426 protein-coding genes, 3 pseudogenes and 1 riboswitch (1 of these 430 running past the window's edge) are annotated in these 450,410 nt (G+C 72.4%); of the genes and pseudogenes, 217 read left to right on the plus strand and 212 right to left on the minus strand.

Annotation, left to right across the window (positions count from 1 at the left end):
* Nucleotides 1-31 precede the first annotated feature (31 nt).
* Nucleotides 32-1,669 carry a TROVE domain-containing protein gene (locus ACWGR4_RS05730; protein WP_452134181.1) on the minus strand — a complete coding sequence of 546 codons (1,638 nt, stop codon included), beginning with the start codon at nt 1,667-1,669 and terminating at the stop codon, nt 32-34.
* A 481-nt stretch (nt 1,670-2,150) separates the two neighbouring features.
* Here ACWGR4_RS05730 and ACWGR4_RS05735 point away from each other — a divergent pair, with 481 nt between their 5' ends.
* The gene (locus ACWGR4_RS05735; RefSeq protein ID WP_380010050.1) at nt 2,151-2,399 is read left to right on the plus strand and encodes a type 2 periplasmic-binding domain-containing protein; all 249 of its coding nucleotides are present in this window, start codon (nt 2,151-2,153) and stop codon (nt 2,397-2,399) included.
* A gap of 136 nt (nt 2,400-2,535) precedes the next feature.
* Nucleotides 2,536-3,426 carry an RNA polymerase sigma factor SigJ gene (gene sigJ, locus ACWGR4_RS05740; RefSeq protein WP_452133217.1) on the plus strand — a complete coding sequence of 297 codons (891 nt, stop codon included), beginning with the start codon at nt 2,536-2,538 and terminating at the stop codon, nt 3,424-3,426.
* 92 nt (nt 3,427-3,518) lie between these two features.
* Here the strand turns inward: sigJ and ACWGR4_RS05745 are convergent, their stop codons facing one another.
* The 3 genes from ACWGR4_RS05745 to ACWGR4_RS05755 all read right to left on the minus strand — a co-directional run bounded on the left by ACWGR4_RS05745 (nt 3,519) and on the right by ACWGR4_RS05755 (nt 6,291).
* Nucleotides 3,519-4,235, minus strand: a complete 717-nt coding sequence (locus ACWGR4_RS05745; protein ID WP_380010044.1) for a response regulator — start codon at nt 4,233-4,235, stop codon at nt 3,519-3,521.
* Nucleotides 4,232-5,560: a sensor histidine kinase gene (locus tag ACWGR4_RS05750; protein WP_452133218.1), complete on the minus strand. Its 1,329-nt coding sequence runs from the start codon at nt 5,558-5,560 to the stop codon at nt 4,232-4,234. The genes ACWGR4_RS05745 and ACWGR4_RS05750 overlap by 4 nt, the downstream gene beginning before the upstream one ends.
* Before the next feature lie 143 nt (nt 5,561-5,703).
* Nucleotides 5,704-6,291, minus strand: a complete 588-nt coding sequence (locus tag ACWGR4_RS05755; protein WP_452133219.1) for a hypothetical protein — start codon at nt 6,289-6,291, stop codon at nt 5,704-5,706.
* A gap of 324 nt (nt 6,292-6,615) precedes the next feature.
* Between ACWGR4_RS05755 and ACWGR4_RS05760 the strand changes: the two genes are divergently transcribed.
* Nucleotides 6,616-7,563 (plus strand): hypothetical protein, encoded by a 948-nt coding sequence (locus ACWGR4_RS05760; RefSeq protein WP_452133220.1) that lies wholly within the window; start codon nt 6,616-6,618, stop codon nt 7,561-7,563.
* Nucleotides 7,564-7,887: 324 nt separating this feature from the next.
* Here the strand turns inward: ACWGR4_RS05760 and ACWGR4_RS05765 are convergent, their stop codons facing one another.
* Nucleotides 7,888-8,043: a hypothetical protein gene (locus ACWGR4_RS05765; protein ID WP_160161830.1), complete on the minus strand. Its 156-nt coding sequence runs from the start codon at nt 8,041-8,043 to the stop codon at nt 7,888-7,890.
* A gap of 223 nt (nt 8,044-8,266) precedes the next feature.
* On the opposite strand from ACWGR4_RS05765, the gene ACWGR4_RS05770 reads away from it, so the two are divergent.
* Nucleotides 8,267-8,554 (plus strand): VOC family protein, encoded by a 288-nt coding sequence (locus ACWGR4_RS05770; protein WP_380010032.1) that lies wholly within the window; start codon nt 8,267-8,269, stop codon nt 8,552-8,554.
* A gap of 10 nt (nt 8,555-8,564) precedes the next feature.
* On the opposite strand, the gene ACWGR4_RS05775 is transcribed toward ACWGR4_RS05770, so the two are convergent.
* Nucleotides 8,565-8,999: an SRPBCC family protein gene (locus ACWGR4_RS05775; protein WP_380010029.1), complete on the minus strand. Its 435-nt coding sequence runs from the start codon at nt 8,997-8,999 to the stop codon at nt 8,565-8,567.
* A gap of 238 nt (nt 9,000-9,237) precedes the next feature.
* On the opposite strand from ACWGR4_RS05775, the gene ACWGR4_RS05780 reads away from it, so the two are divergent.
* Nucleotides 9,238-9,663, plus strand: a complete 426-nt coding sequence (locus ACWGR4_RS05780) for an EboA domain-containing protein (protein WP_380010026.1) — start codon at nt 9,238-9,240, stop codon at nt 9,661-9,663.
* A 48-nt stretch (nt 9,664-9,711) separates the two neighbouring features.
* Here ACWGR4_RS05780 and ACWGR4_RS05785 read toward each other — a convergent pair whose 3' ends face one another.
* Nucleotides 9,712-9,930 (minus strand): hypothetical protein, encoded by a 219-nt coding sequence (locus tag ACWGR4_RS05785; RefSeq protein WP_380010023.1) that lies wholly within the window; start codon nt 9,928-9,930, stop codon nt 9,712-9,714.
* A gap of 245 nt (nt 9,931-10,175) precedes the next feature.
* Between ACWGR4_RS05785 and ACWGR4_RS05790 the strand changes: the two genes are divergently transcribed.
* The gene (locus ACWGR4_RS05790; protein WP_452133221.1) at nt 10,176-11,405 is read left to right on the plus strand and encodes a hypothetical protein; all 1,230 of its coding nucleotides are present in this window, start codon (nt 10,176-10,178) and stop codon (nt 11,403-11,405) included.
* Between the two features lie 57 nt (nt 11,406-11,462).
* Nucleotides 11,463-12,041 carry a maltokinase N-terminal cap-like domain-containing protein gene (locus ACWGR4_RS05795; protein ID WP_452133222.1) on the plus strand — a complete coding sequence of 193 codons (579 nt, stop codon included), beginning with the start codon at nt 11,463-11,465 and terminating at the stop codon, nt 12,039-12,041.
* A gap of 93 nt (nt 12,042-12,134) precedes the next feature.
* Here the strand turns inward: ACWGR4_RS05795 and ACWGR4_RS05800 are convergent, their stop codons facing one another.
* Nucleotides 12,135-14,360: an SDR family oxidoreductase gene (locus ACWGR4_RS05800; RefSeq protein WP_452133223.1), complete on the minus strand. Its 2,226-nt coding sequence runs from the start codon at nt 14,358-14,360 to the stop codon at nt 12,135-12,137.
* A gap of 567 nt (nt 14,361-14,927) precedes the next feature.
* On the opposite strand from ACWGR4_RS05800, the gene ACWGR4_RS05805 reads away from it, so the two are divergent.
* From ACWGR4_RS05805 to ACWGR4_RS05820, 4 genes are all read left to right on the plus strand, one after another.
* Entirely contained in the window at nt 14,928-15,836 is a 909-nt protein-coding gene (locus ACWGR4_RS05805; protein ID WP_452133224.1) for an MEDS domain-containing protein, read from the plus strand.
* The gene (locus ACWGR4_RS05810; RefSeq protein ID WP_452133225.1) at nt 15,833-16,396 is read left to right on the plus strand and encodes an ATP-binding protein; all 564 of its coding nucleotides are present in this window, start codon (nt 15,833-15,835) and stop codon (nt 16,394-16,396) included. Before ACWGR4_RS05805 ends, ACWGR4_RS05810 begins: the two co-directional genes overlap by 4 nt.
* 118 nt (nt 16,397-16,514) lie before the next feature.
* Nucleotides 16,515-17,960, plus strand: coding sequence for a hypothetical protein (locus tag ACWGR4_RS05815; RefSeq protein ID WP_452133226.1), 1,446 nt, complete (start codon nt 16,515-16,517; stop codon nt 17,958-17,960).
* Nucleotides 17,961-18,027: 67 nt separating this feature from the next.
* Entirely contained in the window at nt 18,028-19,170 is a 1,143-nt protein-coding gene (locus ACWGR4_RS05820; protein WP_452133227.1) for an FAD-dependent monooxygenase, read from the plus strand.
* A gap of 18 nt (nt 19,171-19,188) precedes the next feature.
* Here ACWGR4_RS05820 and ACWGR4_RS05825 read toward each other — a convergent pair whose 3' ends face one another.
* Complete coding sequence (locus tag ACWGR4_RS05825) at nt 19,189-19,563, minus strand: VOC family protein (RefSeq protein ID WP_452134182.1); 375 nt, start codon at nt 19,561-19,563, stop codon at nt 19,189-19,191.
* Between the two features lie 63 nt (nt 19,564-19,626).
* Complete coding sequence (locus ACWGR4_RS05830) at nt 19,627-20,037, minus strand: PPOX class F420-dependent oxidoreductase (protein ID WP_452130672.1); 411 nt, start codon at nt 20,035-20,037, stop codon at nt 19,627-19,629.
* Between the two features lie 176 nt (nt 20,038-20,213).
* On the opposite strand from ACWGR4_RS05830, the pseudogene ACWGR4_RS05835 reads away from it, so the two are divergent.
* Together ACWGR4_RS05835 and ACWGR4_RS05840 are read left to right on the plus strand one after the other, a co-directional pair.
* A pseudogene (locus tag ACWGR4_RS05835) lies at nt 20,214-21,119 on the plus strand (DUF5753 domain-containing protein); the annotation flags it as partial.
* Nucleotides 21,120-21,157: 38 nt separating this feature from the next.
* Nucleotides 21,158-21,334 carry a DUF397 domain-containing protein gene (locus ACWGR4_RS05840; RefSeq protein ID WP_395790847.1) on the plus strand — a complete coding sequence of 59 codons (177 nt, stop codon included), beginning with the start codon at nt 21,158-21,160 and terminating at the stop codon, nt 21,332-21,334.
* A gap of 244 nt (nt 21,335-21,578) precedes the next feature.
* Here the strand turns inward: ACWGR4_RS05840 and ACWGR4_RS05845 are convergent, their stop codons facing one another.
* Nucleotides 21,579-22,226, minus strand: coding sequence for a TetR/AcrR family transcriptional regulator (locus ACWGR4_RS05845; protein WP_452130673.1), 648 nt, complete (start codon nt 22,224-22,226; stop codon nt 21,579-21,581).
* Between the two features lie 96 nt (nt 22,227-22,322).
* On the opposite strand from ACWGR4_RS05845, the gene ACWGR4_RS05850 reads away from it, so the two are divergent.
* Complete coding sequence (locus tag ACWGR4_RS05850) at nt 22,323-23,348, plus strand: hypothetical protein (protein ID WP_452130697.1); 1,026 nt, start codon at nt 22,323-22,325, stop codon at nt 23,346-23,348.
* A gap of 90 nt (nt 23,349-23,438) precedes the next feature.
* Here the strand turns inward: ACWGR4_RS05850 and ACWGR4_RS05855 are convergent, their stop codons facing one another.
* Complete coding sequence (locus tag ACWGR4_RS05855; RefSeq protein WP_452130674.1) at nt 23,439-24,347, minus strand: LysR family transcriptional regulator; 909 nt, start codon at nt 24,345-24,347, stop codon at nt 23,439-23,441.
* Between the two features lie 115 nt (nt 24,348-24,462).
* Between ACWGR4_RS05855 and ACWGR4_RS05860 the strand changes: the two genes are divergently transcribed.
* The gene (locus tag ACWGR4_RS05860; RefSeq protein ID WP_452130675.1) at nt 24,463-25,275 is read left to right on the plus strand and encodes an inositol monophosphatase family protein; all 813 of its coding nucleotides are present in this window, start codon (nt 24,463-24,465) and stop codon (nt 25,273-25,275) included.
* 58 nt (nt 25,276-25,333) lie between these two features.
* On the plus strand, nt 25,334-25,978 hold the full coding sequence (locus tag ACWGR4_RS05865; RefSeq protein WP_452130676.1) for an NADPH-dependent F420 reductase: 645 nt from the start codon (nt 25,334-25,336) through the stop codon (nt 25,976-25,978).
* A 24-nt stretch (nt 25,979-26,002) separates the two neighbouring features.
* Here the strand turns inward: ACWGR4_RS05865 and ACWGR4_RS05870 are convergent, their stop codons facing one another.
* Both ACWGR4_RS05870 and ACWGR4_RS05875 read right to left on the minus strand, forming a co-directional pair.
* Nucleotides 26,003-27,370: a purine-cytosine permease family protein gene (locus tag ACWGR4_RS05870; protein ID WP_452130677.1), complete on the minus strand. Its 1,368-nt coding sequence runs from the start codon at nt 27,368-27,370 to the stop codon at nt 26,003-26,005.
* A 198-nt stretch (nt 27,371-27,568) separates the two neighbouring features.
* Entirely contained in the window at nt 27,569-29,143 is a 1,575-nt protein-coding gene (locus ACWGR4_RS05875) for a CHAT domain-containing protein (RefSeq protein ID WP_452130678.1), read from the minus strand.
* Between the two features lie 202 nt (nt 29,144-29,345).
* Here ACWGR4_RS05875 and ACWGR4_RS05880 point away from each other — a divergent pair, with 202 nt between their 5' ends.
* Nucleotides 29,346-30,950, plus strand: coding sequence for an alpha/beta fold hydrolase (locus ACWGR4_RS05880; protein ID WP_452130679.1), 1,605 nt, complete (start codon nt 29,346-29,348; stop codon nt 30,948-30,950).
* A 383-nt stretch (nt 30,951-31,333) separates the two neighbouring features.
* Nucleotides 31,334-32,956, plus strand: coding sequence for an FG-GAP repeat domain-containing protein (locus tag ACWGR4_RS05885; protein WP_452134183.1), 1,623 nt, complete (start codon nt 31,334-31,336; stop codon nt 32,954-32,956).
* Between the two features lie 59 nt (nt 32,957-33,015).
* On the opposite strand, the gene ACWGR4_RS05890 is transcribed toward ACWGR4_RS05885, so the two are convergent.
* Genes ACWGR4_RS05890 through ACWGR4_RS05905 form a run of 4 tightly spaced genes read right to left on the minus strand, consistent with a single transcriptional unit; the run spans nt 33,016 to nt 36,207 of the window.
* Nucleotides 33,016-33,825: an amino acid ABC transporter permease gene (locus ACWGR4_RS05890; RefSeq protein ID WP_380009966.1), complete on the minus strand. Its 810-nt coding sequence runs from the start codon at nt 33,823-33,825 to the stop codon at nt 33,016-33,018.
* The gene (locus ACWGR4_RS05895; protein ID WP_395790825.1) at nt 33,822-34,466 is read right to left on the minus strand and encodes an amino acid ABC transporter permease; all 645 of its coding nucleotides are present in this window, start codon (nt 34,464-34,466) and stop codon (nt 33,822-33,824) included. The genes ACWGR4_RS05890 and ACWGR4_RS05895 overlap by 4 nt, the downstream gene beginning before the upstream one ends.
* 15 nt (nt 34,467-34,481) lie before the next feature.
* On the minus strand, nt 34,482-35,447 hold the full coding sequence (locus ACWGR4_RS05900; protein ID WP_452130681.1) for a glutamate ABC transporter substrate-binding protein: 966 nt from the start codon (nt 35,445-35,447) through the stop codon (nt 34,482-34,484).
* A 13-nt stretch (nt 35,448-35,460) separates the two neighbouring features.
* Nucleotides 35,461-36,207, minus strand: a complete 747-nt coding sequence (locus tag ACWGR4_RS05905) for an amino acid ABC transporter ATP-binding protein (protein ID WP_380009957.1) — start codon at nt 36,205-36,207, stop codon at nt 35,461-35,463.
* A gap of 262 nt (nt 36,208-36,469) precedes the next feature.
* Here ACWGR4_RS05905 and ACWGR4_RS05910 point away from each other — a divergent pair, with 262 nt between their 5' ends.
* Together ACWGR4_RS05910 and ACWGR4_RS05915 are read left to right on the plus strand one after the other, a co-directional pair.
* A complete protein-coding gene (locus ACWGR4_RS05910) occupies nt 36,470-36,676 on the plus strand; it encodes a DUF2191 domain-containing protein (RefSeq protein WP_078979074.1) in 207 nt (68 codons plus the stop codon).
* A 158-nt stretch (nt 36,677-36,834) separates the two neighbouring features.
* Entirely contained in the window at nt 36,835-37,221 is a 387-nt protein-coding gene (locus ACWGR4_RS05915) for a hypothetical protein (protein WP_380009954.1), read from the plus strand.
* A 118-nt stretch (nt 37,222-37,339) separates the two neighbouring features.
* Here the strand turns inward: ACWGR4_RS05915 and ACWGR4_RS05920 are convergent, their stop codons facing one another.
* Nucleotides 37,340-38,008, minus strand: coding sequence for a GntR family transcriptional regulator (locus ACWGR4_RS05920; RefSeq protein WP_380009951.1), 669 nt, complete (start codon nt 38,006-38,008; stop codon nt 37,340-37,342).
* A gap of 132 nt (nt 38,009-38,140) precedes the next feature.
* Between ACWGR4_RS05920 and aceE the strand changes: the two genes are divergently transcribed.
* Nucleotides 38,141-40,864, plus strand: coding sequence for a pyruvate dehydrogenase (acetyl-transferring), homodimeric type (gene aceE, locus ACWGR4_RS05925; protein ID WP_452130682.1), 2,724 nt, complete (start codon nt 38,141-38,143; stop codon nt 40,862-40,864).
* A 123-nt stretch (nt 40,865-40,987) separates the two neighbouring features.
* Here the strand turns inward: aceE and ACWGR4_RS05930 are convergent, their stop codons facing one another.
* Nucleotides 40,988-42,694, minus strand: coding sequence for a hypothetical protein (locus ACWGR4_RS05930; protein WP_452130683.1), 1,707 nt, complete (start codon nt 42,692-42,694; stop codon nt 40,988-40,990).
* A gap of 285 nt (nt 42,695-42,979) precedes the next feature.
* Between ACWGR4_RS05930 and ACWGR4_RS05935 the strand changes: the two genes are divergently transcribed.
* Nucleotides 42,980-43,537 carry a DUF4291 domain-containing protein gene (locus ACWGR4_RS05935; RefSeq protein WP_380033290.1) on the plus strand — a complete coding sequence of 186 codons (558 nt, stop codon included), beginning with the start codon at nt 42,980-42,982 and terminating at the stop codon, nt 43,535-43,537.
* A gap of 16 nt (nt 43,538-43,553) precedes the next feature.
* Here the strand turns inward: ACWGR4_RS05935 and ACWGR4_RS05940 are convergent, their stop codons facing one another.
* The gene (locus ACWGR4_RS05940; RefSeq protein WP_452130684.1) at nt 43,554-44,996 is read right to left on the minus strand and encodes a sensor histidine kinase; all 1,443 of its coding nucleotides are present in this window, start codon (nt 44,994-44,996) and stop codon (nt 43,554-43,556) included.
* Nucleotides 44,993-45,646 carry a response regulator transcription factor gene (locus ACWGR4_RS05945; protein WP_380009933.1) on the minus strand — a complete coding sequence of 218 codons (654 nt, stop codon included), beginning with the start codon at nt 45,644-45,646 and terminating at the stop codon, nt 44,993-44,995. The genes ACWGR4_RS05940 and ACWGR4_RS05945 overlap by 4 nt, the downstream gene beginning before the upstream one ends.
* A 243-nt stretch (nt 45,647-45,889) precedes the next feature.
* Between ACWGR4_RS05945 and ACWGR4_RS05950 the strand changes: the two genes are divergently transcribed.
* From ACWGR4_RS05950 to ACWGR4_RS05975, 6 genes are all read left to right on the plus strand, one after another.
* A complete protein-coding gene (locus ACWGR4_RS05950) occupies nt 45,890-46,474 on the plus strand; it encodes a hypothetical protein (protein ID WP_380009930.1) in 585 nt (194 codons plus the stop codon).
* A gap of 10 nt (nt 46,475-46,484) precedes the next feature.
* A complete protein-coding gene (locus ACWGR4_RS05955; protein WP_452130685.1) occupies nt 46,485-47,894 on the plus strand; it encodes a peptidoglycan-binding protein in 1,410 nt (469 codons plus the stop codon).
* Nucleotides 47,891-48,664 (plus strand): ABC transporter ATP-binding protein, encoded by a 774-nt coding sequence (locus ACWGR4_RS05960; RefSeq protein WP_452130686.1) that lies wholly within the window; start codon nt 47,891-47,893, stop codon nt 48,662-48,664. Before ACWGR4_RS05955 ends, ACWGR4_RS05960 begins: the two co-directional genes overlap by 4 nt.
* Nucleotides 48,658-49,893, plus strand: coding sequence for an ABC transporter permease (locus tag ACWGR4_RS05965; protein ID WP_452130687.1), 1,236 nt, complete (start codon nt 48,658-48,660; stop codon nt 49,891-49,893). The genes ACWGR4_RS05960 and ACWGR4_RS05965 overlap by 7 nt, the downstream gene beginning before the upstream one ends.
* A 606-nt stretch (nt 49,894-50,499) precedes the next feature.
* Nucleotides 50,500-51,552, plus strand: a complete 1,053-nt coding sequence (locus ACWGR4_RS05970; RefSeq protein ID WP_452130688.1) for a hypothetical protein — start codon at nt 50,500-50,502, stop codon at nt 51,550-51,552.
* A 193-nt stretch (nt 51,553-51,745) separates the two neighbouring features.
* A complete protein-coding gene (locus ACWGR4_RS05975) occupies nt 51,746-52,795 on the plus strand; it encodes an SIS domain-containing protein (RefSeq protein WP_380009916.1) in 1,050 nt (349 codons plus the stop codon).
* A gap of 45 nt (nt 52,796-52,840) precedes the next feature.
* Here the strand turns inward: ACWGR4_RS05975 and ACWGR4_RS05980 are convergent, their stop codons facing one another.
* Nucleotides 52,841-53,242 carry a winged helix-turn-helix transcriptional regulator gene (locus tag ACWGR4_RS05980; protein WP_452130689.1) on the minus strand — a complete coding sequence of 134 codons (402 nt, stop codon included), beginning with the start codon at nt 53,240-53,242 and terminating at the stop codon, nt 52,841-52,843.
* Between the two features lie 102 nt (nt 53,243-53,344).
* On the opposite strand from ACWGR4_RS05980, the gene ACWGR4_RS05985 reads away from it, so the two are divergent.
* Nucleotides 53,345-53,983 (plus strand): NAD(P)-dependent oxidoreductase, encoded by a 639-nt coding sequence (locus tag ACWGR4_RS05985; RefSeq protein WP_452130690.1) that lies wholly within the window; start codon nt 53,345-53,347, stop codon nt 53,981-53,983.
* A gap of 133 nt (nt 53,984-54,116) precedes the next feature.
* Here the strand turns inward: ACWGR4_RS05985 and ACWGR4_RS05990 are convergent, their stop codons facing one another.
* Both ACWGR4_RS05990 and ACWGR4_RS05995 read right to left on the minus strand, forming a co-directional pair.
* Nucleotides 54,117-55,280 carry an ROK family transcriptional regulator gene (locus ACWGR4_RS05990; RefSeq protein WP_380009907.1) on the minus strand — a complete coding sequence of 388 codons (1,164 nt, stop codon included), beginning with the start codon at nt 55,278-55,280 and terminating at the stop codon, nt 54,117-54,119.
* 112 nt (nt 55,281-55,392) lie between these two features.
* Nucleotides 55,393-56,139, minus strand: a complete 747-nt coding sequence (locus ACWGR4_RS05995; RefSeq protein ID WP_078974328.1) for a GntR family transcriptional regulator — start codon at nt 56,137-56,139, stop codon at nt 55,393-55,395.
* Between the two features lie 579 nt (nt 56,140-56,718).
* Here ACWGR4_RS05995 and ACWGR4_RS06000 point away from each other — a divergent pair.
* Nucleotides 56,719-57,894, plus strand: coding sequence for a chitinase (locus ACWGR4_RS06000; RefSeq protein ID WP_452130698.1), 1,176 nt, complete (start codon nt 56,719-56,721; stop codon nt 57,892-57,894).
* A gap of 24 nt (nt 57,895-57,918) precedes the next feature.
* Here the strand turns inward: ACWGR4_RS06000 and ACWGR4_RS06005 are convergent, their stop codons facing one another.
* Nucleotides 57,919-58,824 carry an N-acetyltransferase family protein gene (locus tag ACWGR4_RS06005; protein ID WP_452130691.1) on the minus strand — a complete coding sequence of 302 codons (906 nt, stop codon included), beginning with the start codon at nt 58,822-58,824 and terminating at the stop codon, nt 57,919-57,921.
* Nucleotides 58,825-59,009: 185 nt separating this feature from the next.
* On the opposite strand from ACWGR4_RS06005, the gene ACWGR4_RS06010 reads away from it, so the two are divergent.
* Both ACWGR4_RS06010 and ACWGR4_RS06015 read left to right on the plus strand, forming a co-directional pair.
* A complete protein-coding gene (locus ACWGR4_RS06010) occupies nt 59,010-63,644 on the plus strand; it encodes a HEAT repeat domain-containing protein (protein ID WP_452130692.1) in 4,635 nt (1,544 codons plus the stop codon).
* Between the two features lie 71 nt (nt 63,645-63,715).
* Nucleotides 63,716-64,321: a CGNR zinc finger domain-containing protein gene (locus ACWGR4_RS06015; protein WP_452130693.1), complete on the plus strand. Its 606-nt coding sequence runs from the start codon at nt 63,716-63,718 to the stop codon at nt 64,319-64,321.
* Between the two features lie 71 nt (nt 64,322-64,392).
* On the opposite strand, the gene ACWGR4_RS06020 is transcribed toward ACWGR4_RS06015, so the two are convergent.
* Nucleotides 64,393-65,853: an APC family permease gene (locus tag ACWGR4_RS06020; protein ID WP_380009895.1), complete on the minus strand. Its 1,461-nt coding sequence runs from the start codon at nt 65,851-65,853 to the stop codon at nt 64,393-64,395.
* Nucleotides 65,854-66,133: 280 nt separating this feature from the next.
* Here ACWGR4_RS06020 and ACWGR4_RS06025 point away from each other — a divergent pair, with 280 nt between their 5' ends.
* The 3 genes from ACWGR4_RS06025 to ACWGR4_RS06035 all read left to right on the plus strand — a co-directional run bounded on the left by ACWGR4_RS06025 (nt 66,134) and on the right by ACWGR4_RS06035 (nt 69,849).
* Entirely contained in the window at nt 66,134-67,582 is a 1,449-nt protein-coding gene (locus tag ACWGR4_RS06025; RefSeq protein WP_380009892.1) for an aldehyde dehydrogenase family protein, read from the plus strand.
* A gap of 222 nt (nt 67,583-67,804) precedes the next feature.
* Nucleotides 67,805-69,202 (plus strand): NAD(P)/FAD-dependent oxidoreductase, encoded by a 1,398-nt coding sequence (locus tag ACWGR4_RS06030; RefSeq protein ID WP_452130694.1) that lies wholly within the window; start codon nt 67,805-67,807, stop codon nt 69,200-69,202.
* Between the two features lie 44 nt (nt 69,203-69,246).
* Complete coding sequence (locus ACWGR4_RS06035) at nt 69,247-69,849, plus strand: Lrp/AsnC family transcriptional regulator (protein ID WP_452130695.1); 603 nt, start codon at nt 69,247-69,249, stop codon at nt 69,847-69,849.
* Between the two features lie 18 nt (nt 69,850-69,867).
* On the opposite strand, the gene ACWGR4_RS06040 is transcribed toward ACWGR4_RS06035, so the two are convergent.
* The 3 genes from ACWGR4_RS06040 to ACWGR4_RS06050 all read right to left on the minus strand — a co-directional run bounded on the left by ACWGR4_RS06040 (nt 69,868) and on the right by ACWGR4_RS06050 (nt 71,911).
* Nucleotides 69,868-70,362: a P-loop NTPase family protein gene (locus tag ACWGR4_RS06040; protein ID WP_380009883.1), complete on the minus strand. Its 495-nt coding sequence runs from the start codon at nt 70,360-70,362 to the stop codon at nt 69,868-69,870.
* Between the two features lie 482 nt (nt 70,363-70,844).
* The gene (locus tag ACWGR4_RS06045) at nt 70,845-71,603 is read right to left on the minus strand and encodes a CbtA family protein (protein ID WP_452133040.1); all 759 of its coding nucleotides are present in this window, start codon (nt 71,601-71,603) and stop codon (nt 70,845-70,847) included.
* A 95-nt stretch (nt 71,604-71,698) separates the two neighbouring features.
* On the minus strand, nt 71,699-71,911 hold the full coding sequence (locus ACWGR4_RS06050) for a CbtB domain-containing protein (RefSeq protein WP_126643036.1): 213 nt from the start codon (nt 71,909-71,911) through the stop codon (nt 71,699-71,701).
* Nucleotides 71,912-72,175: 264 nt separating this feature from the next.
* Between ACWGR4_RS06050 and ACWGR4_RS06055 the strand changes: the two genes are divergently transcribed.
* Nucleotides 72,176-72,760: a histidine phosphatase family protein gene (locus ACWGR4_RS06055; RefSeq protein ID WP_452133039.1), complete on the plus strand. Its 585-nt coding sequence runs from the start codon at nt 72,176-72,178 to the stop codon at nt 72,758-72,760.
* 36 nt (nt 72,761-72,796) lie between these two features.
* Here ACWGR4_RS06055 and ACWGR4_RS06060 read toward each other — a convergent pair whose 3' ends face one another.
* The 6 genes from ACWGR4_RS06060 to ACWGR4_RS06085 are packed head-to-tail and all read right to left on the minus strand — an operon-like array spanning nt 72,797 to nt 79,350.
* Nucleotides 72,797-73,207, minus strand: coding sequence for a PPOX class F420-dependent oxidoreductase (locus ACWGR4_RS06060; RefSeq protein WP_380001168.1), 411 nt, complete (start codon nt 73,205-73,207; stop codon nt 72,797-72,799).
* Between the two features lie 10 nt (nt 73,208-73,217).
* On the minus strand, nt 73,218-74,228 hold the full coding sequence (locus ACWGR4_RS06065; RefSeq protein WP_452133038.1) for an alcohol dehydrogenase catalytic domain-containing protein: 1,011 nt from the start codon (nt 74,226-74,228) through the stop codon (nt 73,218-73,220).
* Nucleotides 74,225-75,571 carry an aspartate aminotransferase family protein gene (locus tag ACWGR4_RS06070; protein ID WP_452133037.1) on the minus strand — a complete coding sequence of 449 codons (1,347 nt, stop codon included), beginning with the start codon at nt 75,569-75,571 and terminating at the stop codon, nt 74,225-74,227. Before ACWGR4_RS06070 ends, ACWGR4_RS06065 begins: the two co-directional genes overlap by 4 nt.
* Nucleotides 75,564-77,000 (minus strand): trehalose-6-phosphate synthase, encoded by a 1,437-nt coding sequence (locus ACWGR4_RS06075; protein ID WP_380001174.1) that lies wholly within the window; start codon nt 76,998-77,000, stop codon nt 75,564-75,566. The genes ACWGR4_RS06070 and ACWGR4_RS06075 overlap by 8 nt, the downstream gene beginning before the upstream one ends.
* Nucleotides 77,000-78,028, minus strand: coding sequence for an SDR family oxidoreductase (locus tag ACWGR4_RS06080; protein ID WP_452133036.1), 1,029 nt, complete (start codon nt 78,026-78,028; stop codon nt 77,000-77,002). The genes ACWGR4_RS06075 and ACWGR4_RS06080 overlap by 1 nt, the downstream gene beginning before the upstream one ends.
* On the minus strand, nt 78,025-79,350 hold the full coding sequence (locus ACWGR4_RS06085) for an MFS transporter (RefSeq protein WP_452133035.1): 1,326 nt from the start codon (nt 79,348-79,350) through the stop codon (nt 78,025-78,027). Before ACWGR4_RS06085 ends, ACWGR4_RS06080 begins: the two co-directional genes overlap by 4 nt.
* A 133-nt stretch (nt 79,351-79,483) precedes the next feature.
* Between ACWGR4_RS06085 and ACWGR4_RS06090 the strand changes: the two genes are divergently transcribed.
* From ACWGR4_RS06090 to ACWGR4_RS06100, 3 genes are read left to right on the plus strand one after another with little or no spacing between them, the layout of a single operon-like run.
* Complete coding sequence (locus ACWGR4_RS06090) at nt 79,484-80,398, plus strand: BadF/BadG/BcrA/BcrD ATPase family protein (RefSeq protein WP_452133034.1); 915 nt, start codon at nt 79,484-79,486, stop codon at nt 80,396-80,398.
* Between the two features lie 35 nt (nt 80,399-80,433).
* Nucleotides 80,434-81,477: a sugar phosphate isomerase/epimerase family protein gene (locus tag ACWGR4_RS06095; protein ID WP_452133033.1), complete on the plus strand. Its 1,044-nt coding sequence runs from the start codon at nt 80,434-80,436 to the stop codon at nt 81,475-81,477.
* Nucleotides 81,474-82,583: a sugar phosphate nucleotidyltransferase gene (locus ACWGR4_RS06100; RefSeq protein WP_452133032.1), complete on the plus strand. Its 1,110-nt coding sequence runs from the start codon at nt 81,474-81,476 to the stop codon at nt 82,581-82,583. The genes ACWGR4_RS06095 and ACWGR4_RS06100 overlap by 4 nt, the downstream gene beginning before the upstream one ends.
* Here the strand turns inward: ACWGR4_RS06100 and ACWGR4_RS06105 are convergent.
* The 3 genes from ACWGR4_RS06105 to ACWGR4_RS06115 form a co-directional block, all read right to left on the minus strand.
* Nucleotides 82,549-83,451 carry a carbohydrate kinase family protein gene (locus ACWGR4_RS06105; RefSeq protein ID WP_380001186.1) on the minus strand — a complete coding sequence of 301 codons (903 nt, stop codon included), beginning with the start codon at nt 83,449-83,451 and terminating at the stop codon, nt 82,549-82,551. The two genes, ACWGR4_RS06100 and ACWGR4_RS06105, sit on opposite strands and share 35 nt — an antisense overlap.
* Nucleotides 83,444-84,634, minus strand: a complete 1,191-nt coding sequence (gene aroB / locus ACWGR4_RS06110; protein ID WP_452133031.1) for a 3-dehydroquinate synthase — start codon at nt 84,632-84,634, stop codon at nt 83,444-83,446. The genes ACWGR4_RS06105 and aroB overlap by 8 nt, the downstream gene beginning before the upstream one ends.
* 190 nt (nt 84,635-84,824) lie before the next feature.
* Nucleotides 84,825-85,193 carry a winged helix-turn-helix transcriptional regulator gene (locus ACWGR4_RS06115; protein ID WP_380001190.1) on the minus strand — a complete coding sequence of 123 codons (369 nt, stop codon included), beginning with the start codon at nt 85,191-85,193 and terminating at the stop codon, nt 84,825-84,827.
* A 145-nt stretch (nt 85,194-85,338) separates the two neighbouring features.
* Between ACWGR4_RS06115 and ACWGR4_RS06120 the strand changes: the two genes are divergently transcribed.
* The 3 genes from ACWGR4_RS06120 (at nt 85,339) to ACWGR4_RS06130 (ending at nt 89,014) form a co-directional block, all read left to right on the plus strand.
* Entirely contained in the window at nt 85,339-85,761 is a 423-nt protein-coding gene (locus ACWGR4_RS06120) for a YjbQ family protein (RefSeq protein ID WP_380001192.1), read from the plus strand.
* 515 nt (nt 85,762-86,276) lie between these two features.
* Nucleotides 86,277-87,608: an aspartate aminotransferase family protein gene (locus ACWGR4_RS06125; protein ID WP_452133030.1), complete on the plus strand. Its 1,332-nt coding sequence runs from the start codon at nt 86,277-86,279 to the stop codon at nt 87,606-87,608.
* A 140-nt stretch (nt 87,609-87,748) separates the two neighbouring features.
* Nucleotides 87,749-89,014, plus strand: a complete 1,266-nt coding sequence (locus tag ACWGR4_RS06130; RefSeq protein WP_452133029.1) for a VWA domain-containing protein — start codon at nt 87,749-87,751, stop codon at nt 89,012-89,014.
* Between the two features lie 100 nt (nt 89,015-89,114).
* On the opposite strand, the gene ACWGR4_RS06135 is transcribed toward ACWGR4_RS06130, so the two are convergent.
* Together ACWGR4_RS06135 and ACWGR4_RS06140 are read right to left on the minus strand one after the other, a co-directional pair.
* Nucleotides 89,115-89,486 carry an effector-associated constant component EACC1 gene (locus tag ACWGR4_RS06135; RefSeq protein ID WP_452133028.1) on the minus strand — a complete coding sequence of 124 codons (372 nt, stop codon included), beginning with the start codon at nt 89,484-89,486 and terminating at the stop codon, nt 89,115-89,117.
* A 109-nt stretch (nt 89,487-89,595) separates the two neighbouring features.
* Nucleotides 89,596-90,021, minus strand: coding sequence for a RidA family protein (locus ACWGR4_RS06140; RefSeq protein WP_452133027.1), 426 nt, complete (start codon nt 90,019-90,021; stop codon nt 89,596-89,598).
* 196 nt (nt 90,022-90,217) lie between these two features.
* Between ACWGR4_RS06140 and ACWGR4_RS06145 the strand changes: the two genes are divergently transcribed.
* Complete coding sequence (locus tag ACWGR4_RS06145) at nt 90,218-92,542, plus strand: terpene synthase family protein (RefSeq protein WP_452133026.1); 2,325 nt, start codon at nt 90,218-90,220, stop codon at nt 92,540-92,542.
* 22 nt (nt 92,543-92,564) lie between these two features.
* On the opposite strand, the gene ACWGR4_RS06150 is transcribed toward ACWGR4_RS06145, so the two are convergent.
* The 4 genes from ACWGR4_RS06150 to ACWGR4_RS06165 are packed head-to-tail and all read right to left on the minus strand — an operon-like array spanning nt 92,565 to nt 96,709.
* Nucleotides 92,565-93,182 (minus strand): GTP-binding protein, encoded by a 618-nt coding sequence (locus tag ACWGR4_RS06150; protein ID WP_126643058.1) that lies wholly within the window; start codon nt 93,180-93,182, stop codon nt 92,565-92,567.
* Nucleotides 93,163-93,597, minus strand: coding sequence for a DUF742 domain-containing protein (locus ACWGR4_RS06155; RefSeq protein WP_380001206.1), 435 nt, complete (start codon nt 93,595-93,597; stop codon nt 93,163-93,165). Before ACWGR4_RS06155 ends, ACWGR4_RS06150 begins: the two co-directional genes overlap by 20 nt.
* Entirely contained in the window at nt 93,594-94,052 is a 459-nt protein-coding gene (locus ACWGR4_RS06160) for a roadblock/LC7 domain-containing protein (RefSeq protein WP_078974301.1), read from the minus strand. The genes ACWGR4_RS06155 and ACWGR4_RS06160 overlap by 4 nt, the downstream gene beginning before the upstream one ends.
* Nucleotides 94,049-96,709 carry a sensor histidine kinase gene (locus ACWGR4_RS06165; protein ID WP_452131734.1) on the minus strand — a complete coding sequence of 887 codons (2,661 nt, stop codon included), beginning with the start codon at nt 96,707-96,709 and terminating at the stop codon, nt 94,049-94,051. The genes ACWGR4_RS06160 and ACWGR4_RS06165 overlap by 4 nt, the downstream gene beginning before the upstream one ends.
* 213 nt (nt 96,710-96,922) lie before the next feature.
* Between ACWGR4_RS06165 and ACWGR4_RS06170 the strand changes: the two genes are divergently transcribed.
* From ACWGR4_RS06170 to ACWGR4_RS06190, 5 genes are all read left to right on the plus strand, one after another.
* Nucleotides 96,923-98,134, plus strand: coding sequence for a helix-turn-helix domain-containing protein (locus ACWGR4_RS06170; RefSeq protein WP_380001210.1), 1,212 nt, complete (start codon nt 96,923-96,925; stop codon nt 98,132-98,134).
* Nucleotides 98,122-98,457: a hypothetical protein gene (locus tag ACWGR4_RS06175; RefSeq protein ID WP_452131735.1), complete on the plus strand. Its 336-nt coding sequence runs from the start codon at nt 98,122-98,124 to the stop codon at nt 98,455-98,457. Before ACWGR4_RS06170 ends, ACWGR4_RS06175 begins: the two co-directional genes overlap by 13 nt.
* Nucleotides 98,458-98,503: 46 nt before the next feature.
* Complete coding sequence (locus tag ACWGR4_RS06180; protein WP_452131736.1) at nt 98,504-98,866, plus strand: DUF2203 domain-containing protein; 363 nt, start codon at nt 98,504-98,506, stop codon at nt 98,864-98,866.
* 107 nt (nt 98,867-98,973) lie between these two features.
* Nucleotides 98,974-100,059, plus strand: a complete 1,086-nt coding sequence (locus tag ACWGR4_RS06185) for a WD40/YVTN/BNR-like repeat-containing protein (RefSeq protein WP_380001216.1) — start codon at nt 98,974-98,976, stop codon at nt 100,057-100,059.
* Between the two features lie 156 nt (nt 100,060-100,215).
* Complete coding sequence (locus ACWGR4_RS06190) at nt 100,216-100,881, plus strand: HAD family hydrolase (protein WP_452131737.1); 666 nt, start codon at nt 100,216-100,218, stop codon at nt 100,879-100,881.
* A 226-nt stretch (nt 100,882-101,107) separates the two neighbouring features.
* Here the strand turns inward: ACWGR4_RS06190 and ACWGR4_RS06195 are convergent, their stop codons facing one another.
* Nucleotides 101,108-101,845: an SDR family NAD(P)-dependent oxidoreductase gene (locus ACWGR4_RS06195; RefSeq protein ID WP_380033373.1), complete on the minus strand. Its 738-nt coding sequence runs from the start codon at nt 101,843-101,845 to the stop codon at nt 101,108-101,110.
* A gap of 80 nt (nt 101,846-101,925) precedes the next feature.
* Between ACWGR4_RS06195 and ACWGR4_RS06200 the strand changes: the two genes are divergently transcribed.
* Entirely contained in the window at nt 101,926-102,861 is a 936-nt protein-coding gene (locus tag ACWGR4_RS06200) for a LysR family transcriptional regulator (protein ID WP_452131756.1), read from the plus strand.
* 25 nt (nt 102,862-102,886) lie between these two features.
* Here the strand turns inward: ACWGR4_RS06200 and ACWGR4_RS06205 are convergent, their stop codons facing one another.
* The 7 genes from ACWGR4_RS06205 to ACWGR4_RS06235 form a co-directional block, all read right to left on the minus strand.
* Nucleotides 102,887-104,035, minus strand: a complete 1,149-nt coding sequence (locus tag ACWGR4_RS06205; protein ID WP_452131738.1) for an alcohol dehydrogenase catalytic domain-containing protein — start codon at nt 104,033-104,035, stop codon at nt 102,887-102,889.
* Nucleotides 104,032-104,331, minus strand: a complete 300-nt coding sequence (locus ACWGR4_RS06210; RefSeq protein WP_380001242.1) for a putative quinol monooxygenase — start codon at nt 104,329-104,331, stop codon at nt 104,032-104,034. Before ACWGR4_RS06210 ends, ACWGR4_RS06205 begins: the two co-directional genes overlap by 4 nt.
* An 11-nt stretch (nt 104,332-104,342) precedes the next feature.
* Complete coding sequence (locus ACWGR4_RS06215; protein ID WP_452131739.1) at nt 104,343-105,005, minus strand: glycerol-3-phosphate responsive antiterminator; 663 nt, start codon at nt 105,003-105,005, stop codon at nt 104,343-104,345.
* 28 nt (nt 105,006-105,033) lie between these two features.
* Nucleotides 105,034-106,575, minus strand: coding sequence for an FAD-binding oxidoreductase (locus tag ACWGR4_RS06220; protein ID WP_452131740.1), 1,542 nt, complete (start codon nt 106,573-106,575; stop codon nt 105,034-105,036).
* Entirely contained in the window at nt 106,572-108,287 is a 1,716-nt protein-coding gene (locus ACWGR4_RS06225; RefSeq protein WP_452131741.1) for a glycerol-3-phosphate dehydrogenase/oxidase, read from the minus strand. The genes ACWGR4_RS06220 and ACWGR4_RS06225 overlap by 4 nt, the downstream gene beginning before the upstream one ends.
* Nucleotides 108,288-108,353: 66 nt before the next feature.
* Nucleotides 108,354-109,880: an FGGY family carbohydrate kinase gene (locus ACWGR4_RS06230; RefSeq protein WP_452131742.1), complete on the minus strand. Its 1,527-nt coding sequence runs from the start codon at nt 109,878-109,880 to the stop codon at nt 108,354-108,356.
* A 64-nt stretch (nt 109,881-109,944) separates the two neighbouring features.
* Nucleotides 109,945-111,390, minus strand: a complete 1,446-nt coding sequence (locus tag ACWGR4_RS06235; RefSeq protein WP_452131743.1) for an MFS transporter — start codon at nt 111,388-111,390, stop codon at nt 109,945-109,947.
* A gap of 174 nt (nt 111,391-111,564) precedes the next feature.
* Here ACWGR4_RS06235 and ACWGR4_RS06240 point away from each other — a divergent pair, with 174 nt between their 5' ends.
* Nucleotides 111,565-112,557, plus strand: coding sequence for an aldo/keto reductase (locus tag ACWGR4_RS06240; RefSeq protein ID WP_452131744.1), 993 nt, complete (start codon nt 111,565-111,567; stop codon nt 112,555-112,557).
* A 61-nt stretch (nt 112,558-112,618) separates the two neighbouring features.
* On the opposite strand, the gene ACWGR4_RS06245 is transcribed toward ACWGR4_RS06240, so the two are convergent.
* Entirely contained in the window at nt 112,619-112,987 is a 369-nt protein-coding gene (locus ACWGR4_RS06245; RefSeq protein WP_452131745.1) for a VOC family protein, read from the minus strand.
* A 63-nt stretch (nt 112,988-113,050) separates the two neighbouring features.
* Between ACWGR4_RS06245 and ACWGR4_RS06250 the strand changes: the two genes are divergently transcribed.
* Nucleotides 113,051-113,509 (plus strand): MarR family winged helix-turn-helix transcriptional regulator, encoded by a 459-nt coding sequence (locus ACWGR4_RS06250; RefSeq protein WP_380033391.1) that lies wholly within the window; start codon nt 113,051-113,053, stop codon nt 113,507-113,509.
* 90 nt (nt 113,510-113,599) lie between these two features.
* On the opposite strand, the gene ACWGR4_RS06255 is transcribed toward ACWGR4_RS06250, so the two are convergent.
* From ACWGR4_RS06255 to ACWGR4_RS06265, 3 genes are read right to left on the minus strand one after another with little or no spacing between them, the layout of a single operon-like run.
* Nucleotides 113,600-114,958 carry an aldehyde dehydrogenase family protein gene (locus tag ACWGR4_RS06255; RefSeq protein ID WP_452131746.1) on the minus strand — a complete coding sequence of 453 codons (1,359 nt, stop codon included), beginning with the start codon at nt 114,956-114,958 and terminating at the stop codon, nt 113,600-113,602.
* Nucleotides 114,955-116,424 carry a GMC family oxidoreductase gene (locus ACWGR4_RS06260; RefSeq protein ID WP_452131747.1) on the minus strand — a complete coding sequence of 490 codons (1,470 nt, stop codon included), beginning with the start codon at nt 116,422-116,424 and terminating at the stop codon, nt 114,955-114,957. The genes ACWGR4_RS06255 and ACWGR4_RS06260 overlap by 4 nt, the downstream gene beginning before the upstream one ends.
* A complete protein-coding gene (locus ACWGR4_RS06265) occupies nt 116,411-117,928 on the minus strand; it encodes an APC family permease (protein WP_452131748.1) in 1,518 nt (505 codons plus the stop codon). The genes ACWGR4_RS06260 and ACWGR4_RS06265 overlap by 14 nt, the downstream gene beginning before the upstream one ends.
* Nucleotides 117,929-118,060: 132 nt before the next feature.
* Between ACWGR4_RS06265 and ACWGR4_RS06270 the strand changes: the two genes are divergently transcribed.
* Nucleotides 118,061-118,873: an IclR family transcriptional regulator gene (locus ACWGR4_RS06270; protein ID WP_452131749.1), complete on the plus strand. Its 813-nt coding sequence runs from the start codon at nt 118,061-118,063 to the stop codon at nt 118,871-118,873.
* Here the strand turns inward: ACWGR4_RS06270 and ACWGR4_RS06275 are convergent.
* The 3 genes and pseudogenes from ACWGR4_RS06275 to ACWGR4_RS06285 form a co-directional block, all read right to left on the minus strand.
* Nucleotides 118,797-119,570, minus strand: a complete 774-nt coding sequence (locus tag ACWGR4_RS06275) for an IclR family transcriptional regulator (protein ID WP_452131750.1) — start codon at nt 119,568-119,570, stop codon at nt 118,797-118,799. The two genes, ACWGR4_RS06270 and ACWGR4_RS06275, sit on opposite strands and share 77 nt — an antisense overlap.
* A gap of 35 nt (nt 119,571-119,605) precedes the next feature.
* The gene (locus ACWGR4_RS06280; RefSeq protein ID WP_380033445.1) at nt 119,606-119,992 is read right to left on the minus strand and encodes a DivIVA domain-containing protein; all 387 of its coding nucleotides are present in this window, start codon (nt 119,990-119,992) and stop codon (nt 119,606-119,608) included.
* A 36-nt stretch (nt 119,993-120,028) separates the two neighbouring features.
* A pseudogene (locus ACWGR4_RS06285) lies at nt 120,029-120,142 on the minus strand (DivIVA domain-containing protein); the annotation flags it as partial.
* Between the two features lie 255 nt (nt 120,143-120,397).
* Between ACWGR4_RS06285 and ACWGR4_RS06290 the strand changes: the two are divergent.
* On the plus strand, nt 120,398-121,534 hold the full coding sequence (locus tag ACWGR4_RS06290) for a Dyp-type peroxidase (RefSeq protein ID WP_452131751.1): 1,137 nt from the start codon (nt 120,398-120,400) through the stop codon (nt 121,532-121,534).
* The gene (locus ACWGR4_RS06295; protein WP_452131752.1) at nt 121,531-122,331 is read left to right on the plus strand and encodes a family 1 encapsulin nanocompartment shell protein; all 801 of its coding nucleotides are present in this window, start codon (nt 121,531-121,533) and stop codon (nt 122,329-122,331) included. Before ACWGR4_RS06290 ends, ACWGR4_RS06295 begins: the two co-directional genes overlap by 4 nt.
* Nucleotides 122,332-122,348: 17 nt before the next feature.
* Here ACWGR4_RS06295 and ACWGR4_RS06300 read toward each other — a convergent pair whose 3' ends face one another.
* A complete protein-coding gene (locus ACWGR4_RS06300) occupies nt 122,349-123,155 on the minus strand; it encodes a GNAT family N-acetyltransferase (RefSeq protein ID WP_452131753.1) in 807 nt (268 codons plus the stop codon).
* Nucleotides 123,156-123,314: 159 nt separating this feature from the next.
* On the opposite strand from ACWGR4_RS06300, the gene ACWGR4_RS06305 reads away from it, so the two are divergent.
* The 5 genes from ACWGR4_RS06305 (at nt 123,315) to ACWGR4_RS06325 (ending at nt 128,133) form a co-directional block, all read left to right on the plus strand.
* Nucleotides 123,315-124,769, plus strand: a complete 1,455-nt coding sequence (locus ACWGR4_RS06305; protein ID WP_452131754.1) for a benzaldehyde dehydrogenase — start codon at nt 123,315-123,317, stop codon at nt 124,767-124,769.
* Between the two features lie 133 nt (nt 124,770-124,902).
* Complete coding sequence (locus tag ACWGR4_RS06310; RefSeq protein ID WP_452131755.1) at nt 124,903-125,718, plus strand: hypothetical protein; 816 nt, start codon at nt 124,903-124,905, stop codon at nt 125,716-125,718.
* Complete coding sequence (locus ACWGR4_RS06315; protein WP_380001260.1) at nt 125,715-126,356, plus strand: hypothetical protein; 642 nt, start codon at nt 125,715-125,717, stop codon at nt 126,354-126,356. Before ACWGR4_RS06310 ends, ACWGR4_RS06315 begins: the two co-directional genes overlap by 4 nt.
* A gap of 454 nt (nt 126,357-126,810) precedes the next feature.
* Nucleotides 126,811-127,248, plus strand: coding sequence for an ATP-binding protein (locus tag ACWGR4_RS06320; RefSeq protein WP_452129600.1), 438 nt, complete (start codon nt 126,811-126,813; stop codon nt 127,246-127,248).
* A gap of 72 nt (nt 127,249-127,320) precedes the next feature.
* Nucleotides 127,321-128,133 carry a hypothetical protein gene (locus ACWGR4_RS06325; protein WP_452129599.1) on the plus strand — a complete coding sequence of 271 codons (813 nt, stop codon included), beginning with the start codon at nt 127,321-127,323 and terminating at the stop codon, nt 128,131-128,133.
* Nucleotides 128,134-128,212: 79 nt separating this feature from the next.
* Here ACWGR4_RS06325 and ACWGR4_RS06330 read toward each other — a convergent pair whose 3' ends face one another.
* Nucleotides 128,213-129,049, minus strand: a complete 837-nt coding sequence (locus tag ACWGR4_RS06330; protein ID WP_380002045.1) for an undecaprenyl-diphosphate phosphatase — start codon at nt 129,047-129,049, stop codon at nt 128,213-128,215.
* Between the two features lie 251 nt (nt 129,050-129,300).
* On the opposite strand from ACWGR4_RS06330, the gene ACWGR4_RS06335 reads away from it, so the two are divergent.
* Nucleotides 129,301-130,299, plus strand: a complete 999-nt coding sequence (locus tag ACWGR4_RS06335) for a phosphotransferase (protein ID WP_452129598.1) — start codon at nt 129,301-129,303, stop codon at nt 130,297-130,299.
* A gap of 27 nt (nt 130,300-130,326) precedes the next feature.
* Here ACWGR4_RS06335 and ACWGR4_RS06340 read toward each other — a convergent pair whose 3' ends face one another.
* Both ACWGR4_RS06340 and ACWGR4_RS06345 read right to left on the minus strand, forming a co-directional pair.
* A complete protein-coding gene (locus ACWGR4_RS06340; protein WP_452129597.1) occupies nt 130,327-130,677 on the minus strand; it encodes a YrdB family protein in 351 nt (116 codons plus the stop codon).
* A 246-nt stretch (nt 130,678-130,923) separates the two neighbouring features.
* Nucleotides 130,924-131,451: a hypothetical protein gene (locus ACWGR4_RS06345; RefSeq protein WP_380001270.1), complete on the minus strand. Its 528-nt coding sequence runs from the start codon at nt 131,449-131,451 to the stop codon at nt 130,924-130,926.
* Between the two features lie 205 nt (nt 131,452-131,656).
* Here ACWGR4_RS06345 and ACWGR4_RS06350 point away from each other — a divergent pair, with 205 nt between their 5' ends.
* Nucleotides 131,657-132,061 (plus strand): VOC family protein, encoded by a 405-nt coding sequence (locus ACWGR4_RS06350; RefSeq protein ID WP_380033423.1) that lies wholly within the window; start codon nt 131,657-131,659, stop codon nt 132,059-132,061.
* 43 nt (nt 132,062-132,104) lie between these two features.
* Here the strand turns inward: ACWGR4_RS06350 and ACWGR4_RS06355 are convergent, their stop codons facing one another.
* Nucleotides 132,105-132,833, minus strand: coding sequence for a ZIP family metal transporter (locus tag ACWGR4_RS06355; RefSeq protein WP_395791107.1), 729 nt, complete (start codon nt 132,831-132,833; stop codon nt 132,105-132,107).
* 309 nt (nt 132,834-133,142) lie between these two features.
* On the opposite strand from ACWGR4_RS06355, the gene ACWGR4_RS06360 reads away from it, so the two are divergent.
* Both ACWGR4_RS06360 and ACWGR4_RS06365 read left to right on the plus strand, forming a co-directional pair.
* A complete protein-coding gene (locus ACWGR4_RS06360) occupies nt 133,143-135,122 on the plus strand; it encodes a hypothetical protein (protein ID WP_452129596.1) in 1,980 nt (659 codons plus the stop codon).
* A gap of 72 nt (nt 135,123-135,194) precedes the next feature.
* Nucleotides 135,195-135,698: a MarR family winged helix-turn-helix transcriptional regulator gene (locus ACWGR4_RS06365; protein WP_380001276.1), complete on the plus strand. Its 504-nt coding sequence runs from the start codon at nt 135,195-135,197 to the stop codon at nt 135,696-135,698.
* Between the two features lie 69 nt (nt 135,699-135,767).
* Here the strand turns inward: ACWGR4_RS06365 and ACWGR4_RS06370 are convergent, their stop codons facing one another.
* Nucleotides 135,768-136,328 carry a CGNR zinc finger domain-containing protein gene (locus tag ACWGR4_RS06370; RefSeq protein ID WP_380001278.1) on the minus strand — a complete coding sequence of 187 codons (561 nt, stop codon included), beginning with the start codon at nt 136,326-136,328 and terminating at the stop codon, nt 135,768-135,770.
* 99 nt (nt 136,329-136,427) lie between these two features.
* Between ACWGR4_RS06370 and ACWGR4_RS06375 the strand changes: the two genes are divergently transcribed.
* Complete coding sequence (locus tag ACWGR4_RS06375; RefSeq protein ID WP_452129595.1) at nt 136,428-137,408, plus strand: DMT family transporter; 981 nt, start codon at nt 136,428-136,430, stop codon at nt 137,406-137,408.
* 28 nt (nt 137,409-137,436) lie between these two features.
* Here ACWGR4_RS06375 and ACWGR4_RS06380 read toward each other — a convergent pair whose 3' ends face one another.
* Together ACWGR4_RS06380 and ACWGR4_RS06385 are read right to left on the minus strand one after the other, a co-directional pair.
* Nucleotides 137,437-138,141: an alpha/beta hydrolase gene (locus ACWGR4_RS06380; protein WP_452134184.1), complete on the minus strand. Its 705-nt coding sequence runs from the start codon at nt 138,139-138,141 to the stop codon at nt 137,437-137,439.
* 123 nt (nt 138,142-138,264) lie between these two features.
* Nucleotides 138,265-139,677, minus strand: coding sequence for a WS/DGAT/MGAT family O-acyltransferase (locus tag ACWGR4_RS06385; RefSeq protein WP_452129593.1), 1,413 nt, complete (start codon nt 139,675-139,677; stop codon nt 138,265-138,267).
* A gap of 164 nt (nt 139,678-139,841) precedes the next feature.
* Here ACWGR4_RS06385 and ACWGR4_RS06390 point away from each other — a divergent pair, with 164 nt between their 5' ends.
* Complete coding sequence (locus ACWGR4_RS06390) at nt 139,842-140,357, plus strand: excalibur calcium-binding domain-containing protein (protein ID WP_452129592.1); 516 nt, start codon at nt 139,842-139,844, stop codon at nt 140,355-140,357.
* Nucleotides 140,358-140,431: 74 nt separating this feature from the next.
* On the opposite strand, the gene ACWGR4_RS06395 is transcribed toward ACWGR4_RS06390, so the two are convergent.
* Nucleotides 140,432-140,809 (minus strand): hypothetical protein, encoded by a 378-nt coding sequence (locus ACWGR4_RS06395; RefSeq protein WP_380001288.1) that lies wholly within the window; start codon nt 140,807-140,809, stop codon nt 140,432-140,434.
* 259 nt (nt 140,810-141,068) lie between these two features.
* Between ACWGR4_RS06395 and ACWGR4_RS06400 the strand changes: the two genes are divergently transcribed.
* A complete protein-coding gene (locus tag ACWGR4_RS06400) occupies nt 141,069-143,147 on the plus strand; it encodes a restriction endonuclease (protein ID WP_452129591.1) in 2,079 nt (692 codons plus the stop codon).
* Between the two features lie 193 nt (nt 143,148-143,340).
* The gene (locus ACWGR4_RS06405) at nt 143,341-145,569 is read left to right on the plus strand and encodes a primosomal protein N' (protein WP_452129590.1); all 2,229 of its coding nucleotides are present in this window, start codon (nt 143,341-143,343) and stop codon (nt 145,567-145,569) included.
* A 256-nt stretch (nt 145,570-145,825) separates the two neighbouring features.
* On the opposite strand, the gene ACWGR4_RS06410 is transcribed toward ACWGR4_RS06405, so the two are convergent.
* Nucleotides 145,826-147,025: a hypothetical protein gene (locus tag ACWGR4_RS06410; RefSeq protein WP_380001298.1), complete on the minus strand. Its 1,200-nt coding sequence runs from the start codon at nt 147,023-147,025 to the stop codon at nt 145,826-145,828.
* Nucleotides 147,022-147,630 carry an RNA polymerase sigma factor gene (locus tag ACWGR4_RS06415; protein WP_452129589.1) on the minus strand — a complete coding sequence of 203 codons (609 nt, stop codon included), beginning with the start codon at nt 147,628-147,630 and terminating at the stop codon, nt 147,022-147,024. Before ACWGR4_RS06415 ends, ACWGR4_RS06410 begins: the two co-directional genes overlap by 4 nt.
* 329 nt (nt 147,631-147,959) lie before the next feature.
* On the opposite strand from ACWGR4_RS06415, the gene def reads away from it, so the two are divergent.
* From def to ACWGR4_RS06440, 5 genes are all read left to right on the plus strand, one after another.
* Complete coding sequence (def, locus tag ACWGR4_RS06420) at nt 147,960-148,505, plus strand: peptide deformylase (RefSeq protein ID WP_380001302.1); 546 nt, start codon at nt 147,960-147,962, stop codon at nt 148,503-148,505.
* A 6-nt stretch (nt 148,506-148,511) separates the two neighbouring features.
* On the plus strand, nt 148,512-149,444 hold the full coding sequence (fmt, locus tag ACWGR4_RS06425) for a methionyl-tRNA formyltransferase (protein ID WP_380001304.1): 933 nt from the start codon (nt 148,512-148,514) through the stop codon (nt 149,442-149,444).
* A 5-nt stretch (nt 149,445-149,449) separates the two neighbouring features.
* The gene (locus ACWGR4_RS06430; RefSeq protein ID WP_452129588.1) at nt 149,450-150,844 is read left to right on the plus strand and encodes an RsmB/NOP family class I SAM-dependent RNA methyltransferase; all 1,395 of its coding nucleotides are present in this window, start codon (nt 149,450-149,452) and stop codon (nt 150,842-150,844) included.
* A gap of 172 nt (nt 150,845-151,016) precedes the next feature.
* Nucleotides 151,017-151,742 (plus strand): hypothetical protein, encoded by a 726-nt coding sequence (locus ACWGR4_RS06435; protein ID WP_380001308.1) that lies wholly within the window; start codon nt 151,017-151,019, stop codon nt 151,740-151,742.
* Between the two features lie 38 nt (nt 151,743-151,780).
* Entirely contained in the window at nt 151,781-152,560 is a 780-nt protein-coding gene (locus ACWGR4_RS06440) for a class I SAM-dependent methyltransferase (protein WP_452129587.1), read from the plus strand.
* Nucleotides 152,561-152,724: 164 nt separating this feature from the next.
* Here ACWGR4_RS06440 and rpe read toward each other — a convergent pair whose 3' ends face one another.
* Nucleotides 152,725-153,399, minus strand: coding sequence for a ribulose-phosphate 3-epimerase (gene rpe / locus ACWGR4_RS06445; protein WP_380001312.1), 675 nt, complete (start codon nt 153,397-153,399; stop codon nt 152,725-152,727).
* Between the two features lie 187 nt (nt 153,400-153,586).
* Nucleotides 153,587-153,731, plus strand: a riboswitch (FMN riboswitch).
* Between the two features lie 165 nt (nt 153,732-153,896).
* On the opposite strand from rpe, the gene ribD reads away from it, so the two are divergent.
* From ribD to ACWGR4_RS06485, 8 genes are all read left to right on the plus strand, one after another.
* Nucleotides 153,897-154,973 (plus strand): bifunctional diaminohydroxyphosphoribosylaminopyrimidine deaminase/5-amino-6-(5-phosphoribosylamino)uracil reductase RibD, encoded by a 1,077-nt coding sequence (gene ribD / locus ACWGR4_RS06450; RefSeq protein ID WP_452129603.1) that lies wholly within the window; start codon nt 153,897-153,899, stop codon nt 154,971-154,973.
* 3 nt (nt 154,974-154,976) lie between these two features.
* Nucleotides 154,977-155,618, plus strand: coding sequence for a riboflavin synthase (locus tag ACWGR4_RS06455; RefSeq protein ID WP_452129586.1), 642 nt, complete (start codon nt 154,977-154,979; stop codon nt 155,616-155,618).
* Nucleotides 155,615-156,277 (plus strand): nicotinamide riboside transporter PnuC, encoded by a 663-nt coding sequence (gene pnuC / locus ACWGR4_RS06460; protein ID WP_380001316.1) that lies wholly within the window; start codon nt 155,615-155,617, stop codon nt 156,275-156,277. Before ACWGR4_RS06455 ends, pnuC begins: the two co-directional genes overlap by 4 nt.
* A gap of 41 nt (nt 156,278-156,318) precedes the next feature.
* The gene (locus ACWGR4_RS06465) at nt 156,319-157,629 is read left to right on the plus strand and encodes a bifunctional 3,4-dihydroxy-2-butanone-4-phosphate synthase/GTP cyclohydrolase II (RefSeq protein ID WP_380002051.1); all 1,311 of its coding nucleotides are present in this window, start codon (nt 156,319-156,321) and stop codon (nt 157,627-157,629) included.
* A 192-nt stretch (nt 157,630-157,821) separates the two neighbouring features.
* Nucleotides 157,822-158,313, plus strand: a complete 492-nt coding sequence (gene ribH / locus ACWGR4_RS06470) for a 6,7-dimethyl-8-ribityllumazine synthase (protein ID WP_126642970.1) — start codon at nt 157,822-157,824, stop codon at nt 158,311-158,313.
* A gap of 55 nt (nt 158,314-158,368) precedes the next feature.
* Complete coding sequence (locus ACWGR4_RS06475; protein WP_371863190.1) at nt 158,369-158,632, plus strand: phosphoribosyl-ATP diphosphatase; 264 nt, start codon at nt 158,369-158,371, stop codon at nt 158,630-158,632.
* Nucleotides 158,633-158,782: 150 nt separating this feature from the next.
* Complete coding sequence (gene hisG, locus ACWGR4_RS06480; RefSeq protein WP_380001318.1) at nt 158,783-159,646, plus strand: ATP phosphoribosyltransferase; 864 nt, start codon at nt 158,783-158,785, stop codon at nt 159,644-159,646.
* Between the two features lie 65 nt (nt 159,647-159,711).
* Nucleotides 159,712-160,179, plus strand: coding sequence for a PH domain-containing protein (locus ACWGR4_RS06485; protein ID WP_380001320.1), 468 nt, complete (start codon nt 159,712-159,714; stop codon nt 160,177-160,179).
* Between the two features lie 354 nt (nt 160,180-160,533).
* Here ACWGR4_RS06485 and ACWGR4_RS06490 read toward each other — a convergent pair whose 3' ends face one another.
* On the minus strand, nt 160,534-161,682 hold the full coding sequence (locus tag ACWGR4_RS06490; protein ID WP_452129585.1) for a PucR family transcriptional regulator: 1,149 nt from the start codon (nt 161,680-161,682) through the stop codon (nt 160,534-160,536).
* A 682-nt stretch (nt 161,683-162,364) separates the two neighbouring features.
* On the opposite strand from ACWGR4_RS06490, the gene ACWGR4_RS06495 reads away from it, so the two are divergent.
* The 6 genes from ACWGR4_RS06495 (at nt 162,365) to ACWGR4_RS06520 (ending at nt 171,476) form a co-directional block, all read left to right on the plus strand.
* The gene (locus ACWGR4_RS06495; protein ID WP_380002053.1) at nt 162,365-164,161 is read left to right on the plus strand and encodes an AAA family ATPase; all 1,797 of its coding nucleotides are present in this window, start codon (nt 162,365-162,367) and stop codon (nt 164,159-164,161) included.
* Nucleotides 164,162-164,277: 116 nt separating this feature from the next.
* Complete coding sequence (locus tag ACWGR4_RS06500) at nt 164,278-166,020, plus strand: pyruvate dehydrogenase (protein WP_380001324.1); 1,743 nt, start codon at nt 164,278-164,280, stop codon at nt 166,018-166,020.
* Between the two features lie 197 nt (nt 166,021-166,217).
* The gene (locus ACWGR4_RS06505; RefSeq protein ID WP_452129584.1) at nt 166,218-167,327 is read left to right on the plus strand and encodes a CaiB/BaiF CoA transferase family protein; all 1,110 of its coding nucleotides are present in this window, start codon (nt 166,218-166,220) and stop codon (nt 167,325-167,327) included.
* 202 nt (nt 167,328-167,529) lie between these two features.
* Nucleotides 167,530-168,378 (plus strand): DUF3050 domain-containing protein, encoded by an 849-nt coding sequence (locus ACWGR4_RS06510; protein ID WP_452129583.1) that lies wholly within the window; start codon nt 167,530-167,532, stop codon nt 168,376-168,378.
* 39 nt (nt 168,379-168,417) lie between these two features.
* Nucleotides 168,418-169,545, plus strand: a complete 1,128-nt coding sequence (locus tag ACWGR4_RS06515; RefSeq protein WP_380001330.1) for a M24 family metallopeptidase — start codon at nt 168,418-168,420, stop codon at nt 169,543-169,545.
* A gap of 782 nt (nt 169,546-170,327) precedes the next feature.
* Nucleotides 170,328-171,476 (plus strand): acyl-CoA dehydrogenase family protein, encoded by a 1,149-nt coding sequence (locus ACWGR4_RS06520; RefSeq protein WP_452129581.1) that lies wholly within the window; start codon nt 170,328-170,330, stop codon nt 171,474-171,476.
* Here ACWGR4_RS06520 and ACWGR4_RS06525 read toward each other — a convergent pair.
* Entirely contained in the window at nt 171,445-172,920 is a 1,476-nt protein-coding gene (locus ACWGR4_RS06525; RefSeq protein WP_452129580.1) for an MFS transporter, read from the minus strand. The genes ACWGR4_RS06520 and ACWGR4_RS06525 overlap by 32 nt on opposite strands.
* A 214-nt stretch (nt 172,921-173,134) precedes the next feature.
* Between ACWGR4_RS06525 and ACWGR4_RS06530 the strand changes: the two genes are divergently transcribed.
* Nucleotides 173,135-173,557 carry a MarR family winged helix-turn-helix transcriptional regulator gene (locus ACWGR4_RS06530; RefSeq protein ID WP_380002055.1) on the plus strand — a complete coding sequence of 141 codons (423 nt, stop codon included), beginning with the start codon at nt 173,135-173,137 and terminating at the stop codon, nt 173,555-173,557.
* Nucleotides 173,558-173,561: 4 nt separating this feature from the next.
* Here ACWGR4_RS06530 and ACWGR4_RS06535 read toward each other — a convergent pair whose 3' ends face one another.
* From ACWGR4_RS06535 to ACWGR4_RS06545, 3 genes are all read right to left on the minus strand, one after another.
* Nucleotides 173,562-174,488: a nitroreductase/quinone reductase family protein gene (locus tag ACWGR4_RS06535; protein ID WP_452129579.1), complete on the minus strand. Its 927-nt coding sequence runs from the start codon at nt 174,486-174,488 to the stop codon at nt 173,562-173,564.
* A 208-nt stretch (nt 174,489-174,696) separates the two neighbouring features.
* On the minus strand, nt 174,697-175,068 hold the full coding sequence (locus ACWGR4_RS06540) for a hypothetical protein (protein ID WP_380001338.1): 372 nt from the start codon (nt 175,066-175,068) through the stop codon (nt 174,697-174,699).
* Between the two features lie 132 nt (nt 175,069-175,200).
* Nucleotides 175,201-176,166, minus strand: a complete 966-nt coding sequence (locus ACWGR4_RS06545) for a hypothetical protein (RefSeq protein ID WP_452129578.1) — start codon at nt 176,164-176,166, stop codon at nt 175,201-175,203.
* 164 nt (nt 176,167-176,330) lie between these two features.
* Between ACWGR4_RS06545 and ACWGR4_RS06550 the strand changes: the two genes are divergently transcribed.
* Together ACWGR4_RS06550 and ACWGR4_RS06555 are read left to right on the plus strand one after the other, a co-directional pair.
* Nucleotides 176,331-176,771: an Lrp/AsnC family transcriptional regulator gene (locus ACWGR4_RS06550; RefSeq protein ID WP_020549917.1), complete on the plus strand. Its 441-nt coding sequence runs from the start codon at nt 176,331-176,333 to the stop codon at nt 176,769-176,771.
* Between the two features lie 123 nt (nt 176,772-176,894).
* Nucleotides 176,895-178,511 (plus strand): amidohydrolase, encoded by a 1,617-nt coding sequence (locus ACWGR4_RS06555; RefSeq protein WP_452129577.1) that lies wholly within the window; start codon nt 176,895-176,897, stop codon nt 178,509-178,511.
* A 40-nt stretch (nt 178,512-178,551) separates the two neighbouring features.
* On the opposite strand, the gene yczE is transcribed toward ACWGR4_RS06555, so the two are convergent.
* Nucleotides 178,552-179,175 (minus strand): membrane protein YczE, encoded by a 624-nt coding sequence (gene yczE, locus ACWGR4_RS06560; protein ID WP_452129602.1) that lies wholly within the window; start codon nt 179,173-179,175, stop codon nt 178,552-178,554.
* Between the two features lie 169 nt (nt 179,176-179,344).
* Between yczE and yczR the strand changes: the two genes are divergently transcribed.
* The gene (yczR, locus tag ACWGR4_RS06565; protein ID WP_380001344.1) at nt 179,345-180,832 is read left to right on the plus strand and encodes a MocR-like transcription factor YczR; all 1,488 of its coding nucleotides are present in this window, start codon (nt 179,345-179,347) and stop codon (nt 180,830-180,832) included.
* 466 nt (nt 180,833-181,298) lie between these two features.
* Here yczR and ACWGR4_RS06570 read toward each other — a convergent pair whose 3' ends face one another.
* A complete protein-coding gene (locus ACWGR4_RS06570; RefSeq protein WP_452129576.1) occupies nt 181,299-182,150 on the minus strand; it encodes an alpha/beta fold hydrolase in 852 nt (283 codons plus the stop codon).
* Nucleotides 182,151-182,253: 103 nt separating this feature from the next.
* Between ACWGR4_RS06570 and ACWGR4_RS06575 the strand changes: the two genes are divergently transcribed.
* Entirely contained in the window at nt 182,254-182,667 is a 414-nt protein-coding gene (locus ACWGR4_RS06575) for a winged helix-turn-helix transcriptional regulator (RefSeq protein ID WP_380001350.1), read from the plus strand.
* A gap of 40 nt (nt 182,668-182,707) precedes the next feature.
* Here the strand turns inward: ACWGR4_RS06575 and ACWGR4_RS06580 are convergent, their stop codons facing one another.
* Nucleotides 182,708-184,516, minus strand: a complete 1,809-nt coding sequence (locus tag ACWGR4_RS06580; RefSeq protein ID WP_380001352.1) for a M14 family metallopeptidase — start codon at nt 184,514-184,516, stop codon at nt 182,708-182,710.
* Between the two features lie 105 nt (nt 184,517-184,621).
* On the minus strand, nt 184,622-185,080 hold the full coding sequence (locus tag ACWGR4_RS06585) for a flavodoxin family protein (RefSeq protein WP_452129601.1): 459 nt from the start codon (nt 185,078-185,080) through the stop codon (nt 184,622-184,624).
* Nucleotides 185,081-185,322: 242 nt separating this feature from the next.
* On the opposite strand from ACWGR4_RS06585, the gene ACWGR4_RS06590 reads away from it, so the two are divergent.
* From ACWGR4_RS06590 to ACWGR4_RS06610, 5 genes are all read left to right on the plus strand, one after another.
* Complete coding sequence (locus tag ACWGR4_RS06590; protein ID WP_380001354.1) at nt 185,323-185,700, plus strand: hypothetical protein; 378 nt, start codon at nt 185,323-185,325, stop codon at nt 185,698-185,700.
* Between the two features lie 23 nt (nt 185,701-185,723).
* The gene (locus ACWGR4_RS06595) at nt 185,724-185,918 is read left to right on the plus strand and encodes a DUF2304 domain-containing protein (RefSeq protein ID WP_380001356.1); all 195 of its coding nucleotides are present in this window, start codon (nt 185,724-185,726) and stop codon (nt 185,916-185,918) included.
* 217 nt (nt 185,919-186,135) lie between these two features.
* Complete coding sequence (locus ACWGR4_RS06600) at nt 186,136-187,719, plus strand: ATP-binding protein (protein ID WP_452129575.1); 1,584 nt, start codon at nt 186,136-186,138, stop codon at nt 187,717-187,719.
* Between the two features lie 199 nt (nt 187,720-187,918).
* Nucleotides 187,919-190,438: an ATP-binding SpoIIE family protein phosphatase gene (locus ACWGR4_RS06605; RefSeq protein ID WP_380001360.1), complete on the plus strand. Its 2,520-nt coding sequence runs from the start codon at nt 187,919-187,921 to the stop codon at nt 190,436-190,438.
* A 265-nt stretch (nt 190,439-190,703) separates the two neighbouring features.
* Nucleotides 190,704-191,078 carry an RNA polymerase-binding protein RbpA gene (locus ACWGR4_RS06610; protein WP_380001362.1) on the plus strand — a complete coding sequence of 125 codons (375 nt, stop codon included), beginning with the start codon at nt 190,704-190,706 and terminating at the stop codon, nt 191,076-191,078.
* 144 nt (nt 191,079-191,222) lie between these two features.
* On the opposite strand, the gene ACWGR4_RS06615 is transcribed toward ACWGR4_RS06610, so the two are convergent.
* Genes ACWGR4_RS06615 through ACWGR4_RS06625 form a run of 3 tightly spaced genes read right to left on the minus strand, consistent with a single transcriptional unit; the run spans nt 191,223 to nt 192,929 of the window.
* A complete protein-coding gene (locus tag ACWGR4_RS06615) occupies nt 191,223-191,783 on the minus strand; it encodes an FxsA family protein (protein WP_380001364.1) in 561 nt (186 codons plus the stop codon).
* Nucleotides 191,784-191,787: 4 nt separating this feature from the next.
* Complete coding sequence (locus tag ACWGR4_RS06620; protein ID WP_380001366.1) at nt 191,788-192,684, minus strand: polyprenol monophosphomannose synthase; 897 nt, start codon at nt 192,682-192,684, stop codon at nt 191,788-191,790.
* On the minus strand, nt 192,681-192,929 hold the full coding sequence (locus tag ACWGR4_RS06625) for a hypothetical protein (RefSeq protein WP_380001368.1): 249 nt from the start codon (nt 192,927-192,929) through the stop codon (nt 192,681-192,683). Before ACWGR4_RS06625 ends, ACWGR4_RS06620 begins: the two co-directional genes overlap by 4 nt.
* 1,001 nt (nt 192,930-193,930) lie before the next feature.
* Between ACWGR4_RS06625 and ACWGR4_RS06630 the strand changes: the two genes are divergently transcribed.
* Entirely contained in the window at nt 193,931-195,253 is a 1,323-nt protein-coding gene (locus tag ACWGR4_RS06630) for a bifunctional folylpolyglutamate synthase/dihydrofolate synthase (protein ID WP_452129574.1), read from the plus strand.
* 29 nt (nt 195,254-195,282) lie between these two features.
* Here the strand turns inward: ACWGR4_RS06630 and ACWGR4_RS06635 are convergent, their stop codons facing one another.
* Both ACWGR4_RS06635 and ACWGR4_RS06640 read right to left on the minus strand, forming a co-directional pair.
* A complete protein-coding gene (locus ACWGR4_RS06635; RefSeq protein WP_380001372.1) occupies nt 195,283-196,605 on the minus strand; it encodes a hypothetical protein in 1,323 nt (440 codons plus the stop codon).
* A gap of 179 nt (nt 196,606-196,784) precedes the next feature.
* Nucleotides 196,785-197,291: a GNAT family N-acetyltransferase gene (locus ACWGR4_RS06640; RefSeq protein ID WP_380001374.1), complete on the minus strand. Its 507-nt coding sequence runs from the start codon at nt 197,289-197,291 to the stop codon at nt 196,785-196,787.
* A gap of 197 nt (nt 197,292-197,488) precedes the next feature.
* Here ACWGR4_RS06640 and ACWGR4_RS06645 point away from each other — a divergent pair, with 197 nt between their 5' ends.
* Nucleotides 197,489-198,160 carry an SDR family oxidoreductase gene (locus ACWGR4_RS06645; RefSeq protein WP_452129573.1) on the plus strand — a complete coding sequence of 224 codons (672 nt, stop codon included), beginning with the start codon at nt 197,489-197,491 and terminating at the stop codon, nt 198,158-198,160.
* Here ACWGR4_RS06645 and ACWGR4_RS06650 read toward each other — a convergent pair.
* Nucleotides 198,144-198,659, minus strand: a complete 516-nt coding sequence (locus tag ACWGR4_RS06650) for a GNAT family N-acetyltransferase (RefSeq protein ID WP_380001378.1) — start codon at nt 198,657-198,659, stop codon at nt 198,144-198,146. The two genes, ACWGR4_RS06645 and ACWGR4_RS06650, sit on opposite strands and share 17 nt — an antisense overlap.
* A 114-nt stretch (nt 198,660-198,773) precedes the next feature.
* Here ACWGR4_RS06650 and ACWGR4_RS06655 point away from each other — a divergent pair, with 114 nt between their 5' ends.
* Entirely contained in the window at nt 198,774-199,178 is a 405-nt protein-coding gene (locus tag ACWGR4_RS06655) for a PPOX class F420-dependent oxidoreductase (protein WP_380001380.1), read from the plus strand.
* 408 nt (nt 199,179-199,586) lie between these two features.
* Here ACWGR4_RS06655 and ACWGR4_RS06660 read toward each other — a convergent pair whose 3' ends face one another.
* On the minus strand, nt 199,587-200,060 hold the full coding sequence (locus tag ACWGR4_RS06660; protein WP_452129572.1) for an N-acetyltransferase family protein: 474 nt from the start codon (nt 200,058-200,060) through the stop codon (nt 199,587-199,589).
* A gap of 157 nt (nt 200,061-200,217) precedes the next feature.
* Between ACWGR4_RS06660 and ACWGR4_RS06665 the strand changes: the two genes are divergently transcribed.
* Nucleotides 200,218-200,955, plus strand: a complete 738-nt coding sequence (locus tag ACWGR4_RS06665) for a DedA family protein (protein ID WP_380001384.1) — start codon at nt 200,218-200,220, stop codon at nt 200,953-200,955.
* Between the two features lie 90 nt (nt 200,956-201,045).
* On the opposite strand, the gene ACWGR4_RS06670 is transcribed toward ACWGR4_RS06665, so the two are convergent.
* A complete protein-coding gene (locus ACWGR4_RS06670) occupies nt 201,046-201,279 on the minus strand; it encodes a hypothetical protein (protein ID WP_380001386.1) in 234 nt (77 codons plus the stop codon).
* A 171-nt stretch (nt 201,280-201,450) separates the two neighbouring features.
* Between ACWGR4_RS06670 and ACWGR4_RS06675 the strand changes: the two genes are divergently transcribed.
* Nucleotides 201,451-202,428 carry a helix-turn-helix transcriptional regulator gene (locus tag ACWGR4_RS06675; RefSeq protein ID WP_452129571.1) on the plus strand — a complete coding sequence of 326 codons (978 nt, stop codon included), beginning with the start codon at nt 201,451-201,453 and terminating at the stop codon, nt 202,426-202,428.
* Between the two features lie 40 nt (nt 202,429-202,468).
* Here the strand turns inward: ACWGR4_RS06675 and ACWGR4_RS06680 are convergent, their stop codons facing one another.
* Both ACWGR4_RS06680 and ACWGR4_RS06685 read right to left on the minus strand, forming a co-directional pair.
* Nucleotides 202,469-203,248: an ABC transporter permease gene (locus ACWGR4_RS06680; protein WP_452129570.1), complete on the minus strand. Its 780-nt coding sequence runs from the start codon at nt 203,246-203,248 to the stop codon at nt 202,469-202,471.
* Nucleotides 203,249-203,263: 15 nt separating this feature from the next.
* Nucleotides 203,264-204,049, minus strand: a complete 786-nt coding sequence (locus tag ACWGR4_RS06685; protein ID WP_380001392.1) for an ABC transporter ATP-binding protein — start codon at nt 204,047-204,049, stop codon at nt 203,264-203,266.
* 79 nt (nt 204,050-204,128) lie between these two features.
* Between ACWGR4_RS06685 and ACWGR4_RS06690 the strand changes: the two genes are divergently transcribed.
* The gene (locus tag ACWGR4_RS06690) at nt 204,129-204,785 is read left to right on the plus strand and encodes a TetR/AcrR family transcriptional regulator (RefSeq protein ID WP_380001394.1); all 657 of its coding nucleotides are present in this window, start codon (nt 204,129-204,131) and stop codon (nt 204,783-204,785) included.
* 178 nt (nt 204,786-204,963) lie between these two features.
* Nucleotides 204,964-206,013, plus strand: coding sequence for a lactonase family protein (locus ACWGR4_RS06695; protein ID WP_380001396.1), 1,050 nt, complete (start codon nt 204,964-204,966; stop codon nt 206,011-206,013).
* Between the two features lie 86 nt (nt 206,014-206,099).
* Here ACWGR4_RS06695 and ACWGR4_RS06700 read toward each other — a convergent pair whose 3' ends face one another.
* Nucleotides 206,100-206,348: a hypothetical protein gene (locus ACWGR4_RS06700; protein WP_452129569.1), complete on the minus strand. Its 249-nt coding sequence runs from the start codon at nt 206,346-206,348 to the stop codon at nt 206,100-206,102.
* A 172-nt stretch (nt 206,349-206,520) separates the two neighbouring features.
* Here ACWGR4_RS06700 and ACWGR4_RS06705 point away from each other — a divergent pair, with 172 nt between their 5' ends.
* Entirely contained in the window at nt 206,521-207,354 is an 834-nt protein-coding gene (locus tag ACWGR4_RS06705; protein WP_380001398.1) for an aldo/keto reductase, read from the plus strand.
* Nucleotides 207,355-207,372: 18 nt separating this feature from the next.
* Here the strand turns inward: ACWGR4_RS06705 and ACWGR4_RS06710 are convergent, their stop codons facing one another.
* The 3 genes from ACWGR4_RS06710 to ACWGR4_RS06720 all read right to left on the minus strand — a co-directional run bounded on the left by ACWGR4_RS06710 (nt 207,373) and on the right by ACWGR4_RS06720 (nt 209,632).
* Nucleotides 207,373-208,014: a nucleoside/nucleotide kinase family protein gene (locus ACWGR4_RS06710; RefSeq protein WP_380001400.1), complete on the minus strand. Its 642-nt coding sequence runs from the start codon at nt 208,012-208,014 to the stop codon at nt 207,373-207,375.
* Nucleotides 208,015-208,172: 158 nt separating this feature from the next.
* Complete coding sequence (locus tag ACWGR4_RS06715; protein ID WP_380001402.1) at nt 208,173-208,451, minus strand: hypothetical protein; 279 nt, start codon at nt 208,449-208,451, stop codon at nt 208,173-208,175.
* Nucleotides 208,452-208,582: 131 nt separating this feature from the next.
* Nucleotides 208,583-209,632: a questin oxidase family protein gene (locus ACWGR4_RS06720; RefSeq protein ID WP_452129679.1), complete on the minus strand. Its 1,050-nt coding sequence runs from the start codon at nt 209,630-209,632 to the stop codon at nt 208,583-208,585.
* 138 nt (nt 209,633-209,770) lie between these two features.
* Here ACWGR4_RS06720 and ACWGR4_RS06725 point away from each other — a divergent pair, with 138 nt between their 5' ends.
* Complete coding sequence (locus ACWGR4_RS06725; protein ID WP_078974164.1) at nt 209,771-210,379, plus strand: superoxide dismutase; 609 nt, start codon at nt 209,771-209,773, stop codon at nt 210,377-210,379.
* Nucleotides 210,380-210,485: 106 nt separating this feature from the next.
* A complete protein-coding gene (locus ACWGR4_RS06730) occupies nt 210,486-211,175 on the plus strand; it encodes a helix-turn-helix transcriptional regulator (protein WP_452129678.1) in 690 nt (229 codons plus the stop codon).
* A gap of 1 nt (nt 211,176) precedes the next feature.
* Here the strand turns inward: ACWGR4_RS06730 and ACWGR4_RS06735 are convergent, their stop codons facing one another.
* Nucleotides 211,177-212,769, minus strand: coding sequence for a class I adenylate-forming enzyme family protein (locus ACWGR4_RS06735; protein ID WP_452129677.1), 1,593 nt, complete (start codon nt 212,767-212,769; stop codon nt 211,177-211,179).
* A 156-nt stretch (nt 212,770-212,925) separates the two neighbouring features.
* On the opposite strand from ACWGR4_RS06735, the gene ACWGR4_RS06740 reads away from it, so the two are divergent.
* The 3 genes from ACWGR4_RS06740 to ACWGR4_RS06750 all read left to right on the plus strand — a co-directional run bounded on the left by ACWGR4_RS06740 (nt 212,926) and on the right by ACWGR4_RS06750 (nt 215,019).
* Nucleotides 212,926-213,753, plus strand: coding sequence for an isocitrate lyase/PEP mutase family protein (locus ACWGR4_RS06740; protein WP_380001410.1), 828 nt, complete (start codon nt 212,926-212,928; stop codon nt 213,751-213,753).
* A gap of 143 nt (nt 213,754-213,896) precedes the next feature.
* Complete coding sequence (locus tag ACWGR4_RS06745) at nt 213,897-214,298, plus strand: pyridoxamine 5'-phosphate oxidase family protein (protein ID WP_380001412.1); 402 nt, start codon at nt 213,897-213,899, stop codon at nt 214,296-214,298.
* Between the two features lie 106 nt (nt 214,299-214,404).
* Complete coding sequence (locus tag ACWGR4_RS06750) at nt 214,405-215,019, plus strand: DJ-1/PfpI family protein (RefSeq protein WP_380001414.1); 615 nt, start codon at nt 214,405-214,407, stop codon at nt 215,017-215,019.
* 22 nt (nt 215,020-215,041) lie between these two features.
* On the opposite strand, the gene ACWGR4_RS06755 is transcribed toward ACWGR4_RS06750, so the two are convergent.
* The gene (locus ACWGR4_RS06755; RefSeq protein WP_452129676.1) at nt 215,042-216,283 is read right to left on the minus strand and encodes a threonine synthase; all 1,242 of its coding nucleotides are present in this window, start codon (nt 216,281-216,283) and stop codon (nt 215,042-215,044) included.
* A gap of 11 nt (nt 216,284-216,294) precedes the next feature.
* Nucleotides 216,295-217,056, minus strand: coding sequence for a FadR/GntR family transcriptional regulator (locus ACWGR4_RS06760; protein ID WP_380001418.1), 762 nt, complete (start codon nt 217,054-217,056; stop codon nt 216,295-216,297).
* Between the two features lie 178 nt (nt 217,057-217,234).
* Between ACWGR4_RS06760 and ACWGR4_RS06765 the strand changes: the two genes are divergently transcribed.
* The gene (locus ACWGR4_RS06765; RefSeq protein ID WP_452129675.1) at nt 217,235-218,509 is read left to right on the plus strand and encodes an MFS transporter; all 1,275 of its coding nucleotides are present in this window, start codon (nt 217,235-217,237) and stop codon (nt 218,507-218,509) included.
* A gap of 27 nt (nt 218,510-218,536) precedes the next feature.
* Here ACWGR4_RS06765 and ACWGR4_RS06770 read toward each other — a convergent pair whose 3' ends face one another.
* From ACWGR4_RS06770 to ACWGR4_RS06805, 8 genes are all read right to left on the minus strand, one after another.
* The gene (locus ACWGR4_RS06770) at nt 218,537-220,450 is read right to left on the minus strand and encodes an ABC transporter ATP-binding protein (RefSeq protein ID WP_380001422.1); all 1,914 of its coding nucleotides are present in this window, start codon (nt 220,448-220,450) and stop codon (nt 218,537-218,539) included.
* Nucleotides 220,447-222,180: an ABC transporter ATP-binding protein gene (locus ACWGR4_RS06775; RefSeq protein ID WP_452129674.1), complete on the minus strand. Its 1,734-nt coding sequence runs from the start codon at nt 222,178-222,180 to the stop codon at nt 220,447-220,449. The genes ACWGR4_RS06770 and ACWGR4_RS06775 overlap by 4 nt, the downstream gene beginning before the upstream one ends.
* Before the next feature lie 477 nt (nt 222,181-222,657).
* The gene (locus tag ACWGR4_RS06780) at nt 222,658-222,858 is read right to left on the minus strand and encodes a hypothetical protein (protein ID WP_380001425.1); all 201 of its coding nucleotides are present in this window, start codon (nt 222,856-222,858) and stop codon (nt 222,658-222,660) included.
* Between the two features lie 126 nt (nt 222,859-222,984).
* Complete coding sequence (locus ACWGR4_RS06785; RefSeq protein WP_380001427.1) at nt 222,985-223,902, minus strand: branched-chain amino acid transaminase; 918 nt, start codon at nt 223,900-223,902, stop codon at nt 222,985-222,987.
* A gap of 167 nt (nt 223,903-224,069) precedes the next feature.
* Nucleotides 224,070-225,452 (minus strand): aminotransferase-like domain-containing protein, encoded by a 1,383-nt coding sequence (locus ACWGR4_RS06790; RefSeq protein WP_452129673.1) that lies wholly within the window; start codon nt 225,450-225,452, stop codon nt 224,070-224,072.
* A 24-nt stretch (nt 225,453-225,476) separates the two neighbouring features.
* Entirely contained in the window at nt 225,477-226,049 is a 573-nt protein-coding gene (locus ACWGR4_RS06795; RefSeq protein WP_452129672.1) for a GNAT family N-acetyltransferase, read from the minus strand.
* A gap of 100 nt (nt 226,050-226,149) precedes the next feature.
* Nucleotides 226,150-227,019 carry a PaaX family transcriptional regulator C-terminal domain-containing protein gene (locus tag ACWGR4_RS06800; RefSeq protein WP_380001433.1) on the minus strand — a complete coding sequence of 290 codons (870 nt, stop codon included), beginning with the start codon at nt 227,017-227,019 and terminating at the stop codon, nt 226,150-226,152.
* 38 nt (nt 227,020-227,057) lie between these two features.
* A complete protein-coding gene (locus ACWGR4_RS06805; protein ID WP_452129671.1) occupies nt 227,058-227,711 on the minus strand; it encodes an N-acetyltransferase family protein in 654 nt (217 codons plus the stop codon).
* A gap of 239 nt (nt 227,712-227,950) precedes the next feature.
* Between ACWGR4_RS06805 and ACWGR4_RS06810 the strand changes: the two genes are divergently transcribed.
* Nucleotides 227,951-228,325 carry an alpha/beta hydrolase family protein gene (locus tag ACWGR4_RS06810; protein WP_452129670.1) on the plus strand — a complete coding sequence of 125 codons (375 nt, stop codon included), beginning with the start codon at nt 227,951-227,953 and terminating at the stop codon, nt 228,323-228,325.
* The gene (locus ACWGR4_RS06815) at nt 228,253-228,633 is read left to right on the plus strand and encodes an alpha/beta fold hydrolase (RefSeq protein ID WP_452129669.1); all 381 of its coding nucleotides are present in this window, start codon (nt 228,253-228,255) and stop codon (nt 228,631-228,633) included. Before ACWGR4_RS06810 ends, ACWGR4_RS06815 begins: the two co-directional genes overlap by 73 nt.
* A gap of 63 nt (nt 228,634-228,696) precedes the next feature.
* Here ACWGR4_RS06815 and ACWGR4_RS06820 read toward each other — a convergent pair whose 3' ends face one another.
* Complete coding sequence (locus tag ACWGR4_RS06820) at nt 228,697-229,122, minus strand: MarR family winged helix-turn-helix transcriptional regulator (RefSeq protein ID WP_452129668.1); 426 nt, start codon at nt 229,120-229,122, stop codon at nt 228,697-228,699.
* A 132-nt stretch (nt 229,123-229,254) separates the two neighbouring features.
* On the opposite strand from ACWGR4_RS06820, the gene ACWGR4_RS06825 reads away from it, so the two are divergent.
* Both ACWGR4_RS06825 and ACWGR4_RS06830 read left to right on the plus strand, forming a co-directional pair.
* Nucleotides 229,255-229,716, plus strand: coding sequence for a RidA family protein (locus ACWGR4_RS06825; protein ID WP_380001439.1), 462 nt, complete (start codon nt 229,255-229,257; stop codon nt 229,714-229,716).
* Between the two features lie 51 nt (nt 229,717-229,767).
* Nucleotides 229,768-230,883, plus strand: coding sequence for an alkene reductase (locus ACWGR4_RS06830; protein ID WP_452129667.1), 1,116 nt, complete (start codon nt 229,768-229,770; stop codon nt 230,881-230,883).
* A gap of 145 nt (nt 230,884-231,028) precedes the next feature.
* On the opposite strand, the gene ACWGR4_RS06835 is transcribed toward ACWGR4_RS06830, so the two are convergent.
* The 3 genes from ACWGR4_RS06835 to ACWGR4_RS06845 form a co-directional block, all read right to left on the minus strand.
* Entirely contained in the window at nt 231,029-231,472 is a 444-nt protein-coding gene (locus ACWGR4_RS06835) for a CBS domain-containing protein (RefSeq protein ID WP_380001443.1), read from the minus strand.
* Between the two features lie 505 nt (nt 231,473-231,977).
* Nucleotides 231,978-233,681 carry an LCP family protein gene (locus ACWGR4_RS06840; RefSeq protein ID WP_380001445.1) on the minus strand — a complete coding sequence of 568 codons (1,704 nt, stop codon included), beginning with the start codon at nt 233,679-233,681 and terminating at the stop codon, nt 231,978-231,980.
* A gap of 522 nt (nt 233,682-234,203) precedes the next feature.
* Nucleotides 234,204-234,890, minus strand: a complete 687-nt coding sequence (locus tag ACWGR4_RS06845; protein ID WP_452129666.1) for a TetR/AcrR family transcriptional regulator — start codon at nt 234,888-234,890, stop codon at nt 234,204-234,206.
* A gap of 121 nt (nt 234,891-235,011) precedes the next feature.
* On the opposite strand from ACWGR4_RS06845, the gene ACWGR4_RS06850 reads away from it, so the two are divergent.
* The 3 genes from ACWGR4_RS06850 to ACWGR4_RS06860 all read left to right on the plus strand — a co-directional run bounded on the left by ACWGR4_RS06850 (nt 235,012) and on the right by ACWGR4_RS06860 (nt 237,544).
* Nucleotides 235,012-235,197: a hypothetical protein gene (locus ACWGR4_RS06850; protein WP_452129665.1), complete on the plus strand. Its 186-nt coding sequence runs from the start codon at nt 235,012-235,014 to the stop codon at nt 235,195-235,197.
* Nucleotides 235,194-236,657: an MFS transporter gene (locus tag ACWGR4_RS06855; RefSeq protein WP_452129664.1), complete on the plus strand. Its 1,464-nt coding sequence runs from the start codon at nt 235,194-235,196 to the stop codon at nt 236,655-236,657. Before ACWGR4_RS06850 ends, ACWGR4_RS06855 begins: the two co-directional genes overlap by 4 nt.
* Before the next feature lie 203 nt (nt 236,658-236,860).
* Nucleotides 236,861-237,544: a L,D-transpeptidase family protein gene (locus tag ACWGR4_RS06860; RefSeq protein WP_380001452.1), complete on the plus strand. Its 684-nt coding sequence runs from the start codon at nt 236,861-236,863 to the stop codon at nt 237,542-237,544.
* A 45-nt stretch (nt 237,545-237,589) separates the two neighbouring features.
* Here the strand turns inward: ACWGR4_RS06860 and ACWGR4_RS06865 are convergent, their stop codons facing one another.
* Nucleotides 237,590-238,438, minus strand: coding sequence for a helix-turn-helix domain-containing protein (locus tag ACWGR4_RS06865; protein WP_452129663.1), 849 nt, complete (start codon nt 238,436-238,438; stop codon nt 237,590-237,592).
* Between the two features lie 644 nt (nt 238,439-239,082).
* On the opposite strand from ACWGR4_RS06865, the gene ACWGR4_RS06870 reads away from it, so the two are divergent.
* From ACWGR4_RS06870 to ACWGR4_RS06880, 3 genes are all read left to right on the plus strand, one after another.
* Nucleotides 239,083-239,625 carry a hypothetical protein gene (locus ACWGR4_RS06870; RefSeq protein WP_452129662.1) on the plus strand — a complete coding sequence of 181 codons (543 nt, stop codon included), beginning with the start codon at nt 239,083-239,085 and terminating at the stop codon, nt 239,623-239,625.
* A 163-nt stretch (nt 239,626-239,788) separates the two neighbouring features.
* Complete coding sequence (locus tag ACWGR4_RS06875) at nt 239,789-240,634, plus strand: DUF4097 family beta strand repeat-containing protein (protein WP_452129661.1); 846 nt, start codon at nt 239,789-239,791, stop codon at nt 240,632-240,634.
* Nucleotides 240,635-241,034: 400 nt separating this feature from the next.
* Nucleotides 241,035-241,259 (plus strand): hypothetical protein, encoded by a 225-nt coding sequence (locus tag ACWGR4_RS06880; protein ID WP_078974137.1) that lies wholly within the window; start codon nt 241,035-241,037, stop codon nt 241,257-241,259.
* 32 nt (nt 241,260-241,291) lie between these two features.
* Here ACWGR4_RS06880 and ACWGR4_RS06885 read toward each other — a convergent pair whose 3' ends face one another.
* Both ACWGR4_RS06885 and ACWGR4_RS06890 read right to left on the minus strand, forming a co-directional pair.
* Nucleotides 241,292-242,995, minus strand: a complete 1,704-nt coding sequence (locus tag ACWGR4_RS06885) for a helix-turn-helix domain-containing protein (RefSeq protein WP_452129660.1) — start codon at nt 242,993-242,995, stop codon at nt 241,292-241,294.
* A gap of 277 nt (nt 242,996-243,272) precedes the next feature.
* A complete protein-coding gene (locus tag ACWGR4_RS06890) occupies nt 243,273-244,400 on the minus strand; it encodes a uroporphyrinogen-III synthase (RefSeq protein ID WP_452129659.1) in 1,128 nt (375 codons plus the stop codon).
* 277 nt (nt 244,401-244,677) lie between these two features.
* On the opposite strand from ACWGR4_RS06890, the gene nirB reads away from it, so the two are divergent.
* Nucleotides 244,678-247,188, plus strand: coding sequence for a nitrite reductase large subunit NirB (nirB, locus tag ACWGR4_RS06895; RefSeq protein WP_452129683.1), 2,511 nt, complete (start codon nt 244,678-244,680; stop codon nt 247,186-247,188).
* A gap of 56 nt (nt 247,189-247,244) precedes the next feature.
* A complete protein-coding gene (gene nirD, locus ACWGR4_RS06900) occupies nt 247,245-247,616 on the plus strand; it encodes a nitrite reductase small subunit NirD (RefSeq protein WP_380001464.1) in 372 nt (123 codons plus the stop codon).
* A gap of 51 nt (nt 247,617-247,667) precedes the next feature.
* Here the strand turns inward: nirD and ACWGR4_RS06905 are convergent, their stop codons facing one another.
* A complete protein-coding gene (locus ACWGR4_RS06905; RefSeq protein WP_452129658.1) occupies nt 247,668-249,095 on the minus strand; it encodes an FAD-binding oxidoreductase in 1,428 nt (475 codons plus the stop codon).
* A 276-nt stretch (nt 249,096-249,371) separates the two neighbouring features.
* Between ACWGR4_RS06905 and ACWGR4_RS06910 the strand changes: the two genes are divergently transcribed.
* Entirely contained in the window at nt 249,372-250,703 is a 1,332-nt protein-coding gene (locus tag ACWGR4_RS06910; RefSeq protein ID WP_452129657.1) for a nitrate/nitrite transporter, read from the plus strand.
* Nucleotides 250,704-250,783: 80 nt separating this feature from the next.
* On the opposite strand, the gene ACWGR4_RS06915 is transcribed toward ACWGR4_RS06910, so the two are convergent.
* The 3 genes from ACWGR4_RS06915 to ACWGR4_RS06925 all read right to left on the minus strand — a co-directional run bounded on the left by ACWGR4_RS06915 (nt 250,784) and on the right by ACWGR4_RS06925 (nt 253,005).
* A complete protein-coding gene (locus ACWGR4_RS06915; RefSeq protein ID WP_452129656.1) occupies nt 250,784-252,064 on the minus strand; it encodes an MFS transporter in 1,281 nt (426 codons plus the stop codon).
* Nucleotides 252,061-252,705, minus strand: coding sequence for an ArsR/SmtB family transcription factor (locus ACWGR4_RS06920; protein ID WP_452129655.1), 645 nt, complete (start codon nt 252,703-252,705; stop codon nt 252,061-252,063). Before ACWGR4_RS06920 ends, ACWGR4_RS06915 begins: the two co-directional genes overlap by 4 nt.
* 102 nt (nt 252,706-252,807) lie before the next feature.
* Nucleotides 252,808-253,005: a hypothetical protein gene (locus ACWGR4_RS06925; RefSeq protein ID WP_380001474.1), complete on the minus strand. Its 198-nt coding sequence runs from the start codon at nt 253,003-253,005 to the stop codon at nt 252,808-252,810.
* A gap of 209 nt (nt 253,006-253,214) precedes the next feature.
* Here ACWGR4_RS06925 and ACWGR4_RS06930 point away from each other — a divergent pair, with 209 nt between their 5' ends.
* Together ACWGR4_RS06930 and ACWGR4_RS06935 are read left to right on the plus strand one after the other, a co-directional pair.
* Complete coding sequence (locus tag ACWGR4_RS06930) at nt 253,215-254,963, plus strand: FAD-dependent oxidoreductase (RefSeq protein ID WP_380001476.1); 1,749 nt, start codon at nt 253,215-253,217, stop codon at nt 254,961-254,963.
* A complete protein-coding gene (locus ACWGR4_RS06935; RefSeq protein WP_380001478.1) occupies nt 254,960-256,378 on the plus strand; it encodes an ATP-binding protein in 1,419 nt (472 codons plus the stop codon). The genes ACWGR4_RS06930 and ACWGR4_RS06935 overlap by 4 nt, the downstream gene beginning before the upstream one ends.
* Here ACWGR4_RS06935 and ACWGR4_RS06940 read toward each other — a convergent pair.
* On the minus strand, nt 256,375-257,658 hold the full coding sequence (locus ACWGR4_RS06940) for a cytochrome P450 (RefSeq protein WP_452129654.1): 1,284 nt from the start codon (nt 257,656-257,658) through the stop codon (nt 256,375-256,377). The two genes, ACWGR4_RS06935 and ACWGR4_RS06940, sit on opposite strands and share 4 nt — an antisense overlap.
* Before the next feature lie 131 nt (nt 257,659-257,789).
* Here ACWGR4_RS06940 and ACWGR4_RS06945 point away from each other — a divergent pair, with 131 nt between their 5' ends.
* Nucleotides 257,790-258,653 carry a helix-turn-helix domain-containing protein gene (locus ACWGR4_RS06945; RefSeq protein ID WP_452129653.1) on the plus strand — a complete coding sequence of 288 codons (864 nt, stop codon included), beginning with the start codon at nt 257,790-257,792 and terminating at the stop codon, nt 258,651-258,653.
* 92 nt (nt 258,654-258,745) lie between these two features.
* Here ACWGR4_RS06945 and ACWGR4_RS06950 read toward each other — a convergent pair whose 3' ends face one another.
* The gene (locus ACWGR4_RS06950; protein ID WP_126640024.1) at nt 258,746-259,039 is read right to left on the minus strand and encodes a type II toxin-antitoxin system PemK/MazF family toxin; all 294 of its coding nucleotides are present in this window, start codon (nt 259,037-259,039) and stop codon (nt 258,746-258,748) included.
* Between the two features lie 345 nt (nt 259,040-259,384).
* On the opposite strand from ACWGR4_RS06950, the gene ACWGR4_RS06955 reads away from it, so the two are divergent.
* From ACWGR4_RS06955 to ACWGR4_RS06965, 3 genes are all read left to right on the plus strand, one after another.
* Nucleotides 259,385-260,647, plus strand: coding sequence for a sensor histidine kinase (locus tag ACWGR4_RS06955; RefSeq protein WP_452129652.1), 1,263 nt, complete (start codon nt 259,385-259,387; stop codon nt 260,645-260,647).
* The gene (locus ACWGR4_RS06960) at nt 260,644-261,315 is read left to right on the plus strand and encodes a response regulator (protein ID WP_380001489.1); all 672 of its coding nucleotides are present in this window, start codon (nt 260,644-260,646) and stop codon (nt 261,313-261,315) included. The genes ACWGR4_RS06955 and ACWGR4_RS06960 overlap by 4 nt, the downstream gene beginning before the upstream one ends.
* A 171-nt stretch (nt 261,316-261,486) precedes the next feature.
* On the plus strand, nt 261,487-261,909 hold the full coding sequence (locus ACWGR4_RS06965; protein WP_380001491.1) for a hypothetical protein: 423 nt from the start codon (nt 261,487-261,489) through the stop codon (nt 261,907-261,909).
* Nucleotides 261,910-261,932: 23 nt separating this feature from the next.
* Here the strand turns inward: ACWGR4_RS06965 and ACWGR4_RS06970 are convergent, their stop codons facing one another.
* Nucleotides 261,933-262,478 (minus strand): hypothetical protein, encoded by a 546-nt coding sequence (locus ACWGR4_RS06970; protein ID WP_380001493.1) that lies wholly within the window; start codon nt 262,476-262,478, stop codon nt 261,933-261,935.
* A 251-nt stretch (nt 262,479-262,729) separates the two neighbouring features.
* Here ACWGR4_RS06970 and ACWGR4_RS06975 point away from each other — a divergent pair, with 251 nt between their 5' ends.
* Nucleotides 262,730-263,263, plus strand: a complete 534-nt coding sequence (locus ACWGR4_RS06975; protein WP_380001495.1) for a DUF6817 domain-containing protein — start codon at nt 262,730-262,732, stop codon at nt 263,261-263,263.
* An 8-nt stretch (nt 263,264-263,271) separates the two neighbouring features.
* Here ACWGR4_RS06975 and ACWGR4_RS06980 read toward each other — a convergent pair whose 3' ends face one another.
* Nucleotides 263,272-263,748 (minus strand): VOC family protein, encoded by a 477-nt coding sequence (locus tag ACWGR4_RS06980; RefSeq protein WP_452129651.1) that lies wholly within the window; start codon nt 263,746-263,748, stop codon nt 263,272-263,274.
* Between the two features lie 145 nt (nt 263,749-263,893).
* On the opposite strand from ACWGR4_RS06980, the gene ACWGR4_RS06985 reads away from it, so the two are divergent.
* Nucleotides 263,894-264,757: a helix-turn-helix transcriptional regulator gene (locus tag ACWGR4_RS06985; protein ID WP_452129650.1), complete on the plus strand. Its 864-nt coding sequence runs from the start codon at nt 263,894-263,896 to the stop codon at nt 264,755-264,757.
* A 26-nt stretch (nt 264,758-264,783) separates the two neighbouring features.
* Nucleotides 264,784-265,596, plus strand: a complete 813-nt coding sequence (locus tag ACWGR4_RS06990; protein ID WP_452129649.1) for an alpha/beta fold hydrolase — start codon at nt 264,784-264,786, stop codon at nt 265,594-265,596.
* Nucleotides 265,597-265,654: 58 nt separating this feature from the next.
* On the opposite strand, the gene ACWGR4_RS06995 is transcribed toward ACWGR4_RS06990, so the two are convergent.
* Nucleotides 265,655-266,605: a zinc-binding dehydrogenase gene (locus ACWGR4_RS06995; protein ID WP_380001503.1), complete on the minus strand. Its 951-nt coding sequence runs from the start codon at nt 266,603-266,605 to the stop codon at nt 265,655-265,657.
* 135 nt (nt 266,606-266,740) lie between these two features.
* Here ACWGR4_RS06995 and ACWGR4_RS07000 point away from each other — a divergent pair, with 135 nt between their 5' ends.
* Nucleotides 266,741-267,361 carry a TetR family transcriptional regulator gene (locus ACWGR4_RS07000; protein ID WP_452129648.1) on the plus strand — a complete coding sequence of 207 codons (621 nt, stop codon included), beginning with the start codon at nt 266,741-266,743 and terminating at the stop codon, nt 267,359-267,361.
* An 87-nt stretch (nt 267,362-267,448) separates the two neighbouring features.
* Here ACWGR4_RS07000 and ACWGR4_RS07005 read toward each other — a convergent pair whose 3' ends face one another.
* The 3 genes from ACWGR4_RS07005 to ACWGR4_RS07015 all read right to left on the minus strand — a co-directional run bounded on the left by ACWGR4_RS07005 (nt 267,449) and on the right by ACWGR4_RS07015 (nt 270,522).
* Nucleotides 267,449-268,210, minus strand: coding sequence for an SDR family NAD(P)-dependent oxidoreductase (locus tag ACWGR4_RS07005; protein WP_380033969.1), 762 nt, complete (start codon nt 268,208-268,210; stop codon nt 267,449-267,451).
* A gap of 72 nt (nt 268,211-268,282) precedes the next feature.
* Nucleotides 268,283-269,776 (minus strand): MFS transporter, encoded by a 1,494-nt coding sequence (locus ACWGR4_RS07010; RefSeq protein ID WP_452129647.1) that lies wholly within the window; start codon nt 269,774-269,776, stop codon nt 268,283-268,285.
* A gap of 161 nt (nt 269,777-269,937) precedes the next feature.
* Nucleotides 269,938-270,522 (minus strand): TetR/AcrR family transcriptional regulator, encoded by a 585-nt coding sequence (locus tag ACWGR4_RS07015; RefSeq protein WP_452129646.1) that lies wholly within the window; start codon nt 270,520-270,522, stop codon nt 269,938-269,940.
* 114 nt (nt 270,523-270,636) lie between these two features.
* On the opposite strand from ACWGR4_RS07015, the gene ACWGR4_RS07020 reads away from it, so the two are divergent.
* Nucleotides 270,637-271,779: a winged helix DNA-binding domain-containing protein gene (locus ACWGR4_RS07020; protein WP_452129645.1), complete on the plus strand. Its 1,143-nt coding sequence runs from the start codon at nt 270,637-270,639 to the stop codon at nt 271,777-271,779.
* On the opposite strand, the gene ACWGR4_RS07025 is transcribed toward ACWGR4_RS07020, so the two are convergent.
* The 3 genes from ACWGR4_RS07025 to ACWGR4_RS07035 form a co-directional block, all read right to left on the minus strand.
* Nucleotides 271,745-272,734, minus strand: coding sequence for a hypothetical protein (locus ACWGR4_RS07025; protein WP_452129644.1), 990 nt, complete (start codon nt 272,732-272,734; stop codon nt 271,745-271,747). The genes ACWGR4_RS07020 and ACWGR4_RS07025 overlap by 35 nt on opposite strands.
* A gap of 96 nt (nt 272,735-272,830) precedes the next feature.
* Complete coding sequence (locus ACWGR4_RS07030) at nt 272,831-273,220, minus strand: hypothetical protein (RefSeq protein ID WP_452129643.1); 390 nt, start codon at nt 273,218-273,220, stop codon at nt 272,831-272,833.
* A gap of 83 nt (nt 273,221-273,303) precedes the next feature.
* Complete coding sequence (locus ACWGR4_RS07035; protein WP_452129642.1) at nt 273,304-273,960, minus strand: MBL fold metallo-hydrolase; 657 nt, start codon at nt 273,958-273,960, stop codon at nt 273,304-273,306.
* Nucleotides 273,961-274,115: 155 nt separating this feature from the next.
* Here ACWGR4_RS07035 and ACWGR4_RS07040 point away from each other — a divergent pair, with 155 nt between their 5' ends.
* The gene (locus ACWGR4_RS07040; RefSeq protein ID WP_452129641.1) at nt 274,116-274,988 is read left to right on the plus strand and encodes a spermidine synthase; all 873 of its coding nucleotides are present in this window, start codon (nt 274,116-274,118) and stop codon (nt 274,986-274,988) included.
* Between the two features lie 33 nt (nt 274,989-275,021).
* Here ACWGR4_RS07040 and ACWGR4_RS07045 read toward each other — a convergent pair whose 3' ends face one another.
* Complete coding sequence (locus tag ACWGR4_RS07045) at nt 275,022-275,417, minus strand: nuclear transport factor 2 family protein (protein WP_452129640.1); 396 nt, start codon at nt 275,415-275,417, stop codon at nt 275,022-275,024.
* Nucleotides 275,418-275,533: 116 nt separating this feature from the next.
* Nucleotides 275,534-276,517, minus strand: coding sequence for a GlxA family transcriptional regulator (locus ACWGR4_RS07050; protein ID WP_452129682.1), 984 nt, complete (start codon nt 276,515-276,517; stop codon nt 275,534-275,536).
* Nucleotides 276,518-276,857: 340 nt separating this feature from the next.
* On the opposite strand from ACWGR4_RS07050, the gene ACWGR4_RS07055 reads away from it, so the two are divergent.
* Nucleotides 276,858-277,532 carry a maleylpyruvate isomerase N-terminal domain-containing protein gene (locus ACWGR4_RS07055; RefSeq protein ID WP_452129639.1) on the plus strand — a complete coding sequence of 225 codons (675 nt, stop codon included), beginning with the start codon at nt 276,858-276,860 and terminating at the stop codon, nt 277,530-277,532.
* 115 nt (nt 277,533-277,647) lie between these two features.
* Here ACWGR4_RS07055 and ACWGR4_RS07060 read toward each other — a convergent pair whose 3' ends face one another.
* On the minus strand, nt 277,648-278,322 hold the full coding sequence (locus ACWGR4_RS07060; protein WP_380001531.1) for a lysophospholipid acyltransferase family protein: 675 nt from the start codon (nt 278,320-278,322) through the stop codon (nt 277,648-277,650).
* A 209-nt stretch (nt 278,323-278,531) separates the two neighbouring features.
* Entirely contained in the window at nt 278,532-279,164 is a 633-nt protein-coding gene (locus tag ACWGR4_RS07065) for a TetR/AcrR family transcriptional regulator (RefSeq protein WP_380001533.1), read from the minus strand.
* 253 nt (nt 279,165-279,417) lie between these two features.
* Between ACWGR4_RS07065 and ACWGR4_RS07070 the strand changes: the two genes are divergently transcribed.
* From ACWGR4_RS07070 to ACWGR4_RS07100, 7 genes are all read left to right on the plus strand, one after another.
* A complete protein-coding gene (locus ACWGR4_RS07070) occupies nt 279,418-280,959 on the plus strand; it encodes an APC family permease (protein ID WP_452129638.1) in 1,542 nt (513 codons plus the stop codon).
* Nucleotides 280,956-282,626 carry an amidohydrolase gene (locus ACWGR4_RS07075; RefSeq protein WP_452129637.1) on the plus strand — a complete coding sequence of 557 codons (1,671 nt, stop codon included), beginning with the start codon at nt 280,956-280,958 and terminating at the stop codon, nt 282,624-282,626. Before ACWGR4_RS07070 ends, ACWGR4_RS07075 begins: the two co-directional genes overlap by 4 nt.
* Nucleotides 282,614-282,919, plus strand: a complete 306-nt coding sequence (locus ACWGR4_RS07080; protein WP_380001539.1) for a dienelactone hydrolase family protein — start codon at nt 282,614-282,616, stop codon at nt 282,917-282,919. Before ACWGR4_RS07075 ends, ACWGR4_RS07080 begins: the two co-directional genes overlap by 13 nt.
* Nucleotides 282,920-283,333: 414 nt before the next feature.
* Nucleotides 283,334-284,095: a group II truncated hemoglobin gene (locus ACWGR4_RS07085; RefSeq protein ID WP_380001541.1), complete on the plus strand. Its 762-nt coding sequence runs from the start codon at nt 283,334-283,336 to the stop codon at nt 284,093-284,095.
* Between the two features lie 522 nt (nt 284,096-284,617).
* Nucleotides 284,618-286,012, plus strand: a complete 1,395-nt coding sequence (locus ACWGR4_RS07090) for an alpha/beta hydrolase (protein WP_452129681.1) — start codon at nt 284,618-284,620, stop codon at nt 286,010-286,012.
* A 176-nt stretch (nt 286,013-286,188) separates the two neighbouring features.
* On the plus strand, nt 286,189-287,016 hold the full coding sequence (locus ACWGR4_RS07095) for an ATP-binding cassette domain-containing protein (protein WP_380001543.1): 828 nt from the start codon (nt 286,189-286,191) through the stop codon (nt 287,014-287,016).
* Nucleotides 287,013-287,690: an ABC transporter gene (locus tag ACWGR4_RS07100; RefSeq protein WP_380001545.1), complete on the plus strand. Its 678-nt coding sequence runs from the start codon at nt 287,013-287,015 to the stop codon at nt 287,688-287,690. Before ACWGR4_RS07095 ends, ACWGR4_RS07100 begins: the two co-directional genes overlap by 4 nt.
* 39 nt (nt 287,691-287,729) lie before the next feature.
* Here the strand turns inward: ACWGR4_RS07100 and ACWGR4_RS07105 are convergent, their stop codons facing one another.
* Nucleotides 287,730-288,389, minus strand: a complete 660-nt coding sequence (locus tag ACWGR4_RS07105) for a pyridoxamine 5'-phosphate oxidase family protein (RefSeq protein ID WP_380001547.1) — start codon at nt 288,387-288,389, stop codon at nt 287,730-287,732.
* 119 nt (nt 288,390-288,508) lie between these two features.
* Between ACWGR4_RS07105 and ACWGR4_RS07110 the strand changes: the two genes are divergently transcribed.
* The 3 genes from ACWGR4_RS07110 (at nt 288,509) to ACWGR4_RS07120 (ending at nt 292,005) form a co-directional block, all read left to right on the plus strand.
* The gene (locus ACWGR4_RS07110; protein WP_452133996.1) at nt 288,509-289,816 is read left to right on the plus strand and encodes an aminotransferase class I/II-fold pyridoxal phosphate-dependent enzyme; all 1,308 of its coding nucleotides are present in this window, start codon (nt 288,509-288,511) and stop codon (nt 289,814-289,816) included.
* 195 nt (nt 289,817-290,011) lie between these two features.
* Nucleotides 290,012-291,304 carry a sensor histidine kinase gene (locus ACWGR4_RS07115; RefSeq protein WP_380001551.1) on the plus strand — a complete coding sequence of 431 codons (1,293 nt, stop codon included), beginning with the start codon at nt 290,012-290,014 and terminating at the stop codon, nt 291,302-291,304.
* A gap of 56 nt (nt 291,305-291,360) precedes the next feature.
* Nucleotides 291,361-292,005: a response regulator transcription factor gene (locus tag ACWGR4_RS07120; protein ID WP_380001553.1), complete on the plus strand. Its 645-nt coding sequence runs from the start codon at nt 291,361-291,363 to the stop codon at nt 292,003-292,005.
* 100 nt (nt 292,006-292,105) lie between these two features.
* Here ACWGR4_RS07120 and ACWGR4_RS07125 read toward each other — a convergent pair whose 3' ends face one another.
* The 6 genes from ACWGR4_RS07125 to ACWGR4_RS07150 form a co-directional block, all read right to left on the minus strand.
* Entirely contained in the window at nt 292,106-292,351 is a 246-nt protein-coding gene (locus ACWGR4_RS07125; RefSeq protein ID WP_380001555.1) for a hypothetical protein, read from the minus strand.
* 263 nt (nt 292,352-292,614) lie between these two features.
* On the minus strand, nt 292,615-294,210 hold the full coding sequence (locus ACWGR4_RS07130) for a sensor histidine kinase (protein ID WP_452128573.1): 1,596 nt from the start codon (nt 294,208-294,210) through the stop codon (nt 292,615-292,617).
* Entirely contained in the window at nt 294,207-294,950 is a 744-nt protein-coding gene (locus ACWGR4_RS07135; protein ID WP_452128572.1) for a response regulator transcription factor, read from the minus strand. Before ACWGR4_RS07135 ends, ACWGR4_RS07130 begins: the two co-directional genes overlap by 4 nt.
* Nucleotides 294,951-295,213: 263 nt before the next feature.
* Nucleotides 295,214-296,113 (minus strand): hypothetical protein, encoded by a 900-nt coding sequence (locus ACWGR4_RS07140; protein WP_452128571.1) that lies wholly within the window; start codon nt 296,111-296,113, stop codon nt 295,214-295,216.
* A gap of 513 nt (nt 296,114-296,626) precedes the next feature.
* Nucleotides 296,627-299,575, minus strand: coding sequence for an AAA family ATPase (locus ACWGR4_RS07145; RefSeq protein ID WP_452128570.1), 2,949 nt, complete (start codon nt 299,573-299,575; stop codon nt 296,627-296,629).
* A 303-nt stretch (nt 299,576-299,878) separates the two neighbouring features.
* Nucleotides 299,879-300,682, minus strand: coding sequence for an enoyl-CoA hydratase (locus tag ACWGR4_RS07150; RefSeq protein WP_380001565.1), 804 nt, complete (start codon nt 300,680-300,682; stop codon nt 299,879-299,881).
* 282 nt (nt 300,683-300,964) lie between these two features.
* Here ACWGR4_RS07150 and ACWGR4_RS07155 point away from each other — a divergent pair, with 282 nt between their 5' ends.
* Nucleotides 300,965-301,702, plus strand: a complete 738-nt coding sequence (locus tag ACWGR4_RS07155) for a class I SAM-dependent methyltransferase (RefSeq protein ID WP_452128569.1) — start codon at nt 300,965-300,967, stop codon at nt 301,700-301,702.
* Nucleotides 301,683-302,465 (plus strand): lipoyl(octanoyl) transferase LipB, encoded by a 783-nt coding sequence (gene lipB, locus ACWGR4_RS07160; RefSeq protein ID WP_452128568.1) that lies wholly within the window; start codon nt 301,683-301,685, stop codon nt 302,463-302,465. The genes ACWGR4_RS07155 and lipB overlap by 20 nt, the downstream gene beginning before the upstream one ends.
* Here lipB and ACWGR4_RS07165 read toward each other — a convergent pair.
* Nucleotides 302,443-302,976, minus strand: a complete 534-nt coding sequence (locus ACWGR4_RS07165) for a DinB family protein (protein WP_452128567.1) — start codon at nt 302,974-302,976, stop codon at nt 302,443-302,445. The two genes, lipB and ACWGR4_RS07165, sit on opposite strands and share 23 nt — an antisense overlap.
* A 129-nt stretch (nt 302,977-303,105) precedes the next feature.
* Nucleotides 303,106-303,378 carry a hypothetical protein gene (locus ACWGR4_RS07170; protein ID WP_452128566.1) on the minus strand — a complete coding sequence of 91 codons (273 nt, stop codon included), beginning with the start codon at nt 303,376-303,378 and terminating at the stop codon, nt 303,106-303,108.
* Between the two features lie 465 nt (nt 303,379-303,843).
* On the opposite strand from ACWGR4_RS07170, the gene ACWGR4_RS07175 reads away from it, so the two are divergent.
* The 4 genes from ACWGR4_RS07175 (at nt 303,844) to ACWGR4_RS07190 (ending at nt 308,846) form a co-directional block, all read left to right on the plus strand.
* Nucleotides 303,844-304,137, plus strand: coding sequence for a YciI family protein (locus ACWGR4_RS07175; protein ID WP_126639987.1), 294 nt, complete (start codon nt 303,844-303,846; stop codon nt 304,135-304,137).
* 307 nt (nt 304,138-304,444) lie between these two features.
* A complete protein-coding gene (locus ACWGR4_RS07180; protein ID WP_380001574.1) occupies nt 304,445-306,097 on the plus strand; it encodes a prenyltransferase/squalene oxidase repeat-containing protein in 1,653 nt (550 codons plus the stop codon).
* On the plus strand, nt 306,094-307,143 hold the full coding sequence (locus ACWGR4_RS07185; RefSeq protein WP_380001576.1) for a terpene synthase family protein: 1,050 nt from the start codon (nt 306,094-306,096) through the stop codon (nt 307,141-307,143). The genes ACWGR4_RS07180 and ACWGR4_RS07185 overlap by 4 nt, the downstream gene beginning before the upstream one ends.
* A gap of 323 nt (nt 307,144-307,466) precedes the next feature.
* Nucleotides 307,467-308,846, plus strand: a complete 1,380-nt coding sequence (locus tag ACWGR4_RS07190; RefSeq protein WP_452128565.1) for an acyltransferase — start codon at nt 307,467-307,469, stop codon at nt 308,844-308,846.
* Here the strand turns inward: ACWGR4_RS07190 and ACWGR4_RS07195 are convergent.
* Complete coding sequence (locus tag ACWGR4_RS07195; RefSeq protein ID WP_452128564.1) at nt 308,783-309,322, minus strand: hypothetical protein; 540 nt, start codon at nt 309,320-309,322, stop codon at nt 308,783-308,785. The two genes, ACWGR4_RS07190 and ACWGR4_RS07195, sit on opposite strands and share 64 nt — an antisense overlap.
* Nucleotides 309,323-309,472: 150 nt before the next feature.
* Here ACWGR4_RS07195 and ACWGR4_RS07200 point away from each other — a divergent pair, with 150 nt between their 5' ends.
* Nucleotides 309,473-310,642 (plus strand): winged helix DNA-binding domain-containing protein, encoded by a 1,170-nt coding sequence (locus tag ACWGR4_RS07200; RefSeq protein ID WP_380001582.1) that lies wholly within the window; start codon nt 309,473-309,475, stop codon nt 310,640-310,642.
* A 35-nt stretch (nt 310,643-310,677) separates the two neighbouring features.
* On the opposite strand, the gene ACWGR4_RS07205 is transcribed toward ACWGR4_RS07200, so the two are convergent.
* Complete coding sequence (locus tag ACWGR4_RS07205; protein WP_452128563.1) at nt 310,678-311,520, minus strand: helix-turn-helix transcriptional regulator; 843 nt, start codon at nt 311,518-311,520, stop codon at nt 310,678-310,680.
* A gap of 161 nt (nt 311,521-311,681) precedes the next feature.
* Between ACWGR4_RS07205 and ACWGR4_RS07210 the strand changes: the two genes are divergently transcribed.
* The gene (locus tag ACWGR4_RS07210) at nt 311,682-312,467 is read left to right on the plus strand and encodes an SDR family oxidoreductase (RefSeq protein WP_452128562.1); all 786 of its coding nucleotides are present in this window, start codon (nt 311,682-311,684) and stop codon (nt 312,465-312,467) included.
* A gap of 129 nt (nt 312,468-312,596) precedes the next feature.
* A complete protein-coding gene (locus tag ACWGR4_RS07215; RefSeq protein WP_452128561.1) occupies nt 312,597-313,295 on the plus strand; it encodes a hypothetical protein in 699 nt (232 codons plus the stop codon).
* A 34-nt stretch (nt 313,296-313,329) separates the two neighbouring features.
* Here ACWGR4_RS07215 and ACWGR4_RS07220 read toward each other — a convergent pair whose 3' ends face one another.
* A complete protein-coding gene (locus ACWGR4_RS07220; RefSeq protein WP_452128560.1) occupies nt 313,330-314,466 on the minus strand; it encodes a methyltransferase domain-containing protein in 1,137 nt (378 codons plus the stop codon).
* Nucleotides 314,467-314,630: 164 nt separating this feature from the next.
* Between ACWGR4_RS07220 and ACWGR4_RS07225 the strand changes: the two genes are divergently transcribed.
* Entirely contained in the window at nt 314,631-315,050 is a 420-nt protein-coding gene (locus ACWGR4_RS07225; RefSeq protein ID WP_452128559.1) for an SRPBCC family protein, read from the plus strand.
* 31 nt (nt 315,051-315,081) lie between these two features.
* Here ACWGR4_RS07225 and ACWGR4_RS07230 read toward each other — a convergent pair whose 3' ends face one another.
* Together ACWGR4_RS07230 and ACWGR4_RS07235 are read right to left on the minus strand one after the other, a co-directional pair.
* Complete coding sequence (locus ACWGR4_RS07230; protein WP_380001594.1) at nt 315,082-316,437, minus strand: NAD(P)/FAD-dependent oxidoreductase; 1,356 nt, start codon at nt 316,435-316,437, stop codon at nt 315,082-315,084.
* 174 nt (nt 316,438-316,611) lie between these two features.
* Complete coding sequence (locus ACWGR4_RS07235; protein ID WP_452128558.1) at nt 316,612-317,922, minus strand: MFS transporter; 1,311 nt, start codon at nt 317,920-317,922, stop codon at nt 316,612-316,614.
* Nucleotides 317,923-318,178: 256 nt separating this feature from the next.
* Between ACWGR4_RS07235 and ACWGR4_RS07240 the strand changes: the two genes are divergently transcribed.
* From ACWGR4_RS07240 to ACWGR4_RS07250, 3 genes are all read left to right on the plus strand, one after another.
* Nucleotides 318,179-318,673 carry a hypothetical protein gene (locus tag ACWGR4_RS07240; RefSeq protein ID WP_452128557.1) on the plus strand — a complete coding sequence of 165 codons (495 nt, stop codon included), beginning with the start codon at nt 318,179-318,181 and terminating at the stop codon, nt 318,671-318,673.
* Nucleotides 318,674-318,737: 64 nt separating this feature from the next.
* The gene (locus ACWGR4_RS07245) at nt 318,738-319,781 is read left to right on the plus strand and encodes a phosphotransferase (RefSeq protein ID WP_380001600.1); all 1,044 of its coding nucleotides are present in this window, start codon (nt 318,738-318,740) and stop codon (nt 319,779-319,781) included.
* A 108-nt stretch (nt 319,782-319,889) separates the two neighbouring features.
* Complete coding sequence (locus tag ACWGR4_RS07250; RefSeq protein WP_380001602.1) at nt 319,890-320,468, plus strand: dihydrofolate reductase family protein; 579 nt, start codon at nt 319,890-319,892, stop codon at nt 320,466-320,468.
* Nucleotides 320,469-320,570: 102 nt separating this feature from the next.
* On the opposite strand, the gene ACWGR4_RS07255 is transcribed toward ACWGR4_RS07250, so the two are convergent.
* The 3 genes from ACWGR4_RS07255 to ACWGR4_RS07265 form a co-directional block, all read right to left on the minus strand.
* Entirely contained in the window at nt 320,571-321,386 is an 816-nt protein-coding gene (locus ACWGR4_RS07255; RefSeq protein ID WP_452128556.1) for a hypothetical protein, read from the minus strand.
* An 83-nt stretch (nt 321,387-321,469) separates the two neighbouring features.
* Entirely contained in the window at nt 321,470-321,844 is a 375-nt protein-coding gene (locus ACWGR4_RS07260; protein ID WP_452128555.1) for a hypothetical protein, read from the minus strand.
* Between the two features lie 169 nt (nt 321,845-322,013).
* A complete protein-coding gene (locus tag ACWGR4_RS07265) occupies nt 322,014-322,892 on the minus strand; it encodes an ATP-grasp domain-containing protein (protein WP_452128554.1) in 879 nt (292 codons plus the stop codon).
* Between the two features lie 211 nt (nt 322,893-323,103).
* Between ACWGR4_RS07265 and ACWGR4_RS07270 the strand changes: the two genes are divergently transcribed.
* Together ACWGR4_RS07270 and ACWGR4_RS07275 are read left to right on the plus strand one after the other, a co-directional pair.
* Entirely contained in the window at nt 323,104-323,919 is an 816-nt protein-coding gene (locus tag ACWGR4_RS07270; protein WP_452128553.1) for a histidine phosphatase family protein, read from the plus strand.
* 187 nt (nt 323,920-324,106) lie between these two features.
* Entirely contained in the window at nt 324,107-325,612 is a 1,506-nt protein-coding gene (locus tag ACWGR4_RS07275) for an MFS transporter (RefSeq protein WP_452128552.1), read from the plus strand.
* Nucleotides 325,613-326,077: 465 nt separating this feature from the next.
* Here the strand turns inward: ACWGR4_RS07275 and ACWGR4_RS07280 are convergent, their stop codons facing one another.
* Nucleotides 326,078-326,911: an SDR family NAD(P)-dependent oxidoreductase gene (locus ACWGR4_RS07280; RefSeq protein ID WP_452128551.1), complete on the minus strand. Its 834-nt coding sequence runs from the start codon at nt 326,909-326,911 to the stop codon at nt 326,078-326,080.
* Nucleotides 326,908-328,119 (minus strand): LLM class flavin-dependent oxidoreductase, encoded by a 1,212-nt coding sequence (locus tag ACWGR4_RS07285; RefSeq protein ID WP_452128550.1) that lies wholly within the window; start codon nt 328,117-328,119, stop codon nt 326,908-326,910. The genes ACWGR4_RS07280 and ACWGR4_RS07285 overlap by 4 nt, the downstream gene beginning before the upstream one ends.
* A gap of 321 nt (nt 328,120-328,440) precedes the next feature.
* Between ACWGR4_RS07285 and ACWGR4_RS07290 the strand changes: the two genes are divergently transcribed.
* Together ACWGR4_RS07290 and ACWGR4_RS07295 are read left to right on the plus strand one after the other, a co-directional pair.
* The gene (locus ACWGR4_RS07290; protein ID WP_452128549.1) at nt 328,441-330,126 is read left to right on the plus strand and encodes an ABC-F family ATP-binding cassette domain-containing protein; all 1,686 of its coding nucleotides are present in this window, start codon (nt 328,441-328,443) and stop codon (nt 330,124-330,126) included.
* An 83-nt stretch (nt 330,127-330,209) separates the two neighbouring features.
* The gene (locus tag ACWGR4_RS07295; RefSeq protein WP_452128548.1) at nt 330,210-330,725 is read left to right on the plus strand and encodes a DUF6228 family protein; all 516 of its coding nucleotides are present in this window, start codon (nt 330,210-330,212) and stop codon (nt 330,723-330,725) included.
* Nucleotides 330,726-330,764: 39 nt separating this feature from the next.
* Here the strand turns inward: ACWGR4_RS07295 and ACWGR4_RS07300 are convergent, their stop codons facing one another.
* From ACWGR4_RS07300 to ACWGR4_RS07310, 3 genes are all read right to left on the minus strand, one after another.
* Nucleotides 330,765-331,757, minus strand: coding sequence for an asparaginase (locus ACWGR4_RS07300; protein ID WP_452128547.1), 993 nt, complete (start codon nt 331,755-331,757; stop codon nt 330,765-330,767).
* Between the two features lie 265 nt (nt 331,758-332,022).
* Nucleotides 332,023-332,238, minus strand: coding sequence for a hypothetical protein (locus ACWGR4_RS07305; protein ID WP_452134185.1), 216 nt, complete (start codon nt 332,236-332,238; stop codon nt 332,023-332,025).
* A gap of 265 nt (nt 332,239-332,503) precedes the next feature.
* The gene (locus tag ACWGR4_RS07310) at nt 332,504-333,805 is read right to left on the minus strand and encodes a VWA domain-containing protein (RefSeq protein ID WP_452128545.1); all 1,302 of its coding nucleotides are present in this window, start codon (nt 333,803-333,805) and stop codon (nt 332,504-332,506) included.
* Nucleotides 333,806-333,919: 114 nt separating this feature from the next.
* Here ACWGR4_RS07310 and ACWGR4_RS07315 point away from each other — a divergent pair, with 114 nt between their 5' ends.
* Together ACWGR4_RS07315 and ACWGR4_RS07320 are read left to right on the plus strand one after the other, a co-directional pair.
* Entirely contained in the window at nt 333,920-334,435 is a 516-nt protein-coding gene (locus ACWGR4_RS07315; protein WP_452128544.1) for an NUDIX domain-containing protein, read from the plus strand.
* Nucleotides 334,436-334,514: 79 nt separating this feature from the next.
* Nucleotides 334,515-335,312 carry an exodeoxyribonuclease III gene (locus ACWGR4_RS07320; RefSeq protein WP_380001634.1) on the plus strand — a complete coding sequence of 266 codons (798 nt, stop codon included), beginning with the start codon at nt 334,515-334,517 and terminating at the stop codon, nt 335,310-335,312.
* A 62-nt stretch (nt 335,313-335,374) separates the two neighbouring features.
* Here ACWGR4_RS07320 and ACWGR4_RS07325 read toward each other — a convergent pair whose 3' ends face one another.
* Nucleotides 335,375-336,331 (minus strand): helix-turn-helix transcriptional regulator, encoded by a 957-nt coding sequence (locus tag ACWGR4_RS07325; protein WP_380001636.1) that lies wholly within the window; start codon nt 336,329-336,331, stop codon nt 335,375-335,377.
* Between the two features lie 101 nt (nt 336,332-336,432).
* Here ACWGR4_RS07325 and ACWGR4_RS07330 point away from each other — a divergent pair, with 101 nt between their 5' ends.
* On the plus strand, nt 336,433-337,809 hold the full coding sequence (locus ACWGR4_RS07330) for an MFS transporter (protein WP_380001638.1): 1,377 nt from the start codon (nt 336,433-336,435) through the stop codon (nt 337,807-337,809).
* Between the two features lie 61 nt (nt 337,810-337,870).
* Here ACWGR4_RS07330 and ACWGR4_RS07335 read toward each other — a convergent pair whose 3' ends face one another.
* Nucleotides 337,871-338,242 (minus strand): winged helix-turn-helix transcriptional regulator, encoded by a 372-nt coding sequence (locus tag ACWGR4_RS07335; protein WP_380001640.1) that lies wholly within the window; start codon nt 338,240-338,242, stop codon nt 337,871-337,873.
* 106 nt (nt 338,243-338,348) lie between these two features.
* Here ACWGR4_RS07335 and ACWGR4_RS07340 point away from each other — a divergent pair, with 106 nt between their 5' ends.
* Nucleotides 338,349-338,978, plus strand: coding sequence for an NADPH-dependent F420 reductase (locus ACWGR4_RS07340; protein ID WP_380001642.1), 630 nt, complete (start codon nt 338,349-338,351; stop codon nt 338,976-338,978).
* Between the two features lie 101 nt (nt 338,979-339,079).
* Complete coding sequence (locus ACWGR4_RS07345) at nt 339,080-340,270, plus strand: amidohydrolase family protein (RefSeq protein WP_452128543.1); 1,191 nt, start codon at nt 339,080-339,082, stop codon at nt 340,268-340,270.
* A gap of 13 nt (nt 340,271-340,283) precedes the next feature.
* Here ACWGR4_RS07345 and ACWGR4_RS07350 read toward each other — a convergent pair whose 3' ends face one another.
* Together ACWGR4_RS07350 and ACWGR4_RS07355 are read right to left on the minus strand one after the other, a co-directional pair.
* Complete coding sequence (locus ACWGR4_RS07350; RefSeq protein WP_452128542.1) at nt 340,284-340,667, minus strand: DUF488 domain-containing protein; 384 nt, start codon at nt 340,665-340,667, stop codon at nt 340,284-340,286.
* A gap of 111 nt (nt 340,668-340,778) precedes the next feature.
* Nucleotides 340,779-341,414, minus strand: coding sequence for an NAD(P)-dependent oxidoreductase (locus tag ACWGR4_RS07355; RefSeq protein WP_380001648.1), 636 nt, complete (start codon nt 341,412-341,414; stop codon nt 340,779-340,781).
* Nucleotides 341,415-341,527: 113 nt separating this feature from the next.
* On the opposite strand from ACWGR4_RS07355, the gene ACWGR4_RS07360 reads away from it, so the two are divergent.
* Together ACWGR4_RS07360 and ACWGR4_RS07365 are read left to right on the plus strand one after the other, a co-directional pair.
* Nucleotides 341,528-342,223, plus strand: coding sequence for a TetR/AcrR family transcriptional regulator (locus ACWGR4_RS07360; RefSeq protein ID WP_452128541.1), 696 nt, complete (start codon nt 341,528-341,530; stop codon nt 342,221-342,223).
* A 75-nt stretch (nt 342,224-342,298) separates the two neighbouring features.
* Nucleotides 342,299-342,634 (plus strand): VOC family protein, encoded by a 336-nt coding sequence (locus ACWGR4_RS07365; RefSeq protein ID WP_380001652.1) that lies wholly within the window; start codon nt 342,299-342,301, stop codon nt 342,632-342,634.
* A gap of 12 nt (nt 342,635-342,646) precedes the next feature.
* Here ACWGR4_RS07365 and ACWGR4_RS07370 read toward each other — a convergent pair whose 3' ends face one another.
* Nucleotides 342,647-343,858: a serine hydrolase domain-containing protein gene (locus ACWGR4_RS07370; protein ID WP_452128540.1), complete on the minus strand. Its 1,212-nt coding sequence runs from the start codon at nt 343,856-343,858 to the stop codon at nt 342,647-342,649.
* 135 nt (nt 343,859-343,993) lie between these two features.
* On the minus strand, nt 343,994-344,545 hold the full coding sequence (locus ACWGR4_RS07375; protein WP_452128539.1) for a GNAT family N-acetyltransferase: 552 nt from the start codon (nt 344,543-344,545) through the stop codon (nt 343,994-343,996).
* 226 nt (nt 344,546-344,771) lie between these two features.
* On the opposite strand from ACWGR4_RS07375, the gene ACWGR4_RS07380 reads away from it, so the two are divergent.
* Genes ACWGR4_RS07380 through ACWGR4_RS07395 form a run of 4 tightly spaced genes read left to right on the plus strand, consistent with a single transcriptional unit; the run spans nt 344,772 to nt 347,181 of the window.
* Nucleotides 344,772-345,278: a methylated-DNA--[protein]-cysteine S-methyltransferase gene (locus ACWGR4_RS07380; RefSeq protein WP_452128538.1), complete on the plus strand. Its 507-nt coding sequence runs from the start codon at nt 344,772-344,774 to the stop codon at nt 345,276-345,278.
* Nucleotides 345,275-345,991 (plus strand): 2OG-Fe(II) oxygenase, encoded by a 717-nt coding sequence (locus ACWGR4_RS07385; protein ID WP_439677795.1) that lies wholly within the window; start codon nt 345,275-345,277, stop codon nt 345,989-345,991. Before ACWGR4_RS07380 ends, ACWGR4_RS07385 begins: the two co-directional genes overlap by 4 nt.
* A gap of 14 nt (nt 345,992-346,005) precedes the next feature.
* Complete coding sequence (locus ACWGR4_RS07390; RefSeq protein ID WP_452128537.1) at nt 346,006-346,638, plus strand: hypothetical protein; 633 nt, start codon at nt 346,006-346,008, stop codon at nt 346,636-346,638.
* A gap of 36 nt (nt 346,639-346,674) precedes the next feature.
* Nucleotides 346,675-347,181, plus strand: a complete 507-nt coding sequence (locus ACWGR4_RS07395; RefSeq protein ID WP_452128536.1) for an N-acetyltransferase — start codon at nt 346,675-346,677, stop codon at nt 347,179-347,181.
* 19 nt (nt 347,182-347,200) lie between these two features.
* On the opposite strand, the gene ACWGR4_RS07400 is transcribed toward ACWGR4_RS07395, so the two are convergent.
* On the minus strand, nt 347,201-348,115 hold the full coding sequence (locus ACWGR4_RS07400) for a TIGR03620 family F420-dependent LLM class oxidoreductase (RefSeq protein WP_452128535.1): 915 nt from the start codon (nt 348,113-348,115) through the stop codon (nt 347,201-347,203).
* 226 nt (nt 348,116-348,341) lie between these two features.
* Here ACWGR4_RS07400 and ACWGR4_RS07405 point away from each other — a divergent pair, with 226 nt between their 5' ends.
* Both ACWGR4_RS07405 and ACWGR4_RS07410 read left to right on the plus strand, forming a co-directional pair.
* Complete coding sequence (locus tag ACWGR4_RS07405) at nt 348,342-348,908, plus strand: TetR/AcrR family transcriptional regulator (RefSeq protein WP_380001666.1); 567 nt, start codon at nt 348,342-348,344, stop codon at nt 348,906-348,908.
* Nucleotides 348,909-349,002: 94 nt separating this feature from the next.
* Complete coding sequence (locus ACWGR4_RS07410) at nt 349,003-349,485, plus strand: NUDIX domain-containing protein (RefSeq protein ID WP_380001668.1); 483 nt, start codon at nt 349,003-349,005, stop codon at nt 349,483-349,485.
* Between the two features lie 33 nt (nt 349,486-349,518).
* Here ACWGR4_RS07410 and ACWGR4_RS07415 read toward each other — a convergent pair whose 3' ends face one another.
* Nucleotides 349,519-350,127, minus strand: a complete 609-nt coding sequence (locus tag ACWGR4_RS07415; RefSeq protein ID WP_452128534.1) for a hypothetical protein — start codon at nt 350,125-350,127, stop codon at nt 349,519-349,521.
* 252 nt (nt 350,128-350,379) lie between these two features.
* On the opposite strand from ACWGR4_RS07415, the gene ACWGR4_RS07420 reads away from it, so the two are divergent.
* Nucleotides 350,380-350,958: a TetR/AcrR family transcriptional regulator gene (locus tag ACWGR4_RS07420; RefSeq protein WP_380001672.1), complete on the plus strand. Its 579-nt coding sequence runs from the start codon at nt 350,380-350,382 to the stop codon at nt 350,956-350,958.
* Between the two features lie 122 nt (nt 350,959-351,080).
* Nucleotides 351,081-352,319 (plus strand): cytochrome P450, encoded by a 1,239-nt coding sequence (locus ACWGR4_RS07425; RefSeq protein WP_380001674.1) that lies wholly within the window; start codon nt 351,081-351,083, stop codon nt 352,317-352,319.
* Nucleotides 352,320-352,490: 171 nt separating this feature from the next.
* Here ACWGR4_RS07425 and ACWGR4_RS07430 read toward each other — a convergent pair whose 3' ends face one another.
* The 8 genes and pseudogenes from ACWGR4_RS07430 to ACWGR4_RS07465 all read right to left on the minus strand — a co-directional run bounded on the left by ACWGR4_RS07430 (nt 352,491) and on the right by ACWGR4_RS07465 (nt 357,494).
* On the minus strand, nt 352,491-352,739 hold the full coding sequence (locus tag ACWGR4_RS07430) for a type II toxin-antitoxin system RelE family toxin (protein ID WP_380001676.1): 249 nt from the start codon (nt 352,737-352,739) through the stop codon (nt 352,491-352,493).
* Complete coding sequence (locus ACWGR4_RS07435) at nt 352,736-353,059, minus strand: DUF6247 family protein (RefSeq protein ID WP_380001678.1); 324 nt, start codon at nt 353,057-353,059, stop codon at nt 352,736-352,738. The genes ACWGR4_RS07430 and ACWGR4_RS07435 overlap by 4 nt, the downstream gene beginning before the upstream one ends.
* 66 nt (nt 353,060-353,125) lie before the next feature.
* Nucleotides 353,126-353,656, minus strand: a complete 531-nt coding sequence (locus ACWGR4_RS07440) for a flavoprotein (RefSeq protein ID WP_452128533.1) — start codon at nt 353,654-353,656, stop codon at nt 353,126-353,128.
* A gap of 110 nt (nt 353,657-353,766) precedes the next feature.
* Nucleotides 353,767-353,923 (minus strand): annotated as a pseudogene (locus tag ACWGR4_RS07445) (NUDIX hydrolase); the annotation flags it as partial.
* Nucleotides 353,924-354,265: 342 nt separating this feature from the next.
* Entirely contained in the window at nt 354,266-354,517 is a 252-nt protein-coding gene (locus tag ACWGR4_RS07450; RefSeq protein WP_452128532.1) for a hypothetical protein, read from the minus strand.
* A gap of 464 nt (nt 354,518-354,981) precedes the next feature.
* Entirely contained in the window at nt 354,982-355,965 is a 984-nt protein-coding gene (locus ACWGR4_RS07455; protein ID WP_452128531.1) for an SDR family oxidoreductase, read from the minus strand.
* Nucleotides 355,966-356,088: 123 nt separating this feature from the next.
* Nucleotides 356,089-356,583: a MarR family winged helix-turn-helix transcriptional regulator gene (locus tag ACWGR4_RS07460; RefSeq protein WP_452128530.1), complete on the minus strand. Its 495-nt coding sequence runs from the start codon at nt 356,581-356,583 to the stop codon at nt 356,089-356,091.
* Nucleotides 356,584-356,690: 107 nt separating this feature from the next.
* Nucleotides 356,691-357,494 (minus strand): ATP-grasp domain-containing protein, encoded by an 804-nt coding sequence (locus ACWGR4_RS07465; RefSeq protein ID WP_452128529.1) that lies wholly within the window; start codon nt 357,492-357,494, stop codon nt 356,691-356,693.
* Nucleotides 357,495-357,568: 74 nt separating this feature from the next.
* Here ACWGR4_RS07465 and ACWGR4_RS07470 point away from each other — a divergent pair, with 74 nt between their 5' ends.
* From ACWGR4_RS07470 to ACWGR4_RS07480, 3 genes are all read left to right on the plus strand, one after another.
* Nucleotides 357,569-358,402 (plus strand): HipA family kinase, encoded by an 834-nt coding sequence (locus ACWGR4_RS07470; RefSeq protein WP_380001692.1) that lies wholly within the window; start codon nt 357,569-357,571, stop codon nt 358,400-358,402.
* Complete coding sequence (locus tag ACWGR4_RS07475; protein WP_078974045.1) at nt 358,402-358,794, plus strand: DUF3037 domain-containing protein; 393 nt, start codon at nt 358,402-358,404, stop codon at nt 358,792-358,794. Before ACWGR4_RS07470 ends, ACWGR4_RS07475 begins: the two co-directional genes overlap by 1 nt.
* Nucleotides 358,795-358,954: 160 nt before the next feature.
* Nucleotides 358,955-359,128: a hypothetical protein gene (locus tag ACWGR4_RS07480; protein WP_380001694.1), complete on the plus strand. Its 174-nt coding sequence runs from the start codon at nt 358,955-358,957 to the stop codon at nt 359,126-359,128.
* 79 nt (nt 359,129-359,207) lie between these two features.
* On the opposite strand, the gene ACWGR4_RS07485 is transcribed toward ACWGR4_RS07480, so the two are convergent.
* The gene (locus ACWGR4_RS07485; protein ID WP_380001696.1) at nt 359,208-360,047 is read right to left on the minus strand and encodes an N-acetylmuramoyl-L-alanine amidase; all 840 of its coding nucleotides are present in this window, start codon (nt 360,045-360,047) and stop codon (nt 359,208-359,210) included.
* Nucleotides 360,048-360,466: 419 nt separating this feature from the next.
* Here ACWGR4_RS07485 and ACWGR4_RS07490 point away from each other — a divergent pair, with 419 nt between their 5' ends.
* Nucleotides 360,467-361,690, plus strand: a complete 1,224-nt coding sequence (locus tag ACWGR4_RS07490; RefSeq protein WP_380001698.1) for a beta-ketoacyl-[acyl-carrier-protein] synthase family protein — start codon at nt 360,467-360,469, stop codon at nt 361,688-361,690.
* Nucleotides 361,691-361,911: 221 nt separating this feature from the next.
* Nucleotides 361,912-362,424, plus strand: a complete 513-nt coding sequence (locus tag ACWGR4_RS07495) for a GtrA family protein (RefSeq protein WP_452128528.1) — start codon at nt 361,912-361,914, stop codon at nt 362,422-362,424.
* 48 nt (nt 362,425-362,472) lie between these two features.
* Here ACWGR4_RS07495 and ACWGR4_RS07500 read toward each other — a convergent pair whose 3' ends face one another.
* Both ACWGR4_RS07500 and ACWGR4_RS07505 read right to left on the minus strand, forming a co-directional pair.
* Nucleotides 362,473-362,922: an RICIN domain-containing protein gene (locus tag ACWGR4_RS07500; RefSeq protein WP_380001702.1), complete on the minus strand. Its 450-nt coding sequence runs from the start codon at nt 362,920-362,922 to the stop codon at nt 362,473-362,475.
* Nucleotides 362,923-363,183: 261 nt separating this feature from the next.
* The gene (locus tag ACWGR4_RS07505) at nt 363,184-364,992 is read right to left on the minus strand and encodes a TetR family transcriptional regulator (protein WP_452134186.1); all 1,809 of its coding nucleotides are present in this window, start codon (nt 364,990-364,992) and stop codon (nt 363,184-363,186) included.
* On the opposite strand from ACWGR4_RS07505, the gene ACWGR4_RS07510 reads away from it, so the two are divergent.
* The gene (locus tag ACWGR4_RS07510) at nt 364,980-365,249 is read left to right on the plus strand and encodes a hypothetical protein (protein ID WP_452128526.1); all 270 of its coding nucleotides are present in this window, start codon (nt 364,980-364,982) and stop codon (nt 365,247-365,249) included. The two genes, ACWGR4_RS07505 and ACWGR4_RS07510, sit on opposite strands and share 13 nt — an antisense overlap.
* 273 nt (nt 365,250-365,522) lie before the next feature.
* Here the strand turns inward: ACWGR4_RS07510 and ACWGR4_RS07515 are convergent, their stop codons facing one another.
* The 4 genes from ACWGR4_RS07515 to ACWGR4_RS07530 all read right to left on the minus strand — a co-directional run bounded on the left by ACWGR4_RS07515 (nt 365,523) and on the right by ACWGR4_RS07530 (nt 369,583).
* The gene (locus ACWGR4_RS07515; RefSeq protein ID WP_452128525.1) at nt 365,523-366,398 is read right to left on the minus strand and encodes a sigma-70 family RNA polymerase sigma factor; all 876 of its coding nucleotides are present in this window, start codon (nt 366,396-366,398) and stop codon (nt 365,523-365,525) included.
* Nucleotides 366,399-366,518: 120 nt separating this feature from the next.
* Complete coding sequence (locus ACWGR4_RS07520) at nt 366,519-366,947, minus strand: ATP-binding protein (RefSeq protein ID WP_452128524.1); 429 nt, start codon at nt 366,945-366,947, stop codon at nt 366,519-366,521.
* Between the two features lie 355 nt (nt 366,948-367,302).
* Nucleotides 367,303-368,367, minus strand: a complete 1,065-nt coding sequence (locus tag ACWGR4_RS07525; protein ID WP_452128523.1) for a zinc-binding dehydrogenase — start codon at nt 368,365-368,367, stop codon at nt 367,303-367,305.
* 49 nt (nt 368,368-368,416) lie between these two features.
* Complete coding sequence (locus tag ACWGR4_RS07530) at nt 368,417-369,583, minus strand: LLM class flavin-dependent oxidoreductase (RefSeq protein WP_452128522.1); 1,167 nt, start codon at nt 369,581-369,583, stop codon at nt 368,417-368,419.
* A gap of 65 nt (nt 369,584-369,648) precedes the next feature.
* Between ACWGR4_RS07530 and ACWGR4_RS07535 the strand changes: the two genes are divergently transcribed.
* Complete coding sequence (locus tag ACWGR4_RS07535; protein ID WP_452128521.1) at nt 369,649-370,563, plus strand: PaaX family transcriptional regulator; 915 nt, start codon at nt 369,649-369,651, stop codon at nt 370,561-370,563.
* A gap of 36 nt (nt 370,564-370,599) precedes the next feature.
* Here ACWGR4_RS07535 and ACWGR4_RS07540 read toward each other — a convergent pair whose 3' ends face one another.
* The 3 genes from ACWGR4_RS07540 to ACWGR4_RS07550 form a co-directional block, all read right to left on the minus strand.
* Entirely contained in the window at nt 370,600-371,670 is a 1,071-nt protein-coding gene (locus ACWGR4_RS07540) for a hypothetical protein (protein WP_452128520.1), read from the minus strand.
* 33 nt (nt 371,671-371,703) lie between these two features.
* Nucleotides 371,704-372,432: a VOC family protein gene (locus tag ACWGR4_RS07545; RefSeq protein ID WP_452128519.1), complete on the minus strand. Its 729-nt coding sequence runs from the start codon at nt 372,430-372,432 to the stop codon at nt 371,704-371,706.
* A 162-nt stretch (nt 372,433-372,594) separates the two neighbouring features.
* Nucleotides 372,595-374,019, minus strand: a complete 1,425-nt coding sequence (locus ACWGR4_RS07550; RefSeq protein ID WP_452128518.1) for a S41 family peptidase — start codon at nt 374,017-374,019, stop codon at nt 372,595-372,597.
* 286 nt (nt 374,020-374,305) lie between these two features.
* On the opposite strand from ACWGR4_RS07550, the gene ACWGR4_RS07555 reads away from it, so the two are divergent.
* Both ACWGR4_RS07555 and ACWGR4_RS07560 read left to right on the plus strand, forming a co-directional pair.
* Nucleotides 374,306-374,692 (plus strand): ArsR/SmtB family transcription factor, encoded by a 387-nt coding sequence (locus ACWGR4_RS07555; RefSeq protein WP_078974031.1) that lies wholly within the window; start codon nt 374,306-374,308, stop codon nt 374,690-374,692.
* Nucleotides 374,689-375,750 (plus strand): cation diffusion facilitator family transporter, encoded by a 1,062-nt coding sequence (locus tag ACWGR4_RS07560; protein WP_452128517.1) that lies wholly within the window; start codon nt 374,689-374,691, stop codon nt 375,748-375,750. The genes ACWGR4_RS07555 and ACWGR4_RS07560 overlap by 4 nt, the downstream gene beginning before the upstream one ends.
* Nucleotides 375,751-375,830: 80 nt before the next feature.
* Here the strand turns inward: ACWGR4_RS07560 and ACWGR4_RS07565 are convergent, their stop codons facing one another.
* The 8 genes from ACWGR4_RS07565 to ACWGR4_RS07600 form a co-directional block, all read right to left on the minus strand.
* A complete protein-coding gene (locus ACWGR4_RS07565) occupies nt 375,831-376,565 on the minus strand; it encodes a type 1 glutamine amidotransferase (RefSeq protein ID WP_380002067.1) in 735 nt (244 codons plus the stop codon).
* Nucleotides 376,565-377,854, minus strand: a complete 1,290-nt coding sequence (locus ACWGR4_RS07570) for a MurT ligase domain-containing protein (RefSeq protein WP_380001722.1) — start codon at nt 377,852-377,854, stop codon at nt 376,565-376,567. Before ACWGR4_RS07570 ends, ACWGR4_RS07565 begins: the two co-directional genes overlap by 1 nt.
* A gap of 253 nt (nt 377,855-378,107) precedes the next feature.
* Nucleotides 378,108-378,788, minus strand: coding sequence for a uracil-DNA glycosylase (locus tag ACWGR4_RS07575; RefSeq protein ID WP_380001724.1), 681 nt, complete (start codon nt 378,786-378,788; stop codon nt 378,108-378,110).
* A gap of 99 nt (nt 378,789-378,887) precedes the next feature.
* Complete coding sequence (locus ACWGR4_RS07580) at nt 378,888-379,895, minus strand: ArsR/SmtB family transcription factor (protein WP_452128516.1); 1,008 nt, start codon at nt 379,893-379,895, stop codon at nt 378,888-378,890.
* 124 nt (nt 379,896-380,019) lie between these two features.
* The gene (locus ACWGR4_RS07585) at nt 380,020-380,394 is read right to left on the minus strand and encodes a VOC family protein (RefSeq protein ID WP_452128515.1); all 375 of its coding nucleotides are present in this window, start codon (nt 380,392-380,394) and stop codon (nt 380,020-380,022) included.
* Between the two features lie 147 nt (nt 380,395-380,541).
* Complete coding sequence (locus tag ACWGR4_RS07590; protein WP_380001730.1) at nt 380,542-380,973, minus strand: hypothetical protein; 432 nt, start codon at nt 380,971-380,973, stop codon at nt 380,542-380,544.
* 295 nt (nt 380,974-381,268) lie between these two features.
* Nucleotides 381,269-382,756 (minus strand): phosphatase PAP2 family protein, encoded by a 1,488-nt coding sequence (locus tag ACWGR4_RS07595; RefSeq protein WP_380001732.1) that lies wholly within the window; start codon nt 382,754-382,756, stop codon nt 381,269-381,271.
* A 79-nt stretch (nt 382,757-382,835) separates the two neighbouring features.
* Nucleotides 382,836-383,855 (minus strand): ADP-ribosylglycohydrolase family protein, encoded by a 1,020-nt coding sequence (locus ACWGR4_RS07600; protein ID WP_452128514.1) that lies wholly within the window; start codon nt 383,853-383,855, stop codon nt 382,836-382,838.
* Nucleotides 383,856-384,041: 186 nt separating this feature from the next.
* On the opposite strand from ACWGR4_RS07600, the gene ACWGR4_RS07605 reads away from it, so the two are divergent.
* Nucleotides 384,042-384,437: a VOC family protein gene (locus ACWGR4_RS07605; RefSeq protein ID WP_380001736.1), complete on the plus strand. Its 396-nt coding sequence runs from the start codon at nt 384,042-384,044 to the stop codon at nt 384,435-384,437.
* Between the two features lie 166 nt (nt 384,438-384,603).
* Nucleotides 384,604-385,818, plus strand: coding sequence for an acyl-CoA dehydrogenase family protein (locus tag ACWGR4_RS07610; RefSeq protein WP_380001738.1), 1,215 nt, complete (start codon nt 384,604-384,606; stop codon nt 385,816-385,818).
* A gap of 47 nt (nt 385,819-385,865) precedes the next feature.
* Here the strand turns inward: ACWGR4_RS07610 and ACWGR4_RS07615 are convergent, their stop codons facing one another.
* The 3 genes from ACWGR4_RS07615 to ACWGR4_RS07625 form a co-directional block, all read right to left on the minus strand.
* Complete coding sequence (locus ACWGR4_RS07615) at nt 385,866-386,114, minus strand: hypothetical protein (protein WP_380001740.1); 249 nt, start codon at nt 386,112-386,114, stop codon at nt 385,866-385,868.
* Complete coding sequence (locus ACWGR4_RS07620) at nt 386,111-386,431, minus strand: DUF6247 family protein (protein ID WP_126639905.1); 321 nt, start codon at nt 386,429-386,431, stop codon at nt 386,111-386,113. The genes ACWGR4_RS07615 and ACWGR4_RS07620 overlap by 4 nt, the downstream gene beginning before the upstream one ends.
* Before the next feature lie 397 nt (nt 386,432-386,828).
* Nucleotides 386,829-388,283 carry a hypothetical protein gene (locus tag ACWGR4_RS07625; RefSeq protein WP_452128513.1) on the minus strand — a complete coding sequence of 485 codons (1,455 nt, stop codon included), beginning with the start codon at nt 388,281-388,283 and terminating at the stop codon, nt 386,829-386,831.
* Nucleotides 388,284-388,589: 306 nt separating this feature from the next.
* Here ACWGR4_RS07625 and ACWGR4_RS07630 point away from each other — a divergent pair, with 306 nt between their 5' ends.
* Nucleotides 388,590-391,004: an ABC transporter gene (locus tag ACWGR4_RS07630; protein ID WP_452128512.1), complete on the plus strand. Its 2,415-nt coding sequence runs from the start codon at nt 388,590-388,592 to the stop codon at nt 391,002-391,004.
* Nucleotides 391,005-391,012: 8 nt separating this feature from the next.
* On the opposite strand, the gene ACWGR4_RS07635 is transcribed toward ACWGR4_RS07630, so the two are convergent.
* On the minus strand, nt 391,013-391,453 hold the full coding sequence (locus ACWGR4_RS07635) for a MarR family winged helix-turn-helix transcriptional regulator (protein WP_380001746.1): 441 nt from the start codon (nt 391,451-391,453) through the stop codon (nt 391,013-391,015).
* Nucleotides 391,454-391,503: 50 nt separating this feature from the next.
* Here ACWGR4_RS07635 and ACWGR4_RS07640 point away from each other — a divergent pair, with 50 nt between their 5' ends.
* The 5 genes from ACWGR4_RS07640 (at nt 391,504) to ACWGR4_RS07660 (ending at nt 397,599) form a co-directional block, all read left to right on the plus strand.
* Nucleotides 391,504-392,643 (plus strand): substrate-binding domain-containing protein, encoded by a 1,140-nt coding sequence (locus tag ACWGR4_RS07640; RefSeq protein ID WP_380001748.1) that lies wholly within the window; start codon nt 391,504-391,506, stop codon nt 392,641-392,643.
* Between the two features lie 54 nt (nt 392,644-392,697).
* The gene (locus ACWGR4_RS07645) at nt 392,698-394,152 is read left to right on the plus strand and encodes an APC family permease (RefSeq protein WP_380001750.1); all 1,455 of its coding nucleotides are present in this window, start codon (nt 392,698-392,700) and stop codon (nt 394,150-394,152) included.
* Nucleotides 394,149-395,168: an acetamidase/formamidase family protein gene (locus ACWGR4_RS07650; protein ID WP_380001752.1), complete on the plus strand. Its 1,020-nt coding sequence runs from the start codon at nt 394,149-394,151 to the stop codon at nt 395,166-395,168. The genes ACWGR4_RS07645 and ACWGR4_RS07650 overlap by 4 nt, the downstream gene beginning before the upstream one ends.
* 300 nt (nt 395,169-395,468) lie before the next feature.
* A complete protein-coding gene (locus tag ACWGR4_RS07655) occupies nt 395,469-396,503 on the plus strand; it encodes an MsnO8 family LLM class oxidoreductase (RefSeq protein WP_380001754.1) in 1,035 nt (344 codons plus the stop codon).
* Nucleotides 396,504-396,606: 103 nt separating this feature from the next.
* Nucleotides 396,607-397,599: a hypothetical protein gene (locus tag ACWGR4_RS07660; RefSeq protein WP_452128511.1), complete on the plus strand. Its 993-nt coding sequence runs from the start codon at nt 396,607-396,609 to the stop codon at nt 397,597-397,599.
* A 229-nt stretch (nt 397,600-397,828) separates the two neighbouring features.
* Here ACWGR4_RS07660 and ACWGR4_RS07665 read toward each other — a convergent pair whose 3' ends face one another.
* Together ACWGR4_RS07665 and ACWGR4_RS07670 are read right to left on the minus strand one after the other, a co-directional pair.
* Nucleotides 397,829-399,781 (minus strand): outer membrane protein assembly factor BamB family protein, encoded by a 1,953-nt coding sequence (locus ACWGR4_RS07665; RefSeq protein WP_452128510.1) that lies wholly within the window; start codon nt 399,779-399,781, stop codon nt 397,829-397,831.
* The gene (locus ACWGR4_RS07670; RefSeq protein ID WP_452128509.1) at nt 399,778-400,080 is read right to left on the minus strand and encodes a hypothetical protein; all 303 of its coding nucleotides are present in this window, start codon (nt 400,078-400,080) and stop codon (nt 399,778-399,780) included. Before ACWGR4_RS07670 ends, ACWGR4_RS07665 begins: the two co-directional genes overlap by 4 nt.
* A gap of 290 nt (nt 400,081-400,370) precedes the next feature.
* On the opposite strand from ACWGR4_RS07670, the gene ACWGR4_RS07675 reads away from it, so the two are divergent.
* Nucleotides 400,371-401,303: a hypothetical protein gene (locus ACWGR4_RS07675; RefSeq protein WP_380001762.1), complete on the plus strand. Its 933-nt coding sequence runs from the start codon at nt 400,371-400,373 to the stop codon at nt 401,301-401,303.
* Between the two features lie 267 nt (nt 401,304-401,570).
* On the opposite strand, the gene ACWGR4_RS07680 is transcribed toward ACWGR4_RS07675, so the two are convergent.
* Nucleotides 401,571-402,227 carry a GntR family transcriptional regulator gene (locus ACWGR4_RS07680; RefSeq protein ID WP_126639895.1) on the minus strand — a complete coding sequence of 219 codons (657 nt, stop codon included), beginning with the start codon at nt 402,225-402,227 and terminating at the stop codon, nt 401,571-401,573.
* A gap of 105 nt (nt 402,228-402,332) precedes the next feature.
* On the opposite strand from ACWGR4_RS07680, the gene ACWGR4_RS07685 reads away from it, so the two are divergent.
* The 9 genes from ACWGR4_RS07685 (at nt 402,333) to ACWGR4_RS07725 (ending at nt 413,888) form a co-directional block, all read left to right on the plus strand.
* Nucleotides 402,333-404,321, plus strand: coding sequence for a beta-galactosidase (locus ACWGR4_RS07685; protein WP_452128508.1), 1,989 nt, complete (start codon nt 402,333-402,335; stop codon nt 404,319-404,321).
* Nucleotides 404,318-405,652: an aminomethyl-transferring glycine dehydrogenase subunit GcvPA gene (gcvPA, locus tag ACWGR4_RS07690; RefSeq protein WP_380001766.1), complete on the plus strand. Its 1,335-nt coding sequence runs from the start codon at nt 404,318-404,320 to the stop codon at nt 405,650-405,652. The genes ACWGR4_RS07685 and gcvPA overlap by 4 nt, the downstream gene beginning before the upstream one ends.
* Nucleotides 405,652-407,208 (plus strand): aminomethyl-transferring glycine dehydrogenase subunit GcvPB, encoded by a 1,557-nt coding sequence (gene gcvPB, locus ACWGR4_RS07695; protein WP_078974001.1) that lies wholly within the window; start codon nt 405,652-405,654, stop codon nt 407,206-407,208. The genes gcvPA and gcvPB overlap by 1 nt, the downstream gene beginning before the upstream one ends.
* Complete coding sequence (locus tag ACWGR4_RS07700) at nt 407,205-408,311, plus strand: ATP-NAD kinase family protein (RefSeq protein ID WP_380001768.1); 1,107 nt, start codon at nt 407,205-407,207, stop codon at nt 408,309-408,311. Before gcvPB ends, ACWGR4_RS07700 begins: the two co-directional genes overlap by 4 nt.
* A complete protein-coding gene (locus ACWGR4_RS07705; RefSeq protein WP_380001770.1) occupies nt 408,308-409,075 on the plus strand; it encodes an SDR family NAD(P)-dependent oxidoreductase in 768 nt (255 codons plus the stop codon). The genes ACWGR4_RS07700 and ACWGR4_RS07705 overlap by 4 nt, the downstream gene beginning before the upstream one ends.
* Nucleotides 409,076-409,156: 81 nt before the next feature.
* The gene (locus tag ACWGR4_RS07710) at nt 409,157-410,443 is read left to right on the plus strand and encodes an ABC transporter substrate-binding protein (RefSeq protein WP_380001772.1); all 1,287 of its coding nucleotides are present in this window, start codon (nt 409,157-409,159) and stop codon (nt 410,441-410,443) included.
* A 12-nt stretch (nt 410,444-410,455) separates the two neighbouring features.
* Nucleotides 410,456-411,418: a carbohydrate ABC transporter permease gene (locus tag ACWGR4_RS07715; RefSeq protein ID WP_078973998.1), complete on the plus strand. Its 963-nt coding sequence runs from the start codon at nt 410,456-410,458 to the stop codon at nt 411,416-411,418.
* A 15-nt stretch (nt 411,419-411,433) separates the two neighbouring features.
* The gene (locus ACWGR4_RS07720) at nt 411,434-412,273 is read left to right on the plus strand and encodes a carbohydrate ABC transporter permease (RefSeq protein WP_452128507.1); all 840 of its coding nucleotides are present in this window, start codon (nt 411,434-411,436) and stop codon (nt 412,271-412,273) included.
* Nucleotide 412,274: 1 nt separating this feature from the next.
* Nucleotides 412,275-413,888: an amylo-alpha-1,6-glucosidase gene (locus ACWGR4_RS07725; protein ID WP_380001777.1), complete on the plus strand. Its 1,614-nt coding sequence runs from the start codon at nt 412,275-412,277 to the stop codon at nt 413,886-413,888.
* A gap of 60 nt (nt 413,889-413,948) precedes the next feature.
* Here the strand turns inward: ACWGR4_RS07725 and ACWGR4_RS07730 are convergent, their stop codons facing one another.
* Entirely contained in the window at nt 413,949-414,602 is a 654-nt protein-coding gene (locus ACWGR4_RS07730; protein ID WP_380001779.1) for a hypothetical protein, read from the minus strand.
* 12 nt (nt 414,603-414,614) lie between these two features.
* Entirely contained in the window at nt 414,615-415,211 is a 597-nt protein-coding gene (locus ACWGR4_RS07735; protein WP_380001781.1) for a hypothetical protein, read from the minus strand.
* A gap of 229 nt (nt 415,212-415,440) precedes the next feature.
* Between ACWGR4_RS07735 and ACWGR4_RS07740 the strand changes: the two genes are divergently transcribed.
* On the plus strand, nt 415,441-418,161 hold the full coding sequence (locus ACWGR4_RS07740) for an AAA family ATPase (RefSeq protein ID WP_452128504.1): 2,721 nt from the start codon (nt 415,441-415,443) through the stop codon (nt 418,159-418,161).
* A gap of 24 nt (nt 418,162-418,185) precedes the next feature.
* On the opposite strand, the gene ACWGR4_RS07745 is transcribed toward ACWGR4_RS07740, so the two are convergent.
* Nucleotides 418,186-419,250, minus strand: coding sequence for an ATP-dependent DNA ligase (locus ACWGR4_RS07745; RefSeq protein WP_380001785.1), 1,065 nt, complete (start codon nt 419,248-419,250; stop codon nt 418,186-418,188).
* Between the two features lie 122 nt (nt 419,251-419,372).
* On the opposite strand from ACWGR4_RS07745, the gene ligD reads away from it, so the two are divergent.
* Together ligD and ACWGR4_RS07755 are read left to right on the plus strand one after the other, a co-directional pair.
* Nucleotides 419,373-420,380 (plus strand): non-homologous end-joining DNA ligase, encoded by a 1,008-nt coding sequence (gene ligD, locus ACWGR4_RS07750; protein WP_380001787.1) that lies wholly within the window; start codon nt 419,373-419,375, stop codon nt 420,378-420,380.
* Between the two features lie 93 nt (nt 420,381-420,473).
* Nucleotides 420,474-421,055 carry a DoxX family protein gene (locus ACWGR4_RS07755; RefSeq protein ID WP_380001788.1) on the plus strand — a complete coding sequence of 194 codons (582 nt, stop codon included), beginning with the start codon at nt 420,474-420,476 and terminating at the stop codon, nt 421,053-421,055.
* Between the two features lie 4 nt (nt 421,056-421,059).
* On the opposite strand, the gene ACWGR4_RS07760 is transcribed toward ACWGR4_RS07755, so the two are convergent.
* From ACWGR4_RS07760 to ACWGR4_RS07770, 3 genes are all read right to left on the minus strand, one after another.
* Nucleotides 421,060-422,103, minus strand: a complete 1,044-nt coding sequence (locus tag ACWGR4_RS07760; RefSeq protein ID WP_452128503.1) for a PHP domain-containing protein — start codon at nt 422,101-422,103, stop codon at nt 421,060-421,062.
* Between the two features lie 60 nt (nt 422,104-422,163).
* Complete coding sequence (locus ACWGR4_RS07765; protein WP_380001792.1) at nt 422,164-422,352, minus strand: DUF1059 domain-containing protein; 189 nt, start codon at nt 422,350-422,352, stop codon at nt 422,164-422,166.
* A gap of 80 nt (nt 422,353-422,432) precedes the next feature.
* On the minus strand, nt 422,433-423,674 hold the full coding sequence (locus tag ACWGR4_RS07770; RefSeq protein WP_452128502.1) for an MFS transporter: 1,242 nt from the start codon (nt 423,672-423,674) through the stop codon (nt 422,433-422,435).
* Nucleotides 423,675-423,766: 92 nt separating this feature from the next.
* Between ACWGR4_RS07770 and ACWGR4_RS07775 the strand changes: the two genes are divergently transcribed.
* Nucleotides 423,767-424,378 carry a TetR/AcrR family transcriptional regulator gene (locus tag ACWGR4_RS07775; RefSeq protein WP_452128501.1) on the plus strand — a complete coding sequence of 204 codons (612 nt, stop codon included), beginning with the start codon at nt 423,767-423,769 and terminating at the stop codon, nt 424,376-424,378.
* A 34-nt stretch (nt 424,379-424,412) separates the two neighbouring features.
* On the opposite strand, the gene ACWGR4_RS07780 is transcribed toward ACWGR4_RS07775, so the two are convergent.
* From ACWGR4_RS07780 to ACWGR4_RS07795, 4 genes are all read right to left on the minus strand, one after another.
* A complete protein-coding gene (locus tag ACWGR4_RS07780) occupies nt 424,413-425,255 on the minus strand; it encodes a CAP domain-containing protein (RefSeq protein WP_452128500.1) in 843 nt (280 codons plus the stop codon).
* Nucleotides 425,256-425,378: 123 nt separating this feature from the next.
* Nucleotides 425,379-426,959, minus strand: coding sequence for a sigma-70 family RNA polymerase sigma factor (locus tag ACWGR4_RS07785; RefSeq protein ID WP_452128499.1), 1,581 nt, complete (start codon nt 426,957-426,959; stop codon nt 425,379-425,381).
* 125 nt (nt 426,960-427,084) lie between these two features.
* Complete coding sequence (locus ACWGR4_RS07790) at nt 427,085-428,659, minus strand: glycerol-3-phosphate dehydrogenase/oxidase (protein WP_380001802.1); 1,575 nt, start codon at nt 428,657-428,659, stop codon at nt 427,085-427,087.
* A 200-nt stretch (nt 428,660-428,859) separates the two neighbouring features.
* The gene (locus ACWGR4_RS07795; RefSeq protein WP_078973984.1) at nt 428,860-429,627 is read right to left on the minus strand and encodes an IclR family transcriptional regulator; all 768 of its coding nucleotides are present in this window, start codon (nt 429,625-429,627) and stop codon (nt 428,860-428,862) included.
* A gap of 399 nt (nt 429,628-430,026) precedes the next feature.
* Between ACWGR4_RS07795 and ACWGR4_RS07800 the strand changes: the two genes are divergently transcribed.
* Nucleotides 430,027-430,737 (plus strand): MIP/aquaporin family protein, encoded by a 711-nt coding sequence (locus ACWGR4_RS07800; RefSeq protein WP_452128498.1) that lies wholly within the window; start codon nt 430,027-430,029, stop codon nt 430,735-430,737.
* A gap of 51 nt (nt 430,738-430,788) precedes the next feature.
* Nucleotides 430,789-432,315, plus strand: coding sequence for a glycerol kinase GlpK (gene glpK, locus ACWGR4_RS07805; protein ID WP_452128497.1), 1,527 nt, complete (start codon nt 430,789-430,791; stop codon nt 432,313-432,315).
* A 157-nt stretch (nt 432,316-432,472) separates the two neighbouring features.
* On the opposite strand, the gene ACWGR4_RS07810 is transcribed toward glpK, so the two are convergent.
* Nucleotides 432,473-433,729: an alpha/beta hydrolase gene (locus ACWGR4_RS07810; RefSeq protein ID WP_452128496.1), complete on the minus strand. Its 1,257-nt coding sequence runs from the start codon at nt 433,727-433,729 to the stop codon at nt 432,473-432,475.
* A gap of 181 nt (nt 433,730-433,910) precedes the next feature.
* Between ACWGR4_RS07810 and ACWGR4_RS07815 the strand changes: the two genes are divergently transcribed.
* Complete coding sequence (locus ACWGR4_RS07815) at nt 433,911-434,900, plus strand: ArsR/SmtB family transcription factor (RefSeq protein ID WP_452128495.1); 990 nt, start codon at nt 433,911-433,913, stop codon at nt 434,898-434,900.
* Nucleotides 434,901-434,973: 73 nt separating this feature from the next.
* On the plus strand, nt 434,974-435,663 hold the full coding sequence (locus ACWGR4_RS07820; protein ID WP_452128494.1) for a class I SAM-dependent methyltransferase: 690 nt from the start codon (nt 434,974-434,976) through the stop codon (nt 435,661-435,663).
* 17 nt (nt 435,664-435,680) lie between these two features.
* On the opposite strand, the gene ACWGR4_RS07825 is transcribed toward ACWGR4_RS07820, so the two are convergent.
* The 6 genes from ACWGR4_RS07825 to ACWGR4_RS07850 form a co-directional block, all read right to left on the minus strand.
* Complete coding sequence (locus ACWGR4_RS07825; protein ID WP_452128493.1) at nt 435,681-436,640, minus strand: hypothetical protein; 960 nt, start codon at nt 436,638-436,640, stop codon at nt 435,681-435,683.
* Nucleotides 436,637-437,929, minus strand: coding sequence for an MFS transporter (locus tag ACWGR4_RS07830; protein ID WP_452128492.1), 1,293 nt, complete (start codon nt 437,927-437,929; stop codon nt 436,637-436,639). The genes ACWGR4_RS07825 and ACWGR4_RS07830 overlap by 4 nt, the downstream gene beginning before the upstream one ends.
* A gap of 29 nt (nt 437,930-437,958) precedes the next feature.
* The gene (locus ACWGR4_RS07835; RefSeq protein ID WP_452128491.1) at nt 437,959-439,605 is read right to left on the minus strand and encodes a discoidin domain-containing protein; all 1,647 of its coding nucleotides are present in this window, start codon (nt 439,603-439,605) and stop codon (nt 437,959-437,961) included.
* A gap of 248 nt (nt 439,606-439,853) precedes the next feature.
* Nucleotides 439,854-440,135 (minus strand): hypothetical protein, encoded by a 282-nt coding sequence (locus ACWGR4_RS07840; RefSeq protein ID WP_452128490.1) that lies wholly within the window; start codon nt 440,133-440,135, stop codon nt 439,854-439,856.
* Nucleotides 440,132-440,755, minus strand: coding sequence for a sigma-70 family RNA polymerase sigma factor (locus tag ACWGR4_RS07845; protein ID WP_452128489.1), 624 nt, complete (start codon nt 440,753-440,755; stop codon nt 440,132-440,134). The genes ACWGR4_RS07840 and ACWGR4_RS07845 overlap by 4 nt, the downstream gene beginning before the upstream one ends.
* On the minus strand, nt 440,752-442,326 hold the full coding sequence (locus ACWGR4_RS07850; RefSeq protein WP_452128488.1) for a sodium:solute symporter family protein: 1,575 nt from the start codon (nt 442,324-442,326) through the stop codon (nt 440,752-440,754). The genes ACWGR4_RS07845 and ACWGR4_RS07850 overlap by 4 nt, the downstream gene beginning before the upstream one ends.
* Before the next feature lie 183 nt (nt 442,327-442,509).
* Here ACWGR4_RS07850 and ACWGR4_RS07855 point away from each other — a divergent pair, with 183 nt between their 5' ends.
* The 4 genes from ACWGR4_RS07855 to ACWGR4_RS07870 all read left to right on the plus strand — a co-directional run.
* Nucleotides 442,510-442,758 carry a DUF3311 domain-containing protein gene (locus ACWGR4_RS07855; protein ID WP_380001828.1) on the plus strand — a complete coding sequence of 83 codons (249 nt, stop codon included), beginning with the start codon at nt 442,510-442,512 and terminating at the stop codon, nt 442,756-442,758.
* Between the two features lie 148 nt (nt 442,759-442,906).
* Nucleotides 442,907-445,021 (plus strand): carbon starvation CstA family protein, encoded by a 2,115-nt coding sequence (locus ACWGR4_RS07860; protein ID WP_452128506.1) that lies wholly within the window; start codon nt 442,907-442,909, stop codon nt 445,019-445,021.
* Nucleotides 445,018-445,233, plus strand: coding sequence for a YbdD/YjiX family protein (locus ACWGR4_RS07865; protein ID WP_452128487.1), 216 nt, complete (start codon nt 445,018-445,020; stop codon nt 445,231-445,233). Before ACWGR4_RS07860 ends, ACWGR4_RS07865 begins: the two co-directional genes overlap by 4 nt.
* A 451-nt stretch (nt 445,234-445,684) precedes the next feature.
* Nucleotides 445,685-450,410, plus strand: the start of a protein-coding gene (locus tag ACWGR4_RS07870; protein ID WP_452128486.1) for an SDR family NAD(P)-dependent oxidoreductase. It continues 20,576 nt past the right edge of the window; the window shows 4,726 of its 25,302 coding nt (coding positions 1-4,726); the start codon lies at nt 445,685-445,687; its stop codon lies off the right edge, out of view.

Raw genomic sequence — 450,410 nt, forward strand, 5'->3', positions numbered from 1 at the left:
GGGCGTCGCTTCGTGCGACGCCCGGCACGACTCAGCCGGCGGTGCCGGCCGTCGCCTCCCACGGCCACCGCGCGTCCCGACCCGCCTCCAGGAGCGGGATCATGGTGAACGCGGCGTCGGTGAGGCCACCGAAGGTGTGCCGGTTGCGGCTGCCCGACGGGGTGTGCCCGGCCTGGTAGCCGGCCAGGTTCCAGGTGTACAGCGGAATGTTCTCCGGGATGGACCTGGTCACCTCCTGGGTGTCGTGCCCGGCCTGCTCGTCGGTGACGATCAGCACCCGGTCGTGCGCCCGATACTCCCGACGCAGCGCCAGGGCGGTGTCGGTGCCGCCGCCCAGGAAGTAGCCGTCCTGCTTCCAACGATCCAGCGAGCGCAGCAACGACTCGCCGCGACGCATCGGATAGGTCTTCGTGTGCGCTCCGGGCTTGTCCTCCCAATACCGCCGGGTGCTGGAGAAGGACACCACGTCGGCATACCCGCAGCGCTGACCGATCGCGATGCCGAACAGTGCCGCCGCGTCCCAGCGCATCAGCGTGCCGTCCCGGGAGAAGCCCGACTCCATGCTGGAACTGGTGTCCACCAGGATCAGCGTCTGCCCGGGCAGCTTCGGGACGTTTGCCAGCGCGTGACCGAGCGCCTGCTCCAGCGGGTACGCCCAGCGCAGCGACGGCGCGGCGCGGTGCGCGGACAGGAACCGGAACGGCAACTGCCTGGAGCGCGAGACCTCTTCGGGATCAGCCAGCCGAGCCGCGACCTGCGCGGCGAGGACGTCGTCGACACCGGCCTCGTCGAAGTTGCGCAGGTTGCGCAGCAGTGCCATGTAGCCCATCGACGGGATCACCGCCGACCACGCCGCCGCGTCCATCGGCCCCTGGAGCCAACCCGCCAGCGCCTCCCAGGTGATGCCGGCGGCCCGCAGCCGCGCGGCCGCGTCGGGAGCGCGCAGCAGCGCCGCGCGCTCGGCCGCGGGCACGGCCATCAGCTCGGCGCGCGCGGTGAGCACCGGGTCCGACGCGGGCGGAGTCGCCGTGTCGGGGTGGTGCCGGCGGTCGAGCGCGTAGCCGAACAGCGCGCCCTGCCACGGCTTGTCCGCCGCCGGACGCGGGTGGGTCAGGTTGAGCACGTCGGCGAAGCGGTAGCCCTTGCTCGCGGTGTCGTACTTGAGCAGCGCGTGCGAGCTGTACAGCCGGCGCACGGCGTCCTCGATGCCGCGCTTGATCGGCTTGGGAATGGCCCGGCCGTAGCGCGAGGTCCAGTAGCCCAGCAGCTCGCCGGGCTCGTCGGCGCGGCGCAACACCGCGTCCACCGCCCGGCGGGACAGACCCGGCAGCCCGAACTCCAGGCGAGCGCGCGTCATTTCGGCGGCGCCGACGATCGCGGCGGTACGCATGTTGGCGTCGCGGCGCAGCCAGGTGAGCAGGCCGAGCAGCCATTCGCCGTCGTACACCGCCAGTTCGTGGACGAGCTGGGTGAACCGGTCGTCGCGGGTGCCGCCGCTCTCGTAGAACGTGTCGGTGCCGACGAAGTTCGCCACCGCGAGCAGGAACAACTCACTGCGCGCGTCGCGGGTGTAGCCGGCGCCGCCCTGGTGGGTGACGGTCTTCGAGCCCGTGCTGCGCACCGGCGAGAGGGCGGCCGGGCGGCCTCGGGGCAGGTTGAATCGAGACATGGTGATCCCCCGTGGAATGTGGGGGAGGTGACAACGTCGAGGTGCCCGAGATCGAGGCGACCGGGCTTTCAAGGCGCTCTACCGCTGAGCTACCACCGGCGAACCGGCGACCGGGACTCGAACCCGGGACCACCCCAGCAAAAGGAAGAATTCCCGGTCTGCGCACCGGGCACCCCGACGTTGATCCTCCCGAGATCGAGATGACGCGCGGCGGTGGGACCAGGTCCCACTTCTGGGAAGGAAGTAGCCGCTCGTCTGCGCACCGGGAGGTGCGTTGCTTCGTGTCCGCAGCTTAGGGGTGCGGGACGGGTGGGCGACATCCATTTTTCGCGGCGGCGCGGAGGTGTGCCGTATGGGATTTCGGGTCTCGGGTGGGCGACCGTGTGGGTGGTGCGACGCTTGGGTCCATGAGCGTTTCCGCAGATCCGGGTGCCGCCGGCCGCACGATCCACCGCGACGGCCGACGGTTGCGGGTGCGGGGATGAGCTACGGCGTGGAGTACCACGTCGAGGCGGAGGCGATCCGGCGTACGCTCCCGGCCGCCGCGCGGCGGGCGTGGGCGGAGTTGGAGCGGCGGTTGCGGTACGACCCGTGGACCGTGGGGGCGCGGATGAGCGGGGGGCTGCGCGACACCCTGGAGGCGGCCTTCGCGGCGCACGGGTTCGCGACGTACATCGTGCAGGAGAAGCGGGTGATGGTGAGCGTGATCAACCTGGTGTGGATCGGCTGAGCCGGGCGGGGTTCGGCCGTCGGCGTCCGTGGCATTCGTGGGGGGTTGGGAGGGCTGTTCGGGACGTGGGGGCTGGTGTCATATCGTCTGGAAATCGGTGATCGTGATGGCGGTGGAACCGGACGGGAGAAAGCGGATGATCACGGAGCAGGGATTGGTGGCCGAGCGGTTCGAGGAGAACCGGGCGCATCTGCGGTCGGTGGCCTATCGCATGCTCGGTTCGCTCAGCGAGGCCGAGGACGCCGTGCAGGAGGCGTGGCTGCGGCTGGATCGTTCCGACATCTCCGGCGTGGAGAACCTGGCGGGCTGGTTGACCACGGTGGTCGGCCGGGTGTGTCTCGACATGTTGCGTTCGCGCAAGTCCCGGCGCGAGGACGAGTGGGATACGCACGTCCCGGACCCGATCGTGACCGATGCGGACGGCGCCGACCCCGAGCAGTCGGCCGTGCTGGCCGATTCGGTCGGGTTGGCCATGCTCGTCGTACTGGACACGCTGCCGCCGGCCGAGCGGCTCGCGTTCGTGTTGCACGACATGTTCGCGATGCCGTTCGACGACATCGCGCCGATCATGGACAAGACCACCGCCGCGACGCGCCAGCTCGCCAGCCGGGCCCGCCGTCGGGTCCAGGGCGCGGCGCCCAAGCCCGATCTGCCGCGCCAGCGCCGGGTGGTGGACGCGTTCCTCGCGGCGTCGCGCGGCGGCGATTTCCAGGCCCTGCTCGATCTGCTCGACCCCGACGTGCTGCTGCGCGCCGACACCGGGGACGGCGCGCTCGGGGTGTCGCAACTCGTCCGCGGCGCCCGTGCGGTGGTCGCCCAGGCGCTCTCCTTCGCCCGCATGGCGCAGTACGCGCGGCCGGTGCTGGTCAACGGCTCCCCGGGGCTGTTCACCGCACCGATGGGTCGGCCGATGGGAGTCATGGACTTCACCATCGTGGGCGACAAGATCGTCGAGATCAACATCCTCGCCGACCCGGGGCGACTGGAGCGTCCGGAACTTCGGGACCTGGGGGCGCAGTCGGAGTAGCTGCCGGAGTACGGGAGTGGGTCGGCCCCGGGCGGGCGAACGGCGCCCGGGGCCGCCGCGGCGCTTCGGGGGGCCGTCCCGCGTTCTCGGCTTCAGGGCCGGGTGCGGGGCTGTCCCTGCTGCGGCGGGCGGGACAGGCCCGTGCCTCCGGGGGCGATCAGGCCGCTCTCGTAGGCGAAGACGACGGCCTGCGCCCGATCGCGCAGGTCCAGTTTGTCGAGGATGCGGCTGACGTGGGTCTTGACGGTCTGCTCGGCGAGAAAGAGGTGGGCCGCGATCTCGCCGTTGGAGCGCCCCTGCGCGACCAGTCCCAGCACCTCGGTCTCGCGCGGCGTGAGCTTGCCCAGGCGAGTCGAACTCGGCCGCGTGATCGGGCGGTTGCGGGCGAAGTCCTCGATCAGCCGACGGGTGATCGAGGGCGCGAGCAGCGCGTCGCCGGCCGCGACGATGCGCACCGCCGCGATCAGGTCGGCCGGGGACGCGTCCTTGAGCAGGAAGCCGCTGGCGCCCGCGCGCAGCGCCTCGTACACGTAGTCGTCGATGTCGAACGTGGTGAGCATGAGCACCCTCGGCAGCGGGCCGGACTCGCCCGGCGTGCCCAGGAGTTCGCGGGTCGCGGCCAGGCCGTCCAGGACCGGCATGCGTACGTCCATCAACACCACGTCGGGCCGCGTCTCGCGGGTCAGCCGGATCGCCTCGCGCCCGTCGGCCGCCTCGCCGACCACCTCCAGGTCCGGCTGCGCCGCGAGCAACGCGGCGAAGCCGGCGCGGATCATCGACTGGTCGTCGGCGATCAATACGGTGGTCATGCCACTCCAGGGGTCGACGGGGCCGAGCCGGCGTCGGCCGCCGGCAGGGGCAGTATGGCGGCGACGTGGAAGCCGCCGTCGGGCAGCGCCTCGGTACGCAACTCCCCGGCCAGCATGGCGACTCGTTCGCGCATGCCGATCAGACCCTGGCCGCCGGCGGCCGGTCCCCGGCCCGAATCGGCCTCGGCGGAGGCGGGTTCGACGGGCCGACCGCCGTGCGTGGGCGCGGAGTTGCGGACGTCGATGCGCAGCGCCGAGGCGTCGCCGGACAGGGCCACCCGTACCGTGGCGCCGGGCGCGTGCCGGACCACGTTGCTCAGCGATTCCTGGACCAGGCGGTACGCGGACAGTTGTACGCCCACCGGGACCCGCTCCGGCGCGGGCACGGTGTCCGCGATGGACAGGTGCGCGCCCAGGCCGGCGCGGTGTGCGGTCTCGATCAGTACGGGCAGGTCGGCCAGGCCGGGTTGCGGGCTGTGCTCCGCCGCGGGGCCGCCGTCTCCCGCGCCGGTGTCCGCGTCCTGGCGCAGCACGTGCAGCAGTCGGCGCATCTCGGTCAGCGAACGACGCGCCTCGGCGGCGATCGTGCCGAACTCGTCGGCGGCGGCGGGCGGCAGGTCGGCGATCCGGTAGGGCGCGCTGTCCGCCTGCACGATGATCACCGACATGTGGTGGGCGACCACGTCGTGCAACTCGCGGGCGATGCGGGCGCGTTCCTCCAGGAGGGCGCGCCGGGCGTGTTCGGCCCGGCCGACCTCCTCGACCAGGACCAGTCGGCGCTGCGCGTCGCCGCGGCTGCCGATCGCCTCGGCGGTGAGCGGGGCCAGCGCGGACAGGATCGTGATGGGCAGCAGTTCGTCGACCCGGATCGGGCCGCGCGTCGCGGCGAGCACGGTGCCCGACGCGAGCAGGGTCAGCCACAACACGAGGAGCACGCGGCGCGGGGCGCGCAGGGCGACCACGGTGAGCACCACGACGAGGGAGAACACCGACGTCACGGCCCACGGCCACGGCTCGGCGGAGGACACCGGGTGGGTGGGTACGGCGGTGGCGATCGCCGCGGCCAGGGCCAACCACCAGGCCGGCAGCGGGCGATACAGGCACAGCAGGACCGGTACGGCGCGGGCGATCGCGGCGATCGTCGTCCCGGGGGCGCCCATGTCGTAGTGCTGGTGGAGGTCGAGCCACCCCACGACGGTGAGCACGAGGGCGGCCAGGGTCAACACCCGCACCGTGCGGCGCGTGGGCGGGAGCGGGGCCACCGAGGAGGGCGACACCGCCTCGCGCAGCGCGGACCGGATCGTCGCCGGCCGAACGATCTTCACGGTTGGTGATGGTATGCCGGGAACGGGTGGTCGGTGGGACGGGGCGGGGGTGGAGTCGGCTGCGAGGGTGGTGTGCATGACGGCGTCCGGGGGTCGGCGCGGGGAGGCGGCCGGATGGGGGGTTGGCATCGGTTCGGGTGGGTTCAGGCTGGGCTTTCGGTGCGGAACGTGCGACGCGCACCGGCAGCCCGGAGCGTGGTGAGGCCCTGGATCAGGCACAGGCAGACGGCGAGGAAGGCGAGGCCGCCGATCGCATGTACGGCCCAGACGCCGGCCAGGGAGGGGCCGCCCCACGCGTCGTGGTAATCGGTGTCGCCGTACCAGATCGGGTAGGTCAGGTTGCGGATCGTGTTGCCGTAGGCGTACGCGGCCAGGATCAGCATCGGCACACCCAGCGCCGTGTCGAGGACGGCGTGTCGGAGCACCCGCACGGCGCCGGGGGCGGCGCCCCGGTCGGTCACGGCGCCGCGGTGCCGGCCGCCGCCGGTGTGCGGGTCCAGGAATCGGCGGGCCGCGGCGAGTTGCAGGCGCGCGGCGCGGGACGAACTGCCGCCGAGCGTCAGGACGATGCCGATCAGGCCGAGCGGCAACGCGAGGAACGCATATGCGGAGCGCCGCGCGGCCTCGGACACCGAGGCCGGCGCGAACCGGCGGAGCGGGCGACGACGTCGGGTCGGGGGCGAGGCGGCCGGCCGGGTGCCGGGAGCGGGACGGACGACGGTGGATGCCATGGCGGGTCCTCGGGGTGGGCGCCGGGAGCCGGGCACGCGGGCTTCGGCGGGGGCCGGGGTGTACCGGTTCGTTGCCGGCGGGCGCCGGGTCGGCGCCGTGGATTCCACGCTAGGAGGCGGCCACCGGGTGGGCATCACACGGCGGCGCCAACCCGCGAGTGATACCGGGGTAGGGGGTCGACGGCCGGCCGCGGTGGGTGCCGCTCGCCACGCGGGCGCCGGTCCGCCGCACCCGGCCCCGGTGACCCCGGTACCTCTCCCGCACCATCCGGCGAACGCGTTGGTAGGTTGATCGGTGTAGTCGATCATCAGGGGGATGAACACATGAGCGGACGCACGCGACCGCGTTTGCGGCGGGGGCTGGGTACGGCGATCGGCGGCGCGGCGCTGCTGCTGGTGACCGCCGCATGCGGGAACGAGTCGGGCTCCGGCGATCGGGGCCCGGTCGCGGAGGGGTCGAGCGGGGACGGGGGCGGGACCAAGGCCTACGCGGGAGCCGCAGCGGCGGTCTTCGCGGCGGTGGACAAGGTGCACGGCACCGAATCGGTCGCGATCACGGTGCAGCAGAAGTTGCCCGGCGGCAAGGGTTCGAGCGCGCAGGGCGCGATCAGGTTCGGTGACGCGGGCGGACTGCGGATGACCATGGCGACGCCGCAGGGCACCGTCAAGGGCATGCCGGCGAAAGTCGAGACGCTGGTGACGCCGAATGCGATGTACATGAACATGGGCTCGGCGCTCGCCGCCGAGACCGGCGGCAAGACCTGGCTCAAGATGGACTTCACCGCGATGGGCTCGCTGGACAAGACCGGTGCCCTGGCGGCGGTGGGCGAACTGCTGAACAAGAGCTTCGGCCAGCAGGACCCCACCAGCCAACTGTCGTTGCTCAAGGGGTCCGGCGACATCGCCGAGGTCGGCAAAGAGGACGTGGAGGGTCGACCCACCGTGCACTACAAGGGCACGGTCGACCTGGCCAAGGCCGGCCAACTGGGCGCGGAAGCACTCGGGTTGAGCCCCAAGACCCTGGAGAGCCTGCGCTCGGCGAACGAGGCGATCGGAGCCACGTCGTCGACCATCGAGGTGTGGATCGACGCCAAGACCGACCTCCCGGTCCGGCAATCGGTGCGCACGCCGACCAAGGTCGGCGAGGTGGGCAGTACGGTGGATTATCGGGACTGGGGCACCAAGGTCGACGTGACGCCGCCGCCGGCGAGCGCGACGGTGGACTTCCAGGAGCTGATCGCCAAGGAGCGAGGCGGCGCCAAGGCGGCCTGACCCGGGACCGGGTGCCATCGCGAAAACGCACGCAGCCGCCGGGTCGGATGACCGGCGGCTGCGGTCGGCATCGGCCTCGGGCCGATACCGGAAGAGTGGGTGACCCGCCGAGATCGAGGCGGCAACGGAGACCGGGACTCGAGGCCCCGTACATTTCACCGCCCTTGCGGGCTCCATGGAGTATCCGCGACCTGCGCACCGGGGGTCGGGCGAAACCGTAGCGCGGATGTGCGATCCGGCGCGCGGATCATGTGCCGGGGCGCGGACGGGGCCGATGCGTGGGGACCGACACGGCGGCCCCCACGGGCGCGGCCCTCCCGACGGTCAGGAGGAGTGCGCGCGGGTCTCGGCGTCCTTTTTCGCGTAGTGCTCGCGCTCGCGCCGATCCGCGCGCAGGATGCCTCGGATCACGAACGTGAAGCCGACCGCGACCGCGAGGAAAGGGGTGAGTTCGGCGAATGCGCCGAGTGCGTCCAACACGATGACTCCCAAGGGTGGTGCAGCCGGCCGACCGCGCCTTCGGCAGCACCGAGGGCACGAACCGGGGACGGCTCGCTCCGCCGTTCGTCGTCCGAGCGGCGGGACAACACTACCGCCCGCCCTCGCGTCAACCACCGGCGACCGTGTACCTCGGACGGAGGACCCGGTCCGGCGCGCGGGCCCCGGCTACCGGGCGGACCACGATCGTGATTGACTCGCCGGCGTGTCGCTCGGCCTCATCGTTGTCTATACGTCGCGCCTCGACGCGTGCCGCGAGTTCTACGCCTCGCTCGGCCTGGCCCTGGTCCGCGAGCGGCACGGGAGCGGTCCCGAGCACTACGCCGCGACCCTCGACGACGGCACCGTGATGGAGCTGTATCCGGCGCGGCCGGACCGGTTGACCGGCTATCTGCGGATCGGCCTCGTCCTGGCCGCCGACTCGCCGCTCCCGAAGGGGCGCCATCTGCTGACCGATCCCGACGGGCGGAGCGTGGACGTACGGGTGGGGTGAACCGACCGGGTCAGCGAGGGCCGCCGGTGGCCTCGGCGAAGCGGCGCAGGTCCTCGACGTGCGTACCCCAGCCGTCACGGTGGGCGGCGGCCAGGCTCGGCCCGTCGGGCAGGCGGCTCCAGCCGGTCTCGCGGACCCGGAGCTGGGTGCCGGGGCGGGCCCTGGTCAGCTCGATGGTCACCGTCGTCGACACGGCCCAGTCGTCGTCGGCCCAGGTGAAGCGCAACAGCCGACAGGGGTCGAGCGCCTCGACCCGACCGGTGGTCAACCGCGCCTCGCCGTCGGCCCCGCTCCAGCGCTCCGAGAGCCGGCCGTTCACGCGTGCGTCCAGGTCGAGATAGCTCCACCACATGGCGCGCGAGTCCGGGTCCACGAGGGCATGCCACACGGCCTCGGTGGGCGCGGCGATCACGACACTGACCTCGACGAGCGGTTCACGGACCATGAACCAACCGTAGATCTCACGAACGCCCACGTCAGCCCACGAACGGTCCGCTGAAGGTCAAGACTGCACCACCCCCGAGCGCCCCCGCGCGCCCCCGGAAGGAAGAGCCGACTCCCGTGGGCGCCATCGTGGGTCCGGGGATCCCGGGGTTTGTCGATTGGGGAGCTTCCCGGATGGGGAACGCACTGCACAGGACACGTGCGTACCCCGCGTCACCGGCCCTCGGGAGGATCCGCCCATGCCGCACCCGCCGATCGCAGATCTGCGCAGCGCATTCACCGCCTCCGCCAAACCCGGCAGCCAGGACTGGCCCAGCCTCGCCGACTTCACCGTGTTCGCCGCCGCCGGGCGCACCTGTGGCCGGGCCCCGCTGATCGGCCTGCCCGGCTGGACCTGCGACGACGCCGCGCGGGTCCTGGCCCTGGCCGAACTGGCGGCGCGTACGCCCCACCACGATCTGTCCGCGCACCTGCGCACCCTGTACTGGCGCGGCGACGCCCACGAACGCCGCGCCGTACTGCGCGCGTTGCCCTATCTCGGGGTCACCGGCCACGATCCGGCGCTGGCCACGTCCCTGGTCGCCGACGCCCTCCGCACCGGCGACCCCCACCTGATCGCGGCGGCCCGCTTCGCGGGGACGGACGACGGCCCCGAGCCGGGGTAGCCGGCGGGGTCGCCCGGGTCGGGGACGTGCACCCGATGTCGCCCCCGCCTACCGGCCGCCGTGCCCCCGGGCGTGCTGTTCGGCCGCCGCGTGCCACCAGCGCGGCGGCGACGGGCCGGTGACCGCGGCCGACGGCTGATCGGGATGCAGGCCGAGCCGACGCAGCGCCTCGGGGGGTACGCGGATGTCGTACCAGCATTGCCGACCGCCGTCGGGACCGACCCCGCACAGGAGCCCGATGTAGATCTCCTCGTCGGCGAAGGGCATCCAGTCGATGCCGCGTTCACGCAGTCAAGCGCGTACGGCCGCCGCCGGTCCGAGGCTGCCCCGCACGTTCCGATACGCCGTGATCGTCAACCACCCGTCACCAGGTCCGTCCATGGTGACGATGATGCCGGCCCGTCGGGCGGATGTCCCGGGCCCGGTCGTCGACCACGATCGGGTGCGGTCGGCAGGCTGAAGGACGGCCCGCGTGCGGGCGGACAGGTCGGATCGGGAGTCGGGGGGCCCACATGCGGCGAAGAACAGTGTTGGCGGCGTTGGCGGCACCGGTGCTGCTCGGACCGGGAATGGGCGGCGCACGAGCCGGGACGCGGGATCCGGCGGCATCCGCGGTCGAGCGGATCGGGGGCGCGTTGGGCGACTCGGGCGGCGAACTCGTCGTGCGTGGACGCGAACACGGGCCCGGCTGGACTCGTACCACCCTCGAACTGCGGGACGCGGCCGTGCCGTTGGTGGTCGACGTGGTTGCGGACACCGGGCACGTGCCACGGCGCGTCGCCTACCTGCTGCCCGGCGGCGGCCTCGACTTCGCGTCGAACTTCTTCACGCCCACCGCCCACAACCTCGCCCATCACCTGCGCACGCACGGCTACCTGGTGATCGGCATCTCGCCGCGTGAGAACGGCGCGACCGCCGCCGACCTCTCCGCCGAGTGGGGCCTGGCCGCGCACAAGCGGGACGCCCGCATGGTGATCGACGCGGTCGACGCGGCGCTGCGGGTGCCGTACGACCTGCTCGGCCACTCCGCCGGCGCCGCGCTCGCCCTGGACCTGGCGGCGGATCGGGCGCCGAGGCCGCGCCGGGTGATGGTGCTGGACACGACCGGCCCGTACGAGGGCGACCTCGCCGTCCGCGCCGCGCGGACCAGGGCGGCGTTGGACGCGCAGCTCGTGGCCGGAGTGTACGCGAACGACCCGGGCCTGAAGGGGCTGTTGGCGCGTGCCGTGGGCGACCCGAACGGCGTCTCCGCGGTCCCGCGACCGGTCGATCCGGCGAGCCGGTTCACCAACGCCGCGCTCGCGCACTTCGCCCTGATCCACACCGCCAAGCTGCCCGGGGCGACCAACTGGATCTATGAACAGGGCTTTGCCGCAGGCACGTTCGCCTTCGGCGCGACACCGTCCGACGACCGGTTCACGCTGACCCACGGCCCGCTCGCGACCTGGGCCGACGCCACCGCCCGCCTTGGCGGCGGTCTGGTCCCGATCGCGCTGCTGCGCGACCTCACCGCGATCTGGGCGGGCGAGGAATCGGTATACCGCATCGACTGGTCGGCGATCACCGCCGAGGTCACCTGGATCAACACCGCCCTGGGACGCGGCGATCACCCCGGGGGCGCGAACCTGATCCGGGACGGTGGCAATGCGAAGGTCACCTTCACGGTGATTCCCGACTACGGCCACGGCGACCCGGCCTGGAGCAGCACCGCCGACCGGGACGTGTGGCGGCTGCTGGTGTAGCGGGGCGAGATAGATTCGATCGGATTCGATCACGAACCGATGTGTGAGGGAGTACGCATGGCCTCGATCCACCACACCACCATGACGCCCGGGAAACTGGAACTGCTCGCCGACTGGCTGCCCCGGCAGAGTTGGTACGCGGGCGGGGTCGAAGCGCCGGAGCGGATCCGGGCCGGTGGATTCCGGTTGGACGACCCGGCGGGTGAGGTCGGGATCGAGTTCATGATCGTGGTGGAGGCCGGCGCCCCGGAGCCGGCCGCGTATCTCGTGCCGATGGCCTATCGCGGCGCGGCGCTCGATGGTGCCTGCGACGACGCGCTGATCGGCGTCTCCGAGCATGGCGTGCTCGGTACCCGGTGGATCTACGACGGCGTGCGGGATCCGGTGGTGATGGGGCAGTTGCACGCGGTGCTGCGTGGGGAGGCGACGCCGCAGCATCAGAGTGAGAGCGACACGCCCGACCCGACGGTGGCGGTGTACGGCGGTGACGCGGCTGGTGTGCTCGATGTTCGGGTGAACCGGGTGTTGCGGCCCGTCGAGGCCGAGGAGGGGGCGCCGGGGCGCCTGGTCGCCGGCTGGACCCGGCCGGACGGGACGGCCGTGCGAGGGGTGCTTGTGACCTTCGCGTCACGGTAGTCGCGCCGGGGTGCGGGACGACCGGGCCACGGCGTGCGACCACGCGGTTCGACGGCACCGACTCGTTCGGTGCCGTCGAACCGGCGGGCGGTTCTACGGGGCAAGCTCGGCCAGGGAGTCCGACCACGCCGCGCACAGATCGTCCGCCAACCCGGCCGGGAGACACGTGTCGACCAGGGCCGTGATGTGCATCGTGTCGTCGAAGGAGCCGAGGAAGACGCCGATCGGGGCGCTGTGCGGCACTCCGCCGAGAGGGATCGCGTCGAACACCGGGGAGCCACGGAAGGCGTACGAGTGGCGGGGCCAGTGGTGGGTGGAGCCGGCGGCCAGGTCGATCTGCCAGGGGGACATGGCGGTACGGAGGCCCCAGCGGTCGACGGGCGGAGCCTTGTCCTCCGCGATCAGGTGCAGGCGACGGATCGGGTCGGCCTGATCGCACGGCAGGCGGACCCGGGCCGGCCGGGCGTGGTTGCCCGGCTCCGGGGCGCCCATCGTGCCGGACGGGGACGGCACCAACGCCCAGACCGGCCGCACGCCGCGCCGCCACGGCAGGCCGGGGCAGGTGCGCAGCGCGCCCGCGAGCGCGGCTAGGAAGACGTCGTCCGGACCGACCCCGCGACCGTGCCGCGACGCCGCGTGCAGGCGTTCCGGGTCCAGCTCCAGCCAGGCCATCCGCCGCGTGCCGGTCGCCCCCCGGGTCGCGAACGGCCGAGTGGACGGCGGCGACAGGCGGCGCGCGTGGTCGCGGACACCGAGCACCGCGGGCCCCTGCGGGGTCACCGCCGCCGCCTCGATCGGCTCCACCCCGAACAGCCGCCGGGCCACCTCGACCACCGACGCGTCGTCGAGCAGCGTGTGGTGCGCCTTGAACACCACCGCCCACTCGTCGCCCGCGTAGCCGTGTACGAGCCGCGCCTCCCACGCCGGACGGTCCCGGGGCAGCCGATCCGCCAACGACGCGTCGACCGCCGCGCCCAGCCGTCCCGGGCCGACCGGGTACACGTGCACGTGCCGATCCGGGTCCACCGGCCCGCGCCGCCGGAACGTGCCATCCGAGCGGTAGGCCAGGACCGGCACCCGCCACAACCGGGCCGCCACCGCCTGACGCAGGTCCGCCACCGTCGGCGCCAGGCCGCGAAACCGCAGTACGGCGCCGAGTTCGACCGACCCGGCCCGGCCGGCCCGACCGGAATCGCGATACGCCCGCTCCAACGCGGTCTCGCGCCGCCCGCCGCGTCCCGGCCGGACACAGTCCACCAGGTAGTCCCGATCCACCGCGGTCGCCGACCTCGGCTCGCCGAGCAACGCCCGTACCCCCGAGTCGTCATAGCCCCGACGGTGCGTCAAGTACGGCGTGCACGCCGCGTGTGCCTCCGCGAGCCGCTCCACGCCGGTGGGCCGCGCGGGCGGCTCGGTGACGAACCGCAGGCGTACCGGCAGGAATTCGGCCAGCACCTCGCGCACCACGTGGACCGGGACGTCGTGCGGATGCCGTACGTGGTAGGTGTCCACCCCGCCGGAGCCGGTCAGATCGGCCAACCGCGTCATCATCCGCGCCGCCTCGTGCACCGGCATGAAGTTGAGCCGGCCGTCCGGCGCCGCCGGCAGCCGCAACACCGGCCGCATCCGCCCCGGCAGCCGCGCCGCCCAGCCGAACGCCGCACACCCGCTGGTCACCGCGGCCCGTTCCACCACGTGCCGCAGCGAGTTCGCCGGCACCCCGGGACGATCCGAGACCAGCGTGGTCGGCCGCAGGATCAATGCCGAACGCCCCAGCCGCGCCGCCCAGTCCCGGACCAGCGTCTCCGCCTCGTACTGGGCCCGCTCGTAGTCGTTCTCGAACCCCGCCGAGTCGTCGGCCGGTTGCTCCTTGATCGTGCCGTCGCGACGGGCGCCCGCGACATAGGCGGATCCGATGTGCAACACGCGTGGTCGCCGCCGACCCGCCTCGGCCAACTGGAGCAGATGGCGAGTGCCTTCGACCGTGTCGGGCCACAATTCGGCCATCGTGGCGTCGGGTCGGCGGTCGCCCGCGCAGTGCCAGATCACGTCGATCGAATCGGCCAGCGAGGTGAACTCGGTTCCGGCCAGGCCCAGTTGCGGCAACCTCGGATCGGTCTCGACGATCCGCAGCCGCTCGGGAAGTCGCCGCACCAACTCGTCGGGAGCGGCGGTGACTTCCAGAAAGGCCCGGATCCGGTCGAGGGCGCCGCGCGAGCGCGCGTGGGTCAGGACGGTGATCGTACGGTGGCGGTCCAGCAGTTCGCGGAGCAGATGGAGACCGAGGAATCCGGTGGCTCCGGTGATGGCGACGCGCATGGCTCAGCCAACTCCTTGCAGGTGTTCACAAGTGGCCTGACGGGACGTCGCGTCGACGGTGTCGCCGCGCGGCGAGTCGGGCCCGATGGCGCGCTGCGCCGGGGCATGCGTGGTCAATGTCTTCCCTGGGACGAGCGGGTTTCGTCAGGACGCTAGTCGCCGTACGACCATCACCCACGCGGTATTGGGCCAACCGATGCCGGTGTCACCCGATCGGGTTCACGATCGGTCGGCCGGCGCGCTCGACGACGCGACGGGCCGGCCGCCGGGCGGTCCGGGTCGGGGCCGCCGCGTTCCGCGTCCGGTTGACCCTCGGTGGGGTGACCGGTTCGGTGCCGCCGCATCCGTATCCGGTTGCCCTCGATCGGGGGGCCGGTCCGGTGCCGCTCCGGCCGCGGTGCCGGCCGGAAACCAAAGATTGTGCCCTGTCCGGTGGGTTGGTGCCCCCGAAAGAAGCTTTCTTGACCGTTTGCGCCCGGTGATGCCGCCTTCGGGTACTACGGTCTGGTGCGAGACGAGGGCCCCGGGTCCGGCCAGGGGCGCGTCACGACCAGGGGGCATACGCAGATGGACACTTCCCAGGCCGGGGCCACGGTGGCCGCGGTGGGAGCGATGGAGTACGGCAGCCATTGCTGTTTCGTGTCGGCCGACGAGGCCGTCACGCGGCTCGCGGTGCACAGCTACATCAGGGACGGCCTGTCCGCCGAGGACCGGGTGATGTGCCTGCTCGGCAGGCGCGACCGGGCCTGGCTGATGAGTGCGCTGTCCGAAGGACCCACCCGGCCCGACGACCGCGAGGCCGACGGCTCGCTCGTGGTCGTCGATGTCGGCCGAACGCCGTTGTGGGAGGGCGAGTTCACGCCCGAGGGGATGGCGGAGACGTTCTTCGCGGCAGTGGATCAGGCCCTCGCCGACGGCTTTCGCGGCCTGCGCGTATGCGGCGACATGACGTGGGGTCGGGCCGGCGGCGTCGAACACGCGGACCTGCTCGAATTCGAACGCCTCGCCGGCCTCGGCCTGCCGAGCCGCCGGGCGATGGGCATTTGCCTGTACGATCCGCGCGAGTTCAGTTCGGTACAGATCGACGCCCAGGAACGGCTGCACCCGCTCGTCGCCGGCACCGGTCGCGCGCGTCCGCCCACCCTCCAGGTCACCGACACCACCAAGGGGTTGCGCCTGGTCGGCGAGGCCGACGTGGGCACCCGGGACCTGCTGGAGGACGCGCTGCGGCGCGCGATGGCCCACTCGGGCCGGGACCTGGTCGTCGACCTGTCCGCACTGGAGTTCGCCGACCTCGGCACGATGGAATCGTTGTATCGAGCCGCCACCGCCCTCGGCCCGGACCGGCACCTGGTCCTGCGCGCCGCGGGACCGGCGGTCCGCAAGGTGGTCGACCTGCTCGGGTGGAGCGGGGCCGGCGGCCTGATCGTGGACGAGGACCGACCTTCCGGGGAGTGCAGTGGGGGAGTGCAGTGACCGGCCCGAACCGTGATCGCGCCCACGCCCGTGCGCGGATCGGCCCCGGACCGGTGGAGGTACTGCCGTTCGGCGCGTCGGACCTGTGCCTGGTCCGCGCCGTGGTGCGCCGGCACGCCGACGCCGTCGGCCTGGGTGACGACCGCCCCGACTGCCTCGTGCTCGCGGTACACGAGATCGCCGCGTGCGCCGTCACCTCGGACTCCCGGCCCGCGCTGCTGCGTTGTGTGCCCAGGGCCGGGCGGGTGGTCTGCGAGATCCACGCGGCCGGGGACGATGGGGGCGGGGCGAACGGCGGCGGTGTCGACGGCGGTCGTGCCGACGGTGCTGGTGCGGACGGTGGTTGCCGTCGACGCGCGTTTCCTCGGCTGACCGACAAGCAGGAGACGCCGGGGCGGGGGCTGTGGATAGCGCGGGCGCTGTGCGACGAGGTCGAGGTGGACGAGTGCGACGAGGGCGTGGTGGTGCGGATGACGATGCATTTGACCGCGTCGACGTCGACGGGGGTGGTGGCGAGCGAGGTTGTGGGGCGGGCGGAGACGGAGGGTGAGTTGCACTGAGGGAGGCGGGGGTCGGGCGACGTCGGGTGTCGTTGGGTGCCTGAACGGCCGTGACTCGTGCAGGGGTTCATGGCCGAGACGGCTTGGCTCGGCCGGGGTGGTGTGACACGGTCGGCCGGTGATCGACGAACATGCGTGCGTGCGGGCGGTGGCTTCGGGGGCTGCGGCGAGCTTCGGGCCGGAGCGGGCGGCGATCTTCGACGCGGTACGGGCCGACCGTGACGGGCCGATGTCCCGGCTGCTGCTGGGACTTGCCGACGCGGGAGCGGTCGACACGCGTTTGTGCGCGATCGAACTGCTGCGTGACCTGGCGGAGTTCGGGGTGGTCTGGCCGTCGGTGGCCGAGCGGGCGTGGTCGTGGCTGACGGATGCCGAACCGGCCGTGCGGGTCGCGGCGGCACGGCTGTTCGTGGCGACCGCCGAGGTCGAGGCCGTGGCGGCGTGGTTGCCGGGGGCTGCCGATCCGGATGTGCGGGTGGCGGGCACGATCGCGCTGCTTGGTCGTGGGCGGGAGTTCGACGACTCGGCCATGGTCCTGGCCGAGGACGCCGATCCGGCGGTGCGGGTGACGGCGGCGCTGGTCCTGCTCGGGGACGGGGACCTTCCCTGGGCCTGGCGGCAGGCGTGGTGCCAGGCGATCCTGGCCGATCTCGGGGACGCGGTGCGGCGGTTGCGGCGCGATGGTGGGCCGATGGACGTGCGGGTGGGCTCGGTGTGGGCCTGGCGGCTGCTCGGGGACGAGGAGGAGTGCCACGAGATCGCGCGGTCGTTGCTGGCCGCCGAGGAGCGGGACGTGCGGTGGGTCGGCGTGGACATGGCGGTGGCGGCGATCAGGCTGTGGCGTACGGGGCCGACCGAACTGCTGCCGGCGTTGGCGCGGGTGGCGGAGGAAGCCGACGACGCCGATGACGCGCTGCGTGCCGAGAGCCTGCGGGTGTTGCGGCTGTCGCGCGACATGTGGGGGGCGGCGGCAGGGTATTGGGCCGGGCGCGGTGACGGCGTGGCGCGGCGATTGGCGGACGAACTGGGCGAGCCTGGTGAGGTGTTGGCACTGCCGGACTTGGAGGCGGTCTTCGCGGCTCGGCGACTTCCCGACAATCGGGCCGACGCCGATGCCTGGCCGGCCGGACGGCCCGTCGAGCCCGACTCGTCCGAGCGTCGGGTGGCGCGCACGCTGATGGGGCTGGTCGCGCACGGTGGGTTGACCGAGCGTCAGGTTCGGCAGGCGATGTGTCTGTTCGAGCGGGAAGGGCCGCGCAAGTACGAGGTGGCGGGCGTCCTGTGGCGCCATCTGGGGCCTGCCGAGCCCGAGTTCACGAAGCGTCTGGTCGCCGAGATGTCGGCCGTGGCGGGGGATCAGTACGTCGGCGAACTCGCCCTTCAGGTCCTCGCCGACATGGGTGGACACGCCGCCGGTGCACTGCCGCGCCTGAGCGCGCTGATCGAGGACCATGCCCGGCTGTCCGCTCATGTGGGCGACGACGAGGCGGAGATCGCCTTCGACGAGACGCGCCGGGCACAACTGGTCGGTGTACGTGATCGGATCGCGACCGCCATCCCGTAGGGTCCTTCCGGGTCCGGCCCGGTCCGGATGCCTGTGCGAAGTCGGACGTGAACCAAGGGAGATGGGCATGCCGATAGGTCGGGTCGCAGTGGTCGGCGGAAGCATCACGGGCTGCGCGTTCGCGCTCGCTGCGGCGCGCGGCGGGGCCGAGGTCACCGTGTACGAGCGCACCACCGGCGAACTCGCCGACCGGGGAGTGGGCATCGCACTGCACGTGGACCGCTACGCCGAACTGGTCGCCGCCGGCTACCTCGACGACACCACGCCTTGGCGCAACGTCAACGGGCGCACCTGGCTGCTCGACGACGGCGAGTCGGCACGCGGGCGATCGTTGTGGGATCAGCCCGCCGCGTTCCGGATGTACAACTGGGGCCAGCTGTGGGCCGGACTGCGCCGCCGGGTGCCGACCGAGGTCGACTATCGCGGCGGTACACCGGTCACCGTCGGTACGGACGGCGAGATTTACCTGCCCGACGGTACGAGTGAGCGCTACGACGTGGTGGTGGGTGCGGACGGCTACGGCTCGGCGGTGCGTACGGCGGTGTTCCCGCAGATCCAGCCGCAATACGCCGGTTATGCGATGTGGCGCGGGAGTTGCGCGTGGAACCACGAGCCGATCGACAACCTGATCTCGATCTGCATCCCGAACGGCCAGGGTGTGATGTACCGGATCCCGAGCAGTGGGGGAGACCGGATCTCGTGGGGCCTGTACAGCTCGGTGGGTGGCACGGCCGACCCGCGTCCGGCGTTGTTGGCGCTGGCCCGCAAGTACTTCCCGCCGTTCTGGGCCGACCTGGTCACCTCGACGCCCGAGAGCGACACGCTGATCCAGCCGATCAACGACCTTGTGGTGGACCGGTTCACGAGCGGACGCATGCTGGTCGCCGGGGACGCGGCGGCGATCGCCCGGCCGCATGTGGCAAGCGGTGCGGTCAAGGGCATCCAGGACGCGGTGGCCTTCGAGGCGGCGTGCCGGGAGGTGGGGCCGGCCGGTTCGTGGGAGGACGTGTTGGCGCGCTATGAGGCCGAGCGTTACCCGGCGGGCGCGGACCTGGTGCGGGTCGCCCGCTCGATGGGCTATGCGATGGTCGAGGACACCCCGGACTGGACCACGATGACCCCCGAACGCATGGTCGACTGGTGGGCCGCCCAGCATGCCGACGACGGCTTCGGCGGCCACGCGCTGGGGGCGGCGATCGGCGCGCGGTGATGCGGGGTCTCGCCCGCGTCAGCTCGGCTGCTCGATGTGCATGTTGATGTTGAGCACCTTGCCGTTGGGGTCGCGGACGAAGAAGCGGCGTACGCCCCAGGGTTCGTTCGTGATCGGGTACACGATCTCGTAGCCCCGCTCGCGCGCCTGCGCGTAGGCCGCGTCGACGTCCTCGACCTCGATGGACATCGCCGTGCGGCCGGACTGCGCGTCCCAGTCGCACTCGTCGGGGACGACCACCATCACCTGGGCGGTGGGGTTGCTCGGGGAGCGCAACATCAGGAAGCCGGGCTCGTCCATGCCGGCCTCGAAGCCGAGGAAGTCCTGGTAGAACTCCCGGCTGGGGGCGAGATCGGTGGCGGTGACGCTGGGTACGACGCGGCGGATCTTCATGCGGCCAGGGTAGGTGCGACGGCCGACATCGCCCGTGGAGGCGGGCGATGTCGGCGCGTCCGGTCAGGAACCGCTGCCGGCCGGCGGGTCCTCCAGGTTCCAGCCCATGACGCGCTCCGGGTGGATGCGCATCACCTCGTTGCTGAAGAAGTCGAGGGGCAGCGGCGGTTCGTGGTCGCGCAGCAACTCGACGCGGCCCCGGATCTCGACGCCGCGCCCCCAGCCCGGCTTGTATGCGCCCGGTTCGTTCGGCGTCATGTCGTCGACGACGAAGGAGACGCCCGGATTGCGCTCGACGTTGCGCCACCGCCGGCTGGAGCTGAGGTTTGGGCCGCCGATGTCGATGGTCCCATCGTCGTTGAGCCGAAAGCCGACGGGCCGCACATGCGGGGTGCCCTTCGGGCCGACGGTGGCGAGCCGGCCGAGGCTCTGCCCGGTCAGGTACGCACGTTCGACCTCGGTATAGCTCGCCATTACCGCTCCATCCGGAGGCTCCCCCGCCGGGAGCGTTCGCTTCGAACGTAGAACTTCAAGCCCACTTGACGTCAAGGGAGGAGCGCCACGATTCGCCAGGGGTGATCCATCCGAAACCGGGGAATATCGCAGGCCGGCACGGCTAACTTGGGCTCAGCGACCACCCTGGGGGTGAGATGACCCGCCCGAGCCGGCCCGGGAACCCGACGTTCGTCGCGGCCCGCAAGGCCCTTCAACTGCACTCGCAGCGGCGATTTGCCGAGGCATTCGAGGAGAAGGCGCGAGAATGTGGCCTGTGCCTGGCGGTGAGTGTCCGTCAGGTTCGCCGCTGGGAGAGCGCAGCGCCACCACGGCCTACTCCTGACTACCGACTCGTCTTGGAGGAGCTGTTTCAGCGACCCCTTGGGGAGCTGGGTTTCCGTGCCGAGGTGTATCGGGAGCGTGGTCAGGACGAGATCGACGGCGCTGCGGCCGAGATCATCCAGCAACTTCAGGATCAGGATGTCCCGGACTGGTGGCGTGCCATACCAGGCGAGGCTACGACCGGACTGCGATTCGAACGCATCATCACGGTCGAGCGAGCCGCAGTGGCGATCCGCAGTTACACCGCCGGCCTCGTGCCTGGGCTGCTCCAGACCTTCGAATATGCCTGTGTTGCGCTCCGGGCGTGCTCTCCGGCGGTATCCGAGGAGGAGATCATCCGCCGTGCGGAGTTGCGTATGAGTCGCCGGCTTGGCTTGGAAGCCCAGCGCAACGGCTCGCGGAGTCTCTGGTTCATCCTCGACGAATCCGCGCTCCACTGTCCGGTGGGTGGGCAGGCCGTGCTACACAGCCAACTTGCCCATCTCTTGGTGACGTTGACTCGGCGACCCGACATCACGGTGCAGATCCTGCCGCGTGACATCGGTGCGCATCCGGGAATGGCAGGAAAGTTCACCGTTTACGACCTCGGTGGACGTCGCGTGGTCTCTTGCGAAGGGCTGACCGGGGACTCGTGGACCTGTCGGCCGTCCTGTCTTGCCGCCTATTCCCTCGCCTACGATCGGCTGCAAGCAGAGGCGCTCGGCGCCGAAGCGTCGATCGCGCTGATCGCGCAAAGGCTCGTGGATCTGGAGACAACATGGTCGGCAGGTTTCCGCAGTGGCGAACCAGCAGCTATAGCGGAGGAGGAGACTGTGTCGAGGTCGCGTCTCTCGGAAACGTCATCGGAGTCCGAGACGCCAAGGTAGTCGACTCTCCCACGATCGCAGTCCCCCCGGCGGCCTGGGCCCACCTCATAGCTCGCGCCAGGCGCTGAGCCCGGCGCGCGCCTTGTGCGGTCACGCCATTGTGGTCGGCACACCTCCGGAACGACCTTCACCCACCGAAGCCCGGTCCGTCGTCGGCCGCGCTCGGGTCGGCTCGAACCGATCCCAGGTGGCGTACCACCCGGCCCAGGATGCGATCGGCGGGGACACTGCCGTAGTGCCCGGTTCATCGATGACGAAAGAACGCTGCGGCTCGCTCGGACGCACCCGCGCGTCGGAGCGAGTGGGGCGGATTCACTGTTGCGAGCCCTGCCGTGCCCGCATTTCGGCGGCGTCGAGTGCAGGTTCGAGTGTCGCGAGCGCGGAGCGGAGCAGGTCTGGCAGCGAGCCGGAGGGCACGACGAGCCCACCGGTGGCGAGGGGTGCGGCCGGGGGTTGGAGCCACTGTTGGAGTGCGACGCGAACCGCAGCGGCCACGCTCGCAGCGAGCACGCGGGCGGTGGGCGTGCCGGTGTTGCCGAGGCGCTGGTCGATCGCGGCGGCGAGGGGGTGTTCGATCGCGACGGCGGCGTCGAGGAACGTGTCACGCAGCGCGGGGCTGGTGGTGATCAGCAGCAGCGCGTCGTGGTCATGCGGTTCGGTGTACTGCTCCAGGATCGCGTCGGCCACGGCGGCGGCGAGGCGGGTGTGGGCGGGGCAGGCGGCCAACGCCGCGGCGACCCGTGACTCCCGTTCGGCGGTGACGGCGGCGACGATCGCCTGTTCGCGGCTGGAGAAGTAGTTGTTGTAGGTCCTCGGCGATACGCCGGCCGCGTCGGCGATGTCGTCGATGCGGACGTTGTCGGGCCCGTGCCGGAGGGCCAGCCGCAGTGCCGCCTCGCGCAGTGCCACTCGGGTGGCCTGCTTCTTCTGCTCGCGCAGACCGGTCCGCCTTGTCGTCACCCTCGAAGTATCCCAGCCTCAATGCGTGTGCGCAAACTTGCGTGCACGCATTATTTGTCCCTACGCTCGGGCCCTCCGCAGAAAGGAATCAGACGCATGCGAGCCAAGGGCATCTGCTACGACACCGGTTTCCTCCGCAACGGCAGCTACTCCCGGGAGCACTTCGACCCCGACCAGGTCAGGAAGGAGCTGACCATCATCCGCGACGATCTCCACTGCAACGCCGTCCATCTCACCGGCGGCGACCCGGACCGCCTGGAGCTCGCCGCCCGCCACGCCGCCGAACTCGGACTGGAGATCTGGTTCTCGCCCTACCCGCTGGAGCTGACGCCCGACGACATCCTCATCCTGCTCGCCGACTGCGCGGAACGGGCCGAGCGACTTCGCAGGCAAGGAGCCGAGGTCGTGTTCGTCACCGGCGTGGAACTGACCGTCATGAACCATGGGTTTCTCGAAGGCGACAGCACCGAAGAGCGACTCGGCCGGCTGCTGGGCGACCCGGCCCGTCGGCCCGAGAGAATCGCCGCAGTCGGCAGCCGTCTCAACGCTTTCCTCCGCGAAGCCGTGGCGATGGTCCGCGAGCGCTTCCACGGCAAGATCACCTACGCCGCCATCCAGTTCGAGGGCGTCGACTGGGACTTGTTCGACTTCACGACCTTCGAACTCATCCGCTCCGCGGAGGTGGCCGACCGCTTCCGCGACGCCGTGCGCAGCCTCGTCGCCCAGACCAAACCGGTCGCCATCACCGGCTTCGGCACCGCCACCTGGCGCGGGGCGGGTGATGTCGCACCGCGCAGCATGGGCGTTCTCGAAACCGACGGAGCAACCGGCGCGCCGCTCCGGCTGACCGGGGAGTACGGGCGCGACGAGGCCGGCCAAGCGGCGTACCTGCGCGAGCTGCTGGAGATCTTCGACTCCGAGGGCGTCGACAGCGCGTTCGTGTTCCTCTTCGCGCTATACAACCTGCCCCACCGCCCCGACGGCGACCCCCGCGACGACCTCGACCTCGCCAGCCTCGGCATCGTCAAGATCCTCGAAGACCGCCACGGCGACACCTACCCCGACCTGCCCTGGGAGCCCAAGGCCGCCTTCACCGCAATCGCCGACCACTACCGCGCCTGAGTCCGCCCGGGACCGATCGGGATCAAGCCGTACGGGTTGACGTTCGACCAGAACACTGCACAGGCCGCGCCGGTCCCCTCGTCACTGATGTCAGGTAGATGGCGGGAACAGTGCCCGGATGGTCTCGGTGGCCAGATCGCGCAGCCAGGTGTGCGCGAGGTCGTCGTCGTGGCGTTGGTGCCACAGCAGGTACAGCGGCGTGGCCGGCATCGGGACCGGCAGCGGCAGGGTGACCAGGCCGAGTCGCTCGCGGGCCGTGTGGGTGACCGCGTCCGGGAGGCAGACCGCCAGGCCGGTGTCCAGGGCGAGCCGCATCGCGAGGGCTGCGGTGGGCGCGGCGGCGACGACGCGTCGTTCGTGGCCGAGCGTGGCCAGAGCGTCGTCGATCGGGTCGCGCAGGCGCCCCCGCCGCGAGACGGTGACGTGGTCGGCGGCCGAGTAGCGCTCGACGCTCACGGGGCCTTCGGTGAGCGGGTGGCCGGTGCGGACGGCGACGACGAGCCGGTCCCGGCCGATGAGCCGGTGGCGGATATCGGGCAGGGTCGGCCGGGCGGACGCGGATTCGAGGTCGACCTCGCCCCGGCGCAGTTCGGGGGTGTCCGTGCCGGGTTCGGCGGACAGCCGCACCTGCACGCCGGGGGCTTGGCGATGGATGGCGGCGATCAGGTCGGTGCCGCAGGCGTCGGTCAGGGCGTCGTGCCAGCGCACGGTGAACATCCGCCGCAGGGAGGGCAGTTCGAGTTCCTGCCGGCTGGACAGCAACTGGTGGGCCTGCTGCACCAGGACGTGGACCTGGGCACGCATCGCCAGCGCGCGAGTGGTGGGGACCATGTTGCGGCCGGTGCGGACCAGGATCTGGTCGCCGGTGACCTTGCGGATACGACCGAGTGAGCGGCTCATCGCCGGCGCGGTGACGTGGAGGCGGGCCGCGGCGCCGGCGACGCTGCCCTCTTCGAGGAGCGCGTCCAGGGCGGTGAGCAGGTTCAGATCCAGTTGCATGAGAGTAACTCTACGAGTGAGAAGCATGCACTTGTTGTTAATCGGTGGGGGTTCTAGCGTCGAAGTGCGGGCGAGCGGAAGCCGCGCCGCAACCACCGAAACCCGGGAGTCGATCATGAGTACAGCCCTGCCCTTCGACGCCGACACGACGCTGATGCCGGCGGTCACCGCCGCGGTGCGGACCGCCGGTGCGATCCTGCGCGACCGGTACACCCCGCAGGCCCGAGCCGTGAGTCCGAGCGAGATCGTCGAGGAGATCCACGCCAACGACGACGCGGTGCTGAAGGTGCTGCGCGAGCCGCTGCTGCGGGCGCGGCCCGGATCGCGGTGGGCCGAGGACGAGCTGGCCGGCGGTCCGCTCCCGGCCGGGGAGTGGTGGGTCGTCGACCCGGCCGAGGGCAACATCAACCACGTACACGGGATGTCCGACTGGGGCGTCACGGCCACCCTGGTGCGCGACAACCGGCCGGTGCTGACCGTGGTCCACCTGCCGCTGAGCGGTGACACGTACACCGCCACTGCGGGCGGTGGCGCGCGGCTCGACGGGCGTCCTTTGCGAGTGTCCGCCAAGACCGACCTCGGCGCCGCGCTCACCGGGACCGGTCAGGCCAGGCCGGGCGAGGACGGGAACACGTTCCGACGGATCGGTGAATCCGTTACCGCGATGCTGGTCAACGGCCTTGTCGTACGGGTGTCCGTGCCCGCGACCTTGCAGCTCATCCACGTGGCCGGCGGGGGTATGGACGCCTTCTGGCAGTTCTCCGACGTTCGCTCGGGGTTGGTTGCCGGTGCGTTGTTGGTCGCCGAGGCCGGGGGTGTCGTCACCGACCTGGCGGGTGAGCCGTGGACCACGGGTAGCCCGGACTTCCTCGCCGCCGCGCCCGGTATTCACGCTGCGGCGCTCGAGGTGTTGTCGGCGGTCGTTTGACCGTGCGCCGGGCGCCACTGCTGTTCGTCACCGCCAACACCGCAAGGAGCATCACCTCATGACCAACATCGGCATCCTGGGCGCCGGCCGCGTCGGCGCGAACCTGGCCCACAAGTTCGCCGCGGCCGGGCACCGCGTCACCCTGGGCCACCGGAGCCCGCCGAAGGACACCGGGACTCCGGGCGCCGCCGCCCCCCGCATTTCCTTCGCCGACCAGCGCACCACCGCCCGCACCGCGGACGTCGTGATCAACGCGACGCCCGGGGACACCGCCCTGGAGCGGCTGTCCGACCTGCGCGCCGAACTCGTCGGAAAGATCCTGGTCGACGTCTCCAACGCGACCCGCGACGCCGAGGACGGGCTGCCCGGTGAGCTGGTCTACCCCGACGGCAGCCTCGCCGAGCGACTTCAGGCCGCGTTGCCCGACACGCGGGTGGTCAAGACCCTCAACACCATGCTGTTCATGGTCATGACCGCGCCCGAAACCCTGGCCACTCCGCCGACCGCCTATCTGTCGGGCGACGACGAGCAGGCGAAGAAGACCGTGGCGGGTCTGCTCGGCGACCTGGGATGGCGGCCCGGATGGATCGAGGATCTTGGTGGCATCGGTACGGCCCGCGCCACCGAGGCGATGATCCTTGTGGTGCCGCACGTCATGCGCCGGCAGGGCTTCCGTCCGTTCGCCGTTGCCATCGCCCGCTGACCCGGCTGACTCGGCTGGTTCGGCTCAGCGCGTGGCGAGCGCTCGCCGACGGTCCCAGGCGACCGCGATGTACGCGGTTGCGCCGGCGAGGGCGAAGGAGAACAGGGACGCCGAGGTCCAGCGTTGGGCGTGGATGTGGAGGGTGTCCTGGATCGGGGTCCAGAAGTCCACCCACCACTCGACCGTGCCGGGGTTGATCAGCTGGTACATGCAGAAGCCGAGCAGCCAGGGGGCGAGCATCACCCAGCGGGCCGGCGCGTGGTCGCCCAGATCCCAGCCGGCGCGACCGCGGCCGGCGAACAGGTCCACCGCCAGCACTCCGAGCAGCGGGATGAAGATCGAGCCGATCAGGGACAGGAAGCTCGCGTAGGTGTCGAAGTCGTTCACCATCAGCGCGAACGCCGTGACCAGCGCGCCCACGCCCAGGCAGAGGATCCGGCGGTCCACGCGCGGCGCGAGGTTCTGGATCGACATCGCGGTGCTGTAGACGTTGGCGAAGCTCTGGTCGACCTCGCGGATGACCAGGACCGCGAAGAACACCCAACCGGCGGTGACGCCCAGGAACGAGTCGAAGATCTTGTCCGCGTCGCCGCCCACCTGGGCGAGGGCGACCAGGCCCAGCAGGTAGCACCAGATGCTGGTGACGGAGAATCCGCTCAGCGCGGCCCAGAACGCCGGCTTCGTGCCGCGCGAGTGGCGGGTGTAGTCGGAGGCCAGCGGTACCCACGAGACCGCGACCGCGAGCGCGGCGTCCATCGCCGGGAAGAACCCGGACCACGAGCCCTCGGTCATCGGCGGCAGCCCCTCGCGCCACAGCTGGACCGAGAAGTAGAGCATCGCGATGCCCACCGCGATCGTCACGTAGCGGCGCAGGATGCGCAGCATGCCGAGCGGGCGCAGGGTCATCGCGGTGGTGACCGTGCCGGCGGCGACGATGTAGAGCCAGTGCGGGCCGTCGCCGTCGGTCATCGCCTCGATGCCGAGCGAGATGACCAGCAGCTCGAAGGTGCCCCAGCCGATGCACTGGACGATGTTGAACACGGTCGGCACGTACGAGATCTTCGTGCCGAACAACCCGCGCAGCACCGTCATCGCGGGCGCGCCGCTGCGGGCGCCGGGGATGCCGGCGACGGCGACCATGAGCGTGCCGAGCAGTGTGCCGCCGATCGCTGCGACGATCGCGGCGACCATGGACAGTTGCGGATAGCCCGCCGGGGCCAGCACGAACAGGGCACCGGAGAAGCCGAGGAGGCTGACCCCGAGGTTGGCCCAGAACGCGGCCTGGTCGCGGAAGCCGAGCGTGCGCGGCGGTGCGGTGTCCAGGACCAGCGGGGCCTCGGTTGCCGGGTGCGCCGCTGCGGGGCGTGCGTCGTCCACTGCTGGAGCCGACATGGCTCTACCTGCTCTCCCTACGCCGGCATTACCCGGACAGGTTCAAGCGGTCGGTGGCCCCGGGGTGTGCGCCGGCTCGCCGCCGACACCCCATGCCGCCCTCTCAGCCCGGTTGGTCCGAGCTCCCGCGATGGCGTGGCGAACAGTACGCTCCCGGCGGGCGGCTTGGGAAGGCGGGGTGGGGGTCGGCGCGCGGGCTCACTGGCCGGAGTGGGTGAAGGCGGCCCAGCCGGTGAGGTCGTTCGGGGTGATCTCCCGGGCCTGCGCGGCGAGTTCGGCGGGCATTGCGGTGGGGATCCCGCGTTTGGGGTCGCGCATCCAGAGCTGGGCGGTGCGGAGCGCCTGGGCCGGTGGGAGGTCGCGGCGGTTGAGGTAGTGGTGGGCCATGTACAGGACCAGCGCGGCGGTGGTCGGGGCCACGGGCCAGAGGGTGGACACCACGGTGTGGGCGCCGGCGGCCAGGTGCTCGGCGGCGGATCCGGCGGCGCGGTCGGGGGCGAACACGATCGGGGCGCCGGCGGTGTGGCCGATTTCGATCGGGCGGCGCCGGTTGTGGTGCGGGTCGGCCGTCGGGCGCGCGGCGATGTCGCACAGCAGGCGGGGCGAGGCGATGTACGAGATCTGCGCGACCTGGAGTGCGTGTCGGCGGCGGCCGTCGACGATCGACCAGGCGGCGTGCCAGGGGACCGAATCGAACAGGCCCGCCGGCAGCAGGACCAGGGACGGCGTGCGGCCGAACGTGCCGGGGACGGCGGCGAGTACGGGGGCCATCACCGCGTCCCAGGCCCAGGCGCAGAGGGCGTCGAGGAGGTCGGACAGGTGCTCCCGGTCGCCGTTGGGCAGGTCCAGGCCGTAGTCGAGTCCGGGCAGGTCGAGCAGCCGGGTCGAGCCGTCCACGCCGCTGACCACGGCCGCGCCGGGGACGAGCTGGACCAGCGCGTCGGCGCCGAGGCGGCGCAGCGCGACGGCGATCTCGGCGGCGGGGGGCGGGTCGAGGAGGGCACGCCACTCGCCGGCGGCGGGGCCGGCGCCGATGCGGGCGTCACCCACGTGGGTGGCGGCCCGAAAGAGGTGGGCATCCGCCGACGCGGCACCGCGGGCCCGCCGGAAGCAGACCCGAGCCTGGTCGCGGGTGTCGGCGTCGCCGTCGTGGTCCGCCAGAGCGCCATAGGCAACGCCGGCGGCGTAGGCGAATTCCGGCCAGCGCGTATCGGTGGCGGGGAGCGCGGCGAGAGCTTCGGTGAGAAGGGTGAGGGCTTCGGGGAGGGCGTGACCGTGGGAACCGGCGAGCCCGTCGGGGCCGGGGCCGGGGGCGGGGAGGTGGACGGGGACGGTGCCGTGGGCCGTGCCTGGGGTGGGCGTGGTGCGGGGGCCGGAGACGGTGTCGGGGGCCGGTGCCGGACCCGATCCGACGGCCGAACCCGGGCGCCCACTCGCGACCGAGGCCCGGGGCGGCCTCGGACCGCCGGGCGCGCCCGGACCTGCGGCATCCTCCGCTCCGCCGGTCGCGCCGGGTCCGCCGTCCGTGTCCGCCTTGCCGGGCGTGAACCGTCGATCGGGCGTGTGCGGGTCGTCGACCGGGGCCGGCCCGCCGGTCGCCTCCGAGGCTCCGGGCAGGGTGCGGTCGGCCGCGTCATCCGCCAATGCCTCCATGCAGCGGAGCAGGCCGCGTTCGCCTCGGTCCCAGGCGCGGCGTGTTTCGGTGTCGGCGTCGGTGTCGATGTGCTCGACCCGCGCTGCGCGTTCGGTGTGTTGCGCGCGCTCCACGTTCACCCCCGCTTGCCCCCCACGTGCCGGGACCACCGTACTCGGGTGGGTGGCGGTGGCTCAGTCGATCGCCGCGTGGCACTTCCGTCTTGGTTTACCGGCGCGTAACTTACTCGTGAGTCACCCCCCGACGCCGTCCCCTGGCGTCGTCTCACCATGCATTCTCGCGGGTCGGGTCACGCCCCGACCATGACGTCAGGAGACCCTGATGGGTCGATTCCGCCTGCGCCCACGCGCTCGTGCGGCCGCCGTCGTCTCGGCCGCGGTCCTCGCCGGGACCGCCCTCGGCCCGGTCGCCTCGGCCGGCGCCGCCCCCATCCCCACCACGGCGACGGTCGTGCAGTCCGCCGCCGGCTCGTCCCTGCGCTTCGTCGACATCCCCGGCGACGGCGGCACCAAGCTGGCCGCCAACGTCATCACCCCCACCGGCGGCGCGCCCGGCACCCGCTACCCGGTCGTCGTACTGCCGACCAGCTGGGCGATGCCCCAGATCGAATACGTCGTCCCCGCACAACAGCTCGCCGATCGCGGCTACGTCGTGATCGGCTACAACTCGCGCGGCTTCTGGCAATCCGGCGGCGAGATCGAGACCGCCGGGCCGCCCGACATCGCCGACGCGTCCAAGGTGATCGACTGGGCGCTGGCCAACACGCCCGCCGACCCGACCCGAATAGGCATGGCCGGCGTCTCCTACGGCGCCGGAATCAGCCTCCTCGCCGCCGCGTTCGATCCCAGGATCAAGGCCGTCGTCGCGATGAGCGGCTGGGCCGACCTGATCGAGTCGATCTACGCCGGCCGTACCGAACACGCCCAGGCCGCAGCCCTGTTGGGCGGAGCCGGCTTCCTCACCGGCCGACCCAGCGCCGAACTCACCGAAATCCTGAAGAACTTCCTCTCCGGCAACCTCGCCAAGGAGCCGGAGATGCTGGCGTGGGGCGCCAAGCGCTCCCCGGCCGGCTACCTCGACCGGATCAACGCCAACGCCCCCGCGATCATGCTCGGCAACGCGTGGGGCGACTCGCTCTTCCCGCCCGACCAATATGCCGACTTCTTCGGCGGGTTGACCGGTCCCAAGCGCCTCGAATTCCGCCCCGGCGATCACGCCACCGGTGAGGCGGGCGGCCTGTTCGGCCTGCCCAACGACGTCTGGGCCGACTCGACGCGCTGGCTCGACCACCATCTCAGGGGCATCGACAACGGCATCGACCGGGAGCCGGCGGTACAGCTGAAGTCCCGCACCGGCGGCGGCTACGAGGGCTACCCGACCTGGCCCGCCGCCGCGAACGCGACCCGCACCCTCGCGCTCACCGACACCCGCCGCATCCTGACCGGCATCGACTCCGGGGCCGACGGCGGCACGATCTTCCTGTCCAGCATCCTCGACCAGTTCCTCAAGGCCCCACCGACCGCGTCGATCCCGCTCCTGCCCAGGGCCTTCGCCGCCGTCTGGCAATCCGACCGATACCCCACGGCAACCAGGGTCCGCGGCACCACCAAGCTGCACACCACGATCACCGCATCCCACGAAAGCGGAACGATCTTCGCCTACCTGTACGACGTAGGCCCGCTGGGCATCGGCAAACTCGTCACTCACGCCCCCTACACCTTCCACGCCAAAACCCCGGGCACCCCCTTCCCGATCACCCTCGACCTGACCGCCACGTCCTACGACGTCCCGGCCGGCCACAACCTGGCCGCGGTCATCGACACGGTCGACCCCCTCTACCTCCAACACAACCCACTCGGCAGCCAACTCACCTTCACTTCGCCCCGAAACGACCCCTCGACGCTCACGATCCCGGTACGCGACTGACCCGCCGGCGGGTGGGGCGGCAGTCAGGCGCGGTCCGGCGCCACCCCACCTGCCCGAGCCGCGAACTTGTGGCATCCCTCACTACAACCTGCCGCCGCTGCCAAACGTCGCGGTGGGCAGGGGATCGCCCATACCGGTGGATTCAGGCGGGCCGCAGTAACCTATCGAAGCCGGTCCGTGACCATCCGGATTCGCGCCAACTCGGCGTCGTCACATCTCCGTTGCGGGTGTCCCAGGCGACTGGTTGCCTTCCTTCGCCCGGTGATCCCGGCGACACGAGGAGTGCATCCATGGCCATGTTTCGAAGGAAACCGACACACGAGCGCCGTCGAGTGCCCGCTGTGGTGGGCGGTATCGCCACGGCGGTTCTGGCTGGTGGCTTGTTGACCGTTCCGGCGTCCCCCGCGTCGGCGGCCGGCGGCCCGACGAACCTGCGGATGAACCCGGTGCCGGTCAACGGCTCGACGGGGACGTGCGGTTATGTCGGCCGTCTCGGTTCCGTCAGTACGCTCGACCTGTTCGCGACGGTCGGCGAGGCGAACGGCCCGCTGGTCGGGGCGCACTTCGAACTGCACGAGGTCGGCAACGGCGACCCGACCACCTTCGACAGCGGCTGGGTATCACAGCTGTACGGCACCCACGTGGCCCAGGCGCGGATCCCCGCCGACCGGCTCGCGGACGGCAAGACCTACGCGTGGACCGTCGAGTCGGGCCTGGCCGGCGCCCCCGACCCGGACCGCGCCGCCGGCTGCACGTTCACCTACGACGCCACCGCCGCAGCCCCACCGACCGTCACCAGCACCGACTTCCCGGTCAACGGTGGCGGCAAATACGCCGGACAGGCAGGCGTGTTCGTGTTCGGCACCGGATCCGACACCGACGTGACCGCCGTCGAATACTCCCTCAACGGCACCATCCCCGTCGGCGGAGCCGCACGAGCCACCTACGACACGGCCTCCGGCACCTGGCGCACCCCGCTCCTGACCGTCGCGCAGTGGGGAACCAACCACCTCCACGCCCAAACCGTCGATCGAGCGGGCAACGTCTCACAACAAACGACCTACACCTTCTACGCCCCGAGCAACCCCAACCCACCCACACCCAAGCCCGGTGACATCAACCGCGATGGCAAGGTCGACGTACTCGTCACCGACGGGGAAGGCGCGCTGCGTTTGTACAGTGCGGGTGACGACCCCGCGGCCGGCGGTCGAATCGCGGGGGCAGCCGGAGAAGGTCCCATGGACGACTACTCGTGGACGGGCGCCGGCGTCTCACACCGCGGCGGAGACTACGGCGACGACCTGTACGCGTTCGCGTCCGGACAGATGTACCTCTACCGGAACTCGCCGGGCCCGTCGCCCGCCGACGGCTGGTTCAGCACGGCCCGCATGGCCGTGGTGGCCCGCCCGAGTACCTGCGTCGATCCGACCGCGAACGCGAACGGCTGTGCGTCGTATGCACGCGACTGGAATCAGGTGAAGCAGATCATTGCGGCCGGCGACGTGACCGGTGTCCTGACCGGTCAGGGCGGCAAGTTCACGAACGACCTGTTCACCGTCGAGGACGACGCCGCCGGGAACGCACGTCTTTGGCTGTTCAGCGGTGCGGCGAACCCCGGTTCGCTCACCCACGCCATCCCCATCGGCCCCGCCACCCGGCAGAACCAGGACGTCATGGTCCCGGGCGATGTCACCGGCGACGGACTGCCCGAGCTGTGGGTCCGTGACCGCACCAACGGCAACGTGTACCAATACGCCTCCGTGAAGAAGGCCGACGGCACCGCCGACCTCGACGCCTACACCGCCACGCCCACCCTCATCGGTACCGGCTTCGACACCACCGCCTACCCCCAGGTCTCCACCGACGGCGACTTCGACGGCGACGGCAAGGCCGACCTGTGGGCCCGCACCACCAACGGCAACGTCCACACCTTCCCCGGCGGCAACACCCCCGACCCCACCACCGGCAACACCTTCGGCCCGGCACAACTGATCGCCGGCAGCTGACCCACCCACCGGGGCCGCCCCCAACCAAGGAGGCGGCCCCGATCGCATCGGCGCAGGTGTCACGTGCCCCTCTGGGGTCGGCGGCGGCGGCTTTCGAGGTAGCGGGCCAGGCCGGACAGGAGCATGCACATGCCGATGTAGATGGGGGCGATCACGATGACCACCGGGATGAACGGGAGGCTGTAGTCGAGGTTGGTGGCGATCTGCTTGCCGGCGTAGAGGAATTCCTCGTAGGAGATCAGGTATCCGAGCGAGGTGTCCTTGAGCGTGACCACCAACTGGCTGATGATCGTGGGCAGCATGGTGCGCACGGCCTGGGGGATCAGCACGTGGATCATCACCGCGGTCTTGCGCATGCCCAGCGCGTAGGCCGCCTCGCTCTGGCCCTTGGGGACCGCGTTGACCCCGCCCCGGAAGACCTCGGCCAGTACCGAGCCGTTGTACAGGGTCAGGCCGGCGATCAGGGCCAGGCGGGGTTCGACCTTCATCGCGATGAAGATGAAGAAGATCATCACCAGCACCGGCATGGCCCGGAAGAACTCCACCACCAGGCCCGCGATCCAGCGGATCACCCGATGGTCGGACAGCCGCCCGGCGGCGAAGAACGCGCCGAACGCCAGGGACAACACCGCCGCCCACGCGAAGACCTGGAGCGTGTGCCACAGACCGCGCAGCAACAGCTTCTGCACGCCCACGTATTGGAAGGGCGCCCACTTGTCGCTCGCGAACTGGTCCGTGTCGATCAGCTTGTAGATCACCCAGGCCAGCACGCCGAGCAGCACGGCGGTCGCGATCAAGCCGTAAGTCCGGTGCCGGGCCAGGGCCTTCGGGCCGGGGATGTCGTACAGCGCCGATGTCTCGACACTCATCGGGCCACCTCCAGACGCTTCTCCAGGAACCGGAACACCGCGCTGATCGTCAGCGTGATGATCAGGTAGCCGACCGCGATCCACAGGAACGTGGCGACGATGTCGTAGCCGAGTTCGTTGAGCGGGCGGTACGTGCCGAGCAGTTCGACCACGCTGAACGAACCGGCGATGGCGGTGTTCTTGGCGAGTGCGATCATCGTGCTGCCGACCGGCGGGATCACCGCGCGCACCGCCTGCGGCAGCACGATCAGGTTGAGCGTCTGGCCGAAGTTCATGCCCAGACTCCGGGCCGCCTCGCCCTGACCGACCGGCACGGTGTTGATGCCGGCCCGCACCGCCTCGCAGATGAACGCCGAGGTGTAGCAGCCCAGGGCGAGCACGGCGAGGGTGAAGAACGGGAGTACCACGCCGAATCGGGGCAGCCCCAGGACCACCGCGAAGAACAGCAGCGTGAGCGGGGTGTTGCGCAGTACGGTCACCCACGCGCCGCCGAGCAGCCGCAGCGGCCGCACCGGCGAGACCCGGCATCCGGCCATCAGCACACCCACCACCAGTGCGATCAGTCCGGCGGCCAGGGTCAGTTCGACGGTACCGACGAAGCCCTTGCGGAACAGGGTGAAGTTGTCGAGCAGGACATTCATGGTCGACGCCTTCCGCTAGTACCGGTCCACGGGCGGCGGCGGGGGTGCCGGTACGCCGGAGAGGCCGAGGGTCGAGTCGTAGGCGCGCTTCCAGTCGCCGTTCTGTTCGTGCGCGACGATCGCGTCGTCCAGCGCGAGCCGGAAGGTGCGGTCCCCGCGCGGAACGCCGATCCCGTAGGGCTCCTTGGAGAACGGCTCGCCCGCGAGCCGGAGTTGGTCCGGCACCTTCGCGGCGTACCCCTTGAGGATGGTGTCGTCGGTGGTCACCGCGTCGACCTGAAGGCTGATCAGGTTGTCCACGCAGACCGAGTAGCTGTCGTAGGCGACGGCGGTGGCCTTGGGGTAGTTGGCCACGATCCGCTGGTACGGCGTGGAACCGGCGACCGAGCAGACCTTCTTGCCGGCCAGGTCCTGGGGACCGTTGATGGACTTGTCGTCCTTGCGGACCAGCAGCGCCTGACCGGCGATGTAGTACGGCCCGGCGAAGCCGACCAGCTTCTTGCGGTTGTCGTTGATCGTGTACGTCCCGACGTAGTAGTCGACTTCGCCGTTCTGCAACGAGGTCTCGCGGTTGGCGGAGGTGATGGTCTTGAACTCGATCCGGTCCACCGCGAAGCCCAACGACGCGGCCATCATCTTGGCGATCTCGACGTCGAAGCCCGAGTAGTAGCCCGTCGCCGGGTCCTGCGCCGCGACATAGGGCTGGTCCGCCTTGGTGCCGACGACCAACCTGCCGCGCGACTTGGCCGATCGGAACGTGGGCGAGTCGATGTTCACGTCGGTGGCGACCTGATACGACGGCAGGTCCTTGGGTTTGGGGCCCTTGGGCGGGGGCGTACCGGATTTGCCGCACGCGGCGAGCAACACGACGGCGAGCAGGGCCGCGAGCAGCACCACGGCGGAGCGGGACGGGCGGCGCGGCGGCGCGCCGGTGCCCGCCGCGGTGCCGGGGCCGGTCGCGATGGCGGTTTGGGTGCGCATGTCCGATCCCCCGTCAGTGCTTGAGGATCTTGGACAGGAAGTCCTTGGCCCGGTCGGTCTCCGGGTGGTCGAAGAACTCCTCGGGCGTACGCGATTCCATGATCTGTCCGTCGGCCATGAACACGACCCGATTGGCCGCCGAGCGGGCGAAGCCCATCTCGTGGGTGACCACGACCATCGTCATGCCCTCGACGGCGAGCGTGCGCATGACCTCCAGGACCTCGTTGATCATCTCCGGGTCCAGCGCGGAGGTCGGCTCGTCGAACAGCATGACTTTGGGATCCATCGCCAACGACCGTGCGATCGCGACCCGTTGCTGCTGGCCACCGGAGAGTTGCGCCGGATACTTGGGCGCCTGGTCGGCGAGCCCGACCCGAGCCAGGAGTTCGCGGGCCTTCTTCTCCGCCTCGGCCTTGCTGCGCTTGCGCACCTTGACCTGAGCGAGGGTCAGGTTCTCCAGCACTGTCTTGTGCGCGAACAGGTTGAAGGACTGGAACACCATGCCGACCTCGGACCGCAGCCGGGCCAGTCCACGTCCCTCGGCGGGCAGGGGCCGGCCGTCGATGGTGATCGTGCCGGAGTCGATCGGCTCCAGCCGGTTGATCGTGCGGCACAGCGTGGACTTGCCGGAGCCGGAGGGGCCGATCAGGACGACCACCTCGTTGCGGGCCACCGTCAGGTCGATGTCGCGGAGCACGTGCAGCGACCCGAAGTGTTTGTTCACGCCGGAGAGAACGACGAGGGGGTCTTGCGAGGTCACAGGTATCCGACTCGCCTTCGACACGGGGGCAGGGACCGTACGCAAGCGCACATGCTCGGAGGATCCACTCGCTCGGGACGATTCAGTCGCGCCGACGACGCCAACCCCCCTAACGGCCGATAGAGTCCCCTCTCGCGGGTGATGCGACGGTCGTGCGGTGCGATACCCCGGGAATCCGCGGCGGTTCGGCGGCGGAGCGCTCGCGCCGACGGGCGGGCAGTCGTGCGATCGTGTGGAGCGGGTCGAGTCGAGGGAGCCGTCGATGGCCAAGGTCAACATCAGCCTGGACGCGAACGCCGTGATCGAGGTCATGGTCCTGTCGGGCGTCCGCAACGCACAGGACGCGATCGAGGCGGTCGTCCTCGACTACATCGCCCGCGGACATCGCACCGAGGCGCTGACCGGCAACGTCGAGGAGCACCGGCGTACGGTCGAGGAGCGCGAGCGGCGCAACCCGGTCACCGAGTAACGCGCACCGCTCCCGGCGGTGGTCCCACCCTCACACACCACATTGTTGTCCCTTTTGACCGGAGGCCCCGTGCACGGGCCGAAGGGGCTGGGCGAGAATGGTGGTGACACGTGTGACACGAAGCCACACGTCGGGTCGCGGGGGAAGAGGTTGTGCGCATGCGGCTGTGGCTGACCTATCTCGCGTTCATGTCCTCGGTGGGTCTGACGAACCGTACGAGCCACCTGTGGCGCAGCGCGCGTGTGGCCGACGACGTCATGCTCGCGTTCCGGGCGCTGCCGCTGGGCGACCCGGCGCGGCGCGGGCTGGTGCGGGCGATGGCGCTGGTGGCGATCCAGATGTGGTGCATGTCCATAGTGATCGCGGTGTCGCCGTGGTTCGCGTCGGATGGGGAGAGTCCGGCGGCGTTCTGGGGCTACCTGTCGCTGGTCGCGTTCGTGGTGGCGCTCGCGGTCGCAGTGGTCGAGCTGACGGTGATCCTGTTCAACCGGCCGCGCAATGTGGTCGCGCCGCACATGCGCGCGGAGCGGGGCGTCCTGCGGTGAGGGCGCGGGGCGTGTTCGGGGGCGGGATGTGTAGGGCGCGATACCGGGGGACGGGCGGGTCCGCGCGGGCGTGATGCGCCCCGGCGTGCCCTGTACCCGGCCGCGTAGCCGGTCGTGCCTACGGCAACAACGCGCAGCCGCCGTAGCCCAGTACGTGTTCGCGCAGTAGGTCGCCCGTGGCCGGGTCGCGGCGGCGGAAGGCGGCGACGATCGGCTCGTGGTCGGCAGCGTTCTCGTGCAGGTCCATGCGGTACACGCGGATCGACAGCGTCGTCCAGACTTCGATGCCCAGCGCCTCCCACACCGAGCCGAGCAGCGCGTTCCCGGACGCGGCGACGATCTCGCGGTGGAAGGCCACCCCGTGCCGGACCTGCGCGGCGGCGTCACCGGCCGTCGAGGCCGCGTGCAGGGCGGCGACGTGGCGATCGAGCGCGGCGAGCCGTTCGTCGTCGATCCGCGGCAGCGCCAACCGGGCCGCGGTCTCCTCGAGGCCCGCCCGGACCGGGTAGATCTCGCGCAGATCGGCCTCGCTGAAGGAGCGCACGCGTACGCCCTTGTTCGGCTCCGATTCGACCAGGCCCAGCTGTTCCAGCTCGCGCAGTGCCTCGCGTACGGGGGCCTGGCTGACGCCCAGCTCGACCGCGACGCGGCGTTCGACGATGCGCTCGCCCGGTGCCCAGCGGCCCGCGACCACGGCCTCGGTGACGTATTGGCGGATCTGTTCGCGCAGCGGACGGCGTTCCAGGGTCGGGCGGGGCGGCTCGGCGGTCGGGCGCGGCTCGGTCATCGCGCCAGTGTAGGCGGAGAGGGTAGCTTTTGCGCAATGATCGATCATTGCGCAGAATGAATATGCTTCGCCGCCGGGCTTCAGTCGGAAGCCGGTGCGGAAGCCTTCACCGATACGAAGGAGGCGGCCCGGATGTCACCCCACACGTCGAGCCGAATCCCGCCCGGGCAGCTCGACCAGCTCCCCGACCGGGACCCCGAGGAAACCGCGGAATGGGCCGAATCGCTCGACGCCGTCGTACGCGCTGCGGGCCCCGGCCGAGCCCGCCTGCTGCTGGCCCGCCTCCTCGAACACGGCGCGCACCACGGCCTCGACCTGCCGCCCGTGACGCGCACTCCGTACGTCAACACCGTGCCGACCGCGGCCGAGCCGGCCTACCCCGGCGACCTCGCCCTGGAGGAGCGGATCACCGCGTACAACCGGTGGAACGCCGCCGCGATGGTCACCCGGGCGAGCCGGTTCGGCCTCGGCGGGCACATGGCCACCTACGCGTCGGCGGCCTGGTTGTACGAGGTCGGGTTCGAGCACTTCTTCCGGGGGCGGGCCGACGGCGGTTCCGGTGATCAGATCTACTTCCAGGGACACGCTTCGCCCGGTGTGTACGCCCGGGCCTTCCTGGAAGGGCGCCTGACGGTCGATCAGCTCGACCGGTTCCGACGCGAGGTGGGCGGCGGCGGGTTGCCGTCCTATCCGCATCCGCGATCGTTGGGCGGATTCTGGGAGTTCCCGACCGTGTCGATGGGCCTGGGTCCGCTGGCCGCGGTCTACCAGGCCAGGTTCAACCGCTATCTGGACCACCGCGGCATCAAGGACACGTCGCGCAGCCGGGTCTGGGCCTTCCTCGGCGACGGCGAGATGGACGAGCCCGAGGCCACCGCGGCGCTGACCCTGGCCGCTCGCGAGGGGCTGGACAACCTGGTCTTCGTGATCAACTGCAACCTGCAACGCCTGGACGGCCCGGTGCGCGGAAACGGGCGGGTGGTCCAGGAGTTGGAGAGCGTATTCGCCGGCGCCGGCTGGCATGTGGTCAAGGCGCTGTGGGGTCGGGACTGGGACGACCTGTTCGCCCGCGACCACGACGGCGAGCTGATCCGCCGTCTGGAACACACGCCCGACGGCCAGTTCCAGACCTACTCGGCCGCGGATGGCGCCTACATCCGGGACAACCTGCTCGGCGGCACCCCCGATCTGCGGGACGTGGCCGCGCACTTGGCCGACGCGCGGCTCGCCGAGGTGGTCGGGTGCTCGCGGGCGGGCCACGAACCCCGCAAGGTACACGCGGCCTATCGGGCAGCGGTCGAGCATCGCGGCGGCCCGAGCGTGGTGCTGGTGCAGACGGTCAAGGGCTGGACGCTCGGACCCGGCTTCGAGGCGCGCAACGCCAACCACCAGATGAAGAAGCTGCGCCAGGACGAATTCCGGGTGATGCGCGACCGGCTCGACCTGCCGGTGTCCGACGCCGACCTGGACGGCGAGTTGCCGCCGTACCTGCACCCGGGACCGGACTCGCCCGAGGCCCGCTACCTGGCCGACCGGCGGCGCGCGCTCGGCGGCCCGGTCCCGGCCCGGCGTACCGCGTTCACCCCGCTGCCGGAGCCGCCGGCGCTGACGTCGGCGCCGTTCGCGGCGCTGCTCAAGGGGTCGGGGAAGCAGGAGATCGCCACCACGATGGCGTTCGTCCGGCTGGCCAAGGACCTGATGCGCGACCCCGTCGTGGGCCGGCGCTGGGTGCCGATCGTGCCGGACGAGGCGCGCACGTTCGGGATGGAGTCGATGTTCCCGACGGCCGGGATCTACTCGCCGCACGGGCAGACCTACGACGCGGTGGATCGCGAACTGCTGCTCTCCTACCGGGAGGCGGTGGACGGCCAGATCCTCAACGAGGGCATTACCGAGGCCGGCGCGGTCGCCTCGTTCACGGCGGCGGCCACGGCGTATGCCACGCACGGCGAGCCGATGATCCCGTTCTACGTCTTCTACTCGATGTTCGGGTGGCAGCGGGTGGCCGACCAACTGTGGGCGCTGGCCGATCAGATGGGACGCGGCTTCCTGATCGGCGCGACCGCGGGCCGGACCACGATGACCGGCGAGGGGCTGCAACACGCCGACGGGCACTCGCAGTTGATCGCGTCGACGAACCCGGCGTGCGTGTCCTACGACCCGGCCTTCGCGTACGAGATCGCGGTCATCGTGCGGGAGGGGTTGCGGCGGATGCTCACGGCCACGCCCGAACACCCCACGGGCGAGGACGTCTTCTACTACCTGACGGTGTACAACGAGCCGCTGCCGCAGCCGGCGATGCCCGGGGGCGGGGCGGCTGAGGGCGAGCGCTCGGCGGTCGGGCAGAGCGGGGCGGTCGAGGGGATCCTGCGGGGCATGCACTGCTGTGCGCCCGTCGCCGACGCGGAGGCCGACGCCGAACTGCTCGCCAGTGGCACGGCGGTGCGGTGGGCGCTGGAGGCGCAACGGCTGCTCGCCGAGGACTGGGACGTGCGGGCCCAGGTGTGGTCGGTGACCTCGTGGACCGAACTGCGCCGCGAGGCGCTGGCCGCCGGGGAGGACCAAGTCCCCTACGTCACCCGGGCCTTGGCGGGCGCGACCGGGCCGGTGGTGGCGGTGAGCGACTGGATGCGCGCCGTCCCCGACCAGATCGCGCCGTGGGTCCGGCAGGAGTGGACCTCGCTCGGTACGGACGGGTTCGGCCTCTCCGACACCCGAGCCGCGAGCCGCGCCCACTTCGCGGTGGACGCTCCGTCGATCGTGATCCGCACCCTGCGGATGCTGGCCCGCCGGGGCAGGGTCAAGCCCGAGGCACCCGAGGAGGCGATGCGGCGCTACGGCCGGTCGTCGGGGTGACCGGTGGGGTGGTCGTCGTGCCCCCGACTCCGAACGGCCGCCGCGCGGTATTCGAGCACTTCGGCATCCGACGCCGATACGACCGGGGCCGCCTCCTTGGTTGGGGGCGGCCCCGGTGGTCGGTCAGCTGCCGGCGATCAGTTGTGCCGGGCCGAAGGTGTTGCCGGTGGTGGGGTCGGGGGTGTTGCCGCCGGGGAAGGTGTGGACGTTGCCGTTGGTGGTGCGGGCCCACAGGTCGGCCTTGCCGTCGCCGTCGAAGTCGCCGTCGGTGGAGACCTGGGGGTAGGCGGTGGTGTCGAAGCCGGTACCGACGAGGGTGGGCGTGGCGGTGTAGGCGTCGAGGTCGGCGGTGCCGTCGGCCTTCTTCACGGAGGCGTATTGGTACACGTTGCCGTTGGTGCGGTCACGGACCCACAGCTCGGGCAGTCCGTCGCCGGTGACATCGCCCGGGACCATGACGTCCTGGTTCTGCCGGGTGGCGGGGCCGATGGGGATGGCGTGGTCGAAGGAGCTGGAGCTCACACCGCCGATGAACAGCAAGAGGCGTGCGTTCCCGGCGCCGTCGTCTTCGATGGTGAACAAATCGTTGGAGGATACGCCGAGTTCACCCACCGCGACGCCGTCCACGTCGCCGGCGGCCACGAGTTGCCCGACCCGAGCCCAGGTCGGCGCGTAGCCGACGCACTTGCCATCGGACTGGGTGGGGTCCGCGCAACGGGAAGGCCGGTTGACCACCGACTTCTGACCCCGCTGGAAGTAGCCGTTGGCCGGGTTCGACGTGTTGCGATACATCGAGATGCCCGTGCCGTTGAAGGCGTACAGGTTGTCCGCGCGTGAACCACCGCCACGGTGGCTGACCAGGGCGCCGGTCCACGTGTCGTCGCTCATCGGGCCGTGGATGTTCGAGGAGGCGACCCTGCCACCCGCTGCCGGGTCGTCTCCCGCGCTGTGGAACCGCAGGGCTCCGGTCGGGTCGACGCTGAGCACGTCGATCTTGCCGTCACCGGAGATGTCGCCGGGTTTCGGCGCGGGTGGGTTGGGATCGCTGGGGGCGTAGAACGTGTAGGTCGTTTGTTGCGAGCGGTTGCCGGCGCGGTCCACGGTTTGGGCGTAGAGGTGGTTGGTTCCCCATTGCGCCACCGTGAGGGGCGGGGTGCGCCAGGTGCCGGAGGCCGTGTCGTAGACGGCTCGTGTGGCTCCGCCGACGGGGATGGTGCCGTTGAGGGAGTATTCGACGGCGGTCACGTCGGTGTCGGATCCGGTGCCGAAGACGAACACGCCTGCCTGTCCGGCGTATTTGCCGCCGCCGTTGGCCGGGAAGTCGGTGCTGGTGACGGTCGGTGGGAGTGCGGCGGTGGCGTCGTAGGTGAACGTGCAGCCGGCGGCGCGGTCCGGGTCGGGGGCGCCGGCCAGGCCCGACTCGACGGTCCAGGCGTAGGTCTTGCCGTCGGTGAGCAGGGTGGCCGGGATGTACGCCTGCGCCTCGTGGGTGCCGTACGACTTCGAGACCCAGCCGCTGTCGAACGTGGTCGGATCACCGTTGCCGACCTCGTGCAGTTCGAAGTGGGCACCGGTCAGCGGACCGTTGGCCTCGCCGACCGTCGCGAACAGGTCGAGCGTGCTTGTGGAGCCGATGGTGCCGATGTAGCCGCACGTCCCCGCCGACCCGTTGACCGGGGTGGGGCTCATCCGGAGGTTGGTGGGGCCGCCGGCCATGGGTTCGGCGGAGGCCGACGCGGTCAACGTGCCGCAGGCCAGAACACCGGCGACGAGGCCGGCGGCGAGTGCGGAGAGTCGACGGGGGCTGGGGACGGGTTTCCTTCGGGTCATGGATGCACTCCTCGTGTCGCCGGGATCACCGGGCGAAGGGAAGGCAACCAGTCGCCTGGGACACCCGCAATGGGTGTCGGATCCTTGCATTTCCACTGGCGCGACAGAGAGTCGTCATTACGATCCACAGAGTGACGGTGAGTTGTCGGGATCCACCGATTCGGCCGGCTTTCGGATCGGTACGACGCTTTGCGGTGCCGCGAGGTTGTAGTGAGAGATGGCACATCGGGTTGGATGGGGAAAATGCGTGGCCCAGGGAGGGTGGGGCCGGCAGCGTGTCGGGGCATGGTGATGTTGCGTCGGATTCGGGCCGACTTCGATGCGCGCTCGTTGGTGGTGTACCAGGCGTATGCGCCGGCCATCGCCGAACCGGCGTTGCGGGAGGGGCGGTTCGTGGCGCCGTTCTCGTTCGGGCGGATGACCTGGGTCAAGCCGTCGTTTCGCTGGCTGATGCACCGTAGTGACTGGGGGCGCAAGGCGGGCCAGGAACGGGTGTTGGCCGTGCGGATGACTCGGGCCGGGTTCGAGGAGGCGCTGGCGCGGGCGGTGTCGACCGAGGGGTCGGTGGCGGGCGCCGATGTGCATGTGCAGTGGGATCCGGAGCGGTCGTTGCGTGGTGCGGCGCTGAATCACTACAGCATTCAGGTGGGGATCGGGCGCGGATTGATCCGGACGTTCAACGAGGAGTGGGTCGTCGGGATCACCGATCTGACGCCGCTGGTAAGGCGGTTGGCGGGATTGGTGAAGGACGGGCGGGTCGCGCAGGCGCAGCGCCTGTTGCCGCCGGAGAAGTTGTACCCCCTGCCGGCGGCGGTGGCGCGGCGCGTGGGCGTGGACGGCTGAGCCGACGCGTGGGCCGTCAGGCGTGCATGCCGCCGTCCACTCGGCGCGAGTGCCTTGGTTCCGACCGTGGTTTCCGCTGCGTTTCCGGGCGTGGCGACCGCATTGTGTACACCACCCGCCGCTTCGGCCGTACCCGGGACGGTGTCGGCGCCGTCGGCTCGGCTGCCGATGTCGGGCGGGATGGTTGGCTTCTTCGGGCTTTGGGGGGTGTGGGGAGGGCTATTGCTATCGACAGGCCGCCGTGTTGGTTGGCTTGTGTGGTGATTCGGGCTGCGTGGGCGTGGGCTATGGCCTGGACTATGGACAAGCCCAAGCCGGAGCCCTTGGCGGAGCCGGTGCGGTTGGGGCCGAAGCGGTGGAAGGGTTCGAAGAGGTCGGGGATGCGGGTGGCGGGGATCACCGGGCCGGTGTTGCGGATTCGGAACGAGCCGGGGGAGACGCCGATCGTGATGAAGCCGCCCGCGTGGTTGTGACGGACCGCGTTTTCGATGAGATTGGTGACCAGTTGGCGGAGGAGCAGGGGGTCGCCGGCGACCGTGCTCGCGGCCAGGTTCGCGTCCACCCGGACCCCTGCCCGCTCGGCCGCCGGGCGGGTTTGGCGCAGGACGTCGGCGGTCAGTTCGTCCAGCGCGACCGGCGACACCCGGATGCTTCCGCGCTCGCTCACCGCCAGGTTCAGCAGGCCGTCGATCAGCCGCTCCGTGCGCCGGTTCAGCGCCAGCAGGTGTTCGCGGGTCTCGACGATGTCCGCCGGCGAGTGCGGATCGGCGAGGCCGATCTCGATCGCCGTGCGCTGGATCGTGAGTGGGGTGCGCAATTCGTGTGAGGCGTTGGCGACGAACAACCGCCGGCTGTCGAAGGATTTCTCCAGCCGATCCAGCATCCCGTCGAACGTGTCGGCGAGTTCCTTGAGTTCGTCGTCCGGCCCCGGCATTGCGATCCGCTTGTGCAGGTTGTGCTCGGACAACCGGCGCGCGGTCGCGGTGATGCCGTGCACCGGGCGCAGTACGCGGCCCGACATCCACCACCCGACCAGGATCGAGGCCGCCGCGAGGAGGAGCAGGGCGGCGCCGAGTACGGTCAGCAGTTGGCTCATCGTCACCTCCTGACCGACCGAGCTGGCCCGGCGAATCCGCTCCAGGGGCAGCGCGTACTGGGCGTACGCCCCCGGTTCGGCCGGTTGCGCCGGTGCGGCCTGTACGGGGGCGGCCGGGCCGAACGTGGCCACGTCGCCCGAGGCGTCGAGCGACAACGTCCTGGCCATCGCCGTCGGCAGCCGCTGCGACACACGCTGATCGACGAACCAGTACACGATGCCCAACAGCACCGTCCCGACCACCAGCGACATGCCGCCATACATCAACGCCAGTCGCGCCCGCGCCGACGGCCGCCGGAACACCGCCCGCCCGAGCAGTCGCAGATCGCCCGCAAGGTCGCGCGCCGCCACCACACCGTTCATATCAGGTACCCCGAGCCGGGTACGGTCCGGATCACCTGGGGGTCGCCGAGCTTGGCCCGCAGCTTCGACATGGTCACCCGCACGGTGTTGGAGAAGGGGTCGATGTTCTCGTCCCAGACCCGCTCCAGCAGTTCCTCGGCGCTGACCACCGCGCCGTCGGCCGCCATCAGCGTGGCCAGCACGGCGAATTCCTTGTGTGCGAGTCGAACGTACTCGCCGTCGCGGGTGACTTGGCGCCGCGCGCTGTCCAGCACGATGCCGTGCTTCTCCAGCACCGGCGGCACCGCCGGTGTCGCCCGACGCCCCAACGCCTGTACACGCGCGAGGAGTTCGGCGAACTCGAACGGCTTGGGCAGGTAGTCGTCGGCGCCGAGGCGTAGCCCGGCCACCCGCTCGGGCACGGTCCCGGCGGCGGTCAGCATCAGGATCCGGGTACGCAGCCGCCCGGCCACCACCCGCCTGCAGACCTCGTCACCGTGTGTGCCGGGCAGGTCGCGGTCGAGCACGAGTACGTCGTAATCGTTGACCGCCAGCCGCTCCAACGCGCTCTCGCCGTCGTACGCCACATCGACCGCGATCGCCGCCCGACGCAGCCCTCGGGCCACCAGGTCGGCCAGCAGTTCCTCGTCCTCGGTCACCAGGACTCGCAAGGTTTCGTCGCTCCGCTTCGGGGCCGATGGGGGGAAATGGGCGACTTCGAGTCGGCCCCCACCGTTTATACGCGACCCCGTGTTAGCTCCGGATAACCAATTCGGGTGACGGCCGGGAAACCCGCCGCCACGTAGACCTGCTGTCGCACACATCCCGTCCACGACGCCGTGGGCGGTGCGTGCGACCGGACGTCCGGACCATCGGGCCGGACGGCGGCGGGATCACAGGCGGGAGCGGCAGTGATGACGAGGTTCGGGCGCACGGGATCGGGACGGCCCCTGGTGTTGCGGTGGGCGGCCTGCATGGTTCTGGTGGGCGGCCTCGCCTTGACCACGGCCGGGTGCGGGGGCGACGACGGCGGGTCGGCGAAGAACAAGGTGGCCTCGGGCGGCGGCAGCGCCGGCAAGGACCAGAAGGCGGGCGGTCAGCCGGGCGCCGGCAAGGACGACGCCAAGGCGCGCTACGAGCAAATGGTCAAGTTCGCGAGTTGCATGCGCGAGAACGGCATCGACATGCCCGACCCGGAGCAGGGTGAGGGCGGCGCGATGCGGATGCCGGCGATGACCATGAACGGCGACATGGGCAAGACCGAGAACGCGATGAAGGCGTGCGAGAAGTTCCAGCCCAAGCTGGACTTCGACCCCAACGACCCCAAGTACAAGGAGTGGCAGGCCAAGCGCGCGGCCTGCATGCGGGAGAACGGCGTGGAGAACATGGACGACGGCGGTGGGGCCGCCGCGGTGACGATCGACGGGAGTGACGACAAGGTCATGAAGGCGATCGAGATATGCAGCAAGAAGGTCCCGCCGTTCGAGAAGCAGAAGTAGGGGCCGCCTCGTGGTTTCGATCGACACCCCGCAGCAGTTCGAGGAGGAGAGCACGTCGCAGCCGGTGGCCCCGGATCGCACGGCGTACCCGCGCGAGCGGCGCCGGCGCCGGCGGCGGCGCGCACTGGCGGCGGCGCTGGTCCTGGCCTCGGCGGGCGGCGCGGCGGCGGTACTGCTGTCCGACGGCGGTGATGGCTCCGACGCATCCGCGAACCGCACGAAACTGGACGCCGTACCGGTGACCCGCGCCGATCTGGTCGACCGGCAGAACGTGGACGGCAAGCTCGGCTTCGCGGGCACCTACTCGGTGAACGCGGCGCCGCCCGGCGCGGACCCGGAGGTGCCGGGCGGCGGTGCCAACAAGCCGCAGGGCGGGACGGGCGGCTCCGGCCAGAACGCGGGCACGGGCAACAACCCCGGCGCCAACCCGGGCACGGGCAAGGGCTCCGGCACAGGCTCGACCTCAGGTGGAGGTGGAGGCTCCGCAACCGGCGGCGGCAACGCTCCCGGCACCGGGAATTCACCCGGCACCGGCAACGCACCCCCCGACGGCGGCAACAACCCCGGCCCCGGCACCATCACCTGGCTCCCCGGCGTCGGCGACACCCTCGTGCGCGGTGATCGCGTCTACGGCCGGGACGGGACCAAGGTGCCGCTGTTCTACGGCGAGACGCCGTTCTGGCGGGCGTTGTCGGTCGGCGTCGACAAGGGTGTGGATGTCCGCGAACTGGAGCAGAACCTCCAGGCGCTGGGCTACGGCGGGTTCACTGTGGACGAGAAGTTCACCGACGCGACCGCCGGCGCGCTGAAGAAGTGGCAGAAGGACATGGGCCACAAGCAGACCGGCCGGTTCGATCCCGGCGACGCGGTGGTGCTGCCCGACTCGGTCCGGGTCGGCGAGGTCAACGCCACGCTCGGCGCGAGTTCGCAGGGACCCCTGCTCAAGGCGAGCGGCACCGGCCGCCGGGTCACCGTGAACCTGCCGGTGAACAAGCAGACGCTCGCCACCAAGGGCGCCAAGGTCCAGGTCACCCTGCCCGGCGGCAAGACCGCGAGCGGCACGATCACCCAGGTCGGCACGGTGGCCAAGGAGGGCGATCAGTCCCCGGGCGCGCCGTCGGGCGGCGACAAGGCCACCATCCCGGTCGACATCGCGCTCGACCAGCCCAAGGACGCGGGCACGTTGGACGGCGCGCCGGTCAGCGTCGGGTTCACCGGCAAGGAGAAGAAGGGTGTGCTCACCGTCCCGGTCAACGCGCTGCTCGCCCTTGCCGAGGGCGGCTACGGCGTCGAGGCGGTCGAACCCGACGGCGGCACCCGGCTGTTGAAGGTCGAACTCGGCATGTTTGCCAACGGACGCGTCGAGGTCACCGGCGACGGCGTGACCGAGGGACTGAAGGTCGGGGTACCCAAGGCATGAGGAGGTACCGCAAAAGCTCGCCGGGCGAGGCCGAGTCGACCCCGGCCGCCGGCCCCGGCGGCGCGGCGCCCGTGATCGAACTCGACGGGGTCGGCCGGTCCTACCCGGGTGGCGTGCATGCCCTGATCGACGCGAACCTGACCATCGAGACGGGCGAACTGCTCGCGGTGGTGGGACCGTCCGGGTCCGGCAAGTCGACGATGCTGCAACTGATGGGCACCCTGGATCGGCCGACCGAGGGTGTGGTGCGCCTGCTCGGGCACGACATCGCCGGCTTGACGGATCGTCAACTCTCCGGCGTACGGGCGAACTGGATCGGCTTCGTGTTCCAACAGTTCTTCCTCACCGACCACTTCACCGCCGTCGACAACGTGGCCAACGGTCTCTACTACCACGGGATTCCGGTCCGTGAGCGGCGCGAACGCGCGGCGGAGGCACTGGCCCGGGTGGGGCTGGGCGGTCGACTCGACCACGTGCCGCGGGAGTTGTCCGGCGGCGAGCGGCAGCGGGTGGCCATCGCCCGCGCGCTGGTGGCCCGTCCCGCACTGGTCCTGGCGGACGAGCCGACCGGTGCGCTGGACTCGCGCTCCGGCGCGACGGTGATGCGGCTGCTGCACGAACTGCACGCGGACGGCACCACGATCGTGGTGATCACGCACGACCCGGGCATCGCCCGGTCGCTGCCACGCCGGGTGGAGATCCTGGACGGCCGCATCCACGCCGACAGCGGTGCGCCGACCGCCCAGCCGGCGGGGGTGGCGGGATGGTGATCCTCGGTCGGGACCGGGGCCCCCGGTCCTCACTCGTCCCGCTGCCGGACACCGCCCGGCTCGGTCCGGTCGACGTGGTCCGGGTCGGCCTGCTCGGCGTGCGCGGTCGGCCGATGCGCGCGATCCTGTCCGGTCTGGGCATCGCCATCGGGATCGCCGCGATGGTCGCCGTCCTGGGCATCGGCGCGGCCAGCCAGGCCCGGTTGATGGACCAGATCCGCAGCCTGGGCACGAACATGCTCTCGGTCGGACCGGGCGAGAACATGTTCGGCAACCGGTTGCAACTGCCCGAGGAGGCCGTGGACATGGTGCGCCGGATCGGTCCGGTGACCTCGGCGAGCGCGACCGCCCAGCTCGAGGGCCGGAGTGTACGCCGCACCGATCGGATCGACCCGCGCGAGACCAAGGGCATCACCGTCGCGGCGGCCCGCGAGGATCTGCTCGGCACGATCGGCGGCCGGGTCGGCAAGGGGCAGTGGTTCAACGCGGCCACCTCCCGCTACCCCACGGTCGTGCTCGGCGCACGGGCGGCGGAACTGCTCGGGGTCGACGGGCCGAACCGGCAGGTGTGGATCGGCGACCGCTGGTTCACCGTGATCGGCGTGCTGAAGCCGGTGCCGCTGGCCCCCGAGGTGGACCGCTCCGCGCTGGTCGGCTGGCAGGGTGCCAAGGACCTGCTCGGCTTCGACGGGCACCCGACCCGGATCTACGAGCGCTCCGACGAGAACGCGGTCAACAATGTCCGCGACGTGCTGGCGGCGACGGCCAACCCGGCCGATCCCGGCGGGGTCAAGGTGAGCCGTCCGTCGGACGCGCTGGAGGCGCAGTTGGCCGCCAAGAACACCTTCACGGGCCTGTTCGTCGGACTCGGCGCGGTGGCACTGCTGGTCGGCGGGGTCGGGGTGGCCAACACGATGGTCATCTCCGTACTGGAGCGCCGCCAGGAGATCGGTCTCAGGCGTGCGCTGGGCGCCGGGCGCGGGCAGATCCGCCTCCAGTTCCTGACCGAGGCGGTGACCCTGTCCGGCCTCGGCGGGGTGGCCGGCGTGCTGCTCGGGCTGATCGTGACGAGCGGGTACGCGCATGCGAAGAGGTGGCCGTTGGTGCTGCCGTGGCCGGCCATCCTGGGCGGCGTCGCGGCATCGGTGGCGATCGGCGCACTGGCGGGGTTGTACCCGGCCGGACGCGCGGCGCGACTGCCACCCACGGAGGCGCTGAACGGGGCCTGAGGGCGCGGGCGCGGCCCGGGCCGGCCGCCGATCGGGTGGAGCTGGGCAAAGGCTGGGCAATTCCTGAGTGTCGGCTGGGCAAGATTTCACCCCCACTCCCACAGACTTGCGCCACCGACCGTCGACGAGACCGTCCGACTGCGGATTTCACCCTCCGCGTTCGGGCGGTTTCGCCACGTGTGGGCCCGAGTTGGGTGATTCCGCTACCGGCGCGGGCCGGCCAACCGACGGGAGGGGTCGGCCGATTCCGGCGGTACCGAAGTCGTGCGTTCCGCATCAGTGCAGGTGGGAGGGGGAGAGGAGACACAACGTACGACCAGATGATGACGCCGACCCGGTCATGTCATCGATTCGGTTGACAGTGGCCGGCGGCGAAAGTCGGTAATCTTTGAGACGGAAAAGCGGTTCAGCACCCCCCGCATCGCCCGGTCGACCGGAATCTGTCGCAACCGCGGAGCGCCCGCCCTGCGTCAACCCACCCGACCGGTGTGTCGTGTCCTCGTCCTACGATGACGCAGCAGAGGGCAGGGCGTGGTGAACACCACATCACCACCGGCTCGGGTCCGGTGCTGTCGGACTCGACGAGTCGTTGGGGGTTGATCAGCAGTGTTGCGCGTTCTCGACGATCGCCGGGACGACGGCGACGATGTCGCCGCCGGCGGGTCCGCTCCTGCGGGCACCCTCATCGAGTCACGGCGGCCCGACGCGGCGGAGACGACCGGCGAGACGACGACCCCCTCGAAGGTGGACCGCGGCGGTGTCCGCGGCGTGTTGTGGTTCGCTCCGTGGCAGCTGCTCCTGTTCCTGTGGCGGACGTTGTGCGGCGAGTGGCGCGGCATCGTGGCCGACCCGGTGCGCCAGTTGTGGCGCAGCCGCGGCAAGGGCCTCGCGCTCGCCGTGGTGGCCAGTTCGGCGGTGATCTTCTTCCACGCGGTCGGGCAGACCCCGGCCGGCAAGACCGTGGTCCGACTCGTCGGTGGGGTCAGTGCCGACCTGCCGCTGTGGTTGGCACTGCTGCGCACGCCGATCTCGCTGTTCGTGCCCGCGCTGAACCTGCCGGTGTGGGCCGGCATCACCCAGCTCTTCCTGGCGTTCGCGATCGCGCAGCTCTCGCTCGGCGCGGGCCGCACGCTGATGGTCGCCTACGTGACCACGCTCGCGGGCACGATGGGCGCCCGGATCATGATCGCGATCGGTCCGGACCACGCGCTCGGCCTGCCGTCCTCGGCGGCGCACGTGCTGGACACCGGTCCGTCGGCGGCCGTGGTGGGCCTGTTCACGTATCTGTCGATCATCCACCGCGCGCCCATACTCTTCACCATCACCGGCGGGTCGATGGTCCTGGAGTCGATCATCCTGCCCAACCTCGCCGGCCGTGAGCACCTGATCGCGGTGGGCGCGGCGATCGTGCTCGGTCTGCTCGCGGGGCGGACCCGGCCGGGGTGGTTGGCCTGGACGGACGGGCCCCGGGAGCGGGTGCGGGCCGTGCTGGCGGTACCGGTGGCCAAGGTGCGCATGCTCGGCGCGATGCCGGGTGTGTGGCTGCGGGCCAGGCGGAACGCGCGACGCGAGGCGACGGTGGTGCCGGTGCGCACGGTGGACCTGAGCAAGGCCGACCTGGACGGGGTCGTCGCCGGGCGGGCGCGCGAGAACGCGTAGCCGGATCGGGCGGAAGTGGCGGGCATGCGCGGAGCGCGTGCCCGCCTTTCGTTTGCCTTTCGTGTCGCTTTCGGCGGCCTTCGATAGTGGTCTAGACCAATATTGCCCGGTGCTCGGCGCGGTGGATACCTTCGGGACACCGCGCCGGAGGTCGTTCCGGGGCGGGTCGCCGCAGTCCGGAGGTAGCACCCGCATGCTCGATTCCCCCGTGCCCGGGTCGGTGATGGCCCGTGAGATCGCGGCGCAGCCCGAGGGGTTGGCGCGGATCCTGGCCGACGGGCTCGGGCCGATCCGGGCCGCCGCAGCCGCGATCCGGGCCCGCGACCCGAAGTTCGTGCTGTTCACCGGGCGCGGGACGTCCGACAACGCCGGGCTGTACGCGCGCTATCTCACCGAGGTCCTGCTCGGCCTGCCCGCCGGGCTCACCTCGATGTCCACCACGACCGCGTACCGTGCCCGGCAACGGCTGGCCGACTGCCTGGTCGTGACGGTGAGTCAGTCGGGGGGTTCGCCGGACCTGATCGCCTCCGCTCGACAGGCCCGCGAGGACGGCGCGTTCACCCTCGCGGTGACCAACAACGCCGATTCGGTGCTCGCACAGGAGTCCGACCTGCACCTGGACGTACTGGCGGGCCCCGAACTCGCGCTGCCCGCGACCAAGACGTACACGGCCGAACTGCTCACGCTGTTCCTGCTCGTGGACCACATCCGGGGCGGTACGGGCGAGGCGGCTCTGGGGTTGCCCGCCGCGGCTCGGGCGATCCTGGCTCGCCAGGCGGAGATCGAGGCGCCGGCCGAGCGGTACCGGTTCGCGGACCGGCTCGTGGCGACCGCGCGCGGCTACGGGTATCCGACCGCGTGCGAGGCGGCGTTGAAGATCATGGAGACCAGCTACATCGGCGCCCAGGCGTTCTCCGGCGCGGACCTCATGCACGGGCCGCTCGCGATCGTGGACCGGGGCTGGCCGGTACTGGCGGTGGCGCCGGAGGGTGCGGGCGGCCGGGCGCTGCGGCCGGTGCTGGACCGGCTGCGCGAGTGCGGCGCGGACCTGTTCGTGGTCGGCGCGGCCGAGCCGGTGGCCGAGTACGGGCGGGGCTTCGTGTTGCCGGGCGGGGTGGCCGAGGAGGTGTCGCCGATCCTGGAGATCCTGCCGCTGCAACTGCTCGCGCGCGAGATCGCGCTGGGGCGCGGATGCGACCCGGATGCGCCGCGGGCGCTGGCGAAGGTGACGCAGACGCGGTAGGCGGAGGCGGGCTCGGGTGGTACGGCCCCCGGGCCCGCGCCGTTTTCAGGCCGTGCGGTCCAGGTTCGTCGACGCCTCGCGGGCGTCCAGGAGTTCGTCCCAGTGGGCCGCGGCCCACTCGCAGGCGGCGGCCATCGGGACCAGCATGCCGCGGCCCAGCGGGGTGAGGGCGTAGGTCACCCGGCGGACCGTGGTCTCGGACGCGGTGCGGCTGATCAGGCCGTCGCGTTCGAGCGCGCGCAGGGACTGGGTGAGCACCTTCGCGGTGACGCCGTGCATCGGGACGCGCAACTCGGAGAAGCGGCGCGGGCCACCCTCCAGGCAGCGGATGATCATCCCCGCCCACTTGTCGCCGAACCGGATCGGGGACAGGTTCGACGGGCAGACCGGGTCGAACATGTCCGCGCGCAGTGGTTCTCCCGTGAGTTCCCTCGTGGCCTCGCTCATGCGTCCACCGTAGTCGGTATCCAGGAGGTAACCACGACCCCGGATAGCGTGCGCGGCGGTGGTCGACACAGGGATCGACCCGGGGATACGGGGGTGTTTTCGATGAGCGAGATCATCGTCTTCGGCGCGGGTGGTCGCACCGGTCGGGCCGCGATCGCGGAGGCGCTGCGGCGTGGGCACGGGGTGACCGCGGTGGTGCGTGATCCGGCGAAGTACGGGGACCTGGCCGGGGAGCGGGTGCGGGTGGTCGCCGGTGACGTGACGGACGCGGACGCGGTGGCCGAACTCGCGGCGGGTCACGACGGGGCGATCGCGGCGGTGTACGACCCGGCGGCGCCGACGGCGGACTTCTTCACGCGCGCCGTGCGGGCGCTGCGCGACGGGCTGGATCGGGCGGGCGTGCGGCGACTGGTGTGGGTGGGGCTGGCCTCGGTGTTGCCGACGGCGTCCGGCGTGCTGCTGATGGACACGGCGGGATATCCGCAGGAGTACCGGCAGTTCTACCTGGCGCATGGGGCGGGCAACGCGGTGCTGCGCGAGGTGGGCGGCGGGCCGGACTGGGTCGTGTTGAGCCCGGCCGGGGACTTCGATCACGCCGGTACGCGCACCGGTGTGTGGCGGCGGGCCGACGGTGACGCCGAAAGCCGGGTCTCCTACCCCGACTTCGCCATCGGGCTGCTCGACGAGCTGGACACCCCCACCCTGCACGGCGTGCACGTCGGGATCGCGGACGGCCGATGACCGGCCGGGTGGTCGGCGAGCATGTGGTGGACGGCCCCGACCCGTGGGCGGGTGGGCACGCGGGGTAGGTGGGCGTACGCAGGCCGGGTGTCTGCCGGGTGCTTGTGCCGCGTCGGGGGCGTGCCGACGGGTTCTAGGCCCGTGCCGAGCCGGTGTGTTCGACGGCGAAGAGGCGGTGTTCGGCGCGGTCGAGGGCCACGCGGACGGCGCCCAGGGCCACGCCGTCGGCGCCGAGGGCGGACAGTTCGACGCGCGGCATGCGCAGGCACAGGCGTTGCAGCTCGGCGGTCAGGGGCGGTACGGCGTCGGCGAGGCCGGCCGCCCAGCCGCCGATCACCACGATCTCCGGGTCGAGGGCCAGGACCAGCGCGGTGACGTCGTGGATCAGGCGTTGGACGAAGCGGTCCACCGCCTCGCCCGCGGTGCGGTCGCCCTCGGCCGCGTGCCGGAACACCTCGCCGACCGCCGCTTCGTCCAGCGGCGGCAGGGGGGTGCCGGTGGTGGAGAGCAGGTTCTCCGGGGTGACCTGGCGGCCGAGCAGGTGCAGCGCGCCGATCTCGCCGGCCGCGCCGCCGAAGCCGCGGTGCAGCCGACCGTTGATGAACGAGCCGGCGCCGGGACTGAGGCCGGCCATCACGTAGACGATGTCGTCGGAGCCGACCGCCACGCCCTTCCAGCGCTCGCCGATCGCGGCCAGGTTGGCGTCGTTCTCCACCTGGACCGGACAGCTGAACGAGCGGCCCAGCCGGCCGCCGAGGTCCAGGCCGGTCCAGCCGGGCATCGCCGAGGACAGGGTGACCACACCCTCGGTGTCCACGATGCCGGGGGTGCCGACGCCCACGCCCCAGAGCGAATTGCGCGAGACCTGGGCTCGCCGCAGGGTCTCGCTGACCGTGGCGCGAACCCGTTCCAGGCGGTCCTCGGCCTCGCAGCCCTCCTCGACGGTGCGGGCGGAGCGGCCGATGATGGTGCCGCCGAGGTCGGCGAGGACGACCCGGATGCGGTGTACGCCGACGTCGATGCCGAGCAGGTGGCCGGCCTCCGCGTGGAACCGGAAGCGCCGGGCGGGACGGCCGCGCGGACGGCTGCCGTCCTCGCCCTCGGCGGTGGTGGTCTCCACGACCAAGCCCTCGGCGAGCAGACCGTCGACGACGCCCTCGACGGTGGGTCGGGACAGACCGGTGGCCTCCATCAGGGCTGTCACCGTCAGCACCTCGCCGCCGCGCAACGCACGCAGGGTCGCCGCGGAATTGATCCGCCGGACCACGGAGGAATCCCCGCCGGTCGCCTGTGCCACAGCTCTTGTCCTCTCCCCGCGTCGTCACACGGGACCTTGGTCCGGGCCGCCGCGCCCGTCATGCACGCCGTCGTCGCTCAGGCGCGGATGGTACCCAGATTTCGGGTCGGGATCAGGATGCGGGCCGCAGCGCGGTCGGCCCGGCCTCGGCGAAGGCGAGCCGGCAGGTGTCGGCGCGGTAGGTGGCCACGGTGACCGCGGCGGTGCGGCCGAGCGCGGTGTACGTCGTCGTCACGACCAGGACGGCGGTACCCGGCGGACGCTCCAGGTAGCGCGCCTCCTCGGCCTCGGCCACGGCCAACTCGACCGCGCGGTGCCGCCCTTCGAGGCGGTGGCCGCGCAGCTGACGCAACATCAGCGAGGCCCGCTCGAAGTTCGGAACGCGGGTGGAGAGGGAGGGCACGACGGCGCGCGAGACGTAGAGGCACTCCAGGCCGACCACCTGGCGCATGGAGAACTGGCGCCGGCGCAGGCGGTGGACCAGGGCCGAGGGGCGGCCCTTGAGGGTGTCGGCGAATTCCTCGGTGACCGGCACGGTGGCGCAGTCGATCACCTCGCGGTCGCGCAGGTCCACGCCCGGCCAGCCCTCGCCGTCGGCGCCGAGGGAGACGTCGACGCGAGGGCCGGCGACCGTGGTGCCGGCGCCCCGCTTGCGGACCAGGCGGCCTTCCAGCTCCAGCTGCTCCAAGGCGTGTCGGAGGGTGGCCCGGGCGACCCCGAAGCGCGCGGCGAGGTCGCGCTCGTTGGGGAGGATGTCGCCGGAGTTGAAGTCCTCGTCGATCGCCTTGAGCAGGGAGGTGCGCAGTTGCCAGTACTTGGGTTCGCCGAAGACCGCCGTCTCGTCCGGCATTGTCGCCATGCTGCTCACGGACGCCCCCTCGGCTCTCCGACGCCTGCTCGGCGTGGATTTATTGCATGCTCGGTTTACTAAAGACGGTTGAATATAACCGCGTCGGACCACGAAAGGTCCAGACCAAGTCGGATGAACTTCCCGGTGACCTGTCTCACATCGCCACATGCGGCGCGACACCTCCTGCTCGACCTGCGCGAACGACACACCCCGCCGGGGCGGGCGTGGGGTGAGGGAATCGCGGGGGAGCCGAGCGTCGGGTCGGATTCCGGCGGGGACCACGCTCGGGCCACACCCCCGACGAGGCCTCACGCCCCCCATCCTGCGGCACGGCGGAAACCATCCGACGACTTGGTTTGCTCACCCCGGGAACGCCCGGACGAACATTCGGGGAGGAGCCGTCGAAGCGAGGTGTGCCCGGGCTCCGTCCGGCGGCAAAATTGGTCCAGTCCAATGTATTGACGGTGTGGGAGGGGAGGGCCACGCTTTGGCCATTGGTCTATACCAAGTCCCCCACAGGAGTCCCCCGTGGCACGTCGTTTCGTCCCCATACTTGCCGCTGCCGCCGCGTCCGCCGGGTTGCTGTCGATGTTCGCGCTCACCGGTGGAGCCACCGCCGCCGGGCCCGCCGCGTCCGCGCCGGGCGGCGTCGGGAGCAACTGGTACGCCGCCGCCCCCTACCTCATGCCGCTCGACAACGACCCGCCGGACGCCGGTGCGGTCATGGACGCCACCGGCCTGAAGGCGTTCCAGCTCGCGTTCGTCCTCGCGCCCAACGGCGGTGGTTGTACGCCGACTTGGGACGGAACGAAGCCGGTATCCACGGATACCGCGGTGGCGGGGGTGATCGCCGCGATCCGGGCCAAGGGCGGTGACGTCTCGGTGTCCATCGGCGGTTACGGCGGCACCAAACTCGGTCAGACCTGCGGCACACCGGAGGCGACCGCCGCCGCGTACCAGCAGGTGGTCGACAAATACGGGCTCAAGGCGCTCGACTTCGACCTCGAGGAACCGGAGTACGAGAACAGCGCGGCCATCCACAACGAGATCGGCGCGGCCAAAATCCTCCAGCAGAAGAATCCCGGCATCTACATCTCGGTGACCACGGCCGGCACCGCCGACGGCACCGGCTGGTTCGGCAAGCAGATGCTCAACGAGGCCAAGGCGCAGGGCTTCACGCCGGACAACTTCTCGATCATGCCGTTCGACGGCGGCTTCAACGGAGCGGCGGCGCAGACCTCCGCGCTGACCAACTTCAACTCCATCCTGCGCAGCACGTTCGGCTGGGACGCCGCCACCGCCTATGCCCACGAGGGCATTTCGCAGATGAACGGGCGCAGCGACACCGGCGAGTACTTCTACCAGGCGGACTTCCAGACGGTCTACGACTACGCGATCAGCCACCACATGGCACGCTTCACGAACTGGTCGGTCAACCGCGACCGGCAGTGCACGCCACCGGACAACGGCGGGCGAACGTCGGGCGTGTGCAGCAGCGTTCCGCAGGCACCCTGGGACTTCACCAAGTTCTCGGTCCGCTTCGCGGGCGCCACGCCGCCCACGACCCCGCCGACCACGACCCCTCCGACGACCACCCCGCCGGGCAACTGCACGATCGCGGCGTGGGATCGGGCGGCGGTCTACCAGAGCGGCAACTCCGTCTCCCACAAGGGCCATTCGTGGAAGGCGAAGTGGTGGACGCAGGGTGAGGAGCCGGGGACGACCGGGCAGTGGGGGGTGTGGCAGGACCTGGGGCCCTGCTGATTCTCCGCCGCGCCGGCTGTGTTCTCAGTGCGATCGGCCCACCGGTAGGTCGAGTTGGTACTCGGTCGACCGGTGGGTCGGTCGGTAGCCGAGGGTGTCGTTGATGGCGCGCATCGCGTGGTTGGCGTCGGCGGTGTCGGTCAGCAGTGCGGAGAGGTTCGGGTGGTGTTCCCGGGCCTGCCGGATGGCCTCGGCCTTCATCCACAGGCCCAGGCCGTGGCCTCGGTGTTCGGGCAGGACGCCCGTGCTGTAGTGCTGACCGTCGCCCTTGCCGTCGCCGGGAACGACCAGTTCGGTGAAGCCGGCGATGGTGTCGGTGGCCGTGTCGATCGCGACGACCGTGTGCAGCAGCTCGCCGCGATCGGCGATGGCCTGGGCCGCCGCACGGAGGCGTTCCACGTCCCAGAGGACCGTTCCGTAGTCGGTCTCGCCCATCGGCATGTCGTCCATCGCGCGGCGGGAGGCGGCGAAGGTCTCGGCCAGTGCGTCCGGGACGGTGCCGTCCCAGGAGTGCAGCCGATAGCCGGGGTGGTCCCGCTCGGCGATCGCGGCCCACGCCGCGTCGCCCGGCTCGTGGTCGGTCAGGGGCAGCCGGGTGTAGATCAGGGTCAGCACGTCGCGGAATCCCCGCTCGGACAGGAACGCCGCGCCCGGCGAGTCCGCCTTGGCCTGGGCGAGCAGCGAGCGGCGGCCCGCCCCCCGGGCGGCCTCGACGGCCGCGTGGAGCAGAGCGGTACCGACGCCGTCGCGGCGCTCGGCCGGGTGTACGTGCACCTCCACCTCGGCCAGGTGGTCCTGGCCGGGTTTGTCGAACAGCCGCAGGAAGGCGGAGCCGCGTGGGATGCCGTTCGCGTCGGCGGCCAGCCAGGCCAGGCGGTGGGCGCTGGGGCTGCGCTTCGGGTCGGCGAGTGGGGTGAGGTAGGTCGGCAAGGGGGCTCCATGGGTGGTGCTCGGTGCTGGTGCTTCGCGTAGTGGTGGGTGTGCTCTGTGCGTGGTGCCGCGGGTTTCGGCGGTCGGACGGCGAACCTAGCCGGCCCGGCGTGTCGACGGCAAGCATCGGGGCGGGTGGGAAAACCCGTTCGTCGCGTGCTGCGGGGCCTGCCTAGGATCGAGCGATGACGATCTCCGAGCAGGACGCCGTGTCGGACGCCGTGGCGCGGGCCGACGCGGCGTGGCTCTCGGCGTACTTCGACGGGGTGCCGTGCCCGACACCGGTGCTTCGGGGTCTGGTCGCGCACGAGGACCCGACGTTGCGACACCTCGGCGTGGTGTTGCTGCGGGAGCGGGTCGGGCGGCCCGGGGGTGGTGCGGATCGCGAGGCGGTGGCTCTGCTCCCGCATGTGTCTGCTGGATCGGCCGAGGCGGCCTTGGTGCTCGCCGAGGTGTACGCGCGGTTGCGTGTTCCCGTCCCGGAATGGCGCACCGCACGGTGGCCGGCTCGGGTGCGGATCGCCTGGCTGCGGGCGGAGATCGTGGCCCGGCCCGAGGCGACGGTGCGGGCCGAGCCGGCGGGGGAGGAACTGTACCGGGCGGTCGAGGGGATCGACGCCGGTGCGGTGGACGACGTCGGGGCCCTGCTGGACGGGTTGTCGGCGCGGCCGGATTCGGTGTTGCGCGCGGCGGCGCTGCGGGTGGTGCGGCAGGCGTTGGCCGATGCGTTGATCGGGCCGGGGCAGGCCCGTGCCCGCTTGGTCGAGTTGTTGGATCCGGCCGCCGGTGCCGAGGTGGTGGCGGGGGCGTTGGCGGAGTTGGCCGCGCCGTGGGCCGCCGAGGAGATCCCGGTCGGGATGGAGCGGGCGTTGCGTCGACTGCTGCCGGAGTTTCCGGACGCGGTGGAGGTCGCCGCGCGGTTCGGGGCGATCGGGCTGCTGCGTGAGGTGGCCGCGGATCCCGGGCTGCCGGGGCGGCAGCGGCAGGGGGCCCTCGCCGCGATCGGGGATTTCGCCGAACGGGGCGATGTGGGCGGGTTGTTGGCGATCGCCGAGGCGGATCCGCCGTTGTTCGCCGAGTCGATCGTGGCCTGTCTGGGGGCGATGCATCGGCGCGGGCACTTCGTCCGGGACGAGGATGTGCCCGCCGTGATCGCCATGGCGCTCGCCGACTACGGCGTCGCCGCGGTTGACGTGGCGATCGTGCTGTACACGGTGCGGCACGAGGCGCTGCGCGCGCTGATCTCGGTTGCGGACGACCACCCGGACTGGCCGCGATGCGTGGAACTGCTGTTCGCGCTCGCCGCGCAGGGTGCCCCCGATCTGCCGGTCGGCGAGGTGTTGGCGGCTCGGTTGGCCGGTGTCGGCCGGCCGGAGCCCGTATTGGCCGCCCTTCGCGCGTTGCGGTACACGGGCGCGGAGGAGGCCGTGTTGGCCGCTTTGTCCCGGGCGCCCCGGGCCGCGTTGCGCGCGTTGGAGGCGATCGGCGGGCCGCTCACGGTCGCGGTGTTGCGCGAGGGGCTGGGGGTGGCCGACCCGGGCGGCGTGGTGGTGCCGCATCTGCGCGGGGTGGCCGACCTCGCGCTGGAGGTGTTGTGGCACCTGACCGACGACCCGCTCCGGCGCCGGGAGTTGCGGGCCCGGCTCGACCGGCGAGCACTGCCCGAGCGGATCGCGGCCGACCTCGGGATGCCGGACCCGGACGAACTCGCCCTGCTCACCGCGGATATCGACGCGGACCGCCCGGTCGCCGCACTGTGCCGGCTCGCCCGCAACGGCGACGCGCGTACCATCCCGGCGCTTGCCGACCTGCTGCTGCGGGTGGTGAGCGACCTGGTGGCGAACCGGGGTGAGGAGATCGCCGAGCCGGTGGTGCCTGACGAGGTGGTCGAGGCGATCGGCGCGCTCGGCGAACGCCTGTACCGGCGCCGCGTGTTGCGCCCGGCGTGTCTGCTCGCCGCGAGCGACCCGAAGGCGGCGCGCGCCGAACTCCTCTGCGACATCACCCTGGACCTGATCGACCGCGAAGGCGTCACCGACGCCGAACTGGCCGTCCTGCTCGAACTTCTGTCCCGGGGCGACGAGGCGACCGGGCGCGGTACGCGTCGGTCGGAGCTCGGCGTCAAGGACCGTATCCACCACCTGATCCGGCACCGCGACGCGGACGTGCGGAAGCACGCCATCGCGCTGATCGCCCGGGACCCGGACGCGGCCCGTTCGTTGTCCGCGAGCCTGATCCCGCTCACCACCTCCGCGGATCCCCGGACCGTGCGTCAGGCCCTGCGCGCGCTGGGCCGGATGCGAGCCCGGTGGGCGGGGGAGGCGATCGCGGCGTGCCTGGAGCACCCGGTGATGAACGTCAGGAAGACGGCGGCGCAGGCGCTGATCGACGCCGGCACGCCGAGGCAGATTCCGGTGCTGCTGGGGTGGCTCGGGCGGCACGACAACCCCGGCCTGCGCGACTCGTTGACGGCGGCGCTCGGGGAGGTGCTCGGACCGGCGTACCGGGCGCGGGTCCTGGCGGCGGCGGAGCGGGCGACGGACGCGCGGGAGCGTGCGCTGCTGATCCGGGCCGTGGACCGGGAGTGGTCCACCCGTGCGGTGGCGGCGCTGGTGCGTCGAGGGTCGGTGGTCGCGGAGCCGCTGCTTGCCGGTCTGGCGCGGGCGGACTTCACCGTGCGGGACGGTGCGATCCCGGACCTGGCCGAGGAGTTCGCGGCCCACGGCATCGCGATGCCGAAGCCGGCGGCGGAGGCGTCGGAGGAGGACCGGGAACTCCGCGCCGATCTGCTCACCATGACCCGCCGGGCTCGCCCCGACCACGATCTGCCGGCCGTATTGCGGTTGGTTCGGCGCGGGCCGAAGGCGTCGACGCTCGAGCAACACGGCGCCCTGCGGGAGGCGTTGCCGCGGCTGCTCGGCCTGGCGCGGTGGCGGTCGGCCGATCGGGCGGCGGTGTTGCGGTTCGTGGTGGCGGCCTGCCCCGCGCCGTGGTCGGACGCCGAGCGCGCCGCGTTCGCCGACGCGTACGACGTGCTCGCGGCCGAACTCGGCACGGTGGACGGAGTCGGCGCGATCCTGGAGGCGGTCGCGGGCTCGTTGACCGAGATCGCCGCGTTCGACCTCGCCCGCCGGATCCGTGCATTGCCCGACCCGGCCTTCGCGGGCCCGACCCCACTGGCCGTACTGCGCTGTTGCGGAGCCGTTCGCACCCGCGAGGACGTGGAGCGCGCACTGGCCGGGGTGCGTCCGGGGCCGAACCCCTGGGAGGCCGAAGTCGCGGTGCTCGGCGAGGCGTTTTGGCCGGAGGGGCGAGGGGATGCCGAGGGCGCCGAGGCCGAGGAGCCCGAGCGGGTCGCGCTGCTGGATGCCTGGCGGTCCGGGCTCGACGCCGCCGTGCGCTCGCCGCAGACGCTCGCCGCGTTCCGGGCCGCGACCGAGACCGGGGCCGGGACCGGCGCCGAGGCCAAAACCGGCGCCGACCCGGACTCCCGGGCGCGGCTCGCCGCCCTGATCGACGTCTTCCCGAGCGCCCAGCCCGACACCCGCGCGCCCCTGCTCGACTGGCTGACCGAACTCCAGCCGATCGACGCGCCGCCGTGGGTGTCGGCCGAACGGGCCGCCCGGGCACGCCGGTTCGCCCGCACCGGTCCCGCCACCCGTCTCCCGCACGCGGAAGACCTCGACCAACCACGCTCGACCCCGCAACGGGAACGTCTGGTGGCCCTGCTCGCCGCCGCCGACCCGCGCCGCCGCAGGGCCGCCGCCGAGATCCTGTGCGACCGGGCCGAGCCGGCCACCCGACGCGTCGTCCTGGACGCCCACCTGCGCGGCGCCGTCGACCTGCCCGCGCACCTCCTGCGGCCCCTCGCCCCCACCCTGCTCGACCTCGCCGACGACACCGACCCCGCAGGCGTGTTCGCCGGCCCGGACGCCGACCTCGCCCGCACCCGAGCCGCGCGGCTGTGCGCGATCATGGCCCCGGAGCACCTGGAACGCGCCGCCCCGCACCTCGTCTCGTGGTGGGAGCACGGCACACCCACGGCCCGGACGGCGATACTCACCGCCACCCGCGCCATGTCCGCCGACGTCCTTGCCGAAGCCCTCCGGACCCGCCTGGACGCCGGCGCCCCGGGCTGCCTCGACCTGCTGCTCGACCGCACCGTGCGGCGCACCCCGGAACTGACCGAGACCGTACATCGGCTGCGCGTCGAGGGACGCAAGGCACTCGCCGACCGATTGACCCTCGTCGGCGGCGTACTCCGCGCACCCGGCCCCGATCGCAACGGCCTTGCCCTGGTGTCCCTGCGCACCCGCACCGTGCCGCCCGGTGCCGAGCGCCCCACGCGCGACGAACTGATCGCCACGGTACGGGTGGGCGCGCCCGAGCAGGCCCGACGGGCCCTGTCCCGGCTCGCCGACGAATACGGCGCCGATCCGGAAGTACGCGCCCTGGTAGCCGAGTTGCTTGGTCATGCGCACCCGCGTGTGCGCCTGCACGCGCACCGGATCTCGCGACGCGTGCTCGACCGCGCCGAATACCTGCGACACACCGAGCAGTTGCTCGACGACCCGCGACGGGACGTCGTCCGAAGCGCGATCCGCACGTTGTCGCACGCCGGTTGGCAGCCGGCCGTACCGTCCCTGATCACCCTGTTCGCGGACGCCGACCCGGTGACCCGCGAAGCCGCCGGCGAGGGCCTGGCCCGGATCGGCGTCGCGGTCCTGCCCGCGCTGCGCAAGGCCGCCGCGCACGCCCGCCCGGATCGCCGCGGCCGCTATCTGGAACTGCGCGACCGGATCGCGGCGGCCCCCGAATAGCCGGCCGCGGCACCCCGCGCCGTTGTTCCGGGCCATATTGGTCAAACCGGTTCGCGAGTACGCTGGCGGGTATGCCGCGATCCGCCGCCGACACCCGTCGATTCCGCCACGGAGCGGGCAGGCTCGCCCTGGACTTCATCCGCACGCTCGGCGGTCGGGGCACGCCCCGGGAGCAGGAGGAACTACCGGACGCGGAAGCCCTGTTCGCGTGGATACGGCAGTTCGGTCCGGGCGGCGGGGTCGTCGCCGTCGCACCCTTCGCCGCCGTATCGGTGGCCGACGCCCGGCAGTTGCGCGAGGCCGTCCATGAACTGATCGTGGTGGCCCGCCGGGGCGAGGGGTTGACCGCCTGGCGATCCCTGGCCCGGGAGCGGGTCAACCGGGCCGCCGCCGCCCCGACACCGATTCCGGCGGTGGACGCGTGGGGCCGGGTGCGCTGGAGTGCGCCGGACCCGGTCGCCGCCACCCTGTCGCTGATCGCCCGGGACGCGATCGACCTGGTCGACTCCGCCGCGATCACCAGGGTCAGAGCCTGCGCCGGCCCGCTCTGCGGCGCACTGTTCCTGGACGAATCCCGCCCGGGCACCCGCCGTTGGTGCTCGATGAACACCTGCGGCAACCGTGCGAAAAAACAAACCAACCAAGCCACGAAACACAAACTGCACACCGGCTCGTAGTCACCCGCGACGACGGCACGGGGCCACCGCGACGTGCGCGATGACCCCGTGCCCGGCAACGCCTTGCGGATCTACCGTTTGTCCGTGCCCACACGCGCTGCGTCGCGGGGGTCCTGGACCCTCGTGCGGTAGAGCCACAGGGCCACGCCGACGACCAACACGCCGCAGGCGATGCCCAGTTCCTTGAAGCCGCCGTAGCCGGTGATGGAGAAGCCGGTCGCACCGACCACCAACACCACGGCCAGGAACGCGGCGAGCAGCCAGGCCAGCGGCACGAAGAAGTTCGGCAGCCGGATCGGCCGGGCCAGGTCCGGGCGATCCCGGCGCAACATGGCGAAGCCCGAGATGGCCAGTACGTGGGTGAGGATGTAGCCCAGGTTGCCGGTCACGATGATCGCGAGCGGGGTTTTGAGCGCGATCAGGATGACCACGTTGACCACGAGGGCGATCATCAGCGCCCGCGCCGGCACGCCGCGCCGGTTGAGCACGCCGACCTGCTTGATCGTGGTGCCCTCCTTGCCCATGTTGTAGAGCACACGCGAACCGTCGGCCAGACCGGTGATCATGATCAGCAGCAGCGAGGCGATCAGGAAGACCACCATCAGGTCCGCCGCGCCGCCCACCAGGTCGTTGAACGCGCCGACGTAGAAGGTGGTCGGGTCGAGCCCGATCTTCTCCTCGCCGACATAGCCGGCCAGCGCCAGCGGCAGCAGGATGAACACGCCGAGCGAGAACAGCACACCCGCGCGCAGCGCCCGCGAGGTGTCCTTGACGGTGTCCTTGTACTCCGGCGCGAAGGTCGCGCAGACCTCGACGCCGAACGACGTCCAGGCCATCACGTACAGCCACACCAACGATTCGCGGATGCCGGCCGCGCCGTGCAGGTTCCAGTGCAGGTTGCTCGCGCTCCAGTCGCCACTGGCGAACGGCAGCACGATGAACACCACGAGCGGAACGAGCAGCATGCCGCCGGTGACGTAGACGACCCACATCGCGACGTGCAGGCCGAACATGGCCGCGCCGAAGAGCAGCACGATCACCGCGATGCCGACCACGATCGGGAAGGTCAACTCGGCGAAGCCCAGGTCCAGGGTCCAGTCCTGGCCCTGGAACCACTGGGCCTGGACCAGCGAGCCGATGATGCCCGCGTACACGGACAGCGCGGTGGTCCAGGGGAACCAATAGCCGATGCTGGCCAGCGGGCCGACGAACGGCGCGCGCTTCTTCCAACCCTCGGTCGCGTAGTGCGCGATGCCGCCGGACGACTCGGGGAACATCGCGGCCAACTCGGTGTAGATCCAGTTGGCGATCGTGGCCAGGAGCATCGAACCGGCCCACAGGGCGATCGCGCCCCACGCGCCGAGGCCGCCGATCGAGGCGCCGAGCGAGGCGATCAGCGCGGCGGGCATGGTCAGGGACATCGCGAAGCCGTCGTACCAGCGCATCTTCTTGGCGAGCGCGGGCGGGCCGGCCACGGTGTCGGCGGCGGTACCGGTCGAGCCGGGGGCGGCCGGGTGAGGTGCTGCGGACATACGTTTCCCCTTCGCGGGGTGGGAGCGGCCGGTGGAGGTTCCCGGGGGACGGCCGCTTGGGGGAGGGGGTCGCGGGCTCCGGACGCGCTGCTGTCGGCGCCGTCGTCGGCCTGCTGATGGCCCTGTTATAGATCCGGGTTTTCAACCACGTCAAGGGTTCTTCTTTGTTCGTTCGACAAATGAGAGCTGTCGAAGTTGCTCATTGAGATCTATTGACAGGTCAAAGTTGCTGATGAAGTCTGAACACACGTCGCCCGAGGACAGAGAGGGATCCCCCCGCATGAGCAGCAACGGCCCCGCCCGCCACCAGTTCTTCATCAACGGCGCCTACGTCGACGGCTCCGGTACCGAGGGCTACGACGTGATCAGCCCGGTCACCGGCGAGCACGTGGCCACCGTCCCGGTGCCCACCGCCGCCGACCTGGACCGGGCCGTCGCCGCCGCCAACACCGCGCAGCGCGCGTGGGCCAGGGTCAACGTCTGGCAGCGCGCGGAGTTGTGTCACCGCATCGGCGACGAGATCACCAAGCGGGTCGACGAGCTGGCCCGCCTGCAGACCCTGGAGCAGGGCAAGCCGCTCGCCGAGTCGGTCGCCGACATCGAAGAGGCGGCGCAGCTCTTCCACCTGCACGCCGAGGATGCGGTCCGGCTGCACGGCGAGACGATGCCCTCCACCGACGGCACGAAGCGCATGTGGACCTTCTACGCGCCGGTCGGCACCTGGGGCATCATCACCCCCTGGAACTTCCCGCTGCTCATGCTCGCCGAGTTCGTCGCCCCGGGGCTGGCCACGGGCAACGCGCACGTGGTCAAGCCGCCGGCCAACACGCCGCTGACGGTGCTCAAGGCGATGGAGGCGTTCGTCGCGGCCGGGGTGCCGGAGGGTCTGATCAACATCCTCCCGGGCGAGGGCGCCACGGGCGACGCGCTCGTGCGGCACGACGGCATCGACGCGATCGGCTTCATCGGGTCCTCCGCGACCGGCGCCAAGATCCAGGCCGCCGCCGGGCTCAAGCGCTCGATCATGGAGTGCTCCGGCAACGGGCCGCTGGTCGTGCTGGAGGACGCCGACCTGGCCGCCGCCGCCAAGGCCGCGGTGTACGGCGCGTACCTGTGCGCCGGGCAGGTCTGCTGCGCCACCGAGCGGGTGATCGTGGTCGACGCGGTACACGACGCGTTCGTGGCGGCGGTGTTGCGGGCGGCCGAGGACGTGGTGCTCGGTGACCCGTTCGATGCCGCCACGAATTTGGGGTCGCTGAACAACGAGGGTGTCGCCGCGAAGATGGATCGGCACATCGCGGATGCGCACGAGCGGGGCGCAAAGGTGCTTTTGGGCGGCAAGCGCCGGGTGGGGATGCCTACGGAGCTGTATTACGAGTTCACCGTGGTGGACGAGGTTCCCGTGGACAGTCTGCTGTCGCGGGAGGAGTCGTTCGGGCCGGTGGTGCCGATCATCACGGCGGTGGACGAGGACGATGCGCTGCGGCTGGCCAACGACGACAAGTTGGGGCTTCAGGGGGCGGTGTTCACGCGGAGCATGCGGGCGGCGTATCGGTTTGTGGAGGAGATGGCGGTGGGGCAGGTCGTGGTGAACGACAGCACGTGTTTTTGGGACGTGAACATGCCGTTCGGCGGGGCCGGGAATCGGGGTACGGGGTGGGGGCGGATCGGGGGCAAGCACACGCTCCTGGACATGTCCGACCTCCGCACGGGCGTGATCAACCTGTAGCCGCCGTTGGCCTCGCCGGCCCGGCTTTTGGCCTCAAACGCCGGCCGGGCTGTGGCCCCGGCCTCCGGCCGAGGGTGGCCTCAAACGCCGGCCGGGCTGTTTGGCCTCAAGCGCCGGCCGGGCTGTTGATGGCCTGGTTCGCGAAATCCAGCCCGGCCGGCGTTTGAGGTCGAATTTTGGCTTGCCTTTACGAATACCGGTCACTACCCCGTAGGGAACCGCATGACCCCGAGTCACCGCATTGCCTTGCGTAATGCTGCCCAGGAGCCGTTTTGGTTGGATCGGATCGAGTGTCCCGAGCCGTTGGCGCGGCTGGTGGGGGATGTTCGGGTTGATCTGGCCGTGGTTGGTGGCGGGTATACCGGGCTTTGGACCGCGTTGATCGCCAAGCAGCGGGATCCCGGGCGGGATGTGCTGGTGTTGGAGCAGGGCACCTGTGGGCATGCCGCCAGCGGGCGCAATGGGGGGTTTTGCTCGCCGAGTCTCACCCATGGGCTGGCCAACGGGCTGCAGCGGTGGCCGGATGAGATCGATACGTTGCAGCGCCTGGGTGCGCGCAACCTCGATGAGTTCGAGCGCGACTTGGACACGCATGGGATCGACTGTGGGTTCGGCCGTTTCGGCAAGGTCGCCGTTGCCGCCACTCCCTGGCAGGCCGAGTCGTTGCGGGCGTCGGTGGGGGTTGCCCATCGTTATGGGGAGAAGGCCGAATACCTGGAAGGGGACGCGCTGCGGGCCTACGTCGACTCGCCGCTGTGGGCGGCGGGCGTGTGGCAGCCCGACTACGCGCTCCTGGATCCCGCGCGCCTGGTCTGGGGGCTGCGCCGAGCCTGCCTGGACGCCGGTGTACGGATCGTCGAGCGCACCGAGGTCACCTCGATCGACACCAAGCCCGCCGACGCGGTCCGGCTGAGCACCGCCTACGGGCTCGTCGCCGCGCGTCGGGTCGCGCTCGCCACCAACATCTACCCGCCGCTGCTGCGCCGGCTCGGCCTGAGCATGGTCCCGGTGTACGACTACGCGCTCACCACCGAGCCGCTCACGGACGAACAGCTCGCCGCGATCGGCTGGACCGGCGAGCACGGCGTCACCGACGCGGGCAACCAGTTCCACTACCTGCGCAAGACCGCCGACAACCGCATCCTGTGGGGCGGTTACGACGCCATCTACCCGTTCGGCAGCAGGGTCGACGAGGCGCTGACTCAGCGCCCGGAGACGTTCGACATCCTCGCCGAGCAGTTCGCCGCGACCTTCCCGCCGCTCGCCGACGTCGCCTTCTCGCACGCGTGGGGCGGCGTGATCGACTCGACCACCCGGTTCTGCATGTTCGCCGGCACCGCCGCGGCCGGCCGGGTCGGCTACGCGCTCGGCTTCACCGGACTCGGCGTCGGCGCCACCCGGTTCGGCGCCGAGGTGATGCTGGACCTGCTCGCCGGCACCCGGTCGGAACGTACCGAACTCACCATGATCAAGCGCAAGCCGATCCCGTTCCCACCCGAGCCCGCACGCTGGATCGGCATCCAGGCCACCCGCTGGTCGATGGCCCGCGAGGACGCGCACGGTGGCCGCAACCTGTGGCTGCGCTCGCTGGACCGACTCGGACTGGGCTTCGACTCGTGAACCACCCGGGTGCCGGACCCGAAGGCCGGGAGGAACAGGGGAAGATGGCCGCCGGAGATCAGGACCAGGCACACGCGCCGAACCCGGCGCCGCAGCAGATCCGGAGCAGCCGCATGACCCCTGCAGGCCCGCTGGACGACATCGACCGGCGCATCATCGCCATCCTTCAGGCCGACGGTCGGCGTGCGTACAAGCAGATCGCCGAGGACCTGGGCATCCCGGCCTCCTCGGTGCGCTATCGGGTGCAGCGCCTGGAGGAGAGCGGGACGCTCCAGATCGTCGGCATCGCCAACCCGCTCACCATCGGGTTCGACCGGCTCGCGATGATCGGCATGCGGGTGCGGCCCGGCAGCGCCCGGGAAGTGTGCCGGGAGCTGCGCGAGTTGCCGGAGACGTCGTACGTGGTGATGGTCGCCGGACAGTACGACGTGATGGTCGAGGTGATCTGCCGGGACACCGACCACTTCACCGATCTGCTCAACCGGCGCCTGCTGATGATCGACGGGGTGCTCTCCACCGACTCCTTCTTCGTGCTGGAGGTGCACAAGCTCGCGTACGGCTGGGGCGTCGGCGGCGTCGAGTCCTCGCTGCTCGACGCGCCGGAGATAGCGCCGGGGTCGGGCCTGGACCAGCGCGACAGCCGCTGAGCGCCCGCCCGTTGCGGCTCAGCCGCTCGTCGGCAGGCCGGCGAGCCAGCGGTCGGCGGCGCGACGGGTGGTGAAGGTGTGTACCGGGACGTCCGGCGCGGAGTGGGCGGCGAGCAGTCGGCGCACCCGGGGGCGGACCGAGTGCCGGTAGGCCAGGACGGAGCGCAGCACGCTCGGGTCGAGCCGGTCGTGATCGCCGGCCTCGGGGTGCCGGCGGCGGGCCAGTATCGCGGTGATCGCGGCCGGCGGGTGGATGTCGAGGAAGACCACGGTGTCCGCCGCGCGCAGCCGGATCGGCAGTGTGGAGGCGTAGTTGCCGACCACGATCCACTCGGGCCGGGCGACCAGCGCGCGCTGCGCGTCGGCGAACTCCTCGGCCGGGGCGGTGGTTCGATCCTCGCGGTGGTACAGGGTGTCCAGGTGGGTGACGGGGAGGTCGAGTCGGGTACCCAGGGCGTCGGCCAACTCGGGCCTGCCGGTTCCGCCGACGCCGACGACGACGATCTTGCGCATGGTCTCGCAGCGTACGGAGGCGGCGGGCGCGACGCGCGTGGATTACCGGGAGTTTGCCGGGCGAGACCGGTCCCGCCCGGCCCTTGGCGTTATGCGCCCCGCCCGGCTGGGTGAGCCGGCCTTCGGCCGAGGTGGCCTCAAGCGCCGGCCGGGCTGGATTTTGTGGACCGGGCCGTCGACAGCCCGGCCGGCGTTTGCGGTCCCGGGAGGGACCGGTCCCGCCCGGCCCTTGGTGTCATGCGCTCGGCCCGGCTGGGTGCGCCGGCCTTCGGTCGAGGTGGCCTCATACGCCGGCTGGGCTGGATTGCGCGGGCCGGGCCGTTGACAGCCCGGCCGGCGTTTGCGGCCCCGGGAGGGACCCGGCCCTGGCCGGCGGATCTCGGCGGGGGCGACGGTGGGTCGCCGGTCGGGCCCTGGACGGCCCGACCGGCGGCCGGGGTCACGGCCGGGTTCGGCCGCGACACCGTGGTGGACCGGCCCGGTCAACCGGCGGCGGCCGGGACCCGGGGTTCGGGCCTGGGATCGGCCGCGGGCCGCAGAACGCGTTCCGCGAACAGGCCGAAGACCAGGCCGAACGTGGTCCAGATGATGGCGTGCACGCCGAGCGAGGCCACCCGGAAACGCCAGAGCACCGTGGCCGAGAACTCGGCCGGCACCTCGTTCACCGTCGGCATCGCCCACATGGTGATCCCCACCGCGACCAGGAAGCCGGCCACCGCGAGCGGGACGGCGTTCCAGGCCCCGAGCCGGTCGGTCAGCCGCCGGGCCAGGATCACCGCCGCCGCCGCGAACAGCACGGACAGCGCGAGCATGCCGAAGTACAGCGCGGTACGCCGCCCGATGGTGTCCGCGTCGCCGACGGCCGGCGGGTTCGCCGGATACTTCAGGAACGGCACCACGATCACCGCCGCGAAGCCGAGCAGCGCCAACAGCCCGGCGGTGGCCCTGGGCCGGAACGGGCCGATCCGGCCGTACGCGAACGCGAAGACCAGCGCGAACAGGCCGCCGATCGCGATCCCGTACACACCGACCCCGGTCAGCATGCCGATCGTGCTCTGCACGCCCCGACCGACGACCTCCTCCTCGGGATGATCGCCGGCCGCGCCGGCCTCGTGCCCGTGCTCCTCGAACGCGATCGCGTCGCGGATCTGCGGCTCACCGAAGACCCACGCGAACACCCACGCCAGTGCCCCGGCGAGAACGCCGGTGAGCATGCCGCGGATCAACAGATTTCGCACCATGCGTGATGTCGACTCCCTGTGCGGCGGCCCTCGACCGAGGGCCGCGCCGAACCTGCCTCACGGCGCGACCGTGCGGCCGCACGATCGCGCGGTCGTCAGTGGCAGGGGAAGCCGAGCAGGTGGCGCCCGTCGTGCACGAACTCGTGCACACCGGTACCCGAGAAGAGCGCGACCGCGCCCTGCTCGGAGGCGACGAAGTAGATCAGGAACAGCAGGAACGCCCCGGCGAACGCGGCCCAGGGCACGATCGCCCGGACCGGGATCGCGATCGGTGTGGCGGCGGGGCGGGGAACGGCAGCCTGAGCCACGGAATCCTCCTTCGGGGCAACGCGCCCGTGTGCGGGATGCGTCGCGGGAGGGTCTGACTCACGGCCGCCGGAACCCCGCTTTGCGCGGGTCGACGGCTCGATCACAGTGGCGCGTCCGTGCCGGGGTCTCACCGGCTTCCTCGTCGCGACGCGAGGTCGATCGGAATCTAGGGGTCGCCGCGCGAGCGGGTCAACGGGCGCGGGGCTCCGGAGGGCAGACTTGTGCAAGTCTTGAACCGGGCGGACTGGGGTGAGTACACGGATATGAGTACACGGGTCACCTTGGTGTGCCATGCCGCGACCGCGGCCACCGCACGCGCGGCCTTCCCGCTGGACGAGCCGCCGACCGCGGCCGGCCTGGCGGCGGCCCGGGAGCAGGCCCGGCCGCCGAGCGGACGCGCGCCGCGGGCGCTGCGTGGGCCGGAGTTGCGCTGCGCCGAGACCGCCGCCGCGCTCGACCTGGTCGGGGTACGCGTCGAGCCGGCGCTGCGCGACTGCGACCACGGCGATTGGGCGGGCCGCACGTTCGACGAGATGCTGGCCGCGGATCCGGCGGGCGTGGCCGCGTGGTTGGCCGATCCGGACGCGGCCCCGCACGGCGGTGAGTCCCTGGCCTCGGTGTCGGCGCGGGCCGGGAGCTGGCTGGACGAGCTGGGCCGGGCGGCGGAGCACGCGCGGGTGATCGCGGTGACCCACCCGACCGTCGCGCGCGCCGTCGCGGTACACGCGCTGCGGGCCCCCGTGAGCGTGTTCTGGCACCTGGACGCCGGCCCGCTGGCCCGGGTCGACCTCACCCGCAACGGCCCGCGCTGGGCCCTGCGCGGCTTCGGCGTGCCGGACCGGGCGTGAACCCCGCGCGGGGCCGACCCGTTCGTGGAGCGGTGCTCAGTCGGTCGCGGTGCCGGTGATCCGGGTCGGGGTCAGCCGCACGACCACGCGCACCGACTCCGGCGGGAGGTTCAGATATTCGTCGCCGGCGCCCGGGCCCTCGTACTTCTCGGCCAACTCGACCGCGAGCCGGCGGCCGACGTCCTCGGTGATCGTGGTGGTGCCGCGTATCTCGACGTAGACCTCGGAGTCGGCGGGGTCGTAGATGGTCAGGCTCGCGCGCGGTTCGCGGCGCAGGTTGCGGTCCTTGAGCCGGCCGGCCTGGGTGGACACGAGGACGTCGTCGCCGTCGCGACCGACCCACACCACGGAGGTCTGCGGGCTGCCGTCCCGGTTCACGGTGGCCAGCACGGCCGGGTGCGCCGCGTCGAGGAGCTTGCGGGCGGAATCACCCAGAGAGATCGTCATGTCCCGGATCCTACGTCGCGTGCGGGGGAGCGGTCGCGGCTCGCGGTCGGATCAGCGTCTTGCCCAGCGGCCGACCACTCACCTGGTCGCGCAGTACGGCCGGGAGTTCGGCGAGGGTGATCTCCGCGGTCACCAGGCGCTCGACGGGCAGCTTCGGCAACACCGCCAGCGCGGCGGCGAAGTCGGCGCGGCCGGTGCCGTAGCTGCCGGCCACGGTGACCGGCCGGCCCGCCCAGGTGGTGCGCACCGCCTGCTCGCGGCGCCGAACCCGGTCCAGATCGCAGGCCAGGTCCGGGAGTCGGTCGCCCGGGGCGGTGCCGCCGTAGAGCAGGACCAGACCGTCGGGAACCAGCGTGCGCAGGGCCGCGGCCAGAATCTCCGGGCGCACGAAGCTGGTGGCGATCACGGCGAGCGCGAAGGCCGACGACGGCAGACCCACGCTCGGCCGCACCTCGAAGCCGCGCGCCCTCAGGAATTCGCTGCGGTCGGCGCTGCGATTGGCCAACGTGACGTCGGCGCCCGCGAGTTCGGCGAGGCGGGCGATCCACAGACCGGCCGCGCCCGCGCCGAACACCACCATGCGCCGACCGAGCAGGGGGATGCCGGTGTGCCCGACCAGGGCCGCGACGCAGTGCTCGGCGCAGGCCAGCGGTTCGGCGAAGACCGCCTGCCGGTCGGAGAGTTCGGTCGGGATTCGGGGTAGCGCGGCGGTCAGCCGGTCGGCCGGGCCGGCCGCGTACATCTCGGTCGCGAAGCCGCTGGTGCGCGCGAGCGGCACATTGGGATCGAGGCCCACCCGGGCACCGACCGGCAGCACCTCGGGCAGGGTGGACTCGGCGACCACGCCGACCAGTTCGTGGCCGAACTGACTGGGACCGTGCCGCTCGCGGGCCACCTCCTTGAGGTCGGAGCGGCACAGACCGGCCAACTCGACCCGGATCCGCACCCGGTGCTCGCCCACCGGCGGGTGTGGTCGGCCGAGCCGCAGGTGCGGGCCGTGCGGGCCCAACTCGACCCTCATCCCGCCCGATCCGGGCGAGCGGTGCCGACGCGGGACGCGGGTGTGGTCCGCCCGACCGCTTCGGCGGCCACCACCGCCAGTGCCTCGCCGAACCGGTCGGCGATCAGGTGCGCCTCCGCGGGGGTCAGGATCAGCGGCGGACGCAGTTCGATGACATTGCCCAGCCCGTGCTCGGAGACCCGGGTCAGTACACCCCGTGCGTGCAGCGCGCGCTGGAACGCGTGGGCGAGTTCCGGGGCCTTGCCCCCGTCCGGGCGCACCAGTTCGAGGCCGAGCATCAATCCGGGCCCGCGTACGTCGCCGAGCATCGCATGATCCCGCCGCAGAGCACCCAGCCGTTCGGTCAGGATCGCGCCGGTCCGGCGTACGTTTTCCAGGAAACCCGGACGCCGGACGATCTCCAGTGTCTTGACCGCCGCCGCGGCGGCCAGGTTGTGGCCACCGTAGGTGAAGCCGTGCAGCGAGCGATCCCAGTCGGCCATACGCTCCTCCGTCAGGATGGCCGCGAGCGGCAGTCCGCTGCCGGTCAACCCCTTCGAGACGGTCATCATGTGCGGCACCACGCCGAACAGATCGGCCGCGAACATCTGCCCGGTGCGGCCGAACGCGGTCTGGATCTCGTCGAAGATCAATACGATCCCGTGCTCGTCGCACAGGGCCCGCAGGGCCGGGAAGTAGTCCGGCGGAGGCACGATGTTGCCGCCCATTCCGCTGATCGGCTCGATCAGGACACACGCCACGCTGCCCGAACTGGCGTACGTGATGAAGTCCTCGATCCGGCTCACGCACAACATGCCGCAAGTGTCCGGGGTCTGCCGGTAGAAGCAACGGAAGCAGTAGGCGTCGGGCACGTGTACCGCGCCGAGCGGCGGCATCTGGAACGGTGCCCGCATCCGACTGCTGCCGTTGTACGCGGCGGCGGCGATGGTCTGGCCGACATGGCCCCGGAACGGCACGATCACGTCACGCCGGCCGGTGTGGTGCTGGGCGATCCGGATCGCGCCCTCGTTGGCGGTCGAGCCGCCGCTGCTGCGCAGGTTCACCCGGGTCAGACCGGCCGGGGCCAGTGCGGCCAGGTCGCGCATCAGGCGGTCGGTGGACTCGGTGCGAAACGACGAGGAGGCGAAGACCAGTTCCTCGGTCTGCGCCCGGACGGCGGCCATCACCTCGGGATGGTGGTGGCCCAGGATCAGATTGAACGTCCCGGACACGCAGTCCAGGTATTCCCGGCCGCTCGCGTCCCACGAGCGGATGCCCTCGCCGCGCACCAACTGCGCCTCGCCCAGCCGGTATTGCGCGACCCGGGCGGTCGCGGCGGCGCGCTCCTCGGCCGACTCAGTCATCGCGGTGGTCCGCGTCGAGCCGCTCCAACTGGGTGCGGACCCAGGCTTCCAGCGTCCACGGCTCGGCCACCTTGCGCCGCCGCTCGGCCGCCGCCGCCCGTTCGGCGGGGGACGCGGTCAGCGCGCCGATCAGCGCGTCGGCCTGCTCGACCAGGTCGAACGGGTTGATCGTGCGGCACACCGGGCCCAGGATCTCCGCCGCGCCGCACATCTCGGACAGGATCACGTCCGCGTCGCGCTCGTTGACCAGCGGCGCCTCGAAGGTGCTCAGATTCTGGCCGTCCACCGTCGAGTTGAAGATCAGCGCGTCGGCTCGGCGGAAGCAGCCGATGGTGTGCTCCACCTCGTTGTCGCAGTGCAACCGCACGGTGTCCGGGCCAAGTTCGGCGTTCGCCTCGGCGATCGTGTACTCCACGCGCCGGACGTAGTCGGCGTTCGCCTCGACGTAGAGCCGGTTCGGATTCATCCGGACCAGCATCCGGGAGGACCGCACCGCGGGCTCGCGGCGATGGGCGGCCACGAAGGCCCGGACGGCGCGTTCGGCGTTCTTCATCGGGTCGGTCCGGCCGCTGTGCACCACCAGGGGCGCGTCGCCCACCCACTCCGCGATCCCCGCCGGCAGGCGCGGATGGTCCGCGTCGAGCGCACGCGGACTGTAGCCGAGCGGCATGGTGCGCACCCCCGTGCGCCGGCCGCGCCATCGGATCACGCCCGCGTTGCGGTCCACGTCGGCGTCGGGTATCAGATCCGCCACGCAGTCCAGGAAGTTGCGGCACCACCGCTCGGCGAAGAAGCCGATCGTGGTCGCCGGCAACATGCCTTCGAGCAGGCCCACCCGCAGCGCGCGGGGCAGGATCCGCCAGTAGTCGGGCGAGGGCCAGGGGATGTGCACGAACAGCAGGATCGGCGCGTTCGCCCGCACCGCGCGCAACCGGGCCGGTACACCGACGAGTTGGTAGTCGTGCACCAGGTACACCGGATCGGCGACGTCGGCCGAGTCGGCGAGCAGGGCACCGGCGAAGTCCTCGGTGAACTCGGTGAATCGTTCCAGGGCGGTATAGGTCTCGGCGCCGAAGGTCGGCGTGGTCCACCGGTCCCAGCCGTAGTTGTTCGCGGCCCACATCAACTGCGCGGTCATGAAGTTCTGCACGACGTCGAAGGTCTCCCGGTCGTGCCGCAGCAGTCGGACCCGGATGTCGCGGCCCGAACGCAGGCGCAGATTCAGGCCGTTCGGGTTCTCCCGGGCCGCCCGATGATCGTCGTCGGTGTCCGCGCTGGCGATCCAGGTCACGTCGAGCACGCCCGCCTGTTCGGCGACCACGTTGCCGGTGCCACCGGGCGCGAGCCAGGGACGCAGCGCGCCGGTCACCGGATCGGGAGCGAAGCTGACCGCGGCACGCTTGCTGGCCAGGAACAGATGACGGTCCATCAGGGCTGGTCCCTTCCGAGAGCGGCTGAAGCGTCGAGAGCGGCCGACGCGTCGAGGGCGGCGCGCGGCGCAAGGGTGCTGGGGTCGGCGGCCGAACCGGGGGATCCGGAGGGCCCGATCGAGCCCGTCGGCCCGACCACGGCCGCGATCAGCGCCGCGTCGGCCGCGAACACGTCGACCGGGGCCAGGCCGCGCAATTCGGGTAGATGCGCGGCGCGTTCGCTGTGCAGACACGCGTTGCGCGGGCGGCAGGCGTACCCGGTGTCCCGCTGCGGTACGGCGGTCACCAGCGCCGGGTCCACGCCGTGCACCGCCGCGATGTGCCGGGCCCACTGCACCCGGGACAGCCGCCGCGGTCCGCCCAGATGCACCACGCCCGTGTGCGGCGAGTCGAGCAGCGCGGCGGTCCAGGCTGCGACGTCGTCGATCAACACCGGGGTGTTCCAGTGCTCGTCCGGCACCGCCACGGGCGCGCCCGCGCCGAGCCGTTCGGCGCACGTGGTGAAGAAGTTCGGCCGCAGTCCGGCCCGGTCCCAGCCGTACACCAGGCTGACCCGCAACACGAGCGCGTCGCCGCCGGCCAGATAGGCGGCCTCGGCGGCGAGCTTGGCCCGCCCGTAGGCGTTGGCGGGCGAGGTCGGCGCGGACTCGGCGCAACTGTCCGCGTGGCCCGGGAAGACGTTGTCCGTGGAGATCAGCACCATCCGCGCGGCCCGCCCGGCCAGCGCCGCCACCACGTGTCGGGCCCCGGCGACGTGTACCGCGGCCGCGCCCGCCGGATCGGCCTCACACCGGGTGATGTCCGAGGGCCCGTGCGCGGCCACCACCGCGTCGGGACGGACCGCGTCGACCACCGTGCGCACCTCGCGCGCATCGGCCACGTCCACCGGAAGCCAGCGCAGTCCCCGGGTCTCCGGGGTGCGGGGGCGGCGCCGCGAACCGAGCACGACGCCGTGGCCGAGGCGGGTCAACCGGGCGCCGACGTGGCCGGCTATGTACCCCGATCCGAACAGCAGGACCCGGGTCATCGGGCGACTCCCTTCCGGTGCGGCGGACGTGGGTGGTGCGGCGGGTCGGAACGATCACCTTCGCGACGGTCACCCTCGGTGGAGCGGTCACCGTCGGTGGTGCGGCCGGAGCCGCCCGGATCGTCGGGATCATCGGGATCGCCGTCCGGGCCGGACGTACCCGGGCCGGTCTCGGCGGGCAGCAGTCGCAACGACCGCGCGCCCACCATCACCACCACCCCGCACAGCGCCACGATGCCGAGGACCGTACCCAGGCCCAGCCGACCCGCCAGGGTGCCGACCAGCGGCGGGGCGCCGAGGAAGCCGGCGTAGGACACGGTGGTCACCAGCGAGATCGCCTGCGGGCGCCGGCTCGGGGCGACCGCGCGCCCGGTCGCGGCGAGCAGCGTGGGCAACACCGGTGCCAGGCCGACGCCGGCGAGCGCGAAGCCGGCGAGGGTGGTCGGCGTGGACCAGGCCGCCGCCGCGAGCGCCAGGCCCAGGCCGCCGAGCGCGCCGCCGACGACGATCAGCGGGGCGTCGCCGACCCGTTCGCCGCGCCACTGGGCGAGCATACGGCCGGCGGACAGGCCCGCCATGTAGACCGCCGGGCCGCACGAGGCGAGGAACGGGCCGGTGCCGAGGTTGTCGGTGAGGTGGATCGCGCCCCACTGCTCGACGGTGTTCTCCATCAGCAGCGCCGTGCCGCCGACCGCACCGACCACCGAAAGGGCGATCAGGAGACGGCCGTTCGCCCGCTCGGCGCGCTCCGATCCGGGTGGTCCGGCCGCTTCCTCCTGCCATCGCCGGCGGTCGATCGCCGCCGCCGCGCTCAGCGCGACCAGAACGGCGATCGTCACCAGGATCGCCCGCGCCGACACTCCCGCGTGCAGCGCGAGACCGACCGCCGGGGCGGCCAGGACCATCGCGAGCGGGGTGGCCGCCTGGACCCGGTGGAACAGCCGCTCGCCGGTCAGCGCCTCGCGCGCGGCGGTGGTGGCGTTGAGCGCCACCTCGATCGCCCCGCTCGTCGCGCCGATCAGCAACAGCGCCGCGGCGAACGTCCAGCGCGACCCGGCCACCGCGACGGCGAGCGTGCCGAGCGCGAACCCGAGGGTGACCAGGGGCAACGTACGCGGGCCGAGCCGCCGCGCGAGCGGCCCGGTCAGCAACATCGCGGGCACCGCCGCGACCGGGACCGCGAACAGCGCCAAGCCCAGACTCCCGTCGTCCAACCCGAGTTCGTCCTGGAGGGTGGGCAGCAGCGCGGCCCAACCACCCCAGAACAGTCCCCAACTCGTCGCCGGGGCAAGCAGACCGAGCACACCGCCGCCGTATCGCATGCACACTCCGTCCGTCACAGGTGACCGAGAGTGTCGCCCACCGTATCTCTCCACCACTACCCCGAGCCGGCCTTCCGCACCGATAGCGTGATCGGCGGCGGGCGATTTCGACGGACTGCGGAGGCTTTCGACGGTGGAGTACTGGGCGATCGACGCCGGCGGCACACGCACCACGGCCAGGGTGGGCGACGCGCGGTACACCCGGGAGTCGGTGAATCCCGCGTCGGCGGGCGCGGCGGCCGAGGCGACGCTGGCGCGGCTGCTGGCCGAGATCGCCGCGGACCTGGCCGGGGCACCCGCGCTGGGCTGGTTCGCGAGCGCCACGATCACCATGGACACCGCGCCGACGGAGATCGATCGGTTGGCGGTGCTGGCGCGCGAACAGGGCCTGGTGGGGCGGTTGGTGGTCTCCGGGGACGTACCGCCGCTGCTGCTCGCGCCGCCGACGGCCGGACGTGGGGTGGTCGTGGTGGCCGGGACCGGGTCGGCCTGCGTGGCGGGCTCCGGGCCGGACGCGGGGCCGCCGGTGGTGATCGGGGGCTGCGAGTATCTGGGCAGCGACGAGGGCAGCGCGTACGCGCTCGGCGCGGCCGGATTGCGGGCCGCCGTACGCAGCGCGGACGGGCGCGGGCGGCCGACCACGCTGTTCGCCGCCCGGGGTCCGCGCGAACTGGCCCGCCGGCTGGCCGCGGAGCCGTTTCCCAAGAGCGCGGTGGCCGCGTTGGCGCCCGAGGTGTGCGCGGCGTGGCAGGCGGGCGACGCGGTCGCGGGCGAGGTGGTGCGGGCCGGCCTCGACGATCTGGTCGACGGGGTCCGCGCGGCCCGGGACGCGGCGGGCCTGAGCGGCACCTGGCGCGTCGTGCTCAACGGCGGCGTGTTCCGGGGGTGTCCGCCGTACGCGGCCGAGCTGAGCCGGCGCGTGGTCACCGAACTCGGCGCGGCCGAATCGCCGACCGTGATCGCCGATCCGGTGGACGCGGTGTACGCCGCCCTGCGGGCGAACGAGGGTTCGCCGCCCAAGGGTTGGGCACACATCCGCCACCTGTGAGGAAGCGAGACGCAACCGAACGAGGGGGACCGCCGATGACCCGAAACCCCACCGGAGCCGAGCACCAAAACCCCACCCCACCGGCCCGAACCGCCGCGCCCACGGCCCGAGCCGCCCCCTCCACCGCGCCCATTCGGCTCGGAATCTGTCTCGCCGCGCTGGCGCCGTTCGGACCGGCGGGGGCGTTGGCGGTGGCCCGGGACGTCGGGGTGGACGTCGTCGACCTGCCGGTCGACCGCGCCTTCGCGCTCGTGGACGCGGCTCGCCTCGAGGATCCGCGCCATCAGCGCGACGTGCGGGAGCGGTGCGCCGCGGCCGGCGTCGAGGTCGGGTGTGTGAGCAACAGCCGGGACACCCAGCTCGTACTGGGCCCGCACGGGCCGCACACCGACGCGGTGTTGGTCGGCAGCGCCGAGGCCAAGCGGGCGTTCGGGGTGCGCGCCGCGCTCGGGACGGTGCGGTTCGCCGCCGGGGTGGGCGCGCCGCAGGTGCGGCTGATGCTGGGCGTGCCCGATCTGGCCCGCTGGTTGTCCTGGTCGGGCAGCGAGGTGAGTTGGCAGGACAACGTGGACGCATGGGTGCACGCCGCGCGCCCGGTGCTGGAACTGGCGGACATGCTGGGCGTACGCGTGGTGATCGAGCCGCATCCCAAGCAGGTCGCGTACGATCCGGCCAGTACGCGGGCGTTGCTCTCCGCCGCGAGCGCGGTGCATCTGTGCGTGGACCCCGCCAACCTCGCCGCCGTCGGATACGACCCGGTGGCCTGTGTCCGCGGCTGGGGCCGGCGACTGGCCGCCGTGCATGCCAAGGACCTCCAGCGCTGGGCCGACACCGAACCGCCGCGCGGCGCGGGCTGGTCGCGCTACGGCCCGGGCCCGGCGATCCGGTTCCGTGCCCTCGGCGCCGGCGCCCTGCCCTGGCCGGCCATCGTGGCCGCGCTGCTCGACGACGACTACCGGGGAGTGATCTACGTGGAACACGAGGACGCCCTACTGCCGACGGAGCAGGGCATCGCCAATTCGCTGGCGCTGCTGCGCACGCTGATCCCCGCCGGCGTCGCCCCGGGGCGGACCTGGTGACGCTCGATGGAGTACGCGGCGGCCTGCTCGCGGGCGGCCTGGGCGAGCGTATGGGCCCGCTCACCGCGACCGTCTGCAAACCGCTCGTTCCGTACGCCGCGAGCTGCCGCCTGGTCGACTTCAGCGTGGCCAACGCGATCCGTTCCGGCCTGCCCGAGCTGGTCCTGCTCTCCCAGCACCGCGAGTCCGACCTGGTCCGGCACCTGATCGCGCACTGGGACGAACACCCGGGCACCCGGCTGCACTTCGGCCCGCACGACGCCCTGGCCCGATCCGGCCCCGGCGCGATCCTGCCCGCCCGGCCCGCCGAACGCGGCACCGCCGACGCTTTGCTGGCCAACGCGGAATACCTGTTCGCCCCCGGCGCGCGTGATCTGCTGATCCAACACGCGGACCACGTCTACGTGTTCGACTATGCGCCGATGCTGGCCGCGCATCGTGCCGCCGACGCCGACTGCACGATCGGCGTACAGCGCATCGAGCGCCGCTGGGTGCACCTGTTCGGCATGGTCGAGACCGATCCCGACGGCCGGGTCCGAGCCCTGGTCGAGAAGCCCGTGCGGCCGACCTCCGACCTGGTGTTCACCGCGTTCTGCGTGTTCCGGATCGCCGCGCTGCGCGAGGTGTTGGCGGTGCTGGCGGCGCGTGGCGAGGCGGGTTGGCAACACGACATCAGCCGCGACGTACTGCCCGCGATGATCGCCAGGGGCGACCGGGTGACGGCATATCGGGTGGCCGACCACTGGGCCGACATCGGGACCGTCGAGCGTTACCGGGACGAGCAGTTGCGGCTGCTCGACCGGCCGCACCCGATCCCCGCCGACCTGCTGCCGCGCACCCTCGCGGGCCTGGGGGAGGGGTTCCCCAGGTACGCCGACGGGAGTCTGCTGGGCACCGGGATACCACCGGGGACGCGGGTCGAGGGCAGTGTGCTCCACCCGGGCTGTCACCTCGAACCGGGCGCGACCGTACTGTGCTCGGTGGTGCTGCCGGGCGCCACGGTCGCCGCCGGCAATACGGTCCGCGATGCCATCGTCACCCCGAGCGGTGTCCTGACCCCGACCCCGCCGGTCAGGACACCGCACGATCCAGCTCTTCCGCCGTGATGAACGACGTGTGCGTACCGGCCGTGCGGACCGCGTGCGCCCCCGCATGGGTGCCCGCGGCGGCGCACGCGGCCCAGTCGCGGCCGGCGAGGTAGGCGTACAGGAATCCGGAGACGTAGCTGTCCCCGGCCCCGTTGGTGTCCACCACCTCGTCGGCCCGCATGGGCAGCGCCGGTACGTGCCACAGCGGCCGGTCCGGCACCACCAGATAGCTGCCCCGACCGCCCGCCATCGCGATCACGATCTTCGCCCGGCCCCGGGCGAGCAGGTCCCGCGCGGCCTCCTCGACCCGGTCGCCGAGCCGGTTCGTGGAGGTGAACACCAGTTCGGCGCCGTAGGCGAAGTCGGCCCGGCCGGGGTCCTTCCCGTCCCAGCCGTGCAGGTCGGTCGAGGTGGACACGCCCGCCTCGACCGCCTCCGCCAGCGCGGCCCTCGACCAGCCGCCGATCGACACGTGCGCGTGCCGGGTCCGGGCCAGCGCGGGGCGGTACAGATCGGGGTCGACCACCAGGTCCTTCGGCAGCCGGCTGTCGTGCAGCGAGAGTCGTTCGCCGTCCGGGCCGACCAGGTTCACGCTGCGTGGGGTGCCGGCCGGGTCGGTGGCATGCGCGAAGGACAGGCCGTGTCGCGCGTAGTGCGCGAGCACGAAGTCCGCCTCCGGGTCCTCGCCGAGCACGGCGGCGAGGTGCGTGCGCAGTCCCAACGCCCGACAGCCCAGGGCCACCCCGTTGCCGGTGTGCGCGACATAGCTGCGGATCGGCGGCACCTTGAAGTCGCTTATCGGCAAGGGAAGTTCCGGCACCCGTACGATCACGTCCACGCCGACCCCGCCGACCACGAACACATCCAGCCCGGCGGGTTCAGCCATCGGTACCTCCGTGGGTGCGCGCCAGGGTGGCCTCGGATCCGGTGGAGACCACGAGCGCGGCGTGGATCTCCTCGTCGGTGACGTCGTCGGTGATCACGGTCTCGCCGAGCGCGGTGGGCAGTACGAAACGCAGCCGGCCGTCCCGGATCTTGCGGATCTGCCCCAGCGCCTCGACGGTGGTCGCCGGATCGAGCGGCGCGGGCAACGCGGCGAGCGTGGTGGGCAGTCGCACCCGGTCGAGGAGTGCGGTCACCCGGGCGAGCAGGGCCGGGGCGAGCAGCCCTCGACGTTCGGCGATGCGCGCCGCGCAGGCCATCCCGAACGCGACCGCCTCGCCGTGCAGGACCGGGCCGTAGCCGGTCGCGGTCTCCACCGCGTGTCCGATGGTGTGTCCGAAGTTCAGCGGCCGGCACAGGTCGCGTTCGTACGGATCGCGGGCGATCAGGCGGCACTTGAGCACGCTGGATGCATGCACGAGGGCGGCGGTGGTCCCGGGTTCGGTGGCCAGTACGGCCGCGTGCCGGTGCTCGATCAGTTCGAACAACTCGGGTGAGGCGATGATCCCGGTCTTGATCGCCTCGGCCAGTCCGGCGCGCAGTCCACGATCGTCCTGGGTGCTCAGGTAGCCGACGTTGGAGACCACCGCGCGGGGTTGGTAGAAGGCGCCGATCAGGTTCTTCGCGGACGGGTGGTCGATGGCCACCTTGCCGCCCAGGGCCGCGTCCACGTGTGCGAGCAGCGTGGTGGGCACGTTGATGTACGGCAGTCCGCGCATGTACGCGCTGGCCACCCAGCCGACGGTGTCCATCACCACGCCGCCGCCGACCGCGAGCAGGATGTCCCGGCGGACCAGCGAGGTTTCGGCCAGCCAGTCGAGCAGCGTGCTCGCGGTGCGCAGGCTCTTGCTGGCCTCGCCGGCCGGGAAGGAGGTGGCGACCACGTCGAGTCCGGCGGCGATCAGGCGTTCGGTCAGGCGGCGTGCGTGTAAGGCGAGCACGGTGTCGTCGGTGACCAGCGCGACCCGGCGGCCGTCGATCTCGGCGCACAGGCGCGCGAGCGCGGTGTTCTCGTCGAGGCAGACATGGACCGGATATGTGTCGAGCCGCCGAGCGGTGGCCATGATCGGATCGACCCGGCCGCGAGGCAGCGCCAGCTGTTCGGACACTCGGACGTATTCGGTCATATATTCACACCCCGGCGGCTCAACGAAGACGTCGCAGACAATCCGGATATTCGCTGCCGAAATAATTACGGCGGGTGCTACGAAAAGTCAACAAGGACTCACCCAGAGTGCGCCCGCGCGGGTATAGCAGACCGTTCGACGCTATTCCCGGGCATTCGCCGATTCCGGAAACTTCGCCCGGAAACGACCTCTAGGCGGCGGGCCGCGCCGGATCCGGCGTCGCGGTGGTCGAGGGCGCGGTGGCGGTGATGTGCTCCTCGTGGTCCTGCCCCCACACGCCCAGCGGCAACAGTGCCTCGTTGAGCGACTCGCCCAGCGGGGTCAGCGAGTAGACCACCTTCGGCGGGACCTCCCGATACACCTCGCGGTGCACGATGCCCCGCGTCTCCATCTCGCGCAGCTGCTGGATCAGCATCTTCTCGCTGATCCCGGGCACCGCGCGCCGCAACTCCCCGAACCGCCGCTCCTCGGTGTGCAGCGCCCACAGGATCAGCGCCTTCCACTTGCCGCCGATGACGTCCATGGCGGCGTCGAGACCGCACTGGTAGCGCCGAGCCATGCGCCTCCCCCTCCTCGGACAGTTCCTTACCGACAGGTAGGTACTGCCGCACATTGTCCGTACGTATTCGGCCGAAAGCAAAGGAATCCGCCGGGAGAGCGTGTGGCTGCGCGGCGGCGGCCGGGGTTCGGGTGAGCATGGGGGGATGGCGGAGACGAATGTGTCGCGGGTGTTCGAGGTCAGTACCGGGCGGCAGGAGCGGGTGTACGACCTGACCGGGATGTGTGCGCGATTCCTGCGCGAGGCGGCGGCGGGGCGGGACGGATTGCTGAACGTTTTCGTGCCGCACGCGACCGCGGGGGTGGCGATCCTGGAGACCGGCGCGGGCAGCGACGAGGACCTGCTCGTACTGCTCGCGGATCTGCTGCCGGCCGACGACCGATGGCGACACCGACACGGCAGCCCCGGCCACGGACGCGATCACGTGCTGCCCGCGCTGGTCCCGCCGCACGCGACCCTGCCGGTGATCGCGGGCGAACTCGCGCTGGGCACCTGGCAGTCGGTCACGATGGTGGACACCAACCGGGACAACCCGGACCGCACGGTGCGGTTGACCTTCCTCGGCTGAGCCCCGCCGGCCGGGCCCGGCCGGCCGATGGCGGGCCCTCGCCGCGTGGCGTGAATCCGCCCCGGGGCGCGCGGTCGGCGCGGTCGGCCGGGGGAGTGATCCGGCCAATCCGTCCGACCCGCGCATGGATCGGTCCCCTTCTGGATATTTCTCGTATCGGTTCGATCAGGCTCCGTTTTCCGTTCGGTCACGTGGTTTTCACCAGGAAATGCGAGACATCCCTCCGCTTTCCGCGATCACCCGCCCGACCGACCGAAAGACACGACCGATGCGGGGGAATTCCATATGCCGAACACCGAATCGACGGATTTGCCGAGTTCGGATATCCGGAGACATCGGGCTTTTCGCCGGACCGGCCGATGCCCCGGCTCGCCGCCGGCCGCCGGGCGGATCCCGGGCCAGGCTTGCTGGGCCCGGGCAAGCCCGGGATCCCGGGCGCCCGGGAGCGCCGGTGGCGGCGGAGAAATCCCACGCGGTGTCCCCGGCGGGCGTCGCGAGCAAAGGTGGCGAATTTCGTGATCTCGGCCGAGTCGACCGAAACCAGCCGGGCGCTTTTCCACCGGGCCCGACTGTCCCTGGCAGGCGGAACGGCCTCGTCCGGCCGGATCACCACCACCGGGTCCTATCCCTATCCGCTGTATATCGCGCGCGGAAAGGGCGCGCACATTTGGGACGTGGACGGGAACGAGTATGTCGACTACCTGATTTCGTACGGCTGCGCGGTGGTGGGGCACGCCAATTCGCGGATCGCCTCGGCGGTGGCCGACGTGTTGGCCAACGGCACCATGTTCGGCGCGGGCACCGTGCCGGAGATCGAATTGGCGGAAACCATGCGGGCGATGATCCCGTGCGCCGACCTCGTCCGGTTCGCCAACTCGGGGTCGGAGGCCATCCAGGGGGCGATCCGCGCGGCGCGCGGCTTCACCGGCCGTGACCGGGTGCTGAAGTTCGAGGGCCACTGCCACGGATGGGCCGACACGCTCGCGGTCTCCACCGGGCCGCCCGCCGCCGAGGCCGGACCGTACGCGCGACCGCGCGCCCACCCGTACTCGCCGGGCGTGCCGAAGGGCGTGCTCGCCGACGTGGTGGTCTGCCCGTGGAACGACGCGGAGATCCTGCGCGAGGTGCTGGACGCGCACCCGGGCGAACTCGCGGCGGTGATCTGCGAGCCGATCATGGCCAACAACGCGTGCGCCATGCCCGTGCCCGGATACCTGGAGACGCTGCGCGAGGAGTGCACCCGGCGCGGGATCCTGCTGATCTTCGACGAGGTGTGCACCGGCTTTCGCACCGGACCGGGGGGAGCCCAGGGGTTGTTCGGCGTGATCCCCGATCTCGCCGTCTACGCCAAGGCACTCGGCGGCGGCCTGCCGATCGCGGCGTTCGTCGGCCGACAGGACGTGATGAGCGAGATCGGCGCCAACCGGATCAAGCACGGTGGCACGTACAACGGTTCGCCGCTGTGCGCGGCGGGCGCGCTGGTCACGCTCGGCGAACTCGGCGATCCGGCGGTGACCGCGCACATCGACGCGGCCGGTACCCGGGTGATGGAGGCGATCCGACGGGCCGCCCGGGATCGGCGAATTCCCTGTGTGGTGCAGGGCGTCGGGGCGATGTTCCAGGTGGTTTTCTCCGCCGACGGTGCGTCGACGCGGGCCGGTGGGGGCCCGGCCGTGAACGACGACGCACGCTACGCGCTGTTCCGATACGCGTTGCTGGAGCGCGGAATCCATGTCAACGCGGCCGGTTCGGCGTGCTGGTTCGTCTCGGCGGCGCTCACCGACGACGACGTGGCCGCCGCCTGCGCCGCCGTGGACGCGGCGTTCGTGCTGCTCGCCGGCGTGTGAGGGGGAATCCTTCGGCTGTTCGGGGGGTGGTCGGGTGTCGTACGCGCGGGTCGGCCACCGGGCGGCCGGCGCCATGACTAGCCTTACGTCACCGTCCTGATGATCGGGGCGGCGTCCCTCACACAGGTAAGGATTCGCCGATGGGTTTGAGGAGTCTGCTGCGCAACGTCTTTCGTTCGCGGGCGTCCCGCGAGACGGCGGAGACACCCCGGGCGACGGACGCGGTCGTGGAGCCGGCGGCACGCCCCGCACCGGAGCCGGCCACGGCGGTCGAGGCGAGCACGGCAGCGGAGGCGAACCACACGTCGGACGCGCCGACCACGCCGGAGCCGGAGTTCGTTCCGGAACCGCCGGCCCTGACGAAACCGGAGCCGGAACCGGAGCCCGTGCGGGCACCCGAGCCCGAGCCGGTACACGTACCCGAGCCCGAGCCCGTCGTCGCCGAGTCGGTGGTCATCCCCGAGTCCCGGGCGGAGTCGGTCGCCGCCGAGCCCGCTCCGGTGTCGATTCCCGTACCGGCACAGTCGATCACGACCCGTGACGAGGCGGAGCCGACCGAAGCCGAGGTGGTCGTCACGCCGACCGCCGAGGTCGAGTCCCCGGCAGCGGAGCCCGAGGCGCCCGCCGCCGAGACCGCGCCGACCCCGGCCGCGACGCCCACCGCGGTCGCCCCCGTCCCGTCCGCCCGCGCCGAGGAGCCCGCGCCCGCGACCTCGGGCCGCGCCGAGGCCGCCGCGGCGGCCGTGGCCAAGTGCGGCCTCACCGGCCGCAGCGTCGTGGTCTACCTCGTCCTGGACCGCTCCGGCTCGATGCGCTCCTACTACAAGGACGGCACCGTCCAGCACCTGGCCGACCAGACGCTGGCGCTGTCCGGGCAACTGGGCGAGGCCGTCGTCCCGATGGTGTTCTTCTCCACCGACATCGACGGCGTCGCCGACCTCGACCCCGGCAACCACGTGGGCCGGATCGAGGAACTGCACGGTTCCTACGGGCACATGGGCCGAACCAACTACCACTGGGCGATCGCCCGGGTGGTCGAGCACTACCGCGCGTCCGGCAGCACCGACCCGGCCCTGGTGATCTTCCAGACCGACGGCGCCCCGACGAGCCGGCCGGCCGCCGCGAAGGCGCTGTGCGACGCGGCCGGGCTGCCGATCTTCTGGCAGTTCCTCGGCTTCGGCGACCCCGAGTCCAAAGGCTTCGACTTCCTGCGCAAGCTGGACGAACTCACCGTGCCGGAGCAGCGTGTGGTGGACAACGCGGGCTTCTTCCACGCCGGGCAGGATCCGCGGTCGCTCGGTGACGCGGAGCTGTACGACCAACTCCTCCTGGAATTCCCGGAATGGCTGAACGAGGCGATCACGGCCGGCGTCCTGGCCGCGGAGCCGGTGGACGCGCTGGTCTAGCCACGCCTCATCCGGGCGTATCCCCGAGCACGCCCGACGGTCGGCCGAACAGTCGGCCGTCGGGCGTTTTTGATGGACGGTCAGGAGCCGGAGCGCGTCGTCACGCGGGGCTTCCGGAGCCGTCCGGGGCCTCCAGCGCCCGTACGGCCCGGGCGATGTCGTCCTCCGTCGCCTCCGACAGCACGACCTCCACATCGCCCCGGCGCACCACGATGTCCGGGCCGCCCGCGCCCGTGATCGGTGCGCGCGAGCGGCGCCAGCCGGCGATCGCGACCAGCAGGCCGGACAGGCCGATGCCGTTGCTCAGCACGACGTTGACCACGTCGAGGGTGGCGCCCATGGTGCCGGTCGTGTCGTCCTCGGCGTAGCTGGTCACGGCGCCGGCGCGGAGGTCGGGGTCCATGGCCAACCACCGCTGCAATGACGCTACTTCGATGCCTTCGTCGCCGACCACGCTCACCTGCACGAGCACTTGCCGCCACCCTTCGGGAACCGTCGGGAGCCCGCGCGCACGGCGGGCCGACCTGCCCGGCCATGATGCCGGCACCGATTCGCGCCGGGACGCGGGCCGGCGCCGAGCGTTATTCGGCGGCCGGTTCGGGCTCGGGAAGCACCGCGAACGCCTCGATCTCCAGCAGCAGATCCGGCCGGACCAGGGCCGCGACCTGCATCGCCGAACTCGCCGGCAGCCGCTCCGGGTCGATGTACGCGTCCCGGGCCGCCCGGACGGCCGGCAGGTCGGCGATGTCGGTGAGGAAGTAGGTCAGTTTGATCACGTCGTCGAAGGTCGCGCCCACCGCCGTCAGGCAGCGGCGCAGGTTCTCGAACACCTGTCGGGCCTGCGCGCCCGGGTCGTCCTTGCCGACCAGGGCGCCGTGTTCGTCCAGGGCGATCTGTCCGGAGATCGCGACCACTCGGCCGGTGCCGATGACCACGTTGGTGTACCCCCGGCCCGGCGCGACGCCCTCGGGCGCGGGGATACGGGTGAGCCGCTGCGATGTCGTCATGCGCCCATCCTCCCCCGCCGCGCCGCGCGCCCGCCACGCGCCCCCACGGCCCCGGCGTGCGCGCCCTATGCCTGCCGGCGAAGATCATCAATCCTGTGCGGGTCCCGTTTCACCTGATCGAGCGAGAACCGGCACGACGAAGGCCCGTTCGACCGTGCGTGACCCTACGGTGTGCCCTGGCGAAAGGGGCGCATCGATGTCACAACCCTTCGAACTCCCGGAGTTCTACGTGCCGTACCCGGCACGACTGAATCCGCATCTCGACGGCGCGCGCGTGCACTCCAAGGCGTGGGCCCGCAGGATGCGGATGATCGAGGGCTCGGACATCTGGGACGAGCACGACTTCGACTCGCACGACTACGCGCTGCTGTGCGCGTACACCCATCCCGACTGCGGCGGCCCGCAGCTCGACCTGGTCACCGACTGGTACGTCTGGGTCTTCTTCTTCGACGACCACTTCCTGGACGTGTTCAAGCGCACCCACGACACGGCCGGCGCCAAGGCATACCTGGAACGGCTGCGCGCGTTCATGCCGGTCGACCCGGGCACGCCGATCCCCGAGCCGATCAACCAGGTCGAGGAGGGCCTGGCCGACCTGTGGATGCGGACCGTGCCGAGCATGTCGCCGGCCTGGCGCGAGCGGTTCGCCGCGAGCACGCAGGCGCTGCTCGAGGAGTCGTTGTGGGAACTGGCCAACATCAACGAGGGGCGGGTGGCCAACCCGGTCGAATACATCGAGATGCGCCGCAAGGTGGGCGGCGCGCCGTGGTCGGCCAACCTGGTGGAATACGTCGCGAACGCCGAGGTGCCCGCCGTGATCGCCGCGAGCCGGCCGATGCGAGTGCTCAAGGACACCTTCGCCGACGCCGTGCACCTGCGCAACGACCTGTTCTCGTATCAGCGCGAGGTGGAGACCGAGGGCGAGAACGCCAACGCCGTCCTGGTCTTCGAGAAGTTCCTCGGCTGCGCCACCCAGGAGGCGGCCGACTCGGTCAACGAACTGCTCACCTCGCGCCTGCACCAGTTCGAGCACACCACCTTCACCGAACTCCCGCCGCTGTTCGCCGAATACGGCCTGGACCCGCAGTCCCGCATCGATGTGATGGCCTACGTCAAGGGCCTCCAGGACTGGCAGTCCGGCGGCCACGAGTGGCACATGCGTTCCAGTCGGTACATGAACGGCGCCACCGAGGCGGGCGGCACCCCCACGGTCCCCGGGGTGCCGGCCGGCCCGCAGGGCATCGGCACCTCGGCGGCGCGCATGCTGCCGGGCCTGGTGGCCGGACTGAACAGCGGCCTGCGCGGCTACACGCACGTGCCGTTCCAGCCGGTCGCACCGTACGAGATCCCGGACTTCCACATCCCGTTCGAGCCGCGCCTGAACCCGCACCTGGACGGCGCCCGGGACAACCTCGTCGAGTGGAGCCGGCGCACGGGCATCCTCGACGAGGGTGTCTGGGACGAGCGGGCACTGCGCGACTTCGATCTGGCGCTGTGCGCGGCGGGCATCGCACCGGCCGCCTCTCCGGAGCAACTCGACCTGGGCGCCCAGTGGTTGGCGTGGGGGACCTACGGCGACGACTACTATCCGATCGTCTTCGGGCGCTCGCACGACCAGGCCGGCGCCAAGGCCTACACCGAGCGGCTGAAGACCCTGATGCCGGTCGACGGCGAGGCCGCGCCCGCGCCGACGGACGCGATCGAGCGCGGCCTGGTCGACCTGTGGACGCGCACGGCGGGCCCGATGCCGCCCGCGTCGCGACGCAGGTTCCGGTGCACCGTCGACGACATGCTGGACAGTTGGTTGTGGGAGCTGGCCAACACCGCGCAGAACCGCGTACCGGATCCGGTCGACTACATCGAGATGCGTCGCCTCACGTTCGGCGCCGACCTGACCAAGAGCCTGTCCCGGCTGACCCACGGCGAGGTGGTGCCCGAACAGGCCTACCGCTCACGGGCGGTGCGGGCGATGGAGAACTCGGCGGCCGACTTCGGCTGGATGATCAACGACGTGTTCTCCTACCGCAAGGAGATCGAGGTCGAGGGGGAGCTGCACAACCTGATCCTGGTCGTGCAGAACTTCTTCGGCTGCGACTTCGACCACGCGCTGGCCATCGTGAACGATCTGATGACGTCCCGGATGCGCGAGTTCGAGCGGGTGGTGGCGACCGAACTCCCGGCCATGTACCGGGATCTGGAGTTGAGTTCGGCGGCCAGGGAAGCGCTGGACGGCTACGCGGCGGCGCTCGGCGACTGGAACGCGGCGATCCTGAAGTGGCATCGGGAGTGCAAGCGCTACGCCGACCCCAGGCCGCTGGTGCCGTTCCCGTGGCAGGTCGGGACGGGGCTCGCGCCGACCGCACCGCGGCCGGGGGCCGGCGCGATCGCACAGGGCGTGCGCTCGGGCGCGGCCCGGGCGCCGGTCGAACGGGCCGTGGCACCCCGAGTGGGCTACGGGCCCAAGGGGCTGGGCACTTCGGCCGCCCGACCGATCGTCCGCGTCGGGGTCACGGTGCACTGACCCCGACGCGATCGATCGGATCTCACCCGCCGGCCGCGCCGGCCGGTGCCCGACCGGCACCGGCCGGCACCGGAACGCCGAGGAGGTGGTCGACGAGCGCGAGCAGTACGTCGCGCCCCGACCCGCGCGTACGCACGTCACACGGCACGATCGGTACCTCGGGGTCGAGGTCGAGCGCGTCGCGAACCTCGTCGACGGTGTACTCCACCGCCTCGTCGAAGCGGTTGATCGCGACCACGAAGGGGATGCCGCGCCGCTCGAAGAAGTCGATGCTGCCGAAACCGGCCTCCAGGCGGCGGGTGTCCACCAGCACGATCGCGCCCAGCGCGCCGATCGCCAGGTCGTGCCACAACGACCAGAACCGCTCCTGTCCGGGCGCGCCGAACAGGTACAGCACCAGTTCCTCGGACAGCGTGATGCGGCCGAAGTCGAGCGCGACCGTGGTGCGCGACTTGGCCTCGATGCCGACGGTGTCGTCCACGCCGACACCGACCTCGGTCATCATCTCCTCGGTGTGCAGCGGCGGAACCTCGCTGACCGTGCCGACCAGCGTGGTCTTGCCGACCCCGAATCCGCCCGCGATCAGGATCTTGACCGCCGCCGCGCGCTCGGGCAGTCGGTCAGAGCCGAAGGAGACCATCACGTACCTTTTTCAGCAGGGCGGTATCGGGGGTGCGGGCCAGGGCCAGCGGGGCGCGCACGGTCACCAGGCCGTCGCGGAGCAGGTCGTCGACGAGCACCTTGGTGATGCTCACCGGCAGATCGATCAGGGCCGCCACCTCGGCGACGGCCTGCGGTTCCCGGCACAACTCCAGGATCCGCTGATGCTCGGGTTGGCGGCCGCGCCCGTCGCGGGGCTTGCGCCGCGGCCCCGGGGACGACTCGTCGGCCCCGGGGGACCGGACCGCGGGCTCGTCCGGGTCGACCGTGGTCACCAGGGTGATCAGGGTCAGGTCCGCGTCGCGCACCGCCTTGGTCCGCCCCCGGGTGAGCGTGTACGGGCGCACCACCGGGCTCGCGTCCTCGTCCCAGGACTGATCCCACCCGGATCTCACGCTCGACCGCCGGTTCGAGTGCCGCCCTCGTCACCGCGTGGTCGGGTGCCGAGGTATTCACCGACCTTCTTCACCAACATGTTCATCTCGAACGCGACCACGCCCACGTCCGCGCTCTGTTCGGCCAAAACGGCCAGATGCGCGCCGGTGCCCGCGGCGGTGAGGAAAAGGAAGGCGTCGTCCATCTCGACCAGCGTCTGGCGCACCGAACCCCCCGCGAAACCCCGGCCGATGCTGCGGGCCAGGCTCTGCAGGCCGGCCGCCGCGGCGGCCAACTGCTCGGCGTCGTCGCGCGGGATGGTCTCGGACCGGCTCATCAGCAGGCCGTCCTCGGACAGCACGATCGCGTGCCGCGTCTGGTGGACGCGCTTGACCAGGTCGGTCAACAACCAGTCCAGGCGGCTGTCGGTCGCGGTGGTGGCCATGCCGCCGGCGAGATCGTGCGTGTTCGTCATGACGGTTCCCCAGGGTGCGTGGTGCTTCCGGCGGCGGGGCGCGCGCCCGGAGCGGGCTCGGTCCCGGTTCCGGGTTCGGTCGCGATCGCGGACTCGTCGTCGGCCGCGGTCGGTTCGGATGCCTCGCGCGCACGTTGGCTCGCGAATCGGAACGAGGACAAGGTAGCCGCAGCTTCCCGCGGTGAGGAGGGCTTCGCCTCGGTTCGCGCCCCTCCCTCGCTCGTGGTGGTGGTCTCGGTACGCAGCGGCATCGGCAGGTTGCGCTGGCGCACCCGGCGGGGTAGCGCGCGGCGGCCGTCGGCGGTGGTCTCCTCGACGGCGGGCGTGGGTGCGGTCGCCGGGCGGGCGTGCCTCGGAGCCGGAGCCGGGGTCGAGACCGGCTCCGGGGTGGCGACCGGGCCGGGGTCGGTGCCGGTCGGCGCGGTCGGCCGTACCGACACGTCGGGTTCGGCGGGTGCGGGCTCGGTGTGTTCGGCGGGCATCGGGACCCGGTCCAGCGAGCGCACCACCGGCTCGGGATGCGGCCGACCCGGCGACTCCGGTACGGAATCGGGGCCTTCGTTCGCCTCGTGCGTCGAGGCCGCCTCCGGCTCCGAAGCCGGCTGTACCGCCGCCCCGATCGCCGTCGCCGCCTCGAACGGCCCCGCCGCGCGGTCCGGTTCCTCGGGGACGCCGCTCTCGCGGGTGATCAGCTCGTCGGGCACGAACACGATGGCCAGCGTGCCGCCGTAGGGCGACGGCCGCAACGTCACGCCGACACCCAACCGGTCCGCCAGCTGCGCGACCACGAACAGGCCCATCCGCACGTCGTCGGCGAGCGCGATCACGTCGAACGTGGTCGGCACCGCCAACTGCCGGTTGGCCGCCTCGTATTCCGTCTCGGACATGCCCAGGCCGCGGTCCTCGATCTCGATGGCCAAGCCCTTGGCCACCGCCGCCGCGCGGACATGCACCGGCGTGTCCGGCGGCGAGAACATCGTGGCGTTCTCCACGAGTTCTGCCAGCAGGTGGATCACCCCGCCCACGGCCGGCCCGGACAGCAGCACGTCCGGATCCGAGTACACCTCGACCCGGTGGTAGTCCTCCACCTCGCCGACCGCGCCGCGCACCACGTCCACGATGCGGACCGGGCGACTCCAGCGTCGGCCCGGTCGGTTGCCGGTGAGCACCACGAGGTTCTCCTCGTATCGCCGCAGTCGGGTGGCCAGATGGTCGATGGTGAACAACTCGCGCAGCAGCTCCGGGTCCTGGTGCCGGCGCTCCATCGTGTCCAACTCGCCGATCTGACGGTTCACCAGCGATTGGGTGCGCAGCGCCGTGTTGACGAATACCTTCGCGAAACCCTCGCGCTGTCGGGCCAGTTGTACTGCGCCGTCCAGCGCCGCGCGCTGCGCGGAGTTGAACGCGGAGGCGACCTGGCCGATCTCGTCACGACCCGCCTCCACCTCCGGCGCCTCGACCGCGAGGTCGACCCGCTCGCCGCGTTGCAGTCGCTCGATGACCATCGGCAGCCGGTGTGTGCCCAGTTCCACCGTCGCGTCGCGCAGCAGGAACAACCGACGCCGCACCGCCCGGGTGATCCGCCAGCACAACACGCCGCCGATCACCACGAAGGCGAGGCCGATCGCGCTGAGCAGGTACACCTGGTTCCAGGTGTCCGAGGTGGCGTCGTCGCCGGCCGCGAACACCTGGTCCACACGCGCGAAGTCGAAGGCCGAGGCCGGCTCGGCGAGTCGGTCGAGAACGCTGCGCCAGCTGGCCAGTTCGGCCGGGATCGGGATACCGCTGCCGGTGGCGCGCGCCTCACGCGGCGCGTCGACCGTCGCGATGATCGCGTTCTCCATCGAGACCAGGTCGTGCCAGGCCGGGTTCTGGGTCAGCGCCAGATAGCCGGCCCGTGACTCGGGCGGCAGGAAGGGCTCGATCTCGTCGTCGATCGAGTGCCGACGCACACCCACGTTCTGGACGAACGCGGCGTAGTCCGGCTGGCTCAGCCGTCCGGCGGGCAACGAGAACGACACCAGCGTGTCCTCCTGCGCCAGCGCCTCCCCGGCGCGGAACTGGATGACGAGGAACTGCCCGGCGTAGGTGACGTCGGTGTCGGAGGTCTCGGCCAGCGCCTGGACCACCGAGATCTGATCGGCGATCTGGCTCGTGTAGAACTTGATCCAGCGGTCCCGGCCGATCGCGCCGATGGCGTCCACCTGGCGGCGCGCGTCGGGGAGTTGCGCCAATTCCGCGGCGACCTCGCGGGCGCGGCGCACCGCGTTGCCCGGGGTCTCGCGCGCGCCGCTCTTGGCGAAGGCGACGAACTGCTTCACGGCCTCGTCGGTCTTGGCCCGCTGCCCGCGCAGCGCGTCCGCCGCGGCGGGCGTGGGCTTGGCCATCCAGGCCGCGGTCAGCCGCCGTTCGGCCTGGAGGGAGATCATCGTGTTGTAGCTGGGCGTGCCCGCCCGTTCGGCCACGGAGACCTCGTTGTCCAAACCGCTCGCATGATCCGCGAGCCGATAGGTCGCGATCGCCCACAGGGCGACCATCGACACCAGCGGCACCACGGTCAGCAGGACCAGCAGGGTCCGAATGGTGAAGGTCCGACGCGGCCGCGAGCGAGCCGCCCCGGTCCGGTCGGCCCGAGGGGCGCGCATCAGTTTTCTCATCGACTCTCCCGCAAGGGCAACCGGGCCCGAAATTGCGGTTGCCGCGACCCGGCCGAAGGTACCGGTGAGGCACCCGACACAATCCACGCAGTGTGCGTGGGGAACTTCCTACCCGTGCGTCACATACAGCGCACAAGCGGCGGGCGGCGGAGCGAATTCCGTACATAGGTTACCGAACGCGCATTCGGCGCTACCCAAAGGAGTGGGTACGGCATGCACACGGTGGGTGGGATCGGTCGGCAGATCGCGTACTGGCGCACGCGCAGGGGCCTGACCCAGGCCGAATTCGCGCGTCTGATGGGCCGATCGGTGCGCTGGGTCGAGGACGTGGAGGCCGGTCACCGGCAGGCCGACCCACGGCTGTCGGTACTCGCACGGGCGGCGGTCGTCCTGCGCATCGGGATCGACCGCCTGCTGCCTCCCGAGCCGAACCGGGAGGGCGTCGACCACGATCCGCTCGCGGCGGTCCGGGTCGCGCTGCGCCGGGCGGACTTCGCGCCGACCGCGGGTGCCCCCGTCGAGCCGCTCGATCTCGGGGTGTTGCGGCGGGAGTTGGCGTACGGATGGACTGCGTACGCCGCGGCCGACTACCTGTGCCTGGACCGGGTGGTGCCGCCGATGTTGGTCGGGACCGGGGCCGCGGCGGTCGCGCCCGTCGGGGAGGGGGCGGCGGATTCGCTCGCGCCGATGGTGGTGCGCGCCGGCGCGCTGACCCTGGCGGCCGCCGCGGCGCAGGTGTTCGGCGACGCCGACCTGGCCTGGCGCGCCGCCGACCGGGCGGTCACCGCGGCCGGGCGCAGCGGCGACGCGGTGGTGCTCGCGCGCGCCGCCGATCGGCTGACCGCGGCCATGGTCGGGCACGAAGGGGCCGGGGCCGCCGCCGAGTTCGCCCTTGAGGTGGAGGCGGACCTGGCCGCCGCGTTGGGCCCGCGCGGCGCGGTCGGGCGGGCGGCGCTGCGTACCCTGCGCCTGGGCGCCGCGTTGGCCACCGCGCGGCTCGGCGATCGTTCGGGCACGCGCGACCTCCTCGACGCGGCGGAGCGCATCGATCCCGGCGCGATCCAGGTGCCGCTGTGCCGGGTCACCGCGCACGTGCTGCTCGGCGAGTACGGGCGGGCCGTCGACGGTCGGCTGGACCCGGCCGCGCTCGCCGTGCTGCCGCGCGGCAGGCAGGCCCGGCACCTGATCGACCTCGCCCGGGCCCTGGCCGCGCTGGGCCGGCGCGGCGAGGCGGTCACCGCGCTGCTGGACGCCGAGGTCACGGCGGCTCAGGAGATCCGCTGCCGGCCGATCAACCGGACCTTCGTCCAGGAGATCCTGCGCCTGGACTCCTCGGTGGACGGCGACGAGGCCCGATTGCGCGCGCTGGCCGCCCGCTGTACGGGACAGGGGTCGACCCGATCGGAACGGGCATGGATCATGTAGGGGTGGTCCGGGTTGCCCGGCCGCCGATCCACTCCTCGGGAGCCGCCGTGATCACCGTGATTCTCGTCGCCGACCTGCTCCTCGTCGTCGGTGTGCTGATCGTCTTCCTCGCCCTGGGCGATCGCGCGCGCACCCGGACCGCGACGCACGACGGTCTGCGCATCGAGCGGGACAACACGACGCGCGCCGAAGCCGCCGGCGGCGTGCTCGGCGTGCACACCAACCACGGTTCCTGGCCGGGCGTCCAGCTTCGGTCCGACGGAACGGCGGGGCGCGGGGCGGCGGGGCGCGTGGGCCGAACCCCTGGTCGCGCCGTCCGGTGACCCGGCGCCGACGTCGGTCCCCGGCGGGCATGGGAGGCTGTGCGGCATGGGTCTGTTCACGGTGGACGAGGCACGCGCGGAGTTGGCCCGGCTGATGCCGGTACTCGATGAACTGATCGTGCTACGCGCGGACGCGGCGGAGTTGGCCGCAGCGCTGGAGCCGGGCGGGACCCGTACCGAACTGGGCGGTCTGCCGGAGCTCAAGGGCATGCAGGCGCGGCTCGACGACCTGATGACCCGCATCCAGCAGACCGGCGCGGAGCTCAAGGGCTTCGCGCCGCTGCTCGTCGACTTCCCTGCCGACCTGGACGGCGTACCGGTGTTGTTGTGCTGGTTGGAGGGGGACCGGGAACTGGCTTGGTACCACCGCACCGACCTGGGCTTCGCGGGTCGGCGCCCGCTGCCGTAGTGCGGCGCCCGGGTGGGGGAACCAGGCCGACAAGAGCGTCGAATCGGGCGAATGTCACCGGTGGCGCGTAGCGTTTCCCACCTGGGAATCGCTGCCTGGAGGTCATCGTGACGAAGTCCGTCCTGCTTGCCGTCGGCACTCGCAAGGGTTTGTGGCTCGGTCGCTCACACGGCGCCGAGCCCTGGGAGTTCACCGGGCCGCACCATCCGATGACCGGCGTCTACTCGGTCGCGATCGATACGCGGGGGTCGGCGCCTCGGGTGATGGCGGGTGTGGTGAACGAGCACTTCGGCCCGGTCGTGGTCACCAGCGACGACCTCGGCGCGACCTGGCGCGAGCCGGACCTGGGGCGGGTCGGCTTCCCGGCCGACGCCGGTGCGTCGGTCGAGCGGGTGTGGCAATTGGTGCCCGGGGCGAGTTCCGAGCCCGATGTGGTCTACGCCGGCGTGGAGCCTTCGGCGCTGTTCCGCTCCGCCGACGGTGGGCGCTCGTTCGAACTGGTCCGCGCGTTGTGGGACCACCCGCACCGTCCGCACTGGGGGGCCGGCTTCGGCGGGCAGGCGATCCACACCGTGCTGCCGCACCCCACCGACCCGCGCCGGATCGTGGTGGCGATGTCCACCGGCGGGGTCTACGTCACCGAGGACGGCGGGGCCAGTTGGCATCCGTCCAACACCGGGATCCACGTCACCTTCCAGCCGGACGAGTATCCGGAATACGGCCAGTGCGTCCACAAGGTGGCCCGGCATCCGGAGCGGCCCGACCGGCTGTTCCTGCAAAACCACCACGGGGTCTACCGCAGCGACGACGCGGGCGCGACGTGGCAGTCGATCGCCGAGGGCCTGCCCGCCGACTTCGGCTTCACGATCGTTGTGCACCCGCGCCGACCGGACACGGTGTATGTGGTCCCGCTCACCGCCGACGCGATGCGCTTCCCGATCGACGGGCGCTGTCGGGTCTATCGCAGCGACGACGCCGGCGAGACGTGGACCGCGTTGTCCGACGGCCTGCCCGACGGCTTCTGGACGGCGGTCCTGCGCGACGCGATGTGCGCCGACGACGCCGACGTCACCAGCCTGTACTTCGGCTCGCGCAGCGGCGAGATCTACCGGGGGCACCACGGCGGTGACCATTGGGAGCGCATCGCGCAGCATTTGCCCGACGTCCTGTCGTTGCGCGCCGCGGTGGTGTAGCCGCGCGTTGTGACCGACGTGCTCGCGCTGTGTGACGGCGGGGTTCGCACACGTTCACGCGCCCGCAACCCGGCCTTGGCACTGCGCTCACGTCGGGCTGAGAGGGTCGGGACGTCCGCGCTCCACGCAGCGAAACGCGCGTCGAAACGAGTCAGTGTGTCCAGCGTTCTGCCCGCCGCCGTGTTGTTCGACATGGACGGCACCCTCGTCGACACCGAGCAGTTGTGGTGGGAGGCGGTCGAGCACGTGGCCGGCCGGGTGGGCTACGCGCTGGGACCGACCGACACGGCCGACGTGGTGGGCCACGCCATCGCACACACCGCGACTTACCTGAACGCGGTGGTGCCCGAGGGGCCGTGCGTCCACGAGTTGTCCGACGCGTTGGACGCGGCGTTCACCGACCGGGTGCGGGGTCGGATCGAGCCGCTGCCGGGCGTCGTGGCCCTGCTGGACGCGCTGGCCGAGGCCGAGGTGCCGCTGGCCATCGTGTCGGCGTCGCCGCGGCATGTGGTGGACCTGGTGCGGGACGCGTTGGGGTCGGCGCGTTTCGCGGTCACCGTCGCGGCGGAGGACGTCGCGCGGACCAAGCCCGACCCCGCCCCTTATCTGGCCGCGGCGACCGCGCTCGGGGTCGAGCCGAGCGCGTGCGTCGCGGTCGAGGACACGGTGGTCGGCATCACGTCGGCGGAATCGGCCGGCTGTGCGGTGGTTGCGGTGCGCACGACTGCCCCGATCCAGCCCGCACCGGGCCGCCGCGTGGTCGCCTCGCTCGCGGCGGTCGACCTGGCCGACCTGCGCCCGGCGCTCCTCGCGAGGACGTGAGGGCGCGCTCCGCGGCCCACCACGACGGCCTCAAACGCCGGCCCGGCTTTTGGCCTCAAGCGCCGGCCGGGCTGAGTGCCCCCGGCCTCCGGCCGAGGTGGCCTCAAGCGCCGGCCGGGCTGTTTCGCCTCAAGCGCCGACGGGGCTGTTTCGCCTCAAGCGCCGGCGGGGCTGATTTGGCCTCAAGCGCCGGCCGGGCGGAGTGGGTGGGGATGGGGCGAGGGTTTTACCAGGGAATCGGAGCGGTCTCGGTCAGGAAGGCGGCCGTTGGGCCGTGCTTGTCCGCGGTTGCCGCGTTGACTGCGGCGGTTGCGCCCTCCTGTGATGTGCGTTGGCCGGTGTGGCGGTTGAGGTCGGTCGCGCAGTAGCCGGGGCTTACCGCGTTGACCAGGATTCCTTCGGCGCGCAGTTCGTTGGCGTAGAGCACGGTGATCGCGTTCAGGGCGCTCTTCGAGGTGCAGTAGGGGAGGAGGGTCGAGGAGTACGGGGCCCACGGGCTGCCCGGGTCGGCCAGGTGGGTGAGGGAGCCGAGTTCGCTGGACATGTTGACGATCCGTGCGGCGGCGGAGCGGCGTAGCAGCGGGAGCATGGCGTGGGTCACCGCGATGACGCCGAATACGTTGGTTTCGTAGACCTGCCGGACGGTGGCGGCGGGGGTTTCACTCGGCTTTCGCGGTTCGGCGGCGATCGCGGCGTTGTTGACGAGGATGTCGAGGCGGCCGAACGCGGCGTCGATCCGCCTGGCGGCGGCTTGGACCGACATCTCGTCGGTGACATCCAGCGGTACGAACCGTACGTCGGCGCCGTCGGCGCGAAGCTCCTCGGCCGCCGCCTCGCCCCGCTCGGCGTCGCGGGCGCCGATCAACACGGTGATGCCGAGGGCGGCGAGCCCGCGCGCCGTTTCCTTGCCGATGCCCTTGTTCGCGCCGGTGATCAGGGCGGTCTGCTGCGAAGTCGTCGTCATGGCACCCAGCCTCCCCTGAACCACGGGCGGCGGGGAAAGACCGGACGACTCTGGATCTATAGTCCACGGATATGAGTGAGCTGGAGGTGCGGGAGCTGAGGTACTTCATCGCGGTCGCCGAGGAGCTGAACTTCAGCCGGGCCGCGGAACGCCTGGGGATGGCGCAGCCCCCGCTGTCGAAGGCGATCGCCCACATGGAATCCCGGCTCGGTGTACGCCTGTTGGAGCGCACCACCCGGCGGGTGCGGCTGACCACCGCCGGTGGGGTGCTGCTCGACCAGGCCCGGATCGCGGTCGACGCGGTGCACGCGGCGGCCCGGCGGGCACGTCGGGCCGGTCAGCCGACCCCCCGACTCGTCGTGGCGGTCAAGCCGGGAGGCGATGCGGGGCTGTTGCGGGAGATCCTCGACGCCTACCGGGGAACGGGTTCGCGTCTGCCGCCGCCCGAGGTCGTGGTCGGCGGCAGCGGGGAGCCGATCGCCATGCTGCGGGACGGCCGTGCCGATGTGGCGCTGCTGCGCAGCCCGTTCGACGGTCGGGGGCTGGATTCCCAGACGCTCGTGGTCGAGCCGCGACTGGCCGTGCTCCCCGCCGCGCACCGCCTGGCCGGACGACGGCGACTGCGGCCGGCCGACCTGGAGGGCGAACCGATCCCACGCTGGAAGGGGGCCGCCCCCGCCACCCTCGCCTACTACACGGGATGCGACGGAGCGGAAGGGGGCGACGGCCGGCCGGGCTCGGCGCCGGCCGACCCGCCCGAGGGGCCGCTCGTGGCGAGCGTCGAGCAACTTCTGGAGGTGGTCGCGCTGGGCCAGGCGGTGGCGTTCCTGGCGCTGTCCACCACCAAGCGCCACCAGCGCCCGGACATCGCGTATCGGCCGGTCACCGGCCTCAGCCCCAGCACGGTCGTGGTCGCCTGGCCGGAGACCTCACGATCCCCGGCCGTCGCCGCCTTCGTCCGAGCCGCCCACGATGTCGCCGCCGCCCACCCCGACCACCTGAGCGCACTGGCGTAGTGACCGGGGCACGCACCCCCGGGGCCTACCGCCCGGCCGCCACCGCGGCTCCCGTGCGGATCACCTGGCGGATGGCCTCGCCGCTTGCCAGCTCCTCCATCGCCTCGTTCAGGTCGTCCAGTTCGACCGTGCCCGTGTGCAGCAGCTCGACCGGCATCCGCCCGGCCCGCCACAGGGCCAGGTAGCGGGGGATGTCGCGGCGGGGGACCGCGTCGCCCATGTACGAGCCGATCAGGGACTTGCCCTCGCCGGCGAAGGCCAGCGCCGGCACCGCGTCCAACCGCCGACCCGGCGCCGGCAGGCCGACCGAGACCACCCGGCCGCCTCGACCCACCGCCGCCAGGCAGTCCGCGATCACGCCGGCGCTGCCGACCGCCTCGATCACCACGTCCAGGCCGTCGCCGACCAGGCCGCCGATCGCGTCCACCGCCTCCTCCGGGTGGTACGCGTGCGACGCACCGAGCCGCACGGCCAGGTCGCGCTTCGCGGGGACCGGGTCGACCGCGACGATCGGGTACGCCCCGGCCGCCCGCGCGCCGAGCACGGCGGACAGGCCGACCCCGCCGAGGCCGAACACCGCGACCGACTGGCCCGGCCGTACCGCCGCCGTGTTGATCACCGCACCCGCCCCGGTCAGCACCGCGCAGCCGAACATCGACGCCACCTCGAACGGCACGTCGCGAGGGATCGGCACCACCGACTCCTGCGCCACCACCGCGAATTCGGCGAAAGCGGACACCCCGAGCTGGTGGTGCACCACCGCGCCGTCCGCGCCCCGGAGCAGCGACGGCCCGTGCAGCAGCCCGCCCGAGCCGTTGGCCGCCGCGGCGGCCGAGCACAGCGCCGGCCGGCCCTCGTCGCACCGCACGCAGTGGCCGCAGCTGGGCACGAACACGAGCGCGACGTGCTCCCCCGGCGCGACCCGGTCCACTCCGGGCCCGACCGCCTCGACCACGCCGACCGCCTCGTGCCCGAGTGCCATCGGCAGCGGCCGGACCCGATCGCCGTTGACCACGGACAGGTCGGAGTGGCACAGGCTCGCGGCGGCGATGCGCACCAGCACCTCGCCCGCACGCGGCTCGCCCAGTTCCACGTCCTCGATCGCGACCGGCCGGCTCGTCCCGTACGGCCGGGCCTGCGAAGTCGCGCGCAGCACGGCGGCCCGCATCCTCACGGCGCGACCTCGCGCGGGGTGAGCCGGACCACGTCCCGGCTCACCAGCAGCGGCACCACCTTGCCGAGCACGATCTCCCGAAAGTGCGCGGAGGCGCAGTGCGCGGTGAAGTCGGCCTCTGCGTCGTACTCCTCGACGAGCACGATCGTCCGGGCCTCCTCCGTGCCCTGGTGTACGCGATAGCTCCGGCAGCCGGGTTCGGCCAGCGAGTGGCGGGTCATCTCGTCGAGCAGGGTCAGCACCTGGTCCTGCGCGTCGGGATGGGTGAGATAGCGGGCGACGACTACGTAACTCAAGGGTGGTTCTCCTACGTACTACGGGGCGGGGAAACAGGGGGCGGGGGTGGCGCGGTCGCGCCGAGCCGGTCGCGCCGCAGGTCCCACAACCGGGGGTCGGACGTGGCCACGGCGACCGCGCCGAGCGCGAGTGCCGCAGCGGCGTCCTCGGCGGTCTCCACGAAGCCCGCCGCGACGAACGGCGACATCGCGCGTTTGGCCTCGGGGGTCATCCGGGCCACGATCGGCGACGGCATGATCTCGACCAGGTCGGGGCCGCCGCGCGCGATCGCGTCGGTGCTGCGGCGCATGTTGGAGCGGTCGGTGACGAACACCTTCTGCATGGTCAGCAGCCCGAGCGGGCGGCCCTTCTCCATCAGCGAGAGTCGGGTGCTGACCATGCCGTGCGCGCCCATCGCCTTGAGGAATTCCAGCGCGCCCTTGTCCTGGGCCAGGCCGGGGCAACTGTCCACGTTGACGAACACCGTCTTGCCCGCCCTGCCGAGCAGCTGCACGATGTTCGGCAGCTGCCCGACCGGGATGGACGCGAGGATGCACACCTGTGCGGGCGCGCCGAGGAAGTTCTGCAGGCGCTGGGGTCCGATGATCGACGCGATCACGGGTACCTCGGCGAAGGCGGACGAGAGCACGGAGGACATCCGGGGCGCGCTCGCGGGGCGTCGACTGGCGTTCATGACCTACCTGGGCTGGGTCTCGGCCGCCTCACGCATCGAAGCGGTTGGGCAGGCCCAGTTTGCCAGGATTGAGTATTCCGGCCGGATCGAGGCCGGCCTTGACCTTGGCGAACGTGTCGAACCCGGCACCGAGCGCGGCGGGCAGGTACGGGCCGCGCAGCAGTCCGCAGCCGTGGTGGTGGCTGAGCGCGGCGCCGTGCCGGATCAGCACCTCGTTGGCCGCGTCCCACACCGCGCGGTACCAGTCGCGGCGCCGGGGCCGGTCCACGTCGCCGCGCAGCGAGAAGTAGACGCAGGCGCCGTCGGTGTACGCGTGCGACTGGTGCGCGGAGGCCGCGAGCGTGCCGGGCACCGCCTGGATCGCCGCGACCACCTCGTCGTACACCTCGCCGAGCGCCGTCCACGACCCGGCCATCTCCAGCGTGTCGGCGACGAAGCCGGGCCCCGGGGTGAAGCCGTCGGAGGACTTGCCGACCAGCATGCGGTCCCGCAGCCAGCGCTCGAACACCGCGTCGCTGTCCAGTTCGGGGCCGTAGCTCAGGCAGACCTCCTCGCTGACCTCGAGCATCGCGTCGACCAGGATCGGGTCTCCCTCGTCGGCGATCAGCAGGAGGTTGGTCTCGGGGTGGTCGAAGTGCACCCCGCTCTCCAGCTTGTCGTACAGGCGCAACACCGCCGGGGTGGCGCCGCGCTGCATGATCTTGCGGCACGCGTCCAGGCCCTCGGCGAAGGTGTCGAAGCCGAACGCGAGCGCCTTGGCGTAGGTGGGCAGCGGGTGTACCCGGATGCGCGCGGAGACGATCACGCCGAGCGTGCCCTCCGAACCGATGAAGATCTGCCGCAGGTCGGGGCCGGTGGCGGCGCGCGGGTAGTCGCCGTAGGTGGCCCGGGTGCCGTCGGCGTGCACCACGTCGATGCCGACGACCATGTCCTCGATCTTGCCGTAGCGGGTGGAGAGTTGGCCCGCGCCGCGGCAGGCGATCCAGCCACCGACGGTGGAGACGGCGAACGCGGACGGCCAGTGGCCGGTGGTGACGCCGTGGGTCTCCTGGAGTTCCTTTTCGAACAGGTCGCCGAACATGCCGGCCTCGACGTCGACGACGAGCGATTCGGCGTCGAAGGAGACGATGCGGTTCAGTCCGCACAGGTCGAGCACGACGCCGCCGTGCACGGGCAGCGCGGCGCCGGTGACGTTGCTGCGGCCGGCGGATGCGGTGACCGGGATGCCGGCGGCGTGGCAGATCCGCAGTACGGCGGCCACCTGGTCGGCGTCGACGACCTCGACGATCACCGCGTCGGGAGTGGCGGGGCGGCCGTCGGTCTCACCGATCATGGTGCCGGCCCACCAGTCGCGGGTACGGGCGACCACGTCGTCGCGGTCGGTGTACACGGCCTTGGCGGCGGCGCGCAGGTCCTCGATCACCGGGGCGGGCACCTCGACCACGGTGCCCTGGAGCGACGCGTCGCCGGTGCCGATCGGGGTGTTCCGGGCCCACTTGGCCGGGGTGGGCGCGCCCACGATGTAGTCGCCGCGGTTGAACGGGTTGGTGATGGTCTGCCTGCTGATCACTTCGCGGCTCCTTGGGGTGCGATCACTGCGGATGTGGGTTCTTCGGGCTCGCCGAGCAGGACCGCCTTCTCGTGCCGCACGGCGGCGAGGTAGTCGGCGACCTGGCGGTCGATCTGCGCGGCGGTCAGGCCCAGTTCGGCGCCGAGCAGCCGGCCGACCTCGGGGGCCGCGGCGGCCGAGGCGTCGCGGGCGAACAGGCGCGAGCGGGTGCGTCGGGAGAGCACGTCGTCCACCGAGCGGGCCATCTCGGAGCGGGCCGCGTAGACGACCTCGGCCCTGATGTACGGCATGCCGGCGACCACCGGCTCGGCGAGCGCGGGGTCCTCGGCGAGCAGGTCGGAGACGAAGCGGGCCTCGGTGCCGTAGCGCTCGCCCAGGTGTGCGGCCAGGCCGCCGGACGCGGCGACCGCCTCGGCGTCGTAGCCGGCACCGCCGATCAGCGGCAGGTTGGTGGTGCGGCTGCGGCCCTTGCGACCCAGGACCTGCATCACCTTGTCGATCACCAGTTCGCCCATGTGCCGGCTGGTGGTGAGCTTGCCGCCGGTGACGGTGACCATGCCGCCGCGGCCGACGGAGATGTGGTGGTCGCGGCTCATGTCGAGGGTGGCGCCCTCCTTGCCGCCGACCAGCGGACGCAGGCCGCCGATGCTGCCGATCACGTCGTCCGGGGTGAGCCGGCCCTCGAACGCGGTGTTGGCGCCTTCGAGCAGGAACTCCATCTCCGGGCGGGTGCAGTGCACGTCGTCGATCGAGCCGCGGTAGTCCTCGTCGGTGGTGCCGAGCACGACCGCGTCGCCCCAGCGGGTGCAGGTGGCGCGGCGGGCCCGGCCCGGGATGGGCACGGTGACCGTGCAGTCGATCCGGACCTTGTGCCACGGAACCACGATGTGCACGCCCTTGGCGGGTCGTACCTGCGGCCGGTGGTCGTCGTCGGCCAGTCCGTCGACGGTGTCGCTCCACACGCCGGTGGCGTTGACCACGGCGGAGGCGCGCACGTCGAAGCGCTCGCCGTCGACCTCGATCCGGGCTCCGGCGGCCCGGCCGCGCTCGGTCAGGATCCGGTCCACCGTGGCGCCGTTGAGCACGGTGGCGCCCAGCGCGGCGGCGGTGCGCACGATGGTCAGCACCAGGCGGGCGTCGTCGGCGCGGCCGTCGAAGTACATCAGCCCGCCCTGGAGGTGGTCCGCGCGCAGCGTGGGCGCGTGGGTCAGTACCTCGTCGACGGTCAGCCGCTGGTGCAGCTTGCCGATCCGCCAGCCGCCGACCAGGTCGTAGGTCCACAGCAGGCCCTCGAAGCCCTTGGCGAGGCGGGCGTCGAAAACGCCCTCCTTCTCCAGGATCGGGAACAGGAACGGCAGGCGATGCACCAGGTGCGGCGCGTTCTTGCGGAAGCGGTGTCTTTCCAGGAGCGAGTGGCGGACCAGGTTGACGTTGCCCTGCTCGATGTAGCGCAGGCCGCCGTGCACCATCTTCGACGACTTGGAGGAGGTCCCGGAGGCGAAGTCGTCCTTCTCCACCAGGGCCACGTCCAGGCCGCGCGAGGCCGCGTCGAGCGCGGCGTAGGCGCCGGTGACGCCGCCGCCGACGACGAGCACGTCGAAGCGGTGGTCCGCGAGTCGGTGCTTGGCCCGGCCGCGGTCGAGAAGCAGCGGGGTGCCTCTCGTGGCCGCCGCCGACGCCCGTCGTGGCTTGCGGGCGGGCATCGAAATCACAATCAACTCCTGGGGTCTGTCCGGCGGTTCACGGTTCGCGCCGCCGGGTCGTACGGGCGGTTCGGCTCAGGCGGGGTAGCCGGCGAGCACGCTTCGCCAGGCGGCGCGCTGTGTGGCGCGCCGGTCGGGGGTGGTGGTCGGTTCGAAGATCCGGCCGCGTGGTTGGGCCTCGACCACCTCGTCGAGCGAGGACCACAGGCCCTCGCGGACGCCCGCCAGGTAGGCGGTGCCGCGCAGGCTCGCGGTGGCCGAGTCGGCGGCGCGCTCGATCGGCAGGCCGACCAGGTCGGCCTGGATCTGCATGAGGGTGTCGCTGCCGGCCACCCCGCCGCCCACCCGAAGGCGGGCGAACGGGGCCTGCATGGTGGCGGCGACGCCGTCGATCAGGTCGCACACGGAGTGCGCGATCCCGTCCAGCACGGCCCGGGCCACATCGGCCCGGGTGGTGGCCAGGGTCAGCCCGCCGAGCGCGGCCCGTGCCTCGGGCCGCCACTCGGGGGTGCGGATCCCGGCGAGCGCGGGCACGAACCACTCGCGCGGGCCCGCGTCGGCGTCGACCCCCGCGGCGAGTTCGCCGATCTCCGCCGGCGAGGCAAACAGGCCCAGGTCGTCGCACAACCAGCGCAGCGCGGACCCGGTGGTCGAGCAGTACGCCTCCAGGCTGAAGTGCGTGGTGTCGCCCTGGCGCCAACCGGGCTGGGCGAGCACCCCGGCGATGCCCGGGATCGGCATCGCGGGGGTGCGGCCGGTGGCCGCGTCCACGAAGGTGCCGGTGCCGTACATGCACATCCCTTGGCCGGCGGCCAGTCCGCCCAGCGCGATCAGCGCCGCGTGCTGGTCGCCCATCACCGCCGCCAACGGCAGTTCCACACCGAGCAGTTCGGGGTCGGTGCGGCCGTAGCCGAGGTCGTCGTCGGCGAACAGGTCCGGGAGCAGTTCGAGCGGGTAGCCCAGGTGCTCGATCCACTCGCGGTCCCACGCGTGCTCACGCAGCAGGTAGGCGCCGATCGAGCCGGCGTTGCTCGCCGAGACCGCGTGCGCGGCCCCGCCGGTGAAGCGCCAGGCCAGCCAGGTGTCCACGGTGCCGAACACGAGCGTGCCCGCCTTGTACGCCTCGGCCACCTCCGGCCGCTCGGCGATCTGCCGCGCGGCCCAGTGGAACGGCGCCCTGCTGCCCACCGGGCGGCCGAGCCGGGCGAGCAGCCGCTCGTCCCACGCGGCCTCGTAGCCGAGCAGGTCCCGGGCATAGCGCCGGTCCTGCCACACGCATGCCGGCACCAGCGGCAGGCCGGTGCGCCGGTCCCACAACATCGCGGTGGCCCGCTGTGTGGACAGCGCGAGCGCGACGATCTCCACGCCGTCGGCACGGGCGCCGGCCAGGGCCTCGCGGCACACGTCGAGGGTGGCCGACCAGATCTCCATCGGGTCCTGCTCGACCGAGTCCTCGTCGGGGTGGTCCACGGCGATCGTGCGATACGCCAGGTGGGTGACCGCCCCGGAGTCCTGCACGACTCCGGCGCGGGTCCCGGTGGTGCCCTCGTCCACGGACAGGATGCCCAGGCGCCGGCCGGGGTGGTGCAACGTCTTCGTCATCACAGCCCTTTCGGTGCGATATCTCCGCTTGATCCGAGTGCGAGTCTCGCGTGACGGACCCGCTTCAGCGGGTGACCAACGCGGGGTTCGCGGGCCCGGCCGACGGTGCGGCGATGATCGGCACGTTCGGGTCCTCGTCGGGCGAGACGGCCCGGGTCGGGTCCCAGCGGATCGCCAGGCAGGTGAGCAGGCCGAGCAGCGGGACGACGGCCAACACCATGAAGGTCTTGTCCAGGCCGATGCCGTCCTTGATCTGCGGGAACAGGTACAGCCCGGCCACGCTGCCGAAGCTGCCGATCATCCCGGTCACGCCGGTGCCCAGGGTGCGCACCTCGCTGCGGTAGGACAGCGCGGCGATCGACTTGCCGTTGGCGCCGGGACCGGCGGAGTGACAGAAGATGAACAGCGCCGGGAGGATGAACGCGATCCAGGTGGGCACCCGGTCGAAGGTCAGCCCCATGCCGAGCAGCATCACGAACACGCCGCCGAAGCCGATCGCCGAGCTGATCCGCAGGCCGAGCCGGCGCGCGAAGTACGCGGAGAGCAGGCCGCCGACGATGCCGAAGGCGTTGAACACCATCGAACCGATGGTGGCCTTCTCGAAGCTGTTGCCGAAGATGGCCAGGCTGATCACCGGCAGATACCAGCCGACGGCGAAGTACTGCATGGACTGGCCCAGCGAGATCGCCGAGGACAGCAGGGTGCGCGGCAGATACGAGCCGCGGAACAGGATCCCGGCCTGCTTGATCCCCACGTTCGGCGGCGCCTCCTCGGCGTCCGCCTTGTCGGGCACGGCGCCGGCGACCGCCTCGATGCCGTAGATGCGGCGCAGGTTGCGGACCGCGTCCTCCAGTCGACCCTTTGTGGCCAGCCACGTGGGGCTCTCCACCAAAAACGCCCACTGGAGCAGGAACAGGGTCAGCGCGATCACCCCGGCCGAGCCGACCGACCAGCGCCAGATGTCGGCGCCGACGTCGAACTTGAAGCAGATCAGGGTGAGCAGCAGGTTGCCCGTGGTGGCGATGTACCAGATGCCCTGCCACAGATTGAGCCGGCCGCGCAGCGACTTGGGCGTGTACTCGGCGAGCAGCGCCATCGCCACCGCGAAGTCGACGCCGTAGGCCACACCGACCAGGACCCGGCCGATCCACACCACGAGGAAGTCGTCGGCGGTGGCCGCGATCACCGCGCCGGCCAGCGCGAACAGCTTGGCCAGCAGCAGCGGGGGCACCCGGCCGATCCGGGTGGCCAGCCAGCCGCCGATGGGGTTGAACAGGATGGCCAGCGCGGGTGCGGTGGCGGTGAGGATGGAGACCTGGGTGCTGCTCAGGTCCATCTGCTTCGTCATCGGGGCGAGCCCGGCGCCCAGTGCGGCGTTGGAGTACGCGTCGAGGAAAAGTCCCCCGAACACGAGGAACCAGATGACCCTGGACCGGCCGGAGATCGTCCCCTGCCGGTCGATGAGCGCGACGACGTCCTTGACGCCTCTGACGCTCGGCTGCTGTGCCATGTTCCCGTCCTCGGAAAAAAGGACCGGTCGGTGACACGCGAGCGCTAACGCGTAGGAGGGCACAGCGAAGCCACCGACAGGTGGTCTTCGTCTGTTCCTGCCAAAGAATGCTCTGGACCCTAGGAGGGACATCCGGGGGTGTCAAGGGTGGCGGTCGAGGGCCAAGATGGGGTAATGATCCACTCTGCCGCCGAGAACCGTTACCAATCCATGCGCTATCGCCGTGCCGGACGCAGCGGGGTCGAGTTGCCCGCGGTGTCGCTCGGGTTGTGGCACAACTTCGGGGACACCCAGCCCATGGAGGTCCAGCGCGCGGTGTTGCGACGCGCCTTCGACCTCGGGGTGACGCACTTCGACCTGGCGAACAACTACGGGCCGCCGTACGGGTCGGCCGAGGCCAACTTCGGGGTGCACTTCCGGGCCGACTTCCGGCCCTATCGCGACGAGCTGTTCATCGCCTCCAAGGCCGGCTGGGACATGTGGCCGGGGCCGTACGGCAACGGCGGTTCGCGCAAGTACCTGCTGGCCAGCCTGGACCAGTCGCTGGGCCGGATGGGGCTCGACTACGTCGACGTCTTCTACTCGCACCGCTACGACCCGGACACCCCGTTGGAAGAGACGATGGGCGCGCTGGACACGGCCGTTCGGTCCGGGCGCGCGCTGTACGCCGGCATTTCCAACTACGGTCCGGAGGAGCACCGTCGGGCCGTGGAGATCCTGCGCGACCTCGGCACTCCGGTACTGCTCAACCAGTCGGCGTACTCGATCCTGGACCGCGAGCCGGAGCGGGGCGTGCTGGACGCGGTCGGCGAGACCGGGACCGCGCTGATCGCGTATTCCCCGTTGGCGCAGGGCCTGTTGACGGACCGCTACCTGAACGGCGTCCCGGCCGACTCGCGGATGGCGGTGGGCCACTTCCTCACCGAGGACGCCCTCACCGAGGAGCGCCTGACCCTGCTGCGCGCGCTGAACAAGCTCGCCGGCGACCGCGGCCAGACGCTGGCCCAACTCGCCCTCACCTGGATCCTGCGCGACCCGAGGGTGGTTTCGGTCATCGTCGGGGCAAGCAGTGTGCGGCAGTTGGAGCAGAACCTGTCCGCGGTCGGCCAACCCGACCTGACCGAGCCGGAGATCGCCGAAATCGACCGCCTCTGCGCACAGCTCTGACCGACCCGTGCCGCCCCGACTCGCCGGCTGCCCGCCGTCGGGTCGGGGCGTCAGCGGCTGGTCAGGTGCGGTCGTGGAGGGTGACGTGGTAGCCGTCGGGGTCGGCGAAGGTGAAGGTGCGGCCGAAGGGTCCGTCGATCGGCGCGGCGACGATGGGGTGACCGTCGGCGACGAGGGCGTCGTGGATGGCCTGGACGTCGGTGGCGTGCAGCCAGATCGCGGCACCGATGCCGGGTCGGGCCGCGGACGCGAGATCGGTGCCGGGCACGATGTCGCGCAGCGCGAACGCGATCGGCTTGGTCTCGAAGACGACGGCGTGCGGGGGCCCGGCCGGCGAGCGGACGAGGCCGAGGTAGTGCTCGTAGAACGCCTGCGAAGCGTCGAGGTCACGCACCTGGAGCGAGATGAAGTCGGGGCCGGTGGCGGGCATGGCGATACTCCTTCGTTGCATGTCAGGTTCCTGACACACATCAAGGTATGTCAGAATCCTGACATGAGTCAAAACGGTGCGGGCGTCGACCTGGACACATCCCTGGGCTACCTGCTGAAAGAGGCTTCGAGCGCCCTGCGCGCGGCCATGGAGGAGGTGCTGCGGCCCCTCGGGATGAGCGTGACGCACTACTCCTGCCTCGAACTGCTGGCCCAACGCCCGGGCCTGTCCAACTCCGAACTCGCGCGCGGCGCGTTCGTGACCCGGCAGACGATGAACGTCCTGCTCCAGGCCCTGGAACGAGACGGCTACGTAACCAGACCCGCGGAGGCCCCCGTCGGAAAGGCCCTCCCCGCGAGGCTGACCCCCCGAGGCCGCCGAAGCCTGGAAAAGGCGACCACGGCGGTGCGATCCGTCGAACTCAAGATGCTGACCGGCATGACCGGGCCCGAACAGGCGGCCGCGTTCCGCAGCCTGCGAAGCATGATCGATTCCCTGCGCGACACCGACGACGGCCGATAGCCCGCCCCTCGCCACAGGCGCGTACGGTGACGCGTCGCGTCGCGTCGCGGCGGGGCGGGCGGCGTCCGGCCGCGGCGGTCGGGTGTCGGGTCAGCGGTCGGCCGGCAGGGCGCGCATCACGTGTTTGGCCCGCGTGTAGGTGTCGAGCGCGTAGGTGGAGAGGTCCTTGCCGTAGCCGGATTGCTTGAAGCCGCCGTGTGGCATCTCGGTGGCGTAGACACCGTGGCAGTTGATCCATATCGTGCCTGCGTCGAGCCGACTGGCGAGGGCATCGGCGGCGGCCCCGTCGCGCGTCCAGATCGATGCGGCCAGGCCGTACGCGACCCCGTTGGCCAAGCGCACCGCGTCGGCCTCGTAGGCGAAGGCCTGCACGGTGAGGACCGGGCCGAACACCTCGTCCTGGACGATCGTGTCGTCCTGACGCACACCGGTGACCACGGTGGGCGGGTAGTGGAATCCGGGCCCGTCGCCCACCCGCCCGCCGGTGACGACGGTGGCGTGTGCCGGCAGCCCGGTGAGGTACGCGGCGACCCGATCCAGGTGGTCGCGGTTGTTCAGCGGGCCCACCTCGGTCCGCGCCGCCCGCTCGGCCAGCAGCCCCACGAGTTCGTCGTGCGCGTCGGCGGCGACCAACACCCGGCAGGCGGCGGTGCAGTCCTGGCCGGCGTTGTAGAAGGCCGCCTGGGCGATACCGTCGGCCGCTTCGCGCAGGTCGGCGTCGGCGAGCACGATCGCCGGTGCGTCGCCGCCCAGTTCCAGGTGCAGGCGCTTGACGCCGGCGGCGGCGGTGATCTCCGCGCCCGCCCGAGTGCTCCCGGTCAGCGAGATCAGCGCCGGGATCGGGTGCGCGACCAGGGCCCGGCCGGTGCCCCGGTCGCCGCACACGACGGTGACCACACCCGGCGGGAGCACTTTCGCGCACAACTCGCCCAGGACGAGCGTGCCGAGCGGGGTGGTCTCGGCGGGCTTGAGCACGACGGTGTTGCCCGCGGCCAGCGCGGGGGCGAGTTTGTCGAGCGCCGATCCCAGCGGATGGTTCCAGGGCGTGATCAGCGCGCACACGCCGACGGGTTCGCGCAGCACGGTCGAGGTGTGGCCGGGCACGTATTCGGCGGCGAGCGGCCCGTGCGCGGCGCGCGCGGCGCCCGCCATGAACCGCAACACGTCGATGCCGGCCGGGATGTCACCCTCCAGGACCTCGCTGAAGTCCTTGCCGGTGTTGCGCGATTCGACGGCGGCGATGCGCTCCGCGTCGGCGGCGATCGCGTCCGCCAGTGCGAGCAGGGCCTCCTGGCGCTGCCCGGGCGTGCTGCGCCGCCACGTCTCGAACGCCTCGGCGGCGGCCCGGACGGCCGCGTCGACCTCGGCCGGCCCCGCGATGGGGACGCTGTCGTACGTCTCGCCGGTGCGCGGATCGACGATCGGGCTGTGCGTCGCGTCGTCGGTCACAGGATCTCCTTGAGGAAGGCCGCGATGCGCTCGCCGACGACGGTGGTCGGCAGTGCGGGGGTGGCGCGGGGGACGTTGGGGAAGACGGAGGCGTCGGCGATGTACAGGCCGGCCAGGCCGTGCACCCGGCCGGTGTGTTCGACCACCGCCGCCGGGTCGTCGGCGGGGCCCATCCGGCAACTGCCCGCCGGGTGCCAGTAGTGCTGGTGATGGGACCGGATCCAGGTGTTCCGGTCGCCGTGCGGGGTGAGCAGTGGGGTGCCCAGGTAGGGGGCCATGTCCAGGTGCTCGAGCCAGTCCAGGCCGTACCCGATCGCGGCGAGGTCGTCCGGGTGGGTCAGGTAGGCGTGGTCGACCACGGCCCGCGTGTACGGGTCGGCCGAGCGCAGGCGTACGGTGCCGCGCGACCGCGGGCGCAGCAGCGCGACCGGCAGGATGCAGCGCCACCCGTGGCGCGCCCGCTCGTCGCGCTCGACCCACGGGTAGACGTGCAGGTCGTAGGGGGCGTCGCCGGCGTACGGCGAGCGGACCTTGGCGATCGCCTGCTCGTCGGGCAACATCCGGGTACGGGCGAAGTCGGCGAGATCCGCGGCGAGTTCGGCAGTCGCGGCGTATTCGAGCTGCACGGCGGGGTGGTCGTGGAGGTTGGCGCCGACGCCGGGCAGGGCGTGGCGTACGGCGATGCCGACGTCGGTGAGGTGCTCGGGCGGCCCGATGCCCGAGCGCAGCAGGATCTCGGGGCTGCCGTAGGCGCCGGCGCCGAGCACGATCAGGTCGGCGCCGATCCGATGCCGCGCACCGTCGGCGGTGCGCACGTCGACGGCGACCGCGCGCCCGTCCGCGACCACGACGCGCTCGGCGGTGATCCCGCCGACCACGGTGAGGTTGCCGCTCTCGCGGACCGGGTCGAGGTAGCCGAAGGCGGTGTTGACCCGGACCGCGTCCGCGGTGATGTTCACCGGTGCGCAGCCGATGCCTTCGCCGCCGTCGAGTCGGTCGAGGTCGTGCCGGACGGGCAGGCCCAGCTTGCCGCCGGCGGCCGTGAACAGGCGCTGGAACGGCTGGATCTCGTCCTCTCGGTAGTGCCGCAGCCGCAGTGCCCGCGTGGCGGCGGCGAAGTGCGGGCTCAGCGTGTCCGCGTCCCACCCGGGGCTGCCGGCTGCGGCCCAGGCGTCGTAGTCGCCGGCCCAACCGACGCTCTGCGTACAGCCGTTGTGCGTGGAGCAGCCGCCGATCACCCGGCATCGCTCGAAGGTGTGCCGGCCCTCGGCGTAGCCCCAGTCGTGCGAGGTGGGCAATGTGGTGGCGTCCAGCAGGTCGGTGGGCCAGGAGCGATGCTCGGGGCCGTAGTCGGGTCCGGCCTCCAGGACGAGGACCGGGTGCTCTTCGGCGAGGCGGCCGGCGACGACGCAGCCGGCCGTACCTCCGCCCACGACGACGATCTCGGCGTGGTCAGGCAGCGTCAACGGTGACTCCTCGGTCGGGGGTGGTCGAAGGTCGGGCGCGTCGCCCGAGCAGGTGGAAGAGGAGGCCGATCGCGAGGATCAGCGCGATGGGGACGAGTTGGCTCGCGGTGTAGGCGCCGCGTTGGCCGGCGAATCCGTCCGGGAGGTAGTCGGCGGGTGTTCCGGAGGTGCCGAACCAGCCGACGCCGAGGCCGGGCCACACGAGGGCGACGACCGTGAAGAGCATGGTGCCGACGGTCAGCACGGTCACCGTCCAGGCACCGGCGGCGCCGCCGGGTACCCGGTAGGGGCGGTGTGTGTCGGGGTACTTGCGGCGCAGCACCAGGAACGAGGAGAAGGTGAGCAGGTAGGAGATGGCGGTCGCGGAGATGGCCAGGCCGATGCCCGCGCTGAAGTACTTGCGGGCGTCGCCGTCGGTGAGCGCGATCGAGGCGACCATCACGGTGGCGGCGATCGCCGTGGACAGGAGGTTGACCCGCACTGGGGCGCCGGTGCGGGCGGAGACCCGGCCCAGCCAGGCGGGTCCGGCGCCGTCCGCGCAGGCCACCGCCTGGGCGCGGCTCAGGCCCATGGCCCAGGCGGTGCCGCTGGTGAACAGTCCGATGATCAGGCCGGCGGCGGCGACCTTGGCGAGGACCGCGCCGGCGCCGGTGAGGACGATGTCGCCGTCGGCGGTGACATGGCCGCCGTACACGGTGAACACCGCACGGCAGGCATCGATGAACCCGGACAGCGAGCCGAGCCGCTCGGCCGGGAGTACGAGGAGGGTGCCGAGGATGGGCACGCCGTACAGCAGGACCGAGCCGAGTCCGCCCCGCAGCAGGGCCGCGGGTACCTCGCGGCGCGGGTTGCCGATCGCCTCGGCGGCGCTGGGGACCTCGAAGCCCATGTAATTGAAGGCGATGACCGGGGTGAGCGCGACCAGGCCGAGGTAGGTGGGCAGGTAGTCGCCGCCGGGCTGGGACTGCACGCCGTGGCGGACGGCGTAGACCGCGAGCGAGAGGACGAAGAAGCCGAGCAGCAGGATGCGGGCGAGGGCGCCGGCGAGGGTGACCCGGCGGCCGACGGTCTCAGAGGCGTGCACGGCGTATCCGGCGGCGCCGACGAAGATCGCGCCGGCGAGGTATTGCCAGGCGCCGGGCAGCGGGTGGAAGAACGTCTCGAAGGTGGTCAGCGCGACGATGCAGAGCGAGCCGCCGAGCCACACCGGGTTGGAGATCCAGTAGAAGACCTGGTTGATGCCCGCGGGGAGGCGGCCGAAGGCCAGTTTGGTCCAGGTATACGGGCCGCCCTCGTGGGGGAAGGCGGCGCCGAGTTCGGCGATGAGCAGCCCGTAGGGGGCGAAGAACAGCAGCCCGAGGACGACCATCCAGGTCAGCCCCTGGGGGCCGTTGGCGGCGACGGCGCCGAAGGTGTCGAGGCCGACGATCGCGCACAGCAGCATGGCGGGCGCGTCGAGGCGGGTCGGCGCGCGACGGGACGTGCGGGGACTGGCCGATGTCATCCGGCCCTCCTTCGGTGGGGTACCGGAATCATGAAGGGCGCGTTCATAATCGTCAATGACTTGTGTTTATTTTGATCTCAAAGACCGCCCCGGGCGCGCCGGACCGACCTTGAGCGCACTAGGGTTGCGGGCGTGACCACCACCTTCGACCGGGGCCTGGCCCTCCTCGACGCGATCGTCGCGGCGGAACTCGGCTCGACCGGCTACCCGGGAAACGCCCAGCTCGCCGAGCGGATCGGGCTCGACCAGGCGCAGACCTCCCGCATGCTCAAGGACCTCGCGGCGGCCGGCCTGGTCGAGCGCGACGAGCCGTCGCGCGGCTGGCGGGCCGGACCCGGTTGGTTCGCCCTCGCCGCCGCCGCGGGCGACGGCGAACTGCTGCGCGGCGCGCGGCCGTTGCTGCGTGCCCTGGTGGCGCGACGGCACGAGCCGGCGTGGTTGTCGGTGCGGTCGGGGACGGCCGTGTTGACGGTCGGGGCCGAGGCGAGTCACTGGGCGTCCTACGTCGCCGCCACGCCCGGCGCGCTGACCCCGCTGTGGTGCACCGGGCCGGGGCGGGCGCTGCTGCTCGACCACTCGGACCGGGAACTCGCCGAACTCCTCGACGGGGTGAGCCTGGTCGGCGGCGGCCCGCGCGCGGCCCGGGACCTGGCCACGCTCGCCGCGCGCAACGCCGAGGCACGCGCAGCGGGAGTGGTCGTCGCCGACCGCGAGTTCGAACACGACGTCGTGGATTTCTCCGCGCCGGTACGGGACCGCCTGGGCGCGATCACGGCCGCCCTCAGCCTCGCCGTGCCGCGCTTTCGACTCGGCGGGCACACCGCCGAGATCGCGGCCTCGGTCGCCGAGGCGGCGCGGGCCCTTCAGATCAGGACGGGAGCCGCTCCGGAGCCTCGGCCGACCGCCACCCGAGCAGACCGGACAGCCGATCGGCCAGCGTCCTGATCACCGGGCCGTGCTCGTCGGCCAACGGCGCCAGGCGCTCCGACGGTCCCTCGGTGTGCAGCGCGCAGACCACCTCGCCGGAGAAGTCCCGCACCGGTGCGGCGACCGCGAACACCCCCGGCTCGGACTCCCCGTCCACCACGGCCCAGCCGCGCGCACGGGCGGCGATCAACCGTGCCTCGAACTCGGCCACGTCGGCCGGCGCAGTCGGCCCGTACGCGATGAACTCGGTGCCCGCGAAGACGATCTCCAACTCCTCGCGGTCGCAGTCCCACAGCAGCGCCTGTCCCGCGTCGTCGCAGTGCAGCGGATAGGACCGGCCGACCCAGGAGAGCCCGGAGGGCACATGCTCGGCGATCGCCACCGAGCCGTCGCCGCGCACCTCGGCCAGGAAGGTGCTCGCCCCGGTCGCCGCCGACGCCTCGCGCAGGATGCCCGGGCCCTCCGCCGCGAGCCGGGCCCGCACCACCCGCCCGGCCTGGCTCCGCAATCGCCAACTCGGCCCATAGGCCAGGCTCGCCGGATCCCGGGTCACCAGGCCCGCCGCCGCCAGGCTCCGCAGGGTGCGCGAGACCTGTACCCGGCCCCGGCCGAGCCGCTCGGCGATCGCCGACGAGGTTTCGGGCTCCCCGGTGTCGGCCATCGAGAACAGCACGTCGAGGCCGCGACCGAGGCTTCTGACGGTTCCGGGATTCACCCGGAAATGGTACCGAGCACCACCGCGCGCCGGGTTCAGCCCGTCGCCGGGTCGTCCAACCCCCGGCGCACCAGCAGGTCCGCGACCCGGTCCCGCCACGTGTCCACCTGCGCGCGGTCGTAGCCGCGTCGAGCGATGTCGAAGCGGTCGGCCAAGACCTCCTCGGGCGCCAACCGCAGCCGCCCCCGCAGCGCGGCATCGACCCGACCCACCAGCGCGTCCACCTCGTCCCGGCCGTAGCCGCGCCGGACCAGGTCGAACCGCTCGCCCGCCGGCCGCAGCGCGACCGCCTTCACATCGGCCTCCGCCCGAGCCTCGGCGAACCGGTTCACCCCCACGTGCGTGTCCGCCGAACCCGAACCCGAACCCGAACCCGAACCCGAATCCGCCCCGCCCGCCCCCGCCGCGTCCGCGTCCACCACCGCCCCCGCCGACCCCCACGTCCCCGCCCGCGCGGCCAACCTCGCCTCGATCTCGTCGAGCGCCGCGTCCACCTCGTCCTCGTCGTACCCCTCGCGCAGCCGCACCGTGGCGAATCGTTGCTCACGCACCTGCGCCGCCGTCACCGGCACCGCGACCGTGCCGTCCAGGCTGCCCCGCACCAGCGCCAAAAAGGCGTCCACCTCGGCGATCGCGTACCCCTCACGCAGCCGCGTCCGAGTGAAACTCCACTCCATCCCGCCCCCAACCGCTCGCCGCCGCACCCGGTTTCGACCCGCCCGGGAAGGCTATCGTCGCCCCACCCGCCCCCACGCGGGCGTGCCCCGCCATGATCGCCTCGGTCGAATCAGGTTTGCCGTGCCCGCGATCCGTCGATCTGCCACGGCATGTGCGCACAGACCGACGCGACGCCGCCGCCCCGGCCGCAGGAGATCCTGGGCCTGCCGGCCACGACGGCGATGTTCCTGGTCCTGACCATCGACGCCGACCCCGCGGCCGTGGCCACGGTCCGCGACCTGCTCGCCGACCTGGCCGGACTGCGCCGCTCGGTCGGCTTCCGGCTCCCCGAGCGCGACCTGAAGTGTGTCGTCGGCATCGGCTCACACGCCTGGGATCGGCTGTTCGCGGGCCCGCGCCCGGCGGAATTGCACCCGTTCCGGGAACTGGTGGGCACCAAGCACCGGGCCGTGTCCACACCCGGCGACCTGCTCTTCCACCTGCGTGCGCGGTCGATCGACCTGTGCTTCGAGTTGGCCACCGTGCTGACCGACCGGCTGGCCGGCGCGGCGACCGTGGTCGACGAGGTGCACGGATTCCGCTACTTCGACCAGCGAGACCTGATGGGCTTCGTCGACGGCACCGAAAACCCCGAGGGGCGCGATGCGTTCGAGGCGGTCACGATCACCGCCGAGGAGGACCCGAACTTCGTCGGCGCCGGCTACGTGATAGTCCAGAAGTACCTGCACGACATGCGGTCCTGGAACGCATTGCCGGTGGAGGCGCAGGAGAAGGTGATCGGCCGGACCAAGCTGTCCGACCTCGAACTGCCGGACGACGTCAAGCCGATCGACTCGCACGTCGCGCTCACCACGATCACCGACCCGGACGGCACCGAGCGCGACATCCTGCGCAACAACATGCCGTTCGGATCGGTGGGCAGCGGCGAGTTCGGCACCTACTTCATCGGCTACTCCAGTACGCCGAGCGTCACCGAGCAGATGCTGGAGAACATGTTCATCGGCCGTCCGGTGGGCACCTACGACCGCATCCTGGACTTCTCGACGGCGGTCACCGGCGGGCTGTTCTTCGTGCCGACGGCGGACTTCCTGGACGACCCACCGGGCCCGCCGGACGCGCCGATCGAGCGCGCGGCCCCGGCCGACCCGGCCCCGGCGGCGCTGCGCGCGGACGGCTCGCTCGGCATCGGGGCACTCGGCGCGGCCGACCCGGACCCGGACGCCGACCCGGTCGACCCCGCAGCCCACCCCGCACCAGCCCCCGAAACCAGGAGCCTCACCCCATGAACAACCTCCACCGCGAACTCGCCCCGATCTCCGACGCCGCGTGGGCCGACCTCGAGGACGAGGCCAGGCGTACGTTCAAGCAGCACGTCGCGGGCCGGCGCGTCGTCGACGTGACCGGGCCGGACGGCAGCGCGGCGGCCGGCGTGGGGACCGGCCACCTGACCGACCTGGAGCCGCCCGCCGACGGAGTCCTGGCCCGCAGCCGCCGATTCCGCCCGCTGATCGAACTGCGCGTGCCGTTCACCGTCGCCCGCAGCGCCGTCGACGCGGTCGAGCGCGGCGCCGCGGACGCGGACTGGCAGCCCGTCAAGGACGCGGCGCGCAAGATGGCGTTCACCGAGGACCGGCTGATCTTCGAGGGCTACCCGGCGGCGTCGATCGAGGGCATCCGCCGGGCGTCCACGAACGTGCCGGTGTCGCTCCCGACCGACGCCCGCGACTATCCGGACGCGGTCAGCCGGGCGCTGACCGAACTGCGCCTGGCCGGCGTGAACGGCCCGTACCACCTGGTGCTCGGTCCGGAGGCGTACACCGCGGTCAACGAGGCCGCCGACCACGGCTACCCGATCCGCCAACACCTGACCCGAATCCTGGCCGGCGAGCCGATCTGGGCCCCCGCCATCGACGGCGCTTTCGTGCTGTCCACCCGAGGCGGCGACTACGAGCTGCGCCTGGGCCAGGACCTGTCCATCGGCTACCTGTCCCACGACGACGCGGGCATCCACCTCTACTTCCAGGAAACCCTCACGTTCCTGATGTACACCGGCGAAGCCGCCATCGGCTTCGCCCGCCCCTGACGCAACGCCCGGCGTGCTCAGGTGGGGACGATCTGGAGTTGGATCTGGGTTTCCGTGCCGGCGAAGCCCAGGCGGCGGTAGAGGTCGATCGCCACGTAGTCGGGGTCGGCGACGATGACCAGGGTGGTCACGGACCAGTGGGTTGCGGCGTGCTCGGCGGCGGCGTGTACCAGGCCGGAGGCCAGGCCGCGGTTGCGGTGGTTCGGGTGGGTGCCGACGATCTGGTAGCGGGCCAGGCCTCGGCCGTCGGTGAACAGGCCGAGGCCGGCGCGGAGTCGGCCGTCCTCGAACGCGCCGAACCAGGCGCCGTGGCCGCGTTCCTGCAGGGCGCGGAAGCCGGCCAGGCGGCGGGCGGCGAACTCGCGGTAGGCGGCGGGCTCGAAGTCCGTGTTGCCGGCCTCGTTGAGCGCGAGCGCCTGGGCCCAGTCGTCGTCGCCGGCGGCGACGCGGTAGGTCGCGGTGGTGTTGGGGCGGGCCGGCGGGCGCAGGGACGCGGCGGTCAGGACCGTGCCGCGCTCGACGTGCAGATCGGCGGCGGCGAGGTCGGCCGGATCGCCGGCGGCACCGTCCGTGCCGTCGACGCCGAGGGCCACGTGGTCCGCGTCGGGGAACTCCCGACGGAAGGTGTCCACCCAGCGACCCGCGGCGCCGGGGGCCGGGGGAGCGGGCAGGAGGAGGAAGTTGCCCCAGTGGAAGGTGGGGTTGGCGGGCGTACGGACGACCCGGTAGCCGTCCCGCTCCTCGACGCGGCTGCCCTGGAGGGTGAGCAGCATCAGGTCGGTGCGGAAGCCGAGGGAGATCACGGGCGAGGTCGCGGCGGTCATGGGGACACCTCATCACACGACACGTCCACCCTTCCGGTGAGTGGAAGGAATCGGTTCGCAGGCGAGGAATCCGTAGCAACATCCGGGCGTATCGGGCACGTCGAGGTCGCGAGCAGGTCCGCCGCGACCCACGCGACCGATCGCCTGGGAGGACGCCGCATGTTGCTTGCCGACGGCACGTGGACCGGGAAGATCTTCGACGGGCGGTGGACGCCCGGATCCGGAGGGACGTACGAGGCGGTCGCGCCCGCGACCGGGAAAGTGCTGGGTGTGGTCGGCGCGGCCGATCCCGCCGACGTCGCCCGCGCGGCGACGGCCGCCGCCGCCGTTCAGGGCGACTGGGCGGCCCGGCCGTACGACGAGCGCGCCGCCGTACTGCGCCGCGCGGGGCTGTTGTTCGAGCGGCACGCCGAGGAGATCCGCGACCTGCTGGTCCGCGAGTCCGGATCGGTCCCGGCCAAGGCGGCCGTCGAGGTGGGCTTCGCCGCGGCCGAGTGCTTCGAGGCGTCGGCGCTCGCGGCGCATCCGCAGGGCCTGGTGCTCCCGTCGACCCAGCCGCGCTGGAGCATGGCCCGCCGCCGCCCGGCGGGCGTGGTCGGCGTGATCGCGCCGTTCAACTACCCGCTGATCCTGTCGATCCGCTCCGTCGCGCCCGCGCTCGCGCTCGGCAACGCCGTCCTGCTCAAGCCGGACCCGCGCACGGCGATCGGCGGCGGTGTGGTGCTCGCCCGGATCCTGGAGGAGGCCGGCCTGCCCGCCGGCGTACTGCACCTGGTGCCCGGAGGGGCCGACACGGGCGCGGCCCTGGTGTCCGCCCCCGAGGTACGGATCGTCTCGTTCACCGGATCCACCGCCGCCGGGCGCCGGATCGGCGAGACCTGCGGACGCCTGCTCAAGCGCGCCCACCTGGAACTGGGCGGCAACAACGCGTTGATCGTGCTCCCCGGCGCCGACCTCGACCGCGCCGCGGCGGCCGGCGCCTGGGGCTCGTTCCTGCACCAGGGCCAGATCTGCATGGCCACCGGCCGCCATCTCGTCCACGAGAGCCTGTACCCGGACTACGTCGCCGCCCTGGCCGCGAAGGCCGATCACCTGCCGGTCGGCGACCCCGCGACCGAGGACGTGGCGCTCGGCCCGATCATCGACGAGCGGCAACTGCGCCGGATCGACGGCCTGGTCCGGGACAGCGTGGCCGCGGGCGCGCGCCTGGCCGCCGGCGGCACGTACGAGGGGCTGTTCTATCGGCCGACCGTACTGGCGGACGTGCGGCCGACGATGCCCGCGTACGCCGACGAGGTGTTCGGACCGGTGGCGCCGGTCGTCCCGTTCGGCACGGTCGAGGAGGCGATCGCGCTGGCCCGGGACAGCGAGTACGGCCTCTCGCTCGGCATCCTCGGCGACGTCGGGCAGGCGATGCGGGTGGCCGACGCGATCCCCACCGGCCTGGTGCACATCAACGACCAGACGGTCGACGACGAGGCCAATGCCCCCTTCGGCGGCCAGGCGGCATCGGGCACGGGCGCCCGGTTCGGCGGCCCGGAGGCCAACATCGAGGCATTCACCGAGACACAGTGGGTGACGATGCGGGGGGAGATCGCGCCGCATCCGTTCTGAGCGGCGGCACGCCGGCCTCCGAGCGGTGACACGCGCCGGCCGGCCTCGACGGCGCCGTCCGTGCCGACCACGTCCGAAGCCGGCTGATGTGGCAGGCTCGTGGGCCTACGCCCCGCGATCCGAAAGCAGGACCATGTCCGGCACGAACCACCTCGCCCAGGCCGACCAAGCAGTGCGCGAGGGACGCATGGACGTCGCCGTCAAGCTCTACCTCGAAGCCGCCGACGCCGGTGCGCCCGAAGCCCGGCGCAAGGCCGGCGAACTGATGTTCGCGGGCGGCGACGAGACCGCCGAGGCGGTGCTGCGCCGGGCGCTGGCGGAGGGCGACGCGGAGGCCGTGGACGCGCTGAGCGAGTTGTTGGAGGTCACCGGCCGGGCGGAGGCCGCGGTCGACCTGCTGATCGACCGGCACCGGATGGGCGAGACGCGCTGGGCGCTGCCGATCGCCAACCTGCTCGCCGACGCGCTCGACGAGCCGGAGGCGGCCGAGCGCTGGTACGTCTCGGCGATCGAGAGCGGCGACCCCGACGCGCCGAACGACTTCGCCGCCTTCCTCCAGGACTTCGACCGGGCCGCCGAGGCGGAGGCGCTGCTGCGCCCGGCGGCGGAGGCGGGCGACGAGTTCGCGATGGCCAACCTCGGCCGGCTGCTGCTCAACGGCGACGCCGTCGACGACGGCATCGCCTGGCTGACCCGCGCGGTCGAGGCGGGCCAGGAGGACGCGCTGGTCGACCTCGGCGACGCCGAACTGGACGCGGGCCGAACCGAGGCCGCCCGGGAGCACATCCGGCGCGCGCTCGACGCCGACCTGGCCGGCTCGCGCCTGCTGTACGCGCACCTGCTCGACCGGGAGGGCGCGGCCACGAGCGAGGTCGAGGCGGCCTACCGGGCCGCGGTCGAGGCGGGCGACGTGGAGGTCGACGGGGGCGACGCGGAGGTCCTGGGATGAGGCGCGCGGCCCTCGGAGCGACGCTGGCCGCGCTGATCGCGGTCGGCGCGTGCGGACCGGGCGACGACAACGCCGGCGACGGCGAGTCGGCGCCCCCCGCGGCCACCCGCTCGGCCCGACCCGGCGAGATCCGCGACGAGAAGGCGCACGTGTCGTACGTGCTGCCCCAGGGCTGGTACGCCAAGCCCCCGGACCCGTACGTCGGCCTGTACTCCTCGGTCGCCTCCACCGTCGACCCCAAGGCGACCGACCCCACCGCCAAGCCCACACCCGACCCGAACAACCCGCTCGGCACGTTCATGGTCGGCGTGGTCGACACCAAGGCGTACGTGACCGCCAAGCCGCGATCGATGCCGGAGACGGCGGAGACCGTCGGCCGGGCCCAACTCGAACTGATCTACCCGGCCAAGGCCCAGGACGTGGTGCGCTCCAGCGAGGCGACCCGCCTCGACGGGCGCAACGCGTGGCTGATGGACATCGAGAGCACCCCCGAGGACCGCAACGTGGCGCCGTTCCGGCTCCGGGTCACCGTGATCGACACCGGCGTGGTGCCGATCTACCTGTTGTCCTCGGCGCCGAGCAGCGCGACCGAGCGTTTGCGGGACATCGAGTCGATCGAGCGCTCGATCCGCTTCTGAGCCGGGCCCCTCCAACCTGCGCCGCCGACGACGAACGACCCGATCCCCGGTTGGGGGTCGGGTCGTTCGTCGTCGGCGATTCGGTGCTCTCTCGACGCGTCGTTGTCCCGCGTTTCGGCGCGCCCAGCGCCCTCGGCTCGATAGGCTGACCTGGGATTTCGACGAACTCCCGGGGTACGACGGCTGGTTGCCGGCCCGGGCGTGGGATGTCCGGTCCGACGCGCGGTTTTCTTTGCCAAACGATCCGCCCGGAAGGGCCTCGGATTCGGTAACTTCCAAGTAGTCCACCGATCTTGCCGCGGTTTCTACCAGATCGCGGTCGATCGGTGACCGAAAATCGCAGTTCGGGCCCGTTTCCAGGAAGTATTCGATCACGGTGCTCTCAGCAGCCCGACCGACTGGAGGGGGAGACGTGGCCACCACCGTGTCCAGGACACGTTCGACCGTACGGCTCGTGTCGAAACCGCAGACCGTCTCCACCGCGCGCGCTCACGTGCGGCGCTTTTGCGAGCGGGTCGGGTTCGAGTCCGACGATCCGGTCCGGGTCACCTCCGAACTGGCCTCGAACGCGGTCGAGCACGCGGGCGACTACGGCGACTACGAGGTGTCCGCGTCGCTGCACGGCCGGATGTTGTGGGTCGAGGTGTTGGATCACCTGCCGTGTTCGCTGCCGTCTCCCGTGGAGGTATTGGAAGATGCCGAGGCCGGGCGCGGTCTGCTCGTGGTCGCCGCGTTGACCCAACGTTTCCGGGTCGAGTTGCGCAGCGGCGGCCGCAAGGCGGTGTGCGCCGGGTTCGAGGAGGACTTCGGCGAGGACTACGGCGCGGACTTCGAGGACGACCTCGGCGACGAGGTGGAGGACGACGCGGGGGACGACTTCGGGGAGGTCTGAGCCCGCCCGATACGGTCGAGCGCGGATGGTCCGGGCGTACGACGGTACGACCGGCGCGCGGGTCGACGTGTCGTGACGGAGGAGGACCGGGGTCGGATGGTGTTCGGGCGGCGCAGGGGACGGGGCGAGGCGGAGCCGACGGCCGGGGTGGATACGGCGTCGGTACCCGGCTCGGAGGATCCCGTCGCGACGGGCGATCCGGGTCGCGATACCGAACCGGGCGCCGACGCCGAACCGGGTCCAGGCACCGACTCCGGTGCCGGGTTCGACCCCGACGCGCCCGCCTGGCAGCGCGTCACCGCGTTCCGCTACGGCTCGTCGTCGAGCGACGGGACAAGGAATCGTGCGGCCGGTTCCGCGGTCGGCGTGCGGATCCTGCGCGGTGGTGGCCCGGGGGACTTCTTCACCCCGTGTGCGCTCGCCGGGAACGACCGCCGTTCGTTGTACCTCCCCGACGGCGATCTGCTCTGCACGGTGGACCCCGCCGAGACGATCGACGACGTACGGCACGACCGGGTCCGCGCCGCCGACGGCGAACCCGTCGGCACCATCCGGCGCATTCCGCCCACCCGGCGACCGCTCAAGCACACCTGGCGGATCGACCAGCCCGGCCGGCCCGAGATCGTCGGCCGCAACCTCTTCGCGACGACCGATCCGCGCCGCCTGGCCGCCCACACGGCGGACACCGCGCTGAGCCTGACGTTCGACACGGTGCTCGGCGGCCCCGACGGGTCGATCGGCCCGGTACGCCCGCGCGTACTCGCCTGGAAGGCGGCCGGCGACCTGGTGATGACGACGGACGGGCGCGGGAAGCCGGTCCGGATCCTGGCGCCGTGGGTCGACCGACGGCTGGCCTTCGTGTTCGCGATGCTCGGGGACGAGTGACCCGAGCGGTTTTTTTCGGTGGGCCGTTCGGCCTCGCCGTACATGGCGGAGCCGAACGGCTTTCCGGATCGGCGCGGTCCTACTTCGCCGCGCCCGCCGTCGGTTCGAGGGCGCCGAAGATCACCAGGCCGAGCACGACCAGGCCCAGCACGACGCGGTACGCCACGAACACGGTGAAGCTGTGCGTGCTGATGAACTTCAGGAACCAGGCGATCGCCGCGTAGCCGACCACGAACGCCACGAGCGTGGCCACGATCGTCGGCCCCCACGCCGGCGCCGGCCCCTCGCCGATCTTGAACAACTCCAGGCCGCCGGAGGCCAGTACCGCCGGGATGGCCAGCAGGAACGAGTAGCGCGCCGCGACCTCGCGGCGATACCCCATCAGCAGACCCGCCGTGACCGTGCCGCCCGAGCGCGAGACGCCGGGGATCAGCGCCAGCGACTGGGCGAAGCCGTAGATCAGCGACTCCTTGCCGTTGAGCTTCTCCATGCCCCGGTTGTTCAGCGCCATCCGGTCCGCGATCAACAGGATCAGACCGAACACGATCAGCGTGGTGCCGATCAGCCGCAGATCGCGGAACGTGGTCTCGATCGTGTCCTGGAAGATCAGGCCGAGTACGCCGATGGGCAACGTGCCGACGATGATGTACCAGCCCATGCGCGCGTCGAGTTCGCCGCGCAGCGACGGCGTGTACAGGGACTTCACCCACGTGCCGACGATGTTGCCGATGTCCTTGCGAAAGTAGATCAGGACGGCGCTTTCCGTCCCGATCTGGGTCACGGCGGTGAACGCCGAACCCGGGTCCTCCCAGCCGGCGAACGCCGACACGATGCGCAGATGCGCGCTGGAGGAGATCGGCAGGAACTCGGTGAGCCCCTGGACCAAGCCGAGTACGACGGCTTCGAACCAACCGATCACCGGACGACTCCGGGGTGGAAAACAGTTATGCGGATCATGGCCGTCACGGTAGCGGCGGCCCACGGTGCGTCAGGTGGACATCACATGGCCGAAGTTGGACGGAACGGTAACGGCGGAACCGCCGGCGCGGATCCGGGCGCGAAACGACACGGATCGGGCCCGGCGCGGACCCGGGTCGTCGATTCCGGTCGCGGTGCGGGTCCGGATAACGATTTGCCCGGGCTCCGGCGGACGGAAATCCTGATCCGATGACCAGCGAGAGCAGCGCAGAGCGGACCGGTACGACGTCGCCCGAGGCGGAGGCGCCCGGGATGTCCGAGGCCGCGCCCGTGGCCTCCGGGGTACGCGTGCCGTGGGAGGCCGCGCCGGAAGGGCTGCGCGCGGCGGTGGAGGCGCGGCTCGGCGCCCGGGTCGTGCGGGCCGTCACCCAGGTCGGCGGATTCTCGCCCGGCATCGCCGCCCGAGTCGAACTCGCGGACGGCCGACGGGCATTCGTCAAGGCCGTCGGCGCCGAGGCGAACCCCGACGCGCCCGGCCTGCACCGGGCCGAGGCCAGGGTCGCCGCCGCCCTCCCTCCCGCCGCCCCCGTGCCGCGCCTGCTCGCCGAGGTCGACCTCGACGGCTGGGTGGCACTGGCCTTCGAGGACATCGACGGCCACACGCCCGTGCAGCCGTGGCGTCCGGAGGACCTGACCCGGGTCCTGGCCGCCTGCGCCGACCTGGGCGCCGTCCTGGACCCGTCCCCGATCGAGGTGCCCACCGTCGCCGAGGCGCTGGGCGTCACCTTCGGGGCGTGGCGACGCGGCTTCGATCCCGAGTCGTTCGGCGCGTGGACGTGCGCCAACGTCGAGCGGATCGCCGCGCACGAGGCGTACTGGCCGACCGCCGCCGAGGGCACCGCCCTGGTGCATGGTGACCTGCGCGCGGACAACATGCTGCTGACCCCGGACCGGGTCGTGTTCGTCGACTGGCCGTGGGCCGTGCGCGGGGCGTCCTGGATCGACGTGGTCCTGATGGCGCCGAGCGTGATCATGCACAACGGCGACACCGCCATCGACCCGATCGAGGCCCATCTGGCCCGGCGGGGGGTGGACCCGGACCGGATCACCGCCGTACTGGCCGCCGCCGGCGGCTTCTTCGCCGCGAACTCCCTGGGGCCGGCCCCGAACGGCCTCCCTACTCTGCGCCCGTTCCAACGAGCCCAGGCCCACGGCGCGCTGCACTGGCTCCGCCGGCGCCTGGCCTGAACCGCCGGACAGGGCCCGGGGCGCGGCTCAGCGGCGTGCCGCGTGGGCCTTGCCGCGCTGGGCGCCGAGGCCGGCGAGGCGGGCGACGGCGACGCCGATCGCGCCGGGGAGCAGGCCCGCAGCGACGAAGGCGATGATGCCGGCGCCCCACCAGAGGATCTCGAACAACACGCGCGGAAGCCCGGTCAGCGCATCGGCGTTGTTGGCGGCGGCGAACCGACCCCAGAGGAGGATCATCACGGTCGGTGCGGCCAACCCGACCAGGATCCGCACCGCCCATCCGGCGGTGAGCGTGAACCCCCAGTAGGCGGTGGCCGCGACGGCGGCCAACTCGGCCAGGAACAGAAACAACATCGCGGTCCAATAGAGCACGATCATGCGAGCCTCCCCATGGCTTGCGAGAGCACCGCTCTCGCCCGAGAGCATCATTCTGCGTCCCATGCTCCAAGTCAAGAGCACTGCTCTCGTTTGCGAGCGCCGATCTCACTCGGGCCGAGGCGCCGATGCCACTCGGGCCGAGGGGGGCGGCCGTGCCGCGCCGCGTGCCGTCGCTCGGGGATCATGCGTACGCCGTGCCGCGTCGCCGGGTGGGCGACGGGCACGGCGCGTGTGGGGCCGGGGGCTCTACTCGCCGGGGGTGTCGGGCCCCTGGGAGCGGACCCGCTCGACGTGCTCCAGCGAGTCGCGGAGATCGGTGAGCCACGTGTCGGTGTTGCGCTGCACCAGGCGCACACACCAGGCCAGCGCGTCGCTGCGGCTGCGCGCGACGCCGCCCGCGACCAGGGTGTCCAGGACCTGACGTTCGGGCTGGCGGAGCCGGGTCATCACGGGTACGGAGACGTTGGTGTAGAGGGCGCGGGTCCCGCCGCACTCGACGCCCCACGACACCTTGCGGCCGAAGCGGCGTTCGGCCTCGCGGGCCACCGCCATGCGGTCCTCGCGGGTGCGCTCGCGGAACTCGGCGATCCGCCCGTCGAGCGCGGCCTCCCGCTCGTCGGCCGATACCTCCTCGGCGAGTTCCGGCTCGGGGATACGGCCGATGACGGTGATCTCCTCACGGTCGACGATCACCTCGACCAGTGCGGTGAACAGGCCCTCCGGCAGGCGTCCGGTGAACCAGCCGCGCACTGCTTCCTGCTTCGTTGTAATCATGTAATCCAAGTTACGCCGATACGAAGGGAAGGCAAGAAGGTCCGCCCACGGCGGAATCCGAGGGGAGCGCGCGGCCCCGCGCCCGCCGGGACCAACCCGCCGGTGTGTCGACGACCCGTCCCGGTCGGATGGCAGACCCGGAAGGTAGCTTGGGCCGCATGACCATCGAGGGCGTTGCCACACGGGTACCGGTCGGGGTGGGCCGATGAATCGGCTCGGGCTGGTCGCGGTGGTGGTGCGGGACTACGACGAGGCGATCACGTTCTATACCGGCGCGCTCGGGTTCGACCTGCGCGAGGACACCCCGATGGCGGACGGGAAACGCTGGGTCGTGGTCGCCCCGCCCGGCACGGGACCGAACGAGGCGGCCGTACTGCTGGCCAGGGCGGTGGACGACGAGCAGCGCTCCCGGGTGGGGGACCAGACGGGCGGCCGGGTCGGACTGTTCCTGTACACCGACGACTTCGCGCGCGAGCACGCCCGCATGCTGGCGGCGGGCGTGGTCTTCGAGGAGCCGCCGCGCCGGGAGAAGTACGGGATAGTGGCCGTCTTCCGCGACCTGTACGGAAACCGCTGGGACCTGATCGAACGGATGGGCCCGATCCGGTGAACACGGGGACGGGCGGCGAGCCGACCCGCGCCCTCCGCGCCGCCTACTGCGCCAACGAGATGACCAGCCACAGGAACCCCACACCCGCCACCGTGCACAGCAGCGTCGAGCCCGACGGGTGTGGGCTGTGCGCTTCGGGGAGGATGTCGGCGGTGGCGAGGTAGAGCAGGAAGCCGGCGAAGAAACCCAGGTACAGGCCGAGCGCGTGCTCCGGGATGGTGAACGCCAGCGTGAGGGCCGCGCCCGCCACCGGCGCGAGGGCGTCCGCGCCCAGCAGGGTCAGGGCCCGGCGGCGGTCGTTGCCGTACATGCGGGTGACGGTGAACGTGTTGAAGCCGTCGGCGAAGTCGTGCGCCACCACCGCGATCGCCACCGTCGTGCCGACGGTGGTGCCGGCCTGGAACGCGGCGCCGATCGCGAAGCCGTCCATCACGCTGTGCCCGACCAGCGCGATGCCGGCGGTCAGTCCGATGCCCTTGACCCGGCCGTCGGTGCCCATGGCCGGGCCGTGGTGGTGGGCGTGCGGGGCGTACTCGCTCTCGTGGCCCCGGTGGATCGCCACCGAACGCTCGACCACGTGCAGCACGAGAAAGCCCAGAACGAACATCAGCAGCGCCTGGGGCACCCCGCCGATCCGCCCACCCGCCGCCGACAACGACTCGGGCAGCAGGTCGAACGCGACCACGCCGAGCATCAGTCCGGCGGCGAGGCCGAGTACGAGATGCCGACGATCGCCGATGCGCTGCGCCACCCAGCCGCCGAGCAGGGTCATCAGGAAGGCGCCGGCAGCGACCAGTACGGCGGTCACGCCCGCGCCTGCCCTGGCCTGCTCGGCTGCGTCCGGGACGGCGTCATCGAACCATCGTCGTCGAGCGGATGGGCGCCCGCGCTCGGGGCTGCGCCGTACGAGTGTGGATCGGCGACGCCCACGCGCCGATCGCCGGGTCCTGCGTTGCCCGTTCCCCTCGTGCCGCCCGCCCTGCAAGATGTCGGTTGATATTCCTGCACAGCCCTCGCCGTAGGAGTTGGAGGAATAGTGAGCCGAACCCTGCCCCGCCCCCGCGTGCGTTCCCGACGCCGGATGCCCGCGACGATCGTCGCCGCGGCCGCGCTGCTCCTGGTGTTCCTGGCGCCACCGGCCGCCGAGGCCCATCCGGACGGCCCCGGCGGCGAACCGGGGTGCGACCCGATCGACCCGGCGGCGTGTTTGTTGCCGTTCCCCAACGACTGGTACACGCAAGCCGATCGGCATACCGAGACCGGGCGGCGGGTCGCCTTCTCGGCGGCGATGATGCCGCACGGCGCCACCCCCGACGCGTGGAATCGCAACGACGGCTTCTCGCCCGGTTCGACGCTGACCACCAGGGTCCCCGGCGTCGACCTCGGCCGAAGCGGCGCGGCCCCGGTCACCGACGTCGGCGCCTCGCTCGCCCGCGACGCACCGATCGTCGTCCTGGACACCGACACCGGCGAACGGTGGCCGTACTGGGCCGAACTCGACGCCAACGCCGTCGATCCGACCCGGCAGGCGCTGCTGATCCACCCCGCACGAAACTTCGTACCGGGCCACCACTACGTGGTCGGCCTGCGCAACCTGCGCGGCGTCGACGGTCGACTGCTCGCCGCGCCCGAGGCGTTCGCCAAGGTCGCCGGCCGCACCCTCCCGCGCCGCGACCCCCTGGCGGCTCGCCAGGCGCGCCTGCGACCGGTCCTCGACCGGTTGGACCGGGCCGGTGTCGAGCGCCGTGGCCTGTACCTGGCCTGGGACTTCACCGTCGCGAGTGAACACAACCTCACTGCGGGCATGTTGCGGATGCGCGACGACGCGTTCGGTCGACTCGGCGATCAGGCACCGCAGTTCACGGTGACGGGTGTCAAGAACACCACGCCGCAGGAGGATTCGCGGATCGCCCGCGAGGTCACCGGGACGGTCACCGTGCCCAGCTACCTCGACCGCCCCGGCGGGCCCACCGGTTCCACGCTCAATCTCGGGCGGGACGGGCTGCCGCGCCAACTGCCGGGCAACACCCAGCAGGCCCAGTTCCGTTGCGAGATTCCGCGCAGCGCGTTCGACACCCCGTCGCAGGCGTCGCTGTACGGTCACGGCCTGCTCGGCAGCAACAACGAGGTGGGCGGCGGCAACGTCAAGGCGATGGCCGCCGAGCACGGCATCACGTTCTGCGCGACCAAGTGGATCGGCATGGCCGACGAGGATCTGCCCACCGTCGCCCGGGCGTTGGCCGACCTCGGCAGCTTCGGCGCGGTGCCGGATCGCACCCGACAGGGGTTCCTCAACGCGCTGTTCCTCGGCCGGGAGATGATCCACGAGCGCGGCTTCAGCGCCGATCCGGCGTTTCGTACCGATGCCGGCCGACCGCTGATCGACACCTCCAAGGGGCTGGTCTTCGACGGCAACAGCCAGGGCGGCATCCTCGGCGGATCGTTGGTCGCGGTGTCGCGGGACATCAAGCGCGGGGTGCTCGGGGTGACCGGGATGAACTACGGCGTGCTGCTCAACCGCAGCTCCGACTTCGGGCCGTACGGACGGATCCTGGACGCGACCTATCCGGACAGGCTCGATCAGCAGGTGGTGCTTTCGTTGTTCCAGATGCTCTGGGACCGGGGCGAGACCAACGGCTACGCGAGCGGCCTCGGCCGGGGATCGTTGCCCGGTACGCCACGCCACGACGTGCTGATGCAGATCGCGTTCGGCGACCACCAGGTCTCCACGGTGACCGCCGAGGTCGAGGCGCGCACGATCGGCGCGCGGATCCACGAGCCCGCGATCGCCCCCGGGCGCAATCCGGACCGGGACCCGTACTGGGGGATCAGGCCGCTGCCGCACGGGCCGTACCGGGGCTCCGCGCTGGTGGTCTGGGACAGCGGTTCGCCCGCCCCGCCGGTGACCAATACGCCGCCGATCGGGCCCGAGTACGGCCGCGATCCGCACTCGGACCCGCGCAATTCGCCGGTGGCCCGGCAGCAGAAGGCGATCTTCCTGGCCACCGGGCGGGTCGTCGACGTGTGCGGCGGCGCGCCGTGCACGGCACCGGCCGGTTAGCGCCGGCCCGGGGCCTTCGCCGCTACCGTGGCGGCCGGGACCGAGTGGGGTTGCGCTGCCAGGGAGTACGACGTGAGCGATGCACAGGCCGACTACGCCGACTCCGTGGTGGCCGCGTGGTCGGCGGTGCTGCCGGACGTGGAGGCGTCCTCGGTCGGGTTCGTGGTGCGGATGCATCAGGCGATGATCGCGATGGAGGAGTTCGACCGGCGCAGCATCGGTGCGCTGGACCTGACCGCGCCGGAGTACATGGTGCTGGCCGTGCTGGCCACCCGGCCGGACGAACCTGGCCTGACGCTGCGGGAGTTGCGGCCGCTGGTGATGTACTCCTCGGGCGGTATGACGCACTGCGTGGACCGGCTCGCGCGCAAGGAGTTGGTCGAGCGCCGGCCCAACCCCGAGGACGGCCGCTCGGTGCTGGTCTGCCTCACCGAGGCGGGCCGGCGCTGTGCCCGGACGGCGATGCGGGCGCGGATCGACGCGCTCGACGGGCTCCTCGAGCCGATCGCGGGTGCGGACCGGGACGTGGTGGACCGGGCACTGCGCATCCTGGCGTCGACGCTCGGCGGGCGCTGACGCGAGGGCGGTCGTGCGCTCGGGCCTGACCGGGCAGTCGCCCGCGGCGCCGGCGGCGCGCCGATCCGCTCAGGCGTCGGCGGATTCCGGCTCGCCGCGGTGGCGGGCGCGGAAGGCGGCGGCCTTGGCCCGGTTGCCGCAGCCGCGCATGTCGCACCAGCGGCGGCTGCCGTGGCGTGAGGTGTCCACGTAGAGCCGGGTGCACAGCGGCGCCTCGCACTCCCTGATCCGGTCCACGTCCGGGCCGCCGAACAACGTGATCGCCGAGCGGGCGATCTCGGCCAGCACCGCCGCGAGGTCGCCGGTGCGCTCCACTCGGCCGTCCGCGGTCAGCGCCACCCGGACCGGCTCGCCGGCTGCGAGGCGGTTGAGCGTCGCGCGGTCGGGCCCGGCGTACCCCTGTGGTGTCTCGCGGGCCAGGGCCAGTCGGTACATCGCCTCGCGCAGTTCGATCGTGTCCGCGAGCCCGCGATCGTCCACCGTCGGAAGCGTGTCGACGAGGCCGGCCGCGACCGTCCAGGACGCGAGCGAGGTCGGTGTGTCGAGAAGGTCGCGCGCCTCGGTGCGGCGCGCCTGGACGGTGCCGATCAGGTCGAGTGCGACGTCGCCGCCGCTGAAGGTGTAGGCCACCCCGTCAGGATAACCCGTTTGACAGGTTAGCGTCGGACGGGCCAGGCTGAGTAACCGGATTGGGCAGTTATTCTCTTCGTCGATCGGGAGTGGGTCCCAGTGACCGTCGCAGACACCACCCAGGACAGCAGGCAGCACGTCGCTCCGGGCGGCCGGTCGGCACCGACGGCCGTCGGGCATCCGCCGGATCGGACCGGGCGGCGAGTCGGGCGACCCGGGCGGGAACGGCGAAGGGACGCGGCCGGGAAGGCGGTGCCGCCGCTGTTCGTGCTGCTGTGGAGCAGCGGGTTCATCGTCGCCGCGATCGGGGTGGACGCGGCGCCGCCGTTGTTGCTGATGTTCTTCCGGTTCGTGCTCGCCGGAGCGCTGCTCGCCGTGTTCGCCCTGGTCGTGCGGGCGCCGTGGCCGCGCGGTCGACGGCTCGGGCACGTGATGGTGGCCGGACTGCTGTTCCAGGCGGTCCAGTTCGGCGCGCTGTACACGGCGCTGTCGCTCGGCATGTCCGCCGCCGTGGCGGCCCTCGTCCAGGGGCTCAATCCGGTGCTGATCGCACTGTTGGCCGGGCGTGTCCTCGGCGAGCGGGTGAGCGTGCGGCAGTGGTTGGGCTTCGGCCTGGGCACGATCGGGGTCGTGCTCGCCGTCTCCGGTCCCGCCGGCACGTCGCTCCCGGCGCTGGTCCTGGCCGTGGTCGGGCTGCTCGGGCTCAGCGTGGGCACGGTGTACCAGAAGCGCTATGTGCAGGACGTCGACCTGCGCACCGGCACGGCCGTGCAGTTCCTGGTCAGCGCGCCGTTCATCGGCCTGGGATCGCTGCTGTTCGAGACGCCGCACATCGGCGCGTGGGGGCCGTTCCTCGGCACGCTCGCGTGGATGGTGCTGGTCAACTCGATCGGGGTGTTCACGCTGCTCAACCTGATGTTGCGGCGGTCCTCGGCCAGTCGGGTCGGCACGCTGTTCTTCCTGACGCCGGCCGCGACCGCGCTCCTCGCGTGGCTCCTGCTGGACCAGTCGTTGCGGGTGACCACGCTGGCCGGGATCGCGATCGGCGGCGTCGGGGTGTTGCTGGCGAATCGCGGCTGAGGAGCCGCGGGCCAGGGACCGCCGTTGGTCAGCCCAGCACGTCGGCGACCGCTCGGGTGACCTCCGGCCAGGCCGTCGAGAGCGGGTCGACCGGCTCGAAGTGGCCGATTCCCGGGAGTTCGCGCAGGTCTGCTCCCGAGACGGCCGCGAAGGTTCGGCTCAGCGCGATCGGGACCTGCTCGTCGGCGTCGCCGTGCAGCAGGATCAACCGGCGCCCGCCGACCCCGCCCGCCGCCAGTCGGACCGGGTCGGTCTCGGCGAGCACGGGCTCGGAGTGGTCCGGCAGGAACTCGGCCGCCGCGCCGTCGTCCAGGTTCAGCTTCAGCGCCGCGTCCAGGTCCAGTACGCCGCCCAACGCGATCGCCCCCGCCAGGGCCGGCGGCGCGGACAGCCGACCCGGGCCACCCGCCGGCACCCGATCGCGGAGCGCGGCCCACACCGCGAGGTGCCCGCCGGCGGAGTGGCCGAGCAGCACCATCGGCTCCGGGACCTGCGCCGCCAGCAGATCGACGGCGGCGGCGACATCCTCGAACGTCCCGGGCCGGCCACCCCCCGGCTGCCCGGCCCGGCGATACTCGACGGTCGCGGCCGTGTACCCCTCGGCCGCCAACGCGACGCACATCGAGTACGTGTACCCCCGGTCGTACCGCGCCCGCCAATACCCCCCGTGCAACACCACGACAAGCCCACGCGACTCGCCCGCCGCCTGCCAGAGATCGACAACCTGCTCCACTCCCGCCCCGTACCGCAACGTACGATCCGGCCCGGCAGCCGACCGACCAAGAATGTCCCGCGAAGCGCTCATCCCGGCATTGTGCCGTTCCCGCCCCCCGGTCCTCCCTTCGCCCCGGCGTGTTCAGGGGGAAGTGGCCGCGGCATCCAGCAGTTCGTCGATGCCCGCGCGGATGCCGTCGGCGAGGGATTGGGCGTCGGGGACTGCGTCGAAGTCGGCGGTGATGCCGAAGGTGACGTGGTCCAGGTAGGAGAGGACGCCGACGCCGATGCGCATCGTGCCGGCGATCGGGACGTACGGGTAGAGCTCGCGCAGCGGGCGGCCCAGCATGTACAGCGGCACGCGCGGGCCCGGGACGTTGGTGGTGAGCGTCTGCAGGAAGCGCTGGGGGAAGCGCAGCGCGGTGCGCGAGCCGAGGGCCGGCAGGGTCGGCGCGGCGAAGTTGCCCAGATTGGTGAGGACATCGGCGCCGGCCGCCTGCCGGCTGCGTTTGAGGTCGTCCATCTGCTCGCGGATCGAGCGGGCCCGGGCCGCCGGATCGTCCTCGCCGACCGGCAGGTTCACCAGGATCGCGCTGAGCCGGTTGTTGAGCGTTTTGCGCTCGCGCGGCGCCCGCACCGACACCGGGACCAGCGAGCGGACCACCTGATCCGACGTCAACTCGCCCCGCCCCGCCGGCAGATCGCGAAAGCCCCGGGTGATCGCGGTGAGGATCACGTCGTTGACGGTGCCGCCGAACTCCTTCCGGATCCGTTTGATCTCGGCGATCTCCGCATCGGCCCACACCCAGCGCCGATGCGGCCCGATCGAGCCGTTGAGCGAGCCGGCCGAGGTCTCCAGGAGCCGATGCGCGGTACCGGGCAGGCTGCGGGCCGGCGCCCGGACGATGTCGGTCGGCTCCGAGCCGCTGCGCATTTCCCGAGCCGGCGCCGGCACCGCCGCCAGGTGCTTGATCGGGGCCGCGACCGCGTCCCGCAGGCCGTCCGCGATCAGATCCGCGGTGCTCGGCGCGGGCTCCGGGAGCCACGGGTCGAGGTCCGCCGACTCGTCGGCCCCGGGCGGCTCCGGGTCCTTGCGCCAGTCGAGCAGGATCTGCAGCAGGTCGGTGCCGGCGATGCCGTCGATCAGGCAGTGGTGCACCTTGGAGATGATCGCCCAGCGGCCGTCGGCCAGGCCCTCCACCAGCCAGACCTCCCACAGCGGCTTGGTCAGGTCCAGCCGCTGCGCGAACAGCCGGCCGGCGAGGTTGCGCACCTGATCGGCGCCGCCCGGCGCGGGCACCGCGGTGTGCCGCACGTGGTAGAGGATCTGGAAGTGTTCGTCGTCCACCCACACCGGGCGGCCCAGATGCAGCGGCAGCGTGCGGACCCGCTGCCGGTAGCGCGGCACGTCCGGCAACTTCGAGACGAACAGTCGGATCACGTCGCCGTACGACGGGGCGGGCCCGTCGAAGATCAGCACGGATCCGACGTGCATCGGCACGTTCTCGTCCTCGACGAAGTAGAACCCGGCATCCATCGCGCTCAATCGGTCCATCCAGGCACCGTAGGTGCCTTCCGAGGCCCGGTCCAGATACCCGGCGAAACGTGATAAGCGGTGCCGGCTCCCGGGTCCGGCGGACAGCGGCGGGGATGGCGGCTAGAGTCCGGGCGGCACATATCGAGGGGGGAAACTCGCAGATGGGCACATCGGGTACAGGCATGCCGAAAATCGGATCCACGCGGCGGCATGCGGGGGTGATCGTGCCGGCGTTGGCGGTGGTGTTGACCCTGGCATTGGCGGGGTGCGACGGGGACGGGGGCGGCAAGTCCGGCTCGCCGAAGCCCTCGCAGAGCGGCGGCGGGGCGGGCGCGGCCACCGCGTCGGGTTCGCCGACACCTTCCGCGCCGCCGTCCTCGTTGTCGCCGTCGCCGTCGGCGGCTGCGAAGAACTCCACGCCGACACCGTCGAAGGCACCCGCCACGCCGGCGGGCGACTCGGTCGGCACCGGGGGGAGCAAGAGCACGGGGTCGAGCGGCGGTTCGGCGGGGACGGGTTCGTCCGGTGGCTCCGGCACCTCCGGCACTACCGGCGGCAGCAGCACCGGCGGCGACGGGCCGGTCTACTACAAGAACTGCACCGCGGTTCGGGCCGCCGGCGCCGCGCCGATCCATCGCGGCGAACCCGGCTACGGCGCGCACCTGGACCGGGACGGGGATGGTACGGCCTGCGAATGAGTCGAATCGGCCGCCGTGGGGAGGGGGATGCCGGCGGCGGCCGGTCGGGCCGGCTACAGTCCTACGACAGTCGATCACGGGGGCGTGTGCAGCATGCGACGTACGAAGAAACGAATCTTCCGGGTCGGGACGGTCGCCGTCGCGGCGACCACGGCCGGCGTACTGGTCCTGACGGGATGCGGCGGTGGGAGCAAGTCGTCGAAGCGGCCGAAACCGCCGAAGCGCACGACGGTTTCCGTCCCGAGCGCGACCGCCACGAACCCCGGCACCGCGTTGCCGACCGCCACCCGATCCGGACCGACGGACACACCCGATCCCGCGCGCTTCACGAGTTCCGGATCGGCCACGACGGGAAACACGGGCGGTTCGGCCACGGGCGGCTCGTCCGGCGGTTCGACGGGCGGCTCGACCAGCGGGTCCAAGGGCGGCAGTTCGTCCGGCAGCGGCTCCAAGGGCGGTTCGTCCAGCGGTTCCAGGGGTGGTGGTTCACGCGGGGGCCGGTGACGGCTCGGCGTGACCCGGGAGCGCGAGCGGGGTGCCGGTCCGGCCCCCGTTCCGCCGCCCACCCGGCCCCTCGCCCGACCACCTGCGGATCGACCCGCCGACCGCCTTCGCGCCGAGTGGTCGAACACGGCAGGATGGCATCCAGCGTGGGGGCGGACGGGTGCAGGGCGGAAGGGCGATAGCGTGGCGAGTCGGCGGAGCACCGGCGTGCTGGGGACATGGGCCGAACTACAGCGGCAGCAACAGCGGCAGCGCGAGGCCGAGTTGCGCGCGCGGCAGCAGCAACAGCGGGCGGACGAGCGCAATCGCCGTGAGGCGCAGAAGGCCGCCGCCCGCGCGGACCGCGAGGCGCAGCGCGCCTACCAGCAGGCCCGCGAGGCCGAAGTGGCCCGACGGACCGCCGAGATCGAGGAGCGCGTCGCCGAACTCCAGGGCGTGCTCCGGGCCCGGCTGAGCGCGCCGGGGTTCCGCATCGACCGGTTGCGCGCCGCCGTGGAGATCCCGCCGTTCCAGCCGGGGGAGTTGGCCCGGCCGATCCCGATGCCCGATCCGGCGCGCTATCAGGTCGCCGCCCCGTCCGGCCTGGGCTCGTTCGCGCCCGGCGCGCACTCGCGCTATGAGCAGGACCGGGCGCAGGCACAGGCCCGCTACGAGCACGACCTGCGGGCCGCACAGGCCGCCGAATACGAGCGGCAGCAGCGATACAACGACTACCGCCGCCGGTTCGAGGAGTGGGCCAACGGTCAGCGGGCGCTCGCCGCGCAGCGCAACGAGCAGGTCGACGACCTGGTGCGGCGGCTCGCGGCGCGCGATCCGGAGGCGATCGAGGACTACTTCGAGGGGGTCCTGCTCGCCTCGCCGGACTGGCCGGAGGGCTTCTCCGACCAGTCGACGGTGGCCTTCGACGCCGCGCAGCGCCAACTCGTGGTCGACCACGAACTCCCGACCGTCGACGTGGTGCCGGCGGTGGCCCGGATGCGCTACGTCAAGACCGACGACCAGGAGAAGGAGGTCGCCCGCACGGCGACCGACCGGCGCACGATCCACCGCGACGTGCTCGCGCAGAGCGCGCTGCGGATACTCGCCGAACTGTTCTTCGCCGACCACGAGGGCATCCTCGACTCGGTGGTGCTGAACGGCTTCGTTCAGGCGATCGACCCGGCGACGGGCCGACCCGGGCGCACGTACCTGGTCACGGTGACCGCCCGCACGCAGGACTTCCGGCACATCAGCCTGGACCGGGTGGACGCGGTCGCGTGCCTGGAGGCGATGGAGGGCACGCTGTCGACGCGCCCGGACCGGCCCACCCCGGTACGCACGACCCGGCTCGCGGACAGCGTCGCCTCGGCGCCGACGCCGGCGCCCACCCCCACGCTGCCCGCGCGGCCCGGGGCCGACGACGATCCGGACCTGTTCGTGATGGACCCGATCGAGTTCGAGAACCTGATCGCCGAGCTGTTCCAGCGCATGGGCATGGAGGTCGCGACCACCGCGCGCAGCGGCGACCAGGGCGTCGACGTGGTCGCGGTGGACCCGGACCCGATCCGCGGCGGCACGATCGTGGTGCAGGTCAAGCGCTACCGGCACACCGTCCCGCCGACCGCCGTGCGCGACCTGGCCGGGACCGTACAGCACCACGGCGCGAACAAGGGCCTGCTGGTCACCACGTCCCAATTCGGGCCCGGCAGCCACGAGTTCATCCGCAACAAGCCGCTGGGCCTGGTCACCGGGCCGGAGTTGGTCGGCCTGCTCGCCCGCCACGGCCTGCGCGGTCGGCTGGGTCCGGGCACCGGCACGGCCGCCGCGCCCGGCAGCCGGCTCCTGGTCCAGGTGGCCTGGGACGCGGGGACCGCGCCGCCGCTGGACCCGTGCGCGTTCGTATGCCGGCGCGGACGGGTGCTCGGCGACGAGCACTTCGTCTTCTTCAACAACCCGGCCAGTCCGGAAGGGGCGGTGCGGATCGGTGACGGGGTGGGCTTCCTGATCGACCTGGCCCTGCTGCCCCGCGAGGCCGACCGGCTGGTCCTGGCCGCCGCCGTCGACGAGGAACACGCCCCCGGCCGCGACCTGAGCACCCTGCGCGGCACCAAACTCACCCGCCTCGAGCAGGCGAACGGCCGCAACCTCGGCACCAACCCGGTCCCGACCCGCCGCTCCGGCGAAACCGCCATGGTCCTCGGCGCCTTCGTCCGCACCGACACCGGCTGGACTTTCTCCCCCACCACAAACGGCTTCCGCAACGGCCTACTGGGCGTCGCGGAGTCACACGGTGTGGAGGTGGAGTAGGCCACGCCCGGCCCGGGTCGATCCGGCGTGCATGACGCTTCAGACGTCCAGCATGAGCCGAAGGTAGGTGCGGATCTCCTCCGCCTCCTACCTGGAAGTATGCGAAGCGGGGTGCCGTTGCCCGTCAGGGGAGCGGTGCCGGGCTGCCGGGGGTGTCCGTACCTGCGGGGATGCGTCGTACCCGTCTGTCAGGATGATCGATGTGGCGACGAACGATCCTGGTGGGAGCAGCGGCGAGGACGGGCAGCTGGTGCTCGGGGTCGAGGGGGCGCGGCGGGCCGTGCGGGCTGCGCGGGGGCGCAAGCCGAAGGCGCCGGCTCAGGCTGAGCGGCTACCGGTGGCCAGGGTCGTCGTGGACAAGGGGCTCGTGCACCTGGATCGGTTGTTCGACTACTCGGTGCCGGCCAAGCTGGACGAGCAGGCCCAGCCCGGGGTGCGGGTGCGGGTGCGGTTCGGGGCCAAGGTCGTGGACGGGCGGCGGCGCGGTGGCGGGTTGATCGACGGGGTGATCGTCGAGCGGGTCGAGCGCAGCACGTACGCCGGGCCGCTGGCCCCGTTGGCGAGCGTGGTCTCGCCCGAGATCGTGCTCGCGCCGCCGATGGTCGAGCTGGCCCGGGCGGTGGCGGACCGGTACGCCGGCAGCCTCGCCGACGTCGTGCAGCTCGCGCTGCCGGCCCGGCACGCGCGCGCCGAGGCGGAGCCCTCGGGGGAGCCGTTGACACGGCCCGGGCCGCCCGCGCCCGGGCCGTGGTCGCGCTACCCGGCCGGCGTCGCGCACCTGGCCGCGCTCGCCGCGGGGGAGTCGCCGCGCACGGTGTGGACCGCGCTGCCCGGACCGCACTGGCCGGACGAGATCGCCCGCGCGTTGGCCGCCACCCTGGCCGGAGGTCGGGGAGCGCTCGCGGTCGTCCCCGACGCCAAGGCCGTGGATCGGGTCGACGCGGCGTTGACCGCGCTGCTCGGTCCGGGCCGGCACGTCGCGCTGACCGCCGGACTGGGACCCGAGGAGCGCTACCGGCGCTGGCTCGCGGTCAACCGGGGCACGGTCCGCGCCGTCGTGGGCACCCGCGCGGCGATGTTCGCGCCGGTGGTGGAACTGGGCCTGGCCCTGGTCTGGAACGACGGCGACGACTCGCACGCCGACCAGAACGCGCCGCACCCCCACGTGCGCGAGGTACTGGCCATGCGCGCCGCCCGCGAGCACGCCGCGTTCACCGTCGGCGGGCACTCCACCACGGTCGAGGCCGCGCAACTGGTCCGCACCGGCTGGGCCCGGCCGCTGGACGCCGACCGCGCCGCCGTCCGCGCCGCCGCACCGCTCGTGCGCACCGTCGGTAGCGATTTCGACCTGGCCCGGGACGAGGCGGCGCGCGCGGCACGGTTGCCGAGCCTGGCCTGGGACGTGGCGCGCTCCGCGTTGCGCAGCGGTCCGGTCCTGGTCCAGGTGCCCCGACGCGGCTACCTGGTGCGCACGTCGTGTCAGCGCTGCCGGGAGCCGGCGCGCTGCGTGCACTGTTCGGGGCCGCTCGAACTGCCCTCCGGGGACGCGGTGTTGACCTGCGGTTGGTGTACCCGGCCGGCGCCGAACTGGCATTGCCGGGTGTGCGGCGGGGACCGCATCCGGGCGGGCGTGATCGGTGCGCGACGGACCGCGGAGGAGTTGGGCCGCGCGTTCCCGACCGTGCCGGTGCGTACCTCCGGGCGGGACGCGATCCTGACCACCGTGCCGGATCTGCCCGCGCTGATCATCGCCACGCCCGGAGCCGAACCGGTCGCGCCGAGCGGCTACGCGGCGGCGCTGCTCCTGGACGGCTGGGCCCTGCTCACCCGGCCCGACCTGCGCGCCGGCGAGGAGGCGCTGCGCCGCTGGCTGGACGCGGCGAGCCTGGTCCGCCCGGCGGGGGAGGGCGGCACGCTGGTCGTGGTCGCCGAGTCCACGCTGCGCCCGGTGCAGGCGCTGGTGCGGTGGGACCCACAGGGGTACGCGCTGACCGAACTCGGCGAGCGGGCCGACCTGAACCTGCCGCCGGTGTCGCGGATGGCGTCGGTCACCGGGCCGCCTGCCGGGATCGCCGACTTCCTGGCGGTGCTGCGGCTGCCGGACGGGGTGGACGTACTGGGGCCCGTCCCGGTCGCCCCGACCGTCGCCCGCACCCCGCCGCCGGCGCCGACCAGGCCCGACCCCAGGGCCGCCGACACCCGCGCCGAACTCACCCGCGCCCTGTTCGGCACCACGCCGCCACCCCCCGCGGCGGCCCGGCCGGCGGCCGAACCGCCGCGCCATGAACGGGTCCTGCTCCGGATCGAACCCGGCCGCGGCGCGGAACTGGCACACGCGCTGAAGGCGGCACAGACGTTGCGTCTGGCCCGGGGGACCGCCGATCCGGTGCTGATCAGGGTCGATCCGCCGGACATCGGCTGACGCGGTCGGGCGCGGCGCCCGGTCCGCCCGGACGGCGCGCCCCCGGCGGCACCCCGGGCGCCCGGCTCATGGCCCGGCTCCGGGGGCCGCGCGGCGGGTGCCACGAGCCCACCCGGGTGTGACCCGCCGACGCGAGTGACGCCATGCCCGCGGGTTTCTCGTCGGTTGCGGCCCTGCTGCCTCGCAGACCTGCCGCCCCGCGGACCCGCAGATCCGCGAGGACTCGGGCGTTCGCCCCTCTCGCAGCTAGGGGCGGCTACCCCCAGTGCGTCCGGCTTCCGCAGCCCTTGGTCGTCGGGGTCGTGGTGCAGCGCAGTGACTCCGTGTCGCCCGTGCGGTCGGCCAGGAGGGCGCCGGCCGCGTCGTAGGCGCGGATGTGCGGCGGGGCGTCGACGTTGCCGGGGATGCCGGCGAACCACACGCCGTTGCGGACCACCGCGCCGATCGTGCGTCCGTCCGGCAGCTCCACCACGATCCGGGCCACCGAGGCAGTGGTCCTGCCCCACCACGTGGACACCGCGGAGACCGGCGGCGGGTCGTTCACCGGACCGAGGAGCATGCTTCGACGGACTTCGAACGGGCCCGCGAGGGTGCCGTCGGCCGCCGTCGGGGCCGGGAAGTCCGGTGGCGCCTCCCCGTGGCAGACCACCAGGCCCGGCTTGGTCGCCTTGCCCACGACCATCGGGCGCAACATGCCGCTGCGCATCTCCTCCCAGGCGGTGAAGTACGGCTTGAACGCCGAATCCGGCTCGCGCACCTTCCACAACGACGCGTCGGGCCCGGCCGGACTCGGCGTCCGCGCCCCGTGCGCCGTCGGGCTCGCCGTCAGCGGCGGCGGCGGCCCCCCGTCCACCGCGACGCCCGGCGGGAACGTGGCCGGCTTGTCCGGCCAGTACAGCGACCCGGACCCGATCGCGGGCCCCCCGGACGACGTCGGGGACACGTTCGGCCCGGTCGGCCGGCCCGTTCCGGCCGGCGGCACCGGATCGCTCGACCACGGCGGCACGGGCGCCTCCGACAACGGCATCCCCGGCGGCAGCGACCACCCTCCACCCGGCGACATCGTCGCCCCCGGGGGCTGCCACGTCGGCTTCGACGTCGCGAATCCGGTCGGCGGCGGAGGCGGGACCGCGGCCCGCCGGCCGTTGTCCAGACACGTCGCCAGCGTTCGGCTCGCCACGTCCCACGGCACCGGGTCGCCCGCCTTGGCCGACTCCCTCGGCACCCCCTGGGACGGGTCCTGGCCGGCCACCGGCCCCGCGGCCGACAGGTTCTCCGGCCCCCGCCACGGCCCCGCGGCCAACACCCCCACGGCGCACATCGCGAGCACCGCGCCGGCGGCGATCCCCGGTACCAGCGCCCGGTGCCGGCCGGACGGCTCCGTGTCGAGCATGGCCAGCAACTCCCGCCGGCGCCGGTCGTGTCCGGGCAGCCGGTCCTCGTCGTACGGGCTCATCGTGCCTCCTCGATGCCTGTGTGCGTGCTCGCGTGCACGCCCTCTTCGGCCAGCAGGCCGCTCAACCGCTTGCGGGCCCGATGCATCCGCGCCTTGACCGTGCCCAACGCCACGCCCAGCGCGGTGGCCGCCGCCTGCTGATCCAGGCCGCCCCACACGCACAGCTCCACCACGTCGCGCTCGTGCCGGGGCAGCTTCGCCACCGAACGCCGCAACGCCTGCGCCGCACGCTCGCGGTCGATCCGCCGGGCCACCTCGTCCGCGTGGTCGGGTTCGTGGTCGGGCAGCGGCACCCGCGCGGCCAGCGCCCGGTAACGCTTGAGCGCGCGCCGCCGGTTGGCCACCGTGCGGTTCGCCGTGCCGAGCAGCCACGGCAGTGCGCTGTCCCGGTCGAAGGTCACCTCCGCACGGCGACGCCAGGCGGTCAGGAACACCGCCGACGTCAGGTCCTCGGCCTCACCGCCGTCACCGGTCCGCCGCAGGAGGTGGCCGTAGACCGCCCCCGCGTGCCGGTCGAACACCACCGCGAACGCGTCGCGATCCCCCGCGCGGACCCGGGCCCACAACACGTGGTCCCCGTCCTGATGTTCCTGTTCGGTCGTCACACCCGGAGAGTGTCCGCCACCTCGGACAGGGTTGCCGGAGGTACGCCGGCCCCACCCGACCAGGCTTGCCGGAGGCACGCGAGCCCCACTCCGCGCACCACCGGAAGCCGACGCGGACGGTCGCCGGACGTACCCCGGGCCGCCCCGCCGGCGACCCACGCCCGGCATGCGGGAGCCGGGCCGCGCCCGCTCAGTAGACTTGCCGCTCTCCGGTTCCGATCGACCGACACCGCCGAGCGGCACACCTCGTGTACCGCGCCGCCACGCGCGGCGGTCGCCGGCAGCCGTACGACCGACCACCGACCGACCACCGATGGGGGAGCACACCCGTGGCAGTCCAGCCGATCCGCCTGTTCGGCGACCCCGTCCTGCGCAGCAAGGCCGACCCGGTCACCGTGTTCGACAAGGAACTGCGTCGACTGGTCGCCGACCTCACCGACACGATGCGCGACGCGCCCGGCAGCGGCCTGGCCGCGCCGCAGATCGGCGTCGCCCTGCGGGTGTTCACCTACCAGGTGGACGGCGAGGTGGGCCACCTGATCAACCCCGACCTGGACCTGTCCGAGGACGAACAGGACGGCCCCGAGGGCTGCCTGTCCCTGCCGGGTCTGCGCTACGACACCAAGCGCGCGTACGGCGTGGTCGCCAAGGGCTTCAACATGCACGGCGACCCCGTCGTCATCGAGGGCACCCGGCTGCTCTCGCGCTGCATCCAGCACGAGACCGACCACCTCGACGGCATCCTGTTCATCGACCGGCTCGACCGCGAACAGCGCAAGTCCGCGCTGCGTGCGCTGCGCGAGGCGGAGTGGGCGGGGCAGGCCCCGCCCCAGGTGAAGTTCTCCCCCCACTCCACCTTCGGGAAGGCCCTCTAAAACCCCATGCGCCTAGTCTTCGCCGGCACCCCCGAGGTCGCCGTCCCCGCACTCGAAGCCCTCCTGGAGTCCCGGCACGAGGTGGTCGCGGTGGTCACCCGCCCCGACGCCCCCGCCGGTCGCGGTCGCAGACTGGTCGCCAGTCCGGTGGCCGAGCGGGCCGCCGAGGCCGGGATCGAGATCCTGCGCCCGGCCAAGCCGCGCGACCCGGAATTTTTGGCCCGGCTCACCGAGATCGCCCCCGATTGCTGCCCCGTGGTCGCCTACGGCGCGCTGCTGCCCAAGGTCGCGTTGGAGATCCCCGCGCGCGGCTGGGTCAACCTGCACTTCTCGCTGCTGCCCGCCTGGCGCGGCGCGGCGCCGGTGCAGCACGCCGTGCTCGCCGGCGACGACATCACCGGCGCGTGCACCTTCGAGATCGAACAGGGCCTGGACTCCGGCCCGGTGTACGGCATGGTCACCGACGAGATCCGGCCCACCGACACCAGCGGCGACCTGCTCGACCGGCTCTCCCGCTCCGGCGCGCGCCTGCTGGTGGCGACCATGGACGGGATCGCCGACGGCAGCCTCGCCCCGCGCCCGCAGTCCCCGGAGGGGGTGTCCCTCGCGCCCAAGATCGGCGTCGAGGACGCCCGCGTCGACTTCACCGCACCCGCGCTGCGCGTGGACCGCGTGGTGCGCGGCTGTACCCCCGCCCCCGGCGCCTGGACCACTTTCCGCGGCGAGCGGCTGAAGCTCGCCCCGGTCCGGCTGCGCGCCGGGGACAACGCGCTGGCCCCCGGCGAGATCGCGGTGGAGAAGAAGGTGGTCCGCGTGGGTACCGGCAGCCACGCGGTCGAACTCACCCAGGTCCAGCCCCAGGGCAAACGCATGATGGCCGCCACCGACTGGGCCCGGGGCGCACACCCCGAGCCCGGTGAAACCCTCGGCACGAACTGAGCACCGTGACCAACGCCCCCGCCGCACGCCCCTACCGCCGCCCGCGTCCCGACGCCGCGCGCCTGGCCGCCTACGACGTCCTGCACGCGGTCGGCGAACGCGACGCCTACGCCAACCTGGTGCTGCCCGCGCTGCTGCGCGAGCGCCGGATCATCCCCCGTGACGCCGCCTTCGCGACCGAGCTGGTGCACGGCACGCTGCGCCGCCAGGGTACCTACGACCGGATCGTGGCGGCCTGCACCGACCGGCCGATCCAGGAGATCGACCCGCCGGTCCTGGACGTGCTCGCGCTCGGCGTGCACCAGCTGCTGAGCATGCGCACCCCCGTACACGCGGCCGTCTCGGCCACCGTGGAACTGGCCCGCGCGGTACTCGGCGACGGCCGGGCCAAGTTCGTCAACGCGATCCTGCGCCGGGTGTCCAAGCAGGACCTGGACACGTGGTTGCGGCAGATCGCGCCGCCCTACGAGGACGACCCCGAGGGCCACCTCGCGGTCCTGCACTCGCACCCGCGCTGGATCGTGCAGGCGCTGTGGGACGCACTGGGCGCGCGCGGCAACCCGCACGACCGCGCCGCGATGGAGGCGCTGCTCGCCGCCGACAACCTCGCCCCGGTGATCTCCCTGGTCGCCCGCCCGGGCCGGGTGGAACTCGCCGAGCTGTACGAGGCCGGGGCCACCCCCGGGCGCTGGTCGCCGTACGCCGCCACGCTGCCCGAGGGCGACCCCGCCGCGATCAAGGCGATCCGCGACGGCCGGGCCGCCGTCCAGGACGAGGGCAGCCAGCTCGTCGCCGCCGCGCTGGCGAACGCCGAGGTCGAGGGCGCCGAGAGCCGCTGGCTGGACCTGTGCGCCGGCCCCGGCGGCAAGGCGGGCCTGCTCGCCGCGATCGCCACGGGCCGCGACGTGTCCCTGCTCGCGGTCGAACGCCGCCACCACCGCGCCCGCCTGGTCCGCAACGCGATCGGCCACCTGACCCACCATCAGGTGATCACCGCCGACGGCACCAGGCCGGCCTGGCGACCCGGGAGCTTCGACCGGGTGATCGCCGACGTCCCGTGCAGCGGCCTGGGCGCGCTGCGCCGCCGCCCCGAGTCGCGCTGGCGCCGCAAGCCCGAGGACATCCCCGAACTGGGCGAACTCCAGCGCGCTTTGCTCCGCACGGCGGTGGCGGCGGCCCGTCCCGGCGGGGTGATCGCCTACGTCACCTGCTCACCGCACCCGGCCGAGACCCGCGTGGTGGTCGACGACATCCTGCGCGCGGACGAGGCCGAGTTGATCGACGCCCGCCCCCTGTTCCCGGGCGTACCGCACCTGGGCAGCGGGCCGGACGTACAACTGTGGCCGCACCTGCACGCCACGGACGCGATGTATCTGGCCCTGCTGCGTCGGAGGGGCTGACCGGTCGGCGGTCGCCCGGCCGAATGGGGTGATGCGCGGCTGAATCCGGTTGAATGGGGCATAACGGCGAGGGTGGTCGTCACTTCGGGCGCGGCCGCACCGGCCGTCCCTCGGGCTCCACGCGCACCGCGGGCGGTCGCGACATCCCGCCATCGCAGGAGCCGCCGTACCCATGTCCACGCTCGCCCGCAGCACCCCGCGCCCCGGCCTGCTCGTCCGCACAGGGGCGGCGGTGCGCGGCGAATGGACCAGGCTCACCGCGCGGCCCGTGCGCGAACTGCGCGCGCACGGGCCGAAAGCGATTCCGCTCACGGTGTGCGCGGTGCTCCTGAGCCTCGGCTTCTGGCTGGCCTGGCGCACCTCGTGGGGCGGCGACGTGGTGCGGGTGCTGGGCGGGGTGAGCGCGGGCATCCCGCTGCCGCTCGCGCTGCTGCGCACCCCCGTGTCGTTGTTCGTGCCCGCGCCGGACCTGCCGGTGTGGGGTGCGCTGATCCAGGTGCTGATCCTGTTCGGACTGGCCGAACTCGACCTGGGCGCCCGTCGGACCCTGGTGATCGCGTACGTCGCCACGCTGTCCGGCACACTGGCCGCGCGCGTGATGGTCGGCCTCGGCCCGGACCACGTGCTCGGCATCGACGCACATCAGGGCGACATCATGGACACCGGCCCCTCGGCCGCGGTGGTCGGCCTGGTGGTGTGCATCGCGATGGTGCGCCGGGCGCCGATCCTGTTCGTGGGTGTGTGGGCGCTGATGATCGCCGAGGTGGTGGTCAAGCCGAACCTGGCCGGCCGCGAGCACATTGCCGCGCTGACCGGGGTCACCCTGTGCACCGGCGTGTACCTGATCCGGCGGCGCCGGCGAGACCTTGAAGCGTCCTCTCGTCGTGAAGTATCTTGATGTCGAGATAGTTTGCGCCATGCCCCCGGGAGGCCGCCATGCCGATCGACTTCCACAACCACGCCAACCGCCTCACGTACACCCACCGCACCGCCGGCGCGGACTGGGCGCGGCTGGTCGGCGACCTCGTGGACCCGGTCGGGGCGCGGGTCGTGGACGTCGGGTGCGGCGGCGGGGTGTACACCACCGCGTGGCTGGACCTGGGGGCGGCGAGCGTGGTCGGGGTGGACTTCTCGGCCGCGATCCTCTCCGGCGCCCGGGAGCGGGCCGGGCTGTCGCCGCGGGAAGGGTTGTCGTTTCGGGAAGGGGACGCGTACGCCACCGGGTTGCCCGACGGCGGCGCCGACATCGTGTTCGAGCGGGCGCTGATCCACCACCTCGACGACCTCGCCGGATGCTTCCGCGAGGCCCGGCGGCTGCTCGCGCCCGGCGGCACGCTGATCGTCCAGGACCGCACCCCGGCCGACGTCGCCCGCCCCGGCACGCCCACCCACCTGCGCGGCTGGTTCTTCGAACGGTTCCCCGCGCTGCTCGCGATCGAGACCGCCCGACGCCCCACCGGCGCCACGGTCGAGGCGGCACTGCGCGAGGCCGGCTTCACCGCCGTACGCACCACCGCGCTCGCCGAGACCCGCCGCACCTACACCGACGCCCGAGAGGTCGGCGCCGACCTGCGCGCCCGCACGGGCCGCTCGCTCCTGCACGAACTGACCGACACCGAACTGGACGCGCTGGCGGCCTACATCGAGTCCAAACTTCCGTCCCGGGCGCCCATCACCGAAGTCGACCACTGGACGATCTGGTCCGCGACCGGCTGAGGTCTCCCGCCCCGGCGAGGACGACGAGAGACCCCAGCAGCCACACGTCGCTTTCACTCATTGTGACGAAGCTTCACGGGCCGGCGTGGGCGACCCCGAACCATGAAAACCGCAGCGTGCTCACGCAGCGCAACGGGTGGGCGGGTGGGCAAAACAACCCCGCCCTAATGGGCGCAGCGCTCCGCGGCCCCCGTCGCCAGGGCCCGCAGCCGGTCCACCGCCGCACCCGGGTCCGTTCCGTCGAAGACCGCCGAGCCCGCCACGAACACGTCCGCCCCGGCCTCCGCGCACATCTCGATCGTCTTGGCGGAGACCCCGCCGTCCACCTGCAGCCACATCTGCAGACCGTGCTTGGCGATCAGCTGCCGGGTCCGGCGGATCTTCGGCAACATCACGTCCAGGAAGCTCTGCCCGCCGAATCCCGGCTCGACCGTCATCACCAGGAGCATGTCCAGCTCGGGCAGCAGGTCCTCGTACGGCTCGATCGGCGTGGCCGGCCGCAGCGCCATCGAGGCCCGCGCGCCCTTGGCCCGCAGGTCGCGGGCGAGCTTGATCGGGGCGGTCGCGGCCTCCACGTGGAACGTGACGCTGCCCGCGCCGGCCTCCGCGTAGGCGGGTGCCCAGCGGTCCGGGTCCTCGATCATCAGGTGCATGTCGATGGGGGTGTCGGTGGCCTTCATCAGGCTCTCCACCACGGGCAGGCCGAGGGTGAGGTTCGGTACGAAGTGGTTGTCCATGACATCCACGTGGAGCCAGTCGGCGTTGCGCACCTGCGCCACCTCGTCGGCGAGGCGGGCGAAGTCGGCGGACAGGATGCTCGGATTGATCTGCACGGTCATGCGCACAGAATCTCATCGAAGCGGGCCGCCGCGGGCACCGCCTCGACCAGCGACCTGACGAATCGTCAGATCATCCTCGCCGCAGTCGCGTTCGGATATACGAACGCACCGTGACGGACGGCACAGGTTGCCCACGGTCAACGTTGTCGGCCGCCGTGGCACACTTCGAGGTGTACGAAAGTCACGTACGCGCGCTCCGGGGTCGGTGAAAATCCGAACCGGCGGTTACAGTCCGCGACCCGGTCGACGCCCCGCATCACGTGGAGCGACGGCCGGCTGAACCGGTGGAATTCCGGTACCGACGGTCAAAGTCCGGATGGGAGGTGGCGCGCGGCGAGCGACTGCGGCATGCCCGCGTACCCCAAGGTGCGCCGACATCCCCGCGCGTCGATTCGTCGTGTCGTTGTGCCCGAAAACACCCCGGTTGCCCCGCGTCGAACGCGAGGAGGCACGAGGTGGAGGGCAACACCGCCCCGTCGGTCGAGGAGACCTCGGCGATGCGCCGGGCCATCTCGCTGGCGAGCCGTGCGCTCGGTCACACCAGTCCCAATCCGCTGGTCGGCTGTGTCGTGCTCGGCCCCGACGGCACCGTGGTCGGCGAGGGCTTCCACACCCGCGCCGGCGCCCCGCACGCCGAGGTCGAGGCGCTGCGCGCGGCCGGTGCGGCGGCCCGCGGCGGCACCGCCCTGGTCACCCTCGAACCCTGCTCGCACACCGGCCGCACCGGCCCCTGCACACAGGCCCTGATCGACGCCGGCATCCGCCGGGTGCGCTACGCCGTCGCCGACCCCAACCCGGCCGCGGCCGGCGGCGGCGCGGTGCTGCGTGCGGCGGGCATCGACGCCGAGGGCGGCCTGCTCGCCGCCGAGGCCGCGGCGGGCAACCGGGCCTGGCTGACCGCCATCCGCCTGGGCCGCCCGCACGTGACCTGGAAGTACGCGGCCACGCTCGACGGCCGCAGCGCCGCCGCCGACGGCAGCGCCCGGTGGATCAGCTCCGTCGAATCCCGCGCCGACACCCACGTGCTGCGGGCGAGCGTCGACGCGGTGCTGGCCGGCTCCGGCACGCAGCTCGCCGACGACCCGCACCTGGCCGCGCGCGACGTACCCGGCGCCCGGCAACCGCTGCGGGTGATCGTGGACACCCACGCCCGCACGCGCGCCGACGCCCGGGTGCTCGACGACGCGGCGCCGACCCTGATCGCGGTCGGCCCCGACGCGGCCGCCGCACACCTGCCCGAGGCCGCCGTACTGCGCATACCGCTCGCGGACACCGGACTGGACCTGCTCGCGCTGCTGAAGGAGCTGTACGCCCGCGACGTGCGCGCCGTGCTGCTCGAAGGCGGCCCCACCCTCGCCGGCGCGTTCGCCGCGGCCGGCCTGATCGACACCGTCGTGGGCTATCTCGCCCCCGCCCTGCTCGGCGCCGGACCCACCGCCCTGGGCCCGGCCGGAATCGGCACCATCTCCGAGATGTTGCGACTGGACGTCGACGACGTCACGCGCCTCGGCACCGACATCCGCATCACCGCCCGCCCACGGCCGCACTCCGCCGGCCGTACGAAGGAGTCCTGACGCATGTTCACCGGAATCGTTGAGGAACTCGGCGAGATCGTGGCCATCGAGCGGCTGACCGACTCGGCCCGGATCACCATCCGCGGCCCCGTCGTCACCACCGGTGCCCGACACGGCGACTCGATCGCCGTCAACGGTGTGTGTCTGACCGTCGTGGACGACAAGGTCGACCCCGAGGTGGCCACCTTCACCGCCGACGTGATGCAGGAGACGCTGGACAAGTCCAGCCTCGGCGCGCTGAGCACCGGCTCGCGGGTCAATCTGGAGCGCCCCATGGTGCTCGGCGGCCGGCTCGGCGGACACCTGGTCCAAGGGCACGTCGACGGCACCGGCGAGATCCTGGCCCGCACCCCCGGCGAGGAGTGGGAGATCGTCGAGATCGCCCTCCCGGCGCACCTGGCCCGCTACGTGGTGGACAAGGGCTCGATCACCGTCGACGGAATCAGCCTCACCGTCGTCGAGGCGCGCGACGCGAGCTTCACCGTCAGCCTGATCCCCACCACGCTCGCGCTCACCACCCTCGGCGTGAAAACCGTCGGAGACCCGGTCAACCTCGAGGTCGACATCATCGCCAAGTACGTCGAGCGACTGGGCACCCACGGGCCGGGCACACCCGGGCTCGGTACACAGGTGAGGGCATCGTGACCGGCTGGCTCAACGACGCCGCGTTCACCGTCGCGAACAAGCCGGTGCCGTGGTCCGACCTGCTCGGCCAGATCGCGTCCCTGGCCACCGTCTGGCTCGCGCTGCGCCGCAACCTGTGGGCGTGGCCGGTACAGATCGTGGGCGCGGCGCTGCTGATCGCCGCCAACACCTCCGTGCACCTGGGCGGCAGCGCGATGCGCAACGTGGTGATCATCGTCGCCGCCGCGTACGGCTGGTGGCGCTGGGCGCGCGGGCGGCGCGACACCGGTGAGGTGGAGATCCGCTTCGGCACCACCCACGAGCGGATCGCGCTGGTCGCGCTGATGGCGGTCGGCACGGTCGGCTTCGCGCAACTGCTCGAACACACGGGCATCTCGTGGGCGCCCTGGCCGGACGCGTACATCTTCGTCGGCTCGGTCGTGGCGATGCTCGCGCAGGCCCGAGGGCTGTTCGAGTTCTGGCTGGTGTGGATCGCGGTCGACCTGGTCGGCGTACCCCTCGCCTGGCAGCACGGTCTGGTGTTCAGCGGACTGGTCTACGGCGTCTTCCTCGTGATGTGCGTCGCCGGACTCGTCGACTGGTGGAACCGCTCCCGGCGGTACCGGGACAAGGGGGCTGCCCGCAGGGCAGAACGGCACCTGGAAGGGGCAACGGCGTGAAGACCAGCAGCGAAACCACCGAGATCGAGGTGCCGGCGCAGATGGGCGCGCCCACCGAGTCGGCCCTCGACACCATCGACGACGCGATCAAGGCGATGGCCGCCGGCGAGGCGATCGTCGTCGTGGACGACGAGGACCGGGAGAACGAGGGCGACCTGATCTTCGCCGGCGAGTTGGCCACGCAGGCGTTGATGGCCTTCATGATCCGCTACTCCTCGGGCGTGGTCTGCGTGCCGATGCGCGGTGCCGACCTGGACCGGCTCAAGCTGCCCCCGATGACCGCCGTCAACGAGGACCGCAAGGGCACCGCCTACTCGGTCTCGGTCGACGCCAAGGACGGCGTGGACACCGGCATCTCGGCCGCCGACCGCACGCACACCGTGCGGCTGCTGTCCGACCCGGACACGCTGCCCACCCAGCTGACCCGACCCGGCCACATCTTCCCGCTGCGCGCGGTCGAGGGCGGTGTGCTGGTGCGCCCCGGGCACACCGAGGCGGCCGTGGACCTCGCCGAGTTGGCCGGTCTGGCGCCGGTCGGGGTGATCTGCGAGGTGGTCAACGACGACGGCACGATGGCCCGGCTGCCGCAGCTGATCCCGTTCGCCCGCGAACACGGCCTCAAGATCGTCAGCATCGCCGACCTGATCGCCTACCGCCGCCGTACCGAGCGCACGATCGAGCGTGCCGCCGAGACCCGACTGCCCACCGAGCACGGCACGTTCCGGGCGATCGGCTACCGCAGCACGGTCGACAACGTCGAGCACATCGCGCTGGTCGCCGGCGACATCGGCGACGGCGAGGACGTCCTGGTCCGGGTGCACTCCGAGTGCCTGACCGGCGATGTGTTCGGCTCGCTGCGCTGCGACTGCGGCCCGCAGCTGGACGCCGCGCTGGACCGGGTCACCGCCGAGGGCCGGGGCGTGGTGTTGTACATGCGCGGGCACGAGGGGCGCGGGATCGGGCTGATCCACAAGCTCCAGGCGTACCAACTCCAGGACGCCGGCCACGACACGGTGGACGCCAACCTGGAACTGGGCCTGCCGGCCGACGCCCGCGACTACGGCACCGGCGCGCAGATCCTGGTCGACCTGGGCGTGCGCTCGATGCGGCTGCTCACCAACAACCCCGCCAAGCGCGCGGGCCTGGAGGGTTACGGCCTGGAGATCACCGGCCGGGTCGCCCTGCCGGTGCACGCCACCGCGGACAACCTGCGCTACCTCCAGACCAAGCGCGACCGGATGGGCCACGACCTGCCCTGGCTGGACCCCAGCGACCCGACCGCGGACCTGCCGTCGGTCGCCGAGGTCGCGGAGGCCGTCGACGCGAAGGGGCGCGCGGTCAGCAGCGCGTGACCCCTCGGCTTTCCAGAGCCGCCGACGTCACCCGTACCGGTGACACGCACGCGGTGCGGTCCCGGCCGCGCCGATAGGTTCGTCTCGTTCGAACCGCTCCATCCTCATCTCGCAACCAGGCTCGCAGTCGTGCACAAACCGGGCAACACAGCCCGGGCATCGAGCCGTTCCAGCCGAAGGACAACGACAGACATGAGTGGCGCAGGAGCCCCGAAACTGACCGTCGAGGGCTGCCGTGACCTGCGCGTGGGCGTGGTCGCCGCGCAATGGCACACCGCCGTGATGGACGGCCTCGTGGACGGGGCCGTCAAGGCCCTGAGCGAGCTGGGCATCACCGAACCCACGCTGATCCGCGCCCCCGGCGCGTTCGAATTGCCCGTGCTCGCCAAGGCGCTGGCCGGCCGCGGCTACGACGCGGTGGTCGCGCTCGGCGTGGTCATCCGCGGCGGCACCCCGCACTTCGAGTACGTATGCTCCGCCGCCACCGACGGCCTCACCCGGGTCGCGCTCGACACGGGCGTGCCGATCGGCTTCGGCGTGCTCACGTGCGACACCGAGGAACAGGCCCTGGACCGGGCCGGCCTGCCGCACTCGCGCGAGGACAAGGGCCGCGAAGCGGTGGAGGCGGCCGTCGCGACCGCGATGGCGTTGCGTACGCTCTCCGAACCGTGGCGTTCGGCCTGACCGGCAGGTCGGCCGGGCCGTTCGACACGCCACCCACAACCACGCGATGGGCACCATGAAGACGTTTGAACAGCTTTTCGACGAGCTGCGGGCCAAGGCGGAATCGGGCCAGGAAGGCTCGCGCACGGTCGAGCTCGTCACCGCCGGCGTACACACGATCGGCAAGAAGGTCGTGGAGGAGGCCGCCGAGGTGTGGATGGCCGCCGAGCACGAGGGCGCCGACCGCACCGCCGAGGAGATCTCCCAGCTCCTGTACCACCTCCAGGTGATGATGGTCGCCCGCGGCATCTCCCTCCAGGACGTATACGCTCACCTGTGACAGCCGCCGTCCCCGGCCCACCACCCGGGCCGGGGACGAAGCCGTACCCCTGAGATCCACCCGATTCGCTCCACTCGGTATCGCTCCACCAGGTATCGCTCCACTCGGTTCCGCTCCACTCGGTTCAGCACCATCCCGAAGGGTCATTCCATGCTGCGCATCGCCGTCCCCAACAAGGGTTCCCTCTCCGAGCCTGCGTCGGCGATGCTGCATGAGGCCGGCTACCGCCAGCGCAAGCACTCCAAGGAACTGGTCCTCACCGACCCCGACAACAACGTCGAATTCTTCTTCCTGCGCCCGCGCGACATCGCGATCTACGTCGGCTCCGGCCGACTGGACGCCGGGATCACCGGGCGCGACCTGCTGATGGACTCCGGCGCCGACGCCGAGGAGATCCTGCAACTGGGCCTGGCTCCGGCCACGTTCCGCTACGCCGCGCCCGCGCCGATCGCGCGCGAGCTGGCCGAGCAGGGCAAGAAGGGGCTGGCCGGACTGCGGGTGGCCTCCTCCTACATCGGCATCGTCCAGCGCGACTTCGCCGAGCACGGCATCGAGGCCGCGGCACTGGTCAAGCTGGACGGCGCGGTGGAGACCGCGATCCAGCTGGGCGTCGCCGACGTGATCGCCGACGTGGTGGAGACCGGCACCACGCTGGCCCAGGCGGGCCTGGAGGTGTTCGGCGAGCCGATCCTGCGCTCCGAGGCGGTACTGATCCGGCGCGCCGGCGCGGAGACCTCGCCGGCGCTGGAGCAGTTGGTGCGCCGGCTCCAGGGCGTCCTGGTCGCGCGCAGCTACGTGATGATGGACTACGACATCCGGGTCGAGCGGGTCGAGGCGGCGGTCACGCTGACCCCGGGCCTGGAGTCGCCGACGGTCAGCCCGCTGCACAACGAGGGCTGGGTCGCGGTGCGAGCGATGGTGCCGCGCAAGAACGCCCAGCAGATCATGGACGACCTCTGGGAGATCGGCGCGCGGGCGATCCTGGTCACCGGGATCCACGCCTGCCGCCTCTGACCCCGTCCGGTCGGCCCGTCACCCGGCGGGCCGACCACCGCCACCCTCCGGAGAACCGTTTCCCTATGAGCGAGCCCACCCCCGTCGACCCCCCGCTCCCGCGTACCTGGTACGCCAGGCGCAGTCGGCTGATCACCGGCGTGCTCGGCGCGATCATCCTGGTCGGGCTGTGCGTGCTGGCGGTGATGCTGCCGGAGAAGGGCGGCTGGGGATTCGGCTCACGAATGGGCGTCGCGGCCACCGGCGTCCTGGGCCTCGGCGCGATGGTGATGCTGGGCCGCCCGAAGGTGGTCGCCGCCGCGGACGGCGTGACGGTGGTCAACCTGCTGCGGACCACACATCTGGAATGGGCCCAGATCGTCCGCGTGTACCTCCGCCAGGGCGACCCGTGGGTCTACATCGACATGTCCAACGGCGACACGCTGCCGGTAATGGGCATCCAAACCTCCAACGGCAAATCCGCCGCCATCACCGCGGCCCGCGAACTCCGAACCCTGGCCGACCACTACGGCACAGCCCCCGAGGCACGCTAGCGGGCCGGAGCCGCCGGGGCTCTCCCGAGTGGGCCGGGCGCTTCCGGCGGGGGTCGCATCTCGGCCGACTCCGGAGCTCCGCACGCCGGCGGCGGCCCACCCCGCGACTCAGACCGCCCCGGACCAGCCCACGCAACGACAAGCGCAACGCCCGCCGGAAGCACCCGACCCGACCCCATGCCGCCCGCCCCCGCAACGGAGCGTGCCGCGCCCACCCGCGCCCACCCGCGCCCGTGCCCGAACCCGCCGGCCCGTCCGGCGTTTGAGGACAGCCGGGCCGGAGGCCGGCCGCCCCCGTGTCGGGCCGGCGCAGCCGACGCGCACCGCGAGCCTGCCCCCGCCCCCCGCGGAGCGTCAGCGACCCTGTATGCGGACGATCTGTAGCGCGATCATCAGGTTCAGGCGCAGATGCGGATCCTGCGTGAACGGGCCGAGCAGTCGCTCCAGTTTGGTGATTCGATACCGCAGCGTGTTGTAGTGCACATACAGCCGCCGTGCCGTTTCGGCCACGTTCAGGTTCGTGTCGAGCAGCGCTTGCAGTGTGTTGCGCAGGTCGGCTGCCTCGGGGTCGCGGGGGTGGGCCAGTGTGCGCAGGGCCTCGCGGGCGAAGCGGTCGAGTTCACTCGGATCGGGGATCAGGCTGAGCAGTCGGAAGACGCCGAGCTGGTCGAAGTCGGCCACCGCGCCGGGGCCGTGGATGCGCCGACCGGCGGCGACCGCGCGGCGGGCCTGCTCGTACGCGGCCGGCAGCGCGTCGAGTGACTCCGCCGGTCGGCTCACCCCCGTCGTGAACGAGCGGATCGTCGGGCCGCAATCCGCGTGCACCACGGCCGCGAGTTCGGTCACCAGCCGGGCGGCCTGGCCGTCGGCGGGTGCGCCGAGCAGGGTGACCACCTCGCGCGGATACGCGGCGACCGCGGCCTCCGGGGCGCGTGCGCCGACCGCGCCGGACCAGGCGAGGGCCAGTGCCTCCTGCCCGGCCCGGATCGCCCTCGGGTCGCGGCCGGCCGCGGGCGGGTCGGCCTCGGCCACCACCACCAGGAGCGGCCCGGTCGGCAATACCGCCCAGCCCGTCAGGTCCGCGCCGCGCCCCGTCAGCAGGTCGCGCATCAGGTCGCTGCGGTACTTGGCGTCGGCGGCGGCCTGCGTCAGCCGCCCCGCCAAGCCGATCGCGGTGTCCACGAGCGGCCGCCCGCCCGGCCGTACCGCCTGCCCGGGGCCGCCCGCGTCCGGGGGCGCTGCGGGTGCCGGGACCGTGGGCTGCGGGCGCGGGTCCTTGCCCGCCTCCCACGCGGTCGAGGCGCCCGCGACCCGGGCGCGCGGGGTCGGGTCGGGCTCGGGGGCGCTGGCACCGCCCCCGACCACCTTGCGGCGCCGTGGCGGCAGCCGACGCGGCGCCGCTCCGGCCACCGTCGCGCGGCCGGCTCCGCCGCTCTTGTCCCCGGGACGAAACTGCGGTTCGCCCCCGGTTGCCGTTCCGCCCGCGTCCCCGAGGTTGCCCATATACCGACCGTAGCGTTACGAACACGAGCGCGTCAGCACCGCCGAGAGCGTGCGGGCAGTGCACCCCCGGAGTGCGCCCGGCGCACGATCCCTCTGCGAGGGCCGTCTCGGCAACTTCGGATTCCGTCCCGGGATTTACCCGCGTGGCGCGCTTGACCGTTGTGTCCGGATCGCCATAACTTGCGGTACAGCGGCGACCCCGAGGACGGCCCCGGTCCCGCGCCGAGACGAAGCCCCCGATCGTTCCCCCGCGACCGGGGGCTTCCTCGTGTGCGCCGGGCCGACTCGCGTCCGCCCCGGGGGACTTCACCGCCCCCGCCGCGCCCCCGGCTCGCATCCGCCGCCGGCGGCGGCTCACCACCTCGAGTCCCATTCGCCCCTCGGCTTGACCGCTCCCGCTCGGTACGATGCCCCGGGGGGCGAACGCGTGGCGAAACGGACACCATCCGTGACCGATGCGTGCGTGACGGACAGCGGAACGGGAGAGGCTTTAAGGGGCGTCGCCGATCGAGCGGAATGGGCGCACCGGGATTCATCGGCAGCGGGCCGACATCCTCTCGAAGTCCCCTCGGGGACACGGGCACGCGGAGAGGACCGGCCGGGGGAAGGGGGGTCCACCGTGGGACAGACCGAACGTGGCGCACGCACCGGTAGTCCGGCCGAACTGGCCTGGTTGCGCGGCATGGACGCCTATGTCGCCGGCGAATACGGCCAGGCGGAGGTGCAGTTCCGGGCCGCGGTCGAGGCCGACCCGGGTATGGCCGACGCCTGGCTGGGGCTGCACGCGCTCAAGGTCGAGGTGGCCACCGCGGTGGTCGCCATGCACACCCATCGCGAGCGCTTCGGGGAGCAGCGCGCGAAGTACGGTCGGCCGCTCAACTCCTGGTACTGGCTGGGCTGGTGGGTCCAGCTCGTGCTGGAGACCCCGCGCGACCTCGCGCTCGCGCACGCCTCGCACTGGTTGGACGGCCGGCACCTGCCCGAGCTGGACGCCGCGCTCGCCCTGTGCCCGCCCGCCGAACAGGACGCCGCCACCCGCTTCCTGCTCGCCTGTCGGGCCTATCTGGGCAAGGACTGGCAGCAGTTGCTCCGGCACACCGCGGGCCTGGACGACGACGCGCTGCTCGGCGTCGAGGCGGGCCTGTTCGCCGGCATGGCCCGGGTCCGCCTGGGGCTGTACGCCAAGGCCGAACAGGTGCTCGCCACCGCCCTGGTGCGCTGCCGCTCGGAGCACCCGCAGCGCAAGGAGCTGCGCTACTGGCTCGCCCGCGCGTACGAGGAGACCGGCCGCACCCCGGCCGCGCTGCCCCTGTACCGCGCGGTGCACCAGGCCGACCCGTCGTTCATGGACACCGCCGCGAGGTTGTCCTCGCTGGCGGCGGGCGAGCCGCTGGACGAGTACGGCGGGATGACCGCGCGCCTGGCCGGCCCCGTGGTCGGTCGCGGCCCGCTGCCCGACGTGCTCCCGCCCATACCCGCGACCGCGCCCCCGCCCGCCGGGCCGCCGCCGGCGGTGGAGACCGAGCGCGAGCCGGAGCCCGTCCCGGACGGCGAGGCCGACCCACAGGCCGACGTCGACGCGCGGGCGGCCGACCGGGCGGCGCCGATGCGCCCCGCCGCCGCCCCCGAGGAACTCGCCCTCGTGCTTGCCGAATTGGAGTCGATGGTCGGCCTGGAGCCGGTCAAACGCCAGGTCCGGGCGCTGTCCGCGCAGATGCGGATGGCCCGGCTGCGCGAGGCGCAGGGCCTGCCCGCGCAGGCGCCCAAGCGGCACTTCGTTTTCTCCGGGCCCTCCGGCACCGGCAAGACCACCGTGGCCCGCCTCCTCGGCCGGGTCTTCGCGGCGCTCGGCCTGCTGGAGAGCGATCGCCTGGTCGAGGCGCAGCGCTCCGACCTGGTCGGCGAGTATCTGGGCCAGACCGCGGTCAAGACCAGCGAGTTGATCGACTCGGCGCTGGGCGGCGTGTTGTTCGTGGACGAGGCGTACGGCCTCACCAACGTGGGCTACTCCAAGGGCGACGCGTACGGCGACGAAGCGCTCCAGGTGTTGCTCAAGCGGGCCGAGGACGACCGCGACCGGCTGGTGATCATCCTGGCCGGCTACCCCGAGGGCATGGACCGGCTGCTCACCTCGAACCCCGGCCTGACGTCGCGCTTCACCACCCGGGTCGAGTTCCCCTCCTACGGTGCGGAGGACCTGGCCCGAATCGCCGAGGTGATGGCGGCCGGCGGCGGCGACACCTGGGACGAGGACGCGGCGGCCGAGCTGCGCAGCATCACCGGGCACGTCCGCGAGCAGGGCTGGATCGACGAACTGGGCAACGCCCGATTCGTCCGGACCCTGTACGAGAAGTGCTGCATGTATCGGGACGTGCGCCTGGTCGAGTTGCCGGAGGGCCCGGATCTGGCCGAGCTGACCACACTGCGCCTGTCCGACCTGTTCCAGGCGTACGGGGATCTGGCCGACGGCCGGGGATAGCGGGGCGTGGCACGGGTAGGCGTATCCGGTCACCACTCGCACCGAGGCGGGCGGATGCGGTCCGACCCGGCCCGGTCCGGTCCGACCCGGTCGTAGCCGGACGGAAGGGTCTCCCCGTGGCCAAGCAGAGCGTCGCCGAGCAGTTCGTGGACATCCTCGCCCAGGCCGGGGTGCGCCGGCTGTACGGCGTGGTGGGCGACAGCCTCAACCCGATCGTGGACGCGGTGCGCCGCAACGCCGCGATCGACTGGGTGCACGTACGGCACGAGGAGGTGGCCGCGTTCGCCGCGGGCGCGGAGGCGCAGTTGACCGGTCGGCTGACCGCGTGCGCGGGCAGTTGCGGTCCGGGCAATCTGCACCTGATCAACGGCCTGTTCGACGCGCACCGCTCACACGCGCCGGTGCTGGCGCTCGCGTCGCACATTCCGGGCGGCGAGATCGGCACGGCCTTCTTCCAGGAGACGCACCCGGATCGGCTGTTCGTGGAGTGCAGCCACTACAGCGAGATGATCGGCACGCCCGAGCAGATGCCCCGGGTGCTCCAGTCGGCGATCCAGCACGCGGTGGGCCTGGGCGGGGTGTCCGTCGTCACCCTCCCGGGTGATGTGGCCGCGCGGCCGGCGCCGGAGCGGGGCTATCCGGTGACGCTGCCCACCTCGCTGCCGTCGGTGCGCCCCGGCGACGCGGATCTGGCGGCGCTGACCCGGATGGTGGACGAGGCCCGGCGGGTCACCCTGTTCTGCGGCGCGGGCACGGCGGGCGCGCACGCCGAGGTGATGGCGTTCGCCGAGCGGATCAACGCTCCGGTGGGGCACGCGCTGCGCGGCAAGGAGCACATCCAGTACGACAATCCGTTCGACGTGGGCATGTCGGGGCTGCTCGGCTACGGCGCGGCGTACGAGGCGATGCACGAGGCGGACCTGCTCATCCTGCTCGGCACCGACTTCCCGTACAACGCCTTCCTGCCGCAGGACGTGGCCACCGTGCAGGTGGACGTACGGCCCGCACACCTGGGCCGGCGCACGAAGCTGGACCTGGCGGTGTGGGGCGACGTGCGCGAGACGCTGCGCGCGCTGACCCCGATGGTGCGGGCCAAGACCGATCGCCGATTCCTGGACCGCATGTTGAACAAGCACGCCGACGCCCTCGAAGGGGTGGTCAAGGCGTACACCCGCAAGGTGGAAAAGCATGTGCCCATCCACCCGGAGTACGTCGCCTCGATCCTGGACGAGGAGGCCGACGACGACGCGATCTTCACCGTCGACACCGGCATGTGCAACGTGTGGGCGGCCCGCTACCTGACCCCGAACGGGCGGCGCCGGGTCATCGGTTCGTTCTCGCACGGTTCGATGGCCAACGCGTTGCCCCAGGCGATCGGCGCGCAGTTCCCGTACCCGGACCGGCAGATCGTGTCGATGTCCGGCGACGGCGGATTCTCCATGCTGATGGGCGACCTGCTCACCCTGGTGCAGTCCGAACTGCCGGTGAAGATCGTGCTGTTCAACAACTCGTCACTGGGGATGGTCGAACTGGAGATGATGGTCGCCGGCCTCACCCCGTTCGGCACCACCAACAAGAACCCGGACTTCGCCGCGATCGCCCGCGCGGCCGGTGCCTTCGGTGTGCGCGTGGAGAAGCCGAACAAGGTCCGCGGCGCGCTCCGCGAGGCGTTCGCCCACAAGGGCCCGGCCCTGGTCGACATCGTCACCGACCCGAAGGCGCTGTCCATCCCGCCGAAGATCACCGCCGACCAGATCCAGGGCTTCGCCCTGAGCGCCGGCCGCACCGTTCTGAGCGGCGGCGTGGGGCAGATGCTCCAAATGGCCCGGACCAACCTCCGCAACATCCCGAGGCCGTGACCCGAGGCCGTGAGCCCGGGCCCGAGGCCGAGCACGACCGACACGTAAGACACCCCGGAGCGGCGGCTCGGGGCGGGGCGGGCCGGCGCGGGACGGCCCGGATTGCATCTCGGTGTCGCCGACCTCGGGACAGATCATGACCGGTCTGCTTGACTGTGCCGCGTAATTCTTGGTGGGGGCTGGGGCTGGGAGTCGGCATGGGTGCGTTGGATGGCGTCAAGGTGGTCGAGTTGGCCGGGATCGGGCCCGGACCGTTCGTCGGGATGATGTTGGCGGACGCCGGCGCCGGGGTCGTCCGGGTCGACCGGCCCGACGGCGTCCCGGTGCCCTCGATGGGGGTCGGGCGCGGCCGGCTCGGCACGATCGAGGCCGATCTCAAGGACCCCGTCGCGCGCGAGGCCGTACTGCGGCTGATCGCCGGCGCCGACGTGCTCGTCGAGGGCTTTCGGCCCGGCGTGGCCGAACGGCTCGGCCTCGGACCGGACATCTGCCTCGCGGCCAACCCCGGCCTCGTCTACGCCCGGATGACCGGCTGGGGCCAGGACGGCCCGCTGGCGCCGCGTGCCGGACACGACATCAACTACATCTCGATCTCCGGCGTGCTGCACTCCTTCGCCCGCGCCGGAGAGCGGCCGGTGCCGCCGCTGAACCTGGTCGGCGACTACGGCGGCGGCGCGATGTTCTGCGCGTTCGGCATCCTCGCCGCGCTGATCTCCGCGCGAACCACCGGACGCGGCCAGGTCGTCGACGCCGCGATGACGGACGGCTCGGCGACGCTGAGCACCTTCATCCACGGCATGCGCGGCATGGGCGGCTGGGACGGCGAGCCCGGCACCAACCTGCTCGACACCGGCGCGCCGTTCTACGACGTGTACACCACCTCCGACGGCCGCTACCTCGCCGTCGGCGCGATTGAATCGCAGTTCTACGCCCTGTTCCTGGCCGGCCTCGGCCTCGCCGACGAGGACCTGCCCGCCCAGACGGACCGCGCCGGCTGGCCGCTCCTGCGCAAGCGCTTCGCCGAGGTGATCGCCGGCCGCACCCGGGACGAGTGGACCGCGATCTTCGAGCCCGTCGACGCCTGCGTAACGCCCGTGCTGACCTGGGACGAGGCGGTCGAACACCCGCACAACCGGGCCCGATCCACCTTCGTCCGCCCCGACGGCACCCTCCAGCCCGCCGCCGCGCCCCGGCTCTCCGAGACCCCCTCGGTCGCCCGGGACGCGTCCGGTCGCGTCGACGCGGCGCTCCTGGAGGGCTGGGGGCTGACCCCCGAACAGGCCGCCGCGCTCGCGCCGAAGGACTGACCCCGGCGGGCGGTTCGGGCGTCACCCGGACGGACGTACTCGGCGCCGGCATCGGCCTCGGTGCCGGGCCCCGGCAGCCGACAGCGCCCATCCGGCAACGCACGCCCGCGCAACCGCACATCGTGGCACGCGCATGCCAGGCGTGTCCGGCATTCCGGCACAAATGTTTCACCGAGTGGTGAAATCTCTACGATCGGTCGTCATGGACACCACCGCGCTCACCGACACCACCCTTCCGCGCGCCCGCGCGAACACCCTCCCGGCCGACCACATCGCGCGGCTGCTCGGCGAAACCGCCCCCGTACGGCAACGGGTGCTCCGGCATACGGTCTACCGCGACCTCACCGATCTCGCCGCGATCCGGGTGTTCATGGAGCATCACGTCTTCGCCGTCTGGGACTTCATGTCCCTGCTCAAGAGCCTGCAGCGGCGGCTCACCTGCGTCGAGGTGCCGTGGGTGCCGCGCGGCGACGCGGAGATCCGGCGGATGGTCAACGAGATCGTGCTCGGCGAGGAGAGCGACACCACCTCGCTCGGCCCGCTCAGTCACTTCGAGCTCTACCTCGCCGCGATGGACGGCGCCGGTGCCGACACCCGCCCGGCCCGCCGCTTCCTCGGCCTGATCGCCGACGGCGTCCCCGTCCCCGAGGCGGTCGGCGCATGCGGCGCACCCGCCGGCGCCGCCGCGTTCGTGTGCCGCACCTGGCAGGTCGTCGCCCACGCCCCGCTGCACTGCGTCGCCGCGTCCTTCGCGCTCGGCCGCGAAGAGCTGATCCCGCGCATGTTCGACCACCTCACCACGCTCGACGACATGCACGACGGCCGGCTCGCGGTGTTCCGCGAATACCTCGCCCGGCACATCGAGGTGGACGGCGACGACCACGGCCCGATGGCGCTGCGCCTGCTCGCCCAACTGTGCGCCGCCGGCCCCGATCCGGCCCGCGCCTGGCGCGAGAGCGCGGGTACCGTCACGGTGTCGCTGCGAGCCCGCGCCGATCTGTGGGACGCGGTGCGCGACGCGGTCGCGGCGGGACGCGCCGCCGCGCACTGAACCCGCGTCGGGGCTGCCGGACGCCCGGTGATATGTCATATGTTTGGGCGCGTGACCCACGACCCGAACCTTTACCCCACCGACCGCCTCGGCCGCGCTCAAAAGGCAGCCGCCGACGCGGGACTCGACGCCCTGCTCGTCTCGCCCGGCGCCGACCTGCGCTACCTCACCGGCTACGAGGCGCTTCCGCTGGAACGCCTCACGTGCCTGGTGGTGCCCGTCGCCGCCGAGCCCTTCCTCGTCGTCCCGGGCCTGGAACGACCCGCCGCCCTCGCGTCACCGGCGGGCGCGCTCGGGATCGACGTGCTCGGCTGGGCCGAGACGGACGACCCGTACGCGCTGATCGCGCAGCGACTGCCCGCGCAGGTCGCCCGGGTCGGCCTGGACAACCACATGTGGGCGGAGAAGGTACTCGCCTTCCGCACCGCGCTGCCCACCGCCGAACAGAGCCTGGCGGGCGATGTGTTGCGCGAGTTGCGGATGCGCAAATCGGCCGCCGAGGTCGAGGCGCTGCGCCGGGCCGGCGCGGCGATCGACCGGGTGCACGCGCGGGTGGGCGAGTGGCTGCGGGCCGGTCGTACCGAGCGTGAGGTGGGCGCGGACATCGCCGACGCGATCATCGCCGAGGGACACATTCGGGTGGACTTCGTGATCGTCGGCTCCGGCCCCAACGCCGCGAGCCCGCACCACGAGTTGTCCGATCGGGTGATCGAGACCGGCGACGTGGTGGTGGTCGACATCGGCGGCACCACCGAGGACGGCTACTGCTCGGACGAGACCCGGACGTACGCCGTCGGCGAGCCGCCGGCCGAGTTCCGCGCCTACTACGACGTCCTGGAGCGCGCCCAGGCCGCCCAACTCGCAGCCGTACGGCCCGGGTTGACGTGCGAGGAACTGGACGCGGTGGGCCGCGACATCATCACCGAGGCCGGCTACGGCGAGTACTTCATCCACCGCACGGGCCACGGCATCGGCCTGGAGAGCCACGAGCACCCGTACATCGTCCAGGGCAACAAGCTGCCCCTGGAGCCGGGCATGGCCTTCTCGATCGAGCCCGGCATCTACATCCCCGACACGCACGGGGCACGGATCGAGGACATCGTGATCTGCGGGGAGAACGGTGGCGACCCGATGAACGTGCGGCCGCACGGCCTGACGGTGCTTTAGGCTCCGCCGGGGCTTCGGGGCTTCGGGGCTTCGGGGCTTCCGGGCCGCTTGTGCTCCGGGCTCTTCCGACGGGCTTTCGAAGCCCTTCAGACCTTTCCGAGGCGGGCCGGTCCACTCGGCCCACCGTTCCCGGACTCCGGCCGCTCGGGCACGGCGGCCCGGCGTCCGGGGACGGACGCCGGGGACGGGTCGGCCGGGTTCGGGGCGCGCACTCGTGGACGCGCCCCTGTCGCCTCGACCGGCCTCCGGCCCGGTGTCCTCAAACGCCGGACGGGCTGGAGGTAGTGCGTTCCGGCCGGGGACCGAGCGTAATGGGCAACCGGCGTGCAAGGCCCACGTGACATCAGCTCGGTGTGCAAGGCCCTCGCGACATCAGCTCGGCGTGCAACCCACGCGACATCAGCCCGTCCGGCGTTTGAGGACCCTGGGCCGGAGGCCGGCCGCTGCCGTGTGGGTATCCGGCGTGCATGGTCCACGTGACATCAGCTCGGTGTGCAAGGCCCTCGCGACATCAGCTCGGCGTGCAACCCACGCGACATCAGCCCGTCCGGCGTTTGAGGACCCCGGGCCGGAGGCCGGCGCCGACGGCGGTCGGGCTCGGGCTCGGGCGCGGCCGAGGCGCGTGGCGGGCCCACCACGCGGGTGCGCCGCGTCGGTGCCCGGCGGACACGCGGCGTCACCGTACGATCGTGCGCAACGGCCGGGGGGCGAACCCCACCCGGTCCGCCGCCGGCCACCCGCCGGGTCCGGCCACCCCCGGACCGCACGGAAGGACGTCTCCCATGGCTGTCCCGCGCACGCTGCCCACCGACGAGTCCCGTGCCCTGCTCGACCTCACCCGGGACCTCACCGCCCGGGAGATCGCGCCACGCGCCGCCCCCGACGAGGCCGACGGACGTTTCCCCCGCGAGGTGTTCGCCACCCTCGGCACCGCCGGACTGCTGTCGCTGCCCTATCCGGAGGAGTACGGCGGGGGCGCGCAACCCTACGAGGTCTACCTCCAGGTCCTGGAGGAACTGGCCGCGGGGTGGCTGGCGGTCGGCCTCGGCGTGTCGGTGCACACGCTGGCCTGCCATCCGCTCGCCACGTTCGGCACACCCGAGCAGCGCGCCGCGCACCTGCCCGCGATGCTGGGCGGCGAACTGCTCGGCGCCTACTGCCTGTCCGAGCCGCACTCCGGCTCCGACGCGGCGGCGCTGAGCACCAGGGCGGCGGCCGACGCCGACGGGTACACGCTCACCGGGACCAAGGCGTGGATCACCCACGGTGGGGTCGCCGACTTCTACACCGTCCTGGCCCGTACCTCGCCCGAAGGCGCGCGCGGGATCAGCGCGTTCCTGGTCGACGCGCGCACCCCGGGCCTGGCCGCCGCCGCGCCGGAGCACAAGATGGGCATGCGCTCCTCGCCCACCGCGCAGATCCACCTGGACGGCGCCCGAATTCCGGCCGAACGGCGGATCGGCGCGGAGGGCCAGGGCTTCTCCATCGCGCTCGCGGCCCTCGACTGCGGTCGGCTCGGTATCGCCGCGTGCGCCACGGGTGTCGCCCAGGCCGCGCTGGACGTGGCGGCCGAGTACGCGCAGGACCGCACCCAGTTCGGCGGGCCGATCGCCGACAAGCAGGGCATCCGGTTCATGCTCGCCGACATGGCCACCACGATCGAGGCGGGCCGCGCGTTGTACCTGGCCGCCGCCCGCCTGCGCGACGCGGGGCTGCCGTTCGGCCGACAGGCGGCGATGGCCAAGCTCTTCTGTACCGACACGGCGATGCGGGTGACCGTCGACGCGGTACAGATCCTCGGCGGCTACGGCTACACCACCGACTTCCCGGCCGAGCGATACATGCGCGAGGCCAAGTGCCTGCAGATCGTCGAGGGCACGAACCAGATCCAACGCATGGTCATCGCCCGGGACTTGCTGCGGAACGGGTGAGCGGCGGCGGCTCGGCAGCGGCCGTCGTGAACGTGAGCCGGCCGCCGGGGAGGACGAGGGCGGCCGGTGCGGCGAGCAGGTACAGGGCGACCACGGTGGACAGGCCGCCGACCGCCGCTTCGGTGGGCGAGTGGCCCGCGTCGAGGAGGCCGAAGTAGACCGTGCCGACCAGGGCCACGCCCGCCGCCACGCCGACCTGGATCGCGGTTCCGACCAGCGCCGCCGCGGCGCCGGCGTGTCGGGCGGGAGTGCGGGCCAGGACGGTGGCGACCAGCACGCCGGAGGCCATCGACATGCCGACGCCGCCGATCAGCAGCCACGGGGCGAGATGCCAGGGCCGCAACCGTTCGCCCTCGTGCCCGACCACGACCAGGACCGCGCCCATCGCCCCGGCCAGGACCAGCGAGCCCAACACCGCCAACCGCCGCCCCAGCGGCCGCAGACGGGTCGCGAACGGCGAGAACAGGCCCACCCCGACCGCGAACGGCGCCATGGTCAGCGCGGCCCGCAGCGGCGACAGACCCACCCCGGTCTGGAGGTGCACGCTCAGCACGAGGGTGTAGGCGGTACCGGCGAAGAACAACGTCGCCGCGGCCACCCCGCCGGCGGTGGCGCGCAGCCGCAACAACGCCGGTTCGAACAGCGGCGTCCCACCCCGGCGGGCCAGCGCGCGCTCGTGCCGCAGCAGTGCGTACAGCAGGACCGGGCACAGCGCGGCCACGGGCACACACCACCACGGCCAGTCCAGCGCCCGACCCTCCACCAGCGGGAACAGCAACGTGAGCAGCGCGGCGGTGGAGAGCACCAGGCCGCGCCCGTCCGCGTCGGCCGCCCGCTCCGCCCGCGACTCGCGACCGAGAACGGCCGTACCGATCAGCGCGGCGACGCCGATCGGCACGTTGACGTAGAAGATCGGCCGCCAGCCGAGCCCGAACAGGTCGGCGTGCAACAGGGCTCCACCGAGCAGGGGACCGCCGATCCCGCCGACGGAGAACACCAGCCCGTACAGCGTGGCCGCGCGGGACTGCTCCTCGGGTGGGAACTCCACCCGCAACATCGCCAACACCTGCGGCACCATCAACGCCGCCGCCGTGCCCTGCGCGACCCGGGCGGCGATCAGCGGACCGGGCGCGCCGGCCGCGCCGGTGAGCGCCGAGGCGAGCGTGAACGCGGCCAGGCCGACCTGGAACACCCTCAGCCGGCCCAGTCGGTCGCCCAGACGCGCGCCGGTGATCAGGCCCGCCGCGAAGGCGAGCGTGTACCCGGCGATCGCCCACTCCAGTTGGGTGGTCGAGGCGTGCAGGTCGGCCCGCAGCGCGGGCAGCGCGACGTTGAGCACGCTCGCGTCGACCAGGTCCACGAAGGTCGCGGCCAGGGTGAGGACGAAGGCCGCCAGGCGGCGGGGGGAGTAGTCGCTCGGGGCCGGTGGGGGTGATCCGGGCATGATGGTTTGCGCCTTTCGGGATCGGGTCGTGGGGGTCGGGTACGGTGGCGGGATCCGGGGGGTCGCGCTTCGTTTCCGAAGCCGAACGGGTCGAGGCGAGGAGGCCGCGGAGATGACGACGGAGCACGCCGCGGGGTCCGGGCCGGGGGCCGACGCGGGGTCGGCGGCGGGCGAGCCCGACGCGGGGCTCAGCACCGACGAGGCGATTCGGGCGATGTTGCTGTTGATGCCGCGCGTGGCCGCCCGGCTCAAGCGCACCCGGATCCCCGAGCGGTTGCGGTCGATGAACCTGGCGCCGCGCCACCTGTCGCTGCTGGCGTATCTGCTCTTCGACGGCCCGATGCCGGTCAATCAGCTGGCCGCGCGCCTCGAAGTGGCGCCGACCACGGTGAGCCTGATGGTCAGCGACCTGGGCCGCCAGGGGGTGCTGGAACGACGTACGGATCCGACCGACCGCCGGCGGTCGATCGTGGCGATCACCGACGACCCGGAGACCCGGACGGCGATCGAGAACTGGCTCGCGAACGGCGCGGACGCCTGGCGCCGGGCCTTCGACCCGCTGTCGCCGGCCGATCGGGCGATGTTCGTGCGGACGATCGGGGCCTATGAGAACGGGGCCGCGCGCGAGGAGGGGTGAGCGGTCAGCCCCGGAGCGCCGGAAGCAGGTGGGCCTCCTCGTAGGCGAAGTGTTCCTCCAGGCCGGCCGACACCGCCTCGAACTCCGCGCGCAGGTGGGCCGGTTCGGCGTCCGGCCCCCGGTCCGGCCCGGCGGCTCGTTCGAGGAGCGCCGCGAAGGCGGCCAACGCCCGTTCCACGACCGCGTGTTCCGCACGCAGGCGGGTGATCGCCGGGACCAGCTCGGGGTATTCGCGTTCGAAGGCGGAGAAGGCGCCGTCCTCGCGGATGTGGTGCAGCTGGAGGTGCCGGCAGAAGGTCAGGCAGTGGCGGCGCAGTCGTCGGGCGGGGTCGTCGGCGTCGTCGGTGTCGTTGTCGGGGGCGTCCGGCTCCGGTTCGCCGGCAAGGGCGTGTTCGAACCGCTTCCGGACCTGGTCGATCTCGGCCCGCAGATCCTCGTGGTGACGGATCAACTGCTCCGCGATCAGCCGTGCGCGGGCCGGGTCCCCGGTCAGGTCGAGGGGATGCAGGGCGACCACGGGGATGGTTCGGGTCGTTGTCGCCGCGTAGTCGCGGAAGGCCGGGTTTCGCGCGCACTGGAGATCCCATTGACGATCGCGTTCGCCGCCGGTGAGCGGGACGGCCCGGGCGGCGAACGGTTTCACGCGGCCCTCGTCGGTGCCGACCTCCATGGTCACCTGGGGGTTGGCGACCAGGTTGAGGTACCAGTGCGGGTCGCGCGGGCCGCCCGCGTTGGACGCGAAGACCAGCCACCGGTCGCCGTCCCGCTCGGCGACGACGGGGGTGGTCCACGGCTTGCCGGTGTGCCGGCCGGCGGTGGTGATCAGGACCAGGGTGACGCCCTCGAACATGCCGCCGACGCGGCCGTTGTGGGCTCGGAACTCGGCGATGATCGGCGCGTTCGGGTCGGTGTGGGTGGTGGTTTCGGGCATGGGTGTCTCCGGGATCGGCGCAGGCTTCGTAAGTAGCTTTGCTTTGAAAGCAAATCTATTTGAAGGCTAGTAACGCCTCGGAAGCGCTGTCAACGCCGCGAACGCCGCGTGGGCGCGGGTATGCCACGGCCGCCGGGCGACGGTGTCCTACGCCCGGCGGAGGTGGTGGGTGAGCGTTCGGCCCGAGCCGGCCGCGTGCCCGGGTGGGTCAGGCCGTGTGCGAGAAGGGTTGCGCGCGCCAGTCCAGGCCCGGGGGCAGCGTCCGGATCGGTGGCTTCGGGAGCGCCGGGGGCGGTCCGGCGGTGGGGCGGTCGGCCGGGGTGGTGACGGTCGTGCCGGAGCCCGGGCAGGGGCGGATGCCGAACGGGTCCCGCACGCTCGGGCACACCACGTGGTCCGGCACCGTCGCGCCGTCGGCGACCGGGTCCAGGACCAGTACGACGCCGCACTCCGGGCACGCGCGCCGCACGCTCGGGGCGGTGGTGGTGTCCGAGGATCGGTCGGGGTGGTTCGTGTCGTCGAAGTCCTCGACGAGGTCTCGCTGCACCGTTGCGGAGCATGGGTCGACGGCGATGCTCATGGGCTCCCCCTGTCGCCACGGCGCCGAGGCGACGGCGCGCTCCGCCGACGATAGTCCGCCCGACCGGAACGTTGCAGTACTGATCCGGGTCGATTTCCGTGCTCACGCGCCGCGTTGCCCCACCGGCGCCGGCTACGTGGCCGCCGCCGTGTCGGGCACGGTGGCCGCTATCGGGGCGGCGTCGATCGCGCGGCGCAGTTGTTCCAGGCGGAAGGGGAGGGGCTCCCAACCGGGCCGGCCGACCATGTCCACGTTCAGGCGGACCACCGTGCGGGTGTACGCCCGGGCCAGGCCGCGCGGCATCAGCGGCATTCCGGCGGGGCGGGGCCGGGAGTTGCCGTCCTCGTCGGGGATGCCCGAGTGGTTGCCCCGCACCGACACCCACACGGCGGCCACCTCGCCGCGCAGCGGCCACACCAGGTCGGCGCGTACGTCCAACCAGCGGCGCAGTGCCGCGCGGGTCGGGCCGGACAGCGGCAGCACCTCGGTGACGGCCGGATTGACGGTGCGGGCCTGCGGGTGTCGCACGATCGTGACGGTGCGCTCGTCCGGTCCCAGGTCGTCCAGCCGCATCGCGCACAACTCGCCCGCCCGCGCGCCGGTGTCCAGGACCACCCCGATCAGGGCGAACAGTCGGATTCGGCCCGCGTCCGCGCCCGCCCGGTCGGCGTGTTCGCCGAGCCAGTTCAGGAGGAGCGAGCGTTGCCGGGCGCCCACCGGCGTCTTGAGCTCGGGCATGGCCGGCCGCTCCGGCAGTTCCACCGGCACCGATCCGGCCCGGGCCAGGATCTCCAGGCAGTCCATCCGCACGCGCATGCTCGCCGTGGTCGAGATGCCGGCGCCCGCGACCGCGCGGGTGCGCAGCCGGCCGCGTTGGGCCAGCTTCAGATAGCACCGCGTCGGCTCGGCGGACAGCAGCGCCGCGAGCGAGGCACGGGCCTCGGCCGGGAAGCCCTCCTGTACCAGTGCGCGGCGCAACTCGCCCACCACCCAGCGCAGTTGCCGGGCACGTGCGGCCGAGGTGTCGGCCCGTGCGGTGACGCGCAGCAGGGCCCGGTCGAGCTGATCGAGCGCGGGCGCGCGCTCCTCGGTGGCCATGTTCGCACTGTAGCCGGCGCCACCGACGAACCGGCCGCGCCGACCGCCGCCGGACGGGGGACTCGCGGCGCGGGGGCGCACTCGGCGGCGGCGCGCCGACACCGGAGCGCGCCCGAACCGCACCGGGGCCGCACTTCCCACCTCCGATGCCATAGGTTCCTCATGTGGAGGACCTGGACCGACAGATCGTCAAACTGCTGCTGCAGGACGGGCGGATGAGCTACACCGACCTGGGCAAGGCCACCGGCCTGTCCACTTCGGCCGCCCACCAGCGCGTACGCCGACTCGAACAACGCGGCATCATCCGCGGCTACGCCGCCGTGGTCGACACCGAGGCCATCGGCCTGCCGCTGACCGCGTTCATCTCGGTCAAACCCATCGACCCCAGCGCCCCCGACGACGCCCCCGAACGGTTGGCGGACCTCGAGGAGCTGGAGGCGTGCCACAGCGTGGCCGGCGACGAGAGCTACATCCTCAAGGTCCGCGTCCCGACCCCGGGCGACCTGGAGACGCTTTTGGCCCGGATCCGCCTACAGGCAGGCGTATCGACCCGCACCACGGTGGTCCTGTCCACGCCGTACGAGGCCCGCGCACCCCGCTTCTGAGCCGACCCCGACGGGCGGCCGGGCGGGTCGGCGCGGGCCCGGACGCGGTTCGTGGCGAGTCCGCGCCGCTCGAAGGGGTGACCTCCGGCTCGGCGTTGCCTCGGGGCGGGCCACACTGGGGGCATGACCACGCTCCTCCTGCGCAACGGCGCCGTGCACAGTCCCGCCGATCCCTTCGCGACCGCCATGGTCGTCGAGAACGACACCATCGCCTGGATCGGCGCCGAGGGGGCGGCCGCGGCGCACGTCGACGCCGTCGACGCGGTGCTCGACCTCGGCGGCGCGCTGGTCACCCCGGCGTTCGTCGACGCGCACGTGCACGCCACCGCGACCGGCCTCGCCGCGACCGGGCTCGACCTGACCGGCGCCCCGTCGTTGGCCCACGCGCTGACCGCGCTGGCGGAGTACACGAAGGCGCGCGGGCTGCACGAGCCGGGCCGCGTCGTGCTCGGGCACGGCTGGGACGACACCGGCTGGCCCGAGGGACGCCCGCCCACGCCCGCCGAGTTGGACCGGGCCGCCGGCGGCGCGACCGTGTACCTGTCCCGGACCGACGTGCACTCCGCCGCCTGCTCGCCCGCGCTGCTCGCGCTGGTCCCGGGCGAGCACGGCGACACGCCGCTCACCGGTGCCACGCACCACGTCGCGCGGGCCGCCGCCTACGCCGCGCTGACCCCGGCCGACCGGCTCGCCGCACAGCGCGTCACGCGGGAGCGGGCCGCCGCGCTCGGGATCGGGACGCTGCACGAATGCGGTGGGCCGGAGATCGCCGGCGAGGCCGACTTCCGCGCACTGGCCGCGCTGGCCGCCGAGGAGGCCGGCCCGGACGTCGTGGGCTACTGGGGCGCGCTCGCGCACGACGCCGAGCACGCCCGCGCGCTGCGCGCCGATCTGGGCGCGCACGGGCTCGGCGGCGACCTGTTCATCGACGGCTCGCTCGGCTCGCACACCGCGTGCCTGCACGCGCCCTACGCCGACGCCCCCGGCACCGGGCTGACCCATCTGGACGCCGAGCAGGTGGCCACACACCTCGCCGCGTGCACCCGGGCCGGGATCCAGGCCGGCTTCCACGCCATCGGCGACGCCGCGATCGGCGCGATCCTCGCCGCCGCGCGCGACCTGATCGCCGGACCGCACGCGGCCGCGTTCCGAGCCCTGCGACACCGGGTCGAACACGCCGAACTCCTCGACGCCGACGCGGTGAAGGCGTTCGCCGAACTCGGCCTGACCGCGTCCGTACAGCCCGCGTTCGACGCCGCCTGGGGCGGCCCGGACGGCATGTACGCGCGCCGCCTCGGCGCCGAACGCGCCGCGCTGATGAACCCGCTGGCCGCGCTCAGCGCCGCCGGCGTCCCGCTCGCGTTCGGCTCCGACGCGCCGGTGACCCCGCTCGACCCGTGGGGCACGATCCGTGCCGCCGCCTTCCACCGCACGCCCGGGCAACGGATCAGCGTGCGCGCCGCGTTCGCCGCCCACACGCGCGGCGGTCACCGGGCCGCGGGGCGCGACGACGCGGGTGTGCTCGTCCCCGGCGCGCCCGCCACCTACGCGGTGTGGGACACCACCGAACTGGTCGTCCAGGCCCCCGACACCCGGCTCTCCGGCTGGTCCACCGACCCGCGCTCGGGCACCCCGGGCCTGCCCGACCTGGATCCCGAACTGCCGCTGCCGCGCTGCCTGCGCACTGCGGTACGAGGCACCACGGTGTATGCGGCCGAGGGAGCGCTCGACCCGGCGTGAGCGCACACCGGCGCGAGCGAGTACCCCGGCGCGACCGCGGTCAGCAGGCCGGCGTCGGCGCCGGGGTCCCCGACGACCCCGGCGCCGGCTGGGCCGACTCACCCGAGCCGGATCCGCCCGCCGCGACCGGGCGATCCGTCGCGCGCTCCGGCACGGTCAGCAGCGGCAGGAAGACCTGCACCAGCGGGCCGATCGTGAGCGCGTACAAGACCGTGCCCAACCCGACCGAGCCGCCGAGCACGAAGCCCATCGCCAACACCGCGACCTCGATGCTCGTCCGGATCAGCCGCACCGAACGCCCGGTCCGCCGCACCATCCCCGTCATCAGGCCGTCGCGCGGCCCCGGCCCGAGCCGGGCACCGATGTACGCGCCGCCGGCCACCGCGTTCAGCACCACACCCGAGACCAGGAAGGCCGCGCGCCAGGCCCACGCGTCGGGGGAGGGCAACCACCGCAGCGAGGCGTCCACCGCGAGGCCGATCACCACCACGTTGCTCACCGTGCCGAGCCCCGGACGCTGCCGCATCGGCAACCACAGAAGCAGGACCGCGGCGCCCACCACGATCGTCACCACGCCGAAGCTCCACCCGGTGCGCTCGGCGAGACCCTGATGGAACACGTCCCACGGATCCAGGCCCAATTCGGCTCGGATCATCAACGCCATGCTGAACCCGTACAGCGTGAGCCCCGCGTACAACTGGACCAAACGTCGGACCCACGACCAAGCCACCGTGCACCTCTGTTTCGCGCCTGACTGCCAAAAAAGAGCCAACGGTGAAAGAATCGCGGACACCGGATCACGGATCCATAGCCAATTCGACAGGAGTGGACTGATGAGCGCGCCTCACCTGACCGTCAGCAGCACCCGCCTCGCCGACCTCCTGCACCCCTGGACCACCGCGACCCAGTCCGCCGCGCGCACCGGCCCGGCGTACCGCACGCTCGCCGACCGCATCCGCGCCCTGCTCCTGGACGGTCGGATCCCGCTGACCGCGCGCCTGCCCGCCGAACGCGGCCTCGCCGACCGGCTCGGGATCAGCCGCACCACAGTCGCCGCCGCGTACGAGCTGCTGCGCACCGACGGCTACCTGACCAGCCGCCGCGGCTCCGGCAGCTGGACCACCCTGCCCGGGACGCACACCGAGATCCCCACCCGAGGGCTCAGCCCGAGCACCACCACCGGCGTGATCGACCTCGGCGTGGCGGCGCTGCCCGGTCCCGGTCGCGCGCTGCACCAGGCGGTCGCCGACGCCACCGACTCGCTGCCCACCTACACCACCGGCCACGGCTACCTCCCCGGCGGCCTGCCGGTGCTGCGCGACACGCTCGCCCAGCGCTACACCCGCCGCGGCGTGCCCACCACGCCCGACCAGATCCTGGTCACCCCCGGCGCCCTCGCCGCGGTGACCCTGGTGCTGCGCACGCTGGCCGGCCCCGGCGACCGGGTCGCGGTCGAATCACCCACCTACGCCAATGTGTTGGACGCGATTCGGCAGGCCGGGAACCGTCCGGTCCCGGTGCCGATGACGGACACCGGCTGGGACGTGGAGACCTGGCGTGACACGCTGCGCACCGCGGCGCCGCGACTGGCCTACCTGATCCCGGACTACCAGAACCCCACCGGCCACCTCGCCGATCCCGGGATCCGGCGCACGCTGGCGGACCTGGCCCGCAACACCGGCACCACGCTGATCGTCGACGAGACCTGCCTCGACCTGGCCCTGGACCTCGACCCGGCGGACCGGCCGCTGCCGATGGCCGCGTTCGACCGGACCAACAACGTGGTCACCATCGGGTCCACCTCGAAGACCTTCTGGGGCGGCCTGCGGATCGGCTGGATCCGGGCCACCCCGGATCTGGTCCGGCGCATCGCGGCCACCCGCGCGTCGTTCGACGTCGGCGCCCCGGTGCTGGACCAGTTGGTCACCCACCACCTGATCACCGACCACGAGGACGCCATCCTGGAGACGCGCCTGCCCGCGCTGCGTGCCGCCCGGGGAGCGCTGGCCGACGCGCTGACCGAGCACCTGCCCGACTGGACCTTCTCGATGCCCCTGGGCGGCCTGTCGTTGTGGGTACGCACCGACGGCACCTCCAGCCTGACGCTGGCCGAAACCGCCGCCCGACACGGGGTGCGGGTGGCGGCGGGAACCCACTTCGGTACCGACGGCACCTTCGAACACCACGTCCGTCTGCCCTACGCCCACGACCCGGCCACCCTGACCGAAGCCATCCGCCGCCTGTCCGCCGCGGTGGCCGAGACCGCACGCACCCGCCCCACCACCTACGCGGGCTTCTCGGGCGCGGCCATCATGGCCTGAGCCGGGCCACCCCGAAAGCGCGGTTTCCACAACCCCCGACTTGTCCACAGTCCGCCCGCCCCCTCCACGCATCACCACCGACCCTCGGCACTGTGGGCCCTGTGCGGAACACCCGGTTCCGCACCTCGGGAGGGGTCATGCGGGATGTGCTGGCGGCACTGGTCGGCGCGATGGGTTCGGTCGCGGCAGCCCTGGCGGCGGCACACGGTCGCGCCGGCTCGACCAAGGCCCACCGCCCACGCCGCCCACCTCGTCCCGGCCGCGACCCCACCCGCCGCGCCACGGCCGCCCGGCGACGGCCCACCCCGCGCCCCCGCCCCCGTCCGCATCCGCGCGTGGGCCCACGCCGCCACACCGACTCCTCCAGCCGGGACCCGTGACCCCCGGCGCCCGCCGTCACCGCAAGACAGCCGGGTCCCGGTCCACACCGTCGTAGCACCTTGGGCCGATGTCGGCCCCACCCCGGTCACGCTGTCTTCGCGTCGCTGCCGGCCAGGAACGGACGCAGCAGCGTGAGCAGGCCGTGCGGCCGGTGCAGCGGGATGATGTGGCCGCAGTCCTCGATGACGTGTCCGGTGAGATCGTCGGTGATCGGGCGGAGTTGGCGTTCCAGCGCGGGACCGACGGGCCGGGCGCCCAGCGCCATGGTCGGCACCGTCAGGCGCGCGCCGGCGACCGCCTGCTCGATCTGTTCCGCGCTCTTCGGCAGGGCCCGGTAGTACGAGAATGCGCAGCTCAACGCCTGGCGGCCGGTGTACGCGCGGACGAACGTGTCCCGGAGGGCGGGGCGCACACCGTCGCCGAGCGTGCCCGCGTTCAGAAACCAGTCGACGTAGGCGGCCTCGTGGCCCTCCACCACGGTCTCGGCGAGGTCGGGCGCGGCGGAGTGGAAGCCGAACCACCACGGCGGTCCGTCGGCGAGGAAGTCCTCGGCGCCGGGCAGCCTGCCGAGCAGGGATTCCATGACGACCAGGCGCCGGACGAGATCGGGGCGGCGCAGGGCGAGCAGGAACGCCGGCGCGGTGCCCGCGTCGATGCCCACCACCGCGGCAGAGGACACCCCGAGCGTGGTGAGCAGCGCCGCGGCGTCCTCGGCCAGGGTGCCCGCGTCGTACCCGGAGGCGGCCCGGCCGCTCGCGCCGAACCCGCGCAGGTCCGGCGCGATGACGCGGTAGCGGCCGGAGAGATCGGCCATGACGTCCGTCCACAGTTCCCAGGTGTGCGGGAAGCCGTGCAGCAGCAGGACGGCCGGGCCCGATCCGCAGAGGGCGACGTTCAGTTCGACACCGTTGGCGAGGACGCGTCGCAGTTCGGGCATGGCGGGACTCCGGGTACTTGGTAAGTAATGGTGACCAGGTCACGCTAGGGAACTACGCTGGTCCGCCCAAGACGGCACTTTCCCTTCAGGTGGTGAGCCCCAGGTGACCACGTCGAGGCCCGGCGCACGTGACGGGCGACCCGGTGAGCGCGGGGACCTGCTGGATCCGCGCTGCCCGACCCGCCGGTTGCTCGACCGCATCGGCACCAAGTGGACGTCGATGGTGGTCAAGGTGTTGGCCCAGGAGGCTCCGGGTGAGCTCCGTTTCGCGGAACTGCGGCGCCGTATCCCGGGCATCTCCCAGAAGATGTTGTCCGTCACCCTGCACAGCCTGGTCCGCGATGCCCTGGTCGCGCGCCGTGTGGAACCCACCGTGCCGCCCGCCGTGCACTACCGGCTCACCGAGCTGGGTCTGTCCCTCGAAGGACCGCTCTCCGTCCTACGGGTCTGGGCCGAGACGCACATGGCGGAGATCGACCGCAACAACCGGCTCGCGGACGAGTCGCCCTCCGATTAGCGCGTGGATCGAATGTGCCGGTCGCGGTGGGGTGGGGTGGTCAGGTGGGGTCGCGGAGGACGATTTCGTCGATCGCCTCGGCGTGGGCGGTGGTGACCTGGTCCAGGGCTGCCTTCGTCGGAAATTCCGGAACCTCGACGGTGATGGTGGTCGCGCCATGCCGGGCGGAGGAGGGGACCGGGGCGTACATGCCCAGGGAGTTGCCCTCGCCGTGTGCGCTCGATGCGTAGCGGACGTTGCCGGGGGTGCCGACGTCGGTGGGGGAGCCGGCGTCCGGTGCGGACGTCTTGCGGAAGGTGTTTCCCGCGAACGCGGCGGCGCGCAGGTCCTCGGGCACCTTTCCGGCGGCCCTGCCGGCCAGTCGGGCGGTGAGCCTGTCGTCGGCTTCGCCGGCCGCCCTGTCCGTGACCGCCTGGGTGTGCGGGTCGATGCCGCGAGGGTCCACGAAGACGCCGGGCGCGTCGCCTTCCTTCGTGGTGAGCCCGTGCGCGTGCACGCTGACGACGCGCTGCGGATCGAACCGCTCCAGCAGAGCGAGCAGGGCGCGCGTCTCGGGCAACATCCGGACACTGCTGGTGGGGAACTTGTCGGTATCGCGCGGAGGTTGTGGCTCCGGTGCGGGAGTCCCGCCGCGGATCGGGTTGCCGTTCTTGTCGATCGGCAGGGTCTTCAACTCCGGCTTCCCGCCGGCGCCCTGCTTCCGCGCTTCCTGGTAACTCGTGCCGGGGAACGGCAGGTTCCGGTTCGGCTCGACCCTTCCGGGTGCGGAGCGTGCCCGGCCGCCCGGCAACAGGCGCTTCTCGAAGGCGGGGCGCTCACCGTAGGCGTGATGGGTGGCGACGACGAGTTCGGGCACCAGGATCGTGGTGTATCGCGGCGGCCTCCCCTCCGCCGACTCCTTGGTCAACCGGGCCCGCAACCGCTCGACCACCTCCCGCCCCTCGGGCTCGTTCCCGTGTACGCCGCCGATGATCAGGGCCCGCAGGTTTGGATCGGTCCCCGGGAACAGGTATGCGGGAATGGGCGCGATCCGGCGCGCCCGCTCGGAGCCGACATCCGGATCCGGGTCCGGATCCTCGATGCCGCCCGCGATGTTGCCCGGTTCGGCCGCCCACGGCTGCGCGCCGCCGGCTCGTCGGCTGCGTTCGCCCAGGTCGGCCGTGCTCCACAGCGGCTCCGGCCCGGATCGCACGATCGTCTCGGCGAGCCAGAGGTCGTCGGGTTGGGTAGCGAAGCGGGCGCGCACCTCACGGAGCACAGCGGGATCGGCACGGCGCTCGGCGGTCGCGGCGCGCAGGGTGTCGAAGACGGCGGCCTTGTTCGGGGCCGTGCGTACCGTCTCGGCCAGGTCGACGCGCGGCACGCCGGCGTCGGGAGCGGCGTCGCCCGCCGGGGCGGGCCGCGGGGCGGCCGGTTGTGGCGCGGCGGGTGTGGTGTGCCGCGGCGCGGCCGGCGACTTGCCGGCCGGGTGGGCGGGCTGCGGTGCGGCGGCGGGCTGCCGGCCGGGGCGGGTGCGGGCCTTGCCCGGCGCGGCGGCCGCGGATCGGCCACGCAGCGCGTCGAGTACGGCCCCGCCGCCGTGGCGCACACCGCCCCCGGTCGCGCCCGCCGGCCCGGTCGTACCACCCGCCGGCCCATCGGCGCCCGCGGCCGTCCCCCCGTCGCGTCGTCTCCCGGCGATCCGAGCCAGTTCGCGCGCGACCAACACGCGCCGCAACGTCTCCCGCGCCGGCCCCGGCCCGTCCCCCCGAGCCGCCTCGACCCCCCGAAGCCGCTCCGCCTCCGCGCGGCGCAGCGCCCGCGCGATGTCGTCGGCCGTCGTCTTGTGCGGATTCGCGAAATCTGCCACCGAATCAACCTCCCACCCGTGCCGGCCCAAGGTCGATAGCCCGTCGGGGTGTCCCCGGGTGGCCCGCGACCGGGCGGGGGAGGACGCTTCCCGGGCCGGGCCGCACTACTGCGGCGACATCAACTCGGCCGCCACAACCGCGCCCAACTCCGTGCAGGCGGCCAGCGACTCCCGCGTGGGCGGGCCCGCCACCTCCACCGGTGGGCGGACCCGGCGCCACTGCAGACCGGTCGCCGCCGCCTCGACCGAGCGCACCGCGCCCGTGGTGTCGCTGCCGCCGTGGACGTACAGCCCGTACGGCCGCCGCGTCGTCTCTTGCTGACACACGTAATAGACAGTGTCAAAGAAGTGTTTCAGCGCCCCCGACATGTAGCCCAGGTTCGCGGGTGTGCCGAGGAGGTAGCCGTCCGCCTCCAAGACCTCCACCGGTGAGCAGGTGAGGGCGGCTCGCACCCGCACCTCCACCCCCTCGATCTCCGGGTCGCGGGCGCCCGCGAGGGTCGCCTCCAGCATTTCGGCGAGCGTCGGCGAGGGCGTGTGGTGCACCACGAGCAGGATGGCCATGGCCACACGCTGCCAGAAGCCGGCCGCGCCGGCGGGCATGCCCCGCGATGCGCGCCGCGAGCCGCCGCGTCCCCGCGCCCGGCGCTTCCACGCGTCCTCCATACGGGTGGATCGTCGAGGAAATGATGGTGATTCCACCCGTTTGATGCTTTGACACGCGCGCACCATTTGTCACGATAAGAGCACTTTAAGTAATACGTCGATATGCCAACCGACCGGCACCTCGGGGAGAAACCACCCACATGCGCCTCACCCCCCTACGGCAACGACCACTGCCCTACCCCCGCACCAAGTCCCCCGCCGACCCGGCCCCCGAGACCGCCGGCCACACCCCCGCACCCGCTCCCACCCCCGTCCCCCCGCCCGTTCCCGCCCCCGCCGCCCCCGCGGCGCCCACCCTCGTCTCGGTCGTCCGCCGCACGCTCGCCCCGGCCGTCCAGGCCACGAACGCGCAGTCCCGCGCGTTCCACACCGTCTACGCGATCGCCACGCTCCCGCTGGTGATCGCGTTGCACCTCGCCCTCTGGGCGTTGTCCACCCCCGGTCGCCTCGGCGTCACCGTTCTGGTCCTCTACGGGATCGCCCGGACCGGGATCCTCACCCCAACCCCCACGCATTGAGTGCACCGCCCGAAGGAGTCCCCATGGTTCTGTCCATCTCCGGCGTCCTGTTCCTCGGCGTCATCGCCTACGTCCTGTTCCGCAAGGACGGATTGCGCATCCCGCACGCCCTCGTCTGTGCCCTCTTCGGCTTCTATCTGGCGGGCAGCTCGATCGCCCCCCACATCACCGCGAGCACCAACAGCATCGCCAATCTCCTCAGCGGCATCACCTTCTGACCGCCGCCCAGCCGCCCCGCCGCCGCGCCCGCACCACCGGCGCCGCGCCTCGGCGCACCGGTGAAGCCCTCGCACAGGCGTCGCCTTCGAGTGCCTCACCCGTGCGCCGAGGCGAGCCCGGCGGGCGGACCGCTCCCCGAACGTCACGCACAGGCCCCGGATCGTCCCCCGAACCGGGGCCTCCCGCCTACCCGCATCAACCCCCCACGGAGACCGCATGTCCCCCGGCCCCAAATCCCTCGCCGTCATCGCCCAACGCGCCAAGGACGGCATCGGCAACACCCGCTCGCGCGCCACGCGGATCCAGCAGCACACGCGCGACACCTTCTCGCCCGTGCTGACCCTCGGCCGCGGCCTGAACCGGCAACTCGCCTGGGCGCGGGGCTGGTGGAAGAACGCCTCCGCGGACAAGCGCAAGGCCGGGGCCGCGGTCGTCGTCGGCGCGGTGCTCGCCCTCTATTTCCTGCCCTATGCCCCGCTGATCGCCCTGCTGCTGATCCTGGCCGCCGCCGCCTGGCTCGGCCGTGCGGACAAGCCCCCCGCCCCCGAGCCCGGCCCCGACCCCATCGAACTCCGGCTCCAGGCCGTCTACAACGGCCTCGTGCCGCACCTCGCCGACGACCACGACCCGGCCAGGCTCTTCCACCCGGGCGGCGCGTACCGCGACGCCTTCCGCGACTGGGAACTCGACGGCGACCGGATCACCCGCCTCGAACTCACCTACAGCCCCTACTTCACCGACGACGACCCCGGCGCCCGCGCCCGGATCGAGCGGGTGCTCCAGGCCAAGCTCGGCCGCGGTCGCGAGTACTTCCACGACTGGGACACCGAGAACAACCGCCTCACCGTCGCCGCGCTGCCCCCGCTGCCTCCCGCCGTCCCGGCCCAGCAGTTCGTCACCGCGCCCTGCGAGATCCTGCTCGGCATCACCGACGCGGACAGCACCAACCGCCGCACCCCGATCCGGGTCGACGGAGCCACCCACCAGCTGCCGCCGGTCATCTGGCGCACCGGCAACCGCAGCACCGACCCACACCTGCTCGCCGTCGCCGCCCCCGGCGCGGGCAAGTCGAACCTGCTGCGCACCATCGCCCTCCAGGCCGCCCGCGACGGCGACATCGTGGTGATCGACGGCAGCGGCTCCGGCGACTACGCCTGCCTGGCCGGGCGCCGCAACATCCTGCGCATCGAGACCGGATACCACGGCGCCCTGGAGACGCTGACCTGGCTGCGGCACGAGACGGAGCGCCGGATCGCCGCCGTCACCCACGCCAAACAACACGGCACGCCGGTCCCGGACAACGCTCGCCGTCCGCTGTGGGTGATCCTGGACGAGATCACCGAACTCAGCGACCTCGCCGCCGGGCAGGGCACCACCGACCCCCAGGAACTGCTCGACCTGCCGCTGCGCCTGGGCCGGGCCACCCACATCGGCGTGATCACCAGCACCCGCCCCACCCACCTGGACCGGCTGCGCCCCCCGTTGATCGCCGACACGCACACGCGCGTCGTCCTCGGCCCGCTCGATCCCGAGACCATCCGGACCGTCCTGGGCACCGGCCCCGGCGTCTCCGGCGGCGAGGACATGCCGCCCGGGCGCGGCTACGTACGGATCGGCAACGGCCCGGTGGTGCGCATCCAGGTCCCGCACACCCCGGACCCGCTCGAAGAGGACACCCCCGAGGCCGAACGTCGGCGCCTGCTCGCGCTGCTGCCGCACCACACCGACGCGCTCACCGTCGAGGACCCCACCATCTCGCTCGCGAAGGAGCGCCGGCGAGAGCCCGAACCGACCGCCTGACCTTCCGGCGCGCCCCCTGCCCCGGACGCCGCGCCGCCCCCACGCTTCCGAAGGCCCTCCGAGCCGGCACGGCTCGGAGGGCCTCGGCGTGTACCCGGTCTTCGCCCGGCACGCCACCAAATACACAAAACACATCACTTCACCCGCACCGGCGCGCCATGATGGTGCCCCGCACCCCCACGGAGGACGTGGACGCCCAGTGTTCGACCTCGCCAACTTCACCGTCAGCGACATGGTGGTGTGCAGTTCCGAACTGCGCCGGGTCACCGCCGAATCGGCCACCACCGAGGACGCCGCCCGGGCGATCGTGCAGCACCTGCGCACCACCTTTCGCGACCCGGACACCGGACGGTCCCAACTCGTCCTCACCCGCCTGTTCCAGACCATGCCCTGGCGCAACCTCACCCCGGACCTGGAACAGCGCGCCCTGCGTCGGCAACCCGACCTCGTCCCGCACCCCGACCTGCGCTGCCTCACCCTCCTCGCCACCACCGGCGACCACCCCGAATGGCGCGACCGCACCCGCTCGAGCCGGCACCAGGTGGTCGCCTTCCCCAGCGCCGAGGCGGTCCGCCGGGCGCCGATGATCAGCGCCATGCTGGCCCAACTCGGGGTCACCGCCGAGGAGATCGTGGCCGGCCCGCTGAGCGGCGACACCGAATGGGACCGGCACGACATCACCCACATCCCCGACGCGCTGGCCGGCAGCGCCGTCCCGGACAAGGAGTTCATCCGGAGCCACGGCATAAAATCCGTGGTCGGCTACGCCGGCAAGCTCCCCGACGGCGAACTGTTCACCGTCCTGATGTTCACCCGCGTGTACATCCCGGCCCGGATCGCCGAACTCTTCCGCACCGTCGCCGTCTCCACCCGGTTGGCCCTGCTCCCGCTCAACACCGCGCCCCTGTTCGCCGGCGGCCCGGGACGGCACACCCCCGTCACACACCTCGCCGCCGCCCGCCTGGACGCGCTCGAACAACTCCTGGCCGCCCACGAGGACACCTCCGCGCAGGCGGCCCTGGTCGCCGCCGACGCCCGCGACCGGGTGCGCTCGCAGCAGGAACAACTCGCCTACAAGCAGCGCCGGCTCGACCAGGAGACCCGGATCGTCGAGACGCTCTACCGCGTCGGCCAAAAGCTCACCCGCGAACTCAACCTCGAACGCCTGGTCCAGGCCGCCACCGACGCCGCCACCTCGGTGATCGCCGCCGAGCACGGCATCTTCCGCTACATCGACTACGACACCGGCGGCGTCGCCGACACCCGCTACGCGGTCACCAGCCCCGACCCCACCCTGATCGACCGCCTCCCGCGCCCGCGCCCCACCCTCGCGGCGCGTACCCGCCCGCAGACCACCGTCGTCCCGCCGGCCACCGTGCGCCGCGGCGATCTCACCGAGGACCCGGGCGCCGCCGGACTGCTGCCCTACCGGGTCAGCACCGCCGGGCAACCCCCGGTCCGCAGCCTGCTGACCATCCCGGTGACCACCGCCACCGGCGAGGACCTGGGCGCGTTCTCCTTCTGCCACACTCGGGCCGACGTGTTCACCGAACGCGATGAACAACTCGCCCTCGGCATCGCCGCCCAGGCCGCCACCGCGATCGAGAACGCCCGGCTGTTTCGCAGCGTCCGCGACACCGCCGTGGAACTCCAGCGCAGCCTTCTCCCGCAGGTCCCGCCCGACCTGGACGAGCTGGACATCGCCTTCCGCTACCTGCCCGGGGCCAAGGGCCAGCAGGTCGGCGGCGACTGGTTCGACGTGATCCCGCTGTCCGCCGGGCGAATCGCGCTCGTGGTCGGCGACGTGATGGGCCGGGGCCTCCAGGCCGCCGCCGTGATGGGCCAACTGCGCGCCGCGGTCCGGGCGTACGCGGTCATGGACCTGCCGCCCGCGCAGGTGATGCGGCACCTGAACCGGCTGGTGACCGGGCTCGGCGGCGAGGACCAGATCATCACCTGCGTCTACGCCGTCTACGACCCCGGCGACGCCACCGTGCACTGGTCCAACGCCGGACACCTGCCGCCCGCGTTGATCAGCGCCGACGGCAAGGTCGAACTCCTGGAGGACGACCTCGGCGTCCCGCTCGGCCTGGACGGCACCACCTTCGAGGACGCGATGGTCGGCTTCGACGCCGGCGACCAACTGCTGCTGTACACCGACGGCCTGGTCGAATCGCACGACGCCTCGCTCACCGATCGGCTCCAGGAACTCACCGAGCACATCGACGGCACCACCGGCGGCACCTGCACCGTCGCCGACGTGGCCGACCTGCTGGCCAAGACGATGCTCACCGGCCAGGAGCCCGACGACGTCGCGCTGCTGCTGGTGCGTGCCCGGCACAGCGTCGAGCGCACCGCCGGCCTCGACCTGCCGCCCACCCCGCGCTCGGCCCGCGAGGCGCGCGACTTCGTCCGCGCCACGCTGGCCCGCTGGGGCCTGGTCGACCACAGCGACACCACCTGCTCGGTGGTCACCGAACTCGTCTCCAACGCCGCCGAACACGCCCGCACCCCCATGGAATTGCGGCTGCGCCACCATCCGGGCCGGCTGATCGTCGAGGTGGTCGACCACGACGGGCGACTGCCCAAGGAGATCGCCTCTCCCGGCCACGACGAGCGGCATCGCGGGTTGTGCATCGTGGCCGGGCTCAGTACCGACTGGGGTGTGCGGCCCACCGACACCGGGAAGATCGTCTGGGCGGAGATCCGCGACCGGTGACACCCAGTGGGGATTCGCTGCGTGGCGGTACACGTCGCCGACGGCGCGTTGTCGGGGCGATTCCGATGGACCGTGCGAGTTTTATGTCACTTTCTCCCGGTGATGTAATGAATCATCCGTTTTCGGGTAGCTACCCACCGTCACGGACCCCGAGCCGTCCCCGTCGACCCCTCGGTCGGGAATCTTCGAGGCCCGTCACGCGTTCTGCAATCGAACGAGACAGCAAGACCTGTCGATGTGGGTTACCAGCCAGGAGGCACGATTCATGAGTGAGCGAGCTCTCCGCGGCACACGCCTTGGCGCCACCAGCTACGAGACCGATCGCGGTATCGATCTGGCGCCGCGTCGCACCGTGGAATACGAATGCCCCCGGGGGCACCGCTTCGAGATGCCGTTCTCCGTCGAGGCGGAGATCCCGTCGACATGGGAGTGCCGCAGCTGCGGCGCCGTGGCGCAGCTGGTGGACGGCACGCCGCCCGAGGAGAAGAAGAACAAGGCGACACGCACGCACTGGGACATGCTCATGGAGCGGCGGACCAGGGAAGAGCTGGAAGAGGTGCTCGCCGAGCGCCTCGCCGTACTGCGGTCGGGTGGGATCAACCTCCACCACGATCCGCGCGACAACCGCAAGAGCGCCTGAGCGATCCCCGCACGAGCCCGCTCCGGGCCCGTGCGGATCCCGTCGACAGGTGGCACCGACGCCCGGGGCGCCGACGACCTTCACGGTCGTGGCGCCCCGGGCGTCGTGCTGGGCGCCGTCGACGCCCGACCGCCCGGGGCGCGCTCAGGGCAGCGGGCGCGGCGGCGGCGGTGGTTCGTCGTCCCGCCGCGGGTCGGGGTCGATCACCTCGCCCTGGATGATCTTGCCGTCGGGGCGATGGATCCGGGCCTGCCGGGTCATGCCGCTCAGCCGGGTGCTGCCCGCCACCTTCGCCGCCACCACGGTGCCGATCAGCCGGCGGACCAGCGGCCGGGTGAACGGCAGCACGCACAGCAGCCCCAGCGCGTCGCTGATGAAGCCCGGGATGATCAGCAGCACGCCGCCCAGGATGACCACACCGGCGTCGGCGGCGGCCTTGGTCGCCTCCTTGCCCTGGGCCGCGATCACGGCCGGGTCGGACTGGCCCTCGCGCTGCGCCCGTTCGCCCAGCGCGCGCAGCCGGTTCAGCACCCGGCGGCCCTCGTACCGGATCACCAGCGAACCCACCGCGATGCCGGCCAGGATCAGCAGGAAGGTCTCGCCCGCGCCGATGGCGCCGCCCACCAGGGTGATCACGTAGATCTCGGCCAGCGGCAGGGCGACGATCGGCAGGAGCTTGACCGCTCGGCGCAGCGGGGTACTCACGAGATCACGTCCTCGGCGGGGTGGCACCGGTGGTGGTGCCGGAGGTACTGGCGGCTTCGGCGTCGGTCGGGGCGGCGGGGGCCGGCACGGCGGCGGCGTCCTTGGTGCGATCGGCGGCCTTGCTCGGGGCGAGTTCCGGGGTCGGCTCGTCCGCGTACTTGCCCACCCGGCGGCCGACGCCCCACGCGGTGACCCGCCACAACGCCTCGGCGACGATGGTGTTGCTCATCTTGCTGTTGCCGCGTTCGCGCTCGATGAAGGTGATCGGCACCTCCAGCACGCGATAGCCCTTGCGGATCGCGCGCCAGGCCAGGTCGACCTGGAAGCAGTAGCCCTGCGAGGCGACTTCGTCCAGGCCGATGCCCAGCAGGGTGTCCCGGCGAAACGCCCGGAAGCCGCCGGTGACGTCGTGGATGTCGACGCCGAGCATCAGCCGCGAGTAGGTGCTGCCGCCCCGGGAGATGAGCTTGCGGTGGCCGGGCCAGTTGACCGCGCCGCCGCCGGGCACCCAGCGCGAGCCGAGCACCAGGTCCGCGTCCCGGACCGCTTCGAGCAGTCGGGGCAGTTGCTCGGGCTGGTGCGACCCGTCGGCGTCCATCTCCACCAGGACGTCGTAACCGCGATCGATGCCCCAGCGGAAGCCGGCGATGTAGGCGGCGCCCAACCCCTCCTTGCCCGCGCGGTGCATGACCTGGACGTGCGGGTCGTGCTCGGCGAGGGTGTCGGCGATGTCGCCGGTGCCGTCGGGGCTGTTGTCGTCGGCGATGAGCACGTCGACGTCGGGCACCGCGGCGCGCAGGCGCGCAACGATCGGCTCGATGTTCTCCGATTCGTTGTAGGTGGGGATGATGACGAGCACCTTGCCGAGATCGGCGAAGCTGGTCTGCTCGCGGTCGGTCACATCATCTCCTTGATGGCGTTGGCTTCGATGGCGTTGTCGATGGTGTGGGCTCCGGGTCCGGTGTCGGCGCGGGCGCGGTGTCCGACGATAGTCAGGATCGCCCCGGGAGCCGAACCGAGCCGGCCGGCGCGGGTGCGCCCGGTGCGCGGCGCGGCGGCGGGAGGCGGGGTACGCGGGCGGAACGCGCGGGTGCGGCCGACCGCGTGGCGGGCGCGGGGCGCCGCGTCGCGGTCGAACTGCGGCACCGTGTGGCCCCCTCGCCGGGTCGTCGTGGATCGCTGCGGTCGCGCTCGACACGGTGGTGCGCCGGGCGGGTGATGCAGTGACGGTACAACGGACGAGCCGGCCATTCGGTTTCGCCCTGGGACAGACCCGTGGCCCGCTCGACGGTGCGGGTGGCTCGACGGCATGGGTGGATGGCAGCGGGAACCCGGTCGCCCTTCGGGCCGGCCCCGGACCGGCTGGCTGTCGGTCGCGGTGGTCGTTGTCTACTGGGCGACCGGGCTCTGCCGCGGTCTCACCTTCCGGCGTGGGGTGTGCTCGCGTCCGGCGGGGCGGCTGCACGGGTGCCGCTCTGCCGTTCGTGGCCGCGTGGGGCGGCCTCCCGGGCGCGCGTCACGTCGGTTCCGGACCTGGCGCCCGGTGGCTGTGCCACCTGTGGCCCGGAGGCGTGCGCGTGCTCGGGGAGGGTGTTCTCCTGCCGGTCGTCCTGCGGTGGACCGGGTCGAACGTACTGGGCGATGCGGGCGCGGTGTCAACAATGCACTGACCTGGGCAAACGTGGTATCGGTGCAGGTCAGACCCCGGGGTGGTGCGGCACGGGTGTGGGTGGTGTGCGCCCGCCGGGTGGCGCAATCGTTCCCCCAATGGGCCGCGTCGCACCATTTCGCCCCCGCGGACGACACGCTTCGACGCGTCGCGGCACGGCACCGTGCTCGTCCGGAGTCCCGGCGTGTCGTGCGCGCGGGCCGTACGGAGGTGTTGTAGGAGTTGTACACGTACCAGGCCCCACCACGCGAGCGGCCTCCCTCCGTCGCCACACCGACGAGGAGCACCGAAAGCGCCGGGATCGAGCCGCGTTCACCCGGTCGGCCGCTCACCCGACATCACCCCACGAGCGCACGGCGTGTGCCGCACACCGCGAGGCGGCCGGCAACTCTCGGACGGGGCCCGGCCGTTGCGGGTCGCCGGAAGGTCGCGACGGTGGGTGGCCGCGGGGTGGCTCGGGGTGACACGATCGAGGGTCATGGACTATCGCGAGTGTGCGCACGTGGTCGAGGAGTATCACCGCGTGCGGGGGAACGGGCGGCATTTTCCGGAGCTGTTGGCGGCATTGGGGCATCCGGAGCGGGCGCTGCGCGGGATGCAGGTGGTGGGGACCAACGGCAAGGGGTCCACGTGCGCGTTCGCGGTCGCGGCGTTGAACGGGATGGGGCTGCGGGTGGGGAGCATGCCGAGTCCGCATCTGCAGGAGCCGCGTGAGCGGATCCGGGTCGACGGGGTGCCGGTGTCGGAGGAGGAGTACGCGGCGGCCTGCACGGAGGCGGTGGATGCGATCCGGGCGACCGGACTGGCCTACAACGCCTCGTCGTTGCACGCGGCCGCGGCGGCGGCGCACTTTCGGCGGGCGGGGGTCGAACTGGTCGCCGCGGAGGCCAACATCGGCGGGCAGCGCACGGTGGTGCGCAAATTCGGGCTAGATGTGAAGGTGCTCACCGGGGTCGGCCTGGACCACACCGAGCGGCTGGGCGAGAGCGAGGCGGAGATCGCCCGGGCCAAGGTCGGCGCGACCGTGGACGGGGATCACGTGCTGCTCGGCCGCCTGTCGGCGCAGGCCGCCGCGGCGGCCTCGGAGGTGCTGGCCGGGCACGCGGGGCTGACCGTGTGGCGGCTGGGGCGGGAGATCCTGGTCGAGGCGCGGGACGGCGGCCCGGGCAGCGCGCCGCTCCTCGACGTTCGAACGCCCCTGGGGGTGCATCGCGACCTGGTGTGCACGTTGCCGGGCGTGCACCAGTACGACAACCTCGCCCTCGCGGTGGCCGGCGTGGACGCGCTCGTACAGCGGGGCCATGTGCCCGCGTACCGCGACGAGCGCCTGCGGGCGGGGCTGGCCACGACCCGCTGGCCCGGACGGCTCGAACTGGTCGCGTCGGCGCGCGTGGGGCAGTGGTCGGGACGGGTGTTGCTGGACGGGGCGACCAACGTCCAGGGGCTGGCCACAGTCGCGCCGGAGATCGCCCGGCACGCGCGGGCCGTGGATCGGGTGCCGCCGGTGGTCGTCTTCGGCGTCATGCGGGAGAAGCCCGCGGCGCGGATGTTGGCCGCGCTGCCGGTCGAGTGGCCCGTGGTGATGACCCGGAGCGGTTCCGGTGACGCGGCCGACCCGGAGGCGCTGTTCGCGCTGCGCACGGCGGCCGGGGCGGCACGCTCGGACTGCGTCGAGCCGGATGTGACGGCGGCGCTGGGCCGCGCCGGGAAACTGGCCGGGGAGGGTGGCCTGGTGGTGGTCCTGGGCTCGCACAAACTGGTCGGCGAGGCCCGCACGGTGCTGGGCCTGGCCCCGGCCTGAACCGCTACGCCGGCCCGCTTCCGGGTCGGTCAGTGGGGGCGGGCCCAGGGCGGGGGGTCGGTTTGCGCGGTGTGCAGGGCCGCCGGCGTGGGGCGTTCGACCGTGTCGGGCACGGTGTCCAGGGGGACGGACAGGGCTCTCGCCCAGGTGCGGCGCCAGTTGAGGCGGCGTTGGGTGCGGGCCGCCTCGCGGCGTGTGCGGGCGGCGGTGCGGCGGGCGATCTCGGCATGGGCCAGGGCCAGGCTGCGCAACCACAGCGGGCGGGTGTGCAGCAGTTCCTCGACGTACGCGGTCGTCCACTTGTTGCTGCGCGGGCGCAGTTCCACGACCACCTCCACCGGCAGCGCGAACAGTTCGGCGACTGCGTCGTCGGCGAGCTGGTCGATCACCGCCTCGGCCGCGCGACACACCGCCTCGGCGCGCCGTTGTTGGGCGTGCCACTCCCGGTCCAACCAGCGGGTCACCGCCGCGGAGGCGTGTTCGAGCTCGCGGTCGGCGTGCAGTTCGAGCAGCCAGCGCGGGGGGTCGGTGGCCAGTTCGTGCAGCAGGTCGACGCTGATGTGGTGATCGATCGAGGGTACGCGGTGGGCGATGTCCTCGGCGGGCACGCCGAGCGTGGCCCAGACCCGGTGCGGCCGGGCGAGGGCCCGCAGCGCGGCGATCGCACGCGGCGCGGAGGTGGTGAGCAGGTCCGCGATTTCTTCCGGCTTGTAGCGGCACTGGTCGGCGATCTCGGCGATGTCGCGTACGCGCGGGTCGGCCATGAAGCGGCGCAGCCGGGCGGGCACGGTGCCGTGCAGGCGGGCCAGCGCGCAGGCGAAGGCGATCACGTCGGCCGGGTCGGTCTGCCGGTCGGGGGTCAGCGTGGCCAGGTAGCGGCGCGCGTGGTGCGCCCGTTCGCGGTTGTGCGCGCGGGTGGCGGCGGCCTTGGTGGCGGCCAGCGAGCGGGACACGGTACGGGCCGCCTCGCGCAGTTCGCGGTCGGCGGCGATGTGCGGGTGCAGGGTGTCCACGTCGGCCGTGCGGTAGTAGCGCACCTCCATGTCGCGGCCGTAGCGCGTGACCCGCACCCGGTCGACGACCGCCAGCCCGGCGGCCCGGGCGACGCGGCGGAAGCGCTCGCGGCTGATGCCGAGGCGGTGCGCGGCCTCGGTGGCGGTCAGCGGTTCCTCGCGTTGCAGGGCGGTGAGGAAGGGGCCCGGGTCGGCGGCGGCGCGGGCGACGGCGTCCGCGTCGAAAGTGCCGTCCTGGTGTTGGGCGAGCAGTCCTGTTCGGGCGGCGAGGCGGACCTGGCGGGGGACGAGCCCCAGTGCCTTGCCGACGCGCGCCGCACCGATGCCTCCTCGGGTCACGACCGGCCCCTTCCGTACGGGTGACACCGAACGGGGCGACGATAGAACGGCTGCGGGGCGCGGGGGAGGTCAAAGGGCGAAATCCGCCCGATCGTGCGGGGAAGCGACGTGGCAGGTTACGGCAAATGGGGGATCATGGGCGACTTCGGCGGTCGGCGAGCGTCGACCTGAAGTCGGGTTCACCCCTGCGCGTCGAGGCGGAGTTCGAAGCACGACAGCGGTGCGTGGGCGGTGTACTCCCGATACGGCGGGATGGGCCGGTAGCCGAGGGCTTCGTACAGGGCGATCGCGCGGGTGCGCTGCGGGAGGCAGTCCAGGACGCAGCGGTCGGCGCCGACGGCGCGGGCGTGTGCGTGCAGACGGGTCATCAGCGCCCGGGCCGTGCCGTGGCCCCGGGCGTGCGGGAGCACGTACAGGCGCTTGACCTCCGCCGTCCCCGGGTCGAGCAGATGTACGCCGACGCCGCCCGCGGGCCGGCCGGCCAGGTGCGCGGTGAAGTAGGCGCCGGGGTGCGCGTAGTAGTCGGCCGGGTCGTCGTGATCGGTGCGGCACCACTCGGGCAGCAGGTCGGGGGATGCCCAGCCGGGGTGGCCGACCTCCTCGGCGGTCGCGTTGTAGTACGCGAAGAGCAGGTCGCGGGTGTGCGTGAGGTCGGTGTCGATGGTCGGGCCCGGGGTGATTGTCATGGCATGTGACTGTAGGGGCGGGTGGAAGCGGCGCCGGGCGAGGGTGGTTCGGTGCGGGCGTGAGTGTGCAGGGGCGCAGGGGCGCAGGGGGGGCATGGGCGGGGCGTGGGTCCGGGGCGCGGCCGATCAGTGGAACCTGGACGTGTCGCGGGTCGACGGTGATGAATGTCCCGGTTTGTGAATTTACCGTGTCATACATGCGCATTGTCATCGCGGGTGGACACGGAAAGATCGCCCTTCGGCTGGAGCGCCTGCTCGCCGATCGCGGACACACGGTGGTCGGGTTCATTCGCAACCCCGATCACGCGAACGACCTGGTCGCGGCCGGTGCCGAGCCCGTCGTGTGCGATCTGGAGCGGGCCCCGGTCGAGGAGGTCGCCGAGCACCTGGCGGGCGCGGACGCGGTGGTGTTCGCGGCCGGCGCGGGCCCGGACAGCACCCGCGAGCGCACCATGACCGTCGACTACGGCGGCGCGGTCCTGCTGGCGGACGCGGCCGAGGACGCGGGAGTGCGGCGCTACGTGATCGTCTCCTCGATGGGCGCCTCGACCGCACCGCCGCCCGACACCGACCCGGACTTCGCGCTCTACCTGACCGCCAAGGGCGAGGCCGACGAGGACCTGCGCTCGCGCGGTGCGCTGGACCTGACCATCCTGCGCCCGGGCCGGCTCACCGACGATCCGGGCACCGGACTGATCGCGCTGTCCGAACGTGAGGGCGGCGGCGCAATCCGTCGGGACGACGTGGCGGCGATCCTGGCGGAACTGATCTCCGAGCCCGGGACGATCGGCCGCACGCTCGAGGCGGTCGGCGGCGACGTGCCGGTCGCCGAGGCGGTCAAGTACGTGGCGGCTAGGCCTCGTTCGTGAGGTCGAGCGCCATCAGCACGTCGTCGACATAACGTCCGGCGAGCAGGAACTCGCCCTCCAGGACGCCCTCGATGCGATAGCCGCAGGCCGCGTACAGGGCGCGTGCGGACGCGTTGCCGCCGAGCACCCGCAGGGTGATGCGGCGGGCACCGCGCCGGCGCGCCTCGGCCTCGGCTGCGGTCAGCAGCAGTCGGCCGATCCGGCGGCCCTGGTGGTCGGGGTGCACCGCGAGGCCGTTGATGATCTGTACGTGGCCGGAGGCCGGGCACAGGGTCGAGCGTTCGAGTTGCAGATAGCCGACGACGAGGTCGCCCTCGTGGGCGACGAGGGTGTCGCGCACGTGGTCGGCGTCGCGGAAGAAGACCTTGTCGACCGCCCAGCGGGGGGCGGGCGTGACGTCGGGGGACCACGTGAGGTGGTCTATCTCGGCAAGACTGGTCCCGTCGGCCTCGACGGCGGAGCGGACCTGGACGCGGGTTTCCTCCGATGTGCGCGACATCGGATCATCGTCCCATCCGCGGCGGCGCGCCGGGCAGGTCGGGCGGCGGACGATCTTGGCTACGGCTTCGTGTGCGCCGCCTCCGCGCCGCGCGTGCGCCCTAGACTCGCGCGCATGACTTCGCCCGGGACGCCCGAGGATCTGGATCGACTCACGGCGGGCAAATACGTCCTGCTGACCACGTTTCGCCGGGACGGGAGGGCGGTGGGCACGCCGGTGTGGGTTTTCCGCGACGGCGACGCGCTCGGGGTGTGGACGGCGCGGGCGTCCGGGAAGGTGAAGCGGATCCGTAACAGCGGGCGGGTCACGGTCGCCGAGTGTGATGCGCGGGGGCGCGTGCGGGGGGAGGCGGTGCCGGGGACCGCGTCGTTGTTGGACGCGGCCGGGACGGAGCGGTATCGGGGGTTGATCCGGCGCAAGTTCGGCGTGGTGGGGTGGGTGACGCTGCTCGGGAGCCGGGTGCGGCGGGGGGTTGCGGGGACGGTGGGTGTGCGCGTTGTGCTCGGGGGGTGCGAGTAGGCGCCCGGGCCTGGTGGCACCCGGGTTGGTCTCATGCGCACTCGGGCCGTGCGGCGGCCTGTGGCCTCAAGCGCACTCGGGCCGTGCGGCGGCCTGTGGCCTCAAGCGCCGGCCGGGCTGTTTGGCCTCATGCGCCGGCCGGGCTGAGTGACCCGGCCTCCGGCCGAGGTGGCCTCATGCGCCGGCCGGGCTGTTTGGCCTCATGCGCCGGCCGGGCTGAGTGACCCGGCCTCCGGCCGAGGTGGCCTCAAGCGCCGGCCGGGCTGCTTGGCCTCATGCGCCGGCCGGGCTGCTTGGTCTCAAGTGTCGGACCGGCTGGGTGGTCTCGAGTGCCGGGCGGGTTGTTTGGTTTTGTGGGGTGGCTCGGCTGGGTGGGCTTGTGGGCGGGTGCTTGGGTTTTGGTGGTGGTTATTGCAGGGGGAGTTTGAAGCCTACGTGGGAGTCTGTGAAGCCCAGGGTTCGGTAGAAGCGGTGGGCGTTTTCCCGGGTGTTGTTGGAGGTTAGTTGGATCAGGGTGGCGCCTCGTTCTCGGGCGCGTTGGATGGTCCAGTGCATCAGGGTCGTGCCGAGGCCGTTGCCGCGTTCGGTGCTGTGGATGCGGACCGCCTCCACCAGGGCTCTGGTCGTGCCGCGTTGGGACAGGCCCGGGATGATGGTGAGTTGTAGGGTGCCGATCACCTTCGGGGCGCCGGTTTCCGGGTCCGGGCGGGTCATCACCACCACCTCCTGGTTCGGGTCGGCCGACAGGCGTTCGAAGGCGGCCAGGTAGGGGGTCATGTCCTCCTGCGAGTCACGCCCCGAACCCAGGGTGTCGTCCACCAGGAGGCCGACTATGGCGGCCAGGTCGTCGCGGTTCGCCGGCCGGATTTGGATGTCGTTCATGGTGCCCAACGTAGACGCGCGGGACCGGATGACTTTTGTCAGGTCCATACCGCCAGGGGAGTAGGCGGGAATTCGGCCGCGCGCAGGATCCGTTGACACCATTGAGGGCGGATGCTTGTCAGGCCACATGGCAAGCGGCCTAACGGGGAGGTTCCACGTGGATGCCGTGCACGAGTGGGTGGACCGGCTGGGAGATCTCCCACCGCTATACGCCTATGTCGTGATCGCACTGGTCGCCATCATCGAGACGGGTCTGCTGCTCGGCGTCTTCGCCCCCGCGGAACCGGTGCTCCTGCTCGGTGGACTGCTCACCTCGACCGGACACCTGGCACTGGTGCCGGTACTGATCATCGCGACCTCGGCCGCGCTCGCCGGGGACACTCTCGGTTACCTCTCCGGCAGACATCGCAGCGAACGCATACGAACCGGGCATATCGGGCGCAGGGTGGGTGAGCATCGGTGGGAACGGGCGGAGGAGATGTTCACCCGCGGGCGGGGCGCGGGCGGCGTGACGGTGATGCTGGGTCGTTGGGTCGCCTTCGCTCGTACGCTGCTGCCGCGATTGGCCGGGGCGGCGGGGATGCCCTATCGACGGTTCGCCCCGTGGAACGCGGTCGGCATCGTGGTGTGGGTGCCGGGCTCGATCATGCTGGGCCGGCTCGCGGGCAGCGCGTACCCGTCGGCGGCGAGTGTGCCCGGTTGGATAGGGGCCGCGATCGTGGCGATCGGGATCGTGGCCGGGGCCGTCACCCTCATTCGGCGCCGGCGGCGGCGCAAGGCCGAGGAGGACGGTTCCTCGGCGTTCGCGGATCCCACCGCCGACGCCGCGTCGGGTGACGCGCGTCGCGACTTCGCGGGGGCCACGTCGGCGACCCGGGAGGACAGCGTCGCCTGATCGGGCGGCGGGCATACGCGACGGAAAAGCGGGGGCGAGGTCGTGGACCCGGCCCCCTTCGGTGTGCCCGGGCCCGGCCCGGGCGGTGGCTCAGCCGTGCAGTGCCGCGTCGCCGTGCTTGGCCACGTGCTCGTCGAGCGCCGCCAGGGCCCGCGTGACCTCCTCGTGTGAGCCGCCGCCGCGCTGCTCCTTCCAGTACGCGGCGCCCAACTTCTTCAGCAGCGCCGACGCGTCCCGGCCGACCTGGACCTCTTCGACCTTCTGCTTGCCGGTGTTCATCGTGTCCTCGGCCATCTTCTTGGCCTTGTCGAGGAAGCCGCTCATGGCGCCGTTCTCCGTTTCGTTCCGGCCCCGAGATCACAGTCGTGCACAGTCCACTCGATATTCGATCAACGAACGGCGCACGATCGAGGATCCCGAAGCCGAGTGCACCGGTTCGGCCGGGCATTTCACTCGTTCGGCGCCGCCGGGGTCCGCTCCGCCACAATTGCGACCATGCGTGCGAGTCGGTTGTTGACCATCCTGCTGACCCTGCAGAACCGGGGGCTCGTCACCGCGACCGAGTTGGCCGAGCAGTTGGAGGTGTCCGTCCGGACCGTCTACCGGGACGTGGAGGCGCTGGCGGCGGCCGGGGTGCCGGTCCTTGCCGAGCGCGGTCCCGCGGGCGGCTATCGGCTCCTGGAGGGCTTTCGGACCCGGATCAACGGGCTGACCGACGACGAGGCGCACGCACTGTCCCTGGCCGGGCTGCCGGGCCCGGCGGCGGAACTGGGTCTGGGCGCGGTGGTCGCCTCCGCGCAGCTCAAGGTCCGGGCCGGACTGCCCGCCGAACTGCGCGAGCGCGTCGAGCGGGCCCGACCGCGCTTCCACCTGGACGCGCCGGGGTGGTACCGGGAGGCGGACCGCTCGCCGGAGCTGTCCCGGATCGCGGGCGCGGTGTGGACCGACCGGCGGATCCGGGTGCACTACCGGCGCTGGGCCGGCGAGGTCATCCGCGAGCTGGAGCCGTACGGGCTCGTGCTCAAGGCGGGGCAGTGGTACCTGGTGGCGCGCTCGGCCGGGACGGGGGAGCGCCGCGAGCGCACCTATCGGGTGGTGCGGATCGAGGAGTTGCACGTGCTCGACGAGGTGTTCGAGCGTGATCCGGACTTCGATCTGGCGGCCTTCTGGGAGGACTCGTCGCGGGAGTTCGCCGAGCGGTTGCGCCCGATCGACGCCGAGGTGTTGTTGACCGAGGGCGCGCGGGGGTTGGTGCGGCCCCTGTTCGGCGCGCATGTCGCCGAGGTCGTGGAGGCGAGCGCGGGGGAGCCGCTGCCCGACGGTCGGGTGCGGGCCCGGCTCCCGATCGAGACGATCGAGGTGGGGGTGGCCGAACTGCTGCGACTGGGGCCGGAGGTGGAGGTCCTGGGCCCGCCCGAGCTGCGCGCCGCGATCGCCGCAGGCGCACGCGCGACGGCGGCGCGGTACGGGTAGGCACCCGCGCCGCGCCGCCGAGGCCCGGACCGGCCGACCGCTACGCCCCGGCCCGCCGGAACAGCCGTACCGCCACCGGGACCGACACCGCGGTCAGGCCCAGCGCCGCCAGTGCCCCCGTGCCGACCGTGCCCCCGTAGTCCCCGACGAACGCCGAGCGCACCGCCAGGACCACGTACCGCAGCGGGTTGGCCCGGGAGAGCCCGTCCAGCCAGTCCGGGGCCAGGGACATCGGCAGCAGGATCCCGGACAGCAGCATCACCGGCAGGTTGACCGAGTTGACCACCGGGGCGAACTCCTGCGGGCTGTCCACCCGCATCGCCAACGCGTAGGACAGCGACGCGATCGACGCGGTCATCAGCGCGACGAAGCCGAATCCGACCAGCATCCCGAGGATCGGCGCGCGCAGCCCGAAGGCCACCCCGACCAGGACCAGCAGCAGCGACTGGACCAGCAGTTGCACGATGTCCTTGAGCACCCGCCCGAGCAACAGCGCCACGCGGCTCACGGGGGTCACCCGCATCCGCTCCAGGATGCCCTGCTGCTTTTCGATCAGGATGCCGAAACCGGCGAACGCGGCGCTGAACAAACCGAGTTGCACCAGCAGGCCGGGGACGAGGGTCTGCCAGGAGTCGCCCTCCCCACCGAGGGGGACCTCGCGCAGGAGCGGCCCGAACAGGACCAGGAACAGCAGGGGTTGGAGCAGCCCGAACACCAACCCGACCCGGGCGGCCAGGGTCTGGCGCAGATAGCGGCCGAAGATCAGCAGGGTGTCGGCCAGGAACGCGGCCGGCGTGGACGCCGCGGATGGCGTGGACATGGTCACCTCGGCGGGTCAGACGGCGATCGGGGTCTCGGCGGGCGCGGGGGCGCGCCGGCCGGTGATGGCGATGAAGGCGTCCTGGAGCGAGGCGTCGGGGGAGCCGGCGTACTCGGTCTTGAGCGCGTGTGCGGTGCCCTCGGCGACGACCCGGCCATGGTCGACGACCACGAGGCGGTCGGCGAGCGCGTCCGCCTCGTCGAGGTAGTGCGTGGTCAGGAAGACCGTGGTGCCCCACTCGTCGCGGATCCGTCGCACCAGGTCCCACAGGTCGACCCGGCTGCCCGGGTCCAGGCCGGTGGTCGGCTCGTCCAGGAACAACACCTCGGGGCGGTGGAGCAGGCCCATCGCGATGTCGAGCCGACGGCGCTGGCCGCCGGAGAGCGCGGCGCACGGCCGGTCCAGGAGGTCGGCCAGGTCCAGTGCGGCGGCCAGTTCGGCGGTGCGCGCCCGGGCGGCGGCCCGGTCGAGGCGGTACAGCCGGGCCTGGGTGGTGAGTTCCTCGCGCATGGACACGCCCGGGTCGAGGCCGCCGGACTGGGCGACGTAGCCGATCCGTCGGCGTACGCCCGCCGGATCGCGCAGCAGGTCGTGACCGGCCACCGTGGCGCTGCCGCCGGTGGGGGCGAGCAGCGTGGTGAGCATGCGCAGCGTGGTGGTCTTGCCGGCGCCGTTGGGCCCGAGGAAACCCAGGATCTCGCCGGCGGGGACGGTCAGGTCGATGCCGCGGACGGCCTCGACCGTGCCGCGCTTGGTTCGGAAGGTCCGGGCGAGCCCGGTGGTGTGGATGACGGGTGTCATGGGACCACCGAAACACAGTCGGTTAATTTTTGCAACGGCCCCAAAATTTAAGAACCACCAAGATGACTACAATGGCGACATGACGGAGACCGAACCCGCCGAGGGTCTGCGTGAGCGCAAGAAGCGCCGCACCCGGACGCACATCTCGGACATCGCGACCGGGTTGTTCATGGAACGCGGGTTCGACGCGGTCACCGTCGCGCAGATCGCCGAACTGGCCGAGGTCTCGGTGAACACCGTGTACAACTACTTCCCGGCCAAGGAGGACCTGTTCTTCGACCGCGAGTCGGAACTGGTGGACCGCCTGTCCCAAATCGTGCGCGAGCGCGCGGTGGGCGAGTCGGCCACGCGCGCGGTACTGGCGGTGCTGCGCCGGGACGTGGAGGAGCGCTCGCTCTACGCCGGGCTGTTTCCGGGCTACGAGCGGTGGGCGCGGGTGATGCTGGAATCGCCGGTGCTGGTGGGCCGGCTGTGGCGGATGCAGCAGGCCGGCGCCGACGCGCTGGCGCGGACCCTCGCCGAGGAGGCCGGGGTGGCGCCCACCGACCCGGTACCGGAGTTGATCGCCGGCCAACTCGCCGGAATCCAGCAGGCCGTCTTCCGGGGGATCGGCCGCCGCCTGGCCGACGGCGTCGATCCGGACGAGACGGCCGACCGGGCGCTGGAGCAACTGGACGCGGTCGAAACGTTGTTGAGCGCCGAGGTGCTGGGCTACGCGGTTCGCGGATCCGAGTGAGCCGGCTCCGGCGTTCCGGCGGGGGTGTGCCGGCGGTGGGGTCGGGGAGGAGCATGACATCGGCCGCGGCGGCGCGTTCGATCCGCGATGATCTGCGTGGTCGGCGTCGCCGGCTCGGTCGATGGATCAGGAGTCGACCGATGATCGGCCGCCACCGGCCGGACCACAGGAGAACCGTGTGACCTCACCAAATGCTTCCGACCGACGCGGACCGCTGGTGTACGTGGGCTCGTACACCCCCGACATGGACGGGCACGGCACCGGCATCACCGTGTGCCGGCAGGACCCGGAGAGCGGACTGCTCGGTACGCCGTCCGCGGCCATTCCCGCGATCTCGCCGTCGTATCTGACCCGGCACCCCTCGGGCCGCTTCCTGTACGCGGTCAGCGAGCGGGCCGGCGAGGGCGCGGTCGGCGCGTACTCGGTGCAGGACGAACGGCTCGTGCCGCTGGGCGAGGTCTCCACGCTCGGCGCGGGGCCGTGTCATCTGGCGGCCGACCCCACGGGGCGGTTCGTGGTGGTGGCCAACTACGGCGGCGGCAGTGTGACCGTGCACCCGATCGCCGACGACGGCACGCTCGGCGAGGCCGCCACGCACGTACGGCTGACCGGGTCCGGGCCGGTGGCGGACCGGCAGGCGGCCTCGCACGCGCACCAGGTGACGTTCGCCGCCGGCGGCGGGTGGCTGGTGGTGTGCGACCTGGGTTCGGACACCGTGTACCACCTGAACTTCGACGCCGAGGCGGGGACCATCGCCGAGGGGCCGAAGGTGACCCTGCCGCCGGGGACCGGACCGCGGCACATCGCGTACGGGCCGAAGGACCTGGCCTGGCTGGCGGGGGAGTTGAACACGACGGTCACCCCGCTGCGCGGCGATCCGCGTACGGGGGCGCTGACCGTGGCGGGCAAGCCGTTCGTGTTGTCCGGCGGCGAGGGCGCGCCGTCGGGGATCGTGGCCTCGGCGGACGGGCGCTTCGTGTACGCGGCCAACCGGGGGCCGGACACGATCTCGGTGCTCGCCGTCGACGGCGCGGAGTTGGCCTTGGTCGAGGAGATCCCGACGGGCGGGGCCTGGCCGCGTGATCTGACCCTGGTCGGCGACGTGTTGTACGCGGCGAACCAGCGCGGCGACACGATCACCGCATTCCGCTGCGACCCGGGCACGGGCCGGCTCACCGCCCTCGGCGTCGCCCTCGCGACCGGCAGCCCGACCAGCGTCCTGGCCTAGCCGCTCCCGGGCCCGCCTGCCCGCCGGACGGGTCGCCTCGATCCGTCCGGCGTCGGGCCTGATGTGCCTCGATTCCGTGCCGCGCCCTACGCGCCGAGCGACTTGACCGCGCCGACCGGCGGGGCCGGTTCGGTGTGCTCCGCGGCCTCGGCGAGGGCTTCGCGCGGGGTGCGGTCGTGGGTGGGGCGGGCGGTGGAGAGCAGTGTGCAGCCCGCAGAGGTGACCTCGGTGTAGATGCCCCGACGGTCGGTGTCGCACAGATGGCGCGAGAGCGGCTGCGCTCCTCCAGCCGGGTGACCAGGTGCGTGGTTGCGCTCCGGCTCAGTACCACCCACCCGTTCGCGCACGGTCGCCGGACACCTCCCCGGTGTGGCCGGGGCCGCCGGCGGGCAGAGCGGGCAGGGTGACTCCGGCGTGCCGGAGTCGGCGGCCCCTCGGCCCGTCCGACTTCCCGCTGACCGCGAGCCCTCCATCCCCCATCCCCCACCGCGAAGGACCGTCCCCATGATGAGTTCCACCCCCGTACCCGACGTCACCCTCAACAACGGCGTCACCATCCCGCAGCTCGGCTTCGGGGTCTTCCAGGTCGGCGACGACGAGGCCACCGCCGCCGTGACGAACGCCATCGAGGTGGGTTATCGCAGCATCGACACCGCCGCGATCTACGGCAACGAGGCGGGTGTGGGCCGGGCCCTGGCCGCCTCCTCCGTCCCGCGCGAGGAACTGTTCGTCACCACCAAGTTGTGGAACACCGAGCAGGGATACGACTCGACGCTCGCCGCGTTCGAGGAGAGCGCGCGGCTGCTCGGCCTGGACTACGTGGACATGTACCTGATCCACTGGCCGGCGGCGAGTCGGGACCGCTACCTGGACACCTGGCGCGCGTTCGAGAAGCTGCTCGCGGACGGCCGGGTGCGCACGATCGGGGTGTCCAACTTCCAACCCGAGCACCTGACCCGACTGCTCGAACACACCGCCGTGATGCCCTCGGTCAACCAGGTCGAACTGCACCCCTACCTCCAGCAGGGCCGGGTCCGCGCGTACGACCGGGCGCACGCGATCGCGACAGAGGCGTGGAGCCCGCTGGGCAAGGGCGGCGCGCTGCTGGCGGACCCGGTGATCACCGAGGCGGCCCGCGCGCACGGCAAATCGCCCGCCCAGGTGGTGCTGCGCTGGCACCTGCACCTGGGGAACATCGTCATCCCCAAGTCGGTCACGCCCGCGCGGATCCGGGAGAACTTCGAGGTGTTCGACTTCGACCTGGACGCGGCCGAACTGGACGCGATCGGTCGGCTCGACCGGGGCGAGCGGCTCGGCCCGGACCCGGACGAGGTCGACTGAGGCCGACCGCGCCGATCGTCAGCGGCGTTGCGGCTCGACCAGTGCCGGATGCGCGGGATGGTCGTAGCGCACGGTCAGGTCCGCCTCGGTCGTGGGCACGATCTCCTCGGCGTAGCGGGTCAGCGCCTCGATGGTCCAGGCGTCCTCGGCGGGGGTGCGCCGGCGCAGCGCTCCCGGGGACAACCACAGATGCACCGTCAGCTCCAAGGGCAGGCCCTTGCCGAGCAGCAGCGGCCCGTCCAGGAGCAGTACCCCGCCCTCGGGCAGCACGGTGTAGTCGGCGCGGGTGGCCCGGTCCCGGGCCGCGTCCCACAGGCTCGGCAACACCCGCCCGGTGCCGCCGGGCGCCAGCGGTTCCAACACCTCGCGGCGCAGCCCGGCGTCGTCCAGCCAGCCCCACAGGTACGACTCGGCGTCGGTGTGCCCGTACTCCAGGCGCACCGACGCCGGCCGCAGGAAGTCGCGGGCCCGCACCCGCAACACCGGATGCCCGCGCAGGCGCAGCGGCGCCACCAACGCGTCGGCGAGCGCGCCCGGTTCGGCGGCGTCCGCGCCGTCCAGAGCCACCCGGGTCCACGGCCGGTCGGCGGCGCGCCGGGCGATCGCCTCGACCAGCTCGTCCACCAGGGCGGTCGGGGTGATCGGTCGTACGTTCACCATCGGCGCGCCGGGCGGGGTGCGTTCGGTGCGGTCATGGGGCCATTGTCCCCCGCCCCGACCCAGGGGGGGCCCCCCCCCCGGGCCGCGGGGGCCGCCCCCGCCGCGGCCCGGGTCGAGGCCGGCCGTCCGGGAGGTGGGTGTGGGAAGACGGGCGGGCGTCAGAAGGTGGGCATGGGCGGCATCTGCGGGGCCTGGACCACCGGTGCGGGCACCTCCACGAAGCCGCCGGAGATGCCCTGGTGCACACCCACCACGGCCGGACGCAGGTCGTGCAGCACGTCGTCCTCGCCGATCATGCCGACCGGGCCGCCCGAGCCGATCCGGCTGGTCTCGCTCGTGATGGTGTCCGCGTTGCCGTCGGCGAGCGCGGGGGCGGCCGGAGTCAGGGCGAGCAGGGCGCCGACCGTCACGGCGGTGAGCAGCGGGGTGATGCGCATGGGGGCTCCGTTCACTGGATGGTTCGCTGGTGCCGCACGGCGTGTGCGCGGCACCAGCGAACGCAATCGGCTGCGCCGAGTGGGGGAATCTCACTCGTTCGAGGGCGTGTCGCCTTGCCCGGCGCGACCGGTCAGTGCTCCGGCGCGATCAACTCCGCCGCGAGCGTGCCGGCGGCCAGCGCGCGGGTGTCGCCGGAGCGGGCGAACACGTCCACCGCGGTGTCCACGAGCTTGATCACGTGCTCGTCGCCGTGCGCGAGGGCACGCTGTCCGGCCTCGCCGGGATCGGGCGCGGGAGCGGGCGTCCCGGTCGCGTCCTCGCGGCCCGAGTAGACCGCGAAGACCGCACTGCTCGTGGCCCAGGCCGTGGTGTACGAGGGGATCCACTGCTCGCGCGGCAGCGCCGGCAACACCCGCAACACCGCGCTCGGGGCGGTCACCGCGTGCACGTTCATCACCCCGCTGCCGTGTCCGCGGCGCAGGTAGCGCAGGGTTGCCGCGTGCACGGTGTCGGCGAGCAGCGCCTGCGCCTGCTCGGGGGTCGTGGCCTCCTGTACCGACAGGGTCGGCGTCAGCCACGCGTCCCACCCGGCCAGGAAGTCGAGCCGGCGGCTGATGTGGTCCTTCTCCTCGATCGGCAGGGGCGGGACCGCGTCCAGGGCCTCGAACGGCGTGCGGCCCCCCGCGAGCCGCGGCAGTTCGGGCAGGGCCTGGTTGCCGGACGCGAAGTACGCCATCGCGTGGGCGAACTCGGCGAGGCGGACCGGGCTCTCGCCGAGGTCCAGCAGGGCGCGGACCGCGTGTCCGACCCGGATCACCCCGTGGGTGGCGCCGCCGGGCAGTCCCGGGAGCAGCCTGGGCCACCACAGCGCGAGCACCTCGCGCCACGGCCGTTCGGCGATCTCGTCCGTGAACAGGGCGATCCAGTCGCCGTCCCGGGCGCGGTCGCCCAGTGCCTCGCGCCACGCGTCGCGGGCGATGCGCTCGGTGGGTCGCGAAACCGGTTCGAGCCGGCGGGTGTAGGAGTCGAGCCAAGCGGGCACGGCTTCCCACTGGCCCGCGTGCACGAGGGCTTCGACGGCCATCGGCCCGTGATTGGACAGCTTGTCGTCGAATTCGGAGCCGGTGCGGTGCAGACGTGCGAATGCTTCGTCCAAGGCGTCGGCGGCTTGTTGTCGCATCGTTCGTTTCCTTCGTGTGCCGAGTGTGGACCGGGGACTTCCGGTTAGGACAGTTAAGTCTTGCCTAACTTGCCGGTATTCCCGGGAGAAGCATAGGGTCGACTCTGTCACCGCAACCACTGCGCAGGAGGAACTCCCGTGGCCGACAAGGTCTACACGCTCCCCGACCTGACCTACGACTACGCCGCCCTGGAGCCGCACATCAGCGGCGCCATCATGGAGCTGCACCACGACAAGCACCACGCGGCGTACGTGGCCGGTGCCAACACCGCCCTCGAGCAGCTCGCCGACGCCCGCGACAAGGAGGCCTACGGCACCATCTCCAAGCTGGAGAAGGACCTGGCCTTCCACGTCTCGGGCCACGTGCTGCACAGCCTGTTCTGGACCAACCTGGGCCCGACCGGCAACGGCGAGCCCACCGGTGACCTCGCCGAGCAGATCGGCGTCGACTTCGGCGGCTTCGAGCAGTTCCGCGCGCACATGACGCAGACCGCGATGACCGTGCAGGGGTCGGGCTGGTCCGTCGCCGCGTGGGAGCCGCTGTCGCAGCGCATCGTGGTCACCCAGGTCTACGACCACCAGGGCAACATCCCGCAGGGCACCGTGCCGCTGCTCGCGATCGACGCGTGGGAGCACGCGTTCTACCTCCAGTACAAGAACGTCAAGGCGGACTTCTTCAAGGCCGTGTGGAACGTCTTCAACTGGGACGACGTCGCCGCGCGCCTCTCGGCCGCCAAGGGCGCCTGAGGAACGACGTCCGGTCCGGGGCCGCGCGGGGGTTCCCCGTGCGGCCCTGTCCGGTGGGGGTGACACACACTCGGGGTACTCGGGACGAACGAGGGAGGCGAGCGGGGTGAGCGAGCAGGACGCGTTCGCACTGTTGCCCGAGACCCGGCGGGAGATATTGCGGCGCCTCAAGGGCGCGGGTGAGCTGCGCGCGGAGGAGTTGGCCGAGGCGGTCGGGATGACCGCGAGCGGCATGCGCCAGCAGTTGTCCGGGCTGGTCGCCGAGGGGTATGTGACCCACCGGCAGGCCCGATTGGGGCCGGGCCGGCCGAAGCACGTGTACCGGCTGACCACGGCCGGCGAGAACCTGTTCCCCCGGCGCTACGGCGACCTGGTCGGGGACCTCCTGGAGACCGCTCAGGCCGAGGAACCCGGCTTTGTGGACCGCCTGTTCGACCGGCGTCGGGAGCGGCGCCTGGAGCGCGCCCGGACCCGGACCACCGCGCCCGACCTCGCCGATCGGGTGGCCGCGATCGCCGCCATCCTCGACGAGGACGGCTACCTGGCCGCCGCGCGACCGCTGGCGGACGGCGGCGGCTGGCTGATCGTCGAGCAGAACTGCGCGATCTTCGACGTGGCGATCCGCTGCGGCACCGCGTGCTCGTCGGAACTGACGTTCCTGCGCGAGGCGTTGCCGGACACCGAGGTGCGGCGGGTGAGCCACATGGTGGCCGGCGCCCCGCACTGTGCGTACGAGATCCGGCCGCGGGAGGCGGGGCCGACGCAGGCCGACGCGGGGTCGTCGGGCGCGGAGTAGTTCAGGCCCCCGTGTGTCCGGCCGGGGAGTCGGCGCGGCTCCATTCCAGGACGCGTTCGCGCAGGGCGGGCTTGCTGATCTTGCCGGTGCCGGTGACCGGCAGCGTGTCGGTGAACACCACCCGGCGCGGGACCTTGAAGCCGGCCAGGTGTGCGCGGCACAGCGTGACCAACTCGTCCGGGTCGACGGTGTGTCCGGCGGTCGGGACCACCACGGCGACCACCCGTTCGCCCCACCGGGTGTCGGGTTCGCCGACCACCGCGACCTCGCGTACGCCGGGGTGTTCGCGCAGGACCGCCTCCACCTCGCGGGCGCTGACGTTCTCGCCGCCGGTGATGATCACGTCCTTCTTGCGGTCCAGGACGTACAGATAGCCCTCGGCGTCGAGTCGGCCCAGGTCGCCCGTGCGGAACCAGCCCGCCGCGAACTCGCCGGTGTCCACCTGCCAGTAACCGTCCGCGACCTGCTCGGAGCGGACCGAGACCTCGCCGACCGCGCCGGCGGGCAGCGGCCGGTTCGCGTCGTCGACGATCCGGATCTCCACCCCCGGGCCGGGGCGCCCGGCGGCGGCGTACAGGTGCGGGCGATCGCTCGCGGCGTTGCGGTGGTCGGCGGCGTTCAGGAACACCGCGTTGCCCGACAACTCCGTCATTCCGTACCCCTGCCCCAGGCCGCAGCCGAGCAGCCCGTCGACCCGGCGGATCAGCTCGGGCGTGATCGGCGAGGCGCCGTAGCTGATCGAGCGGATGCGCTCGCGCAAGCCGTCGCCCTCTCGCACATGGTCGAGGAGCGCGTCGATCATGGTCGGCGCCAGGGACAGGCTGGTCACCTCGAACTCGCGGGCCACGGCGGCCAGTTCGGCCGGGAGATAGCGGCGCAGCACGACCGCCGGGCGGCAGGCCAGATGGTGTGCCAACACCTGGTAGCCGGCCACGTGTGCGAGCGGGAAGGGGGTCAGTACGACGGTGTCCGGGTCGACCGGGCGGCAGGCCAGCGAGGCGCGCATGGCCGCGATCAGGCTGCGGTGGGTGAGCCGGACACCCTTGGGCCGGCCGGTGGTGCCGGAGGTGAACAGCAGCCAGGTCAGGGCGGATTCGTCGGCGGCGGGGTCGAAGGCGGCGTCGGTCGGCGGGTCGTCGGCGCTCCACTCGGCACCGGTGTGCTCGGCGGTGACGGCCGCGTCCAGTTCCAGGCTCGGGCCGCCCGGCCACGCGAGTGTGCCGAGCAGGTCGGCGTCGCCGAGGAGCAGTTCCGCGCCGGAGCGGGCGAGTTGGTCGGCCCATTCGCGCGGGTGCAGTCGGGGGTTGAGCGGGACCAGGACGCGCCCGGCCCACGAGACGCCGTAGTAGGCGGCGACGTATTCGGCCCGATTGTGCGCGAGGATCGCGACCCGGGCGCCGGGCGACGTGCGCTTGGCCACGGTCGTGGCCAGGGCTCGGGAGCGGGCAGCCAGTTCGGCGAACGTCCAGGCCGTGGTGGACGGGTCGGCGACCGCTGTGGCCGATGGGGTGCGGAACGGGTGTCCGGGGACGATCAGCGCGGTGCGATCGGGTACCTCCCGAGCCGCGGCGACCAGGATCTCGTGCAGCAGCATGGGGCCTCCGACCTTCTCGCCGGGACGCTACCGCAGGTGGGCGGCGGGTTCGGGGGGCGGGCCGGGATTTCGGCTGTCGGGACCCGGGGCGGTGGGGGAGGATCGTGGGGGCCGGCCGCGATCGGGCGGTCGTCGTCGATCCGGAGGGCATGCTCGATGAGTACTGTGAACCAGGCCGCCAACGCCGATCGTTACGCGGAATTCCTGGCCCTGCATCGGGCCGACACGCCACTGGTGTTGCCGAACGCGTGGGACCACGCCACGGCGGCGGCGCTGGTCGAGCGCGGGTTCTCGGCGATCGGGACGACGAGCCTGGGCGTCGCGATCGCGGTGGGCAAGCCGGACGGGGTCGGCGGCACGCGTGAGGAGACGGTGCGCCTGGGGGTCGGGATCGCGCGGCTGCCGGTGCCGGTCAGCGTCGACGTCGAGGGCGGTTTCGCCGAGCGCCCGGAGGACGTCGCGGCGTTGGGCGCCGAGCTGGTGCGGGCCGGGGTGGCGGGGATCAACATCGAGGACGGGCGGGCCGACGGGACGCTGACCGACGCGGACCACCAGGTCGCGGTGATCGCCGCGATCAAGCAGGCCGCGCCGACGCTGTTCGTCAACGCGCGCACGGACACCTACTGGGCGGGTGGCCCGGGCGCCTCGCTCGACGAGACGGTGCGGCGGATCCGGGCCTACCGGGCGGCGGGGGCCGACGGCGTGTTCGTACCGGGCGTCCAGGACGAGGCCGTGATCGAGAAGCTGGTGGGGGCCACCGACGCGCCGCTGAACATCCTGTACAGCCCCACCGGCCTGTCCCGGGCCCGCCTCGCGCGGCTCGGCGTACGGCGGATCAGCACGGGGTCGCTGCTGTTCCGGGTCGCGGTGCGGAGCGCGGTGGACCTGGCGTGGTCGGTCGCGCACGACGGGGAGGCGACGGCGGGTGACGCGCCGACGTATGCACAGGCGCAGGCGATGTCGGAGGTCTACCGGGCGGACTGAGACCGGGTCGCGTGGCCGTGCGGGTGGCCGTGCGGGCCCCTCCCCGGGCGCGGGCCCATGCGGTGGGCGGCATACTGCTGGGCGGTGGGGCCGGGACGGCTTCGCCGGATTCGGCCGGCTCGATCGTGAAAGATCTGATCTCGATGACGTTGCACGTTCCGCCGACCATCACCGCGGATTTCCGGGACTTCTGGCAGGAACGACACCTGTGCCTGCTGGTCACCCACCGCCCCGACGGCACGCCGCACCAGGTGCCCGTCGGCGCCACGTACGACGACGTGTCCGGGATCGCCCGGGTCATCTCGCACGGCGCGAGCAAGAAGGTCCGCAACGTGCTCGCGGCGGCACCGGGCGCCCGCGTCGCGCTCTCCCAGGTCGCCGGGCGGCGCTGGTCCACGCTGGAGGGGATCGCGACGGTCAACCGCGATCCGGAGGCCGTCGCCGAGGCGGTGCGGCGATACACCGAGCGCTACCGCGAGCCGAGGGTGAATCCGGAGCGGGTGGTGATCGAGATCGCGGTGACCCGGCGGATGGGGACGGTGTAGAGGCGGGGCCGCGCCCGACCGCCGTTAGGTCGTGGGGGTGTACCGGCCGTCGAGGCGTAGCCTGCCGGGAGAGTGTGGGTACACCGATTCGAACGGGGATGGGTCGATGACACAGGTTGCCGTGGTCACCTTCGACGGCTTCAACGAACTGGACAGCTTCGTGGCGGCGGCCATCGTCAACCGCTGTCGGCGCGACGGTCTGACGGCGTACATCACCACGCCCACGCCGACGGTCACCTCGATGAACGGCGTCGAGATCACCGGGCAACGCGCGTTCGACTTCATCCCCGAGGCCGACGTGGTGTTGATCGGCAGCGGTATCAGGACCCGCGACGTGGTCGCCGACGACACGCTGCTCGCGAGCCTGCCGCTCGACCCCGGCCGGCAACTCGTCGGCTCCCAGTGCTCCGGCGCCCTGGTCCTGGCCCGACTCGGCCTGCTGACCGACCTGCCCGCCTGTACCGACGCCACCTCCCGGCCGTGGGTCGAGGCGGCCGGTGTCGAGGTTCTGGACGCCCCGTTCCACGCGTGCGGCCCGATCGCCACCGCCGGCGGCTGCATGGCCTCGCAGTATCTGGCCGCCTGGACGATCTCCCGCACATTGGGCGAGGCGGCGGCCCGGGCGGCGATCGACTACGTGGCCCCGGTCGGCGAGAAGCAGTCCACCGTGGAGCACGTGTTCCGGGTCCTGCGCGCGGGCGAGCGCGTGACGGCGGGCTGACCGGGCCCCGGCGACGCCGCCGCTATGCCGCGATTCCCGCCGCCCGCAGGCGGGCCTCGACCCCCGCCCACGTCGGCTCCACCGGGTCCGGTCGGTGGGCGCCGACGTCGAGGTCCTTGAAGCCGCTGGACGTGGCCACGCAGACCACCGGGCCGTCGATCGGCCCGTGTGCCCGCAGGCCCGCCAGGCCCGCCGCGGCGGAGGTTTCGACCCAGATCCCCTGGCGGCTCAACTCCGCGCGGGCCGCCGCCAGTTGGGCGTCGGTGAGGAGCAGGGCCCGCCGTTCGTCGTGCTCCACGGCCAGGACGCCCCGGTAGCCGCCGACGGGGCAGTCGATCGCGTACGCGGTGGTCCGGCCGACCGGGACGTGTGCGGCAGGCAGGCCCGCGCGCACCGCCGCGGCCAGGGGTCCGCCGGCGGCCGGCTCGCACGAGAACAGTCGGGGCGTGCGGTCGGTCAGGCCGAGGCGGCGCAGTTCGGCGAAGCCCTTCCACACCCCGAACAGCAGCTCGCCGTAGCCGGTCGGGACGAACACCGCCGCCGGGACGCCGAGTTCGGCGTGGATCTCGTACGCGATGGTCTTGTAGCCCTCGGGGCCGAAGGCATGGCCGGTGTGCGTGGTGGTGAGGTTGCTCAGCGGATGGAAGCCGAGCCGGTCGACGATCTCGCGCATCAGTCCCCACCGCGCCTCGGCCGGTACGGGCAGCACGGTCGCGCCGTACGCCTCCAGGAACGAGTGCACCGCCGGCGGTGCGTCCGAGGACGCCAACACCACCGCCGGCAGCCCGGCCCGGGCGGCGAAGGCCGCCGCGGACGCGCCGTGGTTGCCGGAGGAGGACACCACGACGCCGGGCGCGCCCACGGCGAGCGCGGCGGAGACCGTACAGCGGTTGATCCGGTCCTTGTGGCTCCAGGTCGGGTTGCGCGATTCGTCCTTGACGTACACCCCGTCGCCGAACTCGATCAGCGGCGTGTCGCCCTCGCCCAGACCGGGCCCGAGCAGCGGTGGCAACAGCGGTGCCCAGCGGGCCAGTCCGGCGCGCGGGCCACCCGGCGCGAACAGCTCCGGCTCGACCCGGTCGTAGGCGTAGTCCACCTCGACCGGATAGGCGACCTCGTCGGTGCTTGTCACCGGACACCCGGACAGCAGCGGCGGCCACAGCGGAAACTCGACACTCGGATCGCCCAGCGAACGCTGCACCGTGGCCAGCGATTCCCCCGAGCCGGACGGGCGCGACCGGGGCGAGGAGTCTTCGGAGATCATGACCGTCGAGCCTAACGCCGCGCCTCCGCCTCCGGAGGATTCGCCTGCGCCTTCGCGCGACTCGCCTGCGGCGTCGGGTGGTTCGTCGAACGCACCGCATGCCAGTCGTGGGTGTCGGTCAGGTTGGCATCGGCCTGGCGCGCGGCCTCGGCCGGGTCGCGGTCGCGCAGCGCGCGGAGCAGATCCTCGTGGCCCGCGGGTGCCGCGCCCTGGTAGCCCGGGTCGGTCCAGGAGTCGGCCACCGAGGCCCGTACCGGGCCGGACAGGTTGCGGTACAGCTCGGCCAGCAGCGGATTGTGCGCCGCGTCGGCGACGCCCAGGTGGAACTCCCAGTCGGCGGCGATCCATGCGTCGAAGTCGCGCGCGTCCCACGCCGCCCGGCGCCGGCGCAGCGCGTCGTCGAGCGCGGCCAGGTCGCCTTCCTCGGCACGGATCGCGGCGAGCCGGGCGGCCTGGAGGTCGAGTGCCTGGCGTACCTCCAGGACCTGGCCGATGTCGCTGCCGCCGTAGAGGCGTTCGACCGCGCCGGAGAGTTCGCTGACCGCGCGGACGTACGTGCCGTCGCCCTGGCGCACGTCGAGCAGGCCCGCGTGGGCGAGCGCGCGCACCGCCTCGCGCAGCGTGCCCCGGGCCACCTGGAGCTGTGTCATCAGTTCGGGCTCGGGCGGGATGCGACCGCCGACCGGCCAGTCACCGGAGGTGATCCGCTCGCGCAGCCGGGCGATCACCTCGGCGGACAGCGCCGGCCGGCGCACGGATTCGAGGCTGCTCATCGCGCGCGGGCTCCTGACCTGGGACGTCGGCGGCGACCGGGACGGCCGCCCCCTCCGGCGACGACGGGAATTCGCCGACCGGCCCCGAAACCGTCGCCGGACCTCAGAATACCTCCGTACACGTCGGATGATCGGACGTCATCTGGACAGGATTCATCAGACGTCTTACCTTTGACCCATGACTCCCGCCGCCTCCGCCTCCACCTCGCTCGCGGTGCCGACCGCCGCCGATCCGGCCGCCCGTCGGCGGGCCGCGTGGCTGGCCGGCGTGGGCATCGTGCTGATCGCGTTCAACCTGAGGCTCGGCATCAGCAGCGCGGCGGCGCTTCTGGAGGCGCTGCGCGACACGCTGGGTTTCGGCTCGGTGACCGCGTCACTGCTGCCCACCCTGCCGACCCTGTGCTTTGCCGCCGCCGGGCTGACCGCCTCGCCACTGGCCCGCCGGTTGGGCACCGAGCGCGCGGTCCTGGTGGCGCTGGTCGCGCTCGCCGCCGGGCTGGGTCTGCGGATGGTGCCGGCCACCTGGGCGCTGCTGACCGGCACCGTCGTGGGCATGTCGGGGCTGGCCGTGGGCAATGTGCTGCTGCCCGCCCTGCTGCGCGGACACTTCCCGCACCGCGTGTCGGTGCTGACCGGGGTGTACACGACGGTGATGGCACTGGGCGCGACCTTGGCCGCGGCGGTGGCCGTGCCGGTGGCCGACGGGCTCGACTCGCCCTCGCTGGGCTTGGCCGTGTGGGCGATCCCGGCGGTGGCGGCGCTGCTCGTGTGGTCGCTGGTCCGCGCCCCGCACGCGGCGGCCGGCGGTACCGGCGCCGCGGGGTACGTGTCGCCGTGGGCGATGGCGCGCACCCGCCTGGGTCGCCTGGTCACCGCCTACTTCGCGCTGCAGGCGTTGAACTGCTACGCGCTGGTGGGGTGGTTGCCCACGCTGCTGTCGGACCGGGGGATGAGCCACGGCGGCGCGGGCGCGATGTTGGCGATCACCCAGGGCGCGGGCATCCCGGCCACATTCGCGCTGCTCGCGTTCGTGCGGGCCACCGGGCGGCTGCGGCCGGCGTTCGTCCTGGTCTCGGTGAGCATGCTGATCGGCTTCACCGGCCTGCTGATCGCGCCGGTCGCGGCGCCGGTGGTGTGGGCGGTGGCGGTCGGGGTGGGCTTCTGCTCGTTCCCGCTGGTGCTCTCGGTGATCGGCGGCAGTGGCGCCGGCGCCGCCGAGACGACCGCGTTGTCCACGCTGGCCCAATCGCTCGGCTACGGGGTCGCCGCGACCGGCCCGTTCGCGCTCGGCCTGATGCACGGCGCCACCGGCGGCTGGACGGTGCCGATGGCGGCCCTCGTGGTCACCGCCGTCGGCCAACTCCTGGTCGGCCTGGTGCTGTCCGGCGGCCACGGCGCGACCGGCGCCGCCGAACCCGAACCCGCCGAACGCGCCCGGCGGCCCGGCACCTGACCCACCGGCACCGGACCGCCCATCGGGCTAGAGGACTTCCGCCGCAGGCTGGGCGAACTGCGAGGCGTACAGCCGGGCATAGGCGCCGTCCGAAGCCAACAGCGCCTCGTGCGTGCCCTGTTCGACGATCGAGCCCGACTCCATCACCAGGATCACGTCCGCGTCGCGGATCGTGGACAACCGGTGCGCGATCACGAAGCTGGTCCGGCCCCGGCGCAGCGAGTTCATCGCCTTCTGGATCAGCACCTCGGTGCGGGTGTCCACCGAACTGGTCGCCTCGTCGAGCACCAGGATCTGCGGCTCGGTCAGGAACGCCCGGGCGATGGTGAGCAGTTGCTTCTCGCCGGCGCTGAGGTTGCCGGCCTCGTCGTCGAGCACGGTGTCGTATCCGTCGGGCAGGGTGCGCACGAAGCGGTCGGCGTGGGTGGCCCGGGCCGCCTCGACGATGCGCTCGCGCGAGACGTCGCCGACGCCATACGCGATGTTGTCCGCGATCGTGCCGCCGATCAGCCACGTGTCCTGGAGCACCATCCCGATCGGCGCGCGCAGGTCCTCGCGGGTCATCGTGGCGATGTCCACGCCGTCGACGGTGATCCGTCCCTCGGTGACCTCGTAGAACCGCATCAGCAGGTTCACCAGCGTGGTCTTGCCCGCGCCGGTCGGCCCGACGATGGCCACCGTCTGGCCCGGGTGCACCTCCAGGTCCAGGTTCTCGATCAGCGGCTTGGTCGGCTCGTAGCGGAAGGAGACCCCCTCGAAGGCGACGTGCCCGGTCACCTTCTCCAGGCGTACGGCCGGCTCCGGATCGGGGGACTGCTCTTTGGCGTCGAGCAGCGCGAACACCCGCTCCGCCGAGGCCACCCCGGACTGGAGCAGGTTGGACATCGCGGCGACCTGGGTGACGGGTCCGTTGAACTCGTACGAGTACTGGATGAACGCCTGGATGTCGCCGAGCGTCATCGCGCCCGAGGACACCCGCAGCCCGCCGATCACCGCGACCAGCACGTAGTTGAGGTTGCCCACGAAGGACATCGCGGGCTGGATCAGGCCGGAGATGAACTGGGCCTTGAACCCGGCCGTGTACAGCGCCTCGTTGTGCTTGTCGAAGACCTCGGCGGACTCCTTCTGCCGGCCGAACACCTTGACCAGAGCGTGGCCGGTGTACATCTCCTCGATGTGCGCGTTGAGCTTGCCGGTGCTCGACCACTGCTTGACGAACTGCGGCTGGGCGCGCTTGCCGATCACCATGGTGACCAGGATCGAGGTGGGCACGCTGATCAGCGCGACCAGCGCGAGCAGCGGGGAGATCCAGAACATCATCACCAGCACGCCGACGATGGTCAGCAGCGAGCGCACGATCTGGCCCATTGCCTGCTGGAGGGTCTGGGCGATGTTGTCGATGTCGTTGGTGGTGCGCGAGAGCACCTCGCCCCGGGGCTGCTTGTCGAAGTAGTTCAGCGGCAGCCGGGACAGCTTGGTCTCGGCCTGCTCGCGCAGCCGGTAGGTGGTGCGCTGCACGATGGTCGCGGTCAGTCGGCCCTGGACGAACGCGAACAACACCGAGCCGGCCACCACCGCGAAGGTGACGAGCAGGATGTCGCGGACGTGGTCGTAGTCGATGCCTCCGCCGCGGCCCGCGCCGGTGAAGATCGCGTCGGTGGCCTTGCCGAGCAGCCGGGGGGTGAGCACCGACAGGCCGACGCCCGCGATGCCGCAGAACAGCAGTGCGTACAGCCGGGCACGTTCGGGGGCCATCATGCGCAGCAGTCGCCGACTGCTGGCCTTGAAGTGCATCGACTTCTCGACGGGCGGGCCGCCGATCATCCGCGTCATCGGCCCACCGCCGGCCTGCGGTCCCGGACGGCGGGCGGGGACGGCGGCCTCGGTTTCGGTGTCGCTCTCGGTTTCGCGCGGGCCGGCGCCCTCGTCGGTGGTGGTCACGCCGCCTCCTCCTCGGTGAGCTGGGACAGCACGATCTCGCGGTAGGTCTCGTTGTCGGCCATCAACTCGGCGTGGGTGCCGGTGCCGACCACACGGCCCTCGTCCAGCACCACGATTCGGTCCGCGTGCCGGATGGTGGCCACCCGCTGGGCCACGATCACCACGGTGGCCTCGGCGGTTTCCGCGAGCAGCGCCGCGCGCAGCGCCGCGTCGGTGGCGTAGTCGAGTGCGGAGAACGAGTCGTCGAACAGGTAGATCTCCGGTTTGACCACCAACAGCCGGGCGATCGCCAGGCGTTGCCGCTGGCCGCCGGAGACGTTGCCGCCGCCCTGGGCGATCGGCGCGTCCAGCTTCTCGGGCAGGGCCTCGACGAAGTCGCGGGCCTGGGCGATCTCCAGGGCCCGCCACAACTCCTCGTCGGTGGCGTCCGGATTGCCGTAGCGCAGGTTGGAGGCGACGGTGCCGGAGAACAGGTACGGCTTCTGCGGGACCAGGCCCACCGTGCGCGACAGCAGCCCGGCCTCGAGTTCGCGGGTGTCCACGCCGCCGATCAGCACCGAGCCGCCGGTCACGTCCAACAGGCGCGGAATCAGGCCGAGCAGCGTGGTCTTGCCCGCGCCGGTGCTGCCGATCACCGCGGTGGTCTCGCCGGGCCGGGCGATCAGGTCGATGCCGCGCAGTACCGGCTCCTCCGCGCCCGGGTAGCAAAAGCTCACGTCGCGCAGTTCGAGCCGGCCGTGCGCGTGCAGCGCCGTCACCGGTGCCTTCGACACGGTCAGGCTGGTCTCGGTGTCCAGGACCTCGGTGATCCGGTCGGCGCACACCGCCGCGCGCGGGATCATCATGGTCATGAAGGTGGCCATCATGACCGAGGTCAGGATCTGCATCAGGTAGCTGAGGAAGGCGACCAGCGCGCCGATGTCCATCGACCCGTCGCCGATCCGGTGTCCGCCGATCCACACGATGACGATCGCCGAGGTCTCCCACACCAGCAGGACCGACGGATACATGAACGCCATCAGCCGGCCGACGGAGAGCGACACGTCGCGGATGTCCGCGTTGGCGTCCGCGTAGCGGGCCTGTTCGTGGCCGTCGCGGCCGAACGCGCGGATCACCCGGATCCCGGTGATCTGCTCGCGCATGATCCGGTTCACGTTGTCGATCCGGCCCTGCAGCGTGCGAAACAGCGGCGGCATCGCCCGTACGATCCACCCCACGGCGAGGATCAGCACGGGCACGATCAGCAGGAAAAGCAGGGACATCGGGACGTCCTGGTTGACCGCCATCAGGATGCCGCCGAAGCACATGATCGGCGCTGACACCATCAGGGTCAGCGACAACAGCGCCAGCATCTGGACCTGTTGCACGTCGTTGGTGGTGCGGGTGATCAAGGACGGGGCGCCGAACCGGCCGACCTCGCGCGCGGAGAAGGTCTGCACCCGGTCGAACACGGCGGAGCGGATGTCGCGGCCCACGCCCATGGCGATGCGGGCCCCGAAGTACACGGCTACCGCGGCGCAGACGATCTGGACCAGGGTGACGCCGATCATCGCGCCGCCGACGCGCAGGATGTAGCCGGTGTCGCCCGCGACCACGCCGTGGTTGATCAGGTCGGCGTTGAGGGTCGGCAGGTACAGGGTGGCGAGGGTCTGGACCAGTTGCAGCAGCACCACCAGGCCGATCGGCTTGGCGTAGGGGCGCAGATGTGCGCGCAGCAGTCGGATCAGCACGATGTCCTCTTCGGGTCAAAGGAGCGCGGCCGACAGGAGGCGGCGGCCGGGAGCGGCCTCGGGCCGGGGCTCGTGCGGGGCACCGGTCCTGGGCATGGGTCGGGCGCGCGTCGTCGGGGCGGGTCCTGCTCCCGACGGTAGTGCCCGTGGCCGGAACGGTCGATCGGATTGTGCACGTCGGCCGGGTGGCGGCGCGGGCGGACGTCGGTGGACGGCGGGCTGTGCATGGCGGATCTCCCCGTGGGTGGTCCAGGATGCCGGACGCGGGTCGGCGACGGTGCCCGGGCGATACGTCGAAACCGTGGAGACTTCGGTTCGAACCGTAAAACTTCAAGTCGACTTGAAGTCAAGGCACGGGCGACCGGGATGCGTCGATGCCCTGGGGTCGTCGCCGGCCCTTGTGCACCGTACACAGCAGAGCGGCCCGCCCACCTCGGGGGTGGACGGGCCGCTTTCCGCGTTCGCTGCGGGCGTACGTCAGCGGATCGAGACGTGTGTGTGCGAGGCATGGAACGCGGCGACCTTGCCGCCGTGGCCACAGCCGTGCGCGATGAGCACTCCGGAGACGGTGGTGTGGTCGACCTCGACGCCGCTTTCGTGGGCCTGGGCGGTACCGGCACCGGCGAACGCGAAGAGGGCGGCGCCGGCGACGGCGACCAGGGTGGTACGGATACGCATGTCATCTCCCATGGTGGAGTGTGCGTGAGCGGGGCGAGCTATGAATATCCGAAAAACTGCACATCATGGGAGATTTCCCCTGTTTGGGGGTGTGTCGACCGTCGGATGCGACCCGTTCGGCCGCCGTCACTGGTCCACGAGGGTGAGCCAGTGCGCGTACCGCTCGTCCCGGCCGGTGACCGCCGCGGTGTATGCGGCCTGGATCTTGCGGGTGATCGGACCGCTGCCCACCTCGCGGTCGTCCAGCGACGCCACCGGGATCACGCCGGCGGCGGTGCCGGTGACCAACACCTCCTCGGCGGTGTACAGATCGCTCCGCAGCAGGTTCTGCACCCGCACCTCCAGGCCCAGGTCGCGAGCCAGGGTGAGCACGGTGTCCTGGGTGATCCCGCGCAGCGCGCCGGCGCTCGGCGGCGGAGTGCAGAGCACGCCCTCGCGCACCGCGAACACGTTGGCCGCGCTGCACTCGCTGACGTACCCGTCCGCGTTCAACAGCAGCGCCTCGTCGTAACCGGCGCGCAGCGCGGCGGTCTTGGCCAGCGCCGAGTTGAGGTAGCCGGCCGTGGCCTTGGCCGCCGGCGGCATCGCGTTGGGGTCGTTGCGCCGCCACGAACTGGTGGCGAGCCGGACGCCGCGCTCGGCGCTGTCGCCGAGGTAGGCGTGCCACTCCCAGCCCGCGATGCTCACCTCGACCGGCAGCCCGGGGCGAAAGCCCGGACCCATCTCGCCGTAGCCCAGGTGCGCGAGGTGGCGCAGGTAGCACTCGTCGTGTCCGTTGGCCGCGATCAACTCCAGCGTCGCGGCGTGCAGCGCGGCCGGGTCGTAGGGCAGTTCGAAGCCCAGGATGTGCGCGCTTTCCCGAAACCGGCGCAGGTGGTCGTCCAGCCGGAACACGGCGGGGCCGCGCGGGGTGGCGTGCGCGCGGGTGCCTTCGAGCACGCCCGTGCCGTAGTGCAGACCGTTGCTGAGTACGTGCACCTTGGCGTCGGCCCACGGCACGAGCGTGCCGTTCATCCAGATCCGGTCCGCTTCGATCAGTGCCATGGCTGCTCCCACCGGGGTCGCTCGACTCGATGTCGAGAAAGTGGATCGTTGGCAAGCATGTCGATGTGCCACTTACCAAGTGGCACATTAGCCGTATCGATATTGGTCCACTAGGGGTGTTCGCGGATCGGGACGGGCAGGTCGCCGTCCGGCGAACGGGCGGCGGGTCAGGCGTTCTTCGGGGTTTCGCGCCAGGCGGCTTCGAGGAGGTCCACCGCCTGGGACAGGACCGGTTCGGGCCACGCGTAGCTGAGCCGGATGCGGTCGCCGGCGGTGTGCGGTGCGGGGGCGAAGACCGCGCCGGGGGAGACCGCGACGCCGTGGCGCAGTGCGGTGGCGACGAAGTCCTCGCCGTCCACGCCGGGCAGTCGGGCCCACAGGGACAGGCCGCCGCGGGGCGTCGTCCACTCCCATTCGGGCAGGCGCTCGGCGAGTTCGGCGGTGAAGTGGTCGCGGCGCCGGGTCAGATCGGCGAACCACTCGCCGACCCGGGCCGGGCGGCCCGGGTCGCGCAGCAGGTGGATCGCCAGCTGCTGGTCCAGGGTCGAGGTGGCCAGGTCGGTACGTTGTTTGGCCTCGACGAGGAGCGAGCGCACGCCCGGGGGCGCGGCGATCCAGCCCAGGCGCAGGCCGCCCCACGTGGTCTTGGACAACGAGCCCAGGCAGACCGTACGGTCCGCCACGTGTTCGATCGCCGAGGCCACCGGCCCGTCGGCCAGGCTCGCGAGCGTGCGGTCCTCGACCAGGAGCCCGCCCTCCTCGGCGGCAACCCGGGCGATCGCCTTCGCCCGGCGGGCCGAGACCACCGCGCCGGTCGGGTTGTGCACCGGCAGCGAGAACACGTAGGCGGGCCGATGCCGGCGGATCGCCGCGCGCAGCGCCTCCGGGTCGAAGCCGTGGCGGTCGCCCGGGACCGGGATCGCCTCGGCGCCGAAGCGGTACACCGCCGCGAGCATCCCGGGATACGTGGTCGGCTCGACCAGGACCCGGTCGCCGGGCACGAGCAGTGCGTCGGCGATCAGGTGGATCGCCTGCTGCGCCCCCGAGGTCACCACGACGTCGTCGGCGGTGAAACCGGCGGGCAACTCGTGCGCCGCGATCAGCTCGCGCAGCCGCGGGTCGCCGGTCGGTCCGTAGCCGTCCGGGGGACGGGAGTCGAGCAGGTCCTCGACGCGCAGCGCGGTGTGCGGCAGGAGTGTGGTGTCGGGTACGGCGGCCTTGGCCAGGTCCACGACGATGGTGCCCTCGCGCAGCCAGCGGGCGAAGGTCGGCCGGCCGCCGGCGCGCACGTAGGACCCGCTGCCGTGGCGGCGCTCGACCAGGCCGATCCGGTGCAGCGAGAGGTAGGCGGTCGCGACGGTGCCCCGGCTGAACCCGAGGGCGTCGGCGAGCGCACGCTCGGACGGCAGGCGGGTCTCGGCCAGCAATTCGCCACCCTCGACCAGGTCGCGCAGCGCGTCGGACAGCCGTTCACCACGGGAGCGGCGCTCGTTGCGTCGTGGACGCCCCATACGCTCCCCGAGCACCACGGCGAACTGCTCGACGTCCACGACCACTCCCTCTGCACCGGGGCCTCACGGCCTCGATGGTTGCACGGCCGACGGTTGCCACTCTCGCCTGAGCAACCCGAATATCCACGAGTCGGAGACCTCGCCGTTCACGACGCAGTCTTCCCGCAGCGTCCCTTCCCGCATGAATCCCATCTTCTCCAGGACCCGGGCGGATGCCACGTTGCGCGTATCGGTCTCGGCCTGAACCCGATTCAGGTCCAGCGCGTCGAACGCCCACCGCAGCACGGCGTGCGCGGCCTCCGTCGCGAAGCCGTGGCCCCACATCGCGTCGCCGAGGCAGTAGCCCAACGACGCGCTGCGACAGTCCTCGTCCCACGCGGTCAGACCGCACCAGCCGACGAAAGCCCCATCGGAAACACGGTCGATGGCCACCCGGGCCCCGGTGCCGTCGTTTGCCATCGTCCGGCACATCGTGACGAACCGCTCGGCACGGGCCCGTTCGGTCCACGGTGGGGAGTCCCAGTAGCGCATCACGTAGGTGCTGCTGTGCAGCGCGAAGAGGGAGTCCACGTCGCCATCGGTGAACGGCCGCAGCCGCAGGCGAGCGGTATGCAGCACGGGAGTGGCCAAAGTCATGCGCACCATCTTGTGTCCTCACGAGACGCACAGACACCGAATATCCAACCCGGGGGGCGGTGCCGGATACGGACTCGACGACCACGAAGCGCGCGATGCGTCAGGGGTGGGACAGGTTCTCGTATAGGCGGTACAGCCGGTTTGTTGTGTTGGTTTGGTCCTGCTTGGACAGTTTTGACCAGGTTTGGGTGAGTAGGGTGCGGGCCTGCCGGCCGGGCCATGGGGTGGGTAGCAGTTCCGGGGGTAGGAGCGGGTCCGGTTCGATGGCGCGGCTGAACTCGACGCCCAACTCGACGCCGATGGTGAGGAGTTCGACGTCGGTGAGGTCGACGCCGGATTCCAGGCGGGTCAGGCGGGGGCGGACGATGTCGAGCAACCGGGTGTAGCGTCCGGCGATTTCGTCCAGCGGCCACAACTTTGCGGCCAGGGCGCGTGGTTGGTCGATGGCGCCGATGCGCAGGTCTCGGCTGGTGAGCTGGGTGACCGCGGCGGACACGCCCAGGCGGTGTGCCTCGGCCGCGATCAGTTCCGTCCAGTCGTTGGCGCACGCGTACAGCCCGCCGTGCAGCGCCGCGCCGCCCAGCCACACGATCGTGTCGCGCAGCGCGTCGCGTGCCGATCGTGCGGACTCCGGGATCGCGAACGCGACCAGCCGCCATGCGCCGTCCCACGGCGCCTCGCCCCGGTCCTGGCGAAACGCGTGCCGCACGAACTCGACGTTGGGTTCGAGGGTGCGTCGGGCATCCTCGGTCGCCCTGAGCACCGCCTTGCGTCCGCGCCCCTCGTGGGTGAAACGGCCCTCGGCGACCAGGCGCTTGACGCACAGCCGCACCTGCTGGTCGGACATGCCGAGCGCGCCCGCGACGGTGTACAGCTCCCCGGTGTCGACGCTGCCGTCGCCGCGCACGAGCGCGTGTACGAGGGTGCGGGTGGGGATTTCGACGCGGCCCGTGTCCGGCGTTCCTGGCATGTCCCGAGCATACGAGCGCGGCACCCGTGGCCCCGCGCTCACCCGCGCCCGCCCGGATGCGCGGGCTCGACCCGGCGGACCATCGTGGTCACCGCGCCGAAGCCCATCAGCCCGCGCAGAAAGGGAGTTCGCTGGGTCGAGGTGGCCACGAAGCCGTGCCGCTCGTAGAGCGCCCGGGCCCGCGGGTTGACGTCGATCACATCGAGCCGGATCCGCCGACAGCCGAGCTCGCGGGCCACGGCGGCGACCTCGTCGAGGAGCAGGCCGCCGACGCCCGTGCCGCGTTGCGCGGCATCGACGCAGATGCCGTCCATCACCAACTCCCCACGCCCCGGCCGACGTTCGAACAGGGCCAGGACGGCGAGCCGGGGCAGCGCGCGGATTCCGCCGTAGGCGCGTAGCACGTCGCCCGCGGTTCCGCCGGTCAGGCCGCGGCCACCGTGGGCGTAGCCGGCCAGGCCGACCAGCTCGCCGTCCCGGGTCGCGACCACGGCGCGGTCCGGGTGCAGGTGTTCGGCCAGGAACGCGATCCCGGCCTCGGCGGGACCCAGCCCGGCGCCCAACTTGCGACCGAACGCCTCCCAGTACAGCTCGGCCGCCCGCCGCCGCGCGCCCTCCGGCAGCCCGCGACCGATGGCCGGGGGCGCGGGTTTCGGGCTGTCGTGCGCGGGTGGTGCCTGTTCCTGGTCCATTGCCGCCTCCGGGGCCGGTGGGTGACGCCCGGCGGGCGAGCGGGGCTGCGGCCGGGCCATTCGGGTCATTATGTAAAAACGTTCGTTATCGTAACGAGCGTTTTTGATTTGATAACTACGGTATCGCAGGCGCTGTTCGAAGGGAGATGACGACATGGGGATCCGCGGGTTCGTTCGACGCCATCGGGTGCTGAGCCTGTGCGCGGAATGCCACCAACGACGGCTTCTATCGGCCGCAGATGGAGGCGTACGCGCGGGCCGGCTACGCGACGCTCTCGTGGAACAAGCCGGGCGTGGCCGGGTCGCCGGGCAACTGGCTGGACCAGAGCATGGAGGACCGGGCCCGGGAGACCGAGGCGGCGATCGCCTGGAGTCGGTCGCGCCCGGACGTGGATCATGCGCGGGTCGGCCTGTGGGGCGCCGGTCAGGCGGGCTGGGTGCTGCCGAAGGTGGCCGCGCGCACGCCCGACGTGGAATTCGTGATCGCCGTGTCGCCCGCGATCAACTGGCTGCGGCAGGCCGGTTCAACCTGCTCGCCGAGTTGCGCGCGGAGCATGCGTCGCAGGCCCGGATCGACACCGAGGTCCGGCGCAGCGACGAGGTTCGGCGGCTGATTGCACAGGGCGCCGGGTACGAGCAGTACCGCGCCGCGCTGGGTTCGGCGGCGACCATGTCGGCGGACCGGTGGAGCTTCGTCCGCAAGAACGCCGGAGCCGACGCGAGTGCGGACCTGGCCGGGGTGCGGGTGCCGGTGCTGCTGATGCTCGGGGGGCGCGACGTGAACGTGGACGTCGTCGAGACCGAGGCGGAGTGTCGCAAACTGCTCGCCGGGCGGGCCGAATTGACGGTACGTCACTACCCGGACGCGGCGCACTCGACGGTCGACGCGGACATCGAGGGTTCGGAGACGAAAGGCCGCTGAGCCCGGTACGGGGGGCGGAGCCGGGCGCCGGGAAGGTGCTTCCCGGTCCGGTGGGCCGGGTGCTCAGCCCACCGGGGTCGGGACGGCTCCCAGGGCTGTGGCGATCTCTGCCAGTTGTGGGTCGCCGGCGGCCTTTTCCAGGGCTGTGGTCAGGGCCTGGGCGTAGGTTCGGGCGGCCTCGATCAGGCGGGCGCGGCCGTCGTCGGTGATGACCGTGTACACCCCTCGGCGGTCCTTGGGACACAGGTCGCGTCGGGTGAGGCCGTCGGTTTCCAGGCGGACCGCGAGGCGGCTGACCGAACTCTGGTTGAGCCCGATCGAGTCGGCCAGCTCCTGCATACGCAACTCGCCGTCGGGCGCCACCGCGAGTCGGGACAGCGCGCGGTACTCGGACAGGCCGATGCCGTGTCGCCGCTGAAGTGTCCGGCCGAGGTCGTGCTCGACGCGCGCGTGCAGCACGACGACCTGCTCCCAGAGCTTCGCGTCCATGACCCCGTCCTTTCTCCGGTCCGGTCGAACCCGTGTCCGGCCGTTGGTGGGCCGAGCGCGGATCGATCCGCTGTTGACAGCAGATTACATGCAGTGCCAGATTATGCATGCGCAAGCAAATCATGCATGTGCATGCAGATTCTTTTGACCCTGGAGCATGCGATGACCGTCACCACCACCCACGACGCCGCCGGCGACACCACCCGCGCCCGGATCGAGCGCATCGCGACCACCCCCGACTGGTACGAGCCGTACCGGATCTCCCAGGCCATCCGCGCCGGCGGCCTGATCTTCGTATCCGGGCAGGCCGGGTTCGACGAGAGCGGAGGCACCGTCGAGGGCGGCTTCCTCGCCCAGGGCCGGCAGGCCTTCCGCAATGTGGAGCGGGTGCTCGCCGAGGCGGGGGTGACCTTCGCCGACGTGGTCAAGGTCGGCATCTACGTCCGGAACATGGCCGAGAACCTGGACGAGGTGATCCGGCTGCGGGAGGAGTTCCTGTCCCTGCCGTACCCGGCGGACACCCTCGTCGAGGTCTCCTCCTTGGCGCGGCCCGACTGGCTGATCGAGGTCGAGGTCACCGCGCTGGACCGCTGAGTCCGCGAAACCGCCGCCACCCGACCGCCGGACCGCCCGACCCCCACAGGAATGGATACCGCGTTGACCTCTCCGACCCGTATCGCCAACCCGCTGCTCGCCCCCTATCGCCACGGCCGCCTGGATCTGCCCAACCGGATCGCGATGGCCCCGATGACCCGAGGCCGCGCCGACGACACCACCGGCGTGCCGAGCGATTTGGCCGCCACCTACTACCGACAGCGCGCCGGCGCCGGGCTGTTGATCACCGAGGGCATCTCGGTGCACCCGCTCGGCAAGGCCGGACCGGGCATTCCGGCACTGCGTACGGACGAACAGGTGGCCCGGTGGCGCGAGGTCACCGCCGCCGTGCACGACGCGGGTGGGCGGATCTTCGCCCAGCTGTGGCACGTCGGCCGGATGACCCATCCGGTGACCCTGGACGGCGAGACGCCCACCGCGCCGTCGGCGGTGCGGATCACCGAGGCGCCTATTTACACCCGCGACGGCCTGCTCCCGCACGTCGTCCCGCGCGCGCTGACCGTCGCCGAAATCGCCGAGGTGGTGGCCGCGTTCGCGCGCGCCGCACGCCGTGCGATCGAGGCCGGATTCGACGGCATCGAGATCCACGGCGCCAACGGATACCTCTTCCAGCAGTTCCTGGCCGAGAACAGCAACCTGCGCACCGACCGCTACGGCGGCTCGCGGGAGAACCGGCTGCGTTTCGTGTTCGAGGTGGTGGAGGCGGTGGCCGCGGAGATCGGCGCGGACCGGGTGGGGCTGCGGATCTCGCCGGACAACCCGGAGAACCAACTCGTGGAGCCGGACGCGCGCGGCACCTACCGGGCGCTGGTCGACACGCTCGACCCGATCGGCCTGGCCTACCTGCACGTCCTCGAACGTGGTGCGTACGCGGCGCTCGCCGACCTGCGGCCGCGCTGGTCCGGCATGTTGATCGCGAACCACAACGGCCCGAACCCGGTCGACCCGGCCACCGGCGAGCGACTGATCGCCGACGGCCTCGCCGACGTGGTGGCGTTCGGCCGGTTGTTCATCACCAACCCCGACCTGCCGGAGCGGATCGCCCGGGGATTGGCGCCGGCCCCGCCGCCGGTGGCGGATGTGTACGGCGGCGGTGCGCGCGGCTACGTGGACTATCCGGCGATCACCGTCCCGGAGCGGGTCTAGGGACGGGTCGGGTTGGGCTCGGAGTTCGCAAAGGCGCACGAACCGGGGGGTGATGCGCGCATCGAAAGTGGATCGTGGTGCGGCGGGCGGGTGTTCGGCCGGTACGGGAGCCGTACCGAACGAACCGCCGTCGGATGCACGAGAGTTATGCCGCCGCGCCGATCGGGCGGTCGGTGTCGGCGAGCACGGCGCGCAGGGACTCGGGGGTCAGTACGCCGACGGCTCGGCCCTCCGGGTCGGTCACCGCCCATACCCGCAGGCCGCGGGCGCGCATCGTGGCCAGCGCCTCGGCGGCGGGTGTCGTGGGCCGGGCGAAGGGGCCGCGTTCGTGGGAGATGTTCCGGATCGGCGTACGCGCGGTGTACCAGGAACGGGTCTGGTACGGCGCGAGTTGCGCGCGGCGCACGATGCCCAGGCAGCGGCCGTCCTCGGCGTGCAGGATCGCGTGGTCGGCATCGGCGGCGTGTACGAGGTCGATCGCCTTGTCGACCATCGTGTTCGCGTCGATCCGCACCACGGCAGGTCGCATGGCGTGGGCGACGGTGGGCATGCCGGGGGCGGTGGGGGGATGGTGGGGGAGGTTGGTCATCGGGTATGCACCTGGTTTCGAGTCGTCCGGTGGGACCGGAGTCGGGCGGCGGGGCACCCGGGCCCGTGTCGTCGCACGGCCGCGCGAAGGCGCGCGGGGCCGAAGAGGCGGCGAGGTCACGGGGCTCGATGCGGGCGGCCGGGCCCGCGCCGGGTGATGGCGCTGTGCGCTGGTCGGCGGACGCAAGGCGGGCTGCACGGACAGCCGGTGCACTCGCCTTCGGACCCGCCGGCACGGCCGGCGTCGTCGCCCACCGAGGACGGCGTCGACAAGGAAGCCGACGTACGGAATGTCTTCGGTACAGCCACCTTACCGTCATTTCGACGGGAGGCCGACATGGCGTCGGCACATACCATCCCGAACCGGCTTTATTTGCAGCCGTGTTCGGGATGGTGAACGAAGAAGTGGCGCGATCGGGCCGGTGGGTCGGGGTCGGGCGCGACCACACGACGAACGGGCCGGCGGCGGTTCGCCACCGGCCCGTCATGTCACCGGGGTTACCGGATCACCAGGTGTAGATCGGCTTTCCGTTGCGGTCCTTGGCCTCGGTGTAGACCTTCATGCACGCACCCTCGTCGGCACCGTTCAACGCGGCCGAATCCTTGGGGAGTTCGCCCGCCGGCGGAGGCGGCGGGGCGGACGGAGGCGCGGAGGTCGTGCTGCCCTTGCCGCCCTTGAAGGTCGCCTCCGAACCCCAGTCGGTGCCGATCTGGACCGTGATGTGCGTCGCGTTCGGCTGCGCGGACAGGGCGCTCGCCGGCAGGCCGAGCGAGTCCGCGACGGCCTGGGCCTGGTCCTTGGCGTCGGCCGGGTGGATCACCGTAGTGGTCTGTCGCTTGAGCGGGGTCGAGTCCCGGACGGCCTTGGTGAAGCCCTGGGCGATCAGCCGGTCGGTGACCAGGCCCGGCAGGCTCGTCCTGGTCGTGCCGTTGACCACCGTGACCCGGACCGCGGCCTTGTCCAGGGATGGGGCAGGCGGCGCATCGGGCGTGGTCGGCGGGTTGGTCTCGGTACCGGGCGGCGGGCCGTTCTTGTCGAAGGCCACGTCGGAACGCACCATCTTGAACAGGGTTTCCGCGGACGCGGCCGGGATCAGGTGCTCGTTCGGCGCCTGCGGGTCCGGTGCGTGCGGCATCGTCGTCATGGTGATCCGGTTGGTGTTCACCTTGTTCAGCGTGTTCGCGAGCGAGGTCAGCTTGGGGATCCCGTTGAGGCCGTCGTCCACGGTCAGCGCCTTGGTCGCCGCCTCGGCGACCTTGAACAGCTTGATCGGGTTGGTGATCGTGCTGTTCGACTTGAGCGTGCGCACCATCGAGTTGAGGTACATGTGCTGCGCGTGCGTACGGCCGACGTCGCCGCCGTCCTCGAAGGCGTGCCGGGTGCGCAGCCACTTCAGCGCGTCCTCGCCCTGGATGGTGTGCTTGCCGGCGGTCAGCTTCAGGTGCGAGCCGTACTCGTGCCGCACGCCGTTGACGTACTCGATCTGTTCGTCCTGGATGTTGGACTGCACGCAGACCTCGACCCCGCCGACCGCGTCGGCCATCGAGACCACGCCCGAGAAGGTGACCATCATGAAGTGGTCGATGTGGATCTTGGTGAGCGACTGCCAGGTCCCGACCACGCAGCCGGGTCCGCCGCGGCCCAGCGACTCGTTGATCGTGGTGTTGATCGGGTTGAACCGCTGCTTGGTCTTCGGGTCGGTGCAGGTCGGGACCTGCACCCGGGTGTCGCGCGGGATGCTGATCACCGACGCGTTGCTCCGGTCCGCGGACACGTGCAGCAACATCTGTACGTCCGCGCGCGGCGGTCCGCCGTCGCACGCACCGCCGAGTTTGCAGTCGGTCGGGTCGTCCCGGCCGTCCGAGCCGATCATCAGGATGTTCATCGGGGTGCGCCCGAATGCGTCCGGGGCCTCCTTGGGCACGTCTACATCGCTGATGTTGAGCTTGCTGTGTTTTATGTTGCCGTTCAGCTTCTGATAGATCACGAAGCCGGTGATCCCGATCGCGACCAGCGCCAACGACACGACGATTGCGGTGATCTTGAGCTTGCGAAAGCGGCGCGGCTTGCCGTGGCCGGTGGGCTTGGCCTTGCGTCCGGAGCGGGCGCGGCCCCGGCCGTCGGCGCGTCGGGGGCGCGGTACGCCCGCGCCGGTGTCGTCGGCTCCGGCCGCCTCGGGGCCGCCCTCGACCGCGGAATCGGTGGGCACGACCGGGTCGGGGGACGCGGACTCGGGAGTACGCCGGCGGCGCCCGCCGTGCTCCGGAACGGAATTCAAACCAACCCCCGAGAGTGCTGTCGTCGGACCGACGTCGCGTTGCCGCGGACTGGCTCGACACCGTATCGGGCGGCCGGAACGGACCGTACATGTACCGGTCGCGGATCATTGCGCCGGTGGCCTTCGGGAAGACGGACGATCTCGGGCGCGGGACGGTTGCAGCGCGGATTGTCCCGGATGCCGGGAGGCCGGCCCGGGCGCGGGTTGTGCGGGCCGGAAAGACGAGGGACGGCGCCGCCCTCGGGGGGAGGGGGCGACGCCGTCGTCTTCGGGTCGGTGAACGGGATCACCTCTCGGCGGGTGGCACACCGCGATTCCAGCCGAACGGTAACTCGCAGCGGCAATGATTGGGCCCGGGGACACCCGCTCACCGACTGCTCCGTACAACGAACGAGCCACCGGGGTCATTCCCGGCGATTTCGGCAGGTATTCGGCAGGGTTCGAAGACACGTCCTATGCGGCGCCGGGGTCGAGGCGGCCGGTGTTCGGTCCGGCCGGGCGCTGCTCCAGGCCGGCGAGCAGCAGATCCAGGCCCGCCCGGAACTCGTCGGACGGTGAGCTCTCGGCCGCCGCGCCGGCGATCTCGATCAGGTACGGGAAACGGTCGGCGGGCAGCGCTCGGGCCCGGTCGGTGATGGACCGCACATCCTCGTCGGGCGCGATCGAGAGCGGGCCGGCGAGTTCCGCCTGGGCGAAGCCGGTGACGAAGCCGGTCACGGTGCGGAAGGCGTACAGCAGTTCGACGCCTCGGCGACCGCTTCGGGCCAGGGCGCGCAGCAGCGCCTCGCCGTGTACGAGGGTCGCCTCGTCGGTGATCCGGCGGGTGAGGATCAGCGGGATCACGTCCGGATGGGCGCGGACGGCACGCCAGTTCGCCTCGGCCAGCCGGCGGACCTCGGCCTGCCAGTCGTCCGCCCCGGCGCCGGGTTCGGTCGCGGGGAGTGCGTCCGCCAGGACGGCCTCGACGAGCAGTCCCTCCAGGCCCTCGCGCCCGTCCACGTAGTTGTAGATGGTCATCGCCCCGGTGCCGAGCGCCGCCGCGAGGCTGCGCATGGTCAGCGCGGCCAGGCCGTGCGTGTCGACCAGGGTCAGGGCCGCGGTGCGCAGTTGTTCGCGGCTGAACTTTCGGGGCGCGGGCATGCTGCTCCTCCTTGACGTACGTACGGCGTACGTGTTCGACTGAGGCTGTTCACGTACAGAGTACGTCAACGCGTTGCCGGCGTGTTTCCCGGCGTGCTTTTCCCTGTGGCAAGGAGTTTCGATGACGTATGTCGACCTGTTCGAATCCGCGGTGCGATTGCTCGAAGGGCCCGGCGGGGCGTTCGTGGTGCCACGGGGGCGGTGGCACCGACCGGAGGCGGACGGGCCCGCCGAGGTGATGTCCATCGGGGTGCGCGCCGGTACGCGCCCGGAGCCGCGCGCCGACGGGGCCGGGGTGCGGGGATGACCGGGGTGAGGGGTGGGACGACGACCGGGGCGACCGTGACGATCGCGGCTTCGGGTGGGGTTGGGCGGGGGCAGCCGAGTACCCGGTTGTTGCTGCTGGTCGTGTTGACCGTGCAGTTCACCGTCGCGTTGGACATGTCGGTGGTCAATGTCGCGCTGCCGGACATCCGTGACGACCTGGGCTTCGGCGTCGACGGGCTGCCGTGGGTGGTCAACGCGTATGCGCTGAGCTTCGGCGGGTTGTTGATGCTCGGCGGGCGCGTCGGCGACCTGGCGGGACGGCGGCGCACGCTGATCGGCGGCCTGACCGTGTTCGGCCTGGCCGGGCTGGCGGGCGGCTTCGCCTCCTCGCCCGGGGCGCTGATCGCCGCCCGTGCGGTACAGGGGGTCGGAGCCGCGGCGCTGGCGCCGGTGGCGTTCGCGCTGATCACGGTGACCTTCCCGGCCGGGCCGGCCCGTTCCCGGGCGCTCGGCCTGTGGGGTGCGACGGCGGCGGCCGGGGGTGCGTGCGGGGTGCTGATCGGCGGACTGCTGACCGAGTCGGCGGGATGGCAGGCGGTGATGTTGATCAACGTGCCGATCGTGGCTTTCGCGCTGCTCGCCGCCCGGCGACTGCCCGGCGACCGACCCGCGCGGGGCGCCGGCGGCGGGCTCGATCCGGCGGGGGCGCTGCTGGTCACCGCCGGGGCGACCACGCTGGTCCTGGGTGTGGTGCGGGCCGAACGGCAGGGCTGGGGCTCGGCGGTCACGATCGGTACGCTCACGGCCGCGGTGGTGTTGCTTGTTGCCTTCGTCCTGGTCGAACTGCGGGTCGCCACGCCGCTGTTGCGGATGGGACTGTTGCGGCGTCGGCCGGTGGTCGGGGCGAACCTGTTCATGATGTTGTTGTTCTCCGGGCAGTTCGCCGCGTTCTACTTCACCTCGCTGTATCTCCAGCAGGTGCTCGGCTACGGTCCGGCCGCCGCCGGGGTGGCGTTCCTGCCCTTCTCGCTCGGGGTGTTGATCGGCTCGGTGCTGGCCACCAAGGTGGTGGCCCGGGTCGGGCTCGGGCGGTTGCTCGCGCTGGGCGGGGTGCTGGTGGGGGTCGGCTTCGGGTGGTTCGGCCTGGCCTTCGATGCCGACGGTACGTTCCTGCGCTCGATCCTGGGGCCGTCGCTGGTCGCGAGCATCGGCGCGGGCCTGTGCTTCGTACCGCTGGGTACCGCCGCCACCTCCGGCGTGGCCGCGCACGAGGCGGGCATGGCGGGCGGATTGATCAACAGTTCGCGCCAGATCGGCGGTTCGATCGGGCTGGCCGCGCTGGTCACCCTGGCCGCGTCGGTGACCGGACCCGACGAGGGCGCGTCGAAGCGGGAACTCGCCCACGGCTACGCGGTATCGCTCGGTGCGGCGGGTGGATTGTTGCTGGTCGCCGCGGTGCTCGCGGTGCTGCTGGTGCCGACGAAGTCGACGATGACGTAAGAGAGTTCGGGCGTCGGGTGTGGGTCGTCGAGGTGCGCCGTGCTGCCGCGTCGTGGTGAAAGGACCCGTTGGTGGGTGTGCGGCACCGTCGGGCGCGGGCAGGATTGACGGAGTGTGGCAGGTCGGGTACCTGCCGGTGACCGGAGCGTCCGTGGGTCGAACGGCGGTGCGGGCGGGCGGAGTCGACTGCGAAGGGGGCGGTGATGGGTGTGCTCGGGCGGGTGTGTCGGCGGGTGGTGACGGTGGTGGTCGCGGCCGGGGTCGTGGTGCCGCTGGGGGTGGTGGTCGCGGCGCCGACGAGTGCGGCGGCCACGGCGTGTACCTCGCGGACCGGGCCGTATCAGCGGCAGGTGGAGGCGGCGCTCGGACTGCCGGTGGACGGGCGGGAGTCCGAGGCCGACTGCCGGGCCATCCGGACGTACCAGGCCGACAACGGCATTCGCCCGGCGGCCGGTTACGCCGGTCCGGTCACCTACGCGGCGCTCCAGCGGCGGTCCGCCGGCGGGGAGGGTGGGTGTCCGACCGATGTCGGGCGGATCGCGTGTGTGGACCTCGGCCGGCAGGTCAGCTGGATCCAGGACGGCGCGAAGCGGGTGTACGGGCCGGTGCAGATTCGTTCGGGGCGGGCCGACTTCGCCACCCGCACCGGGTTGCACAAGGTCTACTACCGGGCGCTCAACCATTGGTCGACGCTCTACGACGTGGCGATGCCGTACAGCCAGTTCTTCGACGGCGGCATCGCCTTCCACGCGATCGACGGCTCGGTCACCTCGCCGCCCGGCTCGCACGGCTGCGTCAACATGCGGCCGGCGGACGCGAAGGCCTACTGGGACCTGCTGCACACCGGCGACGAGGTGTACGTGTACGGCCGCAAGTCCGGTACATGATCACCGAGTTGTGCCACCCAGGGCGCCGGCGGGGGAGGTCGGTGGTCAGACCGCGCGCAGCGCGCCCGGGTGGCGGCCCGTGAGGTGGTCGAGCGCGGCGGAGGTGGGTTCGTCGCAGGGGAGGTAGACGACCAGCGTCTGGTCGACGTCGGCGAGGTCCAGGATCTCGCGTTCCAGGCGCAGTTCGCCCGCCTCCGGGTGAGCCAGCCGCTCCACGCCGACCCGGCGCGACGGGATGGCCGGCGCGGCCAGTCGGCGGCTGAACACGGTGCCGGCGGTGATCGCGAGGCCGTCCAGGAAATCCTGGACGTAGGGATCGGCGAACGAGGCGGCCGTGCGCAGGATCGCGGCGTGTTCGTCGGCTATCCGCTCCCAGTCGGGGTAGGCCGCGCGGGCCCGGGGATCGGTGAACACGTAGCGCACCAGGTTGGGTTGGTCCGGGTCGAGGATGCCGAGGGGGCGGGCCAGCCGCTCGTAGCCGTTGGTGAACGCCAGGACGTCGCCGAGCCGGTCGACCAGCAGCGCGGGGGCCGGTTCGAGCCGGTCGAGCAGGGCGCGAACGGTGGGCCGGATCGTGCGGGTGGGCGGCTCGACCGCCGCGTACGAGAACGCGTTGCCGGTGGCGGCCCGGGCGAGCAGGCGCACGTGGACCCGCTCCTCCGAGGTCAACCGGAGCGCGTCGGCGAGCGCGGCCAGCACCTGGCCGGAGGGGCGTCGGTCGCGCCCCTGCTCCAATCGCGTCAGGTATTCCACGCTGACCCCCGCCAGGCCCGCCAACTCGGACCGCCGCAACCCCGGAGCACGGCGCCGGGGCCCGTCGGGCAGCCCGACTTCGGCAGGCGTGACCGCCGCGCGACGGTCACGGAGGAAGTCACCAAGCTCGTTCTCACTCACGGCCCGAAGTCTAAGGCGCGCCGACACCGGGGCGGTTGCCGCTTGTTGCCGGTGCCTCGCGGGGTGGGGCCGGCGCGCGGTGGGTTGCGTGGGGCGGGGGAGAGGCACGGGGTGAGTGGGGCGGGGCGCCGGGGGTGTGCGGTCGAGTGGGGTGCTGCACGCGGGAGTTGCCGACGACCGGGACGGGCCGGAGATGCGGTGAGTCGGTCTGGGGGCCGGGGGCGTGAGGTCGGGGGGCGTACGCGGGAGTTGTGGGGTGGCCGGGGCGGGTCGGGCGAGGCGCCGGGGCCGGGGCCTCGCGAGAGGGTGGGAGCGGGCAGGGGGCGGGGCGGGCGTTCAGGTCGTCGGCCCGGTTCTGCCCGTGTGTTGCCCGTCGGTTCGACTCCTGGGCGTGTCGACTCGGCTCGGTGGCGTTCGCCCGGTGTCCGGCGGCGTGGTCGGGGTGCCGGGGTGGGCGGGTGAGTGGGACAGGGGCCGGGGTGGGGCGTCGGGGTCGTGGCGTCGGCTGTGGCGGAGCGTAGGGGAGTGCGGGCGGCGTCGCCGCTGAGGTCCCGTGGTGGTGTCCCGGGGGGGTGACGTCATGTGACGTCAAGTTGTGGCGTGGTCGGCTTGCCATGACGTCATTGTGGCGTCATGATGACGTCATGGACCTCACGCCTTATGTCGACAAGCTCTGCCGTGAACTGGCGGTTGCCGCCGAGGCGAACGGTGCGGAGGCGCGGGCGCTTGCCGAGCGGTTGATCGGGCCGCTCGAATCGGCGACCAGGCTCGCGCTGCTGAGTGCGCTGTCCGCCGCCGCCGACGAGATCAGCCGCGACCTGGCGCCGGGGTCGGTCGACATGCGATTGCGGGGGCTCGACCCGGACTTCGTGGTGTCGCCGGCGGTCGCCCGCTCGTTCGAGGAGGCCGGCGGAGGTGCCTTCGACGACGAGCCGGACGAGCGTCCCGGGCCGCCGCCGGCCGCGTCCGCGCCGGAGCCCGAGGAGGGCGGTACGGCGCGGATCACGCTGCGGCTCGCCGAGCACGTCAAGCCTCGGATCGAACAGGCCGCCGGTCGGGCGGGCCTGTCCGTCAACGCCTGGCTGGCCCGTACGGTGACCGCCGCGCTCGACCCCGCCGAGGAGCGCGGGCGGGAACGGCGCGGCACGTCACGCACCAGGCAGCGGTATACGGGCTGGGTGCGGTGACCCGATGCGCGGCCGGCGACCCCGGGAAACGCCGGCAGCCGGCACTCGACGGCGCCTGCCGCGAGACACGCCCGATCGGCCCGCGCCCTTGCGGGCGGCGTGTGCGTGCGCAACCGAGTACGCCCCTACGGAGTACGACCTTCAACTCCCAGGACGGGATGCCATGCCTACTTTCGATACTCCCAAGCCGATCTTCGCCACCGTCGACCTGGTCGTCGGCAGCCTTCGGATCAGCGCGAGCGACCGCGTCGACACGGTCGTGGAGGTACGCCCCACCGACCCGTCGCACACCGCGTCCGTGCAGGCCGCCGAGCAGACGTCGGTCACCTGCTCCTCGGGGCGACTGTCGGTGCGCGTGCCCAGGAACAAGAGCCGTTCGTTCTTCGGGCGCAGTGCTTCGGTGGACGTCACGATCGAGTTGCCCACCGGCTCTCGAATCGAGGGCCAGGCTGCCGCCGCGGACATCCACGTCGAGGGGCGGGTCGGCGAGACCCGGCTCTCGGTCGCCTCGGGGGACATCCGACTGGATCGCACGGGCGCACTACGGCTGAACTCCACCTCCGGTGACGTCTCGGTGGCGCATTCGGTGGGCCACACCGACATCAGCGCGGCGGCGGGCGAGATCCGGGTCGGCAAGATCGACGGCACGGCGGTGGTTCGCAACACCGCCGGCGGCATCTCGCTCGGTGCGGTCAGTGGCGACCTGCGCCTGAACAGCACACTCGGCGACATCACCGTGGACCGGGCGCTGACCACCGTCGGCGCCAAGACCGTGTCCGGCAGCGTCCGGATCGGCGAGGTGGTGCACGGCGCGATCCGGCTGGAGACCGCGTCCGGCGAACTGGAGGTGGGGATCCGCGAGGGTACCGCCGCCTGGCTCGACCTGAACTCCATGGCCGGCAAGGTGCATACCTCGTTGGACTCGGTCGACGGCCCGGCGCCGACCGACGACACGGTCGACGTGCGTGCCCGCACGCTCTCGGGCGACATCGTGATCCGTCGGTCCTGACGTCCGAAGCACGCAGCGGAGAGGACAGCTCATGTGGGCCGCACCCGAAGTGTCCGGCGGCGTCTGGCCGTTACCGCATCCGGTGCCGATTCCGCTGCTGTGCGCGGTACTGATCCTCGCGGCCCTGGCGCCGTTGGAGCGGTGGCGTCGGCAGCGGGAGATCGTGCGGCGTCGCACCGATCGGCTCGCCGGTCGGGAGGTCGCGCCGGCCGCTGTCCGTTCCGCCGTGCCATGTGGCGCCATGCGGTCGGACGCGCGATCGGGCGCTCGATCCCGTACGCGGTTCGGTGCTCGATCTGCGACACGCGCGATCGGGCAAATGTCGGAATCGATGACAATTCCGACGGAACATGGGGGCGAATCGCGGCGAACGGCCGCTACGAACCCGCAGGGAGTACTCATGCCCGTGACCGCCGACCTCGACAAGCTGCTCGACAAGGCCTACGAGAACAAGACGCTCAGCGAGGTCCTGGCCGCGCCGGTCGCCGGACTGGCCGGGATCACCGACGCGCACGCCGAGCACCTGGCGTCGTTGAAGATCACCACCATCGGCGACCTGGGCCGCAACAAGTACTTCCGCTGGGCCGCATCGCTCGCCGACCTCCAGGACAGCGGCGCCAAGTAGCCGGGCCGTCGGCGCGGTTGCTCGGCCCGGGGTCAGCCGGCCGGGTCGGTTTCCAGGGCCAGGAGCAGGTCCACCCGGTCCCGGGCGGAGAACAGGTCACGGCCCGTCAGATCCCGTACCCGGCCCATGCGTTGGTGCAGTGCGCTGACGTGTACGCCGAGCGCCCCGGCGCAGCGCTGCCAGGCGCCGTTGGCGGCCAGGAACGCGGCCAGGGTGTCGATCAGGTCGGTGCCGTGTTCCGCGTCGTACGCCCGCAGCCCGCCCAACACCCGCTCCGCGAACGCGGCGCGCACGGGCGGGGGGACCGCGGTGAGCAGTGCCGGGTATGCGTCGATCTCGGGGCCTTCGGCCACGGTGAGCCGGCCGGGGCGCGTCCATGCGAGGTCCCGCGCGCCCCTGGCCTCGGCCAATGCCGTCCCCCACGTGGGTGACGTCCCGGCAATGCCGATCGCCAGGCGCTCGGCCCCGAGGAGCGGCTCCCACCAGTCGGCCGCCCGCTCCAGCGCACGAGCGACGCGCGTCGCGCCGCCGGGCCCCGTTCCGGCCGCGGCGAACACGACCACCTCGGCCTTGCCGACGGCCACCACCCACTGTGCGGTCGGCTCCTCGTCCAGTGCGTACTCGATCAGGTCGATGACCAGGCGTGCGGTCGCCGCGTCGGCGCCGTGGCCCGCGGCCGAGCAGACGATCGGCGCCGCGTCGGGCGGGAGGCCGGCCGCACCCAGGCGGGCCCGAATCGTGTCCGGGGCCGCATCCGACTCGACGAGGTCGACCAACTCCCACGCGTGGCCCTGCTCCACAGCCGCCCGCTCGGCGCGCCGCGCATCGCCGAGCACGAACAGGTCGGCCACGCGCGCCAGGGCCTCGTCCGTACGGCGATCCCCACCGCAGACCAGATACCCGACCGGACCGGCCCCGCGCCCCACGGCGAACACGGTGTCCCCACCCACCAGAATCGGCAACCCCTCACCACCCCGAGCCATGACCCGAGCCACCTCCCGACGCCCAGACCTGCCGAGAGAATGGCCCCCCGGCGGGCCCTCACCGAACGCCGCCCCCTGTGGGACGACGGGTTCGCGCGACGTCGTGGAGCCGGGCGGGGCCGGTGCGGCGGTGGGGGTGCTCGTGGCGGGTCGCTCCGGCGCGGTCGACCGGTCGGACGCCCCCGCGTCAGCCGACTCGTTCCACCCCGCCCTCCCGTCCGGCGACGGGGTCGCGGTTGCCAGGAGGCGGCCCGCAGGGGTGATCACATGGCACGGGGCGTCGAGTTCGGTGGCCAGTACCGTGAGCAAGGCCTGGGTGTCGGCGCCGTTGGTCAGGGCCGTGAGCAGACGGGTCTGGCGGCTGGGGGAGCGTTCGGTGGTGGGATCGGACTCCCGGGCCATGCGGTGGGCGACCACCTCGGCGATGCGGACCGCCGGGATCGAGTGCGGCGCCAGGAACAGCGGCAGGCCGGCCCGAACACAGGCCTCGACCAGGGGATATGGCACATCGTCGGGACCGGGCTCGGGCACCGGCGGCCGGGGCGAGAGCACCAGGGCCGCCGCGCCGTTCGTGGCGAGGGCGCGGACGAGGTGTGCGGACTCGGCGGGGGATGCGGGCACTTCGCCGGCCACCACGAGTTCGCCGCCGGCCAGACCCCGGCCCGGGGCAATGGGATCGTACGCCGACACGCGCCGCACCTCGCGGCCGAGCCGCCCCGTACCCGCCAGCAGGGCCAGTCGCAGCTCGGGCATGCCCAACAAATCCTCGACCCGCACCGCCGTGCCCCCAAGCCCGTCGCCGTCCATATCGTTCGAATGATCGTATGAACACGCGGCGCTCCGGATAGGGGCCTTCCACCCTTCGGCCGGATCCGGCCGATGCCGACGGTTGCCTCGGCCGCCGCGGCGGGCGGCTCTCGTGCCGATCGTCGCCGGGCCGTCCGAGGGAATGTGGCGTGTCGTCGACGACTGTGCCCACTCCCGGCGATGGCCGAAAAGCGCCCCCGCAGCGCGCCGGCCCGGCCGCCCATCACACCGGCACGGCCAACCGATACCCCCGCTTCGTCACCGTTTTGACCAGCCCCTTGTGCGGCCCCAGGGCGCTCCGCAGCCGGGCCACCGCGGCCTCGACCGCGTGTTCGTCCGCGCTCGCGCCCTGCCAGACGCGGCGCAGCAGTTCGGCGCGGCTGAGCACCCACCCCGGCTTTTCCGCCAGCGCCCGCAACACCGCGGCCGGCACCGGCGACAGCGCGATCACCCCGCCCCGGACCAGCACCGCGTTGCCCTGCAGCACCAGCCGGTCCGTCCCGGTGTCCAGTTCGCGCCGCACCCGCGCCGGCAGCGTCTCGGTGACCGTGCGCACCATCGACCCCAGCCGCCCGCGCTCCGGCCACAACGCCGGCACATCCTCCTCCGACAGCGGCTTCGCGCAGATCGCGCCGATGCACACCGTCAACACATCGGCGCGCAGCGCGTCCAGCACCTGCTCGCGCCGACCCGACTCGCCCGCCGCGGCCAAAAACGCGTCGATCGCCGGCGCGCTGGTGAACGTCATCGCGTGCACCTCGCCCCGGACCACCTGCTCCACCAGGCGCCGCACGGCCGCCGGGTCCTCCGGCGGCCCCCACCGATACACCGGCAACTCGATCACCTCGGCGCCGCGCTCGCGCAGCGCCGTCGCGAAGCCCTCCAGCGGCGCGCCGTGTTCCTGCACCGCGATCCGCCGCCCGCGCAGATCACGCGCCAACAACCAGTGCAGCAACTCGTCGTTGGCCTCCGAACCCGGCGAGTACATCTCGCGCAGCCCGGACGCGCGCACCGCGCCGGTGGCCTTGGGCCCACGGCTGATCACCGTCGCCGCCGCGCACACCCGCCGCACCTCGCCGGAACGCCCCCACCCCTCCGCCGCGTTCATCCACCCGCGCCAACCGACCCCGGTGGTGGCCACCACGTAGTCCAGCGGCTCGACCAGGCAGCGCTCGGTCGCCCGGCGCAACTCCCGGTCCTCCCGCAGCGGCACGATGCTCATCGTCGGAGTGCCCACGACCTTCGCGCCCCGGCGCTCCAGGAGCGCGACGAGTTCGTCGCGCCGCCGGGCCGCGGTGACCCCGACCGTGAGCCCGACGAGGGGTTCGGCCGCACCTGTACGAGTAACCATGTCGTGAGATTGACGGACCGGTGTTACGGACGTATTGCCGGGCGATCACCCCGGGGTAAGGCCGCGTGCCCGAATGGCACCCGATCGTGTCGGGCTTCTCACCGTCGCCGGCGCCCCGGGTGAGCCGGCCGTACCGCTCGCGCAACATCGGGGACCAGGACCCGTAACAGCGACTCGGGACGCTTCGGTGAGCAGCACTCGCCCCCCGGCCCCGCCTCGAAGGAGTCCATCCGTGACCGACGCCCAACAGACGCACGTGGTCCTGGTCGGCCACGGCATGGTCGGTCAGCGCTTCCTCGAAGCGCTGACCGAGGCCGAGCCGCGACCACCGGGGCTGCGCATCACGGTGTTGGCCGAGGAACCCCGGCGCGCCTACGACCGGGTGCACCTGACCTCGTGGTTCTCCGGCACCACGGCCGAGGAGTTGTCCCTGTGCGGTGACGGATTCGCCGCCGAGCACGGGATCGACATCCGGCTCGGCGACCCGGTCGAGACGATCGACCGCGCCGCCCGCACGGTGACCACCAGGGCAGGCCACACCGTCGGCTACGACACGCTCGTCCTGGCCACCGGCTCCTACGCGTTCGTGCCGCCCGTGCCCGGACACGACACCCCCGGCTGCTTCGTCTACCGCACGATCGAGGACCTGGAGGCGATCAAGGCCGCCGCCGAGCGGGCCCGGATCGGCGTGGTGGTCGGCGGCGGGCTGCTCGGCTTGGAGGCCGCCGGGGCGCTGACCGCGATGGGCCTGGACACCCACGTGGTCGAGTTCGCGCCACGCCTGATGGCGTTGCAGATCGACGACGGCGGCGGCCGGGTGTTGCGCCGCAAGATCCAGGACCTGGGCGTGACGGTACACACCGGCGCCGGCACCCAAGCGATCGTGGACCGGGCGGGTCGGGTCGCCGGCATGGTGCTGTCCGACGGCACCGAACTGGCCACCGACCTGGTGGTCTTCTCCGCCGGGGTACGCCCCCGCGACCGGCTCGCCCGCGCGGCCGGGCTGGCGGTCGGCGAACGCGGCGGGATCGTGGTGGACGAGTACTGCCGCACCGACGACCCGCACGTGCTGGCCATCGGGGAATGCGCGCTGGCCGTCGACGGGCGGGTGTACGGCCTGGTCGCGCCGGGCTATGCGATGGCCGAGGTGGCCGCCCGGCAGCTCGCCGCCGGCCCGCCCGACCCGGACCGCACCTTCACCGGCGCCGACCTGTCCACCAGCCTCAAACTGCTCGGCGTGGACGTGGCCGGCTTCGGCGACGCGCACGGGGTCGCCGAGGACTGCGTGGAGGTGCTGTACTCGGATCCGCTCGCCGGCGTGTACAAGAAGCTGGTGATCGGCGCCGACGGCCGGCTGCTCGGCGGCGTCCTGGTCGGCGACGCCGACGCGTACGCCCAGCTGCGCCCGCTCACCGGCAGCCCGCTTCCCGTCCCGCCCGAACAGCTGGTGCTGCCCGCCGCCGCCGGCCCGCGCGTGCGACTCGCGCTGCCCGACACGGCCGTGGTCTGCTCCTGCCACGGCGTCGCCAAGGGCACCATCCGGGCCGCGGTCACCGAGCACGACGTGGTCGACGTACCCGGCATCAAACGGTGCACCAAGGCCGGTACCGGCTGCGGCGGTTGTGTGAAGCTGATCGGCAGCATCGTCACGGAGGAACTGGCCGCGGCGGGCATCGAGACCCGGCGCGGGCTGTGCGAGCACTTCGCCCGCTACACCCGCGCCGAGCTGTACGAGATCGTCCGGGTCAAGGGCATCGGCGGCTTCGCCCGGCTGATCGACGAACACGGCAGCGTCGAGGGGCCCGACGCGGACGGCTGCGAGATCTGCAAACCCGCCGTCGGCTCCATCCTGGCGAGCCTGTCCGGCGGGCACATCCTGGACGGCGAACAGGCCGCGCTGCAGGACACCAACGACCACTTCCTGGCCAACCTCCAGCGCAACGGCTCCTATTCGGTGGTGCCGCGCATCCCCGGCGGCGAGGTCACCCCCGAGGGGCTGATCACGATCGGCGAGATCGCCCGGGACTTCGGCCTCTACACCAAGATCACCGGTGGTCAGCGCATCGACATGTTCGGCGCCACCGTCGACCAGCTCCCGAGCATCTGGCAGCGCCTGGTGGCGGCCGGATTCGAGTCGGGCCACGCGTACGGCAAGGCACTGCGCACGGTGAAGTCGTGTGTGGGGCAGACCTGGTGCCGCTACGGCGTGCAGGACTCGGTGGCGCTCGCGATCGAGTTGGAACTGCGCTATCGGGGCCTGCGCTCGCCGCACAAGCTCAAGTCCGCGGTGAGCGGCTGCACCCGGGAGTGCGCGGAGGCGCAGAGCAAGGACTTCGGAGTGATCGCCACCGCCGAGGGCTGGAACCTGTACGTCGGCGGCAACGGCGGCACCACCCCGCGCCACGCCGAACTGCTCGCGAGCGACCTCGACCACGACACGCTGATCCGCACCATCGACCGCTTCCTGATGTTCTACATCCGCACCGCCGACCGCCTGGAGCGCACCGCGTCGTGGCTGACCCGGATCGAGGGTGGCCTCGACCACGTCCGCGCGGTGGTCATGGACGACGCACTGGGGATCTGCGCCGACCTGGACGAGTTGATGGCCCGGCACGTGGAGACCTACGAGGACGAATGGGCCGCGACGCTGGCCGACCCGGAACGGGTGCGCCGCTTCGTGTCGTTCGCCAACGCGCCGGGCGTGCCGGACCCCACCGTGCGGTTCACCGCGGAGCGCGAGCAGATCAAGCCGGTGTTGTTCGAGAGGTTGGAGGTGCGCGGGCGATGAGCGGCCGAGCGGGAGCGGGGCGGATCCGTGGTGTTGGGGACAGGGGAGGTGCGTGGGTGACGGGTACGACCGGGACCGCCGTCGAGACGACGGTCGAGATCGCCGCCGGGACCGGGTGGGTCACGATCTGCCCGTACGACCGGCTGACCCCGGGGCGGGGCGTGGCGGCGCTGATCGAGGGCGAGCAGGTCGCCGTCTTCCGCACGCGCGCGGGCGAGTTGTACGCGTTGGGCAACCGCGACCCGTTCAGCGGCGCCTACGTCATGTCGCGCGGCATCGTGGGTCGGCGCGGCGAGGTGCCGATCGTCACGTCACCGATGTACCAGCAGGCGTTCGACCTGCGCACGGGCGAGTGCCTGGACGAGCCGACCACGCCGGACGGGACGCCGGCGGCGCTGTCGACCTGGCGGGTGCGGGCCCGTTCCTGAATCGCCGCCGGGCGAGGGCGCAGCGTCGCGCTCTCGCCCGGCGGCCCGGTGTCACGACGCGTCGGCGGGTGCGATGTTGTGGTTGCCGGTGAAGAGGTTGTCGGGGTCGTGCGCCGCCTTGAGGTCGCGCAGCCGGGTCCAACTCCGCGGGTCGTACATCGACGCGACCTTGTCCGGGTCGCTGGGAACGCCGTCGCCGTAGACGAAGTTGAGGTTGCGCCCGACGGACAGCGGGGCGAGCACGGCGTGGACGTCGGCCAGCAACGCGCGCGCGGCGTCCGGCCCCGGGCCCTCGACCATCGCCACCACGCGCACGATGTAGCCCGCGTCGCGCCCGCCGACCGCGTTGGGCACCGAGGGCTGCCGGGACAGCGCGCCGCCGAGGTGGCGCACCTCGTGCACGACCATCATCGGCGCGTTCGGACCGGTCAGTTCGTACACCTTGCCCGCCACGGCGGCGTCCAGGTCGCGGACCAGGACGTTGTCGCCGAGGTAGGCGTGCGGGTAGGTCGGGTCGGCGTGGATCGTGTGCGAGTCGGCGTACGGCAGGTCGGCCAGGTTGTCCACCAGGCGCGGGCCGATCGCCCGCAGCGGGGCCACCAGGCGCTCCCCGTCGGCGGCGTCGCCGCTGTACACGATCTTGATCGCCGCGGTGTGCCGGCCCCGCAGCGGCGGCGGCACCTGCTCGATGTCGGGCAGGCCGATGAACAGGATCGAGGAGGTCAGCTCCTCCGGGACGGTCTCGGTCCAGGCCAGATACGCCGCGGTCGCCGCCTCGACCAGGTCGGCGTCGAAGATCAGCGAGCCGCCGTACACCCGCGCCACCGGCACCAGGTCGACCTCGATCGAGGTGACGATGCCGAAGTTGTCCCGCCCGCCGCGCAGCGCCCAGAACAGGTCCGGGTCGCTCTCGGCGGTGACGTGGCGCAGCGTGGCTTCGGCGGTGACGACGTCGATGGCGCGGACGTGGTCGGCCGCGTAGCCGTACTCCCGGGCGAGCAGGCTCAGGCCGCCGCCGAGGGTGTAGGCGACGACGCCGACGTGCGGCGCCGAGCCGTTGAGCGGGGCAAGCCCGTGCGGGGTACTCGCGGTCACCACGGCCTCCCAGCGGGCGCCGGCCTGGGCCCACGCGGTCCGGGCGATCGGGTCGACGCGTACCTCGGCCATCCGGCGGGTGGAGATCAGCAGGCCCCCGGGCGCGGCGTCGGCGGGCGCGTGTCCGGTGGCCTGGACCGACACGCGCAGCGCGTGCGTGCGGGCGAACTCGACGGCGAGCCGCACGTCCTCGGCGCAGGCGGCGGCCACGATCAGCGCCGGTCGCTGTCGGAACGCCGTCTGGAATCCGATGCGTTCGGTGTCGTAGCCGGGGTCCTCGGGGGTGAGCGCGGCGCCGGACAGGTGTGTGTTCAAGGCCTTGACCGCGACGGCGAACTCCGGGTCGTGCTCGGGGGCGGGGGAGGGGGCGTTGGTCGCGGTCACGGGTGACTCCTGATCTCGGGCGGCCGATGCGCGTCCCACTCTCTCCCGAAACCGGCCGAGTGGCCGTCAAGTAGTCGGGTGAGTGTCAGGTAGGCGGGCGCGGGCCGTGGGCGTCGGCCGATCCGCGACGCTCGCTCGACGGATTCTCACAGCCGGGGATCGGGGTGTTGAGCGAGATGTAGCGTTGTCGAGGCGGCGGGCGCGCGGAACGGAAACCTGGGGTTTCTACCGTCACGGGACGTCGGTTCTTATGCCCTTCCGGACAGGTAGGTTCCCGTGACGACAACGACGACAACCGCGAGCGCACCGGTCCGGAGCGATCGGCCGCTCGACGACTGGCGGCCCGAGGACGAGGCATTCTGGGATCGGGTGGGCGCTCGAATCGCCCGGCGCAACCTGGTGTTCTCGGTGCTGTCGGAGCATATCGGCTTCTCCGTATGGAGTTTGTGGTCGGTCATCGTGCTCTTCCTCGGGCCCGAGTACGGGTTCGACCCCGCGCAGAAGTTCACGCTGACCGCCGTACCGACGCTCGTCGGCGCGGCGATGCGGATTCCCTACACCTTCGCGGTCGCTCGTTTCGGCGGGCGGAACTGGACCGTGGCGAGTGCGCTGTTGTTGCTGGCGCCGACGATTTCCATCGCGATCGTGCTGGAGCCCGGTGTCTCGTATCGCACGCTGCTCGTGGTCTCGGCGGTGGCCGGCGTCGGGGGCGGCAACTTCGCCTCGTCGATGGCCAATATCAACGCGTTCTACCCGCAGCGGTTGAAGGGGTGGGCGCTCGGGGTCAACGCCGGTGGCGGCAACCTCGGGGTGCCCGCAGTGCAACTGGTCGGGCTGGCCGTGCTGGCGACGGCCGGCGCCGAGCATCCTCGGCTGCTGCTCGCGGTGTACATCCCGCTGATCGTGGTCGCCGCGGTGCTCTCCGCGCGGTACATGGACAACCTCCCGTCGTTGCGCAACGACAAGGGCGCGATGCGGGAGGTGACGCGGGATCCGCACACGTGGGTGATGTCGCTGCTGTATATCGGCACGTTCGGGTCGTTCATCGGATTCGGTTTCGCCTTCGGGCAGGTATTGCAGGTGCAGTTCCACGCCGAGTTCGCGACGCCGGTCAAGGCCGCCTATCTGACCTTTCTCGGGCCGCTGCTCGGGTCGCTGGTGCGTCCGGTCGGCGGGTTGCTCGCCGACCGGTGGGGCGGGGCGCGGGTGACGTTCTGGAATTTCGTCGCGATGGCCGGCGCCGCGTTCGTGGTCTACGTCGCCTCGCGGCAGGAATCGCTCGCTCTGTTCCTGACCGGATTCGTGTCGCTGTTCGTCTTCAGCGGTTTGGGCAACGGCTCGGCGTACAAGATGATCCCCGCGATATTCGCGGTCAGGCTCGGCCCGGGACCGGCCGCGCGGCGCGCTTCGGGGGCGTTGATGGGGATCGCGGGAGCGGTCGGCGCGTTGGGCGGGGTTCTGGTCAACATCGCGTTTCGCGAGTCGTTTCTGAATTCCGGACGCGGGGACGCCGCCTATCTGGGGTTCCTGGGTTACTACGCGTTTTGCCTGGTGCTGACCTGGGCGGTGTACCTGCGATCGGCGGGGCGCCGGTCCGTGCGGATCTGATCCCGATCCTGTGCGACCCCGGGGCGGTCGAACGCCGGGAACTCCCGGTGTCGGCCGCCCCGTCGGCCCGCGCCTGTGGATCAGGCCACCGTGCGCGGGGCCTTGGACACGGCGACGGCTCGCACGGTGGTCGGCAGGTCGCGGCAGCGGCCCACCGGGGACAGGATCAGGATCAGGCCGGAGGCCGAAATGACCGCGGCCATCACCCACAGGGCGGTCCGGACCCCGAACGCCGAACCCAGCGCGCCGGCCAGGATCGCGCCGAGCGGGATGGTGCCGTAGTTGACGAACTGCATGCTCGCGGTGATCCGGCCGAGCAACCGCGGTGGGCAGTATCGCTGTTGGAAGCTCGACTTGATCACATTGCTCGCCACCACCCCCGCCGACATCGCGAACGAGCCGCAGACGAACACGGTCAGACCCGCGCCGGCGGTGGTCAGGGGGATGAGCAGGACCAGGCTCGACACACCGGGCTCGAAGACGAGGAACGCACGGGCGGTGCCGATCCGGGAGGACACCCTGCGGGAGACGAACGCGCCCGCCACGCCGCCGACGGCGCCGCCCGCGATCAGCGCGCCGGCCAGGCCCTCGTCGACGCCGACCGTGCGGATCAGGAACACCAGTTGCAGCGACTGGAGGCCGACCAGACCCAGGTTGGACACGCCGCCGAAGAGGGCGAACGCGCGCAGCCAGGGGTCGTGCGCGACCAGGCGCAGGCCCTCGCCGATCTCGCCGATCAGCGAGCGCTCGGCGCGCTCCTCGGGCGCCGGCTTCGACTCGGGCTCGCGGTGGCGGATGCGGAACAGGCAGACGAACGAGGTCAGGAACGTGCCGGCGTTGACGAACATGCCGTTCACGGCGCCCGCCAGTTGTGCGATCAGGCCGCCCGCGCCGACCCCGGCGATCTGCGCCGCGGACGCGCTGCCGTGCAGCTTGCTGTTGCCCTCGGCCTGGTCGGCGGGGAGCAGGATGCCGGGCAGGTAGGCGGTGTACGCGGTCTGGAAGAACACCGCGGACACCCCCGTCGCCAGCGTGATGGCGAGCAGCACACCGATGCTCAGCAGGCCCGCCCGGTGCGCCAGGGGCACCGCCAGGAACAGCGCACACGAGGTCGCGGCGGCGGCGAGCATGATCGGGCGGCGGGCCATCCGGTCCACCCATACGCCGACCGGCAGTCCGATCAGCAACCACGGCAGCCAGGCCGCGGCGCCGAGCAGGCCGATCTCGAAGGCGCTCGCGTCCAGGGTCGAGATCGCGATCAGCGGCATCGCCACACCGGTCACGGACGCACCGAACTTGCCGGTGGTCTCGCCGAACCACAGCAGGCGGAAGTCGCGGTGGCGGTGCAGCAGGCCGCTCATGAGGGGTCCTCGTCGGGTTCGGAGGGGGGATCGGCTTCGGCTTCGGCGGTTGGGCTCGGATCGGCCGATGCGGTCCCGTCCTTCGGCCGGCGCGGGAAGGACTGGTACTGGAGTACGACCGTGGCGGCGCCCGGTTGCTCGGGGCCGCGGGTGGCCTCGTGGACCAGTTCGACGACCCGGCGGTTGAGGTCGGCCAGCTGTTCGGCGGTCAGGCGTACGCCGCTCCAGTCCGAGACGGTGCGGGCGCGCACCCACTCGGGGCCCATCTCGTCGGCGTCGGTGAACGACTGGAGCAGGCGTTCGCCCTGCTGCCGGAAGGACTCGTGGATGTAGACGTCGAGCGCGCCCCGGGCCTCGGGGTCCTGGCGAAACTCGCTGGTGTGCAGGTCGCGCGGGTCGACCACGGCACGCCACCAGCGCTCGCGGCGGGTGCCGCGCTCGGGCACGTCCTCGATGAAGTCGTGTTCGGCGAGGTGGCGCAGGTGCCAGCTGACCGTCCCGGTGCTCTCGCCGACCCGGGCGGCCAGGTGGGTCCCGGTCGAGGGGCCGTCCAGGCGCAACATTTCGAGCAGGCGCATGCGTAGGGGGTGGGCGAGGGCGCGCAGGCTGCGGGCGTCGATCCGCCGGCGGGAGTCGTTCACATGCCCACGGTATTACGCAGAGACTTCTCTGCAAAGAGTTCTCTGCATCTTTGCAGAGAAGTCTCTGCGAATCCTGGCCGCGCGCCTGCCTCGGCGCCGCGGCTAATGTCCGGCCGCCGCCACCGACGGGGACGCCGTCGGCGCGGTGGCGGTCGGGAGCGGGCTCGGGCTCGGTTCCGGGTCGTGCGAGTCGTGGGTCAGGTGCAGGACGAGGGTCACCAGCAGGCCGATCACGATCACCGTCACGCCGACGAGGGCCTGTACGGTCTCGCGCTGCGGGCGGCGTCGATTCTCGGACATAGCGCCACGTTAGGCATGTTCGTGGTGGACCGATAGGCAAAGCGCCCGACTTCGCCGAAGGTGTCGCCGCCGAGGCCGGCCCTCGAACTCCCCGGCTGCGGATTTCGGATACGGGATAACGTGGCGCACGCGCTGCCCGGCGCATGGTCGAGGCCGGTACCGGGCAGTGGCCCCCCTTTGTGCACCACTCCAGGCCCGTGAGGAAAACCGTGGACAAGCCCGTCCTGCTGACCGTCGACGACGACCCGGCCGTTTCCCGTGCGGTGGCCCGCGACCTGCGGCGACAGTACGGCGACCGGCACCGGATCGTCCGCGCCGAATCCGGCGCACAGGCCCTGGAGGCGCTGGCCGAGCTGCACGAGCGCGGCGAGCAGGTCGCGGTGCTGATCGCCGACCAGCGCATGCCGCAGATGGACGGCGTGGCCTTTTTGGAACAGGCCGCACACCGGTACCCACGCGCGAAACGGGTGCTGCTCACCGCCTACGCGGACACCGGGGCCGCGATCCGGGCGATCAACGACGTCGACATCGACCACTACCTGCTCAAGCCGTGGGATCCACCGGAGGAACGGCTCTACCCCGTGCTCGACTCGCTGATCACCGCGTGGGAGACCGCGCCGGTGCCGGACGAGAGCTGGGCCACGGTGATCGGCGCGCGCTTTTCCGCGCCGTCGTTCGAGCTGCGCGACTTCCTCGCCAACAACGGCGTGCCGTATCGCTGGTACGACGTCGGCCAGGCCGAGGCGCGCCGGCTGTTGCGCGAGACCGGCACCACCGAGGCCGACGTGCCGGTGGTGATCGCCCCCGACTCGACCGTGCTGCGCGGCCCGTCCAAGGGCGAACTGGCCGAGTACGTCGGCCTGTCGGTGACCGCGTCCGACGACCTGTACGACGTGGTGATCGTCGGCGGCGGCCCGGCCGGCCTGGGGGCCGCGGTATACGCGGCCAGCGAGGGGCTGCGCACGCTGCTCGTGGAGCGCCAGGCCACCGGCGGGCAGGCCGGGCAGAGTTCGCGGATCGAGAACTACCTCGGCTTCCCCGACGGCATCTCCGGCTCGCAGTTCATCGGCCGTGCCCGCCGCCAGGCGCTCAAGTTCGGCGCGGAGATAGTCAGTACGCGCGACGTGACCGGTCTGCACGTGGACGGCGATGTGCGCACCATCTCCTGCGACGGCGACGTCGTCGCCCGCGGACACGCGGTCGTGCTCGCCACCGGGGTGTCCTACCGCACCCTGGACGCGCCGGGCCTGGCCGAGTTGACCGACCGCGGCGTGTACTACGGCGCCGCGCTGACCACCGGGCCCGACACCCGCGACCAGGACGTGTACATCGTCGGCGCGGCCAACTCGGCCGGGCAGGCGGCGGTGTTCTTCTCCCGCTACGCCCGCAGGGTGATCATCCTGGTGCGCGGCGCGGGCCTGGAGGCGTCCATGTCGCACTACCTGATCGAGCAGTTGGAGCAGATCCCCAACGTCGAGGTCCGGGTCCGCACCGAGGTCTCCCGGGCGCACGGCACCGGGCGCCTGCGCGAACTCACCCTGCGCGACCGGGACTCCGGTACGGAGGAGACCGTGCCCGCGTCGTGGTTGTTCGTCTTCATCGGCGCCAGCCCGCGCACCGGGTGGCTGGACGGCAGCGGCGTGCGGCGCGACCGGGACGGCTACATCCTCACCGGCGGCGAACTGCTCGACGACTGCGACGGCGAACTCGACGGCTGGAGCCGCCCGCCGTTCGTCCAGGAGACGGCGGTGCCCGGGGTGTTCGCCGCGGGCGATTCGCGCGCGGCCTCGGTCAAGCGGGTCGCCTCGGCGGTCGGGGAGGGCGCGATGACGGTGATGCTCGTGCACCGTTATCTGGACACCCTGGACACCCGGAAGCCGGGCCACGATCCGGGCGGGCCGGCCGACGCGCCGACCCCGACCGACACCCGCACCCCGGCGACGGAGGGATCACGATGAGCGTGTGCGACGTGTTGCCGCCGGAGGAACTGCGCACCCTGTTCCTGTTCGAGAAGTTGCCCGACGAACACCTGAACTGGCTGTGCGCGCACGGCAAGGTCAAGGCGTTCCCGGCGAACACCACGCTCTACCACGAGGGCGATCCCGGCGAGTGCTTCTTCGTGCTGCTCACCGGCGAGGTCACGATGAACCGCACGGTGCGCGGCGGCGAGTTGGAGGTGCACCGCTCGTCGATGCGCGGCGCCTATGTCGGCGCGGCATTGGCCCTGGACGGCGAGGGCGCGACCCCGGCGGTGCACGCGTACGGCAACACCGCGCGCACACACGTCGATTCGACCTTCTTCGTGCTGCCGGCCGCCCAGTTGGCGCAGGCCTTCACCGAGTGGTTCCCGATGGCCGCGCACCTGGTCGCGGGCATGTTCCTCGGCGGGCGCCGGACCGGTTCGGCGGTCGGGCAGCGCGAGCGTATGGTCGCGCTCGGCACGCTCACCGCCGGGCTCACCCACGAATTGGGCAACCCGGCCGCGGCGGCCGAGCGGGCTGCGGCGAACCTGCGCACCCGGCTGGGGGAGTTGCGCCGGGCCCGGGCCGAACTGGCCCGCTGCGGCGCCGCCGCCGACGCGCTGGAGGCGCTGGACCGGCTCCAGGCCGAGGTGTTGGCCCGGCGGGAGGTGGAGCCGCCCCGGCTGCGCCCGCTGGAGTTCGCCGACCGGACCGACGAAGTGGCCGAGATCTTCGAGGACTTGGACCTGCCGGATGCGTACGAGACGGCGCCGTCGTTCGTCAACGTCGGCCTGTACGAGGACTGGGCCCGGGACGCGGGCACGGCGCTCGGCGCGGCGGCGCGCCCCGGACTGACCTGGCTCGCGGCCAACCTGGAGGGTGAGGCGCTGCTCGACGAAGTCGCCGACGCGCTGGGCCGGATCACCGATCTGCTCGCCGCCGCCGGGCAGTACACCCAGATGGACCGGGCCCCCTACCAGGAGACCGACCTGCGCAAGGGCCTGGACAGCACGGTGGCCATGCTGGCCGGCCCGCTGCGCGACATCCGGGTCGAGCGCGAGTACGCCGAGGACCTGCCCAGGATCCAGGCGTATCCGGCCGAGCTGAACCAGGTGTGGACCAACCTGATCGACAACGCCGCCGACGCAATGGGCGGCAAGGGCACGCTGACCCTGCGCGCCCGCGCCGACACCGCGTCGGTGGTGGTCGAGATCGAGGACAGCGGCCCCGGCATAGCGCCCGACATCCAGGACCGGATCTTCGAGCCGTTCTTCACCACCAAGGCCCTGGGCGAGGGCACCGGCCTGGGCCTCGACATCTCGTACCGCATCATCGTGCAACGCCACGACGGCACGCTCACCGTCGACTCCGAACCGGGCCGCACCACCTTCCGCATCACCCTGCCGCGCTAGGTGTATTGCCCACGCCGACCGCACCACGTCGCCGGTTGCCGGCCGACAGGGGACGGGTGCGCGCCGGTTCGGCGCCCGAAGCGGACCGGGAGGGATTCCGGGCCGCGCAGTGCCGTGCCGAGCAGGCCGCGTACCCGGGTGGGTGCGGTGAGTTGTAGTGCCGGCAGGCGTTCGAGGAGAACCTTCAGGGCGGCGCGGATTTCGGCGAGCGCCAACCATGTGCCCAGGCACACGTGCGGCCCGTCGCCGAAGGCGAGCGTGGCGCGTGTTCGGCGGCCGATGTCGAACACGTCGGGATCGGGATACCGGGCCGGGTCCCGATTCGCGGCGGTGATCGCGAAGATCAGCGGGGTCTCCGCCGGGATGTCGAGGCCGAGGCCCTGCCAGGCGTATACCGGAGCGGGGCACATCCTCGGCAGCAGGCCCACCGGCGGCTCCCAGCGCAGCGCCTCCTCGACCACCCACTCGAGTTCGGTATCCGGGTCGGCGAGAGTCCGGGACAACTGCTCGGGATGGGTGAGCAGGGCGAACAGGGCGTTGCCCAGGCCCAGATACGTGGTGTCGGCGCCGGCCGGGAAGAGCAGCCGCAGGAAGGACAGGATCTCCTCGTCGGTGAGCCGACGCCCCTCCGCCTCGGTGTGCGCGAGGGTGGAGAGCAGGTCGTCGCCGGGATCCCGCCGCCGACGCGCGACGATCGGCGTCACGTACGCGGTGAATTCGCGGGACGCGCGCTCGGCCGCCTCCGGCGCCATCGGGAAATGGAACAGGTCGACCGCCCAGCGCCGGAAACGATCCTCGTCGTCCATCGGCAGTCCGAGCAGCCGGGTGATCACCCGGACCGGGTAGCCGTGGGTGAACTCGGCGACCAGATCGGCCTCGCCGCGCGCCGCGAAGCCGTCGACCAGCTCGTGGGCGAGCGGTTCCAGGATCGCCTCGACCTGCTCGGTGACCACCCGACGTCGAAAGGCGGGCACCACGAGCTTGCGGTTGATCCGGTGCTCCGCGCCGCGCATGCACTGGATGGTGTGGCCGAGCACGGGTTCGGTGGTGGCGGCGTAGATCGCGGACGCGGGAAATGCCTCCTCGTCCTTGAACGCGGCGGTCACCAGGTCGTGGGTCAGCAACAGCAGCGCCCTGGTCCCCAGGAACGGCACGACGGCGTACGGCTTGCGCGCCCGCGCGGCGGCGAGCACGCCGTGCAGGTCGGGGATGTCGTCGAAGGCGAAGTCGTGGCCCTCGATGTCGAAGGGCGCGCGGGGGTCGAACGGGTCGACGGTCATCCAGCCTCCTCGGCCGAAGCTCCGGCGACGACGGCAGCCCGTCGGTGGGACCGGGTGACGAATATTCGTCGTCGAAGTGACGTATATTCGTTGACTCTAGGGATGCCGTCCGACCGGAGCAAGGGGTGCCCGTGGCCGCGTCACCACCCACCGAACGGGTCGTGGCCGTCGTCGAGTTGCTGGCCGCCGCGCCGCGCGGGTTGAGCGTGTCCGAGGTGGCGGCCCGGCTCGACCTGAACCGGTCCACCGCGACCGCGGTGCTCGCCGCCCTGGAGGCGCCCGGCTGGGTGCTGCGCGGGCCGGATCGGCTGTACACGCTCGGCGCCGGACTGCTCGCCGTCGCCGACGCGGTCCGGGCCCGGGTACGGCTGCCGACCGCCGCGGCGGAGGTGTTGGCCGAACTCGCGACGCGGGTCGGATGCGGGGTGGCCCTGTCGCTCGTCGGCGTCGATCAGGTGGTGTTCGTCGCGGTCGAGCCGGGACCGGGTCGGGTGCCGGCCGGGATCGAGGTGGGCACCCGGTTGCCGCTGCGCCCGCCTGCCGGCGCCGCGGTGATGCCCTGGCGGCCGGCCGCCGAACGTGCCGTCTGGCTCGCACACGCACCAGAGTTGGCCCCGGTGCTGGACACCATCCGCGCGCACGGCGTGGCCGCCTGGCGACCGCGCCGCGACGCGGCCGAGCTGTTGCCGGTACTGCGGGACGTGGTGGGCCTGTTGGACGAACACCCCGGACGGGCCGAACTGCGCGCCCGCGTGCTCGACCAACTCGCCGCGATCAGCGCACACGCCTACACCGACACCGAGTTGACCTCGGATCGCACGCTGCCGCTGAGCCATCTGGCCGCGCCGGTACGGGACGCCCGCGGTCGGCCCACCCACGAACTCCAGATCGGCCCGCTGCGGGCCGCCGTCGGCCCGAGCGAACGCCGCGATTACATCACCGAGTTGCGCACCGCGGCGGAGCGGTTGTCGGCCGCCTGCCCGCTCCTTCCTTGACCGGGCGTACCGTCGACGACGACCACTACGGGATTGTTGCCGCTGGAGACCTGAACGATCCGGCCGGGTCCGGACATCGGCGCCCCGCCCGCTCACAACCCGAGAACGGCCCGCAACGCCACGTCCACCTGCTCCATTTCCTCCGGCCCGACGTCGCCCAGATACGTGCCCTGCTCGAAGCGGTGATGCCGTGACGTGTACAGGTCCGGAGCGAGCACCACACCCTCGACCGGGCTGGTGATCCGCACCGTGACCAGCGACTCGCGGCGGTCGCCGATGGTGTCCACCAGCGCGCACAACGCCGCGCCCGGATGCAGCGCGGCGACGTGGTCGTTCTGCACGATCATGAAGGTGCGTTCGCGGCCGACGGTGGGAATCGTCCACACCTGGCCCCGCCTCAGTGGCCGCACGGCCGCGCCCCCGCTCTTTTTCGGCGGCCGAATGTGCGCGCGACCGCACCCGCCGACCGGCCGCACCGGGCCGCCGGCGTCGAACGGTCGCGGTCGGGGACGAAGCGGTTGCCGGTAGCCATGCCCCCAGTCGTACCAGACGCGACGGCACCCGAATCGCCAACAGGGCGCGCGTTCGCCGCCGGCGCACGGATTCGATCGTTACCCGAGCGGCCCCGCCGCGTTCCCCCATCCCGGGTGGGCAGATCCCCCGCGAGAGCGAAGCGCCGCCGAACGCGCAACCGCGACACTGTCGGGGACGCCCACCCAGGAGTACGCCGTATGTCCGACCACCTCGCCGCGCACGACGCCGATCATCCCTGCGTCGATCACCTCGCCGCGCGCGACGCCGACCGGCACGTCCGCGACCGCGCCCGGCACACCCGCGATCTGATGCGGCGGATCGATCCGCAGCTGCTCGACGTCATGATCGCACTGCTGGTGCAGTTCCTGGTGTCGCTGCCGTTCCTGATCTACCTGCGCTCGCCGTACCGGCTCGGGTTCCTGCTGCTCAGCGGGACCGCGATCCCGCTGATCTGGCGGCGCAGGCAACCGTTCGTGGTCGCGTGCGTGGTCGCGCTGTTCGCGGTGCCGGCCTCGCTGCACCATCGGCCCGGCCAGTCCTTCCAGTTCGGCATGACGATCGCCATCTACACGGTCTTCTCGCTCGGTCGGCGCTGGGAGCGGATCGCCGTCGCGGTGCTGGCCCTGCCGATCACGCTGATGGTGGAGTTCGCCAAGGACCAGCCGCCGCAACAGGCCACCTTGGACATCCTGACGCTGACCGCCGCCGCCTTCGGGCTGGCCACCCGGCACCGCACCGCCTACATCGCCGAGATCGAGGAGCGCACCCGGCGCCTCGAGCACGAGCGCGACTTGGAGATCCGCCGCGCCGACGCCGAGGTGGCCCGGGCCGCCGCCCGCGAACGGGCCAGGATCGCCCGCGACATGCACGACATCCTGGCGCACGCGGTGAGCCTGATGACCGTGCAGGCGGAGGCCGGGCCGGTGGTGGTGCGCAGCGATCCGGCCCGCGCGGAGGCGGCGTTCGACGCGATCGCCGACGCCGGACGCGACGCGATGGTCCAACTCCGGCGCATCCTGGGCACGCTCAAGGACGATGCGGAAGCCGGGGCCCGGGCGCCGCAGCCCACCGTGGCCAATATCGCCGACCTGGTCGCCGAGGTCGGGCGGACCGATCTGAAGGTGGTGTACGAGAGCGTCGGCGAGCGTCGACCGCTGCGCTCCGACGCGGAGATCGCCGCGTACCGTGTGGTCCAGGAGGCGCTGACCAATGCGGTCCGGCACGCGCAGGCCACGACGGTGACCGTACGACTCGAATGGGGCGAGGACACGATGGGGATCACCATCACCGACGACGGGCGGGGCGGTCGGCCGCGTCCGGGCGGGGGCCACGGGCTGATCGGCATCCGCGAGCGGGCCAGCGCGTGCGGGGGCACTGTGGTGGTCGGACCGCGGGTGACCGGGCCCGGGTTCGAGGTCGCGCTGCGCATCCCGCTCGACGCGACGCGGGTGGCGCGATGACGATCAAGGTGGTGGTCGCCGACGACCAGGGACTGGTGCGCAGCGGCTTCGCGATGATCCTGGACGCGCAGTCCGACATTTCGGTGGTGGCCGAGGCGGGCGACGGGGTGGCGGCGATCGAGGCGGTGCGCGCGCACCGGCCCGATGTACTGCTCCTGGACATCCGGATGCCGCGGATGGACGGCATCGAGGCGGCCCGGGTGGTGTCCGCCGAGGCGCCGGCGTGTCGGATCGTCATGCTGACCACGTTCGACGTCGACGAGTACGTCTACGACGCGCTCTACGCGGGCGCGGCCGGGTTCCTGCTCAAGGACGTACGACGCGACGACCTGGTGCACGCGGTGCGCATGGTGGCGAGCGGCGAGGCGCTGCTCGCGCCGTCGGTGACCCGGCGACTGATCGCCGACTACACGCGCCGACTACCCCGTACGGAGCAGCAGCCCCAACCCTCCGAGCGGTTGGCCGTGTTGACCACGCGCGAGCGGGAGACGATGCGCTGTCTGGCCCTCGGGATGTCCAACGCGGAGATCGCCGAGGCCCTCGTGGTCAGCGAACATACGGTGAAGACGCACGTCAGCAGCATCCTGGGCAAGCTCGGCCTGCGCGACCGGGTGCACGCGGTGATCTGTGCCTACGAGACCGGGCTGGCCGTGCCGGGCGCCGCCTGAATCGCGCGCCTCGCTCGTTCGGGGGAGTGACGCGCGGAATCTCCGTCCTACAGGGGGAGTAGACGGTGATGCGGAAACGGTTCGTACAGCCGATGCGGCGAAGTACCCCGAAGGCGAATCCTGGTGTGGCCCGAGGGGACTGACCCGTCGGGGGCTTCGAACGGGGGCGCCATGACCGACGTTATGCAGCACACGACCGCCGAACTGTATCTGCGGCTCAGCGACTGCACGATGCGCGTGGGCCGGGGCTCGCGGGGCCGCCCGGCGCTGGAGGTATACGCGGGCTACCGCCTGATCGACGTGGCGGTGGCCGGTTCCACCCTGGCGCCGACGCTGCTGCGCGGCGCGCTGCGCTCGGCCCGCCGCGAGCCGGCCTGGGCGCTGGCGTGGGGTGTGCTGCCCGAGGACGGTGTGCCGCCGCGGATCGAGTTCCGCCGAGGCCGCTTCGTGCTCCAGGCGCCCGCCACGATCTTCGCCGACCGCTTCTGGGTGGCCACGGTCCCCGGCACCTACCGCTCCCTGGCCGTGCGCACCACGGACGCCGCCCCCGTGGAGGGCGGCCGCCTCACCCGGATGCGCCTCCCGCGCCTCTAGGGGGCGGTGTGCGCGGCGCCCGCTCAGTCGAGGCGGGTGACGTTCTGGAGCAGGCCCCAGGTGAAGTCGACGCGGTGCTCGACGCCGTTCTCGGTGATCACGCTCGCCCAGCGACCGGGCGCGGAGCCCTCGGTGTGGCGCAGGGTCGGGAAGGCCGCGGCGACGTCGGCGATCACGAAGTCCCAGGGGCGCAGGTCCGCCACCGTTTCGGCGGGCGGGGTCGTGGCGGGGTCGGCGCGGACCAGCCACTCCTGCCAGACCCGTCCGTCGGGGCCGGTCAGGATCTCGAACCGCAACTGCGGCCACAACGGCAACGTCCACCACTGAGCCTCGGCGGTGAGATCCCCGATCGCGCGTCGGGTGCGTCCGTGCGGTTCGCCCAGTGCGGCCCGATAGGCGCGCCCGGGGCCGCCGACCGCCCGGCTGCGCACCATGCGCTGCCACTGCGCGTTCACCTCGCGCATCCGGGATCGGGTGAACTCCAACTCGCGGACGGCATCCGCGACCAGATCGGGTTGGTAATCGCCCATGCGTCGCAACAACACCAGACAGAACTGATCGGGTCCCACGATGCAGATCTCCGTACTCGTTCGTTCGTTACCGCTTCCGATCCATCCCTATCCACAAAGCGGACGCTCGCGCAGGCATTCCCGGCACGTCGATCGTCCGTGGTGTCGTGGGACGCGGCCGGGCGCCTCCTCGCAAGGTGTATGACCGAGGTGCTGTGATCTGACGGTCCGTCAGCGCTATCGTTTGCCCCGACGTCATCGGGCGGCCACCGGACAACCGGCGCCGACCCATTACATGGCAAGGGGTGCACATGATCGTCGACTACATCCGGATGCTCGGAGCGGACCGCATCGAACATCCCGGCGGAACCCTGCTGGCCCACCTGACCCGGGTCGAGGCGCTGCTCGACTCCTGGGGCGCGCGACCGGCGCTGCGTACGGCCGGCCTGTGTCACGCGTTCTACGGCACGGACGGCTTCGCCCCCCACCTGCTCCCGCTGGACCGCCGCGCGGAGCTGGCCGGCCGGATCGGCGTGGACGCCGAGCGCATCGTCTACTTCTACGCGAGCTGCGACCGGGCCACCAGCCACCCCACCCTGGTCGACGGCCCGTTCCGGGACCGCTTCACCGGCCGGACCTACCTGCCCGCCGAGGCCGAACGCCGCGACTTCGCCGAACTGACCGCGGCCAACGAACTCGACATCGTCCGGGTCGACCCCGAGGCCCGCGACCGCTACGGCGCGGGCCTTCGGGACCTGCTGGCGGGCTTTCGCCCCCTGCTCAGCACCGCCGCCCGGGACGAGTGCGAGCGGGTGCTCGGCGACCGCGCCGCGCACACCGGGTAGCGGACGGGTCAGCGGCCGTCCGCCGTCGGACGGTGCTCGACGTACTCCACCACGGTGCCGTCGGCGTGCCGCGCGGTGAACCCGGATCCGGTCGGGACGCGGCGCGGCGCCTCGGTGATCTCGGCCCCGGCCGCGGCCAGACGGTCGAGGTAGGGCGCCAGCTCGGGTACCAGGAGGGTGCCGGTGGTGGAGCGGAATCGCTCCACCATGGCCGGCTCGCCCTCGATCAGCAGGAAGCCGCCGACCGCGGCGAGGGCGATGCCGAACTCGCGGAAGGTGAACCACATGTCGCGCTCCACGCCCTGGAGTTCCTCGTAGAACCCGGCGGCCGCCTCCAGGCCGCCGGGCTCGACGAAGACGCGGATGAACGCGCGCGGGGTGGTCAGCGTGGACGAGTCGTTGCTGCGGCGCCACATGATGTCCGCGGTGGGGTCGGTGGGTGCGGCCTCGGCCCATGCGGGGGTGGTGACGGGTGTGTCGGTCATCGGGAACGGTTCCTTTGCCAGTGGCCGGCGGCCCTCGGTGGTGCCGCCCGGCGGTGTGCGTCGGTACGTCCGCCACCCTCGCGCCGCCGCCGGCGTCGAGCCAGGCTCCGGCTTATACGGTGAGCGGCGGTCATAGGCTGGGCCGATGGGCATTCGGGACGAGCACGATCACCGGCACGAGTTGGGCGCGTTCCTGCGGGCGCACCGCGAACTGCTCGCCCCCGAGGACATCGGGCTGCCCCGCTCGCCGCGCCGCCGCACCCCCGGGCTGCGCCGCGAGGAGGTCGCCGCGCTGTCGGGGGTGGGCGTGGCCTGGTACACGTGGCTGGAGCAGGGCCGGGTGGACACCTCGCGGCAGGTGCTGGAGGCGGTGGCGCGCACGCTGCGCCTGGACGCCGACGCCCACCGGCACGTTCTGGAATTGGCCGGCTTCCACGTGCCGGCCGGGCCGGGCCCGATGCCGGTCGACGCACTGCGGGCGATGGTCGAGGGCTGGCCGATCAGTCCGGCGCTGGTGTTGGATCCCGCGTTGGACCTGGTGGCCTGGAACCACGCCTGGCGGCTGATCGCGCCGGACCCGGCCGAGCTGCCCACCGAGCGCCGCAACCTGTTGTCGATGTTGCTGACCGACCCCGCGTATCGTGTGCACTTCCCCGCGCACGAGACGATCGCCCTCGACCTGGTGCGCCACCTGCGCACCCGCGCCGAACAGCCGCGCGGCGCCGAGATCGCCGCCGAACTGCGCTCGGCGCGCCCGGACTTGGCGCCATGGTGGGACTGCCGGGCGGTCGGGGTGTTCGCGCCCAGGACGGTGGCGACCCGGCCGATCCGCGGTGTGTCGCCGCGGTTCGCGATGTCCCTGCTGACACCGGCCGAGGCGCCCGACGCGACGGTGCTGGTGGGCACGCCCGTCGACGCCGAGACGATCGCGCACATGGCCGGCCGGGCGGGAACGGAAGCCGGATTCGGCGGACACGCAGTCCTTGAGGTCCGTAGCTTGGAGAGGTAGCGACTTCCGACGGGAAGGCAGAACTCATGGATTCCGCCACCCTGGCCGTACCCGGAGCCGAGTTGTACTACCAGGTGCACGGGTCGGGGCCCGTGCTGCTGCTGATCAGCGGCGGCAACGCCGATACCGGCCTGTACACGACCCTGGCCGAACGACTCGCGGCCCATCACACCGTCGTCACCTACGACCGGCGCGGCAACTCGCACAGCCGACTCACCGAACCGCCCACCGAGCAGCGGATCGAGGAGCACGCCGACGACGCACACCGCCTCCTGGCCGCCCTCACCGACGAACCGGCGACCGTCTTCGGCAACGGGACCGGGGCCACCATCGGGCTCGACCTGCTGGCCCGACACCCCGACCAGGTCCGCCTGTTGGTCGCCCACGAGCCGTTCCTGCCCGGTGTGCTGCCCGACGCGAAGTACTGGCGCGAGACCTTCGACGAGATCCACGACCTCTTCCTGCGCAGCGGACGGGAGGCCGCGACGGAGGAGTTGATCCGGCTGTTCGACGTGTCCGTCCCGACCGTGGAACCGGGCGAACTGTCCGACTCGGCGCGCGAGATGCTCGACCGGGTGTTCGCCAACGTGGACTTCAACCTGGCCTTCGAAATCCGGTCCTTCGCCCGTTACGAAGCCGATCTCGCCGCACTGCGCGGCGCGCCGCTGCGCCTGGTGGCCGGCGACGAGGGAGCACACACCCCGCTGTATCGCACCGCCTCGGTGCTCGCCGAGCGCCTGGATCTCCCCCTCACCGAATTCCCGGCCGACCACGTGGGCCACATCATGCGCCCGGACGAATTCGCCGACGCGCTGTTCGAGGTACTGGACGTGGCCTGACGGTCCGACCCGGACGGGGCGCCACGCGGTTCGCCCCGTCCGGTCGGGTGTGCGGTGTTCATGCCTGCGTGGAGTCGTCGGTCACGGTCAACACCGCCTTGCCGCCGAGTTTGCGGTCGCTCAGCAGGGTCGCCGCCTCGGCGATGTCGGTCCAGGAGCCGCGCCACGCGATCTGTGGGTCGAGGTCGCCGTGTGCGGTTCGGGTGGCGAGCCAGGCGAGGTCGGCGTCGATGCCCGCGAGGTCGTCGAGCAGGAAATAGGTGACGATCGAGCGGTTGTGCCGGCCCGCGTCGCCGAACAGCGCGCCGAATGCGAACTGCTCGCCCTCGCCCGTGGAATGGCCGAGCGCGACGAGCGTGCCGCCGGAGGCCAACAGGTCGTGGGCGGCGGTCAGATGCGGCCCGCCGACGTTGTCCAGGACGCCGTACACGGGGGCCGTCTCGTACGGCAGACCGCCCGTCAGCACCTCGGCCGCGCCCAGCGCCCGCAGTTCGTCGACCCGGGCCGGATCCCCGGTGGCCGCGACCACCTCGGCGCCGCCGCGCGCGGCCAGTTGTACGGCGAACCGGCCCACCCCACCGCCCGCGCCGGTGATCAGCACGCGCCGACCCAGGATCGGGCCCATCCGGCGCAGGGCGCGCAGGGCGGACAGGGCCGCCACGGGCAGTGCCGCGGCCGACGCCATCGGCAGGCCGGCGGGCACCACGCCCAACTGTCGCGTCGGCACGGCACGCAGCTCGGCCCAGGCGCCGTCCCCGCCGAGCGTGGCCACGGGGGTGCCCACCGCGGGGCCCGACCCGTCCGCGGCGGCGCGTTCCACGACGCCGGCCGCGTCCCAGCCGGGGATCGTGCCGTTCGCCCCGGACGGCACCGCGAAGAGCACTTCACCCGCGTTGATCGAGATCGCCCGGACCCGAATCAGCGCCTCGTCCGGCGCGGGCTCGGGGTCGGGCACCTCGGCGAGGGTGAGGTGGGACGCGACGGCGTGGTCGATGACAAGGGCGCGCATGGTGGCTCCGGGGCTGGTACGGGCTGGACTGCCGAGCCCGAGTGTGGGGCTCGCTGTGCCCACTGTGCCACTGAGTGGCATTTGCTTACAAGAGGCTTTGGCGGCCGATGGGCATGTGTGGGGTAGAGTGGGATCATGACCACCGAACTGCCGCTGCGGGAACGCAAGAAGCTGCGCACGCGGCAGGCGTTGGCCGCGGCTGCCCTGGAGTTGTTCACCACCAAGGGCTTCGACGCGACGACGCTCGACGAGATCGTCGGCGCGGTGGAGGTCTCCAAGCGCACGTTCTTTCGCACCTTCGCGTCCAAGGAGGACGTGGCCCTCGCCCCCGAGCGCGAGCTGTGGACCGCCTATCTCGTCGACCTGGCCGAACGCCCGTTGGTGGGACGCGTCCTGACGATCTATCAGGACGCCCTCACGGAGACCCTCGGCGCCATGCCGGCGGACTGGGCGGACCGCTTCGCCGCCAGCCGGCGGATCGCCGACGCCACCCCCGCGCTGAACGCGCTCAGCCTGCGGTTTTGCGCGGACACCACCGACGCGGCGGTGGATACGCTCGCCGACCGGCTCGGTCCGGACGCGCCGGAGCGGATCCTGTTGCATCTGCCGCTCGACACGATGCTCGCGGCGTGGCACTGGGCGCAGCGGGAGTGGACCGCGCGGGGTGCCGGGCCGGGGTTGGCCGGGCATCTGGAGCGGGCCTTCGCGGCGATCCCGGGGAGTCTGGAACTGGCGATCCCGACGACCTCGGCCTGACCCGGCGCGAAACGCCGAGCCGGCCCGGGCGCGCGTCGGAGGACGGCGGCCGGGCCGGAGGCTGGGCGCTGGGGGTGAATCCGCCGGTCAGGCGGTGGCGCCGCCGTCGAGGACCAGGTCGGTGCCCACCGCGAAGCCCGCCTCGTCCGAGGCCAGGTACAACACGGCGGCGGCGAGTTCGGCGAGGTCGCCGACCCGGCCGGACGGGTTCTGCGCCTTCATCCGGTCCGACCGCTCGGCCTCGGTCTCGCCGCTGCGCAGCGACATCGAGGTGTCCAGCGGGCCGGGGCTGACCGCGTTGATCCGGACGCCGTCGCCGATGTGGTCGAGGGCGGCGTTGCGGGTGAGTGCGCTGACCGCGGCCTTGGAGGTGACGTAGGCGCCGAGGTTGGCCAGTCGGCCGTGCGCGCCGAGGTTGGACGAGATGTTGACGATCGCGCCGCCGCCGTTGGCCCGCATGTGGCCGATCTCGTGCTTCATGGACAACCACGTGCCGGTGACGTTGATGTCGAGGGTGGCCCGGAAGTCGGCCTCGTCGAGGTCGGCGAGCGGGCCCACGCCGACGATCGCACCGGCGTTGTTGACCGCGACGTCGAGGCCGCCGAAGAGTTCGACGGTGCGGGCGACGAGCGCGGCCACGCTCGCCGAGTCGGTCACGTCGGCGGTGACGGCCGCGCCGCGCCCGCCGTCGGCCTCGATCAGCCGGACGGTCTCCTCCAGCGGCGCGGCGCCGCGGCCCGCGACCACGACCGCGGCACCCTCGCGGGCGAAGGCGAGCGCGATCGCCCGGCCGGCACCGGAGCCGGCGCCGGTGACGAGGACGGTCTTGGCGGTGAAACGTGCGGACATGGTGGTGTCTCCCGAGGTGTGTGGTGGTGCGGTGATGGTGGGTTGGTGGGGATGGTCGGGTTCGGTGGTGAACTACGGGGCGCGGTCGGGGTCTCGGGCCTGCTCGCCGTCCCGCTCCCGGTCCTGGTCCGGACCCCCGTCCCGGACCAGGACCGCCGCCGCCACCGCGGTCAGCAGGAAGACGACTCCGGCGGTGCCGAAGGCCCAGGCGTAGCCGCGGATCGGGTCGGTGCGCGTGGCGGCCACCGACATCAGCGCGGCCAGGCCGACGGTGGGGCCGAGTTCCATCGCGGTGTTGAGGACGCCGCCGGCCAGGCCCGCCCGGTGGGCGGGTACGTCCCTGGTGGTCAGCACGGCGGTGCCCGCGAAGACGAGCGCGGCGCCGATCGGGAGCAGCACCAGGCCGGGCAGCAGGTCGACGGCGTAGCGGCTCGGGTGGTCGATCCGGGCGAGCAGGAGTAACCCGGCGGCGCCCACGACCAGCCCCGCCACGGTGGCGCGGACCGGACCGTACCGCCCGATCAGCGGCCCGGCCGCCCGGCCCGCCCCGATCAGGGCGGCGGTGAACGGGACGAACGCGCCGGCCGTCGCGAGCGGAGACCAGCCGTGTTCCTGCTGGAGGTAGAGCGAGATCAGGAAGCTGATCGAACCCGTGCCGGTGGCCGCGAGCAACACCCCGACCAGGCCGAGGATCCGGCGCCGATCACGGACGAAGCCCGGGGGCAGCAGCGGATCGGCCACCCGGCGCTCGACCGCCAGGAACGCGGCGAGCAGGACCACGCCGGCGCCGAGCGGGAGGAGGACGACGGTCGACGTCCAGGCGTGGTCGCCGGTGACGGTCAGCCCGTAGCCCGCGAGCGTGATGCCGATCGTGGCCAGGACCGCGCCGAGCGGATCGAGGCCGGGGCGGCGCCGCGCCGCCGGTACGGACGCGCGGGGCAGTCGCGAGGGCGCAAGCAGCAGACCGAGCGCGGCGACGGCGACCGGCACGGCGAACATCCAGCGCCAGGACACCCACGTGGTGAGCACGCCCGAGGCCAGGTTGCCGGTGGCGGCGCCCAGGACGGACAGGCCGCCCCAGGTCGCCATCGCCCGCCGGTACGCGTCCGGTTCGGGATGTACCGCGCGCAGCACGGCCATCGCGGCGGGCGCGGCGAGCGCCGCCCCGAGCCCCTGCCCGAAGCGCACCGCGACCAAAATCGCGAAGCCCGGCGCGAACACGGCGACTGCCGAGGTCAGGCCGAAGACGACCAGGCCCGCGGTGAACATCGAGCGCCCGCCGTACCGGTCCGCGAGCCGCCCGCCGAACAGCAACAACCCGCTGAACGGCAGCCCGTAGGCGGCGCTGAGCAACACCAGATCGGCCGAACCGAGACCGAACTCGCGGCCGATGTCGGGCAGCGGCACGCCGATGATGGTGATCGTGAAGATCAGCGTGGCCTGCACGGTGCCGAGCAGCGCGAAGGCGCCTGCGGTCGAGGCCCCGCCGCCCCCGGCGCCCGGCGATCGGTCGGTCGAGCCGCCGAGCGCGTGGTCGGGCCTGTTGCCGATCCCGATGCTCGTCATGTCGATTCCCCCCTTGCCGCCGACAGTCTTTTCGGATCGATCGTTCTTGATTGAAAGCATGATGCAGGGCATGCCGCATCGAGTGATCGAGTGATGGAACGCATCACGGCGGGCAGGTCCGGCCCGAGTGCCGACGAGGCTCCCCGCGCGCCCCGCCCGGATCAGTCGAGCAGGCTCAGTGCCTGCTGCGTCGCGTCGCGCAGGCGATGCGCGTCGGGGCCGGCCTTGCCGACCACGCGCATCCCTTGGAGCACCACCAGCAGGAAGCGGGCCAGGGCCTGCGGATCCCGGTCCGGACCCAGCTCGCCCTGGGCCCTGGCCCGGGTGAGCGCGAGGGTCAGATTGGTCTCCATCTGATTCCAGCCGCACTCGACGATCCGCGCCGCGCCCGCGTCGTGCGCGGCCAGTTCGGCGGCGGTGTTGGTCAGGAAACAACCGCGCAGCCGGGTCGGCTCCTCGGACGCCTGACGGGCGAACCGCTCGACCAGCGCCCGTACGGCCGGCAGTACCGGACCGGGCTGGGACAACTCCTCGAAAAGCTCGGGATTGCGCGCCTCGCGGTAGCGGTCGAGCGCCGCGAGGTAGAGGTCGCGTTTGTTGCCGAACGTCGCGTAGATGCTCGCCCGGGCGACGCCGAGGTGCGCCACGAGGTCCGCCATGGAGGTCGCCTCGTAGCCGCGCTCCCAAAACAGTTCGAGCGCGGACTGCAAGGCGGCGTCGGGATCGAATTCCTTGGTCCTGGCCACGGATGTGACTCTAGGGCATTCGAGAATGAACGGTCAAGAAATGATTCGCTCCAGGACCGGGCACCGAGGACATTGCGGCAAGCTTTCGACCGCATTCGCTTCTAGTCTGCGGGCATGGAGATCACCAAGCTCAGCGTCCGTCGGCTCAACCGCGCCCTGCTCGAACGCCAGTTGTTGGCGCGGCGGCAGTCGATCTCGGCCGAAGCGGCGATCACCCACCTGGTCGGCATGCAGGCGCAGGCCCCGCATCCGCCCTACGTCGGGCTGTGGACCCGGCTCGCCGAGTTCGCTCCCGCCGACCTGGCCGACGCGCTGACCGATCGTCGGGTGGTCCGGGTCGGGCTGATGCGCGGCACGGTGCACCTCGTGACAGCCGCCGACTGCCTCGCGCTGAGGCCGGTGGTGCAGCCGATCTACGACGCGGACCTGTACCGCAACTCCCAGCACGGGCTGGGCGAGTCCACCATCGACGTCGGGAAACTCGTCGCCGCCGGCCGCGAGTTGCTGGTCGAGCGGGCGCTCACCGCCAAGGAACTCGGGCTCGCGCTCGGCGAACGTTTCCCCGACGAGAACCCGGCGGCGCTGGCGCATGCGCTGCGCAGTCAGGCTGCGCTGGTCCAGGTGCCGCCGCGTGCGCTGTGGGGGCGCAGCGGGCAGTCCGCGTGCACCACCGCCGAGCACTGGCTCGGCCGCCCGCTCGGTACGGACACCACGCCCGACGCGATGGTGTTGCGCTACCTGGCGGCGTTCGGCCCGGCCACCGTCGCCGACGTACAGGCCTGGTCCGGCCTCGGCCGACTGCGCGAGGTGGTCGAGCGGTTGCGGCCGAACCTGGTGGTCCATCGCGACGAGGCGGGCCGGGTGTTGTACGACGTCCCCGACGCGCCGCTGCCGGCCGAGGACACGCCCGTGCCGCCGCGCTTCCTGCCGGAGTTCGACAACGCGCTGCTGTCCCACGCGGAACGTGCACGGATCATCTCCGAGCCGGACCGCAAGCGGCTGTTCACGGTCAACGGCATCGTCCGCGCCACGTTCCTGGTGGACGGTTTCGTCGCGGGCATCTGGCGGCTCACCCGGGGCGGCAAGCCGGTGACGGCCGGTTCGGTCGCCGCAGGCGCCGCCTCGGGGACGCCGCTGGTCCTGGAACTGCAACCGTTCCGGCCGATCGACGCCGCCTCGCGCGAGGCACTGGAGGCGGAGGCGGCCCGACTGCTCGCGTTCGTCACACCCCACCCGAGCGAGGTGCGCTTCGGCTGAGCCCGGCCCGCAGCTCGTGGGCCAGGTCGCGGCCGGCCGGTCGGCGACCCGGGACGTGCAACAGCCGGGCGGTGTCGGCCAGGAGGCGGGTGATCCGGGCCGACGAGACGCCCGGCTGCGCCGGCAGCACGCGCGTGGTCAGCAGGTCGGCGGCGTCGGACCAGGCGCGGGTGTGGGCGAAGGCGTGCAGCAGGTACGCGTGGTCGTTGTGCGCGGTGCGGCTGCCCGGGATCCGTCCCGCGGCGGCCTGCTCGAACAGGGGGATCGCGCGTGTCCAATCCCCGTTGTCGGCGTGCGTCATCGCGTGGTGCCAGGTGATCTCGGCGGCGTCCAGCCACCACGCCCAGGCCGGATCGCGGGTGCCGGGGCCCTGGAGATGCCGGCCGTACGTCTCGGCGATCAGTCGGCGGGCCGCGGCGTGCTCGCCGTACTGGTTGACCGCGCGGGCCCGGCGCATCACGAACAACGTGCGGACGCCGGGCGGCAGTTCGTCCCGCAACACGTCGTCGCAGATGCGCAGCGCCACGTCGGGCCGGCGCAGGTGGATGGCCTGCATCGCGAGCTGGGACAGCGCGAAGTGCTCGGCGGAGCGGTCGCCCGCCAGACGCGCGGTCCGCACCGCCCGCGTGGTGAGCCACCGGGCGAGCGGGTGCCGGTCGGCGTCGTAGGCCAGCCACCCGGCGAGCTGATCCGCCTCCGCCACTGCGGCGAGCCGCTCCCGGGACGGAGCCGCGCCCAGGACGGCCCGCCCCGCCGCGTCGGCCGCGCGGACCGCCGGCCCGAGCAGCTCGCCGGCGCCGAACCGGGTGTCCAGGGCGACCAGTCGCGCGGTGTGCTCCCGCAACCGCCACGCCTCGGCGGCGTCCCGCCGACGCCGCCCCGCCGCCCCGAAGTGCCCGCCGGGCAGGCCCGGTTCCACCCCGACCCGGTCCCCGGCGGCCCGTCCCTGATCCACGCGCCCGTGCTCCGTCGATCTCTCCCCACCCGCGACCCGCCCACCGTGACCCCACGACCCTACGGCGGACCCGGTGGACGGCGCGGCGACGGGTGCCTACATCAGCCCGACCACCCGAGGCGGGACGAACAGGTGGAAGGCCCGATGCTCCGCGGCCACCATCGCGGCGGCGCTGCCCGGATGGTGGGGTTCGGGGCCGGCGTCCAGGATGCGATGGTGCCAGGCGCAACGTTCGCAGCCCGGAGTCCAGTCCGGCAGATGCTCACGGTGACCCGTGACCAGGTGCCGGGCCAGGCGGATCCGGGATCCGATCATGCTGTCCAGCGGGTCGTGATCGATGCCGCGATCGCCGCTCCGGCGTCGCTCGTCGGTCTCCTCCTGGACCCGTTTCATCCGGCGATACAGGCGCACACACTCCGGGCAACCCCACATCCACGGCGGGGGTACCGGCCATTGGTTCTCGGGTCTGCCGTCGTCGGCGGTCATATTCGTCACGGTAGTGGCGGGCCCGGGCGGGTACCAGAGTGTGACGGCGCCGCGACGAAGCGGGTACGCCGATCGGGCTCGGATCAGCCCGTCGCGAGCTCGATGCCCTCGCCGTCGACCGGGCGTCGTACGGAGCGGCTGTCGGTGCCCGCCAGTTGCCCCAGCAGGCGCTCGGTCATGACCAGCCCGGTGTCGTTGAACACGCCGTCGTGGATCAGCAGCGCCCGGGCCGGATCCACTTCCCGGATGAAGTCGGCCGCGTCGCGAAGCGCGAGCCAGGGCCCGCCGGCCGGGACCAGGAGAGTGGGCGTGGTCTCCTCCGGAACGGTGAGCGCGTCGCCCGGGTGGAAGACCTCGCCCGCGATCAGGAAGCCGACGTTGTCGATGACGTCGATGTCGCGGTGGATCACCGCGTGCTTTTCGCCGTACACGTGCACCGACACGCCCTGCGCGCCGCCGATCTCGAACGTGTCCCCGTGGGTGACCGGGTGGATCCGGCCGGTCAGGTCGGGGAACTGCGCGGCCACGGCCGGGTTGGTCCACACCTCCAGATCCGGGTTCGCCGCCGCGGCGGCCCGTAGCGTTTCGGGGACCACGTGGTCGAAGTGCTCGTGGGTGATCAGGACGACGTCCGCGCCGACCATCGCGTCGGGGTCGCTGAGCGCCCCCGGGTCGATCACGACGGTGCCGTGCGCCGTGGTCAGACGTACACACGCGTGACCGAGCTTGGTGAATCGCATGGCTCTGCTCTCCCGGGTCGGTGGGTCTGCTGTGGGTCGCGCGGTCGGTGCCGCGATACGTCCCCGGCGCTTCTTGCCGCTGCCCTCGTCGATCATGCCAAGTGCGGGGCCGACATGCGGCGGGAAGGGTGCCCCGGCTGCGAGAGAATCGATCCATGTACGACGATCAGGATCAGCAGGAAGCCCCGGAGTCGATCCCGGTGGGGCGGGCGACCGATCTCGGCGCGGCGTTGCTGATGCCCGACATCGACCGGCCCCGCGCGTGGTTGCTCACGTTGAACGATTCGCCGCAGTCGTACGTCGATCTCGACAAACCCGAGCACCTGGAATTCGAGTACACCCGACGGCTCGGGCATGTCGTCGACCTGGCCGCCGCGCCGGGCGAACCGCTCGCCGCGCTGCACCTGGGCGGCGGCGGACTGACCCTGCCCCGCTATATCGCGGCCACCCGGCCCGGCTCGTTGCAGACGGTCGCCGAACTCGACGGCGAACTGGTCGCCCTGGTCCTGGAACACCTGCCGCTGCCGGCCGGGGCGGCGGTGGACGTACGTACGGGCGACGCCCGCGAGGAGTTGACCGCACGCCCCGACGACTCGGCCGATCTGATCATCGCCGACGTCTTCGGCGGCGCGCAGGTACCCGCGCACCTCACCTCGCGCGAGTTCGCCGTCGAGGTGGCCAGGGTGTTGCGGCAGGGCGGGGTGTACGCGGCCAACATCGCCGACGGCGGCGACCTCGACTTCGCCCGGGCGCAAGTGGCCACCCTGCGCTCGGTGTTCCCCGAGGTGGCGCTGATGGCCGAGCCGGGTGTGCTGCGCGGCAGGCGCTTCGGCAACCTCGTCGTGGTCGCGTCCACGGCGCCGCTGCCGGTGTCCTCGCTGGCCCGGCGGACCGCGGGCGACGAGACGCCGGCCCGGGTGTTGTCCGGCATCGAGGCGCGGGTGTTCTCGCGGGACGGGGCGCCGGTCACCGACGAGACGGCCACGGCGTCGCCGGCGCCGCCCGGGGGGACGTTCCGGATCGGGTGACGGGTCCGGTTCGCGGGTCGGTGCGGAAGGCGCTCAGGCCCAGAAGGCGTCCGCCGCTTCCAGGTCCGCCACACACTCGTCGAGGTCGGAGACCTTGTCGCCGACGATGCGGAAGACGATGCCGCCGGCCTGGTCGAGCGCCTTGTCCGCGCGCCGGGCGGTGGCCCGGTGTACGGACATCACGTGGCCCCGGCCGTCCACGAAGAGGTGCTGCAACTCGACCCGGAAGGTGCCGTCGCTCGCGGTGGCGAGGCTTGCGTAGTAGCCGAGGACCGCGTCGATGCCCTTGAAGTCGCCGGACAGCGGGTGGTTGCCCGGGACGTGGTGTGTGCAGTCGGAGGTCAGCAGGGCGCGAAGCGTGTCCGTGTCGCCGGCGGAGAAGGCTTCGTATCCTCGGCGAACGAGTGCGGCGTGTGCGTGCTCAGCCATGATGTTTCGCCGCCTTTCATGACAAATCGGGACGAATGGCTGATGTCTCAAGCCTGTCACTCGGGCGGCCCGGGGTCCAGGTCCGGCACGGTCGCCGCCGTCGTCGCCGGCACGGGTCAAGGGCGGAAGGCGCGGCGGTAGTCGGCGGGGGAGGTGCCGAGGCGGGCGGCGAAGTGGTGGCGGAGGTTGGCGGCGGTGCCGAGGCCGCTGCGCTCGCCGATCTGTTCGATCGGCAGGTCGGTGGTCTCCAGGAGGGACTGGGCGCGGGCGAGGCGCTGGGTGAGCAGCCATTGCAGCGGGGTGGTGCCGGTGGCGGCCTGGAGTCGGCGGAAGAAGGTGCGCGGGCTCATCCGGGCCCGGCGGGCGAGGTCGTCGACGGTGAGCGGGCGGTCGAGGTGCCGGCCGGCCCAGTGCAGCACCGGGGCCAAGCCCTCGTCGTCGGTGGCCGGGACGGACAGGTCCACGAACTGGGCCTGGCCGCCCGGGCGGTGCGCCTGGACCACCAGGCGGCGGGCGAGCTGGTTGGCGATGTGCGCGCCCAGGTCGGTGCGCACGATGTGCAGGCACAGGTCGAGGCCGGCGGTCATGCCGGCGCTGGTCAGCACCGAGCCGTCGTCCACGTACAGGACGCTGTCGTCGACGGTGACCTTCGAGTGGCGCCGGGCCAGTTGCTCGGTATGCGCCCAGTGTGCGGTGGCCCGGCGGCCGTCCAGGACGCCGGCGGCGGCGAGGGCGAAGGCGCCGGTGCACAGCGAGACCATGCGCGCGCCGGCGTCGGCGGCGGCGCGCAGTGCGGTCAGGAACGGGGCGGGCAGGTCGACGTCGTGGTCGACGCACTCCTGCGGGACGGCCGCCACGATCACGGTGTCCGCGCCGGCCAGGGCGTCCCAGCCGTACGGCGTGCGGATGCCGAAGGAGAAGCCGGGTGCGTCGTTCGCCGCTGCCCCGGACCCGGGCTCGGGGCGTTCCGCGCAGACGCGGAAGTCGTACCAGGTGTCCGTGAGTTCCGGCTGCGGGGTGCCGAACACGGCGCAGGCGATCGCGAGTTCGTAGACGTCCCAGGTCGGGATGGCGGCGTCGTCGACCACCGCGACGGCCACGGATCCCGGGCCCGATCCCCGGTTCGCGGGGCGGGCGGGTGTCGGCGGTCGGTCGTCGTTCATGACGGGACAGCCTAGCCCGTCGGCCGGCAGGAATTTTGCGATGAGAGGCATTCCTGCCACTGTCGGCGCGGTTTCGGCGTTGCGAGGGTGGTCCGGGTCGGGCGAACGACGGCCGACGAACGGCGACCGCCCGACGACGACCGCCGAACGACGAAGCACGAAGGACGAACATGAACCACGAAGCCGTGACGGTCATCGGGATGGGATCGATGGGCCGGGCGATCGCCGCCGGGCACGGCGCGGACGGGTACGCCCGCGTGATCGAAGGGCTGCGCGGGTGAGCGCCGGGACGACGGCGGTCGCGGCGCCTGCGACGCGGGGCGCGGGGCACGGGGCGCCCGCGACCGAGGCGCCCACGTGGTCCGACGCGGTCACCCGGGCCACCGCGACCTGCCTCGACGTACTGGCCCGAGCCGCGGCGACCACACCCACCGCCGACCCGTCCGCCTGGCACCGCCTCGCGGACGAACAGCGCTCGGCCCGGCAACTGCTCGACCACCTCGCGCTCGGCCTGGTCGGCTATACCGGCCTGTTGATCGCCCGCCCGACCGATCGCTACATCACGCTGTTCGCGTCGCTCGACCCACAGGCGCCGATCGACGCGTGCCTGGACGGACTGCGGATCGCCGGCACCCTGCTCGCCACGACGGTGCGGCACGCCCCGCCCGAGGCGCGCGCGTGGCACCCGTGGGGGCATGCGGATCGCACCGGCTTCGCCGCGATGGGCGTGGTCGAACTGCTGATGCACACGCACGACATCACCCGGGCGCTCGGCATCGCCTGGACGCCCCCGGACGACCTCGCCGGCCCCGCGCTGACCCGGTTGTTCCCCGACGCACCGCCGGGGCCGGCGCCGGCGGCGATCCTGCTGTGGTGCACGGGTCGGGGTGAACTGCCGGGCAGACCACGGGTGTCGGCCGGCGCCTGGAACTGGGACGGCCGCGTGCGCTGAGCCGCACGCGGACCGCCGGCGAACCCGCCTGCGGACCCGTGCGCGGCCGGCGCACCGCTCCGCCCGCAACGCCCCGCGCCCACCCGATCCGGGAGGGCGCGGGGCGCCCGTCGGCTCAGACCTCGGCGGGCGTCTCGTTGTAGACGCCCGCGTAGTCCTGCCCCGACAACTTCTGGATCGCTTCCATGATCTCGTCGGTGATCTCGCGCCGGGCCCGGGCCACGTCGGTCCGCCCGTAGTGGCGCGAGAAGTCGAGCGGTTCGCCGAAGCGGGCGAGCGCGCGCGGGGACAGCTTGGGGATGTTCGAGCCGATCGGCTGGATTCGGTCGGTGCCGATGATTCCGACCGGGACGACCGGGCACCGCGCGGCCAGGGCCAGCCACGCGACGCCCGTCCGGCCCCGGTACAGCCGGCCGTCGCGCGAGCGGGTGCCCTCGGGGTAGATGCCGAACGCGTCGCCGCGCTCCAGTACCGAAAGGGCCGTCTCCAGCGCGGCCTTCGCCGCACTGTGTGTACCGCGGGGCACGGGGACGGCGCCGATGCCGGTGAAGAAGGCCTTGCTGACCCGGCCCTTGAGCCCGGGGCCGTCGAAGTATTCGGCCTTGGCGAGGAACGACACCTTGCGTGGCATCACCACGGGGATCGCGACGCTGTCAACGAACGACAGGTGGTTGCTGGCGATGATGACCGGGCCGGTCATCGGAACATTCTCGCGGCCCTCGGTGCGCGGGCGGTAGATCGCCTTCGCGGTGGGAGCCACGACGCCATGCATGAACTTGTCGATCAGCACGGATCCCCCGTGGGAGTGGTGAGGTCTGAAAACACGCGCCACCTTATCGAGTCTGCGGCACCCCCACGACGCGTGTACCCACCTGTGCTGTTGACACAGGGTCGGCTGGTGACCACGGTACGGGTGGTGGCACTTCCCGCCGCCGTTTTCGCCGAGCGGCCGAGGCGGCGAAGGGGGCGGCGCACCCGGCCGGGCCGGCGCGGACCGATTCACACCCGACGGGCGAGCGATTCGAGCAGCAGGTCCAGGACGTCCTCGAACGGACTGCCCGACATCCCCGCCGCCAGGTGCGGACGTACCGCGCCGATGGCCGGGTAGTCGGCGGTGGGCAACATCCGGTACGTCTCCTCCCACGACCGGTCGTCGGCCTCGCGCACCTCGGGGGCGAGCGTGGCATAGGACGCCTCCAGAGCCGCGTGGGCCAGCACGGTGTCGATGAACACGTGGTAGTAGCGGGCCGCGTCGGCGGGGGAGAAGCCGGCCGAGAGCAACAGGGAGACGCCCAGTTCCACCGCCCGGAACTCGTTGTGCCGCCGGGTGACCCGCGCGGCGGCGATGGTGGCCACGCGCGGATGCCGCAGTTGGCCGTCCCGGACCCGCAGGCCCAGTTCGCGCAGTGACGCCACCCAGTCGGGGCCGGGCCGGTAGCCGGTCAACGTCTCGCCGATCAGGAAGTCGGCGATGCCCAGGAGCAGGTCGTCGGTGCTGCGGAAGTAACGGTAGACGGCGGTCGGGTCGCACCCCAGGGCGGCGCCGAGTCTGCGGACGGTCAGGGCCTCCGCGCCGTGGTGGCCGATCAGCCGTACGGCACACTCGATGATGACATCCTCGGACAAAACCACCCCGGACTTGGTCGGCCTGCGGCGCCGACGCTCGCCTATGACGCGATTTGTCCGAGATGATTGCTCCGCACTGTTCGATTGTGTTTGCTTTGCCCTGTTCGATGTATTCGTCTCGACTGTCGGGTCCATTGCTCCTCCGGGGACGTGCCCGCCACGGGGATCCACCTTATGTCAACACCATTGACGTAATTCCGACGCAAGCTGTTTCATCGGCGTCCACCCCCCATCAGCTTTTGCCCTCCTTGGAGCGCCGATGTCAACGAACCTGCCCCGGGACGACGGCCCACCCGCGCTGCGCAAGTCGCTCGGCGTCGTCGACGGTGTCGCGGTCGCCGCGTCCAGCACGGCCGCCACCACCAGCATCGGCGTCGGCATGGGCAGCCTGGCCGCCACCGTCGGGTCGAGCACCCCGGTGATCATCCTGATCGCGTTCCTGCCCATGCTCGGTATCGCCGGTGCGTACGCCCGCCTCAACCGGGTCGAGCCCAACTGCGGCAGCGGCTATGTCTGGGTCGGCAAGTCGATCGGCCCGTGGTCCGGCTTCCTCACCGGCTGGGTCGCCCTGGCCGGGTCGGTCATCTTCCTCGCCTACACCAGCGCGATCACCGGCTCGGTGCTGCTCCAGTTCGCCAACAAGGCCGGGTGGCACGAGTTCGTCGGGCTGGCCCTGGACCCGAACTCGACCAAACTCAGCACGGTGCTGGGGCTGGTCGTACTCGTGGTGGTCACCGTGCTCGCGGTCACCGGCGTGCACCAGGCCACCCGGCTCCAGACCTTCCTGCTCGTTTTCGAGTACAGCGTGCTGCTGATCTTCTGCTGTTGGGCCATCGCGGTCGGCGAGCAGCCGTTCTCGTTCTCCTGGTTCAACCCGTTCGAGATCGACTCCGCGCCGCACTTCGCGCAGGGCCTGGTGCTCGCGGTCTTCTTCTTCTGGGGGTGGGACGCGGCCTTCAGCGTCACCGAGGAGACCAAGAACCCCGAGGACTCGGCCCGGGGCGGACTGATCGCGCTGTTCGTGATGCTCGGCATGTTCCTGCTCGGCGCGATCGCCTTCCAGCGGGTGATGACCGTGCCCGAGATGACCGAGAACGGGCCGCAGGGCCTGACCTTCCTCGGCGCCCACCTCGCCGCCGATCCGTGGGCAAGCCTGCCGCTGCTGGCGCTGATCTTCTCCGCGGTCGCCTCGCTCCAGTCCGGGGTCATCCCGACCGCGCGCGGCATGCTGGCGATGGGCCGGGACCAGACGCTCGGCAAGGTGTGGACCCGGATCCACCCGACGTTCGGTTCGCCCGCGATCGGCACGGTGCTGATCATGGCGATCGCCGCCGGCACCGCCGTCCTGGCGATCGGCATCCCCAAGCTCAACGACATGATCCTGGCGGCGGTCAACTCGATCGGCCTGATCGTCGCCTTCTACTACGGCCTCACCGCGATCGCGTGCGCCGTGCGCTTCGGGCCGACGCTGCGCACCGATCCGCGCGAGGGGGTGCGGGCGGTGGTCATTCCCGCGCTCAGCGGCCTCGCGCTGCTCGGGGTCGGGGCGTACCTCTCCTACGACTACCTGACCATGAGCGACAGTTTCGAACTCAGCCCCGACAACGGCTGGTTCATGTTCTCGGTACCGATGGCGGTGATCCTCATCGGTCTGGGCTTCGCGGCCTACGCCAAGTACGTACGCAAATCGCCCTACTTCGAGACCGGTCGCGGCACCGACGGTGACGCGATCGAACTGCCGATGGACCGCTACAACGACGCCGCCGACTTCGACGCATTCAAGGCCAGGGGACACGCATGAGCACCACCACGATCATCACTCGCCCGGCGTCGGCCTCGGTGGCCGCCGACCTGGTCTTCACCGGTGGGCCGGTGTACGTCGTCGACGGTGCGCGCGGACGGGCGAGTTCGGTCGCCGTACGGGATGGGCGCATCGTCGCGGTCGGGCACGACGAGGTGCGCGAACTGATCGGGACCCGCACCGAGGTGGTGGACCTCGCGGGCCGACTGCTGATCCCCGGGTTCCAGGATGCGCACGTGCACCCCGTGGGCGCCGGCATGGAGATGGGACAGTGCGACCTGTCCGAGTACGAGACGCTCGCCGACTACCGGCGGGTGATCCGGGAGTACGCCGAGGCCGACGCCGACGTCGAGTGGATCACCGGCGGCGGCTGGTCCATGGAGGCCTTCCCCGGCGGCCTGCCGCACCGGTCGATGCTCGACGACATCGTCCCCGACCGGCCGGTGTACCTGCCCAACCGCGACCACCACGGCGCCTGGGCGAACAGCCTCGCGCTGCGCCTCGCGGGCATCACCCGCGACACCGCCGACCCGGCCGACGGGCGGATCGAACGCGACGCGGACGGAGAGCCGACCGGCGTGCTCCAGGAGGGGGCGGCCAACCTGGTCGGCCGGCTGCTGCCGCCATCGACCGCCGAGGACCAGGTCGCCGGGCTGCTGCGGGCACAGGCGGTGCTGCACTCGCTCGGCGTCACCGCGTGGCAGGACGCGCTCCTGGGCGCGCACGCCAACATCACCGACGCCACTTCCGCGTACCTGACGGCGGTGGATCGTGGGCAACTCACCGCCCGGGTGGTCGGTTCGTTGTGGTGGGAACGCGATCGTGGGGCGGAGCAGATCGAGGACCTGCTCGCGCGCCGCGAGATGGGCACCCGGGGCCGGCTGTCCTGCCGGACGGTGAAGATCATGCAGGACGGGATCGCGGAGAACTTCACCGCCGCGATGCTCAGCCCGTATCTCACCTCGTGCGGCTGCGCCTCGGACAACAGCGGGATCAGCTTCATCGAACCGGAGGCGCTGCGCGGCTACGTGACGGCCCTGGACGCGCACGACTTCCAGGTGCACTTCCACGCGCTGGGCGACCGCGCGGTGCGGGAGGCGCTGGACGCGGTCGCGGCGATGCGGGCGGCGAACGGCTGGAAGGACACCCGGCCGCACCTCGCCCACCTCCAGGTGGTGCACCCGGACGACATCCCGCGCTTTCGCGCACTCGGGGCGAGCGCCAACATGCAGCCGTTGTGGGCCGCGCACGAGCCGCAGATGGACACGCTGACCATCCCGTTCCTGGGCCCGGAGCGGGCCGCGTGGCAGTACCCGTTCGGCGAACTGGCGCGCAGCGGCGCGACCTTGGCCGCGGGCAGCGACTGGCCGGTGTCCAGCCCCGATCCGCTGCACGGGATCCACGTGGCGGTGAACCGGCGCGTGCTCGGGTCGGACTCCCCGGTGTTCTTCCCGGAGCAGCGGTTGGATCTGCACGCGGCGCTGGCGGCGTACACGGCGGGCAGCGCGTACGTGAACCACCTGGACGACACCGGGAGCATCGTGGTGGGCAACCACGCGGACCTGGTGGTGTTGGATCGGGATCCGTTCGCGGGGGCGGCGGGGGAGATCGGGTCGACGCGGGTGGTGGAGACGTTCGTGGGCGGGGAGCGGGTGTGGTGGGGTTGAGCGCGGGCGGGCACATCGCGTACTACGCGGCGACGGAGGTGCCGTTGGCGGCGCTCGTGGCGTTCTACCCGGGATGGCTGACCACGGGCGAGATCGCGCTGTACACGGCCGAGGACCGCGCCCGGATCGCCCGCGAGTCGGCCCGGTCGGGCCCGCGGCACGAGGTGGTGCTGTACCCGGACACCCCGCACGGGTTCTTCTGCGACGAGCGCGACACGTACCGACCGGAGGCGGCGGCCGACGCGTGGTCGCGGACGGTGGCACTGCTGCGGGAGGCGTCGGTGCGCGAATGACCACCCTCCCGATCACACCGGTTGGATGGGGAGTTTCGGATAGTGCATCCTTTGCCGTGGCTGTGCCCATATCGACCGCGCCACGGCACCCGAAAGCCGGTGCCGCAAACCCGGTGCGGGAGCAACCGGCGCAGCGTCGAGTAAGTATGAAAAGATCGTCGCCGAACTCTGCGGGGCGCATCGTCCGATCCGCCGCACCCCGCAGTCGGCCCGCCAACCCGGGCCGGCCCGGGACCCGTCCGTCCCGATCCCGCCGCGTCGCGCCCGGCGGGATCGGGGGACGGGTTTCGGCGCTTCACGGGTGCCTACGCCCTTACGCGGTCGGCGAAATCGGGCCGCGTCGATGATCACCGCGCCGGTGATCCTGCCTATGGTTGACGCGATCGAACCAGCGCCTGGCATGGGGGACCGTTCATGATCGTCGAATACATCCGCTACACGATCGCCGAGGGGCAGGCCGGTGAATTCGAGGCCGCCTACGCCCGCGCGGCCGAGTCGCTGGCCGCCGCGCCGGAGTGTGTGGACTACGAGTTGAGCCGATGCGCGGAGGAGCCGTCCGCGTACATCCTGCGGATTCGCTGGACTTCGGCCGACGAGCACCTGAACGGCTTCCGCAAGGGTCCGCACTTCGCCGCCTTCTTCGCCGCGATCCGGCCGTACGTGGCCGCGATCGAGGAGATGCGGCACTACGCGGTGACCGAAGTGGTCGGCCGGGGCGGGTCGACGCCGACGCTGTACGAGTGGGCCGGCGGCGCGCCCGCGTTCGAGAAGTTGTTCACCACGTTCTACGAGCGGGTGGCCAAGGACGAGATCCTGGCCCCGGTGTTCGCCGACATGGACGCGCACCATGCGGAGCACGTCGCGGCGTGGCTGGCCGAGGTGTTCGGCGGCCCGGCGCGCTACAGCACCGAGTTGGGCGGGCACCGGCACATGGCCTCGAAGCACCTGGGCCGCGGGATCAGCGAGACGCAGCGGCGGCGCTGGGTGGCCCTGCTCCTGGAGACGGCCGACGACGTGGAACTGCCCGCCGACCCGGAGTTCCGGGGCGTGCTGGCCTACTACCTGGAGTGGGGCACCCGGATGGCGATCATCTACTCCGGCCCCAACCCGCCGCCGCTGCCCGAAACACCCATGCCGCGCTGGGACTGGGGCCAGACGCCGCCGTATCGGGGCTGAGCACACGCCCGGCCGGCGCACGGCCGACGGGATCGCGGGTCGGGCCCGACGAGGGCCCGACCCGAACCCGAACGGGAGCCGACCCGACTCCGCCGCTACGCGCGTCGGATACGGTCCGCAGGCGGCTGACTGCCCATCAGATTGCTGATATAAGCGGCCAAACGGACGTATCACGGTTCAAACCCAAAATTTGGGTAACGGTAACCACTCCCCTTGGCAAGGATTTCCGTTCCGTACCGACCGTCCCCTCGTCGCATCGGTCCTTCGCACGGCAGCATCTGCGGCGTCGATGTCACTCGTGACAGCTCCGTCACATGGAGGAACACCCACGTGAAGAGACACACTCTCGTCGCGTTCGCAGCCGCCACGACGCTGGTGGGCGGGCTCCTGACCCTCGCCCCGCCGGCTTTGGCGGACGACTCCCCGGCGCCCTCGGCCGAGTCCGCGTCCACCCCCATCGCCTGGAAGAACTGCGGCAGCTCGAATTATCCGAAGCTGGAATGCGGTTCGTTGCAGGTCCCGATGGACCACAGCCGTCCCGACGGGCAGAAGATCACGATCGCGGTGTCGCGGATTCCGCACACCGCCGCCAAGTCGCTCGGCCCGCTCCTGGTCAACCCCGGCGGCCCCGGCGCGCCCGGCCGCGGTCTGGCCGGCTACGTCGCGAAGAACCTGCGCCCCGAGGTGGCCGCGCAGTTCGACGTGATCGGCTTCGACCCCCGCGGCGCCGGCGCGAGCGAGCCGCACCTGGACTGCGTCCCGGGCTTCAACAACCCGGTGCGTCCGAACACCGTCCCCGACGACTTCGGCGACGAATTCGCCAACATCAAGCGGGTGTACACCTTCGCCAAGGCGTGCGGTGACAAGTACGGCGACTTCCTGAAGTACATGAACACGCCGGCCCAGGCCGCGGACATGGACTCGATCCGCGCCGCGCTGGGAGCCAAGCAGATCAGCTACTTCGGCTACTCGTACGGCACCTACCTCGGTTCGGTCTACGCCAAGCTGTTCCCGAGCCGGGTCAAGCGCCTGGTGCTGGACAGCATCGTCGACCCGAGCAGGGACAGCGTCTGGTACGGCGGCCAGCTCACCCAGGACGTGGCGTTCGACGCCAACATGAAGGCGTTCTTCGCCTGGGTCGCCAAGTACGACGCGAACTACCGCCTGGGCACCGACCCGGCCCAGGTCGAGAAGGCCTGGTACACGATGCGCGCGGCGCTGGCCAAGGCGCCGGCGGAGGGTGTCGTCGGGGCCTCCGAACTCGAGGACGCGTTCGCGCAGGGCGGCTACAACGACGCCTACTGGGCCGAGTTGGCCGAGGGCTTCTCGGGCTACGCGGTCGACCACGTCACCGGTCCGCTGCGTACCGCCTACGAGGACCTGGCGGCGGCCAGTCCCGGCAACGACAACATCAACAGCGGCTACCTGGCCACCCAGTGCCGGGACGCGGCGTGGCCGAAGGACTGGGCCACCTGGCACCGGGACGCGGTCAAGACCTACGCCAAGGCGCCGTTCCTGACCTGGAACAACGTCTGGTTCAACGCGGCGTGCGCGTTCTGGCCCACCAGCAGCCTCAAGCCGGTGAACGTCGCCAACGACAAGCTGCCCAAGACGCTGCTGTTCCAGGCGACCAACGACGCCGCGACCCCGTACGAGGGTGGCGTCACCATGCACCGCCTGCTGCGCGACTCGGCCCTCGTGGTCGAGCAGGGCGGGCGCAACCACGGCATCTCGCTCAGCGGCAGCACCTGCCTGGACGACTACCTGAACGAGTACCTGATCACCGGCAAGACCCCGAAGGGCAACGGCCACGGGCCGGCCGACGCGGTCTGCCAGAAGCAGCCCGACCCGGTCCCCAACGCGGCCGGGGCCAAGCTGAAGGCGGACGCCCCGAAGGTCTCCAAGACCGCCCTGTAGGGCACCGCGCACCGGAGTTCGGCAAGGACGGGCCCGTCGCCTCGGCGACGGGCCCGTCCGCGCGTTCCGCCCTGCCGGTCAAGGCAGTTGGCGCCGTTGCCGGGCCGGCCGCGGGATGTGCCGGACCCCGTGCTGCCGTAAGGTCTGCTGCCGAGGTTCGGCGAAGGGGGACGACGGTGCACCTGACGGGTGTCGGCAAGCGGTACGGCCTGCGCGGCCCGTGGGTGTTGCGCGCGGTGGACCTGCATCTGCCGCGCGGCGCGCTGATCCGGGTCGAGGGCGGCAACGGCGGCGGCAAGTCCACCCTCCTGCGGGTGCTGGCCGGCGTGTGCGAGCCGACCACCGGCAGCGTCACCGAACGCGGCTCGGCCGCCTACGTGCCCGAGCGTTTCCCGCCCGAACTGCCGCTCACCGCCCGGCGATACCTGACCCACCTGGGCCGACTGCACGGCCTCACCGGCCGGGAGAGCCGGCGCCGCGCGGACGAGTGGGCCGAACGCCTCGGCTTCGCCGACAAGATACGCGCGCCGCTGCGCGGGTTGTCCAAGGGCACCTGCCAAAAGGTGGCGGTGGCCCAGGCGTTCCTGGCCGAACCGGATCTGCTGGTCCTGGACGAGGCATGGACCGGGCTCGACCAGCCCTCGCGCGACGTCCTGGACGGCTGTGTGGTCGAGCGCATCGAGGCGGGCGCCACCGTGGTCTTCGTCGACCACGACCCCCGGCGGCTCGCCGACCAGGTGTACGAGACCTATCGGGTCGAGGCGGGCGCGGTCGTCGCGGCGATACCCGAGGCCCAGGCGATCCGGGTGCTGATCGACATCGACACCGGGCCGAGCCCCGAACTGGACCGACTCCCGGGCGATCCCGTCCGCGAGCAGAGCAGGCCCGGCGTGGTGCGCCTGCACAGCAGCACCGCGCACTCCGACGCGCTGCTACGGCATCTGCTCACCGCCGTGCCCGGGATCAGCGTCCGGGCGGTCCATCGGGAAGGAGACGGCGCGTGATCTCCGCCGTGGTGCGCTATCAGGCGGCGCTGCTGCTGCTCTCGTATCGGTGGGTGCCGCCGGTCCTGCTCTACGCCGCGGTGATGGGCATCGGGGTGGCGGGCGGCGATCCGCTGTTGTCCTCGTTCGCGTGGGCGGCGGCCGCGATCATGCCGACCGCGGTGTGGTTGACGCGCGTGGCCGTCACGGTCGAGCCCGCGGCGGCCCGGCACACCGCCTCGGCGGCGGTCGGACCCGGGCGCGCGCACCTGGCCGGGCTGCTCGTCGCGTTGACCCTGACCTGCCTGCTCGCCGCGATCTGCACCGGCGCGCTCGCCGCCGGCACGGACCACATCGCCAACCATGCCACGCACGGCGTCGGTCGCGGCGAGGCGCTCGCCGCCGGCGCGATGGCCCAGTTCGTCACCATCCTGGCCGGCGTCGCGATCGGCGCGCTGACGAACCGTCCGGTGTTGCGCCGAGCCGCGTACGCCGTCCCGATCGCGGCGTTGCTCACCCTCGCCGCCCTGGTCACCCCCGGCAGCCCGGCGGCCCGAGTGCTGAAGGTGCTCACCGACGCCGCCACCAACGACGAAATCACCCTCCCCACCACCCAACTGGCCGTCACCGCAGGCGTATTCGTCGTCGCCATCGCCCTGACCTGCCGCATGGCCGCCCGGGTGGAACACGACTGACGGGGCGTCATCGGCGGCGTCCCCCCGCACCGTCACCGCTCAGGAGGCTCCCAGCCAGGTGGCCAGGTAGGGCGGGAGGGCCTGGTCGGCGCGGTCGGGGCGGATGGGGCCCCGGGTGGTGGTGAGGGGGACCACGCCCGCGTAGTAGGGGAGGTCGAGGTCGTCGGGGTCCTCGGCCAGGCCGTGGTCGCGGACCTTTGCGGCCACCTGGTCCAGGTCCAGGCGCAACACCGTGGTCTGCGCGTTCTCCTTCGGGCTCGGCGCGCGCACGTCGTCGGCACGGCCGGGCACCAGGTGGTCGATGATCACCCGGTAGGCGTGCAGCTGTTCGTCGGGGTCGGTGACGTGCACGAGCGGGCCGTGCGCGATCACGCAGCGGTAGTCCACCGAGTGGTGCATCGCCGAGCGGGAGAGCACCACCGAGTCGACGTGGGTGACCGAGATCGCCACCGGCACCCCCTCGGCGCCGCTCGCCCGGGCGGCGAGGGCGAGTTGCCCGCCGCTGGAGGTGTGCAGGTACAGGCGCTCCCCGTCGCGTCCGAACGCGAGCGGGATCAGCTGGGGTCGGCCGCCGACGGTGAACGAGACGTGCGCCATGAAGCCGGCGTCCAGGATCGCGTGCACCACGTCGACGTCGTAGCGCATGCGGTCGCGGTGACGCTTCGGGGCGGTGGCGGCGGTGACGGGGTACTCGGCCATCACGAAGATCCTTTGTACTAGTTCAAAATGCTCTTTGGAGTAGTACAATAAAGCCGGACCTGGGGAGGCTGTCAACGGCATAACCTCCTCCCGGAATGTGCCCAGGACGCAGGAGAAGCATGGCCACCACCGGTCGCACCGCCGCCGACATCGCCGCATCCGTCGAGCGCGACCTGCACGCGCGCGAGATCGCCCCCGGCGACGCGCTGCCGCCCGTGCGCACGCTCGCGGCCGAACTCGGCGTGAACGCCAACACCGTCGCCGCCGCCTACCGCACCCTGCGCGAACGCGGCATCGTGGAGACCCACGGCCGGGCCGGCACCCGCATCCGGGCCCGCCCGGCCACCACCCAGCGCAACACCCTGGGCCCGAGCGTGCCGCCCGGCGCGCGCGACCTGGCGAGCGGCGAGCCCGACCCCGCGCTGCTGCCCTCGCCGGTCTTCCCCGAGCCGAGCCACTGGCGACCCCTGTACGTGCACGGCGCGCTGTACCGGCCGTTCGAGGACGCCGCCCGCACCGTGCTCGACGCGGCGGGCGTACCCACCGACCACCTGGCCGCCACCTCCGGCGCGCTCGACGGCATCGAGCGCTCGCTCACCGCCCACCTGCGCCCCGGCGACCTGGTCGCGGTCGAGGACCCGGGCTGGAGCAACCTGCTCGACCTGCTCGGCGCGCTCAACCTCACCCCCCGCCCGATCCCCGTCGACGACCAGGGACCCGACCCGGCCGCGACCGAGGACGCGCTGCGCGCGGGCGCCCGCGCGTTCGTGGTCACCGCCCGCGCGCACAACCCCACCGGCGCCTCGGTGTCCGCCGAACGCGCCGCCGCGCTGCGCTCGATCCTGGCCGCACACCCGCGGGCCGTGCTCTTGGAGGACGACCACGGCAACGACATCTCCGGCCGCGACCTGCACACCCTCGCCGGCATCACCACGCACTGGGCACACATCCGCTCGGCCTCCAAGGCGTACGGGCCCGACCTGCGCTGCGCCATGCTGGCCGGCGACGCGATCACCATCGACCGGATCATCGGCCGGCAGCGGCTCGGCCCCGGCTGGATCAGCCACGCGCTCCAGCACGCGGTCGCCCACGCGTGGACCTCCGCCGAGGTCGCCGCACACATCCGCGTGGCCCGGGAGGCGTACCGGGTGCGCCGGACCGGGCTGATCGAGGCACTGCGCGAGCGGGGCGTGCGGGCGGTGGGCGACACCGGGATCAACGTGTGGATCGAGGTCCGGGACGAGACCGCCGCGGTCGCCGGCCTGCTCGCCCGGGGATGGGTCGTGGCCCCCGGCGCGCGCTACCGGATCACCTCGCCGCCCGGCCTGCGGATCACCGTGGCCACGCTCACCGCCGAGGAGACCGGCCCGCTGGCCGACGCGGTCGCCGAGGCGGTACACACGGGGGCGGCCCGCCCGGGGCGGTGAACGGGGACCCGGCGCGGCGAGGTCCCCGGGGATGCGGCGGCCGGTCGCCGCGGGACTACGCGGCACAATGTCCGTGATGGGAGGTGGGGCAAACCGAACCGTGACGTCGGGGGCTGTCACCCTCGCATCCGCGTCCCCGTGCCGGAGAGCATGGGCACACTCCACCGTCACGTCCGCAGCACTCCGAGGATGCCGATGCCCACCTTCCTGAAGGCCCCGTTCACCCGACGAACATGGGCCGAGTTCGGCTACGCCATCCTCACCTTCCCGCTCGCGGTGTTCGGATTCGGCGTCGCCTTCGTGCTCGCCGCGTTCGGGATCGCCCTGACCGTCACCCTGATCGGCCTGCCCCTCCTCGCCCTGCTCGTGATGGGCGCTCGCGCGTGGGGCGGCGTGCATCGCGGCCTGGCCCGGGCCATGCTCGGGGTCCAGGTACCGCCGCTGAGCCCCTTCCGGCGCCGGCCCGGACCGCTCGGGCTGCTCGGATCCGCGCTCGGCAACGCCGAGGGCTGGCGGGCGGTCGCATACACCGTGCTCAAGCTCCCACTGGGCCTGCTCATCGTGATGGTCACCGGCATGTTCTGGGGCAACGGCCTGGTCCTGCTGGTCTACCCGGTGCTCATGGCCGCCTTCGACCCGCACGTCACCGACTCCGACGGCGTCGTGCACCACTCGGGGATCCAGATCAACGACCTGTACTTCGACACCCTGCCGCTGCAACTGGTCGTGTCCGTGGTGGGCGTGCTGATCCTGCTGCTCGCGCCGTGGGCGGTCCGAGGCGTCGTACTGCTCGACCGCCTGCTCATCCCCGCCCTGCTCGGGCCCAGCAAGTCCGCCCAGCGCATGGCCGACCTGGAGGAGACCCGCGCGATCGCCGTCGACGACTCGGCCGCCACGCTGCGCCGGATCGAGCGCGACCTGCACGACGGCGCACAGGCCCGACTCGTGGCGCTCGCGATGAACCTGAGCCTGGCCAGGGAGAAACTCGACGCCGAGGACACCGAGCGCCCGATGGACGTGGACCGCGCCCGCATCCTCGTGGACAGCGCGCTCGGCAACGCCCGGGAAGCGATCGTGGAACTACGCGACCTCGCCCGGGGGATCCACCCGCCGGTGCTCGACCAGGGCCTGGACGCCGCGCTGGCCACCCTTGCGGCGTGCAGCGCGGTGCCGGTCGAGGTGCGCACCGACATCCCGGTCCGGCCGCCCGCCACGATCGAGACCATCGCGTACTTCTGCGCCGCCGAGCTGCTCACCAACGTCGCGCACCACTCTGGCGCGACCGCCGCGATCGTCGACGTGAGTGTGCGCGAGGGCCTGCTGCGGTTGTCGGTCACCGACAACGGGCGCGGCGGCGCGCACGGGGGCAAGGGCAGCGGCCTCACCGGACTGGTCGAGCGGGCCCGCACGGTGGACGGCGTACTGCGCATCGACAGCCCGACCGGCGGGCCGACCCAGGTGACGGTGGACCTGCCGATCCGTGGCTGAGCCGGTCGCCGGGCCGCCGGCCGGGGGGCCGGCCCGGGCATGGGACGATCGAGCCCATGCGCATCGTCATCGCCGAGGACGCCGCCATCCTGCGGGACGGCCTCGTCCAACTGCTTCTCGACCGCGACCACGAGGTGGCCGCGGCCGTCCCCGACGCCGACGCGCTGCGGGCGGCGGTGGCCGAGCACAAACCCGATGTGTGCGTGGTCGACATCCGGATGCCGCCCACGCACACCGACGAGGGGCTGCGGGCCGCGATCGACATCCGGCGCGAGCATCCCGGCATCGGTGTGCTGGTCTTCTCGCAGTACATCGAGACCCGCTACGCCGCCCAACTGCTCGGCGGCAACGCGGCGGGGGTGGGTTACCTGCTCAAGGAACGGGTGGTGGACACCCGGGACTTCACCGACGCGCTGGAGCGGGTCGCGGCCGGTGGCACCGCGCTGGACCCCGAGGTGGTCACCCAGTTGTTCGGCGCGGGCCTGCGCAGCGGCGGGCTGAACACGCTGACCCCGCGCGAGCACGAGGTCCTGGGCCTGATGGCCGAGGGACGTACCAACGCGGCGATCGCGAAGAAGATGGTGGTGACCGAGCGGGCGGTGGAGAAGCACGTCGGCAACATCTTCACCAAACTGGATCTGCCGCCCTCGGACACCGATCACCGACGGGTGATGGCGGTGTTGCGCTACCTGCAGCTGTGACCGTCGCCGCACGGGTTGGGGCAGGGCCGGTGTGGGACGCGCGGATCTCCCCCTCCGGGATCCGCGCGTCCCACACCGGCCCACGGGACCGTCCGTAGGTTCAGGGCGTCGGCATCTCCGCCGCCGCGGGTGCGGGGCGAACGACGTACCGTGGGCCGGACACGAGCGAGGCGAACGTGGACGGCGGGGCGGATCGGGGGGCGGCCGCGGGCCCCGTGGTCCCCAACTCGAGCGTGCCCGGACCACCTTGGGTCGCGTCGCCGCACGCGGTCAGTCCGATGACGGTCGAGATCACCGCCGCGAGCATGCACGCCGCCGTCCCGGGCAGCGCCAGGCCGCGACTCACCCGGCCGGACTCACCGCTCGTTCGGCACACCGCGCGAGACCGCCCCGAGGTCGGTCTCGCGCGGGTGCCACGAGGGCTGCGCGGTCGTCCGGTGGCCGCCGCCACCGGGCGTTGCCGCATACGCGGGGGGCGAGGTGCACAACGCCCCCGAGGTTGTCGAGGCGGCGAGGAACGTTCCTCGCCTGCGGTGGGGTTCAGGCATCCGCGGCCTCCCCGAAACGCCGGGCCCGCCCCACCCCGGGCGGGCACGGCGTAGCAGGAGGCTAGGGGCGTTCCTTGTGGGTTTTCTGTGAATGGGCCGTCGGAGAGCGGGAATTCACGGCGGATCCCGTTCCGGATCGAGCTGCGGATCGGGATTTCGGCACGGTGGGGGCGGCGGGCGCGGCGGGGGGTGGGAGCGCGGGTTCGGGTTTCTCCCGGTCCGCCGTTCGGCTTTCGTCCCGCACGCGGCCCAGGACGCCGAGCCAGGCGCGTTCGCGGGCGGCGGTCGGGTCGGCGCGCAGGGGGAGCACCACTTCGATCCGGGTGCCGCGGCCGCTCGGCGGGACGCCCACCGTGACCCGCCCGCCGTGCAGCGCCACCTGCTGAGCGACCAGGGTCAGACCCAGCCCGGCGCCGCCGCTGCCGGGGCCGCGGTGGAAACGCTCGAACACCACGTCGCGCAACTCCGGTGCGATCCCGGGCCCGTCGTCGTCCACGCACACCACGCCGCAGTCCAGCCCGGGAAGCACCTTCACCAAGACCCGACTCGCGCCGTGCACGAGTGCGTTGCCCACCAGGTTGTCCACCAACAGCCGCAACCCCGCGGCGAGTCCGTACACCACCACCTCGTGCGGCGCCTCCACCCGTATCTCGACCGGGAGTTCGACGCCGGGCCGGTGGGCGGGCGCGCTCCGGGCCGACGCGTGCGCCACCTCGCCCAGTTCCACCTCCTCGAACGCCGTCGCGTCCACCAGGTCGCCCTGGGCGAGGGCGCGCAGCGCCGCCAGGACGGACAACACCCGCTCGTGGCCCACCCACAGGTCGGCGAGCACATCCGCACGCTCGGTCGCGGCCAGGTTCGGATAGGTGGTCAGCACCTCCAGGTCGGTGCGCATTCCGGTCAGCGGGCCGCGCAGTTCGTGGTCGACGGTCGCCGCGAACGAGCGCGCGGTCTCCAGGGCTTCGCGGGTGCGCGCGGTCTGCTCGGCGTATCGGCCGAGCACGTCGTCGAGGGTGCGGCCGAGTTCGTCCACCTCGACCACGCCCGACGACACGTGTACCGCCTCGTGCGTGCCGTCGTCCGGATCCAGCCGGGCCGCACGCCGGCGCAGCGCGCGCAGCGACCGGGTGGCCGCGGTCCCGGCGGCCAGCCCGGCGAGTGCGGACAGCGGTACGGCGAACGCGGTCACCACGTACACCCGCCGACGCAACAGCGCGGCCTGCGCCTCGGGTTCGCCCGAAGGCAGGAACACGTACATCGGCCCGGTCGGCAGCGGCCTGGTGACCATCCGCCACGAGAGCCGACCGGCGTGTACGGTCACCGGGTTCGGCGCACGGGCGGGCAGCGTCGTGGTCTGCGGTGGTTGCGGACCGACCATCAGCGGCCCGTCCGGGGTATCCACCCGCACGCCGACGTCGAGCGCCATGCTGAGCACGCGGTACTGGCGGGTGCGGAGGGCCTGTTGGCGCACGTCCAGGTCGGCCCGCAACAGTGCGCGGGCGGGTGGCGTCAACCGCTCGGCGCGCTGCTGGAGTTGCTGGTCCTGACGTGCCAACAGATCGGCCCGGACCCAGTGCACCACGAGGGTGCCGGCGCCCAGCACGAGCAAGGGCACCAGGACGGCGACCGACAGTGCGACGCGGGTGGAGAGCTTCATCCGGGACCGCCGCCGGCCCGAAGTACGAAGCCCACGCCGCGAACGGTGTGCAGCACGCGCGGCCGACCGTCCGCCTCCAGCTTGCGGCGCAGATAGCTGACGAAGGTGTCGACCACGTCGGTGCGTACGTCGAAGTCGTAACCCCAGACCCGGTCCAGGAGTTGATCGCGGGTCAGCACCAGGCCGGGGTTGCGGGCGAAGACCTCCAGGAGGGCGAACTCGCGACGGGTCAGGTCGAGCCGGACGCCGGCGCAGGAGGCGATGTGCGCGGATACGTCCACCGTGACCGGGCCGACCCGCAGCGGCGCGTCGCCCACCGGCCCGGGCGGTCTGCGCCGCAGCAACGCCCGCAACCGCAGGTCGAGTTCGCGCAGATCGAAGGGTTTCACCAGGTAGTCGTCCGCGCCGCTCTCCAGGCCCGCGATGCGATCGGCGGTCTCGTCGCGGGCGGACAACATCAGGACGGGGGTCGCGGCGCCTCGGGCGCGCAGTTCGGCGCACACCTCGATGCCGCTGATCCCCGGCATGGCCACGTCCAGGACCACGACCTGCGGCGCGGCGGTGGGCACGGCCGGCTCGATCAGGTCCAGCGCGCGGGTGCCGTCGGCGGCGAGGGTGACGTGATAGCCGGCCAGGCGCAGGCCGCGTTCCAGGGCCCGGCGGATGGAGGGGTCGTCGTCGACGACCAGAACGTGGGGTGGGGTGGGGGTCGGGGTGGGGGTTGCGGGAGCCTCGGTCACCGGATCGCGGCCTCCGTTTCGGGAGTCCGCGATTCGCGGGGCTCCGGGTACGGATGGGGGGACGAATTCGGGTGCGGGTGGGGGTGGTTGCCCGGGATCGGTGTTCGCGGGGTGGCCTCGGTGGACGCACCTTCGTCGCGGATCACGACGCGGCGCGTCGCGCGTGGGTCGGCTCGACCCATGTCGCCCCCGAACGGTTGTTGCCGATGTTGCAGCACAACCTATGGCGGGAAGCCGCTCCGTGTACCGGGAATGACGGCGCGTCAGCTGTGCGTGGGGGGAGGGGTGGCGGGCGGCGGGTTCGGCGGGGTGTCGGGCGGGCTCGGGGGCGGGTCCGAAGGCGTGTTCGGGTGTTCGGGGTCTTCCGGGCGTCCGGGGTGCTTCGGGCGCTCGCGGTGTTCCGGGCGTTGCGAGTGTTCCGGGTGTTCGCGGTGTCGCGATTGCTCGGGGTGTCCGATGAAGCCTTCCGTCCCGATGTCGAGCGGGTCGTCCGCGTCGGCCTTCGCGGACATCCACCGGAACCAGTTCGTCCGGTTGATCGGGACCTGCGGGTTGCGCAGCAGCCACAACACGTGGCCCGCCTGGTCGCGGGTCCACGACTCTCCCGAGACGCGGGCCTTCTCCAGCCGCGCGCGCAGATCGTCGCCGTCGATCACGCGGGCGATCCGCGAGTAGTCGCGGTCCTTGCAGCGGTGGCGCCGGTAGACGACGAGTTCGACCAGGTCGAGCAGCCGGGCCCGGGCCGGGCCGTGGTGACCGGGGACGGCGAGCAGCCGGATCAGGCGCTGCTTGCTGCTCCAGACCTTGGCGTGCCGGGTCCACTCGGCGGGGAACCGGGCCTCCCATTCGAGATAGGTCAGCGCGTATGGCAACCCGCCCCAGTCCGGGACCTCGGCGGGCGGGGGCGAGTCGGCGAGCAGCGCGGCATCGGGGGTGAGCAGCCACGCATCGCGAAATCGCCGCCACGCGCCCTCCTCGGCGGAGACCGAGCGGGGCACCCGCAACACGATGGTGTCGTAGGCCTCGCGCGCCGCGCGCATGTCGCGCGTCACCAGCAGATACCGGTCCAGTGCGCGGCGATGGGCGACCTCGTCGTCCGAAACGAGCGCGCGCATCCAACCCAGCCGGGTGTCCCAGTCCTCGATCGCGCCTCGTTCGGTCACGCCGACGATCTACCCACGTGGCCGGCGAACAAGTCCGCCCCGCCGCACCCGGCGCACGGAACTCGCCGCGAAGTCCCGCGAGACGTCGCTGTCGCGTCGCGCATGCCTGGTTCTCGCTCTCCTCGGGGACCGGGCGCAATCAAGGTCGCGCGAATCGCTGCGCCACCCACCCTACGAGCGGATCGCCCGCGTGGTGGGAGGCCGGCGCGGCGGGTCGCCGAGACACGGGCCCGCCCCTCGGGCGCCCGACCGCGCGACGGTCGGCCCGCGGCCACACCGATGTGCCGGGGCGGCGCGGTGCCGAGCCACGATCTTCTCGACGATCCGCATCGGCCGTTCCCCCGCCCGATCGACGCGGCCGTTCCGAGTACCGACCCGAGCGCCTTCGAGGCCGAAGGTGATCTCGGCCGTCGGGCGGCCTGCCCTCGACCCGGTCGAACGCCGCCCGGTAGGTGGCGGTGACGATCCGCGGCCACCGGGCCGGGAGCCGGCCGGACCGCGAGCGGGGTGGGGTCAGGCGCCGTTGCCGGCGGCCAGTTGGGGGGTTCTGGGGATGCGGCCGGTCAGGGTCAGGGCCGGGAGTTGGGGGTGGGTGGGGCGTGGGGGCAGGGCCGCGAGACCGGTGCGGTTGGGACCGGCGGTGGCCAACTCGGCGCGGATGCGGACCTCCATCAGGGCGCCGGCGGGGGCGGCCAGGGCGGTGGCCAGGAGTTCGCAGGCGGCCTCGGTGCGGCCCTCGGCGCGTTCGACGACGGCGAGGGCGTACAGGGCGTAGGCGCCGACCGGGGTCAGGCCCTGCGTGCCGGTCAGCCGCAGGGCCTGCCAGGCGCCGTCGCGGGCCTCGGCGATGCGGCCCTGGGTGGTCGCGGCCATGGACAGCGCGGCCAGGAACCAGGCGGCCAGCGTGCCCTGGCCGGTGGAGCGGGCCAGGCGCAGGCCCTCGGCGGCGTGGGTCTCGGCCTCGACCGCCCGGCCGGACAGCGCGCCCGCGACGGCCAGCGGCATCAGCGCCGCGGCGAGTGCGCCCCGCGCGCCGTGGGTGCGCAGCACCGCGGCCTCGTCGAGCAGGACCTCGTACGCCGCCTGGTCGGTCGCCGCCGCGTGGACCGCGAGCGGGGTCACCTCCCAGAGCGCGATGCCCAGGCCGTACAGCCGGGCCCGGGTGGCCGGGGCGACCATTGCGGGGGAGACGCCGTCGGCGCCGAGCGCGGCGACCACGGTGCGCAGCGGGTCGTCGGAGGCGAGGGGGAGTGCGGCCAGGGCGGTCCGGGCCTGGCTGGTGCGGGCGCGGTCGCCCGCCTCCCACGCGGCGCCGGTCGCGGCGAGCAGCAGGGCGGCGCGACCATGGGCCGCGTCCAGGAGCAGCGCGCCCGCCTCACAACGATGCCCTTCCGCGTGCCGGAGGGCGGCGCGGAGCCGGATCGCGGTACCGGAGGAGTGCGCCGACGAGCCCTCGTCGGTGACACCCTCGACATCGGTGGCGTCGGCGGTGTCGAGCAGGGTGCGGGCGCGGACCGGGAAGCCGGCCTCCCACGCGGCGTACGCGGCGGCGACGAAGCGGCGGCGGGCGGTCGGGCGGTCGGCAGTGAGCCGGGCGGCCTGCTCCCACGTCGCCGCGGCGGCGCCGGCGCCGAGTTCGCGGCGGGTACGGCCCGCGCCGGCCTCCAGAGCCGCGGCGAGATCGGCGTCGGGCCCGGTGGCCAGCGCGGCCAGATGCCAGGGACGCCGGTACGCGAGGGCGCCGCTCGCGGCGTAGACCAGTGCTCCGTGCAGGGAGCGGCGCTCCGCCGCGCTGAGCGAACGGCGTACCTCCTCGCGCGCCGACGCGTTGCGGAAGCGCACCCGATGCTCGGTGGTGTCGACGAGGTCGGCCCGCAGGAGGGCGAGCCGTGCGCCGCGCCCGATGCCGATGCGCCGTCCGGCGACGGCCAACTGGTCGAGGTCGGCGGCCGGTTCGAGCGCGGCCAGCGCGAGCAGTCGGCGCGCCTCCTCGGGCAGGCCGGCCGCCGGCCCGCCACCGCTCGCGACGCGGCCGGCACCCGATCGCTCGCCGCTGCGGACAGTCGACCCGGACGAGGTACCCGCCGTCACCCGATCGTGGTCACGGTCGACGCCCGACCGCGTGGCCCGCGCGGACTCGGGCCGGTGGTCGTTCCCGATACCGGTACCGGTACCGGTGCCGCCGCCCGTGCCCCGGGCGTCCGCGTCCGTGCCGGCATCGAGTCCGCCACCCCAGAAGACGTCGGTACCGGTGGCCCGCCCCGACCGCCCACCGACGCCCGAGCCCGAGCCCGATCCCGTGCCCGAAGCCTCTCGTCCGGCAGCCTCGTTCGCCCCGAAGCCGGCACCCGAACGGGACCCGTCCGCCGTACGCCGCGCGGACGACGCCGCGAACACGCCGTCGGCCGCTTCGCCCCGCCGACCATCCGTGGCCGCCGCGGCCCCGCCGCCCGCAGCCACCGGCAAGTCGCCGTCGCGCCCCCGGGCCGCGTCACCCGCCCGCGCGCCCGCCTCGGCGTCACCTGCCCCGCTCGTCCGCCGGGCGTCCTCGGGCAGTTCGTCCCGGGTGGCCTCCGCCGCCACTCGGGCCGTGCTACCCGCGTCACACGTGGCCCGGGCGGCCCCGTCGTGGATGGCCGTGGATTCGGCGTCGGTCGCCTGTTCGGCCGTACGCGTCGCCTCGTCCGTGCCCGCATTCCGCGAACCGGCCGGACCGGCAGCGGACTCCGCGGCGGCGACGTGCTCGGCCCCTCGCGTGGCGGCCGGGTCGTCCCCGGGGGCATTCGCCGTGCCGCGCGCCCCCGAGTCGCTCACCCGCTCGGCTGCACCCATTCGGAACGCCCCACCGGATGCCCCCGCTTCGGCCCGCTCCGACCGCTGCCCATCCGCTTCGGCGAGCCCGGCCCCCGCGGCGTCGTCCGCCCCGGCGACTCCGGTACCCGACTCGACACCGTCCGCCGCGGCGCCCGCCCCCTCCCGCGTGGCGCGCAGCACCGCGATCGGCAGCCCCTCCGCGCGGGCCGCGATGTACGCCACCACCGCGGCCGAGGCCGCGTCGAGCCAGTGGGCGTCGTCGACCAGGACCAGGATCGGTTGTTCGCGGGCCGCGATGGCGATCAGGGAGCACGCGGCGGCGGCGACCACGGTGCGGTCGGCGGCGCCGGGGGCCAGGCCGAGGGCGGTGCGCAGCGCCTGGGCCCTGGTGTGCGGCAGTCGGCCGATGCGTGGGTGCAGCGTGGCGAGGAGTTGGCGCAGGCCGGTATAGGGGAGGGCGCCGCCGCCGCGCGGGCCGCTCGTCCGCAGGACGGTCATCCCCTTGGCCGCCCACACCGCCTCGGCCAGGAGCGTCGTCTTGCCCGTCCCCGCGGCGCCGCGCAGCACGACGGCTCCGCCGTCACCGGCGCGCGTCCGTTGCAGCAGCGCCGTGACGGCGGCCAGTTCGTCGTTCCTTCCGTGTGGCACGGAAAATCTCCTCGCTTCTCGCTCACACCCCCGTGGTGTGCCCGGCGGCCCCGCCGGATCCGACCGGGCCGCCGCACTATGAGCCTGAGCTTGCCCGTTCCCGGTCAACACATGTTCAACATTCACTCAACGTGTGAAGTCCGCACCAACCAATTACCGACATGTGACACCGACATGGGGCCGATCTCACGCCCGCGCTCGGCCGTACATCCACCGACTCCTCGATGCGATCGCCCTTCGGCACCTCGAACCCTGCCTCGAACCCGGTCTCGATCCGGCCTCGACCCCGCCTCGATCCCTGCCTCAATCCCGGTACTCCGGTCGCCGCCCGTCCCGGCGCGCCCGAATGGCCTCCTCGAAGTTCTCGGTTGTCAGCCTGACGTACAACTGGGCGTGCCCCTCGTGATCCATGTGCGAGTGCATGCTGCCGGCCTCCAGACCCGACCACAGCAACCGCTTTGTCACCTCCACCCCCACTCGACTGAACCCGATGATGCGCTCGGCGAGTTGGTACGCGTCGTCGAGCAATTTCTCGCCCGGCACCACGCGCGACACCAGTCCGATCCGCTCGGCCTCGGTCGCGTCCACGTCCCGCCCGGACAACATGATCTCGAATGCCCGAGACGACCCGATCGCCCGGGGGAGCAAATAGCTGATTCCGAGCTCGCTCGCGGTCAGCCCGTTGTTGATCCCGGCGGCCCGGAAGTAGGCCGTGTCGGAGGCGATTCGGATGTCGGTGGCAGTGGCGAGGCAGAAACCGCCGCCGATCGCGGGGCCGTTGATCGCGCCGATCACCGGCTGGTGCAGCCGGCGCAGCCCGAGGATCACGTCGTCCAGGATCTCCATCGACCGGCGCGCGATGCTCGTCCGGGTCAGGCCCTTGACCCCGGGGATGCGTCCGGAATTCTCCAGATCCGCACCGGAACAGAACCCCCTCCCTGCGCCGGTCAATATGACGACACGCGTATCGTTGTCGGAACTCACTGCTTCCAAAGCCTCACGGAAGGGGACCATGACGTCGAACGCCATGGCGTTCATGCGGTCCGGTCGATTGAGGGTGATGAGCGTGACGTGGGGGCGGGGCTTGTCGACGAGTACGAAAGACATGGGGGCGTCATCCTCGGCATGATGGAGGGGCGAAGGACTGCGAGTCGCACGGCGTCCGACCGGGCGACCGGGGTACCGAAGAGCGCGGATCCGATCCCGGCGCCGACGATCGGCGTGGCGCGTCCGGTCGCCGATCGGGCGAGCGTTCGCACGCCGATCGAGGGCGAACGTCCGGTGGCGCGTCGGTGGTTCGGGGCGCGGATCCGGTCGGCGGTGCGTGCCCGGATCGGGGCCCATGGCTGGTTCGGAACCCGTACGTGGTTCGGGACACGCGAGCCATTCTTGACCAAGTCAATGAAACCGCTCAAGGCCGATCCCCGATCGTTCGACGCGTTCGCGGGCGACTACGACCGATATGCCGGACTGTGTGACCCCTTCGGCGCGTGGCTGGCCGATCTCGAACTCGCCGGCGACCGTGCCCTGGACGCCGGGTGCGGCTCCGGCCGGCACGCGCTCGCCCTGGCCGGCTCCTATACCGAGGTGGTGGCCGCCGACGTGAGCGCGCCGCTGATCGAAGTCGCCAGGGTCCGCCGGCCGCACGAGCGGGTCCGCTACGAGGTCGCCTCGCTGCTGGACGTACACCACGCCGAGGGCTTCGACCTGGTTCTGAGCATCGGCACGCTGCACCATCTCCCGGACCTGACCGGCGCGCTCACCCATCTCGGGTCGCTGGTCCGCCCCGGCGGCGAACTCGTCCTGGTCGACGACGTGGCCACCGAGCCCGCCGTGACGCGCCGGCAACACGTGCTGCTCGCCGTCCGCGAACTGGCCCGGGACCTGCGCCGGCTGCGCGTTCGCGACGCCTGGTGGCTGTACCGCTTCCGCACCGGCACGGCCTGGCTGGACCACCTGATGTCCCACCACTACCTCACCCGCGCGCAGTACCGCGAGCGCTACGCCGAGGTCTTCCCGGACGCCGACTTCATCGACCTGGCCGACGCGACCGCGATGCGCTGGCGCCGTCGGCCGACCCACGACCGGCAACGATCGGAGAGCACGGATGTCGATCGACACGGCTGACGGCATACCGGCGTCGCCGCACGCACGCGCGGACGGCACGCCGGTCCGGGTCGACCTGGGTCGGCTCGCCTACCCGTTCGCGCAGACCGAGATGGCGCGCTGGGTCGCCGAGCGGCAACGGGGCGACGCGCCGGACCGGCTGTTCCTGCTCACCCATCCTCCGGTGATCACCTACAGCGCGCGCACCCCCGCCGCGGACCTGCCGGACCCGGCCTCGCCGATCCCGCTCGTCGAGGTGGACCGGGGCGGACACGCCACCTACCACGGCCCGGGTCAGCTGATCGGCTACCTGGTGCTGAACGTCCGCGCGCTCGGCCCGGGCGACCTGGTGCGCCGGGTGGAGAACGGCCTGCTCGCCGCGCTCGACGCGCTGGGCTTCCCGGCGGTACGGCGCGAGACCCCGGCGGGTGCGCCGAGCCTGGTCGGGATCTGGACACCGGACCACCGCAAGCTCGCGTCGATCGGGATGCGGATCCGACGGGGCGTCAGCAGCCACGGCTTCGCGCTCAACATCGACCCCGACCTGAGCGCGTTCACCACATTCACCGCGTGTGCGCTCCCGGACACGACGATGACCTCTCTGGCCGAACTCGCCGCCGAGGCCGGTTGCCCCGCCCCGACCGAGGCGGCGGTCCGCGACGCGGTGGCCGACGCCCTGCTTCTCGAACTCACCCGCCGTCCCCCCACGAGCCCGCCCGCCCCGCGCACGGAGGCGGACGCCCCACACGGGTTTCGGCCGCTCAATCCGCCCGCACGCCCGTGACGTCCCACAGGTGGTGGACCGGGTCGTGGACGAAGTAGCGGGCGAAGGACTCCACCGTGAAGACCATGCCGTCGCTGCGGTTGCCGGTACGCGACCACTGGTCGTCGGCCACCGCCGCGAACGCGTCGGCCAATGTGCCGCCCGCCGCCGCGAGATCGGCCGCGACGCGTACGGGGTCCTGCTCGGCGTAGCGCGACTCGATCGCCGTCGCGTCCTGGTCCCAGTTCGCGAAATCCGGGGCGTCGCGGGTCAACATCAGCCGTAGCCGCTCGTCGAACAGCACGAAGACGTCGCGGACATGGCACGCGTATTCGAGCGGGGACCACGTGTCCGGATTCGGCCGGTTCCGCAGCTCGTCGCCGCCGGAGACGAGCAACTCGTGCCACGCGGCGGCGTTCGCGCGGGTCAGTGCGGGGATCCGGGCGAGCGGAACGGCAGGGGTGTCCAGGCCGCAGTCGGGACAGGACGTGTCGAGAACCCACGTCCAACTCTTGGTCTCGGGAATGATCATGCGCCGAGGATGGCCCACGCATCCCCGCTCCAACAAGACGTTTCCCCCGAAGCCCCCGCGTGCGCGCTCTCGGTGCGCCGCCACCTCCCGCCCACCGGGTCACACCCGCCACGCGAGTCGACCCCTTTATCAGTGCTCCTTCCGCTGTACATCCTCGACGGCGGATTTCGAGGATGCCTTTTTCTGCTTCTCCTTCTCTGTGGGCAAAAGCGTTTCTCCGAGCACCCACACCACGAACCCGAGCACGATCAGGGCGAAGCTCGCCGGCAGCTGATAGCCGTGCAAAAAGGCTTGCCGGGCGAGCAGTCCCCAGGCCCGGAACCAACCGACGAAGTGGTGAACGATCCCACCGACGCCTTGGAGGACCAGGAACAATCCGAAAATGTCCAGGAACTTGCGCATGGGCGTCACGTTATCGACGCCTCTTGATCTTCGAAACGGCCGAGCGGCCAATCCCGATCGACCAAAGTCGAGCCCCGCGCGCCCGGTACCGCGACCTTCGTCGCGCCGACCGAACCCGACCGCGACCGCTCACGTCGACGGTCGGTGAGACGGGCCGCCTCGCGGCGAAAGGCTCACTGCGGCTCCAGCCGAACGGTAGTCCGCAGTGGCTATGAGTGGGCCCGGGGGCACCGATCTCACCGACCGCCCCCTACAACCCGCACGCCCCGCCCGGCATTCCCGTCCCCACGCGGAACTTCCACCCCGCGTCCGGAATCGCCGCCGCCGTGTCGAAATGCCCCGTAATGGTGCACAATATGCCCCGCTCCACCTCCAACAGGCCCTCCCGCGGTCCGCCCGAATCCCGCCCCACCCTCTTCCGCGGTAGCCCGCACCCGGCCCCCCGCCACGCCCTACGATCGAGTCATGTTCGTGATCACGCTGACCTACGTCGTCCCCGTCGAGGACATCGACGCGCTCATGCCCGGCCACCTCGAATGGCTCGACCGGTACTACGCGGACGGCACCCTGCTCGCCTCCGGGCGTCGTGTCCCGCGCACCGGCGGGGTGATCCTGGCCCGCGCCGACGACCGGGCCGCGCTCGACGCCGTGCTCGCGGAGGACCCCTTCCGGAAGGCGGGCGCGGCCACCTACGACGTTGTCGAATTCGCGCCCTCCAGGACCGCTCCCGGGCTCGAAGGACTGCTCCCGGCCACCTGAAGTGCAGTCAATAGCCGTTCATTTCCAGCACATTTGATGGCGATTACTCACCAATTCAGACAACAAACGAGTACAGGCTTCCGCATTCACACCTTCGGGTGATTTCGTGTTGGGAACACACCCGGACCGGGCGACGGGGACGCTCATCCGCCGGGGCGTGCATTCCGCGCCGAGTACCCCGATCGCGTCACCCCAACCCCCGCTCGGCGCCCTACCGACACAACGGCACAGCTTGCGACAGGACGTATGGGGGAGGCGCTGACCGATGCGCGTGCGAGATACCCGGATGCCGGGGTGGCCTGCGGACATGTTCGTGCCGGAGCTCCCCGTGGCCACCGCGCGGCTGCGTCGTAGGGTCGCGGATTCGGTGCAACCCGACGGGGCGGTGCGCAGCCCGTGCCGCAGCCGCGTGCTCGAATCGGCGCTGCTGCTGCGCCTGCTGGAGCGCACCGGGATCGAATCCGATCACCACCGTCGGGTCGCCCGGTTCCTCGCCGATCGCCCCGACGACGCCGAACCGCTCGATCGGCTGCTCGCGACGATCGCTTTACGCCACCCCGACGACCTTGCCGAACACGGCACGGACGCCCTGCTCGACCGCTTCCTGCAGCGGGCGCCGGCGTTCCTGAACGCGCGCAAGCGGGTTCTGCTCGAAACGGTGCTGGCCCTGCTCGGCCCACCCCGGAGCGCGCGCCGGCGTGCGTTCGACCCGAGCGCGTTCGACACCGGGAACCTGCACCCGTGGGCGCACGTGCAGACCATCGCGCTCAAGGTCGCGTCGGCCGATCTGACCGGTCACGCCGACGAGATCGCCGAGTCCGAGGTGCGCCTGCTCGTGGACACCCAGCAGGTGTCGGGGGTGTGGGAGGGCAATCTGCTCGTGCACCTCCTGGTGCTGCACGCGCTGGTCGGTCGGCCGCACCTGGACGGTGTGCTGGTCAACGGCGTGGCCAAGGCGCTGGTCCACCAACGGGTGGACGGCGGGGTGCCGTTCGTGACCGACACGGACACCTGGTGCGCGGTCACCGCGGGTGTCGCGCTGGACGCGTCGGGCGCCCCGATGGAGGTCCGCCGCCGGATCGGCGACCACCTCGCGGCCCGCCAACGGGTGGACGGCGGCTGGTCGTACACCGACGCCGCGGCGCTCGCCGACGTCGACGACACCTCGGTGGCGATCGAGTTCCTGCACGCCACCGACCCGTTGCGCTACCGGCGCACGATCGACTGCGGCTTGCGCGCCCTGTGGTCCTACCAGGGCGCCGACGGCGGTTTCCCCACGTACATCGCGGGCGCGCCCTCGGAGGCGTGCATGACCGCGGCCGCGGTCAACGCGCTGAGCGTACGCGCGCCCCGGCACGTGCAACGCATCACCGCCGCGCGCCGGTTCCTGGCCGCCGCGCAGCGCGCCGACGGCACCTTCGACCCGGACTGGAGCCGCAGCCGCTACCACGCGATCTTCCGCGCCCTGCTCGCCATCGACGCGTGCGGTCCCGACGCCTACCGGGCCACCGTCAAGCGGGCGCTGACCGCGGTGCGCGAGGGGCAGAACCGCGACGGCGGCTGGGGCCAACAACCCGGCGACCCCAGCGACGCGATCAGCACCGCGTACGCGCTGATCGCGCTGTGCCGCCAGGCCGACCCCCGCCCCGCGGCGCGCGGCGTCGAGTACCTGCTGAGCACACAACGCGCCGACGGCGGGATCGACTCGGTGCCGGACATGCTCGGCACCCGGCCGTTCCTGTACGTGATCCCCAGCCTGGCCGACCACTTCACCCTGCTGGCCCTCGGCCACCTGGGCAGTCGGTTGGCCGCCCGGACGCGCCGCCCGAGCGCCCCGCGGGGCCCCGGCGCGCAGTCGGCGTACCCCTCGGCCCTGCGTGCCCCCGCGCCCGGTTCCGCCGGATCGCGCGGTGGGGGCAGGAATACCCCGACGCAGACCGGCGAAAGGAGCCCGGCGTGAGCACACCGACCGTCGTCGACCTCCCGATCAGCTTCCACCTGCCGAAGCTCGCGAACCTGTTGCCGATGACGTTCCATCCGGAAACGGACCGGCTGATGCGCGAGTCCCGCTGGTGGGCCCACCGCCACCTCGGCTTCGCGTACGCGGGCGACGCCGCCCGGATAGACAAGAACGTGGACGGAACACTGCTGGTGTCGTTGTCCGTTCCGCACGCCGACTACGAACTCGCGCTGACCACGGCCAAGGTGATGAACTATCTGATCGGCATCGAGAACAGTCTCGTGGACAAGGCAGGCCTGGGCGGCAGTTCGTTCGCCACCCGCAACGTCTTCGGCCGTTTCATGGCCGACCTGCTCGGCTGGGGGGACGGCTCGACCCCCCTGCGCGAGGACTTCTCCTGGTTGCGCGAGCGTATGCCGCCCGCGCGCTGGATCCGATTCGTCTCCTACATGGAGGACTTCGCACACGGGTTCACCACCGAGTTGGAGAGCTGGCGCGACGCCGGGATATCCGACTACGACACGTACATGGACGACCGCCGGCACAGCCTGGGGGTGCGCTGGTTGTTCGGGTTCGCCGAGGAGGGCGTGCCCGGCGTGGCGCTGTCCCAGGAGGCGTTCCGGACCGCCGACATGGTGGCCATCCACGACACCGCGATCGACGGCTACACGCTGATCAACGACCTGGTCTCCTATCGCAAGGAGCTGGTCATGGACGACCGGGTGAACCTGGTCTACTACCTCGGCGAGGCCGAAGGGCTCGACCTCGAAGGGGCGATGAACAAGATCTGCGGCCTGATCGACGCCACCGAACGCAAGTTCCTCGACCTGCGTGACCGGATCATGGCCGGCCCGCACGGCGGGGAGCCGGGGATGCGCGCCTATCTCGACGAGGTCGGCCACGTGATGACGTCCAACCTGTGGTGGGCCACCGTCAGCAAGCGCTACGAACCCGGCGGCCTGGGCTGGGACGGCTCCACCGCCGGCACCATGACCTTCCACCGGGACCGGGCCGTGTTCGTCCCGGATCCGACCCCGGGCGGCTGACCGGCGACGGCCCGAACACGGCGCCGACCGCTCCACTCGCACCACACCGATGGTCACACCCCGGCGCGCCCGGTCCTCGCGGCGCGCCGGCGGGCTTTGCCCGAACCTGACGCAACGTCAAGGTCACCCTCGGACGGCTTTAATCATTCACTCATGAAGCACGTCCATGCTGCCTACATGGACTTTCCGCGTTGTGGCACCCCGCGTCCTGCGGTTCGATCCGGCTCGCACCCGGTGGGGAGGGCGCGACCGCCGGTCACGCCCCGGGGAAAACATCGGGCGGGCGGTGAGCGGATCGGCGTGGTCGGGGCAGGCGTCCGGTGATGTCAGTCTCCTTCGGCACCTTCGACAAGCGCACCCGACCCGCCCGCCCGGCGTGCGCCCCGGCCCGCCCGACCCCCGCCGCGCGCCCGCCGGCCGAGCCGGCCGAGCCACGCCCGCCCGCCGAGTCGGCCGGCCCGACGGCCCGGACCGATCCGCCCGCGACCGCCCGCCGACCCCACCTGCACCGGGTCGACCTGATCCGCGACATCGCCTTCCTGTGCGTGATCGTGGTGCATGTCATCGGCGTGACCTACCCGTTCCCCGGCGAGGGCCCCGCCTTCACCCAGTTGGTCCTGCACGCGACCCGCGCGGTGTTCTTCTTCGTCAGCACGTTCGTGCTCTTCCACAGCGCGTACCACCGGCCACTGCGCGTGGGCGCCTTCCTGGGCAGGCGCTTCAAGCTGCTCGGCGCGCCGTATCTGCTGTGGTCCACCGCCTACTGGGCACTGGGCGACCACGCGCGCATCCGCGACGACCTGCCCGGCGCGCTGGGCGATCTGCGCGGCGGCATCGTCTGGGGCGGGTCCTGGTACCACCTGTACTTCCTGCTCGTCTCGCTCCAGATCGCGGTGCTGTTCCCGCTCCTGCTCAAGCTGGTCCGGGTCGCCACCGGTCGGCATCTGCCGCTGCTCGTGGTCACCGCCGCGGTGCAACTGGCCGCGTTGGTGGTGCTGTTCCACTCCACGCCGCTGAGCGGCCCGCTGGAGTGGTACCGCACGCACGGCGGGATGTTGTTGCCGACCTACGGGTTCTTCGTCCTGTCCGGCGCGCTGGCCGCGGTGCACCTGGACGCCTTCCACGCGTGGATCGTCGGGCACACCCGGACCGTGTGGGCCGGCACGCTCGGCACGCTCGCGCTGACCTGGCTGTGGTACCGGCACACCGTCGCCGGCGGCCGGGACACCGCGACCGCGTCGATGGCGACCCAGCCGGTGAGCCTGCTGTGGGGCCCGGTCGCGGTGATCGCGCTGTACGCCCTGGCCGGCCGCTGGGAACGGGCCCGCCGACCCGTGCCCGGCCGGCGGGCCGCCGCGTTGGGGGCGCAACTGGCCTTCGGTGTCTACCTCGTGCACCCGATGATCCTGCGGCTGCTGGAACTGAGCGGATTCGCCGCCGCGTTGCCGTGGTCGCCGGCGGTGGACACCATCGTGCTCGCGGCGGTGGTCGCCACCGGGTCGGCCGGGTTCGCCTGGCTGGTCGCGCGAACCCCGGTCGCCCCCTGGGTGATCGGCCGCGAACGCATGCGCGGCGACCGGCCGGCGTCGGTGACCGTACGGCGCTCGACACCGGCCGGCCCACACCGGCGTTCGCACGGTCAGCACATGGGCAGCAGGTCCTTCACCGACCCCGTGGTCTCCAACCACGCCTCGGGCGCGTAACCCGCGCCCTGGCTCGTGGTCACCAGCACCCACTGGTCGCTCTTGCCACCGCGCCAGCCGTAGACGGTGACACCACCCTTGGCCCGGCAGGTCGCGGTCAGTTGGGTCCCCGCGGTCACCTCGGTGATGGTCTTGCCCTTGCCCGGCTTCTCGCGTATCTCCAGGCCGATCGCCTGGCGCGCGATCACCGCCATCTTCACCGTCGAGGTGGGCGAGGGCACGGCCGTCCCGCTCGCCGACGGGTTCGCCGACCCGGATGCGCCGGGCGACACGGTGCTCGACGCGTTCTTCTTCTTGTCGTTCTTGTCGTCGCCGGAGAGCACCCACCACACCAGGATCACGATCACCCCGACGATCACCGCCCCGATCACCAGACCGGTCCCGGATTTCGGTGGGGGCGGACCTCCCGCGCTCGGCGCCCGACGGGCGGGCGTCAGGCGACGCCAATCGAATCGGGACGACCCCGCAGACGGCATGGTGACTCCTTCACACGGACGTGCGGTGATACCGGAAAAACTCGACGCTTGATTCTTTCGTGTCGCGACCCCGTCACGGTAAGGCGATCCGGAATCGCCGCGCCGTACGATTCCCGGCCACATGTCACACCGGACCCCTATGGTCGGCGCATGACCTCTGCGTTGCCACGGATCACCGACGACCAGCGACGAGCGCGTTTGGGCACTCGGCACCGACTGGCGGCCGGCGCGCGCGCCGCGCACGCGGAGGACGCGGTCCGGTCCGTGCTCCTGCTGCACGCCACCGACCCGGCGACGGTGTACGTGTCCACCTGCGCGCGCCTGGCCGAACCGTCCGTCGCCGAGGTCCGGCGGGCGTTGTACACCGACCGCAGCCTGGTGCGGATGCCCGGCATGCGGCGCACCGTCTACGTGGTCCCACGCGAACTCGTCCACGTGGTCCAGCGTTCCAGCACCGACGCGGTCGCGGTCACGCAGCGCCGGGTGCTGCTGCAGTTCCTCGCGTCCGGCGGCTACGACGAGGCGTGGCTGGAGCGGGTCGAGGCGGACACGGTAGCCGCGCTGGCCGAGTTGGGCGAGGCCACGGCGATCGAACTGGGCGCGCGGGTACCGCTGTTGCGCACCCAGATCCGGGTCGCGGTGGGCAAGCCGTACGAGGCGAACCAGGGGGTGTCCACGCGGTTGTTGTTCACCCTCTCCTGCGAGGGCCGGATCGTGCGGGCCGAGCCGCAGGGGTCGTGGCTCTCCAGCCGCTTCCGCTACACGACCATGCCGCCGCTGCCCGAGATCGGAAAAACCGAGGCGAAGGCCGAGTTGGTGCGCGGCTGGCTGGCCGCGTTCGGGCCGGGCACGGCCGACGACCTCAAGTGGTGGACGGGCTGGACGACGGCCGACGTGCGGCATGCCCTGGCCGCGGTCCGGGCCGTCGAGGTGGGGCTGGACGGCGGCACGACCGGCTGGGTGCTGCCCGGCGACGAGGAGCCCGAGCCGGCGCCGGAGCCATGGGCGGCCCTGCTGCCCGCCCTCGACGCCACCCCGATGGGCTGGAAGGCCCGCGACTGGTACATCACCCCCGCCCTGCGCGAGCACCTGTTCGACCGCATGGGCAACATCGGCCCGACCGTCTGGTGGAACGGCCGCGTGGTCGGCGGCTGGTCCACCCGCCCCGACGGCGACCTCGTCTGGCGCGCCCTGGTCGACCTCGACCCCGAGGCGTCCAAGGCGATCGAGGCGGAAGTGGCCCGGCACACCTCGTGGTTGGCGGGCGCCCACATCACCCCGAGATTCCGCGTCCCTCTGGACCGTGAACTGAGCGCGTAGGTCGCGCCGAGGCGGGCAGGGCCGGGGCGGGGCGGTCAGACCCGGTCGCGCGCCGCGTCCGGCTGCGCGCGGACCGGCTCGGCACGCGGGCCGGTGGTGTAGACGACGAGCAGCAGATCCGGATCCCCGGGCAGGGACAACGTCTCGTAGGTGATGTCCACGGGGTCGCCGCCGGCGGGGCGCAAACGCTTGGTGCCGTGCGTCTTCTCGGCCACCTGGTGGGCGTCCCACAGCGGGCGGAAGCGCGGGTTGCCGGCGGACAACTCCTCGACGAGGGCGGCCATTCGGGTGTCTCCGGGGTGCCGCGCGGCGTCCAGGCGCAGATACCCGACGGTGTCGGCGGCGACCTGTTCCCACTCGGGGTAGAAGGTGTGCGCGTCGGGGGCCAGGAACGCGTGCCGCGCCATGTTGCGCGCGTGCGGCGCCATCGCGCTCAGTCCCATTAGCGCGTCGGCGAGCGGGTTCCACGCCACCACGTCCATGCAGCGGCCCAGCACGAACGCCGGCGCGTCGATCCGGTCCAGGAGCACCTGTACGCCCGGCCGCGCGGTCGAGGGTGCGGGCCGGCGCACACTCACCCGGGTCGGCCGGGCCAGATCCCACATGTGCGCGTACTCGGTCGGATCCAGCCGCAGCGCCCGCCCGATCGCGTCCAGCACGGCGTCCGAGACGTGTTGTCCGCGGCCCTGCTCCAGGCGCACGTAGTAGTCGACGCTCACGCCGGCGAGCTGCGCCACCTCCTCGCGCCGCAACCCCGCCACCCGGCGCTTGCGGCCGAACACGGGCAGGCCGACCTCCTCGGGCCCGACCCGGGCGCGGCAGGCGCGCAGAAACCCGCCCAGCTGCTCGAAGGACGTGTCGGCGGACGTGGTGTTCATGATCGGACTCTACTGCCGGGCCCCCGGCCGCCGCGGCGACCGGGCGCGAAGGTGGTACGGCCGGACCCAGGTAAACGTGTGCTCTGGGTGTCCGCGCGGTCCGGCGGCACAGTGATCCGAGTCAGCAGGTCACGCAGTACGGATCAACCCGGGAGACCCTCATGAACCACACCGCACCCACCGCACTCACCGCACTCACCGGTCGCACCGCCGTCGTCACCGGGGCCGCCAGCGGCATCGGCGCCGAGACCGCACGGCAGCTCGCCGCGAACGGCGCGCGGGTCGCCCTGCTCGCCCGCCGGGAGGACCGGTTGAAGGACCTCGCCGCCGAGATCGAGGCCGGCGGCGGTACGGCGCTCGCCGTCGCGGTCGACGTCACCGACCAGGACTCGGTGGACGCGGGCGCGGCCCGGATCCGGGCCGAATTGGGCCGCGTCGACCTGGTCGTCAACGCGGCCGGGGTGATGTTGCCCAACCCGCTCGACGACGGCCGGATCGACGAGTGGACCCGGATGATCGACACCAACGTCACCGGCGCGCTGCGGATCATCCGGGCGTTCACCGCCGACCTGGTCGCGGCGGCGACCGAGGGCGGTACCGCGGACCTAGTCGACGTCTCCTCGATCGGCGCGCACGTGACCTTCCCGAACTACGCCGTCTACGGCGCGACCAAGGCCGCGCTCACCCACCTGTCGGCGTCCCTGCGCAGTGAACTGGGCCCGCGCGACGTCCGGGTCACCAACATCGAGCCCGGCCTGACCGACACCGAACTCGGCTCGCACATCGACAACGCCGCCCTCGGCGAGGCCGGCCAACTCGGCGCCATGTTCGACACGATCGGCGCCCTGTCCCCGGCCGACGTGGCCGACCTGATCGTCTACACCACAACCCGCCCCCGCCACATCAACCTGCGCCAGCTGATCATCCTCCCCACCCACCAGGCCTGACCCCCACCCACCGCCCACCGGCCACGGCTCCAATCGCAGGCGGGGGCGTGCGGGTGATGTTGCGTCGAGGGGCGGGTGTTGACTATGACTTGTCAGGGCCGGTCGGCACCCCCTTGCTAGGAGTTTTTCGTGGCGTTGTTTCGTCGCCAGTCGCGTAATCAGCAGAACACCGCCTGGGGACAGGACGTGCGCGGTGTCCTGATGAGCGCGCCGCCGGAGCGGATCAGGCAGGATCTGCGGCTGATGATCAGCCGCCCCGGCCCGCACCTCGGTGCGCAGGGCGTGGTGTGGCCGCTGGGTGTGCGCGGCGAGATCGTCGCCGTGGCGTGTGTGAAGGGGCCGGACGGCACCGCGGTCACGATCGAGACGCCGATGGTGCAGCAGTGGGGGATGGCCGTCGAGGACGTGTGGCTCCAAGGCGCGACCAACCTGCGGATGGAGGGCTACGGCGGCACGCCGATGGAGATCTCCCCCGGAGCCACGCTGCACTCGCTGCTCGGCCAGAGCTGGCCCGGATCGGCGCAACTGTTCCGCCTCGGCGAGGCGATCGGCGACCCGCTGCGCGCCGGCGCGTTGGTGTGCGCGCCGGTGGACAACGGTCTGCTCGCGCTGCCGCTCAACTCGCAGCGCACGGTGGGCATGGCCGGATTCGTACTGAAGACCGCACAGGGCCTGACCCGGGACCAACAGCCCCTGTCCACCGGGATGTTCTGGTGGCACGAGGGCATCCTGGAAGAGCTGGAGGTCGAGTGGAAGGGCCCCGAACACGCGAGCCTGACCGGATCCGCCCGCTTCGGCCAGGTCGTTCGCGCGCTCCCGCAGCAGTAGGCGCGACAACACCTCGCCCACCGGCGCGCGGGGCCTACATCTCGGTCAGCCGGTAGTGGTACCGCTCCCGCTCCACCGTCCACGACCGCCCGTCCGGGCGCGGTGCGGGCGGGAAGGCGGTACCCGCCAAAACCGCCTCGACCCGCAGCCGCTCGGCGTCCACGACCGGCGCGCCCGCCACCCCGTAGTACAAATCGACCGCCGCGTCCCGATCGCCGTAGACCAGGATGCGATCACGCATCAACACCGCCAGCGCGGGCCGCTCCGGGTCGAACAGCCCCCACGTCGTGCCGTCGCCCGGATGCCCCAGGAACAACACCGAGCGCGGCTCGGCCAGCGCGAACCCGGTCAGCCGCGCGTCCACCGGGCCGAGCACCGGACCCGCGTCCACCGCGCCGTGATCGATCAGGTCGCGCAACACGTCCAACGCCGCCGGTGGCAGATCCTCGCCGATCACCGCGAGATCACCGGTCAGCGCGTGGGTGCGCCCCGGACCGGCGTGCGGCCCGCGCAACTGGAGGAATCCGCAGCGCGCGACCGACACGCTGGTCAGCGCCGCACCCCCGGTCCGCTCCCAGGCGACCGCCAACTCCAACCCGGGCCGCAACCACATCGGCGCGACCAGCACCCCGCCCGGGGCCAACTGCTCCACCCACGCCGGCGGCAGATCCGGCACACCCACCGTGGCCTCGATCCGGTCGAACGGCGCCCGGTCCGCGACGCCGGACCAGCCGTCCCCGGCCCGCACGTCCACGTGTATCCCGAGCCCGGCCAACCGCCGCGCCGCCGCGCCCGCCAACTCGGCGGACACCTCGACGCTGACCACCTCGCCCGTCGCCCCGACCAGGTGCGCCAGCAGCGCCGCGTTGTAGCCGCTGCCCGTGCCGATCTCCAGCACCCGCATCCCGGGCCGCACGGCCAGTTGTTCGAGCATCAGCGCGATCATCGCCGGCTGGCTGACCGTACTGTCCGGCAACCCGCGCGCGTCGATCGACAACACCACCACACGGTCCTCGTACGCACGCGCCGGCGAGGTGCCGCCGGGCATGAACACCTCGCGCGGCACCTCGGCCATCGCACTCGCGACCGCCTCGGTGCGTACACTCCCGCCCAGCCGCAATCGCTCCACCAGCGCGTTCCGCAGCCGGGCCGACGTGCGCTCGTCGTTCATGGCCCCCGTGTACCCACCTCGGCGCCCGTCGGCACCCCGCACGGCGCCCGGCCCGCGCAACGCGCGCCCCCTGGATCGCCACGCATCCCTCTTGCCCCACCACCCCCTCGTGTGGACCATGGGCCGACGACGACCGACGCGTTCGCCGGCGGAATGGGGACACGGTGACCTACCACGAGAGCATTCGCGTCGAGGCGACGGCCGAGCGGGTCTGGGAGATCCTGATGGACGTCGAGCGCCGGCCCACCTGGACCGCGTCCATGAGTGAGGTGCGCCGACCGGATCGGGAGCCGTTCGGCGTCGGCAGCCGGGTGCGGGTCAAGCAGCCCCGGCTGCCCGCCACGCAATGGGTGGTCACCGAATGCGAACCGGGGCGATCGTTCACCTGGACGTCGCGCAGCGGCGGGGTGACCACCTTCGCCGACCACCGCATCCGGGGCGACGAGGGCGTCACGGTGGAGCTGATCCTGCGCCAGAGCGGCCTGCTCGCCCCGTTGATCGGCCTGGTGGCGGGCAATCTGACCCGGCGCTATCTGCGGATGGAGGCGGAGGGTCTGAAGGAGCGCGCCGAACGCGACGCCTGATCGGGGCGCGCGGCGGGCACCGTGGCCCCGCCTACGGGTGTGCGGCGCGCGAGCCGGTGCGGGCGGTGATCTCGTCGCCGGACAGGTACGCGTCGGTCTTCTCCAGGTTGCCCATCCGGCCGTCCTGGTCGGACATGAAGCCGAGCCGGACCAGGTCGTCGCCGGCGAAGGCGTGCTGGATCCAGTTGGACAACACCCGGGTGCGGGCCCGGATCGACGGCACCGTCAGCAGGTGGTAGCCGCGCGTGATCGCCTGCGCGGGCAGACCGCGCATCTCGTAGCCGAGCGGGCGGGCCACCGCCTGGGTGCCGCCGAGGTCGACGACCAGCCCCAGGTCCTTGTGCCGGAACGGGCTCAGCGGTTGGCCGCGCAGCGCGGCGACCACGTTGGCGGCGGCGATCTTGGCCTGGCGGTGCGCGTACTGCGCGGTGGGCGGGCAGATCGCGCCGTCGCCCTTGTCCAGGTCCGGTACGGCCGCGGCGTCGCCGAGCGCGAACACGTCCGGATGCCCGGGCACGGCCAGATCGGCGGCGACCGCCAGCCGGCCGCGCACCAACTCGGTGCCCAGCGTGCCGACCAGCGGGCTCGCGGTGACCCCCGCCGTCCAGACCAGCGTGCGGCACGGCAACTTCTCACCCGTCGTCAGGGTGACCGCGTCCTCGGTGATCTCCTGCACGCTGACCCCGAGCCGCACGTCCACGCCGCGCTTGGCCAGCATCTGCAGGGTGGCCTTGCCCAGGTTCTCGCCGAGTTCGGGCAGCAGGCGCGGCGCGATGTCGACGATCATCCAGCGCACCTGCGCGGGGTCCAGGCGCGGGAAGTGCCGCAGCGCCTTGGTGGTCAACATCTCCAGGCAGGCGGCGGTCTCGACACCCGCGTAGCCGCCGCCGACCACGATGAACTGGCAGCGCGAGGCGCGCTCGGCCGGATCGGTGCTGGAGTTGGCGATCTCCAGCTGGGCGATCACGTGGTCGCGCAGATACACCGCCTCGGCCAGGTTCTTCATGCCGTGGCCGTAGGTGGTCAGGCCGGGGATGTCGAAGGTGCGGGTGACGCTGCCCGGAGCCAGGACCAGCTTGTCGTAGTGCTCGTTGCCGACGTCGCCGGAGATCTTGCGCACCACGCAGACCTTCGCGGCCAGGTCCACGCCGATCACGCCGCCGGGGAGCACGTGCGTGCGGTCGAACATCCGGTGCAGCGGCACCGCCGTGGTGCGCGAGGACAACACCCCGGCCGCGACCTGCGGCAGCAGCGGGCGGTACACCATGTAGTCCATCGGACTGACCAGCACGATCTCGGCCTCGCGGGGACCGAGGGAGCGCTCCAACCTGCGCACCGTCTCGAACCCCGCGAACCCTGCTCCGACGACGACCACCCGCTGCACCATGGCTGCCCCTTCCGGGAAGGCCCGGGCAGGAAACCCGCGACCATTTGGCACATTTTGTCCAAACATATGGCCGAGCGGGGGACGCCACGAGCGGGACGGGCCATCCGGGGGGCGGCGCGCCGGCGGGCGGCGACGGGCCCGGAAGAGCGCCGGCGGGCGCCGGCGGATGCGGGCTCAGGCGGTTCGGCGGCGACCACGACCGAGCGCGAAGCCGGCCGCCACGCACAGGACCGGGGCGGTGAGCAGGCCCGCGACCAGGTTGAGGCCGCCGTAGCCGGCCATGCCCAGGACCGATCCGGAGACCGCGCCGCCCGCCGCGCCGGCCAGGTTCATCAGCAGGTCCGACACGCCCTGTACACCCGGCCGCTCACCCGCCGGCACCGACTCGGCCAGCAGCGCCGAGCCCGCCACCAGGCAGCACGACCAGCCGAGGCCGAGCAGGACCAGGCCGACCATGGTGCGCCAGGTGGAGTGGCCCGAGGTACCGGCCGTGAACACCGCGAGCAGCAGCACGAACTGGCCGCCCAGGATCACCGGGATCCGGCCGAACCGGTCGGCCGCCCAGCCGACCACGGGGGACAACGCGTACATGCCGGCGATGTGCAGGCTGATCGTCAGCCCCACCAGGGTCAACGCGGTGCCGTGGTCCTTCATGTGTACGGGTGTCATCGCCATCACCGACACCATCACCACGTGCCCGAACGCCACCGTCGCCAGGCCGAGCAGCGCGCGCGGCGTCCGGCGGATCACCGCGAACGCGCCGCGCAGACCGGCCCGGGGCGGCACCCGGTCGCCCAGGTCGGCGCGCGCGACGAGCAGCGGGTCCGGGCGCAGCGCCACCCACAGGATGATCCCGGCGCCGGCGAACGAGACGATCGAGAACAGGAACGGACCGGCCAGCTCCGGCAGGCCCAGGGCGCGGCCGACCACCGCGCCCGGCTCGTTCAGGTTGGGGCCTAGGACCGCGCCGACGGTGGTCGACCAGACCACGACCGACAACGCCCGGGCCCGGCCGGCGTCGTCGGCGAGGTCGGTCGCCGCGTAGCGCGACTGAAGATTGGCGGCGGTCCCCGCGCCGAACACGAGCAGCGCGGCGATCAGCAGCGGGAACCACCCGAGCACCGCCGCCAGGATCACCCCGCCGGCCGCGACCGCCGCCACAGCCCAGCCGGCGGTGAGTGCGACGCGACGTCCGTACCGGGTCGCGGCGCGCGACATCGGCAGCGCGAACAACGCCGCGCCCAGGGTGATCGCGGTGGTGGCCACGCCGGACCAGCTCTTGGAACCGGACAGATCCTCGGCCAGCAGCCCGCCGACGGTCAGCGCCGAACCCATGCCCACGCCGCCGACGACCTGCGCGGCGATCAGGGTACGGACGGTCCGCCGTTGCAGGTCCGAGCGGTCGACCCGCTCGGGGTGGGCGGACGCGGGATCGGCCGACGCGGGGCGGGCCGACTCGGGTATGGCCGGGTCCAGGGCGGTCATGCCGGATTCACCACCAGATCGGGGATCGGACGAGGTGCACGGATCCACAGCGTGCCGCACGAGCCCGGCCCGCCCCGGGCGGGGCGCTCGCGAACCGGTTCGGGCGGGGTGTATACCGCTGCGGAGAAAGATCATCCCACCGGCGGCTCCGGGTGGGTATGGGCGGAGGTCGGGTGGGCCCGGGTGTGCGCCGGTGTGCGCGGTCCGGGAGTCGGGTACGGGCAGGCGCCGCGCATCGGATATGGATCGGCTGAGGATGACACTGGACGACGAGCACGCCTGGGCGCTGTTGCGTGCCCTGGACGACCCGGACCACCTGACCGCCCCCGCGGACTACGACCCCGACGCCGCGCGCGAGCGGTTCGACCGGCTCGTGGCGCGCCTGGACGCGGACTTCGACTGTCGGTGTTCGGTCGAGGGCGAGGCGGGGGCGGCGAGTCGGCACGGGGCGATCGTGGTGCCCGCGAGCGCGCTGTCCGGGACCGGGCGGATCATCGTGGTGGTGAGCAACTTCGGCGACCTGGCGGTGATCGGGGTCGACGCGCCGGACGAGCACCCCGTCGGCGCAGCGCCCGCCTACGTGGGGCCGGAGGAGACGGAACGGGTCGCCGCCGCGCTCGACGACCTCGGCTACACCGTCGTGCCGGAGGACCTGTTGCGGACCACGTACGACGGGGCGAGCCGGCTCGCCGACCACTACACGGTCGAGGACGCGCCGACCTGGTGGATCCGGTTCTTCGACTATCCGTGAGGCCGGCCCGGCGGTCGTCGGGTCGGGTTGCGTGAGGGGTGTTGCCTGGGTAGGTGTGTGACCCATGAGATTCAGGGTGCCGATCGGTGACGAATTGCGGACGAGCCTGGGTGCGCCGAAGCGGGTGAAGTTGCTGGACAGCAGCCCGCGTTCGCGGGTGTGGCGGGTGGAGTTCGGCGGCGAGCGGGCGATCGTCAAGCGGATCACCGACGGGGGCGACAACCGGGACGGCGCGTCGGCGCGCTTCGCCCGCGAAGTGGCCGGGTTGCGGCTGGCCGAGCGGGGGCCGGTCGGGCCTCGGGTGCTGGCCACCGATCCCGACGCGTGCGTGATGGTGCTGGAATATCTGGACGACCTCGGGCGGACCGACGACTGGCTGCCCGGCTACGCCGAGGCGTTGGCCCGGCTGCATGCGCTCACCGGGCCGGCGGACGCGGGCGCGCTGCCGGCCTGGCGGGCACCGACCGCCGCCGATGCCGAGTCCTTCCTGCGGTTGGCCGCGACGCTGGAGGTACCGATCCCGGCGGGCGTGGCCGCCGAGTTGGCCGCCCTGCTGACCCGGCTCGACCCGACCGGGCGGTATGCGCTGTTGCACGGCGATCCGTGTCCGGGCAACGACCTGCGGACCGTCGACGGGGTGCGGTTCGTCGACTTCGAGCAGGCCGCGCTGGGCGACGGGCTGGTCGAATTGGCCTATCTGCGGATCGGGTTCCCCACGTGCTGGTGCGCGATGTCGCTGCCCGGACCGCAGGCGGCCGAGGTGGAGGCGGTCTACGCGGCGACCTGGCGGGCGCACACCGGCCGCGACCTGGACCCGGAGGCGTCCGTCGCCGACGCCTGCGCGGGCTGGCTGATCCGGGGCGACGCGCTGGTCGAGCGGGCGCACCGGGACAGCGTGGACCACCTGGACCGGGTGCCGGTGCAGGACTTCGAATGGGGCTACATCTCGGCCCGCGAGCGGCTGGTGCACCGGCTCGGCGTGGTGGCCGACACCGCGACCGAGCCGTTGCACGAACTGGGGCTGCTGGCACGGGAGTTGCGCGGCCGTCTGCTGGCGTCCTGGCCGGGACTGCGCCCGCTGCCGGGTCCGGACTCGCGTCCCTGGTGAGGAAACCTGCCCGGCTCGACGCTTGCACCACTACAGCTGAAGTACTATAACTGTAGTCATCTTGCTGAGCCGTCGTCCGGTTCGGAACGCGCCACGGAAAGAGACCGCATGCGAAAGCTCACCTACTTCATCGCCACCACCATCGACGGCTTCATCGCCGACAAGGACGGCGGCTACGACTTCTTCCCGGTCGGGGAGGATGTGGTGGCACACCTGGTCGCCGAGTATCCGGAGACGTTGCCGACACACCTCGCCCCGCACGTGGGGGTCGCTCCGGACACGGAGTTCCGGCACTTCGACACGGTCGTGATGGGTCGGGGCACCTACGAGCCCGGTATTCGGGAGGGGCTTCCCAATCCGTACGGCCATCTCCGGACCTATGTGGTCACCGAGACGATCACCGAGACCCTCGACCCCGCGGTGACCCTGATCGCCGGCGACCCGGTCGCCAAGGTGCGCGAGTTGAAGGCCGAACCGACCGGCAAGGGCATCTGGCTGGCCGGTGGGGGGCGCCTGGCAGGCAGCCTGATCGACGAGATCGACGAGTTGGTGATCAAGACCTATCCGGTCCTGATCGGCAGCGGGATACCCATGATGTCGGGCGTGTTCGGGGCACACGCGTTCACCCACACGGGTGGGACGGTGCTTGCCGGGGGGACGTCGGTGGCGACGTACAGTCGCACGTGAGGGCGAAGGCGTCGGCGGAGCGCGGTGCGATCGCCGGGTGGTTCACCCCGGCCGATCCCGCGTCCCGGTGGTCGTCGGGTCGGCGGTTCGTCCGGACGGCCTCTAGGTGAGCGGGAGTTCGAAGTCCACCACGCGGTGTGCGATGCGCAGGCCGGCGAAGGGCAGGGCCAGGCGGACGGCGCCCTCGGTGTCGCCGTCGAACTCGAACACGGCCAACTCGCGGACGTCGGGCCGCTCCCGGCGCAGCAGGTCCACCAGCGCGGCCACCAGTGCGCCGAGGATGTCGGGGGCGACGCCGGGGGCGGTGATCGCCTCGCCGGCGTTGAGGTACGCCAGGTCGTCGGCGACGTCGACGGTGAGTTCGGCGCCCTCCCCGATCAGCCCCACGAGCGGCGGCGGGAGGGTACGGGCGCGGATCGCGGGCAGGCCGCCCGGGGCCCACCAGCCGCGCGGGTCCACGGTCCAGATCCGGGCGATCTCGCCGGTGGCGCGGGCGGCGTCGCCTTCCGGACCGGTGTCGGTACCGCTCCAGTGCAGCATCGAGGCGCCGCCGGCGCGGGCCCGCCGGGCGGCTCGGCGGTACATCGATACGAAGGCGGCCCGCTCCTCGGAGGTGGCGCCGGGATCCGCGCCATAGGAGCCGTGGACCAGCCGACGGGCGAGCCGGTCGGCGCGCTCACCCTGGGCGGTGACACCCGCCTCGCCGTTCCCGTACAGGCTCAACCAGCCGAGCAGCCGCCCGCCACGGCGGGCGCGGACCGTGCCGATGCGGTCGCCGGGATCGCCGGCATCGGCGGAGGTGGTGACGTCGGCGGGCGCCGTCGGCGCCGGGAGTCCGGCGGCGGCGTACACCTCGGTCGCGGCCCGGAGGTCGGCACCCGGGTCACTGTCCCATTCGAGGGAAATGTCGCCCTTCATGGCCCCATCGTCCCTCGATCGACGCGGGCGTACCGGTTGCGACAGGCCGGGGACGGTCGGCGCGGCTGTGCGGTCGGGTCCGGTCAGCTCGGGCGGTCGAGGCGGCGGTGGATGCGGTGGATCCGGTGACGGGCTCGGCCGTCGTCGTCGATGCCGAGCCGGACGCGGCGTTCGAGGACGTACTCGACCGCCTCGGCGAGCGGTTGGTCCGGTGCCTTGCGCCACCGCTTCGGCCGCTTCACGTACAGGCGATCCGCGACGGCCTCGGCCCCGCCGGCGTCGCGCGCACCGGCCAGGGCGGCGAGCACCAGGTGCTCGTGGCGGCGGTTGGCGCTGCGGACCGCCGCCTTGTTGCGGCGGATGTTGCGCCGACTGCTCTTGTCGTTCTCGCCGTAACTGTTGCGCCGGTCCCTCAGGTAGCTCAGGCGTTTGCGCTCCTGCGGCGTCTGCCGATCCATCACGTCGCCTTTCCGTCGCCGCGTGCGTCGGGTTCGGGCGGTGACCTCGACCGCCGGTCCCGACGCTACGCAGGTCGGGCGCGGGCGGCGACGGATTTTCGGCGGGCCCGACCGGCGTGGCCGGGCCCGGGGTACGCGCCGACCGCGGGTACGCGCGGGCGGTGCGCGGTTATGCGTATGTGTGCAGGGCGGCCACGATCGCGGCGGCCAGGCGGTCGGGAGCGCCTTCGGCGTGGGACAGGAACAGGGACGGCTCGGTCAGTTCCAGTTCCAGCAGGGTCGGCGTGCCGTCGGCGGCGGGGACCAGGTCGACGCGCGCATAGAGCAGGGGGGAGATCGGGATCTCGGTCAGGACCCGGGCCCCGACCGCGAGTTCGGCGGCGGAGGGCTCGCGCGGCTCGATCGTCTCGGCCTTGTACAGGCCGTCGATCAACTCGCCGCCGCGGCCGTCGAGGATGGGGCCCTTGCGGATGGCGTGGCTGAAGACGCCGTCGAAGTAGACGAGCGCGGTCTCACCGACGGTGTCGACGGCCTCCAGGTACGGCTGGACCATGACGGTGCGGCCGTCGGCGAGCAGGGCGGTGGCGTGCCCGGCGGCGAGCGCGCGTTCCTCCGGGGAGGCCAGGTCGTAGCGCTCGGTGTCGCGCGACCCGGCGCTTATCGCCGGCTTGACCACGTGTACCCCGGAGGTGGGCAGCGTGACGGTCGAGTCGGGCTCCAGCCACATCGTCTCGACCACGGGCAGGCCGGCCCGGGTGAGGTCGCGCAGGTAGGTCTTGTCGGTGTTCCAGGCCACGACCGCCGCCGGGTTGGCCAGGCGCGGCACGCTCGCGACCCACTTCACGAACGCTTTGTGGTGCGACGGGTAGTCCCACACCGAGCGCAGCACCACGAGGTCGTACGCGTCCCAGTCCACCGTCGGGTCGCTCCACACGGCGCCCTCGGCGCGGATGCCGTGCGCGGCCAGCGGGGCGATGAGCAGACGGTCGTCCGGGTCGAGGTCGGGCAGCTCGGCGCAGGTGACGAGGGCGACGCGGGGTTCGATCATGGCGTCAGATTAACCGGACACCCTGATCGATGATCACACAAGTCGGGCGGTGTCTCGTGGGATGACTCGGCCGGGCGTGTGCTCGGGCCGGATCGGGCGCGGGCGTCGTGGGCGGTGATCGGCGCCGCGGTGTGGTCGTTCGACGGGCCGGCGCGTTTCGGGGCCGCCCCGGGGGTGAGAACGATGAGAGGGACAAGGCTTTGGGGGCACCGTGGTCGGTTCATCGGACACCGCGCCCTTCGGGCCGGCCGAGATCGTCGCCGTACGTCACGGCGAAAGCACGGCGAACGCCGCTTTCGCCGCGGCGGCGGCCCGCTCCGCCGCTCGCTCCGCCGCCGCCCGGTCCGCCGGCGTCGCGGCGGATCCGGCCGGCGGGTGGGAGGCGGAGGAGCCGGATGGGGACGGCGAGTTCGACCCGTCGCTGGTCGGGCGCGACGCCGACATCGCGCTCAGCGCGCGGGGCGAGGACCAGGCCGGCGCGGTCGGGCGGCGGCTCGCACTCAGGGGGGAGACCCCGGACGTGGTCCTGGTCTCGCCGTATCGCCGGGCCCGCTCGACGATGCGGATCATCGCCCGCGAAGCCGCCCGAGTGGGCCTGCTGTTGCCCCCGCCCCGCCGCGACGAGCGGTTGCGCGACCGGGAGATGGGCGTGCTGGAGCTGCGTACGGCCGCCGCCATCGAACGGCTTCACCCGGACGAGGCCGAGCGGCGGCGGCGGGTCGGCGACCTCTACTACCGTCCGCCCGGCGGCGAATCGTTGGCCGATGTCGCGCTGCGGTTGCGTACGCTGCTGGCCGATCTCCGGCACGAGGCGCCGGGCGCGCGTGTGCTGATCGTGGGGCACGACTCGACCGTCCTGATGCTCCGTTACGTCCTGGAGGGGCTGACCGAGACCGACGTCGACCGGTTGGTACGGACCGACCCGGTGGGCAACGCGTCCATTTCCCGCTGGCGGGTCCGGGACGGGCGGCTGCGGGGGATCCGCTACAACGACATGCGGCATCTCCGGGGGATCGACGTGCACTGAGGGCGGTCGGGCGGCGAGGTCGGGCCGGCTCGGGCGGGCAACGTGATGGCCGATATGCGCCGGCACCGGGTCGCGCCGAGCGGTTGCATCGGGGTGCGCGGTTCCGTCGCGGAATCGCCGTCGTCCTACCGCCCGTGCAGCCGGTGCCACCCGTGCCGTGTGTGCACGTCGAAAGTGGAGCTTTCTCGTGTCGACCGTCGTCCCCGGCCCGGGGAACCCTCATCCGCCTGCGCCGGGGCGTTCGCGGTGGGCGCTGCCGGTGCTGCTGAGCGCGGTACTCGTCACCACGCTCGACTTCTTCGTCGTCAACGCGGCGCTGCCCGCGATCGAACGTGACCTCGACGCGGGGGCCAGCGCGCTGCGGATGGTCGTCGCCGGCTACGGGCTGGCCTATGCCGCCGGGCTGATCACCGCCGCGCGACTGGGCGAACTCTACGGTCAGCGGCGGGTGTTTTTGGTCGGCGTGGCCCTTTTTACGGCCGCCTCGGCGGGTTGCGGGCTGGCCGCGGACGCGGCGGGCCTGGTCGGCTGCCGGATCGCGCAGGGCGGGGCGGCGGCGCTGATGGCGCCTCAGGTGCTGGTGCTGATCGGGGCGTTGTATCCGACGGGCGCCGAACGGGCGCGGGCGTTCGGGCGATATGGGGCGACGGTCGGGCTGGCGGGGGTGAGCGGTCAGGTGGTGGGCGGGCTGCTGATCGCCGCCGATCCGGTCGGACTCGGGTGGCGGGCCTGCTTCCTGGTCAATCTGCCGCTCGGGGTGGCGGCGCTGGTGCTGACGCCGCGTACGGTTCCGGCGCCGGGGCCGGCCGTCCGGAGTCGAGGGGCGCTCGATCCCGTGGGCGCGTTGCTGATCGCGGTGGGACTGGGCTGCGCGGCCTGGGCGTTGTTGCGGGGCGGCGCCGACGGGGGGTCGGTGTCGCGGCAACTGCCGTGGATCGTGGCGGCGATCGGGGCGACGGCGGTTTTGGTGCGGCAGCAGCGTGGGCGGGTGCGGGTCGGGCGGCGGCCGTTGGTGGACCCGACGGTGTTTCGGGAGCGGGGTTTTCCGGTGGGGGTGGCCGCGCTCGGGTTGTTGTTCGGGACCTCGGCAGGGTTGTCCACGATCCTGCCGCTTTACCTGCAACTCGGGTGTGGATACGGGCCGTTGGCGTCCGGTGCGGTGGCCGCGTCGATCAACGTCGGCTTTTTGGGCGCGGCGGCCGGGACCGGGCGGTGGTACGGCCGCTTCGGGGATCGGCTGCCGACCGCCGGGGCGCTGTTGCTGGCGGCGGGGATCGGGGTCGCCGGGTGCGCGTCGGCGACGGGGACGGTCGCGGTGTTGCCGATGGGGTTGCTGGTCGCCGGCGCCGGGATGGGTCTGGTGTTGGCTCCGTTGACCTCGGCGGTGCTCGTGGGGGTCGGTCCGGGGCGGGTGGCCGCCGCGTCCGGGGTGATCGGTACGGCGCAGGAGATGGGCGGCGTGCTCGGCGGTGCGCTCGCGACCTCGGTCTTCTTCGCCCTGCTCGGCGACGAACGGGCGGACTCCCGCTGGGAGATCGCCTTCCGCGGGAGCGTGGGAGTCCTGGTGCTGTTCGGTCTGGGGGTCGCCGCGCTCGCCGCCCTGCATCGTCGGCGCGGTGCGGCGTACTCCCGGACGGTGCCGGTGACCGGCCGCGTGCCGACCACCACGCGGGCCGAATCGCCGGGGCCCTGACGCCGCGCGGGGCGTTTCGTCGAGAGCCGGCGGCCGACGGCCGGGTACGGGGGAGTGGACCCGGCCGTCGGCGCCCTTCATACCCACGGGGTGGGGGGTGCGCCGTCGCGCATCGGGGGTGTCAGGTCCCCTCCCGCTCCCGTTCGGTGCCCTTTGGTTGCCCGGGTTCGAGGCCGGAAAACCGCTTCGGATCGAAGAGGTCGAACCCGGCCGGACCAGGCTGCCAACCGATCGCGCGGGCGACCATTCGAAGGCGATAGCGCCATTACCGAACAGAAACTTGACGCTGCGTCAGCAACCGGAACGGGAACCCCCGGGATCCGTTTCATCCCTGATCAGCCGCTTGATCACGGATGCGGTGGGGAGGGTGCGCGCCGGTCGCAACGGCCCCGGGCAGGTCCTCGATCGGCTCCCGGTCGGCGCTCGCTCGGCCTTTGCCGGCCCCCGGCCCGCCCCCACCCCGACTCACGTCCCCGGCAGCCGCTCCAGTGCCGCGATCAGGTCCGGGTAGCGGCGGGTCCGGGCGCCGCCGTCCACCCCGTACGTGCTGCCCGAGACGAAGCCCGCCTCGTCGGAGGCCAGGAACAGGACCACGGCGGCCACCTCCTCCGGTTCGGCGAAGCGGCCCAGCGGCGCGTTGGCCACGTACTCCTCGACCACGCCCGGGACATGCCACATGCCCGCGGTGGCCTGCGTGCGGATCAGGCCCGGCGCCACCGCGTTCACCCGGATGCCCGCCGGCCCCAACTCCAGCGCCGCCACCTCGGTCAGCGCGACCACGCCGGCCTTGGCCGCGCAGTACGCGGCCATGCCCCGGCCGGGCTGGACCGCGTTGAGCGAGGCCATGGTGACGATCGAGCCGCCCCCGCCGGGCCGGTCCCGCATCGCGCGGCCGGCGTGTTTGACGGTCAGGAACGCGCCGTTCAGACACAGGTCGACGACCCGGCGCCAGGCCGCGTAGTCGTGGTCGGCCAGTTCGGCCGCGGTGCCGCCGCCCGCGTTGGCCACCGCGATGTCCAGGCCGCCGAAGTCGTCCACGGCGGCCCGTACCAGCGCGGCCACGTCGTCCTCGACCGTCACGTCGCACAACCGGGTGCGGCAGCGCTCCGGGCCCAACTCCTCGGCGAGCGCGGCCAGTCCGTCCGCGTCCACGTCCCCGGCCAGCACCACGGCCCCCTCGGCCACGAACCGGCGCGCGACGGCCCGCCCGATGCCCGCCGCGGCGCCGGTCACCAGCGCGACCCTGCCCTCGATCCGACCTCCTCCGGCCGGCCCGGCTCCGTTCGTGCGCCCGCTCACGTCGAGGCCCCCTTCGTGCTCTCGTAGTCCTTCACGGCCCCGCCGACCGCCTGCGCCGTCTGGTCCCGCCAGGTCTCGGACAGGCCGACCTGCCAGTCCTGCGACGCGATCGGGCCGTGTGCCGCGCCGGTGAAGTACGGGATCACCTCGCGCGCGATCAGTTCGTACGACCGCCTGGTCGCCGCCGGGTCGGCGAAGTCTGCGCCCATGAACAGGTAGGTGCCGAAACCGCCGGACTTCTGCCACAACCGCTCGATCTGCCGAATCGCCATCTCCGGCGTGCCGCAGATGAACGAACCGGTCGCGTTGCCCCGATCGATGCGCTGCGCGAGTGGGGTGTCCGCGTCGAGCGGGACCGGCAGCACCTTGGCCTGGTAGTTCTGGATGCCTTCGAGGCCGTACGCGACCTCGCGGCGCGCCTGCTCCTCGGTCTCGGCGATGTGCATCATGCCCATCAGCCGCCACGCCGACCGGTCCATGGTCCGTCCGTGGCGCGCGGCCACCTCGTTCGCGATGCCCCAGTGCGAGCCGAGCGCGTCGAAGCCGCCCTCCTGGCTCGCGGCGATCGACAGCATGCCCGCGCCGAATCGGCCGGCGGTGCGCGGTCCGGCGGGGGAGAAGGTCGCGGCGACGGCGATTTCGAACGACGGGTGGGTGTACGGCCGCAGTTGCAGCCGGGCGTCGCGCAGAGTGAACCAGTCGCGCTCCCGGGTCACCGGCTCGCGGCCCGCGAGCAGGGCCACGATCGCCTCCAGGGATTCCTCCATCATGGCCCGCTGGCGCGCGGTGTCGATGCCGAGCATGTGCGCGTCGGAGGCGAGTTGGCCTGGACCGACGCCGAGCATGACCCGGCCGCGGGTGAGGTGGTCGAGCAGGACCATGCGGTCCGCGACGTGCAGCGGGTGGTGGTACGGCAGCGAGACCACGCCGGTGCCGAGGCGGATGTGTCGGGTTCGGGCCGCGGCGCTCGCGATGAACAGTTCGGGGGAGGCGACGATCTCCCAGCCGCCCGAGTGGTGCTCGCCGATCCACGCCTCGGCGTAGCCGAGCCGGTCCAGATGTTCGACCAGGGCCAGATCCTGTTCGAGCAGCAGGGTCGGATTGCGTCCCGCCTGATGGAACGGGGCCAGGAACACCCCGAACTTCAGCGGATCGCGCTCGCCGAGGGCCACCTGCCGAGCGATCTGCTGCGCTTCCGTGTGCGCCACTGCGACTCCTTGACTGGACGGGGTGGGAGCGGACGATCGGCCGGAAACCGATCGGCCGTCAACGTTCCATGACGCGATGCGCGAAGCAATAGGCGCACTATGCGAAAAGGGTGTCCCGAGTCGGGCGCCGGCCGGCGGGCCGGTCGGTCGCTCGATCGGGTACGGAGCGCCGCCTCGAGGCGCCACGGTGGTGACGGAGCCCGAAATGTATTGGCCCGTCCGGCGCCGAGCCGGTAGTAAGGGATGTCACCTCGGATCCACTCCGACCGCTCACCCCCGACCGCTCCACCCCGACCGCAGGACGAAGGACGCGCGCACGCCATGGGCTACATCGATGTCAACGCCATCTCATTCACCTTGCCGGATGGACGTGTGCTGCTCGATGACGTGAGCTTCCGGGTCGGCGACGGCAGCACCGTGGCGCTGATCGGCGCGAACGGCGCGGGCAAGACCACGCTGCTGCGGATCATCACGGGCGAGCTGAAACCGGACGGCGGCGCGGTGGCCCGCACGGGCGGGCTCGGCATCATGCCGCAGTTCGTCGGCCGGATCCGGGACGCGTCCACCGTGCGCGACCTGCTGGTCTCGCTGGCCCCGCCGCGGATCCGCGACGCGATGCGCGCCGTCGACGACGCCGAACTCGCGCTGATGGAGCACGACGACGAGAAGCACCAGATGCGCTACGCCGGCGCGCTGGCCGAGTTCGGGGACGCCGGCGGCTACGACATCGAGCCGGCGTGGGACCAGTGTTGCCAGGCGGCGCTCGGCACGACCTACGACATCGCCAAGTGGCGCGAGGTGCGCACGCTGTCCGGCGGCGAGCAGAAGCGGCTGGCCCTGGAGGCGCTGCTGCGCGGGCCGGACCAGGTACTGATCCTCGACGAGCCGGACAACTACCTCGACGTACCCGGCAAGCGCTGGCTGGAGCAGTCGCTGCGGGAGAGCCAGAAGTCGGTCCTGCTGGTATCGCACGACCGCGAACTGCTCGCCCGCGCGGCCGACCGCATCGTCACGATCGAACTCGGCGCGGCGGGCAACACGGTCTGGATTCACGGGGGTTCGTTCGCCACCTACCACGAGGCCCGGCGCGCGCGATTCGAGCGCTTCGAGGAGTTGGGCCGTCGGTGGGACGAAGAACACGCCAAGCTCAAGGCGTTGGTCCTGATGTACAAGACCAAGGCCGCGTACAACGACGGCCTGGCCTCGCGGTTGCAGGCGGCCCGGACCCGACTGCGCAAGTTCGAGGAGATCGGCCCGCCGCAGAACATCCCGCGCGAGCAGGACGTGAAGATGCGGTTGCGCGGATCGCGCACCGGCAAGCGTGCGGTGGTCGCGGAAGCGCTGGAACTGAGCGGTCTGATGAAGCCGTTCGACACGGAGATCTGGTATGGCGACCGGGTGGCGGTGCTCGGCTCGAACGGCTCGGGCAAGTCGCACTTCCTGCGACTCCTCGCGGCCGGCGGCACGGACCCGGAGGCCGAACACGAACCGGTCGGCGACGCGGTGATCGCGCCGGTCGCGCACACGGGTCGGGCCCGGCTCGGCGCGCGGGTGCGGCCCGGGTGGTTCGCGCAGACGCACGACCATCCGGAGTTCGCGGGCAAGACCCTGGTCGACATCCTCGGCCGGGGCGACGAACACCGCAGCGGCCTGGGCCGGGAGGGTGCGGCCAGGGTGCTCGACCGGTACGAGCTGGCCTATGGCGCGGAGCAGCCGTTCGACACCCTGTCCGGCGGCCAACAGGCCCGATTCCAGGTGCTGTTGCTCGAACTCTCCGGCGCCAACCTGCTGCTGCTCGACGAGCCGACGGACAACCTGGACCTGGTCTCGGCCGAGGCCCTCCAGGACGCCCTGGAGGCCTTCGACGGCACGGTCCTGGCCGTCACCCACGACCGCTGGTTCGCCTCGTCGTTCGACCGCTTCATGGTCTTCGGCCAGGACGGCCACGTCCGCGAAACCGACGGCCCGGTATGGGACGAGGGCCGCGTGGAACGCGCCCGAACCTGACCCGCCGGGTAAGCCGAGTCCCGGGTGGGGGTTCGGGGGAACCGGAATGACGGGGGTGGGTGGTCTGCCCTACGGTTCGGCGGATGCATCCTCACTTCGACGCGGCGAATGAAGCCAACGAGCCGGACGAGTCGAGCGCTGCGCGTGACGTGGTTGTTCGGTGTGCCGAGGACCGGGATACCCGGATATGTCTTCGGGACGCGTTCAGTCCGGACGACGAGGTTGCCGTCGCGCACTCCCCGGCGTCGCGACTGGTGAACTACACGGTCGAGTTGTGCGGGCCCGGGCTGGCCGCGCGCCTGGAGCGGGTGGTGGGCTGGAGTGGTGAGGCGACCGAGATCGACGGGTTTCTGACGGACCTCGCCCGGGACTTCGGCGGGTGGGACGGTGAGCGGACCTGGCGTACGGACGATCGGGATCTGACCGTTAGGGCGGTGTTCCGGTCGGGGGGCCGGGTCGAACTCACCTGGGAATTGCGGCCGTGGCGTAGCGCCGACGGCCGGTGGACGGCCGCGGCGACGACGGTGTTGGCGGCGGGGGAGCAGTTGTCGGTGCTGGCGGCCGATGTCAGGCACTTCCTCGCCGGCGCGGGAGGGTGACGGCGCCACGCTCGGCCGACACAAGCCGCCCGCCCGCACTCACCCGTGTTCGGCGAAGGCCGCCGTGATCGCCGCGTGGTCCGCGCCGGATGCGAGGAGCAGGCGCAGCAGTACGCGGGCCTTGTACGGGTCGAGCAGGCCGCCGTTGAGCAGGCCGCGGCGTTGCAGGTCGGTTTCCGAACCGATCGCGCCGTAGGTGTGGCGCAGCACGGGTCCGGCCCCCGTGCGCGAGGTCAGCACGACCGGGATGTGTTCGGCGAGCGCACCCAACGTCGGGGCGAGCGCCGACGAGACGTGGCCGACGCCGAATCCGGCCACCACCAGCCCCCGATGGCCGCCCGGAAGGCCCGCGAGCAGCGCGCCGTCGTCGTCGAACGTGGCCGGGTACAGCGCCACGCGGGCCGCGGCCAGCGCATCGGCCGAGGGCGTCGGCAGCGGGGTGTGTCGCGGGGGAGCGGTCAGGATCCGGACCCGCTCCTCGATCACCCGGCCCAGCGGCCCGGTGTCGGGCGAGGCGAACGCGCTCGTGCTGGTGCTGTGCGTCTTGCGGACCCGGCGCGCGGCGTGGATCTCGTCGCCCAGGACCACCAACGCGCCGAGCCCGCGCGCCGGTTCGGCCGCCGCGACCCGCACGGCGGCGAGCAGGTTGGCCGGCCCGTCGGGGCCCGCCAGGGTCGGGTTGCGCATCGCCCCGGTGAGGACGAACGGTTCCGGGTGCGGCCACACGAGGTCGACCAGGTAGGCGGTCTCCTCCAGGGTGTCGGTGCCCTGGGTGACCACGACGCCCGCCGCGCCCTCGGCGACCGCGCGCGATCCGGCGGCGACCACGTCGAGGATCCGGGCGAAGGTCAGGTCGGCGCTGGGTACGGCCCGCACGTCCTGTACGCGCAGCCGCACGCCCGACTCGGTCAGGCCGGGGACGGCGGCGGTCAGGTCGGCGCCGGTGAGCCGGTTCACCACCGGGCCGGCGGCGGATCCGTCGGTGCCCGCCATGGCGATCGTGCCCCCGAGTGTGAACAGCGCGACGTGCATCGGTCGGACCTTCCCGTGGATCACTGCGATGGACCCGGACACGGTATCCGCCCGATCCGAGGACCCGCCCGACCCGCCCGACCCGGGACCGGTGCCGGCGGAGGTCTCGGCGATCGAGGGCACACGTGAAACGACCCCGAGGGACGTATGTCCACTCGGGGTCGCCGGTTGCTCTTCGGTGCCGTCGTGCGACGGTGCCGCTCCTCGGGCCGGATTCGACATCGTGCGGTCGGGCCGGCCTGCGGGTCGGGGGTCATCGCCGCCGTCACCGGGTGAGCAGTTGCAGGTTCCGACGCATGCGCAGCGACTCGATCGCCGCGGCGCTCTGTACCGCCTCCTGCTGCACCTGCTCGGCCCGACGGGCCTTGGCGGCGGCGCGCCGGCTGCGCAGGGCCGCCACGACCATCCGGTCCCGACGGGCGACGGTGAGAAGCTCCTGCTGACGGTTCTTGTAAAGCTCGTACTCGATCACTGTGTCCACCTTCTGCTACTTCGACCCGGTCTCCCCGGCTCGTGGTAACAGCTTCGCGCCCCAGTGGGGGTCGGGGCATGAGGCGGATGCCGCATCTATCCGGGGATCCGTCGCCCCCCGGATACCTAAGCCGATCCGAGCCGGCCTAAGCCGACCCAAGGCGGTCTAAGGCGGTCTAAGGTCCCCCGAGGTCCTCTAAGGCGGGTCCGTCGAGGAACCCGCGACGACGCCCTGACCTGGGCATACGCGAGGTGGACGAGTTCCTCGGCCGCGGTCAGCGGATAAGGCCCCGGTTCCGCGCCGCGGCGAGCCATTGCGGGTACTGGCCCACGAGTCGCTCGAAGAGTTCGTCGTCGCTCAGGCTGTTCAGGTCGGCGACCGTGAAATAGGCCGTGTTGTCGAGGAAGCGGCCGGACAGGTCGTCCAGTTCGGCCAGGAACTCGAACTCGTCCGGTTCGCCGATGGCCATGAACTGCCAGAACACCGGCTCGTAGCCGGAGGAGCGGATGTGCTCGCGGGCCGCGTCCTCCTCGCTCGTCGCGCCGTCCGTCACGAACATCACGAACACCGGCGGCTCGGGCGGCGCGGTCGCGGGCAGCGGCGTCGATCGTGGGTCGCCGGAGCCGAAGTAGTACTCCCGCACCGCGCGCATCGCCTCGCCGTAGTCGGTCCACGGGCCCACGTCGGCCTCGGCGTACACGGTCGCCACCCGCCCCCGATAGTTGTCCAGGTCCATGCCGCCGAAGCGCCGGGCGAAGGCCGCGAACGGGAACACGTCCACCTCGCCGTCGTCGTCGAAGCGCAGCGCCAGCGACAACACCCGCTCGGCCAGCGCCTGTACCCGACCGCTCTCGTACATCTCGTCCATCGAGATGGACATGTCCAAGACCAGCGCGACGCGCGCGGTGTGCTCGGCCAGACCGTGCTTCTCCAGGCCGATCGCGGCCTTCTTGGTCAGCGAGAGCAGCGTGTCGTGGCCGTCGCGGGCGAGCCGCTTCTCCATCGAGATCAGCCGCTGCTTCTTGAGGTCGACCACGGGTGCCGAAGGCGCGGACTCCTCCGCTGCCACGCTGATTCCGAAGTCCGTGGCCAGGCCCGCCAGTCCGGAGTCGTAACCCTGCCCGACCGCGCGAAACCGCCACCCGCCGGCCCGCCGGTACACCTCGCCGAACACGAACGCCGTCTCCGTCGTGGCGTCGTCGATGTCGAACGAGACCACCGAGGCGCCGGTGGCCGCGTCGGTCAATTCCAGCCGCAGTCCCGGCACCCGACCGAACGCGCCGCCGTCCGCCGAGGCCGCCAGGATCACCGCCGCCAGGTCGTCGGGCGCCCGGTCCAGGTCGAGGGCCACGGTGTCGGAGCCGGGCCGTTTGCCCCGGTGGCCGACCGCGCCCGAGGGGTGGCCCGGCTGGTTGTAGAAGACCATGTCCGCGTCGCCGCCCACCCGGCGTTCGCCGTTCAGCAGGAGTGCCGACACGTCGACGTCCGGCACGCCCGGACCCGGTTGCCAGCTGAGGGTGGCGTGCAGATTCCCGGTCGACAGCGGGGCGTTCGCGCCCTTGGCGAGCTTCGTCATCCCCTCACCGTGCCACAGCGCCCGAGCTGCGGTGCGGTTCGGGCGAGTTCGGTACGGGCGGACCGGAACGATGCCGCCGGCACCGGCCGGGAGCCGGTCCGCCAGGATGGACCCATGGCGTCGATCGTGTTGGCATCGCTCACCGTGGACTGGATCCCCGTCGCGCATCGCATGGAGCTGATGCGCTGCGACGAGGTGCCCGCCGGCTACACCGTGACCACCGGCTTCGTGTTCGCCGTGGACGCGCTGGGGCGTACGTTGCTCACCCGGGTGGACCGGCCGGGACGTGGCTGGGAGGTGCCGGGTGGGCACCTGGATCCGGGCGAGACGCCGGCCCTGGCGGCCGCGCGGGAGCTGGCCGAGGAGACGGGGCTGCGCGTGGACGCGGGCCGGTTGACGTTGCTCGGCGGCCAGCGGATCACCCTGTCGGATCCGCCGCCGGCCGGCTATCGGTATCCGGCCCGGGCGTTCCAGGCCTTCCACGCCGTGCGGCTGCCGGACCCGGGCGCGCCCACCCGCCCGGAGCCGGGCTCGGAGTGCGGGGCGGCCGAGTGGGTCGGGCCGGCCGAGGTCGCCGCCCGCTGTCCCGGCGCCGCCTGGCTGCCGCTGCACGCGACGTTGTTCGGCTGACCGGGACCGATGCGTCGGACGGTCGGGCCGGGCCCACCCCCCGCCGCACCCCCGGGCCGAAACGGGCTAATCTGCACCGATGATCACCGTCTCCACCGCCAACGTGAACGGGCTGCGGGCCGCGGCCGGCAAGGGCTTCACCGAGTGGCTGGGTGCCACCGAGGCCGATGTGGTGTGCCTCCAGGAGGTACGGGCCACGCCCGACCAGCTCAGCGACGAGGTCCGCGACCCCGAGGGCTGGTACGCCTACTACGCGCCCGCCACCGCCAAGGGCCGGGCCGGCGTCGCGGTGTACAGCCGGATCCGGCCGAGCGCGGTCCGGATCGGCTTCGGGTCGGCCGAGTTCGACGCGTCCGGGCGGTGGATCGAGGTCGACCTGCCCAAGGTGACCGTGGCCAGCCTGTACCTGCCCACCGGCGAGGCGGATACGCCCAAGCAGGAGGAGAAGAACCGGTTCATGGCCGACCTGCTCGCGCACCTGAAGGTGATGCGCGCGACGGCCGCGATCGGCGGGCGCGAGTCGCTGGTGTGCGGGGACTGGAACATCGCGCACACCGAGCACGACATCAAGAACTGGAAGGGCAACGTCAAGAAGTCCGGGTTCCTGCCCGAGGAGCGGGCCTGGCTCACCGACCTGTTCGGCGCGGCCGACTGGCACGACGTGGTCCGCCGGATCCACCCCGAGGGCCCCGGGCCGTACTCGTGGTGGTCGTACCGGGGCAAGGCGTTCGACACCGACGCCGGGTGGCGGATCGACTACCACGTCGCGACCCCGGAACTGGCCGACGTGGCGCTCACGGCGGTGACCGAGCGGGCGGACAGCTACGACGCGCGCTGGTCCGATCACGCGCCGGTGACGGTGGCGTACGACATCTGAGCGGGGCGGGTCCGCGCGGCATTCGCGTGGGCCTGCCCGTCGACGTCCGCGCGGGCCGGCCCCTACGACATCCGTGCCGGCTCCGGGATCGGGTCGGGGTCCGTGCCGGGTGCGTTCGGCGTGTCGTGGAGCGTTTCGCGGCGCCGCCGCATGGCCTTCGTATGGCATTCGTCGCAGCACCACGGGGTGACCGGCATCGCCATCAACTCGGCCAGCCGGGCACGGGTCGTGTCGTCGGCCGGGGTGTAGACCATCATCCGGGTCTCCGGGACGTTCAGCTGCAACCGGGTGGCCGAGAGATCCAGCCGGCCCACCGCGACATGCAGGAGCCGCTTGATGTGCCGACTGCCCGAATTGACCTCGCGGCGAGCCCACAGTCGGGCGAACTCCGGGCTGGCGTCGGTCAGTCGGCTGACGAACGACTCCCACTCCGGCTCACCGACGTGCCGGGCGAACGCGGTCTGCAACTCGGCGACCATGCGCGGTTCCTCGAAGGCCCGGTCGATGAACGGATTGCACGTCTCCCGCGACGTGAACGTGGCCCAGATCGCGTTGCGTTCCTCGATCGGCATGTCGGCCATGCTCGGAAACAACCTGGAGTACGCGCCGTTCCAGGCCAACACGTCGTAGCGGGCGTTGTACACCGCCGCCGGATGCGGGACCAGCGTGTCCAGGATCTCCTGGATCTCCGCCGGCAGCGTCGCCCCCGGCGGCGGCGCGACCTCCCAGGGCACCTGCGCGAGGCGGTACAGGTGGGTGCGTTCGGCCGGGTCCAGACCCAGGGTGCGCGCGACCGCGTCCAGCACCTGGATGCTCGCGTTGATCGGCCGACCCTGTTCGAGCCAGGTGTACCAGGTCACCCCCACCCCGGCGAGCAGCGCCACCTCCTCGCGGCGCAGCCCCGGCGTGCGTCGGCGCAGGCCCGGGGGCAGGCCGACCTCCTCCGGGGTGCGGCGCTCGCGCCGACTGCGCAGGAACGCGCCCAACTCGGTGCGCCGGCTGGCGGTGTTGGTGCTCATGCGGCCATCCTCGCCGCTCTCCCGCCGGGCTGCCAGGTGCTCTCGGTACCAGGATCGACAGGCTCTCGGCAACAGGATCGCCGCCCCCGCACGCTCCTTGCATGACCACGACAACTGCCGCGCCGGCCACGGCGCGGCGCGCCCATCCGCTCCTGCTGACGGCGTTGCTCACCGCACAGTTCATGGCCCTGCTCGACACGTCGGTCGTCAACGTCGCCGGCCCCACCATCCGTACCGATCTGGACACCAGCGGCGCGGGTCTGCAACTGGTCGTCTCCGGCTACACCATCGTCTACGCGATGCTCATCGTCACCGGCTCCCGGCTCGGCGGGCGGCACGGTTTCCGCCGGGTCTTCGGCGTCGGCCTGGTCGTCTTCACCGCCGCGTCGCTGGCGTGCGGGCTCGCCTGGGACGACACGTCGCTGATCGCGGCCCGCGCCGTCCAGGGCGGCGGCGCCGCGCTGATGGTGCCCCAAGTGCTCAATCTGATCCAGGCGACCTACGCCGGGGCCGACCGGGCCCGGGCGATGGGGCGCTACGCCGCGACCATCGCCGGCGGCATGGTCGCCGGGCAGGTGCTCGGCGGACTCCTGGTCAGCGCCGACCTGTTCGGGCTGTCCTGGCGGCCGGTGTTCCTGATCAACATCCCGGTCGGGATCGTGCTGTACGTGCTCGCGCGGCGGGTGCTGCCCGACGGCGGGATCCCCTCGGCGCGCGGCCTGGACCTGCCCGGTCTGGCCCTGCTCGCCCCCGCCCTGCTGGCCCTGGTCGTCCCGCTGGTGATGGGGCACGAGTTGGACTGGCCGACCTGGGGGTGGGTGAGCCTGGCCGGGTGCGTCGTGTTGTTCGTGCTGTTCGGCTTCGTCGAACGGCGCGCGTCGCATCCGCTGATTCCGGCGTCGTTGTTGCGAGTGCCCGGGGTGCTGCCGGGGGCGGTGACGCTGCTGCTCGCGATGACGGCGTTCGGCGGGTTGATGTTCTCCACCGCGCTGTACGTCCAGGGCGGCCTGGGCTACTCGGCGCTGGAGGCGGGGCTGACCTTCATCCCGGCCTCGCTGGTGTTCGCGACGGTGTCGCTGCGTTGGCAGGTGTTGCCCGCCGCGTGGCATCCGCGGTTGCCGATGATCGGGATGCCGATCGGCGCGCTCGGCTTCGCGGCCAACGCGTGGACGTTCCGCACCGGGCAACCGCTGCCGGTGCTGCTCGCCACGATGGCGGCGGGCAGTTTCGGTCTTGGCGTGGCGTACAGCCCGGTGATGACGCTGGCGCTGCGCCGGGTGCCGCTGCCGCAGGCGTCGGACGCGTCCGGCCTGATGGTGACGATGATCCAGCTCGGCCAGGTGCTCGGGGTGGCCGTGTTCGGCACCCTGTACCTGTCGGTCGGCGGCGACTTCCACCACGCGGGCGAGGTGACGGCGTTGTGGATCGCGGCGACGGTGTTGGTCACCACCGTGCCGGCGGCGCGACTGCGTCGGTGAGGTTCGGGGGCCGCGGGGGTGCCCCCGGTGTTCGTCGACGAGGTCGGGGCCGCGGCGGGTGCTATCCGGTGTTCGCCGCGGCCTCCGCCGCGTCCTGGGCGGCCAGGACGCGGTGGCCGTATTCGAGGGACCACTCGCCCAGCGCCCGGAACGGGACCAGGAGGGATTCGCCCAGGTCGGTCAGCGCGTACTCGACGCGCGGTGGCGCCTCGGCATAGGTACGGCGCTCGACCAGGCCGTGGTATTCGAGCCGGCGCAACGTCTCGGTGAGGACCTTCGCGCTGATCCCGCCGATCCGCGCGGCCAGCGCGCCCGGGCGCATCGGGCCGTCGGCCAGCGCGTAGACGACCACGCTGTTCCAGCGGTTGGTGAGCAGGTCGAAGGCGACGCGGGCGCGGCAGTCGGCGACGTACTCGCCTTCGTGCTCGGTCATGGCACCCATTCTCACCCGGCCGTCACTTACCGAACGGTGTGCATCGGCGCGCCTAGCGTCGTGGAGTCGGAAAGACATACGTCGTGGGTCGTATGGGAGAAGTGCGATGCGAATCGGAATATTGGGCGCGGGCAACATGGCGGCGGCGCTGGGGGCCAAGTGGGTCGGGGCCGGGCATGACGTGCTGGTCGGGGCCCGGTCGGCGGAGCGGGCCGCGGCGCTCGCCGAGCGGATCGGGGCGCGGGCGGGCACGTTCGCGAAGGCCGCCGGGCATGGGGAGGCGGTGCTGGTGGCGGTCGGGCACGCGGCGGTCGGGGAGGTGGTCCCGCCGCTGGCGCCGAGCCTGATCGGCAAGGCCCTCCTCGACTGCTCGAACCCGATCGTCCCCGGACCGGGCGGCCTGATGTTGACCACGGACGGCGGCCCGGCGGCGGCCGACGCGCTCGCGGCGGCGGCCCCCGGGGCGCACGTGGTCAAGGCATTCCACCTGGGCGCGGCCGAGGTGTGGGCGGGCCCGCACGCCACCGGCCTCGGCGTACCGCTGTGCGGTGACGACCCGACGGCACTGGCCGTGGCACAGACCCTGGTCGCCGACATCGGATCGGTACCGCTGCCGGTCGGCGGCCTGGACCGGGCGGGCTACCTGGAGGCGACCGCGGCGATCGTGATCGGTATGTGGTTCGCGGGCCAGGACCCGAGGACGATGTTGCCGCTGTTGGAGAACGCCCACGGGTAGACCGATCCCGTGCCTCTCGGTCGGTATTCCGGTCTCTTCGGCCGGGTCCCGGCTAGGGTTTGCCGTGTCAGGGACCGGCCCCCCGAAGGGACGTGAACGACATGCTGGTGATCCGAGCCGCACGCGCCTTCGACGGCGAACACGCACTGCCCGGGCCGGTGTCGGTCTTCGTCGCGGACGGTCGGATCGTCGCACTGGAGCCGGGCGAGGCCCACGTGCCGGACGGCTGGGAGGTGGTCGACCACCCCACGGCGACCATCCTTCCCGGCCTGTTCGACCTGCACAGCCACCTCGGCGGCGACGGTCGTGACGGCGCGCTCGACCGGTTGCCCGAGTACTCCGCCGCCGAACTCGACGCCGTGATCGACGACTCGCTGCGGCGCGAACTGGCCGTCGGGGTGACCGTGGTGCGCGATCTCGGCGACCGCGACTGGTCGGTGCTGCGGCGGCGCGATCGGGCGCCGGACGGACGGGCCGTGCCGACGATCCTGGCCGCGGGGCCGCCGATCACCAGCGCCGGGGGCCACTGTTGGCGATTCGGTACCCAGGCCGGCGGGCCGGAGCAACTGCGCGCGGCGGTGCGCGAGCGGGCCGAGCGCGGGGCGGACGTGGTCAAGGTGATGGGCAGCGGCGGCACGATGACCCCGGGCACCGATTTGATGCACTGTCAGTTCACCGAGGCGGAGCTGCGCCTGATCGTGGACGAGGCACACGCCGCCGGCTTGCCGGTGACGGTGCACGCGCACAACCTGCCCGCCGTCGAACAGGCCCTCGCCGCGCACGCCGACGGGATCGAGCACCTGACCTGCCTGACCGAGCAGGGCGTGCGGATCTCCGACGACCTGCTGGACCGACTCGCGGCCCGGGGCATCCCCGTGTGCCCCACGCTCGGAACCGACCCCGAAGCGCTCCCGCCGCCGGCGGCCAGGGAGTTGCTGGAGCGCATCGGAGCGACCAGGGAGGTCCGGCTCGCCCATGTGGCCCGCACCCACCGCGCCGGGGTCCGCATCGTCTCCGGAGCGGACTCGGGAATCAGCGCCGCCAAGCCGCACGGAAGCCTGCCGGCGGCCGTCGCCGACCTGGTCTTTGGCGGCGTCGCGGCGACCGACGCCCTCGCGTCCGCCACCTCCCTCGCCGCCGACGCGGTGGGCCTCGGCACCCGCAAGGGCCGCCTCCGCGCGGGCCACGACGCCGACCTGCTGCTGTGCGAGGGCGACCCCGTCAGCCACATCGAGGCACTCACCGCCGTCAGGGCGGTCATGGTCGGCGGGACCTGGGCGGACCTGGCCTAGGTCTTTCAGGTCTTCAGGTCTTTTCGGTCAGGTATGCGATCAGGACCGGGACGTGGCTGTGGGACGGATCGCGGACGGCGGTGAGCAGGGTCACCCGCCCGGTGCCGGCTCGGGTCAGTAGCGCGGTGCGGGCGGATTCGGCTGCCGGGGAATCGAGTTCGGCGCGGTAGCGGGCGCGGAATTCGGCCTCGGTGAGACTGCCGCCGTGCAAGGCGCGGCGCAGCTCCGTGGACGGGGTCAACTCCTTGGCCCAGTCGTCGAGATGGGCGTCGGCCTTGGTGATTCCGCGCGGCCACAGGCGGTCGACCAGGACCCGCAGGCCGTCGTCCGGGTCGACCGGGTCGTAGACGCGGCGGACGGCGATGGTGGGTCCGCCGGCCGAGGTGCGCTGGGCCATGGTGGCTGCCTCCGGTTGGGGGTCGGTGCCGGATGCCCGCGTGTACCCCGCCGCCGGGCGGTCCCACCATCGGGCCGCGCGTGCGCTCGCGTGTGCGTGTTCGGCGCGGGTTCAGTACGCGATGCCGACCGGTTGGCGGTACGTCGCCGGGTCGTCGATGACCGCGAGCATCGCGTGTGCCACGTCGGCTCGGGCGATCGTGGCGCCGCGTGGCACGCTGCCGCCGATCTGCGTGCGGTACACACCGGTGACGGCCGCCTTGGTCAGCTTCGGCGGTCGCATCGCGGTCCAGTCGGTGTCGCTGCGGGCGAGTTCGGCCTCCATCGCCGCCAGGTCCGCGTATACGTCCTTGAGCATCGAGCGCAGGATCGGGATCAGGCCCTTGCGGACGAGGATCGAGTCCTCGGACGGTGTCGGGCCCACCGGCGCGGCGCTGATCGTCACCAGGCGCCGCACGCCCGTGTCGGCCATCGCGGTGATGATCGCGGCGGTCGCGGCGGCGGCGATCCCGGTGGCCTTGCGGTTGCGCGGGCCGATGCCGGAGAGCACCGCGTCGTGCCCGTCGATCGCCTCGCGCAACTCGGCCGGATTCGTCACGTCGGCCCGGACGACGTCGATGTTCGGGTGTTCGAAGTCGGGCCGGGACGGTGCCCGGACCACGGCCGTGATCTTGTGTCCGGCCGCCGCGGCCTGCCGCAGGACGTGTCCGCCGGTGGCGCCCGTCGCGCCGAGAACGGTGAGCCTCATGTGTCGCCTCCCGAGGTGGGTGAGTGTTCACTCACCCCTCCATGGTGAATACTTGCTCACCACTACGTCAAGCCCGGCCCCGGACCGCCCACGACGAACGGACGACCGCCCCGATGCACCACTCGCCCCACTCGGGCGCGGACCGGCAGGCGCCGGCGCCCACCCGGCAGCGCATCGTCGACGCCGCCGAGCATCTGATGCGTACGCTCGGCCTGGCGCGGACCACCACGAAGGAGATCGCGCGCGCCGCCGGGTGCTCGGAGGCCGCGCTGTACAAGCACTTCACCGGCAAGGAGGAACTGTTCGTCGCGGTCCTCCAGGAGCGGCTGCCGCCACTGGGTCCGCTGCTCGCGCAACTCTCCGGCGAGGCGAGCGAGTCGGGCGAGACGGGTGAATCGGCCGTGTCGGCCGTGTCCGGGGCGGGCGCGGACGCGGGCGGCGGCGACGTGGAGCGGCGGTTGGCGGCGATCGTGCGCCGCGCCGTGGAGTTCTACGAGGAGAGCATGCCGATCGCCTCGTCACTGTTCGCCGAACCCGCGCTGCTGCACCGGCACCGCGAGGCGCTGCGGGGCATCGGCGCCGGTCCGCAGGTACCGCTGCGCATGCTCGCCGACTACCTCGCGGTGGAGCGCGATCGGGGCCGGATCGCGCCCGAGGCCGACCCCCACGCGGCCGCCGCGCTGCTCCTGGGCGCGTGCTACCAGCGGGCGTTCCTGCGGCACTTCATGGGCGTCGAGGACGGCCCGCCCGTGGCCGAATTCGCCGCGAGCACCGCCCGCACGCTGATGCGCGGCATCGCCCGCACCTGATGTCGACGCGGGCTGCGACACTCCGGGCAGCGGAGGTCCGCCCGCGATGTCGGCCCGGGCTCATATCGTGCGCGCATGGAACTGACACCTCACATGATCACGATCGACTGCGCCGACGCGGGCCGGCTCGCCGCCTGGTGGGCGGACGCGCTGGGCGTGGAGATCGCCCAGGACTTCGGCGAGTTCGTCATGGTCGCGGCCGAGCCGCTGGTCCTCGGCTTCCAGCAGGTGCCGGAGCCGCGGGTCGGCAAGAACCGGCTGCACATCGACTTCTCCGCCCCCGACCGCGTCGCGGCGGTCGACCGGCTGGTCGGGCTCGGCGCCACGGTGGTGGGGGATCGCAGCGCGCCCGGACTGAACTGGACCACCATGCAGGACCCGGACGGCAACGAGTTCTGCGTCTCGGGGTAGCGGCGCCCGGACTCAGCGCCGGTTCAGGTGGTCCGCCAACGACCGCAACGCGGTGATGGTCTCCCGGTCCAGGGATTCGTCGTCGGCGGTGGGCCAGGCGCTGGTCTTGACGATGACGACGTCGGCTTCGGGGTCCACGTAGAGGTATTGGCCGAAGACGCCGATGCCGGTGAAGGCGCGCCGTGCGCCGCCGAGGGTCCACCACTGATCGGAATAGCCGTAGTGCGGTCGGCCGCTCGGGCCGAGTGCGCCGACCGCGATGTGCGGAACGTCGCGGCCGCGGCTGCGCGCCACCCACTCCTTCGGCACGATCCGCTCGCCCGCCCACTCGCCGTCGCGGGCCATCAGCAGGCCGATCCGGGCCAGATCGCGAGTGCTCGCGTTGAGCGAGCCGCCGCCGAGCGCGGTGCGCGGGCGGCCCCGGGTGAGGAAGTAGTACGCGTCGTCCTCGGTGCCGATCCGGGACCACAGCCGGCTTGCGGCGTACTCCGCGATCGGCATCCCCGTCGCGCCCTCCAGGACCCACCCCAGCACCTGCGTGTCGATCGTCGAGTAGTTGAACGCGGTGCCCGGCGGGCTCATCCGGGGCAGCGAGCGGATCACGTCCAGGATCGATCCGCCGCCGGTGACCGCGTGTTCGAAGCGGTTGATCGCGCTTTCCGGGACGGTCCAGTCCTCGACCGCGCCCACGCCGCTGCACATGTCCGACACCTGCTCGACGGTGGGCCCCTCGAACGCGGTCCCGGCCAGGTCGGGGCAGTACGTCACGACCGGGTCGTGCAGACTCGTGATCGCGCCCTCGGCCAGCGCGATGCCGACCAGGATCGAGGTCACCGACTTGGTCAGGGAGAACGCCTGGAAGCGCACACCCGGCCCGGCGCAGCGGCCCGGATAGCTCTCGTGCACGATCGCCCCGCGATGCAGCACCAGGAACGACGTGGTGAAGGTGCGCGCGTGCAGGTCCGCGAGCGGGCGCTCGACCCGGTCGAGGGTGTAGGTCGCCTCGATCGCCTCGGGCCGCTCCGGCCACGGGGACGGCGTCGCGGCGCGCGGGACGACGGTCTTGGGCATCAGCGCGTGCATGTGGGTGAAGGTCCACTCGTTCACCGGACGCCGCATCATCAGATCGCCCTGATGCCGCCAGAGCCACACTGCCCCGGCCGCGGCCCCGGCCAGGGCCGGCACGGTCCGACCCCAGCGCGGAATACCCGAAGCAGAACCCACGACGCCACTCTCCCTGTTGTGCGCACTCGTCTCGGATCGGATCGGATCGAACCGGATCGGACCGGGCGGCGGCCGGAGCCGCGCATCAGTAGAGCATCGACGCACGGGACGACGCGAGCGGTACGCGGCGGGCGGTCAGGCCCGGCCGCGCAGGTAGCGACCCCGGGAGAGTTCGGTGACCAGGACCGGATTGCCGCGGCCCGGGACCACGGTGCGGCGCTCCTCGGTCATGCCGAGCTTCGTCATCACGTTGGCCGAGGCGGCGTTGTCGACGTGGCATACGCTCACCAGGCGCGGGACACGGGCGTACTCGAACGCGAAGCGCAGCACCTCGACGGCGGCCTCGGTGGCGATGCCGTGACCCCAATACGGCCGCGCCAGTCGCCAGCCGATCTCGACGGCGGGCAGGATCTCCGGCAGGAACTCCGGTACGGCCAGGCCCGCCCAGCCGACGACCGTGCCGACCGGGCCCGGGTCGGGCGTACGCAACTCGATCGCGAACAGGCCGAACCCGCGTGCCTCCCAGTCGCGTTCGTAGCGGGCCAGGGCCGCTGCGCTCTCTTCGGGGGTAAGCGGCAGGCCGCCGCCGACATAGCGCATCACCTCGGGGTCGGCGTGCATCGCGGTGAGCGCGGGCAGGTCGTCGTCGTGCCAGCGGCGGAGCAGGAGGCGGTCGGTTTCGATCATGGAACCATCGTGCATGATCCGGCGGCGGCTCGGGGAACGCATTTTCGGGCTTCCGTACACCGCCGGATCGGGCCGCGACGCGAGGTGCCTTCGGCCCTCAACGCCATGTCCGATTCCCGCCGGACGGTGCGCCGCGGATCGCGCACAGTGGGTGGTGGAAGCCCCGGTGTCGCACCGGGATCGGTACTCGCGGCCCGCGGCCGCGGTCTTGGCGAAAGGTGCCATGATGACCGTCCACACCACCCTCGACAGCCCGCTCGGCGAGCTGCTGCTGATCGGCGAGGAGCGAGCCGACGGCACGGTCGCACTGACCTCGCTGTCCGTACCCGGCCAGAAAGGTGGGGCTCGGGTAGCCGCCCACTCGCGCGCCGACGCGACCGTGTTCGCCGAGCCGGTGCGCCAACTCGGCGCCTACTTCGCGGGCGAACTGCGCGACTTCGACCTGCCGTTGGCCCCGCGCGGCTCGGCCTTCCAGGAGCGGATCTGGGCCGCGGTCGACGAGATCCCGTACGGCACCACGACCACGTACGGCGCGATCGCCGAACGTGTGGGCACCTCGCGGGCGGGCGTCCGCGCGGTGGGCACCGCGATCGGCGCCAACCCGCTGCTCCTGATCCGCCCGTGCCACCGGGTGATCGGCGCCGACGGTGCGCTGCGCGGCTACGCCGGCGGGCTCGACCGCAAGGAGTACCTGCTCGACCACGAGGGCGCGCTGCCGGCGCGGCTGGGGTGAGCGCCGTGGACACCCTCTTCGCCGCCGAACCGGCGACCGGCACCGACCTCGCCGCGCGCCTCGACGAACACGGCCACGCGCTGACCCACCGGATCCTGGACCCTGACACCTGCCGGGAGATCGCGGACCTGTACGACCGACCCGAACTGTTCCGGGCCACGATCGACATGGCCCGACACCGGTTCGGCGCCGGGCAGTACCGCTACTTCGCCGCACCCGTCCCGGAGCCGATCGCGGCGCTGCGCGCGTCCTGCTACCCGCATCTGCTGCCGATCGCGCGCGCGTGGGCGGAGCGGCTGGGCCGGCCGGCGCCCTGGCCGGACACCCTGGACGAGTGGCTGACGATGTGTCATGCGGCGGGCCAGACCCGGCCGACGCCGATCCTGCTGCGCTACGGGCCGGGGGACTGGAACGCGTTGCACCGCGACCTGTACGGCGACCTGGTCTTCCCGCTGCAGGTGGTGATCGGCCTCGACGAGCCCGGCGTCGACTACACGGGTGGCGAATTCCTGTTGGCCGAACAGCGCTTCCGGGCGCAGTCGCGCGGCACCGCGATCAGCCTGCCGCAGGGGCACGGGCTGGTCTTCACCACCCGGGACCGGCCGATCCGCTCGGCCCGGGGCTGGTCGGCCGCCCCGATCCGACACGGGGTCAGCACGGTCCACTCCGGCCGGCGCCGCACTCTCGGCCTCGTCTTCCACGACGCGGCGTGAGTGCCGTGCGTGCCGTGAACGACGGTGCCGCCGGCGCGGGTGGCGGGTACACGCTGATCGGGCCGGACGGGCGGCCCTACCGCAGTGCGACCGCCGGCACCCTGGGCGGAACCACGAACGGCCGGCTGTACGGGCGGCTGGACTGCCGCAGCGCGTTGCGGGCGATCGCGCGCGGCGGCTATGTGGCGAGCCGGGTCTTCTTCGCGACCGAGGCGGACGCGGTGGCGGCGGGGTTCCGGCCCTGCGCGGTGTGCCTGCCGGCCGAGTACGCCCGCTGGAAGGGTTGCCCGCCCGCGCCGCACACCGAGGCGGAACTGGCCGACCTGCTCCGGAAGTTGGCCGGTCGGCGCACGCTGGCGATCGGACACGGCCGGGACCGCGCGTCCACCGCCGCCGCACACGCGCTCGCGGCGGCCTGGCCGGGCGAGGTGGTGAGCGTCGTCTCCTGGCCCGAGCAGGCCGCCTCGTGGCTGCGCCCGGCACTGCGGTTGACCGCCCAGGCGCCGGACGCCTGGGTGGTGGCGGGCGCGGCGCGGGGGTGGGCGGGGATGCGGGAGCGGTTGTTGCGGAGTACCGATTGGGACCCGGAACGCACGTATGGGTTCGCGTCGTTGGCGGGTGCGATCAGGGACGCGGGAGAGGAATAGAGCGTGACCCCCGGCTTCCTGTCGTACGCTCCGATCATGGCCGAACGCACTCTCGTCCCCGACGACTTCGTGATCCCCCCGCCGCCGAGCACGCCGTCCTTCCGGCTGGAGCCCTTGGCGGCCCGGCACAACGAGGCCGACCTCGCCGCGTGGACTTCGAGCATCGACCACATCCGCGCCACGCCGGGATTCGCCGGCCGCCACTGGCCGCCGCCGGAGGGCATGGCCCCGGCGGACAACCTGCGCGACCTGGTCAAGCACGCGGACGACTTCGCGCGGCGGGTGGGATTCACCTATACGGTGCTCGCCGTCGGGGGCGCGGAGGGCGTCGAGAGCGCGGAGGGCGCCGAGAGCGCGGAGGGCATCGAGGACGTCATCGGGTGCGTGTACATCTACCCCGACCGCGACGATCCGTCGATCACCAACGTGCGCTCGTGGGTGCGGGCCGATCGGGCCGACCTCGATGCTCCGCTCCACCACGAGGTGTCCGCGTGGCTCGCCGCCCGGTGGCCCTTCGAGCACGTGGTCTACGCCCCTCGGTAGGGACGTGCGCCCGGCTTGTTCAGGCGAACTCCGGTATAAGCGCCGCAAGTTCGCGCCATTCGTCGAGCGGGATGCGGCCTTGGTCCGGGGTGAGGACCTGGAGGCAGACGTGGTCGGCGCCCGCGTCGAGGTGTTCGCGGATGCGCTTGGCGATGGTCTCGGTGTCGCCGATCGCGAACAGGGAGTCGACCAGGCGCGTGCCCTCGCCGTCGAGTTCGGCCTGGCTGAAGCCGAGTCGGCGGAGGTTGTTCACCTGGTGTCGGGCGGCCTGGTAGCCGGCCACGAAGCCGCGCGCGACCTCCAGGGCCCGGGTCGGGTCGGCGGTCGGGGACGGGACCACGGTCAGCGCCACGGACAGGTACGGGTCCGGGCCCATCGTCTCCCGGGCGAGCGCGGTGTGGTCCACCGTCACCAGATAGGTGTGCGCGCCCCAGGTCCGGCGGCCGGCGAGGGCGAGCATCCCGGGGCCGAGGGCGGCGAGCACACGGCGGGCGGGGCGCTCGGGCGGGTCGCCGACGAGTACGGCGGCGTCCATCTCGTCGAGGTACGCGCCGACGCCCGCGACGGCCGGGGCGGTGTTCGCCTTGGGCATGCCGGGGACGTCCGCCTGCCCGGCGGCGCGGTGGCCGCCCAGGCCCAGCACGAAGCGGCCCGGATACGCCTCGTTGAGCGTGGCCTCGGCGGCGGCCATCAGGCGCGGGGTGCGCTCGGACATGATCGCGATGCCGGTGGCGACCGGGAGCGTACGCGTGGCCGACAGCAGGAGTTGGGCATGCGTCGTGGCCTCGCGGCCGATGCCCTCGCCGACCCACAGGCCGCCGTAGCCGAGGGCCTCGATCTCGGCGGCCGCGTCGCGTACCGCGCCGGCGGGTCGACCGTCGAACGCGAAGGTCCACAGGCCGAGTCGGCCGAGGGCGGTCTTGTCGTGCGTCATCGGGTTCCGTTTCGGTTCGTCGGGGTGTGCGGGTGGGGCGCGGGTCGGGCCCGCGGTGCCTCGCGGCATGGCTTCGCCCGGTGGGCGGGGCTCCGCCTGTAGACAGGGCTTCGCCCGGGGGCACGGCTCCGCCCGGTATTCCGGAGGGGTCCTCCGGTTTGCCTCTTCCACCATATGGAGGCAGGCTCCGTTTGACAATCGTGGTGTCGTTCGAGAGGGAGTGCCGATGAGCCGGCCGATGCGCGCCGATGCGCGGCGCAACTACGAGCGGCTGCTCGCCGAGGCCCGGGTGGTGTTCCGCGAGCAGGGCGTCGATGCGTCGCTGGAGGAGTTGGCCCGGCGGGCCGGGGTCGGGATCGGGACGCTGTACCGGCATTTCCCGACGCGCGACGCGCTGGTCGAGGCGGTGGTGCGGGACCGGTACGACGGCCTCACCGCGCGGGCCGCGGCGTTGCGCGACGCCGACGGCGCGCGGGACGCGCTGGCCACGTGGTTGCGGTTGCTGATCGAGGGGGCCGGTACGTTCCGGGGGATGAGCGCGACGCTGATGGCCACGCTCGCCGACGAGACGTCGGAGTTGTACGCCTCCTGCCATGCGATGCGCGAGGCCGGCGCCGCTCTGCTCACCCGCGCGCAGGCGGTGGGGGAGGTGCGCGCCGACATCGACACGGACGGGTTGTTCACCCTCGCGCACGGGATCGCGTGGGCGCACGAGCAGCGTGAGGTGGACGATCCGGAGCGGTTGCCCCGGCTGCTCGACGTGGTGGTCTTCGGGCTGGCGACGCGCGGCTGAGTACGCGCCGCGTCGGCGGCCGGGTGAACACGTGGGTGGGATGCGCGGCGACCCGCTCGGAGCGCGTGCGGGCGGCTCGGCCAGACTGCGGAGCATGGACAGTCAGGCGAATGGGCGTGCGAAAGACGCGGCGGACGTGCGGATCACCGGCGCCGCGGGGGCGTTGTTCTTCGATGCCGAGGGGCGGGTGCTGCTCGTCGAACCGGACTACAAGCCGGGGTTGGAGTTTCCCGGCGGGATCCTGGAACCGGGGGAGTCGCCGTGGGAGGGCTGCGTCCGGGAGGTCCGGGAGGAGTTGGGGATCGTGCTCGACGGTGCGCCGAACCTGCTCGTGGCGCAGTGGGTGGCGCCGGCGGGCGGGCATCGCGGCGGTATGCGCTGGCTGTTCGACGGGGGTGTGTTGACGGCCGATCGGATCGGGGAAATCCGGCTCCAGGCCGACGAGTTGCGGGCGTGGCACCTGCTGACGCCGGATCAGGGCGCGGCGGCGATGCCGGCGGGGCGGGCCGCGCGCCTGCGGGCGGCGCTGCGGGCGCGGGCGAGTGGTGGGGGGATGTACGTGGAGGGCGTGGAGTGAATCGGGCGGCCGTGGGCCGGCGGTGCGTGGTGCCTAGCGGTGCGTGGTGCCGTCGCCCGTCACGGCGGCCGTCAGCGCTTCGACGAGCGGGATCGGTGGGGCGTGCACCGCCGTCGGGTACACCAGCAGGGTGCCGTCGGCCGCGACGGCGAAGCGGCCGCCCAACCGGCCCTCGCGGGCGGCCTCCTCCGGGTCGAGGGGGATGGGTGGGCCCTCGTCGAGGATCAGGGTGTCCGGGGTCAGGCCGGCGCGCAGTACGGCCGCCTCCAGGGTCCTGGCCCGGCCCGGATGCGACGTGCGCAGCCAGATCTGCCGGGCCGGGAACGGGTCGCGCTCCCGGAACGGGCGACCCGCGTGGTCGAGCGAGAACAGGTCCCGCACCGGTCGGCGGTGCGCCACGACGATCGGTCGGCGGCCGGTGAGTCGCGAGCGTATTCCGGGCGGCGGGTAGCCGAGTACGGGTAGTGCCGCGATGCCCCGGCGGTCGAACTCGGCCGCCGTCGCGGCCAGCAGCGCCTCGACGCGCTCGGCGACCGCGGCCCAGTCGGCGGGTCGACGTGCGGCCGCGGTCGGGCCGACGCCGGATGCCGGGCCGGCCGACCGCTGCCGCTCGGCCTCGATGCGGGCCTCGAAGTCGCTCATGGCGGCAACCTACCGGCGCGTCGTGTGCGGCGGGGCGATTCGGGTGGGCGGGTGCGATCGGGGTGTGAACGAGGTGCGGGCGACGGGTGATCACCGCCCGGCCGGATCGTCAGCCCGTCCGGGTCCACTCCTGGCCGAGCGGCAAGCCGGTTTCCTTGTGAACAGCCGTTCCAGGATCAAAATTGACGGCCCATCAGCCTTGTCGATTGGCAAAGGTCGACGTATGTTCATGGCCAACAGGAAGGGGGACCCGTGGCGATTCCGGCACCGGAGGACACCTACGACCGGGTGCTCCTGGCGGCAGAGGAGCTGTTCGGCGAACACGGCTTCGCCGGCACCTCGTTGCAGGCCATCGCCGACCGTGTCGGGGTGACCAAGGCGGCCCTGTACTACCACTTCCGGACCAAGGACGAACTGCTCGACGCCCTGCTGCGCCCGGCCCTGAACGATCTGGACCGGGTGTTGGAGGTCGCCGAGAGCAGGCGTGGCACCACCGCTCGCCAACGCCTGCTGTTCGAGGGGTACGTCGACTTCCTCATCCGGTATCGCACCCTCGCCGTCATCCTCGACCGGGACGTCGCGATAGGCCGCCACCCCGCCATTCAGCCCCGACTCGCCTCGATCACCGCGCGGGTGCGCGAAGTCCTCGACGACGTCGACGACTCGATCGAATACCGCGTGTCGACGGCGGTGGCGATGGGTGGCATCTACTCCGCCGTCGCCGCCTTCCCCGAACTGCCCGACGACGAGCTGGGCCGCATCCTGCGCGGTGTGGTCCGCAAGCTCCTGGGCCCGCGCCGCAGGGCGCCGGGCCCGGTCGCCGGGGCCTGATCGAGCACGCGCTCACCGCACCACCGCTCCATCGCACCACCGCTCCACCGCGACGTTCGGCACCCGTCCCCGGCCGGATCCCGCGGCGACCTCGCACACCCTCCGGCAACGGGAGTTCCACCATGACGTGTCCGGTCCTCGACCACGGCTTCGACCCCACCGACCCCGACCTGTACACCACGCGCATCCCGCTCGACGAGTTCGCGCTGCTGCGCAAGACGTCCCCGGTGGTATGGGTCCCGCAGACGCCCGAGGTGTCCAACTTCGGCGACGACGGCTACTGGCTGGTCACCCGGCACGCGGACGTCAAGGAGGTCTCCACCAAGCCGGAGATCTACTCGACGAACAAGAACACCGCGATCATCCGCTTCGCCGAGGGCATGGACATGTCCAACATCGATGCGCAGAAGCTCATCATGATCAACATAGACCCGCCGGAGCACACCCGGCTGCGCAGCATCGTCCAGCGCGGCTTCACGCCCCGGGCGATCAACGCCCTCCAGGCCGCGCTGACCGAACGCGCCGCGCAGATCGTGGCGGACGCCAAGGCCAAGGGCTCGGGCGACTTCGTCACCGAGGTCGCCTGCGAACTGCCCCTGCAGGCGATCGCGGAACTGATCGGTGTACCGCAGGAGGACCGCCGGAAGATCTTCGAGTGGTCGAACAAGATGCTCGGCTACGACGACCCCGAGTACGCGGAGACCCAGGAGGCGGGCGCGCAGGCCGCCGCCGAGCTGATGCTGTACTCGATGGGCATGGCCGAGGAGCGCAAGGCGTGCCCGGCGCAGGACATCGTCACCCGGCTGATCACCGCCGAATCCGACGGCAGCCTGTCCTCCGACGAATTCGGCTTCTTCGTCCTGCTGTTGGCCGTGGCCGGCAACGAGACCACGCGCAACGCGATCACGCACGGGATGCTGGCGTTCTTCGACAACCCCGACCAGTGGGAGCTGTACAAGGCGGAGCGCCCGGAGACCACGGCGGACGAGATCGTGCGCTACTCCTCACCGGTGATGTCCTTCCAGCGCACCGCCACCCAGGACACCGTGCTCGGCGGCCAGGAGATCAAGGCGGGCCAGCGGGTCGGCATCTTCTACAGTTCGGCCAACTTCGACGCGGACGTGTTCGAGAACCCGACGAAGTTCGACATCACCCGCAGCCCCAACCCGCACCTGGGCTTCGGCGGTGGCGGCCCGCACTTCTGCCTCGGCGCCTCGCTCGCGCGCATGGAGATCAACCTGATGTTCAACGCCATCGCCGACGCGATGCCCGACATCACCAAGGCCGCCGACGCGAGGCGCCTCCGCCACGCCTGGATCAACGGCATCAAGGAACTCCAGGTCCACTACACGGCCAAGTAGCCGGGCCCGACCACGGGCCACCCCAAGCAGGCGCCGCCCACTCCCGGGAGCAGCGGGCGGCGCCTTCCCGCGGTCCGGCACGGTGATGGGACAAGGTTTCCGTACATCCGTGCGACCCCATCCGCGGGGCCCGACACGCGGCGGGTGGGCGTGCTCGGCGTCCGGTGATGGTCAGCCGGTCCAGGTGAGGCTGATGACGCTGACCAGTACCCGCGTGTCCTGGACTACGTAGGTGGCGAACCCGAAGCGGCCGAACGGCGCTTCCAGGGTGTCCTTCAGACCGCCGGCCATGCGTTTCCCGGCACCCCACGGGTCGCGCTGTAGCCGGTGCTCCAGGGTGTCGAGAGCGTTGAGGGCAGTGCGTGGCAGGGTCCGCCGGACCAACTCGGCCTTCGGGTGGTACTCGATCGTGTAGCTCACCGGTCCGCCTCTTGGAGTCGGGCGAGGGGGATCGCCCCCACGTCCTCGCCGGCGCGGACGGCTCGGGCGCGGTCGAGAATGTCGTCGTAGTCGCCGGCGCGGTGGTGGATGAGGCGCCGTTGCCAAGGTTCGAGGATGTTGGCGAGTTGGGCGAGGTCGCCGAGTTCGGCCGCGACGCGCAGTGCGTGTTGGTAGTCCTGTTCGAACTGGGCGCGGGCGTCGTCGGGGAGTTCGGCGCGGATTTGGCCGGGGGTGGGCCAGAGGGCGCCGCCGGTGTGGATCGTGACGTCGGGATCGCGCGGGTCGCGGGTGTCGTCCATGCCGTCAGCGTGGCATCGTGCCCACCGTGATCGGTAGCCGGCGCACTCGGATGGAGCACGCGCGGGTTATGCGCCCGGGTCGAGGGCGGGCAGGCGGCCGATTACCGTGGACCAGTCGTGTTCGTCGTCGCCGTCGAGTGGTGAGCCGTCCTCGTCGAGGACCAGGCCGACACCGCAGGCGCGCAGGGTGTCCAGGCTCCGGACGGAGGCCGGGTGCGCGGCCAGGGCGCTCTTGAACCAAGGCACGGCGACCACCGGGATGCCTGCGCCCAGCGCCTCGTTCAGGGTGCCGAGGGCTACGTTGTCGGAGATGCCGAGTGCCCATTTGTTGAGGGTGTTGAAGGTCAACGGGCAGGCGAGCAGGGCATCCGGGGCCGGGAACGGCCGCGGGTCGTCGGGCCCGCGCTCGCGGGTGCGCACCGGACGGCCCGCGATGGCCGCCAGGTCGTCGAGACTCGCGGCGAGCCATGCCGCGGCGGTCGGAGTGAGCGTGACAAACGTGTCCCAGCCGTCCGCGCGAACGGCGTGGACCAGGCTCCCGAGCCCACGCAGCGCAGGAGCAGCCCCGGCCACGACGTACAGCACACGATGCGTCATGCGTGAAGCCTACGAGCGCCCGACGCGGGTCTGTGTCCGGTGGAGCCGACGCAGGCACAGTTGCCGGAGGGCGCGCCTCGCGGCTCCCACCGCGACCGCCTCGGCCGGCGTTACAGTCCATGGAGCCGGTGCAGCATGAGCAGCGCGGCCCGCGTTGGCGGAACGAATCTCCCCGCGCGCGATCAGGTCCGGCACTTCTTTCAGCGGCACCCACTCGACCCGATCCGACTCGAACGCGTCCTCGGGCTCACCGACATGCTCGCGGCGTTGCCCGCCGGTAGGGCATCGCCAGGACAGCCTCGACCCTCTCGGCCACCTCACGCACGGTCGGCACACCCGTGTGTGGGGCGAACTCGCGGTGCATCCCGTGCGGGCGATCCGCGAGGCGCCGGGACTCCACGCCCTGCGCGGCGTCCAGCCCGCCCGATGCGGCCACGTGGGCTCGGAAGGGCGGTGCCGGACGATCCGTCGGCCCGTGCGTCCAGGTCGATGTCCCGAGGTCGTTCACGCGTTGGGCGAGCCCTGCGCGAGCCTGTCCTTGCCGGGCGGGCGACTGGGGAACGAATGGGGCGGGAGTCGGGCGTGGTGGTCGCGAGGCTCGTCGTTGGTTCAGATCCCGACGACCTTGAGCATGGTGACCACCAGGACGTCGCGGCTGATCTCGTACTCGGTGATCACCCCCGCGAGGCACGCCGAGCGCCGGTCCTTGTTGCGCGGATGGCGGCGCCGTGGGCGTAGGGATCGCGGGCCATGGCGGCTACCGCGCGGTCGAAGTCGCGGCGGGTCGAGGCGGGTCGAGGCGGAGAGGGCGGCGTATTCGCTGCGGGCCCGGTCGGAGTACTGCACGTAGTAGCTGCTCATGGCTCAACCGGGTTCCCGTCGATGTCGACGACGCCGGTGAGGTCGCCGGAGCGAATGCGCTCGGCGTCGGCGTCGATGCGGGCGTGCTCCTCCGGGGGATGGCCCAGTGGACGGCGATGGCGGCCAGGTCCTTGAGAGGGGCGTTGCCGATCTCCTTGTCGAAGGCGTCGCGCCGGTCTTCGGGGAGGGCGGCACGGATGTCGACGAGGGGGCCGGGGAGTTCGGTGGGGACGCCATTGATGGTGGTGGCGATGGTCGGCCGGTCGGGGTCGCGGAGGTCGTGGTCCATGCCCTCAGGGTGACATCGCGATCCGGGTAACAGGCAGCCGGCGCGCAAAGCCGTGGGCATACCGCAACGTGCGCCGGGGCGTGTGCCAACCGCTTCGGCTCAGGGTGCGGGCGGGCTCGCGTCCCCCCCGGGGGGCGCCGCCGGGGGTCCGGGTTGCCGACGGCGCCTTGGCCTCTCAGGACTTGAGGAGTTCGGCTTCCTTTTCCGGGGGCAGGCCGACCACCGGGCGGTCGGGGCGTTGGGGGGCCACTCCGCCCAGGGTGCGGAGCCAGGTCCAGGTGTCGGCCACGGTTTCCGCTGTCGGGCGGATGCGGAGGCCGGCGGCCAGGGCCTTGCTCACGTCGCGGCGGTGGATACTGTTGTAGTCCTCGCCCGCCGGGACCCACACCGGCAGTTCGATCCACGGCTGCACGTCGGCGGCCAGGATCGTCTCCGGGTCGATCCAGCGCAGTTCGGCGGTGGAGCCGGTGACCCGCACGCACAGGTCGAGCAGTTCGCCCATCGTGGTGTGGCCCGTCGGCGAGATCAGGTTGTACGGGCCGCTCAGGCCCGCCTCGGCGGCGTGCACCGACCACTCGGCCAGGTCGCGCGCGTCGATGAACTGCAGCGGGGACTCGCGCGGGCCGGGTGCGACCACGGGGCCGCCTCGGGCGATCCGGTTGAGCCACCACGGGAGGCGGCCGATGTTCTCGCGCGGTCCCAGGATCAGGCCGGCGCGCGCGTGCACGTACCGGTCGCCGAAGGCCCGCTCGATGGCGATCTCGGCGCCGCGCTTGGCGATCGGGTACGCCACGTCGCCGTCGTCGGGCGAACCCTCGACCAACGGCGCCTCCTCGCCCACCCCGGCGAGCGTCGGCTCCGCGTACACCGAGCACGTGGAGATGTACACATAGCGCCCGACCCGGTCGGCCAGCAGGTCGGCCGTGTCCCGCACCGCCCTGGGTGCGGCACTCCACGTGTCCAGGACCACGTCCCACTCGCCGTCGGCCAGCGCCGCCAGACCACCCTCGACGGTGCGATCACCGACCAACGGGCGTACCTCGGGCGGGAGTTCGTACCGACCGCGGTTGAACACGGTGACGTCCCAACCCCTGGCGAGCGCGGCGTCGGTCAGGGCCCGGCCGACGAATTCGGAACCACCCAGGATCAAAGTTCTCATGATCAGACTCTGCCCGCGTACGGCCGCCACGGGAAGGATCCTCTGCTCTCGGCGGAATCACCCGGGCGTCGACCCGGGACGACTCGGGCATCCACAGCGGCGACCCGGCCCCCGCACCCCCACTCACCGCGCCGACCCGCGCGCGCACGGATGCCCCGCACCGTCCCGTTCCACCGACTCCTGCTCGGCCAGTTCCCGATCCAACAACCGCAACAACCGCAGCAGCTCGGCCCGGTCCGCCTCGCCCAGCCGATCGAACACGGCCGCCCCCGCGCCCTGACGGATCGCCCGGATCCGACGCACCTCGGCGCGCCCCTGCTCCGTCGGCTCCACCAACGTCGCCCGCCGATCCACCGCCGAGGCGCTGCGCCGGACCAATCCGCGCGCCGCCAGGTCGTCCACCACCGTCGTCGCCGAGCGCGGCACGATCTCCAGGCGCGCGGCGAGGTCCGCCATCCGCAGCGGCTCACCGGCGTGCACGAGCACCTTCATCGCGTGCGCCTGGGCGGGGGTCAGGCCCAACGGGGCGAGTTCGCGGCCGGCGCGGATCCGGATGCGCTTGGCCAGGCGCATGAACAGGTCGCCGATCGGCGCCGAGCTGGATTCCGGCGAACTCACGCGTGTCACGTCCCGAGGAGCGGGGATCCTGATGGATCCGGGTACACCCATTGTCTCCGGACCGGTCGCCCGGCCCCATCGCCGTGTCGCCCGCCGGCCCCGAGTCGTCACCCCCGGTCCCGAACGACGGGGGCGTGCCGGACAAACGCCGCGTCCCGTGCCGGGAGTTCCCGGCGCGGCCCACCGGCGCGCAGCACCACGTCCAGCACCCGGTCGATCTCGCACGCGTAGCCCCCCGAGGCCCAGGCCGCGTTGGCCTCGACGACCGCCCAGCCCGTGTCGGTGCCGCCCACGTCCACCACGATCGCCGAGGGCAGGTCCGCCCCGGCCGCCGCCAGCACGTCGGCGCCGAAGGCGAGCGCGTCCGGACCGCGCCGGCACGCCGCGATCGGCGCGATGTCCAGGTCGCCGTCGACGGCGTACCGCGACGCCGCGTGCACCGCCCCGTCCAGGCAGAACAGCCGGTATTCCGCCCGGAACACGATGGTCTCGCTGAGCAGCACCGCGGTGTCCGGGTCCGCCGCGTCGCTGCCCGGCAGCTGGGTGCCGTCCCGGTACACCCTGGCCGGGAACGACTTGTCGTTCGGCGGCTTGACGAACATCGGCCGACGCAGCGTCCACGCGTGCGCCAACGTGGTCGCGGTGATCTCCCGCCGGGTCAGTTCGACCGGCAGCCGCGCCAACCAGTCCTCCGGCGCCTCCAGCAGACCCAGGTCCAGATCGCGCGCGGTCGCGTCGGCGAACAGCGGCCCCGCGTACAGGTGCGCCCGCGTGCCCATCAGGTCGTCCGGCGCCTGCCAGGTGTGCAGGCGGCGTACCGGCAGGTCGCGGCGATGGGCGGCGCTCGCCAGGGCTCGGTCGGTGTCGGTGCTGCGTGGGGACAGGACCAGGACGCGGTCGGTGTGGGTCATCGGCCCAGGGTGTCGGGGACGGGCGCGGCGGGGCGAGTGTTTTTCGGCGTCGAGGGCGTGGCATTGTTTCGGGCATGCTTCCCCTGGTCCATGCCATTCGTTACGTCACGCCCATGCGTGAGGGCGGCTCGTTGCCCGGGCTCGTCGAGGCCGACGACCTCGGCACGTATGTCGTCAAGTTCCGCAGTGCCGGGCAGGGGCCCAAGGTGTTGGTCGCCGAGGTCGTGGTGGGCGAACTGGCGCGTCGGCTCGGGCTGCCGGTGCCGGCGCTGGTGCGGGTCGAGGTGGATCCGGTGATCGCGCGCGGCGAACCGGATCAGGAGGTACAGGAGCTGGTGCAGGCCAGCGCCGGGCTGAACCTCGGAATGGACTTCCTGCCGGGCTCGGCCGACTTCACCCCCGCCACTTGGGAGCCGGACCCCGAACTGGCCGCGCGCGTGTTGTGGCTGGACGCGTTCACCTCCAACGTGGACCGTTCCTGGCGCAACCCGAACCTGCTGGTCTGGCACGGCCGGTTGTGGCTGATCGACCACGGCGCCTCGTTGTGGTTCCACCACGCGTGGCAGGCCGCCGCGTCCGCCGCCACGCGCCCGTTCGACGCGAGCGACCACGTGTTGGCCGCGCTCGGCGGACCGGGCCTGCTCAAGGCCGACGCCGAGCTGGCCCCGAGGATCACCCGCGAGCTGCTGACCGAAGTGCTGGCACTGGTCCCGGACGAGTGGCTGGAACCGGGCGACGCGGAGCGGGCGCTCGGCCTGGACCGTCCCGGCGCGCTGCGCGAGGCGTACATCGCGCACCTGCTGGCCCGCGCCGCCGCCCCGCGCGCGTGGTTGCCGGAGATCGCGCCCGAGGTGTCCGCGCGCCAGGGCGCCGCGCAGCCGTCGAACCGTCCGGATTGGCTCAAGTGATGACGATGGCCGTGCAGCGGGAGTTCTTCGAGTACTCGATCATCCGGCTGGTGCCGCGCGTGGAGCGCGGGGAGTGTCTGAATGTCGGGGTGGCCCTGTACAGCCAGGCATTCGACTTCCTGGGCGCGCGTACGCACGTCGAGCAGTCCAGGTTGTGCGCGCTCGACCCGGAGGCCGACCCGACCCAGGCCAGGGCGGTACTGGCCGCGTGGGAGCTGGTGTGCGCGGGCAGCGAGTCGGCCGGCGCGCCGGGCGCGGAACCGCTCGGCCGGCGCTTTCGCTGGCTGACCGCGCCGCGCAGCACGATCGTGCAACCGGGCCCGGTACACGGCGGGTTGACCGCGAACCCGGCGGCGGACCTGGATCGGTTGTTCGACCTCCTGGTGTTGTGACGGGTGCGGCCATCCGTGTGGTGACGGGTACGGCCATTCCTCGGACGCCGGCCCCGCACGCTGAGCGTTTGTGACCGGTCGTGATCTGTCGGTGGTCGAACGCGCTGCGCTACCGTGGCTCGCACGGGTGCGTTCCCGGACTCCGACGGAGGAGGCGACGATGATCCGTACCTACGGTCCGCAGAGTCGCGGCATGGTGGTCTGCACGCTCGTGCTGCTGACCATTCTCGGCCTGTACAGCGCGGTCTACGAAGCGGTCGCGTGGACGTGGCTGGTGTGGTCGCTCCTGGCGATGGTCACGGGCCTGCTCGTGGCCACCGATCGAGGCGTATAGCGACGCCGATCGGGGCGTATGGCGCCGCGCTCCGGGCCCCGGCGGACTCGCGGCGCGCGGCGCGCGGCGCGCGGATCGCCTACGCCACCGTGAACCCGTGCCGGTCACCCAACCGGGCCAGCGAACGGCGGCCCGGGATCCCGTCGGCGTCGGAGCCGCTGTAGCCGAGCCTGCGCTGCCACTCCGCGTACGCCCGCACGGTCGCGGTGCCGTAGTGCCCGTCGGCCAGGCCCTCGGCCAGCAACCCCTCCGCGACCAGCGCGTTCTCGACCATGCGCGTCCCCATGTAGGTGACGGGCGTTCCGGGCCGCTCCGGGTCCGAACGCGCCGCCGCGACCAGTTCGGCCAGGTCCACGGCGGGCCGCTGGGCCGGGATCTCGACGTCCGGGCCACCCGTGGCGGCGGCCACGATCCCGGGGAAGACCAGCTCGGTGAACTGGCGCACCCGCGCATCACCGGGGCAGGCGGTGCCGCCCAGCGACCACTGGGCGAACATCCGGTGGTAGCCGTAGCCCGGGTCGTCCCAGGCGCGGCACACCCGCAGCGGCAGGCCGTGCCGTTGGTGCAGCCACACGCCCAGCCGGATCAGGCTCGCGACCTGGGCGTCGGTCCACGGATCGGTGTGCTCCAGGTTGCTCGCGCTCTCGCAGCTGACCGCTCCGGTGCCGTCGGCCCGCCGGTTCGCCGACGCGTTGGCGTCGGCGCGGGTCTCGGTGCCGATGAACTGGAACAGACCCCCGTCGTACGCGCAGCCGAAGTGCGACTCCAGGTTGGTCGAGTCGCGCCAGTACTCGTACATCCGTTCCCCGGACCACGGTGCGGCGATCGAGTGGAGGATCAACTGGGTGGGGCGGATACCGGGCTGGGAGTCGGATTCGGGTTGTAGTTCACGTTTGGTGGCTCCGGAGTACCAGGCCATGGCGGTCCCCCTGGGATCGACTACGGGAAAGTCGCGAATGACCATGGTCACGACGCTTCGCACGGTTTTAGCCGATCTTTGGGAAATTCGAGCCAACCATCCCTGATTCGTCGATAATGCCCCCGGCGGGAGCCACTCCGGGGCCGGCTCGATACGCATCCCGCGCCGGCCGAAGATGCCGGCCGCGGGCGTTTGACTTCGGCCGGTATCGGGGCGTTTCGGGTGATTTGCGACGCTGGGTCGGTTACCGGTCGGTTGTCGAGTCTCCACAAGTATTAGGACGTCCTCTTTATCGGTGTCGATACCCCGGCGCCGACGTATCCCTGACAGCGTTGCGAGACAAGTGACCGGCTCGCGATCGTGCGCCGGTCGTCTGTGTCGCGTTTTGACAAGGCTTCGACTGAGCTGGGGTGCGTTGTATGTCGCTCGGCAGGACCGATGTGGTGGTGACGGGGATGGGTGCGACCACGCCGTTGGGCGGGGATGTGCCCTCGACGTGGGCGGCCCTGCTGGCGGGCGAGTCGGGAATCGGCGCGCTGACGGATCCCTGGGCAGCCGACCTGCCGGTGCGGATCGCCGGGCGGATGAAGGTCTGCCCCGAGACGGTGCTCGACCGGGTCAAGGCCCGGCGGCTCGACCGCTGTCAGCAGGCCGCGCTGGTGGCGGCGCGTGAGGCGTGGCAGGACGCGGGCGCGCCGGCGGTCGAGCCGGAACGGTTCGCCGTCGTGGTCGGCACCGGCATGGGCGGCGCCATGACGATGCTCGCGCAGCACGACCTGCTGGCCGAGTCCGGGGTGCGCCGGGTGTCCCCGCACACCGTGCCGATGCTGATGCCCAATGGGCCGGCCGCGCAGGTGAGCATGGAACTGGGCGCCCGGGCCGGCGCGTACACCCCCGTGAGCGCGTGCGCATCGGGCTCCGAGGCGATCGCCTACGGCCTGGACCTGATCCGCCTCGGCCGCGCCGACGTGGTGGTCGCGGGCGGTGCGGAGGCGACGATAGGCGCGCTGCCCATCGCCGGCTTCGCGCAGGCCCGCGCGTTGTCCACGCACGGCGGCGACCCCGCGACCGCGTCGCGTCCGTTCGACGTCACGCGCAACGGCTTCGTGATGAGCGAGGGGGCCGCGCTCGTGGTCCTGGAGCGGGCCGAATTCGCGGCGGCGCGCGGTGCGTTCGTACACGCGTACCTGGCCGGCGCCGGGGTCACCTCGGACGCGAACCACATCACCGCCGGGTACGGCCCCGGCCAGGTCCGGGCGCTGCGGCTGGCGATGGCCGAGGCGGGCGTCACCGGCGCCGACGTGGACCACATCCAGGCGCACGCGACCTCGACCCCGGCCGGCGACGTGCTGGAGGCCGCGTCGATCACCGAGGCGATCGGTACGCACGCGGCGGTCACCGCGATCAAGTCGATGCTCGGCCACCTGTGCGGCGGCGCCGGCGCGATCGCCGCGGTCGCGGCGGTGTCGGCGCTGCGCGACGGGGTCGTCCCGGCCACCATCAACCTGGACTCGCAGGACCCGGACATCGACCTGGACGTGGTCGCCAAGGAACCCAGGGTCGGCCCGCTCAACGTCGCGGTGGCCAACGCCTTCGGCTTCGGCGGACACAACGCGACGCTGGTCTTCACGTCGGCCAACTAGCGCCCGACGACACCCGGGGAGCGAGCGCTCCGATCGGCTGCGGTCGGGGCGCACTCGGGCGGCGGGGCGCCCGGTGGTGGGCGTGGGGCCGGTGGTGAAAAACCCGGTGCGTCGGGGCTGTGTCTTCCGCCAGGCTTGGTTCTGTGTTTTTATCGAGAATCCCGCGTGCATCGAGCGAATCAGGAAGCTCGTTTGCCTCATTCGTTTCTAGGCTGAAGCCTATGAAGACCACGGGGAAGAGCAGCGCGGACACCAGCGGCGAGGCGGCGGGCGGCGAGAGCGGGAAGTCCGGTCCGATCGCCGCTTTCGCGCGCTTCGTGGTCTTCGGCGGCGGTACCGGGATCGCCTCCTCCGGTGCACTGGTCGTACTCTCCGGCACGATGCCGATCGCGGTCGCCAACGCGTTCGTGACCGTGGTCTCCACGGTGGCCGCCACCGAGTTGCACAGCCGGTTCACCTTCGGCGGCGGCCGGGCCGGGCTGCGCGCGCACGGGCAGTCCGCGCTCAGCGCGCTGGCCGCGTACCTGGTCACCACGGCCGCGATGCTGGGCCTGCACGCGGCGGCCCCGGGCGCGGGCGTGCTGGTCGAACAGGGCGTCTACCTGGGCGCGTCCGGCCTGGCCGGGATCGGCCGCTTCGTGGTGCTGCGCCTGTTCGTCTTCACCCGCCCGGGCGCCCGGCCCCACCCGGCCGCGCCCGCGCTGGCACGCGCCCAGGTGGTGGCCGCGGCGTAGGGGCGGCGCCTCGGGCACGGCCCGGCCGCTTCGGCGGCGGACGCGGGCTCAGCGTGGTTCGAGCGTCCACCACTGCGACGGGTGGTCGGTGTCCTCCCACTGCCGTACGGCCCCGCCGACCTCCGTACTGCCGTCGGCGACCTCGAGCAGCAGCCCGCTGACGTAGTTGATCAGCGTGACCCGCCCCGCCTCCTCCGCGTGCTCCTCCAGGATCCACTCCTGGGCGCCGAAGTTGTTGGCCCGCCAGAGCTGTACATAGGCCCCGTTCTCCACGGAGGCCCCGATCACGTCCAGCCGCTTCCCGGCGACCACGTGCTCCAGGTGATACACGGCCCCACCGGGATGGACCGCCGAGACCCGCCAATGTTGCGCGGTCGTCCCGTCGTCGGCCCCCTGCACCACCCGGGCCCCACCCCCGGTCCGGCCCCCCTCGACCTCGAGCACGAGCCCACTGTGCACATTGCGCACCACGTACACACCCTCGCCGATTCCACCCACGCCGCGCTCCCGGACACCGTACAAACGATCTTGAACCAGCCACCCTCCCACGCCCCACCGACACCCACCCACGGGCCCGACCCAACCCGAGCCCCCAGACCGCCTCCGCCACCCCCGCCCCTACCGACCGCCGCCTCGACCGAACCTGGGTGTTTGGTGGCGGGGGCTGGTGCGGGGCTGGTCTGAGTGGGTGGTGGGCCGCCGCCGGCGTGCGGGGGTCCGAGACTTCGAGGTCCCGGAGGGGCGGGTGTGTTGGTCGGCTTAAAAGCGGCCGGCAGCGGCGGGCGGTGTGGGTGCTCGGGTTGGGTTCACCGGGGGTGCGTTTTGGAGTGGGTCGGGTGGTTTCGGCGCGCGTTGTGCTTGTGGTTGCGGGTGGCTGTTGCGGGGCTGGTCTGAGTGGGTGGTGGGCCGCCGCCGGCGTGCGGGGGTCCGAGACTCCGGGCTTGCGGCGAGGCGGGCGTGTTGGTCGGCGAAAACCGGCCGGCAGCGGGGGCGGGAGAGCGCTCGGGTCGTGCCCTCCGGGGAGCCTTCCCGGGTGGGTCGGGACGTTGCGGGGGTGTTGGAGGGGAGTTGGGGTTCGAAACCGGATCGCGATGGGTGGTTGTGGGCTTCGAGGCTCGGTGACCTGCCGTTTTGCGAGGTCGGGGCGGAAAGTCGGGCGACGAGTGCCGGTTTCGTGCGCTCCGACCCCCTCAACGCCGGAGCGGAGACCGAAACCGCACACTCGGAGCCGGCTTCGAGCACTGCCACTCCAAAGAGGCCGTCAAGGCGGCCGAAAGTGCCCAGCGAGAGCCGAAACCGGATCCCGAGGCACCCCAAACGCTCTCCTCTCCGCGCTGACCTGCGGTTTTCTCCCACACCGAGGCCGCGGCACCCAACGCCGTCCGGTTTCGTGAACTCTCGCTCCACACCCGCCCACTGCACCTCGAAGAAATGCCCTGCCCGACCCACTCCGGAACGCACGCCCGGCGAACCCGACCCGAGCGCCCGCCAGGCCCGCCGCTGCCGGCCGCTTTTTCGCCGAGCAACACGCCAGTCTCGTCGGGAGCCCTCCGCCTTGGAGCCCGGCACGCCGGCCGCGTTCCACCACCGACTCTGACAAGCCCCGCACCGGCACCCGCGACCCAAGGCGCCACCCCCGCTGGAAGCACCCGGCCCACTCGGGAACGCACGCCCGGCGAACCCGACCCGAGCGCCCTCTCTGTCCGCCGCTGCCGGCCGCTTTTTCGCCGAGCAACACGCCAGTCTCGCCGGGAGCCCTCCGTCTCGGAGCCCCGCACGCCGGCGGCGGCCCACCACCGACTCCGACCGGCCCCGCACCGGCCATCCGCGACCCAAGGCGCAACGTGCGTCGGAAGTGCTCGACCCATTCGGAAAGGCCGTCGGGGAATCCCAGCCGAGAACCCTCCCGCCCCGGGTCAGGGGGATGGGAAGGAGTTGTCGAGGAAGGCGGTCCACGCGGCCTGTACGCGGCGGGTGTGGCTCGGGTCGGTGGCGGCCAGGTGGTCCAGGAGGAGGCCGCGGAGGGTGGCCAGGACCAGGGTTGAGGGGACTTGGTGGTCGGCCAGGACGCGGTCGAGTGGGGGGGAGCCATTCGTCGAGGGAGGCGACGGTGAAGTCGGACCAGGGGGCGTCGCCCTGGAAGGACCGTACGTAGCCGTCGAAGAACAGGCGCAGCGCGCCGCGTCGTTCCGGTGCCACCAGCCAGGTCCACAGCAGGTCGAGGGTGTCGCGGGCGGTGCCGGGGCGGCCGTCGGCGCGGGTGACCAGGGCGAGTTGTTCGGCGCGGCCGACCTCCAGGATCTCCCGGATCAGGCCCTCCTTCGAGCCGAAGAGGTAGAGCAGTACGCGCGGGCTGGAGCCGATCGCCCGGGCCAGCGGGCGCAGCGACAACTCGGCCAGGCCGTGTTCGGCGACATAGGCCACGCTCGCGGCGAGCAGTTCGTCGCGGCGGGCGGAGGTGGGGGGTTTCGCGTCGGCGGTCATCCGCAAACCCTCCACTGAAACGACTGTTTCAGTGGAGGGTCGGTGGGGCGTTCGTGAAGGTTTTCGAGATCGTGACCTCGACATCGGGCCCGCGCGTCGTGCGGATTCGGGACGCCGACCGCCCCGGCGACCTGGGCGCGGTCGCCGCGCTGCACGGGGTGCTGTACCGCCGCGAGTACGGCATGGACGCCACGATGGAGGCGTCGGTCGCGGCCGGGATGGCCGAACCGGTGCCGGCGCGGGCCCGGGAGGGAGACGACGGGCCCGGGCGGATGTGGGTGGCCGACGACGGCGAACGGGTCTTGGGCGCGGTGGGGTTGACCCGCGAGAGCACGGCCTGATGCGGCTGCGCTGGGTGATCCTGGACCCGGTCGCCCGGGGGGGCACGGCGTGGGCCGCGCGCTGCTCGACGTCGCGCCGGCCCGAGGGCCGCCGGCGCGACGCGGCCGGGGTGTACCTGTGGGCCATCGCGGGCCTGGGCGCGTCCCGGCACCTGTACGAGCAGGCGGGCTTCACCCCGACCGAGGAGCACCCCGCGCGTACGTGGGGGGATCGACGTCATGGGGCAGCGGTTCGATCTGAAGTGGTGAGCGGAGGGGGTCGGAGCGACGGCTTCACCCGTCCAGCAACCGCACATCCGTATCGCGCAGGTAGGCCGGGTCGGACAGCAGGTCGATGCCGACGATGCGGTCGTTCGCGATCATGAATCCGAAGACGACTCTGGGTTCGCCGCCCGGCGCCCAGGCCAAGCCGGCGATGCCGTCGAGCAGGGCGGGCCGTGCGGCCTGGGCCCGGCCGGAGAAGGTCTCCGCCACCGCCGCCGCGCCGCGTACCTCGACCATGGCGCCGACCGCGATCGCCGCCGAGTCCGCGCGCAGCACCACGTCGGGGTCGAGCAGGGCGAGCAGTGCCTGGAAGTCGCCGCCGCGCGACGCCGCCAGGAAGGCGCCGACCACCTCGCGCTGCCGGGTGGGGTCCACCTCGAGGTCGCCCGGCGAGCCCTGGACCCGGCGGCGCGCCCTACTGGCCAACTGCCGGGTCGCGGTGGGCGTGCGGTCCACGATGGGCGCGATCTCGTCGAACGGCAGCGCGAACATGTCATGCAGCACGAAGGCGAGTCGTTCGGCCGGGGCGAGGGTGTCCAGGACGACGAGCAGCGCCATGCCGACCGAGTCGGCCAGCATCGCCTGGTGTTCGGGGTCGTTTCCCTCGGCCGTGCAGACCGTGGGGTCCGCGACGAACGCCTCCAGCGGGTCCTCGCGGCGGGTCCGGCGCGAACGCAGCATGTTCAGCGACACCCGGGCGACCACCGTGGTCAGCCAGCCGCCCAGGTTGTCGATCTCGCGCACGTCCGTACCGCTGAGCCGGATCCACGTGTCCTGGACCGCGTCGTCGGCCTCGCTGAACGAACCGAGCATGCGGTACGCCACCGCGCGCAGGTGGGTCCGGTGTTCCTCGAAGCGGCCCGCAAGGAAGTCGTTCTCGTCCATCGGTCTCACATTTCCGTGGTGTCGTGTCACGGACATGACCGATGGGAGCGAGGCGATGTGACGGAACCGACGATCGAGCCGGCCGGCGCGGCCCCGACCCGGCCGGCCCCCTGCGGGGGCTCAGCGCAGCGGCAGGCACACCCACACGGTCTTGCCGCCGGTCGCGTCCGGCTGGATCCCCGCGTATCCGCCGGCCTCCGTGACCAGGGTCTTCACGATCAGCAGGCCGCGGCCGCTGTCGTCGTCGACCGTCTCCACCAGGGCTTTGGGGCAGAACGGATGTCGGTCGTGCACGCCGACCTGGAGCGCCCCCTCGGCCGTGCCGCGCACGGTCACCACGATGGCGGGGGTCAGTACGCCCGCGTGTCGGATCGCGTTGGTCACCAGTTCGGAGACCACCAGACGCAGGGTGTCCACCAGATCGCCGTGGGCGGGCATGCCCCACTCGACGGCGATCGCGACCACCTTGCGACGGGCCGCGGACACCTCCGCCTCGTGCGGCGGCAGGTCGAATCGACACACCGGATGGGCATCGTTGAGCACGGTCATGCCGCGCCTCCCGAGCCGGTGGCGGTCACGTGACGGACGGACACGGCGCCGTTGCGGCGCCTGGTGTGGCTCATGATGACCCCGATGGCGGGTGTACGGATCTTCCGAGGGAATTCCCTCGGAGCGTACCGATTCCGACGCCCGCCGCGTCCAGTTTGCGACACTTCCCCACCTCCGTCGGCGGGGCGTTCGGGGGCGCGCGTCGGCGAAACGCCCTGGCGAGCGCGCCGCCCGCGCACAGCGCGCGCCAGGGGCGGCCCTCCCGGGTCCACCCGTACGCGTGATGCGTGTCCCGCGCGCCCTACCGCTCCGCGGACGGGCGCGGACGGGCCTGGCGCCCGCCGGCCGGCGTTCGTCACGCCTCGGGCGGATGTACCTCCGTGCCGGTCAGGTGGGGGCGCACCAGGACCTTGACGTGTTCGTCGGGGCGGCCGAGGGTGTCGATCGCCGCGGCCACCCCCTCGAAGCCGACCTGACCGGTGATCAGCGATGCCGCGTCCACGCTGCCGGCGGCGATCCGGGCGAGGGTCTTCGGATACTCCTCGGGCGGATAGGTCAGGCACATCTTCACCGTGAGGTCCTTGTAGATCCCCACCACCGGCCGGAAGGTGTCCTCGGTCATGCACACCCCGATCAGCAACACCGTGGCGCCGCGGGGCGCGGCGTAGGTGATCCGGTCGAACATGCCGGCCTTGCCGGAACACTCGAAGACGGTCAGCGGTTGCCCCGGCTCGGCGCCCTCGCGCCACGCGTCGAAGGGATCACGCTCGGCCGGGTCGACCACCACGTGGGCGCCGAACGCGCGGGCGAGTGCGCGCCGGCGCGGCGAGGGTTCGGAGACCACGACGGGCGCGACGCCGCGTTCGATCAGCCCGGCGATCGCGCCCAGGCCGATCGCTCCGGCGCCGATCACGATCGCCGCGCCGCCGCGTTCGGCGCCGGAGCGGGCCACGTTGCCGAAGCCGACGGCCAGCGGCTCGGTCAGCGCCGCGACGTGCGGCGGCACGTGTCCGGGCACCTTGACCAGCGCCGCGGCCTGCATCACCATGCGCTCGCCGAAGCCGCCGGGGAAGGTGTTGGAGAAGCCGATGGTGCGCAGTACACCGCCGCCGTCGAGTGCCCACGGCAGCCCGACCACCACCTCGCCCGGCTCGAACCCGGTCACCCCCGGGCCCGGGCGCACCACCCGCGCGGCCAGTTCGTGGCCCATGACCAGGTCGGCGTCCGGGTCGAAGACGAACGAGGGGGTGTCCGAGTCGATCGAGGCCCGAAGGAAATCCGCGGTGTGCTTGTACGCGGACAGGTCCGAGCCGCAGATCCCGCAGGCCACCGTCTCCACGAGGACCTGACCCTCGCCGGGTTCGGGGGCCGCGATGTCCTCGACGGTGAACGTGCCGCCGCGCAGTACCGCTGCTCGCATGATGGGCGTCTCCCTGGGCTTCGGGTGGATGGGGCTCGGGTGGGGTCGGTCAGGACGCCGGCGGGGTCATCGCCGCCACGACCGCCTGGCGCAGCGCGCCGATGAAACGTTCGCTGTTCTCGTTCGCCCAGGCCATCGAGGCCTGTCGGGGGCGGTTGGCGCCGGTGAAGTGCGGCACTACGTACTCGGCGAACAACTCGTAGCTGCGCCACTTGTCGGCGGGCCGGGCGATCGGCAGATCGAGCAGCAGCAGCGTGCCGAAGCCGCCGGAGCGCTCCGTCATCGCGGTGATCCGCTCGATCGCCTGCGCGGGAGTGCCGATCATCGCGACGCCGAAGGTGGGGAAACCCTCGCCGGTCCACTGCGCGATCGCCGCCTCGGGCGTCGCCCCCCACGGCATGGTCATCCCGGACAGGCCCTGGATGTAGTCGACGAGGTGGTGCACGCCGTACTCGGCCTGCGCGCGCGCCGCCTCGACGGTCTCGGCCAGATGCATCGGCACGACCAGGCGCCAGCGTTCGCGGTCGGCGACATGACCGTGCTCGGCGCAGGTCTTGGCGTACACGTCCCAGTTGGTCGCCAGCGCGGCGAAGCCGGACGGGTCGGCGGCGGCGAGCGAGAGCAGGCCCATGCCGTGGGTGCCGGCCTGGACCGATCCGGACGGGGAGACGGTGGAGGCGCACACGGTCTCGATGCCCGCGCGGGTGTACGGGCCCAGGTGCAGTCGGGCCTGGTCCAGGGTGAACCAGTCGGTCCTCATGGTCACCGTCTCGCCGCGCAGGAGCGGGACGATCGCGGCCAGCGCCTCGGCCATCATGCTCCGCTGGCGCATCGGGTCGATGCCCATCATGAAGGCGTCCGAGGCCAGTTGGCCGGGCCCGGAGCCGAACATCACCCGCCCGCGCGATTGTTGGTCGAGTTGCACGATGCGGTCGGCCAGGACCAGCGGGTGGTGGTACGGCAGCGAGTTGACGCCGGTGCCGAGCCGGATCCGGCTGGTGCGTTCGGCGGCGGCGGCGATGAACACCTCGGGGGAGGCGATCGTTTCGTAGCCGGCCGAGTGGTGCTCGCCGATCCACGCCTCCTCGAAGCCGAGGGCGTCCAGGTGCCCGACCAGGTCGAGATCGCGGCGCAGTTGCAGCGCGGGGTTGCCGTCGATGCCGTGGTAGGGCGCGATGAACGCGCCGAAGCGGGTCGGTGTGGCGGCCTCTGACACGGGCGGGCCTTTCGTCGGACGCGTGGCGCGCTTTCATAGGACACAAGAACGTGCTTGGATGAGTTATGTCCTACATGGAGGATGGCGAGGAAACAAGGGCCGCGAGCGGGACGTCGGCCGGATCGGCCGCGGGCACCTCGACCGGCCCGCGCGCCCGGCGCACCGCCGACGGCGGGCCGAGTGCGCGCACGCTGCTGCTGACCGTGCTCGGGGAGTATGTGCGCTGGCCGGGGCACGACGGAGTGTGGTCGCCCACCCTGGTGGCCGCGCTCGACACCCTCGGGGTGCCGGAGGCGGCGACCCGGCGGGCGATCACCCGGCTGACCCGGGAGGGGTGGCTGCTTGCCCGGTCCGAGGGGCGCTACACCCGGCTGACCCTCGCCCCGTCGCTGTACCGCCTGCTGACCGGCTGGACCGACCGGCTGGCCCGGGCGACCCGGGAGACGCCCTGGTCGGGGCAGTGGCAACAACTCCTGTTCCGCCCACCGGCGGCGCTGCGCGAGGCGCGGGCGGTGGTCGAGGAGCAACTCGCCTTCGAGGGCTTCGGTGACCTGGGTCGGGGGGTGTGGATCGCGGCCGACCCGGGCGGGGTGGACGCACTGCGCGCGCTGATCGCCGAGCAGGGCCTGTCGGCACACGCGATGTGGATGACGTCGACCGTGTGCGACGCCGCGCGGGAACGGGCGCTGGTCGAACAGGCGTGGGACCTGGTCGCGGTGCGCACGATCCTGGACGACTTCGTCGCCCGCTTCGCCGACGCGCGCGCCGACTCCGACGAAGCGGCCTTCGTCCTGCGCACGCGCATGGTGCACGCGTGGCGCCGGACCTTCGAACGCGACCCACGACTGCCGGCCGCGCTGCTCCCGCTCGACTGGCCCGGCGGTACCGCGAACGACCTGTTCATCACCACCTGGCGGCAGATCCACACCCCGGCCGCCCGCTGGTGGGCCGCGCTGGACCGCGACCCGAGACTGCCCTGACCCCGACCGGCCCGGCCGAAGCCGCGTTCGCCGCGATCAGGACGGTGTTTCGCTCCAGCGGTCGAACGTCCTGCTCGCGCTGTCGTAGGTCAGCCAGGTCCCGTCACCGAGAGGGCATGGGTAGGCGGTGATGGGGCCGGTGGGGTATGTGACCGGGCCGCGGACGGTGAGGGTTCGCGCGTCCAACAGCCAGTGTCGGACCGGGCGATCCGCGTCTTCGTCGGCATCGATCGTGGTGGCGACGACCGTGTCGGCGTCCACGAAGCCGCAGGTGTGGTCCCACCAGGACGGGGACTCGTCGTCGTTCGGCTCCGGGTCCGCCTCGGCGAGCACCGTGCCGTCCAGGGTGTGGAGTCGCACGTCGGCCCCGTCGTGTTCGACGGTCAGGAAACCGTCGTGGCCCGGGTGCACGTCCGCCAGGATGCGGTCCATGTCGTTGTTCAGGTCCCACCCGGTCAGCGTGTCGCCGTCCAGGCGGGCCCAGTGCAGCAGGATGCCGTCCTGGCCCATGCCGATGCAGAGGCCGACGTGGATCCCGTCCGGGTGTGAGCGTTGGTGTGAGCCGCCGGCCGCGCTGTCCAGCCGCATGCGGGCGAGTTCCCGTCCGTCCCGGGCATCCAGGACCACCCAGCACTCGTGCCAGTCGTCCCAGTCCACGTCGTGTCCGCCGATGACGACGTGGGCCCAGACGTGTCGGCCGTCGTCGGAGACGTGGCAGGAGCCGCTTTCGAAGCCGCGGCACACCTGCTGTTCGTCGCCCGAGTGGGTGTGACCGACCACCGGTCCCCAACAGCTGTGCCGGTACTCCCACAACCGCTCGCCGTCGGCGCCCACGGCCGTTACCGCACGCTGACCGGAGAACACCACGAACGACGCGTCGGGGCTCAGCGCATCGACGCCGTTGTCCCACCCGGGCCACGGCACGGGGAACGTGGCCATCGGGGCGAGCGCGCCCGCGAAGAACTCGTCCACGTCGTGGACGTCCAGCCGGTGCCCGCGCCGAACCAGGAGGCGTGATCCGTTCGCACGCTTGTCCACGGCATGGCGGTCGACCGGGGCATCCCCCGGCAGTCGGGCCGAGTCGCGCGGGTGTGCAGTGATCGACATGCCCGAAAGTTAGCGAACGCCGACGACAGGCGGCTATCGGGGCCGGCGCAGGGTGAATTCGTTGCCGTCGGGGTCGATCAGCAACACCCGGCCGGCGGCGTCCGCGGCGGCGTCCGGGCGCGTCGCGCCGAGCGAGATCAGCCGGGCGATCTCCGCTTCCCGGTCGGCGTCGGCGGGCAGCGCCAGGTCGAGGTAGAGCCGGTTCGGGCCCGTCTTGGGCGCCACAGGGGGGCCGCCCCACGTGATCTTCGGGCCGCCGTCCGGGGATTGGATCGCGGTCTCCTCGTCCTGGTCCCAGACCAGCGGCCACCCCAGCGCCTTGCTCCAGAAGTAGCCGACCTCCCGCGTACCGTCGCAGGAGAGCGCGCCGATGCGACCGGGGCCGGTGTCGGACAGGAACCTGTTGCCCGCCGCGATGACGCAGAACTCGTTGCCGTCCGGATCGGCGAGCACCACGTGGGTCTCCTCCGGGAGTTGGCCCACGTCGAGGTGCCGGCCGCCCAGCTCCAGCGCCCGCGCCACGGTCTGCGACTGAACCTCCGGGGAGGCACTCGTCAGGTCGAAGTGCATACGATTCCGGCCAATCCTCGGCTCCCGACTCGGCCGGAAACGCACCCGAAACCCGGCGGGATCGGGCGGCAGGATCGCGACGTCGTCCGCACTGTCGGTGCCGGCCTCCCACCCCAGGATCTGCGACCAGAATCGCGCCAGGCCCGTCGGGTCGGTCGCGCGGAAGTTGACGGCGAACAGTCGACTGGTCATGTTTCGTGCATCCCCGATCCACCGACGGTCGTTTCGACGCCCGTCCGAGTCCAAAACGTGCAGCCTAGGCGCGACACACGACCCTCGCATCCGAGTTTCCGGACGGTCCTCGGGACCTGCGCGGTGTGCCACGCGGCGCAGGTCCCGAAGGGGAAGGCGGGGTCAGTTCGTTCGGGTGCGGAATTCGGCTGTCGCGCGGTCGAAGGCGGAGTCCTTGTGGTGGGTGAACTCCTCGTCGGTGAAGACCGGTTCGGTGATGTGCGGGGGGATTCCCGTGCCGTCGAAGGTGCGGCCGTCGCGGGTGCGGAAGACCTCGTTGGGGAGGCCGAATTGCCAGCCGTTGGGGAGGGCCCGGTCGAGGACGTCGGAGAAGACGCCCTGGGTCGCCTCGCCGATGCGGACGGTGTGGCCGGGGCGGTTCATCAGGGACTGGGTGAAGGTTTCGCCGGCGCTGACGGTGGAGCCGCCGGTCAGGACCGCGAGCGGGCCGGTGTAGTGCGGCACGCCCGGGGTGGGGCGGACCTGGATGGGCTGGGCGCGGGTGAAGCGGGTGGGGTCGAGCGGGTCGTTGCGGGCCTGCTTGGCGTAGGCGAAGTAGGGGCGGTCGGTCAGGCGGGCGGCCAGGTTCAGGCCGAGGTTGTCCGCGCCGCCGCCGTTGACGCGCAGGTCGACGATCAACCCGCGCAGTCGCCCCACTCGTTCGGTGGTCAGGATGGCGTTCAGCGCCCGGTCGAGTTCGGCGGCGTTGACGGTATAGCCGCCCTTGGGGTCCTCGACGTAGCCGAGGAAGCCGGAGACGCGCAGGTAGCCCTGGCCGTCGGGCAGGTCCGTGTAGCTGATCCGACCCTGGCCGTACTCGGTCAGCGGGTGGTCGGCGCCCAGGTCGCGCTCTTGGATGTACGCCTTGATCCTCGTGTCGAGTTCGGGCGTCGGGGCGGTCGTGCCCGGGCGGGCCTCGGCGAAGAAGCGGTTCGGGCCGCCGCTCAGGTACAGGTGCGCGTCGTCGAGCGGGTCCAGCATCTCCCGGAAGATCGCGAAGAGTTCGTCGTCGGTGGTGTTCGGGCCGACCCGGGGTCGGTATCGATCGCCGACGGCCTGCCAGTCGACGCCCTTGGCGGCGAAGAACGGGTAGTTCTCGGCGAAGGTCCGCCAAAAGACGTCGAATGTGGTGCGCGGGTCCCCGGGCAGGGGGCGGGAGCAGGCCGCCGGCAGGGCCGCGACGCGGCGCAGGTTGCGGTGGTCCGGTGCGTCGGTGAAGTGCAGCGTGGCCTGCCTGCGGTTCGGGTTCACCCGTACGGCGAGGACGCGGCTGTTGTCGGCCTGGTAGCCGATCGTGTCGCCGTCCACCGTCGCGCGGGTCGCGGTCGAGCCCTTGAGGCAGCTGATCGCGGTGGTGTCGTACTGCTGCAACGTGCCGTTCTCGATGGTCAGCACGGTGCCGTAGCCGTCCACCTGCCAGACGCCGTCCTGGTGGGGTGACGGGCGCTCGCGAGGCGCGGTGTCGGCCGTGGCCGACGCGATGCCGGCGGTGGTGGCGAGCAGGGTGGCGGCGGCCACCGTGGCACAGGTGCCGAGCAGCTTGGTCATCGCGGTTCCTGTTCCGATGCGGTACGAGCGGTACGAGCCTGGGTCGAGCGATCGAATCGGTGCTTCCTTGCGTGCACCAGAATCGGCCGGCTCCAGGGTGGCGCGACATCGCGCGAGCCGGTCTGTCTCGGGTGGGGGTAACCCCCGATCGGCCCCGTCCCGCTTGCGTACGCATACCCCCGGCCCCTATGTTTTGTTTCAGACGTTCGTATGAAGATCTATTCAGACGTTACGATGTCGTAGCCGACCCGAGGTGGCATATGGGAATGACGACGGAGGTGGCCCGATGGCGCAGCCGGTGAACGCCGATCTGGTGGACTCGGTGCGGTCGCGGCTGCCCGACGGTGCGCACCTGGCCGAGACGGCCGACGTGTTCGCACTGCTCGGCGACCCGGGGCGGTTGACCCTGCTGGTCGCGCTCCTGGAGGGCGAACTGTGCGTACGCGACCTCGCGGCCGCGTGCGGGCAGGGCGAATCGGCCGTCTCCCACCAGTTGCGACTGCTGCGCGCGCACCAGGTGGTGACGGTGCGCCGGGAGGGGCGGCTGGCGTACTACCGCCTCGCGGACGCCCACGTGCGCCTGCTTCTGGACGTGGCGTTGGCGCACATCGGCCACGCCCCGGCCACCGATCACATCGGCTGCGCGACCGAGATCCCCGGAGGGGCCCGATGAGCACCCGCGACCACGACCACGGCGCGCCGGGCGGGCCCGGGACCACCGAGCCGGTTCGCGGCCCGGGCGCCGGCGACCACGACCACGCGGCGCACGCCGGGCACGACCACGGCGGGGGCAGCCACGCCGGGCACTCGCACGGCGTCGCCGCCGACGCCGACCGGCGCTACCTGACCGCCGCGCTCGTCCTGATCGGCGCGTTCATCGTCGTCGAGGTCACGGTCGGCATCCTGGCGAGTTCGCTGGCCCTGATCACCGACGCCGGCCACATGGTCACCGACGCGTTCGCGATCGGCCTGGCGCTGGTGGCGATGCGCCTCGCGGCCCGACCCGCGCGGGGGCGGTGGACGTACGGCTTCAAGCGGGCGGAGATCCTGTCCGCCCAGGTCAACGGCATCACGTTCCTGGTGCTCGCGGTGTGGTTCACCTACGAGGCGGTGCGCCGGCTGATCACGCCGCCCGACGTCGAGGGCGGCCTGGTCATCGTCACCGCCGCGGTCGGCATCGTGATCAACGTGATCGCGGCCTGGCTGATCTCCAAGGCCAACCGCTCCAGCCTGAACGTCGAGGGCGCCTACCAGCACATCCTCAACGACCTGTGGGCGTTCATCGCCACCCTGGTCTCCGGCATCGTGGTGCTCACCACCGGCTTCGCCCGCGCGGACGCGATCGCGTCGCTGGTCGTGGCGGCGCTGATGCTCAAGTCCGGCATCACTCTGGTCGGCGAGTCGTGGCGGATCTTCCTGGAGGCCGCCCCCACGGGTGTCGACCCGGACGCGGTCGGCGCCGACCTGGCCTCGGTCGAGGGCGTCACCGAGATCCACGACCTGCACATCTGGACCATCACGTCGGGGTTCCCGGCGCTGTCCGCGCACGTCCTGGTCGAGCCCGGCGACGACTGCCACCGGGTCCGCGACCGGCTGCAGGAACGGTTGCGCGAGCGGTACTCGATCACCCACACCACGCTCCAAGTCGACCATGCCGACCCGACGGTGCTGTCCATCGGCGCCACGCGCGGCCACTGCGAGGACCCGCACGGGGCAGTACACACGCCCTGAACGGGCGCCCGCCGAGGGCGACACACGATCGGGCCCGCATACCTCGACGGTATGCGGGCCCGACGCAGGTGCGGGGTGGGTCAGTTCGAGGCGGCGGCGCGCACGGTGCGCAGGCGCTCCGAGCGCAGCTGCTCGTGCCAGTGGTCGCCCAGCGGGGTCAGCGGCACGCCGGTGGCCCAGGTGAGCAGCAGGTCGGCCAGCGCCGGGTTGCGGGACATCACCGGACCGTGCATGTACGTGCCGATCACCCGACCCGCGTACGCGCCCTCGGTGCCGTCGCCCGTGCCGTTGCCGTTGCCGTGGGTGACCCTGGCCAGCGGCTTGGCGCCGGGGCCCACGTACGTGACGCCCTGGTGGTTCTCGAAGCCGGACAACACCGGCAGCCCGAGCGCCGGGTCGACCTCGGCCAGCACCTCGCCGACGCAGCGCTTGCCCGGCGCGCCGCGCCCGGAGCGCACGTCGAGCAGACCCAGGCCCGCCTCGGGCTGGTCCAGGTCGTCGATGAACTCGGTACCGATGATCTGGTAGCCCGCGCAGACCGCGAGCAGCGCGGCGCCCGCGCCCACCGCCGTGGCCAGGCCCGGGTCGCGGCGCAACCGTTCCGCGGCCAGGCGCTGCGGCCGGTCCTCGCCACCGCCGATCAGGTAGATGTCGCCGGAGGTGGGCACGGGCTGGTCGGAGCGTACGTCGACACGCTCGACCTCGATGCCGCGCATCAGCGCGCGCCGCTCCACGATCAGCGCGTTGCCCTGGTCGCCATATGTGCTGAGCAGGTCCGGGTAGATCCAGACCAGGCGCAGCCTGCTCTCACCGATCATGCCTGTGCCGCTTCCTTGATCGTCTTGCGCAGCTGTTGGAACGCCGTGTAGTTGGCGATGACCTCGATCTGGCCGGGCGGACAGGCCGCCACCGCCTGGGCGGCCGTCTCGAAGACCTGGAACTGCAGGCCCGCGACCTCCAGGCGGACCGCCAGGTCGAGGCGGCGCTGGCCGAGGACGAACAGCGGACGGCCGGCGAGCTGGGTGAAGTCGACGTCCCAGATCCACGAGGTGTCCTTGCCGTCCGCGTCCAGCGCGTTGACGGACAGGATGACCGGCGTCGGCGGCGGGTTGATCAGCGAGAACGTCTCGACCCAGCCGGCCGGGTTCTTCGCCAGCAGCAGCCGCAGCTTGCGGCCCATGTAGTCGACCACGTCGTAGCGACCGGCGACGGCCGTGACGTGCTTCATCCGCTCCAGGGCCGCCTCGACGGGCACGCCGAACAACGACGCTATGGCCGCCGCGGTCACCGCGTTGGCCCGGTTGGCCCGGCCGGGCAGCTGCAGGTGCAGAGGCCAGATCCGCCCGTCCGGGTCGACCATCCGATCTCCGGCGAGCGACCACGTGGGGGAGGGGCGGCGGAAGTCGCACTGCGAGCAGAACCAGTCGTCGCCCGGACGCTGCATCACGCCACCGCACTGCGGGCAGGACCAGGAGTCCTCCTGCCAGGTCTGCCCGGCAGCGACCCAGAGCACGTCCTTGCTGGACGAGGCCGCCCACACGATCAGCGGGTCGTCGGCGTTGGCGACCACGATCGCGTCGCGCCCGCGCAGGCCCTCGCGCCACTTCTCGGCGAGCATGCGGGTCTCGGCGGCCCGGTCGAGCTGGTCGCGGGAGAGGTTGAGCAGCGCGATGGCCACCGGGTCGGAGTCGCGGGCGACACCGGCCAGGTACTTCTCGTCGACCTCGATCACGCCGTAGCGCGCCTCGTCGCCCGCGCCGGCCAGCGCGGAGGTGATTCCCGCAGGCATGTTCGCGCCCAGCGCGTTGGACACCACGGGACCCGCGGCGCGCATCGCCTCGGCGACCAGACGCGTGGTGGTGGTCTTGCCGTTGGTGCCGGAGATCAGCACCACCTGCAACCCCACCGACAACTGCGCGAGCAGGTCCGGGGCGAGCCGCAGCGCGAGCTTGCCGCCGATGACCGAGCCGCTGCCCTTGCCGGCGCGCCGCGAGATGGCCGCGGTCACCCGACTCGCGGTGATCGCCAATTTGGAACGCGGCGGCAACGCCTCGGGGGAGCGCCGCGGCGCGGCCCCCTGGCCGGGAACGCTATTGCCTGACATCGAAGAAGGTTCCTCCAAGCGACGGCCCCGACCGGCGGTGGCCCATGACCGGGTGTACCGGCCGCCACCCTATCGAGATCATCCGCCCTTCCGTCGCCGGCGACGGTGTGTACGGGATGTGTATGAGAGGGGACGCCCGGGCCGGTCGTCGCGGTTGCGGTCGAGCCGGTCGGCGGGGCGTGTGTTCCGCCACGGTCCGTCGGCCGGTGCGCGGCGAGTTTCGCCTTGGTCGCCCCGCGCCCGGCCCGCGTCCCTACGGCAGGCGCCAGTCGATGGGTTGTGCGCCCTGGGCGACCAGGAGGTCGTTGGTGCGGGAGAACGGACGCGAGCCGAAGAAGCCGTAGTCGGCCGACTTCGGGGACGGGTGGGTCGACTCCACCACCGCCGCGCCCGGACCGAGCAGCGGCCGGGCGTTGCGTGCCTCGCGGCCCCACAGGATGCTCACCAGCGGCGTGCCGCGCTCGCCGAGCGCTCGGATCGCCTGCTCGGTGACCTCCTCCCAGCCCTTGCCCCGATGGGCGTTGGAGCGACCGGGAGCGGTGGTCAGGGATCGGTTGAGCAGCAGTACGCCCTGCTTGGTCCACGGAGTCAGGTCGCCGTTGGTCGGCAGCGGCACGTCCAGGTCGCGGTTCATCTCGGTGAAGATGTTGATCAGCGACGGTGGCAGCGGCCACACCTCCGGGGCGACGGCGAAGCTCAGGCCCACCGCGTGCCCGGGGCCCGGGTAGGGGTCCTGGCCGACGATCAACACGCGCACATCCGCGAACGGCTGCATGAACGCCCGCAGTACGTTCGCGCCCGCGGGCACGTAGCGTCGCCCCGCGGCGATCTCTCCTCGCAGGAAGTCGCCCATGGCGGCGATGCGACCCGCCACCGGTTCCAGGGCCTTGGCCCATCCTGCCTCGACAATTTCGCCCAACGGCCGCGCCACCATGGGAGTTGAGCATAGGGCAAACGGGTGACACGACCCGCACGCCGACGTTCCGGTCGGCGACCGCCCGCGACGGGCGCCGCCGCCGGCGGTCGGGGCCGGTCAGATGCGGGGGACTCGGCCGTTGAGCAGCGCGGTGCCAAGACGGGTACGCACGTGCACCATCGACTGGCCGCGGCGTTCGGAGGAGACCAGGCCCGCCTCGCGCAGCACGCTCGCGTGGCGGCTCGCGGTGGCCATGGACACGCCGATGATCGCGGCCAGGCGGGAGGTGTTGACCCCGCTGCCGATCGCGTTCAGCGCGGCGGCCCGGGCGGAGCCGACGAGTCGGGAGAGCGGGACGGCGGACGTGTCGAGGGCGTCGCGGCCCCGGGTGAGCCAGTCCGCCGGGCGGGCCACGGGATACGTCAACACGATGGGGAGTTCGGGCTGCACCACGGCGAACAGGTTCGGGCCGCAGAAGAACGAGGGCACCATCACGATGGACCGGCCGTCGGCGCGGATGTCGGCGTCGACCGGACAGGGTGTGCTCAGGATGTCGTCGTGCCAGGACATCAGTTGCGGCGGGAAGCTGCCGAGCAGACCGCGTACTCCGCCGGAGAGCACCGCCTCCGCGCGCTGCGCCCGATCCGCCTCGAACGCGGTCGCGGCCCGGGAGGCGTACGGGGCGACCGCGATCGTGTGATAGGCGCGCAGCAGTCGGCCGAAACGCCGCAGACCGGCCGCGTCGCCGGCGGCCAGCGCCGTTGCCCAACTCGGCAACGGCCGTGTGCCGGCCGCCAGTTGGGCCAGATCGGCGGCGATCGTGGCGGCCGGGGTGGCCAGTACCCGGTCGATGCCGATGTCCAGGTCGCCGGCCGTACCCGGAGGCACCAGGAAGTCGGGGAAGGGCTCGGAGCGGGGATAGAGCCGGGCGAGTTCGCGGACCGCCCGGGTCAGCTCGGCCGATTCCAACGCGGCGCACACCTCCTGTCGCCACGCGGCGAACACGAGGTCCGGCTCCCGGCTTTGCAGGAGATGCAGGGTGAACGCGATCTCCCACATCGGGTCGAGCCGATCGGCCAACCGCAACCGGTGCAGATCCTCGCCGGTCAGGTGGAACCGGAGCATGCTACCCCCGCGACAATCCTTTCAACGGCCCCCACGCCACGGTAGCGACCCCAACGCCCCGGTCGAAAGGTTTGCATCGGGGTGCAAGGGCCGGGGCCGAGGCGGGCCGGGCCGGTCCGGTCGCTCAGGCCGGGGACATGACCTCGTACAGGTTGCCCGAGTCGTCGGCGAAGAACAGGCCGCGCGGGCACAGGGGATGGTCGATGCGGCCGTTGGTCCGGTCGCGAGGGCTGCTGCCGTACGGGATCCCGGCCGCGCGGATCCGGGCCAGGATCGCGTCGAACGTGTCGGGGTCGACGTCGAAGGCGAGATGGTGCCCCTCGGCGCCGGGCACGGTCATGAAGTCGAGCGTGAGTTGTTCGTTGACCCGCACGGGGGCGAAGTGGCCGTCGGCGCCCGCCGGGGGCAGTACCTCCAGGCCCATCACGGTGGCGAAGAACCGGGCCGCGGCGCGGTGGTCGATCGCGGGGACGATGGTGTGGTTGAGGCTGACGGCCACGGTGGGGTCTCCTCGCGGTCGAGCCGGGATCCGTACGATGGGCGACCGACCGCATTGTGGACGGCGGCCGATCGGGACGGGGACCCGGCGTGGCGGATGCGGTACGGAGGACGCCGACGCGACGGAGGCGGTTGCGGGTGCCGGGTCCTAGTCGGGGACGACGGGAAGGACGCCCTCCAGGGCCTCGGTGTCCCCGCCGGCCAGGGACAGCGCCACCGCCGCCTCGCACGCGGCCAGCGCGAACACCGCGCCCACCCACGCGCGTTCCGCCGGGGTCAGGCGCCGCCATTCGAGCGCCCCGCCCGCCCCGTCGACCAGATCCGACGCCGCCGCGAACCAGCCCCACTCGGCGGTGCCGCGCCCGGAGGCCAGCGCCCGCAGTACACCCGCGCCCAACAACACGTCGCGCGCGCCCAGACCGCGGCCGAGCAGCGACGCCTCCCGGGCCGCCGCGGGCCGCAACCACACCCCGCCGCGCGGCGCCACCAACGACACCACCCCGGCGGCCACCCGGCCCGCCGCCAACACCGTCGCCACGCGTCCGGCCGACCCGGATATCGCGCCCGAAACCGCCACCACTGCCCCCGATCGAAACCTGCCTGTACCCCCGGCCCATCGACCGGCGGCCCACACCGTAGCGGTGCCCCGATTCGGGCCCCGCACCCCCACCACGCGCGGAACCCGCCCACCGGTTTCCACCGGGGTCCACGGGACCCGCACAGGCGTCACCGCCCGCACCATTAGCCCCCACGGACTCCCGCCTCCGCTATCGGGAAGGCCCTCACTTCGGCCGGCCGCGACGGCAGGTCGAACCGGCCCGGCTTGCGGCCCACCGGCGACCGGGTCGTCCCCGGCGGGTCCCGCCGCAACGTGCTCAGTCGCGGAGGGCACCCTCCGGGCGGTAGACCATCAGGCGGCGGCCCTTGGCGATGCGGAGCTGGGAGGCGCCGGGGCGGACCTCGCCGTCCACCGCGAGTTCGGCGCCCTCCTGGATCTCGGACAGGTGCATCGTGCGCGCCGTGGACGCCTCGTAGACCCGCGAGGTGCCGAGTGTGCCGGACAGAACGGCCGCGACCAGTCGGGTGCGGGCCAGCGGGCGGGAGGCGTCGACGATGCGTACGTCGAGGAGGCCGTCGGTGAGGTCGGGGCGATAGGTGGGCGCGAAGCCCTCCGGGGCGTACTCCCCGTTGCCGAGGAAGATCAGCCACAACGACCTCGGCCGACCGTTGACCCGCATCTTCACCGGGCCCGCGTCCCGCAGCACCCGGACCAGGCCGACCAGCATGGCCGGCCACTTGCCGATCTTGCGCTCCAACTCCTCGCGGAAGCGCACCAGATCGGGATACACGCCGAGCGAGAACGTGTTCAGGAACAACTCCGGGCCCAGCTCCTCGCCGTCGTCGGAGAACGGGTGCGAGTGGTCGCGCTGGAGTTCGGCGACGTCCACCAGGACCGCCTCGCCCGCGGCGAGCGCCTGCGCGGTGTCGTCGAGCCGGATCAGCCCCAGGTCGCCCGCGAAGTGGTTGAGCGTGCCCGCCGGGAAGACGGCGAGCGGCATGCCCCGGTCCAGCGCGATCCGCGCCGCGCAGTTCACACTGCCGTCGCCGCCCGCGACGCCGAGCACCTGCGCCTCCCGGGCCGCCTCGCACAGCAGCGCGACCAGGTCGCCGTCCTGGCCGCGCTCGACCACCTTCGCGGCGGGCAGCAGTTCGCGCAGCCGCTGTGCGGTGTCGCCCTCGGGGCCGGCCGAGGCGTTCACCACGACCACCAGGCCGTCGCCGTCGACCAGCGACGGCACCTTGCCGCGCGGTTGCGGTGCGGTCGCGGCCTCCACCGGGCGGGTCGGCCACCAGCGCAGCGTCACCGCCGCCAGGCCCGCGCCGAGCGCCGCGCCCGCGAGCACGTCACCCGGGTAGTGCACACCCGTGTACACCCGGGAGAAGGCCACCGAGCCGGCCAGCGCACCGGCCGCCACGCCCAGCGGGCGCGACTCCAGCGCGACGCCGGTGGCGAACGCCGCCGCCGACGCGGCGTGCCCGGACGGGAACGAGGTGGTCCACGGCTGCCGGCTCAGCCGACGCGCCATGGGCACCGCGTCGATCACCGGACGCGGCCGGCGCACCCAGCTCTTGAGCAGCACATTGCTCACGGTCGAGGCCAGCGCCACCGAACCCAGGCCGCGCAACGCCGCCCGGCGCCCGCTGCGCCCGCCGGAAAGCGCCATCCCCGCACCGGTCACCGCCCACAGGCGCGAATGGTTGGCCGCCCGCGACAAGGCCGGCAATGCCTTGTTCGCCCACGGCACATGATGCGAGGCCACCCACGCGAAGGCCGCCCGGTCGGCGGCATGGATCTTTCCCATCCGTGAATCTTCGCAAAGAATCCCGACGCATACGCAAGGCGGGCGTCGATACGGCGTTCGAACCTGTCGGCGGCGCGGTCTACCCGGCCAGGGCCGCCGACGTCTCGGCGAGTTCGGCGTGGTACTCGATGCGCTCGGACCACGCGGCGGGCCAGGCGTCGATGCCGTGTGCGGCGCCGATCATGGCGCCGGCCAACGCGGCGATCGAGTCCGAGTCGCCGGAGGAGCCGGCTGCCCGGGCGACGGCCGAGCGCGGGTCGTCCGGATACAGCAGGACGCACAACACCGCCGTGGCCAGCGCCTCCTCGGCGATCCACCCGGCACCGGTGATCCGACACGGGTCCGCGCGGCGGTCGCCCTCCGCCACGGCCTGGTCCAACCGATCGAGCACGGCCAGGCACTCGTCCCAGCCGCGCGCGACGAAGCCCTCCGGGGTGTCGGCGAACGGGCCGCGCCACAGGTCTTCGCCGAGCCAGTCGCCCCGGTACACCTCGCGCTGCGCCTCGGCGTGCGCGCGCAGCAGGGCGGGGAGTTCGGTGATCGGCGCGCCGGTGCGCAGCGCGTGTACGGCGGTCGCGGTCAGGTCCGAGGCGGTCAGCGCGGTGGGGTGTCCGTGGGTGATCGCGGACTGGAGTTGGGCGGCGCCGCACCGGTCGGCCTCGTCGACGCCGTCGAGCAGGCCCAGCGGGGTGACCCGCATGTTGGCGCCGCAGCCCTTGGAGCCGCGCCGGGTGGCGTCGGGCCAGGCCCGTCCGGCGGCCAGCTCCGCGCATGCGGACATGCATGTGTGGCCCGGCGCGCGGGTGTTGTCGGGGGAGTCCCACCAGGCCAGGAACCGGTCCACCAGGAGCGGGGTCAGCCGCTCGGCGGTGAACGCCCCGCCGTCGGCGCGCGCGTCGATCACCGCCCGGGCCACCGCCAGGCCCATCTGGGTGTCGTCGGTGACCTGGGCCGGCGTGCCCTCCAGATCCATCGGTCCGGGCAGGTCGTACCGGCGCACGATCTGCGCGTACGACAGGAACTCCGTCGGCGCGCCCAACGCGTCCCCATACGCCAACCCGAACATGCTCCCGCGCACCCGCTCCGCGTTCCCCACCATGCGATACCACCCTTCGTCGACCGCCCACCCTGCCGGCCCGGTGTGCCGGCAGCCGGCCACTTTCCGCCCACTCGCGCCTGCGCCGGTCCCCTCGCCCGCCTGCACGTCCGTCCGACCGGCGGCTCGCTCTCCCGGGTTCGGCTCGAGGAGGGTTGGAAACGGCCGAATCGGGGCGAAACTCGGAGGATGGACGTACTTTCCGGTCGTATCCTGCTGCGCCCCGTCGATCCCGAGCGTTCGCTGATCTTCTATCGCGACGTGCTCGGCCTCGCGATCGCCCGCGAGTTCGGTACCGGGATCCATCGCGGGACGGTGTTCTTTCTCGGCGGCGGTTTCCTCGAGGTCTCCGGCACCGCGACCGGCGGCGGGCCCGGGGGCGAGGATCTGCGGTTGTGGCTCCAGGTGCGGGACCTGCCGGCCACCCACCGCGAACTCGTGGACCGGGGCGCCACCGTGCTGCGCGCACCGCGCCGCGAGGAGTGGGGGCTCGACGAGATGTGGATCGCCGACCCCGACGGTGTGCGCATCTGTGTGGTGCAGGTCCCGGACGAGCATCCGATCCGCTATCGGCCCGGCATCTGACCGTCGGGCGCGCCGCGTTCCGTGCCCTGTGCGCCGTGCTCGGGTCGGTGGGGCCGGGCGGATTCGTCGGCACCTCTCGACGCCCCTTGACGGCCCCACGGGGACGGCGACACACTCAAGCTACCAGCCGGTAACAATTCGACGATGTCCCGGGGGCCCGCCACCCATGACCGCCTTCAGCCTCGCCCTGAACGAGGACCAGACCACCATCCGCGACTGGGTGCACACCTTTGCAGCGGAGACCATGCGGCCGGCCGCCGCCGAGTGGGACGAGCGCGAGGAGACCCCCTGGCCGATCATCCAGGAAGCCGCCAAGATCGGACTCTATTCGCTGGACTTCTTCAGCACCCAGGCATTCGACCCCACCGGCCTGAGCATTCCGCTGATCATGGAGGAACTGTTCTGGGGCGACGCCGGGTTGGGCCTCGCGCTGTCCGGCACCGCGCTCGCCGCGGCGGGCCTGGTGGCCAACGGCACCCAGGAGCAGATCATCACCTGGGCACCCGAGTTGTTCGGTACGCCCGACAACGTCCGCGTCGCCGCGTTCTGCTCGTCCGAGCCGAACGCCGGCTCCGATGTCTCCTCGATGCGCACCCGGGCCGACTACGACGAGGCGACCGGCGACTGGATCCTCAACGGGGTCAAGACCTGGGCCACCAACGGCGGTATCGCACACGTGCACGTCGTGGTCGCCACCACCGACGCCACGCTCGGCTCGCGGGGCCAGGCCAGTTTCGTGATCCCGCCGAACACGCCGGGGCTGTCCCAGGGGCAGAAGTTCAAGAAGCACGGGATCCGCGCGTCGCACACCGCCGAGGTGATCCTGGACAACGTCCGGGTGCCCGGCGACTGCCTGCTCGGCGGCAAGGACAAGCTGGACGAGCGGATCGCGCGGGCCAGGTCCGGCACCTCCGCGCGTTCGAACGCGGCGATGGCCACCTTCGAGTCGTCGCGCCCGGCGGTCGCGGCCCAGGCCGTGGGCATCGCGCGCGCCGCCTACGAGGTGGCGCTGGAATACGCCCAGGTCCGCGAGCAGTTCGGCCGGCCCATCATCGACAACCAGGGCGTCGCGTTCACCATCGCCGACATGCGCACCCGGATCGACGCGGCCCGCCTGCTCACCTGGCGCGCCTCGTGGATGGCCGCGACGAAACAGCCGTTCACCGCGGCCGAGGGCTCGATGTCGAAGCTGTACGCGGGCGAGACCGCCAAGTGGGTGACGTCGGCGGCGATGCAGATCCTCGGCGGCAACGGCTACACCCGCGAGTACCCGGTCGAGCGTATGCACCGCGACAGCGCGATCTACACCATCTTCGAGGGCACCAGCGAGATCCAACGCCTGGTCATCGCCCGCACGTTGGCGGGGGTGCCGATTCGCTGACCCGCGCCGCGTCGTCGGGCGGGGCGTCGGGGCGGCGCCCCGCGGGCTCAGCCGGTCCAGACCACGTTCATCACGGTGACTCGGACGCGGTTGTCCTCGATCACGAAGGTGATGAAACCGAAGGCTCCGAACGCGGCTTCGCGCATGGTCTTGAGACCGCTGTGCATCCGGCCGCCGACGCTCCACGGGTCACGTTCCAGCGCGCTCTCCAGGTTGTTGAGCGCGGCGACCGCGGGCTGCGGCAGGCCCGCCTTCTGCCGGGCGGCGGGGGCGTCGTACACCACGAGGTAGCTCATGTGCGCCTGGTCTCGGCGGCGGGCACCGTTTCCAGTTCCTCGCCCGCGTGCAGCCGGGCGGCCCGTTCGAGGACACGTTCGTAGTCGCCGGTGCGGCGCAGGATCAGGTGTCGCTGCCATCCGGCGAGCAGATCGGCGAGCAGGGCCAATTGCCCGGTGTCGTGGGCGTGGGCGAGGGCGGCGGCGAACTCCCGCTCGAACTCGGCGCGGACGTCCTCGGGCAACTCGGCTCGGATCTCGGCCGGCGACGGCCAGCGGGCACCCCCGACCCGGATCACCAGGTCGGGCGTGCGTGGTTCGGGGATCGTCGTGTCCATGTCCTCAGCGTGCCGGCCCCGCCGGGTCGACCGACAGCCGGCGCGCGACGATCGGCCGTACGCCCGGCGAAGCGCAGCCCGTGCACCCTTTCAGGACACCGGGCCCGGTTCGGGGGCCGGCTCCGGCTTGTCGGGGGGCGGAGGTGTGCCCGGGTCGGGTGGCAGGGGCTCCGGGCCGGGTTCGGGCAGCGGGTGGGGGAGGGGCATCGGCGGCACCGGGGGCAGCGGGTCGGGCCACGGGTCGGTCACTGCGACCTCCAAGCAGGTAGCGCGTCGCGGTCGCGACGTCGCCACCCGGATACCCGCCACGAACCGATCCCATCTCCCGGGCACGGCGGACACCCGGGCGCCGCCGCCCCGACGGCACGGCCGACAACCGCCCACCACCCGCCGGGCCCTACGCCGGCTCGAACGCCGCCCCGCTCACCCGCACCGCCCGGCCGACCCACGCGTCCGTACGCATCGACGCCAGCACGTCCGCGTCGGTCGAGGAGGCCACCGACCGCACCCCGCCGCCGCCCTCGCCCTCGACCACCACGATCGCCACCGCCGGTTCGCCCCCGTCGAAGGCCACCGTGCAGCCCACCACCCGTGCCGGGCCCGTATAGTCCGGGTCCACCGGGCGGGCGGGCAACTCGGCGCTCACGTCCACCGCGCGAAAGCCGCCGGGAGCGGGGCGCGCCGACCACAGCGCCCCGGCCTGCTTGGTCACCATGCCCGACACGCTGGTGACCAGCCCGTCCCCGCCCTCGCGGACCCGCCTCGCCACCTCGACGGTGGCGTGCAGCGCGTACGTGTTGAGCGGACCGCCCGCGAACGCCATCCCGCCGGTCGTGGTCAGCTCCCGATCGGCGCGCCCGGTCAGACCCAGTTCGTGCCGCTGGATCCGGACCGCCGCCGGGAAACAGCTGTACAGGTCCACATGCGCGGCGTCGGCCGCCCCGGGGCCCAGCGCCGCGCCGACCGCCGCGAAGCCCGGCGAGCGGGCCGGGTCCGGCCGGGCCACCAGCGGCACCATCGTGTTCGACTCGGCCGCCACCGTCGGGAACACCCACCGCTCGCGCGCGACGCCGAACCGGCGCGCCGTCTCCACCGAGCACAACACCAGCGCGGCGGCCTGGTCGACGTTCATCTGCGAGCAGTGCCACTTGGTATAGGGGCTCGCCAACCATGCGTTGCGCCCGACCGGGGCCAACAACTCGTCCTCGGACACCGTGCGGCCGCGGATCGATCGCCCGCCCTCGGCGGCGACGGCGGCGAACTGCGCGCACAGCGCCGCGATCTCCCGGGCGTCCTGCGCCGGCGACACGCCGCGCGCGGCGCCGATCGCCGACTCCAGGACCGCGTACTGCCGGGCCGGCACCGCCAGATGGCGATCGATCTCGACCCGGGCCAGGATGTCCGCGCCCGGCGCCCACACCGTGTCCGGCACCCCGTCCGCGACCGGATCGACCAACTCGACCCCGGCGATCCGGGCGCGCAGCCGCCGATGCGCCGCCTCGCCGCCCACCACCAGGACCGCGTCCACTCGGCCGGACGCGATGTCGGTGCTCGCACGGGTGAGCAACGACTGTTGCAGGACGCCCAGTTCGGCCAACGTGCTGTGCGCGTCGACGAGCTTGAAGCGCTCGGCCAGCCACCGCCCCGGATCGCCGTGCCGCCAGGTCCCGCGCGGCACCAGGACCCGCCGCACCGCCCCGAGCAGCCCGCCGAGCCCCTCGGCCGCGTCCTCGACGGCCCGCGCCATCAACTCCAACTCGCCCACCCCGGCCCCGGCCTCGGCCAGGCGCTGATCCGCCACCCCGACCCCGACCAGGACCGGTGTGCGTGGATCGATCCCGTCCAACCCCATCGACGCCCCCTCACACGCGCCGCCACCCGGCGCGCGCCGAAGCTAGCGCCGATGCCCGACGATCACCAGCGGCACGGGGAGCGGGCGGAGGACCGAACCCGGTCCGCGGCCGGGGTGGGAGATCCCGGGCGGGGGCGGCCGAGCCGGGGGAGTCACCCCTCGAAGCGTGTCGGCGGGAGGCGGGCGAGGAACCGGGCGGTTTCGAGGCCGTCGTGCGGTGGGCCTGCGGTTCGGCTGTTCGCCGGCGCGGGCATACGACAACCTTCCGGTGGTGTGGCCGAGAGCGGTGTGGCGAGGAGCGGGTGGATGAGCGAGCACGATCCGTATGTGCGAGTGCGCGGCGCGCGGGAGCACAATTTGCGGGACGTGGACGTGGACATCCCACGCGACACGTTCGTGGTGTTCACCGGGGTGTCCGGGTCGGGCAAGTCCTCGCTCGCGTTCGGCACGCTGTACGCGGAGGCGCAGCGGCGCTACTTCGAGTCGATCGCGCCCTACGCGCGCCGGTTGATCCAGCAGGTCGGCGCGCCGCACGTGGACGAAATCGACGGATTGCCGCCGGCGATCGCGCTGCGGCAGCAGCGGTCCGCGCCGACGTCGCGGTCGACGGTGGGCACGCTGACCACGTTGTCGAACTCGCTGCGGATGTTGTTCTCCCGCGCGGGGAAGTATCCGCCGGGCGCGCCGAGGTTGGACTCGGACGCGTTCTCCCCGAACACCGCCGCCGGGGCCTGTCCGAACTGTCACGGGCTCGGGCGGGTGCACGACGTCGACGAGGCGTCGCTGGTCCCGGATCCGGACCTGTCGATCCGGGACGGGGCGATCGCCGCCTGGCCGGGCGCGTGGTACGGGAAGAATCTGCGGGACATCCTGGCCACGCTCGGCTACGACGTGGACCGGCCGTGGCGTGAGCTGCCGAAGGCCGAGCGGGAGTGGATCCTGTTCACCGACGACCAACCGGTGGTCACCGTGCATCCGGTGCGCGACGCGAGCCGGATCCAGCGCGACTACCAGGGCACGTACAGCAGTGCCCGGCGGATCGTGCTGAAGACGTTCGCGACCTCGAAGAGCGCGACGCAGCGCAAGCGGGTGGAGCGTTTCCTGCGCAGCGGGCCGTGTCCGGTCTGCCACGGTCGGCGGTTGCGGCCGGCCTCGCTGGCGGTGACGTTCGCCGGGTACGACATCGCCGCGCTCGTCGCGCTGCCGCTGACCGAGGCGGCCCGGGTGCTGGCCGAGGCGAAGCCGGACGGGGAGGCCGCCGCGACGATCTGCGCGGACCTGGTGGCGCGGATCGCGGTGCTGGTCGAGCTGGGGCTGGGCTATCTGGGCATGGCGCGCGAGACGCCGACGTTGTCCTCGGGCGAGTTGCAGCGGTTGCGCCTGGCCACCCAGTTGCGGTCCGGGTTGTTCGGGGTGGTGTACGTGCTCGACGAGCCGTCGGCCGGGTTGCACGCGGCGGACACCGAGGCGCTGCTCGTGGTGCTCGACCGGCTGCGGGCGGCCGGGAACTCGCTGTTCGTGGTGGAGCATCGGATGGCCGTCGCCCGCCGGGCCGGATGGCTGGTGGACGTGGGGCCGGGCGCGGGCGAGGGCGGCGGCCGGATCCTGTACAGCGGCCCGCCGGCGGGGTTGCGCGAGGTGGCCGACTCGGCGACGCGCCGCTTCCTGTTCCCGGCCGGCCCGCCGCCGGTGCGCGAGCCGCGGTCGGCCGGCGCGTGGCTGACGTTGACCGGGGTCACCCTGCACAATCTGCGCGATCTGGACGTGGCGTTCCCGCTGGGCGTGTTCACCGTGGTCACCGGGGTGTCGGGGTCGGGCAAGTCGAGCCTGGTCGGTGGGGTGCTGGCCGAGGTGACGGCGGCGCACCTGGGCACCGGGGCGGAGCCGGACGAGGACGACGGGCCGGTGTCGGGCGAGGTGCGCGCGGTCGAGGGACTGGGGGCGATCGACCGACTGGTGCGGGTGGACCAGAAGCCGATCGGGCGCACGCCGCGTTCGAACCTGGCCACCTACACCGGGCTGTTCGACACCGTACGCCGGTTGTTCGCGGAGACCGACGCGGCGCGGGAGCGCGGGTGGACCGCGAGCCGGTTCTCGTTCAACGTGGCCGAGGGGCGCTGCGAGACCTGTGCGGGGGAGGGCTTCGTCGCGGTCGAGTTGTTGTTCCTGCCGGGCACGTACGCGCCGTGTCCGACCTGCCACGGCGCCCGGTACGACCCGGCCACCCTGGAGGTCGCCTATCGCGGGCTGAACGTGGCGGACGTGCTCGGGCTGACCGTGGACGACGCGGCCGACTTCCTGGCCGACGTGCCCGCCGCCGCGCGCAGTTTGACCACGCTGCGCGAGGTGGGCCTGGGCTATCTGCGCCTGGGCCAACCCGCGACCGAACTGTCCGGCGGCGAGGCGCAGCGGATCAAGCTGGCGAGCGAGTTGCAGCGGGCCCGACGCGGGCACACGCTCTATGTCCTGGACGAGCCGACGGCGGGTCTGCATCCGGCGGATGTGGAGTTGCTGATGCGGCAGTTGCACGGTCTGGTCGACGCGGGCAACACGGTGGTGGTGGTCGAACACGACCTGGACGTGATCGCCGGCGCCGACTGGCTGATCGACCTGGGGCCGGGCGGCGGTGTGCACGGCGGGCGGATCGTGGCGAGCGGGGTGCCGGGGGAGGTGGCGGCCCGGGGGGTGGGGGTGACGGCGCGGTTTCTCGGCGGGCGGTGACGGGCCGGTCAGGCGGCGTCGGGCCCGGCCAGGAACGCCAGCAGGGCCGCCGGGTCCTCGCTCGCGCACGCCGCGCGTACGGCCGCCTCGTGTGCCTCGGCCAGCGCGTTCAGCCGGGCGAGTCGGTCCGTACCGCGCCGGGACAGGTGGACCGTGATCCGGCGGCGGTCGGCCCCGGACTGGCGGCGGTAGATGTGGCCGCCGTCCACCAGCGCGTCCACGATCCGGGTCAGCGTGGCCTGCGGGATCACCAGGGCCCGGGCCAGTTCGCCCATCGATCGCCCCGTGCCGTCGCCCAGGGTGCGCAACACCAGCCACTGGTCGAGGGTGCAGTCCTCCTCGGTCAGGGCGACGGTCAGCGTGCGGGTGAGTCGGCGCTGCGCGACGGTCAGCGCCTCGACCAGAAGCGGCGGTGCGACGGCGCGTTCGGCAAGTTCGCCGGCGGACATGCTGATCACCCCTTCACCGGACCGTTCTCAGGAGCATACTTACTCGCCTGATGAGCGTCGAGACAGTCCTGATCGAGCCGCTCGACGCGCTGTATTCCGACCGGAATCCCCAGGTGCTTCGAGTGGGCCTCGTGGTGCCCCAGTCCGGTGCGCTCGGCATCATCGGCCCCTCCGCCGTGGATGCCGCGCTGCTCGCGGCGCACGAGATCAACTCCGCCTGCGGGGTGCGCGACCGCCGGCTCGAACTGGTGCTGGTGGACGCCGGTGTCCCACCCGCCGAGGTCGCCGCACAGGTGCGACAACTCGCCGACGCCGGAGCGGTGGAGGTGCTGGTCGGCTTCCACACCAGCGACGTGCACCGCGCGATCGAGGCGGTGGTGACAGGACGTGTGCCGTACATCTTCACCCCGCCGCACGAGGGCGGTCGCCGGCTGCCCGGCGTGGTGTGCACCGGAGTCGACCCGATGCGGCAGCTGCGCGAGTCGATCGGCTGGTTGACCCGGCAACATCGGCTGCGCCGCTGGGCGTTGATCGGCAACGACTACATCTGGCCGCAGGCCACGCACCGTGCGGCGGCCCGGCTGATCGCCGAGGCGCGCAGCAGTGTGGTGTACGAGCGGCGGGTCGCCTTCGGCGCGGTGCGCGAGGGGCTGGACGAATTGTTCCAGGGGCTGCGCACGACCGGGGCCGATGCGCTGCTGCTCAGCCTGATCGGGCGGGACCTGGTCGACTTCAATCGGGCGCTGCGGCACGCCGGTCTGGACCGGATCCTGGTGCGGCTTTCCGGATCCCTGGAGGAGAACGGCCTGCTGGCCTACGGCGGCGACGACACCGGCGGGATGTACGCGGTGATGCAGTCGTTCGCGTCGCAGACCGACGATCGCCGGCTGGGGCTGGCCGAGCGGCACCGGGCGCTGTTCGGGCCGGACGCACCGGTTCTGGACGCCTACGCGGAGGGGCTGTACGACGGGCTGCACCTGGTCGCGGCGCTCGCGTCGTGGAACGCGCTGGGCCCCAACGGGTTGGCGGCGGCGGTGCATCGCCTGCTCGACGGGGACCCGGAGGGCACTCGGGCGGCCTGGGCGCGGTCGCCGCTGGGCCCGCCGCGCCGGCAGGTGTTCCTCGCGCGGGCGGAGGGGCTGGATTTCGCCGTGCTTCCGCGCCGCGAAAGTACTTCCATTTGGAAATAACTGGATCTAGGGTCTCTCCGAGACCCCTCGGGGTCGTCCCGAGGAGAGATCACCATGAGCGAAGTCCCCGCGCCCGAATCCGCCGCGAGACCCGGGTCCACCGGCAGACCCGACCCGACCGGTGGACCCGAGTCGATCGAGAAGTACGGCTACAAGCAAGAGCTCCGCCGCTCGCTGAGTTTTCGCGACCTGCTCGTCTACGGCCTGGTCTTCATGGTCCCGATCGCGCCGTTCGGCATCTTCGGCGGCGTGTTCCAGGGCTCCGGCGGCATGGTCGCGCTCACGTACATCATCGGCATGGTCGCGATGATGTTCACCGCGCTGTCCTACGCGCAGATGTCCCAGGCCTTCCCGATGGCCGGATCCGTGTACTCCTACGCCGGTCGCGGCATCGCCGCGCCCGTGGGCTTCCTGGCCGGCTGGATGATCCTGCTGGACTACATCCTCGTCCCCGGCCTGCTCTACCTGATCGCCGCCGTGGCGATGAACTCGCTGGTCGGCTCGATCCCGGTGTGGATGTGGGTGGTCGGCTTCGTACTGCTGAACACGGCGGTGAACTACCTGGGCGTGGAGATGACCGCCAAGGTCAACAAGATCATGCTGATCGGCGAGCTGATCGTCCTGCTGCTGTTCGTGGTCGTCGGCGTGGTCGCGCTGATGGACGGCAAGGGCCGGGGCTTCGACTTCACCCCGCTGTACAACGGCGACACCTTCTCCTGGAGCCTGGCCTTCGGCGCCGTCTCGATCGCGGCGCTGAGCTTCCTCGGCTTCGACGGCATCTCCATGCTGTCCGAGGAGAACAAGGACTCGGCCAAGGCCATCGGCCGCTCGATGGTCGCCGCGCTGCTGCTCGCCGGCACCCTGTTCATCGTGCAGACCTGGGTGGCCTCGCTCCTCGTGGAGGACCCCAAGGCGCTGATCGCCAACGGCGACCCGGACGGCACCGCGTTCTACGACGCGGCCCGGGTCGCGGCCGGCGGCTGGCTGGCCAAGCTCACCGCCGTGGCCACCGCCGTCGCCTGGGGCTTCGCCAACTCGCTGGTCGCCCAGGCGGCCACCTCACGCCTGCTCTACGCGATGGCCCGCGACCGGCAACTGCCGTCCATCCTGGCCAAGGTGCACCCCAAGCACCGGGTGCCGGTCAACGCCACGCTGCTCACCGCCGCCGTCTCGCTCGCACTCGGGCTGTACACCAGCACCCGCGACGACGGCATCACCAAGCTGAGCAGCCTGGTCAACATCGGCGCGCTGACCACCTTCCTCGTCCTGCACGTCTCGGTGGTCGTGCACTACCTCGTCCGGCACAAGAGCCGCGACTACTGGCGACACCTGATCGCGCCCTCGATCGGCTTCGCGATTCTGGCGTACGTCGTCTACAAGGCCGACGACGACGCGCAGCGCCTGGGCACGATCTGGTTCGCGATCGGCCTCGCCCTGCTCTCCGGTCTGGTCCTGGCGGGCCGCCGGCCCAAGATCTCCGCCATCGATCCGCTCGAGGAACCCGTATGACCCTGCTCGAAGTCGTCTCGCTACGGCCGACCTACCACCAGTACGCGTACACCTTCGGCGGTCGCCGACCGCTGGTGACGGTGCGCCCCGGCACCATCGTCGAGTTGTCCACCGAGGACTGCTTCGGCGGCAACGTCAAGGGCTTCGACGATCTGCCCAGCGCGGTCTGCGAGTTCCCCTACCTCAATCCCGTCACCGGCCCGATCGCGGTCGAGGGCGCGGAGGTCGGGGACACCCTCGCGGTGCACTTCGTGGACATCTCGCCCGCCCGGGACTGGGGCATCTCCAGCACCTTCCCGCACTTCGGCGCGCTGACCGCGACGCCGACCACCGCGATGCTGCACGCGCCGCTGGAGGAACGGGTCTGGGTCTACGACCTGGACGTCGAGGCGGGCGTCTGCCGCTTCCGGGCCCGCAAGAGCGACTTCTCGGTCGAGCTGCCCCTGGACCCGATGCACGGCACCGTCGGGGTGGCGCCGGCCGGCGGCGAGACGCTGATGTCGATCACCCCGGGGGCGCACGGCGGCAACATGGACACCCCCGAGATGCGCGCCGGCACCACCGCGTACTTCGGCGTCAACGTCGCGGGCGGCATGCTCTCGATCGGCGACGGCCACGCCCGGCAGGGCGAGGGGGAGGTGTGCGGTACGGCGGTGGAGGCCGCGATGCGCACGGTGATCGTGGTCGACCTGATCAAGGGCGGCGCACCCGTGTCGCCGCGCCTGGAGAACGACCACTACCTGATGACCACGGGCTCGGCCCGCCCGCTGGAGGACGCCTACCGGATCAGCCAGCGTGACCTGGTCGATTGGACGGCCGCCCTGCTGGACCTGGACCTGCTCGACGCCTACCAGCTGGTCAGCCAGGCCGGCCTGGCCCCGGCCGCCAACGTGTGCGACACGAACTACACGATGGTGGCCAAGCTCCCGAAGGCGACGCTGGGCCGGCAGCGCGCCTACGAGGGGCGGCACGACCACCTGCGCGCGGTGGCGGGGGCGTACCTGCGGGAGCGCTGAGGGCGCGGTCGGGGCGCGGCTCCCACACCTGCGGGAGCGTGCCGCGACATCGACTCCGGGACCGGAGAGGCCATCGGTCCCGGCACCCGGCGGCGTGCCGCCCCCGCGCCGGGTGGAAGGGGACATCCCCGGGCGAATCGCGTCCGCCGACGCACGTCCCCCCGGGGCCCGGGGATGTCCCAGGGGCCGGGAGCCCCCGGCTTCCGGCTGGAACGACGAGGATTCGCACGCCGAATCGCTGATCGGGCATGTCCGCCCGCCGGTCGGGAATTCCTCGGGTGTCCATGTGTTGCCACTCGTGTGAACGTGTTTTCGCCGCAGGTCCGGTTCTCCGTCCTCGATCGATCGTTGACGCTCCGCGGCGAGCACCCCGCCTCGGCGCTGCGGCACGCGGTGGCGTTCGCTCGGGAGGTGGAGCGGTTGGGGTATCACCGCTTCTGGGTCGCGGAGCATCACAGCGTGCCGGGGGTCGCCGGGTCGGCGCCGACCGTGCTGGCCGCCGCCGTGGCGGCGGCGACCGAGCGGATCCGGGTCGGCACCGGTGGGGTGATGTTGCCCAACCACCAACCGCTCGTGGTCGCCGAGCAGTTCGGGGTGCTGGAGGCGCTGTACCCGGGGCGGATCGACATGGGTTTGGGGCGCTCCGTGGGCTTCACCGACGGGATCCGCGCGGCGCTGGGGCGGGGCAAGGACGCGGCGGAGGACTTCCCGGAGCGGCTGGCCGAACTGCTCGGCTACTTCCTGGGCACCCAGGACGCACACCCGGGCGTACACGCGCGCCCCGCCGAAGGGCTGCGTCCGGCGCCGTTCGTGCTGGCCACCGGGGCGGGCGCGGATCACGCGGCAGCGGCGGGCGTACCGCTGGTGGTGGCCGCGGCGATCGGCGAGGAGCGCATGCTGCGCGCGATCGACCGTTACCGGACCACGTTCCGGCCGTCCACCTGGTCCGCGCGACCCTACGTGGTGCTCGCCGGCACGGTCGCGGTCGCGGACAGCGCCGAGGCGGCCGACGACCTGCTGCTGCCCGAGGCGTGGGCGGCGGCCTATTCGCGCACCCGCGGCACCTTCCCGCCGCTGATCCCGGCCGAGGAGATCCGCGCCGCGACGCTCACCGCACGCGAGCGCGAACACCTGGACGCCGCGCAGCGCGACCGGATCGCCGGTACGGCGGAGACCGTCGCGGCGGATCTGGCGGCCCTGTTCGCCCGCACCGACGCGGACGAGTTCCTGGTCACCACGAGCAGCCACGACCGGGCCGGCCGCGCCGACTCGGCCCGGCGCCTGGCCGAACTCGCGGGCATCGCACCCCGGATCGGCGCCGGCGCGACGCGCTGAATCGGGGGATCGGCCCCGCTCGTACCGGACCCCCGGCGGCAGCCGGCGGGCGTTGCTACCGTGGTGCGGCTCCAGTGGTCGTTCTGCGGGGAGGTTTCGAGCGATGGCCCATGTCGGCCGGCAGCCGGACATACGTCCACACCCGAACACACCCGGGACCGGGCCCGGTCACGCGCCGGTGGAGACCGCCGCGCAGATCGAGCGGCGCTGGATCGCCAACATCGCCTCCGTGGTGGTCCCGGGCGTGCTCGCGCACCGGATGTTGCGGCCGGCGCACCGGATCGGCAAGCCCGACGGGCTGATGGGCAACCTCAACCGGGTGCGCGCGTGGCTCGGGCTGATGATCGTGCTGGCGGTGTTCCTGCGCGGCCTCTACCAGGAGCGCAAGCAGGGCTCCGGCGAGTCGGCCACCACGACCCGGATCCAGGGCGCGCAGGTGGTGGCCGAGGTGGCGTCGGCGATGGTGCGCCGGATGGTCCTGCTGCCGGTGTACGGGATGATCGGCATCGTGCTGATCGGCTGCCTCCTGGTGCTCTTCGCCCGGCCGCACCTGCGTTCGCTGACCATGCGTCAGTTGATCCACCCGGTCCGCTCGGTCGGGCTGTTCCTGGTGGTCCCGGTGATCGGCGTCGCGGTGGCCTGGGGCTGCCGCAGGGGCGCGGGCCTCGGAAGCAACACCAACACGCTGCGCACCGACGGCACGATGGTGCAGCTGGTCCTGTCGTGGGTGTCCATGGTCGTCGGCATCTGGGTGTTCGGCTTCGCCGTGGTGGCCATCTGGCAGGTGGCCCAGCACCTGTTCTCGGCGGCCGACGGCCACCCGATGTTGCCCGCGCTGATGGCGATGTGGCTGGCCTGGACCTTCACCCTGACCGACCTGCTGATCAAGACGGACAACCCGCTGTTCGCCGGCTCGGACATCGTGCCGGACAACATCAAACTCCCGGTGGGCGTGGGCGGATCGCTGATCATCACCGCGCTGAGCGTGTGGGAGATCCGCCGCCTCGGCCGCTGGAACGGCATCACCTGGCGCAGCGGCCCGTGGGGGTCACGCTCGCCGCAGAGCCGAAGCCTCACCCAGGGCGCGTCCCGCTAGGGCGTGTCTTCAATCTCCCGTCGGGCTCCGCGGCGTGAGCGCAGCGAGGAGCCCGAAGGGCGGATGCCGTGCATCGGCGTGCCGGAGAAGCAGGTGCATAGTGGTTTCTATTCGCCTGTTTCTCCGGGGCGGCGAGGTGCGGTGTCGGGCGTCGTGGAGCTCGGCGGGGGATTGAAGACACGCCCCCCGCGGTTGCGTCGGCCGTCGACCGGCGCGACCGCGGGCGGCTTCAGGACGACCTGCGGGCGCCGGTGATCAGGCGGTAGCCCAGGCCGGTGGTGGTTTCGTCGACCAGGAACAGGCGGCCGTCGTGCTCGAAGGGCTTGGGCATCGCCTCCGCGAGCGAGACGCCCAGGCGCAGCGGGTATTCGTCGAGGACGGTGATGTGGCCGTCGTTCGGGTCGAAGCGGACCAGGCGCGGCGGTTTGCTGCCCCGGGCGTTGACCCATACGCGCAGGGCGCCGTCCGGCTCGACCGCGATCGGGGCGGCCTTGCTGTCCACGCTCAGGCCGACCACCTTGACCGCGGCGGGCAGTTCGGAGATCCAGCGCACCCGGCCGCTCGCCCGGTCGATCGCGATGATCTGGTTGGCGCCGGGGGAGGACGAGGCGTGCACGGACCGGCCGTTGTTGCCCGGGACGTAGATGGTGCGCTCGTCGGCGAGCAGGCGCGGGGCGGTGCCGCGGGCGTCGCCGACCAGGGGATTGCCGGTTTCGATCGGGTACGCCGGTTCGCCGCGATCGGTCAGCACCGTGGGCCGGATCGCGCCGCCGGTGCCGGTCGGCTCGTTGACGATCACCGGCGAGGTGGCCACGACCGGGGAGGCGCCGGGCGGGCCGCCCTTGGGCAGGGTGTGTGTCCAGGCCGGCTTGCCGGTCGTGGGATCCAGGGCCCAGACCGTGTCGGCGCCGGCGCACTGTCCGTTGGCGACCAGGGCCGCGCCGCCGCGGAATCCGGTGACCCGGCAGCCGGCCGCCACGGTGTTCGCGGTCCAGAGCTGGGCGCCGTCCCTGATCCGGAACGCGGTGTCGCCGCTGACCGCCACGCCGTGTGAGACGGCCACCCGCTCCTGGGCCGGGGTGTCCTTGGCGGTGCGCGGTTTGCTCCAGACCTCGGTGCCGGAGGTGACGTCGATGCCCGCGACGCGGTCGCAGGCGGTGCCGACGCCGTAAACGATCACCGCGATCGTCCCGTCGGTGTCGGCGCCGGCGGCGCACATCGAGGCGCCGCCCGGGAGCGGCTTCTCCCAGGCGGTGGCCCCGCTGTCGACGCGGTACGCCACCACGCGGGCGCGCTCCGAACGGACCACGGTGTCGCCCTGGAACCAGGTGCCTTCGAGGGTACGGGCGTCCTTGGACGCGCTCGCCGGGGGCTTGGGGCCGTCCCGGCCCTCCTTCAACGCCCAGGAGACCGCGACGTGTTCGCCGGAGTTGGCGTAGTCGTTGCCGTCCTTGACCGCCTGCCGGACCGCGCCGACGCCGGCCACCGCCAACACGGCGAGGGCCAGGAGCGCGCTGCGGAGCAGGACCGGGCGATCACGCCGCGCCCGGACCCGGTTGGGGTCGAGCGGCGGGCCGAAGACGAAGTGGTGGTCCGAGGGCGCCGGTTGCAGCGGCATCGGGGAGGACGGGGGTGTCGGTGTCGAGCCGCCGGGGCCGTAGGGCGGCAGTGCACCCGGGCCGACCGGGCCGCCGGGACCGCCGTGCGGCGGCGGGTAGGTGTGCGGGCCGGCCGGGGGATGCGTGTCGTACAGCGGCAGGTTGGGGTTCGCGACGAAGCCGCCGCCGCCGGAGGAATGGGGATACGGCGCCGGGCGGGCGTGCGGTTGCGGCTGCGCCTGGTGCGGGACGTGCGGCTGCGGTTGCCCCTGGGCCGGGGCGTGCGGTTGCGCGTGTCCCTGGGCGGGGGTGTACGGCTGCGCCTGTCCCTGGTGCGGGACGTGCGGCTGCGGTTGCCCCTGGGCCGGGGGCGGCGCGAAGCCGGGGCGGCCCGACGTGTGCGATCCGGGCGGCCCGAACGGCGGTGGGTCGGATGGTGTCGGCTGCGGGGGCGCGAACGGCGGCTGTTCGGCCGGGGTCGGCTGCGGCGGGGCGAACGGCGGTTGTTCGGACGAGGCCGCTCGGGCACGGCGGTGCTCGTCCCACGGGTCCTGCGGATCGGTCGGGTTCTGCGGGGTGCTCACGCGGCGGCTCCCGAAGTGCCGGGTATCACCGGGGCGCCGAGGCCGACCTCGTGCGGGCCCGGCAGGTCCTTGAGGTCGCGGCGGTCCACGTGTCCGACCGACTGGCCGACGTTGTGCAGCCACAACACGAGGAAGGTGATCACCGCGGCCGAGGCGGCGGTGATGAGTACGCCCACCACGATCACCAGGACCTTGCGCGGCGCGGCCGGCCCGCGAGCCGGAACGGGTTCCGGCGGCGCGCCCCACGGCGTCGGCGTCGGTCCGGCGGCCTGTCGCCGCGGTGGCGATGACTGCGTCATGACGATCGTGCCCCCCGTGTCCCGTTCCCTGTTCACCTCGTGCCGCGGCCGGCGCCGATCCGTCCCCGACACGACATCGCGTCGATTACCGTACCGATCCCGGCCGCCCGCCGCCGACAATCCGGGCCGGTTCGAGGGTGGACCCGCCCCGACCGAGGGAACCGCCCGGGTCGGTCGGGCGTCGGACCGGCGTCGGACCCACCGTCGCGGCGACGCCTCGGTGGGAGAGGATGTGGTTCCGGCGTCGTCCGTAGGCGTCGCATCGTAAGTCGTAACGGGGAAGTGGATCCGTGTCGTTTCAGCAATCGCCGGGCGGCGAGCAGCCGCAGCAGCCCCCCGGCGGGCCCTATGGTCCGCCGCCCGGTCCGTACGGGGCACCGCCGCCTCCCGGTCAACCGTACGGCGGCCCCTACGGCCCGCCCGGCCCGCCGTACGCGGGCGGGCAGCCCGGCGCCCATCCCTACGGCGCCCCGCCGCCCCCGGGCCAGTGGGGCTACGGGCCCGGATACGGCGGCCCGCCGCCGCCCGGGCAGCCCAAGCGCAAGGTCGCGATCATCGTCGGAGCCGTGGTGGGCGTGCTCGCCGTGGGTACCGTCGCGGTGCTGGGCGCCACCGGCGCGTTCTCGTCCGACGACGACAAGGACCCGGTGGCGAAGCCCACCTCGTCGTCCCGGACCTCGGGCCCGCCGACCACGCGGCCCACCTCGCCCGCGCCCGCGCCGCCGGACCTGCCCACCACCCGCCCGCCGAGCACGACCTCGGCGCCCAAGCGCACCGTGGACACCCCCGACAGGGCGGGTGGGCTGAACAGGATGGACGACGACACGTATCCGGCGCAGAAGTCGCTCCGGGACGGGGCCAGGCCCGGTTCCAAGGTTGCCGCGTACGGTGCGTCGGGCGCGAGTTCGCCGAGCGCGGTGGTCATGGTGATGGCGAACCCGGCGCCGCGCCAGTCGCCGATGACGACGATGGATCAGATCATCGCCGGCATGCGGGAGGGCGCCGACGAGAAGTCGGCGGACCTGGGGACCGTGCGCGAGATGGGCGCCGGTTCGATGGGCGGCGTGTTGCGCTGCACCACCATCAAGTCCGGCGGCAAGGCGCTGCCGACCTGCGTATGGGCCGACGCGGACACCGTGGGCGTCGTGTACGGGATGAACGACAAGACGTTGGACGAGACCGCGGCGCAGACTCTGCGGCTGCGCCCCGACCTGGAGAAGTGATCCAGGGGTAGCACGCAACCTCGATCTCCCGACCGGGCCCACGGGTCCGATCCGCCGGGAGCTGCGAACACGCCGTACGCCCCGACGACGCCCGCCGTCGCCGGGGCGTCGTCGTACGCCCGCGCACTCCCGCCGCATCCGGACACGCCGACGCGACCGACGGCGACGGGCGTCGTCGGTGCAGAGGGGCCGGCCTTCGCGGACTCGCCCCCGGGAGCCCGGCCCCGACCGGGCCGCAGGCGGCCCGCCGGGTCGGACCCGGGTCGGTCAGGCCGTCCCCGGAGCCGCCGGGATCCGGCTCGTCATGCGCTCCATCCCGCTGATCCAGTTGTCACGCAGCGCCGCCGTGGCCGCCGGGACGTCGCCGGCGCGCAGGTGCTCGGCGATCCGGCAGTGCTCCTCGGCCTCGCGCTCCAGGAGGGTGTCCTCGCCGGCGATCAGGTGCGTGTAGCGGCGCATGCCCGCCTTCACGCTGGTCACCAGATCGAGCAGCCGCTCGTTCGGGCACCGGCCGAGCAGCAGGTCGTGCCACTCGTCGTCGTGCCATTCGATCTCCGACTGCTCCGCCACCGGATCCGGGAAGCCCCGGGCCAGCCGCAGCAACTCCGGTGCCATCTCCCGGAGCTCATCGGGGTCGGAGAGCTCCAGAGCGAGTGACTCCAGGCCCGCGACGATCTCGCACAGCTCGCGGAACTCCTTGCTGCTGACCGGCGCGAACCGGAAGCCGCGTCCCTGATTGCTCTCCAGGACACCTTCGCCGGCGAGGGTGATCAGGGCTTCGCGCAGGGGGGTGCGGCTCACGCCCAACTCGGCGGCGAGCACCACCTCGTTGATGTCCTTGCCCGCCGCGAAGTCGCCCCTGTCGAGGCGCAGAAGCAACTCCTCGCGGATCTGCTCCCGCAGAGGTCGCCGCTGGATACCCATGTGTCGGTTACTCCTCGTGTCGATCGTCGCCGATATCTGGTGCTTGACATGTCACACCGTAGCCACCTTGAATTATGAATACAGAATACATGAACGGAGATCAACGTGCGGTTGACGCGAGTGCCGGGATTGCTGTTCGGAGGTGACTACAACCCCGAGCAGTGGCCGGAGGAGGTCTGGGCCGAGGACGCCAAGCTGATGGTCGAGGCCGGCGTGAACATGGCGACTGTCGCGGTCTTCTCCTGGTCACGTCTGGAACCCAGGCCGGGGGAGTACGACTTCGGCTGGTTGGACCGGGTGCTCGACCTGCTGCACGAGCACGGCATCGCCGCCGACCTGGCCACCGCGACCGCGACCCCGCCGCCCTGGCTGGTGCGCGAGCACCCCGAGACGATGCCGGTCGACGCACACGGCACCCGGCTCGAATTCGGCTCGCGACAGGGCTACTGTCCCAGCTCGCCGATCTTCCGCGCCGCCACCGTCCGGCTCGCCCGGGCGATGGCGGAGCGTTACGGGAACCACCCCGCGCTGGCGATGTGGCACATCGGCAACGAGTACGCGGACCACACGCTGGAGTGCTTCTGCGACGAGTCGGCCCGGCACTTCCGCCGCTGGCTGACCGACCGCTACGCCGACATCGACGGCCTCAACGCCGCGTGGGGCACCTCGTGCTGGGGACAGCACTACACCGACTTCGGCCAGATCAACCCGCCGCGCGTGGCACCGGGACCGATCAACCCGGCCCAGGTGCTCGACTGGCGGCGGTTCTGCTCCGACGCGCTCCTGGAGTGCTTCGAGGCGGAGAAGGCCGTACTGCGCGAGGTCACCCCCGACATCCCGGTGACCACCAACTTCATGAGCATCCTGCACGGCCTGGACTACTGGAAGTGGGCCGCCGCCGAGGACTTCGTCAGCGACGACGCCTATCCCGACCCCGCCGACCCGACCTCGCACACCGGCATCGCGCTCAGCTACGACCTGATGCGCTCGCTCAAGCGCCGCCCGTGGCTGCTGCTCGAACAGGCGCCCAGCGCGGTGAGCTGGCGCGAGGTCAACGTGCCCAAGCCGCCCGGCAAGATGCGCCTGGACAGCCTCCAGGCGCTCGCCCACGGCGCCGACGGCGTGATGTTCTTCCAATGGCGCCAGGCCCACTACGGCCCCGAGAAGTTCCACTCCGCACTCCTGCCGCACGGCGGTGTCCAAACCCGAGGATGGCAGGACACGCTGCGCTTGGGCGGCGATCTGGGCAAGCTCGCCGAGATCGCCGGCACCCACGGCCGCGCCGACGTCGCGCTGGTCCTGGACTGGGACTCGTGGTGGGGCCTGGAGGCCCCCGAGTCGATGCCCACCAAGCGGCTCGCCCTGCTGCGGCTGATGCGCACCTGGTACGAACCGCTGCACGCGCTCGGCATCACCGTCGACCTGACCCCGCCCGACCGCGACCTGTCCGACTACCGCCTGGTGATCGCGCCCAACCTGTACCTGTGCACCGAGGAGAGCGCGGCCAACCTGCGCGCCTACCCCGGCGAACTGGTCGTCGGCCCGTTCAGCGGCGTGGTCGACGCGGCCGACCGGATCCACCCCGGAGGCGCCCCCGGCCCGCTGCGTGAGCTGCTCGGACTGAGCGTCGACGAGTTCTGGCCGCTGGCCGACGGAGTCGAGCAGAGCGTGCGATACGCCGACGGCACCACGGGCACCGCGACCCGCTGGGCCGAATGGATCCGTACCGAAGGCGCCGCCGGCATCGCCGAATACGCCGACGGCGACCTCGCCGGACAACCCGCGATCACCCGCCTGGGCCGCGCCACCTACGTCGGCTGCGCCCTGGAGGACGTCACCCCCGTACTCACCGACGCGCTGACCCGCGCCGGCGTACGCCCGGTCGCCGACCTGCCCCCCGGCGTCGAGGCCGGGCTGCGTACCGGCCCCGACGCCGACTACCTGTTCCTGCTCAACCACGGCACGACCACCGCGGCACTGACCCTGCGCGCCCCCGGCACGGACCTGCTGACCGGGCGCGACCTGCACGGCTCGATCGAGATCGGACCCAGGGACGCCGTGGTGCTGCGCACCGCTCACGAGGGAGAGAAGTGACCCACCCCTATATACCCAATGCCGAGCCGGCCGTACGGGCCGAGATGCTGGCCGCCATCGGGGTCGAGTCCGTCGAGGACTTCTACGCCGACATCCCCGCCGCGCTGCGCCTGAACCGCCCGCTCGACCTGCCCGCGCCGATCACGTCGGAACACGAACTGGTCCGGCACATGGGCGCGTTGCTGGAACGCAACACCGACACCACCGAGGCGCTGAGCTTCCTGGGCGGCGGCTGCTACCCGCACCACGTGCCCGCCGTGTGCGACGAGGTCAACACGCGCGGCGAATTCCTCACCGCCTACGCGGGCGAGCCGTACGAGGACCACGGCCGCTTCCAGGCGATCTTCGAGTACGTCAGCATGATGGCCGAACTCCTGGAAATGGATGTCGTCAACGTCCCCACCTACGACGGCTTCCAGGCGTCCGGCACCGCACTGCGGATGGCCGCCCGCTACACCGGCCGCTCCACCGTCCTGGTCACCGCCGCGATCGGCGCGGACAAGCTGAGCAAGCTGCACGACTTCCTCGCGCCCGACATCGAGATCGCCATGATCCCGGTCACCGAGACCGGCGAGGCCGCGGCGTTCACCGTCGACGACACCGTCGCCGCGGTCTACCTGGAATACCCCAACGCGTACGGTGTGGTCGAGACCCGGATGGCCGAGATCGCCGAACTCGCGCACGCCCAGGGCGCGTTGCTCGTGGTGAGCGCCGACCCGATCGCGCTCGGCGTACTCGCCCCGCCCGCCACGCTCGGCGCGGACATCGTCTGCGGCGACATCCAGTCGCTCGGCATGCACCAGAGCTACGGCGGCGGCCACGCCGGCTACATCGCCACCCGGGACGAACCGCGCCTGGTCGCCGAGTTCCCCTCCCGTCTGTTCGGCATCGCGCCCACCGCGGTGCCCGGCGAATACGGCTTCGGCGACGTCTTCTACGACCGCACCTCCTTCGCGCTGCGCGAGGAGGGCAAGGAATGGGTCGGCACCGCCGCCTCCCTGTGGGGCATCACCGCCGGCGTCTACCTGGCCCTGATGGGCCCGGAGGGCATGCGCGAGCTGGGCGAGACGGTCCTGGCCCGGACCCGCTACGCGATGGACGAACTCGGCGCCGTACCCGGCGTGCGGGTGCTGCACCCCGAGGGTGTGCACTTCCGCGAGTTCGCCGTCGAGGTGGCCGACGCCGACGCGCTGCTCACCGCGCTGCGCGCGCACGACATCTTCGCCGGTGTGCGGCTGGACGCCGGCACGCTGCTGGTCTGCGTGACCGAGCGACACTCCAAGGACGACATCGACACGCTGGTGCGAGCGGTACGAGAGGTGCAGGGCTGATGGGTGCCGTCGGAGAATCCTTCGCGAAGTTGCCGATCGAGGCCAAGCCGCCGCTGCGCCGGTTCCACCAGGCGCGCTGGGACGAGCCGATCATCTTCGAGCTGTCCAGCCCCGGCCGGCGCGGCATCGGGGTGCCCGAGGCGGGCGTGCCCGCCGTCGAGCTGCCGGCCGCGGTGCGCCGCCAGGCACCGCCCGCGCTGCCGGAGATGTCCCAGCTGCACGTGCTGCGCCACTACGTACGGCTGTCCCAGGAGACGCTGGGCGTCGATGTCAACATCGCCGTCGGCCAGGGCACCTGCACGATGAAGTACAGCCCCAAGGTCAACGACCGCTTCGTCAGCGACACCCGGATCGCCGAACTGCACCCGGCCCAGCCCGAGGACAGCGTGCAGGGCGTGCTGGAGATCTACTGGCGCATGGAGCGCATGCTCGCGGAGATCTCCGGGCTGCACCGGGTCAGCCTCCAGCCCAACTCCGGCTCGGCGGCCATCTACACCAACATCGCGATGATCCGCGCCTACCACGCCTCCCGGGGCGAGGGCGAGCAGCGCGACCAGGTGATCACCACGATGTTCTCGCACCCCTCGAACGCGGCCTGCGCCAAGCTCGCCGGGTACGAGGTGATCACCCTGATGCCGGACGCCGACGGCCACCCGGACATCGAGGCACTGCGTGCGGCGGTCGGTCCGCGCACCGCAGCGCTGATGATCACCAACCCGGAGGACACCGGGATCTACAACCCGCGGATCGCCGAGTTCGTCGAACTCGTGCACGGCGTAGGCGGGTTGGCCTGCTACGACCAGGCCAACGCGAACGGCATCCTGGGCATCACCCGGGCCGCCGAGGCCGGGTTCGACCTGTGCCACTTCAACCTGCACAAGACCTTCTCCACCCCGCACATGTGCGGCGGCCCGGCCGCCGGCGCCAGCGGTGTGGCGGAGAAGCTGGTGCCGTTCCTGCCCGGCCCCACCGTCGAGTTCGACGGCGAGCGCTACTTCCTCGACGCCGACCGGCCGCAGTCGATCGGCAAGGTCCGGCCCTACCTGGGGGTCACCCAGAACGTGGTGCGCGCCTACGCGTGGATCATGGCGCTGGGCGCCGAGGGTCTGCGGCAGGTCGCCGAGACGGCGGTGCTGAACAACAACTACCTCCAGCACAAGATCCTGCAGATCCGCGGCGCCTCCGCGCCGTGGGGCAGGCGCCGGCTGGAGCAGGTGCGCTACTCGTGGGAGGAGCTCTACGAGGAGACCGGCGTGCACTCGGAGGACATCGGGGTGCGCGCGGCCGACTTCGGCGTGCACTACTGGACCAGCCACCACCCGTACCTGGTGCCCGAGCCGTTCACCCTGGAGCCCACCGAGTCGTACTCCAAGGAGGACCTGGACGAGTACGCCGCGATCCTCGCGCACGTCGCCGAGGAGGCGCGTACCGACCCGGAGTTCGTCAAGGGCGCGCCCTACAACCAGACCGTGCACAAGATCGACCCGACGTGCCTGGACGACCCGGAGCAGTGGGCGCCGACCTGGCGGGCGTACGTCCGTAAGCACCTGTCGTGAGAATCGGCCTGATCGTGAACCCGGTCGCCGGCCTCGGCGGCGCGGCCGGGCTCAAGGGCAGCGACGGCACCGAGGTACAGCGCGAGGCGCTGGCCCGCGGCGCCACCGCCCGGGCGGGCGAGCGCGCGGCGGCGGCGGTGCGCGCGCTGCTCGCCGCCCGCCCGGACGCCACGGTGGTCACCGTGCCGGGCGCGATGGGGGAGGCGGCCGCGCGGGCGGGCGGCGCCGAGCCCGAACTCGCCGCCTTCGCCCCGGGTGAGCCGTCCTCGGCCGGCGACACCCGGGCGGCGGTCCGCGCGCTCGCGGCGGTGGACGTACTGCTGTTCGCGGGCGGCGACGGCACCGCCCGGGACGTGCTCGACGCCGAGCCGGGCGGGCCCGTGCTCGGCATCCCGGCCGGGGTCAAGGTCTACTCCGGCTGCTTCGCGGTCGGTCCGGCGGCGGCGGGCCTGGCCGCCGCCGAGTTCGCCGGGAACACCACCGAGGCCGAGGTGGTGGACCTGGACGAGCAGGCCTACCGCGAGGGCCGGGTCAGCCCCCGGCTGTACGGCACACTCACCGTGCCGACCGCCCGGGTCCGGCTCTCCGGCCGCAAGACCGGCTCCACCACCGCGGCGCCGGCCACGGTCGAGGGCATCGCCCGCGAGGTGGTCGCCCGGATGCGGCCCGGCGTGCGCTACATCCTGGGCCCCGGCAGCACCACACGCGCGGTGGGCCGGGCCCTGGGCAGCGAGGGCACCCTGCTCGGGGTGGACGTGATCGCCGACGGCGTGCCGATCGGGATCGACGTGAGCGAGCGGGCCCTGCTCGACCTGGTGGACGGGCACGAGGTGGCCGCGGTGGTGTCGGTGATCGGCGGCCAGGGCTTCGTGCTCGGCCGGGGCAACCAGCAGATCAGCCCCCGGGTCCTGGCCCGGGTGCACGAACTGACCGTGCTGGCAACGCGGGAGAAGCTCGCCGCGCTCGGCGGCCGGCCGCTTTTGGCCGACACCGGGGACCCGGCCACCGACGCCCGACTCGGGGGCTATGTCCGGGTGGTCACGGGCTACCGCGAGAGTGTGCCCTATCGAATTGTTCCTGCTAGTGAGGAGAGCGTCGGATGAACGGGATGACTGGATCCCTGCACGGCAAGGTCGCCATCGTCACCGGCGGCGGCTCGGGCATCGGCCGCGCCACCGCGCTGATGTTCGGCGCGGAGGGCGCCGACGTGGTGATCGCCGACATCGACGCCGCGGCCGCGACCCGCGTCGCCGAGGAGATCTCGGCGCAGGGCGGCCGGGCGGTGGCGGTCAAGGCCGACGTCTCGGCCGAGGCGGACTGCGTGGGCGTGGTCGCCGCGGCGGTGGAGACCTTCGGCGGGCTGCACGTGCTGTTCAACAACGCGGGCATCATCCGGCGCGCCGACGCGATCGGCACCTCCGTGGACGAATGGGACCGCGTGATGGCGGTCAACGTGCGCTCGGTGTTCCTGATGTGCAAGCACGCCGTGCCCGCGATGACCGACGGCGGCTCGATCGTCAACACCGGCTCCGGCTGGGGCCTCAAGGGCGGCGGCAACGCGATCTCCTACTGCGCGTCCAAGGCCGCGGTGGTCAACATGACCCGCGCTCTGGCGATCGACCACGCCGCGGCGGGCATCCGGGTCAACTCGGTCAACCCCGGGGACACCGACACCCCGATGCTCCGCGAGGAGGCCCGGCAGCTGTCCGAGGACTGGGCGGCGTTCGAGGCCGACGCGGCCGACCGCCCGATGGGCCGCGCCGGCCGGCCCGACGAGATCGCCCGCGCGGTCCTGTTCCTCGCCTCCGACGCGGCGAGCTACATCACCGGTACCGCCCTGGTCGTGGACGGCGGCGGCCTCGCCTAGTCCGGGCCCCGCCGCTCCCGAGGGCGGCGGGCCCCTTCCCCGCACGTGCACGTCCCGCACTCATCCCCCCGGAGGCACATCGTGTCAATCTCCCGCGCCGCGAAGACCGTGGCCGTGCTGGCCGCCGGCGCCGCGCTCGTCGCCACCAGCGGTTGTGGCGGCAGCAGCGGTTCCGGTTCCGGCTCCAAGACCACCATCACCTGGTCGACCTGGGGCAACCCGGAAGAGCTCGCCCGGTTCAAGGCATTCGAGAAGGACTTCGGCAAGCGGCACCCCGACATCAACCTGAAGCTCCAGGCGGTGCCGTCCTACAGCGACTACCACGCCAAGCTGCTCACCCAGCTCTCCTCCAAGACCGCGCCCGACGTCTTCTACATAGGCGACGACTTCGCCGGGAAATTCGTCTCCGCCGGGGTGCTCGCCCCGCTCAACGACAAGATGGCCGCCCCCGACAGCAAGGCCAAGCCCGAGGAGTTCTTCGACGGCCTGTACGGCGGCGCCAAGAAGGACGGCCAGATCTACGGCATTCCCAACGACGCCAACCCCGAGGTGCTCTGGTACGACAAGCAGACGCTCAAGGACGCCGGGATCACCGACGACCCGGCCGCGCTGAACGCCCAGGGCAAGTGGACGATGGCCACGTTCCTGGACATGAACCGCAAGTTGAAGGCCGCCGACAAGGCCGGCTCGGTCTTCTACAACTGGTACGGCTCGACCTACAGCATGATCAACGGCTTCGGCGGCAAGGTGTACGACGGCGGCAAGTTCGTCGGCAACACCGACCCCAAGTCGCGTGAGGCATTGAAGACGCTGGCCGACGGCTACCAGGACAAGACGTTCCTGGTCGCCGACCTCCTGCCCGAGGGCAACGGCTCCGACGTGCAGTTCATCAAGCACAAGGTCGGCTTCGCCGCGGGCGGCCGGTGGATGATCGACACGGTCAAGAAGGGCCAGCAGGACAACTACGACATCGTGCCGTTCCCGTCGCAGACCGGCGTGCTGATGCCGCAGACGGTGGGCACGTCCTTCCTCGCGATGAACAAGGACACCAAGAAGGCGCAGGCCGCCTGGACGTTCATGTCCGAGTTCGTCTCCAAGGACGGCCAACTGCTGCGCCTGAAGGGCGGCGGCAACGCGGTGCCCTCGGTCAAGGGCGCGGACAGCGTGGTGATGGAGGGCTACCCGGCGCACGCGCAGACCTTCATCGACGCCCGCGACGGCGGTTTCGCCAACTACCCGGAGGAGGCCGGCGTGCCCGCGCTGACCGCCGACATCAACGAGCACCTGCTGAAGTTGTGGACCGGCAAGATCGGCTTCGACCAGGCGATGAACGAACTCGGCTCGCTCGTCTCCGCCAAACTGCACTGACCGGGGGCCGCCGTGACCACGTCCACGCTCAGCCGCACGACCGACACACGGCGCCCGACCACCGAGGAAACCTCCGAGCGCCGCCGGTCCCTTCGGGGCCGGCGGCGCCGGGAACGGTGGTGGGCCGCCCTCTTCCTCGGGCCGCAACTGGCCTTCCTGCTGCTGTTCACCCTGATCCCGCTCGGCTTCGCGGTCGTGCTGGCGTTCATGAAGTGGGACGGCCTGGGTGAGAAGTCCTGGGTCGGCTTCGACAACTTCCAGACCCAGCTGTCCGACCCCACCTTCCGCGACGCGGTCCTGAACACGCTGACCCTGGGCCTGATCACGGTGCCCGTGGGCCTGGCCCTGGCGTTGTTGATCGCGATGGCGCTGAACAACGTGCGCGGCAAGACCTTCTACCGGGTGGTCTACTTCCTGCCCGTGGTCACCAGTTCGGTGGCGGTCGCGGTGATCTGGCAGATGCTCCTCGCCAGCGGCGACCTGGGCATGCTCAACAACACCGTGCACGACTGGTTCGGGATCACCCTGCCCGACTGGCTCAACGACCCCGACTGGGTGATGGTCGCGATCGCGGCGGTGACCATCTGGTCCTCGCTCGGGCTGAACGTGGTGATCTTCCTGGCCGGTCTCCAGTCCATCCCGGCACACCTGACCGAGGTGGCCCGGATCGACGGCGCGGGCCCGCTGCGCATCTTCCGACACGTGACGCTGCCACTGCTGTCGCCGACCATCTTCTTCTCCTTCGTGGTCGCGGTGATCAGCTCGTTCCAGGCGTTCGACCAGATCTACGTGCTCGTCGACCCCGACCACAACGAGGGCGCGCGCACGATCGTGTACCAGGTCTACGACCTGGGCTTCAAGAAGTTCGAGTTCGGCGCCAGCAGCGCCGCCGCCCTGCTCCTGACGCTGATGACGATCGTGGTGACCCTCGTCCAGTTCCGTGCGCAAAAGCGCTTCGTCCACTACGAGTCGTAGGAGAGGAGGGTCGTGATGGTCACGGCCATCCGCCGTCGTATCGGCACCGTCGCATTGCACACCCTGCTCATCGTGGGCGGGCTGCTGATGGTGTTCCCGTTCATCTGGATGTTGCTCACCGCGTTCAAGGGCGAGGGGCAGATGATCCAGGATCCGCTGTCCTGGATCCCGGATCCCTGGCGGGCGAGCAACTTCCCCGACGCCCTGGACGCGATGCCGTTCGGGCGCGCCTACTGGAACAGCTTCTACATCGCCGCGATCACCGTCGTGGCCACCCTGCTCACCGCCTCGATGGCGGCCTACGCGTTCAGCCGGATCGACTTCCCGTTCTCGCGTTCGCTGTTCGTGGTCTTCCTGCTCACCCAGATGGTGCCCACCCAGGTCACCCTGGTGCCGCTGTACGTGATGTTGTCGCACTTCGGTTGGATCGACACCCACATGGCGCTGATCCTGCCCGCCATCGCCAACCCGTTCGCGGTGTTCATGATGCGCCAGTTCATCCGCGCGGTGCCCATCGAACTGGAGGAGGCCGCCCGCCTCGACGGCGCGAACCGGTGGACGATCTTCACCCGGATCGTGCTGCCCAACATCAAGCCGGGCATGGCGGCCCTGGGCATCATCGTCTTCCTGGGCAGCTGGAACAGCTTCATCTACCCGCTGATCTTCCTGAACTCGGAGGACAAATTCACCGTTCCGATGTTGCTCGCCTCGTTCAAGGGCCAGCACGGCGGACTGGACTACGGCCTGCTGCTCGCCGCGTCGACGATCTCCGTGGTGCCGATGCTGATCGCCTTCGTGATCGGCCAGCGGAAGATCATCAACAGCATGGCGGCATCCGGCATGGGAGGACGCTGACATGCCCACGCCCCTACTCGACCTGGTGGCGCTGGACCTGCGCGAACGCCCCTTCACCGACCGGGGATCGCGACTGCTCGTGCTCGCCGCGGACGACGGCGACCTGTGGGTGGCCCGATCCGAGTACGAGACGCGGCTGAGCGACACGATCGTGCTCACCGCGCTGCGGATCCGCGCGGCGGACGGCGCGGCGCTGCCGATCCGGGCCGCGCGGCCGGACCGGATCACCTTCGCGGGCGGGGTACACCTGGCCTTCGCCGACGCGGACACCCTCGTGCTCACCGGCACCGGCGCGCGGGCCGAATGGCTCGACGCGGACGGCATCGCGCACGGCGCCGCGATCGACGGCCGGCTGGTACTGGTCGGCAAGGACGCGCCCGACGCGCCGACCGTCCTGGGCGCGGCCCGCGCACGGTGGACGACCTGGTTCGAGCGTATGCCGGCCGTGCGCGCCGACCTGCGCGAGCGGGCGGCGCTCGCCTGGTGGACGCTCGGGATCAACCTGCTGCCGATCGGGCAGGCGGGCGGTCGCGAGGGTCTGGTCCCGTCCCGCTTCGGCTACGTCGGGGTGTGGAACTGGGACGCGTACTTCCACGCCATCGCGCTGCGCCACGGCGATGCCGAACTGGCCCGGGACCAGATCCGGATCCTGCTCGCCCACCAGCGCCCCGACGGCCTGATCCCCGACGTCGTGCACGACGAGGGGGTGCTGGCCGAGACCACCGACCTGCCCCGCTCCGACCGGGCCCGGCTGGCCGAGCACGTCGGCAGCGCCCTGGGGGCGGAGGAGGCCGCCGCCGCGTCGACCGGCGAGGTGGTCCCGGTGACCAAGCCGCCGCTGACCGCGTGGGCGGTCTGGAAGATCCACCGGGCCGCCCCCGACCTCGACTTCCTGGCCGAGGTCTACGAGCCGCTCGTGCGCTCCCAGCAGTGGTGGCTCACCCACTCCGACCCCGACGGGGACGGCCTGGCCGAATACCTGCACCCGTACTCCAGCGGCCTGGACGACAGCCCCGTCTGGGACTACGGCCCGCGCGCCGAACCGCCGGACCTGAACTCCTACCTGGCGCTCCAGTTCGACGTCCTCGGCGACATCGCCGAGGCGCTCGGCCGGGTGGACGAGGCCGCCGGCTGGCGCGAACGCGCGGCCGCGCACACCGAGTTGCTGATCGCCCGCCGCTGGGACGGCGAGCGCTTCGGTACCGTCTCGGCGGGCCGCGCGGTGGCCACCCGCACCCCGCTGGAACTGCTGCCGCTGCTCACCGGCCGACTGCCGCGCGCCATCGCCGACCGACTGGTCGCCGACCTGCGCTCGGCGAGCTTTTGGGGCGAACGCCCGGTGCCCACCGTCGCGTTCGACGACCCGGACTTCGACCCCGACGCGATGTGGCGCGGGCCGGTCTGGCTCAACGTCAACTACCTGCTGATCGAGGGCCTGCGCCGATCCGGATACCCGGACGTGGCCGACGAGTTGACCGAGCGCACGGTGCGGATGGTGGCCGAGGGCGGCGGCCTGTACGAGTACTGGAACCCACTCACCGGTGCCCGAGCCGGCCGGGCCACCTCCGGCTTCGGCTGGTCCAGCGCCCTGTTCGTGGACCTGGCCCGCACCTGAGCCCGACGGCTTCCCGCGCACGCGTGCGCGGGAAGCCGTCGGCGGGCCGGGACCGGTCGGTCAGGCGTTGTGGATGCGGAAGCGGGAGATCGTGTAGTCGGTGGGGTCGCTCGTGTCGTGCACCCAGGCGAGCGAAAGCTGGAACGTGTCGTCGACCTGGCCGAAGTTGAAGACCAGGTGGCCCTGCTCGTCGCCGTTGAGCGCCGAGACGTCCAACCCCGTGGTGGCTCCCGGTGCCACCGTGTTCTCCGTGATGGTCGCCTTGCCGTCGAGGTCGTTGCTGTGCGTGGTGGTGCCCTCGTACAACAACTGCTCGCCGCGATAGTCCAGGGTGCCGTCCGCGTTCGGCCGGACCGCGATCCTGGTCTCCAGCCGCACCTCGCCGCCGCAGAAACTGTCCCGCCGACTCGTGGTCCACTGCCCGACGGGAGCCTGGAGGTCGTACCAAAAGTAGTCGCCGCCGCTGCCCTCGCAACGGGTGTAACTGTTGCCTCCCTCGTGGTCGTACAGGTTCAACCAGCCCTCCAGGGCGACGTGCCGATAGACCACCGGAGTGGTCGGACCGCCGCCCGTGCCGCCGCCTCCGCCGCCGGGCTCACAGTCCTCGCACCGCTGCGCCGACGCGGAGCCGACGGTGAGTGCGCCGAGGACCAGCGTGGTGCTCGCGGCGAGTGTCGCCGCCCTGCGCGTGCGGCGCCACAGCGTGTTCCGCATGTGTTCGACCCCCTATGCGTTGGTGAAGGTGACGGAGGAGCTGCCGTAGTCGCTCGCCCCCGCCTCGTCGCTGAGTACCGAGACCTGCGTGGCGGCGGAAGCGCCCGCGGCGAGGGTCGGCAGGATCGCGCTGCCCTCGCCGTCGAGATCCCGGGTCTGGTAGTCCGTCCCCTCGAACAACTTGACCCGCAGCACGGCCTGCATCGTGCCGTCGGTCGCCGGGAAGACGTCCATGTAGGTCTCCACCCGCACCTCGCCGCCGCAGAAGCTGTCCCGCCGGCTCACCGTCCACTGTCCGATCGGGGCGGCCAGTTCGTAGGTGAAGGCGTCGGAGCAGAACTTGTCGTCGTTGAACATGCCCTCGGCGTCCTTCATCGCGACGGAGCCGGTCAGCTTGACGTGCCGCGTGGGTACGTTCGAGCCGGTGCCGCCTCCGGTACCTCCGCCGCCGGTGCCACCGCCGGTGCCGCCCCCACCACCGCCACCGCCCGGCTCGCAGTCCTGGCAACGCTCCGCCGACGCCGTGCCCACCGTGACCGTGCCTGCCGCGAGCACGGTGATCAGTGCCAGCGGCGCCAGTCGGCGGCGCAACCGCCTCGTGTTCACCATCGTGTCCCCCCTCCGGGGGCGGACCGTCCCCTCGGCCCGCCCGTTGCGCGGCCCACTCTTCCCCCGGCCCGGCGGGGCGGCACAGAGTGGCCCACTACTCCATTCCGCGGCCTCGGGTACTCCATCGGGCCGCGTGTGCGTGCGCCTCCGCTTCGGACCCGGCCCCGGCGAACCCGCGTGGCAGCGGCGTGGGACTGGCATGCTGCCGGGAACGTCGCAGGGGGGCACGATGGGGAAGGCACCGGGGATTGCGCGGGCGCACGCACGTCCGCCGTTCGTGGGTCGGGACGCGGAACTGGTCGAACTCGACCGGGCGCTACGCGCGTCGAACTGTGTCGGCGTCGTGGTCACCGGCGCGGGCGGGATCGGCAGGAGTCGGCTCGTGGAGGAATTCCTGGCCGGCCTGACCGGGGAGAGGACGCTCGGTGGGTCCGCGAGAGCGGTTCGCGCCGACCGGGCCCGACACGTCGTACGGGTGCGGGCCACTCGTGCGTCGACCTCCGTGGCCCTGTCGGCGCTGACCCCGCTGCTGCCCGGCGGAGCCCGCCCGGAGACGCCCGGTGCCTTCTTCGCGCTGGTCCGCGAGCACCTGGCCGCGCGTCGAGCGGCCGGCGAACGCCGCACCGTGGTCGCCGTGGACGACGTGCACCTGCTGGACGCGACCTCCTCGGCCCTGCTCGCGCTGTTGTTGGCGGAGGAGGTGGTCTTCGTGCTCGCCACGCTGCCCGACGGCGTGGACTGGCCCGACCCGCTGCGCGCGTGGTGGCGGCGCGGCGCGGTGCGCCACCTGCCGCTGCTCGCGCTGGATCCGGAGCGGGCCCGGGCCCTGCTCGCCGCCGCGCTGGACGCCCCGATCGCCGGCCTCGCCGCCCGGGCCCTGTGGACCGCGGGCCACGGCAACCCGTTGCACATGCGCGAGGCATTGCGCGCCGCGATCGCCGACGACCGCATCGGCCCGGCATACGGGGTCTGGTGTCTGAAGCGGCCCCTGGCCGACACCCTCGACGGAGTCTCCTTCGACGCACGGATCGACCGGCTGCTGCCCGATCGGCGTGCCCTGCTCGAACTGCTCGCGCTGTGCGGCCCGATCGGGCTGCGCGACGTGCCGGCGGAGACGACGGCGGAGGTGTTGGCCGACCTGGAGGAGCGGCGACTGCTCGATCTGCGCCGGCACGACCGCCGCGAGCGCCTGGCCCTCGCGCAGCCCGCCCACGGCCCCGTGCTGCGTGCCGGCGTGGGCCGACTGCGGGCCCGCGCACTGCTGTTGGGCCAGGTCGCGCGGGTCCGCGCGCACGGGGCCCACCGGGTCGGCGACCATCTCGACCTGGCCCGCTGGGAGTTGGCCGCCACCGGCACGGCCGATCCCGAACTCCTGCTGCGCGGCGCAGAGGAGGCTCTGGGCACGGGCGACGTGGACACCATGTGCCGGCTGGCCCGCGCCGCCCTGCGACACGGGCCGAACGCGCGGGCCGGGGTGCTGCTCGGCGAAGCGCTCGGGCAGCGGGGCGCGTTCGCCGAGGGCATCACCGTCCTGGAGGAGACGTTCGCCGCGGCCGGGCGGCCCGAGGTGCACTCGGTCGCGCTGACCCTCGCCGTGCAGCACTTCTACGGCCCCGGCGACCTGCCCCGGGCGTTGGCCGTGCTGCGCGAGGCCGCGCGCCGGGCCGGCCCCTCGCCCGCGCTGTCCGCGTGGACCTCGATCATCCTGGGCGCCACCGGCCGGGTCGAGCAGGCCCGCGCGGCGCTCGACGCCGTCGCCCTCGCCGAGGACCGGGCGACGCCGGAACTCGTGCTGTACCTCCAGGCCCGGCTGCGCGTCGAACTCGCTAGCTCACGGCCCCTGGACGCGATCCGCACGGCCCGCACCGCACACGCCGCGCACCGCCAACTGACCGACCGCACCGAGGTGTTCTATCCGGCCCGCAGCGCCTACCTGCTCGCCTGGGCGCTGCTCGAAGCGGGCCCGCTCGACGACGCCGAGCGGGTGCTCGCGGAGAACCTGGACGAGCTGCTGCGGGCACCGGTCCCGGCGCTGGTCGTCTGGTTCGGGTGGGTACACGGCCGGATCGCGCTGGAACGCGGCCGGGTACGGCAGGCCGCCTCGCTGTTCGCCGAGGCCCGGGCCCAGGCCCATGTACAGGGTCACGGCTTCGCCGAACACCGCGCCCTCGCGGGTCTGGTGCTGGCCCACGCGTACGCCGGCCACGTCGGGCCCGAGGCGGCGCAGCTTGCGGACACCGTCGCCGCCGCCGACCCCGCGCTGTGCGGATGGGACACCCTGCGTGCGCATGCCTGGGCACAGCGCTGCCGGGGGCACGCGGACGAGGCCCACGTGCTCCTGCGCGACGCCGCCGGGACCGCCCGCCTTCGCGGTGACTCGACCGGCGCCCGCGTGCTCGAACACGACCTGGTCCGCTGGGGCGACCGGGCCGCCGCGCGCCGCCTGGCCGCGATGACCGACGAGGCCCAGGGCGCCCACGCGGCCGCCCGCACCGCGCACGCCCGCGCGATCGCCGACGCCGACCCCGCCGCGCTGGACGCGGCCTCCGACGCCTGGGCCGCGCTCGGCGCGACACTGCTCGCCGCCGAATGCCTGGCCGAGGTCGCCCGACTGCGGCGCGCCGCGCACGGGCCGAACCGGGAGGCGGCGGCGCGGCGCGCCCATGCGCGAGCCCTGCTCCTGGCGACCCGGTGCGAGGGCGCCGCGACGCCCGGCCTGGTGTCCCTGTCCGCCGCCGGAGCGCTCAGCGCGCGGGAACACCAGATCGCGCTGATGGCCGCCGACGGGCACACCAGCAGGGAGATCGCCCGGCACTGCGGCCTGTCCATCCGAACCGTCGACAACACGCTGGGCCGGGCCTACCGCAAGACGGGCGTCCGGGACCGCCACGGCCTGCGCTCGATCCTGGCGACCACGCGGGAGGACCGCGACCAACGGGCGGCGGGGTAGGCCGCTTCGGGATCCGGACGCGCGCTATCGGGTGCCGAGTACGTCGGCCAGGTCGTAGCGGGTCGGCTCGGCGAGTTGTTCGTACGTGCACTCGGTCGGGTCCTTGTCGGTACGCCACCGGCGGAAGCGGGTGGTGTGCCGGAAGCGGTCGCCCTGGACGTGGTCGTAGGCCACCTCGCAGACCGACTCCGGCCGCAGCGGCACCCAGTCCGAGAGTCGGCCGCCCGACCAGCGGGTGATCGCGCCCGGCAACCGGTCACCCTCGTGCGCCGCGGCCTCGGCCCAGTGCGCCCACGGGTGCCCGGTCGGGTCGGTCATCCGGTACGGCGCCAACTCCTCGACCAGCTCGGCCCGTCGGGCCGCGGTGAACGCCGCGCTCACCCCCACGTGCTGAAGCCGACCCCGGTCGTCGTACAGCCCGAGCAGCAGCGAACCGACCACCGGACCCGACTTGTGCTCGCGGTATCCGGCCACCACGCAGTCCGCGGTGCGCTCGTGCTTGATCTTGACCATCGCCCGCTCGTCGGGCAGGTACGGACCGGCCGGGTCCTTGGCCACGATCCCGTCCAGCCCGGCGCCCTCGAAGCGGTCGAACCAGTCCCGCGCCACGGCCGGGTCGGTGGTGGCCGGCGCGACGTGGATCGGCGGCACCGCGTCGGCCAGCGCCGCCTCCAACGCGGCCCGCCGTTCGGTCAGCGGGCGGGCCAGATACGACTCGTCGCCGAGCGCCAGCAGGTCGAACGCCACGAAGGAGGCCGGCGTGGTCTCGGCCAGATGCCGAACGCGCGAGGAGGCCGGATGGATCCGGTCCTGGAGCCGATCGAAGTCGAGCCGCCCGTCCAACGCGATGACCAGCTCCCCGTCCAGTACGCAGCGCGGCGGGAGCAGCCGCAGCGCCGCCTCGACCACGTCGGGGAAGTAACGATCCAGCGGCTTGGTGTTGCGGCTGCCGATCAGCACCTCGTCGCCGTCCCGGAAGACGATCGCCCGGAACCCGTCCCACTTGGCCTCGTAGTGCAGGCCGGGGGGAATCCGCGCGGCGGCCTTGGCGAGCATCGGCTTGACCGGGGGCATCACGGGAAGGCGCATGCGGCCCAGTGTGCGCGGGGCCCGGAGCGGTCGCCTCCGCAGCGGCCGTGCAGAGACAAACCATGGCTAAACGGGGCGGCATCAAATGGGACGAAATTGTATGAATCCGCCTACCCTGAGGCATGAGCGAGGCCGAGGAATTCGAGATCGACGGCAGATCCGTCCGGGTGAGCAGTGTCGACAAGGTCTACTACCCCGAGCGCGGATTCACCAAGGGAGACCTGGTCCGCTACCTGATCGCGGTCGGTGGCGGCATGCTCCGGGGCCTGCGCGACCGGCCCACCACGCTGCAACGCTTCGTGCACGGCGTCACCGGCGAGTCGTTCTTCCAAAAGCGGGTGCCCAAGAACCTGCCGGAATGGATCCCCACCGCCCGGATCACCTTCCCCAGCGGCCGCTTCGCCGACGAGATGGCCCCGGACACCGTGGCCGCGCTGGTCTGGGCGGCCAACCTCGGCACCCTGACCTTCCACCCCTGGCCGGTCCGCCGCACCGACACCGAACACCCCGACGAACTGCGCATCGACCTGGACCCGCAACCCGGCACCGACTTCGCCGACGCGATCCATGCCGCGCACGCGATGCGCGAGGTGCTGGACGAGTACGGATTCACCGCCTGGCCGAAGACCTCCGGCGGTCGCGGCCTGCACCTGTACGTGCCGATCCGCCCCGACTGGGAGTTCACCGAGGTACGGCGCGCGGTGATCGCGCTGGCCCGCGAGCTGGAGGCGCGGATGCCCGACCGGGTGACCACCGCCTGGTGGAAGGAGGAGCGCGGCGAGCGCATCTTCGTCGACTACAACCAGATGGCCCGCGACCGCACCATCGCCGCCGCCTACTCGCCCCGCCCCACCGTCCGCGCGACCGTCTCCGCGCCGCTGACCTGGGACGAGGTGGACGACGCGCACCCCGACGACTTCGACCTGGGCAGCATGCCGGCGCGCTACGCCCGGCTCGGCGACGTGCACGCGGACATGGCGGAGCACGCCTTCGACCTGCGCCCGGCCCTCGAGTTGGCCGACCGCCAGTCCCGGGACCACGGCGTCGGCGACCTGCCGTACCCGCCGGACCACCCCAAGATGCCGGGCGAACCGCCCCGAGTACAGCCCAGCCGGGCCCGCGAACACTGACGCCGCCCGTCCCCCCGACGGCGCAGCACCGCAGGCGGGGGTGTCGGCGGCGAGCCGACACTGAGGGGACCCACACCCAGGAAGGCCCCTCCCATGTTGTTGTCGCTCCCCATTCGGCTGGTGAGGCGTACCCGGCTGTCGGTTCGCAAGGACGTAGGTCTGCTGGCGCTGCGCGTCGGCACCGGCGGTGTCCTGTTCGCGCACGGCTCGCAGAAGTTGTTCGGCTGGTTCGGCGGTCACGGTCTGAGCGGCACCAGCTCGGCGATGGAAAGCATGGGCTTTCGCCCGGGTCGGCAGAGCGCACTGGCGGCCGGGCTGGGCGAGGCCGGCGGCGGTGTACTGCTTGCGCTCGGCCTGGCCACCCCGGCGGCCGGGGCGGCGGCGGCCGGCGCGATGGCCGGCGCGGTCTCGGTGCATGCGCCCGCTGGGTTCTTCGCCCAATCGGGCGGCTTCGAGTACCCGGCCTTCCTGGGCTTCGTCGCGGCCGGGATCGGGCTCGCCGGGCCCGGGCGGTTCTCGATCGACCACGCGACCTGCCACGTGCTGGACCGGCCGTGGGTGGTGGGCCTCGCGTTCACCGGCAGCGCCGCGGCGGCGGCCGCGGTGATCGGGCGGCGCCAGGTGGCCGCGCGGGAGCGGGGCGACGCGGATTCGGGTTCCGACGCGGGGGAGTAGCGGGTCAGTCCCCCGCCGGGCGCGTCCAGGCGAGCAGTCGGTCCACCGGCCATGTGGTGATCACCCGTTCCGCCGGTACTTCGCACTCCTCGGCCCGCGCGCAGCCGTGCGCCTGCCAGTCGAGTTGGCCGGGGGCGTGTGCGTCGGTGTCGATGGAGAAGTACACGTCCGCGGCCAGTGCGCGCCGGATCAGCCGGGTCGGGGGGTCCCGGCGTTCGGGGCGGCAGTTGATCTCCACGGCGGTGTCCGACTCGGCGCAGGCCGCGAACACCGCCTCGGCGTCGAAGGTGGACTCCGGGCGGCCCTTGCCCTGGATGAGTCGGCCCGTACAGTGCCCGAGCACGTTCACCCGGGGGTTGCGCACGGCGGTCAGCAGGCGGTGGGTCATCGCCGGGGCGTCCATGCGCAGTTTGGAGTGCACCGAGGCGACGACCACGTCGAGGCGGGCCAGGAGTTCGGGCTCCTGGTCCAGCGAGCCGTCGTCGAGGATGTCGCACTCGATGCCGGTGAGCAGGCGGAACGGGGCCAGTTCGGCGGCGAGTTCGGCGACCACGTCGAGCTGCGCGCGCAGCCGGTCGGCGGTCAGCCCCCGGGCCACGGTCAGCCGGGGGGAGTGGTCGGTGAGCACGGTCCACTCGTGGCCCAGGTCCCGGGCGGTTCGGGCCATCACGTCGATCGGGCTGCCGCCGTCGGACCAGTCCGAGTGCATGTGGCAGTCGCCGCGCTGCGCGGCGAGCAGCGCGGCGCCGGTGGTGGGCAGCGGCGACGGACGGGCCTCCAGGTCGGCGAGATAGCCCGGGACCCGGCCGGCCTGCGCCTGCTCGATCACATCCGCCGTCTTGGGGCCGATGCCCTTCAGCTCGCCCAGCGTGTGCCGGGCGACCCGGGTGCGCAGCTCCGCCGGATCGAGTCCGGCGATCACGGCGGACGCGGTGCGGAACGCCTTGACCCGGTACGTGGGCGCCTGGTCGCGTTCGAGCAGGAAGGCGATGCGGTCCAGCGCGGTCACGGGGTCCGGCGCGGACGGGGTGCTGTCGTGTCGGGGCATGCGTGGACTGTGGCCGCGCGGGGCGGCGGTAAACCGGCGGAATGCCTTTCCGGCGTACGGTCAGCGGCCGGGTTCCTCGTCCTTGAGGGACTTGCGGATTTCTTCGCGGAGTTCGGGGTTGTCGGTGTGGCCGTGCACCGTCTGGGCGTGCTGGGCGGCGGCCACGACGACCTCGTCCTCGGTGCCGGCGATGGTGAGGCTGCAATTCGTTTCGCTGGGGAAGTCCCGGCAGTCGACGACCTTGCGCATGATGTCCTCCAGGACGGCTCGTCCCCGAGTTTCCGAGGGCCATGGCCCCGGGCACGACGGCGCGAGGCCATGGTCCAATTTTAGGACGTTTTGTCGGCTTTTCGGGTCATGATCGCGCCAAGTGCGGAGGCCAGGGCGATCACGATCACGGCGATCGCGTAGATGTCGGCGGTGCGGCTCAGGCCGATCGGGGACACCGCCATGCCGGCGGCCACGGCGGGGAGGCTGAAGGCCAGGTAGTTGACCGTGTACACGGTGGCGAACAACTCGGCCCGGCGGCTCGGTTCGGCCAGTGTGGCGAGGATGCCGAACGCGCCGAGGAAGGCGCTGCCGAAGCCGATGCCCGCGATCACGGTGCCGACGAAGAACAGCGGGACGGAGCCGGCGTGCAGGGCGATCAGGGTGACCCCGAGGCCCAGTGCCAGGGTCGGCGAGCCGCCGGCCATCAGGACGGGCGACCTGCGACCGCCGAGCACGATCGAGGCGGCCGCGGTCGCGATCATCAGGGCGAAGACGACGAGGCCGCCGATCAGGTGGCTGCGCACGCCGAGGATGCCGGCCGCCAGCGACGGGCCGAGGGACAGGTACAGGCCGGCGACGGCCCAGGTGGCGACCAGGGTCGGGACGACGGCCAGGAATCGGCCCCGGGTGCCGGACGGGACGCCGACCCGGGGGCGCAGCGAGGCGAGCGCGCCGGGGTGCGGCCGGGCGGTCTCCGGCATCACCGCGACGGCGGCGATGCCGATCAGGAACAGCACGCCGAGGATGACGAAGACCAGCGTGCGGGGCGCGGGGGCGTACTCCACCAGCAGGCCCGAGCCGAGGGCGCCGGCGCCGAGCCCGATGCCGGGGCCCGCGCTGTTGACCAGGGTGGCCAGGCCCGGGCGGCGGCCGGACTGGAGGTCCATCACGCCGGCGCTGATCGCACCGGTGGCCGCGCCGGTGGCGAGGCCCTGTACCGCACGGGCGGCCAGCAGCCACGGGACTCCGTCGGCGACCACGAACAGCGCCATCGCGACGGCCTCGGCGGCGAGCGCGGCGATCAGCACCGGGCGGCGGCCGACGTGGTCGGAGAGCGCCCCGACCACCATCAGCGCGATCAGCAGCGCCAGTGCGTAGAGCGCGAAGACCACGGTCAGGGTGGTCGCGGAGAAGTGCCATCGGGCTTGGTAGACGACGTAGAGCGGGGATGGGGCCGCCGCCGCGCACATGAAGGCGAACAGGATCCCGGCGAGTGTCCAGAACGCGGCGCGGCGGGATATTCGCCCGGATGTCGGAGCGGTCTGCGGGTGCGACCGGGTCGCGGGTGCGGCGGTTGTCACGAGTGTCCCCTAAAGCAAAAGACTTGGCTTTAGGGTGAGACTAAGCGCAGAGATAGCCCTATAGCAAAGTTCTTTGCATTAAGATGACCCGCATGAACGCAGCCCCGGACCGGGTACCCGGTCCCAGCCGACCGGGCGGTCGCAGCGCCCGGGTGCAGGCCGCGGTGCATCGGGCGGCCACCGAACTGGTCTGCGAACTCGGCGCCGATCGGGTGACCATGCCCGCCGTCGCGGCTCGGGCGGGGGTCAACCCGACCACCGTGTACCGGCGTTGGGGCACGGTGGCCGGGCTGTTGGCGGACGTGGCGCTGGTCCGGCACGACACCGACCGGCCGCCCGAGCCCACCGGCGCGCTGGACGAGGACCTGGCCGGCTACGCAGCGTGGGCGCTGGTCGACTTCTCCCGGCCGGGCGGCATCGCGTTCTTCCGGGCCGAGGTGGCGCCGGACCCCGACGACCGGCGGGCCGGGCTGGCGAGGTGCCTGGACCGGTGCGCCGTGCGGATCGACGCGTTGCTGGCGAAGGCGGCCGAGCGGGGCCGGGTGGTCCCCACTCGGCAGCAGGTCATCGATCGCATCATCGCCCCGCTGTACTTCCGGGTGGTCTTCTCGATCCCGGACACGGACGAGGCGTATGCGCGGGCGCTGGCGGCCGACCTCCTCGACCACCCGGACTTCCGGCCGGATGGCGCCGCGGCGGGGTGAGACGGGGGCGGTCGTGCCTCGGCGGGTCGGGGCCTCAGCCGTTGGCGAACTCGTGCACGCCCCACCAGCCGCTCTCGTCGTGGAATACGCCGATACCCGCCTCCGTGTGGGAGGGGTCGGTCTGGTTGCGGTAGTGACCCGGGCTGTGCCGCCACATGTCCTGGAACTTCTCGGCGGCCTGGCGGGCGGTCAGGGCCGGGTCGCCCCACATCACGATGTTCTCGGCCACCCCGGTACGCCGGCCGGTGACCAGCGCGTCGGCCTCGCGGCCGGAGTGGGCGAAGCCGTTGCGGCGCATGTGCGCGGCCCAGGTGCGGGCGAAGGCGCTCAGGTCGGCGCTCGCCCGCAGCGGCGGCAGGCCGACCTTCGCCCGTTCGGCGTTGAGCAGTTCCAGCGACATGGCCTCGGCATCGGTGATCGACTGCGAGGGCGGGTGGTTGCCGCGCACGGTGGGGTTGGCTCCGGGCGGGCCATCGGCGGCGGACGCGGTGGTGGGGCGAGTGCCGGCTCCGGTCCCGGACTTGGCGTCGGTGCCGGGGCGACTCGTGGTGGTGGACGGGGCGGGCTTGCGGGTCGACGGGGCGGTGCTGCTCGGGTTGGTGCCGCCGGAGGGGGTCGGGTTGCCGGTCGAGGGTGGGGTCGTCGCGGAGGGCGTTGCCGATGCGGTGGGGTCGGCGGCCGGGACGGTGGCGCTCGGGGCGGCCGATCGGCTTGCGCCGTCGTGGTGTTCGGCGGATCCGCAGCCGGCCACGACGAGCGCGGCCAGGGCGGCGGCCACGGCCGTGGTGACGGCTCGGCGGTGGCGGTGTGCGGGGCGCTTGCGGTGCGTGGAGTGCTTCGGGTGCATGGGGTGCTGCGAGTGCTTGGGGTGCTGCACGCTGGGTGGCTCCTCGGAGGCTACGGCTCGTCGACCGGCCGGAACGCCGGTGACACCTGGGAGAGCCGGGGCGGGCGCGGGGATAACGGAAATCGGCGCGGGATTTTTCCGGCCGGTCGCCGATCAGGCCGGTGCCGCGAAGAGTTGTGTCCAGAAGGTCGTGCCGCCGGGGCCGACCGTGACGCCGACGCCGAGGTCGGTGAAACCGCAATCGAGGATGTTCGCCCGGTGCACCGGGCTGCCCAGCCACTCGTCGACGACGTGTGCGGCGTCGGGTCGGCCCCGATTCAGGTTCTCGCCCCACAGCCGCCACCGGTATCCGGCGGCGGTGATCCGGGCGTCGGCGTGCACTCCGTCGGGGTTGACGTGGTCGTAGAAGCGTCGGGCCGCCATGTCGTCGGAGTGTTTGCGGGCGGCGGTACGGAGGCGGTCGTCGACTCGCACCGGGGCGCAGCCGTGCTCGGCGCGCGCGGCGTTCACCAGGTCGACGACGGCGCGTTCGAGCCGGGCGCGGGTGTCGACGGGGGCGGTCGAGCGGGTCGTGGGCGGCGGTGTGGTTGCGGCGGACGGCTCGGTGCTCGGCGACGGGGGTGGGGTCGTGGCCGGCAGCGGTGAGGGCGGCGGGGGCGGCGTCGCGGCGACCGGTGTCGGGCCGGCCGCGCCCCGGGCCGGTGTGTCGTGATGGGGTCGGTCGAGGAGGACGACGGCGGCCAGTACGACGAGGACGAGCGCGACGGCGGCGATCGTGGCGGTATGCCGGAGCCGACGAGCCGGCCGAAGGTCGGCGTGGGCGGCCACCCCGCCATCGGGCCCGGTGCCGGCACTGGAAGCGCCGCCCGGGTCCGTGGCACCGCCCGAGCCCGCCGCGCCGCCCGAACTCGCAGCCCCCGCCGGGCCCATCGCCCCGGCAGTCGCCGTGGCCGTCCCCGCCCCCGTGCACAGGTGCCACAGCGTTACCGTCGGCGGCAGCAGGGCCAGGCCCGCGAGTAGGCCCTCGACCGGGGCGAGGCCGCGGCGGTGGTCGCCGCAGGTCCGGCACGTGCGGGCGTGGCGGGTGATGCGCTTGCGCCACAGGGGGGTCGGGCCTCCGTTCCAGTCGGCGAGCAGCGCGGACAGCTCCGTGCAGCGCGGTGTGGCGGCCAGCGCGCGGACCACCACCCGGGCCGCCTCCAGCTGCTCCTTCATTCGCTGTACCCGGACCGCCGCGTGCGTGGCGGGCAGGTCCAGGGCGGCGGCGAGTTCGGCCCGGGTGAGCGTACCGGCCGCCTCCAGCCACCACAGCGCGAGCAGTTCGCGGGTGTCCGGGTCCAGCCACCCGGTCGCGGTCGCCACATCGCGACGCTGGCCGGACAGGCCCAGCCGCAGGATTGTCAGGTTCGCGAAGTCGGAGCCGGGGTCGGCGTGTCCGGCCACTTCGTCCAGCGGGGCGGTGAACGCTCGGCGGGCGTGCCGGCGGCGGATCCGGTTGATCGCGATGGCCACCAGCCAGGACCGGAAACGCTCGGGGTCGCGCAGCCCGCCGAGGCCGGTGAGCGCGTCGACCATGGTCTCCTGCACCACGTCGTCGACGTCCGCGTGCCCGTCGAGGGCCCGGCCGACGATGTTGTAGATCAACGGCAGCCAGGCCGCGACCAGTTCGTCCCGGGCGCGCAGGTCACCGCCCCGGGCGGCGACGACCAGGGCGGTGTCGTGCTCGATCTCCACGTAGCCACTTCCGCTTTCTCGACCGGCGTGACGGGCCCACTCCCGTCCATCCCCACCAGGGAGATGCCGAGGATCGACGCGGATAACGGAAATCGCCGGACGAGTTCCGAGGAAGGTGACGCGGATCAGTGTGGCTTGGCCGCCAGCAGGTCCTCGACCCGGGCCCGCACCTCGGGGGTGTCCAGGCCGCGGATGGTCACCGTGGTCCGCCGGCGCAGCACGTCGTCCACCGTCATCGCCCACTCGTGGTCGCGGGCGTAGGCGGCCTGGGCCCAGATGTCCGGCCCGTCGGGGTGGATGCGCTCGCCGAGCGAGCGGTCGGCGCGCACCATCGCGGCCAGGTCGTAGGCCAGGTTGCCGTAGTGCGAGGCCAGGTGTCGGGCCACCGCCGGGTCGACGCCGTCCTCCGCGGTGGCCTCGCCGAGCAGCCGGTGGGCCACCGCCTCGGGGTTGGCCGAACCCGGCAGCGCCACCCGGCGCAGCGGGGTGGCCATGTCCTGCTCCAGTGCCACCACGCCGGCCTTGGCCAGCTTGTCCATGACGGTGCGGCCGATGTGCCGGTAGGTGGTCCACTTGCCGCCCGCCACCGACAACATGCCGCCGCGCCCCTCGCTGACCACCGTCTCGCGCTTGGCCTCGCTGGTGGCGCCGGCCCCGCCCGGCAGTACCCGCAGGCCGGCGAAGGCGTAGGTGATGTCCTCGCGGCGCAGTTGGTCCGGGTCGACGGCGTTGCCCGCCTCGTCCAGGATCTGCGCGATGTCGGCCTCGGTCGGCGAGACCTTGCCGGGGTCGCCCTCGTACGCCTCGTCGGTGGTGCCGAGCAGCAGGTGCTCCTCCCACGGGATGGCGAAGGACACCCGGTACTTGTCGATCGGGATGGTCAACGCCGCGCGCCACGGCTGCTGTTGGCGCAGGACGAGGTGTACGCCCTTGGAAAGTCGGATGCTCGGCTCGGCGGCCGGGTCCTCCATCCGGCGCAGGTGGTCCACCCACGGGCCGGTGGCGTTGAGCACAACGCGCGCGTTCACCCCGAATTCGGCGCCGTCGAGGCGGTCGCGCAGTTCGGCGCCGGTGACCCGGCCGCCGGCGTCCTTGCGCAGGGCGACCACCTCGGCGTGGTTGAGCACCACCGCGCCCGCCTCGACCGCGGCGCGCACCGTGGTCACCGCGACCCGGCTGTCGTTCATCTGGTGGTCGCCGTACACCGCGGCGCGGCGCAGGCCCTCCTTGCGCAGGGCCGGGACGAGTTCGAGCGCGTTGTCGGGGCCGATCACCTTGCCCATGCCGTCGCCGAACGCGGACAGGGCCGAGTAGAGGAAGACGCCGGCGCCGAGTTTGGCCGAGCCGTGCGGGCCGTCCTTGTAGACCGGAACCAGGAAGGACAGCGGGCGGACCAGGTGCGGGGCGACGTCGCGGGCCAGGGTGCGGCGTTCGCGGTGGTTCTCGGCGACCAGCTTGAGGTTGCCGGTCTGGAGGTAGCGCAGGCCGCCGTGGACCAGTTTGGAGGACGCGGACGAGGTGGCGCCGGCGAAGTCGCCGGCGTCGACCATGGCCACCCGCAGGCCGGTCTGGGCCGCGGTCCAGGCCACCGCCGTGCCGAGGATGCCGCCGCCGATGACGAGTAGGTCGTGGGTGCCGCGCGAGAGTTCGGCCCGGCTGTGGGCGCGTGCGGGAACGGTCGGATCCGTGGCGGTGCTCATCACGCGTCTCATTTCCACTCGGCCGGCTACTACGGTGCGGGCGGGACGAGTCCCGAACCCAACCTATGCGGTCGGCATTGTCGAACGATGAACGACAGTTTTCCGGCCACGCGGGGCAGCGTCAAGTACGCCCGGTCGAGACGGGGGACCGAACGGGCGCGCCGAAGCCGGGTCGCGTCGCGAAGGCGATGCGCGCCGGCTCAGTACGGGAACGACGCGCCCAGATCGCGCGAGATGGCGCGGGCCGCGTCGCGGACCGCGGCGACCAGGGTGGGCCGCGGGGCGCCGTCGGCGACGATACGTTCGACGGCGCCGCTGATGCCCACCGCGCCCACCGGGGTGCCGCGCCGGTCGCGGATCGGCGCGGCGATCCCGGCCAGGCCCAGGACCGATTCCTCGACGTCGCCCGCCCAACCGCGTTCGCGCACCGTGACGCTCTCCGCGTCCATTGCCGCCGGGTCGGTGATCGTGCGGGCGGTGAAGGCGACCGCGTCGGTCTCGTCCAACTCCGCGCGCGCGGCCGGATCGAGGGCGAGCAGGACCTTGCCCCACGCGGTGGAGTGCAGCGGCAACATCGCGCCTATCTCCAGCACCTGGCGGCTGTCGTCCGGCCGGAAGACGTGGTGGATCACCAGCACGCCGCCCTTGTGCAACACGCCGATCCGCACGCTCTCCCCGGTGCCGCGGGCCAGATCGTCCGCCCAGACCAGGGCCCGGGCACGCAACTCGTGCACGTCCAGGTAGGAACTGCTCAGCCGCAGCAGCTCGGCGCCGAGCTGGTACTTGCCGCTCTTGGGGTCCTGCTCCACGAACCCCTCCTGGTGGAGCGTGCGCAGGATGCCGTGCGCGGTGCCCTTCGCCAGACCCAGGGTGGTCGCGACCTCGCTCAGGCCGAAGCGCCGTTCGCCGCCGGCGAGCAACCGCAGGATCGCCGCTGCGCGTTCCAGCGACTGGATGGGACCGGGCATACCGACTCCTCCGTCGAAGATCAGGTTGGCAATGTAGAACAGCGGTCGTGGACACGCCGGCTGGGTCCGCGCCCGTCCCGTCCGCCGCAGGGCCCGTCGGGTGAGTCGAAGGCGAGATGTTCACCGACTCTTGACGGCGGCGCAACCCGCAGAGAACACTGCCGGACAGCGGTCGTCAATGTCGAATGCCAGTCGCATACCAGTCGAATACCCGTCGAGGGCCGATCGAGTACCGGTCCCGAACACCAGTCGTAGTCATCCCGCAGACCGAACCGGGCCGGCCGACCGCTGTGACCGGTGCGCTCCCGTGGGTGCGCCGTGTGTCGTCCGGCGCCGTGTCCATTCCGGCGTCGCATCCCGCCGCCGGCCAACCGGTGTCATTCACGAAGGGGCTCAGTGATGACGAACGGCGACATCTTCGTCGGCGAGACCTTGGGTACGTCCATCCTGGTGCTACTCGGCGTCGGTGTGTGCGCCGCGGTGACGCTCAACCGGTCCAAGGCACAACACGCCGGCTGGTTGGCGATCACCTTCGGCTGGGGCTTCGCGGTTCTGGCCGGCGCGTATGCGAGCGTGTCCCTGTCCGGTGCGCATCTCAATCCCGCGGTCACGCTCGGGATCGCGGTCAAGACGGGAGAGTGGGACAAGGTGCCGCTGTACCTGGCCGGGCAGTTCACCGGGGCGGTGATCGGCGCCGTGCTGGCCTGGGCGACCTATCTCGGCCAGTTCCGGGAACACGGCGAGCCGGTACTCGGGGTGTTCGCCACCGCGCCGGAGATCCGCCACCCGATCCAGAACGTGATCACCGAGACGATCGCCACCATGGTGCTGGTCATCGTCATCCTCACCCAGGGCCTGACCAACGGGCTCGCGCTGTCCGGCACCGGCGTACTGATCACCGCACTCCTGGTGGTCGGCATCGGGCTGTCCCTGGGCGGCCCGACCGGCTACGCGATCAACCCGGTCCGCGACCTCGGGCCGCGCCTGGCCCACTCGTTCCTGCCGATCCCCGGCAAGGGCAACTCGGACTGGTCCTACGCCTGGGTGCCGGTGGTCGGCCCGACGCTGGGCGGGCTCGCGGCCGGCGGCCTGTACCGTCTCGCCTTCTGACCGTCCCGCACCCACCCGACTCCCACGCTCGGATCCTTCGGAAGAGGAGCCATGTCCGACACGTACATCGCCGCGATCGACCAGGGCACCACGTCCAGCCGCTGCATCATCTTCGGCGCCGACGGCCGGATCGTCGCCGTCGACCAGCGCGAGCACCGGCAGATCTTCCCGCGCCCGGGGTGGGTCGAGCACGACGCCGCCGAGATCTGGAGCGTGGTGCAGGCGGTCGTCGCCGGCGCGCTGGACCGAGCCGGCCTGCGGCGGGACCAGATCCGCGCGCTCGGCATCACCAACCAGCGCGAGACGACCGTGTTGTGGGATCGCCATACCGGGGTCCCGGTACACAACGCCATCGTGTGGCAGGACACCCGCACCGACGCGCTGTGTCGCGAACTGGGCGGCAACGTCGGCCAGGACCGATTCCGGGTGGAGACCGGCCTCCCGCTGGCGAGCTACTTCGCCGGCCCCAAGATCCGCTGGCTGCTCGACAACGTCGAGGGGCTGCGCGAGCGGGCCGACCGGGGCGACATCCTGTTCGGCACGATGGAGTCGTGGGTGGTGTGGAACCTCACCGGCGGCCCGGACGGCGGCGTGCATGTCACGGACGTCACCAACGCCTCGCGCACGATGCTGATGAACCTGGAGACGCTGGACTGGGACGACCGGATCCTGCGCGCGATGGACGTGCCGCGTTCGGTGCTGGCCGAGATCCGCTCCTCCGCCGAGGTGTACGGCACCGCGAAGGGGGTCCTGGAGGGCGTGCCCGTCGCCTCCGCGCTCGGCGACCAGCAGGCCGCGCTGTTCGGCCAGACCTGCTTCGAACCCGGCGAGGCCAAGAGCACCTACGGCACGGGGAGTTTCCTGCTGATCAACACCGGGCCGCGGATCGTGCAGTCGCACCACGGGCTGCTCAGCACGGTCGGCTACCGGCTGGGCAAGGACGCCCCGGTCTACGCGCTCGAGGGCTCGATCGCGGTCACCGGCTCGCTGGTGCAGTGGATGCGCGACCAGATGGGGCTGATCGCCACCGCGGCGGAGATCGAGACGCTGGCGCTGACCGTGGAGGACAACGGCGGCGCCTACTTCGTGCCCGCCTTCTCCGGGTTGTTCGCGCCGTACTGGCGCTCGGACGCGCGCGGGGTGATCGCGGGGCTGACCGCCTACGTGAACAAGGGGCACATCGCCCGGGCCGTCCTGGAGGCCACCGCGTGGCAGACCCGGGAGGTGGTGGACGCGATGGAGCGCGACTCGGGTGTCGAGTTGGCCACGCTCAAGGTGGACGGCGGGATGACCGCCAACAACCTGCTCATGCAGACCATCGCGGACGTGCTCGACGCTCCCGTCGCCCGCCCGTTCGTCGCCGAGACCACCGCGCTCGGCGCCGCGTACGCCGCGGGTCTCGCGGTCGGCTACTGGCCCGACCTCGACTCGCTGCGGGCGAACTGGCACCGCGCGGCGGAGTGGACCTCGCGGATGGACGAGGCCACGCGCGAGCGCGGCTACCGCAACTGGCGCAAGGCGGTGGACCGGACGATGGACTGGGTCGAGGAGCCGGACGCGCGTCGCCGCACGTCCTGAACACCTCCCGACCGACCGGAAGGTGGTGACCCGGGCCGGCGTGTGGCCGACCCGGGCGGGGGCGACCCCGGCGCGTGATCGGCGCCGGGGTCGTCGCACCGCCACGCCTCGGTGGGCCGGCAGGGCCGGACATCGGTGCGTCGGCGGACGTGCGGCGTCAGCGCGTCGGCAGGTGCCGGGCGAAGAACCCGTGCACGTAGTGGCGGATCGTGGGAATCGACCGGGTCGGGGCGATCGCGCCGACCAGCGTGTCGCGGTCGGCCGCCGTCATCCGGCCCGACGCCACCAACTGCGGCGCGATGGCCGCGTAGTCGGTGAACACGGAGTGCGCCGACGACCGCATCCGCCGCCGGGGAATCGGGTGGTCGGAGTGGGCGAGCAGCGCCGACCAGGAACGCTCCAACACGGCGTGCTCCGGGAAGCCGTCGGTGTCGATCAGCAACAGCGGCCGATCGGCCCCGTCGCGGGCGATGGGGTACAACTCGCCCACCTGTCCGGGCACCCGGGACGGGTGGTCCAGATAGCCCTCCAGGTTGATCGCGGCGGCGACACGGCGGTCCTCGGCCATCGTCTCGGCCGCGGTGGTACCGCCCGCCGAGTGGCCGTACACACCCACCCGGCGGTGATCCAACACCCGGTGCAGATCCGCCGGGAGCGGGCGGCCGGTCGGGTCCGGGTTGCCGCCCGCGGCGAGCACGGCCACCTGCTCCAGGACGAACTTCGTGTCCGCGATCCGCGTGTCGATCATCGTGTCGGCGATCGTGGGATCGTTGCGGGGGTCGAACCGGAACACGGTCCACCGCACCCGGTCCCGCCCCGCCAGATCGACCGGGAACTCCACCACCGCGGCGTCCCCCGGGTGGTCCATGGTCACCACCACGTAGCCCCGGCTCGCCAGTTCCTCGGCGAGCCCGGTGCCCATCCCGCGCGGATCGCCGCCGCCGGGGCTGTACAGCAGCACGGGGCGCCGCGTGGTCTGCGCGGGTGCGTCGATGTAGGAGTGGGTACGGGTGGCCGCCCAGTCCACCCCCGTCGACGGCAACTGCGGATGGCTCAGCGGACCGGCCACGGCGAACTCCCGCGCGGCGGCCTCGGGTAGCTGCGCCGCGACGGTCCGTCCGGCCACACCGCGCGCCGGGTAGTACAGGGTGATCATCATCTCCCGGACCGCGATCGGCTCCCACGGGTCGGTGCGGGAACGATCGACCAGGTACAGCGTGGTCGTGCCGACCGGATGCGGGCCGGTCGGCGCGGGCAGTCGCAGCGCGCCGGGCACCGACGGGTCCGCGCCGCCCGACTGTGCCCGCGCGGGCCGGGCCCGGACCACGCCGCCCGCGAAGAGCAGCGCGGCGGCCGGTATCGCCGCCCCGAGGATGCTTCGCCGACCGATCGCGGGACCTGCTTCGTGCACCATGGATCCTCCTCGTGTCGCCCTACCCGGGTCGCCCGGAGTGCCCGGTGACCTGCATAATTGCGGCTTCGGCGGGCTTGTGGCCGAATGCGGGGCAGGACCCGAAGGCTGGCATCCGACCGGGGCCGCACACGAGGTTTGCGGCCGAGGCCGAAAGGATGGCGCCGCACCGACAGGAGGGGTAATGCTCCGGATCCGATTCACCGCCGCGGACTTCGGCCGGATCAGGTTCGCGCCGCGGCCGGCCCCACTGCTGGAGCTGAACGTGGCCCTGATGCGCATGTTCCGCCCGGACGAGGCGCTCCTGCTCGGCACCTGGCGACAACGCCTGCTCCGGGCTCTGCCGGCGGCGGCCGAACCGTTCGGGGACCTGGTGCCGGGTCCGGTGGCGCCGAATTTCCTCGACGAGTTCGCCGACTCGCTGACCGAGGGCCTGGACACGATCCGCGCCACCCGCCCCGAGACGGTGCGGGCCGAACTGGAACGGGTGTACGCCCCGCACCCGACCGCCGCGCCGGCGTGGATCCGCGATCTGCACCGCGGTGACGAGCACTCCTGGCGGATCCTGCGCCGGGCGCAGCACGCCGCCTACGAGGCGGTGTTGGCCCCGGTGTGGTCCGTGGTCCAGGACCTGCATCGGGCCGAATTCACCCGCCACGCCCTGGGCATGGCCGAGCACGGCCTCGGCCCGACCCTCGCCGACCTCGTCCCCGGCAGCCGACTGCACGAGGACGTCTGGGAGTTCGCCGGCCCCGTCACCCGGGAGATCTCGCTGGGCGGGCGCGGCCTGCTGCTCCAGCCCACCTTCCACTGGAGCGGATACCCGCTGATCTCCGACCTGCCCGATCGCCCGCCGGCCGTCACCTACCCCGCCGGCCCCGGCCTGCCGCCGACTCCCACCGGCCCGGCCGACACCGCGGAAGCACTCGCGGCGGTGCTCGGCCGAACCCGCACCGACATCCTGTGCGTGCTGGCCGTCGGCCACACCACCGGCGACCTCGCCCGCCGCCTGCGGGTGAGCAACGCAACCGTCTCCGAACACACCGCGGCCCTACGCGCCGCCGGCCTGATCACCACCACCCGCATCGGTCGCGCGGTCCGCCACGAACGCACCCCGCTCGGAACGCTGTTGATCGGCCGGCACGGTCTGCAAACCGTTGACAGTCCCGGGTGACAGCGGTTTGGGTGGGCGGGTTGGTGTCCGTTTCGTGGGCGGCCGGGGGTCGTTCGGGGGAAGGGGATCGGTCATGGCGCGTATTCGTGAGGGATTTCGCGGTGAGGGGCCCGGGGCGTTCACCCCGGACGGGTGTGCCGTGGAGATGTACGGGATGTTGCCGGTGCGCGAGGAGCCGGACATGATCGCGCTCGGGGCCCGGGAGGGTGCGCGCACACTGCTCGAACTCGGGTGCGGGGCCGGACGGGTGACCCATGCCATGGTCGAGCGGGGGTGGGAGGTGACGGCGGTGGACGAGTCGCCGGAGATGCTCGATCGGGTGCGCGGGGCCAAGACGGTGTTGTCCACCATCGAGGATCTGCGGCTCGACGAGCGTTTCGACGTCGTGTTGTTGGGTTCCTACCTCGTGCACCAGGCCGAGGCCGAGGTCCGCAAGGCGATGCTCGACACTTGTCGCAACCACGTGGCCGACGACGGGGTGGTGCTCATCCAGCGCGAAGGCCGCGGCTGGCACGACGAGTTGCCCCAGGTCAACGAACACCCTCGGGGCGCCGTGCACATTCTCGCCGCCGAGCCGATCGGCGACGGGGTCAACGCGGTGCGGATCGAGTACGAGTTCGACGGCATGCGGTGGGCGCACGAGTTCCGCTCCCGGCCGCTCACGGATCCGCAGTTCGAGGCGGCCCTCGCCGGGTCCGACCTGGTGGTGGACGCCTACCTGGACGAACACCGCACCTGGGTACGGGTGTTGCCGGCGCCGTGACCGACCCCGGCCACCCGTCAGCGCAGCATTGTCGGTGACGCCCCCTTCGTGACGAGCAGGCGCGGGGCGCCCGTTCCGTCGGCCGGGACGGCGTAGATGTTGCGGTCTCGGCCGTACATCACGGTGTTGTCGTCGAGCCAGGCGGCCTGGTCGTCGACGTTCGCGTGTTCGGCCAACGGGGTTTCGCGCATCGTGGCCAGGTCCAGGACGTGCAGTCGCCACGTGGACTTGCCGGAGCGCTTCTTGAAGGCGATGCGGGTGCCGTCGGGGGACAGGGACGGGCATTCGACGCCGTCGCGGATGGTGTGCGCCTCCCAGTTGGCGTAGTCGCCCTCGACCAGGTAGGTGTGGCCCTTCGTGCCGACCGTGGCATAGAAGCGGTTGTCGTCGGCGGCGAAGGTGACGCCCCAGTAGTTGACGTCGGGGGAGTGGTAGGGCTTGCCGTCGACGGTCAACGGGATGGCCTCGATGTTGATCAGGGTGTAGTCGGTGCGGGTGTCGAGGATGCCGGTCCAGGTGGAGAAGCCGGTCTTGTTGTACGACTCGCCGGAGACGAACACCGTCCACGACACCATGTTCCCGCTCGCCGAGACCCGGGCCCGGCTGGGGGTGCCGGCGAGTTCGATGCGGCGTTTGACGTTCGTGTTGGCGTCGACGATCAACGCGTCGGTGCCGGGCAGCGGGCCGCCCCGGGTCTGGAGGCAGACGCCGGTGCCCGCGCCGACGGCGAAACGTTCGCAGCGCAGGCCGCTGTCGACCCGGGCGGCGGCGGGGGTGTCGAGGCCGGTGTCGGCCACGGTGCGGTGTCCGCCGGCGCGGTTCGTGTCCACGAACACCAACCGCCCGCGTGCGGTGAGGTCGAGCGGGCGACGTTCGACCGTCGCCTCCTCGTTGCGGTCGGCCGCGAAGGTCGAGTAGCCGACCGCCACGCCGACCAGGACCAACAGCCCCAGGGCCAGGGCGAGCGCGCGCTTCATCCGGTCACCTCCGGGTCGAGCGGGGCCGACGGCAGCAGCCGCCGGGCCAGGAGCAGGCAGCCGGCCAGTCCGGCGCCCATGGCGTAGAGCGCGGGGCCCGCGCCCCACAGGGTCCAGGCCGCGCCGAAGACCACCGAGGACAACAGCCGGGCACCGGCCTGTCCGGTCTGCAGCAGGGCCAGCCCGCTGGTGCGCAGGTGCACCGGCAGCAGCGGTCCGGCCGCGGCCATCAGCACACCGTCGGTGGCCGCGTAGAACAGGCCCTGAAGGCCCAGCACGAGGATCAGCACCGCCCAGCGCGACGCGGTCCCGGAGGCGTGTCCGCCGGTGGGGGCGGCGGCGACCAGGTAGGCGGCGAGCAGCGCGAGGTGGCCGCCGAGGAAGACCCGGAAGCGGCCCACGCGGTCGGCGAGCCGGCCGATCGGCACCGCCAGCAGCAGGAACGCCCCGGCGGTGCCCAGCGGCAGCAGCGGGAACCAGCGCAGCGGGATGTCGAATCCGCGTTGCAGGACGAGGTAGACGAACGTGTCGCCGACGGTGAGCAGGCCGAGCAGTGCGGCGGCCACGCAGGTGCGGCGGAACGGTGCCAGGCGCAGCAGGCCGAACGCGGCCCGGAGCGAGGCCGCGCGCCGGGGCGGCGCCGGTTCGCGATGGTCGCGGACGTACAGCATCAACAGCAGCACGCCGAACGTGGCGATGCAGAAGGAGACCACGAACACCGCGTCGTAGGCGTCGTGGGTGGTCCACAACACGGCGAACGCGGCGAGCGGGCCGAGGAAGGCGCCGACGGTGTCCATCGCGCGATGCACGCCGAAGGCCCGGCCCAGGTGCGGGGTCGGGGTGCTCAACGTGATCAGCGCGTCGCGTGGCGCGGTGCGCAGACCCTTGCCGGTACGGTCCGCCGCCAGGACCAGGCCGAGCCCGGCCACGGAGGAACCGACCAGCGGCAGGCCGAGTTTGCATACGGCGGACAGTCCGTACCCGGTGCCCGCGACCAGTTTGCGGCGCCGGGTGCGGTCGGCGATCTGGCCGCCGAGCAGGCGGACCATGGCGGTGACACCGAACCAGCCGCCGTCCAGGAGGCCGTATTGCAGCGGGCTCAGTCCCAGGGTCAGGACGAGGTAGGTGGGCAGTACCGCGGTGACCATCTCGGCGGAGATGTCGGTGACCAGGCTCACGGCGCCGAGGGCGAGCACGTTGGCCGGGACGTTGCGGGTGAATCCCCGCGACGTCCCGACCGCCGTGCGCCCACCGGCCTGATCCGCGCGCCGGGTGGCGGCGATGTACACGGGCGATCCTCCGAGGCCGGGCGGATGGGTCAGTGGCAGGTGACCGGACCGAAGGAGTCGAGTTGGGTGCCGTCGTAGCGGACGAGTTGGCCGGAGTAGGTGCTGTCGGTGAGGGTCAGCTTCAGCACGGCGGGCGAACCGGTCACGCGCTTCTCGCTGTTGGGCTGGGGGGATTCGAAGTCGTAGGGATCGGCGCCGCCGGTGCCGACGAGCAGTTCACGCACACCGGCGGGATCGGCCTTGGCCTTGGGGTTCTGCGGCGCGTAGCGCTCGTACAGGTGGTCGTGCCCGTTCAGGATCAGGTCGGCGTGGGCGTCGTAGAGCACCTGCCACGCGGTCTGGCTGACCTTGTCCGCCTGCGGGCCGGAACTGTACAGCGGCTTGTGCCAGTAGGCGGCCACGCAACCTTGCGTGTTGTTCGCCAGGTCGGCCTTGAGCCACTTGATCTGCGCCGAGGTGGAGGACATGGACTGCTCGGAGTCGAGCGCGATGAAGTGCCAGCCGCCGCGGTCCCAGCTGTACCAGGTGGTGCCGTTGGGGGTGGCGCGGTCGCCGAAGTAGGCCTTGTATCCGGCTTCCGGGGTGCTGTCGTCGTACTCGTGGTTGCCGGGGGCGGGGTGGGTCTTGGCCTTGAACCGGCCCCAGGTGGTGTCGTAGTACTTGCGGTAGTCGGACAGACTGCCGGTGTCGTATTGGTTGTCCCCCAGGGTGATCACCTCGTCCGGGTTGATCGCCTCGACCCGGCGTGCGGTCTGCTGGGCGCCGCACTCCTGGCTCGCGGTGCAGCCCGGGTCGGAGATGTCCCCGGCGGCGGCCACGGTGAAGGACGAACTCCCGGCCTGCGGCGTGCCGATCACCGCCGCGCTGGGTGCGGAGAGGTTGCCGGCCGCGTCCTTGGCGCGGATCGTGTAGGAGTAGGAGACGCCCGTGGTCAGGCCGGTGTCGGTGTAGGTGGTGCCGACGCTGGTGCCGACCGCGACGCCGTCGCGCAGGATGTCGTATCCGGTCACGCCGACGTTGTCGGTGGAGGCGGTCCAGGCCAGCGAGACGCCGGTGGGCGTGGTGCCGGTGACCTTGGGCGAGGTGGGTGCGCTCGGTGCGGTGGTGTCGGGGCCGCTCGCGCCGCCGAACACCTCGAACTCCCAGAGGGAGTAGCCGTAGTCGGTGCCGCGGGTGGACGCGTATACGCGCACGTGGCGGCCGTGGGTGGCCAGGGAACCGATGTCGTCCGTACCGCCGTCGCCGGCCGAGGTGGAATACACCTTGGTCCAGGACGCGCCGTCGGGCGAGACCTCGATGCGGTACGCCTTGGCGTAGGCGTCCTCCCAGCTCAGCCGCACCCGGGAGATCGGGACGTCGGAGCCGAGGTCGACGCTCAGCCACTGGGCGCCGGAGCCCTCCTTGCTCGCCCAACGGGTGTCGGACTTGCCGTCGACGGCCTTGGCCGCGCCGTAGGAGGAACTTTCCGTCGAGGAGGCGGTGGCGGGTTTGCCGCGCGAGAGCAACACCTCGGCGGCGGAAGCGGTTTCGCCGAACGTGAGCACGGCGGCGAGCAGGGCCAGGACCGCCGCGATCGCGGCGAATCCGCGGGATCGGGAGGGCCTGGGCAGGGCGTGTCGGAAGGCCCGGGATGGCGGCCTTCGGCGGTTGGGGCGCAGAGCTTGGGGCAGGTGCACGTCGTCCTCCGGTGGTGAGGAGCCGATCGTCGTCGAGCCTGAACCGGGCAGGGTGGTGCGCGCGTTCGGGCCGGAACACGACGGGAGTGCGCCGTCGTGGGATGCCGACGCAGGCTCCGGCCCGACCGTCGGCCCGACGATCCCAAGGTGCCGCGCGCCGCGTCAATACTTGTTAGGAAACTTTACTAACAAGACTTCGGTCGGTCGCGAGCCGGCGACGGATCGTCTGCCCGCGCGCCGGATAACCGCTACGGGGACGGCGGTTGGTGGGGGATGGGCCCCGGGCCGGTGGGGGCGTGGTTGAGGACCAGCAGGCTGAGGACGACGGCCAGGGTGAAGACGGCGACGATCAGGCTCGCCAGGATCAGCCGACGGCGGCGCTCGCGGCGCTGCCAGTCGCCGTGCGCGGCGCGATACGCGTCGGGGGCCGGGTGTACCTCGCCGGCCAGCGCCTCCAGGGCCTCGCGCAGGAGGTGCTCGGTGTCGGGCGAATCGGCCGTGCGGCCGTCGGCGCCGGGGGAGTTGCTCATCGCCGTACCTCCATCGCGTGCGTGAGCGCGGCCAGCCCACGCGCGGTGTGCGTTTTGACCGAACCGACCGAGATGCCCATGGTCGCCGCGATCTCCTTCTCCTTCAGGCACAACCAGTGGCGCAGTACCAATGCCTCGCGCTGGCGGGCGGGCAGTGCGCGCAGCGCGCGGATCAGCGCCCGCTGGTCGTCGCGCAGCAGGGCCGAGGTCTCCGCCGAGGCCACCGTGTCGATCCGGTCCTCGACGTGTCGGCGGGCGACCTGGAGGTGGCGTATTCGCATCCGGGTCAGGTTGCAGACCACCGATCGCAGATAGGCCGCGGCGGCGTCGGGGGTGCGCAGTTTCCGGTACTTGCGGTAGATCTCGTAATAGGCCTCGGCCACGATGTTCTCCGGGTCGTCCGCGCCCAGGAGGGTGGCGAGCCGGAGCATCGAGGGGTAGTGCAGGTCGAACAGGCGCGCCACCTGGACCTCCCGATCCGAACCGGCCGGATCCGGGGTTGGTTGGGTCGCGGAGCCCGGTTGTGCCGAGGCGACGGGCGGCGCCGAGGGCGCGGCCTCCTGCGCCGGGATGTGCGTCGGCGGCGCGGCGTCGGAGGTGTCGCGTCGGATCCGTTTCACGAACCGTTCGCCCCCTTCCCCGGAGCCCGCCACAGGGCCGAACGTAGCGCCAGGCGTGCGGGCAGCGCCGTGGTGTCCGCGCCGCGCGCCGCGCCGAACCGGTCGTACACCCCGGTCAGGACCAGGGTGACCGCGAGGTTGAGGGCGAGGGCCCCGAGCCCCGCGTACACCTGCCCGCCGTGACCGCCCACCTCGACGCGCACCAGCGAGACGAAGCCCTCCCGGACCACCGCGACGGTGCCGGCCAGCATGCCCACCGCCCAGCCGACGAGCAGCGCCCGATGATGCAGGCGCCGGGTGAACAGGCCGATCACCACCGCCGGGAAGATCTGCAGGATCCATACCCCGCCGAGCAGTTGCAGGTTGATCGCGGCCTGGTCGCGCAGCCCGAAGACGAACGCCACCGCGCCCACCTTCGCGATCAGCGACACCGCCTGGGCCACCCGGGTCTGGCGTTTGGGGGTGGCGGTGGGTTGGAAGTACGCGACGTAGACGTTGCGGGTGAACGAGGTCGCCGCCGCGATCGACATCACCGCCGCCGGCACCAGCGCGCCCACGATGATCGCGCCGAACACCAGCCCGGCCGGGAAGGCCGGCAGCAGCCGGTCCACCAGCAGCGGAACCGCCGCCTCGGCGGCGCCCGGCGGCGCGTCCACCGCCATCGCCAGCGCGGCGATGCCCAACACGCCGAACATCGCGAGCACCGCCGTCCAGGCGGGCAGCACCACGCACACCCGGCGCAGCGTGTGCGGACCGGCGGCGGCGAAACCGGCGGTCAACACGTGCGGATACAGCAGCAGGGCCAGCGCCGAGCCGAGCGCCAGCGTGGCGAACCCGCCCTGCTGATGCGCACTCAGCACCAACGAGGCATCACCCGGACCCGACCGGGCCAGCCGCCGATCGGCCGCCTCGAACATCGGCCCGGGCCCGCCGAACCGGGCCAGCACGAACCCCACCGCCACCGCGGCGGAAACGAACACCGCCGGCCCCTTCAACGCCGAGATCACCGTCGGCGCCCGCAACCCGTGCCGGTAGGTGGCGATCGCCAACCCGGCGAACAGCGCCACCATCGCCACGTCCCCGGCCGCCCCGCGCGCCTGCAACCCGGCCGCCGCGAGCACCGCGCGGATGCCCAGGACCTGCAGGGCCAGATACGGCATCGTGGCCAGGATCCCGGTCAGCGCGACCACCAGGGCCAGCGCCGGCGAGCCGTACCGGCCCCGGACGAAGTCCGCCACCGTCACATAGCCGTGTCGCCGGGCCACCGCCCACAACCGGGGGAGCAGCACGAACGCCAGCGGGCAGACGATCACCGTGTACGGCAGCGCGAAGAACGCGCTCGCCCCGCGCCCGTACACCTGGCCCGGCACCGCCGTGAAGGTGTACGCGGTGAAGATCGTGCCGCCGAGCAGAAACCAGGTCCACACCGGCCCCAGACCACGATCGGCCAGCGCCCACCGCTCCAGTGACGGCAGGTCGTCGTTGCGGTGCAGCCTCGGCGCGGTCACGGCCAGTAGCGACGCGCCGCCGACGACGATCAGGAAGGCGGCCGTCGTGGCCCCGTCGATCATCCGTCACCGTCCGCCTCGGCACGTGGGTGCCCTTGCCCACAGGTTGCGCGAGCGTACCGGACCCGGGATCGGCGACCGCGCGCGAATCCGCCGGAAATCGGCTGTCAACCGAATCGCCGGTCCGCGCAACTCTTCCACAGACCGACGATCCGTCGGTCCGCGGCATCGACCACAGGAGGCGACATGACCGGGGAGAACCCCCCGCACGCCGTCGGACGCACCGGCGCGACCCGCCGGATCGCGGCCGGCGCCCTCCTCGCGGCACCGGTCACGGCGCTGCTGTGGGTGCCCTGGTACGCGCGTCGGGGACCGGAGTTGGCCGGTGTCCCGTTCTTCTACTGGTATCAGCTTGCCTGGGTACCCGGCTGCGCGATCGCCATGCTCTGCGCCCACCTGCTGCTCCGCCGCCGCCCCGACCGGGACCACTCCTGACCCGGTCCGGCGCGCCGCCGGCTCGTTCGCCCGTCCCTCCCCCGCTCGAACAGGAGTACGCGTGTCCGCCACCGAGACCCGCAGCCCCCGCCCGGACGACTCCGACGACCCCAACGACTCCGGCGCCTTTGCACACAACGCCAAGACCATCCTGATCTGGACCGTCGTCGCCCTGATCGGGGCGGCCGGTTGGGGCGTGGTCGCGCTGGCCCGCGGCGAGGAGATCTCGGCCGTCTGGCTGATCTTCGCCGCGGTCGCCTCGTACGCGATCGCCTACGGCTTCTACTCGCGCTTCATCGTCCGCCGGGTCCTGGAGCCCGACGACACCCGCGCCACCCCGGCCGAACGCCTCGACGACGGCGTGGACTACCAACCCACCGACCATCGGGTCCTGTTCGGCCACCACTTCGCCGCGATCGCCGGCGCCGGACCGCTGGTGGGCCCGGTACTCGCCGCGCAGATGGGCTACCTGCCCGGCACCATCTGGATCGTCGTGGGGGTGATCTTCGCCGGTGCCGTGCAGGACATGGTCGTGCTGTTCCTGTCGATGCGTCGGGACGGCAAGAGCCTGGGCCAGATGGCCCGCGACGAGATCGGCCGGGTCGGCGGCGCGGCGGCGCTGATCGCGGTGTTCGTGATCATGATCATCCTGCTCGCGGTGCTGGCCCTGGTCGTGGTCAACGCGTTGGCCGACTCGCCCTGGGGGACCTTCTCGGTCACGCTGACCGTGCCGATCGCGCTGTTCATGGGCGTGTACCTGCGCTACCTGCGCCCGGGGCGGGTCCTGGAGACCAGCGTGATCGGCGTGGCGCTACTGCTGGCCGTGATCGTCGGCGGCGGGCAGATCGAGGACACCGCGCTCGGCGACGCGTTCACCTGGAGCCCGACCACCCTGGTGTTCTGCCTGATCGGCTACGGCTTCGTCGCCTCGGTGCTGCCGGTGTGGTTGTTGCTCGCCCCGCGCGACTACCTGTCCACGTTCATGAAGGTCGGCACGATCGTGCTGCTCGCGATCGGCGTGCTCGTGGCCGCGCCGAACATGAAGACCGACGCGGTCAGTTCGTTCGCCGGCTCCGGCTCCGGGCCGGTGTTCGCCGGGACGATGTTCCCGTTCCTGTTCATCACCATCGCCTGCGGCGCGCTCTCCGGGTTCCATGCTCTGGTCGCCTCCGGCACCACGCCGAAGTTGATCCGCAAGGAGTCGCAGGTCCGGATGATCGGCTACGGCGCCATGCTGATGGAGTCGTTCGTCGCGGTCATGGCGCTGATCGCCGCGTGTGTGATCGACCCGGGCCTGTACTACGCGATGAACGCCCCGGCCGGCGTGCTCGGCGCCACCGCGGAGAGCGCGTCGCACGCGGTCGCCGGTCTCGGCTTCACGATCACCCCCGACGACCTGCGCGCGGCGGCGCACGCGGTAGAGGAGAAGACCCTGATCGCCCGCTCCGGCGGGGCGCCGACGCTCGCCGTCGGGATGTCGGAGATCTTCGCCGACGTGTTCGGTGGCTCGGGGATGAAGGCGTTCTGGTACCACTTCGCGATCATGTTCGAGGCGCTGTTCATCCTGACCACCGTGGACGCCGGCACCCGGGTCGGCCGGTTCATGCTCCAGGACATGCTCGGCAACGTCTGGAAGCCGATCGGCCGGGTCGACTGGAAGCCCGGCATCTGGATCACCAGCGCCGCGGTGGTCGGCCTGTGGGGCTACTTCCTGTACGCCGGCGCCACCGACCCGCTCGGCGGGATCAACCAGCTCTTCCCGCTGTTCGGCATCGCGAACCAACTGCTCGCGGCCGTCGCGCTCACCGTCGCCACCACGGTGCTGGTCAAGTCCGGCAAGCTGCGCTGGGCCTGGGTCACCGGCGTCCCGCTGGCCTGGGACGTCGCGGTGACGTACACCGCCGGCCTGGAGAAGATCTTCTCCGACGACCCCCGCATCGGCTTCTTCGCGCAACGCGACCGGTACGCCGACGCGATCGACGCGGGCAAGGTGCTCGGCCCGGCCAAGAACATGGACGACATGCACACCGTGGTGCTGAACTCCACCGTCGACGGCGTGCTGATCGCGATCTTCCTGGTGCTGATCGCACTGGTGATCGCCAACGCGGCCGTGGTGTGCGTGCGGGCGATCCGCGCCGGGGGATCGTTGCCCACCACCGAGACGCCGTGGGTCGAGTCCACCCTGGACCTCGGGCCGGGCGGCGCGGCCGGGGATCGGGCACTTGCCGGCGCCGGGGCCGGCGACGCGGCGGGACGCTCGTGACGCGGTGGGCCCGGGATCTTCGGCACGCGCCCGGGCGGGTGTTCGGGTGGGTGCGGTGGTACCTGCGGGAGATCTCCGGCGACGCGGACTACGAGCGACACCGCCGGCGACACCTGCGGGAGCATCCGGACCGACCGGCGCCGACCCGCCGCGAGTACGAGTCCTGGCGGACCCGGCGACGCGAGGAGCGGCCGCAGACGCGCTGCTGCTGAGGCGCCGACGGTGAGCGGAAGGGCGGTGTCGACACGCGTCGACACCGCCCTTTCGGGTATTCGGTGGGCTCGGGTGAGAAAAAATTAGTCCGAATCGATGCGCTCCCGTGCTGTTGCGCATGTGACCGATATGTAAGCGACATGTGAACGTTCGTCGCAAGCAGGTGCGTTCGCCCCCGCCGGCGGGTCGTCGGGACCGCGCGCGCGGGCGTGCGAGCCGGGTGCGCGGCCGGTCTGATCAAGGGTTCTCGCGCGTCGACGACGCAGGTCGAAGGCGGGCGTGCGCGGGGCGTTCGCGCACTACACCAGGTGACCCGAATGGTTCAACCGCGCCGTCGAAAGCGCCCGAACGGGGCCTGAATTCACCCCTTGCGGCCGATCGACCCGGTACTCCAATGTGTTGATCTGTGTTCGTCCGTGTACTCAACGTATGCAGGTCATGGAGCGCGGAATGACGGAATTCAACGCCGATGCCCATCGCGCACACCCCGCGCCGGAAGACGCGGTGGCCATCGTCGGGTTGGCCTGCCGACTCCCCGGCGCCGACGGCCCCGACGAGTTCTGGGACCTGCTGAGCAACGGACGCGACACGATCACCGAAGTGCCCCGCCATCGCCGGGACGCGAGAGCGGCGGACGACACGAATCGAACGGCCGGCGGATCCCCCCACCCAGCCGCGAACCGACCGCGAAGAGGCGGATTCCTGGACGCGGTGGACCGGTTCGACGCCGCCTTCTTCGGCATCACCCCGGGCGAGGCCGCCCTGATCGACCCGCAACAGCGCCTGATGCTCGAACTGTGCTGGGAGGCCCTGGAACACGCGGGCATCCCGCCGACCCGGATCCGGGGCAGCGCCACCGGGGTGTTCGCCGGCGCGATCTGGGACGACTACGCCACCCTGCTGCGCCGCGCCGGCGTCGAGCCCGGCCCCCGACACGCCACCGGCCTGCACCGCAGCATGATCGCCAACCGGGTCTCGTACACCCTCGGCCTGCGCGGCCCCAGCATGACGGTGGACGCGGCCCAGTCCTCGTCCCTGGTCGCGGTACACCTGGCCGGCGAGAGCCTGCGCCGGGGCGAGTCGACACTGGCCCTGGTCGGCGGGGTCAACCTGGACCTGGTTCCCGACCACGACGGCGACGCGGCCAAGTTCGGCGGGCTCTCCCCGCAGGGCCGCTGCTTCACCTTCGACGCCCGGGCCGACGGCTACGTGCGCGGCGAGGGCGGCGCGGTGGTGGTGCTCAAGCCGCTGTCCCGGGCGCTGGCCGACGGCGACGTCGTGCACGGCGTGATCCGCGGCAGCGCGATGAACAACGACGGGGGCGGCGACGCGCTGACCGCGCCGGACCCCCGGGCCCAGGCGGAGGTGATCCGGCTGGCCCGGCGGCGGGCCGGGGTCGCCGCGTCCGCCGTCCAATACGTCGAACTGCACGGCACGGGCACCCCCGTCGGCGACCCGATCGAAGCCGCCGCACTCGGTGCGGCGCTCGGCACCGAGCGGGCGAACCGGCCGCCGCTGGCCGTCGGTTCGGTCAAGACCAACGTCGGGCACCTGGAGGGTGCGGCCGGCATCGTCGGCCTGGTCAAGACGGTGTTGGCGATCCGACACCGGCGGCTCCCGGCAAGCCTGAACTTCGCCGAACCCCATCCGCGAATCCCGTTGGGCGAACTGGGCCTGCGGGTGCAGACGGCGGAGGGTGACTGGCCCTGCCCGGACGAAACCCTGATCGCCGGGGTGAGTTCGTTCGGGATGGGTGGGACCAACTGCCATGTGGTGCTCGCGGAGGCGGAGTCCGCGGGTGGGGTGGGGCCGTCGGTCGCGTCGGCGCCCTCGGGTGGGTCGGATCCGGGCATGGAGTCCGCCACCGGCCCGGTGCCTTCGGACGCGGTTGCCGTGCCGATCTCCGGTGTCGACGCCGACGGGCTTCGGGCCCAGGCCGGGCGGTGGCACGGCCATGTACGCGAACATCCCGACGTGGCGCCGGCCGACCTCGGCTACTCGGCCGCCACCACCCGGACCGCGTTCGCCGCCCGCGCCGTCGTCCTCGCTCGCGACCACGCCGAACTCCTCGCCGGGCTCGACGCGTTACGCGGAGCCGGCGCGGATCCACACCTGGTCCGGGCCGACGCGCAACCCGGCCGCACCGCCTTCCTGTTCACCGGACAGGGCAGCCAACGCCCGGCCATGGCGCAAGAGTCGTACGCCCGCCACGCCGTCTTTGCGGCGGCCTTCGACGCCGCCTGCGCCCACCTGGACCCACACCTGCCGCGCCCGCTGCGCGAGGTGTTGTTCGCGTCGCCCGACAGCCCGGACGCGGCGCTCGTGCACCGCACCGAGTACACCCAACCCGCGCTGTTCGCCGTCGAGGTCGCGCTGTACCGGCTGTTCGAGCACTGGGGAGTGACCCCGGACCTGCTGCTCGGCCACTCGATCGGCGAGCTGTGCGCCGCGCATGTGGCCGGCGTCTGGTCCCTGCCCGACGCGTGTGCGCTGGTCGCGGCCCGGGGTCGGCTGATGCAGGAACTGCCGGACGGCGGGGCGATGGTGTCGCTGCGGGTCGCCGAGGACGACGTGCTCGCCTCGCTCGAACCGGTCCGCGACCGGGTCTCGATCGCGGCCGTCAACGGGCCGCTGGCCACGGTGATATCGGGCGACCGGGACGCGGTCCAGGACGTCGCGGCCGGCTGGCGGGCACAGGGCCACAAGACCACCCGACTGCGGGTCGCACACGCCTTCCACTCACCGCGCATGGACGCGATGACGGACGCCTTCGCCGAGGTGGCCGCCGGGTTGACCGCTCGGGCACCCACCCTGCCCGTCGTGTCGAACCTGACCGGCCTGCCGCTGACCGCCGAACAGGCCTGCTCCCCGGACTACTGGGTCCGCCATGTACGGCACACCGTGCGCTTCCACGACGGAGTGCGCCGGCTGCGCGCGGAAGGCGCGACGATACTGCTCGAACTGGGCCCGGACGGCAGCCTGTCGGCGGCGGCCCGGACCTGCCTGCTCGACGGCGAGCGGGACACCGTGGCCACGATCCCGACGCTGCGCCGCAACCGCCCCGAGACGGACGCGTTGACCACGGCGGTGGCCCGCCTGTACGCCAACGGCGTGGACCCGGACTGGGAGCGGGTGTTCGCGGGGCGCGGGGCGCGCCGGGTCGCGTTGCCCACGTACGCCTTCCGACGCGCACGCCACTGGCCGGGTGCCTCGGCGGAAGCCGCCGACACCGCCGTGCCGGACGAATCGCTCGCCGTGGTACCGACGTTGGCCGAGCGGTTGGCCGCCCTGTCCGCTGTCGAGCAGCATCGGATCCTGCTCGACCTGATCCGGGCACACGCGACCGCGGTCCTGGGCCCCGGCGCGACCACGACCGTCGAACCCGACCGCACCTACCGCGAATCGGGCCTGGACTCGCTCGGCACCGTCGAACTGATCACCAGGCTGGCCCGGGACACCGGCCTCGACCTGCCCCCGACCACGGTCTTCGACCACCCCACACCCACCGCGCTCGCCCACCACCTGCGCACCCGGGCGCTCGACCTGCCCGTGCCGACCCGCCCCCGGCCGACACCCGGGCCGGCCCGCGCCGACGAACCGATCGCCATCGTGGCAATGGGCTGCCGGTTGCCCGGCGCGGTGCGCACCCCCGAGGACCTGTGGCGGCTGGTCGCGGACGGCGTGGACGCGATCACGGCCTTCCCCACCGACCGCGGCTGGGACCTGGACCGGCTCCACCACGACGACCCGGACCGACCCGGCACCAGCTATGCACGATCCGGCGGATTCCTGGACCGCGCGGGCGACTTCGACGCGGAGTTCTTCGGGATCGGCCCGCGCGAGGCGCTGGCCATGGACCCGCAGCAACGGCTGCTCCTGGAGACCTCCTGGGAGGCGATCGAACGCGCCGGACTCGACCCGAGCACGCTGCGCGGCGAGCGGGTGGGGGTGTTCGTCGGCGCCACCGCGCAGGAATACGGCCCGCGCATGCACGAATCCACCGACGCCCTCGCCGGGTTCCTGCTGACCGGCACCACGCCCAGCGTCGCGTCCGGGCGGATCGCATACACCCTCGGCCTGTCGGGCCCGGCGCTCACCGTCGACACCGCCTGCTCGTCCTCGCTGGTCGCGGTGCACCTGGCCGCCCGTTCGCTGGCGAGCGGGGAATGTGCGCTGGCCCTGGCGGGCGGCGCCACCGTGATGGCCGGTCCCGGCATGTTCGTCGAGTTCGCCCGGCAGCGCGGCTTGGCCCCCGACGGTCGTTGCAAGCCGTTCTCGGCGGACGCCGACGGCACGGCCTGGGCCGAGGGCGTCGGCGTGCTCCTGCTGGAACGCCTGTCCGACGCGCGCCGCAACGGCCATCCCGTACTCGCCGTGCTGCGCGGCTCGGCGATCAACCAGGACGGGGCCAGCAACGGGCTCAGCGCGCCCAACGGGACCGCCCAGCAGCGGGTGATCCGGGACGCGCTGGCCGCCGCCGGGCTCGATCCGCAAGACGTCGACCTGGTCGAGGCACACGGCACCGGGACACCGCTGGGCGACCCGATCGAGGCGCAGGCGCTGCTGGCGACGTACGGGCGCGATCGGGCCGCCGATCGGCCGCTGCTGCTCGGCTCGGTGAAGTCCAACATCGGCCACACCCAGGCCGCGGCGGGTGTGGCCGGGCTGATCAAGACCGTGCTGGCCCTGCGACACGGCGCGATACCGGGGACGCTGCACCTGCGCGAACCGTCGCCCCACGTGCGGTGGTCGGACGGGGCGATCACGCTGCCGACGACGACCACGGACTGGCCCGCGTACGACCGTCCGCGCCGCGCGGCGGTGTCGTCGTTCGGGATCAGCGGGACGAACGCGCACGTGATCGTGGAGGAGGCGGGCGGGGGCGCGGAGATACCGGGGCCTGCCCCTGCCCGCGGGCTTGCGTCCGCCGGTGTCGCCGACCCCGTGCCGCTGGTGGTTTCCGCGCGGAGCGAGGCCGCGTTGCGGGGGCAGGCGGAGCAGCTTGCGGGACTGCTGCGAGCGGCGGACGCTCCGGCCCTGGCCGATGTCGGATATTCGCTGCTGCGCGGCCGGGCCGGGTTCGAGTACACCGCCGTGATACCGGCGCGCACCCACGCCGAGGCGCTGCACGGGTTGACCGCGCTCGCCGCCGATCGACCCGCCGACCGGCTGATCC

The sequence above is a fragment of the Embleya sp. NPDC055664 genome (assembly GCF_053618075.1).

Coding starts and splice junctions, on each gene's coding strand:
- ACWGR4_RS06585 (WP_452129601.1), bottom strand. CDS start 185,080: ATGGCCATCCTGCTCGTGGTGCACCACACGCCCTCGCCGACGCTCGCC.
- ACWGR4_RS07600 (WP_452128514.1), bottom strand. CDS start 383,855: ATGGTGGGGAACGCGGAGCGGGTGCGCGGGAGCATGTTCGGGTTGGCG.
- ACWGR4_RS05735 (WP_380010050.1), top strand. CDS start 2,151: ATGAGCTACGGCGTGGAGTACCACGTCGAGGCGGAGGCGATCCGGCGT.
- ACWGR4_RS07745 (WP_380001785.1), bottom strand. CDS start 419,250: ATGCGCCTTCCCGTGATGCCCCCGGTCAAGCCGATGCTCGCCAAGGCC.
- ACWGR4_RS06780 (WP_380001425.1), bottom strand. CDS start 222,858: ATGCGTATCCGTACCACCCTGGTCGCCGTCGCCGGCGCCGCCCTCTTC.
- ACWGR4_RS06290 (WP_452131751.1), top strand. CDS start 120,398: ATGTGCGCACAGACCGACGCGACGCCGCCGCCCCGGCCGCAGGAGATC.
- ACWGR4_RS06675 (WP_452129571.1), top strand. CDS start 201,451: ATGCGTGCGAGTCGGTTGTTGACCATCCTGCTGACCCTGCAGAACCGG.
- ACWGR4_RS06640 (WP_380001374.1), bottom strand. CDS start 197,291: ATGACAATCACCCCGGGCCCGACCATCGACACCGACCTCACGCACACC.
- ACWGR4_RS07355 (WP_380001648.1), bottom strand. CDS start 341,414: ATGAGGCTCACCGTTCTCGGCGCGACGGGCGCCACCGGCGGACACGTC.
- ACWGR4_RS07480 (WP_380001694.1), top strand. CDS start 358,955: ATGATCCGTACCTACGGTCCGCAGAGTCGCGGCATGGTGGTCTGCACG.
- ACWGR4_RS06015 (WP_452130693.1), top strand. CDS start 63,716: ATGCCGCGATCCGCCGCCGACACCCGTCGATTCCGCCACGGAGCGGGC.
- ACWGR4_RS07815 (WP_452128495.1), top strand. CDS start 433,911: ATGCTCCGGATCCGATTCACCGCCGCGGACTTCGGCCGGATCAGGTTC.
- ACWGR4_RS07800 (WP_452128498.1), top strand. CDS start 430,027: ATGACGAACGGCGACATCTTCGTCGGCGAGACCTTGGGTACGTCCATC.
- ACWGR4_RS05850 (WP_452130697.1), top strand. CDS start 22,323: ATGCGAGCCAAGGGCATCTGCTACGACACCGGTTTCCTCCGCAACGGC.
- ACWGR4_RS06890 (WP_452129659.1), bottom strand. CDS start 244,400: ATGGTTACTCGTACAGGTGCGGCCGAACCCCTCGTCGGGCTCACGGTC.
- ACWGR4_RS06955 (WP_452129652.1), top strand. CDS start 259,385: ATGTCCGACCACCTCGCCGCGCACGACGCCGATCATCCCTGCGTCGAT.
- ACWGR4_RS07440 (WP_452128533.1), bottom strand. CDS start 353,656: ATGACGCATCGTGTGCTGTACGTCGTGGCCGGGGCTGCTCCTGCGCTG.
- yczE (WP_452129602.1), bottom strand. CDS start 179,175: ATGGCGTTGATGATCCGAGCCGAATTGGGCCTGGATCCGTGGGACGTG.
- ACWGR4_RS06990 (WP_452129649.1), top strand. CDS start 264,784: ATGGATTCCGCCACCCTGGCCGTACCCGGAGCCGAGTTGTACTACCAG.
- ACWGR4_RS07735 (WP_380001781.1), bottom strand. CDS start 415,211: ATGGTGAACACGAGGCGGTTGCGCCGCCGACTGGCGCCGCTGGCACTG.
- ACWGR4_RS07030 (WP_452129643.1), bottom strand. CDS start 273,220: ATGACCGCCGACGACGGCAGACCCGAGAACCAATGGCCGGTACCCCCG.
- ACWGR4_RS06335 (WP_452129598.1), top strand. CDS start 129,301: ATGACCAGCGAGAGCAGCGCAGAGCGGACCGGTACGACGTCGCCCGAG.
- ACWGR4_RS06555 (WP_452129577.1), top strand. CDS start 176,895: ATGACCACGCTCCTCCTGCGCAACGGCGCCGTGCACAGTCCCGCCGAT.
- ACWGR4_RS07235 (WP_452128558.1), bottom strand. CDS start 317,922: ATGACCGCCCTGGACCCGGCCATACCCGAGTCGGCCCGCCCCGCGTCG.
- ACWGR4_RS06980 (WP_452129651.1), bottom strand. CDS start 263,748: ATGACCGACACACCCGTCACCACCCCCGCATGGGCCGAGGCCGCACCC.
- ACWGR4_RS06735 (WP_452129677.1), bottom strand. CDS start 212,769: ATGCTGCTGCACGAGATCCTGGTCGCCGCGGCTCGGGAGGTACCCGAT.
- ACWGR4_RS07240 (WP_452128557.1), top strand. CDS start 318,179: ATGACACTGGACGACGAGCACGCCTGGGCGCTGTTGCGTGCCCTGGAC.
- ACWGR4_RS06310 (WP_452131755.1), top strand. CDS start 124,903: ATGTCCGGCACGAACCACCTCGCCCAGGCCGACCAAGCAGTGCGCGAG.
- ACWGR4_RS07400 (WP_452128535.1), bottom strand. CDS start 348,115: ATGACGCACGACAAGACCGCCCTCGGCCGACTCGGCCTGTGGACCTTC.
- ACWGR4_RS07005 (WP_380033969.1), bottom strand. CDS start 268,210: ATGTCCGCACGTTTCACCGCCAAGACCGTCCTCGTCACCGGCGCCGGC.
- ACWGR4_RS05940 (WP_452130684.1), bottom strand. CDS start 44,996: ATGAACGGTGTGGTGGCGGCGCGCGACCTTGCGGGCGATCTGCGACTG.
- ACWGR4_RS06160 (WP_078974301.1), bottom strand. CDS start 94,052: ATGACGAACACGCACGATCTCGCCGGCGGCATGGCCACCACCGCGACC.
- ACWGR4_RS07615 (WP_380001740.1), bottom strand. CDS start 386,114: ATGAGCTACCTCGTGGTGTACGACGCCCCCGCCGCCCGGCAGAAGGCG.
- ACWGR4_RS06915 (WP_452129656.1), bottom strand. CDS start 252,064: ATGAGCGGCCTGCTGCACCGCCACCGCGACTTCCGCCTGCTGTGGTTC.
- ACWGR4_RS06545 (WP_452129578.1), bottom strand. CDS start 176,166: ATGGCCACCGAGGAGCGCGCGCCCGCGCTCGATCAGCTCGACCGGGCC.
- ACWGR4_RS07720 (WP_452128507.1), top strand. CDS start 411,434: ATGGTCACGGCCATCCGCCGTCGTATCGGCACCGTCGCATTGCACACC.
- ACWGR4_RS07540 (WP_452128520.1), bottom strand. CDS start 371,670: ATGTCGATCACTGCACACCCGCGCGACTCGGCCCGACTGCCGGGGGAT.
- ACWGR4_RS06935 (WP_380001478.1), top strand. CDS start 254,960: ATGAGCGTGTGCGACGTGTTGCCGCCGGAGGAACTGCGCACCCTGTTC.
- ACWGR4_RS06855 (WP_452129664.1), top strand. CDS start 235,194: ATGACCGGGGTGAGGGGTGGGACGACGACCGGGGCGACCGTGACGATC.
- ACWGR4_RS06195 (WP_380033373.1), bottom strand. CDS start 101,845: ATGACGACGACTTCGCAGCAGACCGCCCTGATCACCGGCGCGAACAAG.
- ACWGR4_RS05780 (WP_380010026.1), top strand. CDS start 9,238: ATGCCGCACCCGCCGATCGCAGATCTGCGCAGCGCATTCACCGCCTCC.
- glpK (WP_452128497.1), top strand. CDS start 430,789: ATGTCCGACACGTACATCGCCGCGATCGACCAGGGCACCACGTCCAGC.
- ACWGR4_RS07580 (WP_452128516.1), bottom strand. CDS start 379,895: ATGCTCCGGTTCCACCTGACCGGCGAGGATCTGCACCGGTTGCGGTTG.
- ACWGR4_RS06940 (WP_452129654.1), bottom strand. CDS start 257,658: ATGACCGTCGACCCGTTCGACCCCCGCGCGCCCTTCGACATCGAGGGC.
- ACWGR4_RS06300 (WP_452131753.1), bottom strand. CDS start 123,155: ATGACCGCCGCGACCTCGCCCGTGATCTCCCTCGGCTTCCGCACCGAC.
- ACWGR4_RS05840 (WP_395790847.1), top strand. CDS start 21,158: ATGGTCGGCAGGTTTCCGCAGTGGCGAACCAGCAGCTATAGCGGAGGA.
- ACWGR4_RS06795 (WP_452129672.1), bottom strand. CDS start 226,049: ATGACTTTGGCCACTCCCGTGCTGCATACCGCTCGCCTGCGGCTGCGG.
- ACWGR4_RS06075 (WP_380001174.1), bottom strand. CDS start 77,000: ATGGACCGTCATCTGTTCCTGGCCAGCAAGCGTGCCGCGGTCAGCTTC.
- ligD (WP_380001787.1), top strand. CDS start 419,373: ATGAGCGAGGCCGAGGAATTCGAGATCGACGGCAGATCCGTCCGGGTG.
- ACWGR4_RS07605 (WP_380001736.1), top strand. CDS start 384,042: ATGGACGTACTTTCCGGTCGTATCCTGCTGCGCCCCGTCGATCCCGAG.
- ACWGR4_RS07405 (WP_380001666.1), top strand. CDS start 348,342: ATGAGCCGGCCGATGCGCGCCGATGCGCGGCGCAACTACGAGCGGCTG.
- ACWGR4_RS07465 (WP_452128529.1), bottom strand. CDS start 357,494: ATGACCCACACCGACCGCGTCCTGGTCCTGTCCCCACGCAGCACCGAC.
- ACWGR4_RS07840 (WP_452128490.1), bottom strand. CDS start 440,135: ATGAGCAACTCCCCCGGCGCCGACGGCCGCACGGCCGATTCGCCCGAC.
- ACWGR4_RS07180 (WP_380001574.1), top strand. CDS start 304,445: ATGTTCGTGCCGGAGCTCCCCGTGGCCACCGCGCGGCTGCGTCGTAGG.
- ACWGR4_RS06025 (WP_380009892.1), top strand. CDS start 66,134: ATGAGCAGCAACGGCCCCGCCCGCCACCAGTTCTTCATCAACGGCGCC.
- ACWGR4_RS07550 (WP_452128518.1), bottom strand. CDS start 374,019: ATGACCAAGCTGCTCGGCACCTGTGCCACGGTGGCCGCCGCCACCCTG.
- ACWGR4_RS06080 (WP_452133036.1), bottom strand. CDS start 78,028: ATGACCCGGGTCCTGCTGTTCGGATCGGGGTACATAGCCGGCCACGTC.
- ACWGR4_RS07740 (WP_452128504.1), top strand. CDS start 415,441: ATGGGGAAGGCACCGGGGATTGCGCGGGCGCACGCACGTCCGCCGTTC.
- ACWGR4_RS05920 (WP_380009951.1), bottom strand. CDS start 38,008: ATGACCGAGCCGCGCCCGACCGCCGAGCCGCCCCGCCCGACCCTGGAA.
- ACWGR4_RS06130 (WP_452133029.1), top strand. CDS start 87,749: ATGGGTTTGAGGAGTCTGCTGCGCAACGTCTTTCGTTCGCGGGCGTCC.
- nirB (WP_452129683.1), top strand. CDS start 244,678: ATGGTCGGTCAGCGCTTCCTCGAAGCGCTGACCGAGGCCGAGCCGCGA.
- ACWGR4_RS07650 (WP_380001752.1), top strand. CDS start 394,149: ATGACCCTGCTCGAAGTCGTCTCGCTACGGCCGACCTACCACCAGTAC.
- ACWGR4_RS06405 (WP_452129590.1), top strand. CDS start 143,341: ATGATCGATGTGGCGACGAACGATCCTGGTGGGAGCAGCGGCGAGGAC.
- ACWGR4_RS07415 (WP_452128534.1), bottom strand. CDS start 350,127: ATGAGCGACTTCGAGGCCCGCATCGAGGCCGAGCGGCAGCGGTCGGCC.
- aceE (WP_452130682.1), top strand. CDS start 38,141: ATGTCACCCCACACGTCGAGCCGAATCCCGCCCGGGCAGCTCGACCAG.
- ACWGR4_RS07150 (WP_380001565.1), bottom strand. CDS start 300,682: ATGTCTTTCGTACTCGTCGACAAGCCCCGCCCCCACGTCACGCTCATC.
- gcvPB (WP_078974001.1), top strand. CDS start 405,652: ATGGGTGCCGTCGGAGAATCCTTCGCGAAGTTGCCGATCGAGGCCAAG.
- ACWGR4_RS07040 (WP_452129641.1), top strand. CDS start 274,116: ATGTACGACGATCAGGATCAGCAGGAAGCCCCGGAGTCGATCCCGGTG.
- ACWGR4_RS06240 (WP_452131744.1), top strand. CDS start 111,565: ATGATCCACTCTGCCGCCGAGAACCGTTACCAATCCATGCGCTATCGC.
- ACWGR4_RS06475 (WP_371863190.1), top strand. CDS start 158,369: ATGAAGACGTTTGAACAGCTTTTCGACGAGCTGCGGGCCAAGGCGGAA.
- ACWGR4_RS07170 (WP_452128566.1), bottom strand. CDS start 303,378: ATGCGCAAGTTCCTGGACATTTTCGGATTGTTCCTGGTCCTCCAAGGC.
- ACWGR4_RS06520 (WP_452129581.1), top strand. CDS start 170,328: ATGGCTGTCCCGCGCACGCTGCCCACCGACGAGTCCCGTGCCCTGCTC.
- ACWGR4_RS06085 (WP_452133035.1), bottom strand. CDS start 79,350: ATGCGATACGGCGGCGGTGTGCTCGGTCTGCTTGCCCCGGCGACGAGT.
- ACWGR4_RS07105 (WP_380001547.1), bottom strand. CDS start 288,389: ATGGCCGAGTACCCCGTCACCGCCGCCACCGCCCCGAAGCGTCACCGC.
- ACWGR4_RS06180 (WP_452131736.1), top strand. CDS start 98,504: ATGGGTCTGTTCACGGTGGACGAGGCACGCGCGGAGTTGGCCCGGCTG.
- ACWGR4_RS07755 (WP_380001788.1), top strand. CDS start 420,474: ATGTTGTTGTCGCTCCCCATTCGGCTGGTGAGGCGTACCCGGCTGTCG.
- ACWGR4_RS06315 (WP_380001260.1), top strand. CDS start 125,715: ATGAGGCGCGCGGCCCTCGGAGCGACGCTGGCCGCGCTGATCGCGGTC.
- ACWGR4_RS07315 (WP_452128544.1), top strand. CDS start 333,920: ATGGCGTCGATCGTGTTGGCATCGCTCACCGTGGACTGGATCCCCGTC.
- ACWGR4_RS06630 (WP_452129574.1), top strand. CDS start 193,931: ATGGACTATCGCGAGTGTGCGCACGTGGTCGAGGAGTATCACCGCGTG.
- ACWGR4_RS06590 (WP_380001354.1), top strand. CDS start 185,323: ATGCGCCTCACCCCCCTACGGCAACGACCACTGCCCTACCCCCGCACC.
- ACWGR4_RS06710 (WP_380001400.1), bottom strand. CDS start 208,014: ATGGTGAACGTACGACCGATCACCCCGACCGCCCTGGTGGACGAGCTG.
- ACWGR4_RS06165 (WP_452131734.1), bottom strand. CDS start 96,709: ATGAGAAAACTGATGCGCGCCCCTCGGGCCGACCGGACCGGGGCGGCT.
- ACWGR4_RS07640 (WP_380001748.1), top strand. CDS start 391,504: ATGAGCGTCGAGACAGTCCTGATCGAGCCGCTCGACGCGCTGTATTCC.
- ACWGR4_RS07250 (WP_380001602.1), top strand. CDS start 319,890: ATGCGAAAGCTCACCTACTTCATCGCCACCACCATCGACGGCTTCATC.
- ACWGR4_RS06340 (WP_452129597.1), bottom strand. CDS start 130,677: ATGATCGTGCTCTATTGGACCGCGATGTTGTTTCTGTTCCTGGCCGAG.
- ACWGR4_RS06860 (WP_380001452.1), top strand. CDS start 236,861: ATGGGTGTGCTCGGGCGGGTGTGTCGGCGGGTGGTGACGGTGGTGGTC.
- ACWGR4_RS07775 (WP_452128501.1), top strand. CDS start 423,767: ATGAACGCAGCCCCGGACCGGGTACCCGGTCCCAGCCGACCGGGCGGT.
- ACWGR4_RS06835 (WP_380001443.1), bottom strand. CDS start 231,472: ATGACCAACCTCCCCCACCATCCCCCCACCGCCCCCGGCATGCCCACC.
- ACWGR4_RS07230 (WP_380001594.1), bottom strand. CDS start 316,437: ATGGTGCAGCGGGTGGTCGTCGTCGGAGCAGGGTTCGCGGGGTTCGAG.
- ribD (WP_452129603.1), top strand. CDS start 153,897: ATGCGCCGGGCCATCTCGCTGGCGAGCCGTGCGCTCGGTCACACCAGT.
- ACWGR4_RS06390 (WP_452129592.1), top strand. CDS start 139,842: ATGCCGAAAATCGGATCCACGCGGCGGCATGCGGGGGTGATCGTGCCG.
- ACWGR4_RS07730 (WP_380001779.1), bottom strand. CDS start 414,602: ATGCGGAACACGCTGTGGCGCCGCACGCGCAGGGCGGCGACACTCGCC.
- ACWGR4_RS06095 (WP_452133033.1), top strand. CDS start 80,434: ATGACCCGAAACCCCACCGGAGCCGAGCACCAAAACCCCACCCCACCG.
- ACWGR4_RS07635 (WP_380001746.1), bottom strand. CDS start 391,453: ATGTCCGCCGGCGAACTTGCCGAACGCGCCGTCGCACCGCCGCTTCTG.
- ACWGR4_RS07670 (WP_452128509.1), bottom strand. CDS start 400,080: ATGACGCAGTCATCGCCACCGCGGCGACAGGCCGCCGGACCGACGCCG.
- ACWGR4_RS06720 (WP_452129679.1), bottom strand. CDS start 209,632: ATGCGACAACAAGCCGCCGACGCCTTGGACGAAGCATTCGCACGTCTG.
- ACWGR4_RS05790 (WP_452133221.1), top strand. CDS start 10,176: ATGCGGCGAAGAACAGTGTTGGCGGCGTTGGCGGCACCGGTGCTGCTC.
- ACWGR4_RS05930 (WP_452130683.1), bottom strand. CDS start 42,694: ATGACCCGAAGGAAACCCGTCCCCAGCCCCCGTCGACTCTCCGCACTC.
- ACWGR4_RS07395 (WP_452128536.1), top strand. CDS start 346,675: ATGGCCGAACGCACTCTCGTCCCCGACGACTTCGTGATCCCCCCGCCG.
- ACWGR4_RS06715 (WP_380001402.1), bottom strand. CDS start 208,451: ATGCGCATCACCCCGCTGCTCACCGCCGTGACGGTCGGCGCCCTGCTC.
- ACWGR4_RS06595 (WP_380001356.1), top strand. CDS start 185,724: ATGGTTCTGTCCATCTCCGGCGTCCTGTTCCTCGGCGTCATCGCCTAC.
- ACWGR4_RS06295 (WP_452131752.1), top strand. CDS start 121,531: ATGAACAACCTCCACCGCGAACTCGCCCCGATCTCCGACGCCGCGTGG.
- ACWGR4_RS06705 (WP_380001398.1), top strand. CDS start 206,521: ATGAGTTCCACCCCCGTACCCGACGTCACCCTCAACAACGGCGTCACC.
- ACWGR4_RS07320 (WP_380001634.1), top strand. CDS start 334,515: ATGATCACCGTCTCCACCGCCAACGTGAACGGGCTGCGGGCCGCGGCC.
- ACWGR4_RS06495 (WP_380002053.1), top strand. CDS start 162,365: ATGGACGCCTATGTCGCCGGCGAATACGGCCAGGCGGAGGTGCAGTTC.
- ACWGR4_RS06070 (WP_452133037.1), bottom strand. CDS start 75,571: ATGACTGAGTCGGCCGAGGAGCGCGCCGCCGCGACCGCCCGGGTCGCG.
- ACWGR4_RS07330 (WP_380001638.1), top strand. CDS start 336,433: ATGACCACGACAACTGCCGCGCCGGCCACGGCGCGGCGCGCCCATCCG.
- ACWGR4_RS07425 (WP_380001674.1), top strand. CDS start 351,081: ATGACGTGTCCGGTCCTCGACCACGGCTTCGACCCCACCGACCCCGAC.
- ACWGR4_RS07575 (WP_380001724.1), bottom strand. CDS start 378,788: ATGGTGGCGCGGCCGTTGGGCGAAATTGTCGAGGCAGGATGGGCCAAG.
- ACWGR4_RS06870 (WP_452129662.1), top strand. CDS start 239,083: ATGGACCTCACGCCTTATGTCGACAAGCTCTGCCGTGAACTGGCGGTT.
- ACWGR4_RS06245 (WP_452131745.1), bottom strand. CDS start 112,987: ATGCCCGCCACCGGCCCCGACTTCATCTCGCTCCAGGTGCGTGACCTC.
- ACWGR4_RS06985 (WP_452129650.1), top strand. CDS start 263,894: ATGGGCATTCGGGACGAGCACGATCACCGGCACGAGTTGGGCGCGTTC.
- ACWGR4_RS07070 (WP_452129638.1), top strand. CDS start 279,418: ATGTCAACGAACCTGCCCCGGGACGACGGCCCACCCGCGCTGCGCAAG.
- ACWGR4_RS07110 (WP_452133996.1), top strand. CDS start 288,509: ATGGCCACCACCGGTCGCACCGCCGCCGACATCGCCGCATCCGTCGAG.
- ACWGR4_RS06610 (WP_380001362.1), top strand. CDS start 190,704: ATGAGTGAGCGAGCTCTCCGCGGCACACGCCTTGGCGCCACCAGCTAC.
- ACWGR4_RS07255 (WP_452128556.1), bottom strand. CDS start 321,386: ATGAAGGGCGACATTTCCCTCGAATGGGACAGTGACCCGGGTGCCGAC.
- ACWGR4_RS06830 (WP_452129667.1), top strand. CDS start 229,768: ATGGATACCGCGTTGACCTCTCCGACCCGTATCGCCAACCCGCTGCTC.
- ACWGR4_RS05880 (WP_452130679.1), top strand. CDS start 29,346: ATGGGTCGATTCCGCCTGCGCCCACGCGCTCGTGCGGCCGCCGTCGTC.
- fmt (WP_380001304.1), top strand. CDS start 148,512: ATGCGCCTAGTCTTCGCCGGCACCCCCGAGGTCGCCGTCCCCGCACTC.
- ACWGR4_RS07680 (WP_126639895.1), bottom strand. CDS start 402,227: ATGGGTATCCAGCGGCGACCTCTGCGGGAGCAGATCCGCGAGGAGTTG.
- ACWGR4_RS07810 (WP_452128496.1), bottom strand. CDS start 433,729: ATGGTGCACGAAGCAGGTCCCGCGATCGGTCGGCGAAGCATCCTCGGG.
- ACWGR4_RS06060 (WP_380001168.1), bottom strand. CDS start 73,207: ATGACGATCTCTCTGGGTGATTCCGCCCGCAAGCTCCTCGACGCGGCG.
- ACWGR4_RS06035 (WP_452130695.1), top strand. CDS start 69,247: ATGGCCGCCGGAGATCAGGACCAGGCACACGCGCCGAACCCGGCGCCG.
- ACWGR4_RS07820 (WP_452128494.1), top strand. CDS start 434,974: ATGGCGCGTATTCGTGAGGGATTTCGCGGTGAGGGGCCCGGGGCGTTC.
- ACWGR4_RS07795 (WP_078973984.1), bottom strand. CDS start 429,627: ATGCCCGGTCCCATCCAGTCGCTGGAACGCGCAGCGGCGATCCTGCGG.
- ACWGR4_RS06850 (WP_452129665.1), top strand. CDS start 235,012: ATGACGTATGTCGACCTGTTCGAATCCGCGGTGCGATTGCTCGAAGGG.
- ACWGR4_RS05760 (WP_452133220.1), top strand. CDS start 6,616: ATGAGCGGACGCACGCGACCGCGTTTGCGGCGGGGGCTGGGTACGGCG.
- ACWGR4_RS07260 (WP_452128555.1), bottom strand. CDS start 321,844: ATGGATCGGCAGACGCCGCAGGAGCGCAAACGCCTGAGCTACCTGAGG.
- ACWGR4_RS06655 (WP_380001380.1), top strand. CDS start 198,774: ATGACTTCGCCCGGGACGCCCGAGGATCTGGATCGACTCACGGCGGGC.
- ACWGR4_RS06250 (WP_380033391.1), top strand. CDS start 113,051: ATGAGTCAAAACGGTGCGGGCGTCGACCTGGACACATCCCTGGGCTAC.
- ACWGR4_RS06650 (WP_380001378.1), bottom strand. CDS start 198,659: ATGTCGCGCACATCGGAGGAAACCCGCGTCCAGGTCCGCTCCGCCGTC.
- ACWGR4_RS07620 (WP_126639905.1), bottom strand. CDS start 386,431: ATGGACACGACGATCCCCGAACCACGCACGCCCGACCTGGTGATCCGG.
- ACWGR4_RS06115 (WP_380001190.1), bottom strand. CDS start 85,193: ATGGCTCGGCGCTACCAGTGCGGTCTCGACGCCGCCATGGACGTCATC.
- ACWGR4_RS07725 (WP_380001777.1), top strand. CDS start 412,275: ATGCCCACGCCCCTACTCGACCTGGTGGCGCTGGACCTGCGCGAACGC.
- ACWGR4_RS06750 (WP_380001414.1), top strand. CDS start 214,405: ATGACACAGGTTGCCGTGGTCACCTTCGACGGCTTCAACGAACTGGAC.
- ACWGR4_RS06960 (WP_380001489.1), top strand. CDS start 260,644: ATGACGATCAAGGTGGTGGTCGCCGACGACCAGGGACTGGTGCGCAGC.
- ACWGR4_RS07375 (WP_452128539.1), bottom strand. CDS start 344,545: ATGATCGAAACCGACCGCCTCCTGCTCCGCCGCTGGCACGACGACGAC.
- yczR (WP_380001344.1), top strand. CDS start 179,345: ATGAGCGCGCCTCACCTGACCGTCAGCAGCACCCGCCTCGCCGACCTC.
- ACWGR4_RS06525 (WP_452129580.1), bottom strand. CDS start 172,920: ATGCCCGGATCACCCCCACCGGCCCCGAGCGACTACTCCCCCCGCCGC.
- ACWGR4_RS07610 (WP_380001738.1), top strand. CDS start 384,604: ATGACCGCCTTCAGCCTCGCCCTGAACGAGGACCAGACCACCATCCGC.
- ACWGR4_RS06410 (WP_380001298.1), bottom strand. CDS start 147,025: ATGAGCCCGTACGACGAGGACCGGCTGCCCGGACACGACCGGCGCCGG.
- ACWGR4_RS06385 (WP_452129593.1), bottom strand. CDS start 139,677: ATGGACCGATTGAGCGCGATGGATGCCGGGTTCTACTTCGTCGAGGAC.
- ACWGR4_RS05995 (WP_078974328.1), bottom strand. CDS start 56,139: ATGGCGACAATGCCGGACGAGACGGCGGTCTTCGGCGAACCCAAGTAC.
- ACWGR4_RS06875 (WP_452129661.1), top strand. CDS start 239,789: ATGCCTACTTTCGATACTCCCAAGCCGATCTTCGCCACCGTCGACCTG.
- ACWGR4_RS05960 (WP_452130686.1), top strand. CDS start 47,891: ATGAGGAGGTACCGCAAAAGCTCGCCGGGCGAGGCCGAGTCGACCCCG.
- ACWGR4_RS07000 (WP_452129648.1), top strand. CDS start 266,741: ATGACCACCGAACTGCCGCTGCGGGAACGCAAGAAGCTGCGCACGCGG.
- ACWGR4_RS07855 (WP_380001828.1), top strand. CDS start 442,510: ATGACCGGGGAGAACCCCCCGCACGCCGTCGGACGCACCGGCGCGACC.
- ACWGR4_RS06490 (WP_452129585.1), bottom strand. CDS start 161,682: ATGGGCAACCTCGGGGACGCGGGCGGAACGGCAACCGGGGGCGAACCG.
- ACWGR4_RS06485 (WP_380001320.1), top strand. CDS start 159,712: ATGAGCGAGCCCACCCCCGTCGACCCCCCGCTCCCGCGTACCTGGTAC.
- ACWGR4_RS06825 (WP_380001439.1), top strand. CDS start 229,255: ATGCAGATTCTTTTGACCCTGGAGCATGCGATGACCGTCACCACCACC.
- ACWGR4_RS07450 (WP_452128532.1), bottom strand. CDS start 354,517: ATGAGCAGCTACTACGTGCAGTACTCCGACCGGGCCCGCAGCGAATAC.
- ACWGR4_RS07570 (WP_380001722.1), bottom strand. CDS start 377,854: ATGTCAGGCAATAGCGTTCCCGGCCAGGGGGCCGCGCCGCGGCGCTCC.
- ACWGR4_RS06800 (WP_380001433.1), bottom strand. CDS start 227,019: ATGCCAGGAACGCCGGACACGGGCCGCGTCGAAATCCCCACCCGCACC.
- ACWGR4_RS07380 (WP_452128538.1), top strand. CDS start 344,772: ATGACCGTCCACACCACCCTCGACAGCCCGCTCGGCGAGCTGCTGCTG.
- ACWGR4_RS07470 (WP_380001692.1), top strand. CDS start 357,569: ATGCTTCCCCTGGTCCATGCCATTCGTTACGTCACGCCCATGCGTGAG.
- ACWGR4_RS06350 (WP_380033423.1), top strand. CDS start 131,657: ATGAATCGGCTCGGGCTGGTCGCGGTGGTGGTGCGGGACTACGACGAG.
- ACWGR4_RS07335 (WP_380001640.1), bottom strand. CDS start 338,242: ATGACCGAGCACGAAGGCGAGTACGTCGCCGACTGCCGCGCCCGCGTC.
- ACWGR4_RS06880 (WP_078974137.1), top strand. CDS start 241,035: ATGCCCGTGACCGCCGACCTCGACAAGCTGCTCGACAAGGCCTACGAG.
- ACWGR4_RS07365 (WP_380001652.1), top strand. CDS start 342,299: ATGGAACTGACACCTCACATGATCACGATCGACTGCGCCGACGCGGGC.
- ACWGR4_RS06345 (WP_380001270.1), bottom strand. CDS start 131,451: ATGATTACAACGAAGCAGGAAGCAGTGCGCGGCTGGTTCACCGGACGC.
- ACWGR4_RS06150 (WP_126643058.1), bottom strand. CDS start 93,182: ATGGTCTCCTTCGGCTCTGACCGACTGCCCGAGCGCGCGGCGGCGGTC.
- ACWGR4_RS05860 (WP_452130675.1), top strand. CDS start 24,463: ATGAGTACAGCCCTGCCCTTCGACGCCGACACGACGCTGATGCCGGCG.
- ACWGR4_RS05965 (WP_452130687.1), top strand. CDS start 48,658: ATGGTGATCCTCGGTCGGGACCGGGGCCCCCGGTCCTCACTCGTCCCG.
- ACWGR4_RS07195 (WP_452128564.1), bottom strand. CDS start 309,322: ATGCCGTCTGCGGGGTCGTCCCGATTCGATTGGCGTCGCCTGACGCCC.
- ACWGR4_RS07410 (WP_380001668.1), top strand. CDS start 349,003: ATGGACAGTCAGGCGAATGGGCGTGCGAAAGACGCGGCGGACGTGCGG.
- ACWGR4_RS06010 (WP_452130692.1), top strand. CDS start 59,010: ATGACGATCTCCGAGCAGGACGCCGTGTCGGACGCCGTGGCGCGGGCC.
- lipB (WP_452128568.1), top strand. CDS start 301,683: ATGTCGATCGACACGGCTGACGGCATACCGGCGTCGCCGCACGCACGC.
- ACWGR4_RS06465 (WP_380002051.1), top strand. CDS start 156,319: ATGGGCGCGCCCACCGAGTCGGCCCTCGACACCATCGACGACGCGATC.
- ACWGR4_RS07090 (WP_452129681.1), top strand. CDS start 284,618: ATGGACCACAGCCGTCCCGACGGGCAGAAGATCACGATCGCGGTGTCG.
- ACWGR4_RS07760 (WP_452128503.1), bottom strand. CDS start 422,103: ATGCCCCGACACGACAGCACCCCGTCCGCGCCGGACCCCGTGACCGCG.
- aroB (WP_452133031.1), bottom strand. CDS start 84,634: ATGACCGAATACGTCCGAGTGTCCGAACAGCTGGCGCTGCCTCGCGGC.
- ACWGR4_RS06965 (WP_380001491.1), top strand. CDS start 261,487: ATGACCGACGTTATGCAGCACACGACCGCCGAACTGTATCTGCGGCTC.
- ACWGR4_RS06535 (WP_452129579.1), bottom strand. CDS start 174,488: ATGCCCGAAACCACCACCCACACCGACCCGAACGCGCCGATCATCGCC.
- sigJ (WP_452133217.1), top strand. CDS start 2,536: ATGATCACGGAGCAGGGATTGGTGGCCGAGCGGTTCGAGGAGAACCGG.
- ACWGR4_RS07165 (WP_452128567.1), bottom strand. CDS start 302,976: ATGATCATTCCCGAGACCAAGAGTTGGACGTGGGTTCTCGACACGTCC.
- ACWGR4_RS06540 (WP_380001338.1), bottom strand. CDS start 175,068: ATGAGCATCGCCGTCGACCCATGCTCCGCAACGGTGCAGCGAGACCTC.
- ACWGR4_RS06435 (WP_380001308.1), top strand. CDS start 151,017: ATGTCCACGCTCGCCCGCAGCACCCCGCGCCCCGGCCTGCTCGTCCGC.
- ACWGR4_RS05820 (WP_452133227.1), top strand. CDS start 18,028: ATGCCGATAGGTCGGGTCGCAGTGGTCGGCGGAAGCATCACGGGCTGC.
- ACWGR4_RS06040 (WP_380009883.1), bottom strand. CDS start 70,362: ATGCGCAAGATCGTCGTCGTCGGCGTCGGCGGAACCGGCAGGCCCGAG.
- ACWGR4_RS06170 (WP_380001210.1), top strand. CDS start 96,923: ATGCACACGGTGGGTGGGATCGGTCGGCAGATCGCGTACTGGCGCACG.
- ACWGR4_RS05870 (WP_452130677.1), bottom strand. CDS start 27,370: ATGTCGGCTCCAGCAGTGGACGACGCACGCCCCGCAGCGGCGCACCCG.
- ACWGR4_RS06760 (WP_380001418.1), bottom strand. CDS start 217,056: ATGAGCAGCCTCGAATCCGTGCGCCGGCCGGCGCTGTCCGCCGAGGTG.
- ACWGR4_RS05745 (WP_380010044.1), bottom strand. CDS start 4,235: ATGACCACCGTATTGATCGCCGACGACCAGTCGATGATCCGCGCCGGC.
- ACWGR4_RS05985 (WP_452130690.1), top strand. CDS start 53,345: ATGAGCGAGATCATCGTCTTCGGCGCGGGTGGTCGCACCGGTCGGGCC.
- hisG (WP_380001318.1), top strand. CDS start 158,783: ATGCTGCGCATCGCCGTCCCCAACAAGGGTTCCCTCTCCGAGCCTGCG.
- ACWGR4_RS06805 (WP_452129671.1), bottom strand. CDS start 227,711: ATGGACCAGGAACAGGCACCACCCGCGCACGACAGCCCGAAACCCGCG.
- ACWGR4_RS05865 (WP_452130676.1), top strand. CDS start 25,334: ATGACCAACATCGGCATCCTGGGCGCCGGCCGCGTCGGCGCGAACCTG.
- ACWGR4_RS07295 (WP_452128548.1), top strand. CDS start 330,210: ATGCATCCTCACTTCGACGCGGCGAATGAAGCCAACGAGCCGGACGAG.
- ACWGR4_RS07325 (WP_380001636.1), bottom strand. CDS start 336,331: ATGAGCACCAACACCGCCAGCCGGCGCACCGAGTTGGGCGCGTTCCTG.
- ACWGR4_RS06175 (WP_452131735.1), top strand. CDS start 98,122: ATGGATCATGTAGGGGTGGTCCGGGTTGCCCGGCCGCCGATCCACTCC.
- ACWGR4_RS07485 (WP_380001696.1), bottom strand. CDS start 360,047: ATGGCCTGGTACTCCGGAGCCACCAAACGTGAACTACAACCCGAATCC.
- ACWGR4_RS07245 (WP_380001600.1), top strand. CDS start 318,738: ATGAGATTCAGGGTGCCGATCGGTGACGAATTGCGGACGAGCCTGGGT.
- ACWGR4_RS07265 (WP_452128554.1), bottom strand. CDS start 322,892: ATGATCGAACCCCGCGTCGCCCTCGTCACCTGCGCCGAGCTGCCCGAC.
- ACWGR4_RS06785 (WP_380001427.1), bottom strand. CDS start 223,902: ATGGCACTGATCGAAGCGGACCGGATCTGGATGAACGGCACGCTCGTG.
- ACWGR4_RS06055 (WP_452133039.1), top strand. CDS start 72,176: ATGAGTACACGGGTCACCTTGGTGTGCCATGCCGCGACCGCGGCCACC.
- ACWGR4_RS06140 (WP_452133027.1), bottom strand. CDS start 90,021: ATGACGACATCGCAGCGGCTCACCCGTATCCCCGCGCCCGAGGGCGTC.
- ACWGR4_RS07490 (WP_380001698.1), top strand. CDS start 360,467: ATGTCGCTCGGCAGGACCGATGTGGTGGTGACGGGGATGGGTGCGACC.
- ACWGR4_RS06030 (WP_452130694.1), top strand. CDS start 67,805: ATGACCCCGAGTCACCGCATTGCCTTGCGTAATGCTGCCCAGGAGCCG.
- ACWGR4_RS06820 (WP_452129668.1), bottom strand. CDS start 229,122: ATGGACGCGAAGCTCTGGGAGCAGGTCGTCGTGCTGCACGCGCGCGTC.
- rpe (WP_380001312.1), bottom strand. CDS start 153,399: ATGACCGTGCAGATCAATCCGAGCATCCTGTCCGCCGACTTCGCCCGC.
- ACWGR4_RS07545 (WP_452128519.1), bottom strand. CDS start 372,432: ATGACCAGTCGACTGTTCGCCGTCAACTTCCGCGCGACCGACCCGACG.
- ACWGR4_RS06235 (WP_452131743.1), bottom strand. CDS start 111,390: ATGGCACAGCAGCCGAGCGTCAGAGGCGTCAAGGACGTCGTCGCGCTC.
- ACWGR4_RS06740 (WP_380001410.1), top strand. CDS start 212,926: ATGAGTACTGTGAACCAGGCCGCCAACGCCGATCGTTACGCGGAATTC.
- ACWGR4_RS06645 (WP_452129573.1), top strand. CDS start 197,489: ATGCGCATTGTCATCGCGGGTGGACACGGAAAGATCGCCCTTCGGCTG.
- ACWGR4_RS07705 (WP_380001770.1), top strand. CDS start 408,308: ATGAACGGGATGACTGGATCCCTGCACGGCAAGGTCGCCATCGTCACC.
- ACWGR4_RS06765 (WP_452129675.1), top strand. CDS start 217,235: ATGACTCCCGCCGCCTCCGCCTCCACCTCGCTCGCGGTGCCGACCGCC.
- ACWGR4_RS07200 (WP_380001582.1), top strand. CDS start 309,473: ATGACCTCTGCGTTGCCACGGATCACCGACGACCAGCGACGAGCGCGT.
- ACWGR4_RS06885 (WP_452129660.1), bottom strand. CDS start 242,995: ATGCCCGAGCTGCGACTGGCCCTGCTGGCGGGTACGGGGCGGCTCGGC.
- ACWGR4_RS05855 (WP_452130674.1), bottom strand. CDS start 24,347: ATGCAACTGGATCTGAACCTGCTCACCGCCCTGGACGCGCTCCTCGAA.
- ACWGR4_RS07120 (WP_380001553.1), top strand. CDS start 291,361: ATGCGCATCGTCATCGCCGAGGACGCCGCCATCCTGCGGGACGGCCTC.
- ACWGR4_RS07190 (WP_452128565.1), top strand. CDS start 307,467: ATGTCAGTCTCCTTCGGCACCTTCGACAAGCGCACCCGACCCGCCCGC.
- ACWGR4_RS07205 (WP_452128563.1), bottom strand. CDS start 311,520: ATGAACACCACGTCCGCCGACACGTCCTTCGAGCAGCTGGGCGGGTTT.
- ribH (WP_126642970.1), top strand. CDS start 157,822: ATGAGTGGCGCAGGAGCCCCGAAACTGACCGTCGAGGGCTGCCGTGAC.
- ACWGR4_RS06680 (WP_452129570.1), bottom strand. CDS start 203,248: ATGTCCACGCCATCCGCGGCGTCCACGCCGGCCGCGTTCCTGGCCGAC.
- ACWGR4_RS07455 (WP_452128531.1), bottom strand. CDS start 355,965: ATGAGAACTTTGATCCTGGGTGGTTCCGAATTCGTCGGCCGGGCCCTG.
- ACWGR4_RS06570 (WP_452129576.1), bottom strand. CDS start 182,150: ATGCCCGAACTGCGACGCGTCCTCGCCAACGGTGTCGAACTGAACGTC.
- ACWGR4_RS06810 (WP_452129670.1), top strand. CDS start 227,951: ATGGAGGCGTACGCGCGGGCCGGCTACGCGACGCTCTCGTGGAACAAG.
- ACWGR4_RS07010 (WP_452129647.1), bottom strand. CDS start 269,776: ATGACGAGCATCGGGATCGGCAACAGGCCCGACCACGCGCTCGGCGGC.
- ACWGR4_RS05775 (WP_380010029.1), bottom strand. CDS start 8,999: ATGGTCCGTGAACCGCTCGTCGAGGTCAGTGTCGTGATCGCCGCGCCC.
- ACWGR4_RS05890 (WP_380009966.1), bottom strand. CDS start 33,825: ATGAGTGTCGAGACATCGGCGCTGTACGACATCCCCGGCCCGAAGGCC.
- ACWGR4_RS07310 (WP_452128545.1), bottom strand. CDS start 333,805: ATGACGAAGCTCGCCAAGGGCGCGAACGCCCCGCTGTCGACCGGGAAT.
- ACWGR4_RS07625 (WP_452128513.1), bottom strand. CDS start 388,283: ATGGGGTTGGACGGGATCGATCCACGCACACCGGTCCTGGTCGGGGTC.
- ACWGR4_RS07825 (WP_452128493.1), bottom strand. CDS start 436,640: ATGAAGCGCGCGCTCGCCCTGGCCCTGGGGCTGTTGGTCCTGGTCGGC.
- ACWGR4_RS07085 (WP_380001541.1), top strand. CDS start 283,334: ATGATCGTCGAATACATCCGCTACACGATCGCCGAGGGGCAGGCCGGT.
- ACWGR4_RS07630 (WP_452128512.1), top strand. CDS start 388,590: ATGAGCGAGCACGATCCGTATGTGCGAGTGCGCGGCGCGCGGGAGCAC.
- ACWGR4_RS06515 (WP_380001330.1), top strand. CDS start 168,418: ATGTTTGGGCGCGTGACCCACGACCCGAACCTTTACCCCACCGACCGC.
- ACWGR4_RS06305 (WP_452131754.1), top strand. CDS start 123,315: ATGTTGCTTGCCGACGGCACGTGGACCGGGAAGATCTTCGACGGGCGG.
- ACWGR4_RS06845 (WP_452129666.1), bottom strand. CDS start 234,890: ATGCCCGCGCCCCGAAAGTTCAGCCGCGAACAACTGCGCACCGCGGCC.
- ACWGR4_RS05800 (WP_452133223.1), bottom strand. CDS start 14,360: ATGCGCGTCGCCATCACCGGAGCCACCGGATTCCTCGGTCTCCATCTG.
- ACWGR4_RS07035 (WP_452129642.1), bottom strand. CDS start 273,960: ATGCGATTCACCAAGCTCGGTCACGCGTGTGTACGTCTGACCACGGCG.
- ACWGR4_RS07765 (WP_380001792.1), bottom strand. CDS start 422,352: ATGCGCAAGGTCGTCGACTGCCGGGACTTCCCCAGCGAAACGAATTGC.
- ACWGR4_RS07020 (WP_452129645.1), top strand. CDS start 270,637: ATGGAGATCACCAAGCTCAGCGTCCGTCGGCTCAACCGCGCCCTGCTC.
- ACWGR4_RS07505 (WP_452134186.1), bottom strand. CDS start 364,992: ATGTCGAGGTCACGATCTCGAAAACCTTCACGAACGCCCCACCGACCC.
- ACWGR4_RS06995 (WP_380001503.1), bottom strand. CDS start 266,605: ATGCGCGCCCTTGTCATCGACCACGCCGTCGCGTCCCACCTCACCCTC.
- ACWGR4_RS07340 (WP_380001642.1), top strand. CDS start 338,349: ATGCGAATCGGAATATTGGGCGCGGGCAACATGGCGGCGGCGCTGGGG.
- ACWGR4_RS05805 (WP_452133224.1), top strand. CDS start 14,928: ATGGACACTTCCCAGGCCGGGGCCACGGTGGCCGCGGTGGGAGCGATG.
- ACWGR4_RS05900 (WP_452130681.1), bottom strand. CDS start 35,447: ATGCGCACCCAAACCGCCATCGCGACCGGCCCCGGCACCGCGGCGGGC.
- ACWGR4_RS06455 (WP_452129586.1), top strand. CDS start 154,977: ATGTTCACCGGAATCGTTGAGGAACTCGGCGAGATCGTGGCCATCGAG.
- ACWGR4_RS07555 (WP_078974031.1), top strand. CDS start 374,306: ATGGCGCAGCCGGTGAACGCCGATCTGGTGGACTCGGTGCGGTCGCGG.
- ACWGR4_RS07515 (WP_452128525.1), bottom strand. CDS start 366,398: ATGGACGAGAACGACTTCCTTGCGGGCCGCTTCGAGGAACACCGGACC.
- ACWGR4_RS05975 (WP_380009916.1), top strand. CDS start 51,746: ATGCTCGATTCCCCCGTGCCCGGGTCGGTGATGGCCCGTGAGATCGCG.
- ACWGR4_RS06230 (WP_452131742.1), bottom strand. CDS start 109,880: ATGACGAAGACGTTGCACCACCCCGGCCGGCGCCTGGGCATCCTGTCC.
- ACWGR4_RS07045 (WP_452129640.1), bottom strand. CDS start 275,417: ATGGCTGAGCACGCACACGCCGCACTCGTTCGCCGAGGATACGAAGCC.
- ACWGR4_RS07345 (WP_452128543.1), top strand. CDS start 339,080: ATGCTGGTGATCCGAGCCGCACGCGCCTTCGACGGCGAACACGCACTG.
- ACWGR4_RS06045 (WP_452133040.1), bottom strand. CDS start 71,603: ATGGTGCGAAATCTGTTGATCCGCGGCATGCTCACCGGCGTTCTCGCC.
- ACWGR4_RS07525 (WP_452128523.1), bottom strand. CDS start 368,367: ATGCGAGCAGCGGTACTGCGCGGCGGCACGTTCACCGTCGAGGACATC.
- ACWGR4_RS07520 (WP_452128524.1), bottom strand. CDS start 366,947: ATGACCGTGCTCAACGATGCCCATCCGGTGTGTCGATTCGACCTGCCG.
- ACWGR4_RS06145 (WP_452133026.1), top strand. CDS start 90,218: ATGTCACAACCCTTCGAACTCCCGGAGTTCTACGTGCCGTACCCGGCA.
- ACWGR4_RS06685 (WP_380001392.1), bottom strand. CDS start 204,049: ATGACACCCGTCATCCACACCACCGGGCTCGCCCGGACCTTCCGAACC.
- ACWGR4_RS05910 (WP_078979074.1), top strand. CDS start 36,470: ATGGCCAAGGTCAACATCAGCCTGGACGCGAACGCCGTGATCGAGGTC.
- ACWGR4_RS05935 (WP_380033290.1), top strand. CDS start 42,980: ATGGTGATGTTGCGTCGGATTCGGGCCGACTTCGATGCGCGCTCGTTG.
- ACWGR4_RS06510 (WP_452129583.1), top strand. CDS start 167,530: ATGGACACCACCGCGCTCACCGACACCACCCTTCCGCGCGCCCGCGCG.
- ACWGR4_RS07535 (WP_452128521.1), top strand. CDS start 369,649: ATGTCCTACATGGAGGATGGCGAGGAAACAAGGGCCGCGAGCGGGACG.
- ACWGR4_RS07660 (WP_452128511.1), top strand. CDS start 396,607: ATGGCCCATGTCGGCCGGCAGCCGGACATACGTCCACACCCGAACACA.
- ACWGR4_RS06690 (WP_380001394.1), top strand. CDS start 204,129: ATGACGGAGACCGAACCCGCCGAGGGTCTGCGTGAGCGCAAGAAGCGC.
- ACWGR4_RS07300 (WP_452128547.1), bottom strand. CDS start 331,757: ATGCACGTCGCGCTGTTCACACTCGGGGGCACGATCGCCATGGCGGGC.
- ACWGR4_RS06530 (WP_380002055.1), top strand. CDS start 173,135: ATGTTGCTGTTGATGCCGCGCGTGGCCGCCCGGCTCAAGCGCACCCGG.
- ACWGR4_RS07350 (WP_452128542.1), bottom strand. CDS start 340,667: ATGGCCCAGCGCACCTCGGCCGGCGGACCCACCATCGCCGTCCGCCGC.
- ACWGR4_RS07560 (WP_452128517.1), top strand. CDS start 374,689: ATGAGCACCCGCGACCACGACCACGGCGCGCCGGGCGGGCCCGGGACC.
- ACWGR4_RS06215 (WP_452131739.1), bottom strand. CDS start 105,005: ATGAACGCCAGTCGACGCCCCGCGAGCGCGCCCCGGATGTCCTCCGTG.
- ACWGR4_RS07175 (WP_126639987.1), top strand. CDS start 303,844: ATGTTCGTGATCACGCTGACCTACGTCGTCCCCGTCGAGGACATCGAC.
- ACWGR4_RS05785 (WP_380010023.1), bottom strand. CDS start 9,930: ATGCCCTTCGCCGACGAGGAGATCTACATCGGGCTCCTGTGCGGGGTC.
- ACWGR4_RS05730 (WP_452134181.1), bottom strand. CDS start 1,669: ATGTCTCGATTCAACCTGCCCCGAGGCCGCCCGGCCGCCCTCTCGCCG.
- ACWGR4_RS06600 (WP_452129575.1), top strand. CDS start 186,136: ATGTCCCCCGGCCCCAAATCCCTCGCCGTCATCGCCCAACGCGCCAAG.
- ACWGR4_RS07290 (WP_452128549.1), top strand. CDS start 328,441: ATGGGCTACATCGATGTCAACGCCATCTCATTCACCTTGCCGGATGGA.
- ACWGR4_RS06000 (WP_452130698.1), top strand. CDS start 56,719: ATGTTCGCGCTCACCGGTGGAGCCACCGCCGCCGGGCCCGCCGCGTCC.
- ACWGR4_RS05795 (WP_452133222.1), top strand. CDS start 11,463: ATGGCCTCGATCCACCACACCACCATGACGCCCGGGAAACTGGAACTG.
- ACWGR4_RS06065 (WP_452133038.1), bottom strand. CDS start 74,228: ATGAGGGTCGAGTTGGGCCCGCACGGCCCGCACCTGCGGCTCGGCCGA.
- ACWGR4_RS07790 (WP_380001802.1), bottom strand. CDS start 428,659: ATGAGCACCGCCACGGATCCGACCGTTCCCGCACGCGCCCACAGCCGG.
- ACWGR4_RS05755 (WP_452133219.1), bottom strand. CDS start 6,291: ATGGCATCCACCGTCGTCCGTCCCGCTCCCGGCACCCGGCCGGCCGCC.
- ACWGR4_RS06745 (WP_380001412.1), top strand. CDS start 213,897: ATGACGTTGCACGTTCCGCCGACCATCACCGCGGATTTCCGGGACTTC.
- ACWGR4_RS06265 (WP_452131748.1), bottom strand. CDS start 117,928: ATGACATCGGCCAGTCCCCGCACGTCCCGTCGCGCGCCGACCCGCCTC.
- ACWGR4_RS05825 (WP_452134182.1), bottom strand. CDS start 19,563: ATGAAGATCCGCCGCGTCGTACCCAGCGTCACCGCCACCGATCTCGCC.
- ACWGR4_RS07495 (WP_452128528.1), top strand. CDS start 361,912: ATGAAGACCACGGGGAAGAGCAGCGCGGACACCAGCGGCGAGGCGGCG.
- ACWGR4_RS07435 (WP_380001678.1), bottom strand. CDS start 353,059: ATGGACGACACCCGCGACCCGCGCGATCCCGACGTCACGATCCACACC.
- ACWGR4_RS06925 (WP_380001474.1), bottom strand. CDS start 253,005: ATGTCCGAGAATCGACGCCGCCCGCAGCGCGAGACCGTACAGGCCCTC.
- ACWGR4_RS06670 (WP_380001386.1), bottom strand. CDS start 201,279: ATGAGCGGCTTCCTCGACAAGGCCAAGAAGATGGCCGAGGACACGATG.
- ACWGR4_RS06360 (WP_452129596.1), top strand. CDS start 133,143: ATGCCCGCGACGATCGTCGCCGCGGCCGCGCTGCTCCTGGTGTTCCTG.
- ACWGR4_RS07130 (WP_452128573.1), bottom strand. CDS start 294,210: ATGAAGCTCTCCACCCGCGTCGCACTGTCGGTCGCCGTCCTGGTGCCC.
- ACWGR4_RS06440 (WP_452129587.1), top strand. CDS start 151,781: ATGCCGATCGACTTCCACAACCACGCCAACCGCCTCACGTACACCCAC.
- ACWGR4_RS06975 (WP_380001495.1), top strand. CDS start 262,730: ATGATCGTCGACTACATCCGGATGCTCGGAGCGGACCGCATCGAACAT.
- ACWGR4_RS07645 (WP_380001750.1), top strand. CDS start 392,698: ATGAGCGAAGTCCCCGCGCCCGAATCCGCCGCGAGACCCGGGTCCACC.
- ACWGR4_RS07075 (WP_452129637.1), top strand. CDS start 280,956: ATGAGCACCACCACGATCATCACTCGCCCGGCGTCGGCCTCGGTGGCC.
- ACWGR4_RS06755 (WP_452129676.1), bottom strand. CDS start 216,283: ATGATCTCCGAAGACTCCTCGCCCCGGTCGCGCCCGTCCGGCTCGGGG.
- ACWGR4_RS05895 (WP_395790825.1), bottom strand. CDS start 34,466: ATGAATGTCCTGCTCGACAACTTCACCCTGTTCCGCAAGGGCTTCGTC.
- ACWGR4_RS07850 (WP_452128488.1), bottom strand. CDS start 442,326: ATGATCGACGGGGCCACGACGGCCGCCTTCCTGATCGTCGTCGGCGGC.
- ACWGR4_RS06120 (WP_380001192.1), top strand. CDS start 85,339: ATGGCGGAGACGAATGTGTCGCGGGTGTTCGAGGTCAGTACCGGGCGG.
- ACWGR4_RS07360 (WP_452128541.1), top strand. CDS start 341,528: ATGCACCACTCGCCCCACTCGGGCGCGGACCGGCAGGCGCCGGCGCCC.
- ACWGR4_RS06105 (WP_380001186.1), bottom strand. CDS start 83,451: ATGGCTGAACCCGCCGGGCTGGATGTGTTCGTGGTCGGCGGGGTCGGC.
- ACWGR4_RS06505 (WP_452129584.1), top strand. CDS start 166,218: ATGGGTGCGTTGGATGGCGTCAAGGTGGTCGAGTTGGCCGGGATCGGG.
- ACWGR4_RS05915 (WP_380009954.1), top strand. CDS start 36,835: ATGCGGCTGTGGCTGACCTATCTCGCGTTCATGTCCTCGGTGGGTCTG.
- ACWGR4_RS05980 (WP_452130689.1), bottom strand. CDS start 53,242: ATGAGCGAGGCCACGAGGGAACTCACGGGAGAACCACTGCGCGCGGAC.
- ACWGR4_RS05950 (WP_380009930.1), top strand. CDS start 45,890: ATGACGAGGTTCGGGCGCACGGGATCGGGACGGCCCCTGGTGTTGCGG.
- ACWGR4_RS06355 (WP_395791107.1), bottom strand. CDS start 132,833: ATGACCCTGCTCGGCGGCTGGGTGGCGCAGCGCATCGGCGATCGTCGG.
- ACWGR4_RS07595 (WP_380001732.1), bottom strand. CDS start 382,756: ATGGGAAAGATCCATGCCGCCGACCGGGCGGCCTTCGCGTGGGTGGCC.
- ACWGR4_RS07115 (WP_380001551.1), top strand. CDS start 290,012: ATGCCCACCTTCCTGAAGGCCCCGTTCACCCGACGAACATGGGCCGAG.
- ACWGR4_RS05830 (WP_452130672.1), bottom strand. CDS start 20,037: ATGGCGAGCTATACCGAGGTCGAACGTGCGTACCTGACCGGGCAGAGC.
- ACWGR4_RS06020 (WP_380009895.1), bottom strand. CDS start 65,853: ATGTCCGCAGCACCTCACCCGGCCGCCCCCGGCTCGACCGGTACCGCC.
- ACWGR4_RS07210 (WP_452128562.1), top strand. CDS start 311,682: ATGAACCACACCGCACCCACCGCACTCACCGCACTCACCGGTCGCACC.
- ACWGR4_RS06660 (WP_452129572.1), bottom strand. CDS start 200,060: ATGAACGACATCCAAATCCGGCCGGCGAACCGCGACGACCTGGCCGCC.
- ACWGR4_RS07220 (WP_452128560.1), bottom strand. CDS start 314,466: ATGAACGACGAGCGCACGTCGGCCCGGCTGCGGAACGCGCTGGTGGAG.
- ACWGR4_RS07475 (WP_078974045.1), top strand. CDS start 358,402: ATGACGATGGCCGTGCAGCGGGAGTTCTTCGAGTACTCGATCATCCGG.